The 461,373-nt window shown below is 71.3% G+C and carries 348 protein-coding genes and 8 pseudogenes (2 of these 356 cut by a window edge); 173 read left to right on the plus strand and 183 right to left on the minus strand.

What is annotated here, in order from left to right:
* From OG254_RS36240 to OG254_RS36250, 3 genes are all read left to right on the plus strand, one after another.
* Positions 1–1,189: the 3' portion of an AAA family ATPase gene (locus OG254_RS36240; protein ID WP_405590367.1), read on the plus strand. It extends 56 nt beyond the left edge of the window; 1,189 of the gene's 1,245 nt are visible here — the last part of the coding sequence; its start codon lies off the left edge, out of view; the stop codon is at positions 1,187–1,189.
* The gene (locus OG254_RS36245; protein WP_405590370.1) at positions 1,186–1,512 is read left to right on the plus strand and encodes a nucleotide pyrophosphohydrolase; all 327 of its coding nucleotides are present in this window, start codon (positions 1,186–1,188) and stop codon (positions 1,510–1,512) included. The genes OG254_RS36240 and OG254_RS36245 overlap by 4 nt, the downstream gene beginning before the upstream one ends.
* 219 nt (positions 1,513–1,731) lie before the next feature.
* Positions 1,732–2,202 (plus strand): DUF6099 family protein, encoded by a 471-nt coding sequence (locus OG254_RS36250; protein ID WP_405595384.1) that lies wholly within the window; start codon positions 1,732–1,734, stop codon positions 2,200–2,202.
* A 102-nt stretch (positions 2,203–2,304) separates the two neighbouring features.
* Here the strand turns inward: OG254_RS36250 and OG254_RS36255 are convergent, their stop codons facing one another.
* A complete protein-coding gene (locus OG254_RS36255; protein ID WP_405590373.1) occupies positions 2,305–2,493 on the minus strand; it encodes a hypothetical protein in 189 nt (62 codons plus the stop codon).
* Between the two features lie 244 nt (positions 2,494–2,737).
* On the opposite strand from OG254_RS36255, the gene OG254_RS36260 reads away from it, so the two are divergent.
* The 3 genes from OG254_RS36260 to OG254_RS36270 all read left to right on the plus strand — a co-directional run bounded on the left by OG254_RS36260 (position 2,738) and on the right by OG254_RS36270 (position 7,873).
* Positions 2,738–3,658: an LLM class F420-dependent oxidoreductase gene (locus OG254_RS36260; RefSeq protein WP_405590376.1), complete on the plus strand. Its 921-nt coding sequence runs from the start codon at positions 2,738–2,740 to the stop codon at positions 3,656–3,658.
* Between the two features lie 193 nt (positions 3,659–3,851).
* Positions 3,852–5,336 (plus strand): 3' terminal RNA ribose 2'-O-methyltransferase Hen1, encoded by a 1,485-nt coding sequence (locus tag OG254_RS36265; protein ID WP_405590379.1) that lies wholly within the window; start codon positions 3,852–3,854, stop codon positions 5,334–5,336.
* Positions 5,333–7,873, plus strand: a complete 2,541-nt coding sequence (locus tag OG254_RS36270; RefSeq protein ID WP_405590382.1) for a polynucleotide kinase-phosphatase — start codon at positions 5,333–5,335, stop codon at positions 7,871–7,873. The genes OG254_RS36265 and OG254_RS36270 overlap by 4 nt, the downstream gene beginning before the upstream one ends.
* 3 nt (positions 7,874–7,876) lie before the next feature.
* Here OG254_RS36270 and OG254_RS36275 read toward each other — a convergent pair whose 3' ends face one another.
* Together OG254_RS36275 and OG254_RS36280 are read right to left on the minus strand one after the other, a co-directional pair.
* Positions 7,877–8,776 carry a hypothetical protein gene (locus tag OG254_RS36275; protein ID WP_405590384.1) on the minus strand — a complete coding sequence of 300 codons (900 nt, stop codon included), beginning with the start codon at positions 8,774–8,776 and terminating at the stop codon, positions 7,877–7,879.
* The gene (locus OG254_RS36280; RefSeq protein WP_405590387.1) at positions 8,773–9,810 is read right to left on the minus strand and encodes an SPFH domain-containing protein; all 1,038 of its coding nucleotides are present in this window, start codon (positions 9,808–9,810) and stop codon (positions 8,773–8,775) included. Before OG254_RS36280 ends, OG254_RS36275 begins: the two co-directional genes overlap by 4 nt.
* 122 nt (positions 9,811–9,932) lie before the next feature.
* On the opposite strand from OG254_RS36280, the gene OG254_RS36285 reads away from it, so the two are divergent.
* Together OG254_RS36285 and argF are read left to right on the plus strand one after the other, a co-directional pair.
* Complete coding sequence (locus tag OG254_RS36285) at positions 9,933–11,156, plus strand: arginine deiminase (RefSeq protein ID WP_351186532.1); 1,224 nt, start codon at positions 9,933–9,935, stop codon at positions 11,154–11,156.
* A gap of 85 nt (positions 11,157–11,241) precedes the next feature.
* On the plus strand, positions 11,242–12,249 hold the full coding sequence (gene argF, locus OG254_RS36290) for an ornithine carbamoyltransferase (protein ID WP_405590390.1): 1,008 nt from the start codon (positions 11,242–11,244) through the stop codon (positions 12,247–12,249).
* Positions 12,250–12,264: 15 nt separating this feature from the next.
* Here the strand turns inward: argF and OG254_RS36295 are convergent, their stop codons facing one another.
* Entirely contained in the window at positions 12,265–12,717 is a 453-nt protein-coding gene (locus OG254_RS36295; RefSeq protein WP_405590393.1) for an ATP-binding protein, read from the minus strand.
* A gap of 336 nt (positions 12,718–13,053) precedes the next feature.
* Between OG254_RS36295 and OG254_RS36300 the strand changes: the two genes are divergently transcribed.
* Both OG254_RS36300 and OG254_RS36305 read left to right on the plus strand, forming a co-directional pair.
* Positions 13,054–13,881, plus strand: coding sequence for an enoyl-CoA hydratase family protein (locus OG254_RS36300; protein WP_405590396.1), 828 nt, complete (start codon positions 13,054–13,056; stop codon positions 13,879–13,881).
* A 114-nt stretch (positions 13,882–13,995) separates the two neighbouring features.
* Positions 13,996–16,278 (plus strand): bifunctional salicylyl-CoA 5-hydroxylase/oxidoreductase, encoded by a 2,283-nt coding sequence (locus tag OG254_RS36305; RefSeq protein WP_405590399.1) that lies wholly within the window; start codon positions 13,996–13,998, stop codon positions 16,276–16,278.
* Positions 16,279–16,312: 34 nt separating this feature from the next.
* On the opposite strand, the gene OG254_RS36310 is transcribed toward OG254_RS36305, so the two are convergent.
* The 5 genes from OG254_RS36310 to OG254_RS36330 form a co-directional block, all read right to left on the minus strand.
* Positions 16,313–17,518 (minus strand): sulfate adenylyltransferase subunit 1, encoded by a 1,206-nt coding sequence (locus OG254_RS36310; RefSeq protein WP_405590401.1) that lies wholly within the window; start codon positions 17,516–17,518, stop codon positions 16,313–16,315.
* A gap of 2 nt (positions 17,519–17,520) precedes the next feature.
* A complete protein-coding gene (cysD, locus tag OG254_RS36315; protein ID WP_405590404.1) occupies positions 17,521–18,423 on the minus strand; it encodes a sulfate adenylyltransferase subunit CysD in 903 nt (300 codons plus the stop codon).
* Entirely contained in the window at positions 18,420–18,971 is a 552-nt protein-coding gene (gene cysC, locus OG254_RS36320; protein ID WP_405590407.1) for an adenylyl-sulfate kinase, read from the minus strand. The genes cysD (OG254_RS36315) and cysC (OG254_RS36320) overlap by 4 nt, the downstream gene beginning before the upstream one ends.
* A gap of 116 nt (positions 18,972–19,087) precedes the next feature.
* A complete protein-coding gene (locus OG254_RS36325; protein ID WP_405590410.1) occupies positions 19,088–19,900 on the minus strand; it encodes a PaaX family transcriptional regulator C-terminal domain-containing protein in 813 nt (270 codons plus the stop codon).
* Positions 19,901–19,915: 15 nt separating this feature from the next.
* Positions 19,916–21,529: an AMP-binding protein gene (locus OG254_RS36330; protein ID WP_405590413.1), complete on the minus strand. Its 1,614-nt coding sequence runs from the start codon at positions 21,527–21,529 to the stop codon at positions 19,916–19,918.
* Between the two features lie 170 nt (positions 21,530–21,699).
* On the opposite strand from OG254_RS36330, the gene OG254_RS36335 reads away from it, so the two are divergent.
* Complete coding sequence (locus tag OG254_RS36335; RefSeq protein ID WP_405590416.1) at positions 21,700–22,869, plus strand: acyl-CoA dehydrogenase family protein; 1,170 nt, start codon at positions 21,700–21,702, stop codon at positions 22,867–22,869.
* Positions 22,866–23,264, plus strand: coding sequence for a RidA family protein (locus OG254_RS36340; protein WP_405590419.1), 399 nt, complete (start codon positions 22,866–22,868; stop codon positions 23,262–23,264). The genes OG254_RS36335 and OG254_RS36340 overlap by 4 nt, the downstream gene beginning before the upstream one ends.
* 7 nt (positions 23,265–23,271) lie before the next feature.
* On the opposite strand, the gene OG254_RS36345 is transcribed toward OG254_RS36340, so the two are convergent.
* Positions 23,272–23,469 carry a DUF5999 family protein gene (locus OG254_RS36345; protein ID WP_405590423.1) on the minus strand — a complete coding sequence of 66 codons (198 nt, stop codon included), beginning with the start codon at positions 23,467–23,469 and terminating at the stop codon, positions 23,272–23,274.
* A 236-nt stretch (positions 23,470–23,705) separates the two neighbouring features.
* Between OG254_RS36345 and OG254_RS36350 the strand changes: the two genes are divergently transcribed.
* On the plus strand, positions 23,706–24,170 hold the full coding sequence (locus OG254_RS36350; RefSeq protein WP_405590426.1) for a DUF6299 family protein: 465 nt from the start codon (positions 23,706–23,708) through the stop codon (positions 24,168–24,170).
* A 100-nt stretch (positions 24,171–24,270) separates the two neighbouring features.
* Here OG254_RS36350 and dmpG read toward each other — a convergent pair whose 3' ends face one another.
* Genes dmpG through OG254_RS36365 form a run of 3 tightly spaced genes read right to left on the minus strand, consistent with a single transcriptional unit; the run spans position 24,271 to position 27,061 of the window.
* Positions 24,271–25,290 (minus strand): 4-hydroxy-2-oxovalerate aldolase, encoded by a 1,020-nt coding sequence (gene dmpG / locus OG254_RS36355; protein WP_405590429.1) that lies wholly within the window; start codon positions 25,288–25,290, stop codon positions 24,271–24,273.
* Positions 25,287–26,228: an acetaldehyde dehydrogenase (acetylating) gene (locus OG254_RS36360; protein WP_405590432.1), complete on the minus strand. Its 942-nt coding sequence runs from the start codon at positions 26,226–26,228 to the stop codon at positions 25,287–25,289. The genes dmpG and OG254_RS36360 overlap by 4 nt, the downstream gene beginning before the upstream one ends.
* Positions 26,225–27,061, minus strand: a complete 837-nt coding sequence (locus OG254_RS36365; RefSeq protein ID WP_405590435.1) for a 2-keto-4-pentenoate hydratase — start codon at positions 27,059–27,061, stop codon at positions 26,225–26,227. Before OG254_RS36365 ends, OG254_RS36360 begins: the two co-directional genes overlap by 4 nt.
* Positions 27,062–27,235: 174 nt before the next feature.
* Between OG254_RS36365 and OG254_RS36370 the strand changes: the two genes are divergently transcribed.
* Both OG254_RS36370 and OG254_RS36375 read left to right on the plus strand, forming a co-directional pair.
* Complete coding sequence (locus tag OG254_RS36370) at positions 27,236–27,958, plus strand: IclR family transcriptional regulator (RefSeq protein WP_405595386.1); 723 nt, start codon at positions 27,236–27,238, stop codon at positions 27,956–27,958.
* A gap of 66 nt (positions 27,959–28,024) precedes the next feature.
* The gene (locus tag OG254_RS36375; protein WP_405590438.1) at positions 28,025–30,250 is read left to right on the plus strand and encodes a SpoIIE family protein phosphatase; all 2,226 of its coding nucleotides are present in this window, start codon (positions 28,025–28,027) and stop codon (positions 30,248–30,250) included.
* Positions 30,251–30,280: 30 nt separating this feature from the next.
* Here OG254_RS36375 and OG254_RS36380 read toward each other — a convergent pair whose 3' ends face one another.
* Together OG254_RS36380 and OG254_RS36385 are read right to left on the minus strand one after the other, a co-directional pair.
* Positions 30,281–31,330, minus strand: coding sequence for an amidohydrolase family protein (locus OG254_RS36380; RefSeq protein WP_405590441.1), 1,050 nt, complete (start codon positions 31,328–31,330; stop codon positions 30,281–30,283).
* A 106-nt stretch (positions 31,331–31,436) separates the two neighbouring features.
* Positions 31,437–32,072, minus strand: a complete 636-nt coding sequence (locus OG254_RS36385; protein WP_405590444.1) for a TetR family transcriptional regulator — start codon at positions 32,070–32,072, stop codon at positions 31,437–31,439.
* Between the two features lie 157 nt (positions 32,073–32,229).
* Here OG254_RS36385 and OG254_RS36390 point away from each other — a divergent pair, with 157 nt between their 5' ends.
* The 4 genes from OG254_RS36390 to OG254_RS36405 all read left to right on the plus strand — a co-directional run bounded on the left by OG254_RS36390 (position 32,230) and on the right by OG254_RS36405 (position 39,896).
* Entirely contained in the window at positions 32,230–33,930 is a 1,701-nt protein-coding gene (locus OG254_RS36390) for a bifunctional 3-(3-hydroxy-phenyl)propionate/3-hydroxycinnamic acid hydroxylase (RefSeq protein ID WP_405590447.1), read from the plus strand.
* On the plus strand, positions 33,927–34,799 hold the full coding sequence (locus OG254_RS36395; RefSeq protein ID WP_405590450.1) for an alpha/beta fold hydrolase: 873 nt from the start codon (positions 33,927–33,929) through the stop codon (positions 34,797–34,799). The genes OG254_RS36390 and OG254_RS36395 overlap by 4 nt, the downstream gene beginning before the upstream one ends.
* A complete protein-coding gene (locus tag OG254_RS36400; RefSeq protein WP_405590452.1) occupies positions 34,796–35,830 on the plus strand; it encodes a VOC family protein in 1,035 nt (344 codons plus the stop codon). Before OG254_RS36395 ends, OG254_RS36400 begins: the two co-directional genes overlap by 4 nt.
* Before the next feature lie 478 nt (positions 35,831–36,308).
* A complete protein-coding gene (locus OG254_RS36405) occupies positions 36,309–39,896 on the plus strand; it encodes a SpoIIE family protein phosphatase (protein ID WP_405590455.1) in 3,588 nt (1,195 codons plus the stop codon).
* 36 nt (positions 39,897–39,932) lie between these two features.
* Here OG254_RS36405 and OG254_RS36410 read toward each other — a convergent pair whose 3' ends face one another.
* Together OG254_RS36410 and argG are read right to left on the minus strand one after the other, a co-directional pair.
* Complete coding sequence (locus OG254_RS36410; RefSeq protein ID WP_351186484.1) at positions 39,933–41,462, minus strand: UDP-N-acetylglucosamine 1-carboxyvinyltransferase; 1,530 nt, start codon at positions 41,460–41,462, stop codon at positions 39,933–39,935.
* 237 nt (positions 41,463–41,699) lie between these two features.
* A complete protein-coding gene (gene argG / locus OG254_RS36415) occupies positions 41,700–43,154 on the minus strand; it encodes an argininosuccinate synthase (RefSeq protein ID WP_405590459.1) in 1,455 nt (484 codons plus the stop codon).
* Positions 43,155–43,523: 369 nt separating this feature from the next.
* Here argG and acnA point away from each other — a divergent pair, with 369 nt between their 5' ends.
* The 5 genes and pseudogenes from acnA to OG254_RS36440 all read left to right on the plus strand — a co-directional run bounded on the left by acnA (position 43,524) and on the right by OG254_RS36440 (position 52,286).
* Positions 43,524–46,238: an aconitate hydratase AcnA gene (acnA, locus tag OG254_RS36420; protein WP_405590462.1), complete on the plus strand. Its 2,715-nt coding sequence runs from the start codon at positions 43,524–43,526 to the stop codon at positions 46,236–46,238.
* A 146-nt stretch (positions 46,239–46,384) separates the two neighbouring features.
* Entirely contained in the window at positions 46,385–46,519 is a 135-nt protein-coding gene (locus OG254_RS36425) for a hypothetical protein (protein WP_405590464.1), read from the plus strand.
* On the plus strand, positions 46,516–48,012 hold the full coding sequence (locus tag OG254_RS36430; protein WP_405590467.1) for a sensor histidine kinase: 1,497 nt from the start codon (positions 46,516–46,518) through the stop codon (positions 48,010–48,012). The genes OG254_RS36425 and OG254_RS36430 overlap by 4 nt, the downstream gene beginning before the upstream one ends.
* 94 nt (positions 48,013–48,106) lie before the next feature.
* Positions 48,107–48,619: pseudogene (locus OG254_RS36435) on the plus strand (cellulose binding domain-containing protein); the annotation flags it as partial.
* Positions 48,620–48,992: 373 nt separating this feature from the next.
* Positions 48,993–52,286 carry a GH92 family glycosyl hydrolase gene (locus OG254_RS36440; protein ID WP_405590470.1) on the plus strand — a complete coding sequence of 1,098 codons (3,294 nt, stop codon included), beginning with the start codon at positions 48,993–48,995 and terminating at the stop codon, positions 52,284–52,286.
* Positions 52,287–52,368: 82 nt separating this feature from the next.
* Here the strand turns inward: OG254_RS36440 and OG254_RS36445 are convergent, their stop codons facing one another.
* Positions 52,369–56,169 (minus strand): GH92 family glycosyl hydrolase, encoded by a 3,801-nt coding sequence (locus OG254_RS36445; RefSeq protein ID WP_405590473.1) that lies wholly within the window; start codon positions 56,167–56,169, stop codon positions 52,369–52,371.
* Positions 56,170–56,522: 353 nt separating this feature from the next.
* Between OG254_RS36445 and ngcE the strand changes: the two genes are divergently transcribed.
* The 9 genes from ngcE (at position 56,523) to OG254_RS36490 (ending at position 68,623) form a co-directional block, all read left to right on the plus strand.
* Positions 56,523–57,986 (plus strand): N-acetylglucosamine/diacetylchitobiose ABC transporter substrate-binding protein, encoded by a 1,464-nt coding sequence (gene ngcE, locus OG254_RS36450; protein WP_405590475.1) that lies wholly within the window; start codon positions 56,523–56,525, stop codon positions 57,984–57,986.
* 58 nt (positions 57,987–58,044) lie between these two features.
* Positions 58,045–58,971, plus strand: a complete 927-nt coding sequence (locus OG254_RS36455) for a sugar ABC transporter permease (protein WP_351186466.1) — start codon at positions 58,045–58,047, stop codon at positions 58,969–58,971.
* A 3-nt stretch (positions 58,972–58,974) separates the two neighbouring features.
* Complete coding sequence (locus tag OG254_RS36460) at positions 58,975–59,898, plus strand: carbohydrate ABC transporter permease (RefSeq protein ID WP_147997787.1); 924 nt, start codon at positions 58,975–58,977, stop codon at positions 59,896–59,898.
* 194 nt (positions 59,899–60,092) lie between these two features.
* Complete coding sequence (locus OG254_RS36465) at positions 60,093–61,292, plus strand: ROK family transcriptional regulator (protein WP_351186464.1); 1,200 nt, start codon at positions 60,093–60,095, stop codon at positions 61,290–61,292.
* 133 nt (positions 61,293–61,425) lie between these two features.
* Complete coding sequence (locus OG254_RS36470) at positions 61,426–62,526, plus strand: substrate-binding domain-containing protein (protein ID WP_405595387.1); 1,101 nt, start codon at positions 61,426–61,428, stop codon at positions 62,524–62,526.
* A 202-nt stretch (positions 62,527–62,728) separates the two neighbouring features.
* A complete protein-coding gene (locus OG254_RS36475) occupies positions 62,729–63,520 on the plus strand; it encodes an ATP-binding cassette domain-containing protein (RefSeq protein WP_187284592.1) in 792 nt (263 codons plus the stop codon).
* The gene (locus tag OG254_RS36480; protein ID WP_405590482.1) at positions 63,517–64,806 is read left to right on the plus strand and encodes a sugar ABC transporter permease; all 1,290 of its coding nucleotides are present in this window, start codon (positions 63,517–63,519) and stop codon (positions 64,804–64,806) included. The genes OG254_RS36475 and OG254_RS36480 overlap by 4 nt, the downstream gene beginning before the upstream one ends.
* A gap of 222 nt (positions 64,807–65,028) precedes the next feature.
* On the plus strand, positions 65,029–66,957 hold the full coding sequence (gene dxs, locus OG254_RS36485; protein WP_405590484.1) for a 1-deoxy-D-xylulose-5-phosphate synthase: 1,929 nt from the start codon (positions 65,029–65,031) through the stop codon (positions 66,955–66,957).
* Between the two features lie 142 nt (positions 66,958–67,099).
* On the plus strand, positions 67,100–68,623 hold the full coding sequence (locus OG254_RS36490; protein ID WP_405590487.1) for an amino acid permease: 1,524 nt from the start codon (positions 67,100–67,102) through the stop codon (positions 68,621–68,623).
* 175 nt (positions 68,624–68,798) lie between these two features.
* On the opposite strand, the gene OG254_RS36495 is transcribed toward OG254_RS36490, so the two are convergent.
* Positions 68,799–69,170 (minus strand): NTP pyrophosphohydrolase, encoded by a 372-nt coding sequence (locus tag OG254_RS36495; protein WP_405590490.1) that lies wholly within the window; start codon positions 69,168–69,170, stop codon positions 68,799–68,801.
* Positions 69,171–69,189: 19 nt separating this feature from the next.
* Positions 69,190–70,143: an NAD(P)-dependent oxidoreductase gene (locus OG254_RS36500; RefSeq protein ID WP_405590493.1), complete on the minus strand. Its 954-nt coding sequence runs from the start codon at positions 70,141–70,143 to the stop codon at positions 69,190–69,192.
* Between the two features lie 252 nt (positions 70,144–70,395).
* Between OG254_RS36500 and OG254_RS36505 the strand changes: the two genes are divergently transcribed.
* From OG254_RS36505 to OG254_RS36525, 5 genes are all read left to right on the plus strand, one after another.
* Positions 70,396–74,718: a LamG domain-containing protein gene (locus OG254_RS36505; RefSeq protein ID WP_405590495.1), complete on the plus strand. Its 4,323-nt coding sequence runs from the start codon at positions 70,396–70,398 to the stop codon at positions 74,716–74,718.
* Between the two features lie 233 nt (positions 74,719–74,951).
* Positions 74,952–81,809 (plus strand): polymorphic toxin-type HINT domain-containing protein, encoded by a 6,858-nt coding sequence (locus tag OG254_RS36510; protein WP_405590498.1) that lies wholly within the window; start codon positions 74,952–74,954, stop codon positions 81,807–81,809.
* Positions 81,799–82,257 (plus strand): hypothetical protein, encoded by a 459-nt coding sequence (locus OG254_RS36515; protein WP_405590501.1) that lies wholly within the window; start codon positions 81,799–81,801, stop codon positions 82,255–82,257. Before OG254_RS36510 ends, OG254_RS36515 begins: the two co-directional genes overlap by 11 nt.
* A gap of 122 nt (positions 82,258–82,379) precedes the next feature.
* Positions 82,380–83,396 carry a hypothetical protein gene (locus OG254_RS36520; protein ID WP_405590503.1) on the plus strand — a complete coding sequence of 339 codons (1,017 nt, stop codon included), beginning with the start codon at positions 82,380–82,382 and terminating at the stop codon, positions 83,394–83,396.
* A 51-nt stretch (positions 83,397–83,447) separates the two neighbouring features.
* On the plus strand, positions 83,448–83,831 hold the full coding sequence (locus tag OG254_RS36525; RefSeq protein ID WP_405590506.1) for a hypothetical protein: 384 nt from the start codon (positions 83,448–83,450) through the stop codon (positions 83,829–83,831).
* A gap of 59 nt (positions 83,832–83,890) precedes the next feature.
* Here OG254_RS36525 and OG254_RS36530 read toward each other — a convergent pair whose 3' ends face one another.
* From OG254_RS36530 to OG254_RS36550, 5 genes are all read right to left on the minus strand, one after another.
* Entirely contained in the window at positions 83,891–86,020 is a 2,130-nt protein-coding gene (locus OG254_RS36530) for a 3-hydroxyacyl-CoA dehydrogenase NAD-binding domain-containing protein (protein ID WP_405590509.1), read from the minus strand.
* Entirely contained in the window at positions 86,017–87,237 is a 1,221-nt protein-coding gene (locus tag OG254_RS36535; RefSeq protein WP_351186442.1) for an acetyl-CoA C-acyltransferase, read from the minus strand. Before OG254_RS36535 ends, OG254_RS36530 begins: the two co-directional genes overlap by 4 nt.
* Before the next feature lie 182 nt (positions 87,238–87,419).
* Entirely contained in the window at positions 87,420–88,709 is a 1,290-nt protein-coding gene (locus tag OG254_RS36540; protein WP_405590512.1) for a ribonuclease D, read from the minus strand.
* A gap of 189 nt (positions 88,710–88,898) precedes the next feature.
* Positions 88,899–89,561 carry a response regulator transcription factor gene (locus OG254_RS36545; protein WP_003997051.1) on the minus strand — a complete coding sequence of 221 codons (663 nt, stop codon included), beginning with the start codon at positions 89,559–89,561 and terminating at the stop codon, positions 88,899–88,901.
* 231 nt (positions 89,562–89,792) lie between these two features.
* Complete coding sequence (locus tag OG254_RS36550) at positions 89,793–90,428, minus strand: DUF3000 domain-containing protein (RefSeq protein WP_405590516.1); 636 nt, start codon at positions 90,426–90,428, stop codon at positions 89,793–89,795.
* Between the two features lie 146 nt (positions 90,429–90,574).
* Here OG254_RS36550 and hemE point away from each other — a divergent pair, with 146 nt between their 5' ends.
* Positions 90,575–91,642 carry a uroporphyrinogen decarboxylase gene (hemE, locus tag OG254_RS36555; protein ID WP_147997800.1) on the plus strand — a complete coding sequence of 356 codons (1,068 nt, stop codon included), beginning with the start codon at positions 90,575–90,577 and terminating at the stop codon, positions 91,640–91,642.
* Between the two features lie 6 nt (positions 91,643–91,648).
* On the opposite strand, the gene OG254_RS36560 is transcribed toward hemE, so the two are convergent.
* Positions 91,649–92,473 (minus strand): rhomboid family intramembrane serine protease, encoded by an 825-nt coding sequence (locus tag OG254_RS36560; RefSeq protein WP_405590519.1) that lies wholly within the window; start codon positions 92,471–92,473, stop codon positions 91,649–91,651.
* A gap of 96 nt (positions 92,474–92,569) precedes the next feature.
* Here OG254_RS36560 and OG254_RS36565 point away from each other — a divergent pair, with 96 nt between their 5' ends.
* Positions 92,570–92,899 carry a hypothetical protein gene (locus OG254_RS36565; RefSeq protein WP_405590522.1) on the plus strand — a complete coding sequence of 110 codons (330 nt, stop codon included), beginning with the start codon at positions 92,570–92,572 and terminating at the stop codon, positions 92,897–92,899.
* Between the two features lie 95 nt (positions 92,900–92,994).
* Here the strand turns inward: OG254_RS36565 and OG254_RS36570 are convergent, their stop codons facing one another.
* Together OG254_RS36570 and OG254_RS36575 are read right to left on the minus strand one after the other, a co-directional pair.
* Positions 92,995–94,395, minus strand: a complete 1,401-nt coding sequence (locus OG254_RS36570; RefSeq protein WP_405595389.1) for an FAD-dependent oxidoreductase — start codon at positions 94,393–94,395, stop codon at positions 92,995–92,997.
* A gap of 33 nt (positions 94,396–94,428) precedes the next feature.
* Positions 94,429–95,433 carry a DUF4349 domain-containing protein gene (locus OG254_RS36575; protein ID WP_405590525.1) on the minus strand — a complete coding sequence of 335 codons (1,005 nt, stop codon included), beginning with the start codon at positions 95,431–95,433 and terminating at the stop codon, positions 94,429–94,431.
* 159 nt (positions 95,434–95,592) lie between these two features.
* On the opposite strand from OG254_RS36575, the gene hemG reads away from it, so the two are divergent.
* Positions 95,593–97,053, plus strand: a complete 1,461-nt coding sequence (gene hemG, locus OG254_RS36580) for a protoporphyrinogen oxidase (RefSeq protein WP_405590528.1) — start codon at positions 95,593–95,595, stop codon at positions 97,051–97,053.
* A gap of 4 nt (positions 97,054–97,057) precedes the next feature.
* The gene (gene hemQ / locus OG254_RS36585) at positions 97,058–97,789 is read left to right on the plus strand and encodes a hydrogen peroxide-dependent heme synthase (protein ID WP_405590530.1); all 732 of its coding nucleotides are present in this window, start codon (positions 97,058–97,060) and stop codon (positions 97,787–97,789) included.
* A gap of 128 nt (positions 97,790–97,917) precedes the next feature.
* On the opposite strand, the gene OG254_RS36590 is transcribed toward hemQ, so the two are convergent.
* From OG254_RS36590 to OG254_RS36610, 5 genes are all read right to left on the minus strand, one after another.
* The gene (locus OG254_RS36590; protein ID WP_405590532.1) at positions 97,918–99,537 is read right to left on the minus strand and encodes an alpha/beta hydrolase; all 1,620 of its coding nucleotides are present in this window, start codon (positions 99,535–99,537) and stop codon (positions 97,918–97,920) included.
* A gap of 123 nt (positions 99,538–99,660) precedes the next feature.
* Complete coding sequence (locus OG254_RS36595) at positions 99,661–100,458, minus strand: TIGR04222 domain-containing membrane protein (protein ID WP_405590535.1); 798 nt, start codon at positions 100,456–100,458, stop codon at positions 99,661–99,663.
* 101 nt (positions 100,459–100,559) lie between these two features.
* A complete protein-coding gene (locus OG254_RS36600; protein ID WP_405590537.1) occupies positions 100,560–101,348 on the minus strand; it encodes a DUF4142 domain-containing protein in 789 nt (262 codons plus the stop codon).
* Between the two features lie 272 nt (positions 101,349–101,620).
* Complete coding sequence (locus tag OG254_RS36605) at positions 101,621–102,940, minus strand: DUF692 domain-containing protein (protein ID WP_405590540.1); 1,320 nt, start codon at positions 102,938–102,940, stop codon at positions 101,621–101,623.
* A gap of 227 nt (positions 102,941–103,167) precedes the next feature.
* Positions 103,168–103,899, minus strand: coding sequence for an aminoacyl-tRNA hydrolase (locus tag OG254_RS36610; protein ID WP_405590543.1), 732 nt, complete (start codon positions 103,897–103,899; stop codon positions 103,168–103,170).
* A gap of 79 nt (positions 103,900–103,978) precedes the next feature.
* Here OG254_RS36610 and OG254_RS36615 point away from each other — a divergent pair, with 79 nt between their 5' ends.
* Positions 103,979–104,851, plus strand: coding sequence for an ATP-binding cassette domain-containing protein (locus OG254_RS36615; protein WP_405590546.1), 873 nt, complete (start codon positions 103,979–103,981; stop codon positions 104,849–104,851).
* Positions 104,848–105,519 carry an ABC transporter gene (locus OG254_RS36620; RefSeq protein ID WP_405590549.1) on the plus strand — a complete coding sequence of 224 codons (672 nt, stop codon included), beginning with the start codon at positions 104,848–104,850 and terminating at the stop codon, positions 105,517–105,519. Before OG254_RS36615 ends, OG254_RS36620 begins: the two co-directional genes overlap by 4 nt.
* On the opposite strand, the gene OG254_RS36625 is transcribed toward OG254_RS36620, so the two are convergent.
* The 9 genes from OG254_RS36625 to zapE all read right to left on the minus strand — a co-directional run bounded on the left by OG254_RS36625 (position 105,511) and on the right by zapE (position 114,642).
* Positions 105,511–105,690 (minus strand): hypothetical protein, encoded by a 180-nt coding sequence (locus OG254_RS36625; protein WP_405590552.1) that lies wholly within the window; start codon positions 105,688–105,690, stop codon positions 105,511–105,513. The two genes, OG254_RS36620 and OG254_RS36625, sit on opposite strands and share 9 nt — an antisense overlap.
* Before the next feature lie 18 nt (positions 105,691–105,708).
* Positions 105,709–106,569: a polysaccharide deacetylase family protein gene (locus OG254_RS36630; protein WP_405590555.1), complete on the minus strand. Its 861-nt coding sequence runs from the start codon at positions 106,567–106,569 to the stop codon at positions 105,709–105,711.
* 90 nt (positions 106,570–106,659) lie between these two features.
* Positions 106,660–108,126 (minus strand): serine/threonine-protein kinase, encoded by a 1,467-nt coding sequence (locus OG254_RS36635; RefSeq protein WP_405590558.1) that lies wholly within the window; start codon positions 108,124–108,126, stop codon positions 106,660–106,662.
* Between the two features lie 63 nt (positions 108,127–108,189).
* Positions 108,190–109,602, minus strand: a complete 1,413-nt coding sequence (locus OG254_RS36640; RefSeq protein WP_405590561.1) for a PhoX family protein — start codon at positions 109,600–109,602, stop codon at positions 108,190–108,192.
* A 156-nt stretch (positions 109,603–109,758) separates the two neighbouring features.
* The gene (locus tag OG254_RS36645) at positions 109,759–110,712 is read right to left on the minus strand and encodes a slipin family protein (protein ID WP_405590564.1); all 954 of its coding nucleotides are present in this window, start codon (positions 110,710–110,712) and stop codon (positions 109,759–109,761) included.
* Between the two features lie 120 nt (positions 110,713–110,832).
* Positions 110,833–112,290: a SulP family inorganic anion transporter gene (locus OG254_RS36650; RefSeq protein ID WP_405590567.1), complete on the minus strand. Its 1,458-nt coding sequence runs from the start codon at positions 112,288–112,290 to the stop codon at positions 110,833–110,835.
* Positions 112,291–112,295: 5 nt separating this feature from the next.
* On the minus strand, positions 112,296–112,874 hold the full coding sequence (locus OG254_RS36655; protein ID WP_405590569.1) for a carbonic anhydrase: 579 nt from the start codon (positions 112,872–112,874) through the stop codon (positions 112,296–112,298).
* 75 nt (positions 112,875–112,949) lie between these two features.
* On the minus strand, positions 112,950–113,354 hold the full coding sequence (locus OG254_RS36660; RefSeq protein WP_405590572.1) for a hypothetical protein: 405 nt from the start codon (positions 113,352–113,354) through the stop codon (positions 112,950–112,952).
* A 175-nt stretch (positions 113,355–113,529) separates the two neighbouring features.
* Positions 113,530–114,642: a cell division protein ZapE gene (gene zapE, locus OG254_RS36665; RefSeq protein ID WP_405590575.1), complete on the minus strand. Its 1,113-nt coding sequence runs from the start codon at positions 114,640–114,642 to the stop codon at positions 113,530–113,532.
* Positions 114,643–114,679: 37 nt separating this feature from the next.
* Here zapE and OG254_RS36670 point away from each other — a divergent pair, with 37 nt between their 5' ends.
* The 5 genes from OG254_RS36670 (at position 114,680) to OG254_RS36690 (ending at position 119,076) form a co-directional block, all read left to right on the plus strand.
* The gene (locus tag OG254_RS36670; protein WP_405590577.1) at positions 114,680–115,555 is read left to right on the plus strand and encodes a pyrimidine reductase family protein; all 876 of its coding nucleotides are present in this window, start codon (positions 114,680–114,682) and stop codon (positions 115,553–115,555) included.
* Positions 115,556–115,701: 146 nt separating this feature from the next.
* Positions 115,702–116,175 carry an indole-3-glycerol phosphate synthase gene (locus OG254_RS36675; protein WP_405590579.1) on the plus strand — a complete coding sequence of 158 codons (474 nt, stop codon included), beginning with the start codon at positions 115,702–115,704 and terminating at the stop codon, positions 116,173–116,175.
* A 115-nt stretch (positions 116,176–116,290) separates the two neighbouring features.
* A complete protein-coding gene (murC, locus tag OG254_RS36680) occupies positions 116,291–117,679 on the plus strand; it encodes a UDP-N-acetylmuramate--L-alanine ligase (protein WP_405590582.1) in 1,389 nt (462 codons plus the stop codon).
* A gap of 13 nt (positions 117,680–117,692) precedes the next feature.
* Positions 117,693–118,100: a peptide-methionine (R)-S-oxide reductase MsrB gene (gene msrB / locus OG254_RS36685; protein ID WP_351186388.1), complete on the plus strand. Its 408-nt coding sequence runs from the start codon at positions 117,693–117,695 to the stop codon at positions 118,098–118,100.
* A gap of 229 nt (positions 118,101–118,329) precedes the next feature.
* Complete coding sequence (locus OG254_RS36690; RefSeq protein ID WP_351186387.1) at positions 118,330–119,076, plus strand: protein phosphatase 2C domain-containing protein; 747 nt, start codon at positions 118,330–118,332, stop codon at positions 119,074–119,076.
* A 40-nt stretch (positions 119,077–119,116) separates the two neighbouring features.
* Here the strand turns inward: OG254_RS36690 and OG254_RS36695 are convergent, their stop codons facing one another.
* Positions 119,117–120,142 carry a YbhN family protein gene (locus OG254_RS36695; protein WP_405595391.1) on the minus strand — a complete coding sequence of 342 codons (1,026 nt, stop codon included), beginning with the start codon at positions 120,140–120,142 and terminating at the stop codon, positions 119,117–119,119.
* Positions 120,143–120,485: 343 nt separating this feature from the next.
* Between OG254_RS36695 and nagZ the strand changes: the two genes are divergently transcribed.
* A complete protein-coding gene (gene nagZ / locus OG254_RS36700) occupies positions 120,486–121,985 on the plus strand; it encodes a beta-N-acetylhexosaminidase (protein ID WP_405590587.1) in 1,500 nt (499 codons plus the stop codon).
* A 23-nt stretch (positions 121,986–122,008) separates the two neighbouring features.
* On the opposite strand, the gene OG254_RS36705 is transcribed toward nagZ, so the two are convergent.
* A complete protein-coding gene (locus OG254_RS36705; RefSeq protein ID WP_405590590.1) occupies positions 122,009–122,890 on the minus strand; it encodes a MurR/RpiR family transcriptional regulator in 882 nt (293 codons plus the stop codon).
* A 205-nt stretch (positions 122,891–123,095) separates the two neighbouring features.
* Here OG254_RS36705 and OG254_RS36710 point away from each other — a divergent pair, with 205 nt between their 5' ends.
* On the plus strand, positions 123,096–123,677 hold the full coding sequence (locus OG254_RS36710; protein ID WP_405590593.1) for a hypothetical protein: 582 nt from the start codon (positions 123,096–123,098) through the stop codon (positions 123,675–123,677).
* Positions 123,678–123,735: 58 nt separating this feature from the next.
* Here the strand turns inward: OG254_RS36710 and OG254_RS36715 are convergent, their stop codons facing one another.
* The 3 genes from OG254_RS36715 to OG254_RS36725 all read right to left on the minus strand — a co-directional run bounded on the left by OG254_RS36715 (position 123,736) and on the right by OG254_RS36725 (position 126,546).
* A complete protein-coding gene (locus OG254_RS36715; RefSeq protein WP_351186379.1) occupies positions 123,736–124,485 on the minus strand; it encodes a DUF4142 domain-containing protein in 750 nt (249 codons plus the stop codon).
* A 152-nt stretch (positions 124,486–124,637) separates the two neighbouring features.
* On the minus strand, positions 124,638–125,462 hold the full coding sequence (locus tag OG254_RS36720; RefSeq protein ID WP_405590595.1) for an alpha/beta fold hydrolase: 825 nt from the start codon (positions 125,460–125,462) through the stop codon (positions 124,638–124,640).
* 31 nt (positions 125,463–125,493) lie between these two features.
* Positions 125,494–126,546, minus strand: coding sequence for an alpha/beta hydrolase family protein (locus OG254_RS36725; protein WP_405590598.1), 1,053 nt, complete (start codon positions 126,544–126,546; stop codon positions 125,494–125,496).
* Positions 126,547–126,746: 200 nt separating this feature from the next.
* On the opposite strand from OG254_RS36725, the gene OG254_RS36730 reads away from it, so the two are divergent.
* Positions 126,747–129,605, plus strand: a complete 2,859-nt coding sequence (locus OG254_RS36730; RefSeq protein WP_405590601.1) for a SpoIIE family protein phosphatase — start codon at positions 126,747–126,749, stop codon at positions 129,603–129,605.
* Positions 129,606–129,626: 21 nt separating this feature from the next.
* On the opposite strand, the gene OG254_RS36735 is transcribed toward OG254_RS36730, so the two are convergent.
* Both OG254_RS36735 and OG254_RS36740 read right to left on the minus strand, forming a co-directional pair.
* Positions 129,627–131,759, minus strand: a complete 2,133-nt coding sequence (locus OG254_RS36735) for a SpoIIE family protein phosphatase (RefSeq protein WP_405595394.1) — start codon at positions 131,757–131,759, stop codon at positions 129,627–129,629.
* A 57-nt stretch (positions 131,760–131,816) separates the two neighbouring features.
* Positions 131,817–132,407, minus strand: a pseudogene (locus tag OG254_RS36740) (MurR/RpiR family transcriptional regulator); the annotation flags it as partial.
* A gap of 16 nt (positions 132,408–132,423) precedes the next feature.
* On the opposite strand from OG254_RS36740, the gene OG254_RS36745 reads away from it, so the two are divergent.
* From OG254_RS36745 to OG254_RS36755, 3 genes are read left to right on the plus strand one after another with little or no spacing between them, the layout of a single operon-like run.
* The gene (locus OG254_RS36745; protein ID WP_405590604.1) at positions 132,424–132,840 is read left to right on the plus strand and encodes a DUF6313 family protein; all 417 of its coding nucleotides are present in this window, start codon (positions 132,424–132,426) and stop codon (positions 132,838–132,840) included.
* A complete protein-coding gene (locus tag OG254_RS36750; protein WP_405590607.1) occupies positions 132,837–133,157 on the plus strand; it encodes a DUF6313 family protein in 321 nt (106 codons plus the stop codon). The genes OG254_RS36745 and OG254_RS36750 overlap by 4 nt, the downstream gene beginning before the upstream one ends.
* Entirely contained in the window at positions 133,154–133,969 is an 816-nt protein-coding gene (locus OG254_RS36755) for a pentapeptide repeat-containing protein (RefSeq protein ID WP_405590609.1), read from the plus strand. Before OG254_RS36750 ends, OG254_RS36755 begins: the two co-directional genes overlap by 4 nt.
* On the opposite strand, the gene OG254_RS36760 is transcribed toward OG254_RS36755, so the two are convergent.
* Positions 133,962–135,455: an alpha/beta hydrolase gene (locus OG254_RS36760; RefSeq protein WP_405590612.1), complete on the minus strand. Its 1,494-nt coding sequence runs from the start codon at positions 135,453–135,455 to the stop codon at positions 133,962–133,964. The genes OG254_RS36755 and OG254_RS36760 overlap by 8 nt on opposite strands.
* 149 nt (positions 135,456–135,604) lie before the next feature.
* On the opposite strand from OG254_RS36760, the gene OG254_RS36765 reads away from it, so the two are divergent.
* The 10 genes from OG254_RS36765 to OG254_RS36810 are packed head-to-tail and all read left to right on the plus strand — an operon-like array spanning position 135,605 to position 146,796.
* Entirely contained in the window at positions 135,605–136,861 is a 1,257-nt protein-coding gene (locus tag OG254_RS36765; protein ID WP_405590615.1) for an ATP-grasp domain-containing protein, read from the plus strand.
* Positions 136,858–137,712, plus strand: a complete 855-nt coding sequence (locus tag OG254_RS36770) for a hypothetical protein (RefSeq protein WP_405590617.1) — start codon at positions 136,858–136,860, stop codon at positions 137,710–137,712. The genes OG254_RS36765 and OG254_RS36770 overlap by 4 nt, the downstream gene beginning before the upstream one ends.
* Positions 137,709–138,785, plus strand: a complete 1,077-nt coding sequence (locus OG254_RS36775; RefSeq protein WP_405590620.1) for a PLP-dependent cysteine synthase family protein — start codon at positions 137,709–137,711, stop codon at positions 138,783–138,785. Before OG254_RS36770 ends, OG254_RS36775 begins: the two co-directional genes overlap by 4 nt.
* Positions 138,782–139,819: a dipeptide epimerase gene (locus OG254_RS36780; protein ID WP_405590623.1), complete on the plus strand. Its 1,038-nt coding sequence runs from the start codon at positions 138,782–138,784 to the stop codon at positions 139,817–139,819. Before OG254_RS36775 ends, OG254_RS36780 begins: the two co-directional genes overlap by 4 nt.
* Positions 139,803–141,026, plus strand: coding sequence for an MFS transporter (locus OG254_RS36785; protein ID WP_405590625.1), 1,224 nt, complete (start codon positions 139,803–139,805; stop codon positions 141,024–141,026). Before OG254_RS36780 ends, OG254_RS36785 begins: the two co-directional genes overlap by 17 nt.
* Positions 141,023–141,811 (plus strand): class I SAM-dependent DNA methyltransferase, encoded by a 789-nt coding sequence (locus tag OG254_RS36790; RefSeq protein WP_405590628.1) that lies wholly within the window; start codon positions 141,023–141,025, stop codon positions 141,809–141,811. The genes OG254_RS36785 and OG254_RS36790 overlap by 4 nt, the downstream gene beginning before the upstream one ends.
* A 35-nt stretch (positions 141,812–141,846) precedes the next feature.
* Positions 141,847–143,412, plus strand: coding sequence for an ABC transporter substrate-binding protein (locus OG254_RS36795; protein ID WP_405590631.1), 1,566 nt, complete (start codon positions 141,847–141,849; stop codon positions 143,410–143,412).
* Positions 143,413–143,414: 2 nt separating this feature from the next.
* Positions 143,415–144,368: an ABC transporter permease gene (locus OG254_RS36800; RefSeq protein ID WP_405595397.1), complete on the plus strand. Its 954-nt coding sequence runs from the start codon at positions 143,415–143,417 to the stop codon at positions 144,366–144,368.
* A complete protein-coding gene (locus OG254_RS36805; protein WP_405590634.1) occupies positions 144,365–145,159 on the plus strand; it encodes an ABC transporter permease in 795 nt (264 codons plus the stop codon). The genes OG254_RS36800 and OG254_RS36805 overlap by 4 nt, the downstream gene beginning before the upstream one ends.
* Positions 145,060–146,796, plus strand: coding sequence for an ABC transporter ATP-binding protein (locus OG254_RS36810; RefSeq protein ID WP_405595399.1), 1,737 nt, complete (start codon positions 145,060–145,062; stop codon positions 146,794–146,796). The genes OG254_RS36805 and OG254_RS36810 overlap by 100 nt, the downstream gene beginning before the upstream one ends.
* 79 nt (positions 146,797–146,875) lie before the next feature.
* Here the strand turns inward: OG254_RS36810 and OG254_RS36815 are convergent, their stop codons facing one another.
* Both OG254_RS36815 and OG254_RS36820 read right to left on the minus strand, forming a co-directional pair.
* Positions 146,876–147,583: a DUF2470 domain-containing protein gene (locus OG254_RS36815; protein ID WP_405590637.1), complete on the minus strand. Its 708-nt coding sequence runs from the start codon at positions 147,581–147,583 to the stop codon at positions 146,876–146,878.
* 63 nt (positions 147,584–147,646) lie between these two features.
* Complete coding sequence (locus tag OG254_RS36820; protein WP_405595401.1) at positions 147,647–148,909, minus strand: hypothetical protein; 1,263 nt, start codon at positions 148,907–148,909, stop codon at positions 147,647–147,649.
* 219 nt (positions 148,910–149,128) lie between these two features.
* Here OG254_RS36820 and OG254_RS36825 point away from each other — a divergent pair, with 219 nt between their 5' ends.
* Together OG254_RS36825 and OG254_RS36830 are read left to right on the plus strand one after the other, a co-directional pair.
* Positions 149,129–150,352, plus strand: a complete 1,224-nt coding sequence (locus OG254_RS36825) for a molybdopterin-dependent oxidoreductase (RefSeq protein ID WP_405590640.1) — start codon at positions 149,129–149,131, stop codon at positions 150,350–150,352.
* On the plus strand, positions 150,352–150,819 hold the full coding sequence (locus tag OG254_RS36830) for a hypothetical protein (protein ID WP_405590643.1): 468 nt from the start codon (positions 150,352–150,354) through the stop codon (positions 150,817–150,819). The genes OG254_RS36825 and OG254_RS36830 overlap by 1 nt, the downstream gene beginning before the upstream one ends.
* Here the strand turns inward: OG254_RS36830 and OG254_RS36835 are convergent.
* Positions 150,770–151,690: a L,D-transpeptidase family protein gene (locus OG254_RS36835; protein ID WP_405590645.1), complete on the minus strand. Its 921-nt coding sequence runs from the start codon at positions 151,688–151,690 to the stop codon at positions 150,770–150,772. The genes OG254_RS36830 and OG254_RS36835 overlap by 50 nt on opposite strands.
* A gap of 35 nt (positions 151,691–151,725) precedes the next feature.
* Positions 151,726–152,199, minus strand: coding sequence for a hypothetical protein (locus tag OG254_RS36840; RefSeq protein ID WP_405590647.1), 474 nt, complete (start codon positions 152,197–152,199; stop codon positions 151,726–151,728).
* Positions 152,200–152,481: 282 nt separating this feature from the next.
* Here OG254_RS36840 and OG254_RS36845 point away from each other — a divergent pair, with 282 nt between their 5' ends.
* From OG254_RS36845 to OG254_RS36860, 4 genes and pseudogenes are all read left to right on the plus strand, one after another.
* Positions 152,482–161,223 (plus strand): DNRLRE domain-containing protein, encoded by an 8,742-nt coding sequence (locus tag OG254_RS36845; RefSeq protein WP_405595403.1) that lies wholly within the window; start codon positions 152,482–152,484, stop codon positions 161,221–161,223.
* A gap of 97 nt (positions 161,224–161,320) precedes the next feature.
* A complete protein-coding gene (locus OG254_RS36850) occupies positions 161,321–162,277 on the plus strand; it encodes a hypothetical protein (protein WP_405590650.1) in 957 nt (318 codons plus the stop codon).
* A 113-nt stretch (positions 162,278–162,390) separates the two neighbouring features.
* A pseudogene (locus tag OG254_RS36855) lies at positions 162,391–162,769 on the plus strand (Scr1 family TA system antitoxin-like transcriptional regulator); the annotation flags it as partial.
* Positions 162,766–162,957 carry a DUF397 domain-containing protein gene (locus tag OG254_RS36860; protein WP_405590652.1) on the plus strand — a complete coding sequence of 64 codons (192 nt, stop codon included), beginning with the start codon at positions 162,766–162,768 and terminating at the stop codon, positions 162,955–162,957. The pseudogene OG254_RS36855 and the gene OG254_RS36860, both read left to right, overlap by 4 nt.
* A 42-nt stretch (positions 162,958–162,999) precedes the next feature.
* On the opposite strand, the gene OG254_RS36865 is transcribed toward OG254_RS36860, so the two are convergent.
* Both OG254_RS36865 and OG254_RS36870 read right to left on the minus strand, forming a co-directional pair.
* Positions 163,000–163,488 (minus strand): DUF5959 family protein, encoded by a 489-nt coding sequence (locus OG254_RS36865; RefSeq protein ID WP_405590655.1) that lies wholly within the window; start codon positions 163,486–163,488, stop codon positions 163,000–163,002.
* A 20-nt stretch (positions 163,489–163,508) separates the two neighbouring features.
* Positions 163,509–164,009 carry a hypothetical protein gene (locus OG254_RS36870; protein WP_405590658.1) on the minus strand — a complete coding sequence of 167 codons (501 nt, stop codon included), beginning with the start codon at positions 164,007–164,009 and terminating at the stop codon, positions 163,509–163,511.
* Between the two features lie 272 nt (positions 164,010–164,281).
* Between OG254_RS36870 and OG254_RS36875 the strand changes: the two genes are divergently transcribed.
* The 3 genes from OG254_RS36875 to OG254_RS36885 are packed head-to-tail and all read left to right on the plus strand — an operon-like array spanning position 164,282 to position 166,091.
* Positions 164,282–164,713 (plus strand): hypothetical protein, encoded by a 432-nt coding sequence (locus OG254_RS36875; RefSeq protein ID WP_405590661.1) that lies wholly within the window; start codon positions 164,282–164,284, stop codon positions 164,711–164,713.
* Complete coding sequence (locus OG254_RS36880; RefSeq protein WP_405590664.1) at positions 164,710–165,561, plus strand: hypothetical protein; 852 nt, start codon at positions 164,710–164,712, stop codon at positions 165,559–165,561. Before OG254_RS36875 ends, OG254_RS36880 begins: the two co-directional genes overlap by 4 nt.
* Positions 165,562–165,581: 20 nt before the next feature.
* Positions 165,582–166,091, plus strand: coding sequence for a YcxB family protein (locus OG254_RS36885; RefSeq protein ID WP_405590667.1), 510 nt, complete (start codon positions 165,582–165,584; stop codon positions 166,089–166,091).
* Between the two features lie 3 nt (positions 166,092–166,094).
* Here OG254_RS36885 and OG254_RS36890 read toward each other — a convergent pair whose 3' ends face one another.
* From OG254_RS36890 to OG254_RS36900, 3 genes are read right to left on the minus strand one after another with little or no spacing between them, the layout of a single operon-like run.
* The gene (locus OG254_RS36890; protein ID WP_405590670.1) at positions 166,095–166,838 is read right to left on the minus strand and encodes an FAD:protein FMN transferase; all 744 of its coding nucleotides are present in this window, start codon (positions 166,836–166,838) and stop codon (positions 166,095–166,097) included.
* A 2-nt stretch (positions 166,839–166,840) separates the two neighbouring features.
* Positions 166,841–167,536: an FMN-binding protein gene (locus OG254_RS36895; protein ID WP_405590673.1), complete on the minus strand. Its 696-nt coding sequence runs from the start codon at positions 167,534–167,536 to the stop codon at positions 166,841–166,843.
* A gap of 16 nt (positions 167,537–167,552) precedes the next feature.
* The gene (locus tag OG254_RS36900) at positions 167,553–168,890 is read right to left on the minus strand and encodes a ferric reductase-like transmembrane domain-containing protein (protein WP_405590676.1); all 1,338 of its coding nucleotides are present in this window, start codon (positions 168,888–168,890) and stop codon (positions 167,553–167,555) included.
* A 151-nt stretch (positions 168,891–169,041) separates the two neighbouring features.
* On the opposite strand from OG254_RS36900, the gene OG254_RS36905 reads away from it, so the two are divergent.
* Genes OG254_RS36905 through OG254_RS36915 form a run of 3 tightly spaced genes read left to right on the plus strand, consistent with a single transcriptional unit; the run spans position 169,042 to position 172,236 of the window.
* A complete protein-coding gene (locus tag OG254_RS36905; RefSeq protein WP_351186319.1) occupies positions 169,042–169,731 on the plus strand; it encodes a response regulator transcription factor in 690 nt (229 codons plus the stop codon).
* Positions 169,728–171,182, plus strand: coding sequence for a sensor histidine kinase (locus tag OG254_RS36910; RefSeq protein ID WP_405590678.1), 1,455 nt, complete (start codon positions 169,728–169,730; stop codon positions 171,180–171,182). The genes OG254_RS36905 and OG254_RS36910 overlap by 4 nt, the downstream gene beginning before the upstream one ends.
* Positions 171,183–171,234: 52 nt before the next feature.
* Positions 171,235–172,236 (plus strand): NAD-dependent epimerase/dehydratase family protein, encoded by a 1,002-nt coding sequence (locus tag OG254_RS36915; RefSeq protein ID WP_405590681.1) that lies wholly within the window; start codon positions 171,235–171,237, stop codon positions 172,234–172,236.
* 27 nt (positions 172,237–172,263) lie between these two features.
* On the opposite strand, the gene OG254_RS36920 is transcribed toward OG254_RS36915, so the two are convergent.
* Together OG254_RS36920 and OG254_RS36925 are read right to left on the minus strand one after the other, a co-directional pair.
* Positions 172,264–173,379, minus strand: coding sequence for a sensor histidine kinase KdpD (locus tag OG254_RS36920; protein WP_147998223.1), 1,116 nt, complete (start codon positions 173,377–173,379; stop codon positions 172,264–172,266).
* Positions 173,380–173,381: 2 nt separating this feature from the next.
* Positions 173,382–174,152: a response regulator transcription factor gene (locus OG254_RS36925; RefSeq protein ID WP_405590684.1), complete on the minus strand. Its 771-nt coding sequence runs from the start codon at positions 174,150–174,152 to the stop codon at positions 173,382–173,384.
* 103 nt (positions 174,153–174,255) lie between these two features.
* Here OG254_RS36925 and OG254_RS36930 point away from each other — a divergent pair, with 103 nt between their 5' ends.
* The 6 genes from OG254_RS36930 to OG254_RS36955 all read left to right on the plus strand — a co-directional run bounded on the left by OG254_RS36930 (position 174,256) and on the right by OG254_RS36955 (position 179,147).
* Positions 174,256–175,059 carry a glycosyltransferase family 2 protein gene (locus tag OG254_RS36930; protein ID WP_405590687.1) on the plus strand — a complete coding sequence of 268 codons (804 nt, stop codon included), beginning with the start codon at positions 174,256–174,258 and terminating at the stop codon, positions 175,057–175,059.
* Positions 175,056–175,667 (plus strand): DUF2064 domain-containing protein, encoded by a 612-nt coding sequence (locus tag OG254_RS36935; protein ID WP_405590690.1) that lies wholly within the window; start codon positions 175,056–175,058, stop codon positions 175,665–175,667. Before OG254_RS36930 ends, OG254_RS36935 begins: the two co-directional genes overlap by 4 nt.
* On the plus strand, positions 175,664–176,506 hold the full coding sequence (locus OG254_RS36940; RefSeq protein WP_405590693.1) for a methyltransferase domain-containing protein: 843 nt from the start codon (positions 175,664–175,666) through the stop codon (positions 176,504–176,506). Before OG254_RS36935 ends, OG254_RS36940 begins: the two co-directional genes overlap by 4 nt.
* 78 nt (positions 176,507–176,584) lie before the next feature.
* The gene (locus tag OG254_RS36945) at positions 176,585–177,772 is read left to right on the plus strand and encodes an ABC transporter ATP-binding protein (protein ID WP_405590696.1); all 1,188 of its coding nucleotides are present in this window, start codon (positions 176,585–176,587) and stop codon (positions 177,770–177,772) included.
* Complete coding sequence (locus tag OG254_RS36950; RefSeq protein WP_351186304.1) at positions 177,769–178,482, plus strand: ABC transporter permease subunit; 714 nt, start codon at positions 177,769–177,771, stop codon at positions 178,480–178,482. Before OG254_RS36945 ends, OG254_RS36950 begins: the two co-directional genes overlap by 4 nt.
* Positions 178,479–179,147, plus strand: a complete 669-nt coding sequence (locus OG254_RS36955; protein ID WP_405590700.1) for an ABC transporter permease — start codon at positions 178,479–178,481, stop codon at positions 179,145–179,147. The genes OG254_RS36950 and OG254_RS36955 overlap by 4 nt, the downstream gene beginning before the upstream one ends.
* 5 nt (positions 179,148–179,152) lie before the next feature.
* Here OG254_RS36955 and OG254_RS36960 read toward each other — a convergent pair whose 3' ends face one another.
* Genes OG254_RS36960 through OG254_RS36975 form a run of 4 tightly spaced genes read right to left on the minus strand, consistent with a single transcriptional unit; the run spans position 179,153 to position 183,251 of the window.
* Positions 179,153–179,680, minus strand: coding sequence for a GTP-binding protein (locus tag OG254_RS36960; protein WP_405595405.1), 528 nt, complete (start codon positions 179,678–179,680; stop codon positions 179,153–179,155).
* Between the two features lie 34 nt (positions 179,681–179,714).
* Positions 179,715–180,155 carry a DUF742 domain-containing protein gene (locus tag OG254_RS36965; protein ID WP_405590703.1) on the minus strand — a complete coding sequence of 147 codons (441 nt, stop codon included), beginning with the start codon at positions 180,153–180,155 and terminating at the stop codon, positions 179,715–179,717.
* 49 nt (positions 180,156–180,204) lie between these two features.
* Positions 180,205–180,681 carry a roadblock/LC7 domain-containing protein gene (locus OG254_RS36970; protein WP_351186296.1) on the minus strand — a complete coding sequence of 159 codons (477 nt, stop codon included), beginning with the start codon at positions 180,679–180,681 and terminating at the stop codon, positions 180,205–180,207.
* The gene (locus tag OG254_RS36975) at positions 180,678–183,251 is read right to left on the minus strand and encodes an ATP-binding protein (protein WP_405590706.1); all 2,574 of its coding nucleotides are present in this window, start codon (positions 183,249–183,251) and stop codon (positions 180,678–180,680) included. Before OG254_RS36975 ends, OG254_RS36970 begins: the two co-directional genes overlap by 4 nt.
* 317 nt (positions 183,252–183,568) lie before the next feature.
* On the opposite strand from OG254_RS36975, the gene OG254_RS36980 reads away from it, so the two are divergent.
* The gene (locus OG254_RS36980; RefSeq protein ID WP_405590709.1) at positions 183,569–184,525 is read left to right on the plus strand and encodes an ABC transporter substrate-binding protein; all 957 of its coding nucleotides are present in this window, start codon (positions 183,569–183,571) and stop codon (positions 184,523–184,525) included.
* A 57-nt stretch (positions 184,526–184,582) separates the two neighbouring features.
* Here the strand turns inward: OG254_RS36980 and OG254_RS36985 are convergent, their stop codons facing one another.
* From OG254_RS36985 to OG254_RS37010, 6 genes are all read right to left on the minus strand, one after another.
* Positions 184,583–185,962, minus strand: a complete 1,380-nt coding sequence (locus OG254_RS36985) for a glycoside hydrolase family 43 protein (RefSeq protein WP_405590712.1) — start codon at positions 185,960–185,962, stop codon at positions 184,583–184,585.
* Positions 185,963–186,068: 106 nt separating this feature from the next.
* A complete protein-coding gene (locus OG254_RS36990; RefSeq protein WP_405590715.1) occupies positions 186,069–187,028 on the minus strand; it encodes an ROK family protein in 960 nt (319 codons plus the stop codon).
* Complete coding sequence (gene nikE / locus OG254_RS36995; protein ID WP_405590718.1) at positions 187,025–188,656, minus strand: nickel ABC transporter ATP-binding protein NikE; 1,632 nt, start codon at positions 188,654–188,656, stop codon at positions 187,025–187,027. Before nikE ends, OG254_RS36990 begins: the two co-directional genes overlap by 4 nt.
* Positions 188,653–189,477: an ABC transporter permease gene (locus tag OG254_RS37000; protein ID WP_405595408.1), complete on the minus strand. Its 825-nt coding sequence runs from the start codon at positions 189,475–189,477 to the stop codon at positions 188,653–188,655. Before OG254_RS37000 ends, nikE begins: the two co-directional genes overlap by 4 nt.
* Positions 189,478–189,557: 80 nt before the next feature.
* Entirely contained in the window at positions 189,558–190,517 is a 960-nt protein-coding gene (locus OG254_RS37005) for an ABC transporter permease (RefSeq protein WP_405590720.1), read from the minus strand.
* A gap of 3 nt (positions 190,518–190,520) precedes the next feature.
* On the minus strand, positions 190,521–192,278 hold the full coding sequence (locus OG254_RS37010) for a peptide ABC transporter substrate-binding protein (RefSeq protein WP_405590723.1): 1,758 nt from the start codon (positions 192,276–192,278) through the stop codon (positions 190,521–190,523).
* A 152-nt stretch (positions 192,279–192,430) separates the two neighbouring features.
* Between OG254_RS37010 and OG254_RS37015 the strand changes: the two genes are divergently transcribed.
* Complete coding sequence (locus OG254_RS37015) at positions 192,431–193,618, plus strand: ROK family protein (protein ID WP_405590726.1); 1,188 nt, start codon at positions 192,431–192,433, stop codon at positions 193,616–193,618.
* Positions 193,619–193,664: 46 nt separating this feature from the next.
* Entirely contained in the window at positions 193,665–195,173 is a 1,509-nt protein-coding gene (locus OG254_RS37020; protein ID WP_405590728.1) for a M81 family metallopeptidase, read from the plus strand.
* A gap of 12 nt (positions 195,174–195,185) precedes the next feature.
* Here the strand turns inward: OG254_RS37020 and OG254_RS37025 are convergent, their stop codons facing one another.
* The 8 genes from OG254_RS37025 to OG254_RS37060 all read right to left on the minus strand — a co-directional run bounded on the left by OG254_RS37025 (position 195,186) and on the right by OG254_RS37060 (position 202,533).
* Positions 195,186–195,773, minus strand: coding sequence for a GTP-binding protein (locus tag OG254_RS37025; protein WP_405590731.1), 588 nt, complete (start codon positions 195,771–195,773; stop codon positions 195,186–195,188).
* Entirely contained in the window at positions 195,760–196,140 is a 381-nt protein-coding gene (locus OG254_RS37030; protein WP_405590734.1) for a DUF742 domain-containing protein, read from the minus strand. The genes OG254_RS37025 and OG254_RS37030 overlap by 14 nt, the downstream gene beginning before the upstream one ends.
* Positions 196,121–196,540, minus strand: coding sequence for a roadblock/LC7 domain-containing protein (locus OG254_RS37035; RefSeq protein WP_147997842.1), 420 nt, complete (start codon positions 196,538–196,540; stop codon positions 196,121–196,123). The genes OG254_RS37030 and OG254_RS37035 overlap by 20 nt, the downstream gene beginning before the upstream one ends.
* A gap of 11 nt (positions 196,541–196,551) precedes the next feature.
* Complete coding sequence (locus OG254_RS37040; protein ID WP_405590737.1) at positions 196,552–199,068, minus strand: nitrate- and nitrite sensing domain-containing protein; 2,517 nt, start codon at positions 199,066–199,068, stop codon at positions 196,552–196,554.
* A 191-nt stretch (positions 199,069–199,259) separates the two neighbouring features.
* On the minus strand, positions 199,260–200,255 hold the full coding sequence (locus tag OG254_RS37045) for a substrate-binding domain-containing protein (protein WP_405590740.1): 996 nt from the start codon (positions 200,253–200,255) through the stop codon (positions 199,260–199,262).
* A gap of 242 nt (positions 200,256–200,497) precedes the next feature.
* Complete coding sequence (locus tag OG254_RS37050) at positions 200,498–201,301, minus strand: SAM-dependent methyltransferase (protein ID WP_405590743.1); 804 nt, start codon at positions 201,299–201,301, stop codon at positions 200,498–200,500.
* A 156-nt stretch (positions 201,302–201,457) separates the two neighbouring features.
* Positions 201,458–201,868, minus strand: a complete 411-nt coding sequence (locus OG254_RS37055; RefSeq protein ID WP_405590746.1) for a DUF6114 domain-containing protein — start codon at positions 201,866–201,868, stop codon at positions 201,458–201,460.
* Entirely contained in the window at positions 201,868–202,533 is a 666-nt protein-coding gene (locus OG254_RS37060) for a DUF6230 family protein (RefSeq protein WP_405590749.1), read from the minus strand. Before OG254_RS37060 ends, OG254_RS37055 begins: the two co-directional genes overlap by 1 nt.
* Before the next feature lie 679 nt (positions 202,534–203,212).
* Here OG254_RS37060 and OG254_RS37065 point away from each other — a divergent pair.
* A complete protein-coding gene (locus OG254_RS37065) occupies positions 203,213–203,854 on the plus strand; it encodes a Tat pathway signal sequence domain protein (protein ID WP_405590752.1) in 642 nt (213 codons plus the stop codon).
* Positions 203,855–203,872: 18 nt separating this feature from the next.
* Here OG254_RS37065 and OG254_RS37070 read toward each other — a convergent pair whose 3' ends face one another.
* Positions 203,873–204,802: a lytic polysaccharide monooxygenase gene (locus OG254_RS37070; protein ID WP_405590755.1), complete on the minus strand. Its 930-nt coding sequence runs from the start codon at positions 204,800–204,802 to the stop codon at positions 203,873–203,875.
* Between the two features lie 362 nt (positions 204,803–205,164).
* Between OG254_RS37070 and OG254_RS37075 the strand changes: the two genes are divergently transcribed.
* A complete protein-coding gene (locus OG254_RS37075; protein WP_405590758.1) occupies positions 205,165–206,970 on the plus strand; it encodes a S8 family peptidase in 1,806 nt (601 codons plus the stop codon).
* Between the two features lie 208 nt (positions 206,971–207,178).
* Here OG254_RS37075 and OG254_RS37080 read toward each other — a convergent pair whose 3' ends face one another.
* Positions 207,179–207,856: a ScbR family autoregulator-binding transcription factor gene (locus OG254_RS37080; RefSeq protein WP_405590761.1), complete on the minus strand. Its 678-nt coding sequence runs from the start codon at positions 207,854–207,856 to the stop codon at positions 207,179–207,181.
* 190 nt (positions 207,857–208,046) lie between these two features.
* Between OG254_RS37080 and OG254_RS37085 the strand changes: the two genes are divergently transcribed.
* The 3 genes from OG254_RS37085 (at position 208,047) to OG254_RS37095 (ending at position 210,932) form a co-directional block, all read left to right on the plus strand.
* Positions 208,047–208,988, plus strand: a complete 942-nt coding sequence (locus OG254_RS37085; RefSeq protein ID WP_405590764.1) for a ScbA/BarX family gamma-butyrolactone biosynthesis protein — start codon at positions 208,047–208,049, stop codon at positions 208,986–208,988.
* A gap of 71 nt (positions 208,989–209,059) precedes the next feature.
* On the plus strand, positions 209,060–209,707 hold the full coding sequence (locus tag OG254_RS37090; RefSeq protein WP_405590767.1) for a ScbR family autoregulator-binding transcription factor: 648 nt from the start codon (positions 209,060–209,062) through the stop codon (positions 209,705–209,707).
* Positions 209,708–209,729: 22 nt separating this feature from the next.
* On the plus strand, positions 209,730–210,932 hold the full coding sequence (locus OG254_RS37095) for a damage-control phosphatase ARMT1 family protein (RefSeq protein ID WP_405590769.1): 1,203 nt from the start codon (positions 209,730–209,732) through the stop codon (positions 210,930–210,932).
* A 13-nt stretch (positions 210,933–210,945) separates the two neighbouring features.
* Here OG254_RS37095 and OG254_RS37100 read toward each other — a convergent pair whose 3' ends face one another.
* Positions 210,946–212,220, minus strand: coding sequence for a cytochrome P450 (locus tag OG254_RS37100; RefSeq protein WP_405590771.1), 1,275 nt, complete (start codon positions 212,218–212,220; stop codon positions 210,946–210,948).
* A gap of 239 nt (positions 212,221–212,459) precedes the next feature.
* On the opposite strand from OG254_RS37100, the gene OG254_RS37105 reads away from it, so the two are divergent.
* From OG254_RS37105 to OG254_RS37120, 4 genes are all read left to right on the plus strand, one after another.
* A complete protein-coding gene (locus OG254_RS37105; RefSeq protein WP_405590773.1) occupies positions 212,460–213,377 on the plus strand; it encodes an ABC transporter substrate-binding protein in 918 nt (305 codons plus the stop codon).
* A gap of 31 nt (positions 213,378–213,408) precedes the next feature.
* Positions 213,409–214,188 carry an ABC transporter permease gene (locus OG254_RS37110; protein ID WP_405590775.1) on the plus strand — a complete coding sequence of 260 codons (780 nt, stop codon included), beginning with the start codon at positions 213,409–213,411 and terminating at the stop codon, positions 214,186–214,188.
* A gap of 75 nt (positions 214,189–214,263) precedes the next feature.
* Positions 214,264–215,214 (plus strand): ABC transporter permease, encoded by a 951-nt coding sequence (locus tag OG254_RS37115; protein ID WP_405590777.1) that lies wholly within the window; start codon positions 214,264–214,266, stop codon positions 215,212–215,214.
* Between the two features lie 47 nt (positions 215,215–215,261).
* Positions 215,262–216,011, plus strand: coding sequence for an ABC transporter ATP-binding protein (locus tag OG254_RS37120; RefSeq protein ID WP_405590779.1), 750 nt, complete (start codon positions 215,262–215,264; stop codon positions 216,009–216,011).
* A 59-nt stretch (positions 216,012–216,070) separates the two neighbouring features.
* Here OG254_RS37120 and OG254_RS37125 read toward each other — a convergent pair whose 3' ends face one another.
* Entirely contained in the window at positions 216,071–217,312 is a 1,242-nt protein-coding gene (locus OG254_RS37125) for an endonuclease/exonuclease/phosphatase family protein (protein WP_405590782.1), read from the minus strand.
* 185 nt (positions 217,313–217,497) lie between these two features.
* On the opposite strand from OG254_RS37125, the gene cyc2 reads away from it, so the two are divergent.
* Positions 217,498–219,657, plus strand: coding sequence for a germacradienol/geosmin synthase Cyc2 (gene cyc2, locus OG254_RS37130; RefSeq protein ID WP_405590785.1), 2,160 nt, complete (start codon positions 217,498–217,500; stop codon positions 219,655–219,657).
* Here cyc2 and OG254_RS37135 read toward each other — a convergent pair.
* Positions 219,650–221,152, minus strand: a complete 1,503-nt coding sequence (locus tag OG254_RS37135; protein WP_405590788.1) for a hypothetical protein — start codon at positions 221,150–221,152, stop codon at positions 219,650–219,652. The genes cyc2 and OG254_RS37135 overlap by 8 nt on opposite strands.
* 164 nt (positions 221,153–221,316) lie before the next feature.
* On the opposite strand from OG254_RS37135, the gene phsA reads away from it, so the two are divergent.
* Positions 221,317–223,200, plus strand: coding sequence for an O-aminophenol oxidase PhsA (phsA, locus tag OG254_RS37140; RefSeq protein WP_405590790.1), 1,884 nt, complete (start codon positions 221,317–221,319; stop codon positions 223,198–223,200).
* A 29-nt stretch (positions 223,201–223,229) separates the two neighbouring features.
* Here the strand turns inward: phsA and OG254_RS37145 are convergent, their stop codons facing one another.
* Positions 223,230–223,964 (minus strand): glutamine amidotransferase-related protein, encoded by a 735-nt coding sequence (locus OG254_RS37145; RefSeq protein ID WP_405590793.1) that lies wholly within the window; start codon positions 223,962–223,964, stop codon positions 223,230–223,232.
* A gap of 94 nt (positions 223,965–224,058) precedes the next feature.
* On the opposite strand from OG254_RS37145, the gene OG254_RS37150 reads away from it, so the two are divergent.
* From OG254_RS37150 to OG254_RS37170, 5 genes are all read left to right on the plus strand, one after another.
* Positions 224,059–224,925: a LysR family transcriptional regulator gene (locus tag OG254_RS37150; RefSeq protein WP_405590796.1), complete on the plus strand. Its 867-nt coding sequence runs from the start codon at positions 224,059–224,061 to the stop codon at positions 224,923–224,925.
* Positions 224,926–225,030: 105 nt separating this feature from the next.
* Positions 225,031–225,639: a PDZ domain-containing protein gene (locus OG254_RS37155; RefSeq protein WP_405590799.1), complete on the plus strand. Its 609-nt coding sequence runs from the start codon at positions 225,031–225,033 to the stop codon at positions 225,637–225,639.
* A gap of 71 nt (positions 225,640–225,710) precedes the next feature.
* Positions 225,711–226,331, plus strand: coding sequence for a LysE family translocator (locus OG254_RS37160; protein WP_405590802.1), 621 nt, complete (start codon positions 225,711–225,713; stop codon positions 226,329–226,331).
* 107 nt (positions 226,332–226,438) lie between these two features.
* The gene (locus OG254_RS37165) at positions 226,439–227,566 is read left to right on the plus strand and encodes an aminopeptidase P family protein (protein WP_405590804.1); all 1,128 of its coding nucleotides are present in this window, start codon (positions 226,439–226,441) and stop codon (positions 227,564–227,566) included.
* A 61-nt stretch (positions 227,567–227,627) separates the two neighbouring features.
* The gene (locus tag OG254_RS37170; RefSeq protein ID WP_405590807.1) at positions 227,628–228,575 is read left to right on the plus strand and encodes an aminoglycoside phosphotransferase family protein; all 948 of its coding nucleotides are present in this window, start codon (positions 227,628–227,630) and stop codon (positions 228,573–228,575) included.
* A 13-nt stretch (positions 228,576–228,588) separates the two neighbouring features.
* On the opposite strand, the gene treZ is transcribed toward OG254_RS37170, so the two are convergent.
* Complete coding sequence (gene treZ, locus OG254_RS37175) at positions 228,589–230,334, minus strand: malto-oligosyltrehalose trehalohydrolase (protein ID WP_405590810.1); 1,746 nt, start codon at positions 230,332–230,334, stop codon at positions 228,589–228,591.
* Between the two features lie 185 nt (positions 230,335–230,519).
* On the opposite strand from treZ, the gene OG254_RS37180 reads away from it, so the two are divergent.
* From OG254_RS37180 to OG254_RS37190, 3 genes are all read left to right on the plus strand, one after another.
* Complete coding sequence (locus OG254_RS37180; RefSeq protein WP_351186223.1) at positions 230,520–231,071, plus strand: FHA domain-containing protein; 552 nt, start codon at positions 230,520–230,522, stop codon at positions 231,069–231,071.
* Positions 231,072–231,211: 140 nt separating this feature from the next.
* Entirely contained in the window at positions 231,212–232,582 is a 1,371-nt protein-coding gene (locus OG254_RS37185) for a M14 family zinc carboxypeptidase (protein ID WP_405590813.1), read from the plus strand.
* Complete coding sequence (locus OG254_RS37190) at positions 232,579–232,992, plus strand: SSI family serine proteinase inhibitor (RefSeq protein WP_405590816.1); 414 nt, start codon at positions 232,579–232,581, stop codon at positions 232,990–232,992. Before OG254_RS37185 ends, OG254_RS37190 begins: the two co-directional genes overlap by 4 nt.
* Before the next feature lie 72 nt (positions 232,993–233,064).
* Here OG254_RS37190 and OG254_RS37195 read toward each other — a convergent pair whose 3' ends face one another.
* The gene (locus OG254_RS37195) at positions 233,065–234,315 is read right to left on the minus strand and encodes a M14 family zinc carboxypeptidase (RefSeq protein ID WP_405590818.1); all 1,251 of its coding nucleotides are present in this window, start codon (positions 234,313–234,315) and stop codon (positions 233,065–233,067) included.
* A 348-nt stretch (positions 234,316–234,663) separates the two neighbouring features.
* Positions 234,664–237,057, minus strand: coding sequence for a malto-oligosyltrehalose synthase (gene treY / locus OG254_RS37200; protein WP_405590821.1), 2,394 nt, complete (start codon positions 237,055–237,057; stop codon positions 234,664–234,666).
* Positions 237,058–237,380: 323 nt separating this feature from the next.
* Here treY and OG254_RS37205 point away from each other — a divergent pair, with 323 nt between their 5' ends.
* Positions 237,381–238,664, plus strand: coding sequence for an MFS transporter (locus OG254_RS37205; RefSeq protein ID WP_405590824.1), 1,284 nt, complete (start codon positions 237,381–237,383; stop codon positions 238,662–238,664).
* Here OG254_RS37205 and glgX read toward each other — a convergent pair.
* Positions 238,661–240,811: a glycogen debranching protein GlgX gene (gene glgX, locus OG254_RS37210; protein ID WP_405590826.1), complete on the minus strand. Its 2,151-nt coding sequence runs from the start codon at positions 240,809–240,811 to the stop codon at positions 238,661–238,663. The two genes, OG254_RS37205 and glgX, sit on opposite strands and share 4 nt — an antisense overlap.
* Positions 240,812–241,001: 190 nt before the next feature.
* Here glgX and OG254_RS37215 point away from each other — a divergent pair, with 190 nt between their 5' ends.
* From OG254_RS37215 to OG254_RS37235, 5 genes are all read left to right on the plus strand, one after another.
* A complete protein-coding gene (locus OG254_RS37215) occupies positions 241,002–241,817 on the plus strand; it encodes a Tat pathway signal sequence domain protein (RefSeq protein WP_405590829.1) in 816 nt (271 codons plus the stop codon).
* Between the two features lie 85 nt (positions 241,818–241,902).
* A complete protein-coding gene (locus OG254_RS37220; protein ID WP_405590831.1) occupies positions 241,903–243,213 on the plus strand; it encodes a copper amine oxidase in 1,311 nt (436 codons plus the stop codon).
* A gap of 102 nt (positions 243,214–243,315) precedes the next feature.
* Entirely contained in the window at positions 243,316–244,554 is a 1,239-nt protein-coding gene (locus OG254_RS37225; RefSeq protein WP_351186205.1) for an SAV2148 family HEPN domain-containing protein, read from the plus strand.
* Between the two features lie 122 nt (positions 244,555–244,676).
* Positions 244,677–245,414 carry a 3'-5' exonuclease gene (locus OG254_RS37230; RefSeq protein ID WP_405590834.1) on the plus strand — a complete coding sequence of 246 codons (738 nt, stop codon included), beginning with the start codon at positions 244,677–244,679 and terminating at the stop codon, positions 245,412–245,414.
* A gap of 61 nt (positions 245,415–245,475) precedes the next feature.
* Complete coding sequence (locus OG254_RS37235) at positions 245,476–246,141, plus strand: nitroreductase (RefSeq protein ID WP_405590837.1); 666 nt, start codon at positions 245,476–245,478, stop codon at positions 246,139–246,141.
* On the opposite strand, the gene OG254_RS37240 is transcribed toward OG254_RS37235, so the two are convergent.
* Together OG254_RS37240 and OG254_RS37245 are read right to left on the minus strand one after the other, a co-directional pair.
* Positions 246,128–246,676 (minus strand): YbaK/EbsC family protein, encoded by a 549-nt coding sequence (locus OG254_RS37240; protein ID WP_405590839.1) that lies wholly within the window; start codon positions 246,674–246,676, stop codon positions 246,128–246,130. The genes OG254_RS37235 and OG254_RS37240 overlap by 14 nt on opposite strands.
* A complete protein-coding gene (locus OG254_RS37245; RefSeq protein ID WP_405590842.1) occupies positions 246,622–247,629 on the minus strand; it encodes a DMT family transporter in 1,008 nt (335 codons plus the stop codon). Before OG254_RS37245 ends, OG254_RS37240 begins: the two co-directional genes overlap by 55 nt.
* Before the next feature lie 94 nt (positions 247,630–247,723).
* Between OG254_RS37245 and OG254_RS37250 the strand changes: the two genes are divergently transcribed.
* Positions 247,724–248,638 carry a LysR family transcriptional regulator gene (locus OG254_RS37250; protein ID WP_405590845.1) on the plus strand — a complete coding sequence of 305 codons (915 nt, stop codon included), beginning with the start codon at positions 247,724–247,726 and terminating at the stop codon, positions 248,636–248,638.
* Between the two features lie 61 nt (positions 248,639–248,699).
* Here OG254_RS37250 and OG254_RS37255 read toward each other — a convergent pair whose 3' ends face one another.
* Positions 248,700–249,563: a phosphotransferase enzyme family protein gene (locus tag OG254_RS37255; protein ID WP_405590848.1), complete on the minus strand. Its 864-nt coding sequence runs from the start codon at positions 249,561–249,563 to the stop codon at positions 248,700–248,702.
* Positions 249,564–249,731: 168 nt separating this feature from the next.
* Between OG254_RS37255 and OG254_RS37260 the strand changes: the two genes are divergently transcribed.
* From OG254_RS37260 to OG254_RS37280, 5 genes and pseudogenes are all read left to right on the plus strand, one after another.
* Complete coding sequence (locus tag OG254_RS37260) at positions 249,732–250,667, plus strand: carbohydrate ABC transporter permease (protein ID WP_405590851.1); 936 nt, start codon at positions 249,732–249,734, stop codon at positions 250,665–250,667.
* Positions 250,664–251,497 (plus strand): carbohydrate ABC transporter permease, encoded by an 834-nt coding sequence (locus tag OG254_RS37265; RefSeq protein WP_351186190.1) that lies wholly within the window; start codon positions 250,664–250,666, stop codon positions 251,495–251,497. The genes OG254_RS37260 and OG254_RS37265 overlap by 4 nt, the downstream gene beginning before the upstream one ends.
* The gene (locus tag OG254_RS37270) at positions 251,497–252,780 is read left to right on the plus strand and encodes an ABC transporter substrate-binding protein (protein ID WP_405590854.1); all 1,284 of its coding nucleotides are present in this window, start codon (positions 251,497–251,499) and stop codon (positions 252,778–252,780) included. The genes OG254_RS37265 and OG254_RS37270 overlap by 1 nt, the downstream gene beginning before the upstream one ends.
* 298 nt (positions 252,781–253,078) lie before the next feature.
* Entirely contained in the window at positions 253,079–253,858 is a 780-nt protein-coding gene (erm, locus tag OG254_RS37275; protein WP_405590857.1) for an ErmE/ErmH/ErmO/ErmR family 23S rRNA (adenine(2058)-N(6))-methyltransferase, read from the plus strand.
* Positions 253,859–253,862: 4 nt separating this feature from the next.
* Positions 253,863–255,105 (plus strand): annotated as a pseudogene (locus tag OG254_RS37280) (glycosyltransferase).
* 67 nt (positions 255,106–255,172) lie between these two features.
* Here OG254_RS37280 and OG254_RS37285 read toward each other — a convergent pair.
* Positions 255,173–256,123, minus strand: a complete 951-nt coding sequence (locus OG254_RS37285) for a zinc metalloprotease (RefSeq protein ID WP_405590860.1) — start codon at positions 256,121–256,123, stop codon at positions 255,173–255,175.
* 201 nt (positions 256,124–256,324) lie between these two features.
* Here OG254_RS37285 and OG254_RS37290 point away from each other — a divergent pair, with 201 nt between their 5' ends.
* Complete coding sequence (locus OG254_RS37290) at positions 256,325–256,645, plus strand: hypothetical protein (RefSeq protein WP_405590863.1); 321 nt, start codon at positions 256,325–256,327, stop codon at positions 256,643–256,645.
* 67 nt (positions 256,646–256,712) lie between these two features.
* Here the strand turns inward: OG254_RS37290 and OG254_RS37295 are convergent, their stop codons facing one another.
* Complete coding sequence (locus OG254_RS37295) at positions 256,713–258,980, minus strand: MMPL family transporter (RefSeq protein ID WP_405590866.1); 2,268 nt, start codon at positions 258,978–258,980, stop codon at positions 256,713–256,715.
* Positions 258,981–259,324: 344 nt separating this feature from the next.
* Between OG254_RS37295 and OG254_RS37300 the strand changes: the two genes are divergently transcribed.
* The 4 genes from OG254_RS37300 to OG254_RS37315 all read left to right on the plus strand — a co-directional run bounded on the left by OG254_RS37300 (position 259,325) and on the right by OG254_RS37315 (position 261,732).
* Entirely contained in the window at positions 259,325–259,873 is a 549-nt protein-coding gene (locus OG254_RS37300; RefSeq protein WP_405590869.1) for a DUF1697 domain-containing protein, read from the plus strand.
* On the plus strand, positions 259,866–260,240 hold the full coding sequence (locus OG254_RS37305; protein ID WP_405590872.1) for a DUF4440 domain-containing protein: 375 nt from the start codon (positions 259,866–259,868) through the stop codon (positions 260,238–260,240). The genes OG254_RS37300 and OG254_RS37305 overlap by 8 nt, the downstream gene beginning before the upstream one ends.
* A gap of 2 nt (positions 260,241–260,242) precedes the next feature.
* Positions 260,243–261,259 (plus strand): ketopantoate reductase family protein, encoded by a 1,017-nt coding sequence (locus OG254_RS37310; RefSeq protein WP_405590875.1) that lies wholly within the window; start codon positions 260,243–260,245, stop codon positions 261,257–261,259.
* A gap of 182 nt (positions 261,260–261,441) precedes the next feature.
* Positions 261,442–261,732, plus strand: coding sequence for a hypothetical protein (locus OG254_RS37315; protein ID WP_351186174.1), 291 nt, complete (start codon positions 261,442–261,444; stop codon positions 261,730–261,732).
* Positions 261,733–261,789: 57 nt separating this feature from the next.
* On the opposite strand, the gene OG254_RS37320 is transcribed toward OG254_RS37315, so the two are convergent.
* From OG254_RS37320 to OG254_RS37390, 15 genes are all read right to left on the minus strand, one after another.
* Positions 261,790–262,530 (minus strand): sirohydrochlorin chelatase, encoded by a 741-nt coding sequence (locus tag OG254_RS37320; protein WP_405590877.1) that lies wholly within the window; start codon positions 262,528–262,530, stop codon positions 261,790–261,792.
* Between the two features lie 6 nt (positions 262,531–262,536).
* Positions 262,537–263,430 (minus strand): ABC transporter permease, encoded by an 894-nt coding sequence (locus OG254_RS37325; RefSeq protein WP_405590880.1) that lies wholly within the window; start codon positions 263,428–263,430, stop codon positions 262,537–262,539.
* Positions 263,417–264,205, minus strand: a complete 789-nt coding sequence (locus OG254_RS37330; protein ID WP_405590883.1) for an ABC transporter ATP-binding protein — start codon at positions 264,203–264,205, stop codon at positions 263,417–263,419. The genes OG254_RS37325 and OG254_RS37330 overlap by 14 nt, the downstream gene beginning before the upstream one ends.
* A 36-nt stretch (positions 264,206–264,241) precedes the next feature.
* Positions 264,242–265,342 (minus strand): aliphatic sulfonate ABC transporter substrate-binding protein, encoded by a 1,101-nt coding sequence (locus tag OG254_RS37335; RefSeq protein WP_405590886.1) that lies wholly within the window; start codon positions 265,340–265,342, stop codon positions 264,242–264,244.
* Positions 265,343–265,550: 208 nt separating this feature from the next.
* Entirely contained in the window at positions 265,551–266,885 is a 1,335-nt protein-coding gene (locus OG254_RS37340; RefSeq protein ID WP_147995673.1) for a sulfate adenylyltransferase subunit 1, read from the minus strand.
* A gap of 2 nt (positions 266,886–266,887) precedes the next feature.
* Entirely contained in the window at positions 266,888–267,826 is a 939-nt protein-coding gene (cysD, locus tag OG254_RS37345) for a sulfate adenylyltransferase subunit CysD (RefSeq protein ID WP_405590890.1), read from the minus strand.
* A complete protein-coding gene (cysC, locus tag OG254_RS37350; RefSeq protein WP_405590893.1) occupies positions 267,823–268,359 on the minus strand; it encodes an adenylyl-sulfate kinase in 537 nt (178 codons plus the stop codon). The genes cysD (OG254_RS37345) and cysC (OG254_RS37350) overlap by 4 nt, the downstream gene beginning before the upstream one ends.
* A gap of 35 nt (positions 268,360–268,394) precedes the next feature.
* Positions 268,395–269,105 (minus strand): phosphoadenylyl-sulfate reductase, encoded by a 711-nt coding sequence (locus tag OG254_RS37355; RefSeq protein ID WP_351186159.1) that lies wholly within the window; start codon positions 269,103–269,105, stop codon positions 268,395–268,397.
* Complete coding sequence (locus tag OG254_RS37360) at positions 269,102–269,281, minus strand: hypothetical protein (protein WP_351186157.1); 180 nt, start codon at positions 269,279–269,281, stop codon at positions 269,102–269,104. Before OG254_RS37360 ends, OG254_RS37355 begins: the two co-directional genes overlap by 4 nt.
* Positions 269,278–270,975 (minus strand): nitrite/sulfite reductase, encoded by a 1,698-nt coding sequence (locus OG254_RS37365; protein ID WP_405590897.1) that lies wholly within the window; start codon positions 270,973–270,975, stop codon positions 269,278–269,280. The genes OG254_RS37360 and OG254_RS37365 overlap by 4 nt, the downstream gene beginning before the upstream one ends.
* Before the next feature lie 129 nt (positions 270,976–271,104).
* Positions 271,105–271,188 (minus strand): putative leader peptide, encoded by an 84-nt coding sequence (locus OG254_RS37370; RefSeq protein ID WP_310591794.1) that lies wholly within the window; start codon positions 271,186–271,188, stop codon positions 271,105–271,107.
* A gap of 126 nt (positions 271,189–271,314) precedes the next feature.
* A complete protein-coding gene (locus OG254_RS37375) occupies positions 271,315–271,887 on the minus strand; it encodes a GNAT family N-acetyltransferase (protein ID WP_405595410.1) in 573 nt (190 codons plus the stop codon).
* A gap of 81 nt (positions 271,888–271,968) precedes the next feature.
* Positions 271,969–273,258 (minus strand): hypothetical protein, encoded by a 1,290-nt coding sequence (locus OG254_RS37380; RefSeq protein WP_405590900.1) that lies wholly within the window; start codon positions 273,256–273,258, stop codon positions 271,969–271,971.
* A gap of 145 nt (positions 273,259–273,403) precedes the next feature.
* Positions 273,404–274,654, minus strand: coding sequence for a GAF domain-containing protein (locus OG254_RS37385; protein WP_405590902.1), 1,251 nt, complete (start codon positions 274,652–274,654; stop codon positions 273,404–273,406).
* Positions 274,655–275,077: 423 nt separating this feature from the next.
* Positions 275,078–276,712, minus strand: coding sequence for an acyl-CoA dehydrogenase family protein (locus tag OG254_RS37390; protein ID WP_405590905.1), 1,635 nt, complete (start codon positions 276,710–276,712; stop codon positions 275,078–275,080).
* Between the two features lie 76 nt (positions 276,713–276,788).
* Here OG254_RS37390 and OG254_RS37395 point away from each other — a divergent pair, with 76 nt between their 5' ends.
* On the plus strand, positions 276,789–277,949 hold the full coding sequence (locus tag OG254_RS37395; protein ID WP_351186147.1) for a YihY/virulence factor BrkB family protein: 1,161 nt from the start codon (positions 276,789–276,791) through the stop codon (positions 277,947–277,949).
* Positions 277,950–277,973: 24 nt separating this feature from the next.
* On the opposite strand, the gene OG254_RS37400 is transcribed toward OG254_RS37395, so the two are convergent.
* Positions 277,974–278,825 (minus strand): NmrA family transcriptional regulator, encoded by an 852-nt coding sequence (locus OG254_RS37400; RefSeq protein ID WP_405590909.1) that lies wholly within the window; start codon positions 278,823–278,825, stop codon positions 277,974–277,976.
* Positions 278,826–278,905: 80 nt separating this feature from the next.
* Between OG254_RS37400 and OG254_RS37405 the strand changes: the two genes are divergently transcribed.
* Together OG254_RS37405 and OG254_RS37410 are read left to right on the plus strand one after the other, a co-directional pair.
* The gene (locus tag OG254_RS37405) at positions 278,906–279,883 is read left to right on the plus strand and encodes an AraC family transcriptional regulator (protein ID WP_405590912.1); all 978 of its coding nucleotides are present in this window, start codon (positions 278,906–278,908) and stop codon (positions 279,881–279,883) included.
* Positions 279,884–279,893: 10 nt separating this feature from the next.
* On the plus strand, positions 279,894–280,586 hold the full coding sequence (locus OG254_RS37410) for a helix-turn-helix domain-containing protein (RefSeq protein WP_405590915.1): 693 nt from the start codon (positions 279,894–279,896) through the stop codon (positions 280,584–280,586).
* Between the two features lie 98 nt (positions 280,587–280,684).
* Here the strand turns inward: OG254_RS37410 and OG254_RS37415 are convergent, their stop codons facing one another.
* The 3 genes from OG254_RS37415 to OG254_RS37425 all read right to left on the minus strand — a co-directional run bounded on the left by OG254_RS37415 (position 280,685) and on the right by OG254_RS37425 (position 282,884).
* Positions 280,685–281,083: a VOC family protein gene (locus tag OG254_RS37415; RefSeq protein WP_405590917.1), complete on the minus strand. Its 399-nt coding sequence runs from the start codon at positions 281,081–281,083 to the stop codon at positions 280,685–280,687.
* A gap of 83 nt (positions 281,084–281,166) precedes the next feature.
* Complete coding sequence (locus OG254_RS37420) at positions 281,167–281,799, minus strand: VOC family protein (protein ID WP_405590920.1); 633 nt, start codon at positions 281,797–281,799, stop codon at positions 281,167–281,169.
* Positions 281,800–281,861: 62 nt separating this feature from the next.
* Complete coding sequence (locus tag OG254_RS37425) at positions 281,862–282,884, minus strand: DUF5954 family protein (protein ID WP_405590922.1); 1,023 nt, start codon at positions 282,882–282,884, stop codon at positions 281,862–281,864.
* Positions 282,885–283,033: 149 nt separating this feature from the next.
* Here OG254_RS37425 and OG254_RS37430 point away from each other — a divergent pair, with 149 nt between their 5' ends.
* Positions 283,034–283,693: a ThuA domain-containing protein gene (locus OG254_RS37430; RefSeq protein ID WP_405590925.1), complete on the plus strand. Its 660-nt coding sequence runs from the start codon at positions 283,034–283,036 to the stop codon at positions 283,691–283,693.
* A gap of 126 nt (positions 283,694–283,819) precedes the next feature.
* On the opposite strand, the gene OG254_RS37435 is transcribed toward OG254_RS37430, so the two are convergent.
* The 5 genes from OG254_RS37435 to OG254_RS37455 form a co-directional block, all read right to left on the minus strand.
* Positions 283,820–284,986 (minus strand): ferritin-like protein, encoded by a 1,167-nt coding sequence (locus OG254_RS37435; protein WP_405590928.1) that lies wholly within the window; start codon positions 284,984–284,986, stop codon positions 283,820–283,822.
* 203 nt (positions 284,987–285,189) lie between these two features.
* Positions 285,190–286,245, minus strand: coding sequence for a LacI family DNA-binding transcriptional regulator (locus OG254_RS37440; RefSeq protein ID WP_405590930.1), 1,056 nt, complete (start codon positions 286,243–286,245; stop codon positions 285,190–285,192).
* Positions 286,246–286,408: 163 nt separating this feature from the next.
* Positions 286,409–287,002: a hypothetical protein gene (locus OG254_RS37445; protein ID WP_405595412.1), complete on the minus strand. Its 594-nt coding sequence runs from the start codon at positions 287,000–287,002 to the stop codon at positions 286,409–286,411.
* A 12-nt stretch (positions 287,003–287,014) separates the two neighbouring features.
* Positions 287,015–287,863, minus strand: a complete 849-nt coding sequence (locus OG254_RS37450) for a family 43 glycosylhydrolase (protein ID WP_405590933.1) — start codon at positions 287,861–287,863, stop codon at positions 287,015–287,017.
* A gap of 56 nt (positions 287,864–287,919) precedes the next feature.
* Complete coding sequence (locus OG254_RS37455; protein WP_405590936.1) at positions 287,920–288,945, minus strand: hydroxyacid dehydrogenase; 1,026 nt, start codon at positions 288,943–288,945, stop codon at positions 287,920–287,922.
* Between the two features lie 244 nt (positions 288,946–289,189).
* On the opposite strand from OG254_RS37455, the gene OG254_RS37460 reads away from it, so the two are divergent.
* On the plus strand, positions 289,190–289,375 hold the full coding sequence (locus tag OG254_RS37460) for a hypothetical protein (protein WP_405590939.1): 186 nt from the start codon (positions 289,190–289,192) through the stop codon (positions 289,373–289,375).
* Complete coding sequence (locus OG254_RS37465) at positions 289,372–289,623, plus strand: hypothetical protein (RefSeq protein WP_405590942.1); 252 nt, start codon at positions 289,372–289,374, stop codon at positions 289,621–289,623. The genes OG254_RS37460 and OG254_RS37465 overlap by 4 nt, the downstream gene beginning before the upstream one ends.
* A gap of 93 nt (positions 289,624–289,716) precedes the next feature.
* Here OG254_RS37465 and OG254_RS37470 read toward each other — a convergent pair.
* Positions 289,717–289,809, minus strand: a pseudogene (locus OG254_RS37470) (transposase); the annotation flags it as partial.
* Between OG254_RS37470 and OG254_RS37475 the strand changes: the two are divergent.
* From OG254_RS37475 to OG254_RS37485, 3 genes and pseudogenes are all read left to right on the plus strand, one after another.
* Positions 289,802–290,611: pseudogene (locus tag OG254_RS37475) on the plus strand (putative Ig domain-containing protein); the annotation flags it as partial. The pseudogenes OG254_RS37470 and OG254_RS37475 sit on opposite strands and share 8 nt — an antisense overlap.
* A gap of 28 nt (positions 290,612–290,639) precedes the next feature.
* Entirely contained in the window at positions 290,640–291,887 is a 1,248-nt protein-coding gene (locus OG254_RS37480) for an alginate lyase family protein (RefSeq protein ID WP_405590944.1), read from the plus strand.
* 109 nt (positions 291,888–291,996) lie between these two features.
* Positions 291,997–293,592 carry a carboxylesterase/lipase family protein gene (locus OG254_RS37485; RefSeq protein WP_405590947.1) on the plus strand — a complete coding sequence of 532 codons (1,596 nt, stop codon included), beginning with the start codon at positions 291,997–291,999 and terminating at the stop codon, positions 293,590–293,592.
* A 3-nt stretch (positions 293,593–293,595) separates the two neighbouring features.
* On the opposite strand, the pseudogene OG254_RS37490 reads toward OG254_RS37485, so the two are convergent.
* The 3 genes and pseudogenes from OG254_RS37490 to OG254_RS37500 all read right to left on the minus strand — a co-directional run.
* A pseudogene (locus OG254_RS37490) lies at positions 293,596–293,826 on the minus strand (substrate-binding domain-containing protein); the annotation flags it as partial.
* Between the two features lie 100 nt (positions 293,827–293,926).
* Positions 293,927–294,850, minus strand: a complete 924-nt coding sequence (mmuM, locus tag OG254_RS37495) for a homocysteine S-methyltransferase (protein WP_405590950.1) — start codon at positions 294,848–294,850, stop codon at positions 293,927–293,929.
* Positions 294,851–294,910: 60 nt separating this feature from the next.
* Entirely contained in the window at positions 294,911–297,025 is a 2,115-nt protein-coding gene (locus OG254_RS37500; RefSeq protein WP_405590953.1) for an autotransporter, read from the minus strand.
* Between the two features lie 198 nt (positions 297,026–297,223).
* Here OG254_RS37500 and OG254_RS37505 point away from each other — a divergent pair, with 198 nt between their 5' ends.
* Complete coding sequence (locus OG254_RS37505) at positions 297,224–298,636, plus strand: RICIN domain-containing protein (protein WP_405590956.1); 1,413 nt, start codon at positions 297,224–297,226, stop codon at positions 298,634–298,636.
* Positions 298,637–298,643: 7 nt separating this feature from the next.
* Here the strand turns inward: OG254_RS37505 and OG254_RS37510 are convergent, their stop codons facing one another.
* A complete protein-coding gene (locus OG254_RS37510; RefSeq protein ID WP_405590959.1) occupies positions 298,644–300,308 on the minus strand; it encodes a rhamnogalacturonan lyase B N-terminal domain-containing protein in 1,665 nt (554 codons plus the stop codon).
* A gap of 149 nt (positions 300,309–300,457) precedes the next feature.
* Between OG254_RS37510 and OG254_RS37515 the strand changes: the two genes are divergently transcribed.
* Together OG254_RS37515 and OG254_RS37520 are read left to right on the plus strand one after the other, a co-directional pair.
* The gene (locus tag OG254_RS37515; protein ID WP_405590962.1) at positions 300,458–301,474 is read left to right on the plus strand and encodes a rhamnogalacturonan acetylesterase; all 1,017 of its coding nucleotides are present in this window, start codon (positions 300,458–300,460) and stop codon (positions 301,472–301,474) included.
* Positions 301,475–301,547: 73 nt separating this feature from the next.
* A complete protein-coding gene (locus tag OG254_RS37520) occupies positions 301,548–303,233 on the plus strand; it encodes a DUF2264 domain-containing protein (protein ID WP_405590965.1) in 1,686 nt (561 codons plus the stop codon).
* A 157-nt stretch (positions 303,234–303,390) separates the two neighbouring features.
* Here the strand turns inward: OG254_RS37520 and OG254_RS37525 are convergent, their stop codons facing one another.
* Positions 303,391–303,804, minus strand: coding sequence for a hypothetical protein (locus tag OG254_RS37525; RefSeq protein ID WP_405590968.1), 414 nt, complete (start codon positions 303,802–303,804; stop codon positions 303,391–303,393).
* Between the two features lie 309 nt (positions 303,805–304,113).
* Between OG254_RS37525 and OG254_RS37530 the strand changes: the two genes are divergently transcribed.
* Both OG254_RS37530 and OG254_RS37535 read left to right on the plus strand, forming a co-directional pair.
* A complete protein-coding gene (locus OG254_RS37530) occupies positions 304,114–304,893 on the plus strand; it encodes an isocitrate lyase/phosphoenolpyruvate mutase family protein (protein ID WP_405590971.1) in 780 nt (259 codons plus the stop codon).
* Positions 304,894–304,966: 73 nt separating this feature from the next.
* Positions 304,967–305,392 carry an NUDIX hydrolase gene (locus OG254_RS37535; RefSeq protein ID WP_405590974.1) on the plus strand — a complete coding sequence of 142 codons (426 nt, stop codon included), beginning with the start codon at positions 304,967–304,969 and terminating at the stop codon, positions 305,390–305,392.
* On the opposite strand, the gene OG254_RS37540 is transcribed toward OG254_RS37535, so the two are convergent.
* The 5 genes from OG254_RS37540 to OG254_RS37560 form a co-directional block, all read right to left on the minus strand.
* Positions 305,379–306,110 carry a hypothetical protein gene (locus OG254_RS37540; RefSeq protein ID WP_405590977.1) on the minus strand — a complete coding sequence of 244 codons (732 nt, stop codon included), beginning with the start codon at positions 306,108–306,110 and terminating at the stop codon, positions 305,379–305,381. The genes OG254_RS37535 and OG254_RS37540 overlap by 14 nt on opposite strands.
* Before the next feature lie 37 nt (positions 306,111–306,147).
* Entirely contained in the window at positions 306,148–307,572 is a 1,425-nt protein-coding gene (locus tag OG254_RS37545) for a hypothetical protein (RefSeq protein WP_405590980.1), read from the minus strand.
* A 61-nt stretch (positions 307,573–307,633) separates the two neighbouring features.
* Positions 307,634–308,236, minus strand: coding sequence for a TetR-like C-terminal domain-containing protein (locus OG254_RS37550; RefSeq protein ID WP_405590983.1), 603 nt, complete (start codon positions 308,234–308,236; stop codon positions 307,634–307,636).
* A gap of 48 nt (positions 308,237–308,284) precedes the next feature.
* A complete protein-coding gene (locus OG254_RS37555; RefSeq protein WP_405590986.1) occupies positions 308,285–308,965 on the minus strand; it encodes a response regulator in 681 nt (226 codons plus the stop codon).
* Positions 308,962–309,825, minus strand: a complete 864-nt coding sequence (locus OG254_RS37560) for a sensor histidine kinase (protein ID WP_405590989.1) — start codon at positions 309,823–309,825, stop codon at positions 308,962–308,964. The genes OG254_RS37555 and OG254_RS37560 overlap by 4 nt, the downstream gene beginning before the upstream one ends.
* 139 nt (positions 309,826–309,964) lie before the next feature.
* Between OG254_RS37560 and OG254_RS37565 the strand changes: the two genes are divergently transcribed.
* Both OG254_RS37565 and OG254_RS37570 read left to right on the plus strand, forming a co-directional pair.
* Positions 309,965–310,672 carry an ABC transporter ATP-binding protein gene (locus OG254_RS37565; RefSeq protein ID WP_405590992.1) on the plus strand — a complete coding sequence of 236 codons (708 nt, stop codon included), beginning with the start codon at positions 309,965–309,967 and terminating at the stop codon, positions 310,670–310,672.
* Positions 310,669–312,984 (plus strand): FtsX-like permease family protein, encoded by a 2,316-nt coding sequence (locus OG254_RS37570; protein ID WP_405590995.1) that lies wholly within the window; start codon positions 310,669–310,671, stop codon positions 312,982–312,984. Before OG254_RS37565 ends, OG254_RS37570 begins: the two co-directional genes overlap by 4 nt.
* A 65-nt stretch (positions 312,985–313,049) precedes the next feature.
* Here OG254_RS37570 and OG254_RS37575 read toward each other — a convergent pair whose 3' ends face one another.
* Together OG254_RS37575 and OG254_RS37580 are read right to left on the minus strand one after the other, a co-directional pair.
* The gene (locus tag OG254_RS37575; protein ID WP_405590998.1) at positions 313,050–314,597 is read right to left on the minus strand and encodes a hypothetical protein; all 1,548 of its coding nucleotides are present in this window, start codon (positions 314,595–314,597) and stop codon (positions 313,050–313,052) included.
* A gap of 18 nt (positions 314,598–314,615) precedes the next feature.
* The gene (locus OG254_RS37580; protein ID WP_405591000.1) at positions 314,616–315,944 is read right to left on the minus strand and encodes a jacalin-like lectin; all 1,329 of its coding nucleotides are present in this window, start codon (positions 315,942–315,944) and stop codon (positions 314,616–314,618) included.
* Between the two features lie 256 nt (positions 315,945–316,200).
* Between OG254_RS37580 and OG254_RS37585 the strand changes: the two genes are divergently transcribed.
* The 4 genes from OG254_RS37585 to OG254_RS37600 all read left to right on the plus strand — a co-directional run bounded on the left by OG254_RS37585 (position 316,201) and on the right by OG254_RS37600 (position 321,912).
* Complete coding sequence (locus OG254_RS37585; protein ID WP_405591003.1) at positions 316,201–317,925, plus strand: PHP domain-containing protein; 1,725 nt, start codon at positions 316,201–316,203, stop codon at positions 317,923–317,925.
* Positions 317,926–317,942: 17 nt separating this feature from the next.
* On the plus strand, positions 317,943–318,434 hold the full coding sequence (locus tag OG254_RS37590) for a hypothetical protein (protein WP_405591006.1): 492 nt from the start codon (positions 317,943–317,945) through the stop codon (positions 318,432–318,434).
* Positions 318,435–318,487: 53 nt separating this feature from the next.
* Positions 318,488–319,765, plus strand: a complete 1,278-nt coding sequence (locus tag OG254_RS37595; protein ID WP_405591009.1) for an MFS transporter — start codon at positions 318,488–318,490, stop codon at positions 319,763–319,765.
* Between the two features lie 125 nt (positions 319,766–319,890).
* Positions 319,891–321,912 carry a calcium-binding protein gene (locus OG254_RS37600; protein WP_405591012.1) on the plus strand — a complete coding sequence of 674 codons (2,022 nt, stop codon included), beginning with the start codon at positions 319,891–319,893 and terminating at the stop codon, positions 321,910–321,912.
* Between the two features lie 119 nt (positions 321,913–322,031).
* On the opposite strand, the gene OG254_RS37605 is transcribed toward OG254_RS37600, so the two are convergent.
* From OG254_RS37605 to OG254_RS37635, 7 genes are all read right to left on the minus strand, one after another.
* Positions 322,032–324,911, minus strand: a complete 2,880-nt coding sequence (locus OG254_RS37605; protein ID WP_405591014.1) for a glycoside hydrolase family 2 TIM barrel-domain containing protein — start codon at positions 324,909–324,911, stop codon at positions 322,032–322,034.
* A gap of 12 nt (positions 324,912–324,923) precedes the next feature.
* Complete coding sequence (locus OG254_RS37610; RefSeq protein WP_405591016.1) at positions 324,924–325,766, minus strand: carbohydrate ABC transporter permease; 843 nt, start codon at positions 325,764–325,766, stop codon at positions 324,924–324,926.
* The gene (locus OG254_RS37615; RefSeq protein ID WP_405591019.1) at positions 325,763–326,728 is read right to left on the minus strand and encodes a carbohydrate ABC transporter permease; all 966 of its coding nucleotides are present in this window, start codon (positions 326,726–326,728) and stop codon (positions 325,763–325,765) included. Before OG254_RS37615 ends, OG254_RS37610 begins: the two co-directional genes overlap by 4 nt.
* A 20-nt stretch (positions 326,729–326,748) precedes the next feature.
* Positions 326,749–328,014 carry an ABC transporter substrate-binding protein gene (locus OG254_RS37620; protein ID WP_405591022.1) on the minus strand — a complete coding sequence of 422 codons (1,266 nt, stop codon included), beginning with the start codon at positions 328,012–328,014 and terminating at the stop codon, positions 326,749–326,751.
* A gap of 231 nt (positions 328,015–328,245) precedes the next feature.
* On the minus strand, positions 328,246–330,105 hold the full coding sequence (locus tag OG254_RS37625; protein WP_405591025.1) for a glycoside hydrolase: 1,860 nt from the start codon (positions 330,103–330,105) through the stop codon (positions 328,246–328,248).
* A gap of 11 nt (positions 330,106–330,116) precedes the next feature.
* Positions 330,117–331,364, minus strand: coding sequence for an ROK family transcriptional regulator (locus tag OG254_RS37630; protein ID WP_351186050.1), 1,248 nt, complete (start codon positions 331,362–331,364; stop codon positions 330,117–330,119).
* Between the two features lie 208 nt (positions 331,365–331,572).
* The gene (locus OG254_RS37635; RefSeq protein ID WP_405591028.1) at positions 331,573–332,826 is read right to left on the minus strand and encodes an FAD-binding protein; all 1,254 of its coding nucleotides are present in this window, start codon (positions 332,824–332,826) and stop codon (positions 331,573–331,575) included.
* Positions 332,827–333,088: 262 nt separating this feature from the next.
* Here OG254_RS37635 and OG254_RS37640 point away from each other — a divergent pair, with 262 nt between their 5' ends.
* The 5 genes from OG254_RS37640 (at position 333,089) to OG254_RS37660 (ending at position 339,568) form a co-directional block, all read left to right on the plus strand.
* Positions 333,089–334,408 carry a radical SAM protein gene (locus OG254_RS37640; RefSeq protein WP_405591031.1) on the plus strand — a complete coding sequence of 440 codons (1,320 nt, stop codon included), beginning with the start codon at positions 333,089–333,091 and terminating at the stop codon, positions 334,406–334,408.
* Positions 334,409–334,598: 190 nt separating this feature from the next.
* Positions 334,599–336,083 carry a cellulose binding domain-containing protein gene (locus tag OG254_RS37645; RefSeq protein WP_405591034.1) on the plus strand — a complete coding sequence of 495 codons (1,485 nt, stop codon included), beginning with the start codon at positions 334,599–334,601 and terminating at the stop codon, positions 336,081–336,083.
* A gap of 245 nt (positions 336,084–336,328) precedes the next feature.
* Entirely contained in the window at positions 336,329–337,420 is a 1,092-nt protein-coding gene (rsgA, locus tag OG254_RS37650) for a ribosome small subunit-dependent GTPase A (RefSeq protein ID WP_405591036.1), read from the plus strand.
* 166 nt (positions 337,421–337,586) lie between these two features.
* On the plus strand, positions 337,587–338,990 hold the full coding sequence (locus tag OG254_RS37655) for a bifunctional transcriptional activator/DNA repair enzyme AdaA (protein WP_405595414.1): 1,404 nt from the start codon (positions 337,587–337,589) through the stop codon (positions 338,988–338,990).
* 71 nt (positions 338,991–339,061) lie between these two features.
* Positions 339,062–339,568, plus strand: a complete 507-nt coding sequence (locus OG254_RS37660) for a methylated-DNA--[protein]-cysteine S-methyltransferase (RefSeq protein WP_405595416.1) — start codon at positions 339,062–339,064, stop codon at positions 339,566–339,568.
* A 2-nt stretch (positions 339,569–339,570) separates the two neighbouring features.
* Here OG254_RS37660 and OG254_RS37665 read toward each other — a convergent pair whose 3' ends face one another.
* From OG254_RS37665 to OG254_RS37680, 4 genes are all read right to left on the minus strand, one after another.
* A complete protein-coding gene (locus OG254_RS37665) occupies positions 339,571–339,942 on the minus strand; it encodes a PPOX class F420-dependent oxidoreductase (RefSeq protein ID WP_405591039.1) in 372 nt (123 codons plus the stop codon).
* A gap of 61 nt (positions 339,943–340,003) precedes the next feature.
* On the minus strand, positions 340,004–342,322 hold the full coding sequence (locus OG254_RS37670) for a glycosyl hydrolase family 95 catalytic domain-containing protein (RefSeq protein ID WP_405591041.1): 2,319 nt from the start codon (positions 342,320–342,322) through the stop codon (positions 340,004–340,006).
* A 171-nt stretch (positions 342,323–342,493) separates the two neighbouring features.
* Entirely contained in the window at positions 342,494–342,976 is a 483-nt protein-coding gene (locus OG254_RS37675) for a DUF456 domain-containing protein (protein ID WP_405591044.1), read from the minus strand.
* Positions 342,977–343,040: 64 nt separating this feature from the next.
* Positions 343,041–344,030, minus strand: a complete 990-nt coding sequence (locus OG254_RS37680; protein ID WP_351201590.1) for a helix-turn-helix domain-containing protein — start codon at positions 344,028–344,030, stop codon at positions 343,041–343,043.
* Positions 344,031–344,259: 229 nt separating this feature from the next.
* Here OG254_RS37680 and OG254_RS37685 point away from each other — a divergent pair, with 229 nt between their 5' ends.
* Together OG254_RS37685 and OG254_RS37690 are read left to right on the plus strand one after the other, a co-directional pair.
* Positions 344,260–347,985, plus strand: coding sequence for a S8 family peptidase (locus tag OG254_RS37685; RefSeq protein ID WP_405591048.1), 3,726 nt, complete (start codon positions 344,260–344,262; stop codon positions 347,983–347,985).
* A 210-nt stretch (positions 347,986–348,195) separates the two neighbouring features.
* Positions 348,196–349,452 carry a PP2C family serine/threonine-protein phosphatase gene (locus tag OG254_RS37690; protein WP_405591051.1) on the plus strand — a complete coding sequence of 419 codons (1,257 nt, stop codon included), beginning with the start codon at positions 348,196–348,198 and terminating at the stop codon, positions 349,450–349,452.
* Positions 349,453–349,467: 15 nt separating this feature from the next.
* Here the strand turns inward: OG254_RS37690 and OG254_RS37695 are convergent, their stop codons facing one another.
* On the minus strand, positions 349,468–350,775 hold the full coding sequence (locus tag OG254_RS37695) for a helix-turn-helix domain-containing protein (RefSeq protein WP_405591054.1): 1,308 nt from the start codon (positions 350,773–350,775) through the stop codon (positions 349,468–349,470).
* A 244-nt stretch (positions 350,776–351,019) separates the two neighbouring features.
* Here OG254_RS37695 and OG254_RS37700 point away from each other — a divergent pair, with 244 nt between their 5' ends.
* A complete protein-coding gene (locus OG254_RS37700) occupies positions 351,020–351,637 on the plus strand; it encodes a hypothetical protein (protein WP_405591057.1) in 618 nt (205 codons plus the stop codon).
* A 695-nt stretch (positions 351,638–352,332) separates the two neighbouring features.
* The gene (locus tag OG254_RS37705; protein ID WP_405595419.1) at positions 352,333–352,755 is read left to right on the plus strand and encodes an ATP-binding protein; all 423 of its coding nucleotides are present in this window, start codon (positions 352,333–352,335) and stop codon (positions 352,753–352,755) included.
* 96 nt (positions 352,756–352,851) lie between these two features.
* Here the strand turns inward: OG254_RS37705 and OG254_RS37710 are convergent, their stop codons facing one another.
* Positions 352,852–353,895 carry a DUF2637 domain-containing protein gene (locus OG254_RS37710; protein ID WP_351201600.1) on the minus strand — a complete coding sequence of 348 codons (1,044 nt, stop codon included), beginning with the start codon at positions 353,893–353,895 and terminating at the stop codon, positions 352,852–352,854.
* A 349-nt stretch (positions 353,896–354,244) separates the two neighbouring features.
* Positions 354,245–355,096: a (2Fe-2S)-binding protein gene (locus tag OG254_RS37715; protein ID WP_405591060.1), complete on the minus strand. Its 852-nt coding sequence runs from the start codon at positions 355,094–355,096 to the stop codon at positions 354,245–354,247.
* A gap of 154 nt (positions 355,097–355,250) precedes the next feature.
* Here OG254_RS37715 and OG254_RS37720 point away from each other — a divergent pair, with 154 nt between their 5' ends.
* Positions 355,251–356,114 carry a GntR family transcriptional regulator gene (locus OG254_RS37720; protein ID WP_405591062.1) on the plus strand — a complete coding sequence of 288 codons (864 nt, stop codon included), beginning with the start codon at positions 355,251–355,253 and terminating at the stop codon, positions 356,112–356,114.
* A gap of 600 nt (positions 356,115–356,714) precedes the next feature.
* Here OG254_RS37720 and OG254_RS37725 read toward each other — a convergent pair.
* Entirely contained in the window at positions 356,715–357,488 is a 774-nt protein-coding gene (locus tag OG254_RS37725) for a hypothetical protein (protein WP_405591064.1), read from the minus strand.
* 153 nt (positions 357,489–357,641) lie between these two features.
* A complete protein-coding gene (locus OG254_RS37730; RefSeq protein WP_405591067.1) occupies positions 357,642–359,315 on the minus strand; it encodes a PucR family transcriptional regulator in 1,674 nt (557 codons plus the stop codon).
* A 378-nt stretch (positions 359,316–359,693) separates the two neighbouring features.
* Between OG254_RS37730 and OG254_RS37735 the strand changes: the two genes are divergently transcribed.
* The 5 genes from OG254_RS37735 (at position 359,694) to OG254_RS37755 (ending at position 366,504) form a co-directional block, all read left to right on the plus strand.
* Entirely contained in the window at positions 359,694–360,584 is an 891-nt protein-coding gene (locus OG254_RS37735) for an FAD binding domain-containing protein (RefSeq protein ID WP_405591069.1), read from the plus strand.
* Complete coding sequence (locus tag OG254_RS37740) at positions 360,584–361,168, plus strand: (2Fe-2S)-binding protein (RefSeq protein WP_351200246.1); 585 nt, start codon at positions 360,584–360,586, stop codon at positions 361,166–361,168. Before OG254_RS37735 ends, OG254_RS37740 begins: the two co-directional genes overlap by 1 nt.
* A 5-nt stretch (positions 361,169–361,173) precedes the next feature.
* Positions 361,174–363,597, plus strand: a complete 2,424-nt coding sequence (locus OG254_RS37745) for a xanthine dehydrogenase family protein molybdopterin-binding subunit (protein ID WP_405591072.1) — start codon at positions 361,174–361,176, stop codon at positions 363,595–363,597.
* 243 nt (positions 363,598–363,840) lie between these two features.
* Positions 363,841–365,298: an NCS2 family permease gene (locus OG254_RS37750; protein ID WP_405591074.1), complete on the plus strand. Its 1,458-nt coding sequence runs from the start codon at positions 363,841–363,843 to the stop codon at positions 365,296–365,298.
* A gap of 48 nt (positions 365,299–365,346) precedes the next feature.
* The gene (locus OG254_RS37755) at positions 365,347–366,504 is read left to right on the plus strand and encodes an XdhC family protein (RefSeq protein ID WP_405591077.1); all 1,158 of its coding nucleotides are present in this window, start codon (positions 365,347–365,349) and stop codon (positions 366,502–366,504) included.
* Here the strand turns inward: OG254_RS37755 and OG254_RS37760 are convergent.
* Together OG254_RS37760 and OG254_RS37765 are read right to left on the minus strand one after the other, a co-directional pair.
* Positions 366,450–368,276: a lanthionine synthetase LanC family protein gene (locus OG254_RS37760; RefSeq protein ID WP_405591080.1), complete on the minus strand. Its 1,827-nt coding sequence runs from the start codon at positions 368,274–368,276 to the stop codon at positions 366,450–366,452. The two genes, OG254_RS37755 and OG254_RS37760, sit on opposite strands and share 55 nt — an antisense overlap.
* Before the next feature lie 72 nt (positions 368,277–368,348).
* Positions 368,349–368,792 (minus strand): SRPBCC family protein, encoded by a 444-nt coding sequence (locus tag OG254_RS37765; RefSeq protein WP_405591083.1) that lies wholly within the window; start codon positions 368,790–368,792, stop codon positions 368,349–368,351.
* A 196-nt stretch (positions 368,793–368,988) separates the two neighbouring features.
* Here OG254_RS37765 and OG254_RS37770 point away from each other — a divergent pair, with 196 nt between their 5' ends.
* On the plus strand, positions 368,989–370,002 hold the full coding sequence (locus OG254_RS37770) for a DUF2278 family protein (protein ID WP_405591085.1): 1,014 nt from the start codon (positions 368,989–368,991) through the stop codon (positions 370,000–370,002).
* A 91-nt stretch (positions 370,003–370,093) separates the two neighbouring features.
* Positions 370,094–371,305 carry a cytochrome P450 gene (locus OG254_RS37775; protein ID WP_405591088.1) on the plus strand — a complete coding sequence of 404 codons (1,212 nt, stop codon included), beginning with the start codon at positions 370,094–370,096 and terminating at the stop codon, positions 371,303–371,305.
* A 6-nt stretch (positions 371,306–371,311) separates the two neighbouring features.
* Here the strand turns inward: OG254_RS37775 and OG254_RS37780 are convergent, their stop codons facing one another.
* The 3 genes from OG254_RS37780 to OG254_RS37790 all read right to left on the minus strand — a co-directional run bounded on the left by OG254_RS37780 (position 371,312) and on the right by OG254_RS37790 (position 375,159).
* Positions 371,312–372,073, minus strand: a complete 762-nt coding sequence (locus OG254_RS37780; protein WP_405591091.1) for a polysaccharide deacetylase family protein — start codon at positions 372,071–372,073, stop codon at positions 371,312–371,314.
* Between the two features lie 110 nt (positions 372,074–372,183).
* Complete coding sequence (locus tag OG254_RS37785) at positions 372,184–373,611, minus strand: family 43 glycosylhydrolase (RefSeq protein WP_405595422.1); 1,428 nt, start codon at positions 373,609–373,611, stop codon at positions 372,184–372,186.
* A gap of 48 nt (positions 373,612–373,659) precedes the next feature.
* The gene (locus tag OG254_RS37790) at positions 373,660–375,159 is read right to left on the minus strand and encodes a family 43 glycosylhydrolase (RefSeq protein WP_405595425.1); all 1,500 of its coding nucleotides are present in this window, start codon (positions 375,157–375,159) and stop codon (positions 373,660–373,662) included.
* Positions 375,160–375,442: 283 nt separating this feature from the next.
* Between OG254_RS37790 and OG254_RS37795 the strand changes: the two genes are divergently transcribed.
* Positions 375,443–377,437, plus strand: a complete 1,995-nt coding sequence (locus OG254_RS37795) for a flavin monoamine oxidase family protein (protein ID WP_405591094.1) — start codon at positions 375,443–375,445, stop codon at positions 377,435–377,437.
* A 135-nt stretch (positions 377,438–377,572) separates the two neighbouring features.
* Here the strand turns inward: OG254_RS37795 and OG254_RS37800 are convergent, their stop codons facing one another.
* The 4 genes from OG254_RS37800 to OG254_RS37815 all read right to left on the minus strand — a co-directional run bounded on the left by OG254_RS37800 (position 377,573) and on the right by OG254_RS37815 (position 385,321).
* Positions 377,573–380,266, minus strand: a complete 2,694-nt coding sequence (locus OG254_RS37800) for a SpoIIE family protein phosphatase (RefSeq protein ID WP_405591097.1) — start codon at positions 380,264–380,266, stop codon at positions 377,573–377,575.
* Positions 380,267–380,360: 94 nt separating this feature from the next.
* Complete coding sequence (locus OG254_RS37805) at positions 380,361–381,506, minus strand: PP2C family protein-serine/threonine phosphatase (RefSeq protein WP_405591100.1); 1,146 nt, start codon at positions 381,504–381,506, stop codon at positions 380,361–380,363.
* Between the two features lie 104 nt (positions 381,507–381,610).
* Positions 381,611–382,372 (minus strand): IclR family transcriptional regulator, encoded by a 762-nt coding sequence (locus OG254_RS37810; protein WP_405591102.1) that lies wholly within the window; start codon positions 382,370–382,372, stop codon positions 381,611–381,613.
* Positions 382,373–383,257: 885 nt separating this feature from the next.
* Positions 383,258–385,321, minus strand: a complete 2,064-nt coding sequence (locus OG254_RS37815) for a SpoIIE family protein phosphatase (RefSeq protein ID WP_405591105.1) — start codon at positions 385,319–385,321, stop codon at positions 383,258–383,260.
* A 235-nt stretch (positions 385,322–385,556) separates the two neighbouring features.
* Between OG254_RS37815 and OG254_RS37820 the strand changes: the two genes are divergently transcribed.
* Positions 385,557–388,025, plus strand: coding sequence for a SpoIIE family protein phosphatase (locus OG254_RS37820; RefSeq protein ID WP_405591107.1), 2,469 nt, complete (start codon positions 385,557–385,559; stop codon positions 388,023–388,025).
* 137 nt (positions 388,026–388,162) lie between these two features.
* Here the strand turns inward: OG254_RS37820 and OG254_RS37825 are convergent, their stop codons facing one another.
* The 7 genes and pseudogenes from OG254_RS37825 to OG254_RS37855 all read right to left on the minus strand — a co-directional run bounded on the left by OG254_RS37825 (position 388,163) and on the right by OG254_RS37855 (position 423,621).
* Complete coding sequence (locus OG254_RS37825; RefSeq protein WP_405591110.1) at positions 388,163–389,617, minus strand: hypothetical protein; 1,455 nt, start codon at positions 389,615–389,617, stop codon at positions 388,163–388,165.
* A 155-nt stretch (positions 389,618–389,772) separates the two neighbouring features.
* Complete coding sequence (locus tag OG254_RS37830; RefSeq protein WP_405591113.1) at positions 389,773–390,465, minus strand: LuxR C-terminal-related transcriptional regulator; 693 nt, start codon at positions 390,463–390,465, stop codon at positions 389,773–389,775.
* Between the two features lie 153 nt (positions 390,466–390,618).
* Positions 390,619–391,542 (minus strand): amidohydrolase family protein, encoded by a 924-nt coding sequence (locus OG254_RS37835; protein WP_405595427.1) that lies wholly within the window; start codon positions 391,540–391,542, stop codon positions 390,619–390,621.
* A 177-nt stretch (positions 391,543–391,719) separates the two neighbouring features.
* Complete coding sequence (locus OG254_RS37840) at positions 391,720–392,475, minus strand: thioesterase II family protein (protein WP_405591115.1); 756 nt, start codon at positions 392,473–392,475, stop codon at positions 391,720–391,722.
* Between the two features lie 76 nt (positions 392,476–392,551).
* On the minus strand, positions 392,552–399,112 hold the full coding sequence (locus OG254_RS37845) for a thioester reductase domain-containing protein (protein ID WP_405591118.1): 6,561 nt from the start codon (positions 399,110–399,112) through the stop codon (positions 392,552–392,554).
* A gap of 57 nt (positions 399,113–399,169) precedes the next feature.
* Positions 399,170–409,801, minus strand: a pseudogene (locus OG254_RS37850) (SDR family NAD(P)-dependent oxidoreductase); the annotation flags it as partial.
* 167 nt (positions 409,802–409,968) lie between these two features.
* Positions 409,969–423,621 carry an SDR family NAD(P)-dependent oxidoreductase gene (locus OG254_RS37855; protein WP_405591121.1) on the minus strand — a complete coding sequence of 4,551 codons (13,653 nt, stop codon included), beginning with the start codon at positions 423,619–423,621 and terminating at the stop codon, positions 409,969–409,971.
* 226 nt (positions 423,622–423,847) lie between these two features.
* On the opposite strand from OG254_RS37855, the gene OG254_RS37860 reads away from it, so the two are divergent.
* A complete protein-coding gene (locus OG254_RS37860) occupies positions 423,848–424,255 on the plus strand; it encodes a YybH family protein (protein WP_405591124.1) in 408 nt (135 codons plus the stop codon).
* Positions 424,256–424,477: 222 nt separating this feature from the next.
* Here the strand turns inward: OG254_RS37860 and OG254_RS37865 are convergent, their stop codons facing one another.
* Positions 424,478–424,891: a YybH family protein gene (locus OG254_RS37865; protein ID WP_405591126.1), complete on the minus strand. Its 414-nt coding sequence runs from the start codon at positions 424,889–424,891 to the stop codon at positions 424,478–424,480.
* Positions 424,892–424,967: 76 nt separating this feature from the next.
* Entirely contained in the window at positions 424,968–425,516 is a 549-nt protein-coding gene (locus OG254_RS37870; RefSeq protein ID WP_222723914.1) for a flavin reductase family protein, read from the minus strand.
* 178 nt (positions 425,517–425,694) lie between these two features.
* On the opposite strand from OG254_RS37870, the gene OG254_RS37875 reads away from it, so the two are divergent.
* Positions 425,695–427,299 carry an aspartate aminotransferase family protein gene (locus OG254_RS37875; RefSeq protein WP_405591129.1) on the plus strand — a complete coding sequence of 535 codons (1,605 nt, stop codon included), beginning with the start codon at positions 425,695–425,697 and terminating at the stop codon, positions 427,297–427,299.
* 305 nt (positions 427,300–427,604) lie between these two features.
* Here the strand turns inward: OG254_RS37875 and OG254_RS37880 are convergent, their stop codons facing one another.
* Together OG254_RS37880 and OG254_RS37885 are read right to left on the minus strand one after the other, a co-directional pair.
* The gene (locus OG254_RS37880) at positions 427,605–428,486 is read right to left on the minus strand and encodes an NAD(P)-binding domain-containing protein (RefSeq protein ID WP_351201452.1); all 882 of its coding nucleotides are present in this window, start codon (positions 428,484–428,486) and stop codon (positions 427,605–427,607) included.
* A gap of 55 nt (positions 428,487–428,541) precedes the next feature.
* Entirely contained in the window at positions 428,542–429,720 is a 1,179-nt protein-coding gene (locus OG254_RS37885) for an acyl-CoA dehydrogenase family protein (protein ID WP_405591132.1), read from the minus strand.
* A 452-nt stretch (positions 429,721–430,172) separates the two neighbouring features.
* On the opposite strand from OG254_RS37885, the gene OG254_RS37890 reads away from it, so the two are divergent.
* Both OG254_RS37890 and OG254_RS37895 read left to right on the plus strand, forming a co-directional pair.
* Positions 430,173–431,600 carry a flavin monoamine oxidase family protein gene (locus OG254_RS37890; RefSeq protein WP_405591135.1) on the plus strand — a complete coding sequence of 476 codons (1,428 nt, stop codon included), beginning with the start codon at positions 430,173–430,175 and terminating at the stop codon, positions 431,598–431,600.
* Positions 431,601–432,355: 755 nt separating this feature from the next.
* Positions 432,356–434,584, plus strand: coding sequence for a BTAD domain-containing putative transcriptional regulator (locus OG254_RS37895; protein ID WP_405591138.1), 2,229 nt, complete (start codon positions 432,356–432,358; stop codon positions 434,582–434,584).
* Between the two features lie 91 nt (positions 434,585–434,675).
* Here the strand turns inward: OG254_RS37895 and OG254_RS37900 are convergent, their stop codons facing one another.
* From OG254_RS37900 to OG254_RS37925, 6 genes are all read right to left on the minus strand, one after another.
* On the minus strand, positions 434,676–436,529 hold the full coding sequence (locus OG254_RS37900; protein ID WP_405591141.1) for an ABC transporter ATP-binding protein: 1,854 nt from the start codon (positions 436,527–436,529) through the stop codon (positions 434,676–434,678).
* Complete coding sequence (locus tag OG254_RS37905) at positions 436,526–436,963, minus strand: lasso peptide biosynthesis B2 protein (RefSeq protein WP_405591144.1); 438 nt, start codon at positions 436,961–436,963, stop codon at positions 436,526–436,528. Before OG254_RS37905 ends, OG254_RS37900 begins: the two co-directional genes overlap by 4 nt.
* Positions 436,960–437,214 (minus strand): lasso peptide biosynthesis PqqD family chaperone, encoded by a 255-nt coding sequence (locus OG254_RS37910; protein ID WP_405591147.1) that lies wholly within the window; start codon positions 437,212–437,214, stop codon positions 436,960–436,962. The genes OG254_RS37905 and OG254_RS37910 overlap by 4 nt, the downstream gene beginning before the upstream one ends.
* Positions 437,195–439,075, minus strand: a complete 1,881-nt coding sequence (locus OG254_RS37915; RefSeq protein WP_405591150.1) for a lasso peptide isopeptide bond-forming cyclase — start codon at positions 439,073–439,075, stop codon at positions 437,195–437,197. Before OG254_RS37915 ends, OG254_RS37910 begins: the two co-directional genes overlap by 20 nt.
* A gap of 26 nt (positions 439,076–439,101) precedes the next feature.
* Positions 439,102–439,212 (minus strand): keywimysin-related RiPP, encoded by a 111-nt coding sequence (locus OG254_RS37920; protein ID WP_106434143.1) that lies wholly within the window; start codon positions 439,210–439,212, stop codon positions 439,102–439,104.
* 219 nt (positions 439,213–439,431) lie between these two features.
* Positions 439,432–440,592, minus strand: coding sequence for a magnesium and cobalt transport protein CorA (locus tag OG254_RS37925; protein ID WP_405591153.1), 1,161 nt, complete (start codon positions 440,590–440,592; stop codon positions 439,432–439,434).
* Positions 440,593–440,736: 144 nt separating this feature from the next.
* Between OG254_RS37925 and OG254_RS37930 the strand changes: the two genes are divergently transcribed.
* Positions 440,737–441,840: a winged helix DNA-binding domain-containing protein gene (locus OG254_RS37930; RefSeq protein ID WP_405591156.1), complete on the plus strand. Its 1,104-nt coding sequence runs from the start codon at positions 440,737–440,739 to the stop codon at positions 441,838–441,840.
* 14 nt (positions 441,841–441,854) lie between these two features.
* Here the strand turns inward: OG254_RS37930 and OG254_RS37935 are convergent, their stop codons facing one another.
* The 4 genes from OG254_RS37935 to OG254_RS37950 form a co-directional block, all read right to left on the minus strand.
* A complete protein-coding gene (locus tag OG254_RS37935; protein WP_351201440.1) occupies positions 441,855–442,502 on the minus strand; it encodes a LysE family translocator in 648 nt (215 codons plus the stop codon).
* Positions 442,503–442,651: 149 nt separating this feature from the next.
* The gene (locus OG254_RS37940) at positions 442,652–443,440 is read right to left on the minus strand and encodes a trypsin-like serine protease (protein WP_147995706.1); all 789 of its coding nucleotides are present in this window, start codon (positions 443,438–443,440) and stop codon (positions 442,652–442,654) included.
* Positions 443,441–443,658: 218 nt separating this feature from the next.
* Positions 443,659–446,484: an AAA family ATPase gene (locus OG254_RS37945; protein ID WP_405591159.1), complete on the minus strand. Its 2,826-nt coding sequence runs from the start codon at positions 446,482–446,484 to the stop codon at positions 443,659–443,661.
* Positions 446,485–446,676: 192 nt separating this feature from the next.
* Positions 446,677–447,501, minus strand: a complete 825-nt coding sequence (locus OG254_RS37950) for a LuxR C-terminal-related transcriptional regulator (protein WP_405595429.1) — start codon at positions 447,499–447,501, stop codon at positions 446,677–446,679.
* 130 nt (positions 447,502–447,631) lie between these two features.
* Between OG254_RS37950 and OG254_RS37955 the strand changes: the two genes are divergently transcribed.
* The gene (locus tag OG254_RS37955) at positions 447,632–449,302 is read left to right on the plus strand and encodes an AMP-binding protein (protein ID WP_405591162.1); all 1,671 of its coding nucleotides are present in this window, start codon (positions 447,632–447,634) and stop codon (positions 449,300–449,302) included.
* Positions 449,299–450,891 carry an AMP-binding protein gene (locus OG254_RS37960; protein WP_405591165.1) on the plus strand — a complete coding sequence of 531 codons (1,593 nt, stop codon included), beginning with the start codon at positions 449,299–449,301 and terminating at the stop codon, positions 450,889–450,891. The genes OG254_RS37955 and OG254_RS37960 overlap by 4 nt, the downstream gene beginning before the upstream one ends.
* A gap of 170 nt (positions 450,892–451,061) precedes the next feature.
* On the opposite strand, the gene OG254_RS37965 is transcribed toward OG254_RS37960, so the two are convergent.
* Both OG254_RS37965 and OG254_RS37970 read right to left on the minus strand, forming a co-directional pair.
* Positions 451,062–451,565, minus strand: coding sequence for a GNAT family N-acetyltransferase (locus OG254_RS37965; protein ID WP_405591167.1), 504 nt, complete (start codon positions 451,563–451,565; stop codon positions 451,062–451,064).
* Between the two features lie 64 nt (positions 451,566–451,629).
* Entirely contained in the window at positions 451,630–452,316 is a 687-nt protein-coding gene (locus tag OG254_RS37970) for a hypothetical protein (RefSeq protein ID WP_405591170.1), read from the minus strand.
* 239 nt (positions 452,317–452,555) lie between these two features.
* On the opposite strand from OG254_RS37970, the gene gcl reads away from it, so the two are divergent.
* On the plus strand, positions 452,556–454,340 hold the full coding sequence (gene gcl, locus OG254_RS37975) for a glyoxylate carboligase (protein WP_351199647.1): 1,785 nt from the start codon (positions 452,556–452,558) through the stop codon (positions 454,338–454,340).
* 90 nt (positions 454,341–454,430) lie between these two features.
* On the opposite strand, the gene OG254_RS37980 is transcribed toward gcl, so the two are convergent.
* The 4 genes from OG254_RS37980 to OG254_RS37995 all read right to left on the minus strand — a co-directional run bounded on the left by OG254_RS37980 (position 454,431) and on the right by OG254_RS37995 (position 458,527).
* Positions 454,431–454,667 (minus strand): hypothetical protein, encoded by a 237-nt coding sequence (locus tag OG254_RS37980; RefSeq protein ID WP_351199645.1) that lies wholly within the window; start codon positions 454,665–454,667, stop codon positions 454,431–454,433.
* A gap of 418 nt (positions 454,668–455,085) precedes the next feature.
* Positions 455,086–456,543 (minus strand): catalase, encoded by a 1,458-nt coding sequence (locus OG254_RS37985; protein ID WP_405591173.1) that lies wholly within the window; start codon positions 456,541–456,543, stop codon positions 455,086–455,088.
* A gap of 197 nt (positions 456,544–456,740) precedes the next feature.
* On the minus strand, positions 456,741–457,655 hold the full coding sequence (locus OG254_RS37990; protein ID WP_405591176.1) for a 2-hydroxy-3-oxopropionate reductase: 915 nt from the start codon (positions 457,653–457,655) through the stop codon (positions 456,741–456,743).
* 32 nt (positions 457,656–457,687) lie between these two features.
* Positions 457,688–458,527 carry a TIM barrel protein gene (locus OG254_RS37995; RefSeq protein ID WP_405591179.1) on the minus strand — a complete coding sequence of 280 codons (840 nt, stop codon included), beginning with the start codon at positions 458,525–458,527 and terminating at the stop codon, positions 457,688–457,690.
* 195 nt (positions 458,528–458,722) lie between these two features.
* On the opposite strand from OG254_RS37995, the gene OG254_RS38000 reads away from it, so the two are divergent.
* The 4 genes from OG254_RS38000 to OG254_RS38015 form a co-directional block, all read left to right on the plus strand.
* Positions 458,723–458,968: a DUF6400 family protein gene (locus OG254_RS38000; RefSeq protein ID WP_405591182.1), complete on the plus strand. Its 246-nt coding sequence runs from the start codon at positions 458,723–458,725 to the stop codon at positions 458,966–458,968.
* Positions 458,955–459,203: a hypothetical protein gene (locus OG254_RS38005; protein ID WP_405591185.1), complete on the plus strand. Its 249-nt coding sequence runs from the start codon at positions 458,955–458,957 to the stop codon at positions 459,201–459,203. The genes OG254_RS38000 and OG254_RS38005 overlap by 14 nt, the downstream gene beginning before the upstream one ends.
* Positions 459,204–459,357: 154 nt before the next feature.
* Positions 459,358–461,064, plus strand: a complete 1,707-nt coding sequence (locus tag OG254_RS38010; RefSeq protein WP_405591188.1) for an enoyl-CoA hydratase-related protein — start codon at positions 459,358–459,360, stop codon at positions 461,062–461,064.
* Positions 461,065–461,201: 137 nt separating this feature from the next.
* Positions 461,202–461,373 carry the beginning of a hydrogenase expression protein HypE gene (locus OG254_RS38015; protein ID WP_405591191.1) on the plus strand. Its footprint extends 917 nt past the window's final position, so the window shows 172 of its 1,089 coding nt (coding positions 1–172); the start codon lies at positions 461,202–461,204; the stop codon falls past the right edge of the window.

A 461,373-nucleotide genomic window follows, 5' to 3' on the forward strand; every position in this document is an offset into this window, starting at 1 on the left:
CCGCGGGGGTGATCCGCCCCCGGAACGCCGGGCGGACGAGGCCGATACGGCGGACCCCGCCGGCGGCGCGCAGCCTCCCTGCCGGCCCCGGCTGACCGAACTGCGGCTGTCCGCCTTCGCCCGGCATCGACGGGCCGCGCTCCCGCTCGGGGCGCTCACCCTCCTCGCGGGGCCGAGCGGGTGCGGAAAGACGAGTGCCCTGCGGGCCTACGAGGCGCTGGCCCGGCTCGGTGGGGGCACCGGGGTCGGCGAGGTGTTCCCGGATCCGGTGGCCCACGTTCCGGAGCGGGCGCGGCCCGATGCCCAGCGCCGGCGCGGCTTCCGTATCGGGTGCACGGCGGACGGTCCCGAGGGGCCGGTCCGGCTCGATGTCGCCGTGCAGGCCGAGCCCGAACTGCGGATCGTGGGGGAGCGGTTGAGCGCGGACGGTCTCGTGCTGCTGGAGACCGCCCTGCGTGATCCGAGCCGGCCCTTCGTGCAGGCCGCCTGGCACACGGCCGGTCAGTCGCCGGTGACGCGGGCGCCGCTGCCCGACGACCGGCTCGGTACCGCGCTGTTGCCGCTGCGGGTGGCCGGCAGGACGGACGGACAGCGGCGGGTGCTCGCCGCCGCGGAGCAGATGGTGGTGGCGCTGAGATCGGTGTTCGCCTGCGACCCACGGCCCGAGCGGATGCGGACCCCGGTGCCGGTCGGGTCCGGCCGGCTGCTCGCCGGGTGCGACAACCTCGCCGACGTGCTGTGGCGGACGCGGGCCGAGTGCGGGCAGCGCCATGGGCGGCTCGTCGCCGCGGCCCGGACGGGGTGCGCGGGGGAGGTGGCGGACGTCGTCGCCGAGGTGCTGGGGGACGGGACGGTACGGGGCGTGCTCGACCGGGGAGACGGGGTGCGCACGGAGCTCGGCCGGCTGGGGGACGGCGAGCTGCGCTATCTCGCGCTGTCGTTGGTGCTGCTGACGGGGCCCGGCGTGCTGGAGGTCGACCCGGCGGGGGAGGTGCCCGCGGCGATGCAGACGCTGACCGTGCTGGCCGACGGGCTCGACCGGGGCCTGGACCCCGCGCAGCTACGGGAGTTGACGGGGCTGGCGGCCCGGATGGGCGAGCGGGGGCACATCCGCCTGCTCGGGGCTGTGAGTGACGCCTCGGGGGTGGCCGGGGTGGACGGCGTGACGGTGGTACACCTGGAGCCGTGACCGAACCCCTTGACGTGGCCGGGCTGCAGCGCAGGCTGGCCGAGTTCGCCGCCGCGCGCAACTGGCAGCCGTACCACACGCCGAAGAACCTCGCCGCGGCGCTCAGCGTCGAGGCGTCCGAACTCATGGAGATCTTCCAGTGGTTGACACCGGAGGAGTCGACGCGGGTCATGGACGACGCGGACACCGCGGCACGCGTGACGGATGAGGTCGCGGACGTGCTGGCGTATCTGCTGCAGCTCTGTGAGGTGCTCGGGATCGATGTGCTGGCTGCGCTGGACGCGAAGATCGACCGCAACGAGCGGAGGTTTCCCGCGCCCTAGGAGAGGTTTGGGGGCGCGCAATGAAGGACGTCGTCCGCCGCAATGAAGGACGTCGTCCGCTTTAACTCTCCGTATCCATTCAGCTGACCGCAACCGAAAAGTTGTCCACAGATTTCCGTCTTCCCCTGGCTTTTCGTCTCAGGGCCCTTCACGCTGGGTAGTGAACAAGGGAGTTCAGGATGACGCGTGGGCAGCGCGTCGGACAGACGGGGACTGCGGATGGACGCGGTGCGGCTCATCGTGACGAGCAGGCGTGCGCTGGCGGGAAGTGGGGGCGCGCCGGAAATCATGACCGAGGTGTGGCAGGCGCAGGCCCTGGCTCAGGCGATGGGCAGCAGGCTGGCGGTCTTCGGCCCGCCCGAACTGCGCGGCGAGGCACTGGGGTTGACGGAGCTGGCGGGACGCGGCTGCGGGGTCCTGGACACACCGGATCTGGCGGACGGCGACTTACGCGCGGCCCAGCTCACCGAGCTGGGCGACGCGCGCCAGGCGCTCATGCAGCTGGGGAGCTTGCTGGGCGAGGTCGGCATAGCCCTCGTCGGCGTGGCCAGCGCCGCCGACGACGAGGCGAGGTACTGGCAGTGCATGGAGGCCATCGACGCGGCGGACGAGTCCCGGGACCGGGTCCTGGAGATGCAGCGGAGACTGGCGGACCGGGACCAGGCGCTGGCGGAGCGGGAGGCGGGGTAGCGGGGGTCCGGGGGCGGGGCGGCAGCCCCCAGGGGCGGGTCGCGGCCGACGGTGATGCGCGGCCCCGCTCGCTCAGCGCCGCTCGCCCAGCCCCGCGCCGCGTCAGCCGGTCTCCCCCTCCTGCCGCTGCCCCCGCCCGGGACCACCGGTCGACTGCAGGTCCGCGTCCAGCGCCGACAGGTCCGCGTTGAGGGCGGCCATCAGCTCCTCCATCTGCTGGAGCAGCCCCTTCGGCTGGCCGCTGTCGCTGCCGCTGCCGCCGCTCTGCTGTGGCGCGATTTCCTCGGACATGACGGCCTCCTCGGGCCTCCGGCCCCCCCAGTGGCAGTGGGCCGACACGGTGACGCTCCGGCGCTGACCGGCCGGGGCGAGGGCCGGGCGGTCCGGCTCCGACCGAGCCAACGATCACCGTCGGGGGCGGTCACTGGCCTGGGCTGACGGCGGCTGCGGCGTTGACGGAATTCACTCGACCGGGTTTGTGGAGGCCAGGGGGACCGGTGCGGTTGACGGGTGTCCCGCCGTGCAGGATGGAGTCATGGATCTTCGCATCTTCACCGAGCCCCAGCAGGGGGCCACCTACGACACCTTGCTCACCGTGGCCAAGGCCACCGAGGACCTCGGCTTCGATGCCTTCTTCCGCTCCGACCACTACCTGAAGATGGGTTCCGGGGACGGTCTTCCGGGGCCCACCGACGCATGGATCACGCTCGCCGGCCTCGCCCGTGAGACCAAGCGGATCCGCCTCGGCACCCTGATGACCGCCGGCACCTTCCGGCTGCCCGGCGTGCTCGCCATCCAGGTCGCCCAGGTCGACCAGATGTCCGGCGGCCGGGTCGAACTCGGTCTGGGCGCAGGCTGGTTCGAGGAGGAGCACAAGGCGTACGGCATCCCCTTCCCGACGGAGAAGTTCGGGCGGCTGGAGGAGCAGCTCGCCATCGTCACCGGCCTGTGGGCGACCGAGGCCGGCGCGACCTTCGACTTCCACGGCTCCCACTACGACCTCACCGCCTCGCCCGCCCTGCCCAAGCCCGCCCAGAGCAGGATTCCGGTACTGATCGGCGGCCACGGCGCCACCCGTACGCCGCGACTGGCCGGCAAGTACGCCGACGAGTTCAACATGCCGTTCGCCTCGATCGAGGACAGCGAGCGGCAGTTCGGCCGGGTGCGGGCCGCCGCCGAGGAGGCCGGCCGCAAGGGCGACGACCTCGTCTACTCCAACGCCCTCGTGGTGTGCGTGGGCAAGGACGACCAGGAGGTCGCCCGTCGCGCCGCCGCGATCGGACGTGACGTCGAGGAGCTGAAGGTCAACGGGCTCGCCGGCTCCCCGGACGAGGTCGTCGAGAAGATCGGCCGCTACCGGCAGGCCGGCTCGCAGCGGATCTACCTCCAGGTCCTGGACCTGGCCGACCTGGACCACCTGGAGCTGATCTCCTCCCAGGTGCAGTCGCAGCTGTAGTAGAGCGTCCAAGGGCCGGTGCGGGGCACCGGCAGGGGTTTCGTCCGGCGGATCGGGCCGTGGCCCGCGATCCGCCGGACGGCCGGCCCGGCCGGCCGCCGGGAGGTTGGCGAAAATTCCCGAGTGCTGCGGATGCCCGCTCTGTACGGTGTGCGTATCCGCAGTTCAGACCCCTACTCCAAGGCCACTCACCGTGTTCCTGACCATCACCACCACCGGTACCCCGGAGCGTCCGGCCTCCGATCTCGGCTTCCTGCTGCACAAGCATCCCGAGAAGGCCCAGATGTTCTCCACCTCCTACGGCACGGCACACGTCCTCTACCCCCAAGCGGATGCCGAGCGCTGCACGGCGGCGCTGCTACTGGAGGTCGACGCGGTGGCGTTGGTCAGGCGCGGCAAGGGCAAGGGCCGGGGCGGCGCACCCGACGCGGCCCTCGCGCAGTACGTCAACGACCGCCCGTACGCCGCCTCCTCGCTGCTCGCGGTCGCGCTCAGCGCCGTGTTCTCCAGCGCGATGCGCGGCGTGTGCAAGGCCCGCCCGGAGCTCCCCGACCGGCCGCTGCCGCTGCGCATCGAGGTGCCCGCGCTGCCGGCCCGAGGCGGCCCGGCGCTCGTACGGCGGCTGTTCGAGCCGCTCGGCTGGGCGGTGACCGTCGAACCCGTGCCGCTGGACTTGCAGTTCCCCGAGTGGGGCGACTCTCGCTACGTCGGTCTCGTCCTGGAGTCGCAGGCGCTGACCCTCGCCGAGGCCCTGCGCCACCTCTACGTCCTGCTCCCCGTCCTCGACGACGCCAAGCACTACTGGGTCTCGCCCGACGAGGTCGACAAGCTGCTGCGGGCCGGTGAGGGCTGGCTGCCGGGCCACCCGGAGCAGAAGGTGATCACCAGCCGGTATCTCTCGCGCCGTTGGTCGCTGACCCGCGAGGCGATGGAGCGGCTGGAGCTCGTGCGGCTCGCGGAGGCCGACGACAGCGAGGTCGAGGACATCGACAACGCGGTCGAGGCGGAGACCGAGGACGAGAAGAAGCCGACCCCGCTCGCCGTGCAGCGCCGGGACGCGATCCTGGCCGCGCTCAAGGCGTCCGGCGCCGGGCGCGTGCTCGACCTCGGATGCGGGCAGGGCCAGTTGGTGCAGGCCCTCCTCAAGGACCCGGCGTTCACCGAGATCGTGGGCGTGGATGTGTCGATGCGGGCGCTGACCATCGCCGGGCGGCGGCTGAAGCTGGACCGGATGGGGGAGCGGCAGGCCTCGCGCGTGAAGCTCTTCCAGGGCTCCCTCGCCTACACCGACAACCGGCTGAAGGGCTACGACGCCGCCGTGCTCAGCGAGGTCATCGAGCACCTCGACCTGCCGCGGCTGCCCGCCCTGGAGTACGCGGTGTTCGGCTCCGCCCGCCCGAGGACCGTCCTCGTGACGACCCCGAACGTCGAGTACAACGTCCGCTGGGAATCCCTCCCGGCCGGGCACGTCCGGCACGGCGACCACCGCTTCGAGTGGACCCGCGAGGAGTTCCGCACCTGGGCGCGGGCGGTCGCCGAACGGCACGGGTACGGCGTGGAGTTCGTGCCCGTGGGGCCCGACGACCCCGAGGTGGGGCCGCCGACGCAGATGGCAGTTTTCGAGATGAGCACAGCCGTGACGAACGGCAACGACGAGAAGGAGGCGAAGGCCGCATGAGCCAGGCAGCGAACGGGCGTGTCCTGCCCGTCACCGACCTCTCCCTCGTCGTCCTCGTCGGCGCCTCCGGCTCCGGCAAGTCCACCTTCGCCCGCCGGAACTTCAAGCCGACCGAGGTGATCTCCTCCGACTTCTGCCGCGGCCTGGTCTCCGACGACGAGAACGACCAGAGCGCCACCCGGGACGCCTTCGACGTCCTGCACTACATCGCGGGCAAGCGCCTGGCCGCCGGCCGCCGCACGGTCGTCGACGCGACCAGCGTGCAGCAGGACTCCCGCCGCCAGCTGATCGAGCTCGCGAGGCAGTACGACGTGCTGCCCATCGCCATCGTGCTCGACGTGCCGGAGGAGGTGTGCGCCGAGCGCAACGCGGCCCGCACCGACCGGGCCGACATGCCGCGCCGGGTGATCCAGCGGCACATCCGCGAACTGCGCCGGTCGATACGGCACCTGGAGCGCGAGGGCTTCCGCAAGGTGCACGTCCTGCGCGGTGTGGAGGACGTCGAGAACGCCACCGTCGTCACCGAGAAGCGCTTCAACGACCTCACCCACCTCACCGGCCCCTTCGACATCGTCGGCGACATCCACGGCTGCGCCTCCGAACTGGAGTCGCTGCTGGGCAAGTTGGGCTACGTCGACGGCGTGCACCCGGCCGGCCGCAGCGCCGTCTTCGTCGGTGACCTCGTCGACCGTGGCCCCGACAGCCCGGGTGTGCTGCGCCGCGTGATGTCGATGGTCAAGTCGGGCAACGCGCTGTGCGTGCCCGGCAACCACGAGAACAAGTACGGCCGCTACCTCAAGGGCCGCAAGGTCCAGCACACCCACGGACTCGCCGAGACCATCGAGCAGATGGAGGGCGAGAGCGAGGAGTTCCGCGCGGAGGTACGGGAGTTCATCGACGGGCTCGTCAGCCACTACGTCCTCGACGGCGGCAAGCTGGTCGTCTGCCACGCCGGTCTGCCGGAGAAATACCACGGCCGCACGTCGGGGCGGGTGCGCTCGCACGCGCTGTACGGCGACACCACCGGGGAGACCGACGAGTTCGGACTGCCGGTGCGCTACCCGTGGGCGGAGGACTACCGAGGCCGGGCGGCTGTGGTGTACGGCCACACTCCGGTCCCGGAGGCCACATGGCTCAACAACACCATCTGCCTGGACACCGGCGCCGTCTTCGGCGGCAAGATGACCGCGCTGCGCTGGCCGGAGCGGGAGCTGGTCGACGTACCGGCGGAGCAGGTCTGGTACGAGCCGACGAAGCCGCTGCGGGCCGAGGCGCCCGGCGGGCACGACGGGCGGCCGCTCGACCTGGGCGATGTGCAGGGCCGCAGGATCGTCGAGACCCGGTACTCGGGCCGTGTCTCGATCCGTGAGGAGAACGCGGCCGCGGCCCTGGAGGTCATGAGCCGCTTCGCCGTCGACCCGCGCCTGCTGCCGTACCTCCCGCCGACCATGGCGCCGACGGCGACCAGTCAGGTCGAGGGCTACCTCGAACACCCGGCGGAGGCCTTCGCGCAGTACGCGCAGGACGGTGTCGAGCGGGTCGTGTGCGAGGAGAAGCACATGGGCTCGCGGGCGGTGGCGCTGGTGTGCCGGGACGCGGAGGCGGCGCGCAAGCGCTTCGGGGTGGACGGGCCGACGGGATCGATCTACACCCGTACCGGACGCCCGTTCTTCGACGACGAGTCGGTGACGGAGACGATCATCGACCGGGTCCGGGCGGCGGTCGACGAGGCCGGGCTCTGGGACGAGCTGGAGACGGACTGGCTGCTGCTCGACGCCGAGTTGATGCCGTGGTCGCTGAAGGCGTCGGGCCTGCTGCGCTCGCAGTACGCGGCGGTCGGCGCCGCCTCCGGGGCGGTGTTCCCCGGTGCCGTGTCCGCGCTGGAAGGCGCCGCGGCGCGCGGCGTCGACGTCTCCGACCTGCTGGCGCGTCAGCGCGAACGGGCCTCGGACGCCGCCGCGTTCACGGAGGCGTACCGCCGCTACTGCTGGACGACGGACGGCCTGGACGGCGTACGTCTGGCGCCGTTCCAGATCCTGGCCGTCCAGGGCCGCAGCCTCGCCGCGCTCCCGCACGACCAGCAGCTCGCGCTGCTCGACCGGCTGGTGGAGCACGACGGCAGCGGCCTGCTCCAGACCACCCGGCGCCTGTACGTAGACACCGGCGACCCGGAGTCGGTGCGAGCCGGCGTCGACTGGTGGCTGGAGATGACGGGCCGCGGCGGCGAGGGCATGGTCGTCAAGCCGCTGGGTGCGGTGGTGCTAAGTGGAGAGGGCCGCCTGGTGCAGCCCGGTATCAAGTGCCGTGGTCGCGAGTACCTGCGGATCATCTACGGTCCCGAGTACACGCGCCCCGACAACCTGGCCCGGCTGCGGCAGCGGTTCCTCAACCACAAGCGGTCCCTCGCGATCCGTGAGTACGCGCTGGGCCTGGAGGCCCTGGACCGGCTGGCGGAGGGCGAGCCGCTGTGGCGGGTGCACGAGGCGGTGTTCGGGGTGCTGGCGCTGGAGTCGGAGCCGGTCGACCCCCGGCTGTGAGGGTCAGTTGACGAGCAGCAGACGGTCCCGGCACACACCCACCCGGACCGTCTGCCCCCACGTCAGCTCGACCGCGTCCGTCTCCATCCCGTCCCCGAACGCCACGAGCCGCTCGGACTCGACGGTGAGGTGGAGGCGGGTCGCCGCGGCGAGTTCCCCGGCCACCAGTGACGTACCGGTGGCCGGGGACGGCCAGGCCTCGCGCACGAACCACAGGAGCCGTTCCTCGGTGGGGGAGGGCAACCGCAGTCGCCCTCCCCGCTCCTGCCACACCGACCGGATCCAGCCGGTCGCCCCCGTCCCGGTTCCGACGATCACCCCGGACGAAGCCTGGGCCTCGACGACACCCCCGTCGTCCTCCAGGCCCAGGCGGTATCGGGCCGTCCGGTGTCCGGCGGCGCCCAGGTAGATCTCGTTCAGCGCGACGAGGCGCTGTGTGTCGTCGGCGACGGCCTCGACCATGGTGAGTTCGTCGAAGTCGCCCCTTGCGGATTGCGCGGACGCGAACAGCCTCGCCGCGTCCGCGGGACGGTGGCGCACCAGGACGCCCGGGTTGCGGCCGGGGTCGGTGTCGATGCCCAGCACCGGCTGCCCGGCCAGGTACTTGGCCACGTTCGCCACCAGCCCGTCCTGCCCGACCACGACCACCACGTCCTCCGGTCCGAACAGGAACCGGTCCAGATCGGCCCGCTCCACCCGGGTCTGACGCCAGGTCAGGGGAATCGCGGAGGTCACCTCCGTCAGCGCCTGTCGCGTACGGCGATGGCGTTCGGCGACCTCCTCGATGTCCCGGCCCCGGGAGGAGAGGAAGAAGGCGGCCTGGCCGTGCGTGCCGTGCCGGGCCACCAACTCCTCGTACTCCGAGGTGCGATGGACGAGGACGACCCGCGGGGCGAGGCTCACGCCTGCTCCTGGTGGCCCAGCTTGGCGAGCAGGCCCGTCAGCACATCCGGGGACACCGTCAGGCTGTCGATCCGCGGCAGGTTCTCCGCCAGCCGGGTCCCGGTCAGGGCGTGCAGCGTCGCCACGTCCACATCGGCGTGCACCCGCAGCCAGGCCGCCTGGGCCTGCGCCCGCGCCTCGCCGACCTCACGGGCACCCTCGGCCTCCGCCCGGGCAAGCCGTACGGACCGGGTGGCCTCCGCCTCCGCGAGGCGTACCGTCCGTGCCGCCTCCGCCTCGGCCCTGACCGCGTCCGCGGCGGCGTGCTCCTCGGCCTCGCGGCGCGCGTTCGTGCCGCGCTGGTCCACCAACTGCTCCTCGCGGCGGGCGAGTTCGATCTGGCTGGCCAGTTCGTTCTCGGCGATGGCCCGCTCCCGCTCGACGGCCACCGCCCGCCGCTCGTACGTCGCCCGGTCCGCCTCCTGCTGGATCTGCTCCCGGGCCGGGGTACGCAGGGCCCGCTCCACCTCCGGTTCCGGGCGCAGCGCCATGACGCGTACGGCGACCACCTCGATGCCGGTCGCGGGAAGTCTGGGCTCCCCGGCCAGGCCCTGCGCGATCCGCTCCCGCACCGCCGTCACGCCGTCCACCAGGGCCGCCGACAGCGGCGTACGGGACAGGACGTCCAGCGCGTGCTGCTGCGCCGTCTCGGTGAGCAGGGTGCCGAGCTGCTCCAGGGGCGCGGCACGCCAGGCCCCCGAGTCCGGGTCGATCGAGAAGTCCAGGCGTGCGGCGGCCATGGCCGGGTCGCTGATCCGGTAGGTGACCGTCGCCTGTACGGACACGTCCTGGAAGTCGGACGTACGGGCGTGGAAGGTCATCGCCAGCTCCCGGTCGTCGACCGGGACTTCGGAGATCGCGGCGGTCAGGGCGCGGAACCAGAAGCTGAGCCCGGGGCCGTCGTGCAGCAGCTTCGTGCCGCGGTGGTGGCGGATGTGCGCCGTGGGCGCGCCGCGCAGATGGCGCCGGCCCAGGCGCCGGGTGATGTCGGCCATGAAGCCCCCCTCTTTTTCGTCATGTGGACGATAATCGTCCGGCCTGCTTGTCGTCAAGAGGACGAAAAGAAGATGGTGGCAAGCAGGGGGTGAACAGGCCCCTCGATGGTCAGGATGGAGGCATGGGATTCCACGTCGACTCCGAGGCCGGCCGGCTGCGCCGCGTCATCCTGCACCGGCCGGATCTGGAGCTCAAAAGGCTCACCCCCGGCAACAAGGACGCTCTGCTCTTCGACGATGTGCTGTGGGTGCGCCGGGCGCGCGCCGAGCACGACGGGTTCGCCGACGTGCTGCGCGACCGCGGGGTCACCGTCCACCTCTTCGGCGACCTGCTCACCGAGTCCCTGGGGGTTCCGGCGGCCCGCAGGCTCGTCCTGGACCGGGTCTTCGACGAGAAGGAGTACGGGGTGCTCGCCACCGACCACCTCCGCGCGGCCTTCGAAAGCCTGCCCGCGCCCGAGCTGGCCGAGGCCCTCGTCGGCGGCATGACCAAGCGGGAGTTCCTGGAAGCGCACCCCGAGCCGACCTCCGTGCGCTTCCACGTCATGGAGCTGGACGACTTCCTCCTCGCGCCCCTGCCCAACCACCTCTTCACCCGGGACACCTCGGCCTGGATCTACGACGGCGTCTCCGTCAACGCCATGCGCTGGCCGGCCCGGCAGCGCGAGACGGTCCACTTCGAGGCGATCTACCGGCACCATCCCCTCTTCCGTGACGAAACGTTCCACGTCTGGTCCGAGGGGCAGGCCGACTACCCCTCCACCATCGAGGGCGGGGACGTCCTGGTGATCGGCAACGGCGCGGTTCTGATCGGCATGAGCGAGCGGACCACCCCCCAGGCCGTCGAGATGCTCGCCCACAAGCTGTTCGCCGCCGGATCGGCCGAGACGATCGTGGCCCTCGACATGCCCAAGCGGCGTGCGCTGATGCACCTCGACACCGTGATGACGATGGTCGACGGCGATGTCTTCACCCAGTACGCCGGGCTCGGCATGCTGCGCTCGTACACCATCGAACCGGGCGCCGGCGACAAGGAGCTCAAGGTCACCGACCATCCGCCGGAGCACATGCACCGCGCGATCGCCGCCGCCCTCGGCCTGAGCGAGATCCGTGTCCTCACCGCCACCCAGGACGTCCACTCGGCCCAGCGCGAGCAGTGGGACGACGGCTGCAACGTGCTGGCCGTCGAGCCGGGCGTCGTCGTCGCCTATGAACGCAACTCCACCACCAACACGCATCTGCGCAAGCAGGGCATCGAGGTGATAGAGATCCCGGGCAGCGAGCTGGGGCGGGGGAGGGGCGGACCGCGGTGCATGAGCTGTCCGGTCGAGCGGGCGCCCGTATAGAAGGCGGATGGAGGGCCCTGTATAGAAATGCCTACTGTCGTATAGACTTCCAGAGTCCCTGTTCACGTACCTCTGGAGCGCCCCCATGGCGACTGTCCCGACCGCCCTCGCCGGCCGCCACTTCCTCAAGGAGCTCGACTTCACCGGGCACGAGTTCCTCGGGCTGGTCGAGCTGGCCGCAGAGCTGAAGGCCGCCAAGAAGGCCGGGGCCGAGATCCAGTATCTGCGGGGCAGGAATGTTGCGCTGATCTTCGAGAAGACCTCGACGCGTACGCGCTGCGCGTTCGAGGTCGCGGCCGCCGACCAGGGTGCCTCGACGACGTACCTGGACCCCTCGGGCTCGCAGATCGGTCACAAGGAGTCCGTGAAGGACACCGCGCGCGTGCTCGGGCGGATGTACGACGGGATCGAGTACCGCGGGGACAGCCAGACGAAGGTGGAGGAGATGGCGGCGTACGCGGGCGTGCCCGTGTTCAACGGCCTGACCGACGACTGGCACCCCACCCAGATGCTCGCCGACGTGCTCACCATGACCGAGCACACGGACAAGCCGCTGACCGAGACCGCCTTCGCGTACCTGGGCGACGCCCGCTTCAACATGGGCAACTCGTATCTGATCACCGGTGCGCTGCTCGGCATGGATGTACGCATCGTCGCGCCCGAGGAGTACTGGCCGAACGGCGACGTCGTGGCCCGGGCCCGCAAGCTGGCGCAGGACAGCGGCGCCGTCATCACGCTGACCGAGGACGTCACCGAGGGTGTCCTGGGCACCGACTTCGTGGCGACCGACGTATGGGTCTCCATGGGCGAGCCCAAGGAGGTCTGGGACGAGCGGATCGCGGCCCTCGGCTCCTACGCGGTGACCATGGACGTCCTGCGTGCCACCGGCAATCCGAACGTCAAGTTCCTGCACTGTCTGCCGGCCTTCCACGACCTCGGCACGAAGGTGGGACGCGAGATCTTCGAGCGGCACGGGCTGGAGTCGCTGGAGGTCACGGACGAGGTCTTCGAGTCGGAGCACTCGGTGGTCTTCGACGAGGCGGAGAACCGGATGCACACGATCAAGGCGGTCCTGGTGGCGACGCTGGGCTGACGGCGACCCCGGGCGTTACGACGGGCGGCGCTGAGCCGGTACCACCGGCAGTCTGAACCACACCGCCTTGCCCGAGCCCGTCGGGCGGTGGCCGCAGGACGAGCTGAGGGTGCGGATCAGCAGCAGGCCGCGCCCGTGCTCCTGCCAGGGGTCCGGATCGCCCTGGGTGGGGTGGGTCAGGTTGCCCGGCGGGGCCGGGTCCGGGTCGTGCACCTCGACCTGGCAGCCGGACGGCAGCAGCTCCACCACGAGCTCTATCGGGCCGTTGCCCGCGGTGTGCTCCACGGCGTTCGCGACCAGCTCCGCCGTGAGCAGCTCCGCCGTGTCGCTGTCCGCGGCGTGCTCCAGCTCGGCCAGCGCCGTACGGACCAGTGCACGGGCGACGGGCACGGCCGCGGTGGTGTGCGGCAGCGGTATACGCCAGGAGGCGGAGGCGGGGGAGCGATCGTGCAAGGCGGGTCCGTTCATGAGCAGGCTGTCCTGCTTTCAACCTTATGAATGGTACGGCGCCACCGGGCGAAACCGCTCGTCGGGCGCCGTTCGGGACCTTCGGCCCCGACTGACATGCGGCTTACCCAGGTGAACGGTCGGCCTCGCGCGGCTGATCCCGTCGTTACGCGGGTGTCGCCGAGCCGTGACGGATGTGACGGGGCCAGGTCACGGATCGGGCCGCGGTGAACTGGCTTATTGCGCGGTCATGACGACGGTCAAAGATGAGTGATAACTTCGGGGAGTAGAGCTCGAAGGGCAGAGGTACAGCTCACTGAGCCAGTGCCCGCCGTCCGCCCGAGGAGGCCGCACATCATGAGTCCCTTCACCGGCTCCGCCGCCCGCACCCCCGAGTGGAGGCATCTGCGGGTCGAGCACGCCGACGGGGTCGTCACCGTCACCCTCGCCCGCCCCGAGAAACTCAACGCGCTCACCTTCGGCGCGTACGCCGACCTGCGCGATCTGCTCGCGGAGCTGTCCCGGGAGAAGTCGGTGCGGGCCCTCGTGCTGGCCGGCGAGGGCCGCGGCTTCTGCTCCGGCGGCGACGTCGACGAGATCATCGGCGCGACCCTGGCCATGGACACCGCCCAGCTTCTCGACTTCAACCGGATGACCGGGCAGGTCGTGCGGGCCGTACGGGAGTGCCCGTTCCCGGTGATCGCGGCCGTGCACGGGGTGGCGGCGGGCGCGGGGGCCGTACTGGCGCTCGCGGCCGACTTCCGGGTCGCCGACCCCACCGCCCGCTTCGCCTTCCTCTTCACCCGGGTCGGCCTGTCCGGCGGCGACATGGGCGCGGCCTATCTGCTGCCGAGGGTCGTCGGCTTGGGCCACGCGACCCGCCTGCTGATGCTGGGCGAACCCGTGCGGGCTCCCGAGGCCGAGCGGATCGGCCTGATCAGCGAACTGACGGAGGACGGGAGCGCCGACGAGGCCGCCCAGGCCCTGGCCCGCCGCCTGGCCGACGGCCCGGCCCTGGCGTACGCCCAGACGAAGGCCCTGCTGACGGCCGAGCTGGACATGCCACTGGCGGCGGCGGTGGAGATGGACGCGTCGACACAGGCCCTGCTGATGAACGGCGAGGACTACGCGGAGTTCCACGCGGCGTTCACGGAGAAGCGCCCACCGAAGTGGCGAGGGAGGTAGGGGATGCTCCCGACCGAGGGGACTGTGCCGACCGAAGGGGCGCGGGGCTGTGCTGAATCTGCGGCTACCGCCGCGTGGGCGCGACCAGCCACAACGAACCCGCAGCCGCCGACGATGCCCAGCCACCCCCTACGAGTCGCGATCATCGGCGGCGGCCCCGGAGGGCTCTACGCGGCGGCGTTGCTCAAACGCCTCGACCCGTCCCGCGAAGTCACCGTCTGGGAACGCAACGCCCCCGACGACACCTTCGGCTTCGGCGTGGTCCTCTCCGACGAAACCCTGGGCGGCATCGAACACGCCGACCCGGTCGTCTACACCGCCCTGCAGAAACACTTCACCCGCTGGGACGACATCGACATCGTCCACCGAGGAACCCGCCAAACCTCCGGAGGACACGGCTTCGCGGCCCTCGGCAGGAAACGCCTCCTGGAGATCCTGCACGACCGCTGCCACGATCTCGGCGTGGAACTCCGCTTCCGCTCCGAGGTCCCGGACCCGGCCCGGCTCGCGGACACATACGACTTGGTCGTCGCCGCGGACGGTGTGCACAGCACCACACGCGAGGCCCACTCCCATGTGTTCCGCCCCCATGTGGCCACCCACCACTGCCGTTACATCTGGCTGGCCGCGGACTTCGCCTTCGACGCCTTCCGCTTCGAGATCGCCGAGACCGAGCACGGCGTGATGCAACTGCACGGCTACCCGTACGCGGCCGATGCCTCCACCGTGATCGTCGAGATGCACGAAGAGGTCTGGCAGACGGCCGGGTTCGCGGAACTCGACGAGCAGGAGTCCGTCGAGCGCTGCGCCAAGATCTTCGCGGACGCGCTCGGCGGGCGACCGCTGAAGTCCAACAAGTCGGCCTGGACGACGTTCCGCACGGTCGTCAACGAGCGCTGGTCGCACGGCAACATCGTCCTGCTCGGCGACGCCGCCCACACCGCCCACTTCTCCATCGGCTCCGGCACCAAGCTGGCCGTCGAGGACGCCCTCGCCCTCGCCGCCTGCCTGGAGGAACAGCCCTCCTTGGAGCAGGCGTTGGCGGCGTACGAGGAGGAGCGCAAACCGGTCGTCGCCTCCACCCAGCGCGCCGCCCGCGCCAGCCTGGAGTGGTTCGAGAACCTCGGCCTCTACCTCGACCAGCCGTCCCACCAGTTCGCGTTCAACCTGCTCACCCGCAGCCGCCGCGTCACCCACGACAACCTGCGCCTGCGCGACGCCCGCTTCACCGAGGCCGTCGAGCGCGACTTCGGCTGCCCGTCCGGCACGCCCCCGATGTTCACCCCGTTCCGGCTGCGCGGCCTCACCCTGCGCAACCGGGTCGTCGTGTCCCCGATGGACATGTACTCGGCCACGGACGGCGTCCCCGGCGACTTCCATCTCGTCCACCTCGGCTCCCGCGCCCTCGGCGGCGCCGGCCTGGTGATGACCGAGATGGTGTGCGTCAGCCCCGAGGGGCGCATCACCCCCGGCTGCACCGGCCTCTACACCGGCCGGCAGGCCGAGTCCTGGAAGCGCGTCGTGCAGTTCGTGCACGCCCAGGCCCCCGGCACCGCCATCGGCGTGCAGCTCGGCCACAGCGGCCGCAAGGGCTCGACCAAGCTCATGTGGGAGGGCATGGACGAGCCGCTGGAGGAGGGCAACTGGCCGCTCGTGGCCGCGTCCCCCATCCCCTACAAGCCGGACAGCCAGACCCCGCGTGAGCTCAGCCGCTCCCAACTCACCGACATCCGCGAGCAGTTCACGGCAGCCGCCTGGCGCGCCGCCCGGGCCGGCTTCGACCTGCTCGAACTGCACTGCGCGCACGGCTATCTGCTCTCCGGCTTCCTCTCCCCGCTCACCAACCTCCGCACGGACGCCTACGGCGGCTCCCTGGAGAAGCGACTCCGCTTCCCGCTCGAAGTCTTCGACGCCGTACGCAGCGTATGGCCCGAGGAACGGCCCATGACGGTCCGGATCTCCGCCACCGACTGGGCCGACGGCGGCACGAGCGCCGAGGACGCCGTGGAGATCGCCCGCGCCTTCGCCGCACACGGCGCCGACGCGATCGACGTGTCGACCGGGCAGGTCGTGGCCGACGAGCGGCCGGAGTTCGGGCGGTCGTACCAGACGCCGTACGCGGACCGGATCCGCCACCGCACCGGCCTGCCGGTGATCGCGGTCGGCGCCATCTCGTCCTGGGACGACGTCAACTCCCTGATCCTGGCGGGCCGTACGGACCTGTGCGCGCTGGCCCGCCCCCACCTCTACGACCCGCACTGGACACTGCACGCGGCGGCCGAGCAGGACTACGACGGTCCGGGCGTCGCCTGGCCGGCCCCGTACCGGGCGGGCAGCCGCCGCCCGCAGACGGGACGCACGGACGCCCCCAAGCCCCGCCTGACGCTCGGGACTTGAGGGCGTACGCCCAGGGTGTGCGCCGCGTGCGGGGCTACAACTCGACCATCCCCGCGGTCAGCGTCGCCCCGTCCGCCGGGTCGATCAGGAGGAACGCGCCTGTGCGCCGGGAGACGGCGTAGTCGTCGAGTGCCAGTGGCTCTGCGGTGCGCAGGGCGATCCGGCCGAGGTCGTTCGCGGTCAGCTCGGCGTCCCCGGCCAGGTCCTCGACGGTTCCCTTCACGGTCCGTGTCGTGTGCCGGACCAGCACGCGGTCCCCGACCCTCAGCGGCCGGTCGGCGAGATGGCAGACCGCCGCCCGCACCACCTGCGTGAGCGCCGGGACGTCGACACCCGCGGTGATCATGTCGCCGCGTGAGACGTCCCGCTGGTCGGCGAGGCGCACGCTGATCGACTGCGGCGCGTGGGCCTTCGCGACGTCCCTGCCGAGTACGTCGATCCCGGTGATCTCGGACGTCTCGCCCGACGGGTGGACGGTGACACGGTCGCCGACCCGGAGCGCTCCCGACGCCAACTGACCTGCGTAGTGGCGGATTTCGCCGTGCCGGATGACGTACTGGACGGGGAAGCGGGCGGGGGCGTCCGCCGGATCGGCGCCGACCGGGACGTTCTCCAGGACTTCCAGGAGCGCCGGGCCGGGGTACCAGTCCATGTGGGCCGAGCGCTCCACGACGTTGTCGCCGGCCAGCGCCGAGACCGGGATCGAGGTGAAGCCCGGCAGGCCCAGCGCGGCGGCGTGGCCCGCGAAGTCCTCGACGATGCGGTCGAACTGCTTCTCCTCGTACCCGACCAGGTCCATCTTGTTGACGGCGAGGACGACGTGCGGGACGCGCAGCAGCGCTGCGATCGCCGCGTGCCGGCGGGTCTGCTCGACGACGCCGTTGCGGGCGTCGACCAGGATCACCGTCAGTTCGGCTGTGGAGGCGCCGGTGACCATGTTGCGGGTGTACTGCACGTGGCCGGGGGTGTCGGCGAGGATGAACCGGCGGCGCGGGGTGGCGAAGTAGCGGTAGGCCACGTCGATCGTGATGCCCTGTTCGCGCTCGGCCCGCAGGCCGTCGGTGAGCAGGGCGAGGTCGGGGGCGTCCTGGCCGCGGCTCGCGGAGGCGCGTTCGACGGCCTCCAGCTGGTCGGTGAGGATCGACTTGGAGTCGTGCAGCAGCCGGCCCACCAGGGTGGACTTGCCGTCGTCGACCGAACCGGCCGTCGCGAAACGCAGGGTGTCGATGGTCGTGCTCATGCCTAGAAGTACCCCTCGCGCTTGCGGTCTTCCATCGCGGCCTCGGACATCTTGTCGTCGGCACGGGTCGCGCCGCGCTCGGTGAGCCGGGACGCGGCGATCTCGGTGATCACCTTCTCGATGGTGTCGGCGTCGGAGTCCACCGCGCCCGTGCAGGACATGTCGCCGACGGTGCGATAGCGGACCTGCCGCTTCTCGACGACCTCGTGCTCGCGGGGCCCGCCCCAGTCGCCGGCCGTCAGCCACATGCCGCCGCGCTGGAACACCTCGCGCCGATGGGCGAAGTAGATGTTCGGCAGCGCTATGTGTTCGCGGCCCATGTACTGCCAGACGTCCAGTTCGGTCCAGTTGGACAGCGGGAACACGCGGACGTGTTCGCCGGGGGCGTGGCGGCCGTTGTAGAGGTTCCACAGCTCGGGCCGCTGCCGGCGCGGGTCCCACTGCGAGAACTCGTCGCGGAGGCTGAACACCCGCTCCTTGGCGCGTGCCTTCTCCTCGTCGCGGCGTCCGCCGCCGAAGACGGCGTCGAACTTCTCGGCCTGGATCTTCTCGGTGAGCGGGAGGGTCTGGAGGGGGTTGCGGGTGCCGTCGGGGCGTTCGCGGAGCACACCGCGGTCGATGTAGTCCTGTACGGAGGCCACATGGAGGCGGAGGCCATGTGCGGCCACCACACGGTCGCGGTAATCGATGACCTCGGGGAAGTTGTGTCCGGTGTCCACATGCAGCAGCGAGAAGGGGATCGCCGCCGGGGCGAACGCCTTCAGCGCCAGGTGCAGCATGACGATGGAGTCCTTGCCGCCGGAGAAAAGGATCACCGGCCGCTCGAACTCGCCGGCGACCTCACGGAAGATGTGCACCGCCTCGGACTCCAACGCGTCCAGGTGGGAAAGAGCGAACGCCTTCACACCAGCCCCCGCTCCGCCAGCACGGCGTACACGGCGTCCGCGGACTCCTGGGGCGTCTGGCGCTGGGTGGGCAGGACGAGTGACGGGTCCTGCGGCGGCTCGTACGGGTCGTCGACGCCGGTGAGTCCGATCAGCCGGCCGGTGGCCTGGCGGGCGTACAGCCCCTTCACGTCCCGCTCGCTGCACACCTCGACCGGGGTCGCCACATGCACCTCGATGTACGGCGTCCTGCTCGCGTCGTGCCGTTTGCGGACGGCCTCGCGGCTGTCGGCGTACGGGGCGATGACCGGGACGACGGACAGCACGCCGTTGCGCGCGAGCACCTCCGAGACCAGGCCGATGCGCTGCACGTTGGTGTGGCGGTCCTCCCGTGAGAAGCCCAGGCCCGCGGAGAGGAAACGCCGGATCTCGTCGCCGTCGAGGACCTCCACGCGGTGTCCCTCGGTCTTCAGACGGGCGCCGAGCAGGCGGGCGATCGTGGTCTTGCCCGCGCTCGGCAGCCCCGTCAGCCAGACCGTGGCTCCCCGGGTTCGTGGCGTGGTGGTCATGCGCAACAGTCCTCGTTCCTTACCTGTGGACGACCCGATGGACGCTAGGTAAGAAACTTGAGAGGAGGCGCAGAGAAAGCTGAGGGTTCCGTTAGTGGCGCAGGGTGTGCCCGAGGTCACAGGCCGGCGTAGGTCGCTCCCGCGTCCCGCAGTCGCTCGTGCAGTCCCCGGAAGACGGCGGCCGAGCGCGCGCCCGGCCAGTCCGCGGGCAGCAGCCGGGCGGGCAGCCCGGGGTCGGTGTAGGGGAGGTGGCGCCAGGAGTCCAGGGCGAGGAGGTAGTCGCGGTACGCCTCCTCCGGCGGGGTGTCGCCCTGCCGCTCCCAGGCGTGCAGCACGCGCGCGTGCCGGTCCAGGAACGCGTCGTGCTCCTTGGCGATCGCGGCCAGGTCCCACCAGCGGGCCACGGCCTCGACGGTCGGCGTGAAGCCGAGGTGCTCGCCGCGGAAGAAGTCGACGTACTCCTCCAGGCGCAGCCGCTGAAGGGTGTGCCGCGCCTCCTCGTACAGCCGCGCCGGCGCGATCCACACGCCCGGAGCCGCCGTGCCGAAGCCGAGCCCGGCCAGTCGGGAGCGCAGCACGTGCCGCTTCTGCCGCTCCGACTCCGGGACCGAGAACACCGCGAGCACCCAGCCCTCGTCGTCGGGCGGCCCGGTGGTGTAGATGCGCCGGTCGCCGTCGTCGAGCAACTGGCGGGCGTCCGGCGAGAGTTCGTACCCCGCCGCGCCCTGCGCCGTCCGGGCCGGCAGCAGCAGCCCGCGCCGTTTCAGCCGGGACACCGACGAACGCACGGAAGGGGCGTCCACGCCGATCGCGGCCAGCAGTCTGATCAGCTCCGCGACCGGCACGGGGCCGGGCATGTGGCGGCCGTAGGCGCCGTAGAGCGTGACGATGAGAGACCGTGGTGCATGCTGGTCGGACACGTTGATCATCTTAGGTCGTACGGATCACTGCCGGTCACCCCGAGGGTCATCGCCGTTCCGCAGCCGGAACCGCTGGAGCTTGCCGGTCGCGGTGCGCGGCAGCGCGTCCAGGAACACGATCTCGCGCGGGGACTTGTACGGCGCCAACTCGGCCTTGACGAAAGCGCGCAGGGCCTCGGCGTCCCGTCGCGCACCCTCCCTGAGCACCGCGTATGCCACCACGACCTGGCCGCGCGCCTCGTCGGGGCGCCCCACCACCGCCGTCTCCAGCACGTCCGGGTGGCGCAGCAGGGCCTCCTCGACCTCCGGGCCCGCGATGTTGTAACCGGCCGAGATGATCATGTCGTCCGCGCGGGCGACGTAACGGAAGTAGCCGTCACTCTCCCGGACGTAGGTGTCACCGGTGATGTTCCAGCCGTGGCGCACGTAGTCGCGTTGCCGCGGGTCGGTGAGATAGCGGCAGCCGACGGGCCCGCGCACGGCGAGCAGCCCGGGCTCCCCGTCGGGCATCTCCCGGCCGTCCCCGTCGATCACGCGCGCGTGCCACCCCGGTACCGGCACGCCCGTCGTGCCGGGCCTGATGTGCTCGTCGGCGGCGGAGATGAAGATGTGCAGCAGTTCGGTGGCGCCGATGCCGTTGATGACACGCAGCCCGGTCCGCTCGTGCCAGGCCTGCCAGGTGGCGGCGGGCAGGTTCTCGCCCGCCGAGACACAGCGGCGCAGGGAGGAGACGTCGTACGAGTCGAGCTCGTCGAGCATCGCGCGGTACGCCGTCGGGGCCGTGAACAGCACCGACACCCGGTGCTCGGCGATCGCGGGCAACAGCTGCTTGGGGTGGGCCTGTTCGAGGAGCAGGGCGCTGGCGCCGGCCCGCATCGGGAAGATGACGAGTCCGCCGAGCCCGAAGGTGAAGCCGAGCGGGGGGCTGCCGGCGAAGACATCGCCCACATGTGGTTGCAGCACATGTGCCGAGAAGGTGTCGGCTATCGCGAGCACGTCCCGGTGGAAGTGCATGCAGCCCTTGGGCCGTCCGGTGGTACCCGAGGTGAAGGCGATGAGCGCGACGTCGTCGGACGCGGTGTCGGCGGCGGCGTAGGGCGTGTCGGGTGCCGGGCGACGCAGGAGGTCGTCGGGGGCGTCGCCGCCGTACGTCGTGATGCGCAGGCCGGGTATCTCGGCCTTGGCGAGGTCGTCCACGGCACGGATGTCGCACAGCGCGTGCCGCACCTGGGCTATCTCGCACATGGTGCGCAGCTCGTGCGGGCGCTGCTGGGCCAGCACGGTGACGGCGACCGCGCCCGCCTTCAGTACCGCCAGCCAGCAGGCGGCGAGCCACGGTGTGGTCGGGCCGCGCAGCAGCACCCGGTTGCCCGGGACGACGCCGAGGTGGTTGGTGAGCACATGGGCGAGCCGGTCGACGCGGGCCCGCAGTGTGCCGTACGTCCATGTGTCGCCGGACGGGGTGTGGAACACGGGCCGCTCGTCGTCGGGGCCGTCGAGCAGTTCGGCCGCGGCGTTGAGCCGTTCGGGGTAGTTCAGCCCCGGCAGGTCGAAACGGAGCTCGGGCCACTGGTCGGGCGGTGGCAGATGCTCGCGGGCGAAGGTGTCGACGTGGGCGGAGCGGTGCAGACCGGCCATGGCGGTTCGCCCCCTTGCCTTGTGGGCTGCCGTGTGGGCGTCGTGGTGGGCTCGCACAGGGAGCGTATCGTGTTGGTGACGACAGTCAATGGTGCGCGATATCGTCGAGAGGGTTCGTCGAGGAGGTCCGTCGAGAGGGGCCGTCGCGGACGGTCCGCAGGAGGTCGGCAATGCCCGCATTCTCACTCGATCCGTCACAGACCGCCTGGTGTGCCGAACTGCGCGCCCTGGCGGCCGAACGGCTGCGCCCGCTCGCGCAGAAGGGCGAACCGGGGCACGTCAACCGCCCCCTCGTCGCCGAACTAGGGCGACTGGGGCTGTTGGAGCGGCTCTTCACCTCCGGGGCGTTCGACCTGTGCCTGATGCGGGAGTCCCTCGCATACGCCTGCACCGAGGCCGAGACCGCGCTCGCCCTTCAAGGGCTGGGCGCGCATCCCGTCCACGCCTACGGCACCCCGGCCCAGCGGGAGCGCTGGCTGCCCCGGGTGGCCGAAGGGAGCGCGGTGGCGGCCTTCGCGCTGAGCGAGCCGGGGGCCGGATCGGACGCGGCGGCACTGGAACTGCGCGCGGAGCGGGACCCCGCAGCGCAGGCGCAGCCGCCGGTCGCCGAGCCCGACGGCCCCGCCCGCTGGCGGCTCACCGGCGAGAAGTGCTGGATCTCCAACGCCCCCGAGGCCGACTTCTACACCGTCTTCGCCCGTACCACGCCCGACGCCGGAGCCCGTGGCGTCACCGCCTTCCTGGTCCCCGCCGACCGCCCCGGCCTCACCGGAACGGGCCTGGACATGCTGTCCCCGCACCCCATCGGCACCCTCGCCTTCGACGCCGTCCCCGTCACCGCCGACGACATGCTCGGCGAGGCCGACCGCGGCTTCCGGGTCGCTATGGGCACCCTCAACCTCTTCCGGCCCAGCGTCGGCGCCTTCGCCGTCGGCATGGCGCAGGCCGCCCTGGACGCGACCCTCGCCCACACGGCCGAACGGGACGCGTTCGGCGGCAAGCTGAGGGACCTCCAGACGGTCGCCCACCAGGTCGCCGAGATGGCCCTGCGCACCGAGGCGGCCCGCCTCATGGTGTACGCGGCGGCGACGGCGTACGACGAGAAGGCCCCCGACGTGCCGGGGCGCGCGGCGATGGCGAAGCTGCTCGCGACGGAGACCGCGCAGTATGTCGTCGACGCCGCGGTCCAGTTGCACGGCGCCCGTGCCCTGCGCCACGGCCATCTGCTCGAACACCTCTACCGCGAGGTGCGCGCCCCACGTATCTACGAGGGCGCCAGCGAGGTGCAACGCGGAATCATCGCCAAGGAGTTGTACGCGACCATGGAGGCCGCACAGTGAGTACCGAGCGCGTCAACCCGCCCGAACTCTCCCCACCCACCGGCTTCTCGCACGCCGTCGTCGCCACCGGCTCCCGCGTCGTCTTCCTGGCCGGGCAGACCGCGCTCGACGCCGACGGCAAGGTCGTCGGGGAGACACTGCCGGAGCAGTTCGAGCGGGCGCTCACCAATCTGCTGACCGCGCTGGCGGCGGCCGGCGGTACACCGGCCGACCTCGCCCGGGTCACCGTCTTCGTCACCGACGTCGTGGCGTACCGCGCCCAGGTCGCCGAACTCGGCCGTATCTGGGGCCGGTTGGCGGGTCGTGACTATCCGGCGATGGCGGTCGTCGGGGTCGTGCGGCTCTGGGACGAACAGGCGATGGTGGAGCTCGACGGGTTCGCCGTGCTGCCGTAGGCCGTGCTCACGCCGCCATGGCGAGGCGCACGTTCGGTACCCGGTGCGGGGCGACGACACGGCCGTCGGGCAGCAGCTCACCGCTGTCGTCGAAGAGGATGGCGCCGTCGCACAGCAGGCTCCAGCCCTGCTCGGGGTGTGCGGCCACCACATGGGCGCCGCGGTCGGCGGAGGAGGAAGGGCACGAAGGCTGGTGGGAACACATGGCGCACCTCCACATAGGCGGACGAGCCGTGTGGGTCGTCCATATGGGTAGACCATGCTCCCGCTGCGAACTCATCGGAACGGCCCGCTGTGAACCGTGACAACACGCGGACAACTCTCTGACCGATCCACGAAGGTCGGGGCGGACTCGCCACCGAAGGAGTGACGATCACGTCCCCGGACGCACCCGGCGGGTACCAGTGGGAGGCCCCACTCCGCTCACCGGGAGGTCATCCCATGCCCCTGCGCCCCGCTCTCGCCACCGCCGCCGGCGCCGCGCTGCTCCTGCTGGTCGCCGCACCCTCGGCCCCCGCCGACTCCGACCGGACCGCCGACGTCAAGGAGGCCGTGACCGAGTCCGTGACCGTCGACGCCCCGGCCAAGATGGCCGCCGACGGCACCGTCACCGTCTCCGGCACCTACAGGTGTGTCGACAGCACAGGACCCACGTTCGTGAGCTCCTCCATCGGCCGGCAGGCCTCCGCCAACCGGTACTCCATCGGCGGCACCCTCGCCGTGTGCGACGGCAAGCTGCACCGCTGGGAGAACAAGAGCAAGCCGTCTCCGTCGACCCTCAAGCACGGCAAGACGGAGGTCGAGGCCACCATCGTGGAACTGCGCCCCGTCGACGGCCTGGGCGGCCTGCCCCTGCCCCACTTCCACGCGGTGCTGAAGAAGAGCTTGACCCTGTCGAAGGCGTGACGGCGACCGGCCGCACGCAGCACAACCCACGCAGCACACCGCAGGCAGCACACCGCGCGCCGCGCCGAACCCGACCAATGGGGGGCGCGGCGCGTCCGGGTCAGGGCGCGGCGTCCGCACGCGCGACCAGGTCCAGCGCGATGTCCGTGATCATGTCCTCCTGCCCGCCGACCATCCGCCGCCTCCCCACCTCGACGAGGATGCTGCGGGTGTCGAGGCCATGGCGGGCGGCGGCCGTCTCGGCGTGGCGCAGGAAGCTGGAGTACACGCCCGCGTAGCCGAGGCTGAGGGTCTCGCGGTCCACCCGCACCTCGCGGTCCTGAAGGGGCCGTACGAGATCGTCGGCCGCGTCCATCAGGGGGAACAGATCACACATGTGGTCCCAGCCCATGAGATCCGCGACCGCGATGAACGCTTCGAGGGGACAGTTCCCGGCGCCCGCGCCCTGCCCGGCCAGCGAGGCGTCCACCCGAACCGCACCGCTCTCCACGGCGACGACGGTGTTGGCCACGCCGAGTGCCAGGTTGTGGTGGGCGTGGATGCCCAGCTCCGTCGCCGGGTCGAGGACGTCGCGGTAGGCGCGGAAGCGGTCGCGGACGCCGTCCATGGTGAGCCTGCCGCCGGAGTCGGTGACGTACACGCACTGGGCGCCGTACGACTCCATCAGTTTGGCCTGGCGGGCGAGTTCGGCTGGTTCGGCCATGTGGGACATCATCAGGAACCCGGCGACATCCATGCCCAACTCCCGCGCGGCGGCTATGTGCTGGGCGGCTATGTCGGCCTCGGTGCAGTGTGTGGCGACCCGCACCGAGCGGATGCCCCGGGTGTGCGCCTGGCGGAGGTCGTGGAGCGTGCCGATGCCGGGAAGCAGCAGGGTGGTGGGCACCGCGTGCCGCGTCGCATCGACCACCGCCTCGATCCACTCCCAGTCGGTGTGGGCGCCGACGCCGTAGTTGATGCTGGAGCCGGCCAGGCCGTCGCCGTGGGCGATCTCGATCGCGGCCACGCCGGCCGAGTCCAGCGCGGCGGCGATCGCACGGGCCTGGCCGACGGTGTAGCGGTGCCGGACGGCGTGCATGCCGTCCCTCAGGGTCACGTCCTGGACGTACAGACGGGTCATCGCGAGGCCACCTCCGGGGCGATGGGGAGGGCGGCCATGCGTTCCGCGGTGCGCAGCGCGGCCGACGTCATGATGTCGAGGTTCCCGGCGTACGCCGGGAGGTAGTGCGCGGCGCCCTCGACCTCCAGGAAGACGGAGACCTTCAGCGCCTCGCCCGCGCCGGGCGCCAGGGTGCGCAGCGGGTCGTCGGACGCCACCCGCTCGAACTGCACCTGCTGCCCCAGCCGGTATCCGGGGACGTACGCCTGCACCCGCCCGACCATCTCCTCGACGGCCGCGGTGACCGCCTCGGTCGCGCACTCGGAGACCAGGCAGTGCACGGTGTCCCGCATGATCAGCGGGGGTTCGGCCGGGTTGAGGACGATGATCGCCTTGCCGCGTGCGGCGCCGCCGACCCGCTCGATGGCGGACGAGGTCGTCTCGGTGAACTCGTCGATGTTGGCGCGGGTACCGGGTCCGGCGGAGCGCGAGGCGATGGAGGCGACGATCTCGCCGTAGTGGACCGGCGTGACGGCGCCCACGGCGGCGACGATCGGGATCGTGGCCTGGCCGCCGCAGGTGACCATGTTGACGTTCGGGGCGCCGAGGTGGGCGTCGCCGTTGACCGGCGGGACGACGTACGGGCCGAGGGCGGCCGGGGTGAGGTCGACCAGGGTGCGGCCCAGCGGGCGCAGCACCTCCTCGTGGTGGCGGTGGGCGCCGGCCGAGGTGGCGTCGAAGACGATCTCCACGTCGGCGAACTCGTCCAGCGCGACGAGCCCTTCGACGCCCTCGTGGGTCGTGGCGACCTTCAGGCGGCGGGCGCGGGCCAGCCCGTCGGAGGCCGGGTCGATGCCGGCCATCGCCGCGATCTCCAGCGATTCCGACAGCCGTAGGACCTTGATCATGAGGTCGGTTCCGATGTTGCCGGATCCGATGATGGCGACCTTGGTGCTCACAGCCCGCCCCCTTCCCGCGCGAACCCGACCCGTACGGAACCCAGCCCCGAGATACGGGCCTCGAAGTCCTCCCCCGGTGCGGCGGGCGCCATCGGGCCGAGCGCACCGGTCAGCACCAGGTCGCCCGCGCGCAGTGGATCGCCCCGCTCGGCGAGTGCGGAGGCCAGCCACACCGCCGCGTTGAGGGGACTGCCGAGACAGTCGGCGCCGGTGCCCTCGGAGACGGTCTCGCCGCCCCGGGTCATCGTCATCGTCACCGTCCGCAGGTCCACGGAGGTCAGCGGTACGGGGGTCGCGCCCAGGACGTACAGGCCGCAGGAGGCGTTGTCCGCGACCGTGTCGACCAGGGAGATGTCCCAGCCCCGCACCCGGCTGTCCACGATCTCCAGCGCGGGCAGCGCGAAGTCCACAGCCCGCAGCACGTCGACGACCGTGCAGGTGCGGTGCGGCAGATCCCGCCCGAGGACGAGTGCCACCTCGGCCTCCACCTTGGGCTGGAGCAGCCGCCCGGCCGCCACCTCGCCGCCGTCCGGCACCGCCATGTCCGCGAACAGAGCCCCGAAGTCGGGCCGGTCCACGCCGAGTTGGCGCTGCACGGCCACCGAGGTCAGGCCGATCTTGCGGCCCACGATCCGACGGCCGGCGTCCAGGCCGCGCCGCACGCCCAGCTGCTGCACGGCGTACGCGGTCGCCAGGTCACCGCCCCCCTCGAACAGCTCACGCACCGGAGGGCAGGCGGCCCCGGTACGGGCGGCCTCCGCCAACAGGTCGGCGGCCTTGACGACGGCCGGTGGGGCGGCGTCCGGGCGGACGCCGTCGGGTGGGGTCGACACGGGGTACCTCCGGGGTGCGGGATGGGGGGTGTGGGACGCGGGTGCCAGGGGCCTTCGGGGCGCCGGAACCGGGGCGCCGGAACCGCATCACCGGTATGGACATCACCGGTATAGACACCGCCACCACGATCGGCCAACCTTTGTTCCGTGACACGGAACAGCACGGGCGGCAGCATGCTGGACAAGGCCGCCGTCATCCTGGAGAGCTTCAGCCCGAGCGGCGGCCCGTACCGTCTGTCGGAACTCTCGCAGCACACCGGCCTGCCCAAGCCCACCGTGCACCGGCTGGCGGCGGACCTGGTCCGGCTGGGCTGGCTGGAGCGCTCGGGCGCCCAGTACCGGCTCGGGCCGAAGCTGTTCGAGCTCGGCTCGCTGGTGCCGCACCGGCTCGATCTGCGCGAGGCGGCCCTGCCGTTCCTCCAGGACCTGTTCGAGGCCACCCGAGAGACCGTGCACCTCGGGATCCGCGAGGGCATGGAGGTGGTCTACCTGGAGCGCATCCACGGCCACGAAGCCCTCCAGCTGCCCTCTCGCATCGGCGGCAGCCTGCCGCTGACCTGCACCGGCGTCGGCAAGGCCCTGCTGGCGTTCTCCGGCGCCGAGCTGACCGAGCAGGTGCTGTCCCGGCCGCTGCCGAGCCTGACGCCCCACTCGATCACCGACCCGGACCGGCTGCGCATGGCCCTGGAGAAGACCCGGGTCTCCGGCCTCGCCTACGAGGAACAGGAAGCCGCCCCCGGCGTCAGCTGCATCGCGGCCCCCGTCTTCGCAGGCGGCACCGCGGTCGCCGCGCTCTCGGTGGCGGTGCCGCGCTCCCGCTTCAGCCCCGCCCAGCTGGCGCCCGCCGTACGGACGGCGGCCCTGGGGCTGTCCCGGGTCCTGCGCGGGGCGGGCTGACGGAGACCGGCGCCGGGACGGCCGTACGGTCTGAGGGGTCCGCGAGAGCGGCGTACCGTCGAGTGTGTGGAGCCCACGGTCGGCGGTCTGGTGTCGCGCGCGGCGCACGAGCTCGGCTCGCGAGCGGACGAGCTCGGAGCCGACGTGGAACAGTGCCTGCGGCGCGAACTGCCCATGCTGTGGGAGGCCCCGGACGTGGCCCGGTTGACCTCCGACAACATCGCCGCGCACATCGAGGCTGCCCTGTTCGGGCTTGAGCACGCCATCGAACCGAGCCTGATCGAGCTGCCGTCCGCCGACGCGGAGCGCGCGCGGGGACTGGCCCGGCACGGCATGCCGCTGAGCGCGATGCTGCGGGCCCTGCGGCTGGGGCAGGGCGTCATCACCGAACGGCTGCTCGCGGAGATGCCCCGGCTCAGCGACGACGCCGGGGAGGTCAGCGCGGCAGCGCAGGAGCTGATGGCGATGTCGACGACCTATGTGGACCGGGTGTCGGAGCAGGCCGTCGCGGCGTACCAGGAGGAGCGGGACCGGCGGCTGCGGTGGCGGTCGGCGATGGTGAACGCGGCCAGCATGCGCATCGGCACCACCCTGGACATCGCCCGCACCACCCAGGAGCTGGCGGACTTCGCCACCGAGCAGTTCGCCGACCTGGTCACCGTCGACCTGCTCGACGCCGTGCTGCCCGGACGGGACGTCGCGGGGGAGAGCCCGCTGATGCTGCGCCGGATGGCTCAGGGGCCCGCGGGCGGGCCCGGCCCGCAGCCGGCGATCGCGCCGCAGCAGGTCCATGCCTGCCCGGAAGGGTCGCCGTGCGCCAACGCCCTGAGCAGCGGGCGGCCCAGCCGGCAGCGCGACGGCAGCGCGTCGGGCGTCCCGCGGGCCCACTCGACCCTGGTCGTGCCGCTGCGCGCCCGGGGCACCACGCTGGGCGTCGCCGAGTTCCACCGGAACGCCACGACCGCGCGCTACGACGACGAGGATCTGCTCCTCGCCCAGGAGATCGTCGCGCGGGCCGCGATCGCCGTCGACAACGCCCGCCGCTACACCCACGCCCGCACCACCGCCGTCACCCTCCAGCGCAGCCTGCTTCCCCGGCAGGCCCCGCCGCAGTCGGCCGTCGACGTCGCCTACCGCTATCTGCCGGCCGGTTCCGACGCCGGGGTGGGCGGCGACTGGTACGACGTCATCCCGCTGTCCGGCGCGAGGGTGGCCCTCGTGGTGGGTGACGTGGTCGGTCACGGCATTCGCGCCGCCGCCACCATGGGCCGGCTGCGGACCGCCGTACGCACCCTCGCCGACATCGATCTGCCGCCCGACGAGCTCCTCACCCACCTCGACGACGTCGTCATGCGCCTGTTCACCGAAGCGTGCTCGGACCCGGATGCCGACCCCGACGCCGACGTCGGCGGAGACATCGGTGCCACGTGTCTGTACGCCGTCTACGACCCCGTCACCCGACGCTGCACCCTGGCCCGCGCGGGGCACGTCCCGCCGGCCGTGGTGGTCCGGGACGGCAGGGCGGAGCTACTGGACCTGCCGTCCGGCCCGCCGCTCGGCCTGGGCGGGCTGCCGTTCGAGACGGTGGAGGTCGACCTGCCCGAGGGCAGCCTGATCGCCCTGTGCACCGACGGCCTGATCGAGGCGCGCGCACCTGAGGGCGGCGCGCGTGTTCCTGACGGTGAGCCTCCCTCCCCCGACGGCGACGGGCGTACTCCCGTCGTCACCACGCGCATGCCCGACATCGACGCCGGCCTCGCGACGCTGCGGCAGGTCCTCGCCCGGCCGGCCTCCTCCCTGGAAGAGGCCTGTGACAACGTGCTGCAGGCCCTGCTGCCCTCCCGGCCGGACGACGACGTCGCCCTGCTCCTCGCCCGCACCAGGGCGCTCGGGGCCGACCGGGTCGTCACCTGGGAGTTGGAGTCGGACCCGGCGGTCGTCGCCCGGGCCCGTGCGGACGTCTCCCGGCAACTGACCGACTGGGGCCTGGAGGAACATGCCTTCGTCGCGGAGCTGGTGGTCAGCGAACTGGTCACCAACGCCATCCGCTACGGCCGTTCCCCGATCAGCCTGCGCCTCATCCATGACCGCTCCCTCCTGTGCGAGGTCTCCGACGCGAGCAGCACCACCCCGCACCTGCGCCGGGCCAGGGTCCTCGACGAGGGCGGGCGCGGCCTGCTGCTGGTCGCCCAGCTCGCCGGGCAGTGGGGTACCCGTCACGCCCGGCGCGGCAAGACGGTCTGGGCCGAACTGAACGAGTCCACCGAGTTCCCGGCCCTCGCCTTCGAGTAGCACCCGGAGTGTCCAGGCAGCGGCATTCGGTCATTCGGTGCCGGGTTGGACGATCTTGAAGAAGAGGCGGGCACCGGCCCGTTGCGCGGACTGCCGTAGCCGTACCGGGAGCGGTCGGGACGGGGCCGGCGCGGGGGCGACCTGGGCCAGGCGGGGGAAGAGCGCCTCGGCGTTGGTGCGGTTGACCGCCGCGAGGGTGCCGGGGTCGACGCCGGCGTCGAGCCCGTTGGCGAAGTACTGCCCCGCCGCGGCCGGCGCGAACGGCCAGTCGCTGCCGAACAGGACGTGCCCAGGGCGGGCGAAGGCCAGCAGCGTGGGCAGGGCGGCCGGGCTGGAGGACAGCGCGGTGTCGAAGTAGAAGCCCCGGAAGTCCTCCAGGATGTCGCGCGGACTGCGCCCGATGTCGGCGGCGAGGGCGACGGCCATGCGGTGGGAGGCGTACGGCAGGAATCCGCCGCCGTGGCTGAGGACGAACCGGATGTTCGGGTAGCGGCGCGGGACGCCGCCTCGGACGAGCAGATAGGCGGCGCGGGTGGTGTCGAGGAGGAAGTCCGCGGCGAACGGCGGGATGCCCTCGACGGCGGGCGCCGGGAGGTCGGCCGGATGGACGAAGACGACGGCACCGTGCTCGTCGAGGACCCGCCACAGGGCGTCCTGCCCCTCGGCGCCCAGGTAGACGCCCTGGTTGTTGGCGAGCAGGGTGACTCCGTCCGCCCCCAGCTCCGTCAGCGCCCGCTCGGCCTCCCGCGCCGACGCGGCGACGTCGGGCATGGGCAGCGTGGCGAACCAGCCGAAGCGGGCCGGGTGTTCGGCGGACAGGGCGGCGGAGGAGTCGTTGAGCCGCCTGGCCAGGTCGGCGGCCTCGCCCGGATCGCCGAGGAAGCCGGTGCCGGGGGTGGAGACGGACAGGATCGCCGTCTCGGTGCCCAGCAGGTCCATCGCCTCCAGAGCCGCCTCGGGGCTCCAGCCGGGCAGCGCGCGACCGCCCGCCTCGACGATGCCGGCCTCGGCGAGGGCGTCGCGGTAGAGGGACGGGACGAGGTGCTGATGGACGTCGATCCGGCGGGGTGCGGTGGTCATGGGTGCGGCCCTTCGGCGTTCTCGGGGGAGTGGGCGTACGACGGTCTCGGTCTCGGTGTCGGCTGCAGCAGCCGTCCGGCCTCCTCGCGCTGGACGTAGGTGAGGCTCATGCCGTGCTCCCTGTCTCCGCTGCGCGGACGGCGGCCTCGTACACGAGCCGCGCGTGCAGCTCGAACATCGCCATCAGGTCGACGCGGTCGCCGCCGATCTCGCGGTGCACGAACAGGCCGTCGGCGCCCGCCATGGCGTAGGTGGTCAGCGTCCGGACGACGTCCTCGTCCAGGGACGGGAACAGGGCGCGGATCATGTCCGTGATCCGCTGCCGGGAGATGTCGCGGACCTGGAGGAACACGGCCCGCCCCCGCGGCTCGGCCGGGCGTCGCTCCAGGGCCAGCATCAGGCCCAGACGCAGGAAGTCCGGCGCCTCGACCAGCGACCTCGCCACGTTCGCCGCCATCGCCGTCACCCGCTCCAGCGGGCTGCCGGTCTCCTCGCCGGGCAGCTCGACGGCCGTCAGCCAGGTCGCGAAGCTGCGCTCGATGACCGCGGCGATCAGGTCGTCCTTGCCCTCGAAGTGCCAGTAGATCGAGCTCGCGGGCAGTCCGCACTTGGCGCTGACCGCGGCGATCGACGTGCCCTCGTAGCCGCGTTCACCCGCGATCTCGACGGCGGCGTCGAGGATGCGCTGCCGCGACTCCACGCCGTTCGCACGCTTTCTGCGCACCGTCCGTGGCCTGGTCATGGGCGCTGGCCTTCCTGTCGTAAGGGCACTTGACCGCCCCGGACACCGAGCTTACCGTAGCGTCCATTCCAATTGGAGTGAGCGCTACAACAAAGCGCCGTGAAGAGCCGCAAAGAGCCGTGAAGAGCCGCTACAGGGACGACAGTGAGGTGGCCTGATGAGTGAGATCAGCGCCGGGAACAGGGCCGGGGCCGGAGCCGAGGACGGGGCCGGCGACGCCGAGTACGACGTGGCGGTGATCGGGTACGGGCCCACGGGGGTGACCGCCGCGAACCTGCTGGGCGCGGCGGGCCTCAGGGTCGTCGTGCTGGAGCGCGACGCCGAGATCTTCTCCCGGGCCAGGGCGATCTCCACCGACGAGGAGGTCATCCGGATCTGGCAGCGGACCGGCCTCGCCGACCGGCTGAAGCTGGACATGCTGGCCGACCGGCCGCTCGACTTCGTCGACGCGCGCGGCCGCGCCTTCCTCAGCGCGCACCCCACGCCGCGCGGCCACGGCCACCCGCCGCAGATGTTCCTCTACCAGCCCGCGCTGGAGCAGGTCCTGCGCGACGGCGTCGACCGCTATCCGAACGTGGAGGTGTGGCTGCGACACGAGTGCCTGCGGCTGCGCCAGTCCGCCGACGGGTCCGGCGTGGAACTCACGGTGGTGGGGACGGCAGACGACTCCGTACGACGGTTGCGCGCCCGCTACGTCATCGCGGCCGACGGCGGCTCCAGCCTCACCCGCGCACAGCTCAACGTGGGCTACGAGGGACGGACGTACGAGGACCGCTGGGTCGTCATCGACACCAGGATCCTGAAACCCTGGCCCGACCACGACCGGCTGCGCTTCCGCTGCGACCCGGCCCGCCCGGCGGTGGACTGCCCGACACCGCTCGGCCACCACCGCTGGGAGTTCCCGATCCTGCCCGGCGACGACGAGCGGTATCTGACCTCCGACGACGCGATCCACGCGATGGTGTCGGGGTACGGGATCGGCCGGGACCAGATCGAGATCCTGCGCGCCACCGTCTACAGCCACCACGTCCGCTTCGCCGCCCGCTTCCGGGTGGGCCGGGTCTTCCTCGCCGGTGATGCCGCGCACGCGATGCCGCCGTGGATCGGCCAGGGCATGGCCGCCGGAGTGCGCGACGTGGCGAACCTGTGCTGGAAGCTCGACGCCGTGCTGCGCGGGGAACTGCCCGAGTCAGTGCTCGACAGCTACGAGGCGGAGCGCAAACCGCACGTCAAGGAGGTCACCAGGCGGGCGGTGTTCGTCGGCCGGATCATCACCGAAAGGCGGCTCGCGGTCACCCGCGTCCGCGACTCCGTGCTCCCGCACCTGAACCGGATACCGGGCCTCGGCGGCTGGCTCCAGGACTCCAACTGGATCCCCGTCGCCCACTATGCCGACGGCTTCCAGGCCCGCCCCGGCACCAAGGCCTCCGGCACCTCCCGTACCCGTGCCTCCCGCCGTACCCGTGCCTCCCGCACCACGGCCCCCGGCCACCAGATCCCCCAGCCCTGGGTCACCGGCCCCGACGGCACCCGGGTCCGCCTGGACGACGTGCTCGCCGGGCGCTGGCTGCTCCTGCACGGCCCGCTGCCGGCCCCGCAGCCCGCGTGGGAGCGCTGCGGTGTCCCCTCGCTGACCGTCCTGCCGGCCGGCTCACGTCCGGCCGAGGGCGCGGTCGTCGACTGCGACGGAGTGCTGCGGGCCTGGATGACCCGCCACCGCGCCGCCACCCTCGCCCTGCGCCCTGACGCCTACGTCTACGCCGCCGCCCCTTCCGGCGCCCAACTCCCGCCGCCTCCTGCCGGGTTCACGCCGGCCCCGCGTGCGACCACCCCGACCACCGCCCAAGGAGCGTCATGAGCACCCACACCTCACCGCCGCCGATGCAGGAGTCGCTGCTCGACGTCCTAGGCAGGAAGATCTTCGTCGCGGAGACCGGCGACGGCCCGCCCGTCCTGCTGCTGCACGGCGGCGGCCCCGGCGCCTCCGGTGTCTCCAACTACACCCGGAACATCGCCGAGTTGGCCAAGGACCACCGGGTCATCGTCCCCGACCTGCCCGGCTACGGCCGCAGCACCAAGGGCGTGGACGGCACGGACCCGTTCGGCGACCTCGCCGCCGGCATCCGCGGACTCCTCGACGAACTCGGCCTGGACAAGGCCCACCTGGTCGGCAACTCCTACGGCGGCGCCTGCGCCCTGCGCCTCGCCCTGGACACCCCCGACCGGGTCGACCGCATGGTCCTGATGGGCCCCGGCGGTATCGGCACCACCCGCGCGCTGCCCACCCCGGGCCTCAGCAGCCTCCTCAACTACTACTCCGGCGACGGCCCTTCGCGCCCGAAGCTGGAGAAGTTCATCCGCACCCACCTCGTCTTCAACGCCGCCGACGTCCCCGACTCGGTGATCGACGCCCGCTACGAGGCGAGCATCGACCCGGAGGTGATCGCGGCCCCGCCGCTGCGCCGCCCGTCCGGCCCGGACGCGTTGCGCACGCTGTGGCGGATGGACTTCACCCGCGACGCCCGCCTCGCCCGCCTGCCCGTGCCGACCCTGGTTCTGTGGGGCGCGGCCGACAAGGTCAACCGCCCGTCCGGCGGCCGGATGCTGGCCGACCGCATGCCCAACTGCGACCTGTACGAGGTCGCGGGCACCGGGCACTGGGTGCAGTTCGAGCGCGCCGGGCTGTTCAACAGGATCTGCGCCGACTTCCTGGCGGGCCGCCGATGACCCCGTACGGCGACATCCGCGACAGCCCCGGTGCCCCGTCGGTCTTCGGCTCGGTCCACCTCGGTTACATCGTCATCGAGACGGAGAAGTTCACCGACTGGCGCCGCTTCGGCACCGACGCGATCGGCATGCACCACGACGACCTGGACACGGGCCTGATGCGCTTCCGCCTCGACGGCCAGGAGTGCCGTTTCCTGCTGCGGCGCGGACCGGCCGAGGACGTCGTAGCCACCGGCTGGCACCTCGACGACCACACCACGTTCGAGCAGATCGAGGCCCGCGTGCGCGCCCACGGGGTGCCGTGCGTCGAGGGCACCGCCGAGGAGGCGAGGATCCGCGGCGTCGAACGGCTGCTGCGCTTCCCCGGCCCCAAGGGCATCACCCAGGAGATCTACACCACCCCGGTCATCTCCCCGCGGCCCCTGAAGATGCTGGCGTCCGGCTGGGTCACCGGCGACTCGGGCATGGGCCACGTCGCCATCACCTCCGCCCAACCGGCCCTGATGCGGGGCTACTTCAACACCGTCTTCGACGCCCGCCTCACCGACTACATCGACGAGACGATCAGCGGCGTCAAGCTCAAGATCCGCTTCCTGCGCGTCAACGAACGCCACCACTCCATCGCCGTCGCCGCCGTCCGGGGCCTGCCCATCGACCCCGTCCGTACCCGCGTCCAGCACCTCAACATTCAGGCCGCCACCCTCGACGACGTCGCCCGCAGCTACGAGCGCGTCCACGAACTCGGCTTCGACATGGCCCTGTCCGTCGGCCGGCACACCAACGACAAGGAGCTCTCGTACTACGCCCGTACCCCCTCGGGCTTCGAATGGGAGGTCGGCTGGAACCCCGTCGTCATCGACGAGTCCACCTGGCAGCCCAGCACCCACCAGGGCATCAGCATCTGGGGCCACACTCCGGTCGGCCGGACCATCGTCGACAAACTCGACCAGTTCCGCCTCGGCGCCCGCTCCCTCGCCCGCCCCGAACGGACGGTCCCCGCCCTCAGCGGCGCAGGCATCCCCGACGACTGACGACCCGCAAGACGCAACACAACGGGCCCGTCCGCGCACTGCGCGGACGGGCCCGTGATACCGAGCGCTGGGCAGGCCTTGCACCTGCATCTCCCCGCAGGAAGCGGGACGTCTTTCCTTGGACCACCAACGCAACACCAGCCACCCGAACTTGCGGCGACCAGCTCAGGACCAACCTTAACCCACTCGGCCCCGTCTCCCTGTACGGCTCCCCGCGTCCGGTCCCGGAGAGATCCCGGACTTTGTCGCCGCACCCCTTTCGGACCTGCATCAGTGCCAAGCCCAGGCAGTGCACGACCTGCCCTGCGCGGCCCGCCACCTTCTTCCCGCTGTCCATGGGGACTGCGAGTCGACGATCGCCGCCGTCGGCGCGCGGCTGCGAGCGTACACTTCTGGGCAAATCATCGTTTTGTCTATTTTGACCGCCTCGGGAGGGCGCGCGGGCGGTTCACGTAGGCGCCAGGAGGAACATTTCTCGATGACCCGGCCCGATGACCCGCGTACCGCGGCGGCCCGGATGTTCGCCGAGGCCGGCGCGTTCGGCGAGCTTCTGGCCGGGATCGAGTGGGCGGCGACGCCGCTCGGGCCCCCCGAGTCCTGGCCGGGGCCCCTGGTGGACACCCTGCGCCTCATGCTCACCTCCGAGCACGGGATGGCTCTGTACTGGGGCGCCGAATTCGCCACCCTGTACAACCTGGGCTCCTCACCCATAGTCGGCGCCAAACACCCCTGGGCACTCGGCAAGCCGTACAAGGATGTGTTCCCCGAGGTCTGGGTCCACCCCGTGAGCTCCCACTTCCACTATGTGACCGACACCCGCAAGTCCCTGCTGATCCCCGATGAGCCGCTCATCATGGAGCGCCACGGCTTTCCGGAACAGTGCTACTTCGACTCCTCCTTCCAGCCCGTGCTGCTGGACGACGGCACCTCCGGCGGCGTGCTGCAGATCATCACCGAGACCACCGGCCGGGTACTGGGCGAGCGCCGGCTGCGCCTGCTGAGCGAGACCGGCGCCCGCACCGCCGGGCTGCTCACCCCGGGCGAGGTCGCCCGCGTAGTCGCGGAGGTGCTGGGCTCCTATCCCGAGGAGATCCCGTTCCTGGGCCTCTACCTGGCCTCCGAGCCGGGGATGCTGCGGCCGGCGGCCTCCGCCGGGCTCCGGCCCGCGCCCGAGGCCGTGTCCCTGAGTACGGCCGACGGGGCGGAGGTCGCGGCCCGGCTGGCACATGTGGTCGCCGACGGCGCCCCTGCCACGCTGCCGGCCACGGCGTTCACCGGCGGCAACACGGCCGGGCAGCACGCCGCGGCCTCCCGGCTCCCGGTCGAGCAGGCACTGGCGCTGCCGCTGGACTGTGCGGGTCAGGTGGGAGGCGTCCTGGTGGTGGGCGTCAACCCCTGCTTCCCGCCGGCCGGGGCCTACCGGGACTTTCTGGAGGTGCTCGCCTCCGCCGTGGCCGGGGCGCTGACGGCCGCACTCGCCCACGACGAGCAGCGGCGGCGGGCGGAAGCGCTGGCCGAGCTGGACCGGGCCAAGACCATCTTCTTCGCCAACGTCAGCCATGAGTTGCGCACCCCGCTCACCCTGCTCCTGGGCCCGCTCCAGCAGGCCCTGGCCGACGAGGACCGGCCCGAGCGGCACGAGCGGCTGGAGCTGGCCGAACGCGGCGCCCTGCGCCTGCTGAAGCAGGTCAACACCCTCCTGGAAGTCGCCAGAGCCGAGGCCGGGCAGCTACGCCCGGCCCTTGAGCCGGTCGACCTCGCCGGTGCCACGGCCGAGCTGGCCGGGGTGTTCCGCTCCGCCTTCGAGGCGGCCGGGCTGACGCTGGAGGTGGACTGCCCGGCGCTGTCCAGGCCGGTGTCCCTGGACCGGGAGATGTGGGAGAAGATCATCCTCAACCTGCTCAGCAACGCCCTGAAGTTCACCTTCACCGGCGGCGCCCGGGTGCGGGTGGCCGCGGTCGGCGACCTCGCCCGGCTGACCGTGACCGACACCGGCACCGGCATACCCCCCGACGAGCTGCCGCGTCTGTTCGAGCGCTTCCACCGCGTCCGCGGCGCCCGCTCCCGCTCCCACGAGGGCAGCGGCCTCGGCCTGGTGCTGGTGAAGGACCTGGTGGAAGCGCACGGCGGCACCGTCGGCGTGGACAGCCGGCTCGGCCAGGGCACCGACGTCACCGTGGACCTCCCCTTCGCCGCCGCCCACCGGCCCCGTCCGGACCCGCCCGCGGCCGGCGCCGGATCCCCCGGGGAAACCGGGGAAACCCCCACGGAAGACGGAGGCGGCCGGTCCGGCCGCGCCGCGGCCTATGTGGACGAGGCGCTGGGCTGGCTGGCGGCTGACCCCGTCCCCGCCGCGGCGACCTCCGCGGCACGCCCCCCGAGCGCCTCCGCGACCCACGATGCCCCGCACGGCCGCCCCGGTCCGCACGAAACCGAACGCCCCCACCCGGCCCGCCTGCTGGTCGTCGACGACAACGCCGACATGCGCGCCTACCTCACCCAGCTCCTGCAGCCCGACTACGACGTGCTGCTCGCCGCCGACGGCCGGGCCGCCCTGGAGATCGCCCTGGCCCAGCCGGTGGAGCTGGTGCTGAGCGACGTGATGATGCCCCGCATGGACGGCTTCGAGCTGGTCCGGGCGCTGCGTGCGGACCCGCGCACCGCCCGCCTGCCCATCGTCCTGCTCACCGCTCGCGCCGGCGAGGAGGAATCCGTGCAGGGCCGGGAGGCCGGAGCCGACGACTACCTGGCCAAACCCTTCTCCGCGCGCCAGCTGTTGGCGCGCGTCCGCGCCGGGTTGGAGCTGTCCCGGCTGCGCGAACAGGCCTTGACCGACACCCGCAACCAACTGGCCGTGCTGGACTCACTGGCCGAGGCGGGCCTGCGCCTGTCCGCCACCCTCGACCCGGACCAGATCCTGCGGACCGCCGGCCAGATCCTGCTGCCCGACTTCGCCGACCAGATCAGCATCCACCCCACCACCGCAAGACCCGCCCCGGCGCAGTCGCCCCCGGTATACAGCGCCGGCACCCCCCTTCTTGCCCGGGAGGCCCTGGCCACCGCCGCCACCCACGCGATCAACGGCACCGCCCCGGCCCCGGCCGGCCCGCACCCGCCCGCTGCCGTACTGGCCCTGCCGCTGCAGGCCCACGACCAGACACTGGGGGCCCTGGTACTGGTCCGGCACACCGACTACTCCGCGGTCGAACACAAGTATCTGGAGAACGTCGCCCACCGTCTGGCCCTGGCCTACGACAACGCCACCCGGTACCACAACGAGCGCCGCCTCGCCCTGACCTTGCAGCGTGCCCTGCTGCCCCACCGCCTGCCCGAGGTGCCTGGGGTGCGCCTGGCCACCCACTACCGGGCCAGCAACCGCGGCGCCGAGGTCGGCGGCGACTGGTACGACGTGCTCGCCCTGCCCGACGGCGGGGTGGGGCTGGCCATCGGAGACGTCATGGGCCACGACGTCGAAGCCGCCATCGTGATGGGTCAACTCCGCTCCTCCCTGCACAGCCTCGCGATGGAGGGCGCCGGCCCGGCCCAGGTGCTGGCCAGGCTGGACGCCTACCTGCAGTCGCTCGCCACCGAACGCTTCGCCACCTGCCTGTACGCGGTCTACGACCCACACCGCCACCGCCTGCGCTACGCCGCCGGCGGGCACCTGCCGCCCCTGCTGATAGCCACCGACACCGCCTATCTGGAGCTGCCCCCGGCGTTGCCGCTGGGACTGGGCAGCACCCCCGTCGACCGCGAGGTGGCGTTCCCGCCCGGCACCAGCCTGCTGCTGTACACCGACGGCCTGGTGGAAAACCGGGCGCTGTCCCTGGACGACTGCCTGGAGACCCTGCGCCAGGCCTGCGGCACGCTGCCCGCCGCCGCCCGCACCGATCCCCAACAGATCACCGAACGAGCCCTGGAGCTGCTGAACACCCCCGACCGGGTCGACGACGACACCGCCCTCTTGGCCGCCACCGCCGAACCATCGCGTCGAACCGGCGCCCCGCAGGCCCAAAGTCCCGGAGAAGTCCCACGGTTGCCGCCGCCCCCGTCTCTGACCCGCTGAGGAGCAGGCCGGACGGGATGCGGCGGCATGCGCGTATCAGATGTCCCGGAAGATCTCGATCTGCGCCCCGATGGAGTTCAGGCGCTCGGCAAGGTCCTCGTAACCCCGGTTGATGACATACACGTTCCGCAGCACGGACGTGCCCTCCGCCGCCATCATCGCCAGCAGGACGACCACGGCGGGGCGCAGGGCGGGCGGGCACATCATCTCGGCGGCGCGCCAGCGGGTCGGGCCCTCCACCAGGACGCGGTGCGGGTCGAGGAGTTGGAGGCGGCCGCCGAGGCGGTTGAGGTCCGTGAGGTAGATCGCGCGGTTGTCGTAGACCCAGTCGTGGATCAGGGTCTTGCCCGACGCGACGGCGGCGATGGCCGCGAAGAACGGGACGTTGTCGATGTTCAGGCCCGGGAACGGCATCGGGTGGATCTTGTCGATCGGCGCCTCCAGCTTGGAGGGCCGGACGGTGAGGTCCACCAGCCGGGTGCGGCCGTTGTCGGCGAAGTACTCGGGCGTGCGGTCGTGGTCGAGGCCCATCTCCTCCAGGACCGCCAGCTCGATCTCCAGGAACTCGATGGGCACGCGACACACCGTCAGTTCCGACTCCGTCACCACCGCCGCGGCCAGCAGGCTCATCGCCTCGACCGGGTCCTCGGAGGGGGAGTAGTCCACGTCCACGTCGATGGTCGGCACACCGTGCACCGTGAGGGTCGTCGTGCCGACGCCCTCGACGCGGACGCCGAGCGCCTCCAGGAAGAAACAGAGGTCCTGGACCATGTAGTTGGAGGACGCGTTGCGGATGACCGTGACGCCTTCGTGGCGTGCGGCGGCCAGCAGTGCGTTCTCGGTCACGGTGTCGCCGCGCTCGGTCAGCACGATCGGCCGGTCGGGACGTACGCCGCGGTCCACCACGGCGTGGTACTGGCCCTCGGTCGCCGCGACGTCCAGACCGAACCGGCGCAGCGCGATCATGTGCGGCTCGATGGTCCGCGTGCCGAGGTCGCAGCCGCCGGCGTAGGGCAGCTTGAAGTGGTCCATGCGGTGCAGCAGCGGGCCGAGGAACATGATGATGGAGCGGGTGCGTACGGCGGCCTCCGCGTCGATCGCCCCCATGTCCAGCTCGGCCGGCGGCACGATCTCCAGGTCGACGCCGTCGTTGATCCAACGGGTGCGCACGCCGATGGAGTTGAGCACCTCCAGCAGGCGGTACACCTCCTCGATCCGGGCGACCCGGCGCAGCACTGTGCGCCCCTTGTTGAGCAGCGAGGCGCACAGCAGGGCCACGCAGGCGTTCTTGCTGGTCTTGACGTCGATCGAACCGGACAGTCGACGTCCGCCGACGACCCTCAGATGCATCGGACCGGCGTACCCCAGCGACACGATCTCGCTGTCCAGGGCTTCACCGATTCGGGCGATCATCTCAAGGCTGATGTTCTGGTTGCCGCGCTCGATGCGATTGACGGCGCTCTGGGAGGTGCCGAGCGCCTCGGCCAGCTGCGCCTGTGTCCAGCCCCGGTGTTGCCGGGCGTCACGGATGAGCCTGCCGATGCGTACGAGGTAATCGTCTGCCATGAGCTTGAGGCTATCTCAGATATGAGATGGCACATCCTAGGGGGTCCATTCGGGTGACGGCTCGTCAACGCCGCCTGGCGGTACGGGTACGACGCCACCCGAAAGGTCCGGGCAAATCAACCGATGTCGTATGACGTCCGATGCATGGCATGTCGGAAAGTCGGAAGGGTCCGGTTCGACGCGCGCGGCGTCGAACCGGACCCTCCCGCGGTCCGTCCTCTGGTGGCCCGGTGGCCGTCAGTCCGTGCCCGCCTCCATCGCGGCGCGGTCCAGGGCCGCGTCCTCCTCGGAGACCTCGCCGCGCGAGGCGATCGCCTCGGCGCCGCCCTCGGGCAGCTCCGGCATCGTGCCGATCAGGCCGGTCGCGGCGGCCTGGGAGGCGCCGACGGTCGGGCTGCCGGTGCCGATCAGGCCGAGGCCGACGTACTGCTCCAGCTTGGCGCGGGAGTCGGCGATGTCGAGGTTGCGCATGGTGAGCTGGCCGATCCGGTCCACCGGGCCGAAGGCCGAGTCCTCGGTGCGCTCCATGGACAGCTTGTCCGGGTGGTAGCTGAACGCCGGGCCGGTCGTGTCGAGGACCGAGTAGTCCTCGCCGCGCCGCAGCCGGAGCGTCACCTCGCCGGTGACGGCCGCGCCGACCCACCGCTGGAGCGACTCGCGGATCATCAGCGCCTGCGGGTCCAGCCAGCGGCCCTCGTACATGAGGCGGCCGAGACGCCGGCCCTCGTTGTGGTACTGGGCGAGGGTGTCCTCGTTGTGGATCGCGTTGACGAGACGCTCGTACGCAGCGTGCAGCAGCGCCATGCCCGGCGCCTCGTAGATGCCGCGGCTCTTGGCCTCGATGATCCGGTTCTCGATCTGGTCCGACATGCCGAGGCCGTGCCGGCCGCCGACGGCGTTGGCCTCCATCACCAGGTCGACGGGGGAGGCGAACTCCTTGCCGTTGACGGTGACCGGGCGGCCCTGCTCGAAACCGATCGTCACGTCCTCGGCGGCGATCTCGATGGACGGGTCCCAGAACTTCACGCCCATGATGGGCTCGACGGTCTCGACGCCGGTGTCCAGGTGCTCCAGCGTCTTGGCCTCGTGGGTGGCGCCCCAGATGTTGGCGTCCGTGGAGTACGCCTTCTCCGTCGAGTCCCGGTAGGGCAGGTCGTGGGCGACCAGCCACTCCGACATCTCCTTGCGGCCGCCGAGCTCGGTCACGAAGTCCGCGTCCAGCCAGGGCTTGTAGATCCGCAGGTTCGGGTTGGCGAGCAGGCCGTAGCGGTAGAACCGCTCGATGTCGTTGCCCTTGAAGGTCGAGCCGTCGCCCCAGATCTGGACGTTGTCCTCGAGCATCGCGCGCACCAGCAGCGTGCCGGTGACGGCACGGCCCAGCGGCGTGGTGTTGAAGTACGCCCGCCCGCCGGAGCGGATGTGGAACGCCCCGCACGTCAGCGCGGCCAGGCCCTCCTCGACGAGGGCGGCACGGCAGTCGACCAGGCGCGCGACCTCGGCGCCGTAGGCCTTGGCGCGGCCGGGCACCGAGGCGATGTCGGGCTCGTCGTACTGGCCGATGTCAGCGGTGTAGGTGCACGGGACGGCGCCCTTGTCGCGCATCCAGGCGACCGCGACCGAGGTGTCGAGACCGCCCGAGAAGGCGATGCCGACGCGCTCGCCGGTGGGCAGGGAGGTGAGGACCTTGGACATAGGAAGAGTATGCATCATGTCGCATGGTCATGCAAAGCCCTTGCATGAAGGTGCGAGAAGTCCGCGGGAGTGCGGGAAAGGGCAGGCCCGGGCGGGCGTGATGGGGTCGATCGGGTGCGGCGGCGCGGCCGGGTGTGCGGAACGCCACTGTCGAAAGGCGCGCGGCAAGGAGGCCGGGCATGACCATCCCGGCCCCATGTACTAGAGTTATCTCGACATCGAGATATCTGCCGGGGCGCACCGCAGCCGCACGTCATCGCCGGTCTGGCGGTAAGGCTTACCTAACTTAGCCTTACCTTAGCGGATCGGCCAAGATGCCATGGCGGCAGGATCGTGGTGAGTACGCGCACATCAATGAAGGAGACTGTCGTGTCGGCGAACAGCTTCGACGCCCGCAGCACGCTGCAGGTGGGCGACGAGTCGTACGAGATCTTCCGGCTGGACAAGGTCGAGGGCGCCGCGCGCCTCCCCTACAGCCTGAAGGTGCTGCTGGAGAACCTCCTCCGCACCGAGGACGGCGCGAACATCACCGCCGACCACATCCGCGCCCTCGGCGGCTGGGACTCCCAGGCCCAGCCGTCGCAGGAGATCCAGTTCACGCCGGCCCGCGTGATCATGCAGGACTTCACCGGTGTCCCGTGTGTCGTGGACCTCGCGACCATGCGTGAGGCCGTCAAGGAGCTCGGCGGCGACCCGGCGAAGGTCAACCCGCTCTCCCCGGCCGAGCTGGTCATCGACCACTCCGTCATCGCCGACAAGTTCGGTACGAATGACGCCTTCGCGCAGAACGTGGAGCTGGAGTACGGCCGCAACAAGGAGCGCTACCAGTTCCTGCGCTGGGGCCAGACCGCGTTCGACGACTTCAAGGTCGTCCCGCCCGGCACCGGCATCGTCCACCAGGTGAACATCGAGCACCTGGCGCGCACGGTCATGGTCCGTAACGGCCAGGCCTACCCCGACACCCTCGTCGGCACCGACTCGCACACCACCATGGTCAACGGCCTCGGTGTCCTCGGCTGGGGCGTCGGCGGCATCGAGGCCGAGGCCGCGATGCTCGGCCAGCCGGTCTCCATGCTCATCCCGCGCGTCGTCGGCTTCAAGCTGACCGGTGAGCTCAAGCCCGGCACCACCGCCACCGACCTCGTGCTGACCATCACCGAGATGCTCCGCAAGCACGGCGTCGTCGGCAAGTTCGTCGAGTTCTACGGCGAGGGTGTGGCCGCCACCTCCCTCGCGAACCGCGCCACCATCGGCAACATGTCGCCGGAGTTCGGTTCCACCGCCGCGATCTTCCCGATCGACGACGAGACCATCAAGTACCTGAAGCTGACGGGCCGCGACGCCCAGCAGCTCGCGCTCGTCGAGGCGTACGCCAAGGAGCAGGGCCTCTGGCTGGACCCGGCCGCCGAGCCCGACTTCTCCGAGAAGCTCGAGCTGGACCTCTCCACGGTCGTCCCGTCGATCGCCGGTCCCAAGCGCCCGCAGGACCGCATCGTCCTCGCCAATGCCTCCCAGCAGTTCGCCCAGGACGTACGCAACTACGTCTCGGACGACTCCGAGGCCGGCAAGGAGTCCTTCCCGGCCTCCGACGCCCCGGCCGTCTCCAACGGCGTTCCGTCGAACCGGGTCACCGTGACCGCCCCCGACGGCTCGACGTACGAGATCGACCACGGCGCCGTCACCGTCGCCGCGATCACCTCCTGCACCAACACCTCGAACCCGTACGTGATGGTCGCCGCCGCGCTCGTCGCGAAGAAGGCCGTCGAGAAGGGCCTGACCCGCAAGCCGTGGGTCAAGACCACCCTCGCCCCGGGCTCCAAGGTCGTCACCGACTACTTCGACAAGGCGGGGCTCACCCCCTACCTCGACAAGGTCGGCTTCAACCTGGTCGGCTACGGCTGCACCACCTGCATCGGCAACTCGGGCCCGCTGCCCGAGGAGGTCTCGAAGGCGGTCAACGACCACGACCTCGCCGTGACGTCCGTCCTCTCCGGCAACCGGAACTTCGAGGGCCGCATCAACCCCGACGTCAAGATGAACTACCTGGCGTCCCCGCCGCTGGTCGTCGCGTACGCCCTCGCGGGTTCGATGAAGGTGGACATCACCAAGGACGCGCTCGGCACCGACCAGGACGGCAAGCCGGTCTTCCTCGAGGACATCTGGCCGACCGAGGCCGAGGTCAACGACGTCGTGGCGAACGCCATCGGCGAGGACATGTTCAACAAGTCCTACCAGGACGTCTTCGCGGGCGACGCCCAGTGGCAGGCCCTGCCGATCCCGACCGGCAACACCTTCGAGTGGGACGCCCAGTCGACGTACGTCCGCAAGCCCCCGTACTTCGAGGGCATGACGATGGAGACCACGCCGGTCTCGGACATCGCCGGCGCCCGCGTCCTGGCCAAGCTGGGCGACTCGGTCACCACCGACCACATCTCGCCCGCCGGTGCCATCAAGGCCGACACCCCGGCCGGCAAGTACCTCACCGAGCACGGTGTGGAGCGTCGTGACTTCAACTCCTACGGCTCGCGCCGAGGCAACCACGAGGTCATGATCCGCGGCACGTTCGCCAACATCCGCCTGCGCAACCAGATCGCGCCGGGCACCGAGGGCGGCTACACCCGCGACTTCACTCAGGCCGACGCGCCGGTGGGCTTCATCTACGACGCCTCGCAGAACTACCAGGCCGCCGGCATCCCGCTGGTCATCCTGGGCGGCAAGGAGTACGGCTCCGGCTCGTCCCGCGACTGGGCGGCCAAGGGCACGGCCCTCCTCGGCGTCAAGGCCGTCATCACCGAGTCGTACGAGCGCATCCACCGTTCGAACCTCATCGGCATGGGCGTCCTGCCGCTGCAGTTCCCGGCCGGCCAGACGGCCGACTCGCTCGGCCTGACCGGCGAGGAGACCTTCTCCATCGCGGGCGTCGAGGAGCTGAACAACGGCACCACCCCGAGCACGGTCAAGGTCACCACCGACACGGGCGTCGAGTTCGACGCGGTCGTCCGCATCGACACCCCCGGTGAGGCCGACTACTACCGCAACGGCGGCATCATGCAGTACGTGCTGCGCAGCCTGATCCGCGGTTAAGCGATCAAGTAGGCGGTAGCGCACGGCAGTTGAGGGCCGCATCCCCGATCAGCGGGGATGCGGCCCTCGTCGTTTTCGTCCCGTGACATCGGCAGAGCTCAGCCGGAACACAGGGTTCCCCCAGCGTGCCGGGACAGGATCGGGACATGACTGGCACTGCTGGGTTCCGAAACGGACGCGTCCGTGTGCTCACCGACGTGGTCGACGGGCCGGGCGCCGGCGCCGACGAGTCCGTGCGCGTCCTCGGCCACGCCATCCGCCCCGTGGAGGACGGCGGATGAGCGCCCGGCGTCGCCTGCGGCCCCTGCGCACGCGCCTGCTCGTCCTCATCGGCCTCGCGCTCGCCGCCGTGTGCGCGGCGATGGCGCTCACCACCGTGTTCGTCCAGCGCGCCTATCTGCTGGGCAACCTGGACGACCGGGTCGACAACGCCGCCGAGCGCAGCCTGGGCGGCGCGCGGCTCCACCCCGGGCCGGCGGACGACCTGAGCTTTCTCAGGGACAGCGGTCACCCGACCGGCATGCTCGCCGCCCGGCTCGACGACGGCGGCGACATCCTCGCCGCCGAGGTCGTGAGCGCGAACGCCCCGCCGCGCGCCCTCACCGACGCCCAGCGGACGGCCCTGGCGGGTGTCAGGACCGACGGCTCGACGCACACCGCCGCCGTCCCAGGGCTCGGCACCTACCGCGTCACCGTCGCCGAGAGCGACGGGCTGCGCGTGGTGACAGGGCTCCCGATGGACGACGTACAGCGCATGATCAGCGGCATGGTCGTGGTCGAGGCGGTCGTCGCGGTGGCCGTTCTCGCCGCGGCGGGCGGCCTGTGCGCCGTGGTCGTACGACGCCAGCTGCGCCCCCTCGGCAGGGTCGCCGCCACGGCCGCCGAGGTCGCGCGCGCACCGCTCGACCGGGGCGAGGTCACCGGCCTCACCCGGGTCCCGGCCCGGGACACCGACCCGGTCAGCGAGGCCGGCCAGGTCGGCGCCGCCCTCAACCGCATGATCGACCACGTCGAGTCCTCCCTCACCGCACGCCGGCGCACCGAGGAACGCATGCGCCGCTTCCTCGCCGACGCGAGCCACGAACTGCGCACCCCGCTCACCTCGATAGCCGGCTACGCGGAACTGATGAACCGCGGCACCGGCGGCATCGAGCCGGTCCTCGCCTGGCGCCGCGTCTTTGCGGAGTCGGCCCGCATGACGGACCTGGTGGAGGACCTGCTGCTCCTGGCCCGCCTGGACGAGGGACGGCCGTTGCAGTCCGCCGAGGTGGATGTGGCGGCGCTGGTCGCGGAGGCGGTGTGGGACGCGAGGGCCGCCGGGGGCGGCCAGGACTGGCAGCTCGAACTCCATCTGGACGACGCCCCGTCGGTCCTCGGGGACGAGGCCAGGCTGCGTCAGGTGGTGGCCCGACTGCTGGCCAACGCGCGGGTGCACACGCCGCCGGGCACAACGGTCGTCACCTCCGTCGAATCGACCTCCGACCGCTGCCTGATCCGCCTCCGGGACGACGGCCCCGGCATCCCACCCGCCCTCCTCCCGCAGGTCTTCGACCGCTTCACCCGTGGCGACACCTCCCGGACCCGTAGCGGCCCGCACGACGGCGGCTCCGGCCTCGGCCTCGCCGTCGTGGCGGCGATCGTGTCGGCGCACGGGGGCCGCATCGACGTCGAGAGCGAGCCCGGCCGGACCGAGTTCACCGTCGACCTGCCGGCTACGGCCGGAGACTATTCGGGTGACCGACGCGTGGACCTCATGTCCATGAACTCGCCGTGAAACAACGGAACTTGAGCCAACTGACGCACGACCCGGTTCCCGGACGGCTAACTTGGGCAAGCAGTTGTTGGGTCATCTGGCTTGCGGAAACTGTGTCAACGGCTCACCGGGCACCGTTGAGGCCAACTACTCGTGGACAGGAAAGCTTCCTGACAACAAGTCGGGCCGCCACCTCGTCTACATGGTCTGGCAGCGCTCGGACAGTCAGGAAACCTTCTACTCCTGCTCCGACATCGTCTTCGACGGCGGCAACGGCGAGGTCACCGGCATCAAGGAGCCCGGCAACCCGACCGACCCGGTGCCCGGCGCGTGCTCCGCGGCTCGCCGTACGACCGGCATTTGGTCCGGTGGCCACCAGTCCGAGGTGACCGTCACCAACACCGGCGACGTCCCGATGCTGGGCTGGATGGTCGACTGGACGCTCCCGGCCGGCCAGAAGGTCGAGAGCCTCTGGAGCGGCAACGCGACCTGCACCGGCCAGAACGTGATGGTCCACAACGCCGGCTGGAACGGCTCCCTGGATCCGGGGGAGAGCGCGACGTTCGGATACGTCGTCTCCGGATCCGGTGGCGACAGCGCGACCGCCTTGCCCTGTCGAGTGGGCTGAATCATCGCTCCGGGCGGACCCGGTGGGCGTGAGCCGCCGTCCACCGGGTCCGCGAGCCGGACGAGCCCGAGGGGGGGGAAGTGGGACCGTCCGGTTGGTGAGTGGCTTGTGCGAGTCGCGGTGCGACAACGTTGTCGAATGGTATGCACATGACTCTACCGCCTCAACGGACAACGATGTCAAGCCAGTTGGGCGCGAAGTGACCTCCGCCATCGCGGACGCCCGGCCGACGCGCTGCCCCCGTCCGGGTGATCACCCCGCGTGCCCGTCCATCGGAACGCGCTCTTCCGTGGTACCGGTGACGCACGCTACTGTCCCTGCGGCTTGTGCGACCTGTGGTGCGCGACCCGTCCGAAGGAGGAGGGGCCGCGTCATGCGTTTTTGTCCCAGACTGTCTCCCAGACCGAGTCGTACGGCCTTGCTGCTGGCCGCCGTTCTCGCGATCGGCGGCGCCACACCGGCCGTCGCGGCGTCCAGCGCGCCGCCGCCCGAACTCGTCGACGACCCCACCTCGTACGTCGACCCGCTCATCGGCACGAAGAACGGCGGCAACGTCTTCCCGGGCGCCGTCACCCCGTTCGGCATGCTCTCTTTCAGCCCCGAGAACACCCGTGGCGACGCGACCCGCACCGCCGCGCCCGGCGGTTATCACCACGACGCCACCCGCATCCGCGGCTTCAGCCTGACCCACATGTCCGGCACCGGCTGCGCGGGCGGCAGCGGTGACATCCCGTTCTTCCCGTACGCGGGTGAAGTCACCTCGTCGCCCGCGAGCGACACCAAGGACGCCGTCTACGCCTCCGACTTCAGCCACGCCGACGAGACCGCCGAGCCCGGCCGCTACCAGGTCCGCCTCGCGTCCGGCGTCACCGCCGACCTCACCGCGACCACCCGTACCGGCTCGGCGCGCTTCACCTTCCCGTCCGACAAGCCCGCCTCGCTGCTCGTCCGCACCGCCAACTCCGAGGTGGGGTCCGCCGATTCGGCGGTCCGGATCGACCCCGACCAGCGCACGATCTCCGGGTCCGTCACCTCCGGGAACTTCTGCGGGTACCTCGACCCCGAGGGCCGACGCGCCTACTACACCGTCCACTTCACCGCCCGCTTCGACCGCGCCTTCAAGGCCACCGGCACCTGGCAGGACGACAGGCTGAACCCCGGCGCCATCTCCGCGAGCGGCGGCACGGGCGGGTTCGCGAACGGCGGACGCCCCGTCGCCGGCAAGGGCGCCGGCGGATACGTCGAGTTCGCGCCCGGCGCCGGACCGGTGAACGTCAAGGTCGGCATCTCGTACGTCAGCCAGGCCGGCGCCGAGGCCAACCTCGCCGCGGAGAACCCGCCGCACCGCTCCTTCGACGCCGTACGGGACGCCGCCCGCCGTGCCTGGCGTGAGCGTCTGTCCGCGATCCGGGTCGGCGGCGGCACCGACGCCGAGCGCACCACCTTCTACACCGCGCTCTACCACGCCCTCCTCCACCCGAACGTCATCAGCGACGCCGACCGCCGCTACCGAGGCCCCGACGGCGAGGTCCACACCGTCAGCCGCGGTCACCAGGCCCAGTACGGCACCTTCTCCGGCTGGGACGTCTACCGCGACCAGGTCCAGCTGCTCACCCTCCTCAACCCGCGCGTCGGCTCGGACATCGCCCAGTCGCTGTACGAGCTGGCGGAGCAGAACGGCGGCGTCTGGGACCGCTGGCTGCACGGTGCCGGCGGCACCCACGTCATGAACGGCGACCCCTCGCCCATCGCCCTGGCCGGCATCCGCGCCTTCGGTGGGACGGACTTCGACCTGCGCGGGGCACTGGCCTCGCTCGTCAAGGCGGCGACCGTACCCACGGACAAGGACCTGTCCCCGGCGGGAAAGCCCGTGCTCTCCGTCGGGCAACGCCCCTCCCTGGACAAGTACTTGAAGCAGCACTACATGCCGTCGGTGTCGAACGCGTGGGGAGGTGCCGCCGAGACGCTGGAGATGTCCGGCGCCGACTTCGCGCTCTCCCAACTCGCCACGGTGGCGGGGCGTAAGGACACGGCCGCCACCTTCGCGGACCGGGCCCAGTGGTGGCAGAACAACTTCAACATCGCCGCCACCCAGGCCGGCGGCTACATCGCCAACCGCAAGGCCGACGGCAGCTGGGTCACCAGCTTCACCCCGGCCACCGGCAACGGGTTCGTGGAGGGTACGGCGGCCCAGTACACGTGGATGGTCCAGCACAACCCGGCGGGACTCTTCGCCGCCATGGGCGGTCGTGACGCGGCCTTGAAGCGCCTCGACGCCTTCTTCCACGACGCCGACGGCACCTGGGCCTTTACCGGCAGCGGCGGCGAGAAGTCCGAGCTGGACAACGAGCCGTCCATCAACGTGCCCTACCTGTACGCCTACGCGGGTGCCCCGCACAAGACGCAGGAGACGGTCCGGGCGGCGATGCGCGAGCTGTGGTCCACCGGGCCCGGCGGCATCCCCGGCAATGACGACCTCGGCGCCATGTCGTCGTGGTACGTCTTCTCCGCGCTCGGCATGTACCCCCAGGTGCCCTCCCGTGCCGAACTGGTCCTCGCCTCACCGCTGTTCCCGCGCATCGAGATCGACCGGCCGGGCGGCGGCGACATCTCCGTGCGCGCGCAGGGCGCCGCCGACGACGCCCCGTACATCCGTTCCCTGAAGGTCAACGGTCTTACGAGCGACCGTCCTTGGCTCCCGTCCTCCTTCGTACGGGACGGCGGCCGGCTGGACTACACCCTGTCCGCCGCGCCCGACCCCGCCTGGGGAGCCTCCGAGGTGCCGCCGTCCTTCCGCGCGGGCGAGCAGCCGTACCAGATCGGCGTCGGCCCGACGACGGCGACCGTCGCGCCCGGCGGGAGTGCCAAGGTCGGTATCCGCGCCCTGTCGATGAGCGGGGGCCAGGGCCCCGAGGTGCGCTTCCGGGTCGACGTGCCCGACGGCATCACCGCCACGCCCGCCGAGGGCACGGTGACCGACGGCTCGCAGGAGATCACGCTGACCTCCGCCGAGGACACGACCCAGGGCTTCCACGCCGTCGAGGTCACCGTGACCTCGGGCGACACCTCGTACGCACAGCCCGTGGCCCTGACCGTCGCGGCCCCGGGCACCCTGCTGGCCGCCTACAACAACACCGGCATCTCCGACGACGCCGGCGACCACGACGAGGCCGACTACGACGGCGGCGGCTGGAGCTACTCCCGCCAGGCCCTCGCCGACGCCGGTCTGACGTCGGGCAAGCAGGGCACGGCGGGCGGCCTGACCTTCACCTGGCCCAGCTCGCCGAACGGTCGCCCGGACAACGTCTCGGCAGCCGGCCAGACGATTGAACTCGCCGCCCCTGCCGGCCAGTTGGCCTTCCTCGGCAGCGGCGTCAACGGCAACCAGCAGTCCAAGGCCACCGTCACCTACACCGACGGCACCGCCGACACGATCGACCTCGCCTTCACCGACTGGACCGTCGGTGGCGGCGCCGGCACCGTCCAGTACGGCAACGAAGTCGTCGCCAGGGCCGCGTACCGGAACGTCGCGGGCGCGGACCGGGATCCGGTCGACACGTACGTCTTCGCCACCAAGCCGTTCGCGGCGCCGGCGGGGAAGACGATCGCGCGTGTGAAGCTGCCGGACGACGGCGACCTGCACGTGTTCACGGTGGCCGTGGGCTGAGGCCCGAACGCGCCGGACGCGGTGACGGTCGTACAGCCGTCACCGCGTCCGATCGACTTGAGCCGTGGCCCAATGCCGCTGCTCAGGCGAGCAGTTCGACTTCCGACACCACCGCCTCACCGTCGAGCACCAGGCGGTACTTCCCGTACGTGCCCGGTGACCCCACGGAGAATGCCCGTGTCTGCCGGTCCCAGGTGAAGGGCTGCCCGGAGCGCTCGTCGAGGGTCTGCCAGGTGGTGCCGTCGTTCGAGCCCTGGAGCTTCCAGCCGGTCGGTGCCTTCGTGCGGTCCGACGGGGAGGTCAGGGTGTACTGCACGGCCTTGGCGGACTCGGACACCGGCAGATCCAGCGAGGTGACGCTCTCCTGGGTCGCCGAGGTGTTGTCGAACAGCGCCCCGACCCCCTTCAGCACGTCCGCCCGCGGTGTCGGCACCTTGTCGTCCTTGGTGATCGACACGGGCGCCGCGTTCTTGCCCGTACCCCACGAAGAGGGCCGCGGACCCATGTCGAACTCCAGGACCCCGCCCTTCGCGAGCAGCTTGTGGGGGAGCGAAGTCGACTTCCACGGAACGCCGTTGACCTTCAGGCCCTGGACGTACACATTGCGGGTGCTGTTCTTCGGCGCCTTGACGACCAGCTCACGGCCGTTCTCCAGATGGACCGTCGCCTTGGTGAACAACGGCGATCCGATGGCGTACTCGCCACTGCCCATCACCAGCGGATAGAAGCCGAGCGAGGAGAACAGGAACCAGGCCGACTGCTCGCCGTTGTCCTCGTCGCCGTGGTAGCCCTGCCCGATCTCGCTGCCCGTGTACAGCCGCGACAGCACCTCACGGATGCTCGACTGTGTCTTCCACGGCTGCCCGGCCGCGTCGTACATGTAGAGGGCGTGGTGGGCGACCTGGTTGGAGTGGCCGTACATGCCCATCCGTACGTCTCGCGCCTCCGTCATCTCGTGGATGACACCGGGGTACGAGCCGATGAAGTCGGGCGAGGCGGTCTCCGGGGTGTTGAGGTATTCGTCGAGCTTGTCCGCGAGCCCGGCGCGGCCGCCGTAGAGGTTGGCGAGGCCGCGGCTGTCCTGCGGGGCGGTGAAGGCGTAGCCGTAGCCGTTGGTCTCGGTGTAGTCGTAGCCCCACACGCGCGGGTCGTACTTGGACGACTCGACCCGCCAGTCGCCCTTGGCGTCGCGGCCCTGGAAGAACCCGGCCTTGGAGTCGAACAGGTTCACATAGTCCTGGGCGCGGTTGAGGAAGTACGCCGACTCCTCCTTGTAGCGCTTCTCGCCGGTCTCCTCATACAGCTTCCGGCCCATCTGCGCGATGCCGTAGTCGTTGAGGTAGCCCTCCAGCGCCCAGGACAGGCCCTCGTGGGTCTCGGTGCTGGTGTAGCCGAGGAAGGGCGAGGTCTCCATGCCCTTGCGGCCCACACCGGACGACGGGGGCACCACGGTCGCGTTCTTCACGGCCGCGTCGTAGGCCGACTTCGCGTCGAAGTCGACGCCCTTGACGTAGGCGTCGGCGAACGCGACGTCCGAGGAGGTGCCGGTCATCAGGTCCGCGTATCCGGGCGACGACCAGCGCGAGGTCCAGCCGCCGTCCTTGTACTGCTGCACGAACCCGTCGACCATCTCACCCGCCTGACTCGGGGTCAGGAAGGAGTACGCCGGCCAGGTCGTCCGGTACGTGTCCCAGAAGCCGTTGTTGATGTACACCTTGCCGTCGACGATCTTCGCGCCGGTGTGCGTCGGGGTGTCCTGACCCGTCATCGGCGAGAACGGAGAGGCGTACTGGTACTTCGAACCGACCTTCTCGAACCCGGAGTTGGGGTACAGGTACAGCCGGTACAGGCTGGAGTACAGCGTGGTCAGCTGGTCCGGCGTGGCGCCCTCCACCTCGACCTTGCCGAGCAGCTTGTCCCACTGGCGCTGGGCCCGGTTCTTCACCGTGTCGAAGGAGGTGCCGTCCGGGATCTCCTGGCGCAGGTTGTCCTTTGCCTGGTCGAGGCTGATGAGCGAGGTGGCGATCCGCAGCGTGACGGTCTTGTTCTCGGGCTTGAACCGCAGATAGCCCTTGACCCCGCTCGACGACCCCTCTTCCACCGGCGCGTCGAACACGCCGTACACGAACAGCCGGGTCGCCCCCGTCGACAGGCCCGACTTCACGTCGGAGTAGCCGGTGAACGTCCCGCTCTCCTTGTCGAGCGTCAGCCCCGCCTGGTCGGTGACGTTGTCGAACAGCACGCTCGCGTCGTCGCCGGGGTAGGTGAAGCGCATGACGGCCGCGTGGTCGGTCGGCGCCATCTCCGTCTTGAGACCGTTCTCGAACCGCACGCCGTAGTAGTACGGCCGCGCCGTCTCGTTCTCGTGCCGGAAGGCCAGCTGCCGTGCCTCACGGCCGAGGTCGGGCGTGCCGGACGCGACGGACGGCATCACCTGGAAGGTCTGCCGGTCGCCCATCCAGGGGCTGGGCTCATGGCTGGCGCTGAATGCCTGGATCGTCGGCAGGTTGTCGTCGTTGTTGGCGCGGGCATAGTCGTACAGCCAGCTCAGCGAACCCGCGTTGGTCACCGGCGTCCAGAAGTTGAATCCGTGCGGCACCGCCGTCGCGGGGAAGTTGTTGCCGCGCGAGAAGCCGCCGCTGGAGTTGGTGCCGCGGGTCGTCACCGCGTAGTCCGACAGATGCGCCTTCGGCTTCTCCCGCGGTACGGCCTTCAGCGCCACGTCGTCCAGCCAGCCCCGGAACTTCGCCGGGCCCTTGGCGGAGTCGTACGCCACCAGGATCCGGTCGACGGTCTTGCCGGCCGCGACCGACCCGATCCGCGAGGCCACGTTGTTCCACTGGTTGACGTAGAGGACCTTGGCCGCCCCCTGCCCCTGCGGGGTCAGCGCGAACCCGTGCTGGTCGGTCGCCTTCAGGTCGCTCAGATACGTCCCGTCCGTGAAGGCGAGGTCCACGGAGACGTTCGTGGCGTCGTAGTCCCGGTCGCGGTCCGCCATCGACGGGAAGATCCGGTACGACAGCTGCGTATCGCGTCCTACGGCCACATCGACGTCGAAGACCTTGTTGTACGAGTACGCCCGGGCGTCGGCGGTGTGCCGCCCGGCGTAGCGCAGTGCCCGCTTGCCGGTGAAGCCGGCGCCCGCCTTCGCCGTCGGCGAGCCGCTGGGGCCCTTGTCGACCAGCGAGAGCATGTCCTGCGGTATCGGGTTGGCGCCGCCGCCCTTGGAGAACTGGACGTCGGCGAGCTGGAGGATGTCGCCGCCGTTGTTCTTGGAGATCTCCAGCCGGAAGTGCTGGTACTCGGCCGGGCTCGCGATGTCGTAGGTCTTCGTCTGGAACGGCTCGGAGAAGGACTCCCCGGTGCGGGTGTCCAGGGTGGTCCAGTTCGAACCGTCCGTGGAGCCCTTGAGGGTCCAGTCCTGCGGGTTGCGTTCGTCGTGGTCGTTGGCCGACGTGAGCGCGTAGGTGACCACCTTGACCGGGGCGGCCAGGTCGAACTCCGCCCAGCCGGTGGGGGCGAACGTCAGCCACTTGGTGGTCGGCTCGACGTCGACGAGGTTCTCCTTCACCTCACGCGCGCCGGCGTTCTCTCCGCTGGCCCGGACGTCCGTGACCTGGTCGGTCACATTGCCCGGAATGCCCGTGCTGTATCCGCCGTCCACGCCCGCGGTGCGTTTGGTGCCGTCCGCCGCGGTGTCGACGGTATTGAGCCAGTCGGGTGCCGGGTCGCCCGCCTCGAACGAGGAGGCGAACTCCCGGTCGGCCGACGCGGGTGCCTGAGGCAGGGCGACGACCACCCCCTGTGAGCCCACTGCCAATGCAAAGGCGGCCGCCGACACGACCGCCGTTCCACCCCATCTGTGCCGAGCTCTCTGCTGCATAGCCGGTACCCTCCCTGCGCACGGGACAACGTTGTCAGCATCGCTGCGCAAGGACCAGTTGTGGCTCAAGTGCTAAGTATTGTCAAGGGTGTTGGGTGTGGCATTCGGGGCTTATGTCGCGGATTTTTCGGGCAAGCCGCGCACAGGCCCCTCATATTTCCGGGAGGTCTCAACTCGGAAAAGACCACCGGCCAACCTTGCATTCGATCTTGCTCCGCTGGCGGGAAGTGGACTATACCTGTCGGCACTTCACATGATTCCGCACTTCCTGCACGAACCCAGCTTGACCCGATCGCGGTGCCGGGGAGGATCCGGTTCACCGCCTGAGTCCTGGAGAAGGCGAGGACTTGAGCATGGGATCCACTTCTGCCCAGAATCCCGGTAAGAACGGCTCCGCGGGTGTCGGACGCCGCGATCTGATCAAGCGGTCCGCCGCGCTCGGCCTGATTTCCGTGCCCACGATGAGCTTCCTGTCCGCGTGTGCGAGCAGCGGTGGCGGCGGCAACGGCGACAAGGCCAAGGAAGGCAAGAAGACCGAGAAGAACCCGCTCGGCGTCAATGACACCGCGCAGATGGAGTTCGTACTCTTCGACGGCGGATTCGGTAAGGAGTACGCCGAGGACGCCGTGAAGATCTACGAGAAGAACTTCCCCGAGGTGACGGTGAAGTTCGCCGCCACCCAGAAGATCCAGTCCACCCTCCAGCCCCGCTTCAACCAGGGCACCCCGCCGGACCTCATCGACAACTCCGGCGCCGAGCAGATGGACATGGGCGTCCTGGTCGGCAAGGACCAGCTCGCCGACCTCACACCCCTGCTGGACGCCCCGTCCTTCGACGACCCGAGCAAGAAGGTCCGCGACACGCTGCGCCCCGGCATCGTGGAGATGGGTCAGTTCGACGGCGACCCGGTCTGGATCATGTACTACGCCTACACGGTCTACGGCGTCTGGTACTCGCAGAAGGCCCTGGACTCGCTCGACGAGCAGTACCCCGAGACCTGGGACCAGATGCTCGCGGTCTGCGAGAAGGCCAAGAAGAAGGGCATGGCGGGCTGGACGTACGCGGGCAAGTACCCGTACTACCTCCCCTTCTCGCTCTACCCGATGATCGGCAAGGTCGGCGGTGTCGAGGTCCTCGACGCCATCGACAACCTGGAGCCGAACGCCTGGAAGCACCCGGCGGTCAAGGCGTGCTTCGAGGCCTACTACGAGCTCTACAAGAAGGGCTACGTCCTCAAGGGCACCCCGGGCCTGGACCACATCCAGTCGCAGACCGCTTGGGCCCAGGGCAAGGCGCTGTTCATCCCGAACGGCTCCTGGGTGGAGAACGAGTCGGCGAACGTCATCCCGAAGGACTTCGACCTCGCCGTCTCCGCGCCGACCGGCATCGACTCCTCCGACAAGATGCCCTTCGGCACGATCTGGGCCTCCGGCGGTGAGCCCTTCATCGTCCCGGCCAAGGCGAAGAACACCGCGGGCGGCATGGAGCAGCTGCGGATCATGCTGAGCGAGGCGAGCTCCAAGAACTTCACCAGCAAGGTCAAGTCGCTGACCGCGTACAACGGCGGCACCGACGGCATCACCCTCACCCCGGGTCTCAAGTCCGGCGTCGCGGCGCTCGACAAGGCCGGCCAGAACGTGGTGAACCCGCGGCTGCAGGACTGGTATGTGCAGCTCCAGAAGGAGAAGATCGGTGTCTCCGGTCTCGGCGAGATGATGGCCGGGCGTCTCACCCCCGCCGAGGCCATCAAGAAGATCCAGGCCTTCGCCGACGAGGCCGCCAAGGACTCGTCGATCAAGCACTACAAGCACCAGTAGTCCGGTGAGGATCCGTCACCAGCGGCGGCACCCGCGCGCAGATCGGGGTCGATAGCAAATGCAGCACGGCAAGTACCGGTTCATCGTGGGGTTCCTCGCGGTGCCCCTGGGGTTGTACGCGCTCTTCGTCGTCTGGCCGTTCATCCAGTCCATCTACTACTCGTTCACGGACTGGACCGGGCTGAGCCCCGAATTCAAAATGGTCGGCTTCGACAACTACGAGAGGATGCTCGACGACGACATCTTCTGGAAGTCGTTGCAGCACAGTCTCTGGTTCGCGTTGCTGCTGCCGCTGGTGACACTCAGTTTCGCGCTGTTCCTCGCCTTCATGATCAATGTGGGCGGGCGGCGGAGAAAGGGCGGCCCGGCGATCACCGGTGTCCGCGGGTCCGGGTTCTACAAGATCGTCTATTTCTTCCCGCAGGTGCTGTCGATCGCGATCGTCGCGTTGCTGTTCGCCTTCGCGTACAACCCGGACAGCGGAGCGATCAACTCGATCCTGCGCGGGATCGGGCTCGACAGCGTCCAGCCGCTGTGGCTCGGCGATCCGAACCTGGCGCTGTGGGCCGTCATGGGCGTGATCGTCTGGTCCACGGTCGGTTTCTTCGTGGTCCTGTTCTCCGCCGGTATGGCCTCCATCCCGGCGGATCTGTACGAGGCCGCGCTGCTCGACGGCGCCGGCCGCGCCGCCACGTTCTTCCGGATCACCCTGCCGCTGCTGTGGGACACCGTGCAGTCGGGCTGGGTCTACATGGGCATCCTCGCCCTGGGCGCCGAGTCCTTCGCGGTCGTACACATCATGACGACCGGGCCCGGAGGACCCGACTACTCGACCACGGTCATGGTCTTGTACGTGTACCAGAAAGCGTTCCGTGACGGGCAGGCCGCCTACGCCACCACGATCGGTGTGGCCCTGCTCATCGTCACGCTGGCCTTCGCCGCGATCATCATGCGGCTGGGACGGCGCGAGCGGCTGGAGTTCTGACAGATGAAGACGACCGAGACCACCGCGCCCGTACCGGCCGAGTCCGGGATGCCCATCACCAAGACCGGGGTGCCGGCCAAGGCGCCGGCCAAGGAGAGGAAAGAGGGCACCGTCCTCAACGTCTTCTCCCACGGCGTTCTCGTCATCTGGGCGTTCATGGTCGCCATGCCGCTGCTGTGGGCGGTGATGACGTCCTTCAAGGACGACGCCTCGATCTTCGGCTCGCCCTGGTCGCTGCCGGACAAACTGCACTTCTCGAACTGGTCGCGGGCCTGGACCCAGGCCAATATGAGCGACTACTTCCTCAACACCATCCTGGTGGTGGGGGGTTCGCTGATCGGCACCCTGGTGCTCGGCTCGATGGCGGCCTACGTCCTCGCCCGCTTCGACTTCCCGGGCAACCGCTTCATCTACTTCCTGTTCATCGGCGGCATGAGCTTCCCGATCATGCTCGCGCTGGTCCCGCTCTTCTACGTCGTGAACAACATGGGACTGCTGAACACGATCCACGGGCTGATCCTGGTCTACATCGCGTACTCGCTGCCGTTCACCGTGTTCTTCCTCACGGCGTTCTTCAGAACGCTGCCGACATCGGTGGCCGAGGCGGCCTTCGTCGACGGTGCCTCGCACAGCCGTACGTTCTTCCAGATCATGCTCCCGATGGCCAAGCCGGGACTGATCAGCGTGGGCATCTTCAACTTCTTGGGCCAGTGGAACCAGTACATGCTGCCCACGGTGCTCAACACCGACCCCGACAAGCGGGTACTCACCCAGGGCTTGGTGCAGTTGGCCGTAAGCCAGGGCTACAAGGGTGACTGGTCCGGACTCTTCGCCGGCCTCGTGATGGCGATGCTGCCGGTGCTCGCGGCGTACATCATCTTCCAGCGCCAGGTGGTCGCGGGGCTGACCGCGGGGGCGCTGAAATAGCCCCGGGGTAGCGCTCCGGAACCGCTCGCATGCACGCCGTTCCCACGCTCGGGAACGGCGTGCACAGGTGTGTGCACGTACCCGGATCCGGTTCAACCTCTTGACGGGAGGCAACCCGAACGGCTCAGCTTAGAGTTCACTAGTTGGACACGAACGGGGCCCCATCGATGAGGTCCCGCGCGCAGGAGGTCGTCGTGGAGACTCCGGGGTCGCAGTCGTCACTGCACCGAGCCAACCTGGAGCGGGTCGTCCGGGCCGTACGGCTGGCCGGATCCCTCACCCAGGCGGAGATCGCTAGGACCACCGGTCTGTCCGCGGCAACGGTCTCCAATATCGTCCGTGAACTCAAGGACGGCGGAACAGTCGAGGTCACGCCGACCTCGGCGGGTGGCCGCCGGGCCCGCAGCGTCTCGCTGAGCGGGGACGCCGGCATCGTCATAGGGGTCGACTTCGGCCATACCCATTTGCGCGTCGCGGTCGGGAACCTGGCCCATCAGGTGCTGGCCGAGGAGTCCGAGCCGCTGGATGTGGACGCCTCCTCGACACAGGGCTTCGATCGCGCGGAACAGCTGGTCAACAGGCTGATCGGGGCGACCGGCGTCGACCGTTCCAAGATCGCCGGGGTCGGTGTCGGCGTGCCCGGCCCGATCGACGTCGAGTCCGGCACCCTCGGCTCCACCGCCATCCTGCCGGGCTGGACCGGCACCAAGCCCGCCGAGGAGCTGCGCGACCGCCTCGGGGTGCCCGTGCACGTCGACAACGACGCCAACCTGGGCGCCCTGGGCGAGCTGGTCTGGGGCAGCGGGCGGGGCGTGCGGGACCTGGCCTACATCAAGGTCGCCAGCGGTGTCGGCGCCGGTCTGGTCATCGACGGCAAGATCTACCGGGGCCCGGGTGGCACCGCTGGAGAAATCGGGCATATTACTCTTGATGAATCCGGCCCGGTCTGCCGCTGTGGAAACCGGGGCTGCCTGGAGACCTTCGCGGCCGCGCGCTATGTGCTTCCGCTGCTCCAGTCCAGCCATGGCACCGATCTGACCATGGAGGGCGTCGTACGGCTGGCCAGGGACGGAGACCCGGGCTGCCGTCGGGTGATCGCCGACGTCGGCCGACATATCGGCAGTGGAGTCGCGAATCTCTGCAATCTCCTGAACCCGAGCCGCGTGGTCCTGGGCGGTGATCTCGCCGAGGCCGGTGAGCTGGTCCTCGGGCCCATCCGGGAGTCTGTCGGCCGCTATGCGATCCCCAGCGCCGCGCGCCAACTTTCCGTTCTTCCGGGGGCACTTGGCGGCCGTGCCGAGGTGCTCGGCGCACTGGCGCTCGCGCTCAGCGAGATGGGTGATTCAACCCTTTTGGACAGTACGCTGCACGCGGCCGCTCCTGCCTTCACTTAGAGAACGGATGGCACCGTTGCCAACCCGTTAAGGATTTACTTCTTGACGTCGCACGTGTGGCCGAGTTGACTTCCAGCCACCTCGGCCGCAACGACGCGGCCTCGTCAGGGAGGTTTCTGAAGTGAACACGCGTATGCGTCGTGCCGCCGTTGCCATTGCCGCAGGTGCGATGGCCGTCTCGCTGGCTGCCTGTGGCAGCGCCGAGGAAGCCGGTGGCGACGACTCCACCGCCAGCGCCGCCAAGGGCGACAACATCAAGGTCGGTCTCCTGCTCCCGGAGAACCAGACCGCCCGGTACGAGAAGTTCGACCGGCCCCTGATCGAGGAAAAGATCAAGGAGCTGACGAACAACAAGGCGACGATCGACTACAACAACGCCAAGCAGGACGCCAACCTGCAGGCGCAGCAGGTCGACACCATGATCACCAACAAGGTGGACGTCCTCATCCTGGACGCCGTCGACGCCAAGGCGATCAAGAACTCCGTGCAGAAGGCCGTCGACGCCGGCATCAAGGTCGTCGCCTACGACCGCCTGGCCGAGGGCCCGATCAGCGCCTACACCTCGTTCGACAACGTGTCCGTCGGCAAGACCCAGGGCGAGGCCCTGCTGACGGCGCTGGGCGACAAGGCGACCAAGGACTCCAAGGTCGTCATGATCAACGGCTCGGTCACCGACCCGAACGCCGCGCAGTTCAAGGAAGGCGCCCACTCCGCGCTCGACGGCAAGGTCACCATCGCCAAGGAGTACGACACCAAGGAGTGGAAGCCGGAGAACGCCAACTCCGAGATGGAGGCCGCGATCTCGGCCGTCGGCAAGAACAACATCGCCGGCGTCTACTCCGCCAACGACGGCATGGCCGGCGGTATCATCACCGCCCTCAAGGCCGCCGGCATCAACGTCCCGGTCACCGGTCAGGACGCCGAGCTGGCCGCCGTGCAGCGCATCGTCACCGGCGAGCAGTACATGAGCGTCTACAAGCCGTACGCCCCCGAGGCCACCGCCGCCGCCGAGATGGCCGTCGCGCTCGCCCAGGGCAAGTCGCTCGACTCCATCGCCAAGGACAAGGTCGACAGCGGCAGCGAGAAGGGCATCCCGTCCGTGCTCGTGCCCGTCACCTCGCTGACGAAGGACAACATCAACGACACCGTCATCAAGGACGGCGTCTACACCGCCGATGAGATCTGCACCGGCAAGTACAAGGCCGCTTGCGACAAGGCCGGCGTCACCGGCTGAGTCGAATCGGCGAAAGCAGCCTCAGGTCCCTTTCCAGGTGCGGGAATTCGTCCTTGAATTCCCGCACGGGACATGACTGCAAGCCAAGACTCCTCCGGCGCCCCGCGTATACGTCAGCCCCGCAAGCTCGGCGCGGGGCGCCGGACGGAACCCCCCAACTTTTCTCTGTACAGCCCTTCCGCCGGGTCAGGCGGCGAAGGAGATGGTTCACGTGTCCGCTACGCCCGTGCTGGCGTTGCGCGGGGTCTCCAAGCGGTTCGGTGCCGTTCAGGCGCTCACCGACGTAGAGCTTGAGGTCCACGCCGGTGAAGTGGTCGCCCTGGTGGGCGACAACGGCGCCGGAAAGTCCACGCTGGTCAAGACGATCGCCGGCGTGCACCCCATCGATGAGGGCGTCATCGAATGGGACGGCAAGGCCGTCTCGATCAACCGGCCGCACGACGCCCAGAGCCTGGGCATCGCGACGGTCTACCAGGACCTCGCGCTGTGCGACAACATCGACGTCGTCGGCAACCTCTTCCTGGGCCGTGAGCTGAAGAAGCGCGGCATCCTCGACGAGGTCGAGATGGAGCGCCGCTCGCGCGAGCTGCTCCAGACGCTGTCGATCCGCATCCCCAGCGTGCGCATCCCGATCGCCTCGCTGTCCGGCGGTCAGCGCCAGACCGTGGCCATCGCCCGCTCCATGCTCGGCGAGCCCAAGCTGGTCATCCTCGACGAGCCCACCGCCGCCCTCGGCGTCGAGCAGACCGCCCAGGTCCTCGACCTGGTCGAGCGGCTGCGCGAGCGCGGCCACGCCGTGATCCTCATCAGCCACAACATGGCCGACGTCAAGGCCGTGGCGGACAAGGTCGCGGTGCTGCGGCTCGGCCAGAACAACGGCGTCTTCGAGGTCAAGACGACCTCGCAGGAGGAGATCATCTCCGCCATCACCGGCGCCACCGAGAACGCCGTGACCCGCCGTGCGGCGCGCACGAACGGGGAGGTTTCCAAGTGAGCATCGACAAGACCTCCGCCACGCAGGACCACGAGGTCCTGAACACCGAGGCCGCCGCGGCCGCGGTGACCGCCGTCGACCCGCGCCTGCTGGTGCAGGAGCAGGGCCTGGCCGGCTACCTCACCGAGTTCCGGCGCAAGCTGAAGGCCGGTGAGCTGGGCTCCCTGCCGGTCATCCTCGGCCTGGTCGTCATCTGCGTCATCTTCCAGAGCCTGAACTCGGCCTTCCTGTCCGCGCAGAACATCAGCGACATCACCGTCACGATGGTCGGCACGGGCATGATCTCCGTCGGCATCGTCTTCGTGCTGCTGCTCGGCGAGATCGACCTGTCCGTCGGCTCGGTCAGCGGCGCGTCCAGCGCCATCGCGGCCGTCCTCGCCGTGAACCAGGGCTGGCCCGAGTGGGCGGCCGTGCTCGTCGCCGTCGCGGCGGGTGCCGTCATCGGCGCGGCGCACGGCTTCTTCTTCGCGGTGCTCGGCGCTCCGGCGTTCGCCGTCACGCTGGCCGGTCTGCTGTTCTGGCTCGGCTTCATGCTCCAGACACTGGGCGAGAACGGCACGATCAACCTCGACAGCGACGGCCTCATCGGCAAGCTGACGACGTACTTCTTCACGGACGTGGCGGCCGCGTACGCCCTGGCGGCTGTGATCACCGCGGTGTTCTTCATCACCTCGTTCCTGGGCAACCGCCGCCGCGAGGCCGCGGGCATCCCGTTCCGGCCGATGAGCGACACCATCCTGCGCACCGTGCTGCTGGGCGTCGTCTCCTTCGCCGCGGCGATCATGTACAACCAGTACAAGGGCCTGCCGATGGCCACGGTGATCTTCCTGGTGTTCCTCTTCGCCACGGACTTCGTGCTGCGCCGTACCTCGTACGGCCGCAAGATCTTCGCGCTCGGTGGCAGCGTCGAGGCCTCGCGTCGTGCCGGTATCAACGTCACCGCGGTGCGCATCACCGTGTTCGCGATCTCGGGTGGCTTCGCCGCCATCGGTGGTCTGTTCCTGGCTTCGAAGATCGCGTCCGCCAACCAGAGCGCCGGTACGGGTGACCTGCTCATGAACGCCATCGCCGCTGCCGTGATCGGTGGTACGTCGCTGTTCGGTGGACGTGGCCGCACGTGGAACGCGCTGCTCGGTGTGCTGGTGATCGTCTCGATCCAGTACGGCCTCCAGCTGGAGTCCATCGCCGAGCCGGTGAAGTACATGATCACCGCGGGTGTGCTGTTGACCACGGTCGTGATCGACTCGATCACCCGGAAGACGCAGAAGACCGCGGGTCGCGCATAGCGCGGAACGCCGTAGCGCCGTAGGGGCGTGGGTGAACTGGCGGGTGCCGGTCCGTATGGGCTGGTCGCGCAGTTCCCCGCGCCCCTTATCGGCGTTGTAGTACGGGGTGTTACTGGGTAGAGCCGAATGCGTGATGTACGTCCCCGGGCCCGGGAACCTTCCGCTGAGGCGGAACATTAGACTCGACAAGCCCGGCAACAGCTCTACTGCAAGGAGGCACGGGTGCCGCTGCTGACCCGCATCACGGGACCGCGCGATCTGGACCGGCTCAGCCCTGAGCAGCTGGACCAGCTGGCCGAGGAGATCCGGACCTTCCTTGTCGAGGCGGTTTCCAAGACAGGCGGCCACCTCGGGCCCAACCTCGGTGTGGTGGAGCTGACCATCGCCCTGCACCGGGTCTTCGAGTCGCCGAAGGACAAGGTGCTCTGGGACACGGGCCACCAGTCCTACGTCCACAAGCTGCTCACCGGCCGCCAGGACTTCTCCCGGCTGAAGATGAAGGGCGGCCTGTCGGGCTACCCCTCGCAGGCCGAGTCCGAGCACGACGTCATCGAGAACTCGCACGCCTCGACGGTCCTCGGCTGGGCCGACGGCCTCGCGAAAGCCAACCAGCTGCGCAAACGCGACGACCATGTCGTCGCCGTCATCGGTGACGGCGCCCTGACCGGCGGCATGGCCTGGGAGGCGCTGAACAACATCGCCGAGGCCAAGGACCGCCCCCTCGTCATCGTCGTCAACGACAACGAGCGGTCGTACGCGCCGACCATCGGCGGCCTCGCGAACCACCTGGCGACGCTGCGCACCACCGACGGGTACGAGCGCTTCCTGACCCGCACCAAGGAGATCCTCGACCGCACCCCGGTCGTCGGCAGGCCGCTCTACGAGACCCTGCACGGTGCCAAGAAGGGCCTGAAGGACTTCATCACGCCGCAGGGCATGTTCGAGGACCTCGGCCTGAAGTACGTCGGCCCGATCGACGGACACGACATCGAGGCCCTGGAGTCGGCGCTCGCGCGCGCCAAGCGCTTCGGTGGCCCGGTCATCGTGCACTGCCTCACCGAGAAGGGCCGCGGCTACCAGCCCGCCCTCCAGGACGAGGCCGACCGCTTCCACGGCATCGGTCCCATCCACCCCGACACCGGTCTTCCCATCAAGGCCTCGGGCGCCGACTGGACGTCGGTCTTCGGCGACGAGATGGTCAAGCTCGGCAAGGAGCGCGAGGACATCGTCGCCATCACGGCCGCAATGCTGCAGCCCGTCGGCCTGAAGAAGTTCGCGGACACCTTCCCGGACCGCATCTACGACGTCGGCATCGCCGAGCAGCACGGCGCGGTGTCGGCCGCCGGCCTCGCCCACGGCGGGGTGCACCCGGTCTTCGCCGTGTACGCCACCTTCCTCAACCGCGCCTTCGACCAGGTCCTGATGGACGTGGCGCTGCACAAGTGCGGCGTCACTTTCGTGCTCGACCGGGCCGGCGTCACCGGCACCGACGGCGCCTCCCACAACGGCATGTGGGACATGTCGATCCTCCAGGTCGTGCCCGGCCTGCGGCTGGCCGCGCCGCGGGACGCCGACCAGGTGCGGGCGCAGCTGCGCGAGGCCGTCGAGGTCAAGGACGCGCCGACCGTCGTCCGCTTCTCCAAGGGCGCCGTCGGCCCCGCCGTACCCGCCGTGGGGCGGGTGGGCGGCATGGACGTGCTGCGTGAGCCCGGCACCGACACCCCGGACGTGCTGCTGGTCTCCGTGGGCGCCCTCGCGCCGATGTGCCTGGAGATCGCGAACCTGCTCGACAAGCAGGGCATCACCACCACCGTCGTCGACCCGCGCTGGGTCAAGCCCGTCGACGAGGCCATGGCACCGCTCGCCGAGCGCCACCGCGTGGTCGTCACCGTCGAGGACAACTCCCGCGTCGGCGGCGTCGGCTCGGCGGTCGCGCAGGCTCTGCGCGACGCGGGCGTGGACGTCCCGCTGCGTGACTTCGGCATCCCGCCGCGCTTCCTCGACCACGCCTCCCGTGCCGAGGTCCTGGTCGAGATCGGCCTCACCGCCCCCGACATCGCCCGCCAGGTCACCGGTCTTGTCTCCAAGCTGGACGGCCGGTTCGACGGTGCGGCGGCCGAGGTCGACTCGGTGGAGCCCGCGCGCGACTGACCGCCGCTGACGGCCGGATGGGCCGGTTTCACCACCCATGCCGGTGGTGAAACCGGCCCATCTGTGTGATTCCGCCCATGCCGGGGCAGGCGTATCACGCCCCCTCTCGATCATGTCGAGGACGACAAGCGTGGGAGGAACCGTGAGCAGCACACTCTTCCGGACGAAGAGAGTCGAGCAGTCCATCCTCGACACCGAGGAGCCAGAGCACGCGCTCAAGAAGTCCTTGTCCGCGCTGGATCTGACCGTCTTCGGTGTCGGCGTCATCATCGGCACCGGCATCTTCGTGCTCACAGGCACAGTCGCGAAGAACAACGCCGGACCCGCGGTGGCCCTGGCGTTCGTCGTGTCCGGCGTCGCCTGCGCACTGGCCGCCCTCTGTTACGCCGAGTTCGCCTCCACCCTCCCGGTCGCCGGGTCGGCGTACACGTTCTCGTACGCCTCCCTCGGCGAACTGCCCGCCTGGATCATCGGCTGGGACCTGGTCCTGGAGTTCGCGCTCGGCACGGCGGTGGTGGCCGTCGGCTGGTCCGGCTACATCCAGTCGCTCATGGACAACGCGGGCTGGGAGATGCCCGTGGCCCTGGGCAGCAGAGAGGGCGCCGACGCCTTCGGCTTCGACATCCTCGCCGCCGCGCTCGTCCTCGTCCTCACCTTCATCCTCGTCCTCGGCATGAAGCTGTCCGCGCGGATCACGTCCCTGGTCGTCGCCATCAAGCTGGCCGTCGTCCTGACCGTGATCGTCGCCGGCGCGTTCCTGATCGACGGCGACAACTACGACCCGTTCATCCCGAAGGCCCAGACGGTGGACGCCGGCAGCAATCTCGACGCCCCGCTGATCCAGCTCATGTTCGGCTGGGCGCCTTCCAACTTCGGCGTGATGGGCATCTTCACCGCCGCCTCGGTCGTGTTCTTCGCCTTCATCGGCTTCGACGTCGTGGCGACCGCCGCCGAGGAGACCAAGAACCCGCAGCGCGACATGCCGCGCGGCATCATCGGCTCCCTGCTCATCTGCACCACGCTGTACGTCGCCGTGTCGATCGTCGTCACGGGCATGCAGCACTACACCAAGCTGTCGGTGGACGCCCCGCTCGCCGACGCGTTCAAGGACACCGGGCATCCCTGGTTCGCGGGCTTCATCAGCTTCGGCGCCGCGGTCGGGCTGACGACGGTCTGCATGATCCTGTTGCTCGGCCAGACCCGTGTGTTCTTCGCGATGAGCCGCGACGGACTGCTGCCGCGCTTCTTCTCCCACGTCCACCCGCGGTTCAGGACCCCGCACCGGCCGACCATCCTGCTCGGCGTGATCATCGCGGTCCTCGCCGGTTTCACCCCGCTGACCGAACTCGCCGCGCTGGTGAACATCGGCACCCTGTTCGCCTTCGTGGTCGTGGCCATCGGCGTGATCATCCTCCGCAACACCCGCCCCGACCTGCCCCGGTCCTTCCGCACCCCGTGGGTGCCGGTCATCCCGATCCTGTCGGTGTGCGCCTCGCTGTGGCTGATGATCAACCTGCCCGCCGAGACCTGGGTCCGCTTCGCCATCTGGATGGTGGCGGGCTTCGGCGTGTACTTCCTCTACGGCCGCTCCCACAGCCGTCTCGGACGGCACGAGGAGACGACCGTGGCCGAGGTGGAGAAGGGGGAGGGCGGAAACACCGCCTGAGCGCTCCGCTGGAAGCGCCGGGTCGTGTCGTTGCTCGTCCGCCGCGCCGTCGTGGCTGGTCGCGCCCACGCGGCGGAGCCGCACATCGATAGAGCCTCGCGCCCCTTGGGGGCGTTCCCGAACCGCAGTGGACTTCGCCCGACCCGCTCGGCCCGACCCGGAGGAGCGGGGCCGCCTACGGCCGTACCGTACGCGGCCCCGCCACGTCCGCCCCCAACTCCGTGACCCGCCGCCGCAGTTCCCGGTCCGCGGTCACCACCAGGCAGGGCCGCCCGCCCGCCTCCGCGACCAGCTCGACCATGTGGTCGTCGCCGCTCCCGGCAGCGGACTCCACCCGCACCCCCGGCACGCTCTCCACACCACGAGCGGCCCCCTCGACCACGAGCACGATCTCCACGGGCCCCGCATGCCCCGGCACCCCGTCCGCCGCCAGCCGGTCCCGCAGCCGCTGCGCGGCCCCCCGCCGATCCCGCCACCACCCGTCGGGCACCGACCCGACGACGTTCGCGGCGTCGACGATCACCAGCAGGGGGACATCCTCAGTCATGGAGCAAGCCTCGCACGGCTCACTGCGCGGCCTTGCCCTCCTCGAAGCTGGCGAAGTACGCGGCCGCCATGTCCTCGTCCCCGTGCCCCAGCTCGGCGGCCCGCTCGAAGCGCTCCGCGCTCGCCTCGGCGACGTCCAGACGTACGCCGTGCCGCTCGCCCGCCTCCACGATGAGCCGCGCGTCCTTCGCGGCCGTGGTCACCGCGAACGCGGCCGGGGTCAGCGCGTCGTTCAGCACCAGCCCCGTCTTGACCCGCAGGTACCCCATGTCGAGCGCCCCGCCGTCGATCACCTCGAAGAACCGCTGCGGGTCCACGTCGAGGGCCTTGGACAGCGCCAGCACCTCACCGGCCGCGTTCGTCACGGCCAGCACCCAGCTGTTGGCGACCAGCTTCAGCCGCGTCGCGGTGCCGGCCCCGCCGTCCTCGCCGGTCCACACCGTCCGGGCGCCGACGGCGTCGAACACCGGCGTCACCGTCTCCCGCCCCTCGATGGGCCCCGCCGCCAGCACGGTGAGCTGACCGGCCTCGGCGGGCTGGCGGGTGCCCAGGACGGGGGCGTCGTAGAAGACGAGACCGTGCTCGCGGGCGAAGGCGGCCAGGTCGGGGACGGCCTCGATCCCGGCAGTCGTCGACTGCATCCACACGGCACCGGACCGCAGTGCGGGCGCCGCCTCACGCATGACGTCGAGCGTCGCGGGACCGTCGTACAGCATGGTCAGGACGACATCGGCGTCCCGGACCGCCTCGGCGGGGGTGTCGGTGACGGACGCGCCGTCGCCGGTCAGGGGCTCGGCCTTGGCCCGGGTGCGGTTCCAGGCGCGGACGGTGTGCCCTGCCCTGACCAGGTTGCGGGCCATCGCGGCGCCCATGATGCCGGTGCCCAGGACGCTCACGGTGAGCTTGTCGGTCATGACGTCGAATTCCTGTTCTCGTGCGGACGTTGCTGCTGTGGTCCAGCTTGCCTCGCACACGCGGAGATGCCTCGGAACCCACGAGCCGGACGGGGAGTTGGCGTGGGGCCCGAGTTGTCTGACGAGGCGTGAGTTAGTTCAGAGTTCAGGCATTCGGAATTCACCGTTCCTTCCCTGCATCCCCATAACTTGACGTGTTCATAGCGGATCTTGGTCGAGTTGTGACCGGGACGGGGAGGGGCCGTGAGGGTGGTTCGACGTGTGCGTGGACGAAGGGGGGCGGGTAGATCCGTCGCGTCCATCGCGGTGGGGATGGGTGTGGCCGTGACCGTCGGCCTGCTGCCGATGGAAGCGATGCCGGCGGTGGCCGCCGCGCGGTCGGCGGCGGCGTCACCGGCTGCGAGTGAACAGTCGTCCGGGGCCGGGGAAGCCGCGGTCGCGGCCACCGAGGACGAGGCGTTCGCCCGGGCGAAGCGGCTGGGCAAGAACGTGGAGGTCCTCTCGCTGCGCGGCGAGAGCACCGATGTGTACGCCACGCCCGGCGGTGACCTCGAGTCCCGCGAGTACCTGCGCCCGGTGCGGACCCGGATCGACGGCGAGTGGCGGTCGATCGACACCGAACTCGCGGCGGTCGGGGCGGGGGCCGGCAAAGGCATGGTCGCGCCGAAGGCGGCCTCGGTCGGGCTCGCGTTCTCCGGTGGCGGTGAAGGGCCGCTGGTACGGCTGGAGCGGGCAGGCCGGACCCTTGAACTGTCCTGGCCCGGCACCGTACCGGCACCGAGTCTCGACGGGGACACGGCCACGTACACCGACATCCTCCCGGACGTCGACCTTCGCCTCGCCGCCCGGCCCGAGGGCTTCACCCAGCTCCTCGTCGTCAAGTCGGCCGAGGCCGCCGAGAGCAAGGAACTCGCCGAGCTGCGGCTCAAGTTGGGAACCGAGGGGCTTCGGACGCGGGAGACCGCGAACGGTGGCCTCGCCGCGGTCGACGAGGGGTCGGGCGGGGTCGTGTTCGAGGCACCCCGGCCGGTGATGTGGGACTCCAGCACGGCGGGAGCTCAGCCGGCGTCGGCCGCGAAGGCCGTAGAGCCCGCGTCCTTCTCCGCTGCCGATACCGCCGAGGCCGGCGAAGCCACCGACACCGAGCCCGGCGACCCCGAGCCCACGGCCGCCGACTCCGGCCGCGTCGAGCCCATCGGGATCGACATCCCGGCCGGCGGCGACGAGCTCGTCCTCACCCCGGACAAGGACCTGCTCACCGGCTCCGACACCGTCTACCCCGTCTTCATCGACCCGCAGTGGTACTCGCCGAAGGCCACCTCGTGGACCATGGCCTCGCGGTACTGGGCGGGTTCGCCCCAGTGGAAGTTCAACGGCGATTCGGACGCCGGGCTCGGATTCTGCGGCTGGAGCTACTGCAGCCCGCAGGACGTGAAGCGGCTCTTCTATCAGATCCCGACCACCAAGTTCGCGGGCCGCAGCATCCTGTCCGCCGAGTTCGTCGTGCGCAACACCTGGTCGTCCTCCTGCGAGGCGCGCGAGGTGCAGCTCTGGCGGACCAAGGGGATCAACTCCTCCACCACCTGGAACACCCAGGACGAGTCCGGCTTCTGGATCGACCACCTCCGCAGCCGCAGCTTCGCCCACGGCTACGACGGCTGTGCCGCCGCCGACGCGGAGTTCGACGTGAAGGACGCCGTGGCGATGGCCGCGTCGAAGAAGTGGCCGCAGATCACCTTCGGCATGCGCGCCAGCGCCTCCGGCGAGAGCGACCGCTACAGCTGGAAGCGGTTCTCCGACGACGCGTTCCTGCGCGTGCGCTACAACCGTCCGCCGCCGCGGATCTCCACCTCGCAGCTCACCATGGACCCCGGCGGCACCTGCGAGCCGAACGACACCCGGGTGCGGGTGCGCTCCCGCGCCACCGTCCGCGCCAACAACGTCACCGACCCCGACAAGGACCGCGTCCAGGTCCAGTTCCGCGGGGTGTGGGACGCGGGCGACGGCTGGAAGCAGCACTGGATCTCGGCCAAGAGCACGGACAAGGCGTCCGGTTCGGACTTCTCCATCCAGCTGCCCACCTCCATCCCGCAGAACAAGATCGTCGGCTGGCAGGCGCGCGCCTGGGACGGCGGTCAGTGGTCCGCCTGGAGCTCTCAGAACTCCCACAGCTGCCACTTCGTCTACGACACGACCGTGCCCGTGGGCCCGTCCATCACCTCGTCCCAGTACCCCGGCTCCGACCCCGCTGACCCGAACGACCCCTGGTGGGACGGCGTCGGCCGGTACGGCACCTTCTCCATCGACACCTCCTCCGGTGACGTCACCAAGTACTGGTTCGGCATCAACGGCTCGCCCACCAGCGCCCACACGCTGACCACCTCCGGCGGCGGCGCCAAGACGATGAAGTTCATGCCGACCAAGCCCGGCGTCAACTTCATCACCGCCCAGGCCTTCGACGCTGCCGGCAACGGCTCCGAGACCCGCACCTACTACTTCCGGGTCCGCTCCGGGCAGCCCGACCGGCTCGGCTGGCAGATGGACGAGGCCGCCGGTGCCACCCAGGTCACGGGCGCGGGCGGCGAATGGCCCGCCACGTTGAACGGCGATCTGAAGCCGGGCGGCCAAGGCGTCACCGGCAACGGCCTGGAGCTGGACGGCACCGACGACTTCGCGGCCAGCGACTCCCCGGTGCTGAACACCGCCAAGAGCTTCACGGTGTCGGTGTGGGCGAAGCTGCCCGCCAACCCGACCGGCGCGCCGGTCGCCGTCGCCCAGGCGGGCTCCAACACCAGCGGGTACGAGCTCTACTACTCCACCGCGCTCGGCGGCTGGGTCTTCATGCGGCACACCAGCGACGCCTCCGGCACCGGGGTGGCGAGGGCCGTGCAGCCGGCCTGCGCGAGCGGGGACACCGCCTGCCAGACGGCACGCACGGGCACCTGGACGCACCTGGTCGGCGCCTTCAACTACCCCAGCCAGCAACTGAAGCTGTACGTCAACGGCACGCTCGTCGGCACCGCCCCGTACACCACCACCCCCTGGGACGCCCGCGGCCGCACGATCCTCGGCGCCGCCTCCCACTACGGGACCGTGGAGGGCTTCTTCAAGGGCTCCCTCGACGAGGCGCAGTTCTTCGACTACCAGCTCACCGACTCCCAGGTCGGCCAACTGCACAACCGGCAGCCGGTGAGCAGCGCCCGCCCGGCCAAGCTCGTCTTCCCGATGGACGAGGCCGCGACCGACGTCGCCCTGACCGGCCGTGCCCAACAGGCCCCCGCTCAGCTCCTGGGCGGCGCCACCAGCGGGGTCACCGGCGTCAACGGCCGTGCGGTGCAGTTCGACGGCGTCGACGACTACGCCACCACCGGCCGCCCGATCATGGACACGGCCCAGAGTTTCGCGGTCTCCGCCTGGGTGAAGCTGCCCAAGGACAAGGAGGCCAAGGCGATGACGGCCGTCGCCCAGGCCGGCACCGTCAACCCCGGGTTCGAGCTGTACCACTCCACCGCGCTCGGCGGCTGGGTCTTCATCCGGGAACAGAGCGACACGGCCGACTCCACGGTCGTCCGCGTCACCCAGTCCGCCTGCCCGGCCAACACCAACTGCGCCGCGGCACGGCTCGGCGAGTGGAACCACGTCGTCGCCGTGCAGGACGTCGACGCGGGCAAGATCCTGCTCTACGTCAACGGCGTCCTGGAGGGCACGGCCGCCTTCACCACCCCGTGGCTCGCCGTTGGCCGGGTCACCCTGGGCGGCACCTACCGGGCGGACGGCACCCTGGGCAGCCCGCTCAAGGGCGCCATGGACGACGTACGCCTCTACGACCGGGCGGTCTCCGACGACGAGGTGCGTCAGCTCTTCAAGCAGCGGCCGCTGGTCACCAGCCGCTGGAAGTTCGAGACCGCGTCCACGGCCACCCCGCCGGTCACCCCGGACGCCGGTGCCGCCGGCGCGGGTCTGAGCCTCCACAACGGCGCCGGGCTCGGCTCCGGCTGGGTCGACGGCGGCCTCAACCTCGACGGCGTCGACGACTACGCCGCCACCGCGAGCGGCACCGTGCCTCTCGACACCGCGGCCAGCTTCACCGTCAGCGCCTTCGCGCAGGCATCGGCACGGCCCACCGGCCAGGTCGCGCTGCTGAGCGCGCCGGGCACGAACAAGGACGCGTTCTCGGTCCGGTACATCCCGAGCAGCACCCCGGACACCAACGGCGGCCGCTGGCGGATCACCACCGCGGAGGCGGACAAGACCGACGCCGGGTCCGTCGAGGTCGAGAACGGGCAGTTCTACGGCCCCGAGGAGTGGACCCATCTGGCACTCGTCTACGACGGCTTCGCCCGCGAGATGCGGCTGTACGTCAACGGCGAGCTGGAGGAGGTCGCCTGCCAGGACGCGAACGACGACGGCGAACCCGACGTCAGCGGCTGCGCCGAGCAGGTCTCGTACTCCGAGAACGTGCTGACCTTCAAGGCCGTCCAGTCGCTGCGCCTCGGCCGCGACCGGGCCGGCGCCTACTTCCCGGGCTCCCTGTCGGACGTGTGGACGTTCCAGGGCGCCCTCAGCGACTCGCAGATCGACCATCTGTCGCTGGGCATGCCGGGTGTCGCCACCGAGGTCCCCGGCTCGGACTGACCGGGGCAGCGCCGCGTCGCGGTCCGGCTCCGGCCGGGCCGCGACGGCATGCGCACCGTCCAGAAGACCTTCCGCGCGAGCTCTCACACGAGGCTGCGCACCCCCAAGGCAGCCCGGGTCGATCCCGCGCGGCCGGTATGTGAGCGAAGACGAGGGGAACGATGAGGGATACGGCACGAGCGGGCCGGGTGGCTCGGTGGAGACGGAAGGCCGCGCTGGCTTCCGGAATCGTGATGGTCGCGACCCTGCTCCAGTCAGTCGCCGCCCCCGCGAGCGCGGGTGCCGTGGCGGACGACGGGCGGGGTCGGCCGGTGTTGCCGAAGGCGGAGCGGCCGGTGGCCGGTGCCGCGGCGAAGGTGAAGCCCCGTGACGTCGCGCGCGGACCGCGCACCCCGCGCACCGCTCCGAAGGCCGCATGGCCGAAGGCGGGTTCGGGGCGGGTGAACATCGCCGGGACCCCGGCGGGCGCGAAGGGTGCGGCTCCGGCTCCGGTGAAGGCTGGGAAGCTGCCGGTCTCCGTCGGCGCGGCCAAGGCTCGCGGTGCCGCCGGTGCGGTGCAGGTCGAGCTGGCGGGGCGGGCACAGGCTGCGCGGGCCGCGGTCGACGGGCTGCTCGTGACGCTCGCCCCCGAGCGGGCGGGCTTCACCGAAGGCGCGGCTCGGGTGCGTCTCGACTACCGCGCCATCACCCAGACCTACGGCGGTGGCTACGGCGCCCGGCTCACCCTGGTCCAGCTGCCCGCCTGTGTCCTGAAGACTCCGGAGCAGGCCAAGTGCCGTACCCAGAAGCCGGTCGAGGCCGTGAACGACACGGAGGGCGGCGCGCTCACCGCCCCGTCCGTGCGGCTCAGCTCCGCGCAGCCGACCGTGCTCGCCGCGGTGGCGGACGACAGCGCGGCCACCGGTGACTACAAGGCGACCACGCTCGCTCCGTCCTCGACCTGGCAGACCAACCTCAACACCGGCGACTTCGCCTGGTCCTACGACATGGGCGTCCCCGAGGTGCCGGGCGGCCTGAAGCCGAGCATCGGACTGGGCTACTCCTCCGGCTCGGTCGACGGGCGGACCGGCGAGACCAACAACCAGTCCTCCTGGATCGGCAGCGGCTTCGACATGTGGCCGGGCTATATCGAGCGCCGCTACAAGCCGTGCGCCGAGGACGGCGTCGAGAACAGCGACGGGATGAAGCCCGGCGATCTGTGCTGGGGTTACGACAACGCCTTCATCAGCTTCAACGGCAAGGGCGGCGAGCTCGTCCCCACCGGCACCGACGGAGAGTTCAAGCTCCGCCAGGACGACGGCACTCGCATCGCGCGGCTGACGTCCACCGACCGGGGCAACGGTGACGACAACGGCGAGTACTGGCGGCTGACCGATCCCGACGGTGTGCGCTACTACTTCGGCTACCACCGGCTGCCCGGCTGGGCCGACGGCAAGAAGACCACCAACTCCGCCTGGACCACCCCCGTCTTCGGCGACGACGCGAACGAACCCTGCCACGCGTCCGCCTTCGCCGACTCCTGGTGCCAGCAGGCCTGGCGCTGGAACCTCGACTACGTCGTCGACCCGCGCGGCAACGCCATCGCCTACAACTACAGCCAGGAGAAGAACTCCTACGGCCGCAACCTGAAGGCCGCCGACGACACCCGCTACACCCGTGGCGGATACCTCGACGAGATCCAGTACGGGCTGAAGTCGTCGTCGATGTACGCGACTCCGGCGCTCGCGAAGGTCACCCTCACCAACGCCGAACGCTGCCTGCCGGACGCGCAGACCACCTGCTCGTCGATCACCGGCGACTCCGCGTACTGGTACGACACACCGTGGGACCTCAACTGCGACGAGGGCAAGGACTGCGACAACGGCCGCCTCTCGCCCACGTTCTGGACACGCAAGCGCCTGACCGGCGTGACCACGCAGGTCATCGACGCCGCCGGCGCCTACCAGAGCGTCGACTCCTGGAAGCTGACCCACCGCTGGGGCATGGCGGACATCGACTACCAGCTGCTGCTCGACTCGATCCAGCACACCGGCCACACCGCCACGCCCGCGATCACGCTGCCGAAGACCACCTTCGACTACGTCCAGCTGGCGAACCGGCTCGACAAGACCGGTGACGGCTTCGCACCGTTCATCAAGTCCCGGCTGGCCACGATCGCCGACGAGTACGGCGGTCAGATCGACGTCAGCTACTCGGCACCGGCCTGTGACTGGGCCGCACTGCCCACCCCGCAGACCAACACCACGCGCTGTTTCCCGCAATACATCGGCGGCAGCGCCACGGACGACCCCGACCGGCACTGGTTCAACAAGTACGTCGTCACCTCCGTCACCGCGACCGACCGCACCGGCGGGGCGCCCGACCAGCTCACCCGGTACGAGTACCTGGGCGCAGCCGCCTGGCACTACGACGATGACGACGGGCTGACCAAGGAGAAGTCCAAGACCTGGTCCCAGTGGCGCGGCTACGGCCAGGTGCGCGTCAAGACCGGCGGTCAGGGCGGCGACGCGGCCATGAAGTCGCAGACCGACACGTACTTCCTGCGCGGCATGGACGGCGACCGCGAGTCCCCGACCGGCGGCACCAAGAACGTGAGCGTCGGCCTCGGCGAGGGCGAGGGCGAGGGCGACCCGATCACCGACCACGAGGCGTTCGCCGGCACCGCCTACAAGACGGTCGGCTACTCCGGCAACGGCGGCCGGGTCCTCACCAAGACCGTGAACCGTCCCTGGTACCACCAGACCGCGAAGAAGACCCGCGACTGGGGCACGGTCACCGCCAACTTCACCGGCATCGGCCACACCAAGGCCTGGACCTCCCTGGACGACGGGGCGGGCGCGTCCTGGCGGACCACCTCCACCGCCACGTCGTACGACACCGTGGCCGGACGAGTCACCCAGGTCGACGACCTCGGCGACAACTCCACCGCGGCCGACAACCGCTGCACCCGCACCACGTACGCCACCAACACCACCGACAACATCCTGAACCTGCCCGCTCGGGTGGAGACGGTCGCCAAGGCATGCGACGACCCGGTCGACCGTGCCAAGGAGGTCATCTCCGACGTCCGCTCGGCCTACGACGGCGGCGCCTACGGCGCGGCCCCGACCAAGGGCAGCGTCACGGCGACGGCCCTGCTGAAGAAGCACGACGGCACCACCGCCACCTACCTGGAGTCCGGAGCCACCTTCGACTCCTACGGCCGGGTCCTCACCAGCACCGACCTGACCGCGAACGTCACGGTCACGGGCACGGGCGCTCCGGTACGCACCGCGCGCACCGACGGCCGCACGACCACCACCGAGCGCACACCGACCACCGGCTTCGTCACGAAGACGGTGGCGACCACGCCGCCGGCCAAGCCCGGGGACGCGACCACGGCTCTGGCGAACACCACGAACCACGGCGCGCGCGGGCTGCCGCTGACCCAGACGGACGCCAACGGCAAGGTGACCACCTTCGCCTACGACGCCCTCGGTCGCACCACCAAGGTGTGGCTCGCCGACCGCCAGACCACGCTGACCCCCAGCTACGAGTTCGACTACCTCGTCACCGACGGCCAGCCGGTCGCGGTCGCCACCAAGGCGCTCGGTACCAACGGCAGCCAGGTCACCGCGTACAGCCTGTACGACGGGTTCCTGCGCCAGCGGCAGACGCAGAAGCCGGGCCCCGACGGCGGGCGGCTGCTCTCCGACGTCTTCTACGACGAGCGCGGCCTGGTCGGCAAGACCTACGAGACCTACTACGCCACGAGCGCACCCTCGCGCACCCTGTTCAAGCCGGCGGACGCGCTCTCGGTCGAGACCCAGACGCGGACCACGTTCGACGGCATGGGCCGCCCCACGGTGAGCGAGCAGATCGCCGGCAACGGCGACGGCGGTCCCGTGCTCGGCACCACCCGCACCCTCTACGGCGGCGACCGCACCACGGTCATCCCGCCGGAGGGCGGCACCGCCACCACGACCGTCACCGACGGCCGCGGGCGCACCACCGAGCTGCGCCAGCACCACACCCGGTCCGCGCAGGCCGCCTTCGACACCACCCGCTACACCTACACCCCGCGCGGCGAGCTGGAGAAGCTGACCGACCCGGCCGGCAACGTCTGGAGCTACACCTACGACCTGCTCGGCAACCTCAGGACGACCGTCGACCCGGACAAGGGCCCCGGCTCCACCGAGTACGACGACCACGGCCAGGTCCTGTCCATCTCCGACGACCGGGCCACCGACCTCTACTACGTCCACGACGGCCTCGGCCGGCAGACCGAGCTGCGGGAGAACAGCGCCACGGGCAAGCTGCGCGCCAAGTGGGTCTACGACACCATCAGCGGCGCGAAGGGCCACCTGGCCGAGTCCACCCGCTACGTCGGCTCCGACGCGTACACCAACAAGGTCGTCGCCTACGACCGGCTCTACCGCCCGCTGCGCTCGACCGTGACGATCCCCGCGAGCGAGGGAGCGCTCGCCGGCACCTATCTGTCGGCCACCGCGTTCAACGTGGACGGTTCGGTGCGCTCGACCGGCTCCCCGGCCGCCGGCGCCCTGCCCGCCACCACGGTGGCGTTCACCTACGAGGAGCAGACCCAGCGGCCGATCGCCCTCAGCGGCAGCCAGGGAATCGACGTCACCACCAGCCACAGCCTCACCGGCAAGCCGCTCCAGTTCGAACTGTCGAACAACGGCGGCAAGAAGACCTGGGTGACCAACTCCTACGAGTGGGGCACCCAGCGGCTGGCCACCTCCCGGGTGGACCGTCAGGACGTGCCGGGCGTCGACCGGAGCAACACCTACGGCTACGACCGGATGGGCAACATCCTGTCCGTCTCGGACGTCTCCCGTGCCGGTACGGACACCCAGTGCTTCACGTACGACCACCTGCGCCGGATGACGACGGCCTGGTCCCAGGCCACGACCACCTGTGCCGCGTCCCCCGGCGGGCAGACCGTCGGCGGCCCCGCGCCGTACTGGCACTCCTACACCTACGACAAGGTGGGCAACCGGGAGACCGAGACCCTGCACGACGTCACCGGTGACACGGCGAAGAACACCGTGCGCACCTACGACTACCCGGACCCGGGCAAGCCGCGTCCGCACGCCGTGAACACGGTGACCCAGACCGGGCCCGGCGGCACCGCGCAGGACTCCTACGGCTACGACGTGGTCGGCAACACCGACACCCGCACCCTCGCGGGCACCACCCAGGATCTCGACTGGGACGCCGAGGGCCACCTGGTCAAGGTGACCAAGCCGGTCGAGGGCAAGCCGGACGACATCACCGAGTACGTCTACGACGCGGCCGGCAACCGGCTCATCGCCCGCACCTCGAAGGAGAACACGCTCTACCTCGGCGCCACCCGGATCACCGTGGCCAAGGGCGGCACCACCGCCGAGGCCACCCGCACCCTGGACCTCGGCAGCGGGCACCAGGCCGTGATCGACAACGACGGCTCGGTCTCGTTCACCGTCGCCGACCACCAGGGGTCGGGACAGCTCGCGGTCGAGGCGGCGAACCAGCAGCTGACGCAGCGTCGCACCCTGCCCTTCGGCGGAGCCCGCGGCGCCGAGCCGAGCAGCTGGCCCGGTGTGCAGGGCTTCGTCGGCGGCGTCGACGACAGCGAGTCCACCGGGTTGCAGCACCTGGGCGCCCGTGAGTACGACCCGGCGACCGGGCGGTTCCTGTCGGTCGACCCGCTGCTCACCCCGGGCGACCCACAGGCGCTGAACGGCTATGCCTACAGCAACAACAGCCCGCTCACCTTCAGCGACCCCGACGGTCTGGGCTGCATCCACGGCGCGCCCGGCGGCGGAGCGGACGGTATCTGCGCGGGCGTCGAAGGCGACACCGACGGCGTCATCGACGGCAACTCCAACAACTGCCAGCGAACGCAGTCCTGTTACGGCACCGCCGTCAAGATGTCGCAGGAGGCCAGGCGGAACGGCACCTACGGCAAGAAGCCGATCGTCATCCAGCCCAAGGGTGACTCGATCACCATCCAGGGCGTCTACATCCCGACCCAGGCCCAACTCGCCGAGCACTTCCCGTACTACCACGAGCGTCTGGACTACCAGCACAACCTGCAGAACTGGGCGCGAGCCCGGTGCTCGGGCCTGAACGTCGCGGGCTCGGAGTTCTGCTCCGCGGTGGGCAAGCTCGGCTGGTTCGGCGACCAGAACGGGCCGGGGATCCTGGAGGTCCTGGGCGTCGACGACTACGTCGGCTGTGCGCAGGGTTCCGGCAGCGCCTGCAAGGCCGCGGCGGTCGACGCGGGCATCGCGGTCGGCACCGGTCTGCTCGGCAAGGGCGCCAAGATCGTCTTCAAGGGCTTCAAAGCGGCCCTGAAGAAGACGGACTCCATCCCCATCCAGTGCCTCGTCGGAGGCGGCCGGCACAGCTTCACGCCGGGCACGCACGTGCTGATGTCCGACGGGTCCACCAAGCCCATCGAGGACGTCCGGCTCGGCGACGAGATCGTGGTCACCGACCCGCAGAGCGGTCGGACCACGACGCGGACCGTGGTCGCCACCATCATCACCACGGACGACAAGCACTTCGTCGACCTCACGGTCTCCCGCGAGGGCGCCCGTGGCACCGAGTCGCTGACCTCCACGACGACGCACCCGTTCTGGTCCCCCTCCGAGGGCACCTGGATCGACGCCGGACACCTCGCACCGGGCATGACGCTGCGCACGGTCGACGGCGGCACGGTCCGGGTCGAGAAGACCCGGGAGTTCCACAAGCTCCAGCGCACGCACGACCTCACCATCGACGACATCCACACCTATTACGTCGTCGCCGGTACGACCCCGCTCCTCGTCCACAACGACGACGGCGGGTTCGACTGGGAAAAGGGTCTCGCGGAGATGAAGGAGACCTGGGACAACGGCGACCTCGACGACGACGGCAAGCACTCCCCGCGCGGCAACCAGGCCGAGAACAAGGAGTTCAGGGACGCGCTGAAGAAGATCGAGGGCGAACTCGGACGGGACGTCAGCCCCGCTGAGCGCCGCATGCTGCACGACCGGATCACCGGCCGTGGCTACGGCTACCATCGCATCGTCGAGGAAGGCAGGGGGTTGTTCGGTGGCTGCTGAGACCCGGGCGGGCGAGATCGCCGGGATCCTGACGGGCGCGGTCGTCCGTTCCGTCGGCAGGGCCGCGGACATGGGGGTCGTGGAGTTCGACGGCCCTCGGGGCGAGACCGTCATGGCCCATATGCAGTGCCCGTTCCGCATCGTGCAGGACGGGACGATCCTGCTGGGGTCCGCGGACATGCGCTACCCGCAGAAGGGGGCCGGAGCACAGGCGTTCGACGAGTTCCGCATGATCTACGACGCCCGGGCCGCCAAGCTCAACGCGATTCTCGGCGAGCTGAAGCCCGCCGTCGTGGACGTGAGCGTCGGCGAGGCGGGTGAGCTCACCGTGAGCTGGGAGCCCGCGTTCCGGCTCGTGGCGTTCCCCGACTGCTCGGGGCAGATCGAGGCCTGGCGGGTGCTGGTCCGTGGGGGAGCGCACCACGGGTTCCCACCGGACACCGTCTGACCCGTTCCTGATCCACTCGGCCCCCGCTTCCGTGTCACCGCGGAGCGGGGGCCGACCCGTGTCCGGTCCCGAGGAGCGGGGGCGGGACACGAGCACCGGCTCGCCCCGCATATGGTGATCCGGTGAACGGCGACTGGCTCATCCGCGGCCGTGACGGCCGCCTCAGCGTCTATTTGCCGACCGAGGACGCCGTCCTGTGCCGGGCGGAACTCGGCCCCGGCGGCCCCTGGGAACTCCCGCGCAAGGTCGGCGGCGACCAGAAGCTGCGCCCCGGCGCCGGTATCGGCCAGGGCGCCGACGCGTACGCCCATCTGGCCGCCTGGCGCCCCACCAGGGCGGGCGAGGCGGGCCTGGTGCACTCCACGCACTTCCGGCCGCGTCTTGCCCCGCTGGACTGGATGTCCATCGGCCACCCGGACAAGGCCGGCGACCGCACCGGCACGCCCGCCGTCACGGTCGACGCGCAGGGCCGGGCGCATGTCTTCGTGCGCAACCGGGAGGGCGGCGTGAGCATGCGCGGCCAGAAGGAGGTGGGCGGCTGGGGCCCCTGGCGCGACCTCAAGGGGCGTGAGGTCGACGACCGGCTGGCCGCCGTGACGGGAGAGTCGGGGCGCGTCGAGCTGTACGCGGCCGTGCCCGGGGCCCTCGTGCACTGGCGGCAGGAGAAGCCGGGCAGCGTCCCGGTCCTGGAGGAGGCGATGGAGACGCCGGTACGCGCGGGCACCCTGCAGGCGCTGGCCACCTCCGCGGAGAACACGACCCTCTTCTACGCCGACGACTCCGGAGACCTGTGCGCCTGGCGCCCCGGCACCAAGCCGGTGACCCTCCTGACGTCCGCGGGCCCCGGCCCGGTCGCCGCGATCCGCTGCCAACTCGACGGCCACGACTGCACGCTGCTCGCCCAGCGCTCGGCGAGCGGCCGCGTCGCCTTCGCCGCGTACCCGACCGAGCAGGAGTCGGCGGGGGCGTGGTGGACGGAGTCGGGGCCACAGCTCCCGGCGGACGCGCTGGTGGCGCTGGCGGTCGACGAGGACGAGCGGGTCGTGGCGGCGACAATGTCACCGTCGACGGGCCAACTCCTGGTCACCAGACGCAAGGACGAGCCGGGGCTGGCCTTGGAGGCTTGGCGGGAGGTCTGACCGCCGTAATTCGCAGGACCGTTCGGGCTCCTGTGCGCCAGGATGACCATCATGGACACGGAAAGCCTGGTCGAGGTCTGGCGGCGGATCCTGGCGCCCTCAGGGGCCTCGTGGGTGCTCTTCGAGCACGGGACGTGCGTGGTGTTGAAGGAGCCCGCGGGAGACCTCGCGGGACAGGCCTTGGGGATCCTCGGCGAGTTCGGCCCGGTGCACGTGGGCTCTCCGGCCGGTGACTTCAACGTACTCACGCTCAAGGACGACCTGGGCTGGCTGGTCACCGGGCATCACTCTGACGTCGTCACCTACGTCGCCCTCGACGAGCCCGTCGACCCGTCGCATCTGGCCATCGGCATCCACGGCCGCGCCAAGCGCCACCAGGACGGCACGGACCTCTGGGTCGTCCATGTGGAGGACCGGCGCCCGGCCGTCAGCTGAGAACGCCGGTGCCCCGCACACCAGGAGGCGTGCGGGGCACCGGCGTTCGGTGCTGGCGCTTACGCCGGGACGCTCGCCACGCCCGGTGCCAGGAACTTCTTGCCGTTCACGCGCTCCGAGACGCCCTCGCTGTCCAGGTACGGCGTGATGCCGCCCAGGTGGAAGGGCCAGCCGGCGCCCGTGATCAGGCAGAGGTCGATGTCCTGGGCCTCGGCGACGACGCCCTCGTCGAGCATCAGACCGATCTCCTGGGCCACCGCGTCCAGGACACGGTCGCGGACCTGCTCCTCGGTCAGGACGACATCGCCCTGCTTCAGGAGCGCGGCGACCTCCGGGTCCAGCTCCGGCTTCCCGGAGTCGTAGACGTAGAAGCCGCGCTTGCCCGCCTTGACGACGGCCGCGAGGTTCGGGGACACCGTGAAGCGGTCCGGGAAGGCCCGGTTGAGGGTCTCCGAGACGTGCAGACCGATCGCGGGACCGACCAGCTCCAGGAGCACCAGCGGCGACATCGGCAGACCCAGCGGCTCGACCGCCTTCTCGGCGACCTCGACCGACGTGCCCTCGTCGATGACGTTCTGGATCTCGCCCATGAAGCGGGTGAGGATGCGGTTCACGACGAACGCCGGGGCGTCCTTCACCAGAACCGCCGTCTTCTTCAGCTTCTTGGCGACGGCGAAGGCCGTGGCCAGGGAGGCGTCGTCCGTCTTCTCGCCGCGGACGATCTCCAGGAGCGGCAGGATCGCGACCGGGTTGAAGAAGTGGAAGCCGACGACCCGCTCGGGGTTCTTCAGCTTCGACGCCATCTCCGAGACGGAGAGGGAGGAGGTGTTCGTCGCGAGGATCGCGTGCGCCGGTGCGACCGCCTCGACCTCGGCGAACACCTGCTGCTTGACGCCGATCTCCTCGAACACGGCCTCGATGATGAAGTCCGCGTCCGCGAAGCCCTCGGCCTTGTCCAGGACGCCGGTCACCAGCGCCTTGAGGCGGTTGGCCTTGTCCTGGTTGATACGGCCCTTGCCGAGCAGCTTCTCGATCTCGGCGTGGACGTAGCCCACACCCTTGTCGACGCGCTCCTGGTCGATGTCGGTCAGGACGACCGGCACCTCCAGGCGGCGCAGGAAGAGCAGGGCGAGCTGCGAGGCCATGAGGCCCGCACCCACGACACCGACCTTGGTGACCGGGCGCGCCAGGTTCTTGTCCGGCGCACCGGCCGGACGCTTGCCGCGCTTCTGCACCAGGTTGAAGGCGTAGATGCCGGCACGCAGTTCGCCACCCATGATCAGGTCGGCGAGCGCCTTGTCCTCGGCGTCATAGCCCTGCTGGAGGTCGCCGTTCTTGGCGGCGGCGATGATGTCCAGCGCACGGTAGGCGGCCGGAGCGGCGCCGTGCACCTTGGAGTCCGCGATGAAACGGCCCTTGGCGACGGCCTGGTCCCAGGCCTCACCGCGGTCGATCACCGGGCGCTCGACCTCGACGTCGCCCTTCAGGACGGACGCGGTCCAGATCAGCGACTGCTCCAGGAAGTCGGCGCCCTCGAAGATGGCGTCGGCGATGCCCAGGTCGAAGACCTGCTGGCCCTTGAGCTGCTTGTTCTGGTTGAGGCTGTTCTCGATGATCACCGAGACGGCCTTGTCGGCGCCGATCAGGTTCGGCAGGATCGTGCAGCCGCCCCAGCCGGGAACCAGGCCGAGGAAGACCTCGGGGAGCGAGAAGGCCGGGAGCGCCTTCGAGACGGTGCGGTACTTGCAGTGCAGACCGACCTCGACGCCACCGCCCATGGCGGCGCCGTTGTAGTACGCGAAGGTCGGGACCGCGATACCGGCGAGGCGCTTGAAGACCTCGTGGCCGCCCTTGCCGATGGCCAGCGCGTCCTTGTGCTCCTTCAGCAGCTCGACGCCCTTGAGGTCGGCGCCGACGGCGAAGATGAACGGCTTGCCGGTGATGCCGACGCCGACGATGTCACCGGCCGCGGCCTCCGCCTCGACCTGGTCGATGGCGGTGTCGAGGTTGGCCAGCGACTGCGGGCCGAAGGTGGTCGGCTTGGTGTGGTCGAAGCCGTTGTCCAGCGTGATGAGCGCGAAGCGCCCGGCGCCGAACGGCAGGTCGAGGTGGCGTACGTGCGCGGACGTCACGACCTCGTCGGGGAACAGCTCGGCCGCACCCTTCAAAAGCTCAGCGGTGGTGCTCACTTGCTGCCTCCGTCGAAATTCGGGTTCTCCCAGATGACCGTCGCGCCCATGCCGAAGCCGACGCACATGGTGGTCAGGCCGTAGCGGACGTTCGGCTGCTCCTCGAACTGACGGGCCAGCTGCGTCATGAGACGCACGCCCGACGAGGCCAGCGGGTGGCCGAAGGCGATGGCGCCGCCGTACTGGTTGACGCGCTCGTCGTCGTCCGCGATGCCGTAGTGGTCGAGGAAGGCCAGGACCTGGACGGCGAAGGCCTCGTTGACCTCGAAGAGGTTGATGTCCTCGATGGACAGGCCCGCCTTGGCGAGGGCCTTCTCCGTGGCCGGGATCGGGCCGTAGCCCATGACCTCCGGCTCGACGCCCGCGAAGGCGTAGGAGACGAGGCGCATCTTCACCGGGAGGTTGTTCTCACGGGCGAAGTCCTCGGACGCGATGATCGAGGCGGTGGCACCGTCGTTCAGACCGGCCGCGTTACCCGCGGTGACCCGGCCGTGGACGCGGAACGGCGTCTTCAGACCGGAGAGGTTCTCCAGGGTGGTCCCCGGGCGCATCGGCTCGTCGGCGGTCACGAGACCCCAGCCGGTCTCACCGGCCTCCGGGTTCGTACGACGCACCGAGATCGGCACCAGGTCGGCCTGGATCTTGCCGTTGGCGTACGCCTTGGCGGCCTTCTCCTGCGAGCGCACCGCGTACTCGTCGGCGCGCTGCTTGGTGATGTGCGGGTAGCGGTCGTGCAGGTTCTCGGCGGTCATGCCCATGAACAGGGCGGACTCGTCGACCAGCTTCTCGCTGACGAAGCGCGGGTTCGGGTCCACGCCCTCGCCCATCGGGTGGCGGCCCATGTGCTCGACACCACCGGCGATGACGGCGTCGTAGGCGCCGAAGGCGATGGAGCCCGCGACCGTCGTGACGGCGGTCAGGGCGCCGGCGCACATACGGTCGACGGAGTAGCCGGGCACCGACTGGGGGAGACCGGCGAGGATGCCGGCCGTGCGGCCGATGGTCAGGCCCTGGTCGCCGATCTGCGTGGTCGCGGCGATGGCGACCTCGTCGATCTGCTTCGGGTCGAGACCCGGGTTGCGGCGCAGCAGCTCCCGGATCGCCTTCACGACGAGGTCGTCGGCGCGGGTCTCGTGGTAGATGCCCTTCGGGCCCGCCTTGCCGAACGGGGTGCGGACGCCGTCGACGAAGACGACGTCCCTGAGGCTACGAGGCACGATGGCTCTCCTCCAGAAGTGCGGGACGCTGAGCGCTTGCTCATGGCCATGCTACTTATGAGTAACGTAGCTGCACAGTCCTGGAGAGGGGAGCGGCGAAGGTCACATCCTTGGGTGCGTGCTCTCGGAAGATCTTGGCCTGATCTCGACGTAGACGCCCCCTTGGGGGCGCAGGGAACCTCTCACGACGGCGGGGCGGTCAGGGCAGCCACCAGAACCGGCGTGACCTGCTCGACCTGCCAGGCCCGAGCCCCATAACCGGCCAGCGCCTGCGCGACCGACTCGGCGTCGACCACCTTCGGCGGCTCCCAGCAGACCCGCCGCACGGTGTCGGGAGTGATCAGGTTCTCCTGAGGCATGTTGAGCTGCTCGGCCAGTGTGGACACGGCGGCCCGAGCCGCGGACAACCGAGCCGCGGCAACAGGGTCCTTGTCGGCCCAGGCCCGCGGCGGCGGAGGCCCGGTCACCGGCTGCCCGGGTGCCGGCAACTGCGACTCGGTCATCGCCTTCGCGCGGTCGACGGCTGCCTGCCACTGCTCCAGCTGCCGCCGGCCCATGCGGTGCCCGAAGCCGTTGAGCGCGGCCAGCGCATGCACATTGCCCGGCACGGCGAGCGCGGCCTCGACGATCGCCGCGTCGCTGAGCACCTTGCCCGGCGACACGTCCCGCTTCTGGGCGATCCGGTCGCGCGTCTGCCACAGCTCCCGCACGACACCGAGCTGCCGGCGTCTGCGCACCTTGTGCATCCCGGACGTCCGCCGCCAGGGATCCTTGCGCGGCTCGGCGGGCGGCGCCGACGCGATCGCGTCGAACTCCTGGTGCGCCCACTCCAGCTTCCCCTGCCGGTCCAGCTCCTTCTCCAGCGCGTCGCGCAGATCCACGAGCAGTTCGACGTCCAGCGTCGCGTAGCGCAGCCAGGGCTCGGGCAGCGGCCGGGTCGACCAGTCGACGGCCGAGTGCCCCTTCTCCAGGACGAACCCGAGCACGCCCTCGACCATCGCGCCGAGGCCGACCCGGGGGAACCCGGCGAGCCGGCCGGCCAGCTCGGTGTCGAACAGCCGGGTCGGCACCATGCCTATTTCGCGCAGACAGGGCAGATCCTGGGTGGCGGCGTGCAGCACCCACTCCACTCCGGACAGGGCTTCGCCGAGGCCGGACAGGTCGGGGCAGGCGACGGGGTCGATCAGCGCGGAACCGGCGCCCGCGCGGCGCAGCTGCACGAGATAGGCACGCTGGCCGTAGCGGTAGCCGGACGCGCGTTCGGCGTCGACGGCGACGGGGCCCGAGCCCGCGGTGAAGGCGGCGATCACCTCGGCGAGCGCGGCCTCGTCGGCGATCACGGGCGGAATGCCCTCACGGGGTTCCAGCAAAGGGGTCGGCGCCTCCGTAACAGAAGATCCATCGTCTTCCGGAGGGGCGCCTCCGGTGGTTCGCAGTGAACTGTCTGCTGCGGTTTCTTGGGCGTCGGTCACATGTCAAGGGTATCTGTGTATGGACAGCGCCCGCCGATGGAACGTTCCGTCGGCGGGCGCCCGAGGGTCGCAAACCAGTCAGTCAAGTGAAGGATCCGGCTCACGGTGGGTGGGGGACGAGGGTGGGATCAGCGGCCGATCCCGTTCACGTCAGTGAATGATCATGCGTTCCATCGATGTCGGCTGGACTCAGTGGATGATTCCGGTGCGCAGCGCCACCGCGACCATGCCGGCCCGGTCACCGGTGCCGAGCTTGCGGGCGATCCGGGCGAGGTGGCTCTTGACGGTCAGGGCGGACAGGCCCATCGAGACGCCGATCGCCTTGTTCGACTGGCCCTCCGCCACCAGCCGCAGCACCTCGACCTCGCGGCCGGACAACTCGCGGTAGCCGCCCGGGTGGCTCGGGGCACCCGGGTGGCGACGGTGCATACGGGCGGCGGCGGCGCCGATGGGAGCGGCACCGGGCCGGGTGGGGAGCCCGACGTTAGTGCGGGTGCCGGTGACGACGTAGCCCTTCACGCCGCCCGCGAGGGCGTTGCGCACGGCGCCGATGTCGTCGGCGGCGGACAGGGCGAGGCCGTTGGGCCAGCCCGCGGCGCGGGTCTCCGACAGGAGGGTGAGGCCGGAGCCGTCGGGCAGGTGGACGTCGGCGACACAGATGTCGCGGGGGTTGCCGATGCGGGGACGAGCCTCCGCGATGGACGAGGCCTCGATGACATCGCGCACACCGAGCGCCCAGAGGTGACGGGTGACGGTGGAGCGGACGCGGGGGTCGGCCACGACCACCATGGCGGTGGGCTTGTTCGGGCGGTAGGCGACCAGGCTTGCGGGCTGCTCGAGGAGAACGGACACCAGGCCTCCTGGGGTGCGGGGACGGCTTTCAAGGTCACAGTCGTCTTCGGCACCAAACCCGTGGCCCTTTAGGGAAAGATCACGATTTAGTGAGTAACAATCGGGGCAATTCGGACGCGTGGTCGATCGATAGGCGAGTAAATCGCGTCGATCAAGGACTGTTTCCTGACCGAAAGTGGCCGTATCGACAAAGTGATGGTCAAGCTTGTGGCCGTCGGGTGAGGAGCGGTTTTAGCGGGACTGCGGGTCGCGGCGCTGAGGCAGCGTCACCACCGACGCGTCCCCCGGGCCGGCCGGCGGCAGGCCCGCGATCTGCGCCAGCAGATCGCACCAGGACGCCAGATGACCTGCGGTGTCCGGGACCCCGCCCAGGCCCTCACGCGGCGTCCAGGACGCACGGATCTCGATCTGCGAGGCCGCCGGGCGCTCGGACAGGCCGCCGAAGTAGTGGGAGCTCGCCCGGGTGACGGTGCCGCTCGGCTCGCCGTACGACAGCCCGCGCGCCTGGAACGCGCCGGTCAGCCAGGACCAGCACACCTCGGGCAGCAACGGGTCGGCGGCCATCTCCGGCTCCAGCTCCGCCCGCACGAGGGTCACCAGCCGGAAGGTGCCCCGCCAGGCGTCGTGGCCCGCCGGGTCGTGCAGCAGCACCAGGCGGCCGTCGGCCAGGTCCTCGTCACCGTCGACGACCGCCGCCTCCAGCGCGTACGCGTACGGAGCCAGGCGCTGGGGCGCCTTGGTCTGCTCGACCTCGATCTGCGGCCGCAGGCGGCCGGCCCGCAGAGCCTCGACAGCGGCCCGGAAGGCCGCTGGAGCCGTGCTGTGCGAATGCCGGTCGCCCTCCCCGGCCTCCTTCGCGTCATCCATTCCGCCAGTGCCGTCCGACAGTCTTCCCTGAGCCGCAGCCATGCCGGGAAGATTAAGGGGAACCGGAGCTTCGTGCAGGGAGAGACACCAGGACAACACGGGAACCCCGGCGTCGGGCCCTGTGCGGCCATGCGAGACTTGCCCCCGTGAGTGCCAACCAGACGCCGCCGTCAGCCACGCCCGACGCAGTCAAGAATTCCGCCTTTCTCAAGGCGTGCAGGCGCGAACCCGTGCCGCACACCCCGGTGTGGTTCATGCGGCAGGCCGGGCGCTCCCTGCCGGAGTACCGCAAGGTGCGCGAGGGCATCGCGATGCTCGACTCCTGCATGCGGCCCGAGCTGGTCACCGAGATCACCCTCCAGCCCGTGCGCAGGCACGACGTGGACGCGGCGATCTACTTCAGCGACATCGTCGTGCCGCTGAAGGCCATCGGCATCGACCTCGACATCAAGCCGGGCGTCGGCCCGGTCGTCGAGCGCCCGATCCGCACCCGCGCCGACCTGGCCCAACTGCGCGACCTCACCCCCGAGGACGTCTCGTACGTCACCGAGGCCATCGGCATGCTCACCGGCGAGCTCGGCGCCACCCCGCTCATCGGTTTCGCCGGCGCGCCTTTCACTCTCGCGAGTTACCTCGTCGAGGGCGGTCCGTCGCGCACGTACGAGAACGCCAAGGCGATGATGTACGGCGACCCGGAGCTCTGGGCCGACCTGCTCGACCGCCTCGCCGACATCACCGCGGCCTTCCTGAAGGTGCAGATCGAAGCCGGCGCCTCCGCCGTCCAGCTCTTCGACTCCTGGGCCGGCGCCCTCGCCCCCGTCGACTACCGTCGCTCGGTGATGCCCGCCTCCGCGAAGGTCTTCGACGCCGTCGCCGGATACGGCGTCCCGCGCATCCACTTCGGCGTCGGCACCGGTGAGCTGCTGAAGCTCATGGGCGAGGCCGGCGCGGACGTCGTGGGCGTCGACTGGCGCGTCCCGCTCGACGAGGCCGCCCGCCGGGTCGGCCCCGGCAAGGCGCTCCAGGGCAACCTCGACCCGACCGTCCTGTTCGCCACCCCCGAGGCGATCGAGGCCAAGACCCGCGAGGTGCTCGACACCGCGGCCGGTCTCGAGGGCCATGTCTTCAACCTCGGCCACGGCGTCATGCCGTCCACCGACCCGGACGCCCTGACCCGGCTCGTCGAGTACGTCCACACGCAGACGGCCCGATAGAAACGCTCAGCACGTCCGCCGGGGCCGTGCCCGCCTGCCGAACAGCAGGCCGCGGGGCTCCGGCGGCGGTGTGGTCCCCGGTTTGAGCGGCCAGGCGAGCAGCATGCCCGCGAGGAAGCCGGCCACGTGCGCCGCGTACGCCACCGTGCCGGCGTCGGAGACGCCCTCTCCGGACGAGTACACGGCCTGCAGCACGAACCAGAAGCCGAGTACCAGCCAGGCGGGCAGCCGCAGCGGCAGGAAGATCAGGAACGGCACCAGGACCCACACCCTGGCCCTCGGATACAGCACCAGATAGGCGCCCAGGACGCCCGCGATGGCCCCGGACGCGCCGATCAGCGGGTCGGCCGAGTCGTCGTTGAGGAACGCGAAGCCGTACGACGCCGCGTAGCCGCAGACGACGTAGAAGAGCAAGTACCGCACGTGGCCCATGCGGTCCTCGATGTTGTTGCCGAAGATCAGCAGGAAGAGCATGTTGCCCAGCAGGTGCAGCCAGCTGCCGTGCAGGAACATCGCGGTGAGGACCGACAGCGCGGGGGACTTGTCGTAGCCGGGGCGGCCGATCACACAGCCGGGGCCGTTCGGGCCGACGGCGACCTCGCCCGTAGGGACCACTCCCGGCAGCTGATCGTGGATCAACTCCCTCGGCACCGCCGCGTAGTGGTCCAGGAACGCGTGCAGATGGCACAGCTGGGCCAGGCTGCTCTCACCGGACACGGAGCCGGCTATCCCGGGCGTGGACAGGAAGACGAGGACGTTCGCGGCGATCAGCGCGTATGTCACCCAAGGGGTGCGGCGCACCGGGTTCACGTCATGGACGGGGATGACCACGACTGGTATCTGCCCGGGATCGGTGCGGCGAATCGGTGAACGTGGCCTTCGCCGTGTGCGTATGACTCGGCAACCGCTCTACGTGAGGAACAGGCGATGAACGACCGAGTTACTCCTCCGATTCACGCGTTGCCCGACGGTGAGGCCGAGATCGCCGTGGTGGTGCGGCTGCCGTGGGAAGACGTCGCGCGGCTGGGTCAGGAGGCGGGGCGGCTCGCCGCGCAGATGCAGCGGCCGGTGACGCTGGATGAGGCGGTGAGTCATCGGTTGCGGTCCCCGCGGGGGGCTGCGCATGCGAAGCCGGCGGGGGAGCAGCCGGCTGCCGCCATGCCGCCGAGTGTGAGTGCGTCCGTGTCTTCGTTGCCTTCCCGGCCGCCGGCTGAGCAGGCTCGGCAGGCCATTGAGAGGATCAACGGCAGCGCTTGAGCGCCATGGGGGTGAGGGTGGTTCGGCGGGTGCGGGCCGTATGTGGCTGGTCGCGCCCACGCGGCGGAGCCGCAAATCGAAACAGCCCCGCGCCCCTAGGTGGGTTGTCCTACCGCCTTTACAGCTTTACGGGCCGCTACCAGTACCGGGTCCCAGACCGGGGAGAACGGTGGGGCGTATCCCAGGTCCAGGGACGTCATCTGTTCCACCGTCATGCCCGCCGTCAAGGCGACCGCCGCGATGTCCACCCTCTTCGCCGCGCCCTCCCTGCCCACGATCTGTACGCCCAGTAGGCGTCCCGTGCGGCGTTCGGCGAGCATTTTGACCTTCATGAGGGAGGCCCCCGGGTAGTAGCCCGCGCGGCTCGTCGACTCGATCGTGGCGGTGACGTACTGCAAGCCCGCCCTGCGTGCGTCCTTCTCGCGCAGGCCCGTGCGGGCGATCTCCAGGTCGCAGACCTTGCTGACGGCCGTGCCGACCACGCCGGGGAACGTGGCGTAGCCGCCGCCGGCGTTCGTGCCGATGACCTGGCCGTGTTTGTTGGCGTGGGTGCCGAGGGCGATGTGGCGTTCCTGGCCGGAGACCAGGTCGAGGACCTCCACGCAGTCGCCGCCCGCCCAGATGTTCTCGTGGCCGCGCACGCGCATGGCGAGGTCGGTCAGCAGGCCGCCGTGGTCGCCGAGGGGGAGGCCGGCGGCACGCGCGAGCGCCGTTTCCGGGCGGACGCCGATGCCCAGGACGACCACGTCCGCCGGGTACTCGGCGTCCTGCGTGGCCACCGCGCGGACGGTGCCGTCCTCGCCGGTGAGGATCTTGGTGACCTCGGTGTCGTTGACCATGGTGATGCCCAGGCCCTCCATGGCCGCGTGTACGAGGCGGCCCATGTCGGGGTCGAGCGTCGACATGGGTTCGCTGCCACGGTTGACGACCGTCACCTCGTAGCCGCGGTTGATGAGCGCCTCGGCCATCTCCACGCCGATGTAGCCGGCGCCGACCACCACCGCGCGACGGCCACGCGTGCGTGCCAGCGTGTCGAGCAGGGCCTGGCCGTCGTCGAGGGTCTGCACGCCGTGGACGCCGGGGGCGTCCACGCCCGGCATGTCGGGGCGGATCGGGCGGGCGCCGGTCCCGATCACGAGCTTGTCGTACGACGTCCAGGACTCGGCGCCGGAATCGACGTCACGCGCGCGTACCCGGCGGCCGGGCACGTCGATCTCCACGACCTCCGTCCGCATGCGCAGGTCGATGTCCCGTGCGCGGTGCTCCTCGGGCGTACGGGCGATCAGCCGGTCCCGCTCGGGCACGTCGCCGCCCACCCAGTACGGGATGCCGCACGCCGAGAAGGAGGTGAAGTGGCCGCGCTCGAAGGCCACGATCTCCAACTCCTCGGCGCTCCTCAGGCGTCTCGCCTGCGACGCCGCGGACATCCCCGCGGCGTCGCCGCCGATCACCACCAGCCGTTCCCGCTTGCCCGGCACACCCGTCGTAGCGCTCATGGTCATGCGAACACGCTACGGGTGCACGGAATTTCAGTCCTGCTCGCCGCCCTTTTCGTCTCCCGCGCGCGTGGGGGACGGAGCGGGCCGGGCGGCCGGCAGCGGGCCGAGCGCGGTGGTCGCGGGCACGGACGCCGGCCGGCGCGGCAGCCGGGGGCGCAGAACCTTCAGCCACAGCAGCACGAGCAGCGCCGCCACCGCCGCGAACGGCAGCACCGCGCCGAACGCCACCGCAAGCCAGCGCACCATCGTCACGAACGCGTTCCAGCCACCCGCGAGCGCGTCCACGAAGCCCGGATCGTCGTCCTTCGCGGCCTTCTTCACCGGCGTCTCGGACAGGGACAGCGTGATGGTCGCCAGGCTGGTGCGGTCCTTCAGGGACGCCTGCTGGGCCAGCAGCGACTCCAGGTCGGCCTGCCGGCTGCTCAGCTCGCCCTCCAGCGTCACCACGTCGCTGAGCCTCGTCGCCTGGTCCATCAGCTCGCGGATCCGGGCCACGCTGGCCCGCTGCGTCTTGATGCGGCTCTCCACGTCCACGACCTGGTCGGTGACGTCCTGCGCCTTCGCGCTGCGCTCGATCAGCTTGCCCGCGCCCTCCAGGTCCGCGAGGACCTCGGCGTACTGGTCGACGGGCACGCGCAGGACGACGCGGGTGTGCTCGTGGCCCTCCTCATCGCGGGTGGTGGTCTCGTCGCCGACGAAGCCGCCCGCGTTCTCGATGGTCGTACGGGCCTCGTCGAGGGCGTTGGGCACGTCCTTGACCTGCACGGTCAGCGAGGCGGTGCGGATGATGTGGGTCGCGGGGACCTTGACCGGAGTGGCGCGCTTGCCTGCGTCGGCGTCGGCGCCGCTGCCGGGAGCGCCCTGACTCCCTTCCGCCTTGGAGTCCGCCTGGCCGGCGTCGGCAGCGGCGGCCCCGCTGTCGCCCCCCGAGTCGTTCGCGCCGCTGCATCCGGTGAGCGCGAGGGCGGTGGCCAGCAGGAGGCCGGCCAGGGCCTGAACAGGCCGTACGGATCGTGCGGAACGTCGTGTGCGCATTGGGCGTACCCCCGAGGGTCGTCGTGACGACTGACGCTTCTTCGACGCCGGGGTCCCGCGGAACGTTGGCGGGAAACGGTCCCGATGCGGTCACGGTCGGGACTCGTGAAGGACACCGGGGCGCGGAGGGTTGTCAGTGGGGTCTGAGAGGCTGTGGACATGCGCGAAGTGGAGACTCGTACGGAAACGGGCCAGGTCGTCGTCATCGGGGGCGGTATCGCCGGGCTCGCCGCGGCCCATCGCCTGCTGGACGCCGGCCGGCACGTGACCGTCCTGGAGGCGTCGGACCGGGTCGGCGGCAAGCTGCTGCCCGGCGAGATCGCCGGTGTGCGCGTGGACCTCGGCGCCGAGTCGATGCTGGCCCGCCGCCCCGAGGCGGTCGCCCTCGCGCGCGAGGTGGGCCTCGACGAGCGCCTCCAGCAGCCCGCCACCGCTACGGCCTCGATCTGGACCCGCGGTGCCCTGCGCCCCATGCCCAAGGGACATGTGATGGGCGTCCCGGGCACCGCCGCCGCCCTCTCCGGCGTCCTGTCCGACGAAGGGCTGGCCCGCATCGAGCGCGACGCCGACCTGCCCCGCACCGAGGTCGGGGACGACGTGGCGGTCGGCGAGTTCGTGGCGGCCCGCCTCGGCCGCGAGGTCGTCGACCGCCTGGTCGAGCCCCTGTTGGGCGGCGTGTACGCGGGCGACGCGTACCGGATCTCGATGCGCTCGGCGGTCCCGCAGCTCTACCAGGCGGCGAAGACCCACGACTCGCTCACCGAGGCAGTCCGCGAGATCCAGGCCAAGGCAGCCGCGAACCAGCAGACCGGGCCCGTGTTCATGGGCATCGAGGGCGGCGTCGGCCAACTCCCGCTCGCCGTCGCACAGTCGGTGCGCGCGCGGGGCGGCGACATCGTGACCGGGGCGCCGGTGACGGAGCTGCGCCGCGAGGCGTCCGGCGGCTGGCGCGTGGTCGCCGGTGACCGGGTGCTGCGCGCCGACGCGGTCGTCGTCGCCGTCCCCGCCCCGGCCGCCGCTGCCCTGCTGCGCGCCGAGGCCCCCGAGGCCGCCGCCGAGCTGGACGGCGTCGAGTACGCCTCCATGGCCCTGATCACCCTCGCCTACCGCCGAGCCGACGCCGGCCTTCCGGCGGGCAGCGGCTTCCTCGTGCCGCCGGTCGACGGACGCACCATCAAGGCGTCGACGTTCGCCTCCCAGAAGTGGGGCTGGATCGCCGACGAGGACCCGGACACCCTCGTCCTGCGCACCTCCGTCGGGCGGTACGGCGAGACGGAGATCCTGGGGCGGGACGACGACCACCTCGTCGACGTCTCCCGGCGGGACCTCAAGGAGGCCACCGGCCTCGACGCCACCCCCCTTCAGACCCGGGTGACCCGCTGGACCGACGGCCTGCCCCAGTACCCCGTCGGCCACCACACGCGCGTGGCCCGCATCCGCGAACACGTGGCCAGACTCCCCGGCCTCGCGGTGTGCGGCGCGCAGTACGACGGCGTGGGCATCCCGGCGTGCATCGCGAGCGCGTACGCCGCCGCCGACCAGCTGGAGGGTGATCTGCGCGGTGTGCAGGAGCTCACCGCCAACCCGGTGCAGAGTCTGCACGGCGGAGCGGGAGAATAAGGGCATGAGCGACGACGCCTCCACCACCGAGTCCGGCAGGATCCCGAACAAGGGCAAGCTGGCCAAGGACCTCAACGAGGTCATCCGCTACACCCTCTGGTCCGTCTTCAGGCTGAAGGACGTGCTCCCCGAGGACCGCGCGGGCTATGCCGACGAGGTCCAGGAGCTGTTCGACCAGCTCGCCGCCAAGGACGTGACGATCCGCGGCACCTACGACGTGTCCGGGCTGCGCGCCGACGCCGACGTCATGATCTGGTGGCACGCGGAGACCGCCGACCAGCTCCAGGACGCGTACAACCTCTTCCGCCGCACCAAGCTGGGCCGCGCGCTCGAGCCGGTCTGGTCGAACATGGCGCTGCACCGCCCCGCCGAGTTCAACCGCTCGCACATCCCGGCGTTCCTTGCCGACGAGACGCCGCGGAACTACGTCAGCGTGTACCCCTTTGTGCGCTCCTACGACTGGTACCTGCTGCCCGACGAGGACCGCCGCCGCATGCTCGCCGACCACGGCAAGATGGCCCGCGGTTACCCGGACGTGCGCGCCAACACGGTCGCCTCGTTCTCGCTGGGCGACTACGAGTGGATCCTGGCCTTCGAGGCCGACGAGCTCTACCGCATCGTCGACCTCATGCGCCACCTGCGTGCCTCCGAGGCCCGGATGCACGTCCGCGAGGAGGTGCCGTTCTACACCGGCCGCCGCAAGTCCGTTGCGGAGCTGGTGGCCGGGCTCGCCTGACCGGGTTTCTTGAAGTGTGACGCAGCCCCGCACCCCGAAAGGGGCGCGGGGCTGCGTCACACTGCGGCTCCGCCGCGATGGGGGTCCCCCCTGCTCGAGCGAAGCCGAGAGCTTGGGGGAGCGACCGGCTACGGACGCCGGGCGGCCGCCGTCTTGTGCTGGCGCTTGGCCGCAGCGGTCGGCTTCGGCGCGGGGTGCCCCTCGCACGCCGCGCGCCGCCCCGGCAGACGGCCCTCCAGCAGATACGCGTCGACGTGGCCGTTGACGCAGGCGTTCGGGCCGTACGCGATGCCGTGCGTCCCGGCGTCCCGCTCGGTCACCAGGACCGAGCCCGCGAGCCGCCGGTGCATCTCCAGCGCCCCCTCGTACGGTGTGGCGGCATCCCGCTCGGCGGCCAGGATCAGCGTCGGCGGCAGCTCACCCGGCCCGGTCCGCACGTCCACGGCCTTCTGCCGGGGCGCCTGCCAGAAGGCGCACGGCAGGTTCATCCACGCGTTGTCCCAGGTCTCGAACGGCGCCACCCGTGCCAGCCGCGTGTTGTCCCGGTCCCAGACCGCCCAGTCCGTCGGCCAGGGCGCGTCATTGCACTCCACGGCCGTGTACACCGCGTTCGTGTTCTCCTCCTCGGCCGCCGCCTCCGTCACCGGCGAGGCCAGCTCGACCAGCGGCTTGGCGTCGCCCTTCAGATACGCCGAGAGCGCCTGCGCCCGCGAGGGCCAGTAGTCGTCGTAGTAGCCGGCCTGGAGGAATGCCTCCTGCAACTGCCCCGGCCCGATCTTCCCGCCGGCCGGCCGCGCCGCGAGCCGCGCCCGCACCTTCTCGTAACTGGCCAGCACCTCCGCGGCGGTGACGCCGAGCCCGTACACGTTGTCGTGCTCGGCGACCCACTCCCGGAAGTCCGTCCAGCGCCCCTCGAACGCCGCCGACTGGGCCAGGTTGCTGTGGTACCAGATCTGCTTGGGGTCGGGGTTCACCGCCGAGTCGAACACCATCCGCCGCACGTGCTGGGGGAAGAGGTGCGCGTACAGCGCGCCGAAGTAGGTGCCGTACGACGCGCCCATGAAGGTCAGCTTCTTCTCGCGCAGCGCGGCGCGCAGGACGTCCAGGTCACGGGCGTTGTTGAGGGAGTTGTAGTACTGAAGCGCGCTCCCGGCACGCTCGGCGCAGCCGCGCGCGTACGCCTTCGCCCGCTCGACGCGCTCCTTCTTGTACGCCTCCGAGGGGAACGTCGGCGCGAGCGAGGGCCCCTTGGCGATGTGCTTGGGGTCCTGGCAGGTCAGCGGGGCGGAGGGTCCCACTCCGCGCGGGGCGTAGCCGACCAGGTCGTAGGCGGCCGCCAGCCGCTTCCACGCCGGGATGACCCCGATCAGCGGGAACTGCACGCCGGAGGCGCCCGGTCCGCCCGGGTTGTAGACCAGGGCACCCTGCCCCGGCACCCGGCGCTTGCTGTTGTGCGGGTCCTTGTGCGTGGCCGTGGCCCGGCTGACGAGGAGCCGGATCTGCTTGCCGTAGGGGCGGGAGTAGTACAGCGGGACGGACACCGTGCCGCACTGCACGTTGCCCGGCAGGCCCTGCTCCTTGGGGCAGCGACGGAAGGCGATGCCGGCCGCCTCGGCGCGCGCGGCGGCCACCGCCGTACCGTGCCGCTCGTCCGTCCTCGGGGCCGCCCCGGCGTTGCCGGCCGGGGCCAGGGAGAGTGAGGACAGGAGCAAGGCCCCCGCGGCCGAGTAGAGGGCGGCAGCTCGCATGGCATTTCCCTTCGGTGCACGGCAGCAACAAAAGGGATATTTGGTTCGTCTGTTGATGAAGGCAAGCACCGCCTCGCCGAAGTCGCCGCAATGCCCCCTATGAGTCATCGACTTACCGCGTCGTCACTCGCGCCAGTGCATCGCCTCATGGTGCTGCTCGCGGTGCGCGAAGGCCGCACGAAGGTCCGGCTCGCCGATCGCGCGCACGCCCCGTACGGCGACGGAGGTGAGATACATACGGTCGTCGCCGCCCCCCGAGTGCCGCACCAGGGCGCTCAGCAGCCGCTGCCCGGCAGGGGAGGCCCACCGCGTGTACGGATGGATCTCGATGCGGGCGATGGCGAGGCAGCTCAGGGTGAGCACGAACGGCAGCGTGAACCACAGCGCGACCAGATGCGCCGGCATCTCGGACCGGTCGGGCGCCAGCAGGGCGATCGCGCCGAGCGCCGCCACGGCAGCCGCGGCGAGCCGCACCTGACGGACCGCGGCGCCTATGTCGTCGCGCGCCGCGTCGGGCACGGCGAGGCCCGCGCTGACCAGCCGGTCGGCGAGGCTGCCCACCGCGTCGGCGGCGGCCGCGGCGTCCCGCACCGGCTCGATCCGGGACTGGCCCTGCGGCCCGATGGCCCCTATCACCGAGCGTTCCATCTCGTCCCGCCCGCGCGGATCGACGACCGTCGCCCAGCCGGTGCGCGCGAGCAGCAGCCGCTGCTGGCGCGCCATGGAGACGAGGGTCAGATCGGCGACCCGTCGGGGGCCGCCGGACAGGAACGCGGCCTCGTACAGCGTCAGATCGTGGTCCGGGGCCGCGGTCGCCTCTTTCGTGTCCATGACAGCGGTGTGAACGGCGGCCAGGCACAGCCGCGTGCACGCCGTGCCGGCGACGGCCCAGGCCAGCAGTAGGAGAAGGACCCAGAACATGCCGCGTTTCTATGCCAAAGGCTCTGTGCACGCCATGGGTCGTTCACGATACGGACGGAGAGTTGCCGGGATGTGACGTTCCGGATCGGGGCGTACGGCCCTCAGGAGCCCTCGGTGTCCTCCCCGCGCGGGCTGGCGGCGGCCGGCGGCAGCGTGTACGTCGGCGACGGCGGTGGGGTCATCGGCACGGCCGGAGCAGGGTCGGTCGTCGGACCCGGCGGGGCGGGGGAGGGTGTGAGCGGAGGGGTGCTGTCCGCGACCATGTCCCGGGCCAGGGCGTCGAAGTCGACGTAGCCGGTGGCCTCCAGGACCGTGATGTGGTCCAGCACGGTGGTGTTGGCGTCGTCGGCGAGCCCCCGCACGAGGGAGTTGCGCGTACTGGCCCGGACCTGGGCGACGACGGAGAACACCTTGCCGTGCGCCAGCCGCAGGATGTTCGCGAACTGCCGGTCGTACTCCACACCCTGGGCCGCGTTCAGGGTCGCCAGCCACCCCTGCTGCTGCTCGGTGGGCTCGTTGGGCAGTTGGAGGCTGAGCTGGGCCGCGACGTCACGCACCCGCTCGTCCAGGAACGCGTGCCCCTCGATGAGGTGCTCTCCTGCGGTCCGTACGGCCGCGGTGGTGCCCTTCTGCCGGGCCTCCCGGCCGGCGGGCAGCTCCCACAGCCCGGCGAGGCGGACCTTCGTGACGAACTCGCGGTCGAGGGCGGACAGCGGCCCGTAGCCGGTCGAGACGGTGTCGGCGTTCAGTACGTCCAGACCGGTCCCGGACCGGTCGGCGTACGACCAGATCGGAAAGATCATCGCCAGCAGCGTCGCCACCAGGCCCGTGATGATGATCCCGGTGCCGCTGACGATGCCTCTGCCGGTGATGGGGGGACGCGGTCGCATGGTGCCTCCTGTTGCGGCACCGCACGTTAGTGCGCTTCGAGGGTTGGGTTGGCATATTACTTCGGCGCCTACGCCAACTTCCGTACAGGAGCGAATGGTTGCAACCAGGGTGGTTACGGGCGAAAGGGGAGTTTCGGGGGCGGGCTTACGGTGGCATACGCGGACCAAGCGGACGCGTGGAGGCGGCTGCGGGCCGGGGTGTTAACCCCGGCACACTCGGCGGCCGCGGTCGCGTCCACGCGGGAGCGGGGTCCGGCGTAGGCCGCCCCCGCTCACCGTCGCAGCAGCACCCGGCGCGTGGCGCGCGCCAGCCGCACCCCGGGCCGCCGGGAGCGCGGCTTCGGTCCCGACCGCTCCAGCCACCACTCCCGCAACTCCGCCCGCACCCGCGCGTCCTCGCAGCGACCCTCGGCCAGCAGATACCCGGCGAAGTCCAGCGCGTCGCGCCGGTAACCGTCGCTCATCGGGTGTCCGTGCGAGTACCCGAGGAAGGCCCGCCGGTACCGGTCGCCGAGGATCACCGGCAGCTCGGGCGCGACCTTCGCCACGACGTCCGCCCGCTTCCCGGCGAGCGCCCGCGCCTGCACCCCGAGCCGCACCCGGTCGAACCCCTCCGGCACGGGCGTCCCCGCGACGAGCGCGGAGAGCAGCGCGGCCTGCGCGAGGGCGAGCCGCTGGCGGGCGGGCTCGACGGCCTCGCCGGTGGAAGCCGCACCTTTCTCGGGCGCCGTTGCCCGCGAGGTGACCTCGGCAGCGACACGCTGGTCGGCGCCCTTCTCCAACGCCCCCCGAATCGACCCCAACTCCCGCTCCAGCTCGGCCGGTTCGGGGAAGTTCTCGTCCCGCTCCAGCAGCACTCCCGGCGGGGACACGCGGGAGGCCAGGTCCGTCAGGACGTCGAGGACCGGCTGGGGGACGGGGTGGGCGTGGCTGTCGTGCCAGACGCCGTCGCGTTCGAAGCCGCCCGCGACATGGACGTACGCGATGGCCTCCAGCGGCAGCTCGGCGAGCGCCTTGGCCGGGTCCTCGCCCCGGTTGACGTGGTTGGTGTGCAGGTTGGCCACGTCGATGAGCAGCCGTACGCCCGTGCGGTCGGCGAGCTCGTACAGGAACTGCCCCTCGGTCATCTCCTCGCCCGGCCAGGAGATGAGCGCCGCGATGTTCTCGACGGCGAGCGGGACGGGCAGCGCGTCCTGCGCGATCCGGACGTTCTCGCACAGCACGTCGAGGGCGTCCCGGGTGCGCGGCACGGGCAGCAGATGCCCCGCCTCGAGGTGCGGCGACGCTGTCAGCGGCCCGCCCGCCCGTACGAACGCGATGTGCTCGGTGACCAGCGGCGCCCCCAGCGCCTCCACCCGCTCGGCGAGCGCGGCCAGCCGCCCGGCGTCGGGCCGCTCCGCCCCGCCGAGGCCCAGCGAGACGCCGTGCGGGATCACGGTCACCCCGCGCTCCCGCAGCCGTACCAGGGACTCGGGGAGATGCCCGGGGCAGACGTTCTCGGCGACGGCCTCGACCCAGTCGATGCCCGGCATGCGTTCCACGGCGTCCGCGATCTCCGGACGCCATCCGATTCCCGTACCCAGTCGCTCCATCGTCCCCTCCTCGGCCTCTCCCGTACCCGCTGCCCCGTCTCGTCGGACGTGCCGGACGTGACGGGGGTATGGCCCCGCCGGCCCCGACCGAACCCCCCGCGGGACACCTTCAGAGCAACATTTGAGGTTGGGACCCACGCCCCGCACCCCGCGTACGACCACCACAAGGTCGTACGCGCGAGGCGCCGGAGATGTTCAGATGCCGGGAATTGCGGGCGGCCGGGACCTCAGACGCCGGGCATCCGCCGCAGCGCCGGATGGTCGGCGACGACGGTGCACGAGCCGGGCGCGATCTCCGTGAACCCCGCGTCCCGCACCAACGGCAGTCGGCCGCTCGTCAGCTCACCCCAGCGGGCCGGGTCCGCGGTCCGCACGGCCAGCGCAAACCCCGCGTCGCGCCAGGCGGCCCGCTCCTCGTCCGACAGCTCCCACCAGGCCAGCTGCGCCGCGTGCCCGGTCTGGGCCATCGCCTTGCCGGCCGACATGTCGAGCTCGGGGTTCAGCCACAGCACCGGCGCCGAAGGGTCGGCGTCCCCGGGCGGTTCCGGGTCGTCGAGGTCGGTCCCGGACACCTGGAGCTTCGCCAGCTCCTTGGGCCAGCCGTCCAACGGCACGGGCGGGAACACCCGCACCTCGGCGGACTTCCCGGTGACGGTGATCCCGGGCAGCTTCTCGGCCCGCCGCCACTCGGCCCCACGGGCGCGCCGCACGACCTTGCGGATCCGCGCGTCCTGCCAGTCCCGCATGACCTCGGCCCACTCACCGTCGCCGACGGATCGCTCGTCACTGAGGATCACGAGTACGGCGCGGGCGGAGGTTTCCAGTGCGTCGGTGCGGGCCGGGGGAGCGTCCCGCTCGATACGCACGACGAGAGGCAGCACGAACTGCGGTGCGACGTCGCGTGCACTGGGCTCGGACCGGAAGGGACTGTCGCCGCCGGCCGTCGAATCATGGCTCACGACAGCCAACCCTAAGGGGCGCAGAGAACTGCGCGAACGGCCCCACTCAGCCGCACTCGCCATGCGACAGGATGGCCCCATGCAACGCGATCTTCATTTGGACAACGTGGGCCGCCGCTACGGCCTACGCGGCCCATGGGTCTTACGAGGCATCCACCTCACCGTGCAGCCCGGCACACTCATCCGCATACAAGGCCCCAACGGCACCGGAAAGTCCACCCTCCTGCGCCTCCTGGCCCGCATAGACGCCCCCTCGGAGGGCCGCATCAGCGGAGCGCCCCGCACCGCGTACGTCCCCGAACGCTTCCCCACCGCCCTCCCCTTCACCGCCCTCGGCTATCTGACCCACCTCGGCACGGTCCACGGCCTGTCCCGGCCGGCGGCCACCCGCGCCGCCCTGGAGTGGCTCGACCGCTTCGGCGCCGCCCCCTACGCCCGCACCCCCATGGCCCAGTTGTCGAAGGGCAGCAGCCAGAAGGTCGCCGTCGTGCAGGCCCTGCTCGCCCAGCCGGAGCTGCTCGTCCTGGACGAGGCCTGGACCGGCCTCGACACCGACGCCCGCGCGGAGCTGGAGCGAGCCGTCGCCGAACGGACCGCGGGCGGCACCGCCGTGGTCTTCGTGGACCACGACCCGCGCCGCCTGGCGGGGGCGCCCGACGCGACGTACACCGTGCGGGACACGGGACTTGAGCAGCGCGACGACCGGTCGCCCGCGGAATCCGGTGGCCCGCGCGTGACCGTCGTCGTCCGGGGACCGACGGGCGGGCAACTCCCCGCCGACGCGACCCGCACGCTCGTCTCGGCCGAGGAACCCACGCCCGGCACCCACCGTCTCACCGTGCCCGCGTCCCACTCGGACATCCTCCTGCGTGCCCTGCTGACCGCCCGGCCTCCCTGGCACGTGGTGAGCGTGAGCCAGGAGCCGACCCCCGACCACGAGAGCCGCCGATGAACGCCCTGCTCAGATACCAGGCCGCCCTGCTCATCCGCTCACAGCGCTGGCTGCCGCCGTTCATCCTGTACGTCGTGTTCCTCGGGATCGGTGTGCAGAGCGGCCAGCCGATCCTCGACTCGCTCGGCTACGCGGCCGCGGCCCTGCTGCCCGTGGCCGCCTGGCTGGTGCGGATCTGCGTCACCAACGAGCCGCCCGCCGCCCGCAGTTGTGTCTCCGCCGCGGTCGGCCCCGGGCGGGCGCACCTCGCCGCGCTGCTGGTGGCGCTGGGCACCGCCGTGGTCCTGGGCACGGCCGGGACCGTCGTCGTGACGCTGATCAGCGATGCCGCGAGCGCGGATCACCAGACGCGGGTGCCACGGCTCGCCGCCGGTGCGGCCGGGCTGCTCGCCGCGCTGGCCTGCGCCCTGCTCGGCACGGCCGTCGGCGCCCTCACCACCTGGCCGCTGCTGCGCTCGACCGGCCGCGCGGTGCCGACGATGCTGCTCGCGGCCCTGCTGTCGGTGGTGGTGACGGGCTCCCCGGCGCAGGCGGCGGTCAGCGGCCTGGTCACGGGCTCACGCTCGGGTACGGTCCCGATGCCGGTGCTGCCCCTGGTGGCGGCGACCCTGCTCACGGCGGCGGCGACCGCGGCGGCCTGCGCGCTCACGTCCCGCCGGTCACCCTGAACAGGCGGTGCGCTGCGCTTCTTGCCATTCACACACCGGGCAGAGCGTGATCCCCTTGTACGACTCCGGGTACTCGGTCGGCTCCCGGCACAGCACGCAGTCCGCGTACGGCGGCCCGTCAGCCTTCGTCGGCTTCACCGCGTCCCGGATCGTGCAGTAGTCCTCGCTCATAGCTCCAGCGTAGGACGCTCAGAGCGGCCCGCCCGCGGCCCGGATCAGCTCGGACACCTTCACCAGCCGGAAGCCCTTCGCCCGCAGCTCCGGCACGACGCTGCGGACCACCCGCTCGGTCGTCGGAGCCGCGCTGCGCGTGCAGTGCAGGACGACCACGGACCCGGGCCGCACCCCGCGCCGCACCTCCCGGGCGACCGCGCCGGCGTCCGTCGCGAACGCGTCCCCGCTCACCACGTCCCACTGCACGGCCGTCACACCGACCGGGGTCAGCGCCTTGAGGGCCCGCCGGTCGTAGCACCCGCCCGGAAACCGGAAGTACGGCATCGCGGCACGGATCCCCACCTTCCGGAACACCGTGTACGCCCGCTCCACGTCCGCCCGCATCCGCTCCTCGCCGATGGTCGGCAACCCGTAGCAGTGGTCGGTGAAGGCGTAGTGGCTGTAGGAGTGGTTGGCGACCTCGAAGAGCGGATCCCGTCCGATGGACCGGGCCTGCCTGGGGTACTGCTCGGCCCACCGCCCCGTCATGAACACGGTCGCCGGCACCTTCAGCTCCCGCAGCGCCGCGATCAGCCCCGGATTGTCGAACCGCTCGCCCTGCGCCGCCCGCGGCCCCTGATCGGCGGTCATGTCGGCGTCGAAGGTCAGCGCGACGGTCCGGCCCGCGTTGCGGGGCCCGTGCTCGAAGACGGGCGTCATGCCCGCGGGGCCGGGCGCGAGGGTCGGCGGCTCGGCCCCGGGGGAGACGGCGGCCGTGGCGCTGGGCGCCGGACGCGGGGCGCGGGTCGTGTCCTCGGGCGCCGTACACGCGGCGAGCGCGCTGAATGCCGCGCCCAGGGCGCAGACGGCGGTGACGCGTCGTACGAGAGTGATCACCGTATGAAGATATGAGGATCACATGCTCATTTCGGTCCACCGACGGGTGTGCCGGACCTCAGTCACCCGCCCGGCGGGCCGTGCCCTCGCTCAGTCGGTGCGCGTGCAGGAACCCGTCGGCGCGGTGGCCGGAGGGCGGCACTGGAGGTCGTACTCGGTCGGGTCCGTGCTCAGGTAGCGGCCCATGCAGGTGTTCACCGTCGTTCGGCCGCGCTCGGCGCAGAACGACAGGGCGGCGCGGCCGTCGGTGAAGGGGCCGGGGGCGTAGAACACCCAGTAGCCGCCGCGCAGGGAGGCGTAGTCGTCGCTGCGCAGGACGGCGGCCTCCGGGACCGACTCGCGGAGGGTGGCGAGGCGGCTGTCCCGGTTGGCGGTGCCCGCGGAGACGGGTTCGGAGTGGAGCTGGGCGATCCAGTGGCCGGCCGGTGTGGGGGTGGGTGTGGGGCTGGGGGTGTCGGGGCTCGGCTTTTGCTTTGCCGGACTGGGGGTGGATGCCGTGGCCGGAGGGTTCGGGGTGGCGTTGGCCTTGTCGTCGCCGTCCGTGTCGCCGGGGCGCAGGGCGAACACCAGGGCCGTGGCCGTGGCGATCGCCAGCGCCAGGGCCGCGGCCACCATCAGGGGGGTGCGGCGTCTGCGCGGCGCGCCCGCCTGCTGGGGGAGCGTGGGGCGCGGGGTGTCCAGCTGGGTGGGAGTCGGGGGCGGGGGCGGTGTCGCGGCTGCCACCGTCGGCTGCGTGGCCCAGTGCGGCGCGGTCCCTGACTCCACCTGCGCCAGCATCGCGTCCAGCCGGGCGGCGTCCGGGCGCTGCGCCGGGTCTCTGACCAGCAGGGCTTCGAGCACCGGCGTCAGCGGGCCCGAGCGGGTCGGCGCGGGGAGCTCTTCGTCGAGTACGGCGGCCAGGGTCGCGAGCGTGGTCGGGCGGCGCAGTGGGCTGACGCCCTCCGCGCAGACGTACAGGACCACGCCCAGCGACCAGAGGTCGGCGGCCGGGTGGTCGGCGTCATGCCCACGGATCCGCTCCGGCGCCATGTACTCCGGCGAGCCGATCAGCTCGCCCGTGGCCGTGAGGCCCGTCGTGCCCTGGAGGGCGGCGATGCCGAAGTCGGTGAGGACGGCCCCGCCGTCGGGGCGCAGCAGGATGTTGGCCGGCTTGACGTCCCGGTGCTGGATGCCCGCCGCGTGCGCGGCCCGCAGTGCGGCGAGCACCTCGCGTCCGAGCCGGGCCGCCTCGACCGGCGTCAACGGGCCGTCGTCCAGCCGCCGCTGCAGCGAGACACCCGGCACCAGCTCCATCACGAGCCACGGATGCGGCTCGGCGGCCACGATCTGATGGATCGTCACCACATGCGGATGGCTCAGCCGGGCCAGCGCCCGCGCCTCCCGCATCACCCGCTCGCGCACCACCCCGACCGTGTCCGCGTCGGACCGCACCGCCTTGAGCGCGACCTCGCGGTCCAGCACCCGGTCACGGGCCCGCCACACGGTGCCCATGCCTCCGCTGCCGAGCCGCTCCACCAGCTCGAAACGGCCGTCGACGAGATCCCCCGGTGCGTTCATGCCGCACAGGTTAGATGACGGTGCGGAAAGGGGGCTTCCGGTCATGGACCCGTGACGGGACCGCTACCCGCGCCAGGGGCCCGTCACCGCGAACGTCGTGCCCGGTGTGTAGCAGTTCACGTACATCGTCCCGCCGTCGGGGGAGAAGGTGACCCCGGCGAACTCGCCCCACTCCGGCTCCTCGGGTGTGCCGAGGTTCTGGGCGTTACGTGCCATCGCGTACACCTCGCCGTGCCGCGTCACGCCGAAGACGTGCTGGGCGCCGTTGCCGTCCTCGCAGACCATGAGCCCGCCGCCGGGAGCCAGACAGATGTTGTCCGGGGACTCGCCGGGCAGCCGCACGTCCGTGCCGGGGCCGAAGACGATCACCAGGGTGAGGCGGCGCGCGGCGGGGTCGTAGCGCCAGATCTGGCCGTAGTGGTCGGCGGCCGAGCCCTCCGCGCTGCGGGCGAAGGAGGAGACGAAGTAGACGCTGCGGCCGCCCCAATAGCAGCCCTCCAGCTTCTGCGCGTGCGTGATGCCGTTCGGGCCGAAGTCCTGCAGGCGGACGGGGGTTCGGGTGGCGAGCGGGTCCGGTACGTCGACCCACTCGACGGCGTCGAAGGTCGCGCCCGGCTCCTGGATCGTCGAGAGGTCCGGGACGCCCGGCACCCGCATCGCCTGGAGCCGGCCGCCCGCGCGCAGGGTGCCCAGGCCGCCGTGCGGCTGGTGGGGCAGGAAGCGGTAGAACAGGCCGAAGGGCTTGAGGAAGGCGTCCTCGGTCTCGTAGACGACGCCGCGCCGCGGGTCCACCGCGATCGCCTCGTGCTGGAAGCGGCCCATCGCGGTCAGCGGGACCGCGCCCGAGCGGTACGGGTTCGCCGGATCGACCTCGAAGATGAAGCCGTGGTCCTTGGTGTAGCCGTTGGTGCCCGCCTTGTCCTCGGTCTCCTCGCAGGTCAGCCAGGTGCCCCAAGGGGTGGGCCCGCCCGCGCAGTTGACGGCCGTACCGGCGAGGGCGACGCGCTCCGACAGGACGGTGCCCTGCCGGTCGAGGGTCAGGGCCGTACAGCCGCCCTTGCCGGCCGGGTCGTACGTCAGACCCGCGACCGTCGGGACGGGGACCCTGGCGTCGGCGCGGTTCTCGTGGTTGCGGACCAGGTGGACGCGGCCGCCTCTGCCGGGCAGGGCCGTCATGCCGTCGTGGTTGGAGGGGACCGGGCCCTCGCCGGAGCGGAGCCGGTCGCCCTCGCGGGACAGGACCCGGTAGCGGAAACCTTCCGGCAGATCGAGCAGGCCGTGCGGGTCGGGGACCAGCGGGCCGTATCCGGTGTGGCCCAGGTTCTGCGCGGCGGCGGTGCCCGCGAAGAGTTCGGTGAGGTTTCCGGCGAAGGCGATCGAGACGCCCAACGCGCCGGAGCGGGCGAGAAGCTGACGGCGTGTGGTGGAACGGCCGGACGTGGACGCGGACGCGGTTGCGGGCGCGTTTTCGGACATGGGGCAGCCTTCCTGCTGGCGGACAGGAACTGTGACCTCGCCGTGTCTATCACCTGGAACGGGCCTGTGGAACCACGTGCGTCACACGTGTCACGGGCCTGTGGGATCTCCTCGTCTCACGTGCCACTGGCCCGTGGAGTCACGTCGTCACACGTGTCACTGGCCTGTGGCGTCCTCGATGATGTCCTCGATCGTCCGATCGACCTCCCGTTCGGGCGGAGGCTCGATCTGCGGCTCGGCCAGGGGCTCGATCTCCGGCTCGGCCGGGGGCTCGACGGCCCGCTGGTCGCCCTCGTCGGCGGGGCTCTCCACGGCGGGAGCGGCATAGCGCCGTGGGGTCGGCCTCTGCTCCTCGCCGCCCCTCTCCAGGAAGCGCAGCAGCTCCACCGGGATGGGCAGGACCAGCGTGGAGTTCTTCTCCGCCGCCACCGCCATCACGGTCTGCAGGAGCCGCAGCTGGAGCGCGGAGGGGGTGTCCTCCATCTGATGGGCGGCCTCGGCCAGCTTCTTGGAGGCCTGGAGCTCGGCGTCCGCGTTGATGATGCGGGCCCGCCGCTCGCGGTCCGCCTCGGCCTGCCGGGCCATGGAGCGCTTCATCGACTCCGGTAGGGACACGTCCTTGATCTCGACGCGGTCCACCTGCACGCCCCAGCCGATGGCGGGGCTGTCGATCATCAGTTCCAGGCCCTGGTTGAGCTTCTCGCGGTTGGAGAGCAGATCGTCCAGGTCGCTCTTGCCGATGATCGAGCGCAGGGATGTCTGCGCCATCTGCGAGACCGCGTACTTGTAGTCCTCGACCTTGATCAGGGCGCTTGCGGGCTCGACCACCTTGAAGTACACGACGGCGTCCACGCGCACGGTCACGTTGTCGCGGGTGATGCCCTCCTGGGCCGGCACCGGCATCGTGACGATCTGCATGTTGACCTTGTGCAGCCGGTCCACGATCGGAATGATCAATGTGAACCCGGGATTGCGTACCTCTCCTGCCAGCCGTCCGAGCCGCAGGATCACCCCGCGCTCGTACTGTTTGACGACGCGCGCCGCGGCCGCGACGTACACCGCGCCGACGGCAGCCACTCCCGCGACGATGCCCAGCACTTCCTCGACCATGCCGACCTCCTCACCGAGAGGTCCGATGCGTACGCTGCTGTAACGGTATGCCCTGTAACGATATGCCCGGCGTCAGGTCCGGGGCCACGGACGGCCCCGGACCCGAGGGTCCTACGCTGGTCAGGGCGCCGTGACCCGCACCGGTTCCGTGCCGGCGTCGCTGTGCCGCTCGGCCCAGTTCTCCAGGGCCGTACGGCAGGCGTGGTCGAGGTGGTGCAGCCCGGACAGGTTCAGCTCCACCGGGCGGTCCTGGGGCAGCGCCTCCAGGCTGTCGAGGATCTTCGGCAGCCTCAGGAAGGTCGCGTTGCCCGACAGGTACGCCTGGATCGGTCCCGCGCCCTTGTCTATGACCTCCAGCTTCAGGTGCGAGGCCTCCCAGGCGGTCTTGGCGACCGACAGGGCGAGACCGATCAGCACGCCCTCGAACATGTTCACCGCGACGATCGACACGGCCGTGACCACGAGGATCAGCGCCTCGCCCCGGTGGCCCCGCCACAGGGAGACGATCCCGCGGAAGGGGATCAGCTTCCAGCCGGAGTGCACCAGGATGCCGGCCAGCGCGGGGATCGGGATCAGCGCCAGCGTGGCGGGCAGCAGCGCGGCGAACAGCAGCAGCCACACGCCGTGCATGACCCGGGACGCCTTGGTCTTGGCGCCCGCCTGGACGTTGGCGGAGCTGCGCACGATGACCGCGGTCATCGGCAGCGCGCCGAGCGCACCGCAGACCGTGTTGCCCGCGCCCTGCGCCATCAGCTCCTTGTCGTACTGGGTGCGCGGACCGTCGTGCAGCCGGTCCACGGCCGCCGCGCTGAACAGCGACTCGGCCGACGCGATGAGCGTGAAGGCGACGATCGTGGCGAGTATCCCGACGTCTGCGAGCTCGCCGAAGGCGCTCAGGGACGGCGGCTGGACGGCGCCCAGCAGACCCTTGACCTCGACGGTGGCGACCGGCAGCGAGAACACGGCGGCGACCAGCGTGGCCAGGCCGACCGCGGCGAGCGGACCGGGAACCGCGCGCACCCTGCGCGGCAGCCGCTTCCACAGCACCAGCACGGCGATGGTGCCGGCGCCGAGTCCGATCGAGGCCAGTGCCCCGGTGTCCCCGGCGGCCTGGGCGAGCGCGCCGGGCAGCCCGGCTATCTTCTCCAGGCCGGAGGCGGGCGCCTTGGCGTCCGCGACCGCGTAGAGCTGGCCGGCGATGAGCACCAGGCCGATACCGGCCAGCATGCCCTCGACCACGGAGACCGAGATGGCCCTGAACCAGCGCCCCAGCTTCAGGGCGCCCATGAGGAGCTGGAGCAGGCCGGTGGCGAGCACCAGCACACCGAGGACCGGCAGCCCGAACTCCTGGACCGCCTCGTAGACCAGCACCGTCAGACCGGCGGCGGGCCCGGAGACCTGGAGGCTGCTGCCGCGCATCAGGCCGGTGACGATGCCACCGACGATGCCGGTGACGAGCCCGAGCTCGGCCGGCACTCCGGAGGCGACGGCCACGCCGACACACAAGGGCAGCGCGACCAGGAAGACGACCAGCGAGGCGGCGAAGTCCTGCCGTATGTGGGGGAACTTGGTCATCATGGCGATCACAGCGCCTCGAACGCGTCGGTCTCGGCGCTGTGGGCGCGCACGGCGCCCTTGTGCACCTCGTAGTACCAGGCGTGCAAGGACAGTTGACGCTCCTTCAGCTTCTTCTCGATGAACGGGTACGAGCGCAGCCGCAGCAGCTGCGTCAGCACATGGGCCTGGACACCCTCGGCGACCTCGGGGTCCTCGGCGGCGCCGGTCGGGCGCGGGGTGGCGTGCGAGAGCCAGTCGCGCACGGCCGGTACGGCGTCCAGGTCGTCGCCGCGCACCAGCGCGCCGACGGCTCCGCAGTGGGAGTGGCCGCAGACCACGATGTCGCGGACGCCGAGGACCTCCACGGCGTACTCGATGGTGGCCGCCTCGCTGGTGGGGTGTTCGGAGGCGTACGGCGGGACGATGTTGCCCGCGGTGCGCAGCTCGAAGAGCTCGCCGGGGCGGGCGCCCGTGATCAGGGCCGGTACGACCCGGGAATCGGAGCAGGTGATGAACAGGACCTGCGGAGACTGCCCTTCGGCGAGCCTGGCGAACTCCTCAGGGCGCTGTCCGAACATACGGGCGTTGTCGATGAGGGGCTGCATGTGGTGACTCCTCCTGGCGCGCCTCAGTGGCGCGTCGGGGTTTACATGACAGGGGTGGGGGGACTGCTCTGCCGCTCAGCAGCGGAAGATCTGAAGCCCCGCCGGAGTGTGGGACGTCGAGGATCTCGACGTGCGTAGGTGCGCGGTGCCGGCTTCGGCCGGCTGGTGCGCGGACGCGGAGTCCCGGGTGAGCAACGGTCTGTCGGGCGCCTGGGGCCCGGAGTCGGCGAAGCGCTGATGGTCACGGGTGCGCAGGGGACCGGTCGGGTCCCCGTCACCTGACGGGACGCAGTGGCGTGACGTGAGGGTTTCGTCGCGCAGCGCCTTCCCGGAGAGCTTGATTCCGGGTGAGGCCTTGGCCTCTGCCTGACTGACTGTGTATGCGTGTGCGAAGGACGCGGTAGGTGCGAAGAACTGGAGGGCGAGCAGGACGGCGGCGAGGATCGAAAGAGGGGTCCGGGCCGTCGTACCTCGAAACATGCGCCCCCCTCCAGTCAGTCCACACCTCTTGAGCGTGCCAACACTTGGTCAACCGTTGGTCAAGAAACACGTTAACCCGGCAACCTTGTTTGCAGGGTTAACTTAACGTTTCGAGCTGAAGAGAGCCTGAAATGCGAGGGTGGCTTGGCTTGAACTGCCCCTTGAACTGGGGGAGTTACTGGGTTACCAGGCCCTTGGCGTCACGGGCCAGCGCGGTGAGTCGCGAGATCGCGCGGAAGTACTTCTTGCGGTAGCCGCCCTTGAGCATGTCCTCGCTGAACAGCTGGTCGAACGGCAGTCCGGAGGCGAGGACCGGGACTTCACGGTCGTAGAGCCGGTCGGCGAGCACGACGAGCCGCAGCGCGGTGGACTGGTCCGGAATCGGCTGCACGTCGGTGAGGCACACCGCGTTCAGGCCATCGGTCAACGCGCCGTAACGGCTGGGGTGGACGCGGGCGAGGTGGTCCAGCAGGTGCGGGAAGTCGTCGAGCGAGGCGCCTTCGGTGGCGTACGCCGCCTTCGTCACCTGTTCCTCGGAGTACGGCGCCGGAGCCTCGGGCAGGCCGCGGTGGCGGTAGTCCTCGCCGTCGATGCGCAGCGCGCGGAAGTGCGCCGACAGGCCCTGGATCTCGCGCAGGAAGTCGGCCGCAGCGAAGCGGCCCTCGCCGAGCTTGCCGGGCAGGGTGTTGGAGGTGGCGGCGAGCGCCACGCCCGCGTCGACGAGCTTGCCGAGCAGGGTGGAGACGAGGACGGTGTCGCCCGGGTCGTCGAGCTCGAACTCGTCGATGCACAGCAGGCGGTGCCCGGAGAGGGTCTGCACCGTCTGCTGGAAGCCGAGGGCGCCGACGAGGTTCGTCAGCTCCACGAACGTACCGAAGGCCTTCAGGGACGGCTCGGCCGGCGTGGCGTGCCAGAGGGAGGCCAGCAGGTGGGTCTTGCCGACGCCGTAACCGCCGTCGAGGTAGACGCCGCGAGGCCCGGCCGGGGTCTTGGGGGCCTTGGCCCTGCCGAACCCGAGGAAGCCGCGCTTGCCCGTCTTCCCGGCGCCGCTCGCGTGCGCCCCGCCGAGCCCGCCGGCGAACTCCTCCAGGGCGTGGACCGCCTCGGTCTGGCTGGGCTGGTTCGGGTCCGGTATGTAGGTGCTGAAGCGGACCGAGTCGAAGCGGGGCGGCGGCACCATCTCGGCGACCAGCCGGTCCGCCGGGACGCGCGGCTCACGGGTGCACAGGGACACCGGGCTCGCTTCGGCTATCGGGCTCGGCTTGGACGCGGCGGAGGAGGACGACACGGGTCACCATGCTAAGCGCCGTGCCACACTCCTTGACATGCGACGCCTGTTCCCTGTGACCGACGAGACAGCAGCGAGGGCCTCCGGCGGTTCGGCCGGGGACGACGGGAGTGGAGCTGTCGAAGGTGGGCCTGCGGCCGGTGGGCCCGGCGGGGCGCCCGGCGATCTAGTCGACCTCGTCGACCGGGAGTGGAGTCTCGCCGAGCTCGCCTTCGCGTACGCCTATCCCGCGCCCGGTCCCGGTGATCCGCAGCCCTGGTTGCGGGCCAACATGGTGTCCACGCTGGACGGCGCGGCCCAGCACGACGGTCGTTCACAGCCCATCTCCACCGCGACCGACATGCGGATCTTCGGCACGCTGAGGGCGCTCGCGGACGTCGTGATCGTCGGCGCCGAAACGGTACGCCAGGAGGGGTACCGCCCGGCACGCGCGCGTGCGGAGTTCGCCGGGGCGCGTGCGGCGGCCGGACAGGGGCCCGCGCCCGCCATCGCGGTGATCAGCGCGAGCCTCGACCTGGACTACGGCCTGCCGCTGTTCACCTCGCCCTTGGTGCCCACCCTGGTCCTGACGGGCGCCGCCGCGGCCCCCGACCGGATGGCGGCCGCGGAGAAGGTGGGCGCCCAGGTGGTGATCGCCGGTGACGGCGTCGGCGTGGACCCCGTCCGCGCCGTCCAGGCCCTGGCCGGACTCGGGCACACGCGGCTGCTGACCGAGGGCGGGCCACGGCTGCTCGGCCAGTTGGTGGCCGCCGGAGTGCTCGACGAGCTCTGTCTGACGATCTCCCCGATGCTCACCGCGGGTGACGCCCAGCGCATCGCGGGCGGGCCCTCGGTGGCGGTCCCGAAACGGTTCGAGCTGGTGTCCCTGCTGGAGGAGGAGGGCTTCCTGTTCAGTCGGTACCGGCGGGCGTGAGCTCGGTTCGGACATGGGTTCCCTCGGTGCCGTGATCCTGAAAACGGCGGAGTCGACCGTTCCGTTTAGCCTCCGCCGGGCACACTAAAACTCGCAGTCCCCGTGCGAGCGCGGGGCAGGATGGTTTCCGCAGAAGGGGCGCCCCGGTGTTCACAAGCGTTTTGATGATCGAGAAGGCCCTGACGTCGGCCGACGTGGAGTTCGTCACCACCTTGCACGGTGACGAGGAGGTCGGCTTCCATGTGCTGCTCCAGCCGCGCGGTGAGCAGGCCGACAGGCTGTTGCGCGCCATCGACGACATCGCGCTCGGCGAGCTGGACGAGGCGGTCCGGGAGGGCAGCACCCCGGAGGGGGAGGAGGCGCTGAGCACGGGGGAGCGGGCGCTGGAGGTGTCGCTCACGGCGCTGCGTACGGCAGGCGCGGAGGCGGAGGGGCGGCTGCTGGAGGATCATCCGCTGGACGCGCTGAGAGCCGTGGTGGACGAGGTCGGCGCGGACGAGGTGATCGTGCTGACGGATCCCCACTACGTCGAGGAGTTCTTCCACCGGGACTGGGCTTCCAGGGCTCGGCACAAGGTGGGGGTGCCGGTGCTGAAGCTGTTCTCGCACAGTGACGCGTAGGGGCTTTGCGGGGGAGCGCCGTAGGCGGAGTCCCCGGCGTCCCATGCGCCAGGTCCACCTCGTCACCCCATAGGCTGGGGCCTCACCGTCGTATCGCACTTCTGGGAGAACAGACATGGCACCCGGCATTCCCACCGCCATGGACCGACCGCACTTCATCGGCATCGGCGGCGCCGGGATGTCGGGGATCGCGAAGATTCTCGCGCAGCGTGGGGCGAAGGTCGCCGGCAGTGACGCCAAGGAGTCCGCGACCGCCGAGGCGCTGCGGGCGCTCGGCGTGACCGTGCACATCGGGCATGCCGCGGAGCACCTCGCCGACGACGCCAGCTGTGTCGTGGTGTCGTCGGCGATCCGGAAGGACAACCCCGAGCTGGCCCGCGCCGCCGAGCTGGACATCCCGGTGGTGCACCGTTCCGACGCGCTCGCCGCGCTGATGGACGGGCTGCGCCCGATCGCCGTCGCCGGTACGCACGGCAAGACGACCACGACGTCCATGCTGGCGGTCTCCCTGAGCGAGCTGGGCCTGAAGCCGTCGTACGCCATCGGCGGCGACCTGGACGCCCCCGGCTCGAACGCCCTGCACGGCGACGGCGAGATCTTCGTCGCCGAGGCGGACGAGTCGGACCGCAGCTTCCACAAGTACGCCCCCGAGGTCGCGATCGTCCTGAACGTGGAGCTCGACCACCACGCCAACTACGCGTCGATGGACGAGATCTACGAGTCCTTCGTGACGTTCTCCGACCGCATCACCGAGGGCGGCACCCTGGTCATCTCGGCCGACCAGGACGGGGCGCGGGAGCTGACCCGGCGCGTGTCCGGGACCGTGCGGACGGTGACGTACGGCGAGGCCGAGGACGCCGACGTGCGGGTGCTGTCGGTGGTGGCGCAGGGGCTGAAGAGCCAGGTCACCGTCGTCCTGGACGGCCAGGAGCTCACCTTCACCGTGTCCGTCCCGGGCCGCCACTACGCCCTCAACGCGGTGGCCGCCCTCGCGGCGGGCGCGGCGCTGGGCGTCCCGGCCGCCGAGCTGGCCCCCGCGATCGCGGCCTACACCGGTGTGAAGCGGCGCCTGCAGCTCAAGGGCGAGGCCGCCGGCGTCCAGGTCATCGACTCCTACGCCCACCACCCGACCGAGATGACGGCCGACCTGGAGGCGATGCGCTCGGCCGCGGGTGACGCCCGGATCCTGGTCGTCTACCAGCCCCACCTCTTCTCCCGCACCCAGGAGCTCGGCAAGGAGATGGGCGAGGCCCTCGCCCTGGCCGACGCCTCGCTGGTCCTGGACATCTACCCGGCCCGCGAGGACCCGATCCCCGGCATCACCAGCGAGCGGGTCATCGAGGCGGCACGGGCGGCCGGCGCCGAGGTGACGGCGGTCCACGACAAGAGCGAGGTGCCTTCGCTGGTCGCGGGAATGGCGAGGCCCGGTGATCTCGTTCTCACCATGGGCGCGGGCGATGTCACCGACCTCGGCCCGCTCATCCTGGACCGCCTGATGAAGTGAGGGGCAAGTACTCATGTCGTACGACGTCGAAAAGCCGGACGAGCAGTGGCGCGCGGAGCTGACCCCGGCCGAGTACGCCGTTCTGCGCGAGGCCGCTACGGAGCCCGCCTTCACCGGTGAGTACACCAACACCAAGGCGAAGGGCGTCTACTCCTGTCGGGCCTGCGGCGCGGAACTCTTCACCTCCACCACGAAGTTCGAGTCGCACTGCGGCTGGCCGTCCTTCTACGACCCGAAGGACACCGACGCGGTGGAGCTGATCGAGGACCGCACGCACGGAATGGTGCGCACCGAGGTGCGGTGCGCCCGGTGCGGGTCCCACCTCGGGCACGTCTTCGAGGGCGAGGGCTACGCCACGCCGACCGACCAGCGGTACTGCATCAACAGCATCTCGCTGCAGCTGACGCAGGACGAGGACTGACCGCTTTCACCAGCGCGGCGGCACCGCCGCGGACACCTCCACCGGGAGGCGTTCGACGTCGGTGCCCCAGCGTGAGGCGATGACGAGGTCCCGGGCCGGGGCACCCCACGAGGCGAGGACGCTCGCTCCGATTCCGGGCGCGCTGGCACGTGGGATGCGGCTGTTCCTAGACTTGTGAGGGAGGCTTGGCCCCGGTCGTGTGCCCGGTGCGGGAAGGCGGTGGCTCCTCATGACGTACGTCGCTGTGAGTGCGATCAGTCATCCCGGTCTGCTGCGCGAACGCAACGAGGACAGCCTCGTCGTCGGGCCGTGGACCCTGTGCGGCACCGTCACCGAGAACCCGCAGACCCTGGTCTTCCCGCTCGGCACGCCGCTCGTGGTCGCCGTCGCCGACGGGCTCGGCGGGCATCCCGGCGGCGATGTGGCCAGTTCCCTGGTCGCCCGTCGAATGGCGGCGCTGGGTCCCGCCCTGAGCAGCGCGGTCGCCGTCCGTGACGCCGTGAACGCCTGCAACCTCGCCGTGTACCAGGCGGCGGGCGGCGAGGAGGACAGTGAGCTGTCCGGCATGGGCACGACCATCGCCGGGGTCGTCGCGCAGCCCGGCTCGCTGCTCGTGTTCAACGTGGGCGACAGCCAGGTCTTCGCGGTCTCCGGCGACGGGGTGCGCCAGCTGAGCGTCGACGACAGCCCGCCGCATCCGCCCGGCCGCACCACCACCCTCGTCACCCAGTGCCTGGGCGGCTCGCTCACCTACCGCTCGGTCGCCCCCCACGTCGTGGCCGAGCCGTTGTCGGTCGGCGCCCGCTACCTCATCTGCTCGGACGGCCTGACGGACCCGCTCACCACGGACGTCCTGGACGAGATCCTGCGCGAGCACGAGGACGGCCGGGCCGCCTTCGAGCTGTGGAAGGCCGCGATCGAAGCGGGCGGGCCCGACAACATCACGGTGGCGGTCGTGCGGATCGGCGAGGAGTAGCGCGCGGTCACGGTCAGCCGTCAGGTGGTGCGGGCCCGGCTCAGAGGATCTTGCGCTGGACCATGATCGAGAGCACCAGCGCGCCCGGCAGCAGCGGGACCCAGACCGTCAGGACGCGGTAGCCGATGACCGTGGCCGCGGCCAGGCCCATCGGGGCGCCGAAGGTGACCATCGTGAAGACCAGGGCCGCGTCCACGGGGCCTATGCCGCCGGGTGCGGGCACGGCGCCGACGGCGGTGCTGGCGAGGAGGAGGGCCAGCGTCACCTGCGTCCAGGACAGCGGCAGGCCGAGCGCGAAGCCGACCGAGGCGATCACGCTCGCCTGCAGCAGCGGGGTGGCGGTGGCGCCGCCCCAGAGGGCGAGAACGCGACTGGGTCGCGTGTGCAGGATGCGTGCGTCGGTCAGGGCGGTGCGTACGAAGCCGAGGAGGGGGCGGCGCAGCGGTCGTACGGTCGTCACGAGTACGGCCGCCGTGGCGACAACCGCCACCACGCCCGCGGCCACCAGGATCAGCGTCCGCTCGTCCGGGACGAGTTCGCCGAGGTGCAGCAGCTCGGGGAAGGCTATGAGGAAGCCGAGCAGCACGACCGTTTTCGCGACCGGCTTGACCAGCGAGTACAGGGCGAGTGACGCGGTGCCCCGGGCCAGGGGCACGCCCTGGCTCTGGAGGAAGCGCAGGGTGACGGCGTGGGCGCCGATGGACGCCGGCAGGACGTGGTTGGCGGCGCCGGCCGCGAACTGCGACGCGAGGAGCAGGCCCGGCGGGAGCCGGTCCGGTATCGCGCCTTGGCGGACCAGTGCGGCGACCACCCAGCCCATGCAGGTGAAGAAGAGGCCGGCCAGCAGCCACCAGGGGTCGGCGGAGGCAAGCCGGGCGGCGCCGTCGCGGACGGTGCGCCAGTCGGCCGCCGCCCACGCCCCGATCAGCAGGAGCGGGAGCAGCGTCAGCGCGTGGCGGACGAGGAGCGCGGGGGCGAAGAGGGAGCGGGTGGGGGCGGCAGGGGAGACGGGGGCGGGGCAGGCGGGCAGCGATCCGGGGAGATCGCTGAGCGGGAGCGAGGACACGGCGCGGTCGTCCTTCCGCATCGCACCCGCGCGAGCGGGCCGACGGCTAGAGGGCGAGGGCAGTTGGGGACGTCGGAAACGTGCCCGCTCGGCATGACGCGCTGGTGTCCGCAAGCCGTCGGGGTGTCGGCGGGCGGGCGACGCGACCGGGGTTGTTGCTCGTTCGGCGGTGATATGGCCGTGCGAAGGCTGCTGGGCGGGCGGCGCCATCGGTCTCGGCTCGCGGACGCCCTGCGCAGGGCCGAGCGGCTCCCCGCGTGACGGTTGTCCGCATGGTGAGCAGCTGAATCAGTCATCCGCCGGAAGGTTGACTTTCGGCTGACCGATCCAGAGCATTGCCGGGGTGAGCCCCTTCGAGCACACGTCCCCGGGGTCGGCCGCCCTCCCGGTCGACCTGGACGAAGCCGCCCACCGCTGCCTCGTCGCCGGATTCGACGGTGCCACGAGCGTCCCCGACCCGCTCAAGGAGCTGGTCGACCGCGGCCTCGGCGGCGTCATCCTCTTCACCCGCAACATACGCGACGCCGAACAGGTGCGCCGCCTCACGGACGAGCTGCGCTCCATACGCCCCGACCTCCTCGTCGCCGTCGACAGCGAGGGCGGCGGCATCGGCCACCTCCGCGGGGCCGGCGCCCCGGAGGTCCCCGGCTCCTACGCCCTCGGCGTCGTCGACGACCCGAACCTCACCGCCCGCTGCGCCGACGCACTGGCCGCACACCTCGCCACCCTCGGCATCACCGCCTCCTACGCCCCCGTCGCCGACCTCCAGCACCGGCCGGACAACCCGATCGTGCGCACCCGCTCCTTCGGCGCCGACCCCGAGCGGGCCGCCCGCCATCTGCGCGCCTGGATCACCGCGACCGAGGCCCGCGGCGTGGCCTCCTGCGCCAAGCACTTCCCCGGCCACGGCGGCACCGCCACCGACAGTCACCACTCCGTGGCGGTCGATCCGCGGCCGTACGACGCACTCCAGGCCGACCTCGAACCGTTCCGCGCGGCCATCGCCGCCGGCGTGCCGATGCTGATGAGCGCCCACGTCGTCTTCCCGGCGCTGGACCCCAACCGCCCCGCCACGCTCAGCCGGCGCGTCCTGGGTGATCTGCTCCGGCACGACCTCGGCTTCGACGGCGTCCTCGTCAGCGACGGGCTGGAGATGAAGGCCATCGCCGACGCGTACGGCGAGGCGGCTGGCGCACGGATCGCGCTCGCCGCCGGCGCGGACCAAGTCCTCATCGCCACAGGGGACTTGAACGTCACCCTCGGCTGCCGGGACGCCGTGCTCGACGCGCTGCGCACCTCGGTCCTGGCGCGGGAACGGGTCGAGGAGGCGGCGGCGCGGGTGCGCCGGCTCGCCGAGCGGTACGCGACCCCGGCCACCACGACGACCGTCGCGGCCTCCCCGTCCGAGCACGCCGGCGTCGGGCTCGAAGCCGCGCGCAGGGCCGTACGGAGTCGGGGCGTGCCGCCCGCCGTGCGCGGAGCCCATGTCGTCGACCTGTTCCCGCCGCCCCACCCCGCGCTCAACTGGGGCGGCGAGGACCTGCTGACCGAGGTGCGCGCCGTCGACCCCAAGGCCACGGGGACGGCGGTGACCGGTGAGTGCGCGGATCCGGACGCCCTCGTCGAGGGGATCGTGCGCCGCTGCGGGGCCGCCGCGCTGGTCGTCGCCACGTGCGACGCCGGGCTGCACCCCTGGCAAGTGCGGCTGCGGGACGCCCTGTTGGCCCGGCGGCCGGACGCGGTGCGGGTGGACACGGGACTGCCGGAGGGCGGCGCGCTGTGCTCGTACGGGCGGGGGCGGGTCAGTCTGCGGGCCGTGGCCGAGGTGCTGGCGGGCGTCTGACGGACGGCGCCGGCCGGCCGTGCTCAGCGGGCGCGCCGGGACTTCACCGCATGCTGCGCGGCGATGTGGTCCGTCAGCGCCAGCGAGGCGCTCGCGCGCTGGTACGAGAGCTGGGCGACCCGGACGTAGAGGCAGTCGATCAGCACCAGGACCGAGTGCCGGCCGCCGAGGCCGGTGAGGAAGCCGGTCTCCGGCGCGGTCGACACGAGCCGGATGTCGGCGGCCTTGGCGAGGGGCGAGCGCGGGTCGGAGGTGATCGCCACGGTCGTCGCCCCGCGCTCCTTGGCCAGCTCCAGCGGCTCGACGGTCTCCCTGGTGGCCCCGGAGTGCGAGATGCCGATGGCCACGTCCGCCGGGGTGAGCAGGGCGGCGGAGGTGGCGGCCGCGTGCACCTCGGTCCAGCCGCGCACCGCGCAGCCGATGCGGAACAGCCGGGTCTCGGTCTCCTGCGCCACGGCCCCGCTGCCACCGACGCCGTACACGTCGATACGCCGGGCCCGCGCCGCCGCCTGTGCGGCCCGCTCGACGGCGTCCAGGTCGATCCGGTCGATGGTCTGCTGCACCGCACGCAGGTCCGTGCTGCCCACGACCTGCACGACCCGCTCCAGGGAGTCGTCGGGGGAGATGTCCGGGCCGGTCTCGGCGGTGCCCCAGTCGGAGACCTGGCCGCGTCCGCGCTCCTGGGCCAGCTCGATCAGCAGATGCTGGTAGGAGTCGAGGCCGATGGCGCGGCAGAAGCGGGTCACCGTCGCCTGGGAGGTGCCGGTGCGGCGGCCCAGCTCGGCGGCCGAACACTGGGTGACGGCGGCCGGATCCTCCAGGATCAGCTCACCGACCTTCCGCAGGGAGCCCGCCAGCCGGGGCAGCTCGGTGCGGATCAGTGCGGTGACGTCCGTGGGGGGCATGGAACGAAGGTATCAGCCACCGTATGTACCGCCTTTGGAATATCAGGACCGAATGGCGGGTGGGGGTGCGTAGAGGCGCTGGTGAATGATTCCACCGTACGGCTCCATTGATGCTGAATGCTTCATTCAGGGCGTCTCGACCGACGCGCTGGGGCCAACAGGCGCACACTGGAGGGGTGCTGTCGGTGCTCAAGGGGGTGTCGGCATGGCTGCTTCGGAGTGCCCGAGGGTGCGACTGTGGAGGTGGCGGCGCAATCCGCTGAGGCGGCGCTGCGATGTCATCGAGGCTTGGGTCGTGCTGTGCGGATGGCTGTTCGCGCTGCTCGGCGCCGTGTTCGGCGGGATCGCCGCGGCGGACGCGGTCGTGGGCTCGGCGGAGCAGCAGCGGGCCGAGAGCCACCGGGTGACGGCCGTACTCGTGAAGGACGCGGAGGATCCGGGGCCCGCGCGGGTGACCTCCGACCATCTGGTGTGGGCCACCGTGCGCTGGACCGACGCGAACGGCTCGGTGCGCACGGACGAGGCGCGGGTGGCGCCCAAGACGAAGGCGGGCGGCAAGGTCGAGGTGTGGACCGACCGCAGCGGCGTCCTCCCCAAGGAGCCGCTGTCCGAGACCGAGATCCTGCTGCACGCGGTCGCCGGAGGGGTCCTGGCAGGCGCGGGCGCCGCCGGGGTCGTGCTGGGGTCCGCCTGGGTCGTACGGCTGGGAATGGAGCGGCGGCGCCTGGAGCAGTGGGCCGCGGAGTGGGAGCGGCTGGACACGCCGTGGGGGTGGAAGACGGGCTGATACGGCGTCCCGGAATCGACGTCACAGCGCCCCGGTATTCCTCCGGGGCGCTGTCAGGTCACTTGACGTCCGCGCTCGGCAGCGCCGACGGCGACGCCGTGTTCAGGTCCTCCAGGCCCTTCGGTATGGCGAGCGTGAGGACCGGCGCGCCCGGCTGGGGTGCGGGCGGGGTCATCTGGTCCTTGGGGAGCTTCGGCGGCGTGGTCTGCTGGAAGTTGTTCGCGTCGAAGTTCACCAGGCCGGTCTTCTCAAGGATCGTCATGTGGTCGAGCACGGTGTCGTTCGCCAGGTCGGCCAGCTGACGGACCATGGTGTTCTGCGTGGTGCCCCGGATCTTCGCGATGGCCGGGAAGATCTGCCCGTGCGTCACCCGCATGATGGCGACACCGGTGGCGTCGAACTCCTTGCCCGTCTTGGAGTCCACGGTCGCCACGAACTGCTGCTGCTGCGGGCTGGCCTGGTTGGGCAGCGTGATGTTCAGCTCGGACGCGAGCTTGCGGCAGGCCAGGTCGAGCCGGGCGTGTCCGACGACCAGGTGCTGGCCGGCCTCCTTCATCGCCGGGGTGGTGCCCCGCTGCATCGCCATCATGCCCAGCGGGTGTTCCCACAGCCCCGCCGCGCGCACCTTGACGACGAAGTCCCGGTCGGCCTCGGTCAGCGGGCCGTAGCGGGTGTTGGCGATGACGCGATCCTGGCTGGTCGAGGTGGTCTCCACGCCCAGCATGGCGGGGTAGGCGAGGGCGGAGAGGGTGAGGACGAGGGCACCTCCCACGAAGACGGTGCCTACCATGCGGCGCGAGATGGGCATCGTGACTCCTGACGTGAACGGCCGGTACCTCCTGAGGTACGGATGCATCGCGCGAAACAATCACCGCCGCGGGAAAAAACTTGCGGTCCGCTGTGCGTCGTCCGTCACAGTCCCCCCTGCGAACGCCGCGTACGGCGCCCGCCGTTCGCCCGCTACGACGCCCGACGCCCCCGCGCCACCAGGGCCCTTACCTGACGTGCGTAATCGACGGGGTGGGTGACGTGCGGGAGGTGGCCCGCGCCTTCGAAGGTGTGCGTCGATGAGTGCGGGAGCACGCCGGACAGGCGGCCTACGATCGCCGCGAACCATGTCGGGCTCTCGCTGCCCAGCGTCAGCAGGGCGGGGCCCCGGTAGCCGGAGAGGCGGGCGAGGTCGAGGTCGGCCCACTGCGGGTCGCCCTGCTCGTCCGCGAACGTGGGCGCGTTGACGCGGAACGTCTCCCGTGCCCGGTCCGGCATCCGCTCCCACTCCCCGGGGCCGAAGGCGACCTCCTCCACGAACTGCCGCGCCCCCGCGAGCGGTTCCCCCGCCCGCAACCGTGCCACGACGGAGGCCATGCGCCGCCCGGTCGCCGCCATCAGCGGCCCCGACTCGGGGTCGTCGGCCACGATGCCCATGAGCGGTGGCTCGTGCGCGACGATGCCCCGGAAGAGCTCCGGCCGCCGGCCGGCCAGGCCCAGCGCGGTCGACCCGCCGAAGGAGTTGCCCGCCACGAACGCCGGGGCGAAGCCGAGGATCTCGATCAGTGCCGCCAGATCGTCCTCGTCCTCGCGCCGTGACCCCTGCCCCGGCGGGCGCTCGCTCCGGCTGTGTCCGCGCCGGTCGTACAACAGCACCCGGTGGTCGCGCGTGAGTTCCTTCATGACCGGCAACCAGTTGTAGTGGTCGCCCCAGGACCCATGGACCAGGACCAGCGGATCGCCGTCGCCCGCCACCTCGTAGTAGATCTCGACGCCGTTCACCGCGACCTGTGGCATGCGCGTGGTCTCCTCACTCGGTTCTCGCCGGTCAGCGCAGATGTCGTTCGAGGAAGGCCAGGGTGGCGTCCATCGAGTCCGGCCACCGTGGCCCGAACGTGTGCCCCTCGCCGCGGTACGTCCGCAGCTCCACGTCCTTGCCCGCCGCCTCGAACGCGGCGACCGTCGCCCTCGTCCAGGCCAGGGGGCAGGTGTCGTCGGCGGTGCCGTGGTGGATCAGCAGGGGTTCGCCGACCCGGTCGACGTAGGTGACCGGCGAGACCTGCCGCCAGAACTCGGGGTTCTCCTCGGGGGTGCCGTGCGCGGCCTCGATCTCCTCGACCAGCGGGTCGCCCTCGGGCCGCTGGAAGCGGTCGATGTTCTCCTCGGGGCGGGAGCTGACCGGCGCGAAGACGACGGCGGCGTCCACCAGCCCCGGCGCCACGACCAGCGTGTTGTACACGACCCCGCCGCCCATCGACCGCCCCACCAGCCCGATCCGCTCGTCGTCGACGTCCGGCCGGGCGGCGGAGCGCAGCGCCAGCACGGCGGCGATGACGTCCTCGGTGTAGCCGAGCCGCAGATTGACGTCGTTGTCGGGGTCGTCGTCGGAGCCCGCGTGGTTGCGGTAGTCGGTGTGCAGGACGACATAGCCGCGCCGGGCGAGCAGGTCCTGTTCGCGGGGCATGCCGCGGCCCGTGCTGTAGACGTCCGGGTCGATGTAGCCGTGCGCCAGGACCAGCGCGGGGAACGGGCCCTCCCCGCGGGGGACGTTCATGATCCCCGAGATGGTCAGGCCGCCCGACCGGTAGGTGACCGCGTACTGCGTGTAGGCGTCGGTCCGCAGCCGTACGTCACCGAGGCGCAGGTCGGAGCCGCGGTGCTCGCGCTGCATCAGGGCCGGGAGGGAGACCGGGTCGGCGGAGGTGGGGGAAGGGGGCGGCGTGGGTGCGGAGGTCGCGCCGGAGGTGCCGCCGCCGGTTCGGGCCGACGCGGACGGGACCTCGGTGCGTGCCGCCTGCTCGCCGTCGCTTCCGGTGCAGCCGACGGCGGCCACCAGCGTCAGCCCGGCGGCGAGACAGGCCAGACCCCGCAGTGACCGCATGCGGTCAAGTATGGCGCGGATCGGCGTGGTTGCCTGCGGGGGCGGTGCGCACGTCGCGTGCCCCCGGGCCGAGGGGCTGCCCGTGCCTCTCCTCTGATTGTGATGCGCGTCACGGAAGGACTAGGGTGATATGGCTTGGCGAAGCCCCCGGGCCGCGGGTCGAGCAGCGGTGCGCGGCCGGGCCGGCTTCGGGTGAGGAAGTGGTCCCGTTGTCCGTCGCCTGGGACGACATCGGCGGTCTCGTCGATGCCCACGAACGATTCCTCGCCGGCTCACTGGTCGAGTCGGACGTGCGGGACTCGGTGCTCGACTCCTGGAAGCGGTGCCTCTCCGTCGGGCTGGAGCCGAACCGGCTGCTGGTCCGCTACACCGAGGACGTCACCCTCGACGACCGGTTCCTGCACGCGGCCGGCCCGGTGCTGCGCGACCTGACCACCTCCCTCGCCGATGTGAGCATGACGATCGCGCTGTGCGACGGACAGGGCCGCATGGTCGAGCGGCTCGGCGGCAGTCGGCAGCTGCGCGAGAGCCTCGACACGGTGCGGTTCGCCCCCGGGTTCGACGCCTCGGAGGCGCTCGTGGGCACCAACGGCGTCGGCACCGCGCTCGTCGAGCGCGGCCCCGTCTACATCACCGGCCGGGAGCACTTCGCCGACTGCCTCCAGCCCTTCGCCTGCGCGGGGGCGCCCGTCCGGGACCCGCTCAGCGGACGGATCGAGGCCGTCCTCGACATCACGTGTCTGCGCGACCAGGGCGACCCGGCCATGGTGCGGATGGTCCGCGAGGCCGCCCTGAGCATCGAGGGCCGGCTGCTGGAGCAGGCCACCCTGCGTGAGCGTGCGCTCCTCACCGCGTACCGGCGGGCCGACGGCCACGCCCGGGGCTGGCCGAAGCAGCCCGACGAACTGCGGCCCGGCCCCGACGGCGGGGCGCTCGGCCGGATCGACATGGCCGTACTGCGCGCGAAGGCCGAGGAGCTCATCGCCTCCCCGAATCGCACCCTCGACGAGGTCACCCTGCCCAGCGGCCGGACCGCGACCCTGCTGCGCCGGCAGGTCAGGGGTGCGGCGGGGGAGACCGGCGTCGCCGTGGAGGCCCGTGTGGTCGGGGGCCCACGCCTGCGCCATGTCGGCGTGGCTCCGCCGGGCACCGGGAGCGGGGTGGCGTCGGGGGTGCAGCGGCCGGTCGGATCGGGGGCATCGGCGGCGCAGAGGTCCGTCGGACCGGTGGTGGAGGGGTCGGCAGGGGCGGCCCCGCCCAGACCGGCCCGTACCCGTACCCGTCCCACGCCCTCAGCCACCCCCTCCACCCCGGACGGCGAGGCCGCCAGTGCCGACGGCTGGCTGCTCCTCGTAGGAGAGCCCGGCGTGGGGCGGCTCGCCGTCCTGGCGCGTCGGCGGCTGGAGTTGCTGCACGACGCGAGCGTGCGCATCGGCACCACCCTCGACGTCACCCGCACCGCGGAGGAACTCGCCGAGGTGACCGTCGCCCGGTTCGCCGACTTCGTCGCCGTCGACCTGCCCGACGCGGTACTGCGCGGCGAGGAACCGGAGGCGCTCGGCGGCCGATCCACGCTGCGCCGGGTGGCCATCCGAGCCGTACGCAGGCAGCCGTACCATCTGTACGACGTGGGGGACACCGTCGAGTACGTCCCGTCCACGCCCCAGGCCCGCTCCCTGGAGACCAGGCAGTCCGTCATGGAACCGGTCCTCACCGAGGCGGACGGGTGGATCGCGCAGGACCCGGAGCGGCTGACGCCGGTGCTGGAGGCGGGCATCCACTCTCTGATCACCGTGCCGCTGCGGGCCCGCGGGACGACACTCGGCGTGGTCAGCTTCTACCGGTCCCTCCAGCCGGCCTCCTTCGAGGACGACGACCTGTCCCTCGCGCAGGAGCTGGTCGGCAGGGCGGCGATCTGCATCGACAACGCCCGCCGTTACACCCGCGAGCACAACACCGCGCTCGCCCTCCAGCGCAGTCTGCTGCCGAGGGGACGCTCCGAGCAGAGCGCCGTCGAGGTCGCCTACCGCTATCTGCCCGCGCAGGCCGGCGTCGGCGGCGACTGGTTCGACGTCATCCCGCTGTCCGGCGCCCGGGTCGCGCTCGTCGTCGGCGACGTCGTCGGGCACGGCCTGCACGCCGCCGCCACGATGGGCCGCCTGCGCACCGCCGTACACAACTTCTGCTCCCTGGACCTGTCGCCCGACGACCTCCTCACCCACCTCGACGACCTGGTCGGCCGGCTCGACAGGGGCGAGGGCTGGGCGGCGGAGAACAGTCCCGACTCCGGCATCGTCGGAGCCACCTGTCTGTACGCCGTCTACGATCCGGTGTCCCGGCGCTGCACCCTCACCCGCGCCGGGCACCCCCTGCCCGCGGTCGTCGCCCCCGACGGCAGCGTCGAGTTCGTCGACCTGCCCGCCTGCCCGCCCCTCGGGCTGGGCGGCGAGCCCTTCGAGACGGTCGAGCTGGAGCTCGCCGAGGGCAGCCAACTGGTGCTCTACACCGACGGTCTGGTCGAGGACCGGCACCGCGACATCGACGCCGGCCTCGACAAGCTCCGTGCCGTCCTGGCCGGCGCCGGCCGCCCGCCCGAGGAGACCTGCGAGGCCGTCCTCGACGCCCTGCTCCCGGCCCGCCCCGGCGACGACGTGGCGCTGCTCGTCGCCCGCACGCACACCCTGGGCGCCGACCGCGTGGCCCAGTGGGACCTGCCCACCGACCCGGCGGTCGTCTCGCGCTCCCGCGCGGCGGTCACCGCCCAGCTCGCCGCATGGGGCCTGGACGACCTGGCCTTCACCACCGAACTGATCGCCAGCGAACTGGTCACCAACGCCATCCGCCACGCCACCGGCCCGGTCCAGCTCCGTCTGCTCCGCGACCGCGCCCTGGTCTGCGAGGTCTCCGACGGCAGCGGCACCTCACCCCGGCTGCGCCGCGCCCAGAGCACCGACGAGGGCGGCCGCGGCCTGTTCCTCGTCGCCCAGCTCACCGAGCGCTGGGGCACGCGCTACACCCCCGAAGGCAAGATCATCTGGACGGAGCAGCCGCTGCCGTGAAACGGGATGCCCAGCACCACTTCAGGGCATGTCCGTCTCGAACCAGACGACCTTCCCGGTGCTCAGCCGAGTCGCCCCCCAACGACGGGCAAGCCGGTTGACGAGGTACAGCCCCCGCCCACCCTCGTCCGTGGCGCGAGCCTGCCGCAGCCGCGGCAACTGCGGTGCGTCGTCACCGACCTCGCAGCGCAGCACATCGGTGCGCAGCAGCCGCAGCGTCACCGGCCGGGAGGCATACCGCACGGCGTTCGTCACGACCTCGCTGACCAACAGCTCGACGGAGTCGGTGAGTTGCTCCAGCCCCCAACGGACCAGCGCCTGCCGGGCAAACCGCCGCGCCTGCCGGGGCGCCGCGTCCTCCGGCTCCAGGAACCAGGACGCCACGTCGCTCGGCGCGATCCCCTCGAAGCGGGCGGCGAGCAGCGCGACGTCGTCGTCGCGGTCGCCGGGACCGAGCATCTCCAGAGCGTCGTCGCACAGGGTTTCCAGCGGCGGCGGACGATCCGGCCCGGTCAGCCGGGCGGTCGCGGCGAGCTTCTCGCGCAGCTGCTCGATGCCGGACCAGACGTCGCGCAGGCGGGACTCGACCAGGCCGTCGGTGTAGAGGAGGAGGGTGGCTCCGGGCGGTGCCTCCAGTTCCACGGCTTCGAAGTCGACATTGCCGACGCCGATGGGGGCGCCCGGGGGCAGACGCAGTACCTCGGCCCGGCCGCTCGGGTGCAGCAGGACGGGTGGCGGATGGCCGGCGTTGGCGATGGTGATGCGGTGCGACACCGGGTCGTAGACCGCGTACAGGCAGGTCGCCATGCGGTCGGTGCCCAGGCGCTGGGCCTGCTCGTCGAGCAGATGCAGGACCTCCTGCGGGGGCAGGTCGAGGCCGGCGAGGGTCTGGGCCGTCGTGCGCAGTTGACCCATGATCGCCGCCGACGTCATGGAGTGGCCCATGACGTCTCCGACCACCAGGGCCACGCGGCTGCCGGGCAGCGGGATCGCGTCGTACCAGTCGCCGCCCACGCGGGCCGTCTCCGCGGCAGGGAGATAGCGGGAGGCGAGGAGCACACCGGGCGGGCGCGGCAGGGTCTCCGGCAGCATGGTGCGTTGCAGTTCGTCGGCGATGAAGGCTTCGCGCCCGTACAGGACCGCCTTGTCGATGCCGAGCGCGCTGTGCGTGGCGAGTTGGGCGGCGGCGAGGAGGTCGTCCGGCTCGAAGGCGGGGCGTTCCGGGTGACGCAGGAAGACCGCGGTGCCGATGACACGGCGGCGGCCGCGCAGCGGGGCGAGGATCGCGCGCTGCCCGTCGGGGATGATCGACTCGCTGTCGTCGCCGAGGAGTTCCGGCAGGGCGGCGCGGGCGGCGGGAGCGTCGGCGAAGACGGGGCGTACCCCGCGCAGCACCTCGGCCAGCGGGCCGCCGGGCCGCACCTCGCACCGTTCGGAGGTGAGGGCGGACAGTTCGGAGAGCTCGGTCGGCTCCGGCTCCTGGGCCCCGGGCCGGAAGCCGCCCTCGGTGTTCCACTCCTCCGGGATGCCGGCGGTGCGCCGCAGCCGCAGCACCACGGGGCTGGTGGGCCGCTCGTCGCCGATCGGCAGGGGATCGCGCAGATGGACGAGGATCGCGTCGGAGAAGGTCGGCACGCTCGCCCGGCACAGCCCCGTCACGATCTCGTCCAGGTCGATGCCGCGGGCGATGCGCCGGGTGGCGGCGCCCACGAAGCGCAGCCGGTCACCGTCCTGCCCCACGGACGCCGGCCTGCCGGGTGGCACTCCTTCACCGGCAGGCCGTCCGGCGGACGCCTGCGGCAGGGGGCCCGGCGGGGGCGGTGTCGGTTGCGGCGGGTTCGGAGCCGGTGGTGCCGCCACACCGTACGCGGCGTGGACCGCGAGCTCGTCGACCACTTGGAGGTCGTACGGTTCGAACCCCGCACGACTCGGGCGCCGGAGGAACAGCGCTGCCCCGACCACCTCCGCCGAGGCGAGAAGCGGGGCGAGAAGGACACGATTGCCCTTCGGTAACCGGGGATTCGGACCCAGGAGTTCGACGAGGGCGGTATCCAGGTCACCCGCCTCTCTGCTCAGGACGTCACCCGCGTGCAGAAGCTTGGCCAGGACACTGGTCGGCGGCACGAACCTGGACGTCGGCGCGGTTCCGCCCATTGCGCGGCCCAGCCCACGTCCCGCTTCCGCAAGCCGCGACGCGTCGACGGACTCGGCGAGGGCGAGGCGCAGGTCGCGATAGCCGGAGTAGCCGAGGAGCCGGGCGGTGCGGACGACGGTGGCCTCGCTGGTGCCGACGCGTTCGGCGAGTGCCGTGACCGTCAGGTCGGAGCAGCCCGCCGGGTCGTTCGTCACCGCTTCGGCGACGCGCTGCATGGAGCGGGTCATCGAGGGCGCCAGAGCACGCGCTCTCGCCGCCAGTGACGGGTCGGGGCGGGGCGACCTCACCGGGAGCAGAGGCCCCCGCGAGGAAAGGGATCCGCTTGCGCCCAGCCGCAGTTGAAGAAGGGCCGTCGAGGATCCACCCGTACGCTCCGTGCCGGCGCGCAGGTAGACCACGGCCGCGTCGGACAGGTCGGGGACCGCCACCTGACAGAGTCCCTCGGCGATGTCCGCCGGGCTCTCGGAGCGGACGATGCGACGGACCGCGGAGGCGAGCTGACGTTTGGAATCGGGCCGCATCGTCTCTCCGTGCGGGTGACCAGGGGCACCGCTCATGTTCCGGGAGCGGGGGCCGCCTGTCCAGCCGCTCACATGAACGCGCGCTGCCCAACGCAAGGACGGGGAAGGCGACTTGGCGCAACGCATCGGCTACCGTCGGACCGTGACCTCAGGCACGCCCGGTATCCCGCCTCCGCCGTCCCCCGGCCTGCGCCGTCGGGTCTCGCGCTGGTGGAGGTCCCGGGACGCCCTGTCCCGGTTGCACCGCTGGCTCCTGCTGCGTGCGGCCCCCCTGCTGGTCGTATTCCTCGTGCTCTTCGCGCTGAACGGCGCACTGATCGGCTGGACCGACGCGTACAACGTGCTCATCGGTATCGACTCGCCGGGAGACGTCAGCCCCCAGTGGTCGGCCTGGCCCCTGTCGATCGCGGGGTGGGCCGCCGTGCCCGCGCTGGTCGGCGGTGCGGTCGGATACGCGGTGACGGACCAGATCCAGGCGCACCGCACCCGCGAGCTCGCGGAGATCCTCGACGAGCTCAGGCGGCATTCCACGTCCCCGGCGAACTCCGACGGGGGATGACCTTGCGTTCCCTGTTCGAGCTCCACGCCTGCGGTGGAACCTCCGCCGAGTTCGCCGAGCAGTTCACCGCGCGGTGGCATGACAGCGACTGGGACGCGGCCGAGGACCACTGGCAGCTGATCGTCAACAGGCTGCTCCAGGGCAGGGACCTGGAAGGCCTCAAGCCGGGTGACGCTTTGCGCATCGCCGAGCAGCAGGCGCAGACCTTCGCCGTGTCACTGCTGCGTTCGCCGGACCCCACCCGGTGCCCGATGTGCGCGATCGCACCGCCCCGGAGCGCGCCCGAGTCCCGACGGCCCGCAATGGAGCCACGATGACGAAGAGGACCACGGAACAGATCCTGCGCGAACTCCTCTACCTGGCGTCCCCGGACAGCCCGGAGCGCGCCCGCGCCGCCGCCGCCGACGCCATCGCCCGCCGCGGGGACGAGGCGATGCCGGGCTCCGAGGTGGGCCGGCTCGCCGAAGCGCTGCGCGCCCGTGAGGCGGACGGGGAGCCCGTCGTCCTGCGCGACGCCGACCTCGCGGGCGCCAACCTGTACCAGGTCGCGCTGCACGGCGCCGACCTCACCGGGGCCGACCTGACTGGTGCCGACCTCAGCTTCTCGGACCTCACCGGAGCCCGGCTCGACCTTGCGAAGCTGGCCGGAGCGGGCCTCGGCGGCGCCGATCTGTCCGGAGCCCGGCTGCACCGGAGCGATCTCGCCGGGGCGGTACTCGACGACGCCGTGCTCGCGGGTGCGGAGCTGAACGCCGCGCACCTGGCCGCGGCCTCCCTGCGTGCGGCGGATCTGTCCGAGGCCAGTCTGCGCGGAGCGGTCCTTCGGGACGCCGACCTGACGGGGGCGCAGTTGTGGCGGGCGGTGCTGGACTTCGCCGATCTGCACGGCTGTGATCTCACGGGCGCCGATCTGGGGACGGTCGTGGGCACCTTGAACGTCGACCGGCTCAGAGGGGTGAAGTGGTCGACCGAAACCCGCTGGCCCCAGTCCCAGCCCGGCCTGGGACCCGAGGTCCTGCGCAACTCGGTGAGCATCGCACCGGGCATCTACCAGGTGGGCGACGAGGACAGCCGGGACCGCACCGTCGACCTGACACCGAGCCCGCGCACCCCGAGCCCCGTCAGCTAGCCGGCACCGGGGGCAGCCCCGGTCCCGAGCAGCGCACGTCCGCCTCCGGCACCCTCCCGTCGACCAGATACGCGGCCACCGCCCCGTCCACGCACCCGTTCCCGCGACTGGCGAACACGCCGTGGGAGTAGTCGTTCTCCAGGGTGATCAGGCGGGAGCCCGGCAGCAGTTCCCGAAGCTCGCGCGCGCCCCGGATCGGTGTCACCGGGTCGTGTGCGGAGGCCACCAGCAGGACGGGCGGTGTGGCCGGACCGCCCAGGGGTGTACGGCGGTCGGGGCGGTGCTGCCAGTAGGCGCAGGTCGTGGCCTCCAGGCCGGTCAGCACCGGCTGCGGGTCGAGGCGCCGTATGCGCCGGATGTCCGCCACGATCTCGCGCGGCGCCGGCCCCGGACCGTCCGCGCACTTCACGATCCGGTTGGCTGCCTCGTAGTTGCGGGACTCCGGGCTGTCGAAGGCGGATGCCGGGCGCAGACCGTCCACGGCGCCGTCCGTGAGGTAGGCGCGCAGCCCGTCGGCCAGGCCCGACCAGCGCTCGGTGCGGCCGAGGGCGCGGTAGACGGCGCGGTCGAACTCCGCAGGGCCGAAGCCGTCCACCGGGCGGGCGGCAAGTCCTTGGCGCACGCGCAGATACGACCGCCGTACGGCCGCCGCGTCGCCGCCCAGGCCGAAGCGGTCCGGGTGCGCGGCCGTCCAGCCGAGGAACGTGTCGCGGGCCCGCAGCAGCGCCCGGCTCTGGATCACGTCGAAGTCGTACCAGTCCCAGGGCCCGACCACGCTGTCCAGCACCATGCGGCCCACCCGGTCCGCGAAGCGTGCCGCGTAGGCCGCGCCCAGGTAACTGCCGTACGAGACACCGAGGAAGTTCGTGCGCGGTTCGCCCAGGGCGGCGCGGATCGCGTCCATGTCGTACGCGGTCTGCTCGGTGGACAGGTACGGCAGCAGCCGTGTGCCCGCGCCCGTCGCGCAGTCGTCGGCCATGTGCCGCTGTGAGGTCAGGTACGTCCGCTCGGCCCGCGGGCCCATCGGCACCGGGTCCGTGCCCGGAGCGGCGAACAGACCGCCCATGGCACCGCAGTCGACGGGCTCGCTGTCGCCGACGCCGCGCGGGTCGAAGCCGATGACGTCGTACGAACGCCGCACGCTCGCGGGCAGCTTGGCGCGCTTGGTCACCGCGTAGGGGAGTCCGGAGCCGCCCGGTCCGCCCGGGTTCACCAGCAGGATGCCGCGCCGCTCGGCGGGGGTGCCGGAGGCGGGGACGCGGGAGACGGCGATCTCGATGCGCGGGCCGGACGGGTGGCGCCGGTCGAGCGGCACGGTGAGCCGCCCGCACTCCACGCGGTCCGGCGCGGGCGGCCTCGGTACGGAGTCCGGGCAGGCGCCGAAGGTGAGGGAGGCCGCCGCGCGGGCGGGGGTGGCCGTGGGGAGCAGGGCGGCCGCGGCGGCGAGGGCGCACAGCAGGGCGGTGGGGCGGGGCAGGGCGGACAAGGTCCCTCCGAGTCTCGGGGCAAGGTAAGAACGGGGTGGCAAATGAAAATGATTATCGATAACGTGTGCGCGTCAAGTCCGGCCCCCTCCCGCCGAGGGGCGCCCCGGGCTGCCCTGACATCGGAACTCACGGCACGAAAAGGGGAGTTGTGGCTCATCTGCTGATGGTCGAAAGCTGGGTCGGATCAATGAGCAGGCTGCTGCCACGCGCCATCCGCGAGGGCGGGCACGAGTTCACCTTCCTCACCCGTGACCTGCATCACTACCTGCGCTCGGCGCCCGAAGGGGCGGCGCATCCGCTGCTCGGCGCCCGCAATGTGCTCACCGCCGACACCAACGACACCGACGCCCTGCTGCCCGAGGTGGAGCGGCTGCACTCGGTGCTCGGCTTCGACGGGGTGATCACCTCCTGCGACTACTACCTGCCGACGGTCGCCCGCATCGCCGCGCACCTCGGCCTCCCCGGCCCCGGCGCGGAGGCCGTGCACAGCGCCTGCCGCAAGGACGCCACCCGCCGCGTCCTCGCCGACGCGGGCCTTCCCGGACCGCGCTTCGCCGTGCACGAGGAGTGGGCCGACCTCGCGCGGGCCGCGCAGGAGATCGGCTACCCGCTCGTCGCCAAGCCCGTCGACCTGTGCGCGGGCATGTATGTGCGGCGCATTGAGCACGAGGCCGAACTGGTGGAACTCTTCCGGACGTTGGCGGACTTCCCGGTCAACGCCCGAGGTCAGCGCCGCACCCCGGGCGTCCTCCTCGAAGAGCTCCTCGACGGCCCCGAGGTCAGCGTCGAGACCGTGTCCTACGCGGGCGCGGTGCACATGGTCGGCGTCACCGACAAGAGCGTCGGCGGGGCGCCCGCCTTCATCGAGACCGGCCACATGTTCCCCGCCGCCCTGTCGCTCGCCGACATCGAGGCCGCCGAGCAGACCACGCTGGGCGCGCTCAAGGCGCTCGGGCTGACGGACGCCGTCGTCGCGCACACCGAGATCAAGCTGACCTCCGCCGGGCCGCGCGTCGTCGAGGTCAACCCCCGGCCCGCCGGCAACCGCATCACCGAACTCGTCCGCCATGTCACCGGCATCGACCTCGCCGCCGCCTTCGTGGACGTCGCCCTCGGCCGCAGGCCCGACCTCACGCGCACCGACACCGGGCTGCGCAGCGCCGCCATCGGCTTCCTCGTCCCGGACCGCTCCGGCACCCTCGAAGCGCTCGACGGCCGTCAACTGGCCGCCGAACCAGGCGTGTTGGAGGTGGTGCTGGCCGAGCCCGGCAAGGCCGTGAAGGCGGCCGGCAGCAACAACGAGTACCTCGGTCACGTCATGGCGGGCGACCCCGACGGCCCCGGCGCCCGCGACCGGGTCGAGCACCTGCTGACCGGCCTGCGCGCGGGACTGGTGATCCGATGACCGCCGTCACCACCCGGCCGACCACGCCCTGTCGGTCGTACGACGATCTGGTCGCCCACGTCCGCGCGGGCGCCCTCGGCCCCGATCCGCGCACGCTGCGCATCGCCGTCGCCTTCACCACCCGGCAGGCCGTCCGGCACGACGGGCGCGGCACCGGCTACCGCAACGAGGTGCTCAGCCTGCGCCTCGACGAGGCCGTCGGGTCGTGCGCGGTCGAGCCCGGCGAACTGCCCGACGGCGCCCTCGACGACTGCGTCGGCGCCGACCTGGCACGGCTCCTCGACCATGAGCTGCCCGCGGTGCGGGTGGCCGCCCTCGACACCTACCTGATGCACGTCACCCCGCACACCCCGCAGCACGGGGCGCGGCCCGTCGCCCTGCCCGCCGGGTCGTCGCTGGAGAAGTCCCGGGCGCGGGCGAGAGCCGTCGTGGAGCTGCTGGACCTGCCGGACGGGGGCACGGTGAGCACGGTGCTGGTGGTCGGTGTGGTCAACTCCCTGCTGGAGGCTCTGCGTTCGCGTGGCCTCGGCTATGTGCCCTGCGACCTCAAGGGCGGGGTCACGGAGTGGGGCGAGCCGGTCGTCACCGACGCGCTCGCCGCCGCCGGGCGCTGCGACGCGCTGCTGGTCTCCGGGATGACCCTCGGCAACGGCACCTTCGAACCGCTGCGTGAACACGCCCTGCGGCACGGCAAGCAGCTGGTGCTGTTCGCGCAGACCGGCAGCGCGGTCCTGCCCCGCTTCCTGGGGCACGGGGTGAGCGCGGTGTGCGCGGAGCCGTACCCGTTCTTCTGGCTCGACGGCGGACCCGGCGTCGTCCACCGCTACCGCTGTTCCGGGGGTGCGCGATGACCGCGACCGCCGTACGCCCCACCGCGCACCCGGAGCTGCTCGCCCTGCTCGGCCGAACCCCTGTCGTCCGCGTGAGCGGCGATCTGCCCCTCGCCCACCCCGGCTTCTGGGCCAAGCTCGAAGGGCTCGCGGCGGGCGGCATGAAGGCACGGGCGGCGGTGTCGATGCTGCTCGGCGCACGGGAGCGGGGGGAACTGCGTCCCGGCGCCCCGGTGGTGGAGTCCACCTCCGGCACGCTCGGCATCGGACTCGCCTTCGCCGGGCAGGCGCTCGGCCACCCCGTCGTCCTGGTCGGCGACAGCGAACTGGAGCCGTCCATGCGGCAGTTGCTGCGCGCACACGGCGTCCGCCTGGAGCTGGTCGACCGCCCCGCGCCGCAGGGCGGCTGGCAGGCGGCCCGGATCGTCCGGCTGCGCGAACTGCTCGCCGAACTCCCCGGCGCCTACTGGCCCGACCAGTACAACAACCCCGACAACACGGCCGGATACGCCTCCCTGGCCGCAGAGCTCTCCGCCCAGCTCGACCACCTGGACATCCTGGTGTGCAGCGTCGGCACGGGCGGCCACAGCGCCGGCGTCATCGCCCCGCTGCGCCGGCACTGGCCCGCGCTGCGGCTCATCGGCGTCGACGCGACCGGCTCGACGATCTTCGGCCAGCCCGCCCGACCCCGCCTGATGCGCGGCCTCGGCAGCAGCATCCACCCGCGCAACGTCGCCTACGACGCCTTCGACGAGGTCCACTGGATCGGCCCCGCCGAGGCCGTGGACAGCTGCCGCAGGCTCGCCCGGGGCTGCTTCGTCAGCGGCGGCTGGAGCACGGGCGCCGTGGCGCGGGTCGCCGCCTGGGCGGCCCGCGTGCACCCCGGGGCGGTCGTCGCCACCGTCTTCCCGGACGGGCCGCACCGCTACCTCGGCACCGTCTACGACGACGACTTCCTCGCCGCCCACGGCCTGGACCCGGCCGGCGCCGCCACCCGCCCCGTGGAGATACCGCACCCGTACGCCGCCGAGGCGAGCGGGTGGGCGCGGTGCACGCGGGTCGCCGATCCCCTCTCCTTCGGAAGGACACGATGAAGGCCCGCCTGCGCACCGTACGACTCGAACTCGCCGAGCCACTGCGCATATCCCGCTCCACCATGACCGCCCGCGACGCCGTGTGGCTCGGCGTCGAGCACGACGGGGTCACCGGATACGGCGAGGCCGTCAGCAGCGTGTACTACGGGTTGGACACCGACACGCTCGTCCGGCTGATCTCGGCGGTCGATCTCGAACGGTTCACCGACCCCGAGAGCGCCCTGGAGGCCCTGCCCTCCCGTGCCGTGCCGCCCGCCGTCGTCGCCGCCGTCGAGTCCGCGCTGCTGGACCTGATCGGCAAGCGGGACGGTGTGCCCGTCCATCGACTGCTCGGGACCGCCACGTCGTTCGGTGTCGCCACCGCCCGCACCATCGGCATCACCTCGATCCCGCACGCGGCCGCCGAGGCCCGGCGCCTCGCCGCGGCCGGATTCGAGATCGTCAAGGTGAAGGCGGGCGCGTCCGACGCCGAGGACGACGTGGAGCGCGTGCGGGTCATCCGTGACGCCGCCCCGCATGTGCGGCTGCTGCTGGACCCGAACGGGGCCTGGAGCGCGCCGCAGGCCGAGCGTCTGCTGCCCAGGTTCGCCGCGCTAGGGGTCGAGGCCATCGAGCAGCCGCTGCCACCGGGTGACCCGGACGCGCTGGCCGCCCTCGCCGAGAAGTCACCCTTGCCTGTCATCGCCGATGAGGACGCGGTGAGCGTCGAGGACGTACGGCGGCTGGCCGGGCGCGTCCACGGAGTCAACGTCAAGCTCGCCAAGTGCGGGGGAGTCCGGGCGGCCCTGCGGATTGCGGAGCTGATCGAGGGCAGCGGGACGGAGCTGATGCTCGGCTGTCTCACCGCCAGCAGCCTCGGCATCGCGCCCGCCGTCCATCTGGCCGACCGCGCCCGCTGGGCCGACCTGGACGGGCATCTGCTGCTCGCCCGCGACCCGTGGCGGGGGATCGGCGGCGCCGACGGCTTCGTACGCCCGAGTTCCCTTCCGGGGCTGGGAGTCGAGGAGGTGACGGCGCATGCGGACGTGGCGTGAGATGCGCGGCTTCCCGCTCGCCGTCCAGCTGCTGCTCGTCAACCAGCTCGGCGTCAACACCGGCTTCTATCTCCTCATCCCCTACCTGGCCACCCACCTCGGCGAGAACCTGGGCATGTCGGCGGCGGTCGTCGGGATCGTCCTCGGCGTGCGCAACCTCAGCCAGCAGGGCCTGTTCATCATCGGCGGTTCGGCGGCGGACCGGCTCGGGGCGCGGGGCGTCATCATCGCCGGGTGCGCGCTGCGGACCGTGGGGTTCGCGCTGTTCGCGCTCGGGGACGGGCTGGCGGTGCTGCTGGCCGCGTCCGTGCTCAGCGGGCTCGCGGGGGCACTGTTCAACCCGGCCGTGCGGACCTATCTCACGCAGGAGGCGGGGGAGCGGAAGGCTGAGGCGTTCGCGCTGTTCAACGTCTTCGCCACGACCGGAGCGCTGATCGGGCCGCTGCTGGGCAGCGCCTTGCTCCTCGTCGACTTCCGCACGTCCGCGCTCACCGCCGCCGGGATCTTCGCCGTGCTCACCGTGGCACAGGCCCTCGTCCTGCCCGCGCGCAAGGTCGAGCCGACCGGCAGCGGCGTCCTCGGGGACTGGCGCGAGGTGCTCGGCAACCGCGCCTTCCTCGCCTTCGCGTTCGCCATGGTCGGCATGTTCACCCTGGAGAACCAGCTCTATCTGCTGCTGCCCGACGGGGCCCGTGAGGCCACCGGCTGGGACGGAGCGGCGGGCATCGTCTTCCTCGTCGGTACGGTCGCCAACCTGGCGCTTCAGCTGAGGATCACCCGGCGTCTCAAGTCCCGTGGCAGCAGGGCGCGTTGGATCGCCGTGGGGCTGGCGGTGATGGGCCTCGCCTTTGTGCCGCCCGCCTTCAGCGCGGGGGCGGTGCCGGTCCTCGCCAGTGCGCTGCTGCTCTACCTCGGCATCATGATCGCGTCGCCGTTCGTGATGGAGCTGATCCCCCGCTTCGGCCGTCCCGAGCTGACCGGCACGTACTTCGGGATCTTCTACGTCGTCTCCGGGGTCGCCGCGGCCGTCGGCAACACCGTCGTCGGCTGGGCCATGGACGCCGGGGAGCGCGGCGGGCACGCATGGCTGCCGTGGGTGTGCTGTGCGCTGTTCGGGCTGGCCTCGGCGGGCGGGGTCGCGTGGCTGCGTCGCCGCGGATCACTGCCGGCGCTCGCGGAACCGGTGCGCGAGAGGGCCCACGCATGACCGGCGGCAACCTCCTCACCGACCATCCCGCCCTCTACGAGGCCCGCTTCCCCGACCCCGACCGGCTCGCCGGACGCTGGGTCGAGGACTGCCTGAGCCGCCACGGCGCCGGCCCGCGCGTCCTCGACATGGGCTGCGGCACCGGGCGGGATGCCGCCCACCTGCACTCCGTCGGCCGTACGGTGACCGGCGCCGATCTCTCCGAGGCGATGCTGGCCCACGCCCGCGTCCATCACCCGGGACCGGCGTACGTCCGGGCCGACCTGCACGGCTTCGAGCTGGGCCGGGACGCCTTCGACGCCGTCGTCTGCCTGGACAGCTCCCTGCTGTACTGCCACACCAACGACCAGCTCGACGGCTTCCTCACCTCCTGCCGCCGCGCCCTCGCGCCGGGCGGGCTGCTGGTCGCGGAGATGCGCAACGGCGCGTACTTCCTGGGCCGTACGGACCTCCTCGACGTCCCGTCGGCCAACGCCATCACGTGGCGGGGCACCGCCTACCGGTCCACCACCACCCTGACCGTCGACCGCACCGCCCAACTGCTGCGCCGTATCCGCGTCTGGACGACCGACGACGGCTCACCGCCCGTCGAACAGCGCTCCGCCTGGCGGTTGCTGTTCCCGCAGGAGCTGCGGCACTTCCTCGCCGCGCACGGCTTCGAGGTGCTCGAACTCCACGACGGCCCCGGCCCGCGCACCGAACCCCCTTGGCGGCAGGGCGAGTTGCCCGGCACCACCGCCGACGCGGACCGGCTGCACGTCGTCGCGCGCCTGCACACCCGCTGAACACCCTCTGACCCGAAAGACAAGAAGGACCACTCATGAACGACGAACGTTTCCCCGGCCTGCACCGACGCGGCTTCCTCGCCGCCACCACAGGCGCCGCCGCTCTCGCCCTGGTCGGCTGCGGAGGCGGCACGGACGACAAGGCGGCCGGTGGATCCGGCACCCCCAAGCGCGGCGGCCGGTTGCGCGCGGCCTTTGCCGGTGGTGGCGCGAGCGAGACCCTCGATCCGCACCTGGCCAACCTCTTCGCCGACGTCGCCCGAGCCAAGGCGCTCTTCGACAAGCTCGCCGACTACGACGCCGACCTCTCCGCCGCTCCCCGCCTGGCCGAGAAGTGGGAGTCCAACAAGACCATGGACCGCTGGAAGGTGACGCTGCGTCAGGCCACCTTCCACGACGGGAAGCCGGTCACCGCCAAGGACGTCCTCTACAGCTACCGCCGGATCGCCGACCCCAAGCAGGCGTTCCGTGCGAAGGCGTCCCTGGAGCCCATCGACCTCGACGCCAGCCGTGCGACGGGCGAGCGCGGCATCGAGTTCGTGCTCAAGCGGCCCACCGCCGAATTCCCCAACGTCCTGGCCGCGTTCGGCGCGTACATCGTCCCGGAGAACGCCACCGAGTTCGACGACAGGCCGATCGGCTCCGGCCCCTTCCGGTTCGTGTCCTTCGCGCCCGGCCGCTCGGCCGTCTTCCGCCGCTTCGACGACCACTGGGACGGCGCCCCGCTCCTCGACGAGGTCGAGTTCGTCGTCGCCAACGAGGAGTCCGCCCGCGTCAACGCCCTCCTCGGCGGCCAGGTCGAGTACGCGCACGAGCTGAACCCGACCACCGCCCGCGCCCACGAGGACGGGGGCCAGATCGAGATCGTGCGGCTGCAGGGCAGCGCCATGCAGGCGTTCTGCATGAAGACCGACCGGGCCCCCTTCGACGACAGGCGGGTCCGCGAGGCGTTCTTCCTGATCGCCGACCGGCAGGAACTCGTCGACGGAGCGCTGTCCGGCGCGGGCGAGGTCGGCAACGACCTGTTCGGCAAGGGCTACGAGTACTACGCCGCCGGCCTGCCGCAACGCACCCAGGACCTCGACAAGGCCCGCGCCCTGCTCAAGCAGGCCGGCGCCGAGAAGCTCAAGGTAACCCTGGACACCTCGGCCGTCGCCGCCGGGTTCACCGAGGCCGCCGGCATCTTCCGCGACCAGGCCGCGAAGGCGGGCGTGACCATCGACGTGAAGATGGGCAGCAAGGACTCCTACTGGAGCGACATCCTCGACGGCGGCACCCTGTGCTGCTACCGCTCCGGCGCCATGCCCATCGAGGCCCACCTCTCCCAGCGGCTGCTCACCGACTCCACCACCAACGCCACCAAGTGGCGGCACAAGGACTTCGACGCCCTCTACCAGCAGGCCCAGTCCACCCGCGACAAGACGGAGCGGGCGGCCGTGTACGAGCGCATGCAGCGCCGGCTGTACGCCGAGGGCGGCTTCCTCATCTGGGGCTTCGCCGACTGGATCATCGGAACGGCCCGCACGGTGAGGGGAGTGGAGACCAAGGCGCCCGCCAACACCCTGGACTGGGCACGCTTCGACAAGGTGTGGCTCGCGTGAGGTTGGGCGGATCGCGCTCCTTCGTCGCCCGGCGGCTGCTCCTCGGCGCCGCACAGACCGTCGCCGTTGTGCTGCTGGTCTTCGCGCTCACCGAGGCGCTGCCGGGCGACGCGGCGGTCGCCCTGGCCGGCGACCAGCCGGACCCCGCCCGCATCGCCGCCATCCGCGAGGCGATGGACCTGGACCGGCCCGCGTACGAGCGGCTGGCCGACTGGACGACGGGACTGCTGCACGGCGATTTCGGCACCTCCCTGACCTCCGGCCGCCCGGTCACCCAGTACATCGCCGACGGCTTCGGACCGACCCTGATCCTCGCCACCCTCACCCTCGCCCTCCTCGTCCCGCTCGGCTTCGGCCTCGGTGTACTCGCCGCCCGCCACGAGGGACGGCTCGTCGACCGGCTGGTCAGCTCGGTGACGCTGGCCGTCTACGCCGTCCCCGAATTCGCCCTCGGGGTACTGCTGGTGACCGTCCTCGCCCTGAAACTGGCCTGGCTGCCGCCGACAGCCGTCGGCCACGGCACCGACCTGCTCGCCCAACCGGCGGTGCTGGTCCTGCCCGTACTGGTCCTGCTGTCCCGCCCGGTGTGCTCCCTGTCCCGCCTGGTGCGGGCCGGCATGGTCGACGCCCTCGCCTCCCCCTACACCGCCCACGCCCGCCGCTACGGCGTCCCCGGTGCCCGCGTCCGCTACGCCCACGCCCTGCCGAACGCGCTCGCCCCGGCCGTGCAGCAACTCGCCCGCACCGTCGACTGGTTGCTGTGCGGCGTGATCGTCGTAGAGGCCCTCTTCGTGATCCCGGGCCTCGGGACGGTGCTCCTCAACGCCGTGGCCGAACGCGACGTGCCGGTGGTGCAGGGGCTGGCCGTGGTGTTCGGCGTGCTGACGGTCGTGCTCAACCTCGGCGCCGACCTGGTGGCCCACCGGCTCACGCCCCGCGCGGGGGTGGCCGCATGACCAGGCATCGCCGCTTCGCGCTCGGCCTCGCCGTCGTCGCCGTCCCTCTCGTCCTTGCCCTCCTCGGACCGCTCTTCGCCGGCGCCCCCGGCCCCCGCGCCACCTCCTTCACCCTCGGCGACGGCCACTGGTTCGGCACCGACTTCGTGGGCCGTGACGTCCGGCGACAGGTGCTGCTGGGCGGCCGTACGGTCGTGGTCACCGCCCTGGCCGCGACCACGCTCGCCTATCTGGTCGCCGTCCCGGTCGCGCTCGCGAGCGCGCTCACCCGGCTGCGATGGCTGGAGGACCTGCTGATGCGGCCGCTGGACGTGCTGCTCGCCGTGCCGTCGCTGCTGCTGATCCTGCTGGTGGCCGCCGTGCTGTCGCCGGGCGCGGTGGGGCTCGCGCTGCTCGTGGCGTTGGTCAACGTGCCCGACGCCGCCCGGATCGTGCGGGCCGCGGCGGGGGAGGCGGCCGCACGCCCGGCCGTCGAGGCGCTGCGCATGCAGGGCGAGACCCGGTGGCGGATCGCCGTCGGCTACGTCGGCCGGTCGGCGCTGCGCACCCTCGCCGCCGACGCCGGGATCCGGCTGACCGGCGTGCTGTATCTGGTGTCGACGGCCGCGTTCCTCGGCGTCGGCGTCGCGCCGGACGCCGCCGACTGGGCGGTGATGGTCGACCGCAATCGCACCGGCCTGCTGGTGCAGCCCTGGGCCGTGGTGGTGCCCGCACTGCTGATCGTGGCGCTGACGATGGGCACGAACCTGCTCTTCGACGCCGCGCTGGAGAAGGAGGAGCGACGCCTGTGAGCCCTGGCCCCGTTGAAGGAGAGGGGCCCGTGAGCCCTGGTCTCGTTGAAGGAGCGGCGCCCGTGAGCCCTGGTCTCGTTGAAGGAGCGGCGCCCGTGAGCCCTCGCCCCGTTGCCGAGATCCGCGGCCTGCGCGTCGAGATCGACGGCCGGGCGATCGTCGACGGAGTGAACGTGCGGGTGCCGCCCGGGAAGGTCACCGCCCTGGTCGGTGCCTCCGGCAGCGGGAAGTCCACCACCGGGCTCGCCCTGCTGGGCGAGTACCCGCCGGGCGCCCGCGTCACGGGCGAGGTGCGGCGAGCCGACAACGGCCCCGTGGGCTACGTCCCCCAGCACCCCGCCACCGTCCTCAACCCGGCCCGTCGGGTCGGCGCCCTCCTCGACGACATCGCCCGCCCCCAGGTCCGTCACCTGCCGCGCGCGCAGCGCCGTACGGCAGCCCGCGCGCTGGTCCTGCGCGCCCTGGGCGACGCCCAACTCGCGGACGTCGAGGCGCTGTTGCGTCGGCATCCGCACCAGCTCTCCGGCGGCCAGCAGCAACGCGTCGTCCTCGCCCAGGCCCTGCTGCTCGGCGCCCGCGTCATCGTCGCCGACGAACCCACCACCGGGCAGGACGCGCTGACCAAGGCCCGTATCGTCGGGCAACTGGCGGCGGTCGCGGCACGCGGCATCGCGGTCGTGCTGCTCAGCCACGACCTCGACGTGGTGCGCGCCCTCGCCGACGAGGTCCTCGTCCTGCGTGCGGGCCGGGTCGTCGAGTCGGGGCCGGCGGCGCGGCTGTGGGCGGAGCCCCGGCACGAGTGGACCCGCCGACTGCTCGACGAACAGCGCACGGCCCCGCCGGACGGTTCGGGCGCCGCCCGGAGTCAACCGGTGCTGACTGTCAGGGACTTGACCGCCGTGCACGATCGCCGGACCGTCGTGCTGCGCGCCCCGCGCCTCGTCCTGCACCCCGGTGAATGTCTTGCCGTCGTCGGCCGCTCCGGCAGCGGCAAGACCACGCTCGCCCGCTGCCTCGCGGGCCTGCACCGCGACCACGACGGCGAGATCCTGCTCGACGGCACACCGCTCCCGCGCAGCCTGCGCCATCGCAGCCGTGCCCAACTCGCCGCCGTGCAGTACGTCTTCCAGGACGCCCGTGCCGCGTTCGACGAGCACCGTCCGGTGCTGGACCAGGTGGCCCGCACGGCGATACGGCTGCACGGCGCAGGTGAACGGGCGGCAATGGACGAGGCGACAGCCACTCTCAAGCGCCTTGGCCTGCCGCAGGAGCCGGCCCGGCGCCGCCCCGGCGAGCTCTCCGGCGGCGAACTCCAGCGCGCCGCCCTGGCCCGCGCCCTGCTCGCCCGCCCTCGCGTGCTGATCTGCGACGAGGTCACCTCCGGCCTGGACACGGTCACCCGGCGCGGCATTCTCGACGTCCTTGCGGGACTGGCACGTGACGAGGACGGCCTGTCGCTCGTCCTCGTCACCCACGACCTGGACACCGCACGCCTGGCGCACCGCATCGCCGTACTGGACGCGGGCGAGATCGTCGAACAGGGGTCGGCGCAGCGGATCCTGACGGCGCCTCAGCACCCGTTCAGTGTCTCTCTCATGCGGACGACCGAGCGCCTGGCGGCAGGGGTCCGTGACTGAGCCGACCTCCGGGCGCCTTCGCTGAGGAGACGGGAAGGCCTCGGCGAGTGGCCCGGAGGTCGGCGGCTGTGGGCCGCGCCTACGACCTGGTCGGCAGGTGGCGGCGGCGCGGACGGGCGGTGGCCCGGGCGAGCAGGACGTGGATCTGACGCACCGCGTCGCCCGGGTGGGTGGCCGCGGTGGCGAAGGGCAGACGGGTGTCGTGGTGGGAGTCCGGAGTCTGCGACCGCAGCACCAGGCCGTGCCGGTCGAGCCGCAGCGGCCGTACGTCGCTCGCGCCGAGCTGCCGGCGGGCCGGGAGCAGCCGGGCGAGCGGGGCGACGGTGTCGGCGTGGGCCGCGTCCAGCCGGGCCAGCATCTCCGCCTCGTGGGTGGCCAGAGGGTCCGGCGAGGCGAGGGTCAGCTCGTCGAGGCCGATGACGGCCGTCCCGTCGTCGTCCGTGAGTACGGCGCGGGCCGGATGGAACACCAGGGTCTTCGGGCCGAGCGCGGTCAGCCGGCCGCCCAGCGTCAACCGGGCACGCACCCGCTCACGTACGGCGACGGGGGCGACGTCGGTGAACTCGACCAGGGCGGCCAGGTCACCGTGGGGCGCCACCGCGAGCTCGGCGGCCAGGTCGCCGTCCGACGGGTTGTGGAGAAGCAGCCGTGCGGCGGCGTCCACGGTGTGCAGGCCGATCAGTTCGACGCGTTGGCCGTTCGTGGTGACGGTCAGCGAGCCGGCCGCCGAGAGCACCGAGCGGGCACGCTCGGCGGGCGTAGGCTCGGAGCAGACGGCAGCAGGCATGGGGACCTCTCCAACACGGGGTCGACTTAGGTAAGCCTAACCTTATCTCTTCCGTCTCTGTGTTCACCACCCCGTCAGCACCAGGTGATTGACGAGCAGCGCGAGCACGGCCTGCGCCGCGAGCCAGGCGCGCGGTCGCGGCAGGAACGCGCAGGCGGGTAGCAGCCACAGCGCGAACGGCAGCCAGATCCGCTCCGTCTCCGCCTTGCTCATCCCGGACAGGTCGGCGACCAGCATCGCCACCAGCGCGGCAAGCACCAGCACGCCGAAGCGGAACGCGGCCGTACGTTCCCGCCGGAGCACCACGGCCCCGGTCCGCCGCAGCCCCGCCGCCGTCGCCAACCCCACCACCAGCACCTGGCAGGCGAGGTTGGCCCACACCCAGTAGGCCTGCGGCCGGGTGCCGCCGGCGCCCTGGTTGTAGCGGGTGACCAGCAGGTCGTACGCCTCCCACCAGTAGAAGCCCATTGCCGTGAACACGACCGGCACGACCACGAAACCCGCCAGCGCGAAGGGGAGGGGCCGGATGCGCTCGGAGCCCAGCAGCAGGACGGCCGCGGCGATCACGACGAAGAGCGTGAGGCCGTACGACAGATAGACGGTGAGGCCGAACAGCAGGCCGGAGGCGAGGCCGGTCCAGCGCGGCCGGTGACCCGTCACCGCGAGCGCGAGCAGCGCCACCGCCCAGGCCGCGACCGCCGCGAAGTAGCCGTCCGCGGAGGTCCCCATCCACACCGCGGCCGGAGCCAGCACCAGGAACGGCGCGGCGCGGCGGGCGAGCTTCTCGTCGGCGAGGCTGCGGATGGTGACCAGGATGCCCAGCGCCGCGGTCGCCCCGACGGTGATGCACCAGACGCCGGCCCACGCGCCGCCACCCAGCCCGATGCGGTCGAGGTAGACGAAGGTGAGCGTGGCCGCCGGGGGATGCCCGGCGATGTGCGGGGGCCAGTGCTCCGGCGATGCGCCCACCACGATGTGCTCGGTGAAGGTCCGCAGCGTCGCGGGGATGTCCCGGAAGTCGTCGATGACCTGCAGATACTCGTACCGTGTCGTCAGCCTGCGGGCGATGCCGCGCTGCCAGCCGTCGATGAGCGCGAGCGAGAAGGTCCAGGCCGTGCCCGCACCCCAGACGGCGAGCAGCAGCCGCCGCCAGGGCAGCCGGGCGGCCAGCGTCGGCCCGTACGCCACGACGGCGACCGCAACGGCGATGGCGGCCGGGGTTCCCGGTCCGACATGCGGTCCCCAATCCCCCAGCAACGGCGGCCAGTTGACGAAGAGGGTGCCGTCCCGATGCTCGATCACGGTGCCGACCACGGCGGCGGTCATGAAGAGCAGGGCGGCCGCCGCGGCGGCGTACAGATCGCGGCGGAGGTCCCGGCGGGCGGCGGGGCGCGGGTCGGCGGGAGCCTCGGGCAGAAGATCGCTGGTCACGTCTCAGACGCTAGGACGCCCCGGGTGCGCCGGACGCGTGACAGGCGTGGACGTCAGAGATTCGTCATGGTTCGCTGCGGCTTTCCGGGCCCCGCCCCGGCCTACGGTCGTCACATGGCTCGGTCTCCCTTCTCGCCCGCCTTCTGGCGCAGCCCCCTGCGCGGCCCGTGGCTCACCTCGGTCCTCGGGGTCGTCCTGCTCGGCGGGATCACGGTGCTGTTCGTCACCGGGCTGGTGTCCTACGCCGCCTACAACCCGAACCTGTCGCCGGTGAACGACCAGACCCCGGACAAGGGCATCTTCGGCTTCTACCTCTTCTCCTGGCCGACCGACCCGCACTGGCTGTACCGGCTCAACCAGGGCATCCACGTCACCCTCGGCATCACGCTGATCCCCGTGCTGCTGGCCAAGCTGTGGTCGGTCGTGCCGAAGCTCTTCACCCTGCCGCCGGCGCGGTCCCTCGCGCACGCGCTGGAGCGGATCTCGCTGCTGCTCCTGGTCGGGGGCGCGCTGTTCGAGTTCGTGACGGGCGTGCTCAACATCCAGCTCGACTACCTCTTCCCCGGCTCCTTCTACACGCTGCACTTCTACGGGGCGTGGGTCTTCTTCGCCGGGTTCGTCGCGCACGTCGTGCTGAAGACGCCCATGGCCTGGCGCAATCTGCGCCAACTGCGCGAGGAGAAGAACGACCTGGTCCCGCCGAGTCCCGCCGAGCCGACGGTCTCCCGACGCGGCGCCCTGTGGTTCGTGGGCGGCGGCTCACTGCTTCTCTTCCTGACGACCGTCGGACAGAACTTCGACGGCGCCCTGCGCCGCACCGCCCTCCTCGCCCCGCGCGGCACCGAACCGGGCGACGGCCCGAACGGCTTCCAGATCAACAAGACGGCCGCGTACGCCGGCATCCGCGACGCCGACACGAGCGAGGAGGCGTGGCGGCTGGTGGTCGTCGGCCGGGACGGGCGGACGGTCCGCCTCAGCCGCGCCGAACTGCTCGCCATGCCCCTGCACAGCGCGGCGCTGCCGATCGCGTGCGTGGAGGGCTGGTCGACGTCGGACCAGTGGTGGCGTGGGGTACGGCTGCGGGACCTGGCGGCGCTCGTCGGCTACGACGGTGATCCGCCGGACGTACTGGTCGAGTCGCTCCAGCAACGCGGCGCCTTCCGCCGGGCCGCCATGCGCGCCAACCAGGTCGCCGACTCCCGTTCCCTGCTGGCCCTGTCCGTCAACGGCGAGGACCTGACCCCCGACCACGGCTACCCGGCGCGGATCATCGTGCCCGCCGCGCCCGGTGTGCTGAACACCAAGTGGGTGGCGCGGATGACGTTCGGAGACCTGTGATGCGACGCCCCAAGCTCATTCCGGTCGGCAGCCCCCTCCAAATCCTCCTCCTGGCTTGCTCGTTCGCGCTCGCCGGATACGCGGGGGTGCGGCTGCTGGAGGGGGACTGGTTCGAGGTCGCGCTGTGGTTCGTGGGCGCGGCGATCGTGCACGACCTCGTCCTGGTGCCGCTGTACGGGGCGGCGGACCAGGCACTCCTACGAGGCTTCGAGGCCGCCGACCGCCGCAGCTGGATGCCGTACGTCCGCGTCCCCGCCGCGCTCTCATTGCTGCTCCTGCTGGTCTGGTTCCCCCTGATCACGGGCCGCGTGGCGGACCGCTACGCCGGCGGCACCGGTCTGAACCCCGACGGCTTCCTGGCCCGCTGGCTGCTGATCACGGCCGTGCTCTTCGGCGGCTCGGCGGTGGTGTTCGTGGTCAGCCGATGGCGATCCGGGGGTGGGCGGCGGGCGTCATCCAGCTCATGATGCGGTCCATGGTGGCGCGGGGTACGGAAACGCAGCCGGCGGTGGCGCCGTTGCCATTGACGTGGAGGAAGATGCCGGCGCCGCGGCCCGGGGTGGCGGGCCAGCGGTTGAAGTTGATGACGAGCGCCTTGGCGTACTGGGTGGGGTAGTTGACGAGGTGTTCGCTGCCGCGGTCGCCGGACTCGGTGAGCGGGAAGTCCGCGCCCGCTTCGCCGTGCATCGAGTTGTAGAACTTCGACTCGGGGTCCTGCACCCACCAGTCGTCGTCCGTGACCACGTGGTACGGCATGGCGGTGCCGCCGGCCACATGGCCGAACCCCTCGGTGATGGTGTAGGTGCCGGTGGGCGTGGTGTAGGTGCTCTGTTGCCGGGTGGCCCCGTCGGTCACGCCGTTGGAGCCGACGCGTGCGGCGCCGGTGCTGAACTGCGCCTTCCAGCCGGAGGATCCCTTGGCCCAGGCGGTGACGGTGGCGTAGGAGCCGCTGGCCTTCACGGTGATCAGCTGGGTGGCGTCGCCGGTTTCGACCGGCACCGGGAAGTCGGGTGCGGCAGGGGCAGCCGGTGCGTCCGCCGTGTCACGGGAGCCGCTCGCGGATCCGGCGGTCCCGCTGGTGGCGCCGGCCGATGGGGAGGCGGACGCCGAGGGCGAGGCGGACGCGCGGTCGGAGGCCGATGCGGAGGGGCTGGCGGACGGGGAGCCGGAGGCGCTGGGCGATGCGGTGCGGGCGGCGGGCTCCTCGGGTGACCGTGACGCCTCGACCGAGTCGGCGGCCGTGGTCCGCTGGTCGTCCTGCCCGGCGCAGGCGGAGGTCATCGCCAGGGCGCTGAGGGCTGCGGCGGTGATCAGAACCTGCCGGGGGAGGGCTTGCACGGGGAACTCCTTGCTGGGCGGTAAGGCGGGTGGGGTCAGCTCGCGGTCGCGGTCGCGGGCCCGGCGGGCAGGGCGCCGGTGCAGGTGGCACGGCCGAACGTGCCGCTGGCCGTGGCGCTTTGGACGTGCCGGCCGCGGATCGCGAGGGTGCAGCGGGCCTGCCCGCCCTTCTCGGTGAGCACGATGCTGACGATCGGGTCCCGGCCGACGGGGACGTCGACGGTCTTGTGCCAGGGCAGGGCGGCGGCTTTGACGACGGTGGCCGATCCGGCTTCGCTGCGAGCCTGGTAGGTGATGTCGGCGGAGCCCTCGCCAGTCACCTCGTAGGTCACGGAGGCGGTCGGGGCACGGTGCTCTGCCTGCTTGTCACCGCCCTCGCCGGAGTCGACGACGCCGTACACGACGAGGCCCGCACAGGCGGCCAGAACCGCGCCCGCCACGACAATGCCGGACCGGTCCGCGCGCCGGAAAAGCGATGGCGTTGTGGATTCCTGGGTGTCGCCGGCCATGGAATTCCCCCTTCGGAAACGGCTGCTCAAGATGAATCGACGGGGTTATACATGACGCTGTCCGCCGATGACCAGCGTGGGGATATATCGGACACTCCAAAGTCTCCGTACGGTCAAGTGTCCATATTGTCCAGACACTTGACACGGCGTCACCTGAATGAATAGAAACCCGGCGCCCCTGCCCATGGCCTCCTTTTCCATGGGCGGGATGAATTCTGGCGGCATGTTTATGCCATGGCGCACGAGGAGAGGTTTGGCGTGAAACCCAGACTGGGCAGGCTGATGGCGTGCCTGGTGGTAGCCGCGGTGACGAGCACCGCGTTGCCCCAGGTCGCGTATGCGGAGCCCGCTGATGACGGTGACGACAAGGGGATTTTCGACACCGTCAAGGGCTGGTTCGCGGATGACGATGAGGACGGCGACGGACTGGACGAGCCGCCGTCCCATGACGAATTGGGTATAGCCGATCGGGAGAAGGTTTCCTGGCCCAAGGATGACCCGAAGGCGAAGCGGGTCAGGGAGCTGGCGGGCAAACGAACGGCAAACGCGCGGTTCTGGCAGCTGTCGGACGGTCGCGTCGAGGCGGAATTGTCGGCGGTGCCGACGTCCTACCGTTCGAGGTCGGGCAAGAAGGCGTCCTGGAAGCCGGTCGATACGACGGTCCGCCAGTCCGAGGCGAAGGGTTTCGAGTTCGCCAACACGACGAATGAGGGCCGGAGCTGGTTCGGTGCGGAGGCGGACCGGCTGTTGCGCTTCCAGTCGCCGGACGGCCGCTCGGTCACCCTCGGCGTCGAGGGCGCGGCCCGCGCGCTGAAGCCGGCGGCCAAGGGCTCCACGGTCACGTACAAGGACGCGGTGCAGGGCGCCGACCTGCAGTACGTCGTGGGTCCGGGTCGGGTGAAGGAGAACATCACCCTCGCCGAACGCCCGGACGGCCCGCTGAAGTTCACCTTCACGCTGGACACCGACGGGCTGATACCGAAGGCCCGCAAGGACGGCTCGATCGCGCTGTACGGCGAGTTGCCGAACACGCCGGTGATGGTGATCCCGGCGCCGTACATGACGGACGCGAAGAAGCGGGACGCCTCCGTCCTCGGCCAGACCTACAGCACCAAGGTCACCCAGAAGCTCACCAAAGACGGCAAGTCCTGGAAGCTGACGGTCACTCCGGACGCGAAGTGGCTGGCGTCGAAGGACCGGCAGTACCCGGTCGTCATCGACCCGACGATCACCATCGCGCCGTCACCGTCGCAGTCCCAGGACACGATGGTCCTGTCGGACCAGCCGTCGACCAACTTCAACACCACATGGAAGCTGTCGGCCGGGCGCACCTCGACCACGGCCAACTCCCGTTCTCTGATCGAGTTCCCGCTGGACGAGATCCCGTCGGGCACGAAGATCGACTCGGCGCGGCTGGAGATGTACTTCGACCAGGCGCACACCACAGCCACCACGAACACGCAGATCGGTGTGTACCGGGCCACGAAGGCGTGGGACGAGACGACCGCCACCTGGTCCAGCACCAGCGATCTGGTGGGCGAGCAGTCCGCGACGACGGTGCAGATCGACGACGAGGACGCGGGCACAGCGGCGGTCGGGACGTGGGCGACCTCCGCCACGACGGCCAACGCGGTCGGGGACACCTTCCGCTTCAACCTCGACTCGATCACCGGCGACAACTTCACCTGGCCGATGCGGGTGCCGGAGACGGGCACCTACCGGGTGGACGCGCACTATGTGCAGGGCGCCAACCGGGCCGTCGCCGCCCCCTACACGGTGACCGCGGCCGGCGGCGCCACCAGCACGTACAACGTCAACCAGACGTCCGGCACCGGCGGTGTGTGGACCTCGCTCGGCGGCGACACCAACGAGCTGAGCTTCAACAAGGGCGGCGCCTACAAGGTCGAGCTCAAGGACACCTCGGTGCCGACCAGCCAGGCGCTGATCGCGGACGCGGTGCGCCTGGTCGACCCGGCGAAGATCACCAAGTCGGCCGGTCAGTACAACCGGTGGCACAGCTTCCCGGTCGGGGACACGGTGCAGAAGTGGGTCGACGGCACCGCCACGAACCACGGCTTCGTCCTGAAGGCCACCGACGAGGCGGCCAACCCCCTCGGCGGCCCGCGCTACGAGTCCGGTGACGGTGACTACGGCGGCGAGACCGCCACGATCCCGCGGCTCACGGTGACGTACGGCAAGGTCGGCACGACGCTGAACTCGCCGACGGTGATCCATGGCACGGGCCCGGAGCTGTCCTGGAAGGCGTACTCGAACACCACCGGCGATGCGGACCTGAACATCGCCGAGTACCAGCTGCACCGCTCCACGCAGCAGGCGTTCACGCCGTCCGCGGCCACGCTGATCGCGCCGATCGACAAGACGGCGACGACGTACACCGACACCACCGCGACCCCGACCCCGGACTCCTCCTCGATGGAGATCGGGCGGTCGTACTACTACCAGATCGCGGTGAAGACGGCCGACGGCCAACTGCTCGGTTCGCCCACCCGCATCGTCGGCGTGCCGAAGGCGGGCCGCACGATGAAGCTGATCCAGGGCACCGCGGCCGGCAACACGGACACCACGCTGTCCTCCGCGACCCCGACCGCCAACCTCGACACCATCGACTCGGCGGGCGCGGGCCAGAACTGGCTGACGGTGGGCAACAACTCGCCCACCTACGGCAAGACCCGCTCGGTCATGAAGTTCCCCACCGCCGACCTGCCCACCACCGCCACGGTGCTGGAGTCGCGGCTGTTCATGTGGGGCGCGGAGACCACCACCGACACCAACGGTGCAATCTACGAACTCCACGGCCTGACAAGGGACTTCAACGAGACCCAGGCCACGTGGAACAGCGCCGCCACCGGCACGGCGTGGACGGCGGCGGGCGGCGACTTCTCCGCCACGGTCTCGGACACGGTCGCGAGCGTGTCGGAGGTGGGCCGTCATTGGTGGGACGCCACGTCACTGACCCAGGGCTGGGTGAAGACCCCGACGTCCAACAAGGGCGCGATGGTCAAGCTCAAGGACGAGACGTCCACCGGCCCGCAGGAGCGGACGGTGTTCCTCGCCTCGGAGACGAGCGACCAGCAACTCGGCCCGCTACTGCGCGTGATCTACGTCGACTCGACGACCGAGGACACGTACTACGCGCCGCAGACCCCGGCCCGCATGACGCCGAACTCGACGTACACGGTGGAGTTCACGGTCACCAACACGACGAGCGCTGCCTGGGCGAGCGGTGAGCGGCAGCTGTCGTACTCCTGGAAGCTCCCGGACGGCACGGACGTGACGACCGGCGGCAACCAGCTGTCGACGGCGATTCCCGCGCTGTCGCCCGGGCAGTCGGCGACGATCCAGGCGCAGGTCAAGACGCCGATCAACTCGGACTCGGGCAGCAAGCGCACCGAGTACGTGCTGGGTTGGGACGTCAAGAAGGTCTCCGACGGCAGTTGGCTGTCGGCCGGGACCGGTGGGATTCCGTCGCTGAAGCAGAACGTGGCGGTGGAGGATCCGACGTCCAACTCCCTCGGCCTGGAGAAGTTCTATTCCTACACCGGGAAGAACACGGGCGCCGGCTCGACGGTGATGAACAACCTGTCCTCGGGCAACAGCGTGTGGTCCTACAACGCGTTCACCAATCCGGGTCGCGGCCTGACGACGTTCGCGCGGTTCGCGTACAACTCGCTGGACACCTCCGACACGGTGCTCGGCCACGGCTGGTCCGGCCAGGCGGCCGGTCCGATCCGCCTCGGCGCGCCGTTGGACTTCCACCCGAACCCCAACGCGAACGCGACGGAGATCCGCCTGCCGGACGGTGACGGCACCACGCACGTCTTCCGCAAGCAGGCCGACGGCACCTGGAAGGCCCCTGCGGGCGTCCATTACCGCATCACGATGAAGGCGGGCCTGGACTGCACCCCGAACAAGGACCCGGTGCCGGACGCGTGGACGCTGATGCGCCCCGACGGCACGCGCTTCTTCTTCGGCTGTGACGGCTACATGACGTCCGTTGTCGACAAGAACGGCAACACGCAGACGTACACGTACGAGGAGCGCAAGTCCCGCAACAAGCCGACGAAGTTCCTCACGTACATCACCGACCCGGCGGGCCGGCAGTCGATGAAGATCGACTACTACCGGAAGTACGAGAACAAGGGCGGCGTCGTCTCGGGTGACGCCACCTACACGTACATCACCGCCACCGGTGCCAAGGCGAGCGGCACCAACCTGAACGAGCCCAAGATCTACGACCACGTCAAGTCCATCACGGACATCTCGGGTCGCAAGGTCACCTTCTACTACACGACCACGGGTCTGCTCGGCTGGATGACCGACGGCGAGGGATCCTCGCAGCCCAAGGACTTCAAGTTCACCTACGACTCCACCCAGGGCAACAAGAACGTCAAGCTGGTCAAGGCCACCGACCCGCGCGGCAAGGACACCGACCTGGCGTACTTCGCGCCGCAGGCGGGGGACGACCCGAAGTATCACTGGTGGACCAAGACCATCACGGACCGTCTGCAGGGCACCACGGACTTCGCGTACGCGGCCAACACCACGAACACGAAGTTCACCGACACCATCGTCACGGACGCCGAGACCCACGCGACGAAATACGTGACGGACGACTTCGGCCGCCCGGTCCAGGCGGCCAACGCCAAATCCCAGAACACCAAGATGAGCTGGGACGCCGACAACAACGTCACCTACCTCGAGGAGGACAACGGGGCGAAGACCGCGTACTGCTACGACCAGAAGACGGGCTACCCGCTCTGGAAGCGCGATGCGGAGAACAACAGGACCGGGGTCCCGGACCAGACGACCACCTGCGTAGCGGACCCGACCAAGTGGCCGGCGAACGCCGCGAAGTACGAGTACCAGACGCGTGCGGACGGCTTCTCGGCTGACCTGTTCCGCAAGACCTCCCCGGAGGGCCGCAAGTGGCAGTTCGCGTATGACACCTTCGGCAATCTGAAGACGGTCACCGACCCCAAGGGCGTCGCAACAACGACGGTTGGTGATTACACCACGTCGTACGAGTACGACTCCTCAGGCCTGCTGACCAAGGCGACCGACGCCAACGGCAACTCGACGGTCACCGGGGAGTTCGGCCCCACGGGCTACCCGGCGAAGATCACCGACGCGCTGGGCAAGGAGACCCGGTACGTCTACGACGAGCGTGGCCAGGTCGTCAAGGTCACCGACGCCAACCAGAAGGTGACCACGCAGACGTACGACACCTTCGGACGGCCGAAGGAGAACACGGTCCCGAAGGTCCAGGCCGAGGGCGTGTTCATCACCACCCCCGCTCCGGTCTACGACGCCAACGACAACGTCACCACGTCCACGGCGCCCAACGGCGCGGTCTCGACCGCGGTGTACGACGCCGCGGACCAGCTCGCCTCGGCCACGGCGCCCAAGGACACGTCCACGTCCTCGGAGCGGCGGACGGCTTACACCTACGACAAGGTCGGCAACCTCAAGACCGTCACCGAGCCGAAGGGTTCGCTGACGACATCGGACGCCACCGACTACGTCACCACCAACCACTACGACGACATCTACCAGCTCACCGCGGCGGTCAACGTGGCGGGCGACAAGATCTCCTACACGTACGACAACGTCGGCAACCTTGTCACGGTCATCGACCCGAAGAAGAACCTGACCGCCGACACCAGCGACTTCACATCCAGGATGGACTACGACCTGAACCACCGGGTCACCAAGTTCACGGACGCGGCGGGCAAGTTCTCTTCGCGTACCTACGACAAGGATTCGCTGGTCCTCACGTCCACGGACCCCACGAACAGCACCACGACCTACACCTACGACGAGCGGGGCAAGCAGACCGAGGTCAAGGCCCCGTACGACACGACAACCTTCCGCATCACCAAGTACGAGTACGACCAGGTCGGCAACACCACCAAGGTGATCACCCCGCGCGGTACGGCGACGTCAGCCGCGGACGACTTCGCCTCGCGTACCGAGTACGACGCGCTCAACCGCCCGGTCAAGCAGTTCCAGCCGTACGACCCGGCGGACGCCCGCTACAACGACCCGAACGTCTATACGCAGACGGTGTACGACGCGGTGGGCCGGGTGGAGCGTCAGTCGTTGCCGCCGTCGGAGGGCCAGACGGTCCGCAACGACACGGTCTTCGAGTACTACGACAACGGCTGGACCAGGAAGTCGACCGACCCGTGGGACATCACCACGACGTACGACTACAACGAGCTCGGGGAACAGACGGCCCGCACGCTCATGTCGGCCGGCGGTTCCTCGGACCGCACCATGACGCAGTCGTACTACCCCGACGGCAAGCTCAAGTCCAAGGCGGACGACGGCGTGCCGGTGGGCAAGGCGGTCGTGCTCGTCGACAACTCCGACACCCAGCACACTTCCGCCACGGGAACCTGGACGACGGGCGACACGACCGGTCAGCAGGGGTACGACCATCGCAGGCACGCGGCCGGTACGGGCACCGACACCTTCACCTGGGCGCTCAACATCCCGAAGGACGGCACGTACACCGCATACGTGAAGTACCCGGAGGTCACGGGCGCGGCGACGGCGGCGAAGTACACGCTGTCACAGGGCTCGACCACCAACCCCTCGGTCACCAAGGACCAGAACGCGGCTCCCCGTACCTGGGTGTCGCTGGGCTCCTACAACCTGAAGCAGGGCAATGACGCCAAGCTCAAGGTGGAGCAGAACAGCTCCGGCGTCGTGGTCGCCGACGCGGTCAAGCTGGTGCGTGACACGTCCGGCGAGACGGACAGCGAGAAGAAGTCCTTCGCCTACGCCTATGACGTCAACGGCAATCTGACCTCGATCGACGACACCTCGTCGGGTGCGAAGATCGACGCCTACACGGTCGTCTACACCGGCCTCAACCAGGTCCAGAAGGTGACCGAGGCCCTCGCGGCCCAGGAGAAGAAGGTCACGTCGTACGCCTACGACGCCAACGGGCAGGCGGACACGGTCACGCACCCCGACCAGTTCTCCAAGTACACCTACGACCTGCGCGAGCTGGTCAAGACGATCTCGGTCGGCAAGTCCGCCACGGACGCGTCGCCGAAGGTGTCGTCGTTCACGTACACCGAACGCGGCCAGCGGCTCAAGGAGACCAAGGCCAATCAGAACACCGTCGACTACACCTACTTCCTCGGCGGTGACCTGAAGTCGACCACGGAGAAGAAGGCTGACGACACCACGCTCGTCGCCTCGCACACCTACGCCTACGACCTGAACGGGAACAAGGCGAAGGACGTCGCGAAGAAGATGAACGCCGAGAACCACGCGGCGTACCTCGACTCCACCACCGACTACAGCTACGACCCTGTGGGCCGGCTTTCCAAGTCGGTCAAGACCGGCAACGGCGCGGCCACCGAGACGTACATCCACGACAACAACGCGAACGTCATCAAGCAGACGGTCAAGGACGTCGTCACCGACTACGAGTACGACCGCAACCGGCTGCTCAAGGCCATCACCAATGGCTCGACGGCCACCTACAACTACGACCCGTTCGGCCGGCAGGAGTCCGTCACCGCGGGCGGCCAGGTCATCGAGAGGAGCGTGTACGACGGCTTCGACCATGTCGTGGAGTCCCAGAAGATGGACTCCTCGGGCGCGATGAAGTCGACGACGTACACCTTCGACCCGCTGGACCGCACGGCGTCGAAGACCGCGGACGGCAAGACGACCGACTTCAGCTACCTCGGCCTGTCCTCAGAGGTGCTGAGCGAGGAAGTCGCCGGCCAGCTCACCAAGTCCTACCAGTACAGCCCGTGGGGCGAGCGCCTCTCGCAGGTCAAGCACAACACCGACGGCACCGGCGAGGACGGCTTCTACGGCTACAACTCGCACAGCGACGTCGAGACCCTCACCGACAAGAACGGTGACACCAAGGCGACGTACGGCTACACCGCCTACGGCTCCGACGACCAGTCCGAGTTCACGGGCATCGACAAGCCGGACGCCGCGGACCCGACAAAGCAGGAGTACAACCCTTACCGGTTCAACGCCAAGCGCTGGGACGCCCAGTCGGGTACGTACGACATGGGCTTCCGGGACTACAGCCCGGGCCTGAACCGCTTCACCACCCGGGACATGTACAACGGCGCCCTCTCCGACATGAACCTGGGTGCGGACCCGTTCACCGGCAACCGCTACGCGTTCTCTGGTGGCAACCCCACCAGCTTCGTCGAACTGGACGGCCACCTAGCCCTCCCGCTCCTCTATTTCGCGGGTGCGGCTCTGATCACGGCGCTGTACGCGGCCACACCGGACGGTCAGAAGAACCTGAACGACATGGCCGTGGCGCTGGGGCAGTTGATGCCGTCCGCGGAGGACGTGTCCTCGTCCAGCTCGTCGAGCGGGACCAGCACCGGGCCTACGCCATCGCCTTCGCCGGGGCCGGCTCCGGGCCCGTCCGGGGGCGGCGGCTCCAGCGGTCCCGGGGGATGGGTCAGCGGAGGAGCGGTCTCCGCTCTGGTCCGGTTCTTCCAGCACGGCCTGTCGGCGTCGGAATCCGAGGACAAATCCCAACAGCGCAAGCTGATCGACCGCGCCGGGGATGAATCGCGGAGGTGCCAGGACTCCTCCGGGCCGAGCACTGTATGGAACACCCCGGTGGACATACGGGGCAGAGCCACCGGCGGGTTCGCCTGCCTGGACCCCGCCGCCCCGGCGACCAGGGACGAAAGCGCCCCGCAGGACCCGGTCGGCTGGAACCTGCAGAAGGACGCCGATGAATGGAACAGGGCACACCTGATTGCCCGTGAATTCGGCGGGTCCCATCTTCGGCAGAACATCGTCCCCACGACGAAGTACGCGAATCAGACCGACATGCGGGCAGTCGAGTACGAGATTGAGAGACGCGTCAAGCTGGGAGAGCGAGTCTATTACCAGTCCGTTCCGGTCTACGTTCCCAACAGGACGAATCCGATCGGAATACATATGTATGTGTCGAGCTCATCTGGCACATTCTCGCGATTGGTATCATCCGGAGTATAAGTCCCTATGAAGGACTGATCCGGCACAGATGAGGCGGTGGGGTGAGCGACCGCTGGTCGCTCACCCCACCGCCGATGCCGTTCACGGAGGTTAATACATGAGTCATCTCGACGTAGTCCGGCTTCTCGGCCTCGATCCCTCGGCTGCCTCGTCGGAGGGCAGTGGCCACGGGCGGGTCGTCCCCGAGGACTTCGAACTGCTGGTCCAGGCCCTGCCGATGGGGGTTGTCGCGGGTTCCGTGGTGCTCGAACAGCCCGATGTCCCTGTGCGCTCCCTGGAGGACTTCACGAAGGACACTGCGCCTCGCGTCGCGAACATGGAGGAGGCGTTGCGCACCCGCGAGCAGGAGCTTCCGCTGGCATTGTTCCCGCAGCCCGGCGGCATGGTGCCGTGGGCGCGCACCGCCCGTGACGGCGTGCTGCTGTGGGACACCACCGACCCGGATACCGCGAACTGGACGACCGTCCTCACGGATGCCGATTTTCAGCTGTGGCTCGACTTCCCTTTCTCCGCGTCGGAGTTCGTCGCGCGGACCCTTCAGGGGCGTCCCGAAGGAGTTCCCGCGTTCGAGTCACCTGAGGAATACGAGTCGGGGTCGTGGTGGAATGTCGCCGACGACATGCGTGGGACGGCCACGGTGCTGGCGGACCCGGGCATCGGGGCGGTGGAGGAAGTCGTCACCAAGGTGCGGAGTATCGGCGTCCCGGGTATCCGGCAGTATGCGGAAGAGCTTCTGAGCCGGGCCATGAGCGAGTCGTTCGACGCGCTCCCCGAGGACTACTTGGCAGTCATGAAGGAGTTCCCCGGCGGCGTCATCGCGGGGGTGCAAGTGTTTCCCGCCACACGGGCAGCCTGGCTGACCGAGGACCGACTGTTCCTGCAGTGGGGAGAATTGCAGGGCCGAGTGTTCGGGTGGCTCACCGCCCAGGGCTCCCCCGAGGACTGGCGCGTTGCCTACATCGAGCCGACCGGCACCGCCCTCACGTGCTTGGAGGACCAGACCTTCGCCACGTTCCTGCGACGCCGACTGCGGGGCAACAACTCACTGTTCTGATCTGGATCGAGGACCAACTGCCGCATGGCCGAGGCGAGTTCACGCAGGTTTTCTGTGCGACTTCATGGTCCCGCAGGGCGGTCGGCGGACCAGGCACCGTACGTACGCGCAGTTCGACGCGGCGCGAACCGCCCTGCAACTTCAGCTTCGTCGTCGAGCAGGCGGTGCTGGAGCGGTACACGGGTGGGGAGGACGTCACGCGGGAACTTCTCGACCACCTGTTGGACTTGACCGAGCGGCACTGGAACGTGGAGCTTCAGATCATGCCGCTGCGCCCGCCCGCTCACGCCGGTCTCGATGGGCCGTTGCAGCTGCTGGAGACCCCCGAGCACCGGTGGTTCGGCTACTCGGAGGGACAGAAGAACGGGCGGCTCATCTCCGAGCTGAAAGAGATCAGCGTCCTCCAACAGCGGTATGCGAAAACTGCGTTCGCAGGCTCTCACCCCTGGTGACTCCCGGAGTCCGCTGGAACGGATGCGAGGAGCGCTATGAGCCTCACCACCGAACTGGCCTGGTTCAAGAGCAGTTACAGCGGCTCGCAGGGCGACGACTGCGTCGAGGTCGCCACCTGCCCCGGCCTCGTCCACGTCCGCGACTCCAAGGACAAGGAGGGCGGCGCCCAGCTTGCCCTCGGTCCTGCGGCCTGGCAGCGGTTCGTCACGTACGCCCTGGAGGCCTGACTGAGGGGGGCGCGCTCTGTGCCCCCGTGAGCACAACCGCTTTCAATCGGTCGTGGGCCAGGTCTCCCAGACCAAGTCAAGGCGTCGGTACGCGTCGTCGAACCAGGCATCGACCAGGGGGACCGTGACCGTCACCGTCGTCAGGGACATTGAGTGGTCCTTGATCGTGACCTGGCACCGGTCATCGTTCTCGTCGAGTTCGATGAACAGCCACGGACCGCGTTTCCCTTCGCGCCAGGCGATGTCCTGTCCCGCGTCCAGCGAATCCAGGGCTTGCTGCCACTGCCGCAGGTCCTCGGGGAAGACCCAGGTCTTGAGGGCGCCGTGGACAAAGGGCGTATCCACCAGGAACTCTCCGACCAGGGCGTCGGTCTCGGTGGGACGCTTCCGCTCCTCTTTCTCCGTGATCCGGAGAATGACGCTATTGCCGTCCCCCTCCAGGCGGATCAGGTCGATCGGATCCCCAGCCATGACTGCCCCTCCGGACTTCGGCACGTTGCCGAACACTAAGGCTTGTCCCGCAATGGTCATTGAGCGCGCGACGCCTCCGCTCAGAGCTCCGGAAACGGCGGCACCTCGTCCATCGTCAGCAGCAGTTTCCGTGCTGTTTCGGCTTCTTCCGGTCGCACGGACGAGGCGAGGCCCTCGATGACCGGTCGGCCTGCACGCACGGCTGCCCTGGCGGCCACCTCCCAGGCGGGCTGCTCCTGGAAGCTCGTGCTCTTCGGGCCGCCCGCCGCCGCGGCCGAAGAGTGCCATTGCTCGGTCCGATAGATGCTCTCCAGTAGATCCAACAGCTCGGCCTTACAGGGCACGTGCGGAGCCCCAGCCAGTTCCAGGAGGAATGGGACCGTCGAGGCGGTCGCCTCGCCGACAACGAACCCCAACGCGCAGACTCGGTCCCCAAGTTCATCGATCGCGAGGCGGGCGGCGTCCTCACCTCCATGCGCGATCCGGGAGAGCAGCGGCGGGATGTCCCCGGCACGGAGCTGTCGCGCGTCGCGCAGTTCCCCCCAGCGGACGCCAGAGACGCCTTTCAACAGGCTTCCCACGCACTGTCACCTTTCCATCGCACCCGCGAGCCCAGTCAACAGGCCATCACTGTCCTGTGGTGGCATCGGCGCCCCCCGGACCGGTGGACCGGTGACCCCGATCTCTGCGACGACAAAGCACCGACCTCAAAGGTTGTACGCCTGCAGTGACTTACCCGTGTGGGAATCGACACGCCCGTGACCCGTGATGTTCGTGAGTCGGCATCCGCTTGATCGATCGGGAGTACCGGAGCCAGGTATCCCGGCTGATTGAGTGAAGGGGTGGGGGTCCCATGAGCCCAGAGGACGTACGCGGCACGAGCACCAGGAACATGCGGTCATGCGCCGCGGAGTTCGTCGCCCGCGTCACCGTCCGCAACCGGCTGCCGCTGGACTACTCCGTGGCCAGTCTGCGCGTCGTGGACTTCCTGATCGACGGGCTGCGCAAGGGCGGGGCCGAGCGGGAGAGGGTGCGGGAGACGTTGTTCGGGCTCGGCGCCTATGTCGGTGAGGTGCTCGTGCGCCGCGCGGGCGCGCAGTGGGTGGACTTCGACGCCGACCAGCGCGACTACTTCGGGCAGGCGGTCGGCGTACGGATGCCGGACGGCCGGGTCTGGAACCCGCTCGGAAAGGTCCGCAACCGCTTCGAACTCGGCGGACCCGGGGAATCCCTCCAGACCTTCTATCTGACCCTGCACGGTCGGGCCAGGAGAGTCGTCGCGTGAGAAGGACCTTTGCCGTGCCGGCGATGCTGCTCGCCGCCGCGCTGACCGGCTGTGCGGGCGCCGCGGACGAGGGGAAGCCCGCGGGGTCCGCACAGCCCACCGCCCCGAGCCGTCAGGCCGCCCCCGCCGATCCCGAGCCCCGCACCGCCGCCGAGTTCCTCGCCCGCGCCGAGGAGGCGATGGCCGGGCAGAAGGGCTGGACGTTCACCGTGAAGGGCCGCGAGGGGCTGGTCCTGCGGGGCCAGGAGAACGCCGCGACCTACACGGCCACCGTGCGCCGGACCACGGGCGACGCGTGGGCGCTGCACTCCACGGGCAGCACTCTCAGCAAGGGCGTGAGCAAGCCCGAGGAGATCTACGTCGCCGACGGGACGGCCTACGTCAAGAAGGGCTCAGACGCCTGGGAACACGGGGCCGTCACCGACCCTGAGTTCGCGGACCGAGTGGAGGACCCCCTCGCCGCCCTCGACGCGTTCCAGGGATACGGCGACAACGTCACCCCCGCCAGGACGGGCCGCCAAGTCGAACTGCGCGTCCGTACGACGGCCGGTCCGCTGACCGGCGTACGGGACCAGGACGTCGTACAGAAGGCCGTTCGCGAACTCGCCCCAACTCTGAGGCAGTTGCGTGCGGCCGGCATCGCCGCGCCCGAGAGCGAGATCGCCGTCGGGGGTGTCGAGGAGACGCTCGTCCTCGACGCCGCCACGTACCGGATCACCACGCACACCTTCAAGTGCACCTTCCTGATCCCCTACGACGGGCAACGCATCCGGTACGAGCAGGACTTGACCGAGCGGACCTTGGGAACATACGACGGGACCGTCGCAAAGCCGGAGGGGCTGGGGTGACCGAAAGACACGGTATGGACATGAGGCAGGAAGAAAGTCAGGACATGGTCGAACTGGTCTACCAACCGACCCGCGCCGACATACTCGCGGGCATCCTGGTGCGTGAGCGCCGCAAGCGCCTGCATTTGGTCCGGTGGGGCTTCACGGGGCTGTTCGGGGCCGCCGCCGTGCTGCTGGTGACCGCACCGAAGAGCTCCGCGCTGTCAGGGGCGCTCGCCGTCTTCTGCGCCGCCATGATCTGGTCGATACCGCATCTCCAGGCCCACCAGGTGCTGCGCGCCGTCTCCTGGCAGGGTGAGTACCGCACGTCCGTGAGCGGGACGGGGATCGCGATCGACACCGTGCACACGACCCTCGTTCTGCGCTGGTCCGCTTTTCGCGGTTGCCGCGAGACCCGCGACCACGTGGTTCTGCTTGGCCGCGACCCGAACATCCTGCTCGTGGGGGTACTGCCCAAGCGAGGGCTGCACTCCGAGCAGGACGCGGAGCGGCTGCGCGACCTCTTGAGTCGCCATCTGCCTCGCTTCTGACCGTCACGCCGCCCGAGCCTGCGCCGCTGACACCGCCGGAAAGCCTTCCGTACGCAGGACTCCCCGCCCGGCGTCCACCGCGAACACCTCGCAGCCCTCCCGGGAGGCCGCCCATTCGACGCCCTCCCTGCCCATCGCGAACGCTGCCGTCGCCACCGTGTCCGCCACTGTCAGGGAGGGCGCCACGACGGACAGGGACAGCAGACCCGTCGCCGGACGCCCGGTGCGGCCGTCGATGATGTGGTCGCCGCGCTCGTAGCGGGCGGACGTCGCGATCGCGCCGTCCGTCAGCTCGGCGACCGTGCACAGCCTGTCGGCCTGCTCGGGGTGCCGTACCCCCACCCGCCAGGGCCCGCCGCCCGCCACCACGTCACCACCGGCGTTCAGGACGAAGCGCCTCGCCCCCGCCGCCTTCAGCAGCTCCGCCGCCCGCTGCACGGACCAGCCCTTCACCACCGCGCACGGGTCGAGTCCACGCCCGGGCAGCCGTACGTCGAAGGCGCCGCCGGTGGCGACCCGGTACTCCTCGCAGAGCGCCAGCACCTCGTCGAGGTCCGCGCTGACGTCGCGACGCACGATCTCGCCACGGTCCAGCCGGCAGACCTCACTCTCCGCCTTGAACGGGCTGAACCGGGCGTCGACCTCGCGCAGCCACGCGAACACGGCGTCCGCCGTCTCCTCGCCGACATGCTCGTCGTCGACCCGCAGGGAGACCGGGAACCCCATGACGTGTTCGACTCGGTGCATGATCAGCCCTTCGCGTCGATCGCGGCCTGGAGGGACTCCTTGTAGCCGTCGCTCGTGATCGTCGCGCCCGACACCGTGTCGATGTCCGCGCTCTGGGCCTCCAGCGTCTCCGCGACGAGCTGCGGGACCGCTGCCGTGGTCTGGGGGTGGTTCGGCTGCTGGAGCATCTTCACCGACGCGATCTTGTCGGCCTCGAAGGTCACCTGGACCTGCACCGGGCCCTTGTCCGTCTGGACGGTCGAGCCGTCGACCGTCTCCGCGGCGGCGGATGCCGAGGGCGAGGCAGCCGCGGACTCCGTGTTCGCGTCGATCGCGGCCTGGAGCGATTCCTTGTAGCCGTCGCTCGTGATCGTCGCGCCCGACACCGTGTCGATGTCCGCGCTCTGCGCCTCCAGCGTCTCCGCGATCAGCTTCGGTACGGCGGCCGTGGTCTGGGGGTGGTTCGGCTGCTGCAGCATCCGTACAGAGCCGATCTTCGTGCCCGCGAAGGTCACCTCGACCTGCACGGGACCCTTGTCCGTCTGCACGGTCGAGCCCTTGACGACCGTGCTGCCCGAGTCCGAACCCGACGCGGCGGTGGAGGACGCGGACGGTGTCGGGGCGGGACTGGCGGTCTCCGTGCCGAGGGACGGCTCGTAGCGAAAGACCGGGATCAGGCCCGCGATGCTGAGGACCAGGACAGGTATTGCTCGCTTCACAGTGTTTCCCGTCCTCTCAGCCGGCCAGGCTGAAGCGCTCGAAGTGGACCTGCTCCTTGGGCACGCCCAGCTCACGCAGGCTGCCGATCACCGCGTTCATCATCGGCGGCGGGCCGCACAGGAAGACGTCCCGGTTCGTGATGTCCGGCACCAGCCGCGTCAGCTCGGCCGGGGCAAGCTTGTCCGGTGTGACCGGGCCGGTCACCAGGTGCAGCTCGGCGCCCTTGGCGTGGGCGAGCTCGACCAGCTCGCCGTACAGGACCGCGTCCTGGTCCGAGGACACCCGGTAGAGCACGACCGCGTGGCCGTGCAGCTCCTCCAGCAGCGCCCGGATCGGGGTGACGCCGACGCCGCCGGCGATGAGTACCGCCTCCGGCCGGGTGCGGTGCAGCGCGGTGAAGGCGCCGTAGGGGCCCTCGGCGAAGACGCGCGTGCCGACCTTCATGTGCCGCAGGGCCGCCGAGCCGTCGCCGGCCGCCTTGGCGGTGAGGCGCAGCTGCGTGCCGTCCGGCGCGGCCGACAGGGAGAACGGGTTCGCCTGCCACCAGCGGTCCTTCGTCAGGAACCGCCACAGGAAGAACTGGCCGGCCCGCGCGGGCAGCTTGTCCAGGTCACGGCCGGTGATGTAGATCGAGACGACGTTGTGGGACTCGGGGACCACCGCCGAGACACGGAACTGATGGCGCCAGTTCCGCCACAACGGCAGGACCAGGCGGCCGACGAACACCGAGCCGAGGGCCACTCCCCACACGCCGTACCAGTACGCCGTGGCGGCGGACGAGGACGTGAAGGACGTACCGACCGCGACCTGGTGCGTGAACGCCAGGACCACCGCGACGTAGGTGTACAGGTGGATGAAGTGCCACGTCTCGTACGCCAGCCGGCGGCGTGCGAACCGGGCGGAGACGAACCCGATCACGATGATGATGCCCAGCGCGACGACCGCGCGCAGCACGCCCTCGACCGTCTCGGCGAGGTCGATCAGCTGGTTCACCGGGTCCAGCGAGGACGACTCGGCGTAGCCGAAGGTGATGAACACGGCGTGCGCGAGCAGGACCCACAGGATGCTGAAGCCGGTCCAGCGGTGCCAGGAGGTCAGCCGGTCCATGCCGATACGGCGGTCCAGCCACGGCAGCCGGGCCACCAGCAGGAGCTGGAACGCCATGAGCAGAGCGCCGAACAGGCCGGTGAGGCGGCCGATCACGATGAGTGTGTTCGATGCGAATCCGGCGGCGAAGAAGAAGTAGAGCACCACGGCCACGTTCGCGGCCAGCACGGCGTACAGGCCCGTGCGGGCCACCACCCTGGGGCGTATCGCCGTGGGGGGCGCAGGGGGCGATTGGACGGTCGTCACGGCGACAGCTCCTTGATCTCGTCTGTGGATACCGAGCTTGTCCGGCGGGCGCTGTCGAAAAGCTGTCGGACTTCTTTCAACTGGCTATCGATGTGGCCGCGGGCCCGCACCCGGCTGATGGGACCGGCGCCGGGTGCCGCAGTATGAACGGGTGGAGAAAGTACGCCTGCTGGTCGTGGACGACGACCCGCCCATCGCCGACCTCGTCGCGACGGTCGCCCGCTACGAGGGCTGGGAGGCGGTCACCGCGAACTCCGGTGAGGAGGCGCTGCGGCTGGCCGCCGAGTTCCACCCGGACATCGTGGTGCTGGACCTGATGCTGCCCGATCTGGACGGCTTCGGCGTCCTGGACCGGCTGCGCGCCACCGGGGCGATGGTGCCGGTGGTGTTCCTCACCGCCCGCGACGGGGTCGCCGACCGGGTCGCCGGGCTGACCCGCGGCGGTGACGACTACCTGGTCAAACCGTTCGCGGTGGAGGAGCTGATGGCCCGCCTGCGCACCGTGCTGCGGCGCAGCGCAGGACCCGGCTTCCAGCGTTCCGTCCTTCGGGTGGCCGACCTGACGATGGACGAGGACACCCGCGAGGTCCGCCGCGGCGACAAGCTGCTCACGCTCACCCCGACCGAGTACGAGGTGCTGCGCTATCTGATGCGCAAGTCGCCGACCGTGCTCACCAAGGCGCAGATCCTCGACCATGTGTGGGAGTACGGCTTCGGCGGCCGCTCCAACGTCGTCGAGCTGGTCGTCAGCAGGCTGCGCCGCAAGCTCGACGACACCGGCTCACCGCTGATCCACACCGTGCGCGGCTTCGGATACGTGATCCGGCAGGCCGCCGAGTGATGGGGCGGCTGCGGCGGGCGTATCGCGGGATGCGACTCGGGACCCGGCTGGCGCTGGGTCTCGGGGTGCTGTCGCTGGTGGTGTTCGCGGTCGTGGGCACCGCCCTGACGACGTACATGCGTGACTACCTGTCGGCCCAGCTCGACACCCAGCTCGCGCAGGGCCAGGTCGCCCAGTCCAAGTCCATCGCGGACTACGGCACGCTCTCCGGCAAGAAGTACTACAGCTGGTACTACGCCGTGTACGACGTGTCGGGCGGCGAGCCCGTGCTGCGCAGGCCCGAGGACCCCGCCGACGTCCCGGCGGACGTCGACGACTTCACCTCCGTGGCCCGTGCGCAGACCACCGCGAACACCGAGGTCCTGCGCACCGAGCACCTGAAGGGCAAGGGCGAGTACCGGCTGCGCGCCTGCGAGGTCGAGCCCGGTGTGGTGCTGGTCAGCGCGGCGCCCATGGAGGACATCGAGGACACCGTCGGCCAGCTGGTCACCATCCAGGCCGTCACCTTCGGGCTCGCGCTCATGGCCCTCGTGGTGCTCGGGCGGGGGATGCTGCGCCGGGGCCTGAAGCCGCTCAGCGACATGGCGCACACCGCCCGCGGCATCACCTCGCACGACCTGACCGACTCGGGGCGGCTGTCGGTGCGGCACGACGGGCGCGGCGGCGGGCCCGAGGTGGAGGAGCTGCGCACCGCGTTCAACACGATGCTGGAGCACATCGACGACTCGCTCGCGGTACGCGCGGAGGCGGAACAGCGGCTGCGCCGCTTCGTCGCGGACGCCTCGCACGAGCTGCGTACGCCGCTGATGTCGGTGCGGGGTTACGCGGATCTGTTCCAGTACGCGGCCGCCAACGCCCCCGAGGAGCGGGACAGGCACCTCGCGCGCCTGCGTGCGGAGGCCGCCCGGATGGGCTTCCTCCTCGACGACCTCCTGCTGCTCGCCCGCCTCGACGCCGCGGAGGTCGAGACGCCGCTGCGCCCGCAGGAGGCGGATCTGGTGGAGCTGGTCGAGCAGGCGGCGGACGCCTTCCGGGTCACCCACGCCGACCACCCGCTGACGGTGGCCCCCGGGCCCAGCTCCCTGAAACTCCGCCTCGACCCCCAGCGCGTGCGTCAGGTCCTCGACAACCTGCTCACCAACGCGGCGATGCACACACCGTCCGGCACCGAGGTGTCCGTGGCGGTGTCCGTCACCCAGGGCGCGGCCCAGGTCCGCATCGCCGACGCCGGACCCGGCATCCCGCCCGCCGACCGGGAGCGCGTCTTCGACCGCTTCTACCGCGTCGACAAGGCCCGCAGCCGGGACCGGGGCGGCAGCGGGCTGGGGCTGGCGGTCGCCCAGTCCCTGGTGCGGGCGCACGGCGGCGGGATCGACCTGACGAGCGAGCCGGGCGCGACGGTGTTCACGGTGACGATCCCGTTGGTGGTCGGAGCCCTTACGAACCCGTGACATGGCGGGCGTGGAGCTCCGTGGACGCCGGCCATGGCCCTAGCGTGGCCGTATGCGCGTACTGGTCACCGGCGGTGCCGGGTTCATCGGGTCCCATGTCGTCGAAGCGCTCGCGGCTCGCGGGCACGAACCCGTCGTGTACGACATTCGGACGGCCCCCGAATCGGACGTACGGGACCCCGCCGCCGTCCGCCGTGCCCTGACCGGCGTCGACGCCGTGTGCCACCAGGCCGCGATGGTCGGCCTCGGTGCCGGCTTCTCCGACGCCGCCGAGTACGTCTCCCGCAACGACCTCGGCACGGCCGTACTGCTCACCGCCATGGCCGACGCGGGCGTACGGCGGCTGGTGCTGGCCGGGTCGATGGTGGTGTACGGGGAGGGGCGCTACGAGTGCGCCCGGCACGGCGTCGTACGCCCGGGCCCGCGTGCCGTCGCCGACCTGGAGGCGGGCCGGTTCGAGCCGCCCTGCCCACTGTGCGGCGCCGACCTCGCGCCCGGCCTTGTCGGGGAGGACGCCCCGGCCGACCCGCGCAACGTGTACGCGACGACCAAGCTGGCCCAGGAACACCTCGCGGCGTCGTGGGCGCGCGCGACGGGCGCGACGGCGGTGTCCCTGCGCTACCACAACGTCTACGGCCCGGGCATGCCCCGCGACACCCCCTACGCCGGAGTCGCCTCCTTCTTCCGCTCGGCCCTCGCGCGCGGTGAGGCACCGCGGGTCTTCGAGGACGGCCGCCAGCGGCGGGACTTCGTGCATGTGCGGGACGTGGCCGCCGCCAACGTCGCCGCGCTGGAGGCGAGTTCCGCCGACGGATCCCTCTCGGCGTACAACACCGGCAGCGGCGACCCGCACACCGTCGGCGAGATGGCAGACGCGCTCGCGGCGGCGTACGGCGGCCCCGAACCGGTCGTGACCGGGGAGTACCGGCTCGGAGACGTCCGGCACATCACGGCGGACTCGGCGCGGCTGCGCGCGGAGTTGGGGTGGAAGGCGGAGGTCGGCTTCGAGGACGGGATGCGGGAGTTCGCCGCGGCGGGCCTGCGCACGGCGTAGCCTGCCGGGACCGGTGGTGCTGCCCGCTTACAGAGAAGCGGCAGCGGGCAGCACCACCTCGAAGCGGCAGCCACCTGGGACGTTGCGCACCGTGGCCCGCCCGTCGTGCGCCTCCACGATCCCCCGCACGATGGCCAGCCCGAGACCCGCGCCCGCCGGGGGCGTCCGGGCGTGCGTGCCGCGCCAGCCCGTGTCGAAGACGCGGGGCAGGTCCTCATCGGGGATGCCGCCGCAGCCGTCGGTCACGGACAGCACCACACCCTCCGGCGAGCGCTCGGCGGCGATGGCGACCGTGCCGTCGGCCGGGGTGCGCCGGATGGCGTTGACCAGCAGGTTGCCCAGCACGCGGCTCATCTCCTTGCCGTCCACCTCCACCGGCACGGCCTCGACACCTTCACCGACGAGCCGTACGCCGTTCTCGCGGGCCAGCGCGTCCGCACCCGAGAGGGCGTCGCCGACGAGGTCGTACAGGGACATCCGGGCCAGCGAGAGCGTCAGGGTGCCGGCATGTATGCGGGAGAGCTCGAACAGGTCGCCGACCATGCCGTTGAGGCGCTCGACCTCCATGCGGATCTGCTTGAGGTAACGGTCGGGGTCGGCGGCCACCCCGTCCTCCAGCGCCTCCGCCATGGCGCGCAGACCGGCCAGCGGGGTGCGCAGATCGTGCGAGATCCAGGCGACGAGCTCGCGCCGGGAGGACTCCAGGGCGCGTTCCCGCTCGCGGGACTCGGCGAGCTTCGCGCTCGTGGCCTCCAACTCACGGCTCACCGCGGCCAGTTCGGCGGTGGCCGGGCCTTCGGGCGAGGTGAAGTCGCCGCCGTCGCCGAAGGAGCGGGCGGCCAGCGCGAGGGCGTGGCTGCGGGCGGCGACCCAGCGGCCGAGCAGCAGGGCGGTGGCCAGGGAGACCACGGCGGCCATGGCGACGACGGTCGTGACGACGCTCAGGTCGTGCCCGGACAGGAACATCGCCTCGGCGACCGCGAGGGTGCCCGCGAGCATCGCGGTGACGCCGACGCCCGCGACCACGGTCAGATGCGCGACCAGCGAGCGGCGCCGGATCAGCAGCAGCACGCACGCGCCGAGCACACCTGCCGCGGCCGCGCCGAGGAAGGCGAAGAGGGCGATGAGGAGGGTGTCGCGCACGGTCACACCTCCGGGGCTTCGGTGTCGGGGGCGTCGGTGGTGCCGGTGGCGTGGGACGCGTCGCCGGCGTCGCCCGCCTCGAAGCGGTAGCCGACGCCCCACACGGTCTGGATGAGCCTGGGCCTTGCCGCGTCGTCCTCGACCTTGCCGCGCAGCCGCCGCACATGGACGGTGACGGTCGACAGGTCGCCGAAGTCCCACCCCCACACCTCGCGCATCAGGTCCTCACGGCTGTAGACCCGGCCGGGGTGGCGCAGGAAGAAGGCGAGCAGGTCGAACTCGCGGACGGTGAGGGCGAGTTCGGTGCCGTCCTTGGTGGCGCGGCGGGCCGCCGGGTCGACCGAGAGGCCGGCCGCGCGCAGGGGCCTCGCCGACGGGACCGGGCCCGTGCGGCGCAGCACCGACTGGACGCGCAGCACCAGTTCGCGGGGGCTGAAGGGCTTGGTGACGTAGTCGTCGGCGCCGACCTCCAGGCCGAGGATGCGGTCGTCCTCGTCGCCGCGCGCGGTGAGCATGATGACCGGCACGGGGCCGCGGCCGCGTATCCGGCGGCACACCTCCAGGCCGTCCATGCCGGGCAGCATCAGGTCCAGGACGACGAGGTCCGGCCAGTGCGCTGCGGCCCGGGCGAGGGCGTCGGGGCCGTCACCGGCGCGGTCCACGACGTAGCCGGCGCGGTCGAGGTATCCGGAGACGATCTCGGCGACGGTGGGATCGTCGTCGACGACCAGGATCCGGGCCCCGGCCTGCGGGGACGGCTGTTGTTGCTCCATGCCGCCAGCCTCGCACCCCGCGGGCGCGAGCGCTGCAGCCGACCCCCGACGTCCTTGTTTCGTAAGGAGCCATGGACCGAAATGTCCGTTTCTTGCTCGTAGGGTGAAAGCCGTGACGACCCCATCCGCAGGAACGAACGCGCACCGCACGGCGTCCGTCGACGTCGTGCTTCCCTGTCTCGACGAGGCCGAGGCACTGCCCTGGGTCCTGGAGCGCATCCCGCCCGGCTGGCGGGCGATCGTCGTGGACAACGGCTCCACGGACGGCTCGGCCGACGTCGCGCGGGCGCTCGGGGCGAGCGTCGTCCATGAGGAGCGGCGCGGATTCGGCGCCGCCTGCCATGCGGGGCTGACCGCGGCCACGGCCGACATCGTCTGCTTCTGCGACTGCGACGCCACGCTCGACCCCGGCGACCTCGTGCCCTTCGTCCGGCGGATCGCGGCCGGCGAGGACGACCTGGTCCTGGGCCGGCGCCGCCCCGAGACCCGCGGCGCCTGGCCGCTGCGCGCACGCGTCGGCAACCTCGCCGTCACCCGTCTCCTCCAGCGCCGCACCGGCCTGCGCCTGCGCGACCTCGGCCCGCTGCGCGCCGCCCGCCGCGAGCCCCTGCTCGACCTCGCCCTGACCGACCGCCGCAGCGGCTACCCCCTCCAGATGGTCGTGCGCGCCGCCGACGCGGGCTGGCGGATCACCGAGCACGACGTGCCCTACTACCCACGCACGGGCGCGTCGAAGGTGACGGGCACCTGGCGGGGGACGTGGCAGGCGGTGCGGGACATGAGCCGGGTGCTGGCGGACGGCGGCGGGGGCGGAGGCGGGGGCGGGCCGGCCACGGACGCGGAGCGCGAGCCCGCGTCCGCCGCCCGCCCCGGCCTCGGCCCCGCACGGAAGGGAACCCGCCCGTGACCACGCTCCTCGTCATCGCCAAGGAGCCCCGGCCGGGCCGGGTGAAGACCAGGCTGACGCCGCCCTTCACGCCCGAGGAGGCGGCCGCGCTCGCCGAGGCGTCCCTCGCGGACACGCTGGACGTCGTCGCGCACACGCCCGCGCGGCGCCGGGTCCTGGTCCTCGACGGGACGCCGGGCGCCTGGCTCCCGCCCGGCTTCGAGGTCGTACCGCAGTGCGCCGGCGGCCTCGACGAACGGCTGGCCGCCGCGTTCGCGGGCTGCGACGGCCCGGCGCTGCTGATCGGCATGGACACCCCGCAGGTGACGCCGGAGCTGCTGACGGTGGACTGGTCCGGCTGCGACGCGTACTTCGGCCCCGCCGCCGACGGCGGTTTCTGGGCGCTGGGCCTCGCCGAGCCGGACCCGGCACGCCTGCGCGGCGTCCCGATGTCGACGCCGCACACGGGCGCCGCACAGCGGGCCCGCCTCGTGGACCTGCGGGTGCGCGAGCTGCCGCGGCTGCGGGACGTCGACACGGCGTACGACGCCGACCTGGTCGCCAGGGAAGCCCCGGGGGGCCGCTTCGCGACCGCGCTCGCACGCTTCGCCCCGGCGGCGGGCCGATGACGGGCCTGCGCCAGCGGACGGCGGCATGGATCACCCGCCAGGCGGGCCCGCCCGCGATCCCCCGCCCGGCCACGACCGGCACCGAGAGCGGACCGCGGCGGACCTCGGACGACGGGGACGTCCTCCTCTCGGACCCCCGCCCAGACCCCGAACGGGCCTGGTCCGCCGACCCCTACGCGCTCGCTCTGCACAGCGGCCGCGGCCCCCTCTTCCTGCGCCGGACCGACGGCTGGCTGTTGCCGCTGGACGTGGAGCGCTGGTGTGCGGACGCCGACGCGGCGGACCTGGAGGTGCTGCGGCGCTGCGAGGGCGCGGTACTCGACGTCGGATGCGGGCCCGGGAGGCTGGTCGCGGCGCTGTGCCGGCAGGGACGGCGCGTGCTCGGCATCGACGTCAGCGAGGCGGCCGTGGCGCGCACACTGCGGCTCGGCGCACCGGCGTTGCACCGCTCCGTCTTCGAGCCGCTCCCCGCCGAGGGCCGCTGGGGCACCGCCCTGCTCATCGACGGCAACATCGGCATCGGCGGCGACCCGGCGGCCCTGCTCGACCGGACCGGCCGACTCCTCGCCCCCGGCGGGCTGTTGATCGCCGAGACCGTGCCGGACCTGGACCTCGACGAACGCGTCCAGGTCCATGTCGCCGACGCCCGGGGCGCCCACGGCACCGCCTTCCCCTGGGCCCGGCTCGGCACGCCCGCCCTGCTGCGGTACGCGGAGCGCGCCGGCTGGCATGCCGTCGCCCAGTGGACGGCGGGCGGCCGCTCCTTCGCCGCCCTGCGCAGCCACGGGAGCCGGCACGCGTCACACACCGGCAGAAGCCCCGCAACACAACCGGTCTAGACTCGACCAGCGACGGCCTGCGTAAATGGCCGGAACGAAACGGTCAATTTCCGCCAACCCCGAAGGATATTCGGCGTTTTGATACGGATAGATTCAGTCACCAAGCGATACGCGGACGGCACGGTGGCGGTCGACCGGCTCTCGTTGGAGATACCCGACCGCTCGATCACCGTTCTCGTGGGGCCGTCGGGCTGCGGGAAGACCACCACGCTGCGGATGATCAACCGGATGGTCGAGCCCAGCGAGGGCACCATCCTCCTCGACGACGTGGACATTCAGCAGCAGCCGGTCAACACCCTGCGCCGGTCCATGGGATACGTCATCCAGAACGCGGGTCTCTTCCAGCACCGCACCATCCTCGACAACATCGCCACCGTGCCCCGCACGCTGGGCTGGGGCAAGGAGAAGTCCCGCGCCCGGGCCCGGGAGCTGATGGAGCGGGTGGGCCTCGACGGGGCCCTCGCCAAGCGGTATCCGTACCAGCTCTCCGGCGGCCAGCAGCAGCGCGTCGGCGTGGCCCGGGCGCTCGCGGCCGATCCGCCGGTGCTGCTCATGGACGAGCCGTTCTCGGCCGTCGACCCCGTGGTGCGCAAGGGACTCCAGGACGAACTCCTGCGCATCCAGGAGGAGTTGGGCAAGACCATCGTCTTCGTCACCCACGACATCGACGAGGCCGTCAAGCTCGGCACGATGGTCGCCGTCATGCGTACCGGCGGCAAACTCGCCCAGTTCGCCCCGCCCGCCGAACTGCTCTCCCACCCCGCCGACGCGTTCGTCGAGGACTTCCTCGGCGCCGACCGCGGCATCCGGCGGCTGTCCTTCTTCCCGGCCGCCGGTCTCGAGCTGCTGACCGAGCCCGTCGTGGCCGTCGACGCCACGGCCGAGCAGATCGCCGCGCACGACACGGCCGACGCCCCCTACCTCCTCGTCACGGACCAGGACGGCCGTCCGCTCGGCTGGAGCGAGCCGCGGGACCTGACCGCCGGGGAGTTCGAGCCGGCGAAACTCCTGCCGTACGGGCGGCCGTTCGTCCCCGGCACGGACTCGCTGCGCGCCGCGCTGGACTGCGCCGTGCTCTCGCCGACCGGCTGGGCCGTCGCCGTGGACGCCGGCGGCCGGGTCACCGGGGTCGTCTCGCAGCAGACCATCGCCGAGGCCATCCGCGGCGCGCACGCCGAGGGACGCGACGCCGGGGGACGTGACGCCGACGGCCGCGACAGCGACGGACGCGACGAGGGCCGTACGAACGCGAAGGTCGCCGGATGAACTGGGACCGTTTCTTCGACATCCCCAGCGACCTCCAGTCCAGCTGGCTCGGGCTGATCGGGCTGCACCTGCGCGAGGCCATGCTGCCGGTGCTGGCCGGACTGGTGGTCTCGCTGCCGCTGGCCCAGCTCTGCGTGCGCTTCCGCTGGCTGTACCCGCCGGTGCTGTGGGTGACGACCGTGCTGTACGCCGTCCCCTCGCTGGCCTTCTTCGTCCTCCTCATCGACTACACCGGCCAGACCGAGCTCACGGTGATGATCCCGCTCGCCGTCTACAGCCTCGTCGTCCTGGTCCCGGCGATTGTCGACGGCGTCCGCTCGGTCCCCCAGGAGACCCTCGCCGCCGCCACGGCCATGGGCTTCGGACCCGTACGCCGGTACGTCCAGGTGCAGTTGCCCATCGCGGTGCCGGCGATCATCGCCGGGCTGCGCGTGGCGACGGTGTCCAGCATCAGCCTCGTCAGCGTCGGCGCCCTCATCGGCAACCAGGGCGCGCTCGGCAACCTGATCAACGACGCGAACATCTACAACCGGCCCGAACTCGCCCTGAACGCCGTGCTCACCATGGCCGCCCTGGCGATCCTCGCCGACGGTCTGCTGGTCGGCGTACGCCTGCTGCTGACGCCGTGGATGCCACGCCGGGCGCGTACGACACCGAAGGCGGACCGGCCCGACGGGGCCGCCGCAGCTCTGGAGGACGCAGCCCGGTGAACCTGTTCCACTTCATCAGCGACTTCTTCCGCGACAGCGCCCACTGGCAGGGCTACGACGGCATCCCCACGCGCGTGGGCGAGCACATCCAGTACACCCTCCAGGCGCTCGGCATCGCCGCCCTGATCGCCCTGCCGGTCGGCCTGGTCACCGGTCACTACGGCCGCGGCGGCAACGCCCTCGCCTTCATCGCGGTCGCCGGGCGGGCCCTGCCCACCTTCGGCCTGCTGGTGCTGATGACCCTGCTGGTGGGCTTCGGCATGGTCAACGTGATGACCCCGCTGGTCATCCTCGCCGTCCCGCCGATCCTCGTCACCACCTACGAGGCGATGCGCTCCGTCGACCCCTCACCGGTGGACGCCGCGCGGGGGATGGGCATGAGCGAGGCCGGCGTCCTCTTCCAGGTCGAACTGCCCGCGGCCCTCCCGCTGATCCTCAGCGGCCTGCGCTCGGGCGCCATCCAGATCGTCTCCACGGCCACCATCGCCGCGTACGTCAGTCTCGGGGGCCTCGGCCGCTACATCGTCGACGGCCTCTACCAGCGCGACTACGAGAAGGTCGTCGGCGGCGCCACCCTCGTCGCCGCGATGGCCCTGGCGACGCTCGGGGTGTTCTGGGCCCTGGGCCGGTTCGCGGTGTCGCCGGGGGTGCGCAGGCACACCTGAGCGGATCAGGCCTGCGTGCGAGCCAGCGCCAGTTCCAGGACGAGCAGCAGGGCGTCCCGTACCGAGCCGCGTTCGCGGGCGTCGAAGACGACCACCGGGACGCCCTCGGTGACGTCGAGGGCCCAGCGGATCTCCTCCAGGGTGTGCTCGACCTGGCCGTCGAAGGCGTTGGCGGCCACCGCGAAGGGGATGCCCTTGTGCTCGAAGTAGTCGACGGCGGCGTAGCAGTCGTCCAGGCGCCGCGTGTCGACGATGACGAGGCCGCCGACCGCTCCCTCGACGATGTCGTCCCACATGAACCCGAACCGCTCCTGGCCGGGCGTGCCGAACAGATACAGCTTCAGCGTCGGGTCGATGGTGAGGCAGCCGAAGTCCATGGCCACGGTGGTCGTGGTCTTGAGCGGGGTGTGCGTGAGGTCGTCCACGCCCGCCGCGACCTCCGTGATGGCGGCCTCGGTGGTCAGCGGCTCGATCTCGGAGATCGCGCCCACGGCGGTGGTCTTGCCCACACCGAAGCCGCCCGAGATCACCATCTTGACCGGCAGCGGCGGTCGTACGGTGGCCGGTTCAGTCGCTGTCACTGCGTACTCCGCGTGCGTCGGGGATGGCGCGCAGGCCGTCGATGACCCTGCGCAGGACGGTTGAGTCGTGGACGACGCCGGCGTCGGGCACGTGCACCGTCAACTGACCCGCCGCGCGCAGGTCCTCGGCGAGGACCCGCACCACGTTCAGGTGCAGCCGCAGCCGGGCCGCGATCTCCGCGAGGGACTGCGGCAGCCGGCACACGGCGACGATGTCGTGCTGCTCGAAGGAGAGCCGGTCGAGCGCGTCGAGCCCCTCGGCGGTGGCCACCACCTGGGTCTCGATGGGCAGCGACGGGCCGTCGCCGCCGTCCGCCACCCGGCCGGCGGTGAGCAGGAACGGCCGCACGGCGGAGGCCTGGCCGACCGGTTCCGGGCCGCCGGGGGCCGGTTCGCTCGGGTCCGGCGGTGGGTTGCCGTCCGCCATGGGGTTGTCCGTTCTCCTCGGCCGGGTGCCCTGTCGTTGTCCGGCCCGGTCAGCGGGCCGACGCGGCGCCGACGCTGTTCTTCAGCTCCAGCACGAGCTGCGGGCTCAGGGCGGCACCGGCGCGGTTGGCGAACACGGTCATCTCGTAGGCGATGTTGCCCAGCTTGGCCTCCTTGTCGGTGACGACGCCGAGCACAGCGCCGCTGCCGATCGCGGAGACCAGGACGTGGCCGCCCTCCAGGTCGATGATGACCTTGTTCAGGCCGCCGAGGCCGTAGTTGCCGGACGCTCCGGCGGCCAGGCTGGTGATGCCGGAGACGATCGCGGCGAGCCGCTCGGAGTCGGCCTGCTCACGCAGTTCGGAGACGGCGATGAGCAGCCCGTCGGACGAGACGGCGATGGCGTCCACGACACCGGCCGTCTCCTTCGCGAAGCGGTTGAGCAGCCAGGTGAAGTCGGCTGCCGCGGCCTTCAGTTCGGCCGGCGTGGCGCCTTCCGCCGGGGTGCCACCTGTCGACGTGCTCACTGCTGCGCTCCTTCCGGGAGGTCGTTCTGGTTGTGCGGGTGGGGGGTCGTGGGTGCGGCGGACCGATCTTCGTCGCCGCGTCGGCTGTCGCGGTGCGCGCGCTCCACGGCCGCCTCGAACTCGTCGAGCGAGGCCCGTACCGCGTCCGCGTCGAGGGTCGGCGCGCTCTGCCGCGGCGCCGTCTGCCGCTCGCCGGCATCGACGGTCGTGCGCAGGGTCGCGCCACGGACACGGCGACGCAGCGGGCGGGCGGCGGGAGCGCCGCTCGCGGCCGGCGCAGCCGTCGGCTTCGCGCCTGGCCGGGTGGCGGCGACGGACGGGTCCGGCCGGTCGGCCCGGGCGTGGTCGGCCGGTGCCGAGTCGCCGTCGTCGACCGGGGTCTGCTCGGTACGGGCTTCGGGGACCGCCGGGGCGCTGTCCGGCTCGGACGCCCGCGGGGAGACCCGCCGGGGGAGAGGCCGCGGCCCGTCGCCGTCCGCACCGTCGTCCGGCCGTACGTCGTCCTCCTGCGCGGCGGGCGAGGGCACCGGGCCGGTCGCCGCGGCGGCAGGGGCGTCGGCTGCCTCGGGCGTCCTCGCAGCGGCGACCGCCGTCAGTGCCGCCGTGGCCGTCGACCCCGTCGTACTGGCCGTCACCAGCAGCGACGCCGGCACCGTCACCTCGGCCGTCACTCCGCCGCCCGGTGTGCGCGACAGGGCGACCGTGATCTCCCAGCGGCGCGCCAGCGTGCCGACCACGAACAGGCCCAGCACCTTCGTCGGTACGACGTCCAGCCGCTCGCGGCGGATCAGGCGCGCGTTCTCCTCGTCGAGGCGCTCGGGGCTCATGCCCAGGCCGTGGTCCGAGACGACGATGACCGCGTCGTCGCCGCCGGCCGACACCGCCACCTCGACCGGGCTGCCCTCCGGCGAGAACGACACAGCGTTCTCCAGGAGTTCGGCCATCATCAGCGTCAGGTCGCCGATGACCTCCGGCTGCACCCTGACCTCGGTCCGCGGGCGCAGCTCCACGCGCTGATAGCCCTCGATCTGCCCGAGCGAAGCACGTACGACGTTCGTGAGCGAGGTGGGTCCGGCGTCCAGGCTCGTCTCGTGGATGCCCGCGAGCAGCATCAGGCTGTCGGCGTTGCGGCGCAGGCGGACCGCGATGTGGTCGATGGAGTACAGCCGCTCCAGCAGCGCGGGGTCCGTCTCACCCCGCTCCACCGCGTCGATGAGGGCGAGCTGACGTGTCGTCAGGTTGCTCACCCGGCGGCCCACGTTGCCGAACATCTCGGCGACGTTGCGCCGGCTGTGCACCTGCCGTTCGAGCAGCGCGGCCGCCGTGGTCTGTACCTGGTTGAACGCCTCGGCGAGTTCGCCGATCTCGTCGCGGGCGGTGACCGGCATCTCGCGCAGCCGCGGCGGACCGTCGTCCTCGGCGTCGTCGTCGGCCACCCGGGCCAGTTCCCGCTCGGCGACGACGGCGACCTGCCGCGCGGCATCCGTCAGGGCCGTGACCGGCTGGACCACCGAGCGGCGCACCAGCATCGCGAGGACCAGCCAGACCGCGAACCCGAGCACGGCGAGCCCGAGCAGCAGCGCCGCGCGCCACGCGGCCGTGTCGGAGGCGCTCTCCGCCTCGTCGGCGACCTGGTGGATGAGCGAGGTGGTGATCGCCAGCCGCGTCCTCGCCTGATCGCGGTAGGCGCCGTAGGAGTCCAGGGCCGCCGCGAGCGAGGTGCGGATCTCGGCGCGCGAGTCGGCCTGCACGGAGCCGGGGTCGATCTGCAGGTCGGTGAACTGCCGGCTGATGATGCTCTGCGCCGCCGTGTACTTGATCCCGTCGAGCTGGGCGGCCTGTGCGTCGGTGGCGAACCTGGCGAAACGTTCTGCCTGGTGCGTGTACTCCTCGTGGGAGCCGATGGCGTCGATGAACTCCAGGAGAGCGTTGGAGTCACCGGTCGACGCGGAGAAGACGCCGGTCTCGAAGGCGCTGTGGGCGGCGCCCGCGCGCAGCAGCGAGTCGAGCTGGTTGCCGGTGAAGGAGGTCGCGAGGTCCGGGTTGCGGTCCAGACCGAGGCCGTCGATCAGCAGCTGGGAGGCGTGGGTGTAGGCGGGGTCGATGTTGCTGGCCGGCAGATACCCCTGCTCCACGGTGTCGCGCAGGCTGCTCATGCCCTCGACGCCCTTCAGCGCCTGCGCCTCGGTCACCGGCAGCCGGTCGCCGAAGGCGTCGCGCACCCGCTGGACCTGGGCGTTCACCATGGACTGGGCGGTGCGGTAGGCCGCGGTCGAGGGCTCGCCGCCCTGGGCCGCCTCGTGCCGTACGGAGAGCAGGATGGCCTGCTGGTGTTCGGCGGCCAGCCGGTCCGCGAGGGTGGCGACCTCAGCGCTCTCCCGGACCAGCCGGGCGGCGTCGGCCGCGTCGCGCGACTGCGAGACCTGGTCGGTGATGAGGTAGGCGAGCAGGACCGCGACCACGGCCAGCGGCACCCGGACCAGCAGGTTCAGCTTGCGTCTGAAGGGCCAGCGGTAGGCAAAACCGCGTATACGACGCGGGCGGGGCACGCCCGCCTCGTTCGTGGACACCGAGTTGCCTCCTTCGTGGGCGTCGCACGGCGCGCGAGGTCTCACGTGACCGCTGTTGATCGGTACGGAACGGCTTCGTCCGGGGACAGTACAGCCCCTGGTTCACCGTGACCGGAACTGTACGTCAAGAATCCGTTACAGCCCCCTGCACCCCAAGCGTCCCGCAACCGTCCCGCCTTTACATCGGAGCACAACTGTCCGTTACCTTCCGATTTTTGAGGCCAATCGGTGACCTGGCCGCTCTTGACTGACCAAGAACCGGCTGGATTGGATCAGTGGAAGAGCTCTCTCAACCCCCTGAATCCGGAACGGGAACCGTGACTTTCACCGCTTCACGCAGCAGGTCCCTCAGGAACCATCCCGGCGCGGCTGCATTCGCGCTCGCCGCCACGGCGGCGCTGCTGGCGGGATGTTCCTCCTCCGACGACAAGTCCGACCCGCTCGCCGGGGACGGGGCGAGCGGCGACACCGTCGTCGTCGGCTCCAACAACTTCGCCGAGAGCATCCTGCTCGCCGACATCTACGGCGAGGCTCTCAAGGCCAAGGGCGTCAAGGTCACCTACAAGCCCAACATAGGCAGCCGCGAGACGACCTACGGTCTGCTCAAGAACGGCTCCATCACCGTGCTGCCGGAATACAACGGCTCGCTCCTCGCCTACCTCGACCCGAAGGCGCAGCAGGACACGGCCGACGGCGTGAACGCCGCGGTCAAGGGCAAGCTGGACGCCAAGCTGACGCTGCTGGAGTCCTCGCCGGCCGAGGACAAGGACTCCGTCAGCCTCAACGCCGAGACGGCGAAGAAGTACAAGCTCACCGCCGAGTCCACGCTTGAGGATCTCAAGGCCGCCGCCCCGGAGCTGGTGTTCGGCGGCTCGCCCGAGTTCCAGACCCGGCAGCAGGGCCTGAAGGGGCTGGAGTCCGAGTACGGCCTGAAGTTCGAGTCGTTCAAGGCGCTGGACGCGGGCGGTCCGCTGACCCAGGCGGCGCTGACGAAGAACACCGTGCAGGCCGCGGACATCTTCACGACGGACCCGACCATCACCAAGGAGGGCTTCGTCGTCCTGAAGGACCCGAAGAACCTCTTCGGCTTCGCCAACGTGACCCCGCTCGTCTACAAGAGCGGCCTGTCGCAGAAGGGCGTCGACGCGCTCAACGCGGTCTCGGCCAAGCTGGACACCACGACGCTCCTGGACCTGGACTCCCAGGTCCAGCTGGAGAACAAGGACCCGCTCGACGTCGCCAAGGCCTGGCTGAAGTCGGCCGGCCTGGACTGACCTGCGCCGGCTCTCGCGGGGTTGTGACGGGCACTCGTCACAACCCCGCTGTGCTGCTCAGTAACCGACGTGGAAGGTGGCGTCCTGGCGCTCGGTGGCCGTGGAGACGGGATCGATGCGCAGGGCGTAGTTGGCGTGCCTGATGTAGCGCGTCGGGTTGTTGTACGAGCGCAGCGACGCCCAGGAGGCGTCCGCGAGTCCGGCCGTCCGGTAGAAGGTGGCGTCCCCGGCGAACGTCGACGTGCCGTCGTTCACGTCCAGGCGCAGCGTGTAGTCGTAGTGCCGCAGATACCGGGTCGGGTAGTTGACCGACTGCAGTGAGACGCCGGAGGAGTCGGCGAGCCCCGGCACCAGCTTCCACTGCGAGTCGGGGAACGGGTCGAAGGGGTACTCGTCGATCCGGCCGGCGAATCCGCTGTGCCGGACGTAGCGCGCCGGGTAGTTGTACGACTTCAGGCGGTTCCAGGCGGGGGCGCCCCACTTGGCGATCAGGTTGCCGTACTCGGTCGACGTGATCGGGTGGATGCCGCAGTGCTTGGAGTTGAGCGGCTGGGTGTAGAGCTTCTGGTCGACGGCCGTCCAGGTGCCGGCGGCCAGGTCGTTGCTCTGCCAGGCGTAGAAGACGCCGTTCGGTGTGTAGGTGTCGCCCCAGAGGTACCAGGTGTTGCCGGTCAGGGACTTCACCACCGTCGGGGCCTCGGTGCCGCCGTGCGCCGCCGCAGTGCTGAACGGGGTGAAGCTGCCGGGGGTGAGCGACGTCGACCTCGCGCCCACCAGCGTCTGGTCCCTCTTGTAGTAGAGGTAGTTGACGCCGTTCACGCCGACGGTGAGATTGCCGTCGATGACGTCGTACCCGGGGTCGAAGAACACCTGCGGGTCGGTCGTCGTACGGAAGTCGGTCGTGTAGCTGACCATGATGACGTTGTGGCCGCTGCTGTTCACCGACGAATAGAGGATGCCGTACTGGCCGCGTGCGGCGTCCCAGTAGGCCTCCGGCGCCCAGCTGTGGGTGTTCGTCATGTCGTGCAGCTTCAGCAGCCGGTAGCCCGTGAAGGTACGCAGGTCGGTGGAGTCCCACACATGGATGTAGACGCTGGTGCGGGTCCAGTCCGTGCCGCTCAGGTCGGTCGCCAGGACGACGAACGTGCCGTCCTGCTTGCGCAGCAGGAACGGGTCGCGCAGACCGCCGGCGCCGAGGGTGGGGGTGGCGACGGGGTTGTTCTGGTTGAGCGGCGTCCAGCGCAGAGCGTCGGTGCTGACGGCCAGGTGGAGGTTGTAGTCCGCCTCCAGCATGGTGGTGGACTCGGTGAAGTAGACCATCGCGTACGCCGAGTCGGCCGCGTGGGCGGTCCCCGAGCCGAGGGCCAGGGCGCCGGTCGTGGCGAGCGGGACGGTCGCGGCCATGCCGAGGAAGTGTCTGCGGGAGGGGGGTGTCATGTGCTCTCCAGGGGGGTGCGGGCCTTCTGGTCGGGACGCCGAACGTGCGGTATTTCGAACGGAGTTCGGTGAACCGACCAGAAGGTAGGAGAGTGTTGGGTACGCGTCAATCACCTGGTCCGCCTTGGCTGATTTCCGCCACCCGGTCGGCCAGGGGCCCCAGTTCCGCACGCGCGCGTGCCGCCGCCCCGATCGCCACCGCGTCGGCGCCGAGCGCGGACGGCAGCACGCGCACAGGATGCCCGCTGACGGGCGGCTCGGCGGTCAGGGCGGCGTGGATCGAGCGCTCCAGCAGAGCCCAGGAGCGGCTGACACCGCCGCCGACGACCACCGTGGTGACGTCCAGCAGCCCCGCCGTGACGAGCAGGGCGCGGGCGACCGCGGCACCCGCCGCCTCGTACACGGCGAGCGCGTCCCCGTCGCCCGACACCGCCGCCTCGGCGACCTCCCCGGCCGTGCGCGAGAGTCCGGTGCGCGCGGCATACCGAGCGGCGATCGCACGGCCGGAAGCCAGGGTCTCCAGATGCCCCCGCCCGCCGCAGGTGCAGGGCAGGTCGCCGAAGCCGGGGACGTGCCCGAGCTCGCCCGCCGCGCCGTGCGGGCCGTCGTACAGCCGGCCGTCCAGCCACAACGCCCCGCCGACACCGGTGCCCAGCGTCATCCCGAGCGCATCCGGCACGCCCGCCACCGCACCGGCCGTCGCCTCGCCGCGCAGGAAGGCGTTGACGTCGTTGTCCAGGAACGCCGGCGCGCCCAGCGCCTCCTCGACCGCCGCCGTCACCCCGAACCCGGCCCAGCCCCGGAACGAGTCGCTGGCCACCAGCACCCGCCCGGCCCGCGCGTCCACCACGCCCGCCGCGCCCACCCCGACGCCGAGCAGCCGCGCGGGCGTACGGCCGAGCAGCAGCCGTACGGCATCCAGCGCGGCGCCGACCATCGCCGCTCCGCCGTCCGCCGCCGGGGTGGGCACGCCGACGCGGTGCAGGACGTCGAGATCGGGGTCGCACAGCACCGCCTGGGTCGTCGTACCGCCGATGTCGACACCGGCCAGCACTGACCGCGTCACGCCTCGGCCCTCGTCCCGAGCGCCGTCCGGCGTTCCCTGCGCTGCCGTTGCAGCACCGGGTCCGGCACGGGCACGGCCGCGATGAGCCGGCGCGTGTACTCGGTCTCCGGACGCAGCAGCGTCGCCATGGTCGGCCCCTGCTCCTCGATCCGCCCGTCCCGAAGAACCACCACCCGGCGCGCGAACTCCTGCACGACGGCCAGGTCGTGGGAGACGAGCAGACAGGCGAACCCCAGCTCACGCTGCAACTCGGCGATGACCTCCAGCACCGTCCGCTGCACACTCACGTCCAGCGCGCTCGTCGGCTCGTCCGCGACCAACAGCCGGGGCCGCAGCACCAGCGCCCGCGCGAGGCTCACCCGCTGCCGCTGCCCCCCGGACAGCTCCCGCGGCCCACGGCGCGCCAACTCCCGGGGCAGACGCACGAGTTCGAGCACCTCGGCGACCCTGGCCCGCCGCTCGGCGGCCGTCATGCCCCGCCGGTGCACCCGGAGCGGCTCGGCGACGCACTCCGCCACGCTCATCCGCGCGTCCAGCGAGGCCACCGGATCCTGCAGCACCACACCGACGCCGGACAGCAGGGCACGGCGGCCGCGGCCCCGGGCCCGCCCGAGGTCCGTGCCGAACAGCGACACCGAGCCGGAGTCGGGCGCGACGAGCCCGAGCGCGACCCTGGCCGCCGTCGACTTGCCCGACCCGGACTCGCCCACGAGACCGACGGTTTCCCCGGGGCGGACGTCGAGGGAGACGCCGTCGAGGGCCCGCAACCGCCCGAACCGCACGGACACCTCGCGCAGTTGCACCACCGGAGCCTCGGACGGTGCCGGGGGAGCGTCCGCACCGCTGAGCCGCAGCCGGGGCACCGCAGCCAGCAGCCGCTGCGTGTACTCGTGCCGCGGTCGCAGCAGTACGTCCTCCACGGTCCCCGTCTCCACGATCTCGCCCCGCAGCATCACGGCGACCCGGTCCGCGAAGTCGGCGACCACACCCATGTTGTGCGTGACCAGCAGCACACCCGTGCCCGAGTCGGCCGCCAGCCGGCGCAGCAGATCGAGGATCTCGGCCTGCACGGTCACGTCGAGCGCGGTGGTCGGCTCGTCGGCGACGAGCAGTGCCGGTGAGTTGGCGATCGCCATGGCGATGACCACCCGCTGGCGCTGCCCGCCCGACAGCTGGAAGGGGAAGGCCGAAGCCCGCCTCTCCGGCTCGGGAATGCCGACGCGGCTCAGGAGTTCGACCGCCTCGCGGGCGGCGGCCGACCGGGAGACGTCGCGATGGTTCCGTATGACCTCCGCGATCTGGGAGCCCACCCGGGTCAGCGGATCGAGGGCGGTCGCCGGCTCCTGGAAGACCATGGAGGCGGTACGGCCGCGCAGCCGGGCCAGCGCGGCCTCAGGCGCGCCCACCACGTCGGTGCCGTCGACCACCACCCGCCCCGAAGCCCGTGCGGTGCGCGGCAGCAACCCCATCGCGGCCAGCGCCACCGTCGACTTGCCGGACCCGGACTCACCGACGAGGGCCAGTGTCTCGCCGGGCCGCACGTGCAGCGACGCTCCGCGCACGGCGGGCACGTCACCCGTTTCGGTCGAGAAGGTCACGCCCAGATCGGCGATCTCAAGGATGTTCACCCGCGTCCCCTCACGTCGAAGGCGTCGCGCAGCCCGTCGCCGATCGCGTTGAACGCGCACACGACGAGGATGATCGCGAGGCCCGGCGGAACGATCAGCCACCAGCGCCCGGAGTACGCCGCCGTCAGACCGGCGGTCAGCATGCCGCCCCAGTCGGTCTTCGGCGGCTGGACGCCCAGCCCCAGATACGACACATACGCGACGAGCAGGATGGCGTCGGCGACCTGGAAGGTGGCCGCGACCACGATCGTCGACACCGAGTTCGGCAGGATGTGCCGTCGGATCGCGCGGCCGTGCGTGCCACCGGTCGCGCGCAGGGTCAGCACATAGTCCCGGTTCTTGAGCGTGAGCGTCTCCGCCCGCACCAGCCGGGACGGCACCAGCCAGGACACCAGTCCGAGGATCACGATCATCCCGGACGTGCCCGGGGAGGTGATCGCGGAGACGACCAGCAGGATGAACAGCGCCGGTATCGCGATCCCGGCGTCCACGACCCGCATCATCACCGCGTCCACCCAGCCGCCCGCATACCCCGCCACCGCGCCCCACAGCGTCCCGATGACGGTGGCGAGCACCCCGGCCGCGAGCCCGACGAGCAGCGAGACCTGCCCGCCGTACATGAGCCGCCCGAGCTGGTCGTGCCCGACGGCATCGGTGCCGAGCCAGTGCGCTCCGCCGGGCGGGAGATTGACCTGGGTGAGGTCGGTGTGGGTCTGGTCGGTGGAGTAGAGGAGGGGACCGAGGAAGCAGAAGAGAAGGAAGAGGCCCACTACCAAGAGTCCGGTCAGGGCGAGCCGATTGCGCGCGAAGCGCGCTTTCAGGGGCGCGGGGCTGTTTCGATTTGCGGCTCCGCCGCGGGGCGCGCCAAGCCCCCACCGACCCGCAGCCTCAACACGACCACTCACGCCCGCCCCTCCTTCACCCGAGGATCAACAACCCGCTGCACCACATCCGCAAGCAAGGTCCCCACAACGGTCGCCACGGAAATGACAAGCACGCACCCCAACAGCACCGGATAGTCGGACGACTGGGCGGCGCTCCAGAACAACAGCCCCATCCCCGGATAGTTGAAGAGCTGCTCGACCACCAACGCCCCACCGAACAGCACCGGCACGTAGTACCCGAGCATCGCCACCACCGGCGTCAGGGAGTTCCGGAACACATGCCGGAACAGCACCGCGTACTGCCCGGCACCCCCGGCGCGAGCCGTCCGTACATAGTCCTCGGACAGGTTCTCCAGCGTCGCCGCCCGCATGTACCGACTGAACACGGCCACCATGGACGCGGCCCCGGTCACGACCGGCAGCACCAGCGCCGCCGGATCAGCGAACACCTGAGCCGGCGTGTCCCCTTGGGGCGCCTGCGACGGAAACCACCGCAGGGTCTGGGTGAACACCAGCACCAGGATCAGCCCCAGGAAGTACACCGGCGTCGAGTACGCCACGAAACTCAGCGCGGTGATGACGTAGTCGGCCGGCTTGTTGCGCCGCACCGCCTGCCACATGCCGAGCGGAATGGCCAGCAGCAGCCCGACCAGCGCGGACAGCACGGTCAGCACCAGCGTCTTCGGCAGCCGTTGCTCGATCAGCCGCGAAACCGCCTCGTTGAGCGTGTACGACGTCCCGAGGTCACCCTGCGCCAGCTCGCGCAGGTAGTAGACGTACTGGACGGGCAGCGACCGATCGAGCCCCTGCTCGTGGTTGAACGCGGCGATCTGCTGGGCCGTCGCCTGCGGGCCGAGGATCCCGCGGGCGGGGCCTCCGGGCAGTGCGTGCAGCAGGCAGAAGACCACGATCGTGACGATCAGGATCACGGCGAGGGCCTGGAGGAGCCGGCGGCTGAGATACAGGAGCGTGTCCATGCGTCAGCCGGTCCACTTCCACTGCGCCGGGTGGAAGTTGGCGAGCGAGTCCTGGGAGAAGCCGCCGAGGCCGCTCCGGACGACCGAGATCTGGTAGACGGGCTCCGGCAGCCAGATCACCGGCAGATCCTTGGCGAGGGCGGCGCTGTAGTCCTGGACGGCCTTGGTCGAACTCGACGTCGTGGAGGCGGAGATGAGCTTGTCGACCGCCGGGTTGGAGTAGTTGCCGAAGTTCGATCCGCCGCCGGTCTGGAACAGCGAGTCACCGGTCGGGAAAGCGGGGAAGTACCAGCTGCCCGCCGTGCCGAAGTAGGACAGCTGCCACTTGCAGAGCGACTGGTCCGCCTCGCACTGCGGGGTCTGCGCCAGGACCGAGTTGACGGGCGCGGTCCTGATCGAGAACTTGATGCCGGTCCTCGCGAGCGAGGACTGGACCGCGCTCATCATGTTGTCGGTGACGGTCGAGCCGGACTGCGAGAGCACCTGCATCTCGAACTTGGTGCCCTCGGCCACGCCTTCACCGCACTGGGCGGCTCCGCTCCCGGGGGCCGTGCAGGTCATCACCCCGCCCTGCTCGGTCCAGCCGTGACCGGTCAACAGCTCCCGGGCGGCCGTCGTCGAGAACGGGTACGGGTTGTCGTTCTGCGCCGGCGAGACGAAGTCGGACGCCTGCCCCTGCGGGACCGGGCCGTAGCCGGCGACCGCCGTGCCGTTGAAGACGACCTTGGCGAGACTGGTCTGGTCGATGGAGCGCTGGACGGCCTGGCGGGCGTACAGCTGCTTGAACACGGCGCCCATCGCCGGGTTGTTGAAGTTGTACGGCATGTAGGTGATGGCCCATCCGGACCAGGGCTTCACCTCGTATCCCTGCGCGGTGAAACTGTCCCTCTGGTCGAGGTCGGTCGCCTCGATGTAGCCATAGTCGACGCTGCCGGAGCGCAGGGCGTTCTTCTCGGCCTCCGCGGTGGTGAAGGGGAGCAGGTTCACCGTGGGGATGGCCGGCTTCTCGCCGCCGTCGTACTTCTTGTTCGCGGTGAGGACGACCTTGCCGGCCGTCGAGTACGACTTGACGGCGTACGGGCCGCTGATGGTCTTCCAGAGCGCGTTCTTCTCGTAGTCGGCGATGTTCTTCGCCGCGTTGTTGAGGTCGGTCCACACCTGCTTGGCGTCGCCGCCCTTGTCCCAGACGTGCTGGGGGAGCGGAGTGATGGAGCTCAGCTCGTTCGCGAGCATCCACTGCGGGTTGTAGGCCTTGTCGAAGGTGATCGTGAAATGGCGGTCGTCCTCGGACTTGAAGGAAGTCCAGTTGTCCGGTGCCTGGCCGGGGTTGTAGCCCGCCCACTCCGTCTTGTTCGCCTTGATCAGGTCGAACCAGAACTGGACGTCACGGGAGGTGATCGGCTTGCCGTCGCTCCAGTGCCGGTCGCCCAGCGTGATCCGCGCGCTCTTGTTGTCGGGCGCGAAGTCGGCGTCGGTGGCGACCGAACCGGCTTTGTTCCAGGCGATCTCGCCGGTCGAGCCGTCGTAGGCGATGAGCGGCTCCCACAGCGTGTTCGCGATGGAGATGTTGTTGGTGTTCAGATGCGCCGCGGTGCCGATCGGCAGGATCCAGTTCGGCGTGAAGTTCGCGGGCAGCGCGTAGTTGATGGAGTCGCGGGATCCGGACGACGCACCGCTGCTCCCGGAGCAGCCCGCGAGCAGCGACGTGCCGGCGGACAGGGCGGCGGCAGCGGCGAGGAGTCTCGTGCGAGCAGGGGACATGGCTCTCCTCAGGGGACAGAAGCGAGGTGCAGTCAGTGAAAGCCCCGACTGTTCGAAGAAACAGGAGTGCCGCTGTAAAAAGTATGTTTCTGCTGTTCTGGAAATAGCCGGGAGTGGTCCTCGCGGGCCTACTCTCGCTGTCCCGGCCGCAGATGACGGAAGTAACTTCGTCCATGACTGAAAAAAGTGGGTCGTTGACCCGGCGCATTCTCGAACTCCTCGCCTCCGGGCAGGCGTCCACGCGCACGGAGCTGTCCGAACTGCTCGGCGCCGCGCCGTCGACGGTCTCGTTCGCGGTGGGCAAACTGCTGGACTACGGCCTGGTCACCGAGGAGGGCACCCTGTCGTCCAACGGCGGCCGGCCGCGCAAGGTCCTCCGGCTCGGCGGCGGTGACGGATACGCCGTGGCGGCCGAACTCGGCGGCAAGCACGCCCACGTCGGCGTCGTCCACCCCGGTGGGGGCCTCACCGACACCTCCACGGTGCCCTTCGCGACGGCCGACGGCCCCGAGGCCTCCCTGCCCGGACTGGTCGAGACCCTGCAGGGCCTCGCCGACCGGCACGGCCGGGAGCTCCTCAGGGGCGTCGGGCTGTGTCTGCCGGGACCGGTCGACGTCGAGCCGGGCCTGGTGACGCTGCCCGCGCGCATGCCCGGCTGGAACCGGTTCCCGGTGCGGGACTGGCTCGAGGAGCGCTTCGCGGTCCCGGTGGCCATCGAGAACGACGCCAACTGCATGGCCGTCGGCGAGCACAGCGTCCGGCCCGCAGACCAACGCCAGGCGATCATGGTGAAGGCGGGCACCGGCATCGGAGCCGGAGTCATCGCCGACGGCCGCCTCTACCGGGGAGGTTCGGGCGCGGCCGGCGAGATCACCCACGTCCGGGTCGAGGCCGCCCACGACATCCCCTGCTCCTGCGGCAACACCGGGTGTCTGGAGACGGTCGCCTCCGGCGCGGCGCTGGTCCGTATCCTGCGCGAGCGCGGCCTGGAGGTGAGGTCGACGGAGGACGTCGTACGGCTCGCCACCGACGCCGACCCCGAGGCCACGCGGGCGGTGCGGCAGGCCGGCCGCTATCTGGGCATGGTGCTCGCCGCCAACGTCAACTTCTTCAACCCCGACGCGGTGTACCTCGGCGGCATCCTCTCCACGCTCGAACCCTTCGTCGCCGCCGTGCGCAGCCAGTTGTACGAGGGCTGCCACCCCCTGGTCACCGAGCACCTGGTCATCGAGCGAGCCGGCCTCGGCGCCGACGCCGGCCTGGTCGGCGCGGGGCAGTTCGCGCTCCAGCGGGCCCTCGCCCACGCACTGCACTCGGTCACCGGCACCCACCACCCCTGACCCACGACGCCCCTGCCCGCCGCCTTTGCCCGACCCCGGAGGAGCCATGCCCCAGCCCCGTCCCGTCCTCGCGATCGCCGGCCTCGGCATCGAGTCCTCGACCTTCTCCCCGGCCCGCACCGAGGCCGCCGCCTTCCACCCGCTGCGCGGGCAGGACGTCCTCACCCGCTACCCGTTCCTGGCCCCGGGCGAGCCGCTGCGGGAAGCCGCCGACTGGCGCGGGGCGCTGGTCGGCAAGGCGCTGCCCGGCGGCACGGTGACGGCCGCCGCGTACGCCGAGCTGTCCACCGAACTCGTCGACCGGCTACGGGACTTGGGGCCGATCGACGGCCTCTGGTTCGACATCCACGGCGCCATGACCGTCGAGGGGCTGGACGACGCGGAGGCCGACCTGCTCGCCCGCATCCGCGAGGTGATCGGCCCGGACGTCCTCGTGTCGACGTCCATGGATCTGCACGGCAACGTCTCCCGCCCCCTCGTCCACCACAGCGACCTGATCACCTGCTACCGGATGGCCCCGCACGAGGACGCCCTGCAGACCAAGGAGCGGGCCGCCCGCAACCTCGTGGACCTCCTGGCAAGCGGCGCGCCCCGCCCGGTCAAGGCGTGGGTCCCGGTGCCGGTGCTGCTGGCCGGGGAGCAGACCTCCACCCGTATCGAACCGGCGAGGAGCGTGTACGCGGCCGTGGCAGAGGTGGCCTCGGCCGAGGGCGTGACCGACGCCGCGATCTGGGTCGGATACGCCTGGGCGGACGAGCCCCGCAACCGCGCCGCGGTCGTGGTCACCGGCCCCGATGGGGCCGCCGTCGCCGCGGGTGCCGAGCGGCTCGCCCGCGGATTCTGGGACGCGCGGCACGACTTCGCCTTCGTCGCCCCCACCGGCACCTTCGACGACTGCCTCGACGAGGCCCTCGCCTCCGGCGCCCGCCCCTACTTCATCAGCGACACCGGCGACAATCCGACGGCGGGCGGCGCCGGTGATGTCAGTTGGGGCCTCGAACGTGTCCTGGCCCGCCCCGAGTTCAAGGACCCGTCCGGGCCGGCTGTCATCTACGCCTCCCTGCCGGGGCCGTCCGCGGTCGACACGGCGGTGCGGGCGGGCGTCGGCGCGACGGTCACCGTCACCGCGGGCGCCGAGGTCGACGACCGGCACGCCGGGCCGCTCACGATGACCGGCGTGGTGCACTCGGTCCGGCACGGCGACCGGGACGCGGAGACGGAGGTCGTGCTGCGGGTCGGGAGCGTGCGGGTGATCCTGACTCGGCTGCGCAAGCCGTATCACCTCGAACGCGACTTCACCGAGCTGGACCTGGACGCCCGCGCGGCCGACGTCGTGATCGTCAAGATCGGCTATCTCGAGCCCGAGCTCTTCGCCATGGCCGCCGACTGGAAGATGGCGCTCACCCCGGGCGGCGTCGATCAGGACCTGCCGCGGCTCGGCCACCACCGCATCCGCCGGCCGATGTTCCCCTTCGATCCCGCGATGCGCCGTCCCGATCTCACGGCCCGGATCGTCGCTCCCGCGAACCGGCCGCTCACCGGCCCCGACGAGTGAGACGGCGCCCGCTCAGCTCACCTTGCGGGCGTCCGCGATCAGCTGGTCGATGAGGGCGATCAGCACGTCCCGGCACGACTCGCGCTCGCGCGCGTCGCACAGCAGCACCCGCACATGCTGCGGGAGCGCGAGGGAGTCCCGGATCTCCTCGGCGGGGTAGGGGTGTTCGCCGTGGAAGCCGTTGACGCCGACGACGAAGGGGATCTCGCGGCGCTCGAAGAAGTCGATCGCCGCGAAGCTGGACTCCGGGCGGCGCACGTCCACCAGGACGACGGCTCCGAGCGCGCCGATCGCCAGGTCGTTCCACATGAACCAGAACCGCTGCTGCCCGGGCGTACCGAACAGATAGAGCACCAGCTCCTGGCTGATGGTGATCCGGCCGAAGTCCAGGGCCACGGTCGTGGCCCGCTTCTGCTCGATGCCGTCCAGGTCGTCGATGCCCAGGCCGGCGGTGGTCAGGGGTTCCTCGGTGCGCAGCGGGGCGATCTCGCTGACCGACCCGACCATGGTGGTCTTGCCGACGCCGAAACCGCCGGCTATGAGGATCTTGACCGTGTCGGGCGGTGCGACCGCGTCCACGGTGGTGTCAGAGCCGGCCAAGGCCGTCCCTCACTTTCTGCAACAGGTCCAGGTCCGGGCTGCGGGGGGTGACGGGGTGCGGCGGGTGGACGGTGATCAGGCCGGCCTCCAGCAGATCGCAGAGCATGATGGCCACCACGCTGACCGGCAGGTCGAGATGGGCCGCGAGCTCCGCCACGGCGATCGGCCGGGCGCAGCGCCGCAGGATCCGCAGCTGCTCGGGCTGGGGACGCGGCGCCCGCTCCGGCGGCGGATCCACCGCCGTCACGGTCGTGATCAGGGTGAAGTCGGTACGGCTGGGCCGGGTCCGTCCCCCGGTCAGCGTGAAGGGACGGACCAGCCGGCCCGCCGTATCGTCTCCGCCCACCTCACGCGCCAGGGCCGACATGGGCCCGCGGTGCCGCCGACAGGTGCTCGCCGATCTTCTTCACCAGCATGTTCATCTGGTACGCCACCACGCCGACGTCCGCGCCCTGGTTGGTGAGCACGACGAGGTGGGCGCCGGGTCCCGCGGAGGTGAGGATCAGATAGCTGTTGGCCATCTCGATGAGCGCCTGGCGCACCGGTCCGCCTCTGAAGTCCATGCTGACGCCCTTGCTGAGGCTCATCAGGCCGGACGCGGTCGCCGCCAGCCGCTCGGCGTCGTCGCGCAGGAACCCGGTGGACTTGCTCACCACAAGCCCGTCCTCGGAGAGCACCACGGCGTGGTTGACGTCGGCGACCCGCTCCACGAGTCCGGTGAGCAACTGGTCGAGCTGGGTGTCCGTGGCTGGGGTGGGGCGTGTCATGGCGGTGTCCTTCATGAGCGGTCGGCGGGCGGGGTGGAGGACCTGGGTGCGGCGGCCGGGGACGCGTCGACGGAGTGGGCCGCGGAGTCGGCCGCGGGCGGCTCGTCGGGGGCGACGTCGTCGCGGGCCTGGAGGGTGCCGCGCTGGAACCGGGCGAGGACGGCCGGGCCCTGGTCGTCCGGCGTGTCGAGGGCGTCCGGTGCTTCGTCGTCGGTGTCGCCGCGGGCCTGGAGCGTGCCGCGCTGGAACCGGGCGAGGACGGCCGGGCCCTGGTCGTCCGGCGTGTCGAGGGCGTCCGGTGCTTCGTCGTCGGTGCCGCCGCGGGCCTGGAGCGTGCCGCGCTGGAAGCAGGCGAGGGAGGAGGCGGCCTGCTCGGCGGTGAAGTCGTCGGCGTGGCCGTTCTGTTCGGCGGGCGCGGACTCCTCGCGCAGCTCGGCCGCGAGGCTGGTCTGCGGCACCCGGCGCGGCAGCGGCGTGAGCCCGTCACCGCGTGGGGCCGGCGCCGTGGCGTTGGTGGTGCGGGCCGGCACGACGGGCCGGGACTCCCGTACGGGCTCCTCCGGCTCGGCCGCTCCGGCGTGCTCCACCTCTTCCCGGTCGGGCGCGGGCAGGTCCCGCACCACGACGTCGTGCGGGATCAGCACGATCGCCGTAGTGCCGCCGTACGGCGAGGAGCGCAGCGTGACCGCGATGCCGTGCCGCCGTGCGAGCCGGCCGATCACGAACATGCCGAGCCGCAGATCGTCGGCGAGCGCCACCACGTCGAACTGCGGGGGCTCGGCCAACTGGGCGTTGAAGGCTGCGTACTCCTCCTCGGACATGCCGAGGCCACGGTCCTCGACCTCCACGGCCAGCCCCTTGGCCACCATCGCGGCCCGCACCCCGACCGGCGCCGGAGCGGGGGAGTACAGCGTGGCGTTCTCGATGAGCTCGGCCAGCAGATGGATGACGTCGGCCACCGCGGGCGGCGCGAGATGCACCTCCTCCTCGGTGTGCACCTCCACCCGCCGGTACTCGGCGACCTCGCCGACCGCGCTGCGCAGGATGTCGATCAGCGCGACCGGCTCGCTCCAGGTGCGGCCGGGGCGCTCGCCGCTGATGATGACGAGGTTCTCCTCGTAGCGGCGCAACTGGCTGGCGGTGGAGTCCAGTTCGTACAGGCCCTTGAGGACCTCGGGGTCCTGGTGCGCCCGCTCCAGCGCGTCCAGCTTGGTGAGCTGGAGGTTGACCAGGTTCTGGCTCTGCCGGGCGATGCCCAGGATGATCTTCTGGAAGCCGCGCCGGGTGTCGGCGAGTTCGACGGCGGTGTGCACGGCGGTGCGCTGCGCGGTGTTGAACGCCGTGGCCACCTGACCGAGTTCGTCGTGGCCGTAGTCCAGCGGCGGGGTCGCCAGCTCCACGTCGACCTTCTCGCCCCGCTCCAGCCGGGCCACCACATCGGGCAGCCGCTCCTGGGCGAGGCCCAAGGTCGCCTCCCGCAGGCCGCGCAGCCGCCGGGACAGCGAGCGGGTGATCCGCCAGGACATCCCGACGCACAGCAGCAGGGCGATCAGCCCGCCCGCGCTCAGGGACGCGGCCTTGATCAGCAGATTGCTCGCGTCGTCGGCGCTGCGCTGCAGCAGCACGCTCGTCTGCCGGCGGATCAGAACCTCGTACTCGTCGGAGACCGTGACCAGAGCGGCCCGCCACTCCTTCTGCGCGTCCGGCACGGTGATGTTCCCGTCGCCACGCGCCGCGAGCACCCGGTCCTCGACCCTCTCCAGGGTCCGCCACTGCGAACTGCCCAGGATCCGCTCGGTCTCCGCCTTCGCGGTCCCGGCGAGCGACGGGAGGATCTGGTCCTCGACGAGCCAGCGGCGGGTGTTCACCAGCTCCGCGAACTCGGTCCACCTCTTCTGGTCCATCTTCCGCGACGGCGAGGCCAGCGTCAGCAGCGCGTCCTCCCGCGACATCAGTTCCGCCGCGTGCTCCAGCGAGACGAGCGGACCGGCCTGCGAGGTGAGGTCGCCGTCGTCGACCTGCGAGAGTTCCTGGAAGGCGTGGATCTGGTCGTCGATGATCGACGTGTACTGGCCCAGCGCCTGGACGGCGGAGATGTCGGAGGGGTTGTCCACCTGGCCCCGGTAGTACTCCAGGCTGCTCGTGGAGGCGACGACCGAGTACAGCCGGTCCTTGATACGGGCGGGGGCCTGCTGGATCGCGTCCGACTGCGCGAGGAGTTTGGCGACCGCCTTGTCGGTCTTGATGCGCTGCCCCTCCAGCGCGGTGCGGGCCGCGTCCTGGCGCGTGGCGAGCCATACGGCCGAGTAGCTGCGCTCCTGCTGGAGCGCGAGCGTGGCCTCGGTGCCCATCGCGCCGGTCGACTTGCTCAGCCCGGTCTGCGACCGCAGTCCCAGACCCTCCGAGAACATCTGGATCGTCGTCACGCTCCAGACGGCGGCGAGCGTGACGCTGGGCACCAGCGCCAGCAGGATCAGGGAGAGACGTATGGAGCCGAGGCGGCGCCGGGGACCTGTCCGTGGAGACATTGTCGTCCTAGGGCGATCAGCGGAGGGCGGGCGGGATCAGCGCGGAAGCGGAGCGGGACGGCAGGACGAGCGCGAGGGGTGACTGCGTGTCCGGCACGTCACAGGGGGTGCGCAGGATGCTATCCGTACAAGTGACCGTATGTGTCATGCGTGACCGAATCTTTGGCGACACCGTGGTGGGAACTGTCCGGTCAGCGGGTTCCGTTGGCCGCGAACTTCGCGACCGAGGCGACGTTCGCCTTCGTGACGAACGCGGGCCCGGTGAGCACGGGGGCCTCACCGCCGCCGAGGGTGTTGCCGTTCGTGCGGTAGAGCCAGAGCGAGTCCACCGCGAGGTAGCCCTGGAGATAGGGCTGCTGGTCCACCGCGAACTGCACGTCCCCGTCCTGGACCGCCTGTGTCAGGTCCTTGTTGAGGTCGAAGGTCGCGACATGGGCCTTGGACCGGGACTGGTCGACGGACTTCACCGCGGCCAGCGCGAACTGCGCGCCCATGGTGACCACTTCGTCGATGCCCGGGTTCTGATTGAGCCGGGCCTCGACGGTCGCGGTCACCGCATCCATGTCGGTGCCGTCCACGTAGAGGTTCTCCGTCTCGCCGCCGAACGCCTTCTTCACGCCCGCGCAGCGCGCCTCAAGGGCAACGTTGCCACGCTCGTGGATCACGCACAGGGCGTGCTTGGCCTTGAGGTCGTCCAGTTTGTCGCCGACGGCGCGGCCCGCGACGCTCTCGTCCTGGCCGAAGTACTCGAGGAGCCCCGTCGGCTTCCAGTCGTCTATACCGGAGTTGAGGCCGACCACGGGTATCCCCGCGGAGCGGGCCTCGGCGACCGGACCCGCCATCGCCGTCGGCTTGGCCAGGGTCACCGCGATGCCGTCGACCTTCTGCCGGATCGCCTCGCGCATCAGCTCGGCCTGGCCCGCCGGGTCGTCGTCGCCCGCGTAGGTCAGATCGACGTGGTCCTTGGCGGCTGCCACCTGCGCACCCTTCTGCACCAGCTCCCAGAAGGCGTCGCCCTCGCCGCCGTGGGTGATCAGGGTGATCTTCAGCCGTGCGCCTCCCGCCGTGCCGGTGTCGGCCGCGTCGTCGGTCCCGCCGACGGCGGAGCAACCGGCGAGCAGCAGACAGGCGGCGGCCGAGAGGGCCGCGACGCGAACCCGGGGGGAGGAGGGGGGTGGAGTCTTCATGAGGGTGCGGCACCTCGCTGTGCGGCCGAGCCGGAGGAACGAACGAGAGAACGGCCGGCGCCGAACGGGAGGTTCGCCGACGTGGTGAACTCTCGCTGTGGCGGAGCCAATCGCGTGTGACCATCGGTAGTCAAGTGTGCAACCACAAGGCGTGAGTTGTTGCTGCCACATCGTGATGAACCGCTGGCGGGAGGCAGAAGTGGAGCGCGGACTGCCCGTAGCGCTTGCGTCCGCAAACCGGTTCAACTCGGCTTGCGCGCGACCGCGCCGTACATCGCGATGTCCTCGTCCCGGACCACCTCGGTGCCCGTGCCGTCCGGACGCCACTTGTGGACCTGGACGATGCCCGGTTCGACGAGGTCCAGACCGGTGAAGAACTCCGCGGCCTCGCCATGTGTGCGCAGCCGCATCGGCATGCCCCGCGCCGCGTACTCCCGGGCCACCCGGCCGACCTCGTCCGGCGCGAACTCGGCGGTGCCGATGGACATCGCGAGGTGGCTGCCGGCGGGCAGCGGTTCGAGCAGCCGCCGCACGATCCCCGTGGCGTCGTGCTCGTCCAGCATGAAGTGCACGATCGCGATGACCGCGAGCGCGACGGGTTCCTTGAGATCGAGGGTGTCGCGGAACGCCGGGGCGTCGAGGATGCTCGCCGGGTCGCGCATGTCCGCCTCGATGTACGCCGTCCGCCCCTCGGGCGTACCGGACATCAGCCCCTGCGAAAGGCCGAGCACAAGGGGATCGTTGTCGACGTAGACGACTCGGGCCCCCGGGGCGACCGACTGGGCGATCTCATGGATGTTGGGCGACGTCGGGATCCCGGTCCCGATGTCGAGGAACTGCCGTATCCCCGCCTCCTCGGCGAGATACCGCACGGCCCGGTTCATGAAGTCCCGGTTGGCCCGCATGTGGACGGGCAGCGCCGGCCACTCCCGGACCATGGCGTCGCCGGCCTCCTGGTCTGCCGGGTAGTAGTCCTTGCCGCCGATGATGTAGTCGTAGATACGGGCGGAGTGGGGGTGTCCGGTGTCGATGTCGTCGGCGGGCATGGGGCCTCCTGGGGGCGGGCACGGCGTCGTCAACTACACACACATGCCTGGAAGTTGGCGTGCACCCTGCCAACCTACTAGGGGCGCGGGGCCGTATCGATCCGCGGCCCCGCCGCGCCGGGACGACCAGCCCCCGCACCTGCGCACCCGCCGAACTCAGCCGGCCCCCACGGCGCTACGGCGACGCTCGCGCCGACTGCGCCGAGGCTCCTGATCCGGCAGCCACCCGAACGCCAGACAGCTCCCCACCGCACCCAGCAGCAACCCCACGAAGAACCCGCCGAGATTCGACGTGAGCCAGGTGCCCAGGGTGACCAGGATCCCGGTGATCGAGTAGAAGAGCCGCTGTGCCGGGTTGAAGAGAGTCAGCAGTCCCAGCAACACCATCAGCGCCGGCAGCAGATACCCCGCCAGCCCCTGCATGCCGACATGCAGGATGACCTTGAGCGAGGCCTTCATCGTGAGCAGAATCCACGCCCCGCCCAGGGTGAGCAGCAGCCCGCCCCAGAACGGCCGGTCGGCCCGCCACCGACGGAAGGCCGACCGCAGATCCCGTCCCCGGCTCATCAGCAGCCCTTGCTGCTGAAACCGAGCTTCAGCCCGGGGAGCTTGAACACCCCGGCCGTGGTGGCGTAGTTGGTCTGCCGCAGGTTGGCGATGCGCACGGTGTCGGCCTGCTGGCTGAAGACGCCGATCGGACCCTTCACCCCGGCCTTGGTCAGGGTGCTCGCGTCGTTGCCGATCTCGATGTTGGTGAACGCCGCGTCACCCGACAGCTCGGTCGAGTCGGTGGTCAGATCGGTCGCGCTCACCTTCTCCGCCCCGCCGCCCGCGGTGATCAGCAGGTTCGTACCGCCGAGGTCGACGCTCTGGCACAGTTTCGTGAGCGTGGCGTTCTTGATCGCGGACGTGACGATCAGGACCTGGCCGCCGGTGTCGCCCTCGTTGGGGCTGCCCGGCGCCATTTGGTCGAGGCCGCCGAACTGCTCGAAGCCGGTGCCGTTGAGCTCGGTCGCGGTGACCGTGAAGGGCATGCCGGAGATGGCGAACTGAACGCCCAGCGCGCCCTCGGCGGTGAGGACCGCGAGCGCGCCGGCGACCAGGGTGGCCGGCACCGCCATCACGGCGGCGCGGCGGGCCCGGACCCGTCCGCGTCTCGCGGGGCCGTCGGGGGACTCGGGCAGGGAACCGTTTTCCGGGTTCTCAGGGATGTTGCCGGTGGACGAGGCCATAACTGCTCCCAGGTGCGGAAAGCGCGGGTAGGGCATCAGTGGCACGTTGTCCTGGCGCGGACAGCGCCCACGGCGCACGTCCCCTCGCAACTCCCGGCGGATGCAAGGGCTTTCTCGTACTCCGCAGTAGCCAAGCCGGGAAGTTACCGGTGGTTACACCTGAGGGTCAAGACAGTTGTGTAAAAAGGGTGTTGGTTGGGTGCCGCCTGTGGGTCATGGGCTCCCGAGGGCCTCGAAAACCCTCTGCGTAAACACCAACTTCCTTGGCACGCCTTGACGTTGACAGACACTCAGGTCTACAACTCTCCCTGGCTCCCCCCTGGATCCGTGGCGCCGGATCCGCCGCCGCGCGGCCTCTGCCCGCGTTCCCGGACTGATGTCCTTCACATTTCCTCTCCGTGAGATCACTCCACGGTGCCGTCACGGTCGCTTCCCCCCTCGGTCCGTGCCGGCCGCCCCCCGCCCGGTCCGGCCGGAGCCCTCCCCACGGTCTCCGGCCGGCCACCGGCCGGGCTGCCGTTGCCGGTCCGTGTCGTACGGAGAAGGCGTCACGGACCGGCAACGGCACACACGAATCCGGCGCACCGCCCCCACAGCCCGAACCCCCACCCCCCACCCCCCACCCCCCAACCCCCTGAGCCCTCAGGGCACCCCCCAACGAAAGACGAGGTACACCCGCATGCGTACGCGCACCCTCCTCACCCTCGCCGGCACGGTCGCCGCCCTCGGGCTCGCCGTCCCCGCCTCGGCCGCCGACACCCCGGTCCTGACCACTTCCGACGGGGCGGCCGTCGCAGTAGGCGCCGTCCTCGACGCGTCCCTGGCGAGCGGCACCGCCGCCACGTTCTACTCGAGCGCGACCGGCACCAGCGGCATCTCCTGCACCACGTCGGCGTTCTCCGCGACCGTCACCGACAACCCCGCCGCCCCCGGCACCGCCACCGAGTCGCTGACCTCCCACACCTTCGACACCAGCGGCTGCACCGCCAACGTCACCGGTGTGCTCGGCGTCAGCGGCATCACCGTCGACAACCTGCCGTACACCACCAGCGTGTCCTCCGACGGCACGGTCACCGTGACCCCGGCCGCGGGCTCCGCCATCCAGTCCACGGTCAAGTTGCGCACCCTGCTCGGCACGATCACCTGCGTCTACCAGGCGCCGAGCCTCTCCGGCACGGCGAGCAACGCCGACAACAGCATCGCCTTCGCCAACCAGCCGTTCACCAAGACGTCGGGCTCGTCGCTGTGCTTCAGCAGCGCCTACTTCACCGCCAAGTACGCCCCGGTGACCACCTCGGGACTCGCCGTCACCGTCAACTGACCTTCGTGCGACGGCCGTTCAGCGCCGACGCAGACGCACCGCCAGGGCGGCGCCGCCGGTGAGCACCAACACCGCCGCGGCGCCGCCCGCCAGCAGCGGGGCGGACGGCCCGGAGCCGGTCTCGGTGTCGGAGGCCACCGGGGTGGTGTCGCTCTGGGGCCGCGCCGACGTCGGAGCCTGCGAGGGCGCCTGGGAAGTCGGCCGGGGAGTGCGCTGCGCGGCCGTCGGCGAGGAACTGCTGTCCGTGCGCTTCCCGCCGTCGGCGGGGGAGGTCGTCGCGGCGGCGCCTTCGTCGACCTGTTCCTTCGCCTGCGGGAACACGACGTCGGAGCACGAGTAGTACGTGTCCGGCGTGCTGCTGTTCTGCCAGATCGTGAACAGCACATGCCGCCCGGATCGGTCGGACGGGAGCTTCGCCGTGAGCCGGTACGCACCGTCCGTCAGCGCCGGGTCCTTCACCTCCGCGAACGGCCGGTCCGTGAGGTCGGACCAGGCCAGCGGCTTCGTCGGGTCGTAACCGGGCTTGGTGAGGTAGAGCCGGAAGGTGCCGGTGTGCGGGATCGTGGAGACGTACCGCATGGTCAGGGTGGAGCCCGGCGTGAGCCGGGTCGACGGCCAGTCGGCGCGGGCGAGGTCGAGGCCTCGGTAGGCGGGCAGCCCGCCGCTGCACAGCTTTCCGTCGGGGACGACCTGACGGTCCCGCCCGTTCACGTTCGCGATCCGCAGATTGTCCCAGGCCGTGAAGGGCGCGCCGTTCGACGTGACCGCGGCCTTGCACGCCGCCGAACGGGACGCGCTGCCGCCGTCCGGTGAGCAGGCGTACACCCGGCTGACCGGATCCGTCGGCGCGCCGTGCGCACCGGCCGGGCCCGCGGCCCACACCGTGAGCAGCAACGGCGTGACGGCGGCGGCCGCCAGGGCGAAGCGGTGCGATCTCATCCAGGGCATCCGGGACATCCGAAACGTCTCCTCGGCCGGCGCGTGCAGGGTCCTCGTCGAGTACGGGAAAGCGGCCCGGCGCGTTCAGTGCGTGACGAACCGGGCAGAGCCGGGGCAATACCGGTCAACTCTCAGACGTAGAGGGTGGGTTTCCAGCCGGATCGAGGGTTTCCCCTGTATCCCGATGACCTTTTCTTTGCCTATCGTTCGACCACAGCCGACCCACAGGTAACCCCGAACGGGTCGCAGCTCACGCCAGGCCGGCCGTACCGCCCCGCACTTTCGAAATACCCCCCGCCGCTTCGAGGACGAAGCGAAAACGTCCGCCGCTCCGCGCTGCCCGGAGTACGGCCGGCCCGAAAGGCACTCCCTTGCGTACCTCTGCCTCCACCAGACGGAAGCTGATATCCGTCGCCGCGGTCTCCGCCGCGCTCTTCACGGCCGCCGCCCCCTCCGCGGCCGTGGCCCAGGAACCCGCTCCCCAGGAAGCCGCCGTCCCCGCGGCGCAGACCGAGGCCGCTCCCGGCACCGCGGCCGAGCGGCTCATCGTCGGCTACAAGTCCGGCGCCGCCGAGGCCAAGTCGAACAAGGCCGCCGAGGCCGACGCCGACGCCAAGGGCGCGGAGTCCGGCGAGGACCTCGACTTCCAGCGCCGCCTCGGCTCCGGCGCCGCCCTCGTCGACCTGGGCGAGGACCTGACCAGGACGGATGTCGCCGACGTCGTCGCCGAGTACCGGGCCGACCCGCAGGTCGCCTACGTCGTGCCGGACCGGCTGAACAAGCCGCTGGCCACCCCCAACGACACCGAGTACAGCAAGCAGTGGGACCTCTTCGAGACCACCGCGGGCATGAACGTGCCGGGTGCCTGGGACGTCGCCACCGGCAGCGGGGTGACCGTCGCCGTCATCGACACCGGCTACGTCACCCACTCCGACCTCGGCGCCAACATCGTCGCGGGCTACGACTTCATCTCCGACGCCACGGTCGGCAACGACGGCAACGGCCGCGACAGCAACCCGGCCGACCCGGGCGACTGGACCGCCGCTAACGAGTGCCAGGCCGGCGACCCCGCCTCCACCTCCTCCTGGCACGGCACCCACGTCGCGGGCACCATCGCCGCCGTCACCAACAACAGCAAGGGCGTCGCGGGCATCGCGTACGGCGCGAAGGTCTCCCCGCTGCGGGTGCTCGGCAAGTGCGGCGGCTACGACTCCGACATCATCGACGCCATCACCTGGGCGTCCGGCGGCACCGTCTCCGGTGTCCCGGCGAACGCCAATGTCGCCAAGGTCATCAACATGAGCCTGGGCGGCGGCGGTGCGTGCTCCACCGCGACCCAGAGCGCGATCAACGCCGCCGTGAACCGCGGCACCACGGTCGTCGTCGCGGCGGGCAACAGCAACGCCAACGCCTCGGGCTACTCGCCGGCCAGCTGCAGCAACGTCATCAGCGTGGCGGCCACCGACCGCCAGGGGAACCGCTCCTACTACTCCAACTACGGCACGGTCGTCGACATCGCCGCGCCCGGCGGCGAGACCAACTCCGTCACGGCCAACGGCATCCTGTCCACGCTGAACTCCGGCGGGCAGGGCCCGTCCTCCGAGAACTACGACTACTACCAGGGCACCAGCATGGCCTCCCCGCACGTCGCGGGCCTGGTCGCGCTGATGAAGTCGGCCAACGCGGCCCTGACCCCGGCGCAGATCGAGTCCGCGATCAAGACCAACTCGCGTGCTCTTCCCGGTACTTGCTCGGGCGGCTGCGGTGCGGGCCTCGCGGACGCGGCCAAGACGGTGCAGGCGGTGAGCGGCTCGGGCGGCTCCACGGGGGGCACCACCTTCACCAGCACCTCCGCGGTCTCCATCCCGGACAACGGCTCAGCGGTCGAGTCCTCCATCGCGGTCAGCGGCCGCAGCGGGAACGCGCCGTCGGCCCTCCAGGTCGGCGTGGACATCACCCACACCTACCGCGGTGACCTGGTCGTCGACCTGGTGGCCCCGGACGGTTCGACGTACCGCCTGAAGGCCGCCAGCTCCTCGGACTCCGCGGACAACATCAGCGCCACCTACACGGTGAACGCCTCCAGCGAGGCCGCCAACGGCACCTGGAAGCTGCGCGTCCAGGACACCGCGGCCCAGGACACGGGCCGGATCAACAGCTGGAAGCTGACCTTCTGAGCGGACGCGGACGACAGCCGCGTACGACAGGCGCGTACGACCACCGCGTCATGACGGCCGCGGCTGACAACTGAACGCGCGCCCCGAGCGGGCGCGCACCAGGCGGGCGGGCCGGCCGATGCGGATGGGGCATCGGCCGGCCCGTCGTATGTCGGGGCGGTAGGTCCGCGGGGGCGGAAACCGTCACTCCGGTCGGTCCCGCGCACGCTCAGCGACGGGAGAGGTCCGACTCCGCCTGCTCGGCGTCGTCCTCGTCGATGCCGGCCAGCACCCGCACCCCGCGGTCGGGACTCCGGTCGATGCAGGTCAGCAGCCCCGGTACCGCGATGCTCGGCAGGACGTGCCCCCACAGCACCGAGATCCGCTCCGCCAGATCCGCCCGGTCGGTCAGCGCCCGGGACATCAACTGGATGCCCGCGAAGGCGCCGACCAGCAGCTCCACCGTCTGCCGCGGCTCCACCGTCGGCAGCAACTCGCCCTGGTCACGCGCCCGTTCGAGCACCAGGACCAGATGGTCCGCCCACTGTCGGAACGGCCCGGAGTGGTCGACGCCGGGCGGCGCACATTGGTCCACCGCGAGCCGCACACTGCCCTTGAGCAGGGAGTTGTTGAGCAGACGCTGCCCGAACACGAAGGTGACGTCGACGAGTTCCTGCAGCTTGCACTGCTGCGGCGGCACCGCTCCGAGCGGGACCTGCTGGTCCAGTACGGCCTGGGCGAGGGATTCCTTCGAGGGGAAGTGGAAGTACAGGGCGCCCTTGGTCACTTCGGCCCGTTCCAGGACCATCGCGATGGTGGTCGCGGTGTATCCGTGCTCGTCGAAGACGGCGCCCGCGGCCTCCAGGATCACCTTCCGCGTTCTGATGGCGCGCTCCTGCCTCGCCATATCAGCCCCTCCGTGCTGTCCGGCTGCGCCCGAGTCGGTCGGTGCGCCCGGCGTGCGCCGGAGCGGTTCGGGCAGGGTCGGGCGACCCCAGGCCGCATTGAAAACAAACCGGTCGGCTCGTACTCTAACGCTCGCGGCACGGGCACCTCGCCGTCTGCCATGGCACATACGGGGGGACCAAGGAGGGCACATGTCTTATCCGCGCCGGTTCGCCACGGCCCCGCTCGCCGAAACTCCTGAGGCGCCGGACGGCCTGACCGCCACCGTACCCCGCCAGTTGGTGCACCGCGCCTCGGTGGCGGAAACGTTTCTGACCGGGATGAACAGGGTGGCGCCCGACCGGTTCACGGTCTTCGCCGAGTGGCCGCGCGCTCATCAGTTACACGTGTCGCCCGACCGGTCGGCCTACGAACCCCTGCTCGTGGCCGAAACCGTCCGCCAGGCCGGCACACTCCTCGCGCACACCGCCTACGACGTCCCACTGGGCCATCAGTTCGTGCTCAGGGAGCTGCGGATCAGCACGCGGCCCGAGCGGCTGGCCGTCGGCACCACACCTGCTGAACCGGTTCTGCACCTCACCGTCACCGACGTCGACCACCGCGGCGCCCGCACGGCCGGATTCCGTTACGAGGCCGACGTACGGCTCGACGGCGAGCGCGTCGCGACCGCGCACGTGGCCGCCAGCTGGACCAGCGCGGCCGTCTACCGCCGGCTGCGCGGCGGTCGCAGTGCCGCCAGCGTGTCCCCGCTGCCGCCTCCGCCCGGCCTGCCGCCCGCCGTCGTGGACCGGGCCCTGCCCACGGACGTCGTCCTCGCCCCTGGCGGCCAACCCGACCGCTGGCGACTGCGAGTCGATACCGGGCATGCTGTTTTCTTCGACCATCCGCTCGACCATGTCCCCGGCATGCTGCTGCTGGAGGCCACCCGCCAGGCCGTGCGGGCCCGAACGGCGAGCGACCGTCGGACACCGGTCTCGTTCAGCGCCCTCTTCCACCGCTACACCGAACTTGACCTGCCCGCATGGATAGAGGCGTCCGGCGCGGCGGGGGCGCACGGCGCCGATGTGCAAGTCGTGGGACAGCAGGGGGAGACGACGGTCTTCGAGTGCGAGGTGGGCACCGTGGGCGGGTGAGTTATCTTGTACAGGGAGTAGAAAACAAACGGCACGACCCGTTCTTTTCCCTTTCCCAGGAGAGCCAGCCGATGGCGAGGCAGTTACGCGCCGAACAGACCCGCACCACGATCCTCACAGCAGCCGCCGAGCTGTTCGACCGAGGCGGCTATGAGTCGACCAGCCTCAGCGACATCGTCGAGCACGCCCAAGTCACCAAGGGGGCGCTGTACTTCCACTTCGCGGCCAAGGAGGACCTGGCCCAGGCGATCATGGAGCTTCAGTCCAGGGCGTCCCGTCAGGTGGCGACCGAGATGGACGCCCGGGGCCACACCTCGCTGGAGGCGCTGATGCGCACGACGTTCGGCATCACACGCCTCGCCGTCGAGGGCCCGATCACCCGCGCCGGTCTGCGCCTGGCCACCGGGGGAGTGGTGATACGGCCGCCCCTGCGGCACCCCTTCACCGAGCTGCTGGACATCACCACCCGAAGACTCCACGGCGCCGCCAAGGAGTCCGACATCCACCCGGACGTCGACGCCGAGGCCGCGGCCCACGCCCTGGTCTGCTTCTTCGTCGGCACCCGCGTCGTCGGCCGCTCCCTCGAACCCGTCGCACGCCAGCCGCGCAGGGTGGCCGAGATGTGGCACATCATGATCCGCGGCCTGGTCCCGGTGCCCCGCCGGGCCCGCTATCTCGCCCTGGCGACACAGCTGGAGCGGGAGATCAAAGCCCTATGACGCGGGCGGTACGGTGAGGCGCATGCCCGAGAGGTCCATGCCCGAGAGGTCCGCCGTCCCGCCCGCGCCCGTGCTCCTCGGGAACGAACCCGGCTCGTTCCCGCACAGCGTGCTCGCCGAGCGGCATCCCGCGATCATCCGACAGGTACGGGAGTCCTTCCCGTACGACCCCGAGCGGCAGCGCGCGCTGGACACGCTCCTCGCGAACTGCACCAAGGGCGTGATCGAACCGCTCCCCGCCGACGCGCACGACCGCGACCGCTGGACCGCGTGGGGCGCCGAGGCGTATACCGGCCGGTCCTGGTTCGACGTGCCGTGGCTGTGGTCGGAGAGCTACTTCTACCGCCGACTCCTAGAAGCCGTCGGCTACTTCAGTCCCGGCCCCTGGCAGGGCATCGACCCCTTCCGGCCCTCCAAGCTGGCCGAACTGGACGCCCCGGAGACGGACGAGGAGCTGGCCGCCCTCGACTCCCTCGCCGACCGGCCCGCCGAAGAGCAGGACCGGGCGCTGCTGCACGGTTCGCTGTGGGGCAACCGCGCCGACCTCGGCTTCCGGCTGTCGGCCGCGCACGACGCGCCCTCCTCGGACACCCCGCCCCTGGTGGCCGACGACAGCGAGACCCTCTGGTCCCTGCTCCCGCCCTCCGGCGCGGCCACCCTCTGCGTGATCGCCGACAACGCCGGCCGCGAGCTCGTCCCCGACCTGCTCCTCATCGCCCACCTCCTCACCCAGGGGCGGATCGGACGGGCCGTCCTGCACATCAAGCCGTACCCCTACTACGTCTCCGACGCCACGCACGCCGATGTGCTCGACGCCCTGCGCCGGCTGACGTCGGCACCCGGCGCGGCCGCGGACCACGGTCGCACGCTCTGGTCGGCGCTGACGGACGGCCGCCTCGTCGTCCGCGCCCACCCCTTCTCCAGCGCCCCGCTGCCGTACGCGGCGATGCCCGGCGACCTGCGTGAGGAACTCGCCGCCGCCACCCTCACCATCCTCAAGGGCGACCTCAACTACCGCCGCCTGGTCGGCGACCAGCTCTGGCCGCCGACCACGCCGTTCGCCGACGTCACCGCCCACTTCCCCGGCCCGGTCGCCGCCCTGCGCACCCTGAAGTCCGACGTGATCACCGGCCTGGCCGCCCGCACGGAGGCGGCGCTGGTGGCCGCCGAGGGCCAGAAGTGGCGTACCGGCGGGACCCATGCGCTGATCCAGGTCCGCACCTGACGGCCGTCCCTGCTCAAGTGACCCGCATCGGCAGCGACTTGATCCCGTTGATGAAGTTCGACACCAGTCGCTCGGGCGGCCCCGCCGTCCGCAGCACGGGCAGGGCCCGCAGGGCTTCCCGGTAGAGCACCCGCAGCTGGAGCCGGGCGAAGTGCGCGCCCAGGCAGACATGCGGACCGTCACCGAAGGACACATGCGGGTTGGGCGTGCGGGACAGGTCCAGCCGTTCCGGATCGGCGAAGACGCGCTCGTCACGGTTGGCGGAGGCGTGGAAGACGACCACCTTGTCACCGCCGCGGATGCGCCGCCCGGCCAGCTCGGTGTCCTCGGCGGCGGTGCGGCGGAAGGTGAGGACGGGAGGGTGCCACCGCAGCAACTCCTCCACGGCGGAGGAGAGTTCGACCTTTCCGGTCTTCAGCCGTTCGTACGACTCCGGGTGCTCGGCCAGGGCCAGCAGCCCGCCCGGGGCCGCACTGCGGACGGTGTCGTTGCCGGCGACGGTGAGCAGGAAGAAGAACATCTCCAGCTCGGGTTCGGCGAGTTCCGCGTCGTGCGCGAGGGTGGTCATCACATCGTCGGCGGGGAACCGCCGCTTGTGCGCGGCCAGTTGGCGTGCGTAGTCGAACATGTCCCGCAGCATCGCGGGCGAGCGCGGATTGACCGGCCTGCCCCGCGCGTCCCGCACCTGCGGGCCCGCCTCGTCGGGGTCCTGGTAGCCGATGACCCGCTGCGTCCAGTGCAGCAACAGCTTGCGGTCGGCCTCCGGCACGCCGAGCAGGTCGGCGAGGTTCAGCAGGGCGTAGTCGTCGGTGACGGCCCCGACCAGGTCCACGGTGCCGTCCGCCGCGCGGGCCGTGTCCAGGGCGTGCGTCAGGAGCGTGCCGGCCCGCTCCTGCGCGACCCCGACGAAACGGTCGACGCGCCCGGGAGTGAACGCCCGGCTGACGAGCCGCCTCAACCGACCGTGGCGGGGCGGATCCTGATTGAGCATCATGCGCCGGATGAACGGCAGGTCGTCCGGGTCCGGGTCGCGGATCTGGGTCGCGCCGATGTGCGAGGAGTACGTCGCCGAGTCCTTGAGCACCCGCACGACGTCCGCGTGCCGGGTCACCGCCCAGAATCCGGGCCCGGCCGGCCAGCCCAGCACCTCGTGCTCGTCCTGCCGGGCCACGGGGTGGTGGTCGCGCAGGACGCGATAGGCGTCGTGGGGCACGCCGGTGGCGTACTGACGGGGGTCGAACACGTCGGGGACGGGGGGAGCGTCGTGGATCCCCGGGCGCCCGGTCACGCCCGCTCGCTCTTGCCGACGGGCCGGTGCGGGAGGGTGGAGGAGGTCATGTGACCAAGGTGGCGTATATCGGTGAAGACCGACAGGCGGACGCGTGCGGGTTGATGCGCCGACGGTGCGGGTTCCCGTGCCGTATGTGGTGATCATGACAAATTCTTGCTAGTCATGACGCCATGCCGTTACGTCAATTGCGCTCGGGAACGAGGACAGCGGCGGCCGCCGCGGTCACCCTCCTACTGATGGCGGCCACGGCCTGCGGCGACGACGGGGACTCCTCCTCCGGGGCGGACCGGCGCGAGACCGTCCGGGTCGCGGCCCTGCCCCTGATCGACTGCGCCGCCCTCTACATCGCGAGGGACCGCGGCCTGTTCGAGAAGGAGGGGCTGGACGTCCGCATCCAGCAGATCCAGCAGACCCTCCAGGCGCTGCCGGCCCTGGCCAAGGGACAGATCGACATGGTCGCCAGTGCGAACTACGTGACCTACCTCCAGGCCCATGAGAAGGGCACCCTCGACATCCGGATCGTCGCCGAGGCGATCAGGGCCGCGCCGCGCATGATGGAGGTCCTGGTGCCCGAGGACTCGGACATCAAGAGCGTCGCCGACCTCGCGGGCAGGAAACTCGCCGTCAACGTCCTGAACAACGTCCAGTCGCTCACCTTCAACGAGATCCTGGAGAAACAGGGCGTGGACCGGCCCGTCTACCGGGCGATCCCCTTCCCGCAGATGGGCGCCGCCCTCGACAAGGGACAGGTCGACGCCGTGCACGCGGTCGAGCCGTACGACAGCGCCATTCAGGACGAGCTGAAGGCCAGGGTGCTCGTCGACGGATCGTCGGCGCCGGTCGAGGCCATCCCGCTCAGCGGTTACCTCAGCACCGGTGCCTACACCGACGGGCACGGCAGGACGCTGGCCGCGTTCCAGCGGGCCATCAAGGCGGCCGTGGAGATCGCGGAGAAGGATCCCTCCGTCGTCCGGACCACCCTGCCCACGTACACCAAGGTGACCGAGGAGCAGGCCGAGGCCATCGACCTGCCGGTCTTCCCGCCGACGATGGACGCCACGCAGCTCACTCGGCTCACCGGCCTGATGGAGAAGCAGGGGTTGTTGAAGAAGTCGATTGATCCGGCGACGTTGTTGGTCGAGGGGCGTGGGTGAGGGACGGGGGCGCCGCGAGGGGCGTGGTGAGGTGAAGGGACGTCAGGAGCAGGTCGTGCTCGGCGCCTTGGGGGTGACCCTGGCGTTCGGAGCGTGCGAGGCGGTCTCGCGGGCCGGTCTCGTGCGGCGCACCTATCTCCCGCCGGCCTCCGAAGTCCTGGGCCGTGCGGTGGAGTTGGCGGGCGACGGGGTCTTCCTGGACGGCATCGCGGCCACGCTGCGCGCCTGGGCGCTCGGGCTCGCGCTGGCCGTCGCCATCGCCGTCCCGGTCGGCCTGGTCCTCGGGAGCGTGCCGGTCGTCGACGCCGCCGTACGCGCGATCGTCGAGTTCCTGCGGCCGCTGCCGTCCGTCGCACTGATCCCCCTGGTCTCCCTGCTGCTCGGCTCGGGCACGGAGACCAAGGTCGCGCTGGTGACGTATGCGTCGGTCTGGCCGATCCTCTTCAACACGATCTACGGCCTCGGCGAGACCGACCCGCTGGCCAAGGACACCCTGCGCGCCTTCGGCTTCGGCCGCCTCGCCGTCCTCCTGCGCGTCGAACTCCCCGGCACGGCCCCCTTCATCGCCGCCGGCATCCGCATCTCGGCCGCGGTCGCCCTCATCCTGGCCGTCGCCACGGAGATCCTCTCCGGCTTCGGCGAGGGCCTCGGCATCTTCATCGCGCAGGCGGGACTGGCCACGGACGGCACGCGGGACGTGCTGGCGGGGGTGGTGTGGGCCGGGGTTCTCGGGCTGGTCATCAACGGGGCGCTGGTGTGGGGCGAGCGAAGGTTGTTTCCGTGGACGCCGGGGAGGCGGGGGGTTGGGTGACGGTGGGGTGTCGGGTGACGGTGGGGTGTTGAGGTGTGGTTCGAGCTCTCCTGTTGCGTCGGGTGGGGAGCGCGGATGAGACGGCAAGACGCTGCCGCACCCGAACCGTCGGGAGCCTCAGGGCCTTCGGCATCGTTCGGGCTCCCGGCATCGTCCGGGCCCCGTGACGGCTCCGGTGGGGTCGGCGGCGAGGCGTCCGGACCGGCCCGTGCTCGTGCCCTCGTCTCCGTCCCCGCTCCCGCCGCCGTACGCCACGCCCTCCTGCGCTGGCTGGTGCTCGCGATAGCCGTGGCCGTCTGGCAGTTGGCCGCCGGTGTTCACGGCAGCGTGTACTTCCCGCCGCCCGTCGAGATCGCGCGGCACGCCCTCGATCTCTGGTTCTCGGGGCCCGCCCGGCACGTGTTCCTCACCGACGAGGCCGTCGGCAACATCCTGCCCAGCCTCGGACGGATGGCCGCCGGGTTCGGGATTGCCGCCGTCGCCGGGATCGCGCTCGGCGTCGCGCTCGGCCGTTCGCGGCGTGTGTACGCCCTGTGCGACCCGGTCCTCCAGTTCGCCCGGGCCGTCCCGCCGCCCGCGCTGGTCCCTGTCTTCGTCGTGATCCTCGACTTCGGTACGCCGATGCAGATCGCGTCGATCGCGTTCAGTGCCGTCTGGCCGGTGCTGATCAACACGGCCGAAGGCGCCCGCGACACCGACCCGCTGCGCATCGAGGTCGCCGCCGTCCTGCGCCTCACCCCGGCCGAACGGCTCCGCTTCCTCATCCTGCCCTCCGCGCTGCCCCGCATCTTCGCCGGCCTGCGCCTGAGTCTCTCCCTCTCCCTCATCCTCATGGTGTTCTCGGAGCTGCTCCCCGGCACCGCCAACGGCATCGGTTTCACACTCACCGACGCCCAGTCCCGCTCCGACCTGCTCACCGTCTGGTCGGCGCTGGTCCTGCTCGGCGCCGTCGGCCATCTCCTCAACACCGGCCTGCTGGCCTTCGAGAAGCGACTGGTCGGCAGGGGGAGGACGACGACCGTATGACCCGTACGCCTCGTGCAAACCCCGCCAACCTCCGCCCAGGGACAGCCATGCTCCGCCTAGACGCGGTCGGCCAGCGCTACGGCGACCACCAGGTCCTGCACGACATCTCCCTCGCCGTGCCGGACGGCCAACTCCTGTGTGTCGTGGGCCCGTCCGGCTGCGGCAAGTCCACGCTGCTGCGCACCATCGCGGGCCTGCTGCCCGGGTACGACGGCACGATCACGCTGGACGGCACACCCGTACGCGGTGTCCCGGACAACCTGGCCGTGGTCTTCCAGGACTACGCCCGCTCCCTCTACCCCTGGCTCACGGTCCGCGAGAACGTGGCGCTTGTGCTGCGCCGCCGGAACCTGCCGCGAGCGCAGCGCCGGGCCGAGGCCGACCGCATCCTGGCCCGGGTCGGCCTCACGGACGCGGCCCGCCGCCACCCCTGGCAGCTCTCGGGGGGCATGCAGCAACGCGTCGCGATCGCCCGCGCCCTGGTCTGCCGCCCCTCCCTGCTCCTCATGGACGAGCCCTTCGGCTCCCTGGACGCCCAGACCCGCGAGGACCTGGAGGACCTCCTCCTGGAGGTCCACCGCACGGACGGCGCGACGATCGTCTTCGTCACCCATGACATCGACGAGAGCGTCTACCTGGGCGACCGCGTCGTAGTCCTCTCCGCGGGCCCCGGCGCCAAGGTGGTCCTGGACCTCCCGGTCGAACTCCCCGGCACCCGGGACCAGATCACGACCCGGGGCCTGACGGAGTTCGTCGCACTGAGGTCGGAGGTGGGACGGGCGGTGCGCAACAGATAGCGACGGCACGATGCTGACGCAGGTCGGCACAATTCGGCCCGTCCGGCACCGCGCACCGCTCACCCCACCCGCACGTCCTGCCAGACCAGCCGGTGATCCGACGTCGGCACGGACACCCCGTTGCCCACCAGCCGGTACAACGGATCGTCGGACGTCGGCCAGAAGACCCCGTTCCCGCCCGCCACCAGCCCCTTGGACGGCAGCACATAGTCGACCCGCAGATTCCCGGGCGCGCTGTCCCCGAAGTCGGACGTGTCATACGCCGGGTCACCGCGATGCGAGGCATTGGCGCCCCCCTGCAGCCTCGCGGCCTCCACCCCACCCGCGCTGGCCGGAGGAGCCTTCGGAAGGCTCACCGCCGGGTGGTCGAGCAGCTGCAGGATGGCGTGGCCATAGCTGTCACCGTCGAACGGATCGGCGTTGTTGTCACCCGCGATCACAAACCGCGCCCCGGCCCGCAACCCACCCCGCCGCCCCTTGTCGTCGTACAGGTACGAGCTGCGCCGACGCCCGCCGACGTAGTCGGCCCACAGCCGGATCTCGTCATGGTTGCGCCGCCCGTTGCGGTCCTCGACGCCGTCGAAGGTGGGCGGCGTCGGATGCGAGACCAGGAAGTGCACCATGTCGTGCCCGATGCACACCGGCACGTCCCAGTGGCTCTTCGACGACAGCCGCAGGATCGCGCGGGCCTCGTCGCTGTAGTAGCCCGGCGGCATGAGGTGGCCCGGCATGTCCTTCCACAGGAAGCGCTGGAAGGTGCGCACCGCGCGCGTGTCGATCGGGAACTTCGACAGCACGACCATGCCGTACTGCCCCGGGAACCAGCCGTAGCCGTACGCGTCCTGGCCGTAGGCGTCCGAACCGGGCGTCGTGACCGCGCCGTTCTTGCCGTCGAGGTCCACGCCGGTGGCGACGCCCGTGTTCACCGGGCCGGTGAAGTGGTACGGGTAGCGGACCGGCTTCGCACCGCCCTGCCCGACGGCCAGGTAGTTGCGCAGGAACAGCCGGACCGCCCTGCCCTGGTCGTCGTAGTCGAACTCATTGATCAGCAGGATGTCCGGATCGACCCGCTGGATCGTCTCGGCGACATTGCGCGCCTGGGCGTTGTCCGGCGTGGACAGGTCGGTGATCAGCGCGCCCTGGGTGGCGCGGTTCAAGGAGGCGTTGAAGGTGGCGAACCGGACGGACCGGCGGCCGTGCCGCTCGGCCGCCGATGCGGGGAACGCCGCGGTCGTGGCCAGCGCCGCCCCGGCGAGGGACGCCAGCGCCGTGCGGCGGGAGAGGGATCCGGTGTGGTTCATCGCGACTCCGGTGCGGGAGGGGACACGGGGGGTGGGGGACACATGAAGCTCGAAAAGTCTGCGCGCGTAGAGGTGAACGCCACAAGGCCCGGCGAGAACTCCCGGATTCACCCGTGATTCACGCGATGGTGTGATCATGTCCCGTGCCGCGGATGCCCGTTGAACCCCCCGGGTAGGGCCCGGCCATGACGCAGCAGCCCTTCGAACTCCCGCACTTCTACATGCCGTATCCCGCGCGGCTGAACCCGCATGTCGACGAGGCGCGCGCCCACTCGACCGAGTGGGCACGCGAGATGGGCATGCTGGAGGGGTCCGGGATCTGGGAGCAGGCCGACCTCGACGCGCACGACTACGGCCTGCTCTGCGCCTATACCCACCCCGAATGCGACGGCCCCGCACTCTCCCTGATCACCGACTGGTACGTGTGGGTCTTCTTCTTCGACGACCACTTCCTGGAGATCTTCAAGCGCACCCAGGACCGCGCCGGCGGCAAGGCCTACCTGGACCGGCTGCCCCTTTTCATGCCGATGGACCTGTCGATCCCGATGCCGGAGCCGCAGAACCCGGTCGAGGCGGGCCTCGCCGATCTGTGGACGCGCACGGTGCCCAAGATGTCCGTGGACTGGCGCCGCCGCTTCTCCGTGGCGACCGAGCACCTCCTGAACGAGTCGCTGTGGGAGCTGTCCAACATCAACGAGGGGCGCATCGCCAACCCCGTCGAGTACATCGAGATGCGCCGCAAGGTGGGCGGCGCCCCATGGTCCTCGGGCCTCGTGGAGTACGCGACCGCCGAAGTCCCCGCGTCCGTGGCCGAGTCGAGGCCGCTCAGGGTGCTGATGGAGACGTTCTCCGACGCGGTGCACCTGCGCAACGACCTGTTCTCCTACCAGCGCGAGGTCGAGGACGAGGGCGAACTCAGCAACGGCGTCCTGGTGCTGGAGACCTTCTTCGGCTGCACCACCCAGCAGGCCGCCGAGATGGTCAACGACGTCCTCACCTCCCGGCTCCACCAGTTCGAGCACACCGCGCTCACCGAAGTTCCCGCCGTGGCGCTGGAGAAGGGGCTCAACCCCGAAGAGGCCGTCGCGGTCGCCGCGTACACCCAGGGGCTCCAGGACTGGCAGTCCGGCGGCCACGAATGGCACATGCGCTCCAGCAGGTACATGAACGCGCGCGCCGACCGCACCTCGCCCTGGCAGGGCCTGACCGGGCGCGGCACCTCCGCCGCCGATGTCAGCGCGCTCCTCGCGGCGGCCGGCGCCGAGCGCCTGCGCGCGTACACGCACGTGCCGTACCAGAAGGTCGGCCCGTCCCTGCTCCCCGACTTCCACATGCCCTTCGCGGTCGAGCTCAGCCCGCACCTTGCCGCCACCCGCGGGCGCCTGACCGAGTGGATGCACCGCATGGGCATGCTCGAGGAGGGCGTCTGGGACGAGGACAAACTCGCCGCCTACGACCTTCCGCTGTGCTCGGCCGGCATCGACCCCGACGGCACGCCCGAGGCCATCGACCTCAGTGCCCAGTGGCTCGCCTGGGGCACCTACGGCGACGACTACTACCCCCTCGTCTTCGGCCACCGCCGCGACCTGGCCGCCGCCCGGCTCACCACCCGGCGCCTGTCGGACTGCATGCCCCTCGACGGCGAGCCGACGCCCCTCCCGGTCAACGGCATGGAACGCGGCCTGATCGACCTGTGGGCGCGCACGACGGCGGAGATGACACGCGACGAGCGCCGCACTCTGAAGGACTCGGTGGACGTCATGACCGAGAGCTGGGTCTGGGAGCTGTCCAACCAGCTCCAGAACCGCATCCCCGACCCGGTCGACTACCTGGAGATGCGCCGCGCCACCTTCGGCTCCGACCTCACCCTCAGCATGTGCCGGATGGGCCACGGACCCGCCGTACCGCCGGAGGTGTACCGCAGCGGACCCGTCCGCTCACTGGAGAACGCCGCTGTCGACTACGCGTGCCTCCTCAACGACGTCTTCTCGTACCAGAAAGAGATCGAGTACGAGGGCGAGATCCACAACGCGATCCTCGTCGTACAGAACTTCTTCGGCATCGACTACCCGACCGCGCTCAGCGTCGTCCATGACCTGATGACCCAGCGCATGCGCCAGTTCGAGCATGTCGCGGCGTACGAACTGCCCATCGTGTACGAGGACTTCGGGCTCACGGACGAGGGCAGGGAAGTCATGCGGAACTACGTGGTCGACCTGCAGCACTGGATGGCGGGCATTCTGCACTGGCATCGGGAGGTCGACCGCTACAAGGCCGCGTACCTGGCCCGCCGCGCCCACGGCTTCCTGCCGGACCGCGGACCCGCCGTGCCGGTCCTCAGCTGATCCCCCGCACCCGCGCCGCGGTCTCCTCGGCGAGCTCCCGTACGCCCTTCGCGGCGTTCTCCGAGAGCTCGCCGAGTATCGCGTCCGCGGCCGCGAGCAGCGCGCGGGCTTCCTCCGGGCGGTCCGTGTCGGCCAGGGCGAGGGTGAGCCGGTAGTGCTCCTCGGCGATGAAGCGGCCGAGGTTCACCCGCTGCCAGTCGCGCAGCGAGTCGTCACCAAGGGTGGCCAGGGCGTCTCGCACGGCGGTCAGGGTCTTTGTGGCGTCGGCCAGAAGGCCCGCGTCCCGCTCCAGCCGGGCCTGGGTGTGCCGGGCCGAGGCCCGGTCCCACGCCGACTCCTGAAGGGCGGCGTACAACTGCTGGGCTCGCAGCGCCTGGGGTAGATCGCCGAGTCCCTCGAAGTCGTGGGCGAGTGCGCTCAGCGGGGCTGTTGCGAGCCTCCGCGGCGCATCGGGCCGGCGGAGTCTGCTCTGGTCCATCACGATCGCGTCGAGTTCGCGGATCAGGGTCACCCGGGCCAGCTCGGCCATGCCCTGGTCGCGCGCCAGGTCGGTCCATGTGGAAACCGGCTCGTCCGACGGATCCGTCCCGAACAGTGACTCGTCGAGCTCCCGCGCCCACTCCCGAAGCTCCTCCGCACTTGCGTCGGCTTCCGGCATTCCGCCGAGGCCGCACGCGGTGTCGAAGTCTGTCTCCCGCACCTCGTGCAGCAGCGGCAGGTCCCCGGTGTCGCCGCGCAGGCCCACCAGCACGGCGGCGAGCCGCAGTTCGTCCGTCATCGACGAGCGCCTCTCATGCCGCAACAGATGCCGCAGCAGCGCCAGGTCGCCGTCGGCCCGGTCGAACTGGGCGGCCCGCAGGGCGAGTCGACGCCGTACGGGATCCTCGGCCACCTCCTCCCAGGCCGGGTGCTCACCCGACCGCAGCAGCGCCAGATCGGCGCGACCGCTCGCGAGCACCGGCTCCCACAGGGGCGGGCGGGGGTAGGAGTCGAGCAGCTCATAGGCGTTGTGCTCCGTCGCGTTCAGGAGCAGGAAGTCGGGCTCGGTGCGCAGGAGTGCGGCCTTCTGCAGGGCTTCGAGCTCCGCGCGAGAACGCTGCGGAAAGCCCAGCGCCGCGCGCAGTTCGGCCCGCGCCGCATCGAGGTCGTCTCGGACATCGAGGTCGTCCCGGAACCCCTCCTCGTCCTCCTCGTCCTCGTCGTCGTCCTCGGCCTCCGCCAGACCGATGATGATCTCGAGCGCCTCGTCGACACCGGAGCCTATGAGCCCGGCGCTCCCTTCCGAGTCGGCGTACAGCACCGAGCCGTCCGCGCACACGAAGTACGTACCGCCCGTGGCGTCCCCGGCCACGACCTCCAGCGGTGCGCCCGAGGCGAGGCGGACCTCCTCGACATGGCCGTGAGCCGCGCGGCTGATGTCGAAGTCGAAAGGGAATGCGGCCAGCTCGGCCAGACGGGCGTTCTCTCGCAGGGCCCGTAGCGCATCATCGGTCATGTCACAGAACGTAACAGCCGCCACTGACAACGGACTTCCGGCCTCCGGATGCGGTCTCCGAAACTTTCCGTACGGAACGGGATATTCAGGGAACTTGATCGATGCGTCGCGAGTCTTCTGGGGTGAGGGGAACAGACAACGAGAACACACGGGGGTGTTCGACCATGACCGACATCATCGAGAGGTTCACGGACAGCGACGCGAAGAAGGAGGCGGGGGAGCAGCCGCTCGAAACCGGCGAGCTCACGCCGTACGTGGCCCCCCTGCCCGTCCCGCCCGTCCTGCGCCCGGCCTCCGAGGACGTCCTGCACGAGACCGAGATCGCCTTACGCCCGACCTGGGTGCGCCTGCACCCGCAGCTCCCGCCGACCTTGATGTGGGGGTACGACGGTCAGGTGCCGGGCCCAACCATCGAGGTGCGGCGCGGACAGCGCGTGCGCATCGCCTGGACCAACCGCATCCCCAAGGACAGCGAGTACCCGGTCACCTCGGTGGAGGTGCCGCTGCGCACGGACGGCCGCCCGCAGGCCAACACCGAGCCCGGCCGCGAGGGAGTCGAGCCGAACAAGGACGTCGCCGCGCTGCCTGCCTGGTCGGTGACCCATCTGCACGGCGCCCAGACGGGCGGCGGCAACGACGGGTGGGCGGACAACGCGGTCGGATTCGGGGACGCCCAGCTGTCCGAGTATCCGAACGACCACCAGGCGGTGCAGTGGTGGTACCACGACCACGCGATGAACATCACCCGGTGGAACGTGATGACGGGCCTGTACGGCACCTACCTCGTCCGTGACGACGAGGAGGACGCCCTCCAACTGCCCTGCGGGGAGCGGGAGATCCCGCTGCTGCTCGCCGACCGCAACCTCGACACCGACGAGGACGGCCGGCTCAACGGGCGGCTGCTGCACAAGACATTGATCGTCCAGCAGCAGAACCCGGAGACGGGCAAGCCGGTCTCCATCCCGTTCAGCGGCCCGTACACCACGGTCAACGGCCGTATCTGGCCGTACGCCGACGTGGACGCCGCCTGGTACCGCTTCCGGCTGGTCAACGCGTCCAACGCGCGCATCTACGACCTCGTCCTGGTCGACGAGGACGACAACCCGGTCCCGGGCATCGTCCACCAGATCGGCAGCGACGGCGGACTGCTGCCGCGCCCGGTCCCGGTCGACTTCGAGGGCGCGCTGCCCACGCTGACCGCGGCCCCGGCCGAGCGCTTCGACCTGCTCGTCGACTTCCGCGGCCTCGCGGGCCGACGGCTCCGCCTGGTCAACAAGGGCCCCAACCAGCCGCCCGGCGTGTCCGACCCGGCCGGTGGCGTGCGCTATCCGGCGGTGATGGAGTTCCGGGTCGGCGAGACCTGCGAGACGGACACCTTCGAACTGCCCGAGGTGCTCTCCGGCTCCTTCCGCCGGCTGACGCACGACATCGAGCACGGCCACCGGCTGATCGTCCTCACCCCGCCCGCCACCAAGGGAGGCGGCGGCCACCCGGAGATCTGGGAGATGACGGAGGTCGAGAACCCGGGCGACATCCAGGTCCCCACCGAGGGCGTCATCCAGGTCACCGGAGCGGACGGGAAGACCAAGACCTACCGGCGCACGGCCCGCACGTTCAACGACGGCCTGGGCTTCACCATCGCCGAGGGCAGCCACGAGCAGTGGAGCTTCCTCAACCTCGCGCCGATCGTCCACCCCATGCACATCCACCTGGCCGACTTCCAGGTGCTCGGCCGCGACGCCTACGACGCCTCAGGCTTCGACCCGGCCGTCGGCGGCACCCGCAGCCCGATCCGTCACGACGCCGGCACCGCGATCCCGCTGGCGCCCAACGAGCTCGGCCACAAGGACGTCTTCCGGGTGCCCGGGAACCAGATGCTGCGCGTGATGGGCAGGTTCGACGGCGCGTACGGCCGGTTCATGTACCACTGCCACCTCCTCGAACACGAGGACATGGGCATGATGCGGCCCTTCGTCGTCATGCCACCGGAGGCCCTGAAGTTCGACCACGGCGCCGGACACGGCGGCCACGGGGGACATATGGGCTGATGCACGCGCGCGTGGCGGATTTCCGTGCGTCACGCGCGCATGCCGGCCGTCCGCGCCGCGTGCTCGACCGCGGCTCGCGCCAGCGCCCGGACCAACGGGTGCGGGCGCGAGCCGTCGCCGGACAGCTCCGGCTGGAAGAGCGAGGCCAGGAAGAAGGGGTGGCCGGGCAGTTCGGCGATCCGGACGTGACCGTCCTCGTCGTGCCCGGTGAAGCGCAGTCCGTGCGCACGCAGGGTGTCGAGGTGGCGCGAGGGGCCGTACGCGCAGAAGTACCGCTCGACGGTCCGCTCCGAGCCGATCGCGGCCTGGGCGAGCGAACCGGGCTCGATGCGTACGACCGCCTCGTGGCCGACCAGCGAGCAGGCGAGGGGTTCGATGAGGAAGTCGTCGGCGTCGGGGTCGTTCTCGGCGTGGGCGACCCGGGTCAGTCCGCACACATCACGGGCGTACTCCAGGAGAGCGTGCTGGAAGCCACCGCATGTGCCGAGGAACGGGATGCCCTCCTCGCGCGCGGTGCGGATCGCCGACAGCACACCCGTCTCACTGTGGTACGGGCTGCCCGGCAGCACCCAGACCGCGTCGAACCCGCGCACCGCGTCGTCCGCCTCCGCGTCCTGCGAAGGGATCCAGTAGGCGTCGAGGACGAGCCGGTCGCGTTCGGCGAGAGCGTCCAGCAGGAGGGGCACGCGCGTGTGCGAGGCGACGTTGGGGGAGCGGTCCCCGACCAGGGCGAGCCTGGCCGTCCGAGCGGCGGTGTTCGTCATGGGCTCATCCTCGGCGCGGCCCGGAGTTCACGTCCAACGATGATTTCTGGATCGTCGATAAGCACATCTGATGCGGTGCGGAATGCTGTCCCGCATGGACCCGCACCTGCTGCGCACCTACGTCACCGTCGCCCGCCTCGCCTCGTTCTCCGAGGCCGCGCGCGAACTGGGCTACACCCAGTCGGCGGTGTCCCAGCACATCGCCGCGCTCGAACAGGACCTGGGCGCACCCCTGCTCACCCGTCGCCCCGTGGCGCCCACAGCAGCGGGTGAGCGACTCCTCGAACACGCGAGCCCGCTGCTGCTGCGCCTGGAGGCGGCCCGGGCGGACGTCGTACGGATGGCGGCCGCGCCCGACCACGGACTGACGCTCGCGACCGCGCCGACCGCGCTCGGACCCCGCGTCCTCGCAGCGCTCCCGGCCTCCGGCGTGACCCTGCGCGTACTGGCCCGCGACGAGGTCCCCGTGGCCGTCGCCACCGGCACCGCGGACCTCGGCCTCGTCGACGGCCTGGCCGCCCCCAGCGACCCGCTGCGGCTGCCCGACGTGGCCCCGCTGACCACGCACGGCGTGGGAGAGGAGCCGGTCTGCGTCCTGCTGCCCGCCACCCACCCGCTCGCCCGGCGCCCAGGCCTGCGCCTCGGCGACCTCGCCGACGCACGCTGGCTCGACGCCCCCGACACGGGCCTGCCGCTCACCCACCTCCGCGCCGCGAACGGCGGCCACGGCTTCCGGCCCGCCCTGCGCTACGACGGCACCGACATCCGCACCCTCATCGCCCTCGCGGCCGCCGGCCACGGCCTGACCCTGCTGCCGCACTCGGCGGCGACCGCAGTGCCCGGCACGGTCGCCGTCCCGGTGACGCAGCCTCGTGTCGTGCACCGGACGGAACTGGTGCACGCGGGGGCACTCGGCGCAGCGGCGGCGACGCTCGCGTCGGCGCTGGCCGAAGGGGCCTGAGCCAGGACGCCTATGGCTTCCCGTTCTTGACCACTGGTCAGTCTCACTCGTTCGTGGCTCGTTGTGCGCCGGTGCGCAGGGTAGTCACCAGCCGGAGGCGATCCGATGGAACAGACTGCGTTGCGACCCAAACCCATGCCTGGTCAGGGCCCAGGTGACGAGGCGGTGTCCGGTCCCGGCGCACGGCGTCCGCACGCCGCGCCCCGGCGTCGGGGCCGACGGCTCACCACCCTGTTGTGCGCCCTGCTGGCCGGGACGGTCCTGATCCTGACCGGGGTCGGCCTCGGCACCCTGGGAGCCACGGTGATCGGCATGAGCCGACTCGCCGAGCTGCAGAAGCGGGCCGGACCGGGTGCCCCCGGCGGCCCGGCCACCTCCGCGCACCCCGGCTCCTCGACCTCCTCGACCTCGCCGTCCTCGGCACCGAACTCCGCGCCGTCCCGAGCCGGCGTCCCCACCCTCGGCGTGGAGGCCGTGGACGCCGAGAAGACGGGCGCCGCCATCGTCGGCGTCCACGTCCCGGGACCGGGGTACACGGCCGGCCTGGTCCGGGGCGACGTACTCCTCGCGTTCGACCGGACCCGCATCGACTCGGCCGCCGACCTCGCACGAGCGGTCGCCGCGGCCCGTCCGGGCGACGAGGCCACCCTGAAGGTGCTCCATCGCGGCGGCGGCTACCAGCAGCTGACAGTGATCCCGGGCGTCGTCGTCTGAGCGCCCCGAAACGGCGCGCAAGTCTGTGAAAACCACTGGTCACGTTCCGCCGGCAGGGCCACGATGACCGCATGCCGACCACTCTCCTCGCCTTCCTGGGGGCCTGCACCCTCGTCGCCGCCTCGCCCGGACCGAGCACGGTACTGATCATCAAGCAGTCCCTGCACAGCAGACGCTCGGGCTTCCTGACCGTGCTGGGCAACGAGACCGGTGTCTTCATCTGGGGAGTGGTCGCGGCGTTCGGCCTGACCGCGCTGCTGACAGCCTCCGAGGTGGCGTACGACGTGATCCGCATCGTCGGCGCGGTCGTGCTCGTCGGCTTCGGCATCCAGGCCCTGCGACAGGCGCGCCGCGCCAAGGGCGCCGACGAGGGAGCGTGGGAGGCCACCGCCAGGAGCGGCTGGGCCTCCTACCGCGGCGGGCTGCTGCTCAACCTCGCCAACCCCAAGGCCGCCGTCTTCGCGATGTCCTTCCTGCCGCAGTTCGTACCCCAGGGCGCCCCGCACCTGCCGGCCACGGTCGGCCTCGCCGCGCTTTGGGCGGTCTACGAGGTCGGCTACTACGGCCTGTACGTCTGGTTCGTCGGCCGGCTGAAGTCCGTGCTGTCCCGCGCGGGCGTGCGCCGGCGCCTGGAACAGGTCTCCGGGGGCGTGCTGCTGCTCCTCGGCGTCCGCATGGCCCTGGAGGGCTGAGCCGTGCCGGAGCAGCCGCTCCAAAGACCCGCCGACCGGCTCGCGCCGCCCCTCGCGTGCGGGCAGGATGCTGCCCGTAGTCCTTTCACGCGCCCAGGGAGGCCCGGATGACCGGCACCGCACCCGCGCCCTTCACCGCCGACGACTACCGAGCCCGTATGGAGCGCGCCGCGCGGGCGGCCGCCGACGCGGGCCTGGCCGGGCTCCTGGTGGCACCCGGCCCGGACATGGTGTGGCTCACCGGCTACGCGCCCACCGCCGAGACCGAGCGGCTCACCCTGCTGGTCCTCGTCCCCGGCCGGGACCCCGTCCTCGTCGTCCCCGCCCTGGAGGCCCCGGACGCCGCGAAGGCCTCCGGCGCGCCCGGCCTGACCCTGCGCGACTGGACCGACGGCCAGGACCCCTACGCCGCCGGCGCGGCCCTCCTCGACACGAGCGGTCGCTTCGGCATCAGCGACAACACCTGGGCGATGCACCTGCTGGCCCTCCAGCGGACGCTGCCCGGCACCTCGTACGCCTCCCTCACCGACGCCCTGCCGATGCTGCGCGCCGTCAAGGACGCCGCCGAGCTGGAGCTGTTGGCGGCCGCGGGTGCGGCCGCCGACGCAACGTTCGAGGAGATCCGGAACGTTCCCTTCGGCGGCCGTCGCGAGTCCGAGGTGGCCGCCGACCTCGCCCACCTGCTGCGCCGCTTCGGCCACTCCCAGGTCGACTTCACGATCGTCGCCTCGGGCCCGAACGGCGCCAATCCGCACCATGAGGTCGGTGACCGTGTGATCGAACACGGCGACATGGTCGTGCTCGACTTCGGCGGCCTGAGGGACGGCTACGGCTCCGACACCTCCCGCACGGTCCACGTCGGCGAACCCACCGACGAGGAGCGCCGGATCCACGACCTGGTCCGCGCGGCCCAGGAGGCGGGGTTCCGCGCGGTCCGGCCCGGCGTCGCCTGCCAGGAGGTCGACCGGGCCGCCCGCGCGGTCATCGCGGACGCCGGGTACGGCGAGTACTTCATCCACCGCACCGGGCACGGCATCGGCGTCACCACCCACGAGCCGCCGTACATGATCGAGGGCGAGGAGCAGCCGCTCGTGCCCGGCATGTGCTTCTCGGTGGAGCCCGGCGTCTATCTGCCCGGCCGCTTCGGAGTGCGCATCGAGGACATCGTGACGGTCACCGAGGACGGCGGCCGGCGCCTCAACGACACGACCCGAGAGCTGGTCATAGTCGGCTGACCGGGCGACCGACCCCGGAGCAAGGAGCCCCCGTAGACCCCCGAGCGACGACGGCGCGACCATGACCCAGGCACCGACACCCACCGCGGACACCGTCCGCCGACTGGTCCGTTCCCTGCTCAAGGACGGCGTGGACGACTCGGCAGGACCCGAGGTCCGGCCCGTCTCCCCGGGCGCCGAACCCGCCACCTGGTGGGTCGGCACCCGCCATGTGCTGCGCCTCGCCACCGACCGCGAGACGGCCGTCCGCCGGCGCCGCGAACTGCGCCTGCGCGACCTCGTCAGGCCGCACGTCCCCGTCGCGGTGCCCACGAGCGTCGCGTACGGCGAGTGGGCGCCCGGGCTGACGTACACCCTGGACACCAAGGTCCCCGGCGGGTCGGGCGCGGAGCACGACGTCTCCGCGGTCGGGGAGGCCGACCTGGCCGGGCTGCTCACGGGGCTGCGCGAGGTCCCGGTACGGCAGGCCGAGACGCTCGGCGTGCCACGCACCGCACCGCGCTCGCTGGAGGCGCTGCGCCGGACCGCCGAAAGCGCCGCCGCGCGCCTGGCCGACGCCGACGAGTTCGACGCCACGCGGCTGCGCCAGCTCGCCCACCAGGCCGCCGTCCAGCTCGCAGCCCAGCCCGGCACCGCCGTCCTCGTCCACCACGCCCTCACCGGCGACCACCTGGTCGTCAGCGCCGACGGACGGGTGCGCGGAGTCCTCGGCTGGGCCGACAGCGTCCTCGGTGACCCGGCCGAGGACATCGCCGGACTCGCCCGCGCCGTCGGCTCCCCGGCCGCCGTCCGCGCCGCCACCCTCGCCGGCTACGGCGCCCGCCCCTGCCTGCGCGGCCTGTGGCTCGCCCGCTGCGACGCGGTGATCAACCTCGCGGCCCGCCTCGACGGCAAGGGCGAGACGTCCCTCCCGCTACTCAGGGCGCAGTTGCACGTGGCCTGGGAGGCGATCCTGCTGGAGCGGGTGACGGAGCTCAGAGAGGACGACGACGGGGACGACGAGCCCTAGGCCCCGACGCCGCTCACCCCTGCAACAGCACCACAGCCGACTCCCCGGGCACGTGCAGCACACCGTCCGCGCCCGGCGCCTCCACCGGCTCCCACGCCGCCAGTACGTCCGCCTTGCGCGGTCCCAGTGGGATCGCCGCCGGTTCCTTGGCGAGGTTGACGGCCACACGTACGTCGCCGCGGCGGAAGGCGAGCCAGCGCTCCTGCTCGTCGTAGGCCACTCGGGTGTCGGCGAGGTCGGGATCCGTCAGGTCCGGCTGCTCGTGGCGCAGGGCGATGAGGCGGCGGTACCAGGCCAGCACGCGCGCGTGGGGCTCGCTGCCGAGCTCGGACCAGTCGAGGCAGGAGCGCTCCCGGGTCGCCGGGTCCTGCGGATCGGGCACGTCCTCCTCGGCCCAGCCGTGCGCCGCGAACTCCCGCCGCCTGCCCCGCCGTACGGCGTCGGCGAGCTCCGGATCGGTGTGGTCGGTGAAGAACTGCCAGGGCGTGCTCGCCGCCCACTCCTCGCCCATGAACAGCATCGGCGTGAACGGCGCGGTCAGCGTGAGCGTGGCCGCGCAGGCCAGCAGGCCGGGGGAAAGGGTCGCCGCGAGCCGGTCGCCCTGGGCCCGGTTGCCGACCTGGTCGTGGGTCTGGCCGTAGCCGAGGAGGCGGTGCGCCGCCACGCGTGTACGGTCCAGGGGGCGCCCGTGGCGGCGGCCCCGGAAGCTGGAATACGTGCCGTCGTGGAAGTAGCCGCCGGTGAGGGTCTTGGCGAGGCCCGCCATGGGGGCGTGCGCGAAGTCGGCGTAGTAGCCCTGGGACTCGCCGGTCAGCGCGGTGTGCAGGGTGTGGTGGAAGTCGTCGTTCCACTGCGCGTGCAGACCGAGGCCGCCCTCCTCGCGCGCGGTGATGAGCCGGGGATCGTTCAGATCCGACTCGGCGATCAGGGACAACGGCCGGCCCAGGTCGGCCGAGAGCGCGTCGACGGCCGTCGACAGCTCCTCCAGGAAGTGGCACGCGCGCGTGTCCTTCAACGCGTGCACGGCGTCCAGCCGCAGCCCGTCGATCCGGTAGTCCCGCAGCCAGGCCAGTGAGCTCCCCACGAGATAGTCGCGCACCTCGTCCGAGCCGGGCGCGTCCAGGTTGACGGCGGCGCCCCAGGGCGTCTGATGCGTGTCCGTGAGGTAGGGGCCGAAGACGGGCAAATAGTTCCCGGACGGTCCGAAGTGGTTGTGCACCACGTCGAGGACCACGCCCAGGCCCAGTTCGTGCGCCCGGTCGACAAAGCGCTTCAGCGCCTCGGGCCCGCCGTACGGCTCGTGCACGGCCCACAGGGAGACGCCCTCGTATCCCCAGCCGTGCCGCCCCGGGAAGGGGCTCACCGGCATCAACTCGACGTGGGTGACGCCCAGTTCGACGAGATGCCCGAGCCGCTCGGCCGCCGCGTCCAGCGTGCCCTTGCGCGTGTACGTGCCGACGTGCAGCTCGTACAGCACGGCCCCGGGCAGCGGCCTGCCCGCCCACTCCGTATGCCACGCGTGGCCCGCGTGGTCGACGACCGCGCTCAGCCCGTCCGGGCCGTCCGGTTGGCGGCGCGAGCGCGGATCGGGCAGTACGGGGCCGTCGTCGAGCGCGAAGCCGTACCGCGTCCCGTCCCTCGCCTCCGCCTCCCCCCACCACCATCCCGCGCGATCGGGATCGCGCTCCAACGCGCGCGTGGCGCCCTCGCAATGGAGCGTCACACGGTCGGCCTGCGGTGCCCACACCTCGAACTGCACGGACGGTTCCCCTTCGTCTGCTCACCGTGATGTAGCCCGTCCATGGTGCTTCAAACGAGATCAATCCGCTTTTGAATCTTCCCTTTTGCGGCGGGTGTCGCCGAGGGATCCGCCGATCACGTGCGCGTGGTGGCCATCGCGCCGTTTTCTGGACACCCGGGAGCCACTGACCGACAATCAGCACCGTGACGTCGTCCTTCGAGTTCAACACGTACCCCGCGCGGCTGTCCGACGCGGAGCGCGACAAGGCGCTGAAGGTGCTGCGTGAGGGCGTCGCCATGGGCCGGCTGTCGCACGACACGTTCGTACGCCGCATGGAACTCGCCCTGGCGGCCCAGCGCTCGGACGAGCTCGCCGTGCTCACCGCCGACCTGCCCTCCGAGAGCCGTCTGTCGCGCGTGGTGTTCGGCACCGTCGAGGCGATCTCCGGCTTCACCGTACGGCTGCGCAGGGCCTGGCAGGCCGAGCGGCTGCCCAAGCTGCTGCTGCCCAACCCCGCGTCCGGTCATCCGCTCCGGATAGGCCGGGACCCCGCCAACGGGCTGCGGCTGACCCACGAGACGGTGTCCCGGGTGCACGCCGAGCTCAGTCAGCAGGGCGGCATCTGGGTCCTGCGTGACCTCGGCTCCACCAACGGCACCACCGTGAACGGCCGACGCGTGATCGGCGCCGTCGTGGTCCGCGAGGGCGATCAGGTCGGCTTCGGCCGGATGTCGTTCCGCCTCGCCGTGACCTGAGCGGAACCACGGCTTCGGGCCCGGCCACGACCCGAAACGTCGACGTAAGTCCCTTTGCCTTTCACGGTGTTGACGTAGTCGACAACTCGTGACTGACTGTGCGTACACCATGCACACCAGGTGAATCGACGGCACCACATTTGTGGAGGTGTGCCCTGCCGCCACTCCTCCGCTACCCGACCGTCGACGAGCTCGGCGCCCGGGCGGCCGCACTTGTCGCCCGCCGCCCCCGTGACACCCGGTTGCGCCGTGTGGGGACCTCCCGCGCGGGCACGCCGCTGTGGCTGCTGTCCGTGGGCCACGGCAGCCGCCAGGCCCTCGTCGTGGCCGGCCCGCACGCCAATGAGCCGGTGGGCGGCGGCACCGTGCTGCGGCTGGCCGAACGGGTGCTCGCCGACCCCCGCCTGCACGAGGGCGCCGACGCCACCTGGAACTTCCTGCTGTGCCTGGACCCCGACGGCCTGCGCCGCAACGAGGGCTGGCTGCGCGGCCCGTACGCCCTCGGCGGCTACTTCCGGCACTTCTTCCGGCCGGGCTTCCTGGAACAGCCCGAATGGCTGCCCGACGGCGCGGACGCCGCCACCCTGCCCGAGACCCGCGCCCTGCTCGACCTCCAGGACGAACTGCGGCCCTTCCTGCAGTGCTCCCTGCACGGCGTCGACGTCGGCGGCGGCTTCGTCGAGCTGACCCACGACCTGCCCGGCCTCGCCCAGCGCGTCGCGCACTCGGCCGCCCGCCTCGGCATCCCGCGCGAACTCGGCCCCTACGACACCCTGTACTGGCCGGAGCTGGGCCCCGCCGTCTACCGGATCCCGAGGCCCCGCCGGGGCAACCTGGCCGCCGCCATCACCGAGGCGGCCGTGGAGTCGACCTGGTTCCATCCGCACCGGCACGGCACGGTCACGGCCGTGGTCGAGGCTCCGATGTGGGGTGTGGCGGCGGTGGAGGACGGTGCGCCGCCCGCAGATGAGGAAACGGTCCTGCGGATGGTGAGCCACACGCTCCGCCATGACACCGGCGTCCTGCAACGGCTGCTGGACCGTCTGCGACCGCATCTCCCGGCCGGGCCGGAGACGGCCCGGCTGCTCGCCCCGGTCGACGACTATTTACTGGTCTGCCCCGGGCTGGCCGACACCTGGGACCCCGACATCGAGGACCCCGTCGGCGTGCACGCCCTGCCCCCGCTCAGCACCGCCCACCTGGCGGCCCTGCGCATCGCCGGGCGGCGTCTCGCCCTGCGGACCGCCGGGCTGCTGCACCAGCTCGTGACGGGTGCCGGGCGCGATCCGGCGGGCGCGCTGCCGGAGCTGGACCGGCTCATCGACGAGTGGTGCGACGACTACCGGGACGGCTGCGGGGCGCACTGGATACCGGTCGCCCGCCAGGTGGAGTACCAGGCGCGCGTGGTGCTCGCCGCGTTCGAACTCGCCGGGCGGCACGCGCCCGCGTGCTCCCGTTCGGGTGAGGCGGGGTGGAATGCCGGGGCGGCCGTGCCGATACACCGGGAATGACGCGAAGCATCTCAGCGGTACGAGGCGGCCTGCTCGTCGCAGCCGCCGCCCTCGCCCTCGGCGCGACCACGCCGCCGGCGACGGCTCAGGACTCCGACTCCGGCAACTGGCTCTTCGTCACGGTCACCCGCGGCGAAGGCCGCCACGGTGAGACGCCCGGCAACCTGCTGCTGTGCGACCCGCCGCGGGGCCACGCGCGGGCGGCCGAGGCCTGCAAGGACCTCGACCGGGTGGGCGGCGACATCAGCCGGCTGAGGCAGAAGGACGCCTTCTGCCCGATGATCTACGCGCCGGTGACCGCCCACGCGCGCGGGGAGTGGAACGGGCACCCGGTCGACTACCGGGAGACGTTCTCGAACGGGTGCGGGCTCGCGGCGCAGACAGGAGCGGTGTTCGCGGTGGACCGCTGACGCCGTACGGCACCGGGCCCTGGGCACGGATCCGGGGCACCGGGGCTGCACGCGCGTGTGCGGCGGTTCGGTTCAGGCCGCTCGCCCGCGTGCGTGCAGCGCCGCCGCGACGACCGTGCGGGACTGGTGCTCGACCTGGTTCTCCAGGGGCACCCAGCGCGCGCGGAAACGTTCCGCGAACGCGTCGCTCCAGGTCGCCACCAGATGTTCCAGGCGCGCTGCCCCACGGTCGTCGGTCTCCTGCAGAACCCGCAGCAGCATGGCCGCCGACCGCAGCGGCAGCCGGCGCCCGAAGGCGTCCACGCTTCCGACGTACGCCATGGTGTCGCCGGCGGGCGGCGTGTGCGTCCAGTCGGCGGCCAGACCCGGGGTCAGCTCCAGCGCCCACTTCGCGGCCCGCAACAGGGGCCCGTCGACGCCGTCCAGCCGGGGCAGCGCCTCGGCCAGCACACGCTCCACCTCCAGCGCGTCCCGCCGCAGCCGGGCCCCCAGCCGCCGCATCGCCCCGGCCGGATCCGGATGCGGAGCCGGGTCGTCCACCAGGTCGCTCGCCCACATCGGCACCTCGACGACCGCGGTGAGCCCGCCGTACCGGTGCACGTGGTACCAGGTGCTGCTGCGTGCGTCGTCCGGCATGCTCGGATACGCCGCGCCCGCGCCCGGCGCCGGCATCACATGCACCCCGGGCCCGGCCGCGGGCCAGCCCGCCGCGTCCGAGGCGCCGGTCTCCACGGGGATGTGCAGCTCCGCCGCGGACTTCGCGAACGGCTCCGCGAGTCCGGGTACGTCCTTCGTCAACTGCACCCAGCTGCCGCCCAGGTCCGTGCCGTGCAGGGTCACCTGGAGGTAGGGGCGCAGCTCGTCGATGACCCGGGTCAGCGCGCGCGTCTCGGGCGGCAGCCGGTCCGGCGGCAGCGCGGCGGGTGCCCACTCCGGCTGCTCCGGGGCCGCGGGCCGGAAGAAGCCGAGGTGGTAGTCGAACAGGGAGCGGGGGGCCGGGGTGATGTGCAGGCTCGCCCCGTCGGGATCCGCGCACAGCAGGAAGTGCCAGGAGATGTCGGCCCGCAACTCGCGCTCGCGCAGCACCCGTTCCGCGACGGCGAGGAGGGTGGGCCCGCCCGTGGGCTCGTTGGAGTGCGCTCCCGCGACCACCAGGACGGCACGCCGGGCATGGCCGATGGACAGCAGGTGAAGGGGTCTGCCCGCCCGGGAGGCCCCCACCTGTCTCAGTGTGCACAGCGCGGGTCGGTGGGCGGCCAGTGCGCGGGCGGACAGCACCAGTTCGGCAAGGGTGGGGTAGCGCAGCTCCGGCAGGAGACTCACCCCCGTCACTTCCGCCCGGCTTCGCAATCCGCAGTACCCCATGGTCTGGTTTATGTGTCAAGGAGTTGACGGGGGAGCCTCCCGGGGGCGCCCAGATGCATTCACCGCTCAAAGATCGCGGCGGTTGACGTCAGCGGGCCTGCCGGGTCCGTCCGTGCGGGGCAGCGCACCGCGTTCGCCTGCCCTTTTGGGCGCGGGGAGCACGGCGTGAAGGGCGCCCCCGCCGCTCGTCGCCACACGCCGGGCGCCGCACCCGAACTCCCGGAGCGTACGCGGGCCCGAGCCGGTCGCCAGGACGATCCCACGGCGTGCGAGAAACCCGTACACGCCCAGAGCGCGCGGTGGCGGTCAGGTCGCGCCCGACGCAACGCCCACACCTCCCCCCGTCTCCTGCCCGCCCACCCGCTCCAGCAACACCACCGGCAGCGGCTCGAAGAGCTCCTCCACGCGCGCGTGCCCCGTGAACTCCCGCTCCGGAGCCAGCACATCGGCCCACCGCCCCGGCGGCAGCGGCAGCAGCGTCTCGCGCCAGCCCCCCGACCGCGTCAGGCGCAGCGACAGCCGCGTCACCGCGGTGAGCACCTCCCCGGACCGCACGAAGGCCACACAGTGGGCGGCCGCCGGTCCCTCGGCGGTGAGTGGCGCGTACGTCGCCGAGTCACCGAACACCTCGGGGCGCCGCGAGCGCAGCCGCAGCGCCGCCGCCGTCATCGCGCCCTTCACACCCGGGTCCTCGGGCGGGAAGCGCACGGCCCGGCGGTTGTCCGGGTCGACCAGAGCCCGGTACTCGCCCTCCGTGCCCTGATAGAGGTCCGGGACGCCCGGCATCGTGAGCTGGGTCAGTGCCATGCCCAGCATGTTCGACCGGATGTGCGGCTCCAGAGCGCCGCGGAAGGCCGCCACGCGCTCGCCCGGCGTCCCGCACGGCCCCGCGGCGACGAAGGCCGCCACCGCCTCCTCGTACGGCGGCTCCTGCTCCGTCCAGCTGGTGAACAGCCCGGCCTCACGCACATGCTTCAGCAGCGCCCCCTGAACGCGCTCCACGTCCGCCTCGCCCAGCCCGAACACCGTCTGCCAGGCGGCCCACGCCACCTGCGCGTCCGGTACGCCCTCGCCGTCGAGGGTCACCTCGGTCAGGACGTCCGCCCAGCGCTCCGGGCACTCGGTGAGCACGGCCAGCGCGGCCCGTACGTCGGCACTGCGCTTGGTGTCGTGCGTCGACATGACCGTCCCGGTCGCCGGCCAGTCGCGCTGCACGCGCGCGCAGTAGTCGTGGAACACCTCGGGCGCGGCGGCGGGGCTCCCCGGGTTCCCGCCCACCTCGGTCGCCGACAGCAGCGGCACATAGCGGTAGAACGCCGTGTCCTCCACGGACTTGGCCCGCAGCGCCGACGCCGTCTGGGCGAACCGCGTCCGGAACTCCAGGTGGTCCGGCCCGTCCCCGGCCCGCCCGAGCACCAGCTCGCGCACGACATCGACCGCGCCGGCCTCCTCCGGCACGACGAACGCGAGCCGGGCCTCGGCCGCGGCCCCCTCGGTGACCACCTGGGCCGCGTCACCTGAGGCGTAGGGCCGGTAGACCTCCAGCCGGACGAGGAGTTCCTGCAGCGCGGTCCGCAGCGCCCAGGGCGCCCGGTCGCGCAGCGCGGGCTCCGGGGACGTGGCGCACACCCGGCTCGCCGCGCGGGTCAGCCGGTCGACCTCCGCGGCCAGCTCGTGCGTGAGCACCTTGTACGCCGCCCGCCGCACCGTCGCCTCCCAGTCGCCGCCCCGGTCCGTCTGCGGGGCCGTGAACCGCCGGTACAGACCGAGGAGTTCGCCGAACCCCGCCGGGTCGGTGAAGAGGCCGTCGACGTGCCGCAGGGCGTCGTAGCCGGTGGTGCCCGCGACCGGCCAGGAGGCGGGCAGGTGTTCCCCGTCGGACAGGATCTTCTCCACGACCGTCCAGCGCCCGCCGGTCGCCTCGTTCAGGCGTCGAAGGTACCCGTCGGGGTCGGCGAGGCCGTCGGGATGGTCGATGCGCAGGCCGTCGATCACGCCCTCGTGCAGCAGCTGGAGGACCTTCGCGTGCGTGGCCTCGAACACCTCCGGGTCCTCGACCCGCACCCCGATCAGCTCCGAAATGCTGAAGAACCGCCGGTAGTTGAGCTCGGTACGGGCCAGCCGCCACCACGCCGGGCGGTACCACTGCGCGTCCAGCAGCTGGGGCAGCGGCAGTTCCCCGGTGCCCTCGCGCAGCGGGAAGACCTGGTCGTAGTAGCGCAGGACGTCGCCGTCCACCTCCAGCCGGCCGAGTTCCTCGCCGAGCGGGTGCCCCAGCACCGGCAGCAGCACCTGGCCGCCCTGCGCCTCCCAGTCGATGTCGAACCAGCGCGCGTACGGCGAATCGGGGCCCTCGCGCAGCACCTCCCACAGGGCGCGGTTGTGGCGCGGGGCCATGGCCATGTGGTTCGGCACCAGGTCCACCACCAGACCCAGACCGTGCTCCCGCGCGGTGCGCGCCAGCGCGCGCAGCCCCTCCTCGCCGCCGAGTTCCTCGCGTACGCGCGCGTGGTCCACGACGTCGTAGCCGTGCGCCGATCCCGGGACCGCCTCCAGGACGGGGGACAGATGCAGATGCGAGACGCCGAGCGAGGCCAGGTACGGCACGGCCGCCGCCGCGGCCCCGAACGGGAACGCGGGCTGGAGCTGCAACCGGTAGGTGGCCGTCGGCACCGTCGGGTCAGGTCGCTCAGGTGTCATGGAAACCTACGTACCCGCCCCGCGGCCCTTCGTGTCATCGTCCCCTCCACGTGGGCCCACGCGCGTACCTAGGGCCTGTCCGGCGGATCATGCCGGCGTCGCGGGGCCTGGCACGCCCATCTGCGGCGTTGTCGTCGGTTGCCGACTCCCCCACTCTCGACTCCGCTCGAGCGGGGGGACCCCCATCGCGTCGACGCCCTCCTCCGCCTTGCAGCTGGACGCACCAGGCCCCGCTCACCTGCGCTGATGAGATGCCGTTCCTTGCAGCCGGCCTGATCCGCCGGACAGGCCCTAGCGTCGGAGCGACGAGGAAGAGGGGGACCGTGGGACGACGCGGGGCGTTCGGGAGCTATCGCGAGGTGATCGGCCTGACCGGGCCGCTGCTGCCGGTCGTGTCGTTCCTGGCGCGGCTGCCGACCGCCACGATCCAGTTCGGCAGCGTGCTGCTGGTCGCGCGGACCAGCGGCTCCCTGGCCGCGGCGGGGCTGACCGGCGGCGCGCTCGCCCTCGGGCAGGTGGCCTGCGGCCCGTTGGCGGGCCGGCTCGCCGACCGGCATGGACAGCGTCCGGTCGTGCTCGTCTTCTCCCTCGCCAACGCCCTCGCGATCGCCGGGTTGGTCGCCGGGGCGCTTGCCGGGCTGCACATGGGTGTTCTGGCCGCGCTCGGGGCCTGCGCCGGGGCCACGGTGCCGCAGATCGGCCCGCTGGCCCGCGCCCGGCTGGTCGCGCTCGCCCGCCGGGCCGGGGCGCGCGATGCCACGGTGGGTGCCGCGCTGTCCTTCGAGAGCACTCTCGACGAGATCTCCTTCGTCCTGGGTCCGGCCCTGGTGGGCCTGGCGGCGGTAGTGGCACATCCGGGCTACGCGCTGGGCGGTGCGGCGGTGCTGGTCGCCTTGTGCGGAACCGGCTTCGCGCTGCATCGGACGGCGACAGCGACACATCGGCCGCCGCCGGCGGCACACAGCGCTCCCGCCCCGCACCGCACAGCACCCCGCATCCCCCGCGCCGTCCACCCCCTCCTGGCCGCCCTCGCCCTCCAAGGCGCCATGTTCGGGGCCTGCCAGGCCGGCATCACCGCCCTCACCGAGCGACTCGGCCGGCCGGACCAGGCAGGGCTCGTGTACGCCGCCATGGGGGTGATGAGCGCTGTCGCCGGGCTCTCCATGGCTGCCGTGCCCGCCCGCATCGGGACGACCGCACGCTGGCGCGCGGCCACGGCGGCCGCCTGCGCGCTGTCCCTGCCCCTGCTGTGGACCGACGCTCTGCCCGCCCTCTACGCCACCGTCACCGTCCTCGGCGTCGCCTACGCCCCGCACCTCATCACGGTCTTCGGGATCACCGAGCGGGTGGTGCCGCCCGCGCGGCTCGCCGAGGCGATGGCGTTCGCGACGAGCGCGCTGGTCGGCGGGCAGGCTCTCGCGGTCGCAGGCACCGGCCGCCTCGCCGAGTCGTACGGCCCCACGGCGGCCTTCGGGGCGGCGAGCCTCGCCGCGGCGCTCGCCTGCCTGATCGCGCTGACGGCGCACCCGGGGTCGTACGCCGGACGCCCCGCCGAAAGCCACGACCACGCGCGTGTGCCCGATGAGCGGCCGAGCACACCGTCCTAGACCGGCCGCTGCAACACCGCCATGCTGCGGTCCACCAACGTCAGCCGGTCCCCGGCCTGCACCTTCGCTCCCGTCCCGGGCGGCACCCCGTCCGTGCGGGCGGTGTCGACGACCACCTGCCACTGACGGCCGTGATTGACCGGCACGACGAAGTCGAGGGTCTTCGGGGAAGCGTTGAACATCAGCAGGAACGAGTCGTCGGCGATGCGCTCCCCGCGCGCGCCCGGCTCCGAGATCGCGTTGCCGTTGAGGAACACCGTCAGCGCCGACGCCTGCGCCCGGTCCCAGTCCCGCTGGGTCATCTCGTCGCCCTGCGGGGTGAACCAGGCGATGTCCGACAGGTCGTCGTGCGTGCCCTCCACGGGCCGCCCGTGGAAGAAGCGCCGCCTGCGGAAGACCGGATGGTCCCGCCGAAGCCACACCATCGCGCGCGTGAAGGCGAGCAGCTCACGAGGCAGCCCCTCCTCGGCCGCCTCGCCGTCCTGCCCGGCGGAGCCGTCCTGCGGCCACCGCACCCACGCCAGCTCGCTGTCCTGGCAGTACGCGTTGTTGTTGCCGCGCTGTGTGCGTGCGAACTCGTCGCCGTGGCTGATCATCGGCACGCCCTGGGACAGCATCAGGGTCGCGACGAAGTTGCGCATCTGGCGGGCGCGCAGCTCCAGGACCCCCCGGTCGTCGGTCTCGCCCTCCGCCCCGCAGTTCCAGGAGCGGTTGTGGCTCTCGCCGTCGCGGTTGTCCTCGCCGTTGGCATGGTTGTGCTTGTCGTTGTACGCGACGAGGTCGTGCAGCGTGAACCCGTCGTGGCAGGTCACGAAGTTGATGGAGGCCAGCGGGCGCCGCCCGTCGTCCTGGTACAGGTCGGACGAGCCGGTCAGCCGGGACGCGAACTCCGCCACCGCGCGCGGCTCACCGCGCCACAGATCCCGTACGGTGTCGCGGTACTTGCCGTTCCACTCGGTCCACAGCGGCGGGAAGTTGCCCACCTGGTAGCCGCCCTCGCCCACGTCCCACGGCTCGGCGATCAGCTTCACCTGGGAGACCACCGGGTCCTGCTGCACCAGGTCGAAGAACGACGACAGCCGGTCCACCTCGTGGAACTGGCGGGCCAGGGTCGCCGCGAGGTCGAAGCGGAAGCCGTCGACGTGCATCTCGGTGACCCAGTAGCGCAGCGAGTCCATGATCAGCTGGAGCACGTGCGGGGACCGCATGAGCAGCGAGTTCCCGGTCCCGGTGGTGTCCATGTAGTAGCGAGGGTCGTCGGTGAGGCGGTAGTACTGCGGGTTGTCCAGGCCCCGGAAGGACAGCGTGGGGCCCAGATGGTTGCCCTCGGCGGTGTGGTTGTAGACCACGTCGAGGATGACCTCGATGCCGGCCTCGTGCAGCGCCCGCACCGCCGACTTGAACTCCAGGACCTGCTGGCCGCGGTCGCCCCAGGAGGCGTACGCGTTGTGCGGGGCGAAGAAGCCGATCGTGTTGTAGCCCCAGTAGTTGTTCAGGCCCATGTCGACCAGGCGGTGGTCGTTCACGAACTGGTGGACCGGCATCAGCTCCAGCGCCGTCACGCCCAGCTCGGTGAGGTGCTCGATGACCGCCGGGTGCGCGAGGGCGGCATAGGTGCCGCGCAGCTCCTCGGGCAGCCCCGGGTGGCGCATCGTGAGGCCCTTCACATGGGCCTCGTAGATCACCGTGTGGTGGTACTCGGTGCGCGGGCGTCGGTCGTCGCCCCAGTCGAAGTACGGGTTGACCACGACCGACGACATCGTGTGCGGGGCGGAGTCGAGGTCGTTGCGCCGGCCCGGTTCGTCGAAGTGGTAGCCGTACACCTCCTCGCCCCAGCTGATCGCGCCGCTGATCGCCTTGGCGTACGGATCGAGCAGCAGCTTCGCCGAATTGCAGCGCAGACCCCGCTCCGGGGCGTACGGGCCGTGCGCCCGAAAGCCGTACCGCTGTCCTGGCATGACGCCCGGCACATACGCGTGCCGCACGAAGGCGTCGCTCTCCCGCAGTTCCACCGCCGTCTCCGAGCCGTCGTCGTGCAGCAGACACAGCTCTACTCGGTCCGCGGCCTCCGAGAAGACCGCGAAATTGGTGCCGGCGCCGTCGTAGGTGGCACCGAGTGGATATGCCTCTCCAGGCCAGACCTGCATGGACACGACTCTTTCAGCTGGAGCGCGCCGCCGGGGCGCCTTGGCGTCGAGTCTCCCCGAAAGTGATGGAACCACCTATGACTTGGCTCCCTCTTACCGGGCGACCAGTGCAGACGCGGGTATGCCAGTAGGGGCGTACCGGTGGGGCCGACACGTACTCCCGGGGACGTACGGGGAGTAGGGGGAAGATGTGCGCAAGATAGTGCACCGCCATCTGGGCAAAGTGGTGGCGGGTGCGGCCATAGCGGTGGCCGGAACGGCCGTGATGGTCGGAATCACTCTGCCGGGCACGGCGGGGGCCGACGAAACGGGGGGGACCAACAGCGGCCAGGCCGCTGAGCAGGCGGCCCAGGGGCAGGGGGCCGGGGCGGTGCAGCCGGGCGTCGTCGAGCAGGCCCCGAACGAGGGTGACAAGGGCACGGGCAACGACCCGCTGACCGATGACGAGATGGACCGGGCCGCGGAGCTCGCGGCGAGCCCTCAGATGCGCACCGCCGCCGAGGACGTCGACGGCGACCGTGGCCCGCAGCGCCTCGGAGTCGACCTCGCCGAGCCGGACGTCGACGAGCTGAACGACCCGAGCGCCCCGCGCCGGGCCGAGGTGACGTTCTACGACTACAAGGCCGACGCGCTCGTCACCAGGACCGTCAATCTCGACACCGGCAAGGTCGAGGAGACCACCACCGAGCACGGCGTGCAGCCGCCTCTGGGCCGCGCCGAGTACGCCGAGGCGGCGAAGATCCTCATCGCCGACCCGCTGGGCGCGGGCATGAAGGCGGACTTCAAGGACGCCACCGACAAGGAGCTCACCTCCCCGGACCAGCTGCTGCTCAACGGCGCTGTGTACCGGGCCACTCCGGGCGCCCAGCCCGCCGTACTCGACAAGTGCGGCGAACACCGGTGTGTGCGGCTGTTCCCGAAGGTCAAGAACGGGCCCTGGATCGACGCCCGCTCCTTCGTGATCGACCTGAGCGCCCGCAAGGTCGCCAAGCTCGACATCGGCTGAGCCGCCCTCGGTTCGCTTTTCCAACCCGCACTTCCCGTAACTGCACCTCACGTACTTGCACCTCCTGTAAGGGAGTCACTTCTTCATGCGCGTGAACAGAATCAGCCGTGCCCGCAGGGGCGCCGCCGTCGGGCTTTCCCTGGCCGCGCTGGCCGCCGGCGCGACGACCGGCGCCGGGCCCGCCTCCGCCCAGCCGAAGAACGCCCCCGCGCCCGCCGCCGACTGCAGCGCCGCCTACCGCATCGAGCAGAAGCTCACCGGCGGCACGACGTGGCGGATGTGCTGGCGCTACGACGGCAAGGCCGGGCTCGTCCTGGAGAACATCTCCTACCAGCCCAAGGGCGAGCCCAAGCCGATCAAGGTCCTCAACAGCGCCCGGCTCGGCCAGATCCACGTCCCCTACGACGACGGCAGCGTCGAGTACGACGACCTGACGGGCTTCGGCTTCGCCCAGGGCCTGATGAACCTCGACCCCGGTGAGTGCCCCGGCGGCACCATCAAGACCGTCAAGGTCCCCGAGGCCTGGCAGGACCCGAACGTCAAGGGCCTGTGCACCACGACCCGCGCGCGGGGACACGCCTACCGCATGCAGGGCGACAGCGCGACCAAGGTCTACCAGGCCCAGAGCAAGGACCTGCTCGTCTACACGGTCAACCAGGTCGGCTGGTACGAGTACATGACCGAGTGGCGCTTCCAGGACGACGGCACGGTCACCATGAACGTCGGCGCGACCGGCAGCCTGTCGTACGAGGACTACGACGCCGGCGACGGCCGCGGCTGGCCCATCGGCAAGGGCGACCGGGCCAAGGCCACCAGCCACAGCCACAACGTCTTCTGGCGGCTCGACTTCGGCCTGGACGGCTCCACCAAGAACCGTGTCGAGCAGTACGACTCGACGGTGACCGCGCCCGCCGCCGGTGACCGCGCCCCGAAGACCAAGACCACCGTCACCAAGGTCGGCAAGGAGCTCGCGGGCGACGCCAAGGCCTACCGCTGGTGGCGCATGGTCAGCGCGACCGGCAAGAACAAGGACGGCCACGCGCGCTCGTACGAGATCGTCCCCGGCGTCACCACCAAGTACCCGGGCCGCAGCTTCACCAAGCACGACATGTACTTCACCGAGTACGACAAGTGCGAGAAGTTCGCCACCAACAACCCCGGTTGCGGCAACGGCCACCCCAAGAACGTCGACAAGTGGGTCGGCGGCCAGAGCCTCACGCACCCGATCGCCTGGATGAACGTGGGCTTCCACCACATCGCCCGGGACGAGGACCAGCAGCCCATGCCGGTCCACTGGCAGGGGTTCTCCATCGTCCCGCGTGACGTGACGGCTATGAATCCGCTCACTCCGAGCGAGCTCGCCTGGCAGAACGGGCACTGGCAGCCTCGCAGTTGAGAAACGACCCTGCCATCCGGCTGCACCGCCGACCGCTCCCGGAGTACTCTTCCTTGATCGTTGAGACGGGGAGTGCTCGGGGGAGCGGAAGGCGGTGCGCGGGTGGGCTCGGGAGGGCTGGAGTTGCCCCCTGGTGACGAGGGTCACAAGGGGAACTCCACTGAGGTCCCACCCGGCACGGTGTCCCTGGCCCGGCCGATGGAGACCAGTTCCATCGGCCCGGAGCTGGACTGGGACACCGACGCCTGGCGCGAGGTGCGTACGCGCGCCAGGCGAGCGGGTCGGGCCTACATCTGGCTGAACCTCGTCGAGCAGCGGCTGCGCGCGGTCGTGGCCGCTGTGCTGCGTCCCATCTACGAACCCGTCCACGGCGACGACTGGGTCGTCGCGGCCGCCGGACCGGCCGGCCAGGAGTGGGTGCAGCGCGCGGTCGCCGTACGCGAGGTCAGCCGCCGCAAGGGCTATCTGCTGGACCCCGCCGACGACAACGTCCTCAGCTTCCTGACGCTGCCGCAGCTGCGTGAGCTGATGGTGCAGCACTGGCCGTGCTTCGAGCCGTACGTCGACGACCGCCGGGACGTCGAACTCGCCCTGGACGAGCTCGAGGTGACCCGCAACGTCGTCTCCCGCAACCGTGCCCTGTCCGAGGCGGTCCTCAACCAGGCCGAGCGCGCCTCGGCCCGGCTGCTGGAGGTTCTCGGCCAGAGCGGCGACGTGCCCTCGGCCCGCCGGCTGCCCATCGACGCGGTCGAGGACCTGGTCGGCGACCGCTTCGCCGACGTGGTCGCCGTACACCCCGACCGGGTGCGGCTGCTGCGGCAGTTCCCGGCCGAGGACATCTTCGGCGGCGCGCGCCGGCTCGACGCCATCGGCATCGGCCTCAACCTTCTGGTGCAGAACTTCTCGGGGCGCCGCCTGGTGCGCCTCGCCGAGTCGGGCTGCCGGGTGCGGCTGCTGTTCCTGAACCCGGCCTCCAGCGCGGTCAAGCGGCGCGAACGCGAACTCGGCATCAAGCGCGGCGAGCTGAGCCGCGCGGTCGAGATGAACATCCTGCACATGCGCCGGGTGCGGTCCCGGCTGCGCGACCCTGGCGCCTTCGAGATCCAGGTCTTCGACGAGACGCCCCGCTTCACGGCGTACCTCGTGGACGGCGACGGCTCCGACGGCGTCGCGGTCGTGCAGACCTATCTGCGGCAGACCCGGGGGCTGGAGGCGCCGGCCCTGGTGCTGCGCAACGGCAACAGGGTGGTCAAGACGGACGAGATCGAAGAAGGCGGTCTCTTCCCCACCTATCGCGAGGAGTTCGAACTCATGTGGGCTGATTCGCGACCGGTGTCCTGAACTGTCCCGAACCGGCATGAGGCCTCGGAGCGGGGAAGCGGAATGCGGTCCTCTGATTGTCAGTGGCGCATGCGAAGGTGGAGACCACTGGGGGAACGCACCACCAAGAAGGGGGACCGCCCATGGGCTGGCACCGTGAGCTGCTGATCGGCTTCGACCTGGAGACGACCGGTACGGATCCGCGCGAGGCGCGCATCGTCACCGGCGCCGTGATCGAGGTCAGGGACGGGCAGCCCGTCGGACACCGGGAGTGGCTCGCGGATCCGGGCGTGGAGATCCCGGCGGACGCGGTCGCGGTACACGGCATCAGCAACGAACGCGCGGCCGCCGAGGGCCGCCCGGCCGACCAGGTGGCGAACGCCATCGCGGACGTCCTGGTCACCTACTGGAAGACGGGCGTGCCGGTCGTCGCGTACAACGCCGCCTTCGATCTGAGCCTGCTCTCCGCCGAACTGCGGCGGTACGGACTGCCGTCCCTGCGCGACCGCCTCGGCGGCCAGGACCCCGCCCCGGTCATCGACCCGTACACGATCGACCGCTGGGCCGACCGCTACCGCCGCGGCAAGCGCAACCTCGAAGCGGTCTGCCGCGAGTACGGCATCGCACTCGACTCCGCCCACGACGCCTCCGCCGACGCCCTCGCCGCGGCCCGGCTCGCCGGCGCGATAGCCACCCGCCACCCCAAGATCGCGGCCCTCGGCCCGGCGGAACTGCACCGCAGCCAGATCGAGTGGTACGCCGAGTGGGCGGCGGACTTCCAGGACTTCCTGCGCCGCAAGGGCGACCCGACCGCGGTGGTCGACGGCATCTGGCCGCTGAGGGAGCCGGCGGGGGAGAGGGTGGCGGGCGAGACGGTCTGAGCGACCGTGACCGTCCGCGTCAACTGCCTTGCCGGCGTGCCGGCCAAGAGGAGGACGGGACGTGGACGTGTACGAGGCCGTGGACAGTCGCCGGGCCGTGCGGGCGTTCAGCGATGAACCGGTGTCCAGGGTGATACTCGACCGAGTGCTGGCCGCGGCGACGCGTGCCCCGTCGAGCGGGAACCTCCAGCCATGGCATGTGTACGTCGTCACCGGCGAACCCCTGGCCGAACTGAAGAGGCGTGCCATGGCCAGGGCACGGGCGGGAGACCCCGGCGACGAGCGGGAGTACCCGATGTACCCGGCCGCACTGACCTCGCCGTATCTCGACCGCTTCTCCGCCGCGGCCGCCCAGCGGTACGAAGCGCTGGGCATCGAGCGTGACGACATCGACAGACCCAAGAAGATCGCCGCCCTGAACTCGGAGGCGTTCGGGGCGCCGGTCGTCCTGTTCTGCTACCTCGACCGGACGATGGGGCCCGGACAGTGGGCGGACGCGGGGATGTACCTCCAGACGGTCATGCTGTTGCTGAGGGCGGAGGGGTTGCACAGCTGCCCCCAGGTGATGTGGACGATGTACCGCAGGACCGTCAGCCAGACGGTCGGAGCCGGTGACGGGCTCGTGCTGTTGTGCGGTGTCGCGGTGGGGTTCGAGAAGGAAGGCGTGCCACCGCTGCGCACGGGGCGGGCGGACATGACGGAGACGGTGAGCTTCATCGGGGCGTGACGGTCGGTGCCGGTGCTTGTGCCGACGCCGCCGCGATGCGCTCGATGCGCGGCTCGGCCAGCCGCTCGTAGTCCGCGCCGGAGATGAGCAGCGAGCGGTCGAGCCTGGCCGCGTTGAAGTACAGCTTCGGCTGCGCGACGACGTCCGGGTCAGCGACGACTTCGAGGTCGGGATCGAAGCTGAACGGCAGGACGGTGCCGGGCACGGCGTGGGCCAGCCGCTCGGCGGTCTCCGGGTCGCTGAAGCCGACGTAGCGGGCGTCGAACAGCGCCCGGACGGCGTCCAGGTCGACCCGCCGGTCACCCGGGACGACCGCGAGGACGTGACGGGTGGTGCGGCGGTCCACCTTGATCCGCAGCACGATGCACTTCGCGGCTTCCGACGCCGGGTGCCCGCGCAGTGCGCAGACCGCCTCGGTGCTGCCCTCGGGCTCGTGGTCGATGAGGCGGTAGTCGGCGCCGGCGGAGTCGAGCAGGGAGATCAGGTGGTCGTAAGTGTCGTGGTGGGGGACGTCGTGGCCGGTGTGCTCGGGCATGGGGAGTCCTTGTCGTGGTCCTGGTCACAGGCATGGGGCGAGTCGTGGGCCGGGGGTGGCCGGTCTTCGGGCACCCGTCGATGCGCCCGCTCCACCGACTGCCCCCAATAGGTGCCGGCGACCATGAGGGCCGCTCCGAGGCCGGTGAGGGGGGTGAGGTGTTCGCCGCCGAGGGCCACGCCGATCGCGACGGCCCAGACCGGCTCGGTGCCCAGCAGCAGGCTGGCCCGGCTGGCGGAGGTGCGCTGCACGGCCCAGGTCTGGGCGAGGAAGGCGAACACGCTGCACAACAGGGCGAGATAGCCGAGCTGGGCCCAGATCGCCGGGTCGGCGTGGAACAGCGTCGGCAGATCGTGGGCCGTGGCCGGCAGGAACAGGGCGGTGCCGACGAGCGTCTGCACGGTCGTCAGCTGCAACGGACGGATCGCCCGCCCCACGGTCATGCGGCCGACGAGCGCGACATGCCCGGCCCGGATCAGCGCGGCGCCGAGCATCAGCAGGTCGCCGAGGCGGGGCTCGTGGAAGCCGTTGCCGGACATCAGCAGTCCGACGGCCAGGACGCAGACGCCGGTCGCGGCGAAGAAGGCGGGAGGCAGCGCGCCGCGGTGGCCGCCGCGGTCGAGGAGCGGGGTGAGGACGATGGTCAGGCTGATGATGAGGCCGGCGTTCGCGGCGCTGGTGTGCGCGACACCGTACGTCTCCACGACCAGGACCGCCGCCTGGGTCAAGCCCAGCGGCAGCCCGGTACGGATCTCGTCACGCGTCCAGCCGCGTGCCTCGCGCCGCCGGGAGGCGAGCAGACCGAGGCAGGCGAGCGCGGACAGGGCGTAGCGGGCGAACAGCACGAGCAGGACGGGGAGCGCGGCGGTGGCCGTCTGGGCGGACAGGTAGCTCGAACCCCAGACGAGCGCGACAAGGAGAAGTACCGCATCGGTACGGCGGACGTCGGACACCTGCCCACGGTGCACCAGGTGTGTCCTTGAAGCCCAGTACCACTTTCTAAAACGATCATTTAGCAGACCTACATCGTCGCCCTACACTGGGGCGATGGACGAACGGCAGCTGCGGATCCTGCGGGAGCTGGGCGAACTGGGCAGTGTCACGGCGGTCGCCGAGGCACTGCTGGTGACGCCGTCGGCGATCTCCCAGCAGCTACGGCTGCTCCAGCGGGCGATCCCGGTGCCGCTCACCGAGCGGCAGGGGCGGCGCCTCGTGCTCACCGACGCCGGGCAGGCGCTGGCGGGCGCGGCCGTCGAGGTGGAGACGGCGCTCGCGCGGGCGCGGCACACCGTCGAGGACTTCGTCGGGCAGTCGGACGGGGACGTGTCCGTGGCGGCGTTCCACAGCGCGGGCACCGCGTTCTTCCCGCTGCTGGTGCGCGCACTGGCCGGACCGGGCAAGCCGGTGCCGCGGCTCGCCGACGAGGACGTGCCGCAGGAGGACTTCCCCCGGCTCACCCGGGAGTACGACATCGTCCTCGCCCACCGCCTCGACCACGCCCCGCCCTGGCCGGACACGGTGGCCGCGACGACGCTGCTGCGTGAGCCGCTGGACGTGGCCATGCCCGCCGGCCACCCGCTGGCCGCCAAGCGCCGGGTCACTCCGCGCGACCTGGCGGACGAGCCGTGGATCACGGTGCACGACGGCTTCCCGGTCCTGGCGGTCATCGAAGCGATCGCCGCCGCGGCCGGGCGGCGCCTCCAACTGGCCCATCGCATCAACGAGTTCGCGGTGGTCGCCGAGGTGGTCGCGGCCGGCGGCGGCATCGCCCTGATGCCACGCTGGACGATGCGACCGCATCCCGCACTGGCCCTGAGACCCCTGAGCGGCGTCCAGGCGAGACGCCACATCGACGCCCTCTACCGCCCCGAACGCACGGCGCGCACAGCGGTCCGCACCGTCCTGACCGAACTGCGCCGAGCCGCCCGCGGCATCCAGTACGCGGAGCATCCAGAGCGGTGAAGGCGACGGCGAAGAGACGCGCTGAAGCCCTCGATTCCCGGCTCGGCGGGCGGTCGGGCGCTCAGAACGAATGCCACCGCACCGTCTCGTCCCCGTCTCGCAACGACGCCACCCGCCGCTGGAACTCCACCAACGCCTTCGGGTTGCTCGACGCGTGCTGGGCCACCCACGCACAACTCGCCGTCTCCCGCGCACCGCGCAGCGCCGAACAGCCCTCCCACTCCCGCACGTCCCAGCCATAGGTCTCGACAAACGACTCGTAGGCCGCCGCAGCCAACCCGTACCGGTCCCGCGAGAGAGCCATCACCACCAGATCGTGCTCGCGCAGATCGAAGGCGAAGGTCTCCAGGTCGACCAGCGCCGGCCCGTCCGCCCCCACATGCACATTGCGCGGCAGCGCGTCCCCATGGATCGGCCCCGGCGTCACATGAGGCGTCAACCCCGCCGCGGCGGCGGCGAAACCGTCCCGCCGCTCCCGCAGATACGCCGCGTCCGCCGGATCGATCGCGTCCCCCGCCAGTCGCAGCCACCGCTCCACCCCACCCAGCAACTCCCGCGGCGGCAGATCGAACGAGGGCGTGGGCAGGGCGTGCACCACCCGTAGCAGTTCGGCCAAATCCCGTGGCTCGGCGGGCCGTACCGGATCCGGCAGCCGGTGCCACACGGTCACCGGATGACCCTCCACCAGACGCGCCTTCGGCTCGGCCGCGCGCACCGCCGGCACGCCCGCCTCTTCCAGCCACACCGCGATGTCGAGCTCGCGCCGCGCCCGGTCGAGGAGTTCGGCGTCACGGGCCACCTTGACGACCAGGTCACCGGCGGCGAACACCGCGTTCTCCCCCAGGGCGAGCAGTCGGGCGTCCCGCGCCGGAACGGACAGTACGTCCGCCGCGGCCAGTACGTCCCGCGCCCGTGCCTCGTCCATCGTCCGCCTCCGTGGGGTCGCCTGCTCCAGGGACGGCGTCGGATTCCCGCCATCCGCGCCCAGTCTCGCATTTCCACAGGTCGGACCGCGTGCGCGCGGCCTTGACGGGGTACGGCGCCTTCACGACCATGACGGGGCCCACCCGAGCCGCGCAAAGGGGCTGATTCCGTGACATTGGTGACCGAGGCGGAGAGGCCGGTGAGACGCGCGCCGGGCGGCAAGGGGCGACGGCGCGTCATGGACCACGGCGCCTGGTTCCTCGTACTGCCCGCACTGATCCCCATCCTCGTCCTGAGCGTCGGTCCGCTGCTCTACGGCATCCTGCTCTCCTTCACCGACGCCCAGTCCGGACGGACCCAGCCCACCCAGTGGATCGGCGCGCTCAACTTCCGGGATCTGCTGCACGACACGCTGTTCTGGGAGTCGTTCCGGATCGGTCTGGTCTGGGCGGTCGGCGTCACCGTCCCGCAGTTCCTGCTGGCGCTCGGCCTCGCCCTCCTCCTCAACGAGGACCTGCGACTGCGCTGGCTGGCCCGCGCCCTCGCGATCGTCCCGTGGGCCATGCCCGAGGTCGTCGTCGGCGTCATGTGGCGGCTGGTCTACAACCCCGACGCGGGCATCCTCAACGAGACCCTGCGCGACCTGGGCCTCGGCGACGGCCGCGACTGGCTCAGCGGACTCGGCACCGCCCTGCCCGCCGTCATCGTCGTCGGCATCTGGGCGGGCATGCCGACCACGACGGTCGCCCTGCTCGCCGGCCTCCAGAACACCCCGCGCGAGTTGCACGAGGCGGCGGCCGTGGACGGCGCCGGCGCCTGGCGCCGCTTCCGCACGGTCACCTGGCCCGCCCTGCGGCCCGTCGCCCTCTCCATCACGGCGCTCAACCTCATCTGGAACTTCAACTCCTTCGCCCTGGTCTACGTGCTCACCAGCGGCGGCCCCGGCGGCCGCACCCGCCTGCCCATGCTCTTCGCCTACGAAGAGGCCTTCCGCTACGGGCAGTTCGGGTACGCGGCGGCGATGGGATGCGTGATGGTCGCGGTGATCTCGATCCTCCTCGCCCTGTTCCTGGTCGGCCGACTCAGGGGAGGCGACGAGGCATGAGGACCAGCCGAACCGCCCGCGCCGGACAGTACGTCGCCCTGCTCGCCTATCTCCTCTTCCTCGCCTTCCCCTTCCTCTGGCTGATCTCCACCGCCTTCAAACCCCCGCGCGAGCTGGGCAGTCTGCACCCCACCTGGATCCCGAAGGACCCCACCCTCGCCAACTTCCGCCAGGCCTTCGACGAACAGCCCCTGCTGCACGCCGCGCTCAACTCCCTGATCGCCGCGCTCGGCGCCGCTCTCGTCGCCGTACTGCTCGCGACCCCGATGGCGTACGTCATGGCCCGCCACCGCACCCCGCTCGCCCGGGCGGCGACCGGCTGGGTGGTCGTCAGCCAGGCGTTCCCGCTGGTGCTGGTGATCATCCCGCTGTTCCTGGTGCTGAAGAACCTCGGGCTGATCAACTCGATGCCGGGGCTGATCATGGTGTACGTGGTGTGGGCGCTGCCGTTCGCGCTCTGGATGCTCGTCGGGTACGTCCGCGCGGTGCCGCCGGAGCTGGAGGAGGCGGCGGCGGTCGACGGGGCCGGGCGCCTCAGGACCCTGGTCTCGGTGACCGCGCCGCTGCTGGCACCGGGGATCGTGGCGACGGCGATGTTCGCGTTCGTCACGGCGTGGAACGAGTTCTTCTTCGCGCTGGTGCTGCTGAAGACCCCGGAGAAGCAGACCCTGCCGGTCGTCCTCACGCACTTCATCGGCGCGGAGGGCGTGGCCGACCTCGGCCCGCTGGCCGCCGCCGCGTTCCTCGCGACGCTGCCCTCGCTGGTCGTGTTCGCGCTCATCCAGCGACGGATCACGGGCGGCATGCTCACCGGGGCGGTGAAGAACTGATGCGCGGGAGAGTGCTGCCCGGCTGCCTGGCCCTGGTGCTGCTGCTCGCCGGATGCAGCGGCGACGACGGCGACGGCGCAGGCGGCCGGATCACCCTGCGCTTCCAGTCCCTGGCCTGGCAGGAGGAGTCCGTCCAGGTCAACAAGGAGCTGGTGGAGGAGTGGAACGCAGCCCATCCGGACGTCAACGTCGAGTATGTCCAGGGCAGTTGGGACGGCGTTCACGACCAGCTGCTGACCTCCTTCGAGGGCGGTGAGGCGCCGGACATCATCCACGACGCCTCGGACGACCTCGCGGACTTCGCGTACGGCGGCTATCTCGCCGATCTGACCGACCTGCTGCCCGAGCGGCTCAAGTCCGACATCCCGCAGCGCAGTTGGGACACGGCGACCTTCGGGGACGGGATCTACGGCGTGCCGTTCCTCCAGGAGCCGCGGGTGCTGGTCGCCAACGCGAAGTGGCTGAAGGACGCCGGCGTACGCATCCCCACCCCCGAACGGCCGTGGAGCTGGGCCGAGTTCCGGACGATCACCGAACAGCTGGGCGGGGACGGCAAGTACGGCGTCGCCTGGCCGCTCAAGGAGCCCGTCTCCGCCACCCTCAACCTCTCGCTGTCGTCCGGCGGACAGCTCTTCCACCGGGGCCCCGACGGCAAGGTGACCGTCCGCTTCGAGGCGGCCGACCAGGTCATGCCACGCACCGTCCACGACCAGGTCAATGCGGAACGCAGCGCCTCGCCCACGACTCTGGGCAGCGGCGGCTCGGACACCCTGCCCGGCTTCTTCGGCGGCAGGTACGCGATGGTCCCGCTCGGCTTCTCGTACCGCCAGCAGATCGTGCAGCAGGCCCCGAAGGGCTTCGACTGGCAGGTGCTGCCCGCCCCGGCCGGCGCCGACGGGCTCAGCCAGGGGGTCAGCCCGCAGACCCTGTCCATCGCCGAGGACAGCCCGCACCAGCGGGAGGCGGCCGAGTTCATCGACTTCCTGCTGCGCCCCGACAACATGGTGCGGCTGGCCCTGGGCGACTGGATGCTGCCCACCGGGACCGAGGCCCTGAAGGACCCCGCCCTGCACACCACCGAGCACGACTGGGCCACCGGCACCGCCCTCGCCGCCCATCTGCGCTCGGCGCCCGCCCAGTCGGTGCGGGGCTACCCGGAGTGGAAGGACAAGATCGCCACGCCCGCCTTCCAGGAGTACTACAGCGGGGCCATCGGCCTCGCCGAGCTGCGCGCGCGGCTGGAGGAGGACGGGAACCTCGTACTGGCCCGCTACCAGCGCTGACGCCGGGCCGCCCTAATTCGGTTGTCCGCGTCACCCGGCCCCGCCTAACGTGCCGTCCGTGGCAGCGAACAACGCGATCTTCTCCTCCGGTCACGGCCGGGGCTGCGCGCACTCCCCACGGATGCGCCGCGGCCCCGGAGCCCTGACCGGCCCGGGGAGTCACGCGCGCTGATCCACCGCGGACCCGCTCATCCGTCTTCGAGCCTCCGCCTCCAGCTCCGTCTTCCTTCCTCCTGTCTTCCGGTCAGGGCCTTCGTCTGCCCTTTTCCCTCTCCACGGAAGACAAGGACCGCAGGCCATGGCCCGCCCCACCCGCGTATCCCGCGCGCTCTCCCAGAACTTCCTCGCCGACCGCGCCGCCGCCGGACGGCTCGCCCGGCTCGCCGTACCGCACGGACGCGAGGCACCCCTCTGGCTCGAAGTCGGCTCCGGGAAGGGCGCGTTGACCGAACTGCTCGCCCCGCGCTGCCGGCGCCTGCTCGCCTACGAGATCGACCCACGGCTCGTCCCCGCCCTGCGCTCGCGCTTCTCGGACACCCCCCGAGTCCGTGTCGTGGGCGAGGACTTCCTCACCGCACGGCCCCCACGCACGCCGTTCTGCGTCGCGGGAAACGTGCCCTTCTCCCGCACCGCCGCCATCGTCGAGTGGTGCCTTCGGGCGCCCGCCCTCACGGACGCCACGCTCCTCACCCAGCTCGAGTACGCCCGCAAACGCGCGGGCGACTACGGCAGTTGGAGCCGGCTGACGATCCTGACCTGGCCCCGCCACGAGTGGCGGCTGGTCGGCCGGGTCGGGCGGCAGAGCTTCCGGCCGGTGCCGCGCGTGGACGCCGGGATCGTACGGATCTCACGGCGCCGCACGCCTCTGCTCGACGCCCGCGCAGGGGACAGCTGGCGGCGCCTGGTCGAGCTCGGCTTCTCCGGCATCGGCGGCTCGCTGCGGGCGTCGCTGTGCCGGGCGCATCCGAGGCGGCGGGTCGACGCGGCGTTCCGCGCGGCCGGCCTCGACGCGAGGGTTCTCGTCGGCGAGGTGCCGCCGGGGGCGTGGCTGAGGCTGCACGAGGTGCTGGCGCGATGAAAGCATGTTGCACGAGACGTATCGTCTCGGTTAGTGTCGGAGTCATGACCAGTCCCGCTCACATCGCCATGTTCTCCATCGCCGCCCACGGCCACGTGAATCCCAGCCTCGAAGTGATCCGCGAGCTCGTGGCGCGCGGGCACCGGGTCACCTACGCGATCCCGCCGGCCTTCGCCGAGAAGGTCGCCGGCAGTGGCGCCGAGCCGAAGCTGTGGAACTCCACGCTGCCCGGGCCCGACGCCGACCCGGAGGCCTGGGGGAGCACCCTGCTGGACAACGTCGAGCCGTTCCTGGCCGACGCGATCCAGGCCCTGCCGCAGCTGATCGAGGCGTACGAGGGGGACGAGCCGGATCTCGTCCTGCACGACATCACCTCGTACCCCGCCCGCGTCCTGGCCCACCGCTGGGGCGTGCCCGCGATCTCGCTCTCGCCGAACCTCGTGGCCTGGGAGGGCTACGAGGAGGAGGTCGCCGAGCCGATGTGGGCGGAGCCGAAGAAGACCGAGCGCGGGCAGGCGTACTACCGGCGCTTCGGGACCTGGCTGGAGGAGAACGGCATCACCCAGCACCCCGACCCCTTCGCCGGCCGGCCCGACCGCTCGCTCGTCCTCATCCCGCGGGCCCTTCAGCCGAGCGCCGACCGCGTCGACGAGAAGGCGTACACGTTCGTCGGCGCCTGCCAGGGCGACCGCACCGCCGAGGGCGACTGGCAGCGTCCGGAGGGCGCCGAGAAGGTCGCACTGGTCTCTCTCGGATCGAGCTTCACCAAGCAGCCCGCCTTCTACCGGGAGTGCGTGCGCGCCTTCGCCGGCCTGCCGGGCTGGCACCTGGTGCTCCAGGTCGGCCGGCACGTCGACCCCGCCGAGCTCGGCGACATCCCGCCGAACGTCGAAGTGCACACCTGGGTCCCGCAGTTGGCGATCCTGAAGCAGGCCGACCTGTTCGTCACCCACGCGGGCGCCGGCGGCAGCCAGGAGGGCCTGGCCACGGCCACCCCGATGATCGCCGTACCGCAGGCCGTGGACCAGTTCGGCAACGCCGACATGCTCCAGTCCCTCGGCGTCGCCCGCCACATCCCCACGGAGGAGGCCACCGCCGAGGTCCTGCGCGATGCCGCCCTCACCCTCGCGGACGATCCGGAGGTCGCCCGGCGCTTGAAGGCGATCCAGGCCGAGATGGCCGAGGAGGGCGGCACTGAGCGGGCCGCAGATCTCATCGAGGCCGAACTGCTCGCTCTGCGCGGCTAGTCCCGGGCCGTCGTCGTGATGGCCGTCCCACTTCAGGGGCGGCCATCACATCGGCAGCGGAGGTCCGTCACACCGTGACGGCCTGTTGGCTGAGGGTCCGGCGCGCGTTGTCGAGAGTGGCGTCCATCCGGGCGGCCTGGCCCTTGGTGAACATGAACATCGCGGCATCGTCGGTGTAGTCCATGTAGTTCATGAACATGTCGCCGTTCGGGGCGTTGCCGCACGTCGTACTGGGGAAGTTCGGTGAACCGAGGTTCGGCCCGGCCTGGTTGGGCGTGTCCGCCACGAAGTCGCTGCCGCTGCACCCCTCGTCGTCGTCACCCCAGATGTGGCGCAGATTGAGCCAGTGGCCGATCTCGTGCACGGCCGTGCGGCCGCCGTGGAACGGCGCGGTGGCGGTGCCGCGGGTGCCGAATGCGGTGTGCGTGATGACGACGCCGTCCGTGGATGCGGCGCCACCCGGGAACTGGGCGTACCCCAGCAGCCCGCGGCGCAGCCGGCAGACCCAGACGTTCAGGTAGACGTCCGCGGGCCAGGCGTCACGCCCTCCGCTCAGGCTGAACTTGACCAGATCGTCCGTGTCCCAGTCCGCGTTCGAGGTCTGGGACCGAGTGATGCCGTTCGTGGTTCGGCCCAGCGGATCGGTCCGGGCGAGATGGAACTGGATGCGTACGTCGGCCACCAGGTCCCGCCACACCGGCGGCACCTGGTTGACGTCGGGGTTGGCCGCCCGGAAGTCCTGGTTGAGGACGTCGATCTGACTGAGGATCTGGGCGTCGTCGATGTTCTGCTCGGGGGTGTTGTGCACCACGTGCACGACGACGGGAACGTCGATGACGCCCTGCCGGGCGGCCTCCCGCCGCTTCGTCTCGTAGCTGAAGGCGGTGTTCTCGATCAGGGCACGGTTGTCGGCGTATTCGGGATTCACGGTGAGGAGTCGGCGGTGCACTTCCATGGCGCCGCACCAGCGGCTGTAGTCGGCGGAAGTGGCGCGGAGATAGGACTGCGCATCGGACATGTTTGCGTCCCTAGAAAGGTGTTGGACTTGCCGCGCGCACGGCTGCGGAACTGCGCGTCGGACACGCGCGGCGGGGCCGGGCGACGCCGGTCAGCATGCTCGGTTGCCCGCTCCCCCTGTACCCATACACTGATAATCCTAGGCATTGATGGAGAAGACCGGCAATTTATGCGGCATGGAAGTGAGCGAGGTGGCCGGGTCATGCGAGAGCCCCCTCCGGGTCTGTTCCGGTCCTGGATCCACTCCTACGAGGAGGATCACGGTGACGTGCGGGTCTACCGGCCCGACGACTACCCGTTCCCGCCGGCCCGCGGACGCCGCGGCATGGAGTTCGCACCCGACGGCGGGTTCGTCGACCATCCCCTGGGACGCGGCGACGCTCCCGCCGCCGTACCCGGTCGCTGGCAGCTGGCTGCGGACGGTCATGTCCTGTTGACCTTTGAAGGAGCGCGCCCGGAGCGGGAGTTGGAGATTGTGCGCTGCGACGAGGCCGTGCTGGAAGTGCGTCGCCTCACGGACTGAAGGTGCGCACGTTGAGGGCCCGTTGACTCCCCCGGAGTCAACGGGCCCTCGGCCATGGCGGGTCGGGTCAGACCGGTACGCGCTCGCCCTCGTCGTCCCGGGCCCTGTCACGCGTCACGGCCTCGGGGGCCTCGTCGTGGGTCAGGTCGGGCAGGCGGTTCAGCCACTTCGGCAGGTACCAGTTGCGCTCGCCCAGCAGCGCCATGACCGCCGGGAGCAGCACGCCCCGGATGATCGTCGCGTCGATGAGGACCGCGGCCGCGAGGCCCACGCCCATCTGCTTCATGGACTGCATGGACAGCGTGCCGAAGATCGCGAACACGGCGACCATGATGACCGCGGCGCTGGTGACGACGCCGGCCGTGGTGACCACGCCGTGCTGGATCGCGTCCTTCGTGCTGCGGCCCCGCATGCGTGCCTCGCGGATCCGGGAGACCACGAACACGTGGTAGTCCATCGACAGGCCGAACAGGATCACGAAGAGGAACAGCGGCAGCCAGGTGATGATGGCGCCGACGCCCTCCGCGCCCACCAGGGACGCGCCCCAGCCGTGCTGGAAGACGGCGACGAGGATGCCGTACGCCGCGCCCACCGACAGCAGGTTCAGCACGATCGACGTGATCGCGATCGTCAGCGAGCGGAAGGACAGCAGCATCAGGCCGAAGGCGAAGACCACGACGAAGGCGAAGACCGGGATGACCGCTCCGGCCAGCTGGTCGTTGAAGTCCTTCGAGCCGGCGACCTGCCCGGTGATCGGCGCCTCGACTCCGTCCACCTTGCCGAGCGTGGCCGGGCGTACGTCGTTGCGCAGCTTGTCCAGGCTCGTGCCCGCCTTGTCGAGGTCGGAGCCGCCGACCAGCGGGACGTACACGAAGGCGACGTTCTGCTGGTCGTGCAGTTTGATCTCGACCGGGCCGCGCGAGGCACCCGAACTGATCGCCCGCTCACGGAAGTCGGCAAGCGCGGACTTCACCTCGGGAGCGTTGATGTCGTTCGCCTTGACGACCACCTCGGCCGGCTCGGAGCCGCCCGGGAAGGCCTCGTTGACCCGGTTGTACGTCTGCACGATCGGCAGCGAGTCGCCGAACTCCTGGTCCAGCGTGAGGTTCTGCGTCTTCATGCCGACCGCCGGAGCCGCGATGGCCAGCAGTGCACCGGCGGCGACCACCACCGAGATGACCGGCCGGGCGAGGACGCCCTTCAGTACGGCCGTCCAGAACCGGCTTTCGCGGTTGCCCTGGCCCCGGTTGCGACGCAGCTTGCTGTCCGGGTGCAGGAAGGGGATCTTGCCCTTCTCGACCCGCTCGCCCAGCAGCGACAGCAGTGCCGGCAGGACCGTCACCGACCCGACCATGGCGACCGCCACGACCATCAGCGAGGCCAGACCCATCGCCTCGAACTCGGCGAGCCCGGTGAACAGCATGCCCGCCATCGCCACGCACACCGTGACGCCGGAGACGATGATCGCCCGGCCGCTGGTGGCGGCGGCCACCTGGAGCGCGGTCTGCGCGTCCCGGCCGGCCTGGCGCTCCTCGCGCTCACGGCGCAGATAGAACAGGCAGTAGTCGACACCGACGGCGAGACCGACCAGCAGCATCACGGAGTTCGCGGTTTCGCTCATCGGCATCACATGGCTGACGATGCCCATCAGGCCCATCGTCGCCATGATCGCGGTGACCGCCAGCAGCACCGGCAGCAGGGCCGCCACCAGCGCGCCGAAGGCGATGAGCAGAATGCCGAGGGCCACGGGCACCGCGGAGTACTCGGCCTTCTGGAAGTCGTCCCCGAACGCGTCGTCGAACGTCTTCATCATGCTCGCGCCGCCGATCTCCTCGATCCGCAGCGACTGATGGTCCTTCTGGACGTCCTCGACCGCCTTCAGCACCGGCTCGACGCGCTCGCCCGCGGTGTCGGAGGCACCGCGTATGTCGAACTGCACCAGCGCGCTGCGGCCGTCCTTGGAGATCGTCTGTGTGTCGTACGGCGACGTCACGTCCGTGACCTTGCCGGTGCCCTCGACCGCCCCGACGACCGCGGTGACGGCGGCCCGGAACTCGCTGTCGGTGGCCTTCAGCGCACCGTCCTTCGCCTGGATCAGGACGGTCTCACTGGCCGGCTCCTCGATGCCGGCGTCCTCGATGATCTTGGCGGCGGTGTGCGTCTCACCCTTCAGCTGGTCGCTGTCCTTGACGTCGACCCGGCCGGCCGCCGAACCGAGCCCCATCGCCAGGACGACGAACAGCACCCAGATGCCGACGGCAGCCCATCGGTGGCGGGCGCTCCAGCCGCCGGCGCGGGCGGCGAGTCCCCGCACCCGCGTTTTTCCGTTCCCCATGATGGGCTTGCCCCCTTGTCTTGAGGTGGCGGCCCCCTGCCGCCACCTTTCGTTTCGAAGGTATGGGCCGGATAAAGCCATCTCGTCGTGCTGCCCGGTGATGTCCGGCGGCCGGAAATCATCCGCTCGAACCCCGGGCTCTCCCCACTGGGGAGGATGGGGGTCCCTTACATCTATCCGATCGGGTCGGGGGAGCGGATCAGGGGGAACGATGGGGCGGAACAGGCGGAAGAGGTTGTGCTTCATGCTGACCGGTAAGTAACTTACGGGGTCCGGCCATCGTGCCCACCCCCACGGGGCACGACGGCCGGACCCAGCCGGTCACAGCGCCATAGGGTGGCCGGATGACGACGACGTATGCGGCGCTGCTGCGCGGGATCAACGTGGGCGGCAGCAGAAAAGTCCCGATGGCCGAGCTGCGCACCCTGATGACCGGCCTCGGTCACGACGGCGTACGCACCTATCTCCAGAGCGGCCAGGCGGTCTTCGCCTCCGACCACGGCGACGAGGAATCGCTGGCCGCCGAGCTCGCGGCGGCGATCGAGAAGCACTTCGGCTTCTCCGTGGACGTGATCGTGCGCGACCACGCCTACCTCGCCGCGATCGCCGCCAACTGCCCCTTCTCCGCAGCCGAGTTGGAGCCCAAGCAGCTCCATGTCACCTACTTCTCCGCCCCGGTCGACGCCGAGCGCTTCGCGGAGATCGACCAGGCCGCCTTCCTCCCGGAGGAGTTCCGCCTCGGCGACCGCGCGCTGTACCTGTACGCCCCGAACGGCCTGGGCCGCTCCAAGCTCGCCGAAATGCTGTCGCGCCCCCGCCTCAACAAGGGTTTGATCGCCACGAGCCGTAACTGGAACACCGTCGTGAAGCTTGTGGAGATGACAGGTGACTGAACACGATTCCGCTGTACGGGCCGCCATCGAGGGCGAGCTGAGGCTGCTCGACCCCGAGGTCCGCCGCTCGCCCGCACTGCTCGGGGCGCTGCTGCACCCCGAGTTCCACGAGTTCGGTTCGTCGGGACGGCGCTGGGACCGGGAGTCGACCCTGGCCCGCCTGCCCGCGGACACCGACCCGGTGGACCGGTACGTCGTCACCTCCGGAATCGAGGGCGTCCGGCTCGCCCCGGACGTCGTCCACCTCACCTTCGACACGGTGTACAACGGCGGTCACGCACACCGCAGTTCCCTCTGGCGGCGGACGGACGACGGCTGGCAGATGTACTTCCATCAGGGGACACCGTTCAGCGCCGAGGAGGACTGACCGTGCGCTACATCATCGTCGGGGCCGGAGCCGTCGGCGGCGTCATCGGCGGACGGCTCGCGGGCTCGGGACACGAGGTCGTCCTCGTCGCCCGGGGCGCGCACCGCGAGGCCCTACGGGACCACGGGCTGCGGCTCAGGGTGCCGGAGGGCGAGCTGACCCACCGGCTGCCCGTCGTCGACGGACCGGCCGCGCTCGGGGAACTGCGCCCCGACGACGTCCTCATCCTCGCCGTGAAGACACAGGACAGCGTGGCCGCGCTGCGGACCTGGGGTCCGGTCCCGGTCAGGGGCGGCGGTACGGCCGCCGAGAGGCTGCCGCTGTTCTGCGCGCAGAACGGCGTCGAGGGCCAGCGGCTCGCCCTGCGCCTGTTCCGCCGGGTCCACGGCGTCTGCGTCTGGCTGCCGTCGACGTACGTCGAACCCGGCGTCGTCTCCGCGGCCGGCAGCCCCCTCACCGGCATCCTGCACCTCGGCCGCCACCCGCACGGCACCGACGAGACCACCCGCCTCGTGGCCGCCGACCTGGCGAAGTCGCACTTCGAGGCGCCGGTCGTGGCGGACGTCGCGCGCTGGCAGTACGCCAAGCTGCTGTCCAACCTCGGCAACGCCCTGGAGGCGGTGACCGGGCCGGTCGACAGCGAGGAGGCGGCGGCGCTGCTGCGGCAGGTGCGGGCCGAGGGCGCGGCCGTGCTGGACGCCGCCGGGATCGCGTACGCGAGCACCGAGGAACAGCAGAGGGTACGGGGCGACAAGGTCACCCTCGTCCCCCTCGACGGCGCCCCGCGCGGCGGCGGCTCCTCCTGGCAGTCCCTCACCCGCGGCACCGGCACCATCGAGGCCGACTATCTCAACGGCGAGATCGCCCTGCTGGGCCGTCTGCACGGCGTACCGACCCCGCTGAACGAACTGTTCCAGCACCTCGCCAACACCTTCGCGCGCGAGCGGCGGGCCCCGGGATCGATGCCGGTGGGGGAGCTGGTGCGGCTGGCCGACGAGGCGGTCGTCAACACACGCTGATCATCTGACCGCGGCTCGGTCCAACCACGGGACAAACGGCTGCCGTTGTCCCTAGGGTGATCCGCGGCAGGACGGCGGGAAGGGCAGGTCACCGCGGTGGGCGGTGCGCCTGAACCCGTCCGACCAGGGGCGGCGGCACGCCGCCCGTGCGCTCGGCCGTGCAAGCCACAGGAGGCGGGACAGTGAGCAGCTACAACATGCGCGACTACGACGGCACGGCCCACGACGGGTCCGACCCCGCCGCGGTGCTGCGTCTCGCCGAGCGGCTCGTCGAGCGGCTGCGCATAGAGAAGCCGGCGCTCGTCCCGCAGGGGGAGATCATCGTGAACGAGCTGCTGTACGCCGCGCAGGACGGCCTGCCCGCCAACCGCGGCCGGATCCGCTTCGCCCTGGAGGCGATCGGCATCGGCGTCCCGGCCGGGGGCGGCTGCCTGATCCTGGTGCAGGAGATCGGCCGCGTACTGGACGTGTGAGGGCTGACGCAAGGCGCCGCGCACAGGCGCCCGCGGGCTGCCCCGGGTGTCAGGCGCTCAGGCGCCGACCGCCGTCAACACCGGTACCCGCGCCGCCTCGTACCGATCCAGCAGGACCCGCGCCACCTCGGGCGCGGCCCCGAGCACGTCCGCCAGGACGTCCGCCTCGGCCGCGCCCCGGGCGATGCGGTCCGGGAGGAAGCCGGGCGCCAGGACGTACGGCGCCACGGCCACCCGCTCGCAGCCGAGTGCGCGCAGCTCACTGACCGCGTCCTCGGTGCGAGGAAGAGATGCGGAGGCGAACGCAGGCCGCACGGCGCACCAACCGGTGTGCCGCCACTCCCGCGCGATTTCTGCGATCACTGCGATCGCCTCCGGGTCGGTGGACCCCGCCGAGGCCAGCACGACCCCGGTCGAGGACTTGTCGGCGGGCGTCAGCCCCGCCTCGTACAGGCGCCGCTCCAGGGCCGACAGCAGCAGCGGCGACGGGCCGAGGACCTCCGCCTGCCGGATCCGCAGCTGCGGCGGCGCGTCCTTCAGGACCGCCGGGATGTCGGCCTTCGCGTGGAAGGCGCGGGTCAGGAGCAACGGCAGCGCCACGACGTCCCGCACGCCCTGAGCCGCCAGCGACTCCAGCACGCCCTGCACGGACGGGATGTTGAAGTCCAGGAAGCCGGTCTCCACCCGTACGTCCGGGCGCAGCGACCGAACCCGCCGTACGAGGGCGTGCACGGTCGCGGCGTGCCGCGGGTCGCGGCTGCCGTGGGCGATGACGAGGAGAACCGGCTTCATGGACATCGGGCTTCAGCTCCTTGCCAGCAGACCGCGGCTGCGCAGCACCCGCCGCTCCAGCGGGCTGAAGATCAGCAGGTCGATGGCGATGCCGACGATCAGGATGAGCAGGATGGCGAAGAACACCGTCGACATGGAACTGGTGTTGCGGCCGTTCTCCAGCAACTGGCCGAGGCCCACGCCGAGGTCGGGGGAGGACGCGATGATCTCCGCGGCCATCAGCGAACGCCAGGAGAACGCCCAGCCCTGCTTCAGACCCGCGAGATAGCCGGGCAGCGCGGCCGGCATCACGATGTGCCAGGTGCCCTTCAGGCCCGTCGCGCCCAGCGTGCGGCCCGCCCGCAGGAACAGCGGCGGCACCTGGTCGACGCCGGAGACGAGGCCGTTGGCGATCGAGGGGACCGCGCCGAGCAGGATCACCGCGAACATCATCCGGTCGTTCAGACCCAGCCAGATCACGGCCGGCGGCACCCACGCCACGGACGGCAGGGACTGCAGGCCGGACAGGATCGGCCCGATCGCCGCGCGCACGAACCGCACACGCGCCACCAGCAGGCCCAGCGGCGTGCCGATGACCAGGGCCAGCAGGAAGCCGAGCAGGCCGCGCGAGACGGACGTCCAGATGTACTCGTGCAGGGTGCCCTGCAGCCAGGCCTCGCGCAGCTCGCCCCACACGTCGGACGGCGCGGGCAGCTTCGTCGGGTCGTCCGCGACACCCGTCGACACCAGCAACTGCCAGATGCCCAGCACCAGGGCGACGGCGACGATCGGCGGGAGGATCTTCTGGGTCAGGGTCCGGCGCAGCGGCGTACGGCTCGTCTGGACCGTGTCCAGGGCGTCCAGGCCGGCTTCGAGCCCGGCGAGATCGTTGCCGCCGTCCTTGGCGGTCGTCTCAGTGCTGGCCATGGCGGCGGATCTCCCCACGCAGTTCTTCGGTGATCTCCCGGGACAGTTCGGCCACCTCGGCGTCCTCGATGCGGCGCGGCTGCGGGATGTCGACCGTCCACTCGCGCGCGATACGGCCCGGGCGGGAGGACAGCAGGACGACGCGCTGCGCCAGCCGTACCGCCTCGCGCACGTTGTGCGTCACGAACAGCACCGACACGCCCGTCTCCCGCCAGATGCGGGTCAGCTCGTCGTGCAGGACATCGCGCGTGATCGCGTCCAGCGCCGCGAACGGCTCGTCCATCAGCAGCAGCTTGCTGTCCTGGGCGAGCGCCCGCGCCAGGGCGACGCGCTGGCGCATGCCGCCGGACAGCTCGTGGACGCGCTTGCCGTACGCGCCCTTCAGGCGGACCAGTTCGAGGAGTTCCTCGGCGCGCTCGCGCCGCTCCGCCTTGGCGATCCCACGCAGCTTCAGGGCGAGTTCGATGTTCTTGCCCGCGGTCAGCCACGGGAACAGGGCGTGCTCCTGGAACATCAGCGCCGGGCGGCCGTCGGTCGTGATGCCGCCCGCGCTGGGCCGGTCGAGGCCGGCCACCAGGTTCAGCAGCGTCGACTTGCCGCAGCCGGACGCGCCGAGGAGGGTGACGAACTCGCCGGGCGCGACGTCGAGCGTGATGTCGTCGAGGACGAGCTGCTGTCCGGCGGGGCCGGCGAAGGACTTCGAGACGTGGTCGATGCGCGCGGCGTGCTCCACGGACGCAGCCGTGTCGGCGGCCTTGGCGAGGGCGGTTGCCATGGTCGTCACCTCCTGGGAACTCATCGGGTGCGGTGGTTACTTGACGCCGAGACCGGCGTCGTCGACTTCGGGCTTGCCCTCGGCCTTGAGGACCTTGTTCAGCGGGGCCAGGTCGTAGATGCCGGTCAGGTCCGGCTGCTGCAGCAGCCCCGCCTTGACCGCGTGCTCGGCCTCGGTGTTCAGCGTGGCCGCCAGCGGGTCGTCGGTGACCTGGATGGACTGCCACGCCGGGTCGAGCACCCTGGCCGGGAGCGGCTTGCCGGTGTCGGCCTTCAGCTGCGCGTTCGCCGCGGCCTTCGCCCGGTCCGGGTTGGCGCCGATCCACTTGTTGGCCTTCACCGAGGCGCGCAGGACGGCCTCCACGGCCTGCGGGTGATCCTTCAGGAAGCTCTGCGACACGATCACGTTGGTGATCACGAACTTCTTGTCGGGCCACAGGTCCGCCTCGTCCAGCAGCACCTTCCCGCCCTCGGCGACCAGCTTGGACGCGGTCGGCTCGGGCACCCAGGCACCGTCGATCGAGCCGGACCTGTAGGCGTCCGGCGTGATCTTGTTGTCCGTACGGACCACCGACACGTCACCCTGGCCGCTCTCGGCGTCGACCTTCCAGCCCTGCTCGGAGATCCAGTTGAGGAACGCCACGTCCTGGGTGTTGCCGAGCTGCGGTGTGGCGATCTTCTTGCCCTTGACGTCCTTCAGGGACTTGATCTTCTCCGGGTTCACGACCAGCTTCACGCCGCCCGAGGCCGAACCGGAGACGATCCGCAGGTTCTTGGCGCCCGACTTGATGTAGCCGTTGATCGCGGGGGAGGGGCCGATCCAGCCGATGTCGATGGAGCCGGAGTTCAGCGCCTCGATCTCGGAGGGACCGGCGTTGAACGTCGAGTACTGCGCCGTGGTGCCGCCCAGCTCCTTTTGGAACAGCCCCTCGTGCCGGCCGACCAGCGCGGTGGCGTGGGTGAGGTTCCCGAAGTAGCCGATCTTCACCGAGTCCAGGCCGTCGACCTTGGCCGCCCCGGCGATGGCCTGCTCGGTGTTCTCCTTGGCCTGCGAGCCGTAGCCGCACGCCGCGAGGGCGAGCAGCGGCAGCGCGGCCAGGACGGCGAACGTCCGTCGCAGGGCGGGGGTGGCAGGCACGGGAGGGGTTCCTCTCGGTGGCCCGGCGCTCACGCCCTCAGCAGGTCGTGGCCGGGAGGTCGGCGGGTTCGTCCGGAGCGGCGCGCAGCAGGTGCGCGCGGGTCAGCGCACACATCGCGCCACTCCGCCCTGGCCGCTTCCGAGGGCGCCGCTACCGACGCGGCCGCCCTCCTTCGCGAACGTGGAGTAGACGTCGTAGGGCTTCATGTCAGAAGTCCCACCCGTCGTCGTCGGCCTCGTCCTTGACCGGCTCCGGCGAGGCGAACGACTCGCCGACCATGCCCGCGGTGAGCGTGGTGCCGTCGCTGGGGTCGATCAGGATGAACGATCCTGTGCGGCGCGAGTCGGCGTAGGAGTCGACCGGCAGCGGCTCGGCGGTACGGATCTTCACCCGGCCGATGTCGTTGGCGACGAGGTGCCCCGGGTGCGGGTGCAGCGACAGGTCGTCGAGCGTGAGCCGCGACGGGATGTCCTTGACGATGGCCTTGACCGTGCGGGTGCCGTGCTTGAGCAGCACGCGGTGCCCGACGGTCAGCGGGGCGTCGGCGACATGGCAGACGGTGGCCTCGATGTCCTGCGTGGTCGCGGGCGCGTCCTTGGTCGGCACGAGCAGGTCGCCGCGCGAGATGTCGATGTCGTCCTCCAGAAGGACGGTCACCGACTGCGTGGTCCACGCGATGTCGACCGGCTCGCCCAGCAGGTCGATGCCGGAGATCTTCGACGTACGGCCCGACGGCAGCACGGTCACCGACTCGCCGACACGGAACGAACCGGCGGCGATCTGACCGGCGTAGCCCCGGTAGTCGGGGTGCTCGGCGGTCTGCGGGCGGATCACGTACTGCACGGGCAGCCGGGCGTGGCAGTGGCTCAGGTCGTGGGTGACCGGGACCGTCTCCAGGTGCTCCAGGAAGGTCGGTCCGCCGTACCAGTCCATGTTCGAGGACGGGTCCACCACGTTGTCGCCGGCCAGCGCCGAGATCGGGATCGCGGTGATCTCCGGGACGCCCAGTTCGAGCGCGTACGCCGTGAACTCCTCGGCGATGGCGGCGAACACGGACTCCTGGTAGTCGACCAGGTCCATCTTGTTGACGGCGAGGACGACGTGCGGGACGCGCAGCAGCGCTGCGATCGCCGCGTGCCGGCGGGTCTGCTCGACGACGCCATTGCGGGCGTCGACCAGGATCACCGTCAGTTCGGCTGTGGAGGCGCCGGTGACCATGTTGCGGGTGTACTGCACGTGGCCGGGGGTGTCGGCGAGGATGAACCGGCGGCGCGGGGTGGCGAAGTAGCGGTAGGCCACGTCGATCGTGATGCCTTGTTCGCGCTCGGCCCGCAGGCCGTCGGTGAGCAGGGCGAGGTCGGGGGCGTCCTGGCCGCGGCTCGCGGAGGCGCGTTCGACGGCCTCCAGCTGGTCGGTGAGGATCGACTTGGAGTCGTGCAGCAGCCGGCCCACCAGGGTGGACTTGCCGTCGTCGACGGAGCCGGCGGTGGCGAACCGCAGCAGCGTGGTGGCCGAGAGCTCCTCGGTCGTGGTCGTGCTCATGCTTAGAAGTACCCCTCGCGCTTGCGGTCTTCCATCGCGGCCTCGGACATCTTGTCGTCGGCGCGGGTCGCGCCGCGCTCGGTGAGCCGGGACGCGGCGATCTCGGTGATGACCTGCTCCAGCGTCAGGGCGTCCGAGTCGACGGCACCGGTGCAGGACATGTCGCCCACGGTCCGGTAGCGCACGAGCCGCTTCTCCACGGTCTCGCCGTCCTTCGGGCCGCCCCACTCACCGGCGGTCAGCCACATGCCGGCCCGCTTGAACACCTCGCGCTCGTGCGCGAAGTAGATCTCCGGCAGCTCGATGCCCTCACGAGCGATGTACTGCCAGACGTCCAGTTCGGTCCAGTTGGACAGCGGGAAGACGCGGACGTGTTCGCCGGGGGCGTGGCGGCCGTTGTAGAGGTTCCACAGCTCGGGCCGCTGCCGGCGCGGGTCCCACTGCGAGAACTCGTCCCGCAGGCTGAACACCCGCTCCTTGGCCCGTGCCTTCTCCTCGTCGCGGCGTCCGCCGCCGAAGACGGCGTCGAACTTCTCGGCCTGGATCTTCTCGGTGAGCGGGAGGGTCTGGAGGGGGTTGCGGGTGCCGTCGGGGCGTTCGCGGAGCACACCGCGGTCGATGTAGTCCTGTACGGAGGCCACATGGAGGCGGAGCCCATGTGCGGCCACCACACGGTCGCGGTATTCGATGACCTCGGGGAAGTTGTGGCCGGTGTCCACATGCAGCAGCGAGAAGGGGATCGCCGCCGGGGCGAACGCCTTCAGCGCCAGGTGCAGCATGACGATGGAGTCCTTGCCGCCGGAGAACAGGATCACCGGCCGCTCGAACTCACCCGCGACCTCACGGAAGATGTGCACCGCCTCGGACTCCAACGCGTCCAGGTGCGAGAGGGCGTACGGGCTGGCCGTACCCTCCTCCGGCGTGGCGACGGTCGTCGTCATGCCAGTCCCCTTTCGGTGAGCAGGGCGTACACCGACGCCGCGGACTCCTGCACGGTCTGGTTCTGGGACTCGATGCGCAGATCGGGCGACTCGGGCGTCTCGTACGGGTCGTCGACCCCCGTCAGCCCGGTCAGCTCACCCGCGGCCTGCTTGGCGTACAGACCCTTCACATCGCGTACGGAGCACACATCGACCGGCGTGGCCACGTGGATCTCCAGGTACGCCGCCCCGCCCTCCTGGTGGCGCTTGCGCACCGCCTCACGGCTGTCGGCGTAGGGCGCGATGACCGGGACGAGCGCCTTGACGCCGTTGCGGGCGAGCAGTTCGGCGAGGAAGCCGATGCGCTGCACGTTGGTGTGCCGGTCCTCGCGGCTGAAGCCGAGGCCCGCCGAGATGAACTCGCGGATCTCGTCGCCGTCGAGCACCTCGACGCGGTGGCCCTCCTCGCGGAGCCGGCCGGCCAGCTCGTAGGCGATGGTGGTCTTGCCGGCGCTCGGCAGACCCGTGAGCCAGACGGTGGCTCCGCTCGTCACGTGGTTCTCCAAATTCGTAGCAAGCTCGGTCATGGTCAGCCGTGCAGCCCGCACTCGGTCTTGGCGTTGCCCGCCCAGCGGCCGGCGCGCGCGTCCTCGCCCGCCAGCACCCGGCGGGTGCAGGGGGCGCAGCCGACGGAGGCGTAGCCGTCCATCAGGAGGGGGTTCGTCAGCACGCCGTGCTCGGTGACGTAGGCGTCCACGTCGTCCTGGGTCCAGCGGGCGATCGGGGAGATCTTCACCTTCTGGCGCTTGTCGTCCCAGCCCACGACCGGGGTGTTCGCCCGGGTCGGGGACTCGTCGCGGCGCAGTCCGGTCGCCCAGGCCACGTAGCCCTTGAGGCCCCGCTCCAGCGGCTCGACCTTGCGCAGCTTGCAGCACAGGTCGGGGTCGCGGTCGTGCAGCTTGGGGCCGTACTCGGCGTCCTGCTCGGCGACCGTCTGACGCGGCGTCAGTGTGATGACGTTGACGTCCATGACGGCCTCGACCGCGTCGCGGGTGCCGATGGTCTCCTCGAAGTGGTAGCCGGTGTCGAGGAACACCACGTCCACGCCGGGCATCGCGCGGGAGGCGAGGTGGGCGACCACGGCGTCCTCCATCGACGAGGTCACGCAGAAGCGCTTGCCGAAGGTGTCCGTCGCCCACTGGAGGATCTCCAGCGCGGAGGCGTCCTCCAGGTCACGGCCCGCCTGCTCGGCGAGCGCCTTCAGATCGTCGGTCGTGCGCTCTTCCTGAACCGCGGTCATGTCTCGTCTCCCCCTGCGTCGTTGTGCTGAAGGCCACGGGCGAGCAGCCCGAGGAACTTCAACTGGAATGCGCGGTTGCACGCCGCGCATTCCCATGCGCCGTGGCCCTGCTCGCTGGGACGCAGGTCCTCGTCGCCGCAGTAGGGGCAGTAGAAGGGGGCGGCCCGCTCGCTCATGAGAGGGCCTCCTCGGAAGCGCGTGCGGCCCACGTGGCGAACCGCTCGCCGTCCTCGCGCTCCTCCTGGAAGCGCTTGAGGACCCGCTCGACGTAGTCGGGCAGTTCGTCGGACGTGACCTTCAGGCCACGCACCTTGCGTCCGAACCCGGCCTCCAGGCCGAGCGCGCCGCCCAGGTGCACCTGGAAGCCCTCGACCTGCTCGCCCTGGTCGTTGACGACCAGCTGTCCCTTGAGACCGATGTCCGCGACCTGGATACGGGCGCAGGCGTTCGGGCAGCCGTTGATGTTGATGGTGATCGGCTCGTCGAAGTCCGGGATCCGGCGCTCCAGCTCGTCGATCAGCGAGGAGCCGCGCGCCTTGGTCTCGACGATGGCGAGCTTGCAGTACTCGATGCCGGTGCAGGCCATGGTGCCGCGCCGGAACGGGGACGGCTTGGCGGTCAGGTCCAGCGCCTCCAGGGCCTCGACCAGCGACTCGACCTGCGTCTCCTCGACGTCGAGCACGATCATCTTCTGCTCGACGGTGGTACGGACCCGGCCCGAGCCGTGCGCCTCGGCCAGCTCGGCGATCTTCGTCAGCGTGGCGCCGTCGACGCGGCCGACGCGCGGGGCGAAACCGACGTAGAAGAGGCCGTCGTTCTGCCGGTGCACACCGACGTGGTCGCGCCAGCGCTCGACCGGCTGGGCCGGCGCGGGGCCGTCGACCAGCCCCCGCTTGAGGTACTCGTCCTCAAGGACCTGGCGGAACTTCTCCGTGCCCCAGTCGGCGACCAGGAACTTCAGGCGGGCGCGGGTGCGCAGCCGCCGGTAGCCGTAGTCGCGGAAGATCGAGATGACGCCCTCGTAGACGTCCGCGACCTCGTCCAGCGGCACCCAGGCGCCGAGCCGGACACCGATCTTGGGGTTGGTGGACAGGCCGCCGCCGACCCACAGGTCGAAGCCGGGGCCGTGCTCGGGGTGGTTCACGCCGACGAAGGCGATGTCGTTGATCTCGTGCGCCACGTCGAGCAGCGGCGAGCCGGAGATCGCGGACTTGAACTTGCGGGGCAGGTTCGAGAAGTCCTTGTTGCCGATGATCCGGCGGTTGATCTCCTCGATGGCCGGGGTGCCGTCGATGATCTCGTCCGCGGCGATGCCGGCGACGGGCGAGCCGAGGATCACGCGGGGCGTGTCACCGCAGGCCTCGGTGGTGGACAGGCCGACGGCCTCCAGACGGTCCCAGATCTCGGGCACGTCCTCGATCCGGATCCAGTGGTACTGCACGTTCTGCCGGTCGGTGATGTCGGCGGTGCCGCGCGCGAACTCCTGCGAGATCTCACCGATGACGCGCAGCTGCTCGGTGGTCAGTCGACCGCCGTCGATCCGCACCCGCAGCATGAAGTACTTGTCGTCCAGCTCCTCCGGCTCCAGGATCGCGGTCTTGCCGCCGTCGATCCCGGGCTTGCGCTGGGTGTAGAGCCCCCACCAGCGCATCCGGCCGCGAAGATCGTTCGGGTCGATGGAGTCGAAGCCGCGCTTGGAGTAGATCGTCTCAATGCGTGTCCGCACATTGAGACCGTCATCGTCCTTCTTGAACTGTTCGTTGCCGTTGAGCGGGGTGAAGTGCCCCGCGGCCCACTGACCCTCACCGCGGTGACGGCTCACCTTGCGGCGGGGAGTCGCGGCGGCAGGTTTCTGCGGGGTGGCGGCCATGGTTGATACGTCCTTCGGGACAGGCGGGAAAGCGGCTCTGACCTGCGCATGCGGGCGCATGGGTATAGGTGCGCTTCGTTGCGCGGGAATGAAGCGGAAAAGAGAGAGATGTCGGGCGCAGCGAGGCTGTCAGCGCGCCGGACAGATGGCGCTGGACATGCGGCCGAGGTCGACGTGCCGCCGACTCACCAAGGCAATCCCAGTTCCAGACATGACGGAAGCGTGGCATGGCGATCTGGACAGAGTCCAGCTTCGTCCATCATGCGGACACCCTTGTCTCGTAGAGCGAGACAAGGGTGTCGTCGGTCACATGGCCGTATTGGGCCGTTTCTGCCCAGGTCAGGCTGGGTACGCCCCGGGCCACGGTCCGGGGGTGGCCGCCTCGGCATCCTCCTCGACCTTGGTGTCGAAGAGCGTGAAGCCACGGCGCTGATAGTTGGCCATGGCGTGCTCGCCGTCCTTGCTGCAGGTGTGCAGCCATACCCGCTTCGTCGGCGCCAGCCCCGGCCAGCGATCCGCCAGGTCCCAGGCGCGCGCGGCGCCGTACGCCAGCAGATGCCCACCGATACGGCGGCCGCGGAAGGCCGGGATCAGGCCGAAGTACTCGATCTCCACGACCCCGTCGTCCTGCGGGCTCAGCTCCACATACCCCGCGGGCGTTCCCCGGTCGTAGGCCACCCACGTCTCGACCCCCGGACGCTCCAGGTGCTCCTGCCACCGCGCGTACGTCCAGCCGAGCCGGTCGATCCACAGGATGTCCCCGCCGACCGAGGCGTACAGGTAGCGGCTGAACTCGGGGGAGGGCACCTCGGCGCGGACGATCCTGACGTCGCCCTGCGGGGCGGCGGCCGGGAGGAGGTCGTCGGGGGAGGTCTGCTCCAGGGACCAGGTGGTCACGGGGATGTTGGTCATGACGGCCAGGGAATCACCCGAGCGGCCGATCTGTCGATCGGTGTCCACCCGGGGGCTCCCTCGGCGGTCGGCCGCGGACGGCTAGCCGAGCGCCCCGTCGATCGACTCCAACGGCATCGCGAACAGCATCCGGCCCGACTGGGACCAGACCTCGCCGGTGGCCTCCCAGTACGACAGGGGGCCGGCCTGCAGGCCCCAGCACCTGGGGGCGTTCTCCTCGCCGCAGCGGGTCGCCTCGGCGCCCTCGGCGTCCTGGCGCCACAGGCTGCCGTGCCGGTCGGTGCTGCCCGGAGCCCGGCCTACGTACCAGGCCGGGTCCTCGGCCCCGCTCGCCCGGTGCGACAGGACGCCCTCGATGCCGGACGCGTCCGTCTCGTACGCCTCGACCGCGGACGCGGAACCGGTGGCGTCGGTGGCCAGCAGGCCGGGGCGGGCCGGGTCCTTGTCGAAGTCGTAGCGCCACAGGCGGGCGGGCCGGTCGCTGTCGGCGGCCGTGCGCTCGCTCGCGACCAGGCTGTCGGGTGCCGTGCTGCGGTCGAGGGAGATGCCGCCGAGGCGCGGCGCGGCGCTCGCGCCGGTCAGGCGGTACGAGCCGACGGCCGGCAGCACGAAGCGGTGGCCGTGGGCCGACCAGCCCGCCGCGACCCGGCCCACCGCGGCGCTGTCGACCGTGGTGCGCTGGACGCGGTTCATGTCGTACACGTACAGGCCGTCGGCGGCGGTGACCAGCAGCTTGTCCTGGTACCAGACCATGCCGGAGAGGCGGGAGGTCAGCGCGCGGTAGTCGCGGCCGCCGTCCACCGGGACGACCAGGAGGGCGGAGGAGTACCTCAGGTGGGACAGGTCGTTCGCGTCGACGAACGAGACACGGGCGAGCCCTCGGTCGGCGGTGCCCTCGTTCCAGCCGGAGAGGATCACCCGATTGTCGTTCCACCAGCCGTCGTCGTCGGCGTCACCCGAGGTGGTGACGGCACCCGCCCGCCAGGCCCGGGTGTCGGCGGCGTCCCAGCAGTACGCGCGCGTGGCCGTCGGCGCGACCGGCAGCGCCGAGCGCTCGGTGGCCGTACAGCCGGCCGTGTCGCGCAGACTCCGGTCGGCGGTCTCCAGGACGGCGCTCACACCGACCGGCTTGCCCATCCCGGAGGAGAGTTCGTCGAGCGTGGCCTGCGGGACCAACTGCTCCTGAAGTCGCAGCGCGCCGGTCTCGGCGGCCCTGGTGAGAGGCGTCAGCGCCCCGGGGTTGTCGCCTGACGTGGCCTGCGAGGCGCTGATCATCGTGGCGGCGGCGGTGAGCGCCAGGGCGGTTCCGGCGAGGAACGCGCGCGCCGCACGTCCCTGCTTGCGTCGACGGTGTCTGCCGCGGTGCTTCATCAAACCTCCCGAGGCGAGCCAACTGCGGCCATTGGTCCGAGTGTTGACCAAAGGAGCAGGTGGGGTGGCCCGTACAGGGATGCTACGGCAGTTGTGCACGCTTGCGGAGTAAGACCCCGCAAATATGCGGAAGAAGGATCCGTACTCAGGGCATGTCGGCCGAGATCCGCCCGCGCACCACCGCGGGCGCCGTCGAGTGCGGCAGCAGCTCGCGCGGATCGTCCGGCAGCAGCACCTCGACGTCCGCGTCCTCGCAGAAGCGGTACGGCCGGTGCTCCAGAAGTCCCCCGAGATAGCGCCGTACCCGCGACAGCTCGGCCCGCACCGTCACCGTGCGGCCCGGGTCCCCGAACATGTCATCGGCCAGTCCGGCGGCGCTGCGGCCACCCCGGTGCAGGGCCAGCAGATACAGCAACTCGGCGTGCCGGGGGCTCAGTTCATGACTCCAGGTGCCCGCGCCGGCGGACACCGTCATCGACCAGCGGCGCGGCTGCGTCAGGTCCAGCGCGATCCGCGTCGCCCCGAGCGGCGCCGGCTCGTCGGCGGGCCGCAGCAGCCAGCCGCCCGCGAGCGGTTCCACCGCGCACAGCCCCAGCGGCAGCAGCCACCGCCGGCCCGGCGACAGCGCCTTGGGCAACGCGATCCGGCCGGTGTACGGCATCCCGGTCACCGCGGCCGTCCAGCCGTCCCGGTCCACCACCAGGGCCCGCCCGGTCAGCCGCGCCAGCACCGGCGCCGCCACCGCGCGCAGCCGCTCCAGCGAGGTCACATGCAGCTCCCGCAGCCGGGCCTCGGCGAGCTTGGCCACCGAGTCCACCCAGGCGAGCGTCGCCGGATGCATCGTCTCCAGCGGGCCGCTGACATCGACCACGCCGATCAACCGGCCGTCCCGCGGATCCGTGATGGGGGCGCCCGTGCAGGTCCAGGAGGTCTGCGAGCGGTGGAAGTGCTCGGAGGCGAAGACCTGTACGGGCCGGCGCACCACGACCGGGGTGCCGATGCCGTTCGTGCCGACGACGTCCTCCCGCCAGTCGGCGCCGAGTTCGAAGCCGAGCCCGTCGGCCCTGCGCAGCACGGAGGAGTTGCCCTCCCGCCACAGCACCCGGCCCTCGGCGTCGGCGACGACCATGATGTGGTGGGCGATGTCGGCGACCGAAAGCAGCCCCTCGCGCAGCACCGGCAGCACATGTCTGAGCGCGGTGGACTCCCGGCGCCGCTGCACTTCCTCGCGGGACAGCAGCCCGGAGCGGAAGTCGTGGTCGGGATCGAAACCGCCGCGCAGCATGCGCTCCCAGGACTGCTCGATCACCGGGCGCGGCGCGACGGGCGTGCGCTGTCCTGCGAGTGCGGCGGCGCGGACCTCGCTCAGTACTCGCGCCGCCCGTGCCGCGTCCAAGGGTCCTCCCGGGAGAAGCGTTCTCATCCTGACCGTGTGCCTCATAGTGCCGCCCCGCCGAGCGCGGAGGGACATAGTCCGCACACAGTCGCCATCAAGTTGCAACCCCTTGCAACCCTGGTGGACCGCCCTGGCCTGATTGAAACTTGAGTGACGCCGTTTCGAGCGGCGTTCGCGGCCTCGAACGGGCCATGGCGGGGGTGGTGCCGTGTCGGCGCAGCACCACCCCTTGCCTCCGGCGGTCGGCCGAATTCGCCTCAGGTGGGGTCCGGCTTGATATGCGTCGGCGGCTGCGGGCGCGTTGTGGCTGGTCGCTCCCCCAAGCTCTCGGCTTCGCTCGAGCAGGGGGGACCCCCATCGCGGCGGAGCCGCATATCGATACAGCCCCGCGCCCCTGGGCAGGCCTGCGGCCTTGCCCGGCGGTCAGGCCTGCGGCCTTGACCGGGTCACGATCGAGGGCAGATTCATGGTGTGCGGCAGGGTTCCGAACGCCGCGCCTGAGTCGTTGCCCAAGCGGGACGCGCAGAACGCGTCGGCGACCTCCGGTGGCGCGAAACGGACCAGCAGCGAACCCTGCAGGACCAGCGCGAGGCGTTCCGTCAGGCGCCGGGCTCGTGCTTCGATGCCCTCCAGGTCGGCCAGTTCCGTCAACAGGTCCTTGATCGCCCCGTCCAGGCGATGATCGGCGCCGCGTGCCTTGCCGACCTCCCGCAGGTACGCGTCGAGCGCCGCGGGCTCCCGCTGCAACGCCCGCAGCACGTCCAGCGCCTGGACGTTGCCCGCGCCCTCCCAGATCGAGTTCAGCGGCGACTCGCGCACCAGCCGCGGCATCCCGGACTCCTCGACGTACCCGTTGCCGCCCAGGCACTCGGCGGCCTCGACCGTGACCGGCGTACACCGCTTGGTCACCCAGTACTTGGCGGCCGGCACCGCGAGTCGCAATAGCGCCCGCTCCTGTTCGCCGCCGTCGTCGTAGGCCGCCGCGAGCCGCAGCGCGAGGGTGGTCGCCGCCTCGGACTCGACGGCCAGGTCGGCCAGGACGTTGCGCATGAGCGGCTGGTCGACGAGCTTCGCGCCGAACGCCGCGCGGTGGGTGCAGTGATGGATCGCCTGCGCGACGGCCTGCCGCATCAGCCCCGCCGAGCCGAGCACGCAGTCGAGCCGGGTCGCCGCCACCATCTCGATGATGGTGCGCACCCCGCGCCCCTCGTCACCGACCCGGCGCGCCCACGTCCCGTCGAACTCGACCTCGGCCGACGCGTTCGACCGGTTGCCCAGCTTGTCCTTCAGCCGCTGGATCAGGAACACGTTGCGGCTGCCGTCCTCCAGCACGCGCGGCACGAGGAAGCAGGTCAGACCCTCCGGCGCCTGGGCGAGCACCAGGAACCCGTCCGACATGGGCGCCGAGCAGAACCACTTGTGCCCGGTCAGCGCGTACGTCCCGGCCTCCGCGAGGGCGGTGGCGGCCGTCGTGCCCGCGCGCACGTCGCTGCCGCCCTGCTTCTCCGTCATGCCCATACCGAACAGGGCCCCGGCCTTCTGCCCGGCCGGGCGCAGATCACGGTCGTAGACCGTCGACGTCAGTCTCGGCTCCCACTCGGCGGCCAGGCCGGGGTCGGTGCGCAGGGCGGGAATCGCCGCGTGGGTCATGGACAGGGGGCAGCCGTTGCCCGCCTCGACCTGCGTCCAGAGCAGGAAGGCCGCCGCACGGCGCACATGCCCGCCGGGCCGCCCCCAGGCCGAGGTGAGCCCCACAGAGACACCCTTGCCGAGCAGCCGGTGCCAGGACGGATGGAAGTCGACCTCGTCGACACGGTGGCCGTAGCGGTCGTGCGTCCGCAGCCGTGGCGGGTTCTCGTTCGCCTGGACCCCCCACTCCTGCACCTGCGCCGACCCACAGGTCCGTCCGAAGGAGGCCAGTTCCCCGCGGACCTCGTCCAGGAGCTCGGGCACGACGTGCCGTTCGACGGCCTCGGACAGGGCGAGGTCGGAGGTGAAGACGTCGTGGCCGACCAGGGGCGGCGGCTGGTTGGTCACCGAGTGCGTGCTGCCTGCCATGACTGCGAACCTATCCCTTGGCCGGGGATCCGGCGCCGCGATGAGTGGCGCGCCGCACGGCGGATACCTTTAGGTCGTGCAGCCAGCAAGTGAATCGTCCCCCCAGCGCTCCTCCGGTCGTCTCCACCGGGCGCGTGTCCTCTACCGGAACGTCTCCAAGCGCAGGACCGCCTGGCTGTTGCTCAAGGACACCGTCAACTCCTGCATCGAGTACCGCATCCTCGGTCTCGCGGCCGAGGCGGCGTTCTTCACGCTGTTGTCCGTGCCGCCGCTCCTGCTCAGTCTCATCGGCCTCCTCGGCTACGTCGACGACTGGACCGGCACTGACACCATCAACAGCCTGGAGAGCAACCTCCTGGAGGCGTCGCGCACCGTCCTGTCCGACAAGGGCGTGCGGCAGATCGCGCAGCCGATCCTGGACGACGTGATGAACGGCGGGCGCCCCGACGTGATCTCCGTCGGCTTCCTGTTCGCCCTGTGGTCGGGGTCGCGGGCGGTGAACGTCTTCATAGACACCATCACCGTGATGTACGGCCTCGACGGCGTCCGCGGCATCGTCAGGACGCGCCTGGTGGCGTTCCTGCTGTTCATCGCGGCGCTGCTGATCGGCTCGGTGGCGCTGCCGCTGATGGTGGCGGGGCCGGACGCGGTGGTACGGATCGTGCCCTGGTCGGAGACCCTGGTGCAGGTCCTGTACTGGCCGGTCGTGATCATCCTGTCGATCGCGTTCCTGACGACGCTGTACCACGTGTCCGTGCCGGTCCGCTCACCCTGGATCGAGGACGTGCCCGGCGCGCTGGTCGCCCTCGGCATGTGGGTGCTGGGCAGCTTCCTGCTCCGGATCTACCTGACGAACACCATCGAGGGCGCGACGATCTACGGCTCGCTCGCCGCCGCCGTCGCCGTGCTGCTGTGGATCGGCGTGTCCGCGTTCGCCGTCCTCGTCGGAGCCGCGGTCAACGCCGCGATCGACCGGGTCTGGCCGGCCGCCGCGACGGCCGCGGCCCGCGCCGCGAACGAGCGGATGCGTGAGGCCCAGGTCGCCGAGTACGTGGCCCGCGCCGCCGCGAGCCGCGAGTCCGCCCCGGACGATCCGGACGACCCGGACATGCCGTCGGAGTTCCCCGAGCGCTGGTCCCGCTTCCTGCCGCCGGAGGACCTGACGTCGAGGCTGCGGACCCATGTGAAGAGCCCGCACCACCCGCACCACCCGCCGCACAAGCCGGAGGATTCCTAGCGGCTCATACGGCGGCGTGCCCGCTCAGGCCTTCCAGGCCCCCGCCGCCGCGGCCTCCCGCGCGAAGTCGGTGAAGTCGCGCGGCGCACGGCCCAGCACCTCGCGGACACCGTCCGTGACATGGGCGTTGCGGCCGTCCATGAGGGTCTCGAAGACGTCCACCAGCAGCTCGACCTCCTCCGGCGGGACCCCGAAGCCGGCCAGCGCCTCGCCGTAGGCACGGGTCGGGACCGGCGTGTACGTGATCGTGCTGCCCGTCGCCGCGGAGATCTCCGCGACCGCCTCCCGCCACGACAGCAGCCGCGGCCCGGTCAGCTCCAGCGTCCGCCCCGCATAGCCGTCACCGGACGTCAGCGCGGCAGTCACCACGTCCGCGATGTCCCGCACGTCGATGAACGGCTCCGTCACCTCGCCCGCCGGGAAGACCAGCTCCCCGTGGACCATCCCCTCCACCAGCGGCCCCTCGCTGAGGTTCTGCGCGAACCACGCGGCCCGTACGACCGTCCAGTGCGCGCCCGACGACTTCAGCGCCTCCTCGGCCGGCAGCGCCTGGTCCTCGCCGCGTGCCGACAGCAGCACCAGCCGCCGCACCCCGAGCCCGACCGCCTCCCGCGCGAGCGCGCCGATGCCCTCGGCCGCTGCCGGGGCGCCGATGTCGGAGGGGTACATCAGATACGCCGCGTCCGCGTCCCGCAGGGTCTCCGCCCAGGTCGTCGGGTCCTCCCAGTCGAAACCCCGGGCCCGGGACGCCTCCCGCACCGTCAGCCCCGCGGCGCGCGCCGCCTGAGCCACCCGGCTCCCGGCACGACCCGAGGCACCGGTCACCACTACCGTCATCGCTTGCGTGTTCGCCTTGTCGGCTGCGTTTTCCGTCATGCCTCAAGTCAACGGCCGCGCGCCCGGGCAGCCCATCGCTGAACGGCTCACTCCCATGCGCGGGCGTCTACGCTGACGACATGGACGCCCTTGCAGGACTGCTGGAGGGTCCACGTGCCCGTGGCGCCTTCATGATCCGTGCGTGTTTCGAGCCGCCGTGGTCCATCCGCATCGAGGACCGGGCCCCGCTCACCGTCATGCTCATGGTCCGCGGTGAGGCCTGGGTGTTCCCGGACCGGGGCGAGCGAAGCGAGATGGGGGTCCCCCCGGCCGAAGGCTGGGGGAGGATCCGGCTGCGCCCCGGCGACCTCGCCATCGCCCGCGGCCCGGACCCCTACACCTGCGCCGACGACCCCGGCACGGCGCCACAGGCCCTGATCCTGCCGGGCGCCGAGTGCCGCTACCCCGACGGGCGCTCCCTCAACGGCTCCATGGACCTCGGCGTGCGCACCTGGGGCGACCGGCTCGACGGCTCGGCCGTGATGCTGATCGGCACGTATCTGTGGGAGGGCGAGATCAGCGGGCGGCTGCTGAAGGCGTTGCCGCCGCTGCTGTCCCTCACGGCCGATGTGTGGAACTGCCCGCTCACCTCCTACCTCATGGACGAGATCGTCCGCGACGAACCCGGTCAGGAGGTCGTCCTGGACCGGCTGCTCGACCTGCTGGTCATCGCCGCGCTCAGGACCTGGTTCTCCCGGCCGGAAGCGGCGGCCCCGGCCTGGTACCAGGCGATGGCCGACCCGGTCGTCGGCCGTGTGCTGCGGCTCGTCCAGGACGACCCGGCCCTGCCCTGGACCGTGGCGTCGCTCGCCGCCAAGGCCGGGGTGTCGCGGGCCGCGCTGGCCCGTCGGTTCACCGAACTGGTCGGGGAGCCGCCGATGACGTACCTCACGGAGTGGCGGATGGCGCTCGCGGCGGATGCGCTGCGTGACACCGACGACACGTTGGATGCCATTGCTCGGCACGTCGGCTATGGGAGCGCGTTCGCCCTGTCCAGTGCGTTCAAGAGGGTCTACGGGGTGAGTCCGCAGGAGCATCGGGGGCGGGTTTCGTCGTAGCCTCGCTTGTATGTACGCGGAGCGGGCGTCCAGGCTGCCTGGTGCCGTGGTGTGGACGAACACCCCTGGTGAGCATGGTGCCGGGCGGGTCCTGCCCGACGGGTGCATGGATCTGCTCTGGCACGACGGGCGGCTGCTCGTCGCCGGGCCCGACACGCGTGCGTACGTCACCGCGGGGGAGTCGAGCAGCTGGGCGGGCGTACGTTTCTTCCCCGGGACCGCCCCTGCCGTCCTGCGCGTACCGGCTCACGAGCTGCGCGACCGGCGCGTCGAGCTCGCGGATCTGTGGTCGGCCTCGCAGGTGCGGCGGCTGTGCGGTCGTATCGAGGCGGCCGCCGACCCGGTGACCGCCCTTGAGGACGTCGCGCTGGAGCGAGCCGCCGATGCCGTGCCCCCTGACGCGCTCCTGCGACACGTCGTGACCGCCCTCGACGCGGGCCGTTCCGTCGCCGCGACCGCCGACGAACTCGGCCTCGGCGCCCGCCAGTTGCATCGGCGTTCCCTGACCGCCTTCGGCTACGGTCCCAAGACGCTGGCCCGGATTCTGCGGCTGCAGCGGGCGCTCGCGCTGGCGCGGGGCGGGGTGAGCCTCGCGGACACGGCCGTGCGGGCCGGGTTCGCCGATCAGGCGCATCTGGCGCGGGACGTCAAGGAGTTGGCAGGTCTGCCGCTCGGGGAGCTACTCGGTAGGCGCGTCGGCTGAGCGGACCTGGTGAAGTCGACGGCGGTTCGGCAGCGCCGTCCAGGGGCGCGGGGAACTGCGCGACCAGCCACGACGGCGCCGCAGACGAACGACGGCCTTCACGGCCCAACCAGCGGAGCGAACAGGTCGACGCCGTTGCCGTCCGGGTCGTGCACGGTGGCGTACCGCTGGCCCCAGAAGGCGTCCCACGGCTTGAGTTCGCCATGGTGGCCGGCTTCCAGCATTTCCTCGTACACCGCGTCCACCTCGGCCGGATCCGAGCACCGCAGTGCCAGCCCGGCGCGGCTGCCGCCCGTGGGCGCTCGCCACCCCGGGTGGAAGGACCGCACGGTCTCCTCGGTGTCGAGCAACAGACGTAGCCCGCCGGGCAGTTCGGCCTCGGCGTGCGGCTCGCTCTCGGCGCCGGCGGGGAACGCGAAGCCCAGGCGACGGTAGAAGGCGACGGAGGCGGCCATGTCGCTGACGACGAGGCCGATGGCATCGAATCGTGGAGTCATGCGGCCACCGTAGGCAGGGGCCGGCCGGCCGGTCTTGAAGGAATCGGACACCACCTGCGCGCTCGCATCCCTGCCGGGTCACCTCACTCGAAGGTCACCGCCCCCAGGGGCGTGTCCACCGTGAAGGAGATCCCCACCAGGCCCGTCGTGAGGTCGAGGTCCGTGCACAGTGCCGCCAGCAGGGGCCGGATCTCGTCCGGCTCGGGGGCGCTCGCGGTCAGGGACAGCAGGGGGGTGGTGGGCAGCCCGGAGGCGGTGGGGTGGACCGTGGCGCTCCAGTCGATCAGGAACGGGACGAGCCCGGAGGGGTGGGCGTCGTCGCCGTCGGTGAGGCGCCATTCGAGCAGGGTGCCGTCGGGCTTGCGGCGGCTCATCGACTGCGCCGGGCCGGGGTCGTAGCCCCGGGCGCGGGCGGCGGCGATGGCCGCGTCCAGGTCGGGCGGGCTGATCGCCCAGGTGACCGTGCGCGGGACGGTGAGCCCGTCGACGTCGAAGGGGCGCGGCTCGCCGGGCGCGGACTGCTCGGGATCCGGACCGATGATCTCCAGGTAGCTGGCGCCGCCCAGGGACACCAGGTAGTTACGGGTGCCGAGCCCGACGTGCACGCCGCCCGGGGCGGGGGCCACACCGGTGCGCCGGGTGAAGTCGGCGACCGTGGCGGCCAGGTCGGGGGTGGCGAGGACGAGGTGATCCAGGAGCGCGGGAATGGCGTTCATCGCAGCCGAGGCTACGCAGAGCGGCCTCTGCAATGGAACACCTGTGCGCCACTGCGGGGCGCTCACTCGTCGAAAACGACGGTGCCGTCGGGCAGCAGCGTCGGATGGATCTTCATCGGGCCGTACTCGTCCACGTCCGAGGGGCGCGCGGTCTCCGGGCCGTCCGGGCCCATGCGCAGCACGCGTTCGACCCGGCAGAGCCGGAACACCCGGCCCGCCACCTCGACCTCGTCGGCGCGCTCCAGCGCCCGGAACTCCTCGGCCGCCTTCGCGTACACGGCCTTCTTCGCGTCGTCGAACCGGAACAGCATGGGCCACATCTCGGCCAGCGCGTCGTGCAGCACACGCCGGGCGTCGTGCGGGGTGGCCTGGAGCGCGAGGGTCGGCTCCCAGCCGGTGTGCTCGCGCTCGACCACGCCGAAGCACGTCGGCAACAGCACGACCTGAGGATGCGAGCGCACCGCCCGCTCCGAATCGCCGCGCACGGCGGCGGGGAAGCGCATGCCCCGGTAGGCGAACCCGCGCAGCCACGCCCGCAAGGCACCGGCCATCGGGCTGCCGTCCGTGGCGTCCGCATCGAGGACGAGGTCCAGGTCGGGGGAGGGGGTGTGGTCGTCCCGGAAGTTCCAGGTCCGTTCCGCGGGCTCCGGGTCGGTGGGGCGGGGTGGCTCCAGGCCGTGGTCGTCGCAGCGGGTGAACTCGTCCCCGCGCACGATCCGGTACCGCACCCCGCACGCCTCGACCTCGTTCACCGGCTCCCGGCTCAACACGTCGACGGCGGCAAGGAGTTCACGGCGTACGCCCGGATCGTCGGTGTCGTCCTTCGCGCGGAACCACAGGTGGGTGTTCAGCGCGTCCCGGCACATCTGCGGCATCCCGTTCACGACCGGCTTCAGCACCCGCCAACCGGGCCCCACCGCCGGATCCCGTACCGCGACCCCGAACACCGGCCCACGCAGCGCGAACCCCGGATACCGCACCGAGGCGTCCACCGCGTCGGCCTCCCGCACCCAGGCGGCGGGGTCGTCACGGCGGACCAACTCCTCGTGGAGCGCGTGGATCTGTTGCTGCCAGTCATGGGTCATGCACGCATTGTCGCGAGGGTGCCGTCACGCCCAGGAGTGAACAGACCCAACAGCCCCGGCTGTTGGACATCGCTTCCGCGGGCGGTCGAAACTTTCCGATCACCGTCGGGAGTGGGACGCAGCCCCCCGCGCCGCCTAGGCTCGTTCGCATGTCCGTACGACTCCTCGTCCACACCCGCACCACCGCCTACCGGCACGAATCCATCCCGGCCGGTGTCGAGGCCGTCCGCACGCTCGGCGACTTCGAGGTGGACCACACCGAGGACCCACGCGCCTTCGAAGCGCCCCTCGACGCCTACGCGGCCGTCGTCTTCCTCTCCACCAGCGGCGAGGTCCTCACCCCCGCCGGTCGCGCGCGCCTCGCCGGGTACGTCGAGGAGGGCGGCGGCTTCGTCGGGGTGCACGCGGCGGCCTGCACCGAGTACGACTGGCCGTACTACGGCGAACTGCTGGGCGCCCGCTTCGACCGGCACCCCGACTACCAGCCGGGCAGGGCGATCGTCGAGGACGGCGAGCACCCGGCCACCCGGCACCTGCCCGCCGTATGGGACTTCGTCGACGAGTGGTACGACTTCCGCACCAACCCCCGTGCCGCGGTACGGGTGTTGCTCCGCGCCGACGAGTCGTCGTACGAGGGCGGCGGCATGGGCGAGGACCATCCACTGGCGTGGTGCCGTGAGCAGGGCGCGGGACGCGTCTTCTACACGGCCCTCGGGCATGCCGCCGAGGCGTACGCGGATCCGGACTTCCGCGCCCATCTCCTCGGCGGAATCGACTGGGCGGCGAACCCCGGGGGGTCCCGGCGGTAACCGGGCCGGACACCGACGGAGGGTCAGGCCGGTCGTGCGGGCTCTCAGGGCCGTGGATCCGGGGATCAGGGACGCCTTCTGATCCCGGGTGTTCGGCCCTGAGAGCCCGCCGTCACGGAGTGACGCTCAGCGGCGGGGCCTGCGGAGCGCGCGGAACTGGGGCCCGTAGGTACCCCGGCCGGAGGGGAGGCCGGTCTCCATCAGTTCCACGGCGGGCTTCTCCAGCCCGCGCATGGTGCGGATGCCCGCGCCCAGGGTGCGGTGGCCGCCGCCCGCCCAGGCCGCGTCGAGGGAGTCCAGCACCGTGCTGTACATCGCGTCGAAGCGGAACAACAGCCCCCCGACATGGGCCGGCGTGTTGCGCCAGCCGCCCACCGGGACCGGGGCCATGGGGCGCACCTCGGGGAACGGCACGGGCGGGCCGACGAACCGCCAGCCGTCGTCGGTCTCGCGCAGCTCCCGGCCGTGGTAGATCTCCCCGAAGGCGTAGTAGTGCGCGGGGCGGTCGTCCGAGAAGGAGTCGGTCGGGGAGCTGTCGGTGCCCTCGCCCTGCTCCCTGATGACCTCGATGGCGTGCTCCACGTCGTCGAGGCTGCGCACCGGGCGCAGTTCGTCGGAGTCGATGTGCTGGGTCACCTGTTCCCGCGTCGACAGGTCAGGGCGCACGGCCCGGAACGCGCCAAGCAGGCCGTCGTAGAACTCCCCGACGGTGGGGGACGCCACGCTGCGGGCCAGCGACACCTCGGGGGCCTCGATCGCCATCATCACGTCGCGCACGAAGGGCTTGGTGAGGCCCGACAGATACACGGTCACCCCGGCGCGCACCCCGCCGGGCAGCGGGCCGGGGTAGACCGGCGCGGCGGCCTTGATCTGCGGCCTGCCGCCCACGGCCACGAGCAGGTTGCAGACGATGCCCAGGTGGTACATCTCGTCCCCGACGATGCGCCGGAGCATCCGCGCGACCTCACTGCGCTGGTCCTTGACGGACCACCAGCCGCACAAGTAGGGCGGGATGGTGGAGAGTTCGAGCCCCACGGCGACCTGGAGGGCGGACCTGAGCCAGGCGACCCCGCGACTGTCCTCGGGGACGGCCATCAGCTGCGCCACGGACCCGAGTCCGGCCGTGCCGAGGCCCGCGAGGCCGGCCTCGGCGGCAGCCGCGCCCGCCGGCTCCACGGTGGCCTGCGCGGGCCCCGCGACCGCGGTCGGCGCCCCGGCCGCCAACGCGGCCGACGCCAGGAACTTCCTGCGCTTGAACGGAGCAACCGCGGACTCGTCCGGCTCTTCGCCCATACCCGTCAACCTCGCCTCAGTTCATAGGGACGGCCCCGCCTCGGCCAGACGCACGGCACCCGGGACCCCTCCGACAGCTCGCGAAGCTAGCAGCGATCATCGCCGCGACCAGGGCACACGTGCCGAGCGGCGCATCGACCACCCTGTCGGTCCAACGTCACGGCACCGGGTGCGGGGCCGCCGAGGCGGGTGGGGCGAGGGGTTCAGCGGGGCGTCGCGTCACGCGGGGCGGCCGTGCTCGACCGCTGCACCAACCGCGTCGACAGCTCCGTCCGTGTGCTCTCCGGCTGCTCTCCGTCCATCATCCGCACCAGCAGCCGCAGCGCCGTCGCCGCCATCTCCGACAGCGGCTGGCGGACCGTGGTGAGGGCCGGGGAGATCCAGCGGGCCTCCGGCAGATCGTCGAAGCCGACCACGCTCACGTCCTGCGGCACGCTCAACTCCCGTTCCGCCAAAGCTTCGTAGACCCCGAGGGCCATCCGGTCCGAGCAGACGAAGACGGCCGTCGGCGGCTCGGGCAGATCGAGGAGCTCCAGCGTCCTGCGGTGCGCGACACCCTCGTCGAAGCCGGCGTGCCGCACGTACTCGGGACGGTGCCGCACCCCGGCCGAGGCGAGCGCCGAGCGGTAGCCGGCCACCCGGGCGGCACTGCAGATCTTGCGCTGATGACCGGCGATGACGGCAATGCGTTCGTGGCCGAGCGCCAGGAGATGCTCGGTCGCCGTCACGCCGCCGTGCCAGTTCGCCGCGCCCACCGACACCACGCCCGGCGGCGGTTCCAGCACCGGGTCGATCATCACGAACGGGATGCGGTGCTGCTCCAGCCACGCGTACTGCGATGCCGTCAGCTCGGCCAGGTTGAACAGCACTCCGGAGGAGCCGCGCGCGATCAGCTTGTCCAGCCAGCCCCGCTCCGGTCGCGCGCCCCGCGTCCGGGTCAGACCGGCCGAGACCACCACCTCCAGCCCGGCGTCGTGGGCCGCCGCCTCCACCCCGTGCAGCACCGCGCCCGACCACGAGGTGTCCAGTGAGTGCACGACGAGGTCGACCAGGCCCGGCGTCTTCGCCGCGTCGAAGCGCGGTCTTCGGACATAGCCGAGCCGGTCCAGCGCCTCGGTGACCCGGCGGCGGGTCTCGGGGGCCACGTCCTCCCGGCCGTTGACCACCTTGGAGGCGGTCGGTACGGACACGCCGGCCTCGCGGGCCACGACCGCGAGGGTAGGCCCGGCAGCCACGCTCGCACCGCCCGTACGGACCATCGGGAACCACCTCTCCGGCCCGCCCGAGGGCCATGAAAAGTTTCGACCAGCGCGGAAACAGTAAGCGCTTCCTATCCTAGGTTCGCCGCGTTGAGTCCGGAAGGGGCAGGACATCGCAGGAGTCCATGGGCCGCGACTTTCGAAACCTCGAACAAGCCCTGGGCTACCAGCAGGTGAGGCGGAATCCCGTGAAGTCGGCCGTGAACGACGAGTCGACGAGATCCACGGCATGCACGCCCGCCATCGCCCCGGTGAAGCGCAACTTGGAGCCGTGGTCGTCGGACAGCCGGGTGAAGTCCAGCGGCGGCCCGACCGGCGTGCGCACACCCCCGCGGACATACCAGAACCGGGCCCACCCGTCCTCGACGGTCACGCCCAAGGTCAACGGCACGCCCGCGTCCACCTCCACCACGGCCACCTGCCGGGTGCCGGACTCCTCACGCTCCACCAGAGCGAGCACGGTACGGCCCGCCCCTCGCCACTGCTGCCCGCACTGTCCCTCGCCCTCGGGCTCCGCCCAGGTGAGGTCCAGGTTCAGATAGGCCTCCGTGTTGTACCAGAGGACCAGTCCGGCGGCCTGCGTGAAGGACCGGGGCCTCGCGTCCACGGTGACCTTCGCCTCCGCGCGATGCTCGGTGTTGCGCTGGGCGAGCAGACTGTGCGCCCACCGCGACTCGGGACCGTGCCGACCGCGCAGCCGGATCCAGCCCGGCCGGGTGGTGGCATCGGCCCAGCTGGGATCGGCGTAGCCGCGCAGGGTGCTCCAGGGCTAGCCCAACGGATCGTCGGGGCAGGCATGTTGGGGCTCCGGCTCGACGGAACGCGTCGGTACGTCTACCTCGACCGCCGGATGCCAGCCCCCGTGCCGCAGCCGCGGCCAGCCCGCCTCGTCCCACGTCACCGCCTGGATCGCCGTCTCGCGACCGAGGGGGCAGCGCGGCCCGGCCGGCGTCTGCAACGGCCGTGCCGTGAGATGGCTCATCACCCACTCACCGCCCGGCGTCTCGACCAGCTCCGCGTGCCCGGCCTTCTGCAACGGCACCGAGGGATCGTCGCGCGTCGTCAACAGGGGTTGGCTGTCGAGCTCGTAAGGGCCGGTGATCGCCCGACTGCGTGCCACGATCGCCCCGTGCTCAACACCCGTGCCGCCCTCCGCGAGCACGAGAGGGAACCAGCCGTCGCGCCGCAGCAACTTCGGCCCCTCGATGAGCAGTTCGTGCTGAAGCAGCAGATGCGTGTCCCCGACCGGGGCCAGCGTCTCCCGGTCCAACTCCGTCAGTACGATCCCGGCGAACCGCCGCCCGCCCGGACGATGGTCGTTCTGGAGGTTGAGCAGCCACAGCCGCCCCTCCTGATGGAACAGCGCGGGGTCGAACCCATGGCTCGGCAGCCGCCGCGGCGCGGTCCACATGCCGCCCGCCTCCGTCGCCGTACTGACATACGTGTCCACGTCGAAGTACGGCGTCCCCACCGAGCGGACCACCGAGTAGACCACCCAGAACCGCTCACCGTCCCAGCTCAGCGACGGCGCCCAGATGCCGCCCGAGTCGGGGACGCCCGCCAGTGAGTCGCCGGGGGCCGCGCCCCGGACATGGCCCGCGTGCTCCCAGTGGGGCACGCCAGCCGCAAGGTTTGCCCACAAACCCAGGCCCACAGACCCAGGCCCACCCCTTCTCAAGCAACCCGAGCCAAATCCACCAACCGCACCTCATGCCCCAACGGCCCCCCTGCCGCCACCCGCTCCAACTCCTCCACCACGATCCGACCCAGCCGCTCCAGCTCATTCCCGAGCGACCCGGCGATATGAGGCGTCAGAAACACATTGGGCAGGTGGTACAGCGGCGACCCCGCCGGCAGCGGCTCCGGCTCGGTCACGTCGAGCACCGCGTGCAGCCGCCCGGCAACCAGCTCGTCCGTCAGCGCCTCGGGATCGACCAGCGCCCCCCGCGAGGTGTTGATCAGCACCCCGCCGTCCCGAATCAGGCCCAGCCGCTCCCCGTCGAGCATCCGGTACGTCTCGGGGATGTCCGGCGCATGCAGGCTGACGATGTCGCTGTGCCTCAGCAGGTCCTCCAGCGACAGCAACTCGGCGCCCAGTTCGGCGGCCTCGGCGGCGCTGACGTACGGGTCGTGCAGCAGGACCGTGAAGTCGAACGGCCGTAGCAGCTCCAGCAGTCGTCGGCCGACCCGCGAGGCCCCGATGACGCCGACGCGGCGGCCGACGTTGCCGGTCGCGGCGGTCTCGCCCTGGGTCGGGTAGGTGTGAGTGCTGCGGAAGCGCTCCCGGTGCGCGAAGGTGTCCTTCCCGGCGAGAAGGATCATGGCGAGCGTGTACTCGGCGACCGGCAGTGCGTTGCCGGTGACCGCGCTGGACACGGTGACGCCGGCCTTCCACAGGGCCTCGCCGACCAGCGAGCGGACCGAGCCGGCGGCGTGCAGGACGGCGCGCAGCTTCGGCGCGACGGTGAGGACGTCGGTGTCGAGGCGGGGGCAGCCCCAGCCGGTGATGAGCACCTCGGTCCTGGCCAGGGCCTCGGCCGCCGAGGGGTCGGATGCTGGGGCGGCGAAGTCCCGTACGACGAGCGCCGGGTCGATCTCGGCCGTCTGCCTCAGCCGGGCCATGAGCGGCGGCGGGAAGAGCAGGGGGACGTGCACCGGATCCATCGCGAAAAGGGCCCTCGGCAGGTGCGGGCTGGGCATGGTTCTCCTGAGGCACTGGCTGAGACACCGAACGGAAACGGTTTCAGAAAGCGTCTTCTACCGTAGATCTGGTCACGGGGCCGGTCAATCGGCAGGGCGGCGGCGTCACACCGAAACCGATTTCCGAGCATGCTCCGGGCCGTTCTCCAGCGCGCTCGCACTGCATCGCACGTCAGCAACCGGTTCCCGGATCCTCGCGTCACCCCGAGTTACAGACTCTTTTCGAAAGTACGTCAAGGTGCGGGTGCGTACCGCCCCCGACGGCGCGTGGCAGACCCTCGACATCTGGCGCCCGCAGCTGGGGGAGATCAACCCCACCACCGGTTCGGGCAAGGTCTACAGCTCGTCGCTGGCGTACTTCGACTTCCAGGGTTCCGTGGAGATCGAGGTCACCTGTCTCAAGGGCGGCACCAGCAAGGTCTCCGGGTGAGACCCGACTCGTACGGCATCAAGCCCGAACTGCTCGGTGACACCCTGCGCTTCACGCTCGACCAGCCGCACAACGTCGTCGTCCAGATCAACGACGACATCTTCGACTGTCTGCACCTCTTCGCCCGCGCGACAGAGAAGAAGAAGCCCCGGCCGGACGACCCGAACGTCCTCTACTACGGCCCCGGCGTCCACACCACCGCCGACGGCTACCTGAACGTCCCCTCCGGCAAGACCGTCTACCTCTGATCTTGCGCAGTGCTCCGTCCTTTAGGGCGGAGGTGAAGCGCATCTCAAGACTGCTCTGACCCGAGCCGTTGGCACGGGTCCGCAGTGTTCTCCTCAGGTCACGGGGCGCTTCTGGTTCTCGATGTACTGGCGTACAACGGTCAGGGGTGCCCCGCCGCAGCTTCCGGCGAAGTAGGAGCCGGACCAGCACGTCCTGCGCGCCTCGCGCGAGCCCGTACGGTTCAGCGCGGCCGGGCTGCCCGACGGCCTCCGCCTCGACAGGCGCACCGGCCACGTCCGCGGAACGCCCACCGAGAGCGGCGAGTTCACCGTCACCACCACCGCCGGCAATGCCTCCGGCGACGGCACCGGCACGCTCAGCCTCACCGTCGGCACACCCCCGCCCGCCCCTTGGACGTACGGCGACCTGGGCGACGCGGTGCCCGACGGGCGGGGCTTCGGGACGCTGGGTGTGGTCGCGATCCGTACGCCGGGCTGCACGTCGTACGACGGCGGGACCTTCATCGTGCGCGGTGCGGGGGTCGACCTGTCCGTCAACAACCAGGCGATGACAGGGCAGTTCGCGCGACGGACGGTGACCGGCGACTGCGAGATCACCGCCCGGCTGGTCTCCCGCACGGGCGCGCGCGGCGACCAGGTAGGGCTGCTGATGGCCAAGTCGCTGTCGCCGTTCGACCAGGCCGCCGGGGCGATCGTCACCGGAGGAACCACCGCGCGGCTCATGCTGCGCCCGACCGTCGCGGGCAAGTCGGCCTTCACCGGAAGCGGCACGGCCGCCCTGCCCTCCCTGCTGCGGCTGAAGCGCGTCGGGACCGCCTTCACCGCGGCCCTGTCCACCGATGACGGCGCCACCTGGACCACCCTCGCCACCGGCGAGATCCCCGGGTTCGGTGACGCCCCCTACCACGTGGGCCTCGTGGTCTGCTCACGCGACCAACAGGCCCGCTGCACCGCCGAGTTCGACGAGGTGAGCATCAAACACGACTGATCCCCCCACGGATTGGAGTCGCACCGAAATGAGCCGCACTTCCCCCCACCAGCATCGCTCCAACGGTGAGTTGAGCCGCCGAGGTCTGCTGAGGACCGCCGGTGGTTTCACCGCGGCTGTCGCGCTGGGTACCGCGTCCGTCGCCGCCACGGCGGACGCGGCCCCCGCGACCTTCACCCACCCCGGCATGCTCCACAACGCCGGGGACATCAACCGCGCCAAGGTCAGGGTCGCCGCGGGCACGGACCCCTGGCTGTCCGGCTGGAACCGGCTGACCGCCAACTCCCACTCCCAGTCCACCTGGACGAACCGGGCCACCGCCACGATCATCCGCGGCGGCACCGGACAGAACTACGGCCTGCTCTACAACGACATCGCCGCCGCCTACCAGAACGCCCTGCGCTGGCGGGTCGGCGGCACCGAGGCGAACGCCGTGGCCGCCGCGGTCATCCTCAACGCCTGGTCCAGGACCCTGACCACGGTCACCGGCAACGCGGACCGGTTCCTCGCAGCCGGCATCTACGGCTGGCAGTTCGCGAACGCCTGTGAACTCATGCGCGGCTACAGCGGGTTCGACCTCGCCGCCGCACAGGAGATGACGGTCCGGGTCTTCTACCCGCTCAACAACCAGTTCCTCACCGGCCACAACGACGCCTGCATCACCAACTACTGGGCCAACTGGGACCTGTGCAACATGGCCTCGGTCATGGCCATCGGGATCCTCACCGACAACGCCGCCAAGTACGACCAGGCCGTGAACTACTTCAGGACCGGAGCCGGAAACGGCGCCCTCACCAAGGCGGTGCCGTTCCTGTACCCGGGCGTCGAGGGCTACGACCTCGGCCAGTGGCAGGAGTCCGGCCGCGACCAGGGCCACACCATGATGGGCATGGGCCAGATGGGCGCGATCTGCGAGATGGCCTGGAACCAGGGCGAAGACCTGTACTCCTACGACGGCCGCCGCTTCATGAAGGCCGCCCAGTACGTCGCCAAGTACAACCTGGGCAACAGCGTCCCCTTCACCACCTACAACTGGGGCAGCGGCCAGAACTGCGTCCCGCAGTCACAGACCGTCATCTCGGCGGCGTCCCGGGGCCAGGTCCGCCCGGTCTGGGCCATGCTCCACTACCACTACAACCGGCGCGTCAGCCTCGACGACAAGTACATCGCCCAGATGTGCTTCTCCGTCGCCCCCGAGGGCGGCGGCGGTGACTACGGCTCCGACAGCGGCGGCTTCGACCAGCTGGGCTTCGGCACGCTGATGTACGCCAAGTAGCCATTGGGCCGAACAGCCCTCACACCCGCTCGTGCGCCGGAATATCGGGCCACAATGAGTTGCTCTGATCTTCACGGTGCACGAGCGCGGTGAGGAGGCTGGTGGACGTATGGCAGCAGTCCGGACAGTTCCCGTGACGGACCCCGTGGTGACGACGCCCTACGGTGCCGTGAGGGGCCGGTACGAAGAGGACGGCGTCGCCGTGTTCCGGGGCATCCCCTACGCGGCGCCCCCCTTCGGCCCTCTGAGGTTCCGGCCGCCCGTCCCGCCCGAGCCCTGGGACGGTGTGCGCGAGGCCGCGGCCTTCGGGCCGACCCCGCCGAAGCCGCCGTACTCCGAGGCCTTCGCGCAATATCTGTCCGACCCGGTCGTGCCCGGCGACGACTGCCTCAACCTCAACGTCTGGACCCCCGAGCCCGGCCCCGCAGCCCGCCTCCCGGTCATGGTGTGGCTGCACGGCGGCGCCCTGACCCGCGGGTCCTCGGGCATGCCCGTGTACGACGGCCGGCCCTTCGCCCGCGACGGAGTCGTCCTCGTCTCCGTCAACTACCGGCTCGGCGTCGAGGGCTACGGATACTTCCCGGACGCCCCCGCCAACCCCGGCCTGCGCGACCAGCTCGCCGCCCTGAAGTGGGTGCACGCCTCCATCGCGGCCTTCGGCGGCGACCCCGACCGCATCACCGTCTTCGGCCAGTCCGCCGGCGCGATCAGCATCGGCGCGCTGCTCGCCGCCCCGCAGGCCCAGGGCCTGATGCGGCGGGCCATCCTGCAGAGCGGGCCGCCGGAGGCCGCCGAGCGGGACAAGGTACGGCGGATGGTGCGCCGGATGGCGACCCGGCTGAAGATCCCCGCCACGGCCGCCGCCTTCGCCGAGGTCGACCCTGAGCTGCTCCTGCGCGCCCAGGCCGAGGTGGGCCGGCTGAGCAGCCCCGTGCTGGGCGGGCCCGCCTTCGGAATCGTGGTCGACGGCGACATCGTGCCCCGCGATCCGCTGCAGGCGCTGACGGAGGGTGACGCCGCGGCCGGTGTCGACCTGATGCTGGGCTGGACCCGCGACGAGTACCGGCTGTGGCTGGTGCCCGGCGGGCTGCTGGAGCGCGTCGACCGGCTCGGCGCGGTCGCCCTGGCCGGCGCGATGGCCCGCTGCCGCGTCGGCGCCGAAGTACCTCGCGGCTACCGCGCCCTGCACCCGGAGGCCGGCACCGCCGAGATCGTCGGCCAGATGGTCACCGACCACCTCCTGCGCGTCCCACTGCACCGCCTCGCCGACGCCCACGCCGGGTCGTCGTACGTCTACGAGTTCGCCTGGCCCTCCACCCTCCCCGACCTCGGCGCCTGCCACGCCCTGGAGCTCGGCTTCGTCTTCGACACCGGAGACGTCCCCGAGTCCCGCAGACTGGCCGGCGAGGGCGCCCCGCCGGAGCTCGCGGACGAGATGCACCGGACGTGGGTGCGGTTCGCGGTGGAGGGCGACCCGGGGTGGCAGACCTGGGACGACACCCACCCGGTACGCATCTTCGGCGACGGCGCCACCCACACGGCGCACGGCCCGCGCGACGCCGAGCTGGCCCTGTGGACGGCGGCCGCGGCGGCTCGGGAAACCATCCATGCGCCGCCGCTCGCCGACGGTCCGCTCACGCGCGGCGCGGAGATGCGATCGGTGGTACGGCGGCTGCGGCTGCCGGGGGCGGTGCGCTGGCACTGACGATCACCGGTCGAGCGGCGCCACCGAGTCCCGTACCACCACATGGGTGCCCAGCAACAGATGCTCGGCCGGGTCCTCCGGGGTGCGGCCCAGGGCGGTGCGGACGGCGAGGCGGCCCAGTTCCTCGTAGGGGACGTGGACCGTCGTCAGGGCCGGGTGCAGGTCACGGGCGAAGGGGATGTCGTCGTAGCCGGCCAGCGAGACGTCGCCGGGTACGTCGAGGCCGGCCTCGTGCCCCCTCTGCGTCGAGCACCAGTGACAACAGCATGGCAACCGGTTCCCGAAGCGGAGGCTAGCAGTGCGTGACGGGGCGGGACGAGCCCTCCGTACGCGGCTACGGCGTCCCCGTCAGCGCCCGGGCGATCGACCCGATGGCCTCCGGCCCCACCCGACAGCACCCCCCGATCAGCCGCGCCCCGGACTCCCGCCACCCCCGCACCAACTCCGGCGCGAAGCTGGACCGTCCCTCCCAGGCACGCGCCTCGGCGTTCCAGGCCTCGCCGCTGTTGGGATAGACCACGACCGGCTTGCCCGTGACCCGGGCGGCGATCTCGACAGCGCCCTCGACATCCTCGGGCGCGCAGCAGTTCACGCCGACCGCGATCACCTCGTCGGCGCCGGCGGCCGGCGCGAACGCCTCCTCCAGCGGCTGCCCGGCACGCGTACGGTCACCGGCGACGGAGTACGACAGCCAGGCCGGCACCCCGAGCCCGCGCACCGCCCGCAGCAGCGCCTCGGCCTCGTCCGCGTCCGGAACCGTCTCCAGCGCCAGCACGTCGGGACGGGCCCCGGCGAGCACCTCCAGCCGGGGCCGATGGAAGCGCTCCAGCTCCGCCACGCTCAGCCCGTAGCGCCCCCGGTACTCGGAGCCGTCCGCCAGCATCGCCCCGTACGGCCCGACCGACGCGGCGACCCACAACGGCCGCGCGACCCCCTTCGCCTGCGCCCGCCGCGCGGCCTCACGCGCCAACTCCACGCTCAGTACCAGCAGTTCGGCCGCCCGCTCCCGTCCGATCCCGCGCCCCGCGAACCCCTCGAACGTGGCCTGGTAGCTGGACGTGATCGCCACGTCCGCCCCCGCCTCGAAGTACCCGAGATGGGCCTCGGTGATCGCCTCCGGACGCTCCGCGAGCAGCCGCGCCGACCACAGCTCGTCACTCAGGTCGTGCCCGGCGGATTCCAGCTGATTGGACATGCCGCCGTCGAGCACGACGGTCCCGGCGGCGAGGGCTTCGGCGAGGGCGATGGTGCTGGTCATGCTGACGACGGTAGTCGAGGCGGGGTGGGTGACCGGCACAGGAGACGTGACAGCCGTCGGTCACCGGCCGTGCGCCGCGTGCCTGTCTCCCCGCCGCCCGCGTCCGCGCCTCCGCCTTGCCGCCGGCATCGCGAGCCCCACGAGCAGCCCGGCGGCCACCACGTACGGCCACCACCCGAGGCCGTTGCCCGTGGCGCTCGCGGTCCGGGGGCCGGGGGAGGCGACCGAGTCGGCTGCTGTGCGGGGGGTGTCCGAGCCGGGGGAGGAGCTCGCGGTCACCGCGGTGAGGACCACGTCGTTGCCGTCCCCCCCCCGGTAGGAGATGCGGTACGTGGTGTCGTTCAGCTGGAGCTTCCTGCCCTCCCGGAGGCCGGTGAAGGTGCCGGTCGTCTTCGCCCGGCCCTGGTGGTCCAGGACGGTGATCCTCCGGGCGGGCCTCGTCGCCGTCGCGGCGGACGCGAGGTCCAGGTCGCCGGCGAGACGGAGGGCGCCCGTCACCCTCAACGGGGCGCCGTGCAGGACCAGTTCGCCCTTGGCCGACTGTGTGTAGTCGCCGGAGACGGTCAGACCGCTCGCGACCACGCCGTCGTTCGTCACCGCGCCCCGCACGGTGCCCCTGCCGGTCAGGGTCGTCGCCACGCGCAGTCCCGAAGTGCCCGTGTCCAGACGGGAGTTGGCGGAGACAAGCGTGATGGCCCGACTGCGGTCCAGCGTCGCGCCGCCGCGCAGTGCCAGCGTGCCCTTCTTGACCGTCGTCCTGCCGGTGTACGTCACCCCCGAGCCCGTCAGCGTCGCGGTCGCGGACCCCGACTGCGTGAGCGACCCGCTGCCGCTGATCCGGGAGAGGGTCAGGGACGTGCCGACGTTGTTCAGCACCAGCGAGCCGTCGTTGACGACCTTGTGGAGGGCGCCCCGCGTGTACAGCCCGCCGTCGCCGCCCCGCTTGCCGCTGCCCAGACGCAGGACCGCGCCCTTGCCGACCGTCGTCGAGCCGTCGTAGTGCTGCACGGCGGCGAAGGTGACGTCGTTGCCGGGTCTGCCCTTGATGACGACGTCGCCGGCGCCGGGCGAGGAGAGGGTGTCGTGATATCTGCCGCCGCCGATCGGCGCGCCCAGCGTGACGGGGCCGTTGTAGTCGAAGGTGAGCCGCGAACGGGAGCGGGCCGCGAGCAGGTTGATGTAGACCGTCTCGGCGGTGCCGGGCATGAAGATCCGGTTCGTCGTCCCGTCGCCCCACTGGACGTCCGCGCCCTTGATGTTGGTGCCGCGCTTGTTGACGTTCTTCCGCGCGGGCGTCCAGTTCAGGGCCGGGTCGCTGAGCGCGGGATCGGTGTCGCCGCCCCGGTCGGACCAGCTGTACTGCCCGGTGAGCACGACCTTGCCGCCCGGCCGGGACTGGACGTTGATGTCGCTGCCGTACTCGCGCTGGTAGAAGTCCATGCCCAGGGCGACGGTCCGGCCGAGCGGGGTGTCCACGGTGAAGGTGCCCTGGTTGAGGACCTTGCGCACGTTCGGCAGTGACGTCGCGAACTCCGGCCGTCCGGCGTTGACCTGCGTGCCGTTGTCGATCACCCCGGAGAAGGAGTGGGTGCCCGACAGATCCCAGGTACCCCACAGGAAGCGCGGCTGGGTGATGAGCCCGGAACCGCTGATCGTGCCCAGGTTGTAGGCGCTCCTCAGCGACAACCGCAGGGTGCCGTCGACCCGGATGTTGTCCTGGTTGAGCCGGAACGCCGGGGTGCCGTAGGGGAAATGGCCGATCAGCCCGGCCGTACCGCCGTCGCCGTACTGCAGGGTGGCCCCGCGCTCGACCGTGATCGCGGGCGGGTCCGGGGCGGTCGTGGTGACGTACGGGTGGTTGCCGCCGAGGACGCTCACCTTCTGCCGCTGCCGGGACTTCGGGAGCGTGAAGTCGCTGTCCCTGGTCAGGATCAGCGTCCCGGTGCCGCGCACGGTGAGCGTGCCCTCGCCGCGCAGGACGCCGTCGTACGTCGTCGTCCCGGGCGGCACGGTCACCACCGTGTCACCGCTGAGCGTCACGTCCCGGCCCCCCAGCACGTCGGCGGATACGTCCCTGGGGCCGGCGGCCACCGCGGGGGGAGCGGTGACGGTGAGGGCGGCGACCGCGGCGAGGGCGCCTGCGGTCGCTGCTGTCCTGTGGGTGAGGCTGCGCACGTGATCGGGGACGGGCCTGGGCGGCCGTCGATAACAGAAATTTCGCGGTCCTGTTTGTTTCGCCGGACTCGTTGACCTCCCGGTAACTCACCCTTACCTTTCACTCGTTCGTAATGTGTCAGATCTTGTTCGTTATCCCGAACAGCCTCAAACAGCTCCGAACAATCCCCGCAGCGCCTGTCAAGGAGAGTGTGTGAGATGAGACGTGCCTACGCCGCTCTGCTGGCCCTCTGTCTGGCCCTCGCCGGCGCCCTGGCCACGGCCGGCCCCGCCCAGGCCGCACCCCAGACCGCCACCACCGGCACGCAGTTCACCGACACCTCGGGCAACCCGGTGCACGCCCACGGCGGCGGTGTCCTCAAGGTCGGCTCGTACTACTACTGGTTCGGCGAGCACCGCAACGCCGACAACACCTTCCGCTACGTCGACGCCTACCGCTCCACCGACCTGAAGAACTGGGAGTTCAGGAACCACGTCCTGACCCAGTCCAGCGCCGCCGAGCTGGCCACCGCCAACATCGAGCGCCCGAAGGTCATGTACAACGCCTCCACCGGCAAGTTCGTCATGTGGATGCACAAGGAGAACGGCACCGACTACAGCGAGGCCCGCGCCGCCGTCGCCGTCTCCGACACCGTGGACGGCAACTACACCTGGCAGGGCAGCTTCCGCCCGCTGGGTGCGCACATGTCCCGCGACATCACGGTCTTCGTCGACACCGACGGCGCCGGATACATGATCTCGGCCGCCCGCGAGAACTACGACCTGCAGATCTACCGCCTGACCGCCGACTACACAGGCATCGCGAGCCTCGTCGCCGACCCCTGGCACGGCGGCCACCGCGAGGCACCGGCCCTGTTCAAGCGGAACGGCGTCTACTTCATGCTGACCTCGGGCGCCACCGGCTGGAGCCCCAACCAGCAGCAGTACGCCACCGCCACCAGCATCGCCGGCCCGTGGACCGCGATGACGAACGTCGGCGACTCCACGACCTACGGCTCGCAGACCGCGTACGTCCTGCCGGTGCAGGGCACTTCGACCACCTCGTACCTCTACCTGGGCGACCGCTGGGGCAACTCCTTCGGCGGCACCGTCAACGACTCCCGCTACGTCTGGCTGCCTCTGGCCTTCCCCACCTCGACCTCGATGTCGATGTCCTGGTCCCCGGAGGTCACCGTCGACACGGCGACCGGATCGATCAGCGGCACGAGTGCCACGTACAACACGCTGATCGCCCGGCACAGCAGCCGCTGCGCCGATGTCACGAGCCAGTCCCTGTGGGCGGGCGCCCAGATCAAGCAGTACGACTGCAACGGCGGCACCAACCAGAAGTACTGGTTCAAGCCCGTCGGCAGCGGCTACTACCAGCTCATGACCCGGCACAGCTCCCTGTGTGTGCAGGAGAACGCGAACACGGTCACCCAGGAGAGCTGCAGCGCCTCCGCGACCAGCCAGCAGTGGTCGCTCACGACCACCGGCTCCTACGTCAACGTCGTCTCCCGCGCGAGCGGCGAGTGCCTGGACGTGAACGGCGCGTCCACCGCCAACTCCGCCGCGATCATCACCTACACCTGCAACGGCGGAACCAACCAGCAGTGGACGCGCGGGACGTGACGTGTGGTCAGGCGAGCAGGTCGATCGCGTCGATCGCGGTGCCCGCGCTGAGATAGCCGGTCGTCCCCGAACCGCTCACCACGTCGATCCGCAGCACGTTGTACTGGCCGGTGTCCGTCTTCCAGGCGGACGCCGGCACGCTGTACGTGAAGGTGTGGTTGTTGCCCCGATACGAGCCGTTGGTCAGCGACCGGGTGCTCGGCTGGGTGGGCGGGGAGGGGATGGCGGACGTCCAGGCGTCGTTCACCGTCACCTGGGGGCGGCCGTTGGCGTACGCCGTCGTCACCCCGATCCGCAGGGTGTGCGCGGCCGCCGCCTGCGCCGCCGTCAGCTTGAAGTACACAAGGATCCCGCTGTTGACGTCCTTCCAGAGGTAGCAGGGGAAGGACGCCGTCTCGTTGTTGCCGACCACCACATTGCCGGTCCAGGAGGCGGCCCGGACGTCGGACGGATGCGCGTACGTCATCAGGTCGGCGTTCTTGAATCCGCCGGGTGTGCCGTTCCAGTCGCCGATCCGCCAGATGGCACTCGCGTTGCCGGGGTCGTTCGAGGACGGTACGGCGATCGTGTTGAGGGTGGTCGTGCCACCGGCCGTGACCGTCACCGACCCCGTGTACACGGCGAGTTCGCCCTTGAAGACGGTCAGCGTGTACGGCCCCGGCAGCACACCCCCGATCGAGAAGTAGCCGTCCGACGACCGCGCCGAACCCCAGTACTGCGCCGCCGAGTTGGCGAGCCCGACCGTGTACGGGTACGCCGTGTTCCGCCCGGAGATCCCGACGCCGGCCACTTTGCCGCGCCCGCTCGCGCCGACGTAACCGGACATGCCGAGCGAATCCGCCCACGAGGTGGTCAGCGTGCCCGGGAACAGCGCCGAGGAGGGCGCCCCGCCGTCCGTGAGGGCGATGACGTACGGGCCCTGGAGGCCGAAGCGCTGGGCCTCGGTCTGGTTCTGGCCGTAGTACAGGATCTCGTACAGGCCGCCGCCGTCCGCGCTCTGGTGGCGCAGCAGCGAGCGGTAGAAGGGGCCGCCGGACGCCTTCTCGTGGTTGCTCCGCACGATCCACAGACCGACGCCGCCGCCCGACCAGCCGATGTGGTCGTAGTCCATCACCCGCAGCTTGGAGTAGTGCTTCGAGCGGGTCTGGCCGTCGGACTTCGCGAACACGTCCGAGGCCTCGACGGTGCTGCTGGTGTACGTGTAGGAGTCGGGCTCGTCGTTGAGGAACAGGCCCTTCTTCACCCGCAGGATGTAGCGGGTCGCGGACACGGACGTGTCGGCCTTGTTGGTCCACAGATAGACGTTGTTCTCGCCGCTGCGGGCCGCGTAGTAGTGCCGCAGCGTGCCGTACGCCACCGAGATCAGGATCGTCGAACCCGACTGCTTGACGGTCACGGTGGAGGTGCCGAGGCCGGACTCGATGTGCGAGTTCATGCCGCCGTAGCCCTGGTACTCCGTGCCGCGGTAGACCAGCGACGTCAGGTCGCCGTTGGTCTTGCTGACCTTGAAGACCAGGTTGGCGCCGGTGTCGACGACGTAGTTCGAGCCGTCGTCGCTCCAGCCGAACGCCGCGGCGCGCGCGGTGCCGGCGAGGGCCGCTGTGCCGGCCGCGGCCGTGGCGCCGAGGACGAAGGTGCGGCGGCGAACGGATCTGCCGTGGGATCCGGACATGGGGGTGCCTCCTTCGGAGTGGGGGTGCGGGTGTTGTGCAGGGTGACAGTTGAATCGATTTCGCGAAAGGGCTTGCGCTTGCCCCACGTTGAGCAGTTCTCTGAACTGGCGCAATGAACTAGAAAGCGCTTGTTGAGCGGGAGGCGCGTATGAGACGTTTCAGCATCGCCGTACTGGTGGGAGCCGCCTTGGGCGCAGTGCTGACCGCGGTACCGGCCAGGGCCGACGCCGACTGCACTGCCACCGTCTGCCACTTCGACGTCCCTCCCGGCACCTACGACGTCAAGCTCCTCCTGGGCGGCGAGGCGGCGTCGAGCACGAGCGTCACCGGCGAGACCCGTCGCGTGCTGCTCCCCGAGACGGCCGTGGCCGCCGGCGAGCGCGTCTCCCGCAGCTTCACCGTCGACGTCCGCACCCCCGAGGGCGAGCCCACCGGGCCCGACGGCACCCCCGGCCTGGACCTGCGACTCGGCGGCACCGCGCCCGCCCTCGCCGACATCCGGGTCACCCCCGCGCGGCACTCCCGCCAGATCTTCCTGGTCGGCGACTCCACGGTCTGCGACCAGCCCGGCGACCCGTACTCCGGCTGGGGCCAGCAACTGCCCGGGTACCTCCGCAAGGGACTGTCGGTGGCCAACTACGCCGACTCCGGCGAGAGTACGGTCAGCTATCTCGCCGACACCCGCCTCTGGGCCACCGTCCGGCCACGGATCCGCCCCGGCGACCTGGTCCTGATCCAGCTCGCACACAACGACAAGACGACCGACGAGGCGACGTATCGCGCGAATCTGGAGACACTGGTGGCCGGTGCGCGCGAGAAGGGAGGCGAGCCCGTCCTGGTCACCCCGATCGTGCGCCGCTGGTTCAACGCCGACGGCACACTCGACAACGACACGGCGCTGCTGGTGAACGGCCTCGGTGTGAACCACCCCGGCGTCATCCGCTCGGTCGCCGCCGCCCACGACGTCCCCCTGATCGACCTCACGGCGAAGACCAAGGCGCTGGTGGAGTCCCTGGGCGTCGAGGCGTCCAAGGCGCTGTACCTGTACAACGAGAAGAGGGACAACACCCACACCTCGGTGCGCGGCGCCACGGTGTACGCGGGACTGGTCCGCGACGAACTCGTCGCCCGCCATCTGGTGCCCCAGGGCCTGGTGCGGGTGTGATGAACCCCTGGGGCGCCTCGACCGGAACCGGGGCGCCCCAGGCTTGCCCTTCACAGAGCAGGAAAGAGCGCCGATGCAGCTCCCTCCCGACGACCACACCCTCAGCCCGCACACCGGCTACACCCGCGCCCACTGGTTGGCCGCCGCCGACGCCCTGCTCGCCGCAGTGGAGCCGTACGCCACGCAGGACCGCGCCCTCTACCACTTCCCCGGCGACCACGAGAGCTGGTCGGGCCGCCTCTCGGACGGCCTGGAGGGCTACGCCCGTACGTTCCTCCTTGCGGCGTTCCGCCGGGACGAGACGGTGTTGGAGCGCTACGCCGACGGTCTCGCGGCCGGCGTCGCGGGCGTCTGGCCGCGCATCGAGGACCGCGGCCAGCCGCTCGTCGAGGCCGCGTCGATCGCGCTCGCGCTGCGACTGACCCGGCCCCTGCTGTGGGACCGGCTGGACGACGGCGAGCGGCAGCGCGCGGCGGCCTGGCTCGGGGACGCGCTGACCGCCGAAGCCTGGCCCTGCAACTGGGAGTTGTTCCCGGTGACGGTGGGCGGCTTCCTCCAGGAGATCGGCCACGAGACCGAGGAGTCCCGCAAGGCGATCGACCGGGGGCTGGAGCGCATCGAGGACTGGTACGTCGGCGACGGCTGGTACACGGACGGCGACGGCCGCAAGTACGACTACTACAACGGCTGGGCGATGCACCTGTACCCGGTGCTGCACGCCTGGCTGGCCGGGGACGACCGGCTCCTGGACCTGTACGGCGGCAGACTCTCCCGCCATCTACGGGACTACGCCCGCCTGTTCGGCGGCGACGGCGCCCCGATGCACCAGGGCCGGTCGCTGACGTACCGCTTCGCGACCACGGCCCCGCTGTGGCTGGGCGCCCTGACCGGGCACACGCCCTTGCCGCCCGGAGAGACGAGGCGGCTGGCGTCGGGCGCGCTGAAGTACTTCCTGGAGCGCGGCGCGGTGGACGACAACGGCCTGCTCACCCTCGGCTGGAACGGCCCCGACGAGACGGTCCTGCAAGGCTATTCGGGCCCCGGGTCCCCGTACTGGGCGAGCAAGGCCTTCCTCGCCCTGCTCCTCCCGGCCGACCACGAGGTGTGGACGGCGGTGGAGGAGCCGGCCCCCGCCGAGCGCGAGGACGCGGTCACCGCCCTCGCCTCCCCCAACTGGCTTGTGCAGTCCACGAGTTCGGACGGCTTGGTGCGCCTGCACAACCACGGCAGCGAGGACGCACGCTACGACCCGCACTACTCGCGCCTCGCCTACTCGACGGCGACGGTGCCTTCGCGGTGGTACGACAACAGCGTGATCGTCGGCAGCGACCCGAGCCGTACGGACATCGTGCCGCTCGGTGTGGGGGAGGGCTGGGCCGCCTCGCGGCACTCGGCGGGCGGCGGAACCCGGGTGACCAGCCTCGTGCTCGCGCACGGCGCGGTGGAGGTGCGGGCGCACCTGGTGGCGGGAGCGCCGGCGGGGACGCCGGTGCGGGTCACCGGCTGGGCCTGCCGGGGCGACGTACGGGGCGAGATCCGACCGGTCGTCGCACTGGACAGCCGCCTCTCCGGCGCCACCGGCGACACCGACACCCTGTTCGTCGCCCTCACCCGGCTCACCGCCGAACCGGCCCCCACTCCGCTGGACGAGCTGGTGACCGTGCGCGTGGACGACGAGGGCGCGCTCCACGTCCGCTGGAGCGATGGGCGCGAGGTCCGGGCCCGGTTGACGGACGGTGAGGGCGTCAGCGTCGTGTGAGCCTGAGGAGCCCCGGGAGTCTGTCGAGGATGATGGGGATCACGGGTGGGAAAGAAGACACGGCTGACCCGGCTGCTCCGAGGCGTCGGTAACGCCGAGACTGCCGCCCGGAATCCGTCGCTGCCCGTCGAGGTCGTGCAGCGCATGGCCGAGTGGGTCAGCGTGTCCGACGGGGCAGATGGGTGATCGCTACGAAGGTCGCCAGGGCCGCCAGAGTCGTCGATGCGTAGACCGGGTACTCACCCCACGGCGAGTCGGGGGCGTTCAGCGAGGCATGCATAAGCCTGTTGACGCTCCAGCCCACCGCCAGTCCGGCCGCGAACGCAGGCCAGCGGTGCCGTACGCCGTCGATCACGTCGTCGAGCATGGACCACACCGCCGCGACCGTCATCACGACCGGTCCTTCGTCCCAGCCGGCCCAAGCGGCAAGGGCTCCCACGGCCAGGCAGAACACGCAGATCCGCAGCGAGGGCAGCACCCGTGAGGGGTGGCGTGGCTCCCCGCGCGGAATCCGGAAGAACCGCCGTACGCTCCGCACGACTCCGTGCAGGCTCCTGCTCTTGCCGTACATCGCACCGACCTCCCTCGTCCGCGTGCATCGCATCTACGAGACGCTTCGGACGGGGGATGTGGTTGTACGTTCCGTTCGTCCTCAGTGCTTAGGGCGGGCGATCTGCAAGGACGTCGTGGTCGGGGACGCGCCCGTGAGCGGGGTCGCGACGACGGGGTGACGGGCACCGACGCCCAGGTCAGGGTGCCGTCCCTCTGCACCGCTACGTACGGAACACTTCGGTCCGCGCCGAACCGGCCCGGGCATAGCCTTTCGAGCAGGACGGAAGCCGTCCGGAAGAGCCCCCGCCACTGCCGTAGGGAGACCGCCGTGACCACCTTCGCCGAACTCCACCACGGCGACGAGCCGCTGCTCCTCCCCAACGCCTGGGACCACGCCTCGGCGCGGGCGCTCGCCGCCGAGGGTTTCCCCGCGATCGGCACGACCAGCCTCGGGGTGGCCGCGGCCGTCGGCCTGCCCGACGGGGCGGCGGCCACCCGCGACGAGACCCTTCGGCTCGCCCTCACCCTCGGCTCGGGGCCCTACCTCCTGTCCGTCGACGCGGAGGACGGCTACAGCGAGGACCCGGACGAGGTGGGGGAGTTCGCCCGGGAGCTCGTGGCCGTGGGAGCCGTCGGGATCAACCTGGAGGACGGTCTCGGCTCACCCGTGGTGCACGCCGCGAAGATCGCCGCCGTCAAGGCGGCCGCGCCCGGCCTCTTCGTCAACGCCCGTACCGACACGTACTGGCTCGGTGGCGGGGAGCTGGACACGCGGGCCCGCCTCGACGCCTATCAACGGGCGGGCGCCGACGGGGTGTTCGTGCCCGGGCTCACCGAACCCCGGGAGATCGCCGCCCTGGTGAAGCACCTCGACGTCCCCCTCAACATCCTCTACTCCCCGGCCGGCCCCACGCTTCCCCAGCTCGCCGAGCTCGGCGTCCGGCGCGTCAGCCTCGGCTCGCTGCTCTACCGACGGGCCCTGGGCGCGGCGCTGGAGACCGCGGTGGAGATCCGGGAGGGGCGCACACCGCACGGGGTCGTCCCGTCCTACGGTGACGTGGACGCGCTCAGTCACCGGAGCGACGCGACTCACAGCGACGGGACGTAGGTTCCTGTTAGCCTTGACTCTTTCCCGGGTACCACACCCTTTGGACTCATCACCGGCGAGGGACCGAGGAACCATGACCATGGACATCCCCGGCGACAGGCGACTGGCGGCCGCCGTCGTGATGGACGAAGAGCAGCGGGTGCTTCTGGTGCGCCGCAGCGAGAAGGAGCGGTTCCTGCCCCGGGTGTGGGGCGTTCCCTGCGGGAAGCTGGAGCCCGGTGAGAGTCCCGAGGACGGCGCCCTGCGCGAGCTGAAGGAAGAGACCGGCCTGCTCGGCGAGATCGTCCGAAAGGTCGGCGAGTCGTCGTTCCTCAGCGACTACCGCGGGCACGAGATCAAGAACTGGCAGGAGAACTTCCTGGTCCGGCCCTTGACCGCGGCGGTCACCCTGCCCGAGCCCGACCAGGACTCCGCCTGGCTCGCCCGCGCAGAGTTGATGGCGGTCGACATCGACGAGTACAACCTCGACATCGTCCGTCAGGCCTTCACAGAGTTCTGAGCCGCTCCGCCAGGTCCCGCAGCGCCCCCAGATACTCCTCCGCGGTCAGCGGCACCTTCGCCACCGCGCCCGGATGCGGGACCGCCGCCGTGAACACATCGGTGTGGCGCCGCCGTTCGGCGCCCGTCTCCAGGAACAGCGTCACCGTCGGCGCGTCCGTGTCGCACCAGGCCCGGTGCAGGGTGTGCGCGGGCAGGGCGTAGGAACTGCCCGCCGCGTACTGCCCGACATGCGTCAGCCGCAGCCGCGCGGGACCGGCCGGCTTCAGCACCCAGTCGGCCGACCGCTCCGCCAGCGACTCCGCGTAACGCGCCGCCGCGAAACCGCCGCCGCGCTCGTCGTCGACCTCGTACAGCTCCATGGCCAGCCGGCCCTCGACGACATAGGAGGCCAGCGGCGAACGGTGGTTGTGGATGTCCTCCTCGCCGATCGCCCCCGCACCCGGATGCCACACATGCGCGCGCAGCATCTGACGCGGACCGCCGTCGATCAGCAGCAGCTTGTCGAAGCCGAGGACGTGACGGTACGACAGCCGGGCGCAGGCCTGCGGATCGCCTTCGCCCGAGGCGAGTTCGGCGACCAGCTCCAACAGCCGCTCGGGGGAGCCCAGTTCCGTGACGACGGAGCGGGCCGCGGCCACCAGCTCATGCTCGGGCGGTTCACCGTCCAGCGCCCCGGTCAGCAGCCTCCGCGCCGCCAGGACCTGCCGACCGCCCATGCACTCATCCTCCAACGCCCGCTCGTCACAACCGACTTCAGCCATGCGGCTGGTACATCCATACGGCATGCGAGCGCAGCGCCGAAAGACCTTGATAGGTCATCCACATCGGCCGCCGCTGATCGGTGCTCTCGTCCCGCTCCCACAGCCAGATACCGTCGGTCTGCCCCTCCCACACCGCGGCGACGGCCCCCTCCAGCCGGATCCGCAGCTCCTCCTCCAGACCCTCCGCGCGGGCGATCTCCAGCGCTCCCGGCGAGAGCAGGGCGCGGGCCAGCCAGGAGGCGGTGAAGTGCCGTACGTTCAGCACCTCGTGGCGCGTGGGGTCGTCCGGGCGCGGGCGGCGGACCTCCTCGTGGAGGTTCGCCAGGTCCGGGCAGATGTCGTGCGGGGCTTCCGGGCAGGACAGCAGCCAGCGGATGCCGTCCTCACGTGCGGCACGGGCACGGGCGGCGCGCGCGTCGCCCTCCTCGCCCAGCACCCGGGCGGCCCGGTCGAGGGCGACGACGGCCTGCGCGGTGTGCAGCGGGGACGGCCTGCCGTAGGGCGGCTGCAGTCGGTAGCCCCAACAGCGCAGATGGTCGCGGCGCGGGTCGCTGATCGCGCCGTCCGCGAGGGCCTCGCGCAGCAGGGGCACGACCTCGGAGCGGGGCGCGGCGCGCAGCAGCCCGCGCAGCACGGTCGTCACGACATGCGTGGACTCCCGCCCGGTGCGGTCGAGTTGACGGGTGAACGCGCCGGTGCACCGGTCCACCTCGGCGGCCAGCCGCTCGGCGGACCCGCCCGCCCGCGCCAGTGCTCCCAGGACCAGCGCGGTGACCTCCGGTCGCGCCTCGGAGCCCTGTGAGCGCGCCGACCAGCCGCCGTCCGGGAGCCGCAGCCGCCACAGCGTGTCCACCAGGTCGCCGGTGCTCAGCCGTCCCTCGGGCACACCGAGGTCGAGCATGATGTGCAGGCCGTAGGCGGTGCCGACGGGGGTGGGCCGGGAGGGCGTGTCCTCGCCGAGGGAGTGCGGCCAGCCGGTGAGCCGCCCGTGGTCCGGGTCCTCCACGACGGACACCTGGTCGACGAGGGTTTCGTAGGCGGCGGCGAAGACGCGCGGGAGCGGGCCGGGCGCCCCGGGTGCCATCGCGGCGGTGCCCACGGCGGGGGCCTGAGCGCGGGTGCCCGCGTCCGCCCGCGCCCGGAGCAGGCCCGCCGCCAGCCAGGCCGCGACGAAGGTGCCGAGCCCGCTGACCCCGGAGATCACATACCGGGCGGCCGAACCGTCGATGGAGTCGGGCAGCACGCTGAACAGGAACTGGAACACGCCGTATCCGGCGGCAGCGGCCCCGAGGCCCCCGAGCCAGCCGACGAAGCGTGCCGGGGGCGAGGTGTCCGGGTGGTCCGCGTCGGGAGAAGGCGGTGCGGGATCGGGCCGACGGGACCTCAAGGGGCCGCGTCCGAGCTGCTGTTGGGACAAGACGCGCTCCCTCCCCCGTGGTGGTGGCGTGTGACCTCCGCGAAGCTTCCAGTCTAAGTGGTCAGCGTGGCACCTGGGGCAACGGCCGGTTGTCCTCGCTGCGCGGCCAGTTGGTGAGGGCCACGTGCAGGGCGTCGATCGCGCGGTCCCACGACTCGCGCACGTCGCGGGGAGCGCCGAAAGCGCCGGTGGACTCCAGCGAGCAGTAGCCGTGGAAGGTGCTGCGCAGCAGCCGGACGGCGTCGGTGAGGTCGGGTTCGGCGAGGCCGTAGCCGCGGAGCATGCCGTAGGTGATCTCGGCGGTACGGCGCATGGCGGGCGAGTCGGCGAGGAGGCTCTGGTCGACGCGGATCTGGGTCGCCGCGTACCGGCCCGGGTGCTCGAGGGCGTACTCCCGGTAGGCGCCCGCGAAGGCGGCCAGCGCGTCCTTGCCGGCCCGCCCCGCCACGGCCGCGGCGATCCGGTCGATCATCTCGCCGCCGGCCAGCAGGGCGACCCGGATGCGCAGGTCCTGAAGATTCCTGACGTGCGAGTACAGGCTCGCGTCCTTCACCCCGAAGCGCCGCGCCAGCGCGGACAGGCTGACGTTCTCGAACCCCGCCTCGTCCGCGAGCTCGGCGGCGGCCGCCGCGAGCCGGTCGGCGGTGAGTCCTGCGCGGGCCATGGGGTTGCGTCCTTCGACTTCGGAAACCTGGGGTGACTAGGCGTGATGCTAGTGCTCGGGGGCTCGGCCCGGCCGGACCAGTCCCGTCTCGTATGCCAGGACGACGGCCTGGGCGCGGTCGCGAAGGGACAGCTTGGCGAAGATGCGGGCCACGTGGGACTTCACCGTGGCCTCGCTCAGCGTGAGGTGGGCGGCGAGCTCCGTGTTGGACAGGCCGCGGCCCAGGAGGGTCAGGACCTCCAGTTCGCGGGGGGTGAGGGACGTCAGGTCGGCGGGGACGGCGGGTGCGTGGGCGGCGGGGTTCGCGGCGAAGCGTTCCACGAGGCGGCGGGTGATGGAGGGGGCCAGCAGGGCGTCGCCGGTGCTGACCAGGCGTACGGCCGCCGCCAGGTGCTCGGGGGTGACGTCCTTGAGGAGGAAGCCGCTCGCTCCGATCGACAGGGCCGTGTAGACGTAGCGGTCCAGGTCGAAGGTCGTCAGCATCAGCACCCGGCAGTGCGGGGCGTGCTGGAGGATGCGGCGGGTGGCGTCCAGACCGTCCAGGTTCGGCATGCGGATGTCCATCAGCACGACGTCCGGGACGAGTTCGCGTGCCATCGAGACCGCCTGCGCGCCGTCCGCCGCCTCGCCGACCACGTCGATGCCGCGCGCGGTCAGGATCAGCCGGAAGCCGGTACGGATCAGGGTCTGGTCGTCGACGATCAGGACGCGGGGAGCGGGCTCGGTCACGGGCGGTCCAGGGGGATGCGGGCCCGGACGCGGTAACCGCCCCCGAGGCGCCGTCGGGCGTCCAGGTCCCCGCCGTACACCGCGACGCGCTCCCGCAGCCCCAGCAGGCCGCGGCCGGTGCCCGCCCCGTGCCGCGCGACGGGGCGGGGCCGCGTCGGTGCCCCGCCGGTCAGCACGCTCGGCCCGGTGTTCAGCACCTCCACCCGCAGCGCGTGATCCGCGTAGCGCACCGTGACCTCGGCCTTTCCTCCGTCGCCGTGCTTGAGCGCGTTCGTGAGCGCCTCCTGGACGATGCGGTACGCCGTCACGTCGATCCTCTGCGGGAGCGGGCGGGGTTCGCCGGAGATCCGGACCTCGACCGGCAGCCCCGCGAAGGAGACACGGTCGACGAGTTGGCCGAGCCGGTCCATGCCCGGCTGCGGGGCGAGGTCGGCGGCGGGGGCGTCGTACGCCTTCGGGTCGTCGGCCGTGTCGTCGTCCTCGCCGCTCGGCGACGGGGCCAGCACCCCCAGCAGATGCCGTAGGTCCGTCATCGCGCCCCGCCCCGCGTCCTCCACCGCGCGCAGCGCCGCCGCGGCCTCGTCCGGCATCGTGCCCAGCACCTCGCGGGCGGCGCCGGCCTGGACCACCATCAGGCTGACGTTGTGACTGACGATGTCGTGCAACTCGCGGGCGATACGGTCGCGTTCGGCGGCGACCGCCGCGTGGGCCGCGCTCTCCCGCTCCCGCTCCAGCAGCCAGCCACGCTCCCCTACGGCATCCCGCCAGTGGCGCCGCGTCCGCAGCAGCGCCACGCCCAGCACCAGTACGGCCGCGTACGCCAACGCCGCCGCAACCCACCCCGGATTCCAGTCCCCCATGGGGTTCACCCTGGCAGACGATTCCCCGCGTACGCATCGGCCGGGAGACGCAGGCCCTGCATCCGGAGGATGAGGCGCCCGGCGATGTGCCACCCGGGGAGGGATGCCCGGGCCGGGTCCGCCTCGTAGCGTCCTGCCCATGACAGTCGAGGACAGCAGGGGAGAGGTCGTCGTACGACTCGACGGCGTGCGCAAGGAATACGGCGAGACGACGGCGCTGGCCGGGGTGTCGCTGGAGATCCGGGCGGGGGAGGCGGTCGCGGTGATGGGACCCTCGGGGTGCGGGAAGTCCACGCTGCTCAACATGATCGCCGGCCTGGACCGGCCGACGGGTGGCGCGGTCGTCGTGCACGGGGAGAGTGTGGGGGAGTTGAGCGAGAAGGGGCTCGCCCTGTACCGGCGGCGCCGGATCGGCATGATCTTCCAGTTCTTCAACCTGATCGACGACCTGTCGGCACTCGACAACGTCGCGCTGGCGGCCCAGCTGACCGGAACCCCGGCCCGGCAGGCACGCCGCCGCGCCCTGGAGCTCTTCGATGAGCTCGGCATCGCCGACCGGCGAGGCGCCTACCCCGCCGTGCTCAGCGGCGGAGAGCGCCAACGCGTCGCCGTCGCACGGGCGTTGATGAACCGCCCCGCCCTGCTCCTGGCCGACGAGCCGACCGGCGCCCTGGACAGCCGCTCCGGAGAACAGGTCATGGATCTGCTGCTCGACCTCAACCAGATCGGTCAGACGCTGATCCTGGTGACCCACGACGAGCATCTTGCCCGGCGCTGCGCGAGCCGCCTGATCGAGTTCGCCGACGGACGGGTGACCGGCGAGCACACCCTGGAGCCGTCCGCATGAGGGCCGTGTGGCGCGCCGCGCGCGCGGCGGTACGGCGGCGCAGACTCCAGACCCTCGTCATCGCGCTGGTCACCCTGACCTCGACCGTGGCCATGGTGATCGCCCTCGGCCTGCTCGACGCCGCCTCCGCCCCCTTCGACAAGGCCTTCGGCAAGCAGCGCGGCCCTCATGTGGTCGCCGTGTTCGACCCGGCGAAGGTCTCGCAGGCGCGGTTGGCGCAGGCGGCCCGGCAGCCCGGCGTCGAGGCCGCCGCGGGCCCCTATGCGCAGGCCACGGTCGAACTGCCGGACGCCGGCATGCACTTCGGGGTCGGATCCGAGATCACGGTCGTCGGCCGCGCCGACCCCGAAGGCCCCGTCGACCGGCTGGATCTGTGGGCGGGACGCTGGGCCACCCGGCCCGGCGAGGTCGTGCTGAACCGGCAGTCCGACTGGACCCCGGACGACCTCGGCAAGCGGCTCCCGATGCCCCCCGGCGGCCCCGCCCTCACCGTCGTCGGGTTCGCCTTCGACCTGAGCCGCACGGCGGACGCCTGGGTCGCGCCCGAGCAGATCGACGCGCTGCGGCCGACGGCCACCCAGATGCTGTTCCGGTTCCCGGACGCGTCCTCGGACGACCGGCTGCGCGCACAGCTGTCCACCGTGACCGAGGGGCTCCCGGCGGACGCGCTCACCGCCTCGCGGTCCTATCTCACCCTCAAACACCAGGTGAGCAGTTCGGCGCGGGCGTACACGCCCTATCTGATGGCCTTCGGAATCCTCGGCATCGCGGTGGCGGTGCTCATCATCGCCAACGTGGTCAGCGGCGCGGTGATCTCCGGGTTCCGGCACATCGGGGTACTCAAGGCGCTCGGCTTCACGCCGGGGCAGGTGGTCGCCGTCTACCTCACGATGATCTCCGTGCCCGCGGTCGCCGGGTGCGCGCTCGGCACGGCTGCCGGAAACCTGCTGGCGGGCTTCTTCTTCGAGTTCGTGTTCTCGGGGCCCGACGCGGGGGTGTTCCACGGCAGCGTCTCCGTCTCCGCCTGGGTGAACGCGGTCACCCTGCTCGGCATGCCCGCCGTGTGCCTCCTCGCCGCGCTGGCCCCCGCGCTGCGCGCCCACCGCATGTCGGCGGCACGGGCGATCAGCGCGGGCAGCGCCCCACGCGCGGGCCGTGCTCTGGGCATCCAGCGCCGGCTGGCCGGCAGCAGGCTGCCGCGCTCGGTGAGCCTGGGCGTGGGCCTGCCGTTCGCCCGGCCGGGCCGAAGCGTCCTGACGCTGGCCGCCGTGGTCCTCGGGGTGACCACGGTGACGTTCGCCACCGGCCTCGCGACGACGATGGACCGGTTCGGGAACGCCGGGCGCGACGCCTATCAAGTGACGGTGTACGCCTCCAACTTCAAGAACGGCAAGGAGGTCCTGCCGAAGCACGACGACCGTGAACTCCATTCGCTGCTGGGCGGGTTGCCCGGAGCGACCGGGATCACCGCCCGGGCCTCCGTCGACGTACGCCTCGCGGGCAGTGCGCATCCGGTGATCCTCGAAGGCCGCCGCGGCGACCGGCTCGAACTGGGCGGCGTACTCACCGACGGCCGGTGGATGCGCGCGAGCGGCGAGATCGTGGCCGGGTCGGCCTTCCTGCGCCAGAACGGTGTACGCGTCGGCGACAGGGTCGGTCTGGAGAAGGGTGATCGCACCGAACGGGTGCTGGTGGTCGGGGAGTTCATGGAGAGCAACGCCCGGGTGGTGGTCGCCGACTGGCCCACGCTCGCGGCGCTGGCCCCGGACGAGAAGCCCATCGCGTACCACGTCGCGCTCCGGGACGGCACCGACCCGACCGCCTACGCCCGCGCGGCACGGGCCGCCGACCCCGGGATCTCCCCGGATGTGCGGGGCTCCAACTCCGTCACGCAGACCATCGTCGGCTCCGCCACCGCCCTCACCGTGATGCTCGCCGTGGTCGCCGCCCTCGGCGTATTCAACACGGTCGTCCTCAACACCCGTGACCGCAGGCGCGACCTGGGCATGCTGAAGTCCATCGGCATGACGCCGCGCCAGGTCACGGTGATGTCCGTGACGTCGATGGCGGTGCTCGGCGCGATCGGCTCCCTGCTCGGCATCCCGCTGGGCGTGGCGGGCTACGAGCTGGTGATCCCCCGCATGGCGGACGCGGTGGACATCGCCCTGCCCGCCTACATGACGGACGTGTGGCAGGCTCCGGCCCTGACCGCACTCGCCCTGGCGGGGCTGGTCATCGCGGTGCTGGGAGCGTTCGTCCCGGCGCGGAGGGCCGGGCGGTTGACGATCGCGGAGGTGTTGCGGAGCGAGTGAGCGGGGGCGCTCTGCTGGAGGGCCTTGACGCGGCGCGGGGGCGTTGGGGCGGAGGGGGCCGCCGGTCAGCGTGAGCAGCGGCCGCCGTCCGCCACCACCAACTCCACGTCCTCGGCCCGCACCCGCAGGGCGTGGCGGTAGGTGTCCTTTCCTCGGGACGGTGAGGGGTCCCAGAGCCAGACGGTGTCGCCGCTCGGCTGGAACGAGATCACCGGGTGTCCGGTCGGGACCGGGCCGTTGACGACGGGTGTCTCGGCGCCGAGGGGTTTGACGCAGACGAGTTCGGGGTGCAGGCCGAAGTAGCCGGGGGGACGGTGGCCCGCGGCTGCCGCCCGCATCGTCCGGTCGGCGGACTTCTCCACGTCGTCGAGCGCGATCTGCACCACGGTCAGGACGGCCACGAGCCCCGTCAGGACCAGCATCAGACGGAAGAACGCGCTGACGGGTGCCTGCACGTTGAAGTGCCGGGCCCAGCCGGCCACCGCGACGAGCCCCAGGAGGAACAGCACGGCCACGACCAGCGGCCGCAGGGCCACGACGTACTGCCAGTAGAAGCCCACATGCACCGCGTCGGCCGGGATCCCGAACATGTCCTCCAGGTAGACGGCGTGCAGGAACGCCCCGACCCACGGCATGACGAACGGCAGCGGCGCGGCGAGGACGGGGAGGAACCACTGCACGTTGCGGCTGAACCAGGACGCGCTCAGCGCGTACCACAGCCCGAAGGCCGTGAGCCCGAGGCCCAGGACCATGCCCAGCCCGGCGAGCATCCCGGACAGCCCCGCGTCCTCGGAGCGCCCCCACATCCAGCCGGCGAACGTCGCGCTGCCCGTGAGGACGACGCCGCAGCCCAGCCGGATGAGCTTCGGATGGGGTGCGTTCGAGGTCAGCCATGCGCCCGTCGGCCAGCAGATGGCCGCGGGGACCAGCAGGGCGGTGAGACGCCACGGGGAACCGAGCGCGCCGAGGAGGACGCCGCTCGCGACGCAGGCCAGCACGATGACGCTGATCACCGCGACCCGGCCGGCCTCGCGACGGCGTTCCGTCGACCCGGCGTCGGACCGGGGCCCGATCGCCCGGCGTATGTCGTGCGTGCCGGGATCGAACGGCGGCCCGCCGATGTTGCGGGTCTCCAACTCCGCGAGCACCTGCGTCCGTTGCTCGTCGGAGTACTCGCCGCGCAGGTGCAGCGTGTGGCGAATGTCCAGCCCGCCGACGGCCGTCCAGTGCTCGGCCAGCCACCGCAGGACGGGCCCCGCGTCGTCCGGCACCTTGCGGTGCACGTGGTAGACGGTCTGTGCCTGGGCGGACTTGGGCGGGATGAGCTTGCTCTCGCGCACCCACAGGTCGAGCTTGCGCCGCTTGGCGAGCGTCGTGAGCTGCTCCACGGCCGTCGACCTCGCGGTCCAGCGCGAGCCGTGGACCGGGATCTCGACGATCAGCCCCGCGTACCCGTCGTCCACGGTGACCGAGTCCGCGGCCCGCGCGGGCCGAACCCCCCACCCCTGGGCGCCGAACACCCCGCTCGCCAGCTCCAGTTCGTCCTGGTCGTCACGGACCTCGACGACCAGGCGAACCCGGCGGTTGTACGGTCCAAGAGCCTCCGGTGTCACCGGGGAAGTCTCGCACCGTCACCCGATCGGCGCGTACAGCACCCCCAGCTTGTCGATCTCGTCGCCGGCCCGCCCAGTGAACCCGACGATCTGCCACCCGGACGGCGCCGAGAAGGTCTTCGTGTCCGACGTCGCCGTACCGGCGGACAGCGTGCGGCCCCTGTCCGTGGTGAAGGCGGCGGAGAAGATCCGCGTACGCCCGTCCTTCTGGCCCTGCGTCAGCTTGACGGCGGTGAGGTGCTCGCCGGAGGCCAGGGTCAGGGACGTCGCCGTGCCGCCCGAGCCGCCGTGGGTGAGAGCCGTGCCGCCGTCGTGGGTCAGGGACACCGCGTCCAGGCGGGAGGCGCCGCGCAGGGTCAGGGTGCGGGGCGCGGGCGTCGCCGGCAGGTCGTCGGCGTCGTTGAAGGCCGTGCCGTGCGGGCCGCCGAAGAAGTCGCTCGCGTTGAGGGACGAGTCGAGGGTGTAGGAGAAGTCGACCGTGTGCGGGAAGTGATCGGAGAGGTGCTTGCCGTCCGCACGCAGGAACTTCGCCCAGTCGTTGTTGTACCGGGTGGCGTTCAGGGCCAGCAGCTCGCTGCCGCGGTACAGGACCTTGTCCACGACCTCGCAGTCGTTGGCCGGGGCCGTCGCGTCGCACAGCAGCGCGTCACTGCCCGCCGCCGGGGGAGTGCCGCCCTTGACCAGCTGCACCCAGGCGTCGGTGAGGCCGTTCTCGCTGACGAGCGTGCGGATGTTGTCGCCGGTGCGCGTGTAGCGGGTGTTGGTGTCGCCCATGACGATCACCGCGTTGCCGGCCGAGTTGGCCTGGATGAAGTCCGACAGCTGCTCGACGTTGGCGCGTCGGGCGGCGAGCGCCGCGTCGTCGGAGTCGGCGTTGGTGTGGACGTTGTACACGTCCACGAACACGCCCTCGGCCAGGCGCACCCGGGCCAGCGTGAAGCCCTTCGGCGTCAGGCAGTTGGTGCCGGTGCAGTTGTTCCACTTGACCCGCTCGAAGTCCTCGAAGGCGTGGTCCGAGAGGGTGTTGAGGCCGTCGCCGAAGGCCGCCCCGCCGCTGGTCGCGGTGCGGTAGGGGTGGGTGTCGTTGGCGTACAGCGAGGCGTGGTAGTTGAAGTCTTCCTGGACGTTGACGATGTCGTACGGCGCCAGCCGCTGCCCGATGAGCGGGGTGTTCGTCTCGGGGTCGCTGTCGCCGAGGCCGAGGGGGAGGCCCGCGATGTTGTACGTCAGGACGTTGAAGGAGCCGGAGGTGGCGGCCGCCGCGGGGGTGGCGGCGGTGGCGGCGGTGGCGGTGAGGCCGGTGAGGGCCAGCGCGGCCGCCGCGAGCGTGCCGATCAGTCTTCTCATGGTGGGGGTGTCTCCGGTGGGTGACGAAGAAGTTGAATCCTGAAGGTGAGCGCTGCTCAGGTTCGGTGTCAACCCGGGTGACGTACAAGGGCAGTTGAGGAAACTGTGAGAGTCGCGGCGTTCCGCCGCGTCGGTGGCACTCCGTGGCCACGCGCCGCTTGTTCAATGTTCATGTTTCGCCTTGATCCTCCACAGGCGGCGCAACAGCGCCGCAGAAGGCAGCCGCCGGCAGGCAGCGGCATCCCAGGAGGCGTTCATGGGACACGGGCACGCGCACGGCCATCACCACCACGGACACGACCACGACCACTCGCACGACGCGGCAGCCGCTCTGCCCGCCGCCTTCGACCCCTCCGTGCCCGACGAGGCCCTGACCCCCGAGCAGCAGTCGCGCCGTACCCTGCTGCGCCGGGCCGGTCTGCTGGGCGCGGGTCTGGCCGCCGCGAGCGTCGTCGCGCCGACCGCTGCCGCCGCCGCGACCTCCGCCTCCGCCACCGAGGCGCCGGCCTCCGCCGGCCGCCGGAGCAACGGCTTCCTGTGGCTGGCCGGTGACCACCACATCCACACCCAGTACAGCAGCGACGGCAAGTACCGCGTCGTCGACCAGGTCCGCCAGGGCGCCAAGCACGGCATGGACTGGCTGGTCATCACCGACCACGGCAGCACGACCCACGCCAAGATCGGCGTCGAGAAGGTCAACCCGGACATCCGGGCGGCCCGCGCCGCCTACGAGGACACCCTCGTCTTCCAGGGCCTGGAGTGGAACATCCCGGCCGCCGAGCACGGCACCGTCTTCGTGCACCCCGGCCAGAACGAGGTCTCGGTCCTCAAGCAGTTCGAGACCGACTACGACGGCAGCGTCAAGGGCGCCTCCGACTCGACGCCCACCAACGAGGCCCTCGCCGTCGCCGGCCTGAACTTCCTCGCCGAGCAGGTCCAGCGCCGCAAGGTCAAGGACGCGCTGATGCTCGCCAACCACCCGGCGCGGCGCGGTGTCGACTCCCCGCACGAGATACGCAACTGGCGTGACGCGGGCCGCACCCGCCAGATCGCCATCGGCTTCGAGGGCGCCCCGGGCCACCAGGCCGCCGGCCTGCCCGCCCCCATGGGTCCCGGCCGCGCCCGCGGTATCTACGACAACAACCCCAGCGCCAACTCCTTCGCCGGCTTCCCGCTGGAGAGCTACCGCACCTGGGGCGGCTTCGACTGGATGACGGCGACCGTCGGCGGCCTGTGGGACAGCCTGCTCGCCGAGGGCAAGCCGTGGTGGATCACGGCCAACTCCGACTCCCACCAGGTCTACGCCGACACCGCGGCGCGCGGCACCGGCGGCAACTTCGACACCGACGGCCGCTACCCGGACCCGGTCTACGGCGGCCAGATCGACATCGCCCAGGGCGACTACTGGCCCGGCCAGTACAGCCGTACGCACGTCGGCTCCGACGGCTTCTCCTACGCCGCCGTCATGGAGGGCATCCGCGCCGGCCGCATCTGGGTCGACCACGGCCGGCTGCTCAGCGCCCTCGACGTCCGCGTGAGCGGCGGGTACCGCTGGGCCACGCTCGGCGGCGCGCTGCACGTCCGCAAGGGCACCAACGTGACGCTGACGGTCGACGTGGCGATGGCCGGCGGGGCCAACTGGGCGGGCTTCGTGCCCAAGCTGGCCCGTGTCGACGTCATCCAGGGCGATGTGACCGGTCCGGTCGCCGACAAGGACACGTTCACCGCGCCGACGGCGAAGGTCGTCAAGTCCTACGAGGTGAACAAGTCCAGCGGCACGGTCCGCCTCACCTACGACCTCGGCAAGGTCGACCGCCCCGTCTACGTGCGCGTGCGCGGCACCGACGGCAACCGGGGCGGCGTCGGGCCGATGGGCGCCGCCGTGGACCCGGCCGGCCCGGCCATCGACGTCGTCGGTGACGCCGACCCGTGGCGCGACCTGTGGTTCTACTCCAACCCGGTGTGGGTCCTGCCCTCGTGACCCCGTACGTTCTGACCGTGGACGCAGGGGTCCGGGATCTTCGCGCGGCCGACCACCTGCTCCATGGCCTCGCGGCCGAACTCGCCCTCCCCGAGGGCGTGTTCGGCTGCACCCACCTGGTGCGGGGAGAGCGCCCGCGCGTCGCTCTCTCCCTCACCCTCCCGTCCGAGTCGCTCCTGCGTACCGCCCAGGAGCGGCTCGCGGCCGGAGGCCACGAGGTGTCGCCGGGGATCCCGGACGCGGTCGGCCGGGCGGTCCTCTACCCGGGCGTCGCCGCGCTGACCGGCACGCTGACGATCGCCGACGTCCTGTCCCGCTCGGCGATCGACCGCGTGACGGTTCTGGGCGCTCCGGGCCAACCCGCCCCGGACGCCTTACTGGTGACGGGCGATCATGTCCGCCCCGGCTGGCAGAACGACGAACTCGTCCTGACCGCCATGCCGGCGGTGGGCGGCACCCTCGTACCCTTCGAGGTCCCGGATCCCACCCCGTGCTGCGCCGACCACTGAGCGGATCGTAGGCTGGCCGGGGTTACGGAGTCGGGTTTCGGACGGGGGGTCGGGTGACGTACGAGGCGGAACGCCACGGCGAAGCCGACCGACGTCGCAGACCTCCCGGGCCGCCCCCGGACGACCCCGCCCGCCCGCTGTGGCGGCAACGGGACTTCGGGATCTTCTGGGCCGCGCAGACCCTCTCCGTCCTCGGCGACTCCTTCGCCCTGATCGCCCTGCCCCTGCTGGTGCTCCAGGCGACGGGCTCGCTCGCCCGCATGGGCCTGCTCACGGCGGTCGGCGGGGCGGCGGCGGTCGTGGCGGCGGTGTTCGCCGGGGCCGTCGTGGACCGCGTCGACCGGCGCAAGCTGCTCATCGGCTGCGACCTCGTGCGCATGGCGCTGTACGGAATCGTCCCGCTGGTCTGGCTGTTCGGGCCGCAGATCTGGCTGCTGTATGTCGTGCTGCCCCTGTGCGAGGCCGTCGGCATGCTGTTCGCCGTCGGCTATGTCACCGTCGTCCGCGGCCTGGTCGGCACCGAGCAGCTCACCGAGGCCAACGGCCGGCTGAACGCCACCGCCGCCGCGGCCGGCGTGCTCGGGCCGCTGTGCGCGGGCCTGATGGCCGCCTGGTCCGGCCCCGCCACGGCCGTCGGCGTGGACGCGGCCAGCTTCGGCGTCTCCGCCGCGTGCCTGGTCTTCGTACGACTGCGTGAGCGGCCCGGTAAGTCGCCGGAGCGGACCGGACTGTGGCGGGATCTGCGCACCGGGATCGCCTTCCTGCGCGGCCACCCGGTGCTGCGCGCGCTGACGGCCCTGCTGTTCGTCTTCAGCTTCCTCACCCTCGGCCTCACCGACCTGGTCATCTACCACCTCAAGCACGACCTCGGCCACGACGACGGCGCGGTCGGCACCGTCATGGCCGTCGGCGCGCTCGGCACGATCGCCGGCGCCCTGCTGGTGGCCCGGGTCCGCCGCCGGCTCGGCTTCGGAGCGACCTGGACCGGCTCGGTCGCGGTGTGCGGCCTTGCCTTCGCCGGGCTCGGCTGGGCGCGGGACGTCCCCGTCGTCGCGGCCCTGACCGCGGCCTTCCTGGCCTGCGTCGGCATGGCGGGCACCTGCTCCATGTCGCTGCGTCAGGAGGTCACCCCGGAACCGCTCCTGGGCCGGGTCACCTCCGCCTTCTGGACCCTGCAGTACTCCGCGGCCCCGATCGGCGCGGCCGTCCTCACCTGGGCCGCGGAACGCCGGGGTACGGCCCCGGTCGCCCTGGTCGCGGGCGCGTGCTGCGTACTGATCGCCGGCGCCGCGCTCTTCACGCCCATACGGCGCTCCGGGCACCGGACCTGACCGACCCGCCTCGTGTGTCATATCGTCGGAGCGGTTACCCCGCAGGGTGGAACTCTGCGGCCCACTAAGCCGATTCGCTGGCCAGGCGTCGATCGGCACCGTGTGCGCATCCGGACGCTGGCGCCATGTTCATCATTGATTCCCTACGGGGAGCAACACGTGCCCTGGCCTCCCTGGCCATGGCACTGGCGTTCGTCGTCGCCTTGCCGCACGGCGCGTACGCCGCACCCGGTGACCTGGACACCACGTTCGGCACCGGAGGCCGGGTCAGCATCGCCACCACCACCTACGCGGAGGGCGAGGACGTGGCCGTCCAGCCCGACGGCAGGATCGTCTCGGTCGGCTCGGAGCAGGGCCCGGCCGCCACCGACTTCGCCCTGACGCGGCACAACCCCGACGGCAGCGTCGACACCTCCTTCGGCGGGGGCGACGGTGAGGTGCTGACCGACTTCGAGAGCGGCGACGACGCGGCCCAGGGGGTGGCGGTCCAGCCCGACGGGAAGATCGTCGTGGTGGGCCGTCACCAGGAGACCGACGACGAGTTCGCGGGCTGCTGCTGGTTCACGGTGGCCCGCTACAACTCCGACGGCAGCGTCGACACGTCCTTCGGGGGCGGCGACGGATGGGTCAGCCCCGGCCTGGCCGGTGGGGCCGAGGACGCGGCCGGAGTCGCGGTGCAGCCCGACGGGAAGATCGTCGCCGGAGCCTTCGCCGGCGGCTGGTTCGCGGTCGTCCGGTACCTGCCCGACGGGAGCCCGGACGGGGCCTTCGGCGGCGGTGACGGCGTGACCATGACCTCGTTCTCCGAGACGGGCGGCGGCGGCGCTGTCGCGCACGACCTGGCGCTCCAGCCCAACGGAAAGATCGTCATGGCGGGCTACGCGGGGGCGACCGCCTTCGACTTCGCCGTGGCGCGATACAACGCCGACGGAAGCCCGGACACCACCTTCAGCGGCGACGGCAAGGTGACCACGGACCTGGGCGGCTACAACTGGGGCCAGACCGTGGCCGTGCAGTCGACCGGCAGGATCATCGTCGGCGGACAGAGCGCGGACCGCTTCGCCCTCGTGCGTTACAACCTCGACGGCAGCCGCGACCTCACCTTCGGCACCGGCGGTGTCGCGACCACCGACTTCGGCGGCACAGCCGGCGTGAACGACCTCGTGCTCCAGCCCGACGACCGCATCGTCGCCGGCGGCGCCGGCCAGGCCGGCGACTTCCTGCTCGCCCGCTTCAACGCCGACGGCACCCTCGACACCGGCTTCGGCACGGGCGGCCGCACCACCACCGACTTCGGCTCCGGCGACCGGCTGAACGCCCTCGCGCTCCAGTCCGACGGCAAGGTCGTCGCCTTCGGTAACAGCGGCTTCAACGGCCTGCGCGTCATGGCCCGCTACCTCGGCGGCGTCGGCACCCCGCCGCCTCCGCCCCCGCCGCCCGCCGGAGTCGACCTGTCGGTCACCAAGACCGGCACCGGCGCGGTGAGCATCGGCGACCGGGCCACCTACACCGTGACCGTCACCAACAACAGCACCACGACCTCGGCCACCGGTGTCACCCTCACCGACACGGTCACCGGCCCCGCCGCCACCGTCATCTCGGCCACCCCCGGCCAGGGCACCTGCACGACCTCCGCCACCGGCGCGACCTGCGCCCTCGGCACCCTCGCCGCCGGCGCCCGCACCACCGTGACGGTCGTCGTCGAACCCAGGGCCACCGGAACCCTCACCGACCGGGCCACCGTGAGCGCGGCGCAGTCCGACCCGGACACCGCCAACAACACGACGACGGCCCCCACCACGGTCAACAACGCCCGCGGCTGCACCCGCATCGGCACCAGCGGCAACGACACCATGACCGGCACCTTCTTCACTGACGTCATCTGCGGCCTGGGCGGCGACGACACGATCAACGCCGGCTCGGGCAGCGACACGGCGTACGGCAACTTCGGCAACGACCGCGTCGACGGCGGCTCCGGCAACGACACCCTCAACGGCGGCCCCGGCAACGACACCTTGCTCGGCAACTCCGGCAACGACCGTCTCGACACCATCGACAACGTCACCGCCAACGACACCGCCAACGGCGGCCTGGGCACGGACATCTGCACGACGGACCCCGGGGACGCGCGCATCAGCTGCCCGTAGACCCCGACGGGTCCGCCGGCCCACCGGACACCGGTGCCCCACCTGGCGTGACACGCCGGGCGGGGCACCGGTGTCATCCGTTCACCCCTGCTCTGTGCCGGCCGCTGAACTGACGTGTGTCACTCGGCGGGCGAGAACACGAACGAGAATTCCGCCGGCTCGGCCTTCAGGAAGTACTGCGGCAGCGGACCAGGACCGCAGGACTGCGAACCGATGCCGTGCTGGCCGTGGTCGAGGTTGACCCAGACCGTGTCGCCCGGCGTGAGGTCGCTCAGATGCCGGGCGGCGTCCAACTGCTCGGTCGTCCAGCGCCGCGCGCTGAACCAGAACTCCGGCTCGCCGTCGATCCGCAGCCCGCCGAGCTGCGCCCAGCGCACATCGGACCGGGCGCCGTTCTCCTGCGGGCGCAGATACGGCGTCTGGAGTTCCTCGATGTCGGCGTCCCACAGCAGGTCCTTGGCCGCGGCCTTGGTGTCCGGGTACGCCTCACCTCCGCTGCCGAACCAGGACACGATCCCGGTGGACACCGCCGGCAGCCCGAACCGCACGCCGAGCCGGGGCAGCGGCACCTTCCAGTCGCCCTCGGGAGTGACCGACACGGTGAGGCGCAGGCGCGTTCCGTCGCTGGTCCAGCGGTAGACCGTACGCAGGCCCACCTCCCGGGCCGCGGGCGCCACCCGGGTCGTCACGATCAGGGCGTCGCCGTCCGCGTCCACGCCGTCGAGCCTGTGCCGCATCCGGTGCAGGCCGAGCCCCCGCCACAGCGAGCCGTAGCGCGCGTCGTCCTGCCAGGACGCGCCCTCGTCGTTGTCGGTGGGCGCGCGCCACACGTCCAGGCGCAGACCGGTGACATCCACCCCGCCGATGGACCGCAGCGCCCCGGTACGGGTGTCGAAGGCGGCCGGGCCGAGCACGATCCGGTCGCCGTCGGCCGTGGGCTCCGCACCCGTGGCCGCGGGGAGGGCCGCACGCGGCGCGACGGTCCGCTGCGCCCACGCCACCTCATGGCCGACGCCGGCCCAGGGGGTGTCCTCGGCGAGCAGCGCCCGGACCGTCCACTGGACCTCGTCGCCGTTGCCGTCGGGGGCGGGCGCCGGCAGCTTGACCTCCGCCGACTCACCCGGCGCGAGCGGCGGCACGGTGAGCGTGTGCGCCCCCGTGGGCATGCCGTCCACCTGGTAGGAGAACTCGAAGCGAAGGTGCGAGAGATCGGCGAAGTCGTACGCGTTCGTCACCCGTACGGTGCCGTCCGCGCCGGCGCCCTCGATACGGACCGGCTCGATCACCTTCTTGTACTCGAGGAGCCCCGGCGACGGCGTCCGGTCGGGGAAGATCAGCCCGTCGCAGACGAAGTTGCCGTCGTGCAGCTCCTCGCCGAAGTCGCCGCCATAGGCGTAGCCCAGCTCGGGATGCTTGATGCCGTGGTCGATCCACTCCCAGATGAAGCCGCCCTGGAGCCGCTCGTACCGCTCGAAGATCTGCTGGTAGTCGGCGAGGCCGCCCGGGCCGTTGCCCATCGCGTGCCCGTACTCGCACTGGATGAAGGGGAGGTCGCGCCGGGCGTGCGGGCCGCCGTCCAGGTGCTGCCCGATCCGCTCGACCTCCGCGTGCGAGGCGTACATCCGCGAGTAGACGTCGGTGTTCCGGCAGTTCCAGTCGCCCTCGTAGTGCACGAGCCGCGAGGTGTCCCGGCCGTGGATCCACTCGGCCATCGCGGTCAGGCCGCGCCCGGTGCCCGCCTCGTTGCCCAGCGACCAGAAGACGACCGACGGGTGGTTCTTGTCGCGCTCGACCATGCGGGCCGCGCGGTCCAGCAGGGCCGGCGTCCAGCGGTCGTCGTCGACGGGGTTGTCGCGCCAGCCCTGCTCGGTGAAGCCGTGGGTCTCCAGGTCGCACTCGTCGATGACCCAGAGGCCCAGTTCGTCGCACAGGTCCAGGAAGGCCGGGTGCGGCGGGTAGTGCGAGGTGCGCACGGCGTTGAGGTTGTGCCGCTTCATCAGCAGCACGTCCTCGCGCATGGTCTCCAGGTCGAGGGCGCGGCCCTTCTCGGGGTGCCACTCGTGCCGGTTGACGCCCTTGAACAGGACCGCCTTGCCGTTGACCTTGATCAGACCGTCTTCGAGGGCGACCGTGCGGAAGCCGATGCGCAGCGGCACGCGCTCCCCCGCGGTGATCAGCTCGCCGTCGTACAGCTTGGGCGTCTCCGCCGACCACGGCTCGACCGGGACCGTCACCGGCTCGCCGGTCGCGACATCGATGTCGAGGGTGGGCACGGACACCCGCCCGTCGACGTCGGAGTCGACGCGCAGGGTGCCCTCGCCCGTGGCGTGGTCGTAGGAGGCGTGCACGAAGAAGTCGCCCGCCGCGCCCGTCGGCCGGTGCAGCAGGGTGACGTCACGGAAGATGCCGGGCAGCCACCACTGGTCCTGGTCCTCCAGGTACGAGCCCGCGGACCACTGGTGCACACGGACGGCGAGCACATTGCCGGCCGGCTTCAGCAGCGAGCCGACCGCGAACTCGTGCGGCAGACGCGAGCCCTTGAACTCGCCGAGCTCCGTGCCGTTCAGCCAGACGCGGGCGCAGGACTCGACGCCGTCGAAGCGCAGGACGGCGCCGCCGTCGTCCGGGGCCGGCCAGTCGTCGGGAAGGTCGAAGACGCGCAGGTGGTCGCCGGTCGGGTTCTCGGTCGGGACGCGCGGCGGGTCGACCGGGAAGGGGTAGAGGTGGTTGGTGTAGATGGGTGATCCGAAGCCGCCGTCGCCCTGCAGGACCCAGTGTCCCGGGACCGTGACCTCGGCCCAGCCCCCGGCGTCGTATCCCTCGGCGGCGAAGGAGTCGTCCTCGGCGTCGGCGGTCGCCGAGAGCCGGAAGCGCCAGTCGCCGCCCAGGGACAGGGACTTCGCATCCGAGGCGGCGTACCAGGCGCGGGGCGGGAGGGCCCCGCGGCCCGGGGAGACGTCCTCTACGTAGTCGACGGTTCGGGTAGTGCGGAAAGACATCTGTCTCCTTGCTCAGCCCTTGATTCCGGTCTGTGCGATCCCCTGTACCAGCCAGCGCTGGAGGAAGAGGAACACGAACACCAGGGGCAGGATGGAAATGGCCGTGGCCATGAAGATCAGGTGGTAGTTGACGGTCTGGTTCGTCATGTACGACGAGAGCGCGACCTGGACCGTCCAGGCGCTCGGGTCCTGGCCGATGACCAGCGGCCACAGGAAGGCGTTCCAGCCGTTGATGAACGTGATCGTGGCGATCGCCGCGAAGAAGTTCAGCGAGTTCGGCACCACGACACGCCAGTACGCGCCCCAGTGGCCGAGCCCGTCCACGCGTGCCGCCTCCTCCAGTTCTTTGGGGAACCCGAGGAAGTACTGCCGGAAGAGGAAGCAGGTGAAACCACTGAAGAGGCCCGGAATGATGAGACCTCGGTAACTGTCCACCCAGCCGAGGGACGACACGAGGACGAAGCTGGGCACGAACGTGACGGCCGTCGGAACCATCAGGGTCGCCAGGACGGCGTAGAACACCTTGTTGGCGTGCCTGTACGGGATGCGGGCCAGGCCGTATCCGGCCATCGAGCAGATCAGCAGGATGCCCGTGGTGTGCAGGACAGCGACGACCACGGAGTTCCACAGGGCACGGGCGAAGTCGACCGTGACGTCGTCGAACGGCTCGGTGATGTTGCCCCACTGAATGTCCGTGGGGAACCACGTCCACTCCTCGCCCGTGATCTCCGGGTCCGTCATCAGGGCGTTGCGGACGATCAGGTAGAAGGGGATCAGGAAGAGGAACGTGGCGACGCCGGTCGCGACGCACAGCCCGGTGTTGCCGAGTACACCCTTGCCACTCTTGGTGCTCACTTGGACTCCTCACCCCTTCCGAAGCCCATGATCTTGCCCTGGAAGAGCGTGACGACGCAGATGAGCAGGGTCAGCACGACCGCGCCCGCGCTGCCCGCACCGTAGTTCTGGTTCTCGCCGAGAGCCATCTTGTACAGCTCGACCAGCGGGGGCTGGCCCCAGGTCGCCTTCGAGAGCAGGTTGAAGAACTCGTCGAAGGCCTGGTAGGCGGCGATCAGCAGGAGCAGGATCACCGCGGTCGAGGTGGCACGCAGCTGGGGCAGAGTGATGTACCGGAAGGTCTGCCAGCCCGGCTTGGCGCCGTCGATGGCGGCGGCCTCGTACAGCTCCCGCGGGATGTTCTGCAGCGCCGCCAGGAACAGGATCATGTAGAAGCCGGACTGCAGCCACAGGCGTACGGTCACGATGACCAGCCAGTACCAGGGCGGGTCGGGGACCGCGAGCCAGGCGATGTTGTCGATGCCGAACCAGCCGAGGACGGTGTTGGCCAGGCCGAAACGGACGCCGTTGAAGAGGGACATCTTCCAGATCAGCGAGGCGGCGACATAGCTGACCGCGGTCGGCAGGAAGAACACCGAACGGAAGAACGCCCGCATGAACCGCAACCGGTTGACCAGCATCGCAAGGCCCAGCGACATGGCCCAGGTGGCCGGCACGATGAACGCGGCGAACACGGTAAACGTGACCAGGGAGTTCAGGAAGTCCGTGTCGGTGAGGATCTGCTTGTAGTTGTCGAAGCCGACGAACTCGCTCGGCGTGACCGTGAAGCGTGCCTCGAAGAAGCTGAGATAGATGCTCCAGCCGATGGGCACGAAGACGAAGATCACCAGGCCGATCAGGAACGGACCGGTGAAGAGCCAGAAGTTGAGGGTGCTGGACGCCCTCAGGCCCCGCCGCGGCCGGTCCTTGGAGACCTTGGCCGGGGCGGGGGAGGCGACCTCGCGTGAGGTGGTGGTCGACATGTCGAGATCCGTCCGGCGGCCTATCCGAAGAGCTTCTGGAGCTCGGCGTCGACCTTCTTCTCGCAGGCGGCGAGCTGGGCCTTGGGGTCGCCGTCCTTGCGCACGGAGTTCGCCATCACGTCGTTGAACGAGGCGATCATGGCCTGGGTCCAGCCGATGTTGTCGAAGTGGCCGAACTCGTTGAACAGCTTCACGCCGTCCGCCGGCAGACCGGACTTCAGCTTGGTCGCGGACTCCGCGAGGGACGTGCGCGGCGGGATGTGGAAGCCGTACGAGGTGGCCCAGTCCTCCTGGTACTCCTTCTGGTCGAGCCACAGCCACTTGACGTACTCCTTGGCCGCCTCGACGTTCTTGCCCTTGGCGTTGACGAACATCGACCAGCCGCCGTTGTAGACCGACTCCTTGCCGGCCGAGCCGACCTTCGGGAAGGGGAAGACGCCGATGTCGTCGCCGAGCGCCTGCTGCATGGCCGGAATGGCCCACATGCCGCACCACTGGATCGCCGTCAGGCCCTGGGTGAAGGCCGAGGGGTCCCACCACTCGGTGGGGGCGCCGAGCAGCAGGTTGCCGCTGGTGAACAGGGAGCGCAGCTGCTTCAGGCCGTCGGCGACGGCGTCGGTGTTGAAGGCGGGCCTGTTGTCCGCGGTGAGGGTGTCGGCACCGGCCGACCAGATCAGGTTGTGCTGGACCGGGGTGAGGTCGCTGCCGAGGAAGGCGCCCTTGACCTTGCTGGTGGTGAGCTTGTCGGCGGCCTCGATCAGCTCTTCCAGCGTGGTGGGCACCTCGACCTTCGCCTTCTCGAAGAGCGAGGGCCGGTAGAAGAAGAACTGCGGGTCGTCGATCATCCGGACGCCGTATATCTTGCCGTCGACCGTGTGCGACGTGATGTCGGCCTGGTTGAAGTCGCTCTTGACCGGCTCGATGATGTCGGTCAGGTCCGCCACCTGACCGCTCTTGATGAGCTGGATCTGCGGGTGGAACTCGAAGACGTCGGGCGCCTTGTCGGTGAGCAGCGCGGCGAACAGCTTCTGCTCGAAGTTGGAGCCGGTGATCCACTGCGTGGTCACGTCGGCGTCCTTGTACGCCTTCGCGTACTTCTTGATCGCCTGCTCGGTGCCCGCCTCGCCGTACGCGTGGAAGTACTGCACGAGGCTCTTGCCCGAACCGGACCCGCCCCCACGGCCGTTGTTGCCGCCGCACGCCGCGAGCCCGCCGGCGGCGGCCAGGCCCATCGCGGCCCGCAGTACGGTCCGGCGGTTGAAGTTGCTGTTGCTCGATGCCGACATGGTGACGTCCTTGTCTCGAGTGCGGCTGCGGCGCTCGGCCCCAGAGGGAGCGGCTCGGCGCCAGATGGCTCAAATGGGGGTGCGGTGCGGGACGTTAACCTTCGGCTAAGGCTTCGGCAAGGGGTTGGACGAAGTCGGCACGAAGCGTTGCGCAACGTTCGGGATACCGGACGTGAGGGGGTTGCGGGCCGTCGCGTGGACGGCCCGCAACCCCCTTGCCCGAAAGGGGAGTTACTGCCGGAACCAGGCCTGGTTGGTGCCGCCGTTGCAGGTGTACACGCCCACCTTGCTGCCGTCGGCGGTCGCCTGTCCGCCGACGTCGAGACACTTGCCGGACGCCTCGCTGACGATCTGCCCGTTGGAGTTCAGCAGCCACCGCTGCCCGGCGTCACCCGTGAAGTCGGCGGAGGCCGCGAGCCCCGAACCGCCCACCGTCAGATAGCCGTTCACGCCCAGAAGCGCACCCCGCCCGTTGTACGACCAGGACTGCCCGGCCTCGCCCGTGCAGGCGCCGATCACCGCACCCGAGGCGTCCGCCGTCAGGCACTTGCCCGACTGCTCGCCCTGCCAGGCCCCGGTCACGGCCGTGGTGGCGCCGTACGGCGTCTGGTCCAGGACGTACGTCGTGATGGAGCGGGCCGGCAGCGACGCGGACATGGTGCCGCCCTTCACCGCGGGCTTCGCGACGTTCGCCCAGTTCTCGTCGGCCGACGTGCGGACCGCCTGGGTCGCGCGCAGCGGCGACCTGCTGTTGAAGTGCAGGTCCAGGGCCGTGTCGGTGGTGTTGTGGTTGTTGACCACGGCCACCCACTTGCCGCCCCGGTCGTACACGGACGCCTCCACACCCTCCGGCAGCCCCGTCACGTCGTGCATGACCGAGCCCGGCTTCACGAACTTGCTGTACTGGCCGAGCGCGTAGTAGCGCTTGGTGAAGTACAGCGTCTGGTTGCCGTTCGTGGCGTAGTTCGGGTCGTAGTAGATCAGGCCGTCGTTCCAGCCCTGGTCGTTCTTCGCGAGCGGGTCGGAGCCGATCATCTCCGACAGGGCGACCCACCAGTGGAACGCCGAGTCGTGCGCGGTCGCGAAGTCCTTGTAGATGATCCGGGAGAGGTTCAGACCGCCGTCGATCGTCGGGTCGTACTCCTGCGCCCAGCCCGTGCCGCCCTTGCCGAAGCAGCAGACCTCCGTGGACCAGGCGGTCTTGCCGGCCGACTTCGACGTCTCGTACACCTTAGCGCGGTTGGCGTCGGAGGGGTTGTCGTAGGTGTGGTGGGCCAGCTTGTCGACGTACTGGGCGGTGCCCGGCTCATGGATCCAGCGCGGGACCTCGTCGTTGAACTTCACCGTGCTGGTCGACTCGTCGGCGATGATGCCGGTCCTCTGCCCCCGGGCCTGCTGCTCGGCGCCCAGCGCCCGCACGATGTCGTCGCGCTGCGGGACGTCGACGAGCATGCCCTCCTGGCCGCAGGAGTCGAAGCTGTTCGTCGGCTCGTTGAAGGGGCTGATGTAGTCGAGCTTCACGCCCTGCTTCGCGAAGTGGTCGGTGACGTCCGCGACGTACTTGGCGAAGTCCTGCTCGTTCTCCGCCTTCAGATAGCCGCCGCAGCTCTTGCCGTTGGTCTTCCACGCGGCCGGCGCGGTGTTGACGAAGCCGATCAGGTCCTCGACGCCGTACTTGGCGGCGGCGTACAGGAACGTACGGCCCGCCTTGTCCTTGCTCCAGTCGTACGTGCCGTCGTCGCCCAGGAAGTCCTCGGCGGCGCGCGGGGCATAGGTCACGCCCGTCCCACCGCCGCCGATGTTGTAGCGGTACGCGCTGAGGTCGAGGCCGCCGGCGGAGAACAGCAGCCTCGCGACCCGGGCCTGGACCTTTGGGTCGAAGTTCTTCAGATCGTTGACCCACCACGCGCCGGAGGCACCGATGTTGTCGATGGCCTGGGCGGCGTGCGGGGAGACCTCGGCGGCCGGGGTGCCGGCGGCGCCCGCGGTCGGGGCGGATATGAGAGGGCCCGCCACAGCCAGTGCGGCAGCGGCGGTCAGCGATGCGGATCTACGGGGGTGGGGGTTCCTGCGGGGGAGAGTCACGTGCATCCCTTCCGTCGTCACGAAGGTGGTGCGGTACGGCTCCTTGCGGGGGTGGTGCGTTTTGCGGCAGTCCTCTGGCCCACGGTCTGGAGCGCCCCTTCGAGCGCGAACGTCGCCGCGCCCAGGCACACCGGGTCGGTGGGGATGGCGGAGAGGACGATCTCGGTGGCGGCCAGCGGCCGCCTGAGCGCGTGCCGGGCGACGGCCTCGCGCACCTCGTGCAGCAGCGGTTCACCGAGCGCGGCGGCGACCCAGCTGCTGAGCACGACGACTTCGGGGTTGAACAGGTTCACCAGGTCGGCGATCCCGGCGCCCAGATAACGGGCCGTGTCCCGGACCACCTTGAGCGCCACCGGATCCTGCGCCGCGATCCCGCGGGCCAGCGCGTCGATCGTCGCCGTCTGGTCCTCCGGGTGCAGCAGAGGGCTGTCGGCGGCCAGCTCCCGCAGGTTCACCATGATTCCGGGCGCACCGACATACGTCTCGACGCAGCCGTGGTTGCCGCAGTGGCACAGCCGCCCGTCCAGCACGAGCGTCGTGTGGCCCCACTCCCCGGCGCTGTTGCTGACACCCCGGTGCAGCCCGCCGCCGAGCAGGAGCCCCGCGCCCACACCGGTGCCGAGGTTCACCACCACGGCGTCCCCGCGACCGCGCGCGGCCCCGAACCACAGCTCGGCCACGGCGCTCGCGCGCAGCGGGTTGTCCATGTACAGCGGGTAGGCGATGTGCTCGGCGAGCAGATCGAGCAGCGGCACATCGTGCCAGTCCCAGTTGGGCGCGTACTCGGCGACGCCGGTGTCCCGGTCCACCTGCCCCGGCACGCTCACCCCGACGCCGAGCACCCGGGCGCCCTCCACCCCGGCCTGCGCGACCACCGAGCCGACGGCGGCGGCGACATGGCCGACGACCTGCTCGGGGCGGCTCTCGCCGGGGCGCATGTCCTCGTCGGCGCGCGCCAGGACGTTCAGCGCGAGATCGAACAGCTCGACCCGCACGTACGTCTCCGCGATGTCGACGCCGATCAGCGCGCCACCGGAGGCGTTGACGGCCACGAGCCCCCGGGGGCGACCGCCGGCCGAGTCCTCGAACCCGACCTCCGTGATCATCCGGAGGTCGAGCAGCTCGCCCACGAGGGTGGCGACCGTGGCGAGACTGAGGCCGGTGGCGGCCGCCAGCTCCTGCCGGGAGGTGGGCGACGCGGCGATGATCTGGCGCAGCACCTCGTAGCGGTTCGCCGTGCGGATGTCGCGTGAAGTGCGCTTCACCGGGTGCCCCCGTCCCTTCGCTCGGGCCGGGTCGTCGTCGGCACCGGCGCGGCGCCAGGCTATGGTGTGCGGCGGACTTTCGACAAGGGGTTAGGAAAGGGGCTGTAGAAAGTCTTTCCGCTGGATGCGCCAGGTGTGGGGGACTGGCGAGTATCAGCCGCGGGCCAGTCGCGGGTCGTTCGCGGGTCAGTCGCGCATCATGCGCGCATCAGGCGCCGAGGATATCCCGCACGAACGCGTTGGCGAACTTGCCCTCCGGGTCCAGCTCCCGCGCCAGCGCCCGGAAGTCCTCCAGCCTCGGATACCGCCCCCGTACGACCTGCGCCGGCACCGCGAACACCTTGCCCCAGTGCGGTCGCGGCTCGAAGGTGGCCAGCGCCTCCTCCAGCCGCCGCACCACCGGCAGTACGGCCGCCGTATCCTCGATCCAGGTGAAGTGCAGGGCCACCGTGTCCCGTCCGTGGGCAGGGCTCAGCCAATGCTCGTCGGCCGCGACCAGGCGCACTTCGCAGGTCTGGAGCACGGGGGCGACGGTCCCCCGGATCCCGTCGATCGCGCGCAGCGCCGCCACGGCGTGCTCGCGCGCCAGCAGATACTCCGACTGGAGCTCGGCCCCGCTGCTCGGCGTGAACTCCGCCCGGAAGTGCGGCAGTCGCTCGTGCCACGGCCCGGGCACCCCGAACTGCTCGGTGCAGTTGACCGCGGGCATCCCCGGCACCGGGTGCAGCTTCTCGGTGGCGGGCACGGCCCAGGGGAAGTCGGGCAGCGGCTGGTCCGTGCGGCGCTTGAGCCACACCTGCCGAAAGCCCGGCGCGCCCCAGTCGGTGAACAGGCTCACGCTGTACGCCGACGACATCACCGTCTCGAACGCCGCCAAGTCCAGGCCGTCCAGCGGCAGTTCGGTGAAGACGTGCTGCTCGACGTCGAAGGACGGCTCCAGGTCGAGGGTGAGCGCCGTGACGACGCCGAGGGCGCCCAGCGAGGTGACGGCGCCGCCGAAGCGCCGGTCGCCGCGGCCGATGGTCACCACCGACCCGTCCGCCGTGACCAGCTCCACCTCCCGCACGGACGTGGCCAGCGAGCCGTTGCCGATGCCCGACCCGTGGGTGCCGGTGGCGACCGAGCCGGCCACCGAGATGTGCGGCAGGGACGCCATGTTGGGCAGTGCGAGGCCGTGCGCGTACACCGCGCGGGCGAGCTCGGCGTACCGTACGCCGCCCGAGACGCGCACCGTACGGGCCGCACGGTCCACGTCGATCACCGGAGGCAGATCGGCGATCGACAGCAGGACGCCCTCGGGGCCCGGCTCGGCGATCTCGTTGAAGGAGTGCCCGCTGCCCAGCACCCGCACCCGCGTGCTCCCGGCTACCAGCGCGCTGATCGCGTCGATCGAGTACGGCCGCTGCAGCTCCTTGGCGGTGTAGGTGATGTTGCCCGCCCAGTTGGTGATCGTCTCCGTCATCCTCGCCGTCCTCCGGGGTGAGTGCCTGTGCGTCGACCCTCTCATCCGCGGGTGCCTACCGTAGAGAACGTTTTCCATACCGACCACAGCGGACGCACCCGCCCCACCGGTCCGACCCGGAGGACTTCACGGCGCGCCGGACGAGTCTTCCCCGGCGAGGAGATGCCTGACAGATACACCCAGGAGGGGACCCGATGCGGCCCCGGCCCGGTCGGGGGCATACCGTGAGGAGTCGTACGCCTGAGCCGGGAGGAGATTACGGATGGGCAGCCGCACCGCACTGGTCGAGGACCTGATGGAGCGATTCCCGCACGTTCCGCGGGAGGCCGTCTTCAAGGAGGATCTGCTCCGTGGCGGGGTGGCCTTCGACCCGTCGGCCCTGAGCGACAACGAGGGCGGCGAGGTCAAGCCGAAGTCGTACTTCATCTTCTCCTTCGACCACGGCACCCTGCCCGAGCTCGGCGAGGCCGCGCTGCGTCGCCCGCCGGAGGAGATCATCCTCACCGGCGGCCCGTACGACCTGCGCAGGACCGTCGTCTCGGTGCGCGTGAACCCGACGTCGCCGTACCGCGTGGCGGCCGACGAGGACGGGATGCTCGGGCTCTACCTCGACGGCAAGCGCATCTCCGACGTCGGGGTGCCGCCCATGCCGGAGTACTACCGGCACACCCTCTCCAACGGGAAGTCGGTGATGGAGGTCGCCCCGACCATCCAGTGGGGCTACCTGATCTACCTCACCGTCTTCCGGGTCTGCCAGTACTTCGGCGCCAAGGAGGAGTGCCAGTACTGCGACATCAACCACAACTGGCGCCAGCACAAGGCGGCCGGGCGGCCCTACACGGGCGTGAAGGACGTCGACGAGGTCCTGGAGGCCCTGGAGATCATCGACCGGTACGACACGGCGAAGACCTCCACCGCCTACACCCTCACCGGAGGCGCCATCACCTCCAAGCTCCAGGGCCGTGACGAGGCCGACTTCTACGGCATGTACGCCAAGGCCATCGAGGAGCACTTCCCGAACCGCTGGATCGGCAAGGTCGTGGCCCAGGCCCTGCCCAAGGACGACGTCCAGCGCTTCAAGGACCACGGCGTGCAGATCTACCACCCCAACTACGAGGTGTGGGACGAGTACCTGTTCAAGATGTACTGCCCGGGCAAGGAGCGCTACGTCGGCCGCGACGAGTGGCACAAGCGCATCCTCGACTCGGCGGAGATCTTCGGCGCGCGCAATGTCATCCCCAACTTCGTCGCGGGTGTGGAGATGGCCGAGCCCTTCGGGTTCAAGACGGTCGACGAGGCCATCGCGTCCACCACCGAGGGCCTGCGCTTCTTCATGTCCCAGGGCATCACGCCCCGCTTCACCACCTGGTGCCCCGAGCCGACGACCCCGCTCGGCAAGGCCAACCCGCAGGGCGCGCCGCTGGAGTACCACATCCGCCTGCTGGAGGCGTACCGCGCCACCATGGACGACTTCGGTCTGTCCTCGCCCCCCGGCTACGGCCCGCCCGGCCCCGGCAACGCGGTGTTCTCGGTGAGCTCCTTCATGGACAGCCTGCCGGCGGAGAATTCCGCCACGGTGTAGCTGAGACGGACGAGGCCCGCGCCCGTACAAGTGACTGCACTTGTGGGGGCGCGGCGGTCTGTCATGACATGTGAACACGGCGCTTGTCAGTTGTGTTGAATACGTGAAAGGCTTTTGCCCTGCCGCGAGGTTCCCCCCAACTCCATTGCCAATATGGCGAGTTGACCTCGCATGTGGATGCAGGAGACCCATGCCCGACCTGCCGACTCCCCAGGACGCCACCGAGGCCGCGCTGTTCTCCGAGTGCTGGGACGCCGTGTTGTCGTACGCCGACCTGTGCACGGCCGGGTCCTCGGCGGCCAACCAACTGGCCGCCGAGGCGTTTTCCGCCGGCATACGCGAGGCCCGCGAGGCCGAGACCTTCCGCAGCGCGGGCCGCCGCCCCGCCCGCCTGCCCCGGATCCCCCTCCTCCTGACCGCCGTACGCACCACGGCGGCCGCCTGGGAGGAGAGCGGGCAGGGACACAAGCTGGACCCCGACCTGCGCCTGTGGCTCAACTCCGACAAGGCCGCCCGCTACACCGGACTCCCGCTCCAGCGCCCGCTCGCGCTGCGCGGACTGCGCGACCTGCAGGAACCGGACGCGGCGCTGCTGTGGCTGGCCGAGGTGGAGGCGCTGCCGCAGGCCGTGGTGGCCCGCCGGCTCGGCCTCGACCCGGCCACCGTCGCCGACGAACTCGCCGAGGTCCGCCGCCTGTTCCGGGACCGCTGCCACCGCAACCACCTCGACACGCCGATGGACGCGCGGTGCCGCAGCTACGCCCGCCTCCTCGACGCCGTCACCCGCTCCCACGCCGCCGAGGCGCCCGGTGACCTCTCGCGTCACCTCGCCACCTGTGTGCAGTGCGCCGAGGCCGCCGCCTGTCTGCGGCTGCACGGCGGCGGGCTGCCCGGCGCCCTGGCCGGCGGTGTGATCGGCTGGGGCGGCCTCGCCTACCTGGAGCGCCGCCGCCGGGCCGCCGAGGTGCGCCTCGGCGCCGGGCGCTCCGACCCGGCGGACGCGGGACCGCCGGACCCCGGCGCGCACAAGGCGCGCGTCGTGCGCAGCGGCCTGCTGGTCGCCGCCGTCCTGGTCTCCGCGCTCGCCCTCGCGGTGTCGATGATGCCGGGCGGCTCCACCGGTGACGGCACCGTGGCCGGCGGCGCCCCGTCCGAGGGGCAGCCGGTCGCCGACCCCGGCTTCTCCCTGCCGGTCACGGCCGCGACCGGGCCGCGGCCCACGGACTCGGCCGGCTCCGCGGCCCCGTCGCGCAGCGGTCCGCGCGAGGACTCGCCCGAGCCGAAGGACCCCGAGCCCGAACCCCAGGGCACGCAGTCGTCCACGGCACGCGAGGACGACCCGGAGCCGTCCGAGAGCGCCTCACCGACGTGCGAGGTCGCCTACGACCTAGTCAACGAGTGGCCCGACGGCTTCCAGGCCACGGTCACCGTCAGCACCGAACAGGCCCTCGACGACTGGCGCGTCGCCTGGTCCTTCCGCGACGGCCAGGAGGTCGGCCAGATGTGGGACGCGAACTTCGCCCAGAACGGCTCCCGGGTCACCGCCACCGCCGCGGACTACAACAGGACGGTCCCCGCAGGCGGCGAACTGGCCTTCGGATTCCTGGCCTCCTGGGAGGGCGAGAACTCACCGGCCTTCGACTTCACGCTGAACGGCGACGACTGCACGTCATAAATCGGTTGACGGGCCTTCGCGGTCCCGGGCTAGAGTGACGGCGGTTCAGAGCGGTGGCCGACCGGCCACCGCCGTCGAGCGGACGTATGTGAGGAGGTGTCGACCGATGGCTGTCTTTGCGACGAGCGTTGCCCGCATCCAGATCATCAAGTCCACCTCCGTGGCCGCCGGCTGAACCCAGAATCCACTTCCTTCCGCGCCCGTGTGCGCGGCTGCCGGGGCCTGTCTTCGTGAAGGGTCACCCGTTGACTTCCACCTCTGTTTCTTCCGCGTTGGCTCCCTACGGCTGGGACTCCTCCTGGGCCGACGCGTTCACCCCGTACGACGCCGAGGGGCTGCTGCCCGGGCGCGTCGTTCGGGTCGACCGCGGGCAGTGCGACGTCGTCACCGCCGACGGTGTCGTACGCGCCGACACCGCGTTCGTCACCCCGCACGATCCGATGCGGGTCGTGTGCACGGGCGACTGGGTCGCCGTCGAACCCGCGGGCAACCCGCGCTACGTAAGGACGTATCTGCCGCGCCGTACCGCCTTCGTACGCTCCACCTCCTCCAAGCGGTCCGAGGGGCAGATCCTCGCCGCCAACGTCGACCACGCCATCGTCGCCGTGTCGCTGGCCGTCGAACTCGACCTCGGCCGTATCGAGCGCTTCCTCGCCCTGGCATGGGAGTCCGGCGCACAGCCGGTCGTGGTCCTCACCAAGGCCGACCTCGTACCGGACGCGGTGACGCTCTCGCACCTCGTCCAGGACGTGGAGACCACGGCGCCGGGTGTGCCGGTGCTGACCGTCAGCGCGACGATGCGGGACGGGCTCGACGTCCTTACCGCGGTCGTCGGCGGCGGTACGTCCGTGCTGCTCGGACAGTCCGGCGCGGGCAAGTCGACGCTCGCGAACGCGCTGCTCGGCGAGGACGTGATGGAGGTCCAGGCCGCGCGTGACGTCGACGGCAAGGGCCGCCACACGACCACCACCCGCAACCTGCTCGCCCTGCCCGGCGGCGGTGTCCTCATCGACACGCCGGGGCTGCGCGGTGTCGGGCTCTGGGACGCCGAGGCCGGCGTCGGCCAGGTCTTCTCGGAGATCGAGGAACTGGCCGGCCGGTGCCGCTTCCAGGACTGCGCGCACGAGAGCGAGCCGGGGTGTGCGGTGCTGGCCGCCGCGGACGACGGCGAGTTGCCGGTACGGCGACTGGAGAGCTACCGCAAGCTGATGCGGGAGAACCAGTGGATCGTGGCCAAGACCGATGCGCGGCTGCGGGCCGAGATCAAGCGGGACTGGAAGCGGAAGGGGGCGGAGGGGCGCGCCGCGATGGAGGCGAAGCGGGGGCGTACGCGGTGACGGTTGTGGTGTCCTCGCGGCCGTCTGCGGGGGCTGCCGCCCCCGCACCCCCGCTTCGGCCCTGAATGGGCCTTGTCCTCAAACGCCGGACGGGCTGGTTGGGGCGAGCGTCGTGTCCGATTTCCGCTAGCAGCTCACCTCGTCCCGGCGGAGACTGGACACCGTGATGGACGAAGACACCAGGTACGAGGCGGTCCGCAGCCGGGATGCGCGGTTCGACGGCGAGTTCTTCTTCGCCGTCGAGACCACCGGCATCTACTGCCGCCCCAGCTGCCCGGCGGTCACGCCGAAGCGGCGCAACGTGCGGTTCTTCCCGACGGCCGCCGCCGCGCAGAGCTCGGGTTTCCGGGCCTGCCGGCGGTGCCGGCCGGACGCCGTGCCGGGGTCGGCCGCGTGGAACGTACGCGCCGACGTCGTGGGGCGTGCCGTGCGGCTGATCGGCGACGGGATCGTCGACCGGGAGGGCGTCGCCGGGCTCGCCTCGCGGCTCGGCTACAGCGCGCGGCAGGTGCAGCGGCAGCTCACTGCGGAGCTCGGCGCGGGCCCCGTCGCGCTGGCCCGGGCCCAGCGGGCGCACACCGCGAGGGTCCTGCTCCAGACCACCGACCTGCCGATCACGGAGATCGCGTTCGCGGCCGGGTTCGCCAGTGTGCGGCAGTTCAACGACACGATCCGGGCGGTGTATGCCTCGACCCCGAGCGAACTGCGCGCCGCCGCGCCGCGCGGTGGCCACGCCTCCCGGCGTACGGCCACACCCTCGGCCGGCATACCCCTGCGGCTCGCCCACCGGGGCCCCTACCAGGCCGGTGCCGTCTTCGACCTGCTGGCCCGGGAGGCCGTGCCCGGCGTCGAGGAGGTATCCGGCCCGCCCGGGAGCCGCACCTACCGCCGCACGCTGCGTCTGCCGCACGGCAGTGCCATCGTCGCGGTGGGGGAGAGGCCGGGTGGAGCGGGGCGGGAGGGCGGCGAGGCCCATCCCGGCGGCTGGCTCGACGCGCGGCTTCATCTCACCGACCTGCGCGATCTGACCACCGCCGTGCAGCGGCTGCGGCGGCTGTTCGACCTGGACGCCGACCCGTACGCCGTCGACGAGCGGCTCGGTGCCGATGCCCGGCTCGGTCCGCTCGTCGCCGCCCGGCCGGGGCTGCGGTCGCCCGGTGCGGCCGACGCGGAGGAACTGGCCGTACGGGTGCTGGTGGGCCCGGCGACGGCCGAGCGGCTGGTGCGGCGGTACGGGAAGGCGCTCGACGCGCCGTGCGGCAGCCTCACCCATCTGTTCCCCGAACCGGCCGTCCTCGCCGAGGCCGAGCCGCACGGCCCCCTCGGCACGCTGACCGCCGCCCTCGCCGACGGCGCCCTGCGGCTGGACCCGGGGGCGGACCGGGACGAGGCGCGGGACGCGCTGCGCGCTCTGCCCGGACTGGACCCCGGCACGGTCGCCGCCATCCGGACCCGTGCCCTCGGCGATCCGGACGTCGCCCCGCCCGGCGTCGACACCCCCGACAGCTGGCGCCCCTGGCGCTCCTACGCCTGGCAACACCTGCGTGCAGCAGGGGAGTTGGAGCAGTGATGACCAGCAGGACAGACAAGACCAGCAGGACAGACAAGACCACCAGGACCGAGATGACCGCCAGGACCGGCATGACCGCCACCCCGACCCACTGGACCGAGCTCGACAGTCCGCTCGGCCCCTTCCTCCTCACCGCCGACCCCGCCACCGGCGCCCTGACCTCCCTGTCCGTACCCGGACAGAAGGGCGGGCGGACCGTCCAGGACGGCTGGCGGCGCGACCCCGCGCTCTTCCGCGCGGCCGAGGAACAGCTCGCCGCCTACCTCGCCGGTGAACTCAAGGAGTTCCAGCTGGAGTTGAGCACGAACGGCAGCGAGTTCCGGGAGCGGGTGTGGGCCGCCCTCGACGACGTGCCCTACGGGGCCACCACGACGTACGGCGAGATCGCCTCGCGGATCGGCGCCTCCCGTGCCGCCGTACGGGCCGTCGGGGGCGCGATCGGCGCCAACCCGCTGCTGATCGTCCGCCCCTGCCACCGGGTGATCGGGGCCGACGGCTCCCTGACCGGGTACGCCGGCGGCCTCAACCGCAAGGTGACGCTGCTGACGCTGGAGGGCTCGCTTCGGGCCGCGCCGTGACGTCAGTCGTCCGCCAGCCCCCAGCTGCGGACCCACCGCGGACGGATGCGGATGACCTCCTCGCTGAAGTACGGGCCCAGCTCGTGCGGGCCCGTGAGGAGCTCCGCGTCCCCGCGGACCTCGATCCCGCGCACCCGCCACGGCCGTACGCTGACGAGGTCGTCGACGACCAGGGCGACCTTGGGGTTCTCCCGCAGGTTGCGCCACTTCTTGGTGGTGCCCATGGCGCGTCCGCCGATCAGGAGCGTCCCGTCGTCCTGCGGGAAGAAGCCGACCGGGTTCGCCTGGGGCTGACCCGCCGGATCCACGGTGGCCAGCCGCCCCAGTCGCTGTGACCTCAGATATGCGAACTCCGCCTCGCTGAAACCCGTCATACGGCCAGCGAAACACGCTCGCGGGGTCGGCGCATCGGCTGCTCGTCCTAGGGCCGTGGGCCTACTCCGCAGGGAGCCCCCAGCGCGGCGCCTCGCCGTTCGGCCGCACCGGCGCGATCGTCAGGTCGGGCCGCTCGCCCCTGGCCGTGACCAGCGCCGATTCCCCCTTCGGCAGGGCGATGCGGATCGCCCCTTCCCCGGCGTCGGAGTAACGCAGCGGCCGGCCCCGTCCGTCCCGCACCTCGACCGGGCCCGCGATGCCGTGCCGTACGACGCAGGGCGCGCCCGCCTCGCTGGTCAGCCGCACCCATCGGGTGACCCCGCCCGCGCGGACCGCCGACAGCAGGAACGCGCCCTGCGTCCGGAAGTCGTGCACCGTCACGTCCGCCCATGCGTCCGGGAGGGCGGGGAAGACGCGGATCGTCCCGCCCCAGGACTGGCACACCATGTCGTGCAGCGACTGTGCGGCCGACAGCGGAGTCTCGATGACCGGGCCCGACTCCTTGTACATGGTGTTGGGCTGCACGAACCGGCTCATCAGCTCGCCCAGGTATCGCAGCGCGTCCTCGCCCTTGCCGAGCAGCGCGGACATCGAAGCCGCGCCGGTGAAGGTGTAGCCCTGCAGGGCGCCCTCGAAGCCCACCCAGTGGGCCAACGACCGCTCGATCAGGGCCCGTTCGTCGGCGGTGCGGCCGGTCAGCTCGTACAGCGGGTACACCGCGAGCAGGTGGGAGTAGTGGCGGTGGGACTTCGCGAACGGGATGTCCGCGCCGATCATGAAGCCGTTCGCGTCGGTCGGGTACGGCGCCCGCCTGGCCAGCACCTCGCGCCAGCGCGGCGCCAATTCGTCGTCGAGACCCAGGAGTTCGGCCGTGTCGAGGAGCGTGCGGCAGCCCCAGGTCAGCAGCATCAGGTCGTAGGTGCAGTCCCGTGAGTCGCCGCCGTACTCCGGGGAGAACGTCGCCGGCAGGTGCAGCTTGCCGTCGCCGCCCGGCTCCAGGAAGTGCAGGTAGTAGTTGATCGCCCTGCGCAGCAAGGGGTACAGGACGTCTCGGAGGATCGACTCGTCCATGGTGTGGCGGTAGCTGAGCCAGACGTTGTGCAGGGCCCAGGTGAGGTTGCCGACCTCGGGGGTGGGCCGGTCCTGGCCCGGGATGCCGACGCCGTAACCGGTGAGCGGGTCCGCGGCGCCGTTGATCAGGGCCGGGTCCGTGGTGCGCGGGATGCCCAGGGAGTCGGCGCGGTACGGGGCAGGCGTCTCCTTGGCCAGGTTGTCCCGGAACTCGCTCAACGACCTTGTGATGGCGTCGAGTTCGAGGTGGTTGGAGCCGTGGATCAGCCAGTACTCCAGCTGCGCGTTCAGGTTCCACCAGGTGTTGGGCCACGGGGTGGGCTCCAGCCAGGGGCCGCACGTCGCCATCACGGGGGCATCGCGGCGGGCGGCGGAGGCGGTCTTGTAGAGCTGGATCCAGTAAAAGCGCTGCATGCGGGCGTCGGGGAGGGAGAGGAAGCTCTTGCGGTAGTAGGCGTGCCACCAGGCCCGGTGCGTCACCGCCAGCGCGGAGTAGGGCAGCGGGCTCGTGCGGCGTACGGCCTTCAGCGCCCGGTCCAGCGCGGACGTCCCCGGGTACGAGTGCGCGACATGGACGTACAGCGTCCGCGCCCTGCCCCGGCTCCGCTCCCGCCACGCCGTCACGTGCTGTCCGCCCGCCAGCAGGGGCTGCACCGCGGCGGACACACCGTCGTGCTCGGCGAGCTCGGCGGGCGGGTTGCCCCGGTAGCCGTCGGGCAGCGGCTTGAAGGCCGCCCGGGGGCTGATCGCGTCCGCCGGGTGGAAGACCCACCGGAAGTCGCGCTCGCCCTCGCTCGGGGTGACCTCGACGGCGAGGACCGAGCGGTCGTCGTGCACGAGGGCCCGCAGGGCGAGCGTGCCCCGGTCCGTGGTGAGCGTGCCGGTCAGCTCGGCGTCGCGCAGGCCGAGCCGCCAGTCCACGCCGGTGATCGTGCCCACCGGCTCCAGCGTGAAGTGGCCGATCGGGAGACGGGCGAGCCCGAAGAGGGAGCCGAACTGGGGGCGGTGGTCCCGCACCTCGGAGTGCTGGACGTTGAAGCGTACGGCGCTCGTCGCGGCGCCGGGCTCGGCGTAGATGCCGGAACCGAGGAAGCCGTTGCCGAGGAAGGGGCCCTCGTACCAGGTCGCCGGCATGCGCCGCCAGACGAGGTCGGCGTCGTCGAGGACGGTGCGCCAGGGGTCGGAGCCGGGTCGGGTGGCGGTGTGCGGGGCGGCCGCGCTCGCCTGTGCGGGCAGTGCGCCGGCGAGGAGGGTCCCGCCGACCGCGGAACCGGTGGCGAGGACGGTACGTCTGGACGGGCTGGGCATGGCGCGCCTCCCGGCGGCTCGTACAGCTGCGTGGAGATTCAGAGATTCATCGGAGCTATCCCGGGACGCAACGTAGAGAACACGCCATCGGTCGTCAATAGTGGGGTAGTGGGTGGGTGCTGAGAAGGGAGAGACCCGATGTATGGGGCTCGATGTATGAGACCCGATGACTCAGCCCCAGATCACTGCGCCCAGCCACGCCCCCGCGATCAGCTGGCAGGTGAACAGCTCCGCCAGCACGCTCCACCCACCCGACCGCATCGCCGTCCGCAGCGCGGCCCTCGCCTCGCCGTGGCGGCCCAGGCGGAGCCGTTCCTCCAGGTAGATGCCGGCCATGAAGCCGGGGATCGAGCCGAGCACGGGGATCAGGAAGAAGCCGAGGAAGGAGCCCACCCCGGCGTACACCGTCATACGGCTGCTCGCCCAGTTCGGGCGCATCCGGCGCGGTGGCAGGGCCCAGCGCACCACCTGGGAGAGGAACAGCGCGACGGTGGCCCCGACGAGCACCCACCACGCGACCGGCTGGGGATCCTTCAGCGCCCACCACATGACCGCGGCCCACACCAGCCACGACCCCGGCACACCGGGCACCAGCACTCCGCACAGGCCGAGCAGGAGGACCAGAGCGACCAGCAGGAGGTCCCAGACTCCCATCTGACCAGACTGCCGGAGCCCGCGAGAAAGCGCAGATCAACGATGCCGCAAGGGGTGCGCCCCGTCACCCCTGCCGCTCCCGCGCCACCCACCCCCGCTCGTACGCGTGCCACCCCAGCTGCAGGCGTGTCGTCACCCCGGTCAGCTCCATCAGGCGCTTCACCCGGCGCTGCACGGTCCTGAGGCCCAGGTCCAGCTGCTTGGCCACGCTCGCGTCGGTCAGGCCAGCCAGCAGCAGGGACAGCACCTCCAGGTCGGTGTCGTCGGGGCCGTCCGGCTGCTGCTCGGTGAGGCCGGACAGGCCGAGGCTGACCGGCAGCGCGTCCCGCCACACCGACTCGAACAGCCCGGAGAGCAGCTCAAGCAGTCCGCTCGCGTGCACGACCAGCGCGGCCGGTTCCGCGGTGTGCGAGGTCAGCGGCACCAGGGCGAGCGTCCGGTCGGCGATCACGAGCTTGGTCGGGACCTGGTCCACCACCCGCACCTGCTCCTCGCGGCCGAGGGCGGCGGACAGCTCGGTGATGCCGTGCGGCTGGTCCAGGACCGCGCGCTCCAGGACCACGCGGTAGCGCACGCCGCGATCGGCGGCCTGCTCCTCGGCGTCGTTCTCCGTGCCGGTGACGGCGACGGGACTGCCGGTGACCAGCGCGCACACCTCGTCACTCGCGCCGAGCTGGAGCTGGAGGAAGCGCTGGGACACCGCGGCCGCGCCGATCACCACCTCGACCAGGTCGTGCACGGCCGGCTCGGTCGCACCCGCCCGGTACTCCTCGGCGAGCATCGCCGCCGCAAGCTCCGCCTTCTCCAGCTCGTGCCGCTGCTGGGTGAGCAGCGCGCCCAGCGCCACCCCGGGCGGCGCGGCGACCCAGCGGCCGGGGCGGGCCGAGGACTGCGCGGCGAGTCCGTGCCGCTCCAGACGGCGCAGCGCGCGTTCGGTGTCGTGCTCGCCGAGCGTCAGCCTCCGGGCGAGATCCGGTACGTCGGCGGCGCCCACGGACACGAGAGCCCGGTACGCCGACTCGTGCGTCTCGTCGAGACCAATCGCTCCCAGCATCGGGCCGCGCCCCTCCCCAGGTGGAACCAGGTCGAACACCGGTGTTCGGTCCGTGGCGGGAAACGGCCACGGCGCAAAACCGCCTCCGCACATCATCGCGGCACCACCGCTCACTCTGCCAAGGTGTCGCCACCGCAGCATCAACCACCGCCCGCTTTGCCCGACTTGGGCCTCCTTGGCCTGCGCTTTCGCGTCCGCGGGCAGACGGCAGCACCGGAAGAAGGCGATCTTGGGGAGAGCGATTTCGCGTACGGCACTGGGTGCGGCCACCGCCGCGCTCCTCGCCGTGACGCCGGCCGTACCCACGCACGCGGCCACCGCCGGGCCGAGACCGCCGACCGGCACCGGCGTCCGGGCCACCCCCGGCGCCGACGCCGGATCCGTCGTCACCCTGGTCACCGGCGACCGCGTCCTCGTCACCCGGGACGGGGCCGTCGCGCTGCCCGGCCCGGACGGGACCACCCCCTTCACCCAGACCCGCCGCTCCGGCGACGACCTGTACGTCTATCCCGAGGCCGCCGTCGAGGCGCTCGCCGCCGGCCGGGTCGACGAGGAACTGTTCAACGTCACCGGCCTGATCCGGCAGGGCTACGACGACGCGCACCGCGCGACGCTGCCGCTGATCGCCGCCTACGACCGCTCCGTCGCCCGATCCGTCCCGCCCACCCCGCGCGGCGCCGAACGCGGCCTCGTCCTCGACCCGATCGACGGCGTGGCCCTGGAGGCCGACAAGAAGCGGGCCGCCGAGTTCTGGGCGGACCTGACCAACCCCCGCTCCCGCGCCGCCGGCGACCTGAAGAAGCTGTGGCTCGACGCCAAGGTCCGGGCCACGCTGGACCGTTCGACCCGCCAGGTGCACGCCCCCGAGGCCTGGGCCGCCGGCTACGACGGCAAGGGCACCAAGGTCGCCGTCCTGGACACCGGCGCCGACGCCGAACACCCCGACCTCAAGGGCCGTGTCACCGCGTCGAAGAACTTCACCGACTCCCCGGACGCCGACGACCACGACGGCCACGGCACCCACACCACCTCCACCGTCGGCGGCACGGGTGCCGCGAGCGACGGCAGGAAGAAGGGGGTCGCGCCCGGCACCGACCTCCTGGGCGCCAAGGTCCTGAACGACTACGGCCAGGGCGAGACCTCGTGGATCATCGCCGGCATGCAGTGGGCCGTCGACCAGGGCGCCGACGTCGTCTCGATGAGCCTCGGCAACCCGGCCCGCACCGACTGCACCGACCCGATGGCGCAGGCCACGGAGGAGCTGGCCCGGACCAGCGAGAACACCCTGTTCGTCATCGCCGCGGGCAACACCGGACCCGGCAACAACACGGTCTCCTCCCCGGGTTGCGCGCCGAGCGTCCTCACCGTGGGCGCCGTCGACCGCGACGACTCCACGGCCTCCTTCTCCAGCCGCGGCCCGGCGTACGGCTCGCACACCCTCAAGCCGGAGATCACCGCACCGGGCGTCGGCATCTCCGCGGCCCAGGCCGGCGGGCGCGGCGTCTACGCGTACCGGTCCATGAGCGGTACGTCGATGGCGACCCCGCATGTCGCCGGCGCGGCGGCCATCGTCAAGCAGCGCCACCCCGACTTCAGCGCCCGGCAGATCAAGGCGGCCCTCGTCTCCTCGGTCGACGCCGGCATCCCCGGCGACGTCCGCGAGACGGGCGGCGGGCGCCTCGACGTGCGGGCCGCGATCGGGCAGAAGGTGCTGGGCGCGCCCTCGCTGCAAGCGGGCTCCTTCAACTGGCCGCAGGACGCGAGCGACCGTACGACGGTCGCCGTGCCCTACACCAACACCACCTACAGGGCGGTGGAGTTGAAGCTGTCGGTGCCCGCCGTCACCGGCAACGACGGCTCCACCGTCCGCTCATCGATCGCCCGGCTCGCCGCCCGCTCGGTCACCGTCCCGGCGGGTGCGACCGTCGAGGTCCCGCTGCGGATCGACCCGACGGCGACGCTCGCGCGGGCCCAGTACGGAGACGTCACCGGCCGCGTGCTCGCCACGGCCGACGGCATCAGGGTCTCCACCCCGTTCGCGCTGTACGTCCAGCCGGAGACCGTCACCCTGCGCGTCAAGCTGATCGACCGGCTCGGCAAGCCCGCCGACGGCGCCTCCTCCGTCGACCTGATCGGCACCGACGACGCGTCCGGCGAGCGCCGCTTCAACGAGGGCGCGAGTGACCAGACGTACCGGATCCGCCCCGGCGCCTACTTCCTCTCCGGCTTCGTCGCGACCCCCGAGACCGAGGGCACGCTCCTCGACTCCCTCACCTACCTCGGCCGTCCGCAGCTGGAGGTCCGCGACGACACGACCGTCGTCCTCGACGCCCGCAAGGCCCACCGACTGACCATCAGGACGGACAAGCCGACCGAACTGCGCGGCGCCACCCTCGGGTTCGCCCGCAGCTGGGACGACACCTGGCTGCACGCGGGCACGGCGGCAGGCGGGCGCGAACTGCGCGGCTATTACGCCTCGGTCACCGGCCGGGCGACCGACGGGGACTTAGAGTTCGACAGCTTCTGGCGCGCGGCGGCCCCGCAGATCAGCGAACTCGCCGTCGTGGGCGGCCGGTCGCTGCACCCGACCACCGCGTCCTACAACTCGGCCAACCTCGACGGCAGCGGCCGGGCGGCACTGTTCGACGCCAAGTCCGGTACGGCGGAGGAACTTTCCGGGGCCGCCGGGAAGATCGCGCTCGTCGGCATCCCGGACGGCGGGAGCGCCTACGAGATCGCGACGCGCGCGAAGGCGGCAGGCGCCCTGGCCGTCCTCGTCCACCGCGACGCGCCGGGCCGCTGGTACCCGTCGGCCGGCTTCACCGGCGGCTCGCTCCCGGTCCTCGCCATCCCGGCCGAGGAGGCGAAGGCCCTGCTCGCGGCCGGGGACGTGACCCTGCGCTGGACGGCCACCGCCAAGAGCCCGTACGTCTACAACCTGGCCTTCCCGGAGCAGGGCACGATCGCCGACGACCGCACCTACCGCGTCCGGGACCGGGATCTCGCGGCGACGACGGCGACGTACCACTCGATGGCGGGCGGCGCCACCGACCACATCGACCTGACGTCGATGACCCGCCCGAACGGACTGACCGGCTACTTCAGCGCGCTGGAGTCGGTTCCGGCACCCTTCAGGCGCACCGAGTACCACTCGCCGGGCACGACCGGCTGGGAGCACGAGGTGTCCAGCAGCTTCCCCTGGGGCGAGTTCATGATCGACCCCATGCGGACGTACGCGAAGGGCGAGCGGCGGACCGAGCAGTGGTACGGCGGCGTCCTCGCCCCCACCACCCCGCTCGACGACGCCGGCCGGCCCGCGCTCGCCGCGGAACGGCAGGGCGATCGGATCGGCGTGGCGCCCGGCTTCTGGGGCGACGGTCAGCACCAGGGCGTGCAGGGCAGCTTCGGCGACATCGGGAGCATGACGCTGAGCAAAGACGGCGAGACGATCGGCGAAAGTCCCTACCCCTTCGGGGTGTTCACCGTGCCCGTCGAGGAGTCGACGTACGAACTCACCCTGAGCACGGCGAAGATCGGTCCGCCGGCCCGGGCGTGGAACCGCTCGACGAGCACGACGACGACCTGGACCTTCCGCTCCGCACTGGACGAGGACGCGTACTCGCAGGGCATACCGATGCTGTTCCCGCGGTACGCGTTGCCGGAGGACGGCCTGAAGACACTGCCCGCCGAGGACGGGCAGACCCTCACCCTCTCGGCGACGGGCCACGCGGGTTACGAACCCGGTGAGTTGACGCGGGCCCGGTTCGCCTACTCGTACGACGAGGGCGAGACCTGGACCGAGGCGCGGACGGTGCGCCAGGAAGACGGCACCTGGAAGGCGACGGTGAACCACAGTGAAGCGACAGGAAAGCAGGTCACACTCAGAACGGTCCTGACCGACACGCACGGCACATCGGTCACCCAGATCGTGACCCGGGCCTACGACGTGCGCTGACGCGCGCGAAGGGGATCTGGGCCCGGGTCACCCGGCAGTCGCCGGGCGGTTCTCCCGTGGGGGGTGGGACTGCCCGGCGACACGCTTGTCCCGGTGTTTTCGCAAGACTGTTCAAGGCTTCACCCGGCGTGCCACACGCGAGGGCCTCGCGAGGCCGGATTTTCCGGATGCCCCGTTTTCATCCGGGCCGTGCGGTGGACAATTGGCGGCATGAACCAGCAGGGGGGTAGGCCCACCGGCCGCGAGGACGACTGGTGGGGGCAGCTGTACGGTGAGCGCGCCGACGACACGGGCCCGACAACGGCCCCCGACTCACTGGACGACCGGTTCGCCTCGGCCGCGGGAGCCTTGAACCAGCGGTCGGGAGCGGGGGCGGCGGTTCCGTCGCCACGGGCGGACGCGGATGCCATGGAGCCCGCGTCGACGTTTCCGCCCGGTCTGCCGAGGCCGCCGGGATTCACGGTGGAGCCGGCTCCGCCCGCCGATCCCGCTCCGCCGCCACGCCCCCTCGACTACGTGGGCGACGGCCCGCCCACCTACGCCGCCGAACCCACCGCCCTGCCCCCCGCCGACCCGGACGACCTCGACGACCTCGTCGCCGACACCGTCCTCGACGGAGCCCACTACGGCACCAGCACCCTGCGCGCCGTCTCCCTGCGCGGAGACTCCGCCCGCTACCGCGGTGAACCCCGCCGCGACTCCCTCCTCACCGCCCGCTTCGGCACCGGCGACCACGCCCTGGTCCTCGTCGCGATGGCCACCGGCGCCCGAGCCACCCCGGGCGCGCACCGCGCCGCCGCCGAGGCCTGCCACTGGATCGGCCGGGCCGTCGGCCGCAGTCACGCGAGGCTCTCGGAGGACATAAGGGCCGCACGGCGCGGCGACCTGAAGTCCGGGCTGCACCGCCTGACCGACCGCAGCCTCGGCAAACTCCGCGCCACAGCCAACGAACAGGGCATCGAACCCGAGGAGTACGCGGCGACCCTGCGCTGCCTCCTGCTGCCCGCCGACCCCGAGTGCCGTACGCGCGTCTTCTTCGGCGTCGGCGAGGGCGGACTCTTCCGGCTGCGCGGCGGCGAATGGCAGGACATCGAACCCCGCGTCACCGACGCCACCGGCGAACCCGTCGTCGGCTTCGGCTCCCTGCCCGCCGAGACCCCCGAGGGCGACCGCCTCACCATGGACCTCGGCATCACCACACCGCCGAGCCCCTACGACCCGGCCCCCGAGCCGCCCCGCGAACCCTTCCGCTTCCGCGCCTCCGTCGCCCGCCCCGGCGACACGCTCCTGATGTGCACGAGCGGCCTCGCCGACCCCCTGCGCGGCGAGCCCGAACTCGCCGCCCACCTGACCGGACGGTGGTCCGACCCCGAACCGCCCGGCCTCGCCGAGTTCCTCGCCGACACCCGGATCCGGGTGAAGGGGTACGCCGACGACCGTACGGCCGCCGCGGTCTGGGAGGCGTGACGAGCCCGGGCGCTCCTACTCCTCCCAGGGCACCCAGGCGCGGGCCGAGGTGTCGTAGGCATAGTTCTTCAGGCCCTTGGTGCTGGTCGTACGGAACGGGCGGCCGTGGTCGTCGATGCGGACCGTGCCGGTGCGGCCCTGGGACGACCAGTCCAGTTCCAGGTACCAACTGCAGTCGCAGGTCTGCGTCTTCGCGTCGACCAGCAGCACCTCGGGGTCCTCGGCCGACACACGGTACGGCAGCCGCATCGCCGGGATCGTGACGCCCGTGTCATTGCCGTCCGCCGGGCGGGCGACGGGCCGGTCCTTGTCCAGGTCGACGTCGAAGTAGCGGGGCGTCAGCGCTCCGCCGCAGCCATTGTCCATGGCGTAGTTGGTGCCCTCCATGGGGGCCGAACGGCCGACGACGCGCACGCGCAGGGCCTCCAGGACGACGGCCGTGGACGACCGGCCCTGCACCGTGATCTTCACCAGCGTCTGCCGCCCGTGCACCGCGTTCTGCGTCGCCGCCCAGGTCGCCGCGTCCTGTGGGTTCGGGGGCGGCGGGACCTGCCGCGGGGGCTTGGCGATGACGTAGTCGTGACCGCAACCCGCCTGCCAGACATGGGAGTCGGCGCTGACGGTGAGGGGAAGGCCGGTCGAGGGCTGCGGCCCGCCGGACTTCTTCGAGGGCTGGTCGGCGGTTTCGGTGGGCTCGGCCGAGGGCTTCTTCGACGCGCCGACCGAGGGCGAGGGCGTCTTGGCGGAGGAGCTCGGGGACTTGGTCGACTTCGGGCGGGGGGCGTCCGGTTGTGCCGTACGGGGTGGATCGGCGGCCTCGACCGACTCGCCCGTCCGGCGACGGTCGTCGTCGGGCAGCGCCGAGAGGCTCCCGAGCGTCGCGAGGAGGGCGGTCGTCACGGCGGCGGAGACCAGGAGGGGTCGGCGGCGGTACCAGCGGGGCGGGGAAGGCTCGGGCGGTGCGGGGTCCTGGACCGGCTCGGCGGCCGGTTCGCGGGCCGCGTCCGAGGGGGCGCCGTCCGTCGTACCGGAGGCCGGCGTTTGGGCAACCGCCGTACGTGACCTCTGTCGGGCCGCCACCGCCAGGATCCACAACCGGTGCAGCTCCAGCCGCTCCTCCGGCGTCGCCCCGCACAGCGCGGCGAAGCGCTCGACGGGGGCGAAGTCGAGGGGGACCGCGTCACCGGCGCAGTAGCGGTGCAGCGTGGAGGTGTTCATGTTCAGGCGGCGGGCCAGCTGACCGTAGCTGCGGTCGGTGCGTTCCTTCAGGCGTCTCAGCGTCGCCGCGAACTCCTGGACGTCGTCGCCCTGTGCTTCCGACACTGTCCCCCCGTGTCCTGCGCGTCCCGGGACGGTATCCCAGGCACTCCCTGTACCTGCACGTCAGAAGGGCTGGGATGGTTCCACCGTCGTGGATCGGGCGGCGGCGCTTGCGGCCGCCCGCTGTGACGGCTGATGCTCAAGGTGTCGCACCGACCAGGTCCGGGGGGACCAACCGGCCTCGGTGACGGCCGACTTCCGCACGTTCACGCATTCATGCACTCATCTCATCCACGGGGGAACACCCATGCCCAAGCGCACCCGAGCCGGCGTGCTCACCGCACTCGTCGTCGCAGGCCTCACCACGGGCGCCGCGCTCAGTGCGGCGCCCGCCGGCGCCGCGCCGAGGACGCCCGCGCCGAAGTTCCTCGCGGCGTCCGAGCTGCCGCCGCACGCCTCCTCCACCTGGACCGCCGGCCGGGTCACCGACGGCGTCCCGGAGGAGATGCAGTACTGCTTCGGCGAGTCCCTGCTCGCCTACGACTCCCGCTACCGCACCTTCCGCACCGACCTCGACACCGGCGCCCAGCAGCTCAACGTCGTCGTCGGGAACAGCGCCAAGGCCAAGGCCCTGGCGACCCGCCTCGACAAGGAGGTCAAGCGCTGCGTCGCGCGCATGAACGCCGACCCGGACGTCGAGGCCGACTACAAGAGCTACGGCAGCCTGCCGGTCGAGGAGGGCGCCCGCGTCCACGGCTTCGCGACCCGCGCGTCCTGGGGCGCCATGGACATCCACCTCGTCTCCGTCGGCCGGGACGGCGGCACCGTCACCGTCGTGCAGTGGGGGCAGATGGGCGCCTTCAAGGACGCGCCCGTGAAGGCCTTCAAGAAGACGACCACCACCGCGGTCAACAAGCTCTACTGACCGGCGCGTCACCGGACCATCGCACCAGCGGGGCCGCCCTCCCGGACGGGGGTCGGGCGGGCGGCCCCGCGCACATGCCCGCGTCATCCGTGCGACCTGCGGGGCGTGCACCCGCGAATTCCGGCCAGTTTCACAGGTTGCGGGAAGGTGGCCCGAGACGCGCCGTTGCCCCGCCGCCCGACGTGTGGGTGTCCACCCCGCGCACGACCCCAACAACCCCACCACCGGGCCGACTACGGCCGGATCGACAGGGCGGCATCGGCAGCCGGGCCGATCCCCTGCGCTCAGCCCGCGCGCAGGGGAGTCGGCCCCATGCCGTGCCCGAACGCACAGGTCGGCCGTCTCCCTCCGGTACCGGATGCACGGCCCCGCCTCCGCTCGCGGCGAGCACGCATCCGACCCGTCAACCGTGCCGTGGCCTGTGGCCGACCCGGCCCGGCCCTCGCCGAGGGCGGCCTGCCGGCGGCCGACGGGTGACGTTTCGGCTTTCATCCATCTGCCTGGACCGCCCCAACCGTGGCCGAACACCTGGTCGTTGACGATTCGACATGACTGCCGCCGGTTCGACTGGGAATGGTTCCCGTGAACGTGTTCGAGCCAGGAGGGGAACCGACATCGGCACGCGGGCGGGGGTCATGAAGAGGCAGGCACGAGGAGGCGGTCCCGTGACATACGGGGCCTCCTCGGTGGAGACAGTGGAGGACAGGGCCGCGAGCGCCGGGGAACACGCGCAGCCGCCGCAGCTCCGGCGCAGACTCGGGCGGGCGGATCTACGGGCCGTGCCGGAGGCGCGCAGAGCACTGCGCGAGCTGTTACGGCACTGGGGGAGGCCGGGACGATCGGACATAGCCGAACTGCTCACCAGCGAACTCGTCACCAACGCAATCGTCCACACCGACCGGGAGGCCGTCCTGACGGCGAGTGTCGGGCCGGACGGACTGAGGGTGGAGGTGAGGGACTTCGTGGCCCGGCTGCCCAGACCGCGCGTACCGAACGCCGACGACTGTACGAACGGCCGGGGCCTGATCCTCGTCCAGTCCCTGGCGGACGCCTGGGGCGTGCGGGCGCACGGGGTGGGGAAGGCGGTGTGGTTCGAACTGGACGCGGGTGCCGCGTGACGACGTATGCGGGTGGCGTGCCACGACGAAGGGGCGCGACCCGGACCGGGTCGCGCCCCTTCGTCGATGACGTCGATCGCGTCGATCACAGGCGGCTCAGCCGAACTGCTGCTCCAGGTCCTTGAGCTTGCGCTCCAGGGAGTCGAGCCGGGGGAGCGCCATGGTGTCGTCCTCCGCGGTGAGGTCGACGGTCACCGGGTCAGAGCCGGAACCGGTCCGTACGGGCTGCAATGAGGGACGCGTACGCACGGGCAGCTGTTCCGGCGTGGATATGGCAGGCTCCGCGGAGACTTGGGCCGAGGCACGCTCCAGGGCCTGCGTCTCGCCGTGCCGGCCGCCGCGGCCGACGAAGCCGCGGTGGCCCCGGCTGATGGCCTTCAGCTGGGCCCGCTCCATGCGCTCCTGCTCGCGCCGGCGCAGGCGGGCCGCCTCCTTCTGCCGCTTGTCCTCGCGGACCTCGTCGACGGCCTCGTCCAGGCTGCGCACACCCTCCAGGAGCATCAGCGACCAGGCCTTGTAGGTCTCGCGGGGGGCCCGCAGCCAGCGGACGATCCGGATCTGCGGCAGAGGCCTGGGTACCAGACCCTGCTCGCGCAGGGCGGCCCGGCGGGTCTGCTTCAGCGCCCGGTCGAACAGCACGGCCGCGGACAGGGACATGCCGGCGAAGAAGTGCGGGGCGCCGTCGTGGCCGAGGCCCCTGGGCGCGTGCACCCAGTTGAACCAGGCAGCGGCGGCCGCGAACGTCCACACGAGTATGCGGGAGCCGAGGGCCGCGTCACCGTGGCTGGCCTCGCGAACGGCGAGCACGGAACAGAACATCGCGGCGCCGTCCAGGCCGAAGGGCACCAGGTACTGCCAGCCGTTGTGAAGGTTGAGGTTCTGCTCACCGAAGCCGACCAGGCCGTGGAAGGAGAGCGCGGCGGCCACGGCCGCGCAGCAGAACAGCAGCACATAGGAGGCGGTGCCGTATATGGCCTCCTTGCGCCTGCGGCGCTCCTCGCTGCGCTCCCACGAGTCTTCAGCGCTCGTGTCCTTCCCCGAGGTCTTCCCGCGCCGAAGCACCGCTATCGCCGCCAGGAGGCCCAGGAGCAGGACGGCGCCCGGAAGCAGCCAGTTCAGCGATATGTCGGTCAATCTCATCTGGGGTCCCTTGCATTGGGATAGGGCGTAACGCCCGCCATAGTGGCCCAATCCCACTGGCCCTCAGGGGGTTTCGGGGCAAGAGGCCGCCAAGGAAGTGCAAGGGGATGCCCAGGGCGGCGTTCTGCTCGAACTGCCGCTTGAGGGGCGGGAGTTGAGTTCGAACGGAGACTACCCGTGCGGGTGGTTCCACGGAAAGTTCCTGCGCGGAGTGAGGAATTTGTGAAACGCCTGTAACCGAAACGGGTGTCACGCTCGTGGGTGATCTTACGGCACGAAGGGTTACGCGCCGTCTGAGGGGTCCTCAATTCGCGGCGCACGACGGGGGGTTCGGCCCTCGCCGTGGGGTTCAGCTCGCCGCCGCCAAGAGTTTGGTGACCCGGTCCGCGTCGCAGGTGCGCGGGCAGGTGGCGCAGGTGTCCTCGGGGCGCACCGTGTAGAACATGCAGCAGCTCGCCCGGTCCCGGGTGGGCAGTGACTCGCCGTTCGGGCCGGTGAGTTCGCGGAAGGCCGCCGAGCCGACGTACGGCTGGGTCGCGCCCGGCAGGAGCAGTTCCAGCTCGCGGCGGGCCCGGTCCTGCTCGCCGTCGCCGAACAGATGGGCGACGTACCAGAGGCCCTCGATGATCTCGTCGGTCGCCATGCCCCACAGTGCGCGGCCGCGGCGGCGCATGCGCGGGCCGAAGCCGGCCAGGACGGGTTCGAGGTGCTCGGCGACGGCGGCCCGCACCTCGGCGCGCAGCGACTCCTCGTCGGGGACGACCCTGGCGCCGGGCAGGACGGCCGCCGGGTCGTCGGGGAGGCAGGCGAAGGTGGTCGGACGGGCCGCCAGGCGGCCTATCGCCAGGCCGGGGGCCGTGCGGTCGTACGAGACATGCGTCACGGGCAGGCGGGGGACGCGGCGGAGCAGGAACCAGGGCACGGTGATCAGCAGGCAGGCGGGCCAGGCGTAGCGGTGCAGGCCGAAGCTGGCGACGACGTCGGGGCGGGCGGGCTGTCCGTAGTCGCGCCGTACCTGTGCGTCGTCCCAGGCCAGGAAGGTGTCGAGGGCCTCGCTGCCCTCCGCGAGGGAGGCCGCGGTGAGCCAGCCGCCGTGGTGCGGAAGCTGTTCGTGAGCGGGTGGCTGGACGATGTCGAGCCCCGGGAAGGCCGTGGTGAGACGCGTGTAGGCGGCTGTGAGGGCCGAAGGGGGCACGGACATGTGGGCCGCCGATCCGTGAGGCTTCAAAGGTAAGCCTTACCTTACCCAAGATCGCTGCGGTTTGAACTGTCGCGTTCTGCGCCTATGGTGCTTGACGGCTGAGTAACAACCCGCCGTAATGACCCCAAGTACCGACACATCCGCAGGAGGACCCGTGAAGCAGGGCGCGCAGGGCTCCGCGGTGACGGGCAATCCGGGTGGCTCGCAGGGGCGGCAGGTCCCTTCGGGTGCGGAGGACGTCGAGGTCCGAGCGGACGTGGCGCGTGTGCCGGCGCAGGGGCGGGGCGCGGACGTCGGTCGGGACCGGGGTGGCGCGGCGCCCTCGGCGCGTGGTGAGCAGGCGCGTGGTGAGCACACGCACAGTGAGACGCCCATCCCGCGGCCTCGGCCGCTGGTGCAGCGGGCCTCGGTGCGGGGACAGATCCTGGACGCGTTGCGTACCGCGCTGGTCACGGGTGAGCTGACGCCCGGGGCGGTGTACTCGGCGCCCGCGTTGGGGGAGCAGTTCGGGGTGTCGGCCACGCCGGTGCGGGAGGCCATGCAGCAGCTCGCGCTGGAGGGGGCCGTCGAGGTCGTGCCCAATCGGGGGTTCCGGGTGGTCGAGCGGGGGGCTCGGGAGCTGGCGGAGCTGGCCGAGGTGCGGGCGTTGATCGAGGTGCCGGTGATGCTGCGGCTCGCGCGGTCGGTGGGCGCCGAACGGTGGGCGGAATTGCGGCCGTTGGCCGAGGCGACTGTGCGGGCGGCGTCCACGGGGTGCCGGGCCACCTACGCGGAGTCGGACCGTACGTTTCATCGGGCTGTGCTGTCGTTCTGCGGCAACGAACAGCTCGTCCAACTCGCGGACGACCTGCACCGGCGGGCCCAGTGGCCCCTGGGGAGCGCCGCGCGGCCTTCTGGCGGGCATGCCGGCCTGCTCGCGGACGCCGCTGAGCACACGGCGTTGCTGGATGCGTTGATCGTCGGGGATCTGGATGTGGTGCGGTCGCTGGTGGGGGAGCACTTCGCCGGGGTGCGGTGAGCAGTGCGGGTGGGATGCCTGCGGCGGCCTGTTGCTGTTGGGTGGGGGTGCGCGTAGCGCCTTACGGTGGGTTGTGGGTCGGGGCCGTGCCGGGGGGTATCCGTCCTCGGTCCGGCGGTTGCTGTCCCTCAGGGGGTGCGCTTTCTTGACGCCGGCCGCTGCTGGCGGACACCCCCCGGCACGTCCCCTTCGCGCCGTGGGCGACTGCGGGCGGGCATCATCCGGCCCGTCCAGCGTTCGAGGTCAAGACCTGGCCGTCCCCAGCCCCACCCACCCGGCAGGGGCTTCACTTCTCAGCCCGTCTGGCGTTTGAGGACAGGTCTCGCCATCCCCAACCCCCACCCACCCGGCAGGGCTTTGCCTCCCGACGCGGGGCCGCAATTCTCAGCGCCGGTCGCACATCTCAGCCCGTCTGGGGGTCCCCCCTGCTCGAAGAGCTTGGGGGAGTTTGAGGACGAGGCCCGTTCAGGGCCGTGGGGGTGAGGGGGCGGAGCCCCCTGGACCCCCACGGGGCGGAGCCCCCTGGTGGGGGTGAGGGGGCGGAGCCCCTGGGGATGGGATGGGTAAGGGCGGCGGGGGCGAAGAAGGCCACGTGGGCCGCTACGCCGCTCCCGCCGGTGGCGTCAGTTGGCGGGACAGCCACGTCGGGACGCCGCCCAGGAGGCGGAACAGGCGGCCCGCTTCCTCGCGCAGCCGCGAGGCCTCCGGTTCGCTCTCCGCGTCCGCCAGGGACGCCAACGCGGGCGCCGTGCCCACGAGATAGCCGAGCTCCTCCCGGATGCGCAGGGACTCGGCGAAGCCGTGCCGCGCCTCCGCCAACTCGCCGTCCCGCAGGGCCAGTCCGGCCAGATGGCGCCAGGTGAAGGACAGCAGAAGCGGGTCGGCATGCGCCGTCGCACCCGCATGGGCCCGGCGGTACGCGGCGCGCGCGGCCTGCGGCGAGCGCGCCAGGTTCTCCGCGAGGAGACCGCGGCGGAAGTCCAGGAGGGCGCGGCCCCGCGCCCCGGGAGTGATCAGCGCCGCCGCCCGCCCCAGCGCGGCCCGCGCCTCGTCGGCCCGGTCGCGCACTCCGTGCAGCGTGGCGGCGTACGCAAGTTGCCCTCGTTCACAAGCGGCCGCACCCCGCTCGTCGTCACTGTGGGCGAGCGCCTCGGCCGTACGGAGCGCGTCCTCGGCCTCCTCCCAGCCCTGCTCGGTGTAGAGACAGCGCTCCACCAGCAGCGATGCCCGCTGGAGCGCGGCCGGCGCGGTCACCGGCTGCAGCAGGGCCGCCGCGTCCGCCCAGCAGGCGCGTGAGCGCAGCCGCCATACCGCGGTCTGGAGTGGATCGTCACCAGCGGTCGTTCCGTTACCAGACATGGCGGTATACGCCACCTCGCCCTCCCCGAGCACGCCATCGAGCTGTTGAGTGGTTGCGACACTTCAGCACGAATCTCCGGGCTCGGCCAAGGGGCTGGGTGAAGGATTTCACAAAGTCGTGGGACAGCGGCGGCACTTGGTGCCATCCCGGCGGCGGGCCGGATGAGGTCAACTCATGCGCAATGCCAAGAAGAAATCCAGCTTGTCCTCCAGCCGGGACAGGTCCCGGCTCGTCAACTGCTCGATCCTCCCCACTCGGTAGCGCAGTGTGTTGACGTGCAGGTGAAGACGGGTCGCGCAGCGCGTCCACGAGCCGTCGCAGTCCAGGAAGGCTTCGAGCGTCGGGATCAGCTCCGCGCGGTGACGGCGGTCGTAGTCGCGCAGCGGGTCGAGGAGGCGGGCGGTGAAGGCCCGTCGTACGTCGTCCGGGACGAAGGGCAGGAGGAGAACGTGCGAGGCCAGCTCCTGGTGGCCCGCCGCGCAGACCCGCCCGGGGCGCGCCGCCGCCACCCTGCGGGCATGGCGGGCCTCCTCCAGGGCGCCGCGCAGGCCCTCCGCCGAGTGCACCGCCGCGCTGACGCCGAGCGTGACCCGGCCGTCGCCGTCCAGGCCCGCGGAGAGCGGGGCCCGCACCGACTCCAGGAGCGCGTCGGCGAGGATGCCGGTCTCCGAGCCGTCGTGTTCCGAGGAGACCGCGGGGAGGGGGACCAGCGCGATGGCCTCGTCGCCCGTGTGGGCCACCGCGATGCGGTCGGAGGGTTCGGGGCCCGTGGCGAGCGGGTCCACGAGGATCTCCTCCAGCAGGGACTGCGCGATCGGGCCCGCCTCGATGTCACCGTCCTCCCACTCGGCCCGGGCGACCACCACCTGCCAGTGCGGGGCCGCCCCGAGACCCGGCAGCAGGACCGGTGCCGCGACCCTCAGGCGCGCGGCGATCTCCGCGGGTGCCGCGCCCGTCTGGACCAGCTCGAGGACCTCCTGCGCAAGACGGCGGCGGACCGTGCGCGCCGCGTCCCGGCGGTCCCGTTCGACCGCGATGAGCTGGGTGACGCCCTGAAGGAGGTCGAGCCGCTCCTCGGGCCAGTCGCTCGCGTCCGCCTCCACGGCCAGCAGCCAGTCCGACAGCAGCGTCTCGCGCACGTCCCGCGAGCCCGGCGCGGAGCGGCTGCTGCTGCGGATCGGGAACAGGGAGTACGTCGCGGCGCCCAGGGTGATCCGGTGCGGGCCGCGGCGGCCCGTGCGGGCGGCCGTCAGATGCTCCGCCGCCAGCCGCGCGCACAGCTCGGCGGGCAGGGCGGGGCCCCCGACCTCGGAACCCGCTATGAGCCGGCCCGTCGGCGACAGCACCCACGCCCGCAGGTCCAGGTCCGAGCCGAGGAGGTCCAGGACCACGTCCGGGCCGCCGCCCGCCGGGCCCGAGGTCATCATCCGGCGGTGCCGGTCGACGACGGCCGCGAGGTCCCCGGCCCGCTCGCCGCTCACCTGCCGTACGACGTGCTCGGTGACCGTCGCGAACGCCACCGACTCGTGCACGGCGAAGAGCGGGAGGCGGTGGCGGGCGCAGGCCACCACCAGGTCGTCGGGTATGTCGCCGAGCTCGGCCTCACCGGCCGCCAGGGCCACCACGCCGGCCTGCACCAGAAGGTGCACGAAAGGGTCGGAGTCCGCCGCGTCGCGACGCCACGCCAGCCCGGTGAGCACCAGCTCACCGCCGGAGAGGTAGCGGCTGGGGTCCCTGAGGTCGGTGGTCATCACGCCGCGCACGGTGCGATCCAGCTCGTCCTCGCCGCCGAGCAGCTTGAGGCCCAGCGCGTCCGTGTCCAGCAGTGCGCGCAGCCGCATTCTCGTCGCCGCCGTTCTTTGTCTCGAAACCTACGATGAATCGTGAAGGGTCTGTCGGTGCGGCCCGTACGGCGGGCCGATGAGCGGCGCCGGGCGGCGGTGCTCGTCGTCTTTCGGACGGTGTCCCAGGTCACAGGGCCGTGCCGGTTGTTTCCGGAGAAAGACGTGGAGGTTTCTGGTGACCTCTGTTCATACGAATCTACAAGATGACCACCCTGGCCAGCCAACTCCTTCATGGTTTCCGTGACTGACCCTGGTGGAGTACGGCGCTGTGTACTGACGTCAATGCGCGTTAACAGCACGTGAACGAGCCGGGTTCGCCGGACCTGATCTGGCTCAAACCGTACGACCCCCATGAGACGAGGAAGAGAGCCGGTCATGGACTTCCTTCGCCCCGCCAGCTGGGAGGAGGCGCTCGCCGCGAAGGCCGAGCACCCCACCGCTGTGCCGATTGCGGGTGGCACCGATGTGATGGTCGAGATCAACTTCGACCACCGCCGGCCCGAGTACCTCCTCGATCTCAACCGCATCTCCGACCTCGAAGAGTGGGAGGTCGGCGAGGAGAGCGTGCGACTGGGTGCCTCGGTGCCCTACACCAAGATCATGGAGCACCTGCGCGCAGAGCTGCCGGGTCTCGCCCTCGCGTCGCACACGGTCGCCTCCCCGCAGATCCGCAACCGTGGCGGCGTCGGCGGCAACCTCGGCACCGCCTCCCCGGCCGGCGACGCGCACCCCGCCCTCCTGGCGGCCGGCGCCGAGGTCGAGGTCGAGTCGGTGCGCGGCAGCCGCCGCATCCCGATCGACGCGTTCTACACCGGCGTGAAGCGCAACGCGCTCGCCGCCGACGAGCTCATCCGGGCCGTGCACATCGAGAAGGCCGACGGGCCGCAGCAGTTCTCCAAGGTGGGGACCAGGAACGCCATGGTCATCGCGGTGTGCGCCTTCGGGCTCGCGCTGCACCCCGGGACGCGGACCGTGCGGACCGGCATCGGCTCGGCCGCGCCCACACCCGTGCGGGCCAAGGCCGCCGAGGAGTTCCTGAACGCGGCACTCGAAGAGGGCGGCTTCTGGGACAACGGCAAGATCGTCACCCCGTCGGTCGCCAAGCAGTTCGCGGATCTGTGCTCCGGCGCCTGCAACCCGATCGACGACGTCCGGGGCACGGCGAGCTACCGCCGGCACGCGGTCGGCGTCATGGCCCGCCGGACGCTCACCTGGACCTGGGAGTCGTACCGCGGCGAGCGCCGCCTCACTGAAGGAGCCGCGTGATGCGTGTCAACTTCACTGTCAACGGACGTCCGCAGGAAGCCGACGACGTGTGGGAGGGCGAGTCCCTGCTGTACGTGCTGCGGGAGCGGATGGGTCTTCCCGGCTCCAAGAACGCCTGTGAGCAGGGCGAGTGCGGGTCCTGCACGGTCCGGCTCGACGGCGTGTCCGTCTGTTCGTGTCTCGTCGCCGCCGGGCAGGTCGAGGGCCGCGAGGTCGTGACCGTCGAGGGGCTCGCGGACTACGCCAAGCAGCGCGCGGAGCACGGCGGGTGCGCCACCGGCGCCTGCGGTACCTCGCTCCAGGACGCCCAGGCATGGGCGGCCAAGGGGCAGGACTCGCAGACCGGTGAGGGCACCGAACTCTCCGCGATCCAGCAGGCGTTCATCGACGCCGGCGCCGTCCAGTGCGGGTTCTGCACCCCGGGTCTGCTGGTCGCCGCCGACGAGATGCTGGAGAACAACCCGAACCCGAGCGACGCGGACATCCGTGAGGCCCTGTCGGGCAACCTGTGCCGCTGTACGGGCTACGAAAAGATCATGGACGCGGTCCGCCTCGCGGCCGCCCGGCAGGGAGAGGCGGTCTGAGCAGCATGCCCTCCCCCGAGCACGCAACCAGGATCAAGCAGGGTGGTACCCCCGCCGGCGCTCCTACGAAGATCACCCAGGGTTCCCGGACCAAGGGCGGCGTCGGTGAGTCCACGCTCCGCCCCGACGGCACCCTCAAGGTCACCGGCGAGTTCGCGTACTCGTCCGACATGTGGCACGAGGACATGCTCTGGGGGCAGATCCTCCGGTCCACCGTCGCGCACGCCGAGATCGTGTCCATCGACACGGGCGAAGCCCTGGCGACGGCGGGTGTGTACGCCGTCATGACGTACGACGACCTGCCGACCGACGTGAAGAACTACGGCCTGGAGATCCAGGACACCCCGGTCCTCGCGCACGGCAAGGTACGCCACCACGGCGAGCCGGTCGCCATCGTCGCCGCCGACCACCCGGAGACGGCCCGCCGTGCCGCCGCCAAGATCAAGGTCGAGTACCGCGAGCTGCCCGTCATCACCGACGAGGCCTCCGCGACCGCGCCGGACGCGATCCTCATCCACGAGGGCCGCGACGACCACCACAGCGGTCACGTCCCGCACCCGAACATCGTGCACCGCCAGCCGATCCTGCGCGGTGACGCCGCGGCGGCCGCTGAGCGGGCCGACGTCGTCGTCAGGGGCGAGTACACCTTCGGCATGCAGGACCAGGCCTTCCTCGGCCCGGAGTCCGGCCTCGCCGTGCCGGACGAGGACGGCGGCGTCCACCTCTACATCGCCACCCAGTGGCTGCACAGCGACCTGAGGCAGATCGCCCCGGTCCTCGGCCTGCCCGAGCGCAAGGTCCGCATGACGCTGTCCGGCGTCGGCGGTGCCTTCGGCGGCCGCGAGGACCTGTCGATGCAGATCCACGCCTGCCTGCTGGCGATGCGCACCGGCAAGCCGGTCAAGATCGTCTACAACCGCTTCGAGTCCTTCTTCGGGCACGTCCACCGCCACCCGGCCAAGCTCCACTACGAGCACGGGGCCACGAAGGACGGCAAGCTCACCCACGTGAAGTGCCGGATCGTGCTGGACGGCGGCGCGTACGCCTCCGCCTCCCCGGCGGTCGTCGGCAACGCCTCCTCGCTCAGCGTCGGCCCGTACGTCGTCGAGGACGTCGACATCGAGGCCATCGCCCTCTACACCAACAACCCGCCCTGCGGCGCCATGCGCGGCTTCGGCGCGGTCCAGGCGTGCTTCGCCTACGAGGCGCAGATGGACAAGGTGGCCAGGGAACTCGGCATGGACCCGGTCGCGTTCCGGCAGCTGAACGCCATGGAGCAGGGCACGCTCATGCCGACCGGGCAGCCGGTCGACTCCCCGGCGCCGGTCGCCGAACTCCTGCGCCGTGTCAAGGCGATGCCGATGCCGCCGGAGCGCCAGTGGGAGTCCAGCGAGGGCGCCGACGTACGGCAGCTGCCCGGCGGTCTGTCCAACACCACCCACGGTGAAGGCGTCGTACGCGGCGTCGGCTACGCGGTCGGCATCAAGAACGTCGGCTTCTCCGAGGGCTTCGACGACTACTCGACGGCCAAGGTGCGCATGGAGGTCGTCGGCGGTGAGCCGGTGGCCACCGTGCACACCGCCATGGCGGAGGTCGGCCAGGGCGGCGTCACCGTCCACGCGCAGATCGCCCGCACCGAGCTCGGCGTCACGCAGGTGACGATCCGCCCCGCGGACACGCAGGTGGGCAGCGCCGGTTCGACCTCGGCCTCCCGGCAGACGTACGTCACCGGCGGCGCCGTCAAGAACTCCTGCGAGCTGGTCCGCGACAAGGTCCTGGAGATCGGGCGCCGCAAGTTCGGCTCCTACCACCCCGCCTGGGCCACCGCCGAGCTGCTCCTGGAGGGCGGCAAGGTCGTCACCGACGCCGGCGAAGTGCTCGCCGATCTGGTGGACGTCCTCGAAGGCGAGGCCGTCGAGATCGAGGCCGAGTGGCGGCACCGTCCGACCGAGGCCTTCGACCTGCGCACCGGCCAGGGCAACGGGCACGTCCAGTACTCCTTCGCCGCGCACCGCGCCGTCGTCGAGGTCGACACCGAGCTCGGCCTGGTGAAGGTGATCGAGCTGGCCTGCGCCCAGGACGTCGGCAAGGCGCTCAACCCGCTGTCGGTCCTGGGGCAGATCCAGGGCGGCACGCTGCAGGGCATGGGCGTCGCGGTGATGGAGGAGATCATCGTCGATCCCAAGACCGCGAAGGTCAGGAACCCGTCCTTCACGGACTACCTGCTCCCCACGATTCTCGACACGCCGATCATCCCCGTCGATGTGCTCGAACTCGCTGACGACCACGCCCCGTACGGGCTGCGGGGCGCCGGCGAGGCACCCACCCTGTCGTCGACCCCGGCCGTCCTCGCGGCGATCCGGAACGCGACCGGGCTGGAGCTCAACCGAACGCCTGTACGGCCGGAACACCTCACCGGCACGGCGTAAGGAATCCCGAAAGACCCTCCGGGCGGCGTGTGGGAACGTCACACACTCCGTCGCGCCGCCCGGAGTACTCCGGCTGCCGTACCGCTCACGGCACTCGGGAACCCAGCAATTACCAGCACCAAAGATCCTGTTCGTTCGTCTCGGGCCGTCCCCCGGGTCGTGCGGCCAAAGCACCTTCCCAAATCCCGTAGCCGTCAGGGCGGCCGCGCGGGTGCCCCTTTGAACCTTGGGAGTAGGCCCCACATGACCCAGCAGTCACTTGAGCCGGCGACCACAGCCGACGACGCGGGAGAAGGCACCCGCGTCTCGGCTGGACGGTCGTGGCTCGACCGGTACTTCCACATATCCCACCGAGGATCCACGGTCGCGCGCGAGGTGCGCGGCGGCGTCACCACCTTCATGGCGATGGCGTACATCCTCCTGCTCAACCCACTGATCCTGTCCGGCAAGGACGCGGCAGGTGACACCCTCGGGCAGAAGGCCCTCATCACCGCGACCGCGTTCGCGGCGGCCTTCACCACGCTGCTGATGGGCTTCTTCGGCAAGGTGCCGCTCGCCCTTGCCGCCGGCCTCTCCGTCTCTGGCGTGCTCGCCTCGCAGGTCGCCCCGCAGATGTCCTGGCCGCAGGCCATGGGGATGTGTGTGATGTACGGCGTGATCATCATGCTGCTGGTCGTCACCGGCCTGCGCGAGATGATCATGAACGCCATCCCGCTCGCGCTGAAGCACGCGATCACCATGGGCATCGGCCTGTTCATCGCCCTGATCGGCCTGGTGAAGGCCGGCTTCGTGCACCAGGGCAAGGCGACCCCGCTCAGCCTCGGCCCGACCGGCGAGCTGGCCGGCTGGCCGGTCCTGCTCTTCGCGATCACTCTGCTCGCGATCTTCATGCTCCAGGCGCGCGGCGTACCCGGCGCGATCCTGATCGGCATCGTCGGCGGCACCGTGCTCGCCCTCGTCCTCAACGCCTTCGACGTGATCAACCCCAAGCAGTGGGCCGGCGGCGCTCCCGAACTGCACGGCAGCGCGGTGTCCATGCCGGACTTCTCGATCTTCGGCAACGTCGAGTTCGGCGGCTGGGGCGAGGTCGGCGCGATGACCGTCGGCATGATCGTCTTCACGCTCGTGCTCGCCGGGTTCTTCGACGCGATGGCCACCATCATCGGCGTCGGCACCGAGGCCAAGCTCGCCGACGACAAGGGCCGGATGCCGGGCCTGTCCAAGGCGCTGTTCATCGACGGCGCCGGCGGTGCGATCGGCGGTGTGGCCGGCGCGTCCGGGCAGACGGTGTTCGTCGAGTCGGCGACGGGTGTCGGCGAGGGTGCCCGTACGGGTCTCTCCTCGGTCGTCACCGGTCTGTTCTTCGCGGCCTGTCTCTTCTTCACCCCGCTCACCGCGATCGTGCCGGGCGAGGTCGCGGCCGCCGCCCTCGTGGTGATCGGCGCCATGATGATGATGAACGCGCGGCACGTGGACTGGGCCGACCGGGCCACCGCGATCCCGGTGTTCCTCACCGTCGTGATCATGCCGTTCACGTACTCGATCACGGCCGGTGTCGCGGCCGGCGTCATCTCGTACGTCGCCATCAAGATCGCCCAGGGCAAGGCGCGGGAGATCGGGGCATTCATGTGGGCCCTGACAGGCATCTTCATCGTCTATTTCGCCCTCAATCCCATTGAGGGCTGGATGGGCGTGCATTAGAGACTGGTTGAATCGCCCTCCACACAACGCTGTGAAGGAGACCGACAGATGCTGGACATCGCCGAAGAGCTGCACCGGTGGGTCGAGCAGGGGCGCGACTTCGCCGTGGCCACCGTGGTGGCCGTCGGCGGCAGCGCACCCCGCCTGCCCGGCGCCGCGCTCGCGGTGGACGCCGACGGCACGGCCATCGGCTCGGTCTCCGGCGGTTGTGTGGAGGGCGCGGTCTACGAACTGTGCCAACAGGCGCTCAAGGACGGCGAAACGGTCCTGGAGCGCTTCGGCTACAGCGACGAGGACGCCTTCGCGGTCGGTCTGACGTGCGGGGGCGTCATCGACATCCTGGTCACGCCGGTACGTGCCACGGACCAGGCCCGCCCCGTGCTCGCGACCGCGCTGCGGGCGGCCGCGAGCAGGGAGGCGGCGGCGATGGCCCGGATCGTGTCGGGCCCCGCCGACCTGATGGGCCGCGCGCTGCTGGTCCGCCCCGACGGCACGTACGACGGCGGCTACGGCGCCCACCCCGAACTGGACCGCACGGTCGCGGCCGAGGCGGGCGCGTTCCTGGACGCGGGCCGCACGGGCACGCTGGAGATCGGCGAACAGGGCTCGCGCTGCGGCGCCCCGCTCACGGTCCTGATCGAGACCTCCGTCCCTGCCCCCCGGATGATCGTCTTCGGCGCGATCGACTTCGCGTCGGCGCTGGTGCGGATCGGCAAGTTCCTCAACTACCGCGTGACCCTGTGCGACGCCCGCCCGGTCTTCGCGACCAGGGCCCGCTTCCCGGAGGCCGACGAAATCGTCGTGGAGTGGCCGCACAAGTACCTGGAGCGCACCGAGGTGGACGCCCGGACGGTCCTGTGCGTGCTCACCCACGACGCGAAGTTCGACGTCCCGCTGCTCCAGCTGGCGCTGCGGCTGCCGGTGGCGTACGTGGGCGCGATGGGCTCGCGGGCTACGCACCTCGACCGCAACGAGCGGCTCCAGGAAGTCGGCGTCACCGAACTGGAGCTGGCCCGGCTCCGCTCCCCGATCGGCCTGGACCTGGGCGCCCGTACGCCCGAGGAGACCGCGCTGTCGATCGCCTCGGAGATCGTCGCGGTCCGGCGCGGCGGCAGCGGGGTCTCACTGACCGGCGCGCACACGCCGATCCATCACGACGTGACGTCCACGCCCTCGCCGGCGGGGCGGATCGGGTCGGTGGCCTGAGCGCTCGGCGCGGGCTGGTCGGGCCAGGCGAAGGCGTAGGCCGGGTCGCCGCCCCGGCTGATCCGGACGAAGCGCAGCAGTTCGCGCACGATCCCCGCGTTGCCCATCGCCCACCCGGTCTGCGGTTCCAAGTCGCTCGGGTCGGCCCGGTGCTCCACGTTGGACCAGCGGGCGCCGTCGGCGTCGCGGGTGGCGTGGGCGGCGAGGTCGGCGACGAGGATCCGGGCAAAGTCGGGGGAGTCGCCCTGCTCGGCGATCCGGTCGCAGGCGAGGGCCAGGACGCCCGCCGTGCCGCAGCAGCGGCCGTTGTTGTCCCAGAACCCGGGGTGCAGCCGGCTCGGCAGGCCCGAGTGCGTGACGGTGTGCCAGCAGCGGTTGGCGAGGGACGGCCAGGCGGGGTCGGAGGTCAGGTTCCGCAGCAGACGGAAGACCTGGGCGTCGCCGGTGGGGCCGTGGCACCAGCCGTAGTTGTGGCGTGCGGTCTTCTCACCGCCGTGCCGAGGGTCGGAGTGGGGGACCAGGAAGCCGTCGGGACCGGCTTCGTCGCGGGACACGACGTCCGCCGCGCCGGCGAGGGCCAGTTCGACCAGGTCGGTGCGGCCCGTCGCACGGCCGACCGTGGCCAGCCCGTACACGATGCCGAGGGTGCCGTGCGAGATGTGGTGCATGCGCCCGGTCACGTGGGGTCGATGCTGCCACTGCACGCCTGCCGCGGTCCGCTCGGCCGTACGGGCATACGGCTCCACCGCACGCACGGCGAGGTCCTGCGCCCCGGCCGACAGGGCTCCGAGGCCGATCCCCGCGTTGCCGCCCATCAGCTCGTACAGCTCGCCCCAACGCTCGCCGTCGAAGCCCGCCCGCACCAGCTCCAGGGCCCGGTCGGCGGCGGCCCCGGCGGCCGGGTCGCCCAGCTCGTCGTGAACGGCACGCAGCGCGAGGGCGATTCCGGTGCGGCCGAAGTAGAGGGAGTCGTCCTCCCGGCTCTCGACGGATGCCGCCAGTGCGCGGGCCGCGCACTGGGCCGCGTCCGCGTAGGAGTCGTCGCCGAAGTGCCGCCAGGCTTCGAGGAGGACGGGGACGACTCCGGCGGTGCCGTTGTAGAGCATGGGGTCGATCTCGTCGTCGGAGGGCTTGACGGGCCAGCCGAGTCCGCCGTCGCCGCCGGTGTCCCGCGCGACGGCCAGCAGCCACCGCATCCCGTCCACCGCCAGCGCCTCGACCTGGTCGGCGGTGGGTGCCTCGACCTCGTTCGGTGTCATGTCCCTTGCCCCGCTTCCGCGTTGTCGCCCGCTCAGTCGCCCGAGTATCCGAAGATCCCTACGTGGCTCGGCTCTTCGTCGGTGTACAGGACCACGAACACACCGGTCCACCGCATCCGGCACTCCTTGATGAGCGTCTGCCCCTGATCGTGCGGCGGGCGACGGCGCATGGCCTCGTAGGACTCGTCGAGCAGTTCCTGGAATCGGTTCGGGCGTCGGCCTGTTGCCGCCGAAGTGGTGCGCGATCCGGCCGGTCGGCAGGGGACGCAGGGTCCCGTAGTCCTCGATGGCCCGCTCCGACGGCGCGGCCGTCGTGTGCACGACCCGCTGGATGTCGAGGATGGAATGGGTGCCCTCCTCACCCATGAACTCCTCGTCCGCCCACAGTTCCTCGATCGACCCGTACTCGTCGTCGCCGTAGCGCTCCGCGAACACCTGCTCGTGCAGTGCGGCCAGAGACTCCTCGACACTGCCCTTGTACGCGGTGACGTACTCCCAGCCGCCGGCACCCATGACATCGCCCTCCCCCTGCGGGATCCGTGAGATCGCCGCAACCCTACGAGCGGGCACTGACATCCACCGGTGTCATGACCTGCGTAGCAATCGGTTCATGGCCCGCCCGAACACGTACCGAGCCACCCGCTCCACCACCCCGTCCAGGGCCCCCGGCACGAACCGCACCCGAAGCTCCTCCCGCCACACCACTCGGGCACGCCCGCCCGGACCGGGCCGTACCTCGATCTCGGCCCAGCCCGTCATGACGCGGCCGCGCTTGTCCAACCGGCACAGGCCCGGTGAGTCGTCGTCGCCCGGGGGCTGCCACACCGTCACCTCCATCGGGTCGTCGAAGGAGAGGGGGCCGAGGCCGGAGCGGGCGACGAAGACGGTGCCCTCGCGGGTCGGCGCGGGCGTCGTGACGCGGATGCGGGTCAGGGGGACGACCTCGGCGTGGCGGGGCCACTCCGTCAGGCGGCGCCACGCCTCGGTCAGGGGCAGTGGAACCGTACGTTCGAGGAGGAAGTTCGCCACGGGGTGATCCTACGGAACGGTTCTGTGGGATCAGGGCTGGTCACAGCCCGGTCGTATACGGGTCGTGCAGGCGGTCCAGCCGGCTGTCGGCGGGGAGGCGTACGTGAGGTGAACTCCCCTTCGGCCGCCCCGCCCACCCCGTACGCTTCCCCCCAAGAGCGGGCAATCCGCCCGCCGCCAGGGGGAGTTGATCGTCATGCCGCTGAAGACCTACGGCGTACTGATCGGACGAGCCGTCGACACCCGGCGCGAGGGCGGCAGCGATTCGCCGCACTACCAGATCCACATCACCGACGACCACGGCACCGACTACCGCGCCGCCGTCAACGTCCTGTCCGCGCAGCAGCCCTCCGAGCTGCTCTACTTCGTCAGCGAGGACTTCCGGCACCCGATCACGGCCCGTCTGGAGGGACTGACGAGCGGCTGGAACACCCTGCCGCCCGGCCCCGGCGGCCCGAACCTCGACTTCGTGCGCGGCAACCTCTTCGACCCGGCCCTGATGCGCAAGCTGCCCCCGGACCTCGAAGGCCCCGACAACGACCTCGCCGACCTCCTCGACCACTCCGTGCGCCGCGCGGTCACCGACGCGCAGGCCCGCGTGTATCTGTTCGGCGAGCGCTGGGGGCCCGAGGCCAGGGTCAAGGACAAGATCTTCGGCTTCCTGCCCGGCAACGGCGTCCACGACATCCATATGAACCAGGGCAACAGCGGCCGCTTCCGCGGCGACGACGGTGTCTGGCAGGACGGCGGACTGCTGATCCACTTCCCGGCACAGTCCCGCTGGGTCGCCGTCTTCCTCGCCTTCCAGAGCCAGTCCTGGAAGACGGACGACGCCACCGGCCACACCATCGAGGACGTCGACGGTTCGCGCCCTGTGCCCGGCACCCGGCCCGTCCGTATCGTCGCCGCGCTCGTCAACCCGCGCGGCCCCGCCCCCGAGGCCGAGACCGTGACCCTCCTGAACGCCTCGCCCGACCCCGTCGACCTGACCGGCTGGCAGCTCCAGGACCGGCTGGGCCGGCGCTCCGACGTGCCGCCCGGCCCGCTCGCGGCCGGCGCCGGCCGCACCGTCGCGCTCGGCGGCGACGGCGCGCAACTGGGCAACCACGGCGGTGAGATCAGCCTCCTCGACGCCCGGCTGATCAAGGTCGACGGCGTGTCCTACACCGCCGAGCAGGCCGGCCGGGAAGGCTGGTCGGTCGTCTTCTGACCGGCGCTCGGCCGAAGCACGCCGTCTATCGCCCCCGTACACCCGTACGGCACGATGAGCGCGACCCGGACCGCACTCGGGGGGGCGTCCCGTGGACCGTCAACCGCACGACGTGCTCGACGAGTTGCAGCGCGATCCGTATCCGCACTACGAGCGAGCCCGTCGCGCGGACGGGCTCGTCCATGTGCCCGAGCTCGATGCCTGGCTGGTCGCCCGGGACGCCGACGTGCGCGAAGTGCTGCGCCGCCCCGAGGACTTCTCGTCGGTGAACAGCCTGCGGCCGGACGTGCTGCCGGTTCCCGCCGCGCTCGCCGTCCTCGGCGGCGGATTCGGCGGGCGGCCCGTCGTCGTCACCACCGATGGCGCCGTGCACCAGCAGTTGCGCGCGCCCATCGTCCGCGGGCTGTCCCCGGCCCGGGTCGCCGCCGTCCTGCCGTACGTCGCCGAACGGACGGCGGTCCTGGTCGACTCCTTCGTCAAGGACGGCCGGGTCGAGCTGATGTCCGCCTACGCCCGGCGCCTCCCCGGCGACGTCATCGGCAGGATCGTCGGACTCGACCCCGCCGACGTACCGGCCGTGGTGCACGGCGGACACCGTGCCGAGGAGTTGCTGTTCCGGCCCCTGGCTCAGGCCGAGCAGATCGCCGCCGCCGAGGACGTGGTCGCGATGCAGCACGTCCTGGACCGGTACGTACGGGAGCGGCACGCCCGTCCCCGCGAGGACCTGGCCTCGGAGATCGTGGCATCGGTCACCGACGGCGAACTCACGCTGGAGCAGCGGCACGAGGCGGTCGGCCACCTCCAGAACCTGCTGCTCGCGGGACATCTGACCACCACGGCCCTGATCGGTACGACGGTCCTGCACCTGCTCCGGCATCGCGCCCAGTGGGAGCTGCTGTGCGCCGAGCGCGACAGGATCCCGGCGGCGGTCGAGGAGGCCGCCCGGCACGACACCGCCCTCCAGGGCTTCCGCCGGCTCACGACCCGGCCGGTCACCCTCGCCGGTACCGAACTCCCCGCCGGGGCAACGCTGTTCGTGGCCTTCGGCGGCGCCAACCGGGACCCCGCCCGGCACCCGGAACCCGACACGTTCGACATCACCCGCGCCCCGGTCCGTCACCTGGCCTTCGGCCTCGGTGCGCACGGGTGCCCCGGCGCGCAGCTCGCCCGTGAACAACTCCGGCTCACCATCCAGGAGTTGACCCAGCACCTGCCGGGCCTGCGACTGGCCGAGGAGAATCCGGTCGAGATGCGTCCGACGATGATCCACCGTTCCCCGTACCGCCTCCACTTCACCTGGTGAGACGGCTCACCGGTACACCGTCCCCGGCTCGGCCTTCCCCGGCGCGAGCAGCTGCGGCACGGTCACGAAGACGAACCCCCGCTCCTTGAGCGTGTCGATGATCCCGGGCACCGCCGGCACGGTTCCGTCGTAGATGTCGTGCAGCAGGATGATTCCGTCCCGTTCGGTCTGATCGAGGACGCGCTGCTCTATGAGCTTGGAGTCATTGGTCGTGTAGTCCTTGGCCGTCACGCTCCACAGGACCTCGGACATCCCCAGCTCGCGGCAGATGTCGTGCACCGTGTCGTTCGTCCGGCCCTGCGGCGGGCGCATCAGTGTGGGGCGCCGCCCGATGATGCGCTCTATCGCCTTGTTGGGCCGCTCTATCTCCTCGCGTATCTCGTCGGGCTCCAGCTCCGTGAGTCTCTTGTGGTCCCAGGTGTGGTTGGCCACCTCATGGCCCTCGTCGGCCATCCGCTCGACCAGTTCCGGGTACTTCTCGATGTGCCGCTTGCCGAGCAGGAAAAAGGTGGCCGGGACCTTCTCCTCCTTGAGGATGTCGAGCAGTCGCGCGGAGTGCTCGCTGGGCCCGGCGTCGAAGGTCAGCGCGACGCACTTGGCCTCGCGGCAGTCGACGCCGCCGAGGCCGGCCTTGGCGGTGGACGTGGCCTGGGCCCGGGCGTCGCTGGGGGAGGTGGTGTCCATGTGCATGTACTGCTGGAAGGCCACCAAGGAAGCGGCCACCACCAGGACGGCGGCGGCACACAACCAGGCCCACGATTTTTTCATCTTCTTGATCGGAAAAGACATATCGCGACTATACATGGCGAGTATACTCGCCATGTATAGTCGGTGTTCATAGCGCCTGACCTGTGTCTGACCTGCGTCTTCCCGTGGTCTTACTGGGCGTGGAACGTGGCGTCCGCCCGATCCGTCGCCGTGCTCGGCGTCTGGACCCGCAGCAGGTATTCGTAGTGCCTGATGTAGCGCCCGGCGTAGTTGTACGACTCGTAGGAGACGCCCGCCGGGTCGGCGAGCCCGGCCCGCTCGAAGAAGCTCGCGTCGGACGCGAACTGTGTCGTGCCGTCGTTCTTCTCCAGCCACACCTCGAAGTTCTTGTGCCGCAGGTAGTAGCCGGGGAGGTTGGCCGACTCCAGCGACACCGTGCCGCTGCCGGCCAGGCCGGTGACCACGCGGAACTGTGAGTCCGCGAGCGGGGAGACACCGGCCTCGATCCGTGCCCGGTACTCCCAGTGCCGGATGAAGCGGTCGGCGAAGTTGTACGACGAGAAGCGCTGCGGGGTGACGCCGTCGGCCACCGGGATGCCGAAGTCGGGGGTGCCGTCGGCCTTCCAGTACAGCTTCTGGACGCGGGTGCGGCGGTTGGGGTCGTTGAGGGGGTCGCCGGTGATGTCCTTGTAGCTGCGGTCGTGGTAGACGAGGACGTCGCTCTTGCCGTCTTCGGAGACGGTGAAGGAGTTGTGGCCCGGCCCGTACTGGCTGGTGGCGGCGTTGCTGGTGAACACCGGCGTGGAACTCTTGCTCCAGTTCGCCGCGTTGAGCAGGTCGGCGCTCGCCGGGGCGGACAGCAGCCCCAGGCAGTAGTTGCTGTCGGTGGCGCTCGCCGAGTACGACATGAAGACCTTGCCGCCGTGCTGGATCACCGCCGGGCCCTCGTTGACCTTGTAGCCGACGGTCTCCCAGGAGTAGGTGGGCCGCGACAGCATCACCGGAGTGCCGGTGATGGTCCAGGGGTTGGCCATCCTGGCGAGGTAGAGGTCCGTGTTGTTGTTCACGGACGGGTCGCGCTGGGCCCAGGCGAGGTAGCGCACGCCGCCCACGACGAACGTCGTGGCGTCCAGGGAGAAGCTCTCCCACTGGGTCCTGATCTGGCCCTTCTCCGTCCAGGTGGCGGTCAGCGGGTTGGCGCCGGTGCCCTCCAGGACGTACATCCGGATCGCCCACACGTCGCCCGTGGCGCCGGCGGCGAAGTAGACGTACCACTTGCCGTCGATGAAGTGGATCTCCGGCGCCCAGATGTGCGCGCCCATGACCCCGTCGGCGTGCTTGGTCCAGATGGTGACCTCCTGGGCCGTGGACAGGCCCTGGATGGTGGTCGCCCGGCGCAGCACGATGCGGTCGTACTCGGGGACGGTCGCGGTGAAGTAGTAGTAGCCGTCGGTGTGTTTGAAGATGTGCGGGTCGGCCCGCTTCTCCGCGATCGGGTTGGTGTAGGTCACGGCGGGGGAGTCGGGGACGGCGGCCTGGGCGGGGGAGCCCGGCGGGACGAGGCAGGCCGCGAGAGCGACCAGCAGCGCGAGGAGCAGGGACACGGCGTTGCGTCTCAAGGGAGTTCTCCAGATCCGGTTCACGTTTCAGGTCGTGGGGACGAGGCGCCACTGCTGGCAGGTGTTGTTCAGCCAGGTCCACTGGCGTACGTCGGCGCCGTTCGCGGCGGAGCAGTCGGCGACGTCGGCGACCTTGCCGGTGGACTCGTTGACGATGCGGACGTGGTCGCCGGTCGCGGTGAACACGAGGCGGTAGCGCTGGCACTTGTTGTTGAGCCAGGACCACTGGCGGATGTCCGCGCCGTCGGCCGCGGAGCAGTCGGCGGTGTCCATCACCTTGCCGGTGGCGACGTTGACGAGCCGGCTGGTGTCGTCGCCGAGGTCCTCGACCTTCCACTTCTGGTTGGTCCCGCCGGTGCAGGTCCACTGGAAGATGTTGGTCCCGTCGGCAGTGTTGCCGCCGTTCACGTCCAGGCACTTGCCGCTGTTGCGGTTGACGAGGGTGTACGACGTCGGCGTCGCGGCCGTCTCGCCGGACGGGCCGGGGAGGGTTGCGCCGAGGGCGACCGGGGTGCCGAAATTCGGGGTGCCGTCGGCGTTCCAGCTGAACTCCTGGGCGCGGGTGGTGCGGCCGTTGCCGCAGCCGCCGTTCGACGCGGAGTTGGCGTGGTAGACGATCCAGTTCTCGGTGCCGTCGGGCGAGGTGAAGAAGCCGTTGTGGCCGGGGCCGTAGACGCCGTTCGCGTCACTGCGCTGGAAGACCGGAGTCTGCTTCTTGGTCCAGGATGCCGGGCTCAGCGGGTCGGAGCCGGTCAACTCCAGTTGGCCCAGCTTGTAGTCGGCGGTCTGGCAGGAGCTCGCGGAGTACGTCAGGAAGGTGCGGCCGTTGCGGTAGAGCGGCTCCGGGCCTTCGTTGACGGGGCTGCCGGACCGCTCCCAGTCCAGCGTCGGACTGGAGATGATCGTGAAGGAACTGCTCGCCAGGGTGTACGGGTTGCTCAGCGGGGCGATGACGAGGCTCTGCGTACTGCCGTTGATGAACCCGCTGCCGACCAGGTACAGCTTGTCGTTCGCCTGGAGCACGCTCGCGTCGATCAGCCAGCCGCCCGGCGTGAGGTTGGAGCCGGTGAGCGAGCCCTTGTAGGTGTACGGCCCCATCGGGTCGGTGCCGGCGCTCTCCAGGACGTGCGTGCGCTGGGAATCGCAGCAGACGACGCCGCTCTGGCCGGCCGAGTAGTACACGTACCAATGGCCGTTGAACAGATGCATCTCCGGCGCCCAGATGTTGGTGTTGCGGGTCGACGTGGTGTCCGACCACACCTGAACGCTGGGTGCGGTGGCCAGGCCCGCGAGCGTCGGCGACTTGCGGATGCCGAGGATGCCGGTGAACGTCGTGGTGATCAGGTAGTAGTTGCCGTCGTGGTACTGGAGCCACGGGTCGGCGCCCTTGAACGACTTCAGCGGGTTGGTGTACGGGCGGCCGTCGGCCGCGGACGCAGGCTGTGTGGTCGCCACCAGGGCCAGGAGCGCGGCGAGTACACAGAGGATCAGCGATCTGCGGCGTTTCCTGAGCGGTGGATGAGACATCCGGGGCATATACGAGACCGTCCCTGTCCGTAATGTGTGTCCGTGCGTGTCCGTAATTTCGAACGAAGTTCGTGATTCCGATCGTGATGGAGTCAGAAGATAGAAAGTGGGGCATGTCCCCGTCAACGGTTTCGACATGCGTGCCTCGGTTTCGTCCGCGCGCTCGGCAAACCCGCGTGCGGACGCACACCCGGCGCGGCGGCGCGATGGTGCGCTTGCCCGTTCAGGTGATGATCGGCCGGATCGACCGCCGGGTCGCCAACTGCCCCGATATCCAGGGCACATGGACAATCACCGCGCGTCTGACGGCTCAACTCCCTTCTCCCGGCGGCAGTTCACGACCGCGTCTGCCGCGACGGCCGCCCTGGCAGCGTTGACGCCCGCGTCGGCGGCGACCGCGGCACCCGCCGCCCCGCACCGACCGAAGGCCACCGCCGACTGGGACACCTGCCTGGCCGTCGCCCGCGCCCTGCTGCTGGTCGACGACCACGACCGGCCGCTCGCGCCGGCGTACCGGAAGATCCTCGACTCCGGGCTGCCGCGCGCGACGACGAAGACCGCCAGAAAGATCCTCGTCGTCGGCGCCGGACCGGCCGGCCTGGTCGCCGCCTGGCTGCTGAAGCGGGCCGGGCACCACGTCACGCTCGTCGAGGCCAACGGCAACCGGGTCGGCGGCCGCATCAAGACCTTCCGCACCGGCGGGCACGAGCAGGCGGCGCAGGCGTTCGCCGATCCGGCCCAGTACGCGGAGGCCGGCGCCATGCGCATCCCCGGCAGCCATCCGCTGGTGATGCAGCTGATCGACCAACTCGGCGTCAAACGCCGCCCGTTCCACCTCGTCGACGTCGACACGGACGGCAAGCCCGTCAACAACGCCTGGCTGCACGTCAACGGCGTCCGCGTACGCCGCTCGGAGTACGCGAAGGCACCCCGCAAGGTCAACCGCTCGTTCGGCGTCCCGCGCGAGTACTGGGACACGCCGTCCGGCACCATCCTGCGCCGCGCCCTGGACCCCGTACGCGACGAGTTCAGCACCGTCGGCCCGGACGGCAAGCGCGTCGACAAGCCGATGCCCGAGCGGGTCGAGGGCTGGGCGCGGGTCGTGCAGAAGTACGGCGACTGGTCGATGTACCGCTTCCTGACCGAGGAGGCCGGCTTCGACGAACGCACCGTCGACCTGATCGGCACCCTGGAGAACCTCACCTCACGGCTGCCGCTCTCCTTCATCCACAGCTTCATCAGCCAGTCGCTGATCAGCCCCGACACCGCGTTCTGGGAGCTGGTCGGCGGCACGGCGACCCTGCCGGACGCGCTGCTGGGGCAGGTCGCCGACGTCCTGCGCCTCGACCGACGCGCGACCCACATCGAGTACTGGGCCCCCGGCCGGCCCGGCGCCGACGACACCTCCCACGTCCACGCCAAGGGCCCGCACGTCTGGATCGACACGGTCTCCGAGGGCCGCGACGGCAAGGTCGTGCGCGAGCAGTTCACCGGTGACCTCGCGGTCGTCACGGTGCCGTTCTCGGGGCTGAGGCAGGTGCAGGTCAGCCCGCTGATGTCGTACAAGAAGCGGCGGGCGGTGGCCGAGCTGCACTACGACAGCGCGACCAAGGTGCTGCTCGAATTCGGCCTGCGCTGGTGGGAGTTCACCGAGGCCGACTGGAAGCGGGAGCTCGACGCCGTACGGCCCGGGCTCTACGACGACTACCGCAAGGGCAACGCCCCGGCCGACGGCAGCCTCCTCGGCGCCCACCCCTCCGTCCCGGCCGGCCACATCAGCGACGCACAGCGCGCGCACCACGCCGCCAACCGCTGGGCCACCCGCGACCAGCCCGAGGCCGCGCACATCGTCGGCGGCGGCTCGGTCTCCGACAACTCCAACCGCTTCATGATCAACCCCTCGCACCCGATCGAGGGCAGCAAGGGCGGCGTCGTCCTCGCCTCCTACAGCTGGGCCGACGACGCCTCCCGCTGGGACTCCCTCGACGAGGACGCCCGTTACCCGCACGCGCTGCGCGGCCTGCAACAGGTCTACGGCCTGCGCGTCGAGGTCTTCTACACGGGTGCCGGGCGCACGCAGAGCTGGCTGCGTGACCCGTACGCGTACGGCGAGGCATCCGTGCTCCTCCCCGGCCAGCACACGGAGCTGCTGGAAGCCATCCGCACCCCTGAAGGCCCGCTGCACTTCGCCGGTGACCACACCTCGGTGAAGCCGTCCTGGATCGAGGGGGCCCTGGAGTCGGGCGTGCGGGCGGCGCTGGAGGCGCACGGGGGCTGAGCCCCTGTGCGGCCAGGCGGCGCCCGCCTTCGCCCTGGCCCGTACCGCGTCGGCCGGATCCCAGCCCCGGCGCGGTACGGAGGCCAGGAGGAGGCGGGTGTACGGGTCCTCGGGCCCGCCGAGAAGTTCCGGCCGCTACAGGCCGTTCGCCGGCCCCGGCGCCAGCGGCTGTTCCGTCCAGATCACCTTGCCGTCCGCCGTGTAGCGCGTGCCCCAGCGGTCGGCGAACTGGGCCACCAGGAACAGGCCCCGGCCGCCCTCGTCCGTGGTGGCCGCAGTGCGCAGGTGCGGGGCGGTGCTGCTGCCGTCGGAGACCTCGCAGATCAGGGCGAGGTCGCGGATCAGGCGGACCCGGATCGGGCCGGTGGCGTGCCGCAGGGCGTTGGTGACCAGCTCGCTGAGGATCAGCTCGGTCGTGAACGCCTCCTCCGCCAGACCCCAGTCGGTCAGTGTCCGGGCCGCCGCCGCCCGCACCCGGGCCACCGCGGAGGGGTCGTCCGGGACGTCCCAGGACGCCGTGCGGTCGGAGGGGAGCAGCCGGGTCCGGGCGACGACGAGGGCGACGTCGTCGCGTGGACGCTCGGGCAGCAGGGTCTCCAGCACCGCCTTGCACGTCTGCTCCGGCGTCCGGTCGTGCGTCGGAGGCGTCGCGGCGAGCGCGCCGCGCAGCCGCTCCAGCCCCTCGTCGATGTCCCGGCCCGCGTCCTCCACCAGCCCGTCCGTGTACAGCACCAGCCCGCTGCCCTCGGGCAGTCGCACCTCGGTCGCCTCGAAGGGCAGGCTGCCGCCCAGGCCCAGCGGCGCCCCGCCGGGCACGGTCAGGAACTCCACCTCGCCGTCGGGGTGCACGAGGGCCGGTTCGAGGTGGCCGGCGCGGGAGAGGGAACACAGCCCGGAGGACGGGTCGTACACCGCGTACAGGCAGGTCGCCCCGGTGATCGGCGCTGCCTCGCCCTCGCCCTCGCCTTCGTCCTGGTCGATGCGGGCCACCAACTCGTCCAGATGGCCGAGGAGTTCGTCGGGCGGCAGGTCCAGCGTGGAGAAGTTGTTGACCGCGGTGCGCAGCCGTCCCATCGTCGCCGCCGCGTGCAGTCCGTGACCCACGACGTCCCCCACCACCAGGGCCACCCGCGCGCCCGGCAGCGGGATGACGTCGAACCAGTCCCCGCCGACCCCGCCCTGCGCCGCCTGCGCGGGCAGATAGCGGAAGGCGACGTCGAGGGCGCTCTGCTCGGGCAGGGCCCGCGGCAGCAGGCTGCGCTGGAGCGTGACCGACAGCGTGTGCTCGCGGGTGTAGCGGCGGGCGTTGTCGATGCTTACGGCGGCCCGCGCCACCAGCTCCTCGGCCAGGGAGATGTCGTCGCGCTCGAAGGGATCGGGCCGCTCGGCGCGCCAGAAGGTGGCCATGCCCATGATGACGCCACGGGCCCGCAGCGGGACCGTGAGCATCGAGTGGAACCCGTACTGCACGATTCTGCGGGCGTTGTCGGGATCCTGCTCCTGCCAGCCGGAGAGGGCGGGCATGTCCGTCTCCAGCACCGTCTTGCCCGTGCCGAAGCCGAAGGCCTGCGGGGTGGCCGGGGCGAAGTGGATCAGCTTGCCGATGGGGTACAGCGGGCTGTCGTCCCGTACGCCCTGGAAGGCGACCCGGCGCATGTCGGTGCGGCCCTCCTTGGGCTCCTCGCCGCGCAGCACCGGATCCGCGAGATCGACGGAGACGAAGTCGGCGAACCGCGGCACCGCGAAGTCGGTCAGTTCCTGCGAGGTGCGGGTGACGTCGAGGGTGGTGCCGATCTCCAGCCCGGCGTCGTACAGCAGCTTCAGCCGCTCCTGCGCGACGTCCGCGCGGCCGGTCAGCGTCCGCAGCTCGGTGGTGTCCCGCAGTGTCGCCACACTGCCGGGCGGTCCGCCGTCCCGGTCGGTGGAGCGCTGGCTGACCGCCAGCAGCCGGCCCTCCGCGAGATGCACCTCGTCGGTGGCGTCCCGGCCGGAGGAGAACAGCCGGGCCAGGTCGCTGCCGATGCCGAGGGCGACGCAGGGCCGCCCCTCCGCGTCCGCGGACAGTCCGAGCAGCCGGCGCGCCTCGTCGTTCGCAAGCGCGAGCCGACGCCGCTCGTCCATGATCAGCACACCTTCCCGCACGGAGTGCAGGACGGCGTCGTGATGCTCGTACATCCGCGTCATCTCTTCGGGCCCCAGCCCGTGCGTCTGGCGCAGCAGCCGACGGCTGACCAGCGCGGTCACGCCGGTGGCGAGGACGAGGGCGGCGGCCGCCGAGCCGAACAGCGTCGGCAGCTGGTGGTCCACGAGCCCGCCGACGCTTTCGAGCGTCACCCCGGCGGCCACCAGTCCGACGACCTCGCCCCGCTCGTCGGTGACGGGGACCACGGCCCGCTCGGACGGCCCCAGGGTGCCGGTGTACGTCTCCCGTACGACCCCGCCCGCCGCGGCCGGCGCGATGGTGCCGACGAAGTGCTTGCCGATCCGGTCGGGGTTGGGGTGGGTGTAGCGGATCCCGTCCTTGGTCATCACGACGATGAAGTCCACGTCGGTGTCCTTGCGCGCGGCCTCGGCGCTGGGCTGGAGTGCCGCGCTCGGATCCGGGCTCGCCAGGGCATCGACGATGCCGGGTGACTTCGCGAAGGACTCCGCCACGGCGAGGGAGCGGTTGCCGGCCTCGCGCCTGGTGTCGGTGCGCACCTGGAGCACCAGGGCCACCACGGCGGCGACGACGAGGAGCACCACGATCGCCGCCTGCAGCACGAAGACCTGCCGGGCCACGGTACGTGCGCTCAACAGCGAGCGCAGGCGGCCGAGGAATCCGGCCATGCCTCATTTCTAACACCGTTCCCCGCGGTGAGCACGGTGCGGTCCACGGGAAGTGCCGGGTCCGCGACGCCGCCGGGCCGGTGTTCCGGCGGAGCTACGGCGCGCACGACTCGACCCGGTCGGCCTCGGACGGCTCGCGGGGGGCGGGCGCTTCGGTCCTGGCCGGCATGCGCAGCAGGAGCAGGGCCGCGTCGTCGTGGAGACGGCCGCCGACGTGGGCCAGCAGTTCGCCGTGCAGCGCGGTGACGGTGTCCACCGGCTCGTCACCGGTGTGCCGCGCCAGCCCCTCGGCGAGCGGATAGAACTCGCGGTCGTGATTGCGGGCCTCCGTGACACCGTCGGTGTACAGCAGCAACTGGTCCCCGTCGGCGAACGGCAGCACCTGCAGATCGGGCGTCTCGCCCGACAGGGTGCGCAGACCGAGCGGCGGGGCCGGACGGACCGGCTCGACCGGTACGACGACGGAGTCCCGTACCAGCAGCGGCGGCGCGTGACCGCAGTTGACCACCTCCAGCTGCCCGTCCCGCGGATACCCGGCGACCACGGCGGTGACGAAGTCGTCGGTGCCCAGGTTGCGCGCCAGACTCCGCTCGATCCGCGCGACGACGTCCAGGAGGTCGGGCTCGTCATGGGCGGCCTCGCGGAACACACCGACCACCAGTGCCGCCGTGCTCACGGCCGGCAGCCCCTTGCCGCGCACATCGCCGACGATCAGCCTGACCCCGTACGGCGTCGACACCAGGGCGTACAGATCTCCGCCGATGCGGGCCTCGGCCGCGGCGGCGCTGTAGCGCACGGCCACCTGGAACGGTCCGACCGTTGCCGGTATCGGCTGCAGCAGCGCGTGCTGGGCGGCCTCGGCGACCGAGCGCACCGCCGCCAGCACCCGCTCGCGCCGGCCGCGCAGCGCGCTGGTCGCGGCGCACGCCAGGGTGACCACCAGCAGGGAGGCCAGCGCGACCGCGAGCACGCCGTCCGCAGCGTCGCCCCGGATGCCGAGGCTCACCCCGAGGACGGCGGACAGCAGCCCCACGCACAGGACGCCGCGCGGCCCGCCGGTGGTGGCGGCGAGCGCGGGCGCGGTGGCGAGCAGCGGCACCCAGGTCACCCCCGAACCGTCGACGAGACCGACGAGCACGAGAGCGCAGACGATCAGGATCGGCAGCATGGGCAGTACGGGCGTGACGGCGACCAGGCGCCTCGGCCAGTGGTCGGGGTCGTGATCGAGGGCCTTGCTCATCGCTTGTCCGCTGTCCTCACCTGTGCGTGGGGGCATGCACCCGGGGAAATGTCTGCTTTATTCAGGAAACGGGTTCGACCCGGGGTGGGACAAGGACTGGGATTTCAGATAGTGAGCGACAGGCCCCTGGTCACGCGGTTCGCGGCCGGAATCAGGCGCGCCGTGACCTCCTCCAGCCGCGAGCGCCGGTCGGCACGCAGCGAGACGCCGAGCGAGCCGAGGGTGTCGCCGCTGTAGACGGGCACCGCGACACACACCGTGCCGAGGGAGTACTCCTCCATGTCCGTGACCGCCGGGGCCAGCGGCGCGGATTCCAGGCGTCTGAGCAGCTCCGGGCGATCGGTGATGGTCCTGGGCGTGAGATCGGCGAGCTGATGCCGGGACAGGTAGTCCTTGCGCGCCTCCTCGTCCAGCTCGCGCAGCACGGACTTGCCGAGCGCCGTGGCATGCCCCGCGTCCTCGAACCCCACCCAGAGATCGACCCGGGGCGCGCGCGGACCGTCGACGATCTCGGCCACCCGGATCTCCCCCTCCTCGTAGAAGGTGAGGTACGCGGCGGTGGACAGCTCGTCCCGCAGCGCGGCGAGCGTGGGCCGGATCCGGCTGAGCAGCGCCTGCCCCCGGCCCGTCGTGTGCAGCGTCTGAAGCCGCTCGCCCAGGATGAACCCGCCGTCGTCGAGCTTGCGTACGTATCCGTCGTGCACCAGCGTTCGCAGCAGGTGGTACGCCGTGGCCAGGGGCAGCCCGGTCTCCCGCGCCAGCTGCTTCGCCGGCGCGCCGTTCTCGTGCGCGCTCATCGCCTCCAACAGACGGAAGGCACGCTGCACCGACCCGATGAGCGTAGGGCCCTCACCACCACCACCCATAGGAACAGCGTGCGCCGGGCGCGGGGCGCGGGCAAGGCGGGTTTGGTGGGGGGTGCCTGTGGTGCCTGTGTGACGGGTGGGTGTTTGGGGGCGCCCGTGTGACGAGGAGGTGGCTAACGCGCTCGTGCGGGGGGGTGTGTTGTCTGTGGTGCCCGTGCGATAGGTGGAGTCTGCGGGACCCATGCGGTGGGTGGGGTCTGTGGTGCCCGAGCGATGGGTGGGGTGTCTGCGGCGCCGGTGCGAGGGGGGAGTCTGCGGCGCCCGTGCGACGGGTGGGGTCTGTGGTGTCCGAGCGATGGGTGGGGTGTCTGCGGCGCCGGTGCGAGGGGGGAGTCTGCGGCGCCCGTGCGACGGGTGGGCGTCTGTGGCACCTGGGCGAGGAGCAGGCGTCTACGGTCCCCGTGCGACGGCGGGTGACCACCACGCCGGTGCGATGAGCGGGCGTCCACCAGCCCGCGCGACGGGTGGGTTCTGCGACGCCGATGCGAGGGGCGGGCGTCTACGGCCCCCGTGCGACGGCGGGTGTCCACCGCGCCGGTGCGATAAGCGGGTGCACACCCCGCCCGTGCGAGGGGTGGGTGTCCACCGCACCCGTGCGACGGCGGGCGCCCACCTCGCCAGTGCGACGAGCCGGCGTCCACCACCCCCGTGCGACGGGTGGGCGTCTGTGGCACCCGGGCGAGGAGCGGGCGTCTACGGTCCCCGTGCGACGGCGGGTGTCCACCGCGCCGGTGCGATAAGCGGGTGCACACCCCGCCCGTGCGAGGGGTGGGTGTTGCGGCGCCCGTGCGAGGGGCGGGTGTCCACCGCACCCGTGCGACGGCGGGCGCCCACCTCGCCAGTGCGACGAGCCGGCGTCCGCCGCCCCCGTGCGACGAGCGCGCGCTACAGCACCCGTGCGACCAGTAGGGCCACGTCGTCGTGGTCGTCGGGGTGGCGTAGGCCGTACAGGAGGAGGTCGCAGGTTTCCTCCAGGGGCCTGCGGGGTTCGTCGAGGAAGCCGAGCAGGGCGTTCAGCCGGTCGTCGATGGAGTGGTGCCGGGTCTCGACGAGGCCGTCGGTGTAGAGGACCAGCAGATCGCCGGGTCCCAGCTCGACGGTCGTGGCGGTGAACGGGATGCCGCCGACGCCGAGCGGGGCTCCGGCGGGCAGATCGAGCAGCTCCGGCGCCCGGCCGGGGCGGGCCAGCGCGGGCGGCATGTGCCCGGCGTTGGCGATGTGGCAGCGCCGGGTGCGGGGGTCGAACACCGCGTACAGACAGGTGACGATGTAGTGCTCCAGATCGCAGGTGATCTTGTCCAGGTGCCGGAGCACGGCGCCCGGGTCGAGGTCGAGGTCGGCATAGGCGCAGGTCGCGGTGCGCAGCCGGCCCATGGTCGCGGCGGCGTCGATGCCGTTGCCCATGACGTCGCCGACGACCAGCGTGGTCTTGTCGTCCTCCAGCGGAATGACGTCGTACCAATCGCCGCCGACCTCGCTGGTGGCCTGCGCGGGCTGGTAGCGGTAGGCGATCTCGAGGCCGGTGTGGTGCGGCGGGTGGTCCGGCAGCAGGCTGCGCTGCAGGGTGAGGGCGGTGTTGCGCACGCTCTGGAACCAGCGGGCGTTGTCGATGGCGACGGCGGCCCGGCTGGCCAGCTCGGTCGCGAGGACGACGTCGTCCTCGTCGAACGGCACCGGATTGCGGGTCCGCTTGAGGTCGAGGGCGCCCAGCACCTCGCCGTGCGCGATCAACGGCACCGCGAGATAGGAGTGCACGCCCGCCCGCGCCAGCAGGCTGGTCGCCTCGGGGTCCCGGGCGATGCGCCGCAGATCGTCGTCGCCGACGTGCCGCACCAGGACCGGCCGGCCGGTGTGGACGCACATCGTGACCAGCCGGTCTCCGTCGTAGGCGGCGAGGTCACCAGGCGGGTCGGCGGCACGCAGGGCCACACTCGGGTACGCCGCCTTCAGGGCCAGCGCGCGGAACAGCTCCGGGCCGTTGTCCGGTCGCCGCACGCGCCGGCACGCGAGCGCCGAGTCCAGCACGTCCACGGCGACCACGTCGGCCAGCTCGGGCGTGGCGACCTCCGCCAGCTCGTGCGCGGTCCGGTCCACCTCCAGCGTGGTGCCGACCCGGGTGGAGGCGTCGGCGATCAGGGCGAGACGTCTGCGCGCCCGGTCGGCCTCGGCGGCGGCCCGGTGCCGCTCGGTGACGTCGACGAACGAGATGGCCGCGCCGAGGGTCCGCCCGCCGGGATCCTCCAGCCGGTAGAAGGACAGCGACCAGGCGCGCTCCTGCTCCGGATCGGCCGGCGGCCGGCCCACGTGGTACTGGTCAAGGAGCGGCGTGCCGGTGGTGAGCACCTGGCGCAGGCAGGACACGATCGTGTCGATGTCGGGCAGCGGCAGGGTCTCCCTCAGCAGCCGGCCGAGATGGTCCTCGGCGGGGGTGCCGTCGATACGCGCCAGGGCCGGGTTGACCAGCAGGAAACGCAGCTCGGGGTCGACCAGGGCGATACCGATCGGGGACTGGTTGATCAGCCGCTCGCACAGCGCCAGGTCCGTCTCCACGCGCTGGAGCAGCGAGTGGTCGGCCGCGATACCCAGGGCGTAGACGTCCCCGAGATCGTCCAGCAGCCGCATGTTGCGGAACTCCGTCAGCCGGGTGCTGCCGTCCTTGTGCCGCACGGGGAAGGTGCCGGCCCAGCTCCGGCCGGTCTCCAGCACCTCCGTGAACAGCTGCACCACGGCCGGCAGATGCTCGGGGTGGATGAACAGCCGCGTCGCGGGCGTGCCGAGCGCCTCCTCCGCGGTGTACCCGAAGAGCTCCTCCGCCTGCGGGGTCCAGAACACCACGCGCCCGGCCGCGTCCACGACCACCGCGGCCACGCTCAGCACATCGAGCAGCCCGGTCGGCCGGGGCGGCGGGGCGTACCCACCACCGTCGGACTCGAAGGTCTCGGCTGTCATCCCAGCACCTCCGCCACCGGCCGGCAGAGCACCGGCTCCGGCCCGCACCGGGTACCACGCTTGCGACGACCGGCACCTCCATGCTCTCTCCGCTCGCGCCGCTTGCCCAGTCCGGGCGTTCCGTGGCGCCGGGCCGGAGCGGATCCGGGCGTCGTCGGCCCGTGCACATCGGGCGGACTAGCAGGAACATGGTCGTGTAGAGGACGGGACCCCCAGGGACGCTGCGTGAGGACCCATGGAAGCTCCGCGAGAAAGGCCCGACGCGCCCGCGTCGGCAGGACCGCGCGCCCTCTTCGACGTGTCCACCGACGCGGCGGCGGTGGTGTCCGGGCACGGTGTCGTGCTCGGCTGGACCCGGGCAGCGGAGGAACTCCTCGGCCGTCCGGCGGCACAGGTCGTCGGCACCTCCGCCGCGCGTCTGCTGGCCATGCCCGGCGACCCGGTCCGCGTCGCCGGCGTCGCCGAGCGCTGCCGGGCCGGCATGGGGTGGAGCGGCCGCATTCGCCTGCGGCACCGTGACGGGCACCCCGTCGACGTGGATCTGCGGGTCTCGGCGTCCTTCGGTATCGGCGGCGACGAGTGCTTCCTGATCTCGGGGCGCGAGCCGCTCCGGCAGTGGGCCGCCGGCCAGTCCGTCCTCGACGGCTTCCTGGCCCGCGCCCCGGTCGGCATGGCCGTGATGGACACCCAGCTGCGCTACGTCTGGCTCAACGACACCCTGGAGCGCTTCGGCGGTGTGCCCCGTGAGCAGCGGCTCGGCCGCCGGCTGAGCGAACTGCTGCCCGGGCTCCAGGCGGAGACCATCGAGGGCCTGATGCGCAAGGTCCTGGAGACGGGCGTGCCGGTCACCGACTACGAGTACGCCGGCTGGAGCTGGGCCGATCCACACCGCCAGCGCGCCTACTCCACGTCGTTCTTCCCCCTCGTGGACACCGACGGCACGATCACCGGGGTCTGCTACATGGTCTCGGACGTCACCGAGCGATGGAACGCCCGCCAGTTGCTGACGCTGGTCAACGAGGCCGGGACGCGCATCGGCACCACCCTCGACGTGCTGTGGACGGCCCAGGAGCTGGCCGACTTCGCGGTGCCGCGCTTCGCGGACTTCGTCGTCGTGGACCTGCTGGAGCCGGTGCTCAGCAACGAGGGGCACGGAGCCTGGCTGACCGACGCGGGCCCGGCCCGCGCCAAGCCGGTGATGCGCCGGGCCGGCCTGAGCTCGGTGCGCGAGGGCTGCCCGGAGGCCGTGGTGCGGGTCGGTGAACGGGTGGACTTCGTGCCCCCGCCGCACGACGCGCGTCTGCTCATCGACGGCGACCCGATCCTCATCCCGGTCCTCGACCCGGCCGACGACCTGTGGGCCACCGAGCAGCCCGCGCGAGCGGCCAGCATGCGCGAGTTCGGCCTGCACTCCCTCATCTCCGTGCCGATGCGCGCCCGCAACACCGCGCTCGGCCTGGCCACGTTCGTCCGGTCCCTGAACCCCGTCTCGTTCCAGCCCGACGACGTCCTGGTCGCACAGGAGCTGGTGGCCCGGGCGGCGCTGTGCGTAGACAACGCGCGCCGCTTCACCCGGGAGCACACGGCGGCGGTCACCCTCCAGCGCAGCCTGCTGCCCCAGGCCCTGTCGGGCGGTACGGCGCTGGAGGTCGCGTCCTCCTACCTGCCGGCCGACGCGACGGGTGGCGTGGGCGGCGACTGGTTCGACGTGATCCCGCTGTCCGGCGCCCGGGTGGGCCTCGTCGTCGGCGACGTCGTCGGGCACGGCATCACCGCCGCGGCGACCATGGGCCGGCTGCGCACCGCCGTACAGACCCTCGCCGACATGGAGATGCCGCCCGACGAACTGCTGGCCCACCTCGACGACCTCGTGCTGCGGCTCAGTGACGAGCGCTCCGACGACGGCGCCGAGGCGGCCCACCGGGGCACGGCCGGCTTCCTCGGCGCGACCTGTCTGTACGCCGTGTACGACCCGGTCACCAGACGCTGCACGATGGCCCGCGCCGGCCACCCGCCCCCGGTCGTCGTCACCCCCGACGGCCAGGTCTCCTTCCCGGAACCCCCGCCCGGACCGCCTCTCGGACTGGGCGGGATGGGGTTCGAGGCGAGCGAGATCGAACTCGCCGAGAACAGTCTGTTCGGCCTCTACACCGACGGCCTCGTCGAGGCGGCCGGCCGCGACATGGAGCGGGGCATGGCCCGACTCGGCGACATCCTGCGGCGACGGGACCTCGACCTCGACATGCTGTGCTCGTCCGCGGTACGGCAGCTGGTACCCGTCCCACAGCCCGACGACATCGCGCTCCTGCTGACGCGCACCCACTCCCTGGGCACCGAACACGTCGTCTCCTGGGAGGTGCCGGTGGACCCCGCCGCCGTAGCCGACATCCGGTCCCGGGCGACCCGTCAGGTTCACGCGTGGGGCTACGGCGAACTGGCCATGACGACCGAACTGATCGTGAGTGAGCTGGTCACCAACGCCATCCGCTACGCCGAACCCCCCATCCGCCTACGGCTCCTGCGCGACTCCCGGCTCACCTGCGAGGTCGCCGACGCGAGCAGCACCGCCCCACGCCTGCGCCACGCCCGAAGCATGGACGAGGGCGGCCGCGGCCTGTTCCTGGTGGCCCAACTCGCCCACCGCTGGGGCGCCCGCTACACGGCCGACGGAAAGATCATCTGGGCCGAACAGGAGATTCCGTAGGGGGTGATCCTGAGCGGGAGGCAGCGCCGATGCGCCGACGCCCGAACAGGCGCGTGCCACGACAGCGGAGTGCCGGGCCCGGATCAACCGGGCCCGGCACTCCCATGGCGGCACCGGACAGGATCAGCTGCTCCTGGTTACCACTGGTCCTTCTCCTGGTGCTTGGTGTGAGTGGGCTTGGACGGGTAGTCAGGCTTGTCGGGGTGAGAGGGCTTGGACGGGTGGTCGGGCTTGTCGGGGTGAGACGGCTTTGACGGGTAGTCGGGCTTGTCGGGGTGAGAGGGCTTCGACGGGTAGTCAGGCTTGTCGGGATGAGAGGGCTTCGACGGGTGGGCCGGCTTTGACGGGTAGTCAGGCTTCGCAGGATGCGCGGGCTTTGACGGGTAGTCGGGCTTGTCCGGGTGAGCCGGCTTTGCCGGGTACTCCGGCTTCATCGGCTTGGCCGGATAGGCGGGCTTGGCCGGGTAGTCGGGCTTTGAGGGGTGGGCGGGCTTTGCCGGGTACTCGGGCTTGGCCGGCTTTGCGGGGTAAGCGGGCTTGGCCGGGTATTCAGGCTTGGCCGGCTTCGCCGGGTACGCAGGCTTGCTGGGGTACTCGGGCTTCGCCGGGTACTCCGGCTTGACCGGCTTCGCCGGGTAAGCGGGCTTCGTGGGGTACTCGGGCTTGGCGGGGTACTCCGGCTTCACCGGCTTCGCCGGATAGACAGGCTTTGCGGGGTACTCCGGCTTCACCGGCTTCGCCGGATAGACCGGCTTGGCGGGGTACTCGGGCTTCGTCGGCTTGGCCGGGTACACGGGCTTTGCCGGGTATTCGGGCTTGACCGGCTTGCTCGGATAGACGGGCTTCGCCGGATACACGGGCTTAGCCGGGTATTCCGGCTTGACCGGCTTGCTCGGATAGACGGGCTTGGCCGGGTACACAGGCTTCGCGGGGTATTCCGGCTTGACCGGCTTGGCCGGGTACTCAGGCTTCGCCGGATACACGGGCTTGGCCGGGTACACAGGCTTGGCCGGATACGCAGGCTTCACCGGGTGGGCCGGATACTCGGGCTTCGTCGGCTTGTCCGGGTAGGCGGGCTTCACGGGCTTGGCCGGATACTCAGGCTTGGCGGGCTTCTCCGGATACGCAGGCTTCACCGGGTGCGCCGGGTACTCGGGCTTCGCCGGCTTGGCCGGGTAAACGGGCTTCGCCGGGTGCGCCGGATACGCCGGCTTCACGGGGTGCTCCGGCTTGGCAGGATGCTCCGGCTTCGCGGGATACGCAGGCTTCGCCGGGTGTTCCGGCTTTGCAGGGTATGCCGGCTTCCCGGGGTGTTCCGGCTTTGCAGGGTATGCCGGCTTCCCCGGGTGTTCCGGCTTCGCCGGGTACAGAGGCTTGCCCGGGTGCCCCGGGTGCCCCGGGTGCCCCGGCTTCGCCGGATACGCCGGCTTCGGCGCGTGAGCCGGGTGGACCGGCTTGCTCGGGTACGGCGGGTGGGGCGTCGTGTGGTCCTCGGCGTAGGCGGTGGCCCCGCTCGCCAGGGCGGCTGCGGCGAGCGCGGCGGCCAGGGCGGTCGGCGTCAGAACAGATCGCCATCTCGGCGATGTCGTCATCTTCCACTCTCCTCGACTTGGTTCAGGGCGTCGTGACGGTTGGTCAGCACCAAGAGCCGGACAGTGGAATGAATAGGAAGTCGGCTGATATGAATAACGCTCGGGCGGCGAGAAGCCACCGGATGGTGTAGCGCAGGACGCCAGTTGGCCCGGCGTCAGGCGGCGGGTCGCACGAGGCCGGACTCGTACGCGAACGTCACCGCCTGGACCCGGGCCCGGGCGCCGATCTTGGTCAGGATGTTGCTCACATGCGTCTTGACCGTGGTCGGCGCGATGGACAGCCGCTCGGCGTTCGACCAGCCGGAGGCGACGGCGACGAGGACGTCCCGCTCGCGTCCGGTGAGGGCGTCAATTCCGGACGTGCCCGGCAGGGTGCGGGCGGTGCGCTGTTCGCGGACGGTGTCGATGAGGGCGCGGGTCAGCGCCGGGGTGACGACGGCGTCTCCGGCGGCCACGACCCGGACCGCCGAGGCGAGCTCGTCGGGGGCGGCGTCCTCGAGGAGGAACCCGTCGGCACCGGCGCGCAGGGCGGCGTAGGCGTACTCCTCGTGGCCGGCGGGGGTGAGTACCAGGACGCGGGGGGTGTGCGTGTCCGTGTCGGAGGGTTCGACGGGGCGCGGGAACCGGTCCCGGCGTACCAGGTGTCGTACGGTCTCCAGGGCGTCGCTCGCCCCGGACGGGCGGCCGGCCACCAGGACGACGTCGGGACGGAGCGCGGCGCTCAGCCGGCCCGCCTCGGCCTGGCTCGTCGCCTCCCCGACGACGTTCAGATCCGGCTCGGCGCCGAGGAGCATACGCAGGGCGAGGCGCTGGAGAGACTGGTCGTTGACCACGAGTACGGAGACCATGCCTGTCTTCTTCCTGGTGGAGGCGGGTGGCGGTGCGGCCTGCCAAGCAGAACGAAACGGTTTCGTTCACCACGCTAGCGTAGCTCTTGTAAAGGCGGAGTAGGTGCGCGCAGCAGGAGCTCGGTCAGGAGTCCGCCGCGGCCGCGGCCCGCGTCACAGCCCGAACAACCGCGCCCCGTTGTCGTGACAGACGCCCCGCAGCCACGCGTCCCCGAGCTCCAGACGCTCCAGGGCCGTCAGCTGGTGGAGGTACGGATACGGGATGTTGGGAAAGTCGCTGCCGAGCAGGATGCGGTCGCCGAGCGCCGCCAGCCTGGGCAGGGCCCGCCGCGGGAACGGCGCCATGCGTTCGCTGAAGTCGGTGAACGCCATCGTCGTGTCGAGGCGCACCTCCTCGTACCGCTCGGCGAGGTCGAGGAAGTCCTCGTACTCGGGCAGCCCCATGTGCGCGACGATCAGCCGCAGCCGGGGATGCCGGGCGAGCACGCGCCCCACCGGCCCGGGTCCGGTGTACTTGCCCGGCATGGGGCCCGAGCCGCAGTGGATCACGACGGGAATCCCGGCCTCGGCCAGCAGTCCCCAGGTGTCGTCGAGGAGCTCGTCGGCCGGGTCGTAGGCCCCCACCTGCACATGCGCCTTGAAGACGCGCGTACCCGCCTCGACCGCCTCGCGGACGTAGGACTCGACTCCCGCCTCCGGGAAGAAGGTCGAGGTGTGCAGGCAGTCCGGCGTGCGGCCGGCGAAGTCGGCGGCCCAGCCGTTGAGCCACTCGGCCATGTCCGCCTTGTGCGGGTACAGCATCGACGTGAAGGCGCGCACGCCCAGGTCCCGGATCACGGCGACCCGTTCGGCCTCCTCGGCGCGGTAGGTGATGGGCCACTCGACGCCGCCGGTCAGCGGGCCGAGCGAGTCGAAGTAGCCCCAGACCTTGCGCAGCACGCTCTCGGGCATGAAGTGGGTGTGCACATCGACGAGCCCCGGCAGCCCCAGCCGCTGCCAGAACCGTCGGACCTCGACCGCTTCCTCGTCCCTCGTGGTCGCCGCGTGCGTGCTCGTCGGCCCGTCGTTCACAGTCAGTCCCGTCGCTTGAAGGGCATGTACAGCCCGACAAGGATGACCTCCGTCAGGGCGGAAGAGTTCATGCCGTGGATTCCCGGCCGTCCCGTTCGGTGCCGGCGCGGGTGAGGGTCCAGCTCGCGAGGAGGTCCAGAGCCCGTTTCGACCCCCGCCCCCTCCCCGACCCCCGGCATCGCCTCACACCGCTGCGGGCTGCCCCAGTACCGACCGCACCGCCGCCGCCACCGACGGCAGGCGCGCGTCCAGATAGAAGTGGCCGCCCTCGAAGGTGAGCACCTCGCCGGGCCTCGTCGAGTGGGCCAGCCACCCGGCGGCGTCCTCGACGGTGACGATGGGGTCGGAGGAGCCGACCATGACGGTCAGCGGGATGTCCAGCGGGGGACCGGGCAGCCAGCGGTAGGAACCCAGGGCGCCGTAGTCCGCCCGGAGGGTGGGCAGCACCATCTCCAGCACCTCCGGGTCGTCCAGCACACGACCGTTCGTGCCGTTCAGGCGGCGTATCTCGCCGATCAGCGCCGCGTCGCCGGAGAGCCGGTCGGTGGCCCGGGGCGCGCGGCTCGGCGCGCCACGCCCGGAGAGGATCAGGGACTGCGCCGTGGCCAGGTCGAACTCGGCGAGGATCCGGGCCGTCTCGTACGCGACGACCGCGCCCATGCTGTGCCCGAAGAAGGTGTACGGGCGCTGCGGGAGGCGGGTCAGCTCCTCCGCGACGGCGCGCGCCAGGTGGGTCAGGGAGGTCAGGGCAGGCTCCGCACGGCGGTCCTGCCGGCCGGGGTACTGCACGGCCACGACGTCGATGTCGGGCGCCAGGGCGCGGGACAGTCCCAGGTAGGCGCTGGCCGCCCCGCCGGCGTGCGGGAAGCAGATCAGCGTGAGTTCGCCCTCTGCGGTGCTGTCGAACCGCCGGAACCAGCGGCTCTGCGTTGCGGACATGTGGGTCCAATCCACGGCCGCGGCCGCCTCGTGGAGAGGCGGACGCGGCCGTTCGTCGTCTGTGGGGGTGGGAGGGTCAGGCAGCGGGCCGCGCGTCCTCGTTCACCGGCGGCAGGAAACCTGCCTCCCGGAAGAAGGCGACGTACCGCCTGAACAGCTCCGGCTCCATCTCGGGGCACTCCACTCCCGAGCCCGCCAGGGCCAGTTCGGCCACGCTCGTGTCCACGGGCGGATAGAAAGTGCCCTCGCTCTTCGCCATCATTTCGAACGCTTCCAGCAGCGGAAGCATGACGTTGTCGGGGTCCGACCTCACGAGTGTGCTCCACGCGTCCCACTCGACTTCCTTCAGCGGGTAACCCGTCATCCTCAACTCGGTAATGAAGTCGGCGAACGTCATGTGACTCTGGTTGTAGAGATGGAAGGTGCCCGAGCCGGTCCCGGCCGACGTGGAGAGGGCGACCACGGCGGAGCTGACGTAGTCCACCGGGGTCAGGGGAACCGCGGCGGCCAGCCCCGCCGGGTACGCGCCCGCCTGGATCAGGCCGCGCAGGCTCAGCCAGACGAAGTCACGCATCTGGCAGGCCCCGTGGACCTGGTCGCCGGAGACGACGTCCACGCGGTACACCGACACCGGCAGCCCCCGGTCGCGAGCGATGCCGACGACCTGCTCGGCCACCCACTTGCTGCGCAGATAACCGCTGGGCAGCGCCTCGGCGGGGCCGGTGGGGTCGTCCACGCCCAGCGGACTGTTCTCCGCCCGCTCGGTGGCGAAGACCCCCGTCGTGGACAGGTAGTGGACCGGAACGGTGCGGTGGCGCGCGGCGAGCCGCAGGACCTCCCGCGTGCCGCCCACGTTGGCCGCCTTCAGCGAGCTGAACGGGTGCAGCCAGTGGACCTTCGCGCCGCCGTGATAGACCACGTCGACCCGGCGGGCGAGGTCGTCGAACTCCTCCTCGCTCAGCCCGAACCGCGGCTCGGCGAGGTCCCCGACGACGATCTCCAGGCGGGCCGGGTCCACCTCGTCCCACACGCGGTAGTACTCCAGGTTCTCCCGCAGCCGCTGCAGCCCGTCCGCGGCGTCCCGCGCGCGGACCAGGCAGTGCAGCGTGGCCCGCGTTCCCCGCAGCAGGTCGCGCAGCAGGAACGCGCCGAGGAACCCGGTCGCGCCGGTCAGGAAGACCTCCGCCGGGTCCTCGACCTGCCGCAGCACCTCGGCGGCGGGCCGGATCGCCTCGTCCAGCACGATCTCCGCCTCGTACTCCCGCGCCGGGGCGGCCGCCGCGGTCCCGCCCTCGTCGCCGTCCGGCCCGCCCACCAGGGCGTCCCGCAGGAACTCCGCCAGGCTCCGGGGCGTCGGATGGTCGAAGACCAGCGTGGCGGGCAGCCGCAGACCCAGCTCGGCGGCGAGGCGGTTGCGCAGCTCCACCGACGTCAGCGAGTCGAACCCGAGCCCCGTGAAGGGCTGTTCGCTCCCGAAGGACGACGGGTCGCCGTGCCCGAGGACCGCTGCCGCCCCCTCCAGCACCGCCTCCAGGACGATGTCGAGCTGCGTGGACGTGTCGGCGCCGGCCAGCCGCTGCGCCAGCTCACCGGCGGTGCGACCGGAGTTGTTGGCGACGCGCCGCACCGGCCTGCGCACCAAGGACGCCAGCAGTGCGGGCACCTGCGCCGGACGCTCACGCATCGCGGCGACGTCCAGAGGGGTGACGACCGGCGCGGGGTGCGGCAGCGCCAGGACGCGGTCCAGCAGACGGGGCCCCTGCTCCACCGTGATCGCCCCGAAGCCGGCCCGGGTGATGCGGGCGATGTCCGCCTCGTCGAGGTCACCGGTGATGCCGGACGGCTGGGCCCACAGACCCCAGGCCACCGACGTGGCGGGCAGCCCCTCCGCCGCGCGCAGCGAGGCCAGGCCGTCCAGGAAGGCGTTGGCGGCTGCGTAGTTGCCCTGGCCGGCGCCGCCGATCACACCCGCGATGGACGAGAACAGCACGAACGCGGACAGATTCAGCTTCCTGGTCAGCTCGTGCAGGTACCAGGCCGTGTCCGCCTTGGGCGCGAGGACGGCGTCCAGGCGCTCCGGGGTCAGATCGGTGACCAGGCCGTCGTCGATGACGCCGGCGAGGTGGACGACGCCCGTCAGCGGCAGCCCGGCGGGCACCGCGTCGAGGACGCCGGCCAGCGCGGCGGGGTCCGCGGTGTCGGCGGCGACGATCGTGCTGGCGGCTCCCAGCCCGGCCAGTTCCGCCCGCAGCGCCTCGGCGCCCGGCGCGTCCGGGCCCCGGCGGCTGACCAGCAGCAGGTGCCGTACACCGTGCTCGCGTGCCAGATGACGGGCGAACAGCGCGCCCAGGCTTCCGGTGCCACCGGTGACGAGCACCGTGCCGTCGGGATTCCAGGAGCCGGAGGGAGCGGTGCCGTCCGCGGTCCGCGGGGCGCGCGACACGCCCGGCAGCAGGACCTGGCCGCCGCGGATCGCGGCCTGCGCCGCACCGGAGGCGACCACGCGGGACAGCGGGTCCGTGAGGGCGTGGGCATCGTCGCTGTCCACGTCCACCAGGACCACCCGGCCCGGCGACTCCGACTGCGCCGAGCGCAGCAGACCCCAGGCGGCCGCGCCCACCGGATCGACCGCCGGCTCACCGCCGGTGGCCACCGCGTTCCTGGTCACCACGACCAACGGAACCGTCCCGGCACGGTCTTCGGCCAGCCACCGCTGGACCACGTCGAGCATGGCACGGGTGCGCGCGTGCAGGGCGGCCACGACGTCGCCTCCCGGCACGCCCGGGCCGGGCTCGCGGAACACGACCGCGTCGATCTCACCGCGCTCCGCGAGCGCGGCGGCCTCGGCGACGGTGGTACCGCTGCCGTTCGCACCGAGGAAGGCGAACGCGGGAGCCTCGTCCGGGGCGGGCAGCGCGGCCGTCCGCCAGTCCACGAGGAACAGGTTGTCGGCATCCCGCACCAGGGCGTCGCGCACCAGGCCGGCGTCCAGCGGTCGGGACGTGACCCCTCGCGCGACCGCCACGGCCTGGCCGGCGCGGTCGGCGAGCCGCACGGCGACCGTGTCCTCGCCCGTCGGGACCAGATGGGCGCGCACCGCGGTGGCGCCCGTCGCGAACAGCTGGAAGCCGCTCCACTCGACGGCGAGCGTCCCCTCGTCCCCCGCCGCGTCCGCACCGGTCGCGGCGGCGCGCAGCGCCGAGTTCAGCAGCGCCGGATGCAGGCCGAAGTCCGCGGCCTCACCGTGCAGCGCCTCGTTCAGGACGACATCGGCGAACACCTCGTCACCGAGCCGCCACACGCCGGTGATGCCGCGTGCCGCGTCGCGCTCGCCCAGGGGGACCGCGGTGGCCTCGGCGGGCGGCCAGGTGACCGGACCGAAGGGCGCCCTGGCGAGGCCGGGGGCGAGCCGCCCCGTCGCCCACAGCGTCCACGGCAGGTCGGCGCCCTCGGGCCGGGCGTGCAGCGTGAAGCACCGGGCCTCAGCGGCACCCGGCTCCTCGACGGACAGCTGGAGCACCAGTCGCCCGTCCTGGGGCAGAGCCGGCGGGGTGTGCAGGACCAGCGACTCCACAGCACTCGCGCCCAGTTCGTCCCCGACCCGCACCAGGGCGTCCAACAGCGCCTCCGGCGGCACCGCGGGCGCACCGTGCAGCGGGTGCCGGGCCGGCCACGGGTGGCTGCGCGCCGAGACCCGGCCGGTGAGCAGCACGCCCGCACCGTCCGCGCGTTCCACCCTGGCCCCGAAGACGGGGTGACCGCCGAGTTCCAGGCCGAGACCGGCGGCGTCCGAGGCACCGGCAGCGGACTTGATCCAGTAGTACTGGTGCTGGAAGGCGTAGGTCGGCAGCGGAGGGATGGCGGCCCGGCGGGTGCCGGTACCTGTGTCGGTGCCGGCGCCGGCACCGGTTCCGGTGTCGGCGAAGAGCCGCGCCCAGTCCACGCGCACGCCATGGGCGTGCAGGGCGCCGACGGCCCGGACGACGGTGTCCGCCTCGTCGTGGTCCCGCCGCAGCGGGGTGGCCGTGACGACCTCGTCGAGGGTGTTACGCGCCAGCGTGGTCAGGACGCTGTCGGGGCCGATCTCGACGTAGGTGGTGGTCCCGGAGCCGTGAAGCGTGGTGACCGCGTCGGTGAAGCGGACGGCGCCGCGGATCTGCTGGGTCCAGTAGTGGGGTGAGGTGAGCTGCTCGGTGGTGGCGGGTTCGCCGGTGAGGGTGGAGACGAGGGGGATGCGGGGCGGGTGGTAGGTGACGGTGGCCGCGATCTCCTGGAAGGCGTCGAGAACGCCGTCCATGTGCGGGGAGTGGAACGCGTGCGAGACGGTCAGGCGGGTTGCCCTGCGCCCCCGCTCACGCCACAGGGCGATCTGGCGCTCGACGGTGTCGGCGTCGCCCGAGATGACGGTGGACGTCGGTGAGTTCAGGGCGGCGACGGCGATCGCGCCGTCCTCGGCGGCGATGGCTTTGGCGACCTCCTCCTCGTCGGCTTGCACGGCGGCCATGGCGCCGCCGGGGGGTGCGGACTGCATGAGGCGTGCGCGGGCTGCGACGAGCTTCGCTGCGTCTTCGAGGGAGAAGACGCCGGCGATGTGGGCGGCGGCCAGCTCACCGATGGAGTGGCCGGCGACGTAGTCGGGGGTGATGCCCCAGGTCTGCAGGAGGTGCGAGAGGGCCACCTCGACTGCGAAGAGGGCGGGTTGGGTGTATTGGGTGTCGTCGAGGTGGGTTCCGTGGCGGATGACGTCGTGGAGGGGGTGGGGGAGGTGTGGGTCGAGAGCCGCGGTGACTTGGTCGAAGGCTTCGGCGTAGGCGGGGAAGGTGTCGTAGAGGGTCTGGCCCATGCCGATGCGCTGGGCGCCCTGCCCGGTGAACAGGAAGGCCGTGGTCGGGGCGGCGTGGGTGGTGGTGGGCCGGGTGGTGCCTGCGGCCAGGGCACCGAGGGCGTCCGTGAGTTCGGCGCGGTCGGTCCCGGTGACCACGGCCCGGTGGTCGAAGGCGACACGTTCGGTGGCGAGGGCATGGCCGATGTCCGTGACGGGCACCTCGGGGTGCTGTTCGAGGTAGGTGAGTAGTCGGTTGGCCTGGTCGCGGACGGCCTGCTCGGTCTTGCCGGACAGGACCCACGGCACGACGGAGACGGAAGCGGGTGCCCCGGAACCGTTCTCCCCGAGGTTCCCCTCTGCGACCGGTGGTTCCTCGATGACGACATGGGCGTTGGTGCCGCTCACACCGAACGCGGAGACGCCCGCCCGGCGTGGCCGCCCCTCGGCCTCCGGCCACTCCCGGGCCTTGGTCAGCAGTTCCACCGCGCCCGCGTCCCAGTCGATGTGACTGGACGGCTTGTCGGCGTGGAGGGTCTTGGGCAGGACGCCGTGGTGCATGGCCTCGATCATCTTGATGATGCCGCCGACACCCGCGGCCGCGACCGAGTGACCGATGTTCGACTTGAGCGAGCCGAGATACAACGGCCGCCCCTCCGCACGCCCCTGACCGTACGTCGCCAGCAGCGCATGCGCCTCGATCGGATCACCCAGGCGCGTACCGGTGCCGTGCGCCTCGACTGCGTCCACGTCGTTGACGGTGAGCCCGGCGTCCGCCAGGGCGGCACGGATCACTCGTTCCTGGGAGGGTCCGTTGGGGGCGGTGAGTCCGTTGCTGGCGCCGTCTTGGTTGACGGCGGTGCCCCGGACGAGCGCGAGCACACGATGGCCGTTCCTCACGGCGTCCGACAGCCGCTCCACCACCAGCAGTCCGACGCCCTCGGACCAGCCGGTGCCGTCCGCGTCGTCGGAGAACGACTTGCAGCGGCCGTCCGCCGACAGACCGCGCTGCCGGGAGAAGTCCACGAAGCCGTTCGGCGAGCCGGAGACCGTGACGCCGCCCGCGAGGGCCAGCGTGGACTCGCCGGAGCGCAGCGACCGCACCGCCATGTGCAGGGCCACCAGGGAGGAGGAGCAGGCCGTGTCCATGGAGACGGCCGGACCCTCGAAACCGAAGGTGTACGCGATCCGGCCCGACGCCACGCTGGAGAGCTTGCTCGTCATGAGATAGCCCTCCAGTTCCTCGGGGCCCTCACGGTCGAGATAGCTCTGTTCCACGAGCCCGGCGAACACGCCGGTGCGGCTGCCCCGGAGAGTGGCCGGGTCGAGACCGGCGTTCTCCAGCGCCTCCCACGCCACTTCGAGGAGCACCCGCTGCTGCGGGTCCATCCCCAGGGCCTCACGCGGCGAGATGCCGAAGAACGCCGCGTCGAACTGGGTCGCGCCCTCCAGGAACCCGCCTTCGCGGGTGTAGGACTTGCCCGCCTTTCCGGGCTCCGGGTCGTAGAGGTCCTCGACGTCCCAGCCGCGGTCGGTGGGCCACGGGGTGATGCCGTCCACCTCGTCGCGCACGAGCCGCCACAGATCGCCGGGCGAGGACACTCCGCCCGGGTAGCGGCAGGCCATGCCGACGATCGCGATGGGCTCGTTCCGGCTGTTCTCCAGTTCGGTGATCCGCTGTCTGGCCTTGTGCAGATCAGCCGTCACCCACTTCAGGTAGTCGACCAGCTTCTGCTCGCTGGTCTGCCCGGTGGCGTCAATTCCCTTGGCGGCGTCGGAGTCACGCTGGGCTCGGTCGCCGGACGCTATAGCCATGCTGGTTCGTCTCTCCTCAGTCCGGGCGGGGGCCCGCACCCGGGCCCCCGCCGAAGGTCAGTTCGCGGAACGGCCGAGCTGGTTGTCGATGAAGGCGAAGAGGTCGTCCGCCGAGGCCGATCCGATCGCGTCGGCGATGTCCGCCGCCCCGTCGTCCCCGGGCTCCTCTTCCGTGAGCCGCGCCAGCAGCGCCTGAAGCCGGGAGGCCACCGCGGAACGCGCCTCCTCGTCACGCCGGTCGCCGGATCCGAGCAGCGTCGCCTCCAGGCGCTCCAGCGCGTCGAGCGCCGACGCGTTCCCCGGCCCGTCGCCCAGGTCCATCCGGCCCAGCAGGTGAAGGCCGAGTTCCTTGGGGCTCGGGTGGTCGAAGACCAGCGTGGACGGCAGCCGCAGACCGGTCCTGGCCATCAGCCGGTTCCGCAGATCGACCGCGGTCAACGAGTCGAAGCCGAGGTCCTGGAAGGCCCGTTCGGCGCCGACCTCATGGGCTCCCGCATGGCCGAGCACCGCCGCGATCTCCTCGCGGACCAGGTCCAGCACGAGCTGCTCACGCTCCTCGCCGGACAGCGCCGCGAGTCGCGTCCCGAGCGTCTGCGCGCCGTCGGCCGCGCCCGCCTCGGCCACGTTCGCGGCCCCCGGGCGGCCCGGCACCCGGACCAGGTCCCGGAACAGCTCCGGCACCTGACCGCCCGCCCGCATGGCGGCCACGTCGAGCGGCACCGCCACCAGCCTCGGCCGCCCGCCGGCGAGCGCCGCGTCCAGCAGCGCCAGGCCGTCCCGCGCGGCGAGGAAGCGGAACCCTTCCTTGAGGTAGCGCTTGCGACTCGCGTCGGCGAGACCGGCGTTGACACCCCCGCCGATGTCGTCGGCGTCCCACAGCCCCCAGCCGATCGCGGTGGCCGGGAGGCCGAGCGCGCCGCGCAGCTCGGCCAGCGCGTCGACGAACGCGTCGGCCGCCGCGTGGTTGGCCTGACCCGGCCCGCCCATCACACCGGCGGTCGACGAGAACAGCACGAACGCCGACAGCGGAAGGTCCTTCGTCAGTTCGTGCAGATGCCAGGCCGCGTCCGCCTTCGACGCGAGGACCGCGTCCAGGCTCCGCGGGGTCAGATCGGCGATCAGCGCGTTGTCGAGTACGCCCGCCGCGTGCACGACCGCGGTCAGCGGGTGCCCGGCCGGCACGGACTCCAAGGCCGCGGCGAGCGCCGCCCGGTCCCCGGCGTCCGCGGCCACCACGGTGGCCGTGGCACCCGCCTCCGCGAGTTCCGCGACCAGATCCCCGGCGCCGGGCGCCGCGGGTCCCCGGCGGCTGAGCAGCAGCAGATGCCGCACGCCGTGCTCGGCCACCAGATGACGGGCCACCAGCGCGCCCAGCGCGCCCGTGCCGCCGGTGATCAGAACGGTGCCCGAGGCATCCCAGCCCGTGCCCGCGGACCCGGCGGCCCCGGAGGTCTCGGAGGACTCGCGCCGCAGGCGCGGCAGGCGGATCCCGCCCCCGTACACGGCGGCCTGCGACTCACCGGCCGCGATCACCGCCGAGAACAGCGCGTCGAGCCGACCCGGGTCGCGCTCGCCACCCGTCCCGCGCTCGCCGTCGAACTCGTCGAGCACGTCGAGTGCGTCGGGTACGTCGAACAGGAAGATCCGGCCCGGAGCCTCGGCCTGCGCCGACCGCAGCAGCCCCCGCACGGCCGCGCCCACCGCTCCGGAGCCCTCTGGTCCGGAGCCCTCCGGTCCGGCGGCCTCCGTGCCGTGGGTGACCACCGCCAGGGGGACCGCCGCGAGCCGCTCGTCGGCCAGGTACTCCTGGACCAGGGCGAGCACTTCGCCGGTGCGCGTGTGCAGCGCGTCGAGCACGTCCGCGTCCGCTCCGGCACGGACCCACACGCGCAGCGCGTCCACGGGAGCGCCCGCCGCGATGGCTTCCGCCGCCTCGGCGAGGACCGCGTAACCGGTTCCCGTGGCCTCTCCCGCGCCCAGGTCGGCCCAGCGCAACGGCTCCTCGGCCGGTGACAGGCCGACGGCGCCCCACTCCTCGCGGTACAGCGGCAGCGCCGCCGCACCGCCCGCGGCGAACCGCTCGGCCGGTACGTCGTCGAAGGCCACCCTGCCGATCGTGAGGACCGGCGCGCCCACGGCGTCCGTGAGCCGGACAGCGACGGCCCGCTCGCCGAGCGGCTGCCACTGGACGCGCACGCTCGTGGCGCCGCTCGCGTGCAGCCGCACGTCCTGCCATGCGGCCGGGACGGCGACCGTACCCGCGCCGGCCGGAGCGACCGCACCGGCGAGCTCGACCGCACGGAGCGCCGCCTCCAGCAGCGCCGGGTGCAGCCCGTAGCGCACGGCCTCCGGCAGCAACTCCTCGGCGAGCTCCACCTCCGAGCCGCCGCCGTCGCTGTCGGCAGGGGGCGCGTGCGGTGCGGTGTCGGTGGCCAAGACGCCGTCCGCGTACGTCGTCCAGGGCGCGTCGGCCTCGGCGGGACGCGCGTACAACGTGAAGGCGTGCGTTCCCGGTTCACCGGCGTCGGCGCCGGCGAACACGAGCTGGATCTCGGTGGAAACGGTCCGGGCCAGCACGAGCGGGGCATGGACCGTGAACGCCGTCAGCGCGTTGGCGCCCAGCTCGTCACCGGCGCGCACGACCAGGTCCACGAGCGCGGCGGCAGGCAGCACCGGGGCGTCCAGGACGCCGTACGCCTCCAGCCACGGATGCGCCTGCGCGGAGACCCGCCCACTGAACAACACCCCTTCGCCGCCCGCGAGTTCGACCTTCGAGTCAAGCAGCGGATGACCGAGCTGGTCCCGTCCGCCCGGGGCCCTACCGGAGACCTTCCGCTCCAGCCAGTAGCGCTGGTGTTGGAAGGCGTAGGTGGGGAGGGTGATGGGGGTGGTGGGTTGGGGGCCGAGGTAGGCGGTCCAGTTGACGTTGGTTCCGGTGGTGTGGGCGTGGGCGATGCCGGTGATGAGGGTTTCGGTCTCGTTGTGGTCCCGGCGCAGGAGTGCGGTGGCGGTGGTGTGGTTGAGGGTTTGTCGGGTGAGGGCGGTGAGTGTGGCGTCGGGGCCGATCTCGATGAGGACGCCGGCGCCCTGCTCTGTGAGTCGTTGGAGGGCGTCGGTGAAGCGGATGGTGCCGCGGATCTGTTGGGTCCAGTAGTGGGGTGAGGTGAGTTGTTCGGTGGTGGCGGGTTGGCCGGTGAGGGTGGAGATGAGGGGGATGTGGGGTGGGTGGTAGGTGAGGGTGGCGGCGGTCTCCTGGAAGGTGTTGAGGATGCCGTTCATGTGGGGGGAGTGGAAGGCGTGGGAGACGGTGAGGCGGTGGGTGCGGCGGCCTGCCGTCTTCCACTGCTGGGCGATCTCTTCGACTTGGTCGGTGTCGCCGGAGATGACGACTGAGGTGGTGGCGTTGATGGCGGCGATGGACACGGTTGTTTCGTGTCCGGTGAGGGAGGCGGTGATCTCGTCCTCGGTGCCTTCGATGGCGATCATGGCGCCGCCGGGGGGTGCGGACTGCATGAGGCGTGCGCGGGCTGCGACGAGCTTCGCTGCGTCTTCGAGGGAGAAGACGCCGGCGATGTGGGCGGCGGTGAGTTCGCCGATGGAGTGGCCGGCGACGTAGTCGGGGGTGATGCCCCAGGTCTGGAGGAGGTGGGTGAGGGCTACTTCGACGGCGAAGAGGGCGGGTTGGGTGTATTGGGTGTCGTCGAGGTGGGTTCCGTGGCGGATGACGTCGTGGAGGGGGTGGGGGAGGTATGGGTCGAGTGCGGCGGTGACTTGGTCGAAGGCCTTGGCGTAGGCGGGGAAGGTGTCGTAGAGGGTCTGGCCCATGCCGATGCGCTGGGCGCCCTGCCCGGTGAACAGGAACGCGGTACGGCGTCCTGTCGCCGCCTCGCCGGTGACGACATTGGCTGCCTTGGTTCCCTCGGCGAGGGCGGTCAGGCCGAGGAGTAGGTCGTCGGTGCTGGTGCCGGTGACGACGGCTCGGTGGTCGAAGGCGGCGCGTTCGGTGGCGAGGGCGTGGCCGATGTCGGTGAGGGGGCGGTCGGGGTGCTGTTCGACGTAGGTCAGCAGTCGGTTGGCCTGGTCGCGGACGGCTTGCTCGGTCCTGCCGGACAGGATCCACGGCACGACGGGGACGGAAGGGGACGCCCCGGAACCGTTCTCCCCGAGGTTCCCCTCTGCGACCGGTGGTTCCTCGATCACGACGTGGGCGTTGGTGCCGCTGATGCCGAAGGACGAGACGCCCGCGCGGCGTGGCCGTCCTTCGTTCTCGGGCCAGTCGCGGGCCTCGGTGAGTAGTTCCACCGCGCCGGCGTCCCAGTCGATGTGGCTGGAGGGCTTGTCGGCGTGGAGGGTCTTGGGCAGGACGCCGTGGTGCATGGCCTCGATCATCTTGATGACGCCGCCGACACCGGCCGCGGCTTGTGTGTGGCCGATGTTGGACTTGAGGGAGCCGAGGTGGAGGGGGGTGTCGGTAGGGCGGTCCTGGCCGTAGGTGGCGAGGAGTGCCTGGGCTTCGATGGGGTCGCCGAGGCGCGTGCCGGTGCCGTGCGCCTCGACTGCGTCGATGTCGTTGGCGGTGAGCCCGGCGTTGGCGAGGGCTTGGCGGATCACTCGTTCCTGGGAGGGGCCGTTGGGGGCGGTGAGTCCGTTGCTGGCGCCGTCTTGGTTGACGGCGGTGCCGCGGACGACGGCGAGGACGCGGTGGCCGTTCTTGCGGGCGTCCGAGAGCCGTTCGACGAGGAGCAGTCCGACGCCTTCGGACCAGCCGGTGCCGTCCGCGTCGTCGGAGAACGACCTGCAACGGCCGTCCACCGACAGACCGCGCTGACGGGAGAACTCCACGAAGGTGGTTGGTGTGGCCATGACGGTGACGCCGCCGGCGAGGGCGAGATCGCACTCGCCGTTGCGCAGGGCGCCCGCGGCCATGTGGAGCGCGACCAGTGACGAGGAGCAGGCCGTGTCGACCGTGACGGCGGGACCCTCGAACCCGAAGGTGTACGACATACGGCCCGATGCCACACTGCCTGCGCTGCCGGCGGCGAGATAGCCCTCCAGATCCTCCGGGACGGACCCGGTGGTGGTGGCGTAGTCGTGGTACATCACCCCGGCGAAGACACCGGTACGGCTGCCCCGCAGGGTGGCCGGGACGACACCGGCGCTCTCCATCGCCTCCCATGCGGTTTCCAGCAGGAGGCGCTGCTGTGGGTCGGTGGCGGTGGCTTCGCGTGGGGACATGCCGAAGAACTCGGGGTCGAAGAGGTCGGCTTCGTGGAGGAAGCCGCCGTGGCGGGTGTAGGAGGTGCCGGTGTGGTCGGGGTCCGGGTCGTAGAGGTTCTCCAGGTCCCAGCCTCGGTTGGAGGGGAACTGGCTGATGGCGTCGGTGCCGTTGGCGACGAGCTGCCACAGGTCCGCGGGGGAGGAGACCCCGCCGGGATAGCGGCACGCCATGCCCACGATCGCGATCGGCTCCAGGGACGCGGAGTCCGCCGTCACGACAGCCGCGGTCGCCGCCCCCTCCTCGCCGAACAGCTCGGCGTCCAGATGGGCGGCGAGGGCGGTGGGGTTGGGGTGGTCGAAGACGAGGGTGGTGGGGAGTCGTAGGCCGGTGGTGTTGTTGAGCTGGTTGCGGAGTTCGACGGCGGTGAGGGAGTCGAATCCGAGGTCTTGGAAGGCGCGTTCGGCGCCGATGGTGGTGGGGTCGGAATGGCCGAGGACCGTGGCGACCTGGGCGCGGACGAGATCGATCAGCGCCTGCGCCCGCCGGTCCTGGGACAGGCCCTCAAGCTGCCGCACCGGCGACGAGGCCGTGCCTCCCCGCGCGCCGCTCGCACGCCGCCGCCCCTCCGGCACGAGCCCTCGCAGCAGCGGGGAGAGCGTTTCGCGCTGGTTCCGCAGGGTTGTGGGGTTGAGGTGGGTGGCGGCGAGGAGGGGGGTGGTGGTGTGGGTGGCGGTGTCGAAGAGGGTGAGGGCTTGGGGGGTGGTGAGGGGGAGGAGGCCGAGGCGTTTGATGCGGTGGAGGTCGGTGTCGTGGAGTTCGCTGCTGATGGTGCTGGTTTGTTGCCAGAGGCCCCAGGCGAGGGAGGTGGCGGGGAGGTTGTGTGCGGTGCGGTGGTGGGCGAGGGCGTCGAGGTAGGTGTTGGCGGCGGCGTAGTTGGCTTGGCCGGCGTTGCCGATGAGTCCGGCGATGGAGGAGTAGAGGACGAAGGCGGTGAGGGGGAGGTGTTGGGTGAGTTCGTGGAGGTGGTGGGCGGCGTCGATTTTGGGTTTGAGGACGGTGTCGAGTTGTTGGGGGGTGAGGTCGGTGGTGATGGTGTCGTCGAGGACGCCGGCGGTGTGGATGACGGCGGTGAGGGGGTGTTCGGTGGGGATGGTGTCGAGGAGGTGGGCGAGGGCTTTTTTGTTGGTGACGTCGCAGGCGGCGATGGTGATGTTGGCGCCGAGTTGGGTGAGTTCGGTGGTGAGTTGGGTGGCGCCGGGTGCTTGGGTGCCGCTGCGTGAGATGAGGAGGAGGTGTTTGGCGTTGTGGTGGGTGACGAGGTGGCGGGCGAGGAGGGTGCCGAGGGTGCCGGTGGCGCCGGTGATGAGGGTGGTGCCTTGGTCCCAGCGGGGCTGAGCAGTCTCCGTGGTGGGGGTGTGGGGGGTGAGGTGGGGGGTGTGGAGTGTGTTGTTGCGGAGGGCGAGTTGGGGTTCGCGGGTGGCGAGGAGGGTGGCGGGGTCGACGACTGTGTCGTTGGGGGTGTCGGTGAGGATGATGCGGCCGGGGTTTTCGGTTTGGGCGGTGCGGATGAGTCCGGTGACGGGGGCGGCGGAGAGGTCGGTGATGTCTTCGTTGCCGACGGCTATGGCGCCGTGGGTGACGACGATCAGGGTGGTGTCCTGTTTCGAGTCGTCGGTGAGGAATTCCTGGACGGCGTGGAGGGTGTCGCGGGTGACTTCGCGTGGGGTGCGGTCGCCGGAGACGATGTCCAGGACCTCGCTCGCACCGCCGGCAGGTGCATCCGGTGCGGGTGTGGGTGTGGGTATGGGTTTCCACTGGACGGCGTAGAGGCCGTCGGTGGTGGTTGTGGCGGCGTGCAGGGCGTCCTTCGACAGCGGACGCAGTGAGAGGGACTCGACGGTCGCGACCGGTGCACCCGACGCATCCGCCACCGTTATCCCGACCGTGTCCGGGGTGTCGAGGGAGAAGCGCACGCGGACCGTGTCCGCGCCCACCGCATGGACGGTGACACCTTCCCAGCCGAAGGGCACGAGGGCCTGGCGGTCCGGGGCCACGACTCCGGGCAGCAGGGTGTGCAGGGCGGCGTCGAGCAGGGCGGGGTGGAGGAGATAGCGTCCGGCGTCGGCGTTCGGGCCGTCGGGCAGGACGACCTCGGCGAACATGTCACCGTCGTCGCCGTGCCAGGCCCGCTTCAGGCCGCGGAATGCCGGTCCGTAGGCGTAGCCGAGCTTGTCCAGGCGCTCGTAGGCCCCGTCCAGGGACACTTCCTGCGCACCGGCCGGAGGCCACACGGTCAGCGATTCACCATCGACCGCCTCGGCCGGGGCCAGGGTGCCCCGCGCGTTCAGCGTCCACGCTCCCTCACCGCCCTGCAGGGCCTGCTCGGGCCGGGAGTAGACCTCGACCGTGCGACGGCCGCCGTCCTCCGGCTCCGCGACGACCACCTGAAGCTGCACACCACCACGCTCCGGCAGCACCAGCGGAGCGGACAGGGTCAGGTTCTCGACGCGCCCTGCGCCGACCTGCTCGCCCGCACGAGCGACGAACTCGATGAACGCGGTCCCGGGCAGCAGTGTGCCGCCGAGCACCACGTGATCGGCGAGCCAGGAATGGGCCTGCAGTGAGACACGGCTGGTGAACAGTTGCTCTCCGCCGCTGGCCACGCTCAACGAAGCGCCCAGGATGGGGTGTTCGACCGGCAGCAGGCCAAGTCCCGCCGCGTCGGCGGGGGCGTCGACGGCGTCGAGCCAGTAGCGCTGGTGTTGGAAGGCGTAGGTGGGGAGGGTGATGGGGGTGGTGGGTTGGGGGCCGAGGTAGGCGGTCCAGTTGACGTTGGTTCCGGTGGTGTGGGCGTGGGCGATGCCGGTGATGAGGGTTTCGGTCTCGTTGTGGTCCCGGCGCAGGAGTGCGGTGGCGGTGGTGTGGTTGAGGGTTTGTCGGGTGAGGGCGGTGAGTGTGGCGTCGGGGCCGATTTCGATGAGGACGCCGGCGCCTTGGTCTGTGAGTCGTTGGAGGGTGTCGGTGAAGCGGACGGTGCCGCGGATCTGTTGGGTCCAGTAGTGGGGTGAGGTGAGTTGTTCGGTGGTGGCGGGTTGGCCGGTGAGGGTGGAGATGAGGGGGATGTGGGGTGGGTGGTAGGTGAGGGTGGCGGCGGTCTCCTGGAAGGTGTTGAGGATGCTGTCCATGTGGGGGGAGTGGAAGGCGTGGGAGACGGTGAGGCGGGTTGCCCTGCGCCCGCGCTCACGCCACAGGGCGATCTGGCGCTCGACGGTGTCGGTGTCGCCCGAGATGACGGTGGATGTCGGTGAGTTCAGGGCGGCGATGGCGATTGCGCCGTCCTCGGCGGCGATGGCTTTGGCGACCTCCTCCTCGTCGGCTTGCACGGCGGCCATGGCGCCGCCGGGGGGTGCGGACTGCATGAGGCGTGCGCGGGCTGCGACGAGTTTGGCTGCGTCGTCGAGGGAGAAGACGCCGGCGATGTGGGCGGCGGCCAGCTCACCGATCGAGTGGCCGGCGACGTAGTCGGGGGTGATGCCCCAGGTTTGCAGCAGGCGGGAGAGGGCCACCTCGACCGCGAACAGGGCGGGTTGGGTGTACTGGGTCTGGTCGATCAGTGCGGCGTCGGCTGCTGTTTCCTGGGCGAACAGGATGTCGCGCAGGGGCACGTCGAGCAGTCCGTCGAAGGCCGTGAAGACCTCGTCGAGGGCGTCGGCGAACACGGGGTGGGATGCGTACAGTTCGCGGCCCATGCCGATGCGCTGGGCGCCCTGGCCGGTGAACAGGAAGGCGGTACGGCGTCCTGTCGCCGCCTCGCCGGTGATCACGTTCGCCGAGTCGGTCCCCTCGGCGAGGGCGTTGAGTCCGAGGAGTAGGTCGTCGGTGCTGGTGCCGGTGACGACGGCGCGGTGGTCGAAGGCGGCGCGTTCGGTGGCGAGGGCGTGGCCGATGTCGGTGGCGGGCACCTCGGGGTGCTGTTCGACGTAGGTCAGTAGTCGGTTGGCCTGGTCGCGGACGGCCTGCTCGGTCTTGCCGGACAGGACCCACGGCACGACGGGGACGGAAGCTGCCCCGGAACCGTTCTCCCCGAGGTTCCCCTCTGCGACCGGTGGTTCCTCGATCAGGACGTGGGCGTTGGTCCCCCCGAAACCGAAGGACGAGACGCCCGCCCGGCGTGGCCGTCCCTCGGTCTCGGGCCACTCCCGGGCCTCGGTCAGCAGTTCCACCGCGCCCGCGTCCCAGTCGATGTGGCTCGACGGGTTGTCGGCGTGGAGGGTCTTGGGCAGGACGCCGTGACGCATGGCCTCGATCATCTTGATGACGCCGCCGACCCCCGCGGCCGCCTGCGCGTGACCGATGTTGGACTTGAGGGAGCCGAGGTAGATCGGGGCACCATCGGGACGGTCCTGGCCGTAGGTGGCGAGGAGTGCCTGTGCCTCGATGGGGTCGCCGAGGCGCGTACCGGTGCCGTGCGCCTCGACTGCGTCCACGTCGTTGACGGTGAGCCCGGCGTCCGCCAGGGCGGCACGGATCACTCGTTCCTGGGAGGGTCCGTTCGGGGCGGTGAGTCCGTTGCTGGCGCCGTCTTGGTTGACGGCGGTGCCCCGGACGAGCGCGAGCACACGGTGGCCGTTCCTTACGGCGTCCGACAGCCGCTCCACCACCAGCAGTCCGACGCCCTCCGACCAGCCGGTGCCGTCCGCGTCGTCGGAGAACGACCTGCAGCGACCGTCCACCGACAGACCGCGCAGCCGGGAGAACTCGATGAACGCCGTCGGCGTCGACATGACCGCCGCACCGCCGGCGAGGGCGAGATCGCACTCGCCGTTGCGCAGGGCGCTCGCGGCCATGTGCATCGCGACCAGCGAGGACGAGCAGGCCGTGTCGACCGTGACGGCCGGGCCCTCGAACCCGAAGGTGTACGACATGCGGCCCGACGCCACACTGCCCGCGCTACCGCTGAACAGATAGCCCTCGTTGCCGTCGGCGGGCAGGTCGGGACGAGAGCCGTAGTCGTTGTACATCACGCCGGTGAAGACACCGGTGCGGCTGCCGCGCAGCGTGGCCGGGACGACACCGGCGCTCTCCAATGCCTCCCACGCGGTCTCCAGCAGCAGGCGCTGCTGCGGGTCGATCGCGGTGGCCTCCCGCGGCGACATGCCGAAGAACTCGGGGTCGAACAGGTCGGCCTCGTGCAGGAATCCGCCCTCACGGGTGTACGAGGTCCCCGTGTGGTCCGGGTCGGAGTCGTACAGGTTCTCCAGGTCCCAGCCCCGGTTGGACGGGAACTGGCTGATGGCGTCCGTGCCGCTCGCCACGAGCTGCCACAGGTCCTCCGGAGACGACACCCCGCCCGGATAGCGGCACGCCATGCCCACGATCGCGATCGGCTCCTGCGCCTTGTCCTCCACCTCACGCAAACGCCTGCGCGCATCGCGTGCGTCGGCGATCGCCTTCTTGAGGTAGTCACGGAGTTCCTGCTCGTTCGCCACTGCTGTCAGCTCCCCGAAATGATGTGGCTCGTACGGTGAAGAAAAGCTCGTACGGTGAGAAAAGTTGGTGGTGTCGACGCGGCGCCGCGCGCCCGTTCGCCTCCCCGGAGCGGGCCCTTCGGCGGCTCCGGGGAGGCGAGTTCCGCAGCTCAGTCCAGTTCGTCGATCAGCGCGAACAGCTCCGCGTCGCTCGCGGCGTCCAGATCGCTGTCGTCCGGCTCCGCGTCGTCCGGCGTCCTGCCGCTCGCCTCGTCCGCCACGACCAGCAGTTCTCGCAACTGCTCGGCGAGACTCTCGTAACCGGCCGGATCGGCGGCGGCCGACCTGATGACCGCCTTCAGACGGCCCAGCTCCTTGACGACCGTGTCGGCCAGCGACACCTTCTCCACTTTGATCTGCTCCCGCAGATACAGCGCGAGGGCGGTGGGGTTGGGGTGGTCGAAGACGAGGGTGGTGGGGAGTCGTAGGCCGGTGGTGTTGTTGAGCTGGTTGCGGAGTTCGACGGCGGTGAGGGAGTCGAATCCGAGGTCTTGGAAGGCGCGTTCGGCGCCGATGGTGGTGGGGTCGGAGTGGCCGAGGACGGCGGCGACTTGGGCGCGGACGAGATCGATCAGCGCCTGCGCCCGCTCTGCTTCGGACAGTTCCCCGAGGCGCTGCGCCAGCGAGGGGCCGGTGTTCTGGCCGGACGCCGAGGCCGCCGAGCGGCGACGGGCGGGCGGGGCGAGGCCCCGTAGCAGCGGTGATACGGAGTCGCCCGCGTCTCGCAGGGTTGTGGGGTTGAGGTGGGTGGCGGCGAGGAGGGGGGTGGTGGTGTGGGTGGCGGTGTCGAAGAGGGTGAGGGCTTGGGGGGTGGTGAGGGGGAGGAGGCCGAGGCGTTTGATGCGGTGGAGGTCGGTGTCGTGGAGTTCGCTGCTGATGGTGCTGGTTTGTTGCCAGAGGCCCCAGGCGAGGGAGGTGGCGGGGAGGTTGTGTGCGGTGCGGTGGTGGGCGAGGGCGTCGAGGTAGGTGTTGGCGGCGGCGTAGTTGGCTTGGCCGGCGTTGCCGATGAGTCCGGCGATGGAGGAGTAGAGGACGAAGGCGGTGAGGGGGAGGTGTTGGGTGAGTTCGTGGAGGTGGTGGGCGGCGTCGATTTTGGGTTTGAGGACGGTGTCGAGTTGTTGGGGGGTGAGGTCGGTGGTGATGGTGTCGTCGAGGACGCCGGCGGTGTGGATGACGGCGGTGAGGGGGTGTTCGGTGGGGATGGTGTCGAGGAGGTGGGCGAGGGCTTTTTTGTTGGTGACGTCGCAGGCGGCGATGGTGATGTTGGCGCCGAGTTGGGTGAGTTCGGTGGTGAGTTGGGTGGCGCCGGGTGCTTGGGTGCCGCTGCGTGAGATGAGGAGGAGGTGTTTGGCGTTGTGGTGGGTGACGAGGTGGCGGGCGAGGAGGGTGCCGAGGGTGCCGGTGGCGCCGGTGATGAGGGTGGTGCCTTGGTCCCAGCGCGGCTGAGCAGTCTCCGTGGTGGGGGTGTGGGGGGTGAGGTGGGGGGTGTGGAGTGTGTTGTTGCGGAGGGCGAGTTGGGGTTCGCGGGTGGCGAGGAGGGTGGCGGGGTCGACGACCGTGTGGGGGGTGTCGGTGAGGATGATGCGGCCGGGGTTTTCGGTTTGGGCGGTGCGGATGAGTCCGGTGACGGGGGCGGCGGAGAGGTCGGTGATGTCTTCGTTGCCGACGGCTATGGCGCCGTGGGTGACGACGATCAGGGTGGTGTCCTGTTTGGTGTCGTCGGTGAGGAATTGCTGGACGGCGTGGAGGGTGTCGCGGGTGACTTCGCGTGGGGTGCGGTCGCCGGAGACGATGTCCAGGACCTCGCTCGCACCGCCGGCATGGGCATCCGGTACGGGTGTGGGAATGGGTTTCCACTGGACGGCGTAGAGGCCGTCGGCGGTGGCGGTGGCGGCGCGGAGGGCGTCCTTCGACAGCGGACGCAGTGAGAGGGACTCCACCGTCGCGACCGGCGCACCCCCCGCATCCGCCACCGTCAGCGAGGCCTCCAGCGTCTCAGCCCCCTGATCGGCGACCGTGAGCCGGACGCGCAGCGCGCCCGCGCCCACCGCGTGGACCGTGACCCCCGACCAGGCGAACGGAAGCCGGGGCTGACCCGCCTCGGTCACCACTCCGGGCAGCAGGGTGTGCAGGGCGGCGTCGAGCAGAGCGGGGTGGAGCAGATAGCGTCCGGCGTCGGCGTTCGGGCCGTCGGGCAGCACGACCTCGGCGAACATCTCACCGTCACCCAGCCAGGCCCGCTTCAGGCCGCGGAATGCCGGTCCGTAGGCGAAGCCGAGCTTGTCCAGGCGCTCGTAGGCGCCGTCCAGGGACACTTCCTGCGCACCGGCAGGAGGCCACACGGTCAGCGATTCACCGTCTGCCGCCTCGGCAGGGGCGAGCGTGCCCCGCGCGTTCAGCGTCCACGCTGCCTCACCGGCCTGTAGGGCCTGCAGGGCCTGCTCGGGCCGGGAGTAGACCTCGACCGTGCGACGGCCGCCGTCCTCGGGCTCTGCGACGACCACCTGAAGCTGCACACCACCACGCTCCGGCAACACCAGCGGAGCGGACAGCAGGAGTTCGGCGAGCAGGCCGGCGCCGACCTCCTCACCGGCGCGCACGGCCAGCTCGACGAGGGCCGTACCCGGCATCAGGACGGTGCCGTTGACGGCGTGCTCGGCCAGCCAGCCGTGCGTGCGCAGCGACACCGACCCGGTGAACACATGGGAGTCCCGGTCGGCCAGGCCCACCGCCGCGCCGAGCAGCGGGTGCAGGGCCGGACTCAGTCCGAGGCCCGTCGCGTCGAGCGGGGTGTCGGGGCCGTCCAGCCAGTACCGCTCGTGCTGGAAGGCGTACGTCGGCAGCTCGACGCCGCGGGCACCGGGAAAGACCCTGGTCCAGTCGGGGTTGGCACCGCGCAGCCGCAGCAGGGCCAGCGACGCCGCGACGGTCTCCCCCTCGGACCGGCCGCGCCGCAGCGCCGGCACGAGAACGCCGGCCGGCTCCGACAGGCAGGCCCCGGCGAGCGCCGTCAGCACCCCGTCCGGCCCCAGCTCCAGGAAGTCGGAGACGCCCTCGGACTCCAGGTACCGCACCCCGTCGTGGAACCGGACGGTGCCGCGGATGTGCCGGACCCAGTAGTCGGCGGAGGTGAGTTCCTCGTCGGTGGCGAGGACACCGGTGACGTTCGAGACGATGGGGATCGCGGGAGCCTTGAGGTGCAGCTCCGACACGATGTCCCGGAACTCGTCGAGGATCTCCTCCATGTGCGGGGAGTGGAAGGCGTGCGAGACGGCCAGCCGCTTCACCGGCGTGCCCTGCGCCCGCCAGAACTCCATGATCTCCTCGACGGCGTCCTCGTCACCGGAGATCACCGTGGCGCGCGGCCCGTTGACGCCCGCGACGGCCACGCGCCGCTCGCCGTAAGGGAGCAGGGACTCGCGTACGTCGTCCTCCGCGGCCTGGATCGACGCCATCGCGCCGCCCTCGCGGGCCGCCTGCATGAGGCGTCCGCGCTCGGCGACCAGGACGCATGCCTCGGCGAGGTCGAGGACCCCGGCCACGTGCGCCGCGGTGACCTCGCCGAGGGAGTGGCCGAGCAGATAGTCCGGACGTACTCCGTAGTGGGCGAAGAGCCGGAACAGGGCGACCTCGACCGCGAACAGCGCGGCCTGGGTGAACGCCGTCTGGTCGATCAGCGCGGCGTCGGCGGAGCTTTCCGGTGCGAACAGCACCCACTTGACGGGACGCACCAGCAGCGGGTCCAGGTGCGCACACACCTCGTCCAGCGCCGCACGGAACACGGCGCTGCTCTCGTACAGTTCGCGCCCCATGCCGAGCCGCTGCGCGCCCTGGCCGGTGAGCAGGAAGGCGATCCTGCCGGTCCGTGCGGTGGGGGTGCCGACGACCGAAGCGACCTTCTCGCCGTCGGCCGAACCGGCCAGCGCGGCCAGATTCTTGAGCAGGTCCGCACGGCTCTCGCCCAGGACGACGGCGCCCTGGTCGAGCAGCGCCCGACCGGTGGCCAGCGAGTAGGCGACGTCGGCCGCCGCCAGGTCCGGCCTCGACTCGACGAACCGGTGGAGCCGTTCGGCCTGGTCGCGCACCGCCTTCTCGTCCTTGCCGGTGACGATCCACGGCAGCGCGCCGGAGGGGGCGTCCGGCCGGGCGGCGGGCTCGGGCGAGGCCGGTGGTTCCTCGATCAGGACGTGGGCGTTGGTGCCGCTGATGCCGAAGGACGAGACGCCCGCCCGGCGTGGCCGTCCCTCGGTCTCGGGCCACTCCCGGGCCTCGGTCAGCAGGGACAACGCCCCTGTCTCCCAGTCGATGTGGCTCGACGGGTTGTCGGCGTGGAGGCTCTTGGGCAGGACGCCGTGGCGCATGGCCTCGATCATCTTGATGACGCCGCCGACGCCGGCCGCGGCTTGTGAGTGGCCGATGTTGGACTTCAGGGAGCCGAGGTGAAGGGGGGTGTCGGCGGGGCGGTCCTGGCCGTAGGTGGCGAGGAGTGCCTGTGCCTCGATGGGGTCGCCGAGGCGCGTACCGGTGCCGTGCGCCTCGACTGCGTCCACGTCGGCGGCGTCGAGCCCGGCGTTCGCCAGGGCGGCACGGATCACCCGCTCCTGCGACGGCCCGTTCGGGGCGGTGAGTCCATTGCTGGCGCCGTCTTGGTTGACGGCGGTGCCGCGGACGACGGCGAGGATGCGGTGGCCGTTCTTGCGGGCGTCCGAGAGTCGCTCGACGAGGAGCAGTCCGACACCTTCGGACCAGCCGGTGCCGTCCGCGTCGTCGGAGAACGACCTGCAGCGACCGTCCACCGACAGACCGCGCTGCCGCGAGAACTCCACGAACGTGTGCGGGCTGTTCATGACGGTGACGCCGCCGGCGAGGGCGAGATCGCACTCGCCGTTGCGCAGGGCGCTCGCGGCCATGTGCATCGCGACCAGCGACGACGAGCAGGCCGTGTCGACCGTGATCGCCGGGCCCTCCAGACCGTACGTGTACGACAGGCGGCCGGACAGCACGCTGGAGAGGTTGCCGGCGAGCAGGAAGCCCTCGAACTCCTCCGGCGTGGCTTCCAGACGCGACGCGTAGTCGTCGTACATGGCGCCGGTGAACACGCCCGTATTGCTGCCGCGCAGGGTGGCCGGGTCGATGCCCGCGCTCTCCATCGCCTCCCATGCGGTTTCCAGCAGGAGGCGCTGCTGTGGGTCGGTGGCGGTGGCTTCGCGCGGGGACATGCCGAAGAACTCGGGGTCGAAGAGGTCGGCTTCGTGGAGGAAGCCGCCGTGGCGGGTGTAGGAGGTGCCGGTGTGGTCGGGGTCCGGGTCGTAGAGGTTCTCCAGGTCCCAGCCCCGGTTGGAGGGGAACTGGCTGATGGCGTCCGTGCCGCTCGCCACGAGCTGCCACAGGTCCTCCGGAGACGACACCCCGCCCGGATAGCGGCACGCCATGCCCACGATCGCGATCGGCTCGTCGACGCGCGCGGCGGCGCGGCCGGGGCCGGTCTTCGATGCCTCGGCCGGTGCCACCTTGGTCAGCAGGTAGGCGGCGAGCGCCGCCGGAGTCGGGTGGTCGAAGACCGCCGTGCTGGGCAGCCGCAGACCGGTGGCCGCCGAGAGCCGGTTGCGCAGGTCCACGCCGGCCATGGAGTCGAAGCCGATGTCCTTGAAGGCGCGGTCCGGGTCCACGGCGCCGGCACCGGAGTGACCGAGCACCGAGGCGACCGTCGTACGCACCAGGGCCAGGACCGCGTCGCGGCGCCGGGCCTCGGGCAGCCGGGCGGTCTGCCCCGCCCAGCCGGACCCGCCGCCGGCCGGGCCGGTCTGCGCGGCGCGGCGCGGGCGCGTGCGCACCAGGCCGCGGTAGAGCGCCGGGACCGGCCCGGCACCGGCCGCCGCACGGCCCGTGTCCAGTGCCACCGGCGCCAGCAGCGGCTCGCCGGCCGCCAGCGCCCGGTCGAACAGGGCCAGGCCCTGCCGCGGGGTGAGGGGCGTCATGCCGAGCCGCGCCCAGCGGGCGATGTCCGCCTCGGTGAGGGTCGCGCCCATGCCGGCCGAGCCGTCCCACAGTCCCCACGCCAGCGAAGTGGCGGGCAGGCCGTGGGCGGAGCGGTGCTGGGCGAGCCCGTCCAGGAAGGTGTTGGCCGCCGCGTAGTTGGCCTGGCCCGCGGTGCCGGTGAGACCGGACACCGAGGAGAACAGCACGAAGGCCGTCAGGTCCATCTCGCGGGTCAGCTCGTGCAGGTGCCGTGCGGCGTCCGCCTTCGGCCGCAGTACGGCGTCCAGCTGTGCCTCCGTCAGCGACTGCACGGTCGCGTCGTCCAGAACGCCGGCGGCGTGCACCACCGCGGTGAGCGGGTGCGCTGCGGGGACCGAGGCGATGAGATCCGCTACGGCGTCCCGGTCGCCGACGTCGGCTGCGGCCACCGTCACCTGCGCGCCGAGCCCTTCGAGTTCCGCGCTCAGCTCGGCGGCGCCGGGTGCGCCGAGGCCCCGGCGGCCGGCCAGCAGCAGGTGGCGTACCCCGTGCTCGGCCACCAGATGGCGGGCGAACAACGCGCCGAGACCGCCCGTGCCACCGGTGATGAGGACAGTGCCGTCGGTGTCGAGGCGGCGCTCGGGCGCCCCGCCGACGTGCGCGGCGCGGGCGAGCCGGGGCACGAGCAGCCGGCCGTCGCGCACGGCGATCTGCGGTTCGTCGACGGCTGTCGCGGCGGACAGCAGGGCCCCGGCCACGGCGTCCTCCGCGCCGCCGAAGTCGGCGTCGTCGACGTCGATCAGCAGCATCCGGTCCGGGTGCTCGGACTGGGCCGAGCGGACCAGCCCCCAGACCGACGAGCCGGCGAGGTCCACGTCGTCGCCGGCGCGCGCCGCGACGGCCCGCCGCGTCACCACGGCCAGCCGGGAACCGGCGAACCGCTCCTCGGCCAGCCACTCGCGCACCAGGCGCAGCACCCGCCGGGCGGCCGGCGCCGGGGCACCCTCGCCGTCCGTGTCGCCCGGCACCCGCACGACCACGACGTCGTCCGCCGGTACGGAGTCGAACGAGTCATGAGCCTCGGACCAGGTCGGGACGGCGCCCGCCGCGGCCGGCGGCAGCTCCGTCCACTCCACGGTGAACAGCGAGCCCTCGGCCTCGCCCGTCGTCGCCGCCGCGAGGCGGTCCTTGGGCACCGGGCGCAAGGCCAGTTCCAGGGCGGCCACGGGAGAGCCGGTCGGGTCGGCGACGGTGATGGCGGCCCGACCGGAACCGGTGGGTGAGATGCGCGCGCGGACCTCCGAGGCGCCCACGGCGTGCAGGGCGACGGCGTTCCAGCTGAACGGCAGCCGGATGTCCGCCGGATCGCTGTCGGCGCCCGCGTCCAGGACCAGCGGGTGCAGCACGGCGTCGAGCAGCGCGGGATGCAGCCGGAAGGTGTCCGCGGACTCGGCCTGCGTCTCGGGCAGGCGCACCTCCGCGAAGACCTCGTCACCGCGGCGCCAGACGCCGCGAAGGCCCTGGAACGCGGGACCGTACGTGTATCCCAGAGCGGCCAGCCGGTCGTGGACGCCGTCCAGGACGTCCTCCTCGGCACCGGCCGGGGGCCACACGGCGAGATCGTCGTCCACGGGCGGCACGGCGGCCGCGGGGGCCAGGACGCCCGTGGCGTGCCGGGTCCACGCCGGGGCGTGGTCGTCGCCGTCCGGGCGGGCGTGCAGGGTGAACTGCCGGTGTCCGTCCGCGTCCGGGGCGCCCACCGCCACCTGCACGCGGACGGCGTCCCGCTCCGGCAGCGGCAGCGGCGCCTCCATCATCAGCTCCGCCACCTGCGGGACGCCGACGTACTCGCCCGCCGCGACCGCGAGTTCGAGGAACAGCGTGCCCGGCGCGATGACCGTACCGGCGATGGTGTGGTCGGCCAGCCACGGCTGCCCGGAGCGCGAGATACGGCTGGTGAACAGCGCGTCCGCCCGCTCGGCGAACTCCACCGCCGTGCTCAGCAGCGGATGCCCGGCGGGGTCGAGGCCGAGGCTGCGGGCGTCGGTGCGCGGGGCGGCGTTGAGCCACAGGTGGGTGTGCTGGAAGGCGTAGACCGGCAGGTCGGTGCGGCGGGCGCCAGGGAAGAAGGACGCGACGTCGAGAGGAGCGCCCTGCGCGTACGCTGCGGCCACTCCGGCGGCGAAGGTCTGCGCCTCGGGGTGCCCGGCGCGCAGCAACGGCACGGCGGTGACCGACGGTTCGTCCTCCAGGGTGCGTCGGGCGAGGGCGGTGAGTACGGCGTCGGGGCCGATCTCGATGAGGACGCCGGCGCCCTGCTCTGTGAGTCGTTGGAGGGCGTCGGTGAAGCGGACGGTGCCGCGGATCTGTTGGGTCCAGTAGTGGGGTGAGGTGAGTTGTTCGGTGGTGGCGGGTTGGCCGGTGAGGGTGGAGATGAGGGGGATGCGGGGTGGGTGGTAGGTGACCGTGGCCGCGGTCTCCTGGAAGGCGTCGAGGATGCTGTCCATGTGGGAGGAGTGGAAGGCGTGGGAGACGGTGAGGCGGTGAGTGCGGCGGCCTGCCGTCTTCCACTGCTGGGCGATCTCTTCGACTTGGTCGGTGTCGCCGGAGATGACGACTGAGGTGGTGGCGTTGATGGCGGCGATGGACACGGACGTCTCGTGTCCGGCGAGGGAGGCGGTGATCTCGTCCTCGGTGCCTTCGATGGCGATCATGGCGCCGCCGGAGGGCGCGGACTGCATGAGCCGCCCGCGGGCCGCGACCAGCTTCGCTGCGTCTTCGAGGGAGAAGACCCCGGCGATGTGGGCGGCCGCCAGCTCGCCGATCGAGTGACCCGCGAGCAGGTCGGGCCGCGTGCCGTGGTGCGCCAGCAGGTGGGAGAGGGCCACCTCGACTGCGAACAGGGCGGGTTGGGTGTACTGGGTCCGGTCGATCAGTGCGGCGTCGGCTTCGTCCGCGAACAGGACGTCGCGCAGGGGCACGTCGAGCAGTCCGTCGAAGGCCGTGAAGACCTCGTCGAGGGCGTCGGCGAACACGGGGTGGGATGCGTACAGTTCGCGGCCCATGCCGATGCGCTGGGCGCCCTGGCCGGTGAACAGGAACGCGGTACGGCGTCCTGTCGCCGCCTCGCCGGTGATCACGTGCGCCGAGTCGGTCCCCTCGGCAAGGGCGTTCAGGCCCTGGATCAGGTCCTCGGTGCCGGAAGCGAGAACGACGGCGCGGTGCTCGAAGGCGGCGCGGGTCGTCGCCAGCGAGAAACCCAGGTCCGCGGGTGCGGCCTCGGTGTTCGTCGCGTACCCGGCAAGCCGCGCGGCCTGCGCGCGGAGCGCGCCCCGGTCGCGGGCCGAGAGCACGAATGGCGCGGCGCCGGCCGGAATGACTCCGTCCGGACCGGATGAGGCGTCGGTGGGCGCGGCCGCGGCCTGCGGGGCCTCCTCGACTATGACGTGGGCGTTGGTGCCGCTGATGCCGAAGGAGGAGACGCCCGCCCGGCGTGGCCGTCCCTCGGTCTCGGGCCAGTCGCGGGCCTCGGTCAGCAGCGCGACGGTGCCCTCGGACCAGTCGACATGGCTGCTCGGCCGGTCCGCGTGCAGCGTCCTGGGCAGCACACCGTGCCGCATCGCCTGGACCATCTTGATGATGCCGCCGACACCGGCCGCCGCCTGCGCGTGACCGATGTTGGACTTCAGCGAACCGAGGTGCAGGGGACGGTCGGCGTCGCGTCCCGAGCCGTAGGCGGCCTGGAGGGCCTCCGCCTCGATGGGGTCACCGAGGCGGGTGCCGGTGCCGTGTGCCTCGACGGCGTCCACGTCCGCCGCGCTCAGCCCGGAGTCGGCCAGCGCCTGCCGGATGACGCGCTGCTGCGACGGGCCGTTGGGCGCCGTCAGGCCGTTGCTGGCGCCGTCCTGGTTGACGGCGGAGCCGCGGATCACACCGAGGACCTGATGCCCGCCCCGCAATGCGTCGGACAGCCGCTCCACCAGGAGCAGGCCGACGCCCTCGGCCCAGCCGGTGCCGTCCGCGTCGTCGGAGAACGGCTTGCAGCGGCCGTCGGGTGCCAGACCGCGCTGGCGGGAGAACTCGACGAACATGCCCGGCGAGGACATGACGGTCACGCCGCCCGCGAGCGCGAGGTCGGTCTCGCCCGCACGCAGGGAGCGGACGGCCTGGTGCAGGGCTACCAGCGACGAGGAGCAGGCCGTGTCGACCGTGATGGCCGGGCCCACCAGACCGAGCTGGTAGGCGATCCGGCCGGACATCACGCTCGCGGTGGTGCCGGTCAGCACGCTGCCCTGGACCGCCTCGGGGGCGTCGTCCATGCGCGGCCCGTACTCCAGGCCGGTCGCGCCGACAAAGACACCGGTGCGGGTGCCGCGCAGCCGGGTGGGGTCGATGCCCGCGCGCTCGACGCTCTCCCATGCGGTCTCCAGGAGCAGGCGCTGCTGCGGGTCCATCGCCAGGGCCTCGCGGGGCGAGATCCCGAAGAACGCGGCGTCGAACCCGCCCGCGTCGTACAGGAATCCGCCGTGGCGCACCGCGCTGTGGCCGGGCCGGTCGGGATCGGGGTCGTACAGGTCCTGCGGCCAGCCGCGGTCCGACGGGAACTCGCCGATGGCGTCCTCGCCCGCGGCGACCAGGCGCCACAGGTCCTCCGGCGAGCTCACCCCGCCCGGGAACCGGCAGGCCATACCGACGATGGCGATGGCCTCGCCCTCGGCGAACGGGGCGGCCGCCACCTCGAACTGGGCGGTCGCGCCGAGCAGTTCGGACTTGAGGAACCCGGCGAGTTCGCGCGGGCTCGGGTGGTCGAAGAGCAGGCCCGCGGGGAGCTTCAGGCCGGTGGCCCGGGCGAGCGCGGCGCGCAGTTCGGTGGCCATCAGGGAGCTGAAGCCCAGCTCCCGGAACGGGGTGTGCTCAGGCACCCGCCGTCCCGGCTCGTACTCCAGGACCGCCGCGACATGGGCGTGGAGCAAGTCGTCGACGGCGCTTTCGCGTTCCGCCTCGCCGAGCGCGGCCAAGCGGCGGCCCAGCTCACCGCGCGGGGTCACCGTGGCGTCGGGCGCGGCCTCGGCGGCGGGCCCCGGCAGCGGCACGGCCGCCCTGCGCGCGGCGTCCAGCCAGAAGCGGGTGCGCTGGAAGGCGTACGTGGGCAGCTCGACGTGGCGCGCGGGCCGGTCGCCGTACAGCGCCGTCCAGTCGATCTCGGCGCCGCGGGCGAACGCGGTGGCCAGCGCGGTCAGCGCGGTCTGCGCCTCGGACCGGCCGGCGCGCAGCAGCGGTACGGCGGCGACCGCCTCGGCGTCCACGACGCATTCCTCGGTCAGCGCGGACAGCACACCCTCGGGGCCCAGCTCCAGGAAGGTGCTCACGCCGGCGCTTTCCAGGGCGCGGACGGCGTCCAGGAAACGCACCGGGCGGCGGACCTGCTCCACCCAGTAGTCGGGCGAGGAGAACTGACCGGCGGTGACGGGCTCGCCGGTGACGGTGGACACCACCGTGAGCACCGGCTCGGCGTAGTCGAGGGAGGCCGCGACCGCGCGGAACTCCTCCAGCATCGCGTCCATGTGCGGGGAGTGGAAGGCGTGCGAGACGGTCAGGCGCTTCGTCCGGTGCCCGGCGGCCCGCAGCGCGTCCGCGACCTCGGTGGCCGCGTCCGCGTCACCCGACAGCACCAGGGCGTTCGCCCCGTTGACCGCGGCGACGGCGAGCACGTCCTCGCGCCCCACGAGCAGCGGCAGCACCTCCGCCTCGGTGGCCTGTACGGCGATCATCGCGCCGCCGGTGGGCAGCGCCTGCATCAGCCGGGCGCGGGCGGCGACCAGCTTCGCGGCGTCGGCGAGGGAGAGCACACCCGCGACGTGGGCGGCGGCCAGCTCGCCTATGGAGTGGCCGGCGAGCCGGTCGGGACGCAGCCCCCAGCTCTGCAGGAGACGGAACAGGGCGACCTCGACCGCGAACAGCGCCGGCTGGGTGGCGCCCGTCTGGTGCAGCGCCTCGTCGTCCGCGACGATCTCGGCGAGCGGGCGCCCGAGCAGCGGGTCGAGATGGTCGGCGACCTCGTCGAAGGCGGCGGCGTAGGCGGGGAAGGTGTCGTACAACTCCTGGCCCATGCCGGTGCGCTGGGCGCCCTGACCGGTGAAGAGGAACGCCGGACCGCCCGGCCGTACTGTGCCGGAGACGACGGAGGCGGCGGGGAGCCCGTCGGCGACCGCGTCCAGACCGGCGAGCAGCGCCTCGCGGTCGTCCGCGACGACGACCGCCCGGTGGCCCAGGAAGGACCGCGTGGTGGCGAGCGCCCGTCCGACGTCCTGAGCCGGCCGCCCGGGGTGGTCCGCGAGGAAGGAGCGCAGCGTGGCGGCCTGGGCGCGCAGGGCGTCCTCGTCGTGGCCGGTGACGACCCACGGCGTCAGGGCGGGAGCCTGCGCGGGCGTCCCGTCGGTGGGTGCCGCCGGTGCTTCGCCGAGCACGACGTGGGCGTTGGTGCCGCCCATGCCGAAGGAACTGACGCCCGCGACCAGACGGCGGTCCTCGTCGGGCCACCCCGTCAGCTCACGCTGTACGGCCAGGCCCAGCGCGTCCAGGTCGATCCGCGGGTTCGGCGTCTCGAAGTTCAGGCTGGCCGGGAGCTGCCGGTGGTGCAGGCTCAGCAGCGTCTTGATGAGACCGGCGATGCCCGCGGCGCCTTCGAGGTGGCCGATGTTGGTCTTCACCGAGCCGACGTTCAGCGGGCCCCGGTCCGCGCGTCCGGTGCCGAGCGCGGCGCCGAGCGCGGCGGCCTCCAGCGGGTCGCCGACCGGCGTGCCGGTGCCGTGCAGTTCGACGTACTGCACCTCGTCCGGGGTGACCGCGGCGCGCTCGTACGCCTCGCGCAGCACGGCCTCCTGCGCCTGCGCGCTGGGCACGGTGAGCCCGTCCGTGGCGCCGTCGTTGTTGACTGCGCTGGAGAGGATGACGCCGTAGACGCGGTCCCCGTCGGCCTGCGCCCGGCTCAGTGGCTTCAGGAAGACCGCGCCGCCGCCCTCGCCGGGCACGAACCCGTTGGCCCGGGCGTCGAAGGTGTAGGTGGTCCCGTCGGGCGACAGCGCTCCGAAGCGGGACTCGGTGACGACGTTCTCGGCGAGCAGGTTCAGATTGACGCCGGCGACGAGGGCGCTGTCCGACTCACCGGCGCGCATGCTCTCGCAGGCCAGGTGGACGGCGACCAGGGAGGAGGACTGGGCGGAGTCCACGATCATGCTCGGGCCGTGCAGACCCAGGTGGTACGAGACGCGGCCCGCGATCACACCCCGGTTGACGCCCGTCATGGTGTGCTGCGTGACGGCCTCGGCACCGTGCTGGTACAGCAGGCTGGTGTAGTCGTCGCGCAGGGTGCCGACGATGACGGCGGTCCTGCTGCCGCGCAGGGTGGCCGGGACGACCCCGGCGTCCTCCAGCGCCTCCCAGGTCAGCTCCAGCACCAACCGCTGCTGCGGGTCCATCGCCACCGCCTCGCGCGGGGAGATGCCGAAGAACGGGGCGTCGAAGTCGGCGACGGCCTCCAGGAACCCGCCCCGGCCGGCGCCGAGTGAGCCGCCGTCCGGACCCCAACGTCCCTCCGGCACAGCGGTGATCGCGCTCTGGCCACGCGTGAGCATGTCCCAGAACGCGGCCGGACCGCCGGCCCCGGGGAGTCGGCACGACATGCCCACGACGGCGATCGGCTCGGCCCGGCTGCCGCTCGCACCGCGCCGCCCGGCGGTTTCTCCATGGATGTCGTGCTCGCTCGTCGTCACTTTCAGCTGCCCTTTCCCTGCTGCGTGGCGCATTGGTCAAAGACTTCGGTCCACGTATTCGGAGCCCGGACGGCTCTGCTGGACCCCTGTTCGACTCTAAGGAGGGCGGGTTTGCGAACACCCAACGCGTGATCACGGCACGGTAATCAGAGCGCTCTCATCGCAATGCCGGACGGGGTATTACTCCGCGATGAGTCGCCGGTTTCCGGCGTACGGATAGCTTTTCCGCGGTAGTTCACACGTACCGGAGGAGAGAAGAATGCCGAACGCTGCGGCCGTCGCACTTCCCAAGGAGCTCGAGGAGCACCTTGAAAGCTATGTTGCGGCCTTCAACTCGGGTGACGCGGGAAGCGTCGACTCCCACTACACGGACGCGGGCATCATCGTGTGGGAGAAGGGGAACCCGGTGAGCGGCAAGGAACGCGGGGCCGCCATCAAGGAGTTCCTCGACCTCACGCAGCCGCGCATCGAGACCGACGTCCGCGAGGCCTACGTCACCGGGGACACGGCCCTGCTGGTCGTGGACTGGACGATGGAGGTCAACGCGGAGGACGGCTCGGGCCGCGAGAACCTGCGAGGCATAGGCCTGGACGTGCTGCGCAAGCAGGCGAACGGCACGTGGCTGTACGCCATCGACGACCCCTTCGGCGAGGAGCCCCGCGACTGACCCGAGGGACGACCGCACGAGCCGGCCCACACCGGCACGGATGCCTCAGAGAGCCGTATGACCCGGAGTGCCCCGGGTCATACGGCTCTCTGCGTCAGGGGCACCCGGCGAACCCACCAGCCAACCCACGTCACCCCACCGACGAGGCCGGGCCACCCCCATTCGCGGGGGCGGCCCGGCCTCGTGGCGGCATTGGTTCGCCGCCGGTTACCGCGTGAGGACTCAGGCGGTGAGGTCGGCGACCGGGCGGTCGACCGCCATCATCCACTTGCCGTCCTCGAGACGCCGGATGACGTCCGTGCAGGTGCCCTTTATCTGGACCAGTTCGCCGTCCTCGCCGGGCAGACCCAGTTCGAAGTCCACGACGATCAGCGTGACGTCGTCGGCGGTGTAGGAGTGCTTGACGACGGACTTCAGGGTCGGGCCCTGCGCCAGCAGGTCGATGATGCCCTTGGTGCGGGCCTCACCGGTCAGCGGGCCGCCCGTCAGGTTGGAGATGGCGTCGGCGCGGTACAGGTTGTCGAAGGCGGCACCGTTGCCCGAGTTGAAGATCTTCAGGAAGACCTCGTTCTGGATTTCCGGGTCGTCGGTGAGTTCGAGGCTGAACAGGTCGACGTCGGTCGTCGAGGTGGTCATGGACTGCTCCTTCATTCTGGGTCGTCATGGACGACTGGTCTGGTGCGTCCGCGCGCCGACCGGGCGCGCGGAGTCTTCATGCGGCGCGTGGCACGCTGCCGAACTTCCCGTCGAAGAACGTCAGAGCCTGTTCGCCGTCGCCTCGCCGGCAGTCCAGCACCCTCCCGACGAAGATCGTGTGGTCGCCGGAGACATGCGCGTCGATCACATCGCACTCCAGCCAGGCGAGCGCGTCGGCCAGAAGCGGGGCGCCCGTGTGCGCGCCCGGCGTCCACTTGACGTCCTCGAACTGCGCGAGGCCGAGAGTGCGCTTCTTGTCCGCGAAATGACGGGCGAGCGGTTCTTGTCCGGCGCCCAGGATGTTCACGCCGAAATGCCCGCCCCCCGTCAATTCCTCGAACATGACCGCACTGTGAGCAATGCACACAAGGACGGTCGGCGGGGTGAGCGACACGGAACTGAAGGCGTTGGCGGTCATGGCGTGTATGTGCTCGCCACCTACCGTGAGCACGGTGACGCCGGTGGCGAACTGCGACATCACATCCCGCAGCGAAGCGGCTTCGACAGACGTGCGCAGCCCCGTCCGCGAGACTGTGGGATCAAGCTCTGCGGATGCAGGAGTCATTTCCCCTCTTTGGATTCGGGTTCGCTGGCCCCTACGCAACGAAGGGCTGGACAGAGAAGCTATCCGTTCAGCGCATTCCCGCGTTCAATCGCCAAGTAATCGAGGGTTCGTACGGTGCGAAATGCCCCGATGACCACGCCGTGACCACGCACTGGTGCGGGTTCGGCATGTTGGCTCCATGACCGATGTATCGCATCCCCACGCTGAAGAAACGCAGTTGGCCGAGCCGCACCTGGGTGCCGTACTGGCCTCCGCCGGCCTTGACGCGGAATATGTGCGGGCCGAGGGAAACTTGCTCTATCAGCGAGCCGAGGACGGCGGTGAGATCCCCGTCCTGGACTACGCGGGCGGATACGGCTCACTCCTCCTGGGCCACCACCACCCGACGCTCGTCGCGCACGCGAAGGAACTGCTCGACGCCGGTGTTCCGGTCCACTCGCAGTTCTCGCTGCACCCGGAGGCGGCCCGCCTGGCGCTCGCCCTGAGCCGGATCGTGCGGCGGGAGAGCGGCTACGACGAGCCGTACTTCGCCATCTTCGCCAACACCGGCGCCGAGGCCAACGAGGCCGCCCTCAAGCACGCCGAGATGGACCGCGTCATCCGGCTCGGCGCGCTGCTGGCCACCATCGACGACGGCATCACCGCGGTGCGCGAGGCCGTGCGGGACGGCTCGGCGACCATACCCGCCGAGGTCTTCGAGCGCGCCGGTCTTGAGGCCCGCGACTCCGGCGTGACCGCGCTGAACGAGCTCACCCATCACCTGGTCACCCGCAACGCGACCCAGGCCGGGCGCCCGCCGGTGCTCCTGACCCCCGAGGGCTCCTTCCACGGCAAGCTGGTCGGCACGGTCCAGCTCACGCACAACGAGGGCTACCGCAACCCGTTCAAGGCGCTGGCCGCGCAGGCCCGGTTCGTGCCGCTCGGCCAACCCGGCATGCTGCGGAAGATCGCCGACGAGGAGCGCGCCACGCTGTTCGGTCTCGAGGTGGCCGACGGCCTGGTCCGGCTGACCGAGCACGAGGCGCCCCTCATCTGTGCGTTCATCCTGGAGCCGATTCAGGGCGAGGGCGGTATCCGTGAGGTGCCGCGGGAGTTCGTCCAGGAGGTCCACGAGGTCTGTGCGGAGGTCGGCGCGCCGGTCATCGTGGACGAGATCCAGAGTGGAATGGGCCGTACCGGTGACTTCCTGGCCGGCACCCGCCTCGGGCTGCGCGGTGACTACTACACCCTCGCCAAGAGCCTGGGCGGCGGCCTCGCCAAGATCTCGGTGCTGCTGGTCCGTGGCTCGCGCTACCAGGGCCAGTTCGAGCTGATCCACAGCTCGACCTTCGCCAAGGACGGCTTCTCCAACCGCATTGCCCTGAAGGTCCTGGAGCTCCTGGAGGCGGACGGCGGCGCCGCGTACCGCAAGGCCGCCGAGCTGGGCGACCGGCTGCTGGCGATGCTGAGCTCGGTGCGCGACGACTACCCCGACGTCGTCAAGGACGTCCGCGGCCGGGGCCTGTTCCTCGGGCTGGAGTTCCACGACCAGTCCGCCGCGCCGGCCGCCCCGGTCGCCGAGGCCGCCCGGTCCGGTCTGTTCGGCTACCTGGTCGCGGGACACCTGCTGCGGGGCCACCGGCTCCGCACCTTCCCCACCGCGAGCGCGCCCAACACGCTGCGCTTCGAGCCGTCCATCCTGCTCACGGACGACGAGATCACCTGGCTGGAGACGGCCCTGCGGGACACCTGCGACATCATCCAGGGCGGCTATCGGCGGCCGCTGGAGCTGCCCGGCGCGTAGCACGCGAGCGCGAACAGGCCGGTGCCCGGGACGGGGAAGCCCGTCCCGGACACCGGCCTACGCGCACATCCGGCGGACCTGGGCGGATCCTTCGCCCGCCGTGCCCGCCCGTTCTCCGACCGCCGTTCTCCGAGACAGGCGTCCGCCGTGACGGACAGCGCGGTGCACGGGCGGGCACCCCTCAGTCCCCACCCGTGCACCCTGCCGCCGGACCGGCCCAGTACGGGGGGACGGGCCCGCCCGGCGGACAGCCGCCCGGGTGGGTGTGCGGTCGCACCCGGGCGGCCCGGTGGTGATGCCGGCGCTCAGCCCTGCTTGAAGGCCTCGACCAGGCTGGCCAGGCTGTGGGTGCCGTGGCCCTGCGCGACGCGACGCTCGATCAGCGCCTGGATCGACGCGGAGAAGTCGCTGTTGATACCCAGCTGCTTGCTCGTGGCGACCAGGTGCTCGATCGCGGCCTTGTTGACGGCGAGGCTGGAGACCTCGGTCTCGAAGCTGCTGGAGTCGATCTCCTGGGCGCTCGGCGGGATCGCCGGGGTGATGACGTGCTCGATCCAGGTCAGCGCGAACGGGGTGAACGCCTCCGCCGAGACACCGGCCGAGTTGACGAGCGCCACGGCGTGGAAGTAGCCCGCGAGGCTCGACCACAGCAGCGACAGCAGACCGAGGTCGTAGACCAGCGGAACGCCGGCGTCCGTGCCCAGGTACACATTGGTCCCGGCGAGCAGCTTCAGCAGCTCCTCGTGCTCACCGAACAGCTCCTGCGAACCGGCGTAGAAGATCAGGGCCTGGGGCAGGCCGATCATCTGCGGGACGGCCATGATGGCGCCGTCCAGGTAGCGCACGCCGTTCTGCTCCGCCCAGGCGGCGAAGGCGCGGGCGTCGTCGGGGGTACCCGAGGTGAGGTTGACGACGACCTTGCCCTTGAGCTCGGTGGCCGCGCCCTCCACGAGCTCGTTCAGCACCTCGTAGGTGGAGACGCACGCCACGACGACCGGGCTGGCCGCGATGGCCTCCTTGATGTCGGGCGCGAAGACGGCCCCCTGCTCGACCAGCGCGTCCGCCTTGCCGGCGGAACGGTTCCACACCGTGGTGGCGTTGCCGTTCTTCACGAAGGCGGCGGCCAGGGCGGCGCCCATCATGCCCAGACCGAGGACGGTCACCGGACCCTGGTTCGTGTTCGACATGTGACTTGCTCCTTATGGTTGTTCGTTGAATCAGCGCCCCCGCGGGGACGGCGTCTTAAAGGAAGAGGCTGTCGGGGTCGAGGCCGAGCAACGTGCGGCCGTGCACCTCAAGACCCATGTTCGGGGCCATCAGACCGTGCCGGGCCAGGCCCTGCAGGTCCCGGTAGAAGCGCTGGAAGTGCGCCTTGCGGGACAGGGCGCCGGCGCCGCTGATGGAGTGGAGCGCCTGGAGGGCCTCCTGGGTGAGCAGGATCGCGACGCCGGCCTTGCCGCGCACCTCCGCCTTCTCGTCCCAGGTCGGCTGCTCACCGGCGTCCGCGCGCTCCTGAAGGAGCGTCAGGTAGGTGTCGGCGAGCGCCTGGGCGGCCTCGATCTTGCCGTAGGCCAGCGCTATCTGAATCTGGGTCAGCGGGTGCTGCGCCTGGTCGGTCACGTTGCTGTACGCGAGCGGCTTGCCCTTGACCGTGGCGACGATCTCCTCGTACGCGGCGCGGGCCATGCCGATGTAGGCGGCGACGGACTCCGCGACGACGTAGCTGATCAGGCTGTAGTCACGGCCCTTGGAGCCGGTGACCGCGCCGCCGCCGGACGTGCCGAGCACGGCCTGCTCAAGGGTGACCACCCGGTGGGCGGGCACGAAGAGGTCCGTGGCACTGGACGTCGAGCTGCCGGTGGCGATGGCGGCCGACACGTGCCAGTCGTCGGCGATGGTCAGCTCGTCCACCGGCACCATGGCGTAGACCTCTTCGACGGTGCCGTCGGCGTGCTCCAGCTCCGCGGCGAGCAGGTCCCAGTGGGCCCCGCGGACACCGGAGTTGAAGCGCCAGGCGCCGCCCAGAACGTAGCCGCCCTCGGCGGGGACCATCTTCGCGGTCGGCGTGAACCCGCCGGAGATCCGGACCGAGCCGTCCTTGAAGATCTCCTCCTGGGCCTGGAGCGGGTAGAGGGTGGCCATCCAGGCACTGGAGATCCAGGCCACGGCGACCCAGCCGGTCGACCCGCAGCCCCGGGAGATCTCGGTGAGGATCTCCACCTGCTCCTTCAGCGAGAGGTCCAGGCCCCCGAAGCGCTTCGGCACGGCGACCCGGAATACACCGGCCTTCTCCAGGAGTTCGATGTTCTCCTCGACGATCCAGCGTTGGTCCTCGGACGCCGGACCGTTCGCACGCAGCGTCGGAACGATTTCCCGTACGGCTTTAAGAATGTTCTCGGCTTCGGTCGACCTGACGGCCATTCCAGCTCCTCGGTCAGTTCGGCATGAGTGAAAGGCATGGGGCGCAGGCCGACGATGTGTCATGTGGAAACGCATCGAACCATGGACACGGAACCCGGTTCAATTTCGCCACCCATTGCCATTTCGGGACTCGGAAAAGCTAGCCGACCACCGGCCACCTGCCAGCCACCATCGAGTAATCGCTTCCGGCCATCCACAGCCATGCACGGCAGGTTACCGAATATGCGGCCCAGGTTACCGGGAGGCGGTCTTCGGACGCCCACTGCCGGTTCACCGGAAGGTAATCGAGCTGTCTCGGCACGGTTTTGCGAGCTGAAACGGACGATTATCGGCCAGTGGGAGAAACCGCATCGTTTTCGGCCATGCCGCCATTAGGGTCGACCCGCATTCAGTTGTCCACGGCAGCACCTCATTCCTGGACGACCGGCAACTTCATGCACAAGGGGAGTGGAATGAAAGAGACATTCGTCGGAAGGGCGCATGCCTCGCGCCGCGCGATACTCAAGGCCGGAGCCGCCGCAGGTCTGGTGGGGGCAGCCGGAGTCGCCTCGGCCGGAACCGCGTTCGCGGAGGCGGGCCCGCGGAGCTACGACGTGATCGTCATCGGCGGTGGCTTCGCCGGTGTGACGGCCGCACGTGAGCTGAAGAAGAAGGGCAAGCGCGCCCTGATCCTGGAGGCCCGCAACCGCGTCGGCGGCCGGGCCTGGTCCAGCACCTTCTCGGGGGTGCCGGTCGAGTTCGGCGCCACCTGGATCCACCCCAGCCAGACCCTGATCTGGGGCGAGGTCCAGCGGCTGGGCATCGCCCGGGTCGACGACCCGAACCCCGAGTACACGGTGTTCGCCACCGAGTCCGGCGGCTACGCCCGGCAGGACCTGGCCTTCCTGGAGCACCAGGACGCCCTGCTGCGCAGGTTCGTCGAGGGCGCGGAGCAGTACATGCCGCGCGCCTACGACCCGTTCAACCGCGCGGACCTGCTGGCCGACGTCGACAAGCTGACCCTCGGCGACCGGGCGCGCCAGCTGCGCCTGACGACGCTGGAGCAGAACTGGGTGAGCGCCACCACCGGCGCCTACGGCGGCGGGTTCGAGCGCGGCTCGCTCACCCAGCTCGCCCGCTGGTGGGCACTGTGCGGCTACAACACCGAGACCTTCCACGGCATCAACGTCACCCGCCCCGTCGGCGGCTTGAGCGGTGTCATCACCAAGCTGCTCGCCGAGTCCGGCGTCCCGATCGTGTACAACGCGCCCGTCACGAAGGTCGCCGACAACGGCTCCCGCGTGCAGGTGACCGCCGGCGGCCAGGTGTACGACGCCGGGTCCGTGGTCGTGGCCGTGCCGGTCAACGTCTGGAACTCCATCAACTTCACCGCGGGCCTGCCGGCCGAGTTCGGGCGGCTGAGCACCGAGACCGTCGGGGTGCCGACGGCCAAGAAGATCCTCATCCAGGTCCAGGGCGACATCGGGCGCCCGCTGGTGAACGGCAAGAGCGGCGCGCCGCTCGACCTGGTCCTGGCGAACACCGACAAGTCGAGCCAGGGCACGGTGCTGGTCGCCTTCAGCGTCAACCCGAACCTGGACGCCAACAACCTGTCCCAGGTCCAGAGCGCCATCAGCGAGGTGCTCCCGGGCACCAAGGTGCTCTCCGTCAAGGGCCACGACTGGGGCAAGGACCCCTACGCCAAGGGCGCCTGGACCTTCATGCGGCCGGGCCAGCTTCTGCGGTCCCTGCGCGCGGTGCGCCAGCCGCACGGGCGCCTCGTCTTCGCGGGCAGCGACATCGCCACGGGATGGGCCGGTTACGTGGACGGCGCCATCGAGTCGGGCACCCAGGCCGCCGCTGTCGCCGCGGGCCTGAGCGGCTACGCGGCCGTCGCGTAAATCCGGTTCCCTGCAAGCCCTTTCCACCGCCCGCCGTCTGCAAGGCTCAGCCTTTGCCTGACGGCGGGCGCGGTCGTTTCCGCCCCGGTTGCGTTTCCTGGAATTCCGGCACCGTCACCAGCGTCGTTCTCTGGAGTTTCCGCGCCGGTTCATTCTTCTTTCTCTTATTCCAGGAACCGGTACGACTCAGGGAACAGAATGTACGTGCTCTGTAATGATTTCGCCCTAGCCGTCGGGAGCCTGGGTCGCCGATCATGGGAGGGTCGACGATTTCCCGCACGGCGTGATCAAGTATCGACACCCGTGCTCGGATGTTGCGGCTTTGGTCCGATATCATCCCGTTTTACCTGATGTGGGTGCAGTGACACGCGGCCTCACGGAGCGCGGCTCGGCCGGCGGTCCGGGCTGGTAGAACTGTCCCCGCCGCCTCGGACGTGCCTTGGGTCGTCCGGTATCCGGTTGAACGATGTGTTAATTCGGCATGGAAAGCGTTGCGGTATCGACGTAAACCGTTAGTAGCATTGGTTACGCTAATGACGTAGGGGGGGAACGTGCTCTGCGTCACACATCGAGCACTGCGGGGAACTATGTGGTTCAGGGTGTTGGGTCCACTAGAGGTTGTCACGGGCGAACGTGTCATCCCTCTGGGCGGAAGTAAACAGCGCGCGACACTTGGATACCTGCTTCTTCATCCCAATCAAACGATTCCCACCAGCAAACTCTTAGAGGCATTGTGGAGCGTCGAAGAGGCGCCGATGACCGCCCGCAAGATCCTGCAGAACGCGATCTGGGGCCTGCGGCGTGCTCTGCTTCCGAACCAGGACGAGTCCACTCCGGTGGCGCTGCGCACCCAGTCCCCGGGCTACTCGCTCGACGTCCCACCCGAACACATCGACCTTCATCTCTTCCACCGCTGGGTGAAGGAGGGGCGCTCCCGGCTGGAGGCCGGAGAGCCCGACGAGGCGGGGCGGCTGCTGAACGACGCCCTTGAACTGTGGCGCGGTCCGGCCCTTCTGGATGTGACCGAAGCCGGCCTGTCCTGGCCGGAGTTGTCCACCCTGGAGAGCACAAGGCTGGACGTCCTGGAGGACTTCTTCGAAGCCCAGCTGGCCTGCGGACGCCATCAGGCCGTGCTCGGTGACCTGGAATCGATGGTGGAGAACGAGCCGCTGCGCGAACGCGCCTGCGGCCAGCTCATGCGCGCGCTGTACCGATGCGGGCGCCAATCGGACGCCCTCGGTGTCTTCAGCCGCCTGCGCAACCTGCTGGTCGAGGACTTCGGCCTCGAACCGAGCCGGGAACTCCAGCAGCTCCAGCAGGCGATCCTCAACCACGACCCCGACCTCGCGCTGGTACTCGGCGGGGACCACCCCCGTTCGAGGCCTGTGGCCTCCCTCGCGGCGGAGGAGACCCCCGCCCGGCCGCGCGCCGAGGAGCACGTCCAGGCAGGCGGGTTCCCGGCCCTGACCCAGCCTCAGGCCCAGGGGGCGTGGCCCACCCCGCAGCGCGCCGCCACGGCGCCCCTGCGCGCGGTCGCCGCGGCGGCGCCCCTCCTCGCGTCGGCCCCGAAGGTCCTGTCCGCCGTCTACGCCACGACCCGGACCGCCGAGGCCCTGGCGCTCTCTCCCGGAGCCGGTCCGCTGCAGACAGCGATGCCTGCGAACCCGGGCCCGGCCCGCCCCGCCGCGGTGACCGCCACCGGCTCCACCGCCTCGTCCGCGGTGCGCCGTCGCGCCAGCATCCTGGCCGTGCGCGCCGAACCCGACCCCGCCCCGGAGGACTGCGCCGAGCTCGACACCTGGACGGACCGCATGAGCGGTCTCGTCCAACGGGAGATCGAGCAGCACGGCGGAGTGGTCATCTCCTCGCTGGGCGACGCCACCGTCGCCCTGTTCGCCGCAGAGGAGGACGACGAGGAGTATTCCCTGGGCGCGGTCCTGGCCGCCTACGGGCTGCGCGCAGTCCTGACCGCGCCGCCGCGGGCATCCGGCGACGGCGCCGCCGCGGGCGTGCGCACGAAGCTGCGGGTGTCCGTCGCCACCGGCGAGGTCCTCGTCAGCCAGTCCCTCGGCGCGAGTTCACCGCCCAAGGTCTTCGGCGCGAGGGTGATGAACGAGTCCGGGGCCCTGCTCGACCTGGCCCCCTCCGACCGGGTCCAGGTGTGCGACCGTACCCGCGAGGAGACCCAGGGGCACTTTTCTTACGCTGAGATCCCGGGCGCTCCCGGCCCTCCCGGCACCCCCGCACGCTGGCAGCTGCTGGGCCGGGTCGAGCCTGCCCGGGGCGACGCGGGAGGGGAAGAAGAGGACAACTCCCACCTCCGCGAACTGGACCTGCTCCAGGGCGCGATGACCCACAGCAGCCGCTGGTCGCAGCCGCACCTGATCACCGTGCTCGGAAACGTCGAGGAGCGCCGCAGCCGGATGCTCCACGAGCTGGAGATCTTCGCCACCGAGACGCTGGACGGGGCACAGGTCCTGACCTGGAGCAGGGAGGAGGCCGCCGACTCGGGCCCCTTCGGCCTCCACCGGAGGATCATTTCCCAGTACTCCGGAGTGGTGGACTCCGATCCGCCCTGGGCCGTCCGCCGGAAGATCAGTGCCATAGTCGACCGCCTGGACGCCGCGAAGAGCTGCTCCAACTGGCTGGTCGCCCGGTGCACTTCCCTCTTCGAGACGGTCAACCGCACCACGGAGTGGCTGACCGCCCAGGAGTGGATGGACGTCTGGCGGTACTTCCTGGAGGCCGCCGCACAGGACGGACCGCTGGTCCTGATCGTGGACGACCTGCACCTCGCGGACCAGCCCGGCAAGGAACTCGTCGGTCTCCTGGCCCGGCTCCCCGACATGATCCCGCTCACCGTCATCGTCGGCGCCACCCCGGAGCTCGTGCGTCATCCCGACTGGTCCTCGGACCGGCGCCTTGCCACCATCGTGATGCTCGACCGGCCCGACGAGTCCGAACTCGCCTGCTCCACGGCGTGACATCGCACACCTGACCGCACACGTCCCCTCGGCAGCATCGTCGGCCGAGGGGACGTCCGCTGTCCACGCGACGGCGGGGGAGGGCACGGCGTCAACCGGTCGCCCGCGCGCCGTCGCCGCTTGTGGGGACGCCGCCCGGACGGAGCATCTGGCTCGCGGCCAGCTCGCGATAGAGGGCGCTGCCGGCCAGCAGCGCCTCGTGGCATCCGCCGGCGGTGGTGCGACCGTCGTGCAGCACGACGATGTGGTCGGCGTGCTGCACGGTCGACAGGCGGTGCGCGATGACCAGCAGGGCGCACTCCCGGGCGACGTCCTTCATGACGCCGATGAGCGCCGATTCATTGATCGCGTCGAGGTGGGAGGTGGGCTCGTCCAGCAGGAGCAGCGCGGGGCGCGCCAGCAACGCGCGGGCGACGGCGACACGTTGGCGTTCGCCACCGGAGAGGGTGCTGCCGTGTTCGCCGACGACGGCGGACAGACCGCCGGGCAACCGGGCGACGACCTCTTCGAGCCGGGCCAGTTCCACGACGCGCCGGATCTCCGCTTCCGTGGCGTCGGGCACGGCGTAGGCGATGTTGTCGCGCAGGGTGCCGTGGACGACGTGGGCGTTCTGGTCGACGACGGCGATGCGTTGGCGGCAGGCGTCACGGGTGAGTTCGGTGGCGGGCCGCCCGTCGAAGAGCAAGGCGCCGGCGTCCGGCTCGTAGAACCTCGCCACCAGGGCGAACACCGTACTCTTGCCGGCTCCCGACCGGCCCACCAGTGCCACGTGCTGACGGTGCGCCACGGTGAACGAAACGCCGCGCAGGACCGGCCGTTCAGGGTCGTAGCCGAAGCGGACGTCGTGCAGGGCGAGGGTGGGCTGGTCGGGCGCGGCGGGCGGCTTTGCCGGGCGCGGCGGGTGTGCGTGAACTCCGGGCACCACCTGTGCGCTCGGCTCCACCGGCAGGCCGAGCGCCTCTTCGATGCGCCGGTAGGCGCCCATTCCGCGTTGGATGAGGCCCACGGCACGGAACACGGACGACAGCGGCAGGACGAGGTACGAGGCGTACAGCAGGAAGGCGACCAGGTCGCCGAGCGAGCCGGCGTGGCCGTTGACGCGCAGACCGCCCACCACCAGGACGATGAGGAAGGAGCCCTGCACGGCGAGTTCGACAGCGGGGCTCATGACCGAGGCGAGCTTCGCGGTGCGTACCCCCGCGCCGTAGGCCGCCTCGACACGTGCGCCGATACCCGCCGCCTCGCGCTCCTCGGCACGGTGCACGCGGACCATCGGCAGGGCATCGAGGGCGCGTGCGAGGTCGGCGGCGATGGCACCGACCGAGTTCTGTATACGTTCGGAGGCGCATCGGATACCCGTGAGCAGCGAGGCGACGACGAGGGCCGCCGCGGCCACGGTGCCGGCGACCAGGAGCAGCAGCAGGGGGTCGAGCCACGCCATGAGGACGATCGCCCCGGCGGCGACAAGGCTTCCCGTCACCAGATCGACCAGGGCCTGCGACACGACCTCCCGGAGCACGGTGGTGTCGGTGGTCACCCGGGAGATGAGGTCGCCGCCTCGGCGACGGCCGTATTCCCTCATCTCCAGCCGGAGCAGCCGCCCCACCAGCCCGTGCCGGAGCTGTCGTACGACGCCTTCGCCCATCCGCTCCAGCAGGAAGCGCCCCACGGATCCCGTCGCCGCCTCCGCGACGAACAGCGCGCCGAGGAGTGCCAGCAGCGGCCAGATGACCTGCCCGCGGCCGCTCGCGTCCACGACGTGCTTGGCCACGAGCGGCTGGGCCAGTCCCAGGGCGGAGGCCACGAGGGTCAGCACGGTGGCGACGGCCACGGCACGCCGGTGCCCGGCGGTGAGCCGGTACATCGTGGCCACCGCCGCCCGGGTGGACCTGTCGCTGTCGGCGACCGCGGCTCCGCCGCCATCCGGATCGGTCGTGCCGGTCATCGGTCCGACGGTCGTGGCAGCGGGCCGACGGTCACCAGCGGGGCGAAGTAGCCCTCCGGCACACCCTCGCCGACGGGACGGCCTTTCGCCTCGATCCAGGCGTGCGCGGTGAAGGGCGGTACGACGCGTACGCCGGTGCACCAGGTCGGCCACGTCCCGCCGAGCCGGCACAGCAGCGCGGCCCCCAGGGAGCGCGGCAGGCACCCCTTCGGTCCGGCACAGCGCAGGCTGGCGGCGCACATGGCGTCGCGGGCGCCCTGGGCCTGCGAGGTGGTGGCGGGTGCGGCACCGCGCCGCAGGATGCCGAGCACGGTGCGGATGTGGCGGGGCGGCAGGAGGGCGAGGGCGACGGCGGGGAACAGGACGAGGTGGGCGGCCAGGCGTCGGGCCAGGGGAACACCGGTGGGTCGTTCCAGCGCGCTGGGTGTCGTCATGAGGCGAGCCCCGAGCTGCGCAGCTGCCCTACGAGCGTCTCGACGTCCTGCAAGGCCTGCGCCTGGTCGATGTCGAACTCCCGGACCAGGGCGGCGGCCGCCTCCGACTCCTCGCCGCCGGCGAGCAGCGTCCGCACCACCAAGGTGGCGGTCGGATTCAACTCCCAGTACTCGCCGGCGCGTTCATCCAGCAGCACCGTGCCGTAGTCGGTCTCGGCCGTGGAGACGTTGTCACCGAACCTCAGGGGCATGGAAGGGCCTTTCTGACGTGGGGACTCGGGCGGGGCCGCGGGCCATTCCCCGCAGCCACACCTCGGCGGCGATGGTGGAGTAGAGGATGGCGTCCGACAGCCCCTTGGAGGCGGGCCGCCGGGCCAGGCGACGCAACTCGGCTCCGTCCACCAGGCCCAGCGCCTCCAGCCGCGAGTCCTCCCACAGGGTCAGCAGGTCGGCGCGGTGTTCGCGCAGTCCGTTGGAGGCGTCCATGGAGGCCGCGGCCTTGTTGGTCCGCCTCAGGCAGGCATCGGGCACGATCCCGCGCATCGCGGCGCCCAGGACGGGCTTGTACCGCCAGGGCGTGACGCGCTCGCTCGGACGTACCGCGAGACACGCCTCGATGACGCGGTCGTCGAGGAAAGGAGAGGCCATGGGAAGGCCGACGCGGGCGGCCATCCGGTCCCACTGCCGGATGATGCGGGTGCACGAGCGGATCTGCTCCAGGTCGCTGTGCAGGCCGCGGTCCGGATGCAGTGGCGAGGCCGTCGCCGCGGCGTCGAGCAGGGCCCGGCGGGCCAGCCGTTCGGCCTCGGGGGTCACCCAGTCGAACAGGCGCGGGGCCATGCCCCAGCCGAGCCCCGTCGCGACGGAGGGGGGCAACGGGCCCCGCAGGTGGTCGGCGGCGTCGGCGAGCCACGTCCGGTACGGCCGGGAGTCGGAGAGCGCGCGGGCCGTGCCGGCGAGCGGCCACTGCCACAGTGCCCTGAATCCCCGCAACTGGCGCAGGGCGAACAGCGGACGGGTGCGCAGCAGTTGGTGGTAGTACGCCTCGGAGCACCAGGCCACGTGGTCTCCGCCGATGCCGGTCAGGTGCAGCCGGCTGCCGCGTGCGGCGAGGCCGGGCAGATGGTGCAGGACCCGGGAGCGGTCCATGACGCCGATGGTGGGCTCGTCGAGGAGGTCGTCGATGTCGAGCAGATCCTCGTAGACCAGCGGCGAGGCGTCGGCGTCCCAGACCATGTGCTCGACCTCTGGGAGGTGCCCGATCGCCTGCTCGGCCCAGTGCAGGTCGGTGTCCGCCGGATCGCGTCCCGGCCACGTACTCGCCACCACATGGGCGGGGGAGCGGTCGGCAAGGAAACAGACGGAGGTCGAGTCCAGGCCGCCGGACAGGTCGCAGCTCACGACGCCGCCCTGCCGGGTACGCGCGCCGACGGCCTCCTGAAGCGCCGTCCGGATCAGGGGCGCCGCTTCGGCGAGCGGCCGGGCCGGCTCCGGCGGCGTCCACCACCGGGTGTGCCGTGCGGTGCGCCCGTCCGCGGCCACGACCAGGGCGTCCTGCGGAGGAACGGCGGTGACCGCACGCCACAGGGACGTCTCGAACAGCGGATACGGGGCGGGCCACAGCAGCCTTACGGCCAGCTCCTCGACGTCGGGGTCGAGGCCCAGGGCGGTGGCGAGCGTGTCGGCACGGGTGGCGGCCACCCGTACGCCGTCGATCTCCGCGTGGAAGACCAGGCGCAGTCCGGAGGCGGTGCCCTGGACCCTGATCCGTCCGTCGAGAGCTCCGACGAGGTGGAAACTGCCGGGCAGGGTCCGGGCCAGGGCGTCGAGCTCCGCGAGATCACGCAACCGTGCTGCCCGGCGCCGCAGTTCGTCGGCGTCGACGGGACAGCAGCCGACTACGGCAAGGGCCGCGGTGCCGGCGTTCGCCGTGACGACCTCGTCGTCGTGCCAGTGGCCGACCAGCCAGGGCCCGCCCGACGCATGCGTGAGGCTCCGGCTTCCGGGGCGGGCGAAGGAGCGGGCCACGGCGGCCGCGTCCGCACGGTCGGTGAAGACCGTGAAGTGCGCGTCGCCGAGGCCCGTCCCCGCACTTTCGTGCAGTTCAGTCATGACGTCGGGTCAAGGACCGTCGGCCGTCAGTTCTTGCTCAGGATCAGCCGGTCGTTGCCGTGGCGCCCGAGGAGCCCCGTCTCCTTGCGGAACGTACCGAGCCGGACGAGCGTCGGCGCCTCATATGCCTTCTTCATGACCACTCCTCACATGCGGGTTCCTGTCGGCATTCAGCTAGCTGCAGAACGTGAGCCCATGGCAAGAGCGATTACGAAGCTCAGATAATATGCAAAATCCCATTCAATCCGGTTGTGCGCCCCCCTCCGTGGAGCGCCTGGCGACGGCCACAGGCGGCGCCGCCGGGCGTACCCCCGCTCCTGGACATGCGCCGCTTCGTCTAGGAGGACAGGGCAGGCCTAGAGCCAGTCCCGTCGCTTGAAGATCACGTACAGGCCGGCACAGATGACCCCCATCAGGCCGATCGCGAAGGGGTACCCGAACACCCAGTGCAACTCCGGCATGTGCTCGAAGTTCATCCCGTAGATCGTCCCGACCAGCGTCGGAGCGAACAGAATCGCCGCCCACGAGGAGATCCGCTTGATCTCCTCGTTCTGCTCGAACCCCGCCTCCGCGAGCGCCCGCATCTCCGCGTTCTGCTGCTGCGTGACCAGCGTCGCGTTGACCGTGAGGATCTCGGTGAGGGCCTGACGGAAGCCGTCGACGCGTTCGCTGGTGTGCGTGACATGGTCGGCCACGTCGCGCAGGTAGCGCTGGAGTTCCTCGTCCGTGCCGTACTTGGAGAAGCCCGCCATCAAGCCGTGCAGCATGCCGACCAGCGGGCGGGTGGCGCGCTGGAACTCGACCATTTCGCGGGAGAGTTCGTAGATACGACGGGAGACCTCGGGATCGCCGCGGAAGACCTCGGTCTCGATCTCGTCGATGTCGATCTGGACCCCCGCCACCACCGGCTCGTAGCCGTCGACGACCGCGTCCAGTATCGCGTAGAGCACCGCCTCCGGGCCGAGCTTGAGCAGCTCCGGCGTCTCCTCCATGCGCAGGCGCACCGCCGACAGATCGGGGGCCGCGCCATGGCGGACCGTGATCACGAAGTCGGGGCCGACGAACACGTGCAGCTCGCCGAAGTCGACCTCCTCGGGCGCGTCGAGATAGCGGGCCGCGCGCAGCACCACGAAGAGCGTCTCGCCGTAGCGCTCCAGCTTGGGCCGCTGATGGGCCTCCAGCGCGTCCTCGATGGAGAGCGGATGCAGATCGAACTCGGCGGCCAGGGACAGCAGCTCCGCCTCCGTGGGCCGGGCCAGGCCGATCCACGCCATGCCGGACGGCTGTTCGCGCAGTTCACGGAAGGTCTCGGCGAGGGTGGCGGGGGAGGACACCCGTACCCCGTCCCGGTACAGCGCCGCCTGCACGACGCTCGCCACCTCGGCCTGCTCCGGAGTCCCGGCGGGCTCGGAAGGCTCGGGGGGCGGCGGCTCCGACGGCTGCGCAGGAGTGAGGGCTCGGCGCCAGCCGGACTTCATGGCCTTCTTCGCGGCGGGGCGGGCGCGTCGCTCGGACATTGCGGCTCCCTCCCGGTCAGGACGACGGGTGCGTGATCACCGAGCAGGATATACGGGGCGAATGACATGGGCGGGGCGAGCCGGTCCAGGACCGGGGAGAGTTGCGGACAGAAGGTGTCCGCAAGCGTCGCTAGCGTGCTCGGCATGACGAAGCGGACCATGGCAGAGCCCGTCCTCAGCACCCGCGCCCTCAACCGCGCCACCCTCGACCGCCAGCTCCTGCTGCGCCGCTCGCCGATGTCCGCCCTGGCGGCCGTGGAGCATCTGCTCGGCCTCCAGGCGCAGGAGGTCAAGCCGCCGTACTACACGCTCGCCGCGCGCCTCGACGGCTTCATGCCCGAAGAGCTGTCCGGGCAGCTCGCCGACCGCTCGGCCGTACGGATGGTCACCATCCGCTCGACGATCCACCTGCACAGCGCCGACGACGCCCTCACCCTGCGCCCGCTGGTGCAGCCGGCCCGGGACCGTGAGATCAACATCTTCCGCAAGGGCCTCGTCGGCGTCGACCTGGACCGGCTCGCCGTGATCGCCCGTGAGCTCGTCGAGGCGGAGCCCCGCACCATGAAGCAGCTGCGCGAGGCGCTGAGCGCCGAGTGGCCGCAGGCCGACCCGCAGTCCCTGGCCGTCGCCGCCCGCTGCAAGCTGCCCCTCGTGCAGGTCACCCCGCGCGGACTGTGGGGCCGCGGTGCCCAGGTCGCCCTGACCACCGTCGAGCACTGGCTGGAGCGCCCCGCCGAACCGGCCGCCTCGCCCGACGCCACGGTCCTGCGCTATCTGGCCGCCTTCGGGCCGGCCTCGGTCAAGGACATGCAGACCTGGTCCGGGCTGACCCGGATGCGCGCCGTCTTCGAACGACTGCGCCCCGAGCTGCTCACTTTCCGGGACGAGAGCGGCGTCGAACTCTTCGACCTCCCGGACGCCCCCCGCCCCGACCCGGACACCCCGGCCCCGCCCCGCTTCCTGCCGGAGTTCGACAACCTGCTGCTCTCCCACGCCGACCGCACCCGGGTCATCCCGCCCCCGAACCGCGGCCGCACCTGGCACGCGAACATGCTCTACTGCCCGTTCCTCGTCGACGGCTTCCTCGCCGGCGTGTGGCGCATCATCGACGACGCCCTCGTCATCGAGCCGTTCGGCGACCTCACCAAGGCGCAGCGCGCGGAGGTCACCGAGGAGGCGGCGCGCATGCTTCAGGTCATGCACCCGCAGGAGTCGTACGACATCCGGTTCGGGACCGTCATCCCGTAGAAGTGCGGCGGGTCTCAGTCGGCGCGGCCCGTCACCGCCACCGTCACGCCGAGCCCGATCATGGTGAATCCGCCGGCTCCGCCGATCAGCGACAGCCGTCGGTCCGAGCGGGCGAACCAGGTGCGGGTGGCGGACGCGGTCAGGCCCCACAGGGTGTCCGTGACCAGGCCGATCATGATCGGGATCAGGCCCAGCACCAGCATCTGGAGGGGGACCTGGCCTGCCGACTGGTCCACGAACTGGGGGAGTACGGCGGCGAAGAACACGATCCCCTTGGGGTTGGTGACGCCGACCAGAGCGCCGTCGAGGACCGTCCGCAGGTCGCCGCGGGCCGCGGGCGCCGAGGCGGGATCGGTCGCCGTCACCCGCAGTTCCTTGCGGTGCCGGAACGCCTGGACGCCCAGGAACACGAGGTAGGCCGCGCCCGCCAGCTTCACCGCGAGGTAGATCGCCGCGGACCGCTCCACCAGCGAGCCGATGCCCACCGCGACCGCGATCACCAGCGCATACGAGCCGAAGACATTGCCGATGGCCGTCGCCACCGCGGTGCGGCGGCCGTGGGCCAGTGCCCGTCCGATGACGAACAGCACGCTGGGTCCCGGGATCAGGACCACCAGCAGCGACATCACCGCGAAGGCCAGCAGTCGGTCGGCGGACACCATGTCCCTCACCTCCGTACGATCCCGGCCATTCAACCCCGGGGCGGACGGACATGGATAGGGGGCGTTGCGGGCCGCTCGTGGAGGCCCGCAACGCCCCCCGGTCATCACCTGAGGTGGGGCTCAGGAGACCTGTTGGACGACGATTCCGGTCAGGACTCGACCTGTTCCGTCACCTCGTCCGAGAAGGTGGTCAGCCGGGTGTAGATGCCCGGGTAACCGGCCTGGGCGCAGCCCTCGCCCCAGGAAGTGATCCCTGCCAGGACGCCCCCGATGAGCAGGGGACCGCCGCTGTCGCCCTGGCAGGTGTCGGTGCCGCCGGAGGTGTATCCGGCGCAAACCATGTCGGACGCGATGAAGTCCGAGCCGTAGGAGCTGGAACAGCTGGAGTTGGACACGGTCGGGACGGTCGCCGTGCGCAGCTGGTTGGAGGAGCTGCCGCCCGAGGAGGTGGTGCCCCAGCCGAGGATGCGGGCGGTGGTGCCCGTGGCGTAGACGCCGGTGTCCGAGGAGTCGACGTACGAGGCCGGGGTGTACGACATCGACGTGGACAGGGTCAGCACGGCCACGTCGTTGCCCTCGGTGACGTCCTGGTAGTCCGGGTGGATCCAGATGTCGCTGACCCGGCTCACGGTGCCGTTCGTGCCGTTGAGGTAGGTCCGGCCGCCGACCACCCGGACGCTGCTCGTGCTCTCGCCGACCATGCAGTGGGCCGCGGTGACGACCTTGGTGGCCGAGACCAGCGTGCCGCCGCAGAACTGGTCCTGCGAGGCGTCGGTGATCTGCATCATGAACGGGTACGAGGTCGTCGTGGTCGTCGAACCGCCCACGATGCGCGAGTCGGCGGCCTCAGCGGTGGGGGCGCTGAGCAGGGCCGCCGCGGCGGCGGCGACGGTGGCCGCCACGGCGGCCGTCTTTCTGGCACGGGTGAGCCCGAACATGAGACTCCTCATTGGGATTGCCGGTGGGGGGTCGCGCGGGTGTGGGGGGTGTGCACGGGAGTCGCGGGACCGACCTCCGTGTGCCCGGCGAGCGGCACATCCACAAGGTAGGTCCCGGACGTTCCCCTTCCCAATGAGGGAACCCCCTAAGGGAGTTGGGCAGGGAAAACCCTCGGTCGTGCCGGGTAAACACGCAGGACCGACAAAGACGGGTGAACTTAGGGCGTTCGGCGCCCCGCAGCGAGTCTGACGATGTCGACCCGCGATCGGATCCCGAGCTTGCGATAGACCCGGGTAAGGGTTGCTTCGACCGTTTTCACGCTGATGAACAGGCGCGCGGCGATCTCCCGGTTCGTGGCGCCCTCCATGACCAGCGCCGCGACCTGACGCTCCATCGAGGCGAGCCCGTCCAGGCTGTCGAGGCCGTCCGGCGTGGCGACGGGCGCGGGCACGGGCGCCGGCTCCGCGGTACCGACCTCTGCCGCGGCCTCGACCCGCCGCAGCCAGGGCAGCGCCCGGCACCGGCGGAACAGCCGGGCCGGCTCGTCGTACGACGTCCGTCCTGTGGCACCGGAACGCAGTTGGGCCAGTGCGAAGGCGGCCCGGGCCTCCTCCAGGCCGTAGCCCAGTTTGCCGAGCCGGTCCTGGGCCGACGTCAACTGGGCCAGGGCGGCCTCCGGTTCGCCGCGTGCCGCGCGTACCAGCGCCTCGGCCCGGTCCAGCACGGCCAGCACGCTCTCCCGGTCCAGCCGCAACGCCTGCTCGCGGGTGACGTCGATGACGTCCTGCGCCTCGGCGATCTCGCCGCCGCGCACCAGGGCCTCGGCGAGGTCGCCGTGCCAGCGCCCGCGCGCGGGATCGGTGATGCCGAGGCCCTGCTCGACCTCGCGCACCCGGCGCAGCGAACGCACCGCCGCCTCCGTGTCCCCGGCCACCAGCTGGGCGTGCCCGAGGGCGGCCAGGGCGCGTGAGACGTACATCTGGTCGCCGTCCTCCTCGGCGTGCTCCATCGCCTCCCGGGCCAGCGTCAGCGCCCGCTCCACCTCACCGCCCGCCGCCTCCGCGAGTGAGGTCAGCACGGCGGAGGCGACCTCGCCGATCCCGGTGTCCCGGGCGAGGCGCAGGCTCTCGCGGGCCAGGTCGAGGGCGCGTCCGCAGTGGCCGGAGTGCAGTTCGGTCTCAGCCACCCCGCGCAGGAAGTGCACCTCGCTCTCGACCCAGCCGTGCCGGCGCACCTCGCGCAGCAGCGCGGTGACCGCCGCGCGGGCCTCGGGGAGCTGGTCGCTCATGATCAGCCAGCGGAAGCGGGAGTAGCCGGCCCCGTTGTGGTGGCAGGCCACCCTCGGGTCCTGGGGCTCCTCCAGGGCGCGCCGGATCGTCGCGGGGGCGTCCGGGTGGCCCATCAGGGTCTCGATCTGCGCCTTGAGAGCGAGCGCCAGCAGCTCGGTGTAGCGGTCACCGGCCCGCGCGGCGAGCTCCGCCGCGTACCCGGCCTCCTCGCGGGCCTCGTCGAAGTCGCCCTCCACGAGCAGGGCGCGCCAGGTCAGTTGGTAGTGGACCAGCGCGAGCAGCTTCGGGTCGTCGCCCGCGTCGGCCAGCGCCTGCGGGAAGATCGAGTCGACCTCGGTCATGGCGTGGCCCGCCGTCTCGATCACCGCGATCCAGGCCCGCACCCGCTCCGCCGGCACGGCCGTGCGGGCGAGCGCCTCACGGGCGATGTCCCGGGCCAGGTCCAGCTCGCCGGCGGTGATCGCGTCGTCGGCGGCCGCCAGCCGCAGGCCGTTCGGGCTCGGCGTGCCGTCCGCCGGGGTGTGCCGGGCGGCAAGCAGGGAGAGCTGCGCGGCCACCGACGGCGCGCCCCGGTCCCGGGCCAGCGCGGCGGCCTCGGCGAGGCGCGCGGCGACCTCCGGGTCGGTGCCGGTGGTCGCGAGGGCCAGATGCCGGGCGCGTTCGATCGGGTCGGAGGCGGCCGTGGACAGCGCCGCGTGCGCGGCCCGGCGCTCCTGCGCGGGCGCCTCCGCGTACAGCGCGGCGGAGATCATCGGGTGCGCGAACCGTACGGCGGGACCCTCGGGCTCGGTCGCCAGCAGCCCGAGTTCGGCGGCCTGGGCGGTCTCGGCCTCGGCGTTGTCCCGGCCGGCCGCGTGCAGCAGGGCCAGTGTGGGGCGGGCGCCGGCGCTCGCGACGAGGAGCGTGCGGCGGGCCTGGTCCGACAGCATCTCCAGCCGGTTCAGCACCAGGGCGCGCAGCGAGGTGGGCACCGGCAGCGGCTCGCCGGGGCGGGGCGGGGTGACGTTCTCGGCGAGGGCGCGGCCCAGTTCGAGGGCGAACAGGGCGTTGCCGCCGCTGGTGCGGTGGATGTCGCGGACCGTGGAGCGGGGCAGGCCGGTGTAGCCGCGGTGGTCGAGCAGGGTGGACATCTGGGCGCGGGAGAGCGGGCCCAGGCGTACGGCGAGGGTGTCCGGCGGAGACGCGCGTAGATGGCGGTCGTACTCCTCGCCCTCGGTCCGCACCGCGAAAAGCATCCGTACCGGGGTGTCGCCGAGGCGGCGGGCCGCGAAGCCGAGGAGTTCGGCGCTGGCCGGATCCAGCCACTGGAGGTCGTCGGCGACCACGAGGACGGGGCCGCTGTCGGCGAGGGCGCGCAGCGTGGACAGCACGGCCAGGCGCAGGGCGAGGCCGTCGCGCTGGAGGGTGGACTCGCCGCGGCCGGTGAGCGCCGACTCCAGGGCGGTGAGCTGGGCGGCGGGGAGCCGGTCGGACACCTCCTCCAGGACCAGGCCGAGCAGGTCGGCGAGGGCCAGGAACGGAAGGTGGGATTCGGACTCCGTGGGCGAGCAGCGCAACACCGTGCGCGCCGTGCCGCCACATTCGGCGGCCAATGCCCGCAGGACCGTCGACTTCCCAATTCCGGCAGGTCCGTGAAGCAGCACGCTGCCGCCCCGCCCGAGCTGCTCACGCGCCGCCGTGAACAGCTCCTCCCTGCCGATGACCTGGTCGGGGCGGCATCTGGCAGGCTCCTTGAAGTCCCGTCGCACGGTCACCGCTCCCCTCCGTGTGTCGTGTCCGGGCCAATATTAGGCAATAGGTCTTTGAAATTCGGACCGCCGACATGGTGAGGCAAATAACAGCCGTGGAGCATGGGGAAATTCAAAGCACGGATGAATGAATGAGGGGTTGTCACGCTGGTCCGGACCACCGCGGTGCTGGTCCGGACCAGCACCGCACCCGTGGGCCTACGGCAGCAGCCCCGCCCTGCGCGCCGCCGCCACCGTCTCACCCCGCGTGTGGGTGCCCAGCTTCCGCATGGCTGACCGCAAATAGCCCTTGACGGTCTCCGCGCGCAGCCCCAGCCGCTCGCCGGTGGCCGCGTTCGTGGCGCCGGCGGCCACATGTGTCAGTACGTCCAGTTCGCGAGGGGCCAGGTGCACGGTGCTCGGCGCGGGCCCCTCCGTCAGCAGGCCGCAGGCGTCCAGCAGTTCCGCGCGCAGGGCCGGGTCGCCGATGCGCGGGGCCAGGGCGCGCAGGGTCGCGTGGGCCTCGCGGACCTGCTCCCACAAGGCACTGCGGTCGGGCGGCGCCGGCTGCGGCCGGGCCGCCTCCAGCAGCCCCCGCACCTCGTCGTGCACCACCAGCGCCTGCTCGACGTCCCGGGCCGCCTCCACCGCCGCTGTCAGCGTGCGGTCGCCCAGCGGCTGGGCCGTGCGCAGGGCGCCGTACAGGACACCGCGCACCCGGCGCCGTACGACGACCGGGACCGCCATCACCGAGCACAGCCCCTCCATGGCGACGGCGGCGTCGTACTCATGGGTGATCTGCCGTGAGGCGGAGTAGTCCGTGACGGCGCACGGGCGGGCCAGGGCGACGGCCTTGCCGCCCAGGCCGTTGCCCGCGGTCACCGCGAGCCTGCGCAGGGAGTCGGTGGCCGTGCCGGTCAGTTCGCTGATGCGGATCCTCGGGCGCCCGGGCTCCACCAGGCCGCCGAAGGCGACCGGTAGCCCCGTCGAGCGGCGCAGGCGCACCAGCGCGCTCCGTATCTCCACCGTTTCGGCCGCGTCCACTGCCACGTACTCGCCCTTTCACCGCGGCGTTCGCGGAGCGTACACCCCCGATCGGGGGTAGTGAGACCCACGTCACGGATTACACGATGGCAGAGAGCCGCCCGGCAAGGTCCGGTTACGAGGAGGACAGATGACGACGGGGACGGAGCTGTTCCGCAGCGCGCGGGACTTCCTGCTGGCACATCGCGAGGATTACGGCACCGCCTACGAGGGCTTCTCCTGGCCTCGGCCCGAGCGGTTCAACTGGGCGCTCGACTGGTTCGACGTCATCGCGGACGGGAACGACCGCACCGCGCTGCACATCGTCGAGGAGGACGGCGCCGAGGTCCGGCTGTCCTTCGCGGAGATGGCCGAGCGGTCGGCCCGGGTCGCCAACTGGCTGCGGACCCGGGGCGTGCGGCCCGAGGACCGCGTCCTCGTCATGCTCGGCAACCAGACCGAGCTGTGGGAGACCGCCCTCGCCGCCATGAAGCTGGGCGCCGTCGTCATCCCGGCCACCCCGCTGCTCGGCCCGGCCGACCTGCGCGACCGGGTGGACCGCGGCCGCGTCCGGCATGTCCTGGTACGGGCCGAGGACACCGCCAAGTTCGACGACGTGCCCGGCCGCTACACGCGCATCAGCGTCGGCGGGGACCGGGAGGGGTGGCTGACGTACGAGGACGCCTACGACGCCTCCGCCGAGTTCACCCCCGACGGGCCGACCGCGGCCGACGACCCGCTGATGCTCTACTTCACCTCCGGCACCACCGCCCGCCCCAAGCTGGTCGAGCACACCCACACCTCGTACCCGATCGGGCATCTGGCCACCATGTACTGGATCGGCCTCCAGCCCGGCGACGTGCATCTGAACATCTCCTCGCCCGGCTGGGCCAAGCACGCCTGGTCCAACCTCTTCGCGCCCTGGAACGCGGAGGCGACCGTCTTCATCGTCAACTACACGCGCTTCGACGCGGCCCGGCTGATGGCCGAGATGGACCGCGCCGGCGTCACCACCTTCTGCGCCCCGCCGACCGTCTGGCGCATGCTCATCCAGGCCGACCTGAGCGCCCTGCGCACCCCGCCCCGTGAGGTCGTGGCGGCGGGCGAGCCCCTGAACCCGGAGGTCATCGAGCAGGTCCGGCGCGCCTGGGGTGTGACCATCCGGGACGGCTTCGGGCAGACCGAGACCGCCGTCCAGGTCTCCAACAGCCCCGGCCAGCCCCTGAAGACCGGCTCGATGGGCCGCCCCAGCCCCGGCTTCCGCGTCGAACTCCTCGACCCGGTCTCCGGCGCGCCCGGCGCCGACGAGGGCGAGATCGCGCTCGACCTCGCGGAGCGCCCCGTCGGCGTCATGACCGGCTACCACGGCGACGCCGACCGTACGGCGGAGGCGATGGCCGGCGGCTACTACCGCACCGGCGACATCGGCTCCCGCGACGCCGACGGATACATCACCTACGTCGGCCGGGCCGACGACGTCTTCAAGGCGTCCGACTACAAGATCAGTCCGTTCGAGCTGGAGAGCGCCCTGCTGGAGCACGAGGCGGTGGCCGAGGCGGCCGTCGTGCCCGCGCCGGACGAGCTGCGGCTCGCGGTGCCGAAGGCGTACGTCGTCCTCGCGGAGGGCTGGGAGCCGGGCTCCGACACGGCCAAGGTGCTCTTCGAGCACTCGCGGGAGGTCCTCGCGCCGTACAAGCGCGTGCGCCGGCTGGAGTTCGCTCCGCTGCCCAAGACCGTCTCCGGCAAGATCCGCCGCATCGAGCTGCGCGAGGCCACGGCCGCCGGATCGGACGCCGAGTACCGCGAGGAGGACTTCCGGTGAGCGCACAGCTGTCGTACACCCACGGGACGAGCGACACCGCCCTGCTCGGCGACACCATCGGGGCCAACCTGGACCGGGCCGTCGCCGCCTGGCCGGACCGGGAGGCGCTGGTCGACGTTCCGTCGGGGCGGCGCTGGACCTACGCCCGGTTCGCCGCCGACGTCGACGAGTTGGCGTACGCCCTGCTCGCGAGCGGGGTCGCCAAGGGCGACCGGGTGGGCATCTGGGCGGTCAACTGTCCCGAGTGGGTTCTGGTCCAGTACGCCACGGCCCGCATCGGCGCGATCATGGTCAACATCAACCCGGCCTACCGCACCCATGAGGTCGAGTACGTCCTCAACCAGGCCGGGATCTCCCTGCTGTTCGCCTCCCTGAGCCACAAGACGAGCGATTACCGGGCGATGGTCGAGCAGGTGCGGGGCAAGTGTCCGCGGCTGCGCGAGACCGTGTTCATCGGGGACCCGAGCTGGGAGGCGCTGATCGCGCGCGCGACGCCGGCCGCGTTCGAGGAGCTGTCCTGCGACGAGCCGATCAACATCCAGTACACGTCGGGCACCACGGGCTTCCCGAAGGGGGCCACCCTCTCCCACCACAACATCCTCAACAACGGTTACTTCGTGGGGGAGTTGATCGCCTACGACGAGCAGGACCGGGTGTGTATCCCGGTGCCCTTCTACCACTGCTTCGGCATGGTCATGGGCAATCTGGCGGCCACGTCCCACGGCGCCTGCATGGTCATCCCGGCCCCCTCCTTCGACCCGAAGGCCACGCTGGAGGCCGTCCAGCAGGAGCGCTGCACCTCCCTCTACGGCGTCCCGACGATGTTCATCGCCGAGCTGAACCTCCCGGACTTCGCCTCCTACGACCTCTCCTCCCTGCGCACCGGCATCATGGCGGGCTCGCCCTGCCCGGTGGAGGTGATGAAGCGGGTGGTCGCCGAGATGCACATGGCGGAGGTCTCCATCTGCTACGGCATGACGGAGACGTCCCCCGTCTCGCTCCAGACCCGGATGGACGACGACCTGGAACACCGCACCGGCACGGTCGGCCGGGTGCTGCCGCACATCGAGGTGAAGATCGTCGACCCGGCGACCGGCGTGACCCGGCCGCGCGGCACGGCGGGCGAGCTCTGCACCCGCGGCTACAGCGTGATGCTCGGCTACTGGAACGAACCCGAGAAGACCGCCGAGGCCGTCGACGCGGGGCGCTGGATGCACACCGGTGACCTCGCGACGATGCGGGAGGACGGCTACGTCGAGATCGTCGGCCGCATCAAGGACATGATCATCAGGGGTGGCGAGAACATCTACCCGCGCGAGATCGAGGAGTTCCTGTACGCCCACCCCAAGATCGCGGACGTCCAGGTCGTCGGGGTGCCGCACGAGCGGTACGGCGAGGAGGTGCTGGCGTGCGTCATCCCGCGCGACGCCGCCGACCCGCTGACCCTTGAGGAACTGCTGGCCTTCTGCGAGGGGCAGCTGGCGCACTACAAGATCCCGAGCGTGCTGCGGATTCTCGGCTCCTTCCCGATGACGGTGTCGGGGAAGGTGCGGAAGGTGGAGCTGCGGGAGAGGTATGCGGACGGGTAGGCGGTCGGGTACTTCTGGGCGCCGGCCGGCATCTCTCAGCCCGTCTGGGGGTCCCCCCTGCTCGAAGAGCTTGGGGGAGTCTGAGGACGAGGCCCGTTCAGGGCCGAAGCGGGGTCTGGGGGCGGCAGCCCCCAGGGACGGGAAGGGTAGGGGCGGCGGGGGCGAAGAAACTAGTCGCTGCGCATGCACACCCGCGGCCAGCGGTCGAGGCCGAGTTCCGCCTCGTGGGCGCGGATCGTGCGCAGCCCCGGGGTGAGCTCGGCCTCTTCCAGGGTGCGGAAGCCGAGGCGTGTGTAGTACGGCGCGTTCCACGGGACCTCGGTGAAGGTGGTCAGGGTGAGACCGGTCAGGCCCTCCTCGCGTGCGCGGTCGGCGGCGTACTCGAGGAGGGCCCGGCCCACGCCCCTGCGCGCGGAGTCCGGGTGCACCGAGACCTGCTCGATGTGCAGGGCGCCGTCGACCGGCTCGCCGATCAAGTACGCGACCGGGCGGCCACCGCCCTCGCAGGCGGCCCACGCCCGGCCCGCCCGGCGGTAACGCTCCAGGACGTCCAGGGCGGGCGGCTCGTCGTCGGCGACGGCGGCCATGCCGAGGTCGCGGAAGGCGGCGCCCGCGGCGCGTTCGATGTCCTGGAGGACCGGGAGTTCGTCGGGTGTGACGGGGCGGATGCGCATGGGCCGAGTGTCCGCCGCCGGCCCCGTCGGGGGCGAACGGATTACCGGCCGGGGGGCCGGCCGGTCAGTGGGCGCCCGTCGCGTCCAGCTCGTCGGCGAGGCTGTTGACCGGCTGGGGCGTGCCCGTGAGGTCGAGGACGAAGAGGGGGACGCCCAGGGTGTCGGCGCGGGCGCGGGCGTCGGGGGCGTAGCCGGACAGGGAGAAGTAGACGCAGGACGCCGACTCCGTCATGGCCGTCAGCCACAGGCACTCCACGTCGCGCAGGGACGTCGGTGCCACGGTCGGGTCGACCTGGGCGAGCAGGCCGTGCGCGGCGATGCCGATGCCGGACGTGGGGCGCTGGTCGGCGCGGCGGATGTCCCGGTAGCCGAGCCAGCGCAGATACACGGCGGCCGCCGTGACCGCGTCGCGGGCGGTGCGGATCGTGATGGGCTGGAAGGCGCGGCGCGGGGCGGGAGCCGGTGGAGGTTCCGCCTCCTGCGAGGCCGCCCCCCGCGCCACCGGTACCCGCAGCAGCGTCCCGCAGGCGCAGCCCAGCTCCGGGCGGGGCCACTCGCCCTCGCGGCCGCACGCCGTACAGCGGACGCTGACCCATTCGTCGTCCCAGGCGCGATGGGTGACGGCCGTCGCGGTCCCGGCCGGGTCGAGCGGGGGCACGACGGGCGCCCCGCAGGTGCAGGGATAGGAAGGTGCCGCGTACAGATGCTCGCGCCGGCAGGCCGGGCAGCGCACCGACACGCTCTCGGACATGGCCCACTCCAGGACGACCTCGCATCGGGACAGCGCACCCATCGTCCACCAGGTGGTGCCCGGTTGTCCCCCTCTTGACGGTCTTCACCCGCCCGCCTACATTGCTTCCAGATAGTAGAAAAGAGTTTCCGCTATGTGGAATCCAAGAGGGTTCGCGGGCGGAACCGACATCGTCACGGAATTGCTCACCGCGGGGCGCGACGGGAGTGCGAATCCGACAGCCGAAGCAGGAGTACTCAATGGCACGTATGACCGCTGCCCGAGCGGCAGTCGAGATCCTCAAGCGCGAGGGCGTCAGCAACGCGTTCGGCGTGCCGGGCGCGGCGATCAACCCCTTCTACGCCGCGCTCAAGGCCTCCGGCGGTATCCACCACACCCTCGCCCGCCATGTGGAGGGCGCCTCGCACATGGCGGAGGGCTACACCCGCACGCACCCCGGCAACATCGGCGTCTGCATCGGCACCTCCGGCCCGGCCGGCACCGACATGATCACCGGTCTGTACTCCGCGATCGGTGACTCGATCCCGATCCTGTGCATCACGGGCCAGGCCCCGACCGCCGTGATCCACAAAGAGGACTTCCAGGCCGTCGACATCGCCTCGATCGCCAAGCCGGTCACGAAGATGGCGGTGACCGTCCTGGAGGCCGCGCAGGTCCCCGGCGTGTTCCAGCAGGCGTTCCACCTGATGCGCTCGGGCCGTCCGGGCCCGGTCCTCATCGACCTGCCGATCGACGTCCAGCTCACCGAGATCGAGTTCGACCCGGAGACCTACGAGCCGCTCCCGGTGTACAAGCCGGCCGCGTCCCGCGCCCAGATCGAGAAGGCGATCGGGATGCTGAACGCCGCCGAGCGGCCGCTGATCGTCGCGGGCGGCGGTGTCATCAACGCGGATGCCGCCGAACTGCTGGTGGAATTCGCGGAGTTGACGGGTACCCCGGTCGTCCCGACCCTGATGGGCTGGGGCCTGCTCCCCGACGACCACGAGCTGAACGCCGGCATGGTGGGCCTGCAGACCTCGCACCGCTACGGCAACGCGACCTTCCTGGAGTCCGATTTCGTCCTCGGCATCGGCAACCGCTGGGCCAACCGCCACACCGGCAAGCTGGACGTCTACACGGCCGGCCGCAAGTTCGTCCACGTCGACATCGAGCCCACCCAGATCGGCAAGATCTTCGCCGCGGACTACGGCATCGCCTCCGACGCGAAGGCGGCCCTGAAGCTGTTCGTCGAGGTGGCACGGGAGCTGAAGGCGCAGGGCAAGCTCCCCGACCGCTCGGCATGGGCGGCCTCGGCCCAGGAGAAGAAGGCGACGCTCCAGCGCCGTACGCACTTCGACGACATCCCGATCAAGCCGCAGCGCGTCTACGAGGAGATGAACAAGGCCTTCGGTCCCGAGACCCGGTACGTCTCCACGATCGGCCTCTCGCAGATCGCCGGCGCCCAGATGCTGCACGTCTTCAAGCCGCGGCACTGGATCAACTGCGGCCAGGCGGGCCCCCTCGGCTGGACCATCCCGGCCGCGCTGGGCGTGGCGAAGGCCGACCCCGAGGCGCAGGTCGTCGCCCTGTCCGGTGACTACGACTTCCAGTTCATGATCGAGGAGCTGGCGGTCGGTGCCCAGCACAGGATCCCGTACGTCCATGTCCTGGTGAACAACTCCTACCTGGGCCTGATCCGTCAGGCGCAGCGGGCCTTCGAGATCGACTTCCAGGTCAACCTGGAGTTCGAGAACATCAACTCGCCCGAGCTGGGCGTCTACGGCGTCGACCACGTCAAGGTCGCCGAGGGCCTCGGCTGCAAGGCGATCCGGGTGACCGACCCGGCCGAACTGGGCGCGGCCTTCGAGCAGGCCAAGAAGCTCGCTCAGGAGTTCCAGGTCCCGGTGGTCGTCGAGGCGATCCTGGAGCGCGTCACCAACATCTCCATGTCGACGACCAACGACATCAGTAATGTCGTCGAGTTCGAGGAGATCGCCACTGAGCCCGGCCACGCGCCGACGTCGATCAAGACCCTGAAGGTCTGACACGACAGATCAGTGAGGGGCGGTCCGACCTGAGGGTCGGGCCGCCCCTTTCGCATGCAGAGGATGTGCAGAGGTTGTTCTGCGTGCTCGCTACTGCTCGTGGTGCTCCGACAGCCCGGGCCAGTCGTCGGGGCCACCGCCCTGCCAGTCGATGAAGTCGCTCTCCGAGATGTCCGTGACATACAGATCGGCGAGCCGCAGGATCTCGCTCACGTCGTCCACATGAGTGGCGATCCCCAGCGTCTCGTCGCCCTCCGTGACCCGCCGGGAGCCGTCCAGCGCCGGCGCATGCACCACGACATGCGGATGCTCCGTTGGATGTGCCATGCCCTCAGCCTCCTGCGCCGCGGGGAATTCCGCACGCCGACGGCGCCGTCGCCACGGGTGAACGCCGAGAAGCGCCGAGTACGGGACCGTCCGTACCCGGCGCTTCTCGGCCGGTGAGGCATCTTCGGTTGTGGCCGTCCGACGGTGCGAGGCTGGGCGCGACAGGACATTCGCGCCGCCGGACGGGGTCTGTGGGGCTTGGGACCGCGGCGGCAGCGACGGAACCGGGGTCTCCTTCCCTCTGGTCGAAGAAGGAGGCCGGACCTTCACCACCGCACTGGCTCGCACGCCGCCGCGGTCCTCGCGTTGCCCGCGCCCGTTCCCGGCGACCACCCCTCATCCGGGTCGCTCGGTGTTGTGCGCAGGCGATGCGTCCGGCTCATGACCTCCCGTCAGGAGACGGACGCAGCTTGGGTGTTCAGTCCTCGCGCAGGGCGCGGACCGCCTCCTCCACGCGCTTGCCGTACTCCGGGTCGGCGGCGTGGAAGTGGGCCAGGTTCTTCTCGATCACGTCGTCGCGGGAGACCTGGGACAGGCCACCGGCGATGTTCGCGATCAGGCGGGACTTCTCCTCGGCCGACATGAGCCGGTACAGCTCGCCGGCCTGGAAGAAGTGGTCGTCCTTGGTGTGGAGCGGGGCCTCGTGGGTGCCCGTGTGGCCGGTCACCGCGAGCGGCGCCGACAGCGGGCGGCCGGTCTCCACCGGGCCGTCGTGGGAGTTCGGCTCGTAGTTCTTCGCCCCGCGGCCCTGGGAGTTGGTCGCCATGAAGCCGTCCCGGCCGTAGTTCTGCGCCGTCGTGGCCTTGGGGGCGTTCACGGCCAGCAGGGTGTGGTTGACGCCCAGGCGGTAGCGGTGGGCGTCCGCGTAGGCGAACAGCCGGCCCTGGAGCATCTTGTCGGGGGAAGGGCCGATGCCGGGCACGAAGTTGTTCGGGGAGAACGCGGCCTGCTCGACCTCGGCGAAGACGTTGTCCGGGTTGCGGTCCAGGACCAGGCGGCCCACCCGCTGCAGCGGGTAGTCCTTGTGCGGCCACACCTTGGTGAGGTCGAAGGGGTTGAAGCGGTAGTCGGCCGCCTCGGCCGCCGGCATGAGCTGCACGTAGAGGGTCCACGACGGGTGCACGCCCCGCTCGATGGCCTGGAGCAGGTCCGTCTGGTGCGAGTTGGCGTCCTTGCCCGCGAGCTCCGCGCCCTGCTCGCTGCTCAGGGAGCGCACACCCTGGTTGGTCTTGAAGTGGTACTTGACGAAGAAGGCCTCGCCCTCGGCGTTCGTCCACTGGTAGGTGTGCGAGCCGTAGCCGTTCATGTGGCGGTACGACGCCGGGATGCCGCGGTCGCCCATCAGCCAGGTCACCTGGTGCGTGGCCTCGGGGGCGTGCGCCCAGAAGTCCCAGACGTTGTCCGGCTCCTGCTTGCCGGTGAACGGGTCGCGCTTTTGCGAGTGGATGAAGTCGGGGAACTTGATCGGGTCCTTGATGAAGAACACCGGCGTGTTGTTGCCGACGAGGTCGTAATTGCCCTCCGCCGTATAGAACTTGAGGGCGAAGCCGCGCGGGTCGCGGACGGCGTCCGCACCGCCGAGGCTGTCGGCCACGGTCGAGAAGCGCAGGAACACCTCGGTCCGCTTGCCCACCTCGCTCAGGAAGTCGGCGTGGGTGAAGCCGGTGACGTCGTCGGTCACCTCGAAGTGGCCGTACGCGCCGGAGCCCCGGGCGTGCACCACGCGCTCCGGAATGCGCTCACGGTTGAAGCGCGCGAGCTTCTCCAGCAGGTGCTGGTCCTGGAGCAGGAGCGGGCCGCCGACGCCGGCGGAGGCGGAGTTCTGGTTGTCGGCGACCGGGGCGCCGGACTCGGTGGTGAGCACGCGCTTCGACATCGTGGACCTTCCGTGCGAGTGTCAGCGGAAAGCTGTTTCCGCTTTGTGGAGCCTAGAAGTGGGCGATCTGGGCGTCAACAGTTTGTTGAATCAAATCAACGGTTTGTTGAAGAGGATTCCGGGCCGCGGCGACGCCTGGGCGCGACAGGACAGGTGTCAGCGGCGCCGCGGCCCGGAAATCTGGGGAAGGGTCCGGCTCAGACCTGGGCGCCGGACAGGCGCTCCACGGCGCGCAGCAGGGCCGAGTGGTCCAGGCCGCCGTCGCCCTGCGCACGCAGGGACGCGACCAGCTGGGCGACCACGGCGCCGACCGGGAGCGCGGCGCCGACGTTGCGGGCGGCGTCCGTGACGATGCCCATGTCCTTGTGGTGCAGGTCGATCCGGAAGCCCGGCTTGAAGTCGCGGTTCAGGAAGTTGTCCTTCTTCCGCGTCAGCACGGTCGAGCCCGCCAGGCCGCCGCCCAGGACGTCCAGGGCCGCCTGGAGGTCGACGCCGGACTTCTCCAGGAAGACCACGGCCTCGGCGCACGCCTGGATGTTCACGGCGACGATCAGCTGGTTGGCCGCCTTCACGGTCTGACCCGAGCCGTGCGGACCGCACAGCACGATGGTCTTTCCGAGGGCGTCGAGGATGGGCTTCGCGGCGTCGAAGTCGGCCTGCTCGCCGCCGACCATGATGGACAGCACGGCCTCGATGGCGCCGGCCTCACCGCCGGACACGGGGGCGTCCAGCACACGGATGCCCTTGTCCTTGGCCGCCTTCGCCAGGTCGACCGAGGTCTGCGGGGTGATCGAGGACATGTCGACCAGCAGCGCGCCGGACTTCGCGTTCTCCAGGATGCCGTCGGGGCCATACGCGATGGCCTCGACGTGCGGGGAGGCCGGGACCATCGTGATGACGACGTCGGCGTCCTTGACGGCCTCGGCGATCGAGCCGGCGGCGGTGCCGCCCGCCGCCGCGAGGCGGTCCAGCTTGTCCTGCTCCAGCGTGAAGCCGGTGACGGAGTAACCCGCCTTGATCAGGTTCTCGGACATGGGGGAGCCCATGATGCCGAGGCCGATCCAGGCAATCGCCGGGCGGGTCGGGTGGGAAGAATCTGCGAGGTTGCTCATGATGGGGGTGCCTCTCAAATACAGGGGTGTGTTCAGCGGGCGGCGCGCGCTTCGCGGGGCAGCCAGCCGAAGGCCTCCGCGCTGGGGCGGTCGCCCGGCTTGTACTCCAGGCCGACCCAGCCCTCGTAACCGGCCTTCTGCAGCTGGTCGAGCAGCTCCTCCAGCGGCAGCGTCCCCGTGCCCGGCGCGCCGCGGCCCGGGTTGTCGGCGATCTGCACGTGGCCGGTCTTCGCCGTGAACTCCTCGATCACCGCCGGCAGGTCCTCGCCGTTCATGGACAGGTGGTAGAGGTCCATGAGGAAGCGGGCGTTGCCCAGCCCCGTCGCCTCGTTGACCTTGTCCACGACGGCCACCGCCGCCGGTGCGCCGACCAGCGGGTACAGCGGCGACTCGGGCTTGTTCAGGGCCTCGATCAGCAGGATCGCGCCGATCCGGTCGGCGGCGCGGGCCGCCAGGACCAGGTTCTCCAGCGCGAGCGCGTCCTGCTCGGCGGGGTCCACGCCCTCGACGCGGTTGCCGTACAGGGCGTTGAGCGCCTTGCAGTCGAGCGAGGCGGCGAAGTCGGCCGCCACGTCGATGTTGGCGCGGAACCTCTCCGACTCCTCGCCCGGGATCGACAGGGCGCCACGGTCGGGGCCGGGCAGCTGGCCGGCGTAGAAGTTCAGGCCCGTGAGCTGGACGCCCGCGTCCTCGATCGCCTTCTTCAGGGCGTCGAGCTCGGCGCGCTCGGGGGTGGGGGAGTCGACCCAGGGCCACCACAGCTCGACCGCGGTGAAGCCCGCCGCGGCGGCGGCCGCGGGGCGCTCCAGGAGCGGGAGTTCCGTGAAGAGGATCGACAGGTTGACGTTGAAGCGCTGCTCTGTGAATCCCATGGGGTCGGCGCCTCCCTTCCGTTTTGATATTCCGTATTGCGGAAGTTCGTTTCTGCTTAATGGAAGATTGCCGTTCCGGGTCGTGGCTTGTCAAGAGGAGGCCAGGGCAAAAACGCCGGCGTCGCGCTCTGACCTGCTGTGACTTCGCCCACCAGCCCTTGCCCGGGCGGGGAACGCTTACCTACGTTCGATTGCATGTCCTCCCACGGCCCCGCACCTGCCGAGTTCTCCGTCGATCTGAGCGCGCACGAGATGCTCCGGCGGGCCCACGTCCTGGACGCGCTCGGCCCCGACTGGGACCCGGGCGCCGCCCTGCGCGGTGAGGAGGAGGCGTACGAGCTGCTGTACTCCGGCCTCGACGCGGAGCAGCAGCGGATGTACGACGAACTGGTCTCGGCAGGTGTGCTCCCTCCGCGAGGAGGCGGGCATGCTGCCTCGTGACCCACAGGCCGACGTCGGGCGCCGCGCCTGGGTGGCCTGCCCGAACTGCGACGACCGCCAGGGGTGCGGCGACTGCGAGCAGCAGCGCACCTGCTCCCGGCACTGGCGCTATCTGCTCTCCAACACCGGCAGCCTGCTCCACCTCCAGTGCCGTTCGTGCAGCCATGTCTGGAGCCACGAGACGGGCTTCGGCGCGACGCGCTCCGTCTGGCAGCGCATGAAGCGCGCCTGGTGAGGCCGATCGGCGGCCCGCTCCGCGCGTTCGGACGATGCCACCGTCTGTCATTCGGATGACCTCACCGTCCGCCGCCGCGGACGCAGGCCCGGCGTGACCGAGGATCGCGGTCGGCGGTCACCCCCGGCCGCCGCTCGTCCGCCCGGAGGAAGCCGTGCAGATCCTGCTCGTGGCCAGCGCGTTCAACAGCCTCACCCAGCGCGTCCACGCGGAGCTGCGCGACCGCGGCCACAAGGTGGCGGTGGAGCTCGCCCTGCCGGACCGCCCGCTCACGGACGCCGTACGACGGCACCGACCGCAGCTCATCGTGGCGCCGATGCTGAAGACGGCGATTGACGAGGAGGTGTGGGCGGCACACACCTGCCTCGTCGTCCATCCCGGGCCGCTCGGCGACCGCGGACCGTCCTCCCTGGACTGGGCGCTGAACGAAGGCGCCGAGCACTGGGGTGTCACGGTCCTGCAGGCCGGCGCGGAGATGGACGCGGGCGACCTGTGGGCCTCGATGCCGTGCCGGGTTCCTCCGGTGGCCAAGAGCGACCTGTACCGGGGCGAGGTCGCCGACGCCGCGCTCACGGCCGTCCTCCTCGCCGTGGAGCGCTTCGCGGGCGGCACCCACGTCCCGGCCGCACAGGACGAGGCGGGCCTCGCCGGCGCACCCGTGCGCGTGCGGCCCTACCTCGACCAGAGCGTCCGGCGGATCGACTGGGCCGCGGATCCCACCGAGAGCGTCGTGCGCAAGCTGCGGGCGGCGGACTCCCAGCCCGGGGTGCTGGACGTGCTGCTCGGCAGTGAGTGGTACCTGCACGGCGGCCACCCTGAAAGCGACCTGCGCGGCCGCCCCGGCGAACTCCTGGCCACCCGGGCCGGAGCGATCTGCCGGGCCACCGCCGACGGCGCCGTGTGGATCCCCGAACTGCGGCCCCGACGCCTGCCCGGACGGCCGCCCACCTTCAAACTCCCCGCCGTACGGGCCCTGGGCGACCGGCTGCCGCCCCTGCCGGAGCTCGCGCCGCCCCCGCTGCCCGACGCGCGCGAGCGCACCTGGACGGACATCCGCTACCGGGAGGACGGCGGCGTCGGCTTCCTGTCGTTCTCCTTCCCGGGCGGCGCCATGAGCACCGAGCAGTGCCGGCGCCTCCTGGCCGCCTACCGGGAGGCGTGCGCCCGCCCCACGTCGGTGCTGGTCCTCGGCGGACAGCGGGACTTCTTCGGCAACGGGATCCATCTGGGCGTCATCGAGGCCGCCGCCGACCCCGCCGCCGAGTCCTGGGCGAACATCAACGCCATCGACGACCTCGTGGAGGCGGTCCTCACCACCACCGACCGGCTCGTCGTGGCGGCCGTCGCGGGCAACGCCGCGGCCGGCGCGGTGATGCTCGCCCAGGCCGCGGACGAGGTGTGGTGCCGCTCCGGGGCCGTACTGAACCCGCACTACCGGCTGATGGGGCTGTACGGCTCGGAGTACTGGACCTACACGCTGCCCCGCAGGGTGGGCCCGGCCGTGGCCGAACGGCTCATGCGGGAGGCGCTGCCCGTGAGCGCGGCGGGCGCCCTGCGCCTCGGACTCGCCGACCGGGTGATCGACTGCGGCCCCGGCGACTTCGCACAGCAGGCCGGCGCCCTGGCGGCGCGGCTCGCCGCGCTGCCGGCGACGGCCTCCCGCATCGCCGCCAAGAAGGCGGAAGCGGACCGGCGGGAGGCCACGACCCCGCTCGCCGCCTTCCGTGCACAGGAGCTGGCCCGCATGCGCCGGACCTTCGACGACCCGGACGCCCCCTACCACGCCCTGCGCCGCGCCTTCGTCCACAAGCGGCGCCCTCCGTGCACCCCGCCCCACCTCACGTCGCCCCCGGTTGCGTGAACCGGCTCCACCACCTGTGCCGCCGATGTCACACGAATGGCCCACCGTGTGTTTCACCCCGGCCGAACCGCTGATACGAAGAGTGCGAGGGCCCGAAATGCGGGCCTTCATCCCTTACCTCCCTTGGAGGCGGTCCCATGACTGAGGCGACGCCGGACACGGTCGGTGCTGCGGACACCACAGGCGCGCCCGCCGAGGAGTCACCCACGATCCATATCCTCTGGATCAACGCGGGCCTGAGCTGCGACGGGGACTCGGTCGCGCTGACGGCGGCCATGCAGCCGAGCATCGAGGAGATCGTCCTGGGTG

This window comes from Streptomyces sp. NBC_01092, assembly GCF_045039535.1.
In the GTDB taxonomy this organism is placed as follows: Bacteria; Actinomycetota; Actinomycetes; order Streptomycetales; family Streptomycetaceae; genus Streptomyces.

Bases quoted from the DNA above. Each gene is read 5' to 3' on its own strand.
- OG254_RS36250 (WP_405595384.1), top strand. From the start codon at position 1,732: ATGGACGCGGTGCGGCTCATCGTGACGAGCAGGCGTGCGCTGGCGGGA.
- OG254_RS36255 (WP_405590373.1), bottom strand. From the start codon at position 2,493: ATGTCCGAGGAAATCGCGCCACAGCAGAGCGGCGGCAGCGGCAGCGAC.
- OG254_RS36260 (WP_405590376.1), top strand. From the start codon at position 2,738: ATGGATCTTCGCATCTTCACCGAGCCCCAGCAGGGGGCCACCTACGAC.
- OG254_RS36270 (WP_405590382.1), top strand. From the start codon at position 5,333: ATGAGCCAGGCAGCGAACGGGCGTGTCCTGCCCGTCACCGACCTCTCC.
- OG254_RS36280 (WP_405590387.1), bottom strand. From the start codon at position 9,810: ATGGCCGACATCACCCGGCGCCTGGGCCGGCGCCATCTGCGCGGCGCG.
- OG254_RS36285 (WP_351186532.1), top strand. From the start codon at position 9,933: ATGGGATTCCACGTCGACTCCGAGGCCGGCCGGCTGCGCCGCGTCATC.
- argF (WP_405590390.1), top strand. From the start codon at position 11,242: ATGGCGACTGTCCCGACCGCCCTCGCCGGCCGCCACTTCCTCAAGGAG.
- OG254_RS36295 (WP_405590393.1), bottom strand. From the start codon at position 12,717: ATGAACGGACCCGCCTTGCACGATCGCTCCCCCGCCTCCGCCTCCTGG.
- OG254_RS36300 (WP_405590396.1), top strand. From the start codon at position 13,054: ATGAGTCCCTTCACCGGCTCCGCCGCCCGCACCCCCGAGTGGAGGCAT.
- OG254_RS36305 (WP_405590399.1), top strand. From the start codon at position 13,996: ATGCCCAGCCACCCCCTACGAGTCGCGATCATCGGCGGCGGCCCCGGA.
- OG254_RS36310 (WP_405590401.1), bottom strand. From the start codon at position 17,518: ATGAGCACGACCATCGACACCCTGCGTTTCGCGACGGCCGGTTCGGTC.
- cysC (WP_405590407.1), bottom strand. From the start codon at position 18,971: ATGACCACCACGCCACGAACCCGGGGAGCCACGGTCTGGCTGACGGGG.
- OG254_RS36325 (WP_405590410.1), bottom strand. From the start codon at position 19,900: ATGATCAACGTGTCCGACCAGCATGCACCACGGTCTCTCATCGTCACG.
- OG254_RS36330 (WP_405590413.1), bottom strand. From the start codon at position 21,529: ATGGCCGGTCTGCACCGCTCCGCCCACGTCGACACCTTCGCCCGCGAG.
- OG254_RS36335 (WP_405590416.1), top strand. From the start codon at position 21,700: ATGCCCGCATTCTCACTCGATCCGTCACAGACCGCCTGGTGTGCCGAA.
- OG254_RS36345 (WP_405590423.1), bottom strand. From the start codon at position 23,469: ATGTGTTCCCACCAGCCTTCGTGCCCTTCCTCCTCCGCCGACCGCGGC.
- OG254_RS36350 (WP_405590426.1), top strand. From the start codon at position 23,706: ATGCCCCTGCGCCCCGCTCTCGCCACCGCCGCCGGCGCCGCGCTGCTC.
- dmpG (WP_405590429.1), bottom strand. From the start codon at position 25,290: ATGACCCGTCTGTACGTCCAGGACGTGACCCTGAGGGACGGCATGCAC.
- OG254_RS36370 (WP_405595386.1), top strand. From the start codon at position 27,236: ATGCTGGACAAGGCCGCCGTCATCCTGGAGAGCTTCAGCCCGAGCGGC.
- OG254_RS36380 (WP_405590441.1), bottom strand. From the start codon at position 31,330: ATGACCACCGCACCCCGCCGGATCGACGTCCATCAGCACCTCGTCCCG.
- OG254_RS36385 (WP_405590444.1), bottom strand. From the start codon at position 32,072: ATGACCAGGCCACGGACGGTGCGCAGAAAGCGTGCGAACGGCGTGGAG.
- OG254_RS36390 (WP_405590447.1), top strand. From the start codon at position 32,230: ATGAGTGAGATCAGCGCCGGGAACAGGGCCGGGGCCGGAGCCGAGGAC.
- OG254_RS36395 (WP_405590450.1), top strand. From the start codon at position 33,927: ATGAGCACCCACACCTCACCGCCGCCGATGCAGGAGTCGCTGCTCGAC.
- OG254_RS36400 (WP_405590452.1), top strand. From the start codon at position 34,796: ATGACCCCGTACGGCGACATCCGCGACAGCCCCGGTGCCCCGTCGGTC.
- OG254_RS36405 (WP_405590455.1), top strand. From the start codon at position 36,309: ATGACCCGGCCCGATGACCCGCGTACCGCGGCGGCCCGGATGTTCGCC.
- OG254_RS36410 (WP_351186484.1), bottom strand. From the start codon at position 41,462: ATGGCAGACGATTACCTCGTACGCATCGGCAGGCTCATCCGTGACGCC.
- argG (WP_405590459.1), bottom strand. From the start codon at position 43,154: ATGTCCAAGGTCCTCACCTCCCTGCCCACCGGCGAGCGCGTCGGCATC.
- OG254_RS36425 (WP_405590464.1), top strand. From the start codon at position 46,385: ATGACTGGCACTGCTGGGTTCCGAAACGGACGCGTCCGTGTGCTCACC.
- OG254_RS36430 (WP_405590467.1), top strand. From the start codon at position 46,516: ATGAGCGCCCGGCGTCGCCTGCGGCCCCTGCGCACGCGCCTGCTCGTC.
- OG254_RS36440 (WP_405590470.1), top strand. From the start codon at position 48,993: ATGCGTTTTTGTCCCAGACTGTCTCCCAGACCGAGTCGTACGGCCTTG.
- OG254_RS36445 (WP_405590473.1), bottom strand. From the start codon at position 56,169: ATGCAGCAGAGAGCTCGGCACAGATGGGGTGGAACGGCGGTCGTGTCG.
- ngcE (WP_405590475.1), top strand. From the start codon at position 56,523: ATGGGATCCACTTCTGCCCAGAATCCCGGTAAGAACGGCTCCGCGGGT.
- OG254_RS36455 (WP_351186466.1), top strand. From the start codon at position 58,045: ATGCAGCACGGCAAGTACCGGTTCATCGTGGGGTTCCTCGCGGTGCCC.
- OG254_RS36460 (WP_147997787.1), top strand. From the start codon at position 58,975: ATGAAGACGACCGAGACCACCGCGCCCGTACCGGCCGAGTCCGGGATG.
- OG254_RS36470 (WP_405595387.1), top strand. From the start codon at position 61,426: ATGCGTCGTGCCGCCGTTGCCATTGCCGCAGGTGCGATGGCCGTCTCG.
- OG254_RS36475 (WP_187284592.1), top strand. From the start codon at position 62,729: ATGGTTCACGTGTCCGCTACGCCCGTGCTGGCGTTGCGCGGGGTCTCC.
- OG254_RS36495 (WP_405590490.1), bottom strand. From the start codon at position 69,170: ATGACTGAGGATGTCCCCCTGCTGGTGATCGTCGACGCCGCGAACGTC.
- OG254_RS36505 (WP_405590495.1), top strand. From the start codon at position 70,396: ATGGGTGTGGCCGTGACCGTCGGCCTGCTGCCGATGGAAGCGATGCCG.
- OG254_RS36510 (WP_405590498.1), top strand. From the start codon at position 74,952: ATGGTCGCGACCCTGCTCCAGTCAGTCGCCGCCCCCGCGAGCGCGGGT.
- OG254_RS36525 (WP_405590506.1), top strand. From the start codon at position 83,448: ATGGACACGGAAAGCCTGGTCGAGGTCTGGCGGCGGATCCTGGCGCCC.
- OG254_RS36550 (WP_405590516.1), bottom strand. From the start codon at position 90,428: ATGGATGACGCGAAGGAGGCCGGGGAGGGCGACCGGCATTCGCACAGC.
- OG254_RS36565 (WP_405590522.1), top strand. From the start codon at position 92,570: ATGAACGACCGAGTTACTCCTCCGATTCACGCGTTGCCCGACGGTGAG.
- OG254_RS36570 (WP_405595389.1), bottom strand. From the start codon at position 94,395: ATGAGCGCTACGACGGGTGTGCCGGGCAAGCGGGAACGGCTGGTGGTG.
- OG254_RS36575 (WP_405590525.1), bottom strand. From the start codon at position 95,433: ATGCGCACACGACGTTCCGCACGATCCGTACGGCCTGTTCAGGCCCTG.
- hemG (WP_405590528.1), top strand. From the start codon at position 95,593: ATGCGCGAAGTGGAGACTCGTACGGAAACGGGCCAGGTCGTCGTCATC.
- hemQ (WP_405590530.1), top strand. From the start codon at position 97,058: ATGAGCGACGACGCCTCCACCACCGAGTCCGGCAGGATCCCGAACAAG.
- OG254_RS36590 (WP_405590532.1), bottom strand. From the start codon at position 99,537: ATGCGAGCTGCCGCCCTCTACTCGGCCGCGGGGGCCTTGCTCCTGTCC.
- OG254_RS36595 (WP_405590535.1), bottom strand. From the start codon at position 100,458: ATGTTCTGGGTCCTTCTCCTACTGCTGGCCTGGGCCGTCGCCGGCACG.
- OG254_RS36600 (WP_405590537.1), bottom strand. From the start codon at position 101,348: ATGCGACCGCGTCCCCCCATCACCGGCAGAGGCATCGTCAGCGGCACC.
- OG254_RS36605 (WP_405590540.1), bottom strand. From the start codon at position 102,940: ATGGAGCGACTGGGTACGGGAATCGGATGGCGTCCGGAGATCGCGGAC.
- OG254_RS36615 (WP_405590546.1), top strand. From the start codon at position 103,979: ATGCAACGCGATCTTCATTTGGACAACGTGGGCCGCCGCTACGGCCTA.
- OG254_RS36620 (WP_405590549.1), top strand. From the start codon at position 104,848: ATGAACGCCCTGCTCAGATACCAGGCCGCCCTGCTCATCCGCTCACAG.
- OG254_RS36625 (WP_405590552.1), bottom strand. From the start codon at position 105,690: ATGAGCGAGGACTACTGCACGATCCGGGACGCGGTGAAGCCGACGAAG.
- OG254_RS36635 (WP_405590558.1), bottom strand. From the start codon at position 108,126: ATGAACGCACCGGGGGATCTCGTCGACGGCCGTTTCGAGCTGGTGGAG.
- OG254_RS36640 (WP_405590561.1), bottom strand. From the start codon at position 109,602: ATGTCCGAAAACGCGCCCGCAACCGCGTCCGCGTCCACGTCCGGCCGT.
- OG254_RS36645 (WP_405590564.1), bottom strand. From the start codon at position 110,712: ATGGTCGAGGAAGTGCTGGGCATCGTCGCGGGAGTGGCTGCCGTCGGC.
- OG254_RS36650 (WP_405590567.1), bottom strand. From the start codon at position 112,290: ATGATGACCAAGTTCCCCCACATACGGCAGGACTTCGCCGCCTCGCTG.
- OG254_RS36655 (WP_405590569.1), bottom strand. From the start codon at position 112,874: ATGCAGCCCCTCATCGACAACGCCCGTATGTTCGGACAGCGCCCTGAG.
- OG254_RS36660 (WP_405590572.1), bottom strand. From the start codon at position 113,354: ATGTTTCGAGGTACGACGGCCCGGACCCCTCTTTCGATCCTCGCCGCC.
- OG254_RS36670 (WP_405590577.1), top strand. From the start codon at position 114,680: ATGCGACGCCTGTTCCCTGTGACCGACGAGACAGCAGCGAGGGCCTCC.
- murC (WP_405590582.1), top strand. From the start codon at position 116,291: ATGGCACCCGGCATTCCCACCGCCATGGACCGACCGCACTTCATCGGC.
- msrB (WP_351186388.1), top strand. From the start codon at position 117,693: ATGTCGTACGACGTCGAAAAGCCGGACGAGCAGTGGCGCGCGGAGCTG.
- OG254_RS36690 (WP_351186387.1), top strand. From the start codon at position 118,330: ATGACGTACGTCGCTGTGAGTGCGATCAGTCATCCCGGTCTGCTGCGC.
- OG254_RS36705 (WP_405590590.1), bottom strand. From the start codon at position 122,890: ATGCCCCCCACGGACGTCACCGCACTGATCCGCACCGAGCTGCCCCGG.
- OG254_RS36710 (WP_405590593.1), top strand. From the start codon at position 123,096: ATGGCTGCTTCGGAGTGCCCGAGGGTGCGACTGTGGAGGTGGCGGCGC.
- OG254_RS36715 (WP_351186379.1), bottom strand. From the start codon at position 124,485: ATGCCCATCTCGCGCCGCATGGTAGGCACCGTCTTCGTGGGAGGTGCC.
- OG254_RS36720 (WP_405590595.1), bottom strand. From the start codon at position 125,462: ATGCCACAGGTCGCGGTGAACGGCGTCGAGATCTACTACGAGGTGGCG.
- OG254_RS36725 (WP_405590598.1), bottom strand. From the start codon at position 126,546: ATGCGGTCACTGCGGGGTCTGGCCTGTCTCGCCGCCGGGCTGACGCTG.
- OG254_RS36735 (WP_405595394.1), bottom strand. From the start codon at position 131,759: ATGGGCGGAACCGCGCCGACGTCCAGGTTCGTGCCGCCGACCAGTGTC.
- OG254_RS36750 (WP_405590607.1), top strand. From the start codon at position 132,837: ATGACCTTGCGTTCCCTGTTCGAGCTCCACGCCTGCGGTGGAACCTCC.
- OG254_RS36755 (WP_405590609.1), top strand. From the start codon at position 133,154: ATGACGAAGAGGACCACGGAACAGATCCTGCGCGAACTCCTCTACCTG.
- OG254_RS36770 (WP_405590617.1), top strand. From the start codon at position 136,858: ATGACCGCCGTCACCACCCGGCCGACCACGCCCTGTCGGTCGTACGAC.
- OG254_RS36775 (WP_405590620.1), top strand. From the start codon at position 137,709: ATGACCGCGACCGCCGTACGCCCCACCGCGCACCCGGAGCTGCTCGCC.
- OG254_RS36780 (WP_405590623.1), top strand. From the start codon at position 138,782: ATGAAGGCCCGCCTGCGCACCGTACGACTCGAACTCGCCGAGCCACTG.
- OG254_RS36785 (WP_405590625.1), top strand. From the start codon at position 139,803: ATGCGGACGTGGCGTGAGATGCGCGGCTTCCCGCTCGCCGTCCAGCTG.
- OG254_RS36790 (WP_405590628.1), top strand. From the start codon at position 141,023: ATGACCGGCGGCAACCTCCTCACCGACCATCCCGCCCTCTACGAGGCC.
- OG254_RS36795 (WP_405590631.1), top strand. From the start codon at position 141,847: ATGAACGACGAACGTTTCCCCGGCCTGCACCGACGCGGCTTCCTCGCC.
- OG254_RS36805 (WP_405590634.1), top strand. From the start codon at position 144,365: ATGACCAGGCATCGCCGCTTCGCGCTCGGCCTCGCCGTCGTCGCCGTC.
- OG254_RS36815 (WP_405590637.1), bottom strand. From the start codon at position 147,583: ATGCCTGCTGCCGTCTGCTCCGAGCCTACGCCCGCCGAGCGTGCCCGC.
- OG254_RS36820 (WP_405595401.1), bottom strand. From the start codon at position 148,909: ATGACCGCCGCCGTGGTCGGCACCGTGATCGAGCATCGGGACGGCACC.
- OG254_RS36825 (WP_405590640.1), top strand. From the start codon at position 149,129: ATGGCTCGGTCTCCCTTCTCGCCCGCCTTCTGGCGCAGCCCCCTGCGC.
- OG254_RS36830 (WP_405590643.1), top strand. From the start codon at position 150,352: ATGCGACGCCCCAAGCTCATTCCGGTCGGCAGCCCCCTCCAAATCCTC.
- OG254_RS36840 (WP_405590647.1), bottom strand. From the start codon at position 152,199: ATGGCCGGCGACACCCAGGAATCCACAACGCCATCGCTTTTCCGGCGC.
- OG254_RS36845 (WP_405595403.1), top strand. From the start codon at position 152,482: ATGGCGTGCCTGGTGGTAGCCGCGGTGACGAGCACCGCGTTGCCCCAG.
- OG254_RS36850 (WP_405590650.1), top strand. From the start codon at position 161,321: ATGAGTCATCTCGACGTAGTCCGGCTTCTCGGCCTCGATCCCTCGGCT.
- OG254_RS36860 (WP_405590652.1), top strand. From the start codon at position 162,766: ATGAGCCTCACCACCGAACTGGCCTGGTTCAAGAGCAGTTACAGCGGC.
- OG254_RS36865 (WP_405590655.1), bottom strand. From the start codon at position 163,488: ATGACCATTGCGGGACAAGCCTTAGTGTTCGGCAACGTGCCGAAGTCC.
- OG254_RS36875 (WP_405590661.1), top strand. From the start codon at position 164,282: ATGAGCCCAGAGGACGTACGCGGCACGAGCACCAGGAACATGCGGTCA.
- OG254_RS36885 (WP_405590667.1), top strand. From the start codon at position 165,582: ATGAGGCAGGAAGAAAGTCAGGACATGGTCGAACTGGTCTACCAACCG.
- OG254_RS36890 (WP_405590670.1), bottom strand. From the start codon at position 166,838: ATGCACCGAGTCGAACACGTCATGGGGTTCCCGGTCTCCCTGCGGGTC.
- OG254_RS36915 (WP_405590681.1), top strand. From the start codon at position 171,235: ATGCGCGTACTGGTCACCGGCGGTGCCGGGTTCATCGGGTCCCATGTC.
- OG254_RS36925 (WP_405590684.1), bottom strand. From the start codon at position 174,152: ATGGAGCAACAACAGCCGTCCCCGCAGGCCGGGGCCCGGATCCTGGTC.
- OG254_RS36940 (WP_405590693.1), top strand. From the start codon at position 175,664: ATGACGGGCCTGCGCCAGCGGACGGCGGCATGGATCACCCGCCAGGCG.
- OG254_RS36950 (WP_351186304.1), top strand. From the start codon at position 177,769: ATGAACTGGGACCGTTTCTTCGACATCCCCAGCGACCTCCAGTCCAGC.
- OG254_RS36960 (WP_405595405.1), bottom strand. From the start codon at position 179,680: ATGGTGATCTCGGGCGGCTTCGGTGTGGGCAAGACCACCGCCGTGGGC.
- OG254_RS36965 (WP_405590703.1), bottom strand. From the start codon at position 180,155: ATGGCGGACGGCAACCCACCGCCGGACCCGAGCGAACCGGCCCCCGGC.
- OG254_RS36985 (WP_405590712.1), bottom strand. From the start codon at position 185,962: ATGACACCCCCCTCCCGCAGACACTTCCTCGGCATGGCCGCGACCGTC.
- OG254_RS37005 (WP_405590720.1), bottom strand. From the start codon at position 190,517: ATGGACACGCTCCTGTATCTCAGCCGCCGGCTCCTCCAGGCCCTCGCC.
- OG254_RS37010 (WP_405590723.1), bottom strand. From the start codon at position 192,278: ATGTCCCCTGCTCGCACGAGACTCCTCGCCGCTGCCGCCGCCCTGTCC.
- OG254_RS37015 (WP_405590726.1), top strand. From the start codon at position 192,431: ATGACGGAAGTAACTTCGTCCATGACTGAAAAAAGTGGGTCGTTGACC.
- OG254_RS37020 (WP_405590728.1), top strand. From the start codon at position 193,665: ATGCCCCAGCCCCGTCCCGTCCTCGCGATCGCCGGCCTCGGCATCGAG.
- OG254_RS37030 (WP_405590734.1), bottom strand. From the start codon at position 196,140: ATGTCGGCCCTGGCGCGTGAGGTGGGCGGAGACGATACGGCGGGCCGG.
- OG254_RS37035 (WP_147997842.1), bottom strand. From the start codon at position 196,540: ATGACACGCCCCACCCCAGCCACGGACACCCAGCTCGACCAGTTGCTC.
- OG254_RS37040 (WP_405590737.1), bottom strand. From the start codon at position 199,068: ATGTCTCCACGGACAGGTCCCCGGCGCCGCCTCGGCTCCATACGTCTC.
- OG254_RS37045 (WP_405590740.1), bottom strand. From the start codon at position 200,255: ATGAAGACTCCACCCCCCTCCTCCCCCCGGGTTCGCGTCGCGGCCCTC.
- OG254_RS37050 (WP_405590743.1), bottom strand. From the start codon at position 201,301: ATGCCCGCCGACGACATCGACACCGGACACCCCCACTCCGCCCGTATC.
- OG254_RS37055 (WP_405590746.1), bottom strand. From the start codon at position 201,868: ATGAGCCGGGGACGGGATCTGCGGTCGGCCTTCCGTCGGTGGCGGGCC.
- OG254_RS37060 (WP_405590749.1), bottom strand. From the start codon at position 202,533: ATGGCCTCGTCCACCGGCAACATCCCTGAGAACCCGGAAAACGGTTCC.
- OG254_RS37065 (WP_405590752.1), top strand. From the start codon at position 203,213: ATGCGTACGCGCACCCTCCTCACCCTCGCCGGCACGGTCGCCGCCCTC.
- OG254_RS37070 (WP_405590755.1), bottom strand. From the start codon at position 204,802: ATGCCCTGGATGAGATCGCACCGCTTCGCCCTGGCGGCCGCCGCCGTC.
- OG254_RS37080 (WP_405590761.1), bottom strand. From the start codon at position 207,856: ATGGCGAGGCAGGAGCGCGCCATCAGAACGCGGAAGGTGATCCTGGAG.
- OG254_RS37085 (WP_405590764.1), top strand. From the start codon at position 208,047: ATGTCTTATCCGCGCCGGTTCGCCACGGCCCCGCTCGCCGAAACTCCT.
- OG254_RS37090 (WP_405590767.1), top strand. From the start codon at position 209,060: ATGGCGAGGCAGTTACGCGCCGAACAGACCCGCACCACGATCCTCACA.
- OG254_RS37095 (WP_405590769.1), top strand. From the start codon at position 209,730: ATGCCCGAGAGGTCCATGCCCGAGAGGTCCGCCGTCCCGCCCGCGCCC.
- OG254_RS37105 (WP_405590773.1), top strand. From the start codon at position 212,460: ATGGCGGCCACGGCCTGCGGCGACGACGGGGACTCCTCCTCCGGGGCG.
- OG254_RS37115 (WP_405590777.1), top strand. From the start codon at position 214,264: ATGAGACGGCAAGACGCTGCCGCACCCGAACCGTCGGGAGCCTCAGGG.
- OG254_RS37120 (WP_405590779.1), top strand. From the start codon at position 215,262: ATGCTCCGCCTAGACGCGGTCGGCCAGCGCTACGGCGACCACCAGGTC.
- OG254_RS37125 (WP_405590782.1), bottom strand. From the start codon at position 217,312: ATGAACCACACCGGATCCCTCTCCCGCCGCACGGCGCTGGCGTCCCTC.
- cyc2 (WP_405590785.1), top strand. From the start codon at position 217,498: ATGACGCAGCAGCCCTTCGAACTCCCGCACTTCTACATGCCGTATCCC.
- OG254_RS37135 (WP_405590788.1), bottom strand. From the start codon at position 221,152: ATGACCGATGATGCGCTACGGGCCCTGCGAGAGAACGCCCGTCTGGCC.
- phsA (WP_405590790.1), top strand. From the start codon at position 221,317: ATGACCGACATCATCGAGAGGTTCACGGACAGCGACGCGAAGAAGGAG.
- OG254_RS37145 (WP_405590793.1), bottom strand. From the start codon at position 223,964: ATGACGAACACCGCCGCTCGGACGGCCAGGCTCGCCCTGGTCGGGGAC.
- OG254_RS37150 (WP_405590796.1), top strand. From the start codon at position 224,059: ATGGACCCGCACCTGCTGCGCACCTACGTCACCGTCGCCCGCCTCGCC.
- OG254_RS37155 (WP_405590799.1), top strand. From the start codon at position 225,031: ATGGAACAGACTGCGTTGCGACCCAAACCCATGCCTGGTCAGGGCCCA.
- OG254_RS37160 (WP_405590802.1), top strand. From the start codon at position 225,711: ATGCCGACCACTCTCCTCGCCTTCCTGGGGGCCTGCACCCTCGTCGCC.
- OG254_RS37165 (WP_405590804.1), top strand. From the start codon at position 226,439: ATGACCGGCACCGCACCCGCGCCCTTCACCGCCGACGACTACCGAGCC.
- OG254_RS37170 (WP_405590807.1), top strand. From the start codon at position 227,628: ATGACCCAGGCACCGACACCCACCGCGGACACCGTCCGCCGACTGGTC.
- OG254_RS37190 (WP_405590816.1), top strand. From the start codon at position 232,579: ATGACGCGAAGCATCTCAGCGGTACGAGGCGGCCTGCTCGTCGCAGCC.
- treY (WP_405590821.1), bottom strand. From the start codon at position 237,057: ATGACACCTGAGCGACCTGACCCGACGGTGCCGACGGCCACCTACCGG.
- glgX (WP_405590826.1), bottom strand. From the start codon at position 240,811: ATGCAGGTCTGGCCTGGAGAGGCATATCCACTCGGTGCCACCTACGAC.
- OG254_RS37220 (WP_405590831.1), top strand. From the start codon at position 241,903: ATGCGCGTGAACAGAATCAGCCGTGCCCGCAGGGGCGCCGCCGTCGGG.
- OG254_RS37230 (WP_405590834.1), top strand. From the start codon at position 244,677: ATGGGCTGGCACCGTGAGCTGCTGATCGGCTTCGACCTGGAGACGACC.
- OG254_RS37240 (WP_405590839.1), bottom strand. From the start codon at position 246,676: ATGCCCGAGCACACCGGCCACGACGTCCCCCACCACGACACTTACGAC.
- OG254_RS37250 (WP_405590845.1), top strand. From the start codon at position 247,724: ATGGACGAACGGCAGCTGCGGATCCTGCGGGAGCTGGGCGAACTGGGC.
- OG254_RS37255 (WP_405590848.1), bottom strand. From the start codon at position 249,563: ATGGACGAGGCACGGGCGCGGGACGTACTGGCCGCGGCGGACGTACTG.
- OG254_RS37265 (WP_351186190.1), top strand. From the start codon at position 250,664: ATGAGGACCAGCCGAACCGCCCGCGCCGGACAGTACGTCGCCCTGCTC.
- OG254_RS37270 (WP_405590854.1), top strand. From the start codon at position 251,497: ATGCGCGGGAGAGTGCTGCCCGGCTGCCTGGCCCTGGTGCTGCTGCTC.
- erm (WP_405590857.1), top strand. From the start codon at position 253,079: ATGGCCCGCCCCACCCGCGTATCCCGCGCGCTCTCCCAGAACTTCCTC.
- OG254_RS37285 (WP_405590860.1), bottom strand. From the start codon at position 256,123: ATGTCCGATGCGCAGTCCTATCTCCGCGCCACTTCCGCCGACTACAGC.
- OG254_RS37290 (WP_405590863.1), top strand. From the start codon at position 256,325: ATGCGAGAGCCCCCTCCGGGTCTGTTCCGGTCCTGGATCCACTCCTAC.
- OG254_RS37295 (WP_405590866.1), bottom strand. From the start codon at position 258,980: ATGGGGAACGGAAAAACGCGGGTGCGGGGACTCGCCGCCCGCGCCGGC.
- OG254_RS37300 (WP_405590869.1), top strand. From the start codon at position 259,325: ATGACGACGACGTATGCGGCGCTGCTGCGCGGGATCAACGTGGGCGGC.
- OG254_RS37320 (WP_405590877.1), bottom strand. From the start codon at position 262,530: ATGTCCATGAAGCCGGTTCTCCTCGTCATCGCCCACGGCAGCCGCGAC.
- OG254_RS37325 (WP_405590880.1), bottom strand. From the start codon at position 263,430: ATGGCCAGCACTGAGACGACCGCCAAGGACGGCGGCAACGATCTCGCC.
- OG254_RS37330 (WP_405590883.1), bottom strand. From the start codon at position 264,205: ATGGCAACCGCCCTCGCCAAGGCCGCCGACACGGCTGCGTCCGTGGAG.
- OG254_RS37340 (WP_147995673.1), bottom strand. From the start codon at position 266,885: ATGAGCACGACCACGACCGAGGAGCTCTCGGCCACCACGCTGCTGCGG.
- cysD (WP_405590890.1), bottom strand. From the start codon at position 267,826: ATGACGACGACCGTCGCCACGCCGGAGGAGGGTACGGCCAGCCCGTAC.
- OG254_RS37355 (WP_351186159.1), bottom strand. From the start codon at position 269,105: ATGACCGCGGTTCAGGAAGAGCGCACGACCGACGATCTGAAGGCGCTC.
- OG254_RS37360 (WP_351186157.1), bottom strand. From the start codon at position 269,281: ATGAGCGAGCGGGCCGCCCCCTTCTACTGCCCCTACTGCGGCGACGAG.
- OG254_RS37365 (WP_405590897.1), bottom strand. From the start codon at position 270,975: ATGGCCGCCACCCCGCAGAAACCTGCCGCCGCGACTCCCCGCCGCAAG.
- OG254_RS37370 (WP_310591794.1), bottom strand. From the start codon at position 271,188: ATGTCTGGAACTGGGATTGCCTTGGTGAGTCGGCGGCACGTCGACCTC.
- OG254_RS37375 (WP_405595410.1), bottom strand. From the start codon at position 271,887: ATGACCAACATCCCCGTGACCACCTGGTCCCTGGAGCAGACCTCCCCC.
- OG254_RS37380 (WP_405590900.1), bottom strand. From the start codon at position 273,258: ATGAAGCACCGCGGCAGACACCGTCGACGCAAGCAGGGACGTGCGGCG.
- OG254_RS37390 (WP_405590905.1), bottom strand. From the start codon at position 276,712: ATGGCAGGCAGCACGCACTCGGTGACCAACCAGCCGCCGCCCCTGGTC.
- OG254_RS37400 (WP_405590909.1), bottom strand. From the start codon at position 278,825: ATGACGGAAAACGCAGCCGACAAGGCGAACACGCAAGCGATGACGGTA.
- OG254_RS37405 (WP_405590912.1), top strand. From the start codon at position 278,906: ATGGACGCCCTTGCAGGACTGCTGGAGGGTCCACGTGCCCGTGGCGCC.
- OG254_RS37410 (WP_405590915.1), top strand. From the start codon at position 279,894: ATGTACGCGGAGCGGGCGTCCAGGCTGCCTGGTGCCGTGGTGTGGACG.
- OG254_RS37415 (WP_405590917.1), bottom strand. From the start codon at position 281,083: ATGACTCCACGATTCGATGCCATCGGCCTCGTCGTCAGCGACATGGCC.
- OG254_RS37420 (WP_405590920.1), bottom strand. From the start codon at position 281,799: ATGAACGCCATTCCCGCGCTCCTGGATCACCTCGTCCTCGCCACCCCC.
- OG254_RS37425 (WP_405590922.1), bottom strand. From the start codon at position 282,884: ATGACCCATGACTGGCAGCAACAGATCCACGCGCTCCACGAGGAGTTG.
- OG254_RS37430 (WP_405590925.1), top strand. From the start codon at position 283,034: ATGTCCGTACGACTCCTCGTCCACACCCGCACCACCGCCTACCGGCAC.
- OG254_RS37435 (WP_405590928.1), bottom strand. From the start codon at position 284,986: ATGGGCGAAGAGCCGGACGAGTCCGCGGTTGCTCCGTTCAAGCGCAGG.
- OG254_RS37440 (WP_405590930.1), bottom strand. From the start codon at position 286,245: ATGGTCCGTACGGGCGGTGCGAGCGTGGCTGCCGGGCCTACCCTCGCG.
- OG254_RS37455 (WP_405590936.1), bottom strand. From the start codon at position 288,945: ATGCCCAGCCCGCACCTGCCGAGGGCCCTTTTCGCGATGGATCCGGTG.
- OG254_RS37480 (WP_405590944.1), top strand. From the start codon at position 290,640: ATGAGCCGCACTTCCCCCCACCAGCATCGCTCCAACGGTGAGTTGAGC.
- OG254_RS37485 (WP_405590947.1), top strand. From the start codon at position 291,997: ATGGCAGCAGTCCGGACAGTTCCCGTGACGGACCCCGTGGTGACGACG.
- mmuM (WP_405590950.1), bottom strand. From the start codon at position 294,850: ATGACCAGCACCATCGCCCTCGCCGAAGCCCTCGCCGCCGGGACCGTC.
- OG254_RS37505 (WP_405590956.1), top strand. From the start codon at position 297,224: ATGAGACGTGCCTACGCCGCTCTGCTGGCCCTCTGTCTGGCCCTCGCC.
- OG254_RS37510 (WP_405590959.1), bottom strand. From the start codon at position 300,308: ATGTCCGGATCCCACGGCAGATCCGTTCGCCGCCGCACCTTCGTCCTC.
- OG254_RS37515 (WP_405590962.1), top strand. From the start codon at position 300,458: ATGAGACGTTTCAGCATCGCCGTACTGGTGGGAGCCGCCTTGGGCGCA.
- OG254_RS37520 (WP_405590965.1), top strand. From the start codon at position 301,548: ATGCAGCTCCCTCCCGACGACCACACCCTCAGCCCGCACACCGGCTAC.
- OG254_RS37525 (WP_405590968.1), bottom strand. From the start codon at position 303,804: ATGTACGGCAAGAGCAGGAGCCTGCACGGAGTCGTGCGGAGCGTACGG.
- OG254_RS37535 (WP_405590974.1), top strand. From the start codon at position 304,967: ATGACCATGGACATCCCCGGCGACAGGCGACTGGCGGCCGCCGTCGTG.
- OG254_RS37540 (WP_405590977.1), bottom strand. From the start codon at position 306,110: ATGGGCGGTCGGCAGGTCCTGGCGGCGCGGAGGCTGCTGACCGGGGCG.
- OG254_RS37550 (WP_405590983.1), bottom strand. From the start codon at position 308,236: ATGGCCCGCGCAGGACTCACCGCCGACCGGCTCGCGGCGGCCGCCGCC.
- OG254_RS37560 (WP_405590989.1), bottom strand. From the start codon at position 309,825: ATGGGGGACTGGAATCCGGGGTGGGTTGCGGCGGCGTTGGCGTACGCG.
- OG254_RS37565 (WP_405590992.1), top strand. From the start codon at position 309,965: ATGACAGTCGAGGACAGCAGGGGAGAGGTCGTCGTACGACTCGACGGC.
- OG254_RS37570 (WP_405590995.1), top strand. From the start codon at position 310,669: ATGAGGGCCGTGTGGCGCGCCGCGCGCGCGGCGGTACGGCGGCGCAGA.
- OG254_RS37580 (WP_405591000.1), bottom strand. From the start codon at position 315,944: ATGAGAAGACTGATCGGCACGCTCGCGGCGGCCGCGCTGGCCCTCACC.
- OG254_RS37585 (WP_405591003.1), top strand. From the start codon at position 316,201: ATGGGACACGGGCACGCGCACGGCCATCACCACCACGGACACGACCAC.
- OG254_RS37600 (WP_405591012.1), top strand. From the start codon at position 319,891: ATGTTCATCATTGATTCCCTACGGGGAGCAACACGTGCCCTGGCCTCC.
- OG254_RS37605 (WP_405591014.1), bottom strand. From the start codon at position 324,911: ATGTCTTTCCGCACTACCCGAACCGTCGACTACGTAGAGGACGTCTCC.
- OG254_RS37615 (WP_405591019.1), bottom strand. From the start codon at position 326,728: ATGTCGACCACCACCTCACGCGAGGTCGCCTCCCCCGCCCCGGCCAAG.
- OG254_RS37620 (WP_405591022.1), bottom strand. From the start codon at position 328,014: ATGTCGGCATCGAGCAACAGCAACTTCAACCGCCGGACCGTACTGCGG.
- OG254_RS37625 (WP_405591025.1), bottom strand. From the start codon at position 330,105: ATGCACGTGACTCTCCCCCGCAGGAACCCCCACCCCCGTAGATCCGCA.
- OG254_RS37635 (WP_405591028.1), bottom strand. From the start codon at position 332,826: ATGACGGAGACGATCACCAACTGGGCGGGCAACATCACCTACACCGCC.
- OG254_RS37640 (WP_405591031.1), top strand. From the start codon at position 333,089: ATGGGCAGCCGCACCGCACTGGTCGAGGACCTGATGGAGCGATTCCCG.
- OG254_RS37645 (WP_405591034.1), top strand. From the start codon at position 334,599: ATGCCCGACCTGCCGACTCCCCAGGACGCCACCGAGGCCGCGCTGTTC.
- OG254_RS37655 (WP_405595414.1), top strand. From the start codon at position 337,587: ATGGACGAAGACACCAGGTACGAGGCGGTCCGCAGCCGGGATGCGCGG.
- OG254_RS37660 (WP_405595416.1), top strand. From the start codon at position 339,062: ATGACCGCCACCCCGACCCACTGGACCGAGCTCGACAGTCCGCTCGGC.
- OG254_RS37665 (WP_405591039.1), bottom strand. From the start codon at position 339,942: ATGACGGGTTTCAGCGAGGCGGAGTTCGCATATCTGAGGTCACAGCGA.
- OG254_RS37670 (WP_405591041.1), bottom strand. From the start codon at position 342,322: ATGCCCAGCCCGTCCAGACGTACCGTCCTCGCCACCGGTTCCGCGGTC.
- OG254_RS37675 (WP_405591044.1), bottom strand. From the start codon at position 342,976: ATGGGAGTCTGGGACCTCCTGCTGGTCGCTCTGGTCCTCCTGCTCGGC.
- OG254_RS37680 (WP_351201590.1), bottom strand. From the start codon at position 344,030: ATGCTGGGAGCGATTGGTCTCGACGAGACGCACGAGTCGGCGTACCGG.
- OG254_RS37690 (WP_405591051.1), top strand. From the start codon at position 348,196: ATGAACCAGCAGGGGGGTAGGCCCACCGGCCGCGAGGACGACTGGTGG.
- OG254_RS37700 (WP_405591057.1), top strand. From the start codon at position 351,020: ATGCCCAAGCGCACCCGAGCCGGCGTGCTCACCGCACTCGTCGTCGCA.
- OG254_RS37710 (WP_351201600.1), bottom strand. From the start codon at position 353,895: ATGAGATTGACCGACATATCGCTGAACTGGCTGCTTCCGGGCGCCGTC.
- OG254_RS37715 (WP_405591060.1), bottom strand. From the start codon at position 355,096: ATGTCCGTGCCCCCTTCGGCCCTCACAGCCGCCTACACGCGTCTCACC.
- OG254_RS37730 (WP_405591067.1), bottom strand. From the start codon at position 359,315: ATGCGGCTGCGCGCACTGCTGGACACGGACGCGCTGGGCCTCAAGCTG.
- OG254_RS37735 (WP_405591069.1), top strand. From the start codon at position 359,694: ATGGACTTCCTTCGCCCCGCCAGCTGGGAGGAGGCGCTCGCCGCGAAG.
- OG254_RS37740 (WP_351200246.1), top strand. From the start codon at position 360,584: ATGCGTGTCAACTTCACTGTCAACGGACGTCCGCAGGAAGCCGACGAC.
- OG254_RS37745 (WP_405591072.1), top strand. From the start codon at position 361,174: ATGCCCTCCCCCGAGCACGCAACCAGGATCAAGCAGGGTGGTACCCCC.
- OG254_RS37750 (WP_405591074.1), top strand. From the start codon at position 363,841: ATGACCCAGCAGTCACTTGAGCCGGCGACCACAGCCGACGACGCGGGA.
- OG254_RS37755 (WP_405591077.1), top strand. From the start codon at position 365,347: ATGCTGGACATCGCCGAAGAGCTGCACCGGTGGGTCGAGCAGGGGCGC.
- OG254_RS37760 (WP_405591080.1), bottom strand. From the start codon at position 368,276: ATGGGTGCCGGCGGCTGGGAGTACGTCACCGCGTACAAGGGCAGTGTC.
- OG254_RS37770 (WP_405591085.1), top strand. From the start codon at position 368,989: ATGCCGCTGAAGACCTACGGCGTACTGATCGGACGAGCCGTCGACACC.
- OG254_RS37780 (WP_405591091.1), bottom strand. From the start codon at position 372,073: ATGAAAAAATCGTGGGCCTGGTTGTGTGCCGCCGCCGTCCTGGTGGTG.
- OG254_RS37790 (WP_405595425.1), bottom strand. From the start codon at position 375,159: ATGTCTCATCCACCGCTCAGGAAACGCCGCAGATCGCTGATCCTCTGT.
- OG254_RS37795 (WP_405591094.1), top strand. From the start codon at position 375,443: ATGGACAATCACCGCGCGTCTGACGGCTCAACTCCCTTCTCCCGGCGG.
- OG254_RS37800 (WP_405591097.1), bottom strand. From the start codon at position 380,266: ATGGCCGGATTCCTCGGCCGCCTGCGCTCGCTGTTGAGCGCACGTACC.
- OG254_RS37805 (WP_405591100.1), bottom strand. From the start codon at position 381,506: ATGAGCAAGGCCCTCGATCACGACCCCGACCACTGGCCGAGGCGCCTG.
- OG254_RS37810 (WP_405591102.1), bottom strand. From the start codon at position 382,372: ATGGGTGGTGGTGGTGAGGGCCCTACGCTCATCGGGTCGGTGCAGCGT.
- OG254_RS37815 (WP_405591105.1), bottom strand. From the start codon at position 385,321: ATGACAGCCGAGACCTTCGAGTCCGACGGTGGTGGGTACGCCCCGCCG.
- OG254_RS37820 (WP_405591107.1), top strand. From the start codon at position 385,557: ATGGAAGCTCCGCGAGAAAGGCCCGACGCGCCCGCGTCGGCAGGACCG.
- OG254_RS37825 (WP_405591110.1), bottom strand. From the start codon at position 389,617: ATGACGACATCGCCGAGATGGCGATCTGTTCTGACGCCGACCGCCCTG.
- OG254_RS37830 (WP_405591113.1), bottom strand. From the start codon at position 390,465: ATGGTCTCCGTACTCGTGGTCAACGACCAGTCTCTCCAGCGCCTCGCC.
- OG254_RS37840 (WP_405591115.1), bottom strand. From the start codon at position 392,475: ATGTCCGCAACGCAGAGCCGCTGGTTCCGGCGGTTCGACAGCACCGCA.
- OG254_RS37845 (WP_405591118.1), bottom strand. From the start codon at position 399,112: ATGGCTATAGCGTCCGGCGACCGAGCCCAGCGTGACTCCGACGCCGCC.
- OG254_RS37855 (WP_405591121.1), bottom strand. From the start codon at position 423,621: ATGCGCCACGCAGCAGGGAAAGGGCAGCTGAAAGTGACGACGAGCGAG.
- OG254_RS37860 (WP_405591124.1), top strand. From the start codon at position 423,848: ATGCCGAACGCTGCGGCCGTCGCACTTCCCAAGGAGCTCGAGGAGCAC.
- OG254_RS37865 (WP_405591126.1), bottom strand. From the start codon at position 424,891: ATGACCACCTCGACGACCGACGTCGACCTGTTCAGCCTCGAACTCACC.
- OG254_RS37870 (WP_222723914.1), bottom strand. From the start codon at position 425,516: ATGACTCCTGCATCCGCAGAGCTTGATCCCACAGTCTCGCGGACGGGG.
- OG254_RS37875 (WP_405591129.1), top strand. From the start codon at position 425,695: ATGACCGATGTATCGCATCCCCACGCTGAAGAAACGCAGTTGGCCGAG.
- OG254_RS37880 (WP_351201452.1), bottom strand. From the start codon at position 428,486: ATGTCGAACACGAACCAGGGTCCGGTGACCGTCCTCGGTCTGGGCATG.
- OG254_RS37885 (WP_405591132.1), bottom strand. From the start codon at position 429,720: ATGGCCGTCAGGTCGACCGAAGCCGAGAACATTCTTAAAGCCGTACGG.
- OG254_RS37890 (WP_405591135.1), top strand. From the start codon at position 430,173: ATGAAAGAGACATTCGTCGGAAGGGCGCATGCCTCGCGCCGCGCGATA.
- OG254_RS37895 (WP_405591138.1), top strand. From the start codon at position 432,356: ATGACCGCCCGCAAGATCCTGCAGAACGCGATCTGGGGCCTGCGGCGT.
- OG254_RS37900 (WP_405591141.1), bottom strand. From the start codon at position 436,529: ATGACCGGCACGACCGATCCGGATGGCGGCGGAGCCGCGGTCGCCGAC.
- OG254_RS37905 (WP_405591144.1), bottom strand. From the start codon at position 436,963: ATGACGACACCCAGCGCGCTGGAACGACCCACCGGTGTTCCCCTGGCC.
- OG254_RS37910 (WP_405591147.1), bottom strand. From the start codon at position 437,214: ATGCCCCTGAGGTTCGGTGACAACGTCTCCACGGCCGAGACCGACTAC.
- OG254_RS37915 (WP_405591150.1), bottom strand. From the start codon at position 439,075: ATGACTGAACTGCACGAAAGTGCGGGGACGGGCCTCGGCGACGCGCAC.
- OG254_RS37920 (WP_106434143.1), bottom strand. From the start codon at position 439,212: ATGAAGAAGGCATATGAGGCGCCGACGCTCGTCCGGCTCGGTACGTTC.
- OG254_RS37925 (WP_405591153.1), bottom strand. From the start codon at position 440,592: ATGTCCGAGCGACGCGCCCGCCCCGCCGCGAAGAAGGCCATGAAGTCC.
- OG254_RS37930 (WP_405591156.1), top strand. From the start codon at position 440,737: ATGACGAAGCGGACCATGGCAGAGCCCGTCCTCAGCACCCGCGCCCTC.
- OG254_RS37935 (WP_351201440.1), bottom strand. From the start codon at position 442,502: ATGGTGTCCGCCGACCGACTGCTGGCCTTCGCGGTGATGTCGCTGCTG.
- OG254_RS37940 (WP_147995706.1), bottom strand. From the start codon at position 443,440: ATGTTCGGGCTCACCCGTGCCAGAAAGACGGCCGCCGTGGCGGCCACC.
- OG254_RS37955 (WP_405591162.1), top strand. From the start codon at position 447,632: ATGACGACGGGGACGGAGCTGTTCCGCAGCGCGCGGGACTTCCTGCTG.
- OG254_RS37965 (WP_405591167.1), bottom strand. From the start codon at position 451,565: ATGCGCATCCGCCCCGTCACACCCGACGAACTCCCGGTCCTCCAGGAC.
- OG254_RS37970 (WP_405591170.1), bottom strand. From the start codon at position 452,316: ATGTCCGAGAGCGTGTCGGTGCGCTGCCCGGCCTGCCGGCGCGAGCAT.
- gcl (WP_351199647.1), top strand. From the start codon at position 452,556: ATGGCACGTATGACCGCTGCCCGAGCGGCAGTCGAGATCCTCAAGCGC.
- OG254_RS37980 (WP_351199645.1), bottom strand. From the start codon at position 454,667: ATGGCACATCCAACGGAGCATCCGCATGTCGTGGTGCATGCGCCGGCG.
- OG254_RS37985 (WP_405591173.1), bottom strand. From the start codon at position 456,543: ATGTCGAAGCGCGTGCTCACCACCGAGTCCGGCGCCCCGGTCGCCGAC.
- OG254_RS37990 (WP_405591176.1), bottom strand. From the start codon at position 457,655: ATGAGCAACCTCGCAGATTCTTCCCACCCGACCCGCCCGGCGATTGCC.
- OG254_RS37995 (WP_405591179.1), bottom strand. From the start codon at position 458,527: ATGGGATTCACAGAGCAGCGCTTCAACGTCAACCTGTCGATCCTCTTC.
- OG254_RS38000 (WP_405591182.1), top strand. From the start codon at position 458,723: ATGTCCTCCCACGGCCCCGCACCTGCCGAGTTCTCCGTCGATCTGAGC.
- OG254_RS38005 (WP_405591185.1), top strand. From the start codon at position 458,955: ATGCTGCCTCGTGACCCACAGGCCGACGTCGGGCGCCGCGCCTGGGTG.